This is a genomic window from Rhizobium sp. 18055 (assembly GCF_902706285.1).
GTDB lineage: Bacteria > Pseudomonadota > Alphaproteobacteria > Rhizobiales > Rhizobiaceae > Rhizobium.
This window is the reverse complement of the sequence record NZ_CACSKD010000003.1, coordinates 1-446,252: the sequence shown is the minus strand read 5'-3', so window position 1 is coordinate 446,252 and position 446,252 is coordinate 1. Positions and strand designations below refer to the sequence as shown.

Sequence of the window (446,252 nt, the reverse complement as noted above, 5' to 3'; positions counted from 1 at the left end):
TCTACTGCTCGACCAAATTTGCGGTCGAGGGCCTGACGGAAGCGCTTGCCGCCGAAGTGGCGCCTCTCGGCATCAAGGCAACGGTTGTCGAGCCGGGCTTCTTCCGCACCGACTTCCTGGACGAGAGTTCGCTTTCGGTCAGCCCGAGCTCGATTGCCGACTACAATGAAACACCTGCCGGGGAGATGCGGGAACTGGCAGCGGGATTCAACCACCAGCAGCCCGGCGACCCTGCCCGTTTCGCCAAGGCGATGATCACGCTTGTCCATTCGGACAATCCGCCGCTGCGCATGCCGTTCGGCACGGACACCGTCGCGGCGATCGAGAAGAAGAATGCAAGTGTTGCCGCGGAACTGGCAGCGTGGCGCGAACTGGCCGTCTCGACGGACTTTCCCAAAGACACCAACGCCGCCTGATCCTGTCGAACGCGCAACAAAAAAAGCCGGGCGCTGAGGCCCGGCTTTTCTCATTTCATGATCGGCTGGATCAGAACTTCATGCCGATACCGACCTTGACGCTGTGTTCGTCATAGCCGCGGGAGATGTTCGCGCCACCGACATTGAAGTCGTTCTTCTGATAGTCGGTGTAACGGTATTCGATGCGAGCGGTGATGTTGTTCGTGACCATCGCTTCTGCACCAGCACCGACCGTGTAGCCAAGCGCACTGTCGCTGTCAGAGCCGGCAGCGTTGCTGAACTTGTTCTTGGTTGCAGCCAGACCGGCCGTACCATAGAGCAGGAAGGGGTTCAGGTCGTAACCGATACGGCCACGCAGCGAGCCGTTGACCTGGTTCTTGGCAGTGCCGCCATCGACAGCGCCGTCAGCGCCGGAATAACCGATGTCGCCTTCGACGCCGTATACGATCTGGCCCATCTGCCAGTTGTAACCGCTGTAGAGCTGGCCGCCGAATGCACGTGCATTGTACGTGTCGGCGAAGCCGCCCATGTTGTATGTGCCAGCGCCGCCGAGGTAGAAGCCCTGCCAGTTGCCCGTTGGTGCCGGGTCGTTCTGGGCGATCGGTGCTTCCGGCACCTGATCGACGGCGTCGGCCGCGTAAGCAGCGGAGAAGCCACCGAGGGCAACGGTCGAAATCAACAGGCTAGCAATAAACGTACGCATACTCGTCTCCTTATCAATCCCGCGCCCTTCGTCGACTGTTTTACAGCGAAGCATTCGCGAGCAATTACTCATGTCCCTTGCGGATCGAGGGTGAAATTGATGTGCAAATGCGGATTTGGAAGAGCCAAAATGTGATTTGATTGTGGCGCCCGGGTGGCTGAAATTCGATGTTGCTTTGGCGCAACAGGATATTTGTTAACCATAACGAATGGTTAATCCATGAATACTTATTTTATCTAATTATTCTCTTCAATAATACATACGCAATCCAAGTAGCGTTCGCAATCACGACGCCTATTTATAAGATCACAACACACGCCTATATAAGCAGCGCATAGATTTGCGCGACAAAGAGGCATGATTTTGAGCGATACAAGACTTCGGACGGCGTTGGTCACGGGTGCAGCGAAACGAATAGGCAGGGCAATAGTCGAAGATCTTGCCGCAAGCGGCTTTGCCGTCGCCGTCCATGCCAACCGCTCGATCGGCGAGGCCGAGGATTTCGTGGCGGAATTGCGGCAAAGGGGGGTTCGGGCCGTTTGCCTGCAAGCCGATTTAAAACAATCACAAGCCGCTAACGATCTCGTGAACAGGGCCTGCGAGGCCCTCGGACCCCTCGATCTGCTCGTCAACAACGCGTCGGCCTTCCATAATGATTCGGCGCATCAGTTCGATGCCGCCGCCTGGGACGAGCATTTCGCGCTGCATCTGCGGGCGCCAACGATTCTCTCGGCTGCTTTTTCCGCGCAGCTCCCCGATGATCAGGCCGGGCTGATCGTCAACGTCATCGACCAGCGGGTCTGGGCCCTCAATCCCGGCTTTTATTCCTATACGCTCTCCAAGGCAGCGCTCTGGACCGCAACGCAGACGATGGCGCAGAGCTTTGCGCCGCGCATCCGCGTCAACGCTCTTGGCCCCGGCCCGACGGTTCGCAGCGCACGACAGAGCGAAGAGGACTTCCAGGCGCAGGTCGACGGCCTTATCATGAAGGCGGGGCCGGGATTCGGCGAGTTCGGACAGACGATCCGCTTCCTCTATGATACGCCCTCGATCACCGGCCAAATGATTGCCCTCGACGGCGGCCAGCATCTTGCCTGGCAGACGCCCGATGTGGCGGAGATTACAGAATGAATTCAAGGAAGCTGCCGGATGGCGGCGTTCTTTACGACGAAACCGACGAGACCGAAGACGATATCGAAGTGGAGAGCGACCTCTCCGCCGCGCCCATTTCGGCTGCGATCGACTGGAACGAGGGCGGGATCAACAAGACGGGTCTCGTTGGCGCCGACCTGATCGCCGAATTCGTCAAGCAGCTGCCCAACAGCCCCGGCGTCTACCGCATGTTCAACGAGGCCGGCGATGTGCTTTACGTCGGCAAGGCGCGCAGCCTGAAGAAGCGCGTCAGCAATTATGCGGTGGGCCGCGTCCACTCCAATCGTATTGCGCAGATGGTTCGCCAGACCGCGCATATGGAGTTCGTGACCACACGCACCGAGATCGAAGCGCTGCTGCTGGAAGCGAATCTGATCAAGCGGTTGCGGCCGCGCTTTAACGTGCTTTTGCGCGACGACAAGTCGTTTCCCTACATCCTGATCGGCGGCGACCACCGGGCGCCTGCCATTCTGAAGCATCGCGGCGCGCGGGCCCGCAAGGGCGATTATTTCGGACCCTTCGCGTCAGCCGGTGCCGTTGGCCGCACGATCAACTCGCTGCAGCGTGCGTTCCTGATTCGGACCTGCGCGGACAGCGTGTTCGAGACGCGCACCCGCCCCTGTCTGCTCTACCAGATCAAGCGCTGTTCGGCGCCCTGCACGCATGAAATCAGCGATGCGGGCTACGGCGAACTGGTGCAGGAGGCCAAGGACTTCCTTTCCGGCAAGAGCCAGAAGGTGAAGGCGCATATGGCCGAGGCGATGAACCAGGCGGCCGAGGATCTGGATTTCGAGCAGGCCGCCGTCTATCGCGACCGCCTCGCCTCGCTGTCGCATGTTTCCAGCCACCAGGGCATCAATCCTGCAGGCGTCGATGAAGCCGACGTGTTTGCGATCTATCACGAGGGCGGCATATCCTGCATCCAGGTGTTCTTCTTCCGCACCGGGCAGAACTGGGGCAACCGCGCCTATTTCCCCAAAGCCGACCCGCAACTGACCGGCGCCGAAGTGCTGAGCGCCTTCCTGGCACAGTTCTACGACGACAAGCCCGTGCCGAAGCAGATCCTGCTGTCGGAAACCGTCGATGAGATGGAGTTGCTGGCAGCAGCACTTGCCGAAAAGGCCGGGCACAAGATATCGGTCGTGGTGCCGCAGCGCGGCGAGAAGCGCGATCTGGTGGAACACGTGATCGGGAACGCCCGCGAGGCGCATGGGCGCAAGCTTGCGGAGACGGCTTCGCAGTCGCGGCTGCTCGAAGGTTTCAAGGATACGTTCAAGCTCTCCTACGTGCCGCAGCGCGTCGAGATCTACGACAACTCGCATATCATGGGCACCAATGCCGTCGGCGGCATGGTGGTGGCGGGGCCGGAAGGTTTCGTGAAGAGCCAGTATCGCAAGTTCAACATCAAATCGACCGACATCACCCCCGGCGACGACTTCGGGATGATGCGCGAAGTAATGACGCGGCGGTTCTCACGGCTGATCAAGGAAGAAGGCATCCCGGATAGAAGCCAGCCGGCCGCGCCGGCGGATGCGGCCGACATGCCCTTCCCTGCCTGGCCCGACGTGATCCTGATCGACGGCGGTCAGGGACAGATGACGGCGGTGCGCGGGATTCTCGAAGAACTCGGCATCACCGACAGTGTCATCGCCATCGGCGTTGCCAAGGGTGTCGACCGCGACGCCGGCCGTGAGCGGTTCTTTTTGCCGAAGGGCGAGAGCTTCACGCTGCCGCCGCGCGATCCGGTGCTTTATTTCACCCAGCGCATGCGCGACGAGGCACACCGCTTCGCCATCGGCTCGCACCGGGCACGGCGCAAGAAGGAGATGGTGAAAAACCCCCTCGACGAGATCGGCGGCATCGGCCCTTCACGCAAACGTGCGTTGCTGCAGCACTTCGGCACGGCCAAGGCGGTGTCGCGGGCGGCGTTTTCCGATCTGATGGCTGTCGAGGGCATTTCGGAAACGGTTGCCAAGCAGGTTTACAATCATTTTCACGACGACGCCGCGAAATAGGCGGCGTCGGTCGCAAATTCCACGCAAAGGCAGCGAAAAAACAGAAAGAATGTTGACGGTTTGCAGTCAAAGCCGTCATCTACCGACGCACCAATTTAGAGAAGCAATTCATGGCATCGCGCGCATACAACATCCCCAATCTGCTGACCTACGGCCGTATCCTGGCCGTGCCGCTGATCGTTTTGTGCTTCTTCCTCGAGGGGAAGCTGGCAATCAGCAACACCGCCCGCTGGGTGGCATTGTGGATCTTCGTCATCGCGTCGCTCACCGATTTTCTCGACGGCTATCTCGCTCGCATCTGGAATCAGACGTCCAATATCGGCCGGATGCTCGACCCGATCGCCGACAAGCTGCTGGTCGCCTCGATTCTGCTGCTCGTTGCTGCGGATCAGACGATTGCCGGCTGGTCGATCTGGGCGGCAATCACCATTCTTTGCCGCGAGATCCTGGTGTCGGGCCTGCGCGAATATCTGGCGGCGCTGAAGGTCAGCGTGCCGGTGACGCGGATCGCCAAGTGGAAGACCACGGTTCAGTTGGTCGCCATCGCGTTCCTGCTGGCCGGACCTGCCGGCGACGAGGTATTTCCCTACACGACGATGACCGGCATCGGTCTGCTCTGGATCGCCGCGATCCTGACAATCTACACCGGCTACGACTATTTCCGCGCCGGCATCAAGCACATCGTGGAAAACGACGAATGACCAAACTCATCTATTTCGCCTGGGTACGTGAGCGGATCGGCAAGGGTGAGGAGGATATCACCCTGCCCTCATCCGTGGTCACCGTTTCCGATCTTCTGAGTCATTTGAAGACGTTGGGCGAAGAGTATGAGACGGCGCTTCAGTTTCCGGACGTGATCCGCGTGGCGCTCGATCAGGAGCATGTCGAGCATGACGAGCCGATCGGAGACGCCCGCGAGATCGGCATTTTTCCGCCGATGACGGGGGGATGACCGTCCCGGTCCCCACCATCCGTGTGCAGAGCGAGGATTTCGACCTGCAGCGCGAAATCGATCTGCTGAGAGGCGGAAAGCCCGGCATCGGCGCGATCGTTACCTTTTCCGGCCTCTGCCGTGACGAAGGCGGGACGCTCGATGCGCTGGAGCTCGAGCATTATCCGGGCATGGCCGAGACGGAGATGAAACGGATCGCTGACCTTGCGATCGAACGGTTCAAGCTTGCCGGCCTGACGGCCATTCATCGCTATGGCAGGATCGCTGCGGGGGAGAACATCGTGCTGGTCATTGCCGCAGCCCCGCATCGGCAAGCCGCATTCGACGGCGCCAATTTCGTCATGGATTTCCTCAAGACATCGGCGCCGTTCTGGAAAAAGGAACATGGCAAGGATGGTTCGGCCCGGCAATGGGTCGCGGCCAAGGATGCCGATAACACCGCGCGGGACAAATGGAAATGATCAGGGTATCGCCCGCTCCCGCCGGCTGAGCACCAAGAGCAGGATCAGCAGCGAGAAGACTACGAGATCGCGCCAGAGGAACGGTCCATAGGCCGTCCATAGGGTTTCTCCCACGCCGAGACCGGCAGCACCGCCGGCCGATTTCAGCGGATCCGAATAGCCGCCGACGGCTGCCACCTTCAGCCCGAACAGCATGCCGGCGCCGAAATCCATCGTGCCGTAATAGGCGGTGGAAAGAATGCCGCACAGCGTCGCCATCAGTACGGCGGCGGCATAGGCCATCAGAAACACACGGTCGGCGCTGGTGCCACAGAGTTCGGCTGCCAGCGGATCGTCGGTGACGGCGCGCCAGATGCGGCCCCAGGATGTTTGCTTCAGCACGAAAGCGCCGGCAGCGATGAAAGCGCACATCAATCCCGTGTTGATCAACTGGATCGCCGTCAGCACCACCTCGAAATCGCCGCTCCGCCAGAAGACGACGCGGCCGTTGAGGAATGGCGGCAGCCAGAGACTGCGGGTGCTGGATGCCAGCCGGGCCGTCTCCATCAGCACGATGGTGATGCCGAGGGCGGCAACGATGACGGTGTTCGATGATTGGCGCACCAGCGGCAGCATGATCGACCGGCCGATCCATATCCCTGCCCCCATCGAATAGAGCACGGAGACCGTAGCGCCGAGGGCGAGTGCTGCCGGGAAAATCAGCCAGAGCCTGTTGTATCCGAAATCCGTGAACAGCAGCAGCATCTGGCCGGCGAAGGCGAAGATGGCGCCATAGGTGATATCGGCCCGCTTGGTGACGCCGAAGGCAAGGGCATAGCCGAAGGCGAGCGCGGCGTAGAGTGCTGCCAGCGGGACCGCATTTGCCAGTTGCTGCAGCAGATAGGCCATCGGGAGCTCCTCGCTGTCAATTAATAACTGGCAAAATGCATTTTACCAGTTATATTTTCACCATGAGCTTTTTATGGACCGCACATCGCTTCTCCGGTGGCGCACTTGCGCTCGACGTCGCCAACAGCGTCGTGCTCAGGCATGATGAGGCACGCCGGGTCGATCGCTTCGACATCGATGCGCAGTTGCAGGCGTTTCCGCAGGCGGCGGCAGAATTCTGTGCCGAGCGGGCGATCTTCGGCGAAGTCGTGCCGGTGATTGCTGTGAGCAAGGGCGCCTTCCTTGCCTTGCGCGAGGCGACGGATCGGTATTTTCGCAGCCGGGTTCTGTCAGGCAGCGATGACGCTCTGCTTGCCGCCTTGCTGGAGGCGGTCGCGCTTGTTTTGCGCGGAGCGTCGGAGCCTGCGGGCGTCGATCGTGCGACGGCGCATTCGGCGCTGGCGCTGATCGCCATGCCCGAGCCGGAGCGGATGAAGATCTGCGGCAATTGCGGCTGGCTGTTTCTCGACCGCAGCAAGAACAGGAGCCGGGCATGGTGCGACATGGCGGTCTGCGGCAACCGCGCCAAGGCGAACCGGCACTACCGACGCCGGAAACAGGAGGACCCGGCATGAGGGTGCTTGGGATCGCTGTCCTTGCGGCAGCGACGCTGCTGGCGGGATGCCAGCGGGAGAGCGATACGCTGGTCGAAGTCAGCGGCCATATCTTCGTTTTCAACTACCGCGTCGCGGTGGCCACCTATCTGGTGACGCTGAACAAGAAGGGGCCGATGCCGGATGGAGCGGTGGCGATTGCCGAGTTCGAGAACCCGGCTGGCGGTGATCCACTGGTGGTCAACGAGACGATCTTACCTGCCTGGGACAAGATCACGCTGCAGAGCCTGCCGGTGCATTGCGTCAGGGAGAACCGGCCCTACGCCGTCACCATCCGGCTGATCGACGCCTCGGGAAAAGTGCTGCAGAGCCTGACGACGACGGTGACGTCAGACACGGACCAGTCGCTGATGCCAGCCAAGCCGCTGGTGGTCGGGCCGCTCTACACGAAAAACCCCGAGGTGTTCAAAGCCGATGGAACAGTGGACTACGGTTCCGACCCCACCTGCCCCGCGACATGAAAAAAGCCGGAGCAATGCCCCGGCTTTTCTAGAGTCCATTCAATGCGTTCAGCGGATTGGCTGAACTCTTGAATCAGCCAACGATTTCGGTGGCCGAGAACCAGTAGGCGATTTCTTCGGCAGCGGTCTCAGGAGCGTCCGAACCGTGAACCGAGTTCTCGCCGATCGACAGAGCGTGAACCTTGCGGATCGTGCCTTCGTCAGCGTTTGCAGGGTTGGTTGCGCCCATGATTTCGCGGTTCTTCAGGATGGCGCCTTCGCCTTCCAGAACCTGAACGATGGTCGGGCCCGAGGTCATGCCTTCAACCAGTTCGCCGAAGAAAGGGCGTTCCTTGTGAACGGCGTAGAAGCCTTCAGCTTCGCGTGTGCTCATCCAGACGCGCTTGGAAGCGACGACGCGGAGGCCGGCATCTTCGAGCATCTTGGTGATGGCGCCCGTCAGGTTGCGCTTCGTTGCATCCGGCTTGATCATCGAGAAGGTGCGTTCAATCGCCATTGTAATAATCCTCAGTTATCGGGGAAAAGTGGGCGGTGTTTACCCGTCCGATAGCCTGAAAACAAGGGGGCACCGGTAATTTCACGCTGCCGTCATAGAGTGGGTCACCCGCAGCGGCCCATCGCGAATTTTCATGGCAACATCATCCCTATTGCGGTCGAAGCGGGATAGGGTGGCGGCAAATCAGGAGCATGGGGACAGAAATGCTGAAGCAGTACCGGATGTTTGCGGACTATAACCGATGGGCCAATGCGCTGGTCTATGCCGCTGCCGCAGATCTGACCGACACGGAATACCGGGAAAACCGCGGGGCGTTCTTCGGCTCGATGCATGCGACGCTCAACCATATCCTGTCGGCCGATCGTATCTGGATGAAGCGTTTTACCGGTGAGGGCAGCGCGCCGACGACGCTCGACAGCATTCTCTACGACGACCTTGCAGAGCTTCGCGCAGCCCGCGATCTCGAGGACCGGAGGATCATCGACTGGGTCGATACACTCGACGACGGCGCGCTGGCCCGGACCTTCACCTATACGCCGGTCTCCCGGCCGGGTGCCGTCACCCAACCGCTGTGGCCGGCGCTGTCGCATCTTTTCAACCACCAGACGCATCATCGCGGCCAATGTCACATGACATTGACCTCGCTTGGGAAAACCAGCCTCGGCATGGATATCAGCTACTTCCTGCACAGCGACGGCAGCAGATGGCTCGCCCAGTAACGGCAAGATCGCATTAACCGCATTGCTCAAATTCTGAAGTCTAGTTTACCCGGAAAAGCTGCAAATTCAGATCATCTTAAATAGTAGAGCGCATAGCGAATGGAGAACAAGGCCGGACAGGGCCGACGAGCGAGGGATTGATCATGGCGAATGCAGCATCGAGTCCACAGGCGCAGCGCGAAACGCAGCGTCCAGCCGCCGTTACTGACATCCAGCGGATCAGCCAGCATATGTCGAGGCTCAATGTTGCCGGCCTGCCCCGTAACTACGAGCTGTTCCATGAGGCGATCATCGGCCAGAACGCCGCTCTTGCACAGGATATCGCAGCGCTTGGGGCTGCGCCGAGACAACCTTCACTCGACGAGATCGGCCTGAAATACCGCCTTGTCAGCCATTGCGGGCTGGTCGGCGAGACCTCGCAGGCCGAGATGAGCAAGATGCTGCGCGATGCGGTCGAGCGCCTGGCGGAAAGCCTGCGGCAGAAACAGAGTTTCATGCGCGCGGCCGAGACCGCACTCAAATCCATTTCCGGCAATCCCGAGCAGAGCCTCTCCTCGTTCATGAGCGAGATGGAGTATCTTTCCACTTCGCTGGACAGCCTGCTTGCCGGCGAGACCGACCTTGAACAGAAGCTGCGCCATGACGTCGAGCGGATGGAAGCGCTGGAGCGTGGCGTGGCCGCCGCGCAGTCCGCCTCTTCGACGGACCGGCTGACCGGCCTTCCCAACCGGATGGCGCTCAACAAGACTATCCTGGACCTCTACGAACGGGAGGAAGGGTCTGCCGGCAGTGCGCTGATCATGGTCGATATCGACGATTTCAAGGCACTGAACAGCCGCTACGGCACGCAGACCGGCAGCCGTCTTCTCAAGAAGCTTGCCGACCTGTTCCGCAAGTCGATCAAGAAGCACGACTTCGTGGCCCGCACCGATGGCGACGAGTTCACCTTCCTGTTTGCCAATGTCGGCATGCAGGAGGCGATGGCGATCGCCGAGCGCCTGCGCAATTCCGTCGAGGAGAGCGTGGTGTTCGCGACGTCGGACAACGCGCCCAATGCCAAGCTGACCGTCTCGCTCGGTGTGGCGCTGAGTGCAGATGCGGTAACAGCGTCGCAGCTTCAGGCCAATGCCCGAATTGCGCTGCATGCCGCCCAATCGAACCGCCGTCTGCCGGTACAAGCCTTCGGACGCTGACAGACAGGCACTTGCGCTGATCGCGGGTTTCGGCCAAAACGCCGGGCATGATCACGATTAGCGATATTTCCGCCCGTATTGCAGGCCGCCTGCTTCTGGACCACGCCAGCGTTTCGCTGCCTTCGGGCACGAAGGCTGGCCTTGTCGGCCGTAACGGCGCCGGCAAGTCCACCCTGTTCCGCATCATCACCGGCGATCTCGGAGCCGAGACCGGCTCGATCTCGCTGCCGAAGAATGCGCGCATGGGCCAGGTTGCCCAGGAGGCGCCGGGCACCGAGGATTCGCTGATCGAGATTGTTCTCGCAGCCGACAAGGAGCGCGCGGCACTGATGGCGGAAGCCGATACCGCCACCGATGCGCACCGCATTGCCGAAATCCAGATGCGCCTTGTCGATATCGACGCACACTCTGCAGAATCGCGCGCGGCCAGCATTCTGTCCGGCCTCGGCTTCAACCAGGAAGCCCAGGCGCGGCCGGCCTCGTCGTTCTCCGGTGGCTGGCGGATGCGCGTGGCGCTGGCCTCGGTGCTGTTCACCGAGCCGGATCTGCTGCTGCTCGACGAGCCGACCAACTATCTCGATCTCGAAGGCACGCTGTGGCTCGAGGACTACATCAGGCGCTACCCGCACACCGTCCTGATCATCAGCCATGACCGCGACCTGCTCAACAATGCCGTCAACTCGATCGTCCATCTCGACCAGAAGAAGCTGACCTTCTATCGCGGTGGTTACGACCAGTTCGAGCGGCAGAAGGCGGAAGCCGACGAGTTGCAGACCAAGGCGAAGGCCAAGAACGATGCGGCCCGCAAGCATCTGCAGGGCTTCATCGACCGCTTCAAGGCCAAGGCTTCCAAGGCCCGCCAGGCGCAGAGCCGCGTCAAGGCGCTGGAGCGCATGGGTACGGTGGCATCGGTCATCGAGGATCACGTGCAGCCGATCACCTTCCCAGAGCCCGACAAGCAGCCCGCCTCCCCGATCGTTGCGATCAATAGCGGTGCCGTCGGCTATGAACCCGGCAATCCGATCTTGAAGGGTCTCAACCTTCGCATCGACAATGACGACCGCATCGCGCTGCTCGGCTCGAACGGCAACGGCAAATCGACCTTCGCGAAATTCATCTCCGGTCGCCTCGCGGCCGACAGCGGCGAAGTGAAGCTGGCGCCGAGCCTGAAGATCGGTTTCTTCGCCCAGCATCAGCTCGACGACCTGATCCCAGATCAGTCGCCGGTGGAGCATGTGCGCCGGCTGATGCCGGATGCGCCGGAAGCCAAGGTTCGCTCGCGCGTGGCGCAGATGGGCCTCGCAACCGAGAAGATGGCAACCGCTGCCAAGGATCTGTCGGGCGGCGAGAAGGCTCGCCTGCTGATGGGGCTTGCCGCCTTCCACGCACCGAACCTGCTCATTCTCGACGAGCCGACCAACCACCTCGACATCGACAGCCGTCGCGCGCTCATCGAGGCGCTGAACGACTACGAAGGCGCCGTCATCCTGATCTCGCATGACCGCTATCTGATCGAGGCGACGGTCGACCGGCTGTGGCTGGTCAACAATGGCACGGTGTCGGCCTTCGAGGGCGATATGGATGAATACCGGGATCTGATTGTCTCTTCCGGTAAAAAAAAAGAAGAAAAACCGCAGCTAGCTGACGATGCCGCCACCAAGGCGGACCAGCGCAAGCTCAATGCCGAACGGCGCGCCTCGCTGGCGCCGCTGAAGAAAAAGATCAACGAAATCGAATCGTTGACGGGCAAGCTGGAGAAACTGATTCAGGGTCTTGATGCAGAGCTTGCGGACCCGGTGCTCTACGAGAAGGCGCCGGCCAAGGCCAAGGAGAAGGCAAGGCAGCGTGGCGAGGCTGCGGCCAAGCTAACTGCCGCCGAAGAACAGTGGCTTGAGCTATCCTCCGAGTACGAAGAGGCTATGGCAGGATAGCCACAGGCTTTATTCAAGCGCACTCAAACTAGCATTTGTTAGTGCGCTCACGGCCAAAAGAAACCGATCGTTAACCATAATCCTAAAGGTTGTCGCAACATTCATTACTGATTTGTTGAGACACTCTTCATGCATCGTTTCGCTTTCTATTCCGGCCTTATTCTCTGCGCCGCGCTCGCCGGCTGCCAAACAACCAAGCAACCTGCGCCGGACAAGACGATCAAAACGTCGTCGATCGTCGGGCCTGAGGGCAAGCAGGATGTTACCGGCAGCGACACCGCTGACCAGACAATCACCCTTCACGGCAGCAAGCACCATCTGGCGGGGCGTACGCTGACGGTTTCTTCCGTCCACGACATCCGACTGCAGGACAAGGAAGTCATCCTCAGCTTCGACGACGGCCCGATCCCCGGCCGCACCGACCGCGTGCTGGCGACGCTCGACGAGTTCGGCGTCAAGGGCGCCTTCATGATGGTCGGCGAGATGGCTGCACTCCACCCGGAACTGGCCAAGAAGGTCGCGATGGATGGCAATGCCATCGGCAGCCACACCTACAAGCATGACAATCTCGCAGCCCTGACCTTCGATATGGCGATGGCGGAGGTGATGCGCGGCGAAGCGGCCGTCACCAAGGCGACCGGCGTCGATGTCAACTTCTTCCGCTTCCCCTATCTTGCCGATAGCCACAAGCTGCGCGCAGCCGTTGCCATGCGTGAGATGGTGGTGATGGACGTCGATGTCGACAGCAAGGACTATTTCAACACGACGCCCGCATCCGTCACCAAGCGGACGCTCGATCTTCTGCACAAGCGCGGACACGGCATCATCCTGATGCACGACATCCACAATCGGACAGTCACCATGCTGCCAACCCTTCTCACCAAGCTGGAGGCCGAGGGCTACAAGGTGGTGACGCTGAAGTTCAAGAAGCCTACTGCTGCGCCTGCCGTCATGGCGTCGCTGTAGTCCGGGTTCGCAATCGGTGTGCCGGTGCTTGCCCACCGGCATCTTTCTGGTAAAACAGACGCAAAATAAATCATACTATTGAGCGAAACACCGAACGCGAGCCAGCAGCATGTCACCCATCAACCTCGCCATCGTTGGCGTCGGCAAGATCGTCCGCGACCAGCACCTCCCTTCCATCGCCAAGAACCCGGATTTCAACCTGATCGCCACTGCGAGCCGTAACGGCACCGTCGATGGCGTCCAGAGTTTTACCGCCATCGAGGAGATGCTCGACGCCGTGCCAGAGATCGACGCCGTGTCGCTCTGCATGCCGCCGCAGTACCGCTATGATGCCGCTCACAAGGCGCTGTCCGCGGGCAAGCACGTGTTCCTGGAAAAGCCGCCGGGCGCGACGCTCAGCGAAGTCGCCGATCTCGAGAAGCTTGCCGCCTCCAAAGGCTTGTCACTGTTTGCCAGCTGGCATTCGCGCTATGCAGCGGCCGTCGAGGCTGCGAAAACCTTCCTCGCATCCACGACCATCGAGAGCGTCCACGTCGTCTGGAAGGAAGACGTGCGCCAATGGCATCCGAATCAGGACTGGATCTGGCAGGCCGGCGGCCTCGGCGTGTTCGATCCCGGCATCAATGCCCTGTCGATCGTCACGCATATCCTGCCGAAGGCGATCTTCCTGACCAGCGCGACGCTGGAGTTTCCTGAAAACCGCGATGCGCCGATTGCCGCCGACCTCCATTTCAAGAATGCCGACAACGTGCCGGCACGCGCCGAGTTCGACTGGCGCCAGACCGGCAAGCAGAGCTGGGATATCTTTGCGGAAACCGCTGCCGGGCAGATGGTTCTCGCAGAGGGCGGCTCGAAGCTGTCGGTCAACGGCGAGTTGACCTTCTCGGCACCGGAGGAGGAATATCCTTCGCTCTACCGGCGCTTCGCCGAGATCGTCAAAGCGGGCCAGTCGGATGTCGATCTGGCACCGCTGCGCCACGTCGCCGATGCGTTCATGCTCGGCAAGCGCAAATTCGTCGAGGCGTTTCACGATTGATTCGAAATTGCCGAACCCCGTGATACTGTGACCTATTCACTTGGTATCGCGGAGGTTCGGCATGCGAGATGATGAGTCGTTCGGCCTGGGATTGAAGAACCTGACGGTTGCGCTCGCCGTCCCAAATGCGTTGTGGCATGACGCCTACGAAGTGGAGGCGGAGGCCATCCGCGAGGCGCTTGGCGACATGGCGATCGACATCCAGCATGTCGGCAGCACGGCGATCCCAAACATCAAGGCAAAGCCGATCATCGACATCATGGTCGGCATCAAATATTTCGCCGATGGCCTGTCTTGCGTCGGCGCAATGGAGAGCATCGGCTACGATTATGCCGGCACTGACATCGTACCCGACGACCATATCTTCGGGCGCGGTATCGAAGGCGATACCCGCACCCACCTCGTGCATGTGGTCGAATATCGTAGCAGCAACTGGAACCGTATGCTGGCGTTTCGCGACGCGCTGCGCGCCAATCCAGAGTTGGCCCGCGCCTATGAGGAGCTGAAGGTCGGGCTGGCCGACGCCCATGCCGGCAGCCGTGCCGAATACACCAAGTCAAAACACGATTTCATCGACAGGGTCGTTCTGGATGCGGGCCTCAGCTGATCCGCTCAGGCCTTCTTTTCCCAACGTCCCTCTGACGTCTGCTGCCAGTAGGTGAGGCTGTGCCCCTCGCCTTTGAGCTTCTTCCACTGGGCGCGCGCGCCTTCCAGCTGTTCCTGGTCGTAACCATCGAACATGAAGACCACACGCTCGTAGGGATCGAGCGGCGGAGGCTCGGCGCCACCGACGATGAAGCGGACGGTTGCGCCGTTTGCATTGTCCTCAGTGACGGTCAGGAGAACCGGCTGGTTGCCGGCCAATTCCCCCTCATCCGTTCCGTGCGGCAGGAAGCTGTCCTCGCGGAAGGTCCAGAGATGCGTGTCGAGCGCATCCCTGTGTGCCGTTTCCTTCATCTGAACCGCGACGCGCCAGCCGCGCTCGACGCTTTTGTCGAGCAACGGCGGAAGCGCGTCTTCAAGCTTCGATTCGGTCAGATGATAGAACAGGACTTCGGTCATGATTCGTAGTTGGCGCGAACCAGCTCGTCGAGCAGACGCACGCCGTAACCCGATCCCCACGACTGATTGATCTCATCCAGCGGCGAGCCCATGGCGGTGCCGGCGATATCGAGATGCGCCCAGGGCGTGTCACCGACAAACCGCTTCATGAAATGCGCAGCCGTGATCGAACCGGCATGCCGACCGCCGGTGTTCTTCATATCAGCGAACTTGCTGTCGATCATCTTGTCGTATTCCTTGCCCATCGGCATGCGCCAAAGGCGTTCGTGGGTCTCCAGGCCTGCTGCCGTCAGCTGCTCGGAAAGCTGGTCGTCGTTGGAAAACAGGCCGGCCTGGATATTGCCGAGCGCGACCAGGATGGCACCTGTCAGCGTGGCAAGATCGATCATGAACTTCGGCTTGAAGCGATCGTTGCAATACCAGAGGGCATCACAGAGAACGAGACGACCTTCGGCATCGGTGTTGATGACTTCGATGGTCTGGCCGGACATCGAGGTGACGATATCGCCGGGGCGCTGCGCATTGCCGTCAGGCATGTTCTCGACGAGGCCGATGATGCCGACGACGTTGGCCTTGGCCTTGCGGGCTGCCAGCACATGCATCAGGCCGGTCACGGCCGCAGCACCGCCCATGTCGCCCTTCATGTCCTCCATGCCACCGGCCGGCTTGATCGAGATGCCGCCGGTATCGAAGACGACGCCCTTGCCGACAAAGGCAATCGGGGTTTCGCCACTCTTGCCGCCCTTCCACTGCATGATGGCCAGACGTGGCGGACGTACGGAGCCCTGCGCCACGCCGAGTATCGCGCCCATGCCGAGCGTCTGCATCTCTTTTTCGGTCAGGATCTCGACATCGACGCCGAGCTTCTCGAGTTCCTTGGCCTTGGCCGCAAACTCCACCGGACCCAACACATTCGCCGGCTCGTTGACGAGATCACGGGCGAGATTGACGCCATCGGCCACAGCCTGCGAGACCTTGAAGGCCTTCGCAGCCTCGGCAGCACTTGCCGTGACGATGCGCACCTTGACGGTGCTGCCATCCTTGCCGTTGCTGTCATCGTCGGATTTCTTTGTCTTATAGGTGTCGAAACCATAGGCGCGCAGCAGCATCCCGAGCGCGAAGTCGGCTGCCTGAGTTGCCGTGACATCGGCGCCGGGCGCGTCCAGGAATATCGTCACATCTGTGGTGTTCTTGATTTTCGATGCAGCAGCACCGCCAACCTTCAGCCAATCAAACGAAACGAGATCTTCGGCCTTGCCGAGACCGATCACGAAGATACGCTCCGCTTTGGAGCCTTCAGGCGCGACCAGGTCCAGGGCGCCTGCGAGCTTTGCGCTGAAACCGGCGATCTTCGAGGCCTTTGCAACCACGCCCGAGGGATCGGCGGCGCTGGCGCCTGCCGCGAGATCCGCACCCTTGGTCTGCAGCAAAATGGCGTAGCCGCCGGCAATTTCGGCAGATTTTTCAAACGATATATCGAACTTGGCTGACATGTCTTCTCCAATGGATTGTTGTAAATCCTCTCGTCCGATCATTCAGGTTTTCACCACCGAAGACAAGTCTTTGTGCCCGGTCTTTGTACCCGGCAGGCATCCGGAACCGCAGAAGTTGCGTCAATAAAGCGTCATCGGCCGCGGCTATTGGTTGGTGGAACCGAGGTGATGAGGATCGAGCGTTGAGCGCCATACTGAAGGCTTTTGGACCGGCCCCATGGCAAAGCCGGCGGTATCGCGCCGCAGATGCCTTCAAGATCCTTCTGGTGCTGTGGGTGGCACTCCTTGCGCTTTTCAATCTGCTTCCAGAGATCGACCAATCCATCTCCGGCCATTTTTTCGTTCGCGAAACCTGCGGCGACGCTGGTCTTCGGAATATTTGCGGGCACTTTCCCTATCGCCAGGAGTTCAATCTGCAACTGCTTCGGACGCTGTCCCTGCGTCTTCCCTATCTGGTCGCGCTATTCCTACTGTGGGAACTGGCGGATTGCTACAGCCACTATGGAGCCACGTTCAACGCAATGCGCGCGAGGGCGTTGAAAGTCGCGCTCGGCTCACTCATCGCTGGCCCTATCGTGCTGGTGAACTTCATTCTCAAAAGCCACTGGGGTCGGCCACGGCCATCAACGACAATCGATTTCGGCGGGACGCTCGACTTTGTGCAAGCAGGGTCCATGGCCGGCAAGTGCCTGTCGAACTGTTCGTTCGTCTCGGGAGAAGCCGCAGGCGCCGGCTGGCTCCTATGCCTTCTGTTTCTGGTGCCGCGCCCGTTGCGCGTGCCGCTTTTCGCGCCGCTTGCCACCATTTCATTGCTCGCCCCGGCGCTGCGGCTTGCCTTCGGAGCGCACTACCTGTCCGACGTCATCCTCGGCTGGCTATCGTCTTTCGTTGTTTTTGCAGGCGTGCTGGCGCTGACCGATTCGCCACAGCCGGAAAAAAAACTGAAAATTGAATGAATTTTCGACGGCAGCTTGTCGCAAAAGCAAACCAAAAAGCGTAGATGGTTTGCGCTGCGTGGCGGCAAGAATTCGCGAAGAGCGTTCAAGGGCGTGCATGAAACTGCTTGAAACATATATATTGCGGCGCGTGGGCCAGATGTTTCTCGTCGCCCTGTTACCCGTGCTTGCGATCATCTGGACGACTCAGGTGCTGCAGCGCATCAATCTGGTGACCGATAGCGGCCAGTCGGTCGGCTCGTTTGCCAAGCTCGCGACCCTTATCCTGCCGTCGATCATTCCCGTCGTGCTTCCATTCGCGCTGGTGATCGGCGTGACACAGACGCTGACGACGATGAACAATGATTCGGAGCTTGCCGTTATCGATGCAGCCGGCGCACGGCGCAGCATCATCTGGCGCCCGATCCTCATTCTTGCCGCCGTTATCAGCGTGTTCTCCTTCTTCGTCGACAACGTCGTCGAACCGAAGGCCAAGACCGGCGCAAGACAAATGATTGCCGCGGCTTACGCCGATCTGCTCTCGACCGTCATTGAAGAGAAGAACTTCCGCAAGATCGACGACGGCCTCTACGTTCAGATCTCGGAGCGGCTTGCGGGCCGCGTCCTGAAGGGTCTTTTCGTTGTCGATGAACGCGATCCGGCCTTCGAGCTGATCTATTATGCGCGTGAAGGCGCCGTTGACGAGAAGGGCACGTCGCTGATCATGCATGATGGCGAAGTGCATCGCAAAACACCGACCGGCGACGTCTCGGTGATCCGATTCGATTCCTATTCCTTCGATCTGTCGGACCTGACCCAGAACCGCGGCCAGTCTACATTGCGTGCGTCAGACCGCGAACTGCCGTTCCTGCTCAATCCCGATACGACCGACAAGGACTACGTCTCAAGGCCGGGAAGCTATCGCGCAGAGTTGCACCGACGGCTGACCGATTGGCTGCTGCCGATGGTCTACGCGCTGATTTCACTGGCGATCGCCGGCGACGCCCGTTCGCATCGCGAAGCGCGGCTGCACCCGATGGTCTCGGCACTGGTCATCGCCTTTACCGTCCGCTGGGCAACCTTCTACGCGGCCAACCAGATCGAAGCCAAACCGATATTCATCGGGGTTCTATACGCGATCCCGATTGTCATCAGCATCACGTCGATCATATCGCTCGTGCTGCACAAACGCGTGTCTCTGTTCGGCTTTCTGGTTGATCGAATCGCGGCCGTCGTGCGCAGCGTCCGGCAGGGATCGCGTCCAGCCGGGCCTTCGGCCGGAGGAAACGCATGATCTTCGGAACACTGGGCCGCTATTTTTTCCGCCGCTACCTGATCACGACGATCTGGTTTTTCCTCGGCGTCACCGGCATCGTCTATCTGGTCGATTTCAGCGAAACCGCCAGCCGCATGTCGGGCCTCCCCGGCTATACCGTTGCCGGCGGACTGCTGATGACGGCCGTGCGCCTGCCGCTCATTCTCCAGCAGACGGTGCCTTTCATTGCCCTTTTCGTCGGCATGACAGTGCTGATCGGGCTGAACCGCAAATACGAACTCGTGGTAACGCGCGCAGCCGGGATTTCGGTGTGGCAGTTCATGTCACCGTTCATCGCCGGCTCGTTCATGCTCGGCATCGGCGTCATGGCCGTGCTCAATCCGCTGGCGGCCTGGGGACAGCGACAGGCCGCGTCCGTGGAAAGCAACTGGCGTGGCGACAATGGCTCGACCAACGGCGCGCCGGAGGTTCCGTGGATCCGCCAGATCAGCGGCCAGGACGACGTCATCATCGGTGCGCATAACGTTCTCGAGGGCGGAACGCTGCTCGTCGATGCTGTGCTGGTGCACTTCGATTCGACCAACCACATCATCCTCAGACAGGATGCGGCGTCGGCAAAATTGGAAGATGGTTACTGGCTTCTTAAGAACGTTATGGAGCGACGCCCCGGCGAGATTGCCCAGCGTAAGGATGAGGTACAAGTCCGTACCAATTTGAAACGAGACTTCGTTGAACAGAGGCTTACAGCCCCTGAAACCATTGCATTTTTCGACCTTTCGAGCCGAATCGAAGCAGCCAAGTCATTTGGAATTCCGACCAAGGCTCTAGAGACTCAATTCCACTCATTGTTGTCCCAACCACTGCTCCTCGTGGCGATGACTCTCATTGCTGCAACAGTGTCCCTAAAATTTAGCCGGTTCAACCAATCACGGTCCGTGATTCTGGGTGGAATCCTATCGGGCTTCGTGCTTTATGTGATCACCGTGCTTGTGAAAGCATTCGGAAGCAGTGGGGTTGTCCCGCCTTTCGTGGCGACGTGGATCCCGGTCACCGTCGCCTTGGCTTTGGGTGCAACAATTCTGCTTCATCAGGAGGATGGCTAGTGGCGGCAGGCAACCGCAAAAGTGTTCGTAAGCAGTTGGTTGCCCTGTTCGTAGGCGTAGCCCTGTGCAGCTATACCGGCAGTATTCCTGTCGCCATCGCGCAAGACGCTTTGCAAAACATGAAGCCCAATGTCTCGAAGGAAGCCAAGATGCTTCTTTCGGCAAATGAGCTTATTTATAACAAGGACGCAGAGATCGTTTCTGCTGTTGGCGGCGTACAGATAAATTACGCCGGCTACAAAATGGTCTCGCAGCGGGTCGAGTACAATCAGAAGACCGGCCGGATGATGGCGCTCGGCAATGTCGAGCTCGTCAGCCCGGACGGCAACAGAATGTATGCCGACAAGCTGGATATCACCGACGACTTCGCGGACGGTTTCGTCAATTCGCTGCGCGTCGAAACTGCGGACAACACGCGCATCGTCGCCGAAACCGGCGAACGTGTCGGCGGAACGCAGATGATTTTCAACAAGGGCGTCTATACCGCCTGTCTGCCCTGCGCCGAGAACCCGAAGAAGCCTCCGTTCTGGCAGGTGAAAGCCGAGCGCGTCGTGCAGAACGGCGAGAAGCACACGATTCGCCTCGAGCACGCCCGCATGGAACTGCTAGGTCATCCGATCGCCTACGTGCCTTGGCTTGAGGTTCCCGACAACACGGTAAAGCGGAAGTCCGGCTTCCTGTTCCCGAGCTTTGTTACGGCCGAAAATCTCGGCTTTGGCGTTTCGGTCCCGTACTACTACGTGATCTCGCCCAGTATGGACGCGACGGTTACAGGGACCGGCTATACGACCCAGGGTTTCCTGGCTGAGGCCGAATTCCGCCAGCGCTTCGAGAACGGCACTCATACGCTACGCATCGCCGGCATCAATCAGATGAACTCAAGCCAGTTCTCTGCCGGAACCAGCGACGCCGAAAGCGATACACGTGGGATGATCGCGTCGAAGGGCGCGTTCCAGATCAACCCGCGCTGGGCGTTCGGATGGGACGTCATGGTGCAGAGCGACAACAATTTCGCGCGCACCTACAGCCTCAAGGACCTCAAGGATTCGACGCGTACCAATCAGGTCTACCTGACCGGCCTTGGCAAGCGTAACTACTTCGACCTGCGCTCCTTCTATTTCGATGTTCAGGACGCGGATCCGAACAACACCGCCGAAAAGAAGCAGGCGATCGTCTATCCTGTGATGGACTATCACTATGTGGCGCCTCAGCCGCTTGCCGGCGGCGAAGTGTCGGCTGACGTGAACTTCACCAACATCTCGCGTGGCCATGAAGACTTTTACAACGTGGCAGGCTTCGATCGTTATCGTGGCCTCGAAGGCCAGACATCCCGCCTGACGGGTGAACTGACTTGGAAGCGGACCTTCGTTACGCCCGCCGGCGTGCTGATCACGCCATTGCTCGCCGCTCGCGGTGACGCATTCGCGCTCAACATGGACGATCCGACGGGTTACACCGGCGGCTACGACACCAGCGATGCGGCGACGCGCGGAATGGTGACCGCCGGACTGGAGATGCGCTATCCGATCCTCGGCACGACGGCGAACAGCACCCATGTGTTCGAGCCGATCATGCAGATCTATGCCAGACCAAACGAATCGCTGGCCGGAGCGCTTCCCAACGAAGACGCGCAGAGCTTCGTGTTCGACGCGACCAACCTGTTCGAGCGCGACAAGTTCTCAGGCTACGATCGGGTAGAGGGCGGCACACGCGCCAATGTCGGGTTCCAGTACACCGGGACATTCGACAACGGCTACAAGCTGCATGGTATCTTCGGCCAATCCTACCAGCTCGCCGGTCAGAACTCCTTCGACACCGACGACCTGGTCAATGTCGGCGCTGATTCCGGACTGGAAAGCAGCCGTTCGGACTATGTTGGCCTCGGCGGCATCGAAACGCCGCAGGGCTTTGCCTTCGCAGCGTCCTATCGTCTTGACGAGAAGACCTTCGAGCTTCGCCGTGGCGATCTGACGGCAGGTTTCCAGACAGACACCTTCCAGAGCCAGTTGCTCTATACGCACGTGTCTGCGCAGCCTGAATACGGCTACGATACCGACAACGACGAAGTCCAGACGAAGGCGATGGTCAAGTTCAAGGATTACTGGTCGGTCTTTGGCGGTATCGCCTACGATCTGAACAACAATACCTTCACGCGCCAGACGATCGGCCTGACCTACGAAGACGAGTGCACGATCTTCACGATCGCCTACTCCGACAAGCGGGACACCAGCGACCAGTCGGCAAGCGACTGGACGATCGGTGCGCGCCTGACGTTCCGTACGCTTGGCGACATCAACGTCGGTGACGCCAGCCAGCTGGGTTACGGTAACATCTACAGCAACTGACCGAATTTGTGATGCGGCGAAAGAAGGGAGCCTTTCTTTCGCCGTAACGCTGTGCAGGACATTGTCGCCGATGGATATCTCCGGCATATGCTGCGCTTTATCGAAGACAGCTATGCCGATGTTATCTCGGTAAGACAGGCGCGTCGCGACGTGAAAGCGCGGCGTCAATGGGAAGGGTCGATAGATGACTGGCGCAAAGAGAACCGTAAAAACGATGATCGCAGGCTTGGCCTTGGCCATGCTAGCAGGGTTGGCTATGCCGCAGGCCGGAACTGCCTTCGCAGCGAGTGAAGTCCGAGTGGTCGTCAATGGCAAGGCCATCACCAGCGGTGATGTCGCCAAGCGTCAGGCCTTCCTGCGCCTCCAGCATCAGAAGGCTGATGCCAAGACCGCCGAAGACCAGTTGGTCGAGCAGACGCTGAAGGAACAGGAAATTTCTCGTGTCCGCATGTCGGTGTCCAAGGATGACGTCGATGCGTCGTTCGGACGGTTTGCCAGCGGCAACAAGCTTTCCACCGCACAGATGACGCAGATCCTCAGCCAGGCCGGTGTTGGCGTCGATCACTTCAAGGCGTTCATCGCCGTGCAGATGAGCTGGCCGCGGCTTGTGAATGCCCGCTATGGTTCCAGCAACAAGATGTCGAACTCCGACCTCGTTGCCCGGATGATGCAGAACAACAAGCAGAAGCCGGAGACCACCGAATACATTCTGCAGCAGATGATCTTTGTCGTGCCTGCCAGCAAGAAGGGCATCGTCGGCAAGCGCAAGAGCGAGGCCGAAGCATCGCGTTCGAAGTATCCTGGGTGCGAGCAGGCCAAGGTATTTGCCGCTACGATGCGTGACGTATCGGTTCGCGATCTCGGTCGCATGCTTGCCCCTGAGTTGCCGCCGGAATGGAAGCCTCTCGTCGAGCAGGCCAAGGGCAACACCACGGCTACACGCGTCACTGACAGGGGTGTTGAATATCTCGGCATCTGCAGCCAGCGCCAGGTCTCCGATGACCAGGCCGCTGAGATGGTCTTCCGCGAAGAAGACCTGAATAGCGCCAAGAGCGGCAAGGGCGCCCCTCCAGAGAACGCAAATGCCACGAAATACATCGAAGAGCTGCGCAAAAAAGCGCAGATCATGCGGCCGTAAGACCCTATGACATTATCGTTTTCGCGCCCGCTCGCTCTCAGCCAAGGTGATCCCGCAGGGATCGGCCCTGACGTAACGTTGATGGCATGGCTGCGCCGCCGCGAGCTCGGCCTGCCGCCCTTTATCTTCATCGGCGATCCTGATGTGCTTGCAACGCGCGCACGGATGCTGGATTTGACGGTGGCGATCCGCGAAGCCGACTGCGCCAGCGCCATGAGCACATTTGCTGATGCCCTCCCCGTCCTGCCGATACCAGCGGGCATCGAGGTGACTGCCGGTGAAGCCCATGTTGCAACGGCCAGGGGTACGATCGCGTCCATCGAACAGGCCGTATCGCTGACCATATCGGGCGAAGCCCTCGGCGTCGTGACCAACCCGATCGCAAAATCCGTCCTTTACGAGAGCGGTTTCCGTTTCCCTGGGCATACGGAGTTTCTGGCGGAACTTGCAACGCGCTCGACCGGCAAGCCGGTCATGCCCGTGATGATGCTGGCCGGGCCGAAGCTCCGGGCCATTCCGGTGACGATCCATATTCCGATCAAGGATGTGCCGCAGGCACTGACGCCTGAACTGATCATCGAGACCTGCCGGATCGCGCATGCCGATCTCGTGCAACGGTTTGGCATTGCCAATCCGCGCCTTGCCGTTGCCGGCCTCAATCCGCATGCCGGCGAAGACGGTGCGATCGGCAAGGAAGATGCGGGCATCATCCATCCGGCGGTCCAGTTCCTGCGCGCCGAGGGTATCGACGCGATCGGTCCTCTGCCTGCCGACACGATGTTCCACGATGAAGCGCGCTCGCGCTACGATGTGGCGGTCTGCATGTACCACGATCAGGCGCTGATCCCGGCCAAGGCGCTCGGCTTCGACGATGCCGTCAACGTGACGCTCGGCCTGCCCTTCATCCGCACCTCGCCCGATCACGGCACCGCTTTCGGCATTGCCGGCAAGGGGCTGGCGCGCGAAAGCAGCCTCGTTGCAGCGCTGAAGCTCGCAGCACAGCTCAGCCGTGTTGCGAAGAGCAACAACTGATGGCCGCACTCGACGGGCTGCCGCCGCTCAGCGACGTGATCAAGCGTCATGGCCTCGATGCCCGCAAGGCGCTCGGCCAGAATTTCATACTGGACCTGAACCTGACACAGAAGGTTGCCCGGACTGCCGGCTCTCTGGAAGGCGTAACTGTTTTCGAGGTTGGCCCCGGTCCCGGCGGCCTGACAAGGGCCATTCTGGCGCTTGGCGCGAAGAAGGTCATTGCGATAGAGCGCGACCCGCGTTGCCTGCCGGCGCTGGCCGAAGTTTCTGCTCATTATCCCGGCAGGCTAGAGGTGATCGAAGGCGACGCGCTGGCGACGGATTTCGAGGCACTGGCGCCTGAAGGGCCGGTGAAGATCATTGCCAACCTTCCCTACAATGTGGGCACGCAGTTGCTGGTCAACTGGCTGTTGCCGAAGCAATGGCCGCCGTTCTGGCAATCGCTGACGCTGATGTTCCAGAAGGAAGTCGGCCAGCGCATCGTCGCAGACCAGGACGATGACCACTACGGACGGCTGGGCGTGCTCTGTGGCTGGCGTACGGACGCGCACATGGCCTTCGACATCCCCCCGCAGGCATTCACGCCGCCGCCGAAGGTAACGTCTACCGTGGTACATCTGACGCCAAATGCAAACCCCATCCCCTGCTCCTTCTCCAATCTCGAAAAGGTGACGCAGGCAGCCTTCGGCCAGCGCCGCAAGATGCTGCGCCAAAGCCTGAAGCCGGTTGGCGGCGAGACGTTGCTGGCGAAGGCAGGCATCGACCCGCAGAGACGGGCCGAGACACTTTCGGTCGAAGAGTTCTGCCTGCTGGCAAACAGCCTGTAGCGCCCTCTGCAGGGCCAGGCGGCCCTGCAATCAAAAATGCATCCAGCTTCACAGATAGAGATCAATGCAGCCGGCAGCCCTCAGGCGCCGGCGTTGCATCGATCGAAATGTCGGCCAGTCAGAGAACCGGCGTTTCTTCGATCAATCTGGTGACAAAGTCGAACATGCCGTAGCGGCGGTCGCGGCGCAGGCGCTCTGCCCGGACGATCGACTGGACAGCCTCAAAGGCAGTGTTCAGGTCGTCATTGACGATGACATAGTCATATTCGCGCCAGTGGCCGATTTCCGAGCGAGAATTCGCCAGACGCGTCGCAATGACCTCTTCCGAATCCTCGGCGCGGCGGTGCAGACGTGACTGCAACTCGGTCATCGTTGGCGGCAGCACGAAGATCGAGACGATATCGGCCTTCATCTTCTCCTGCAGCTGCAGGGCGCCCTGCCAGTCGATGTCGAACAGCATGTCGCGACCGTCTGCCATGGCAGCCTCTACCGGCTCGCGCGGCGTGCCGTAGAAATTGCCATGCACTTCCGCCCATTCGAGCAGCTCACCGCTGTCGCGCATGCGCTCGAACTGCGGGATGGTGATGAAATGGTAGTGGGTGCCGGCGATTTCGCTCGGACGGCGCTGACGGGTCGTCACGCTCACCGAGATTTCGAGGCTGCGGTCGCGCTCAAGAAGGTTGCGCGCGATGGTCGACTTGCCGGCGCCTGATGGCGATGACAGCACAAGCATCAGCCCGCGCCGGGCGATCTTGGTCGGTGTGCTCGACGTTTGGGGGCTCGACGGGGCCGGGCTCATGTGTCTACTCCAAATTCTGAACTTGCTCGCGGAACTGATCGATGACCACTTTCAGCTCAATGCCGGCGGCTGTCACGGCCGCCGCATTGGACTTCGAGCAGATGGTATTCGATTCCCGGTTAAATTCCTGTGCAAGGAAATCGAGCTTTCGCCCGATGGGACCGCCTTTTGCGAGCAATTCGCGCGTCGCCACCACATGCGCCTTGAGGCGGTCGATTTCCTCACGCAAATCGGCCTTTGTGGCCAGCAGCGCTGCTTCGGCGTGGAGCCTGTCCTGGTCGAACTTTCCGGATCCGTCCATCAGCATCGCCACCTGGGCGGCAAGCCGCGCGGCTATCTCGCGCGGCGAGCGCGACGGATCGTTTTCGACGACGAGCGCCATGCGTTCAACAATCGCCACCTGATCCAGCAGGACGCGGGTGAGTGCAGCACCCTCATGCTCGCGCATCTGCCGCAGGTCGGAAAGGGCAAGTGACAGCCCATCCATTATTTCCGCGTCGCGTGCAGCAATCGCCTCGGGGCTGTCTTCGGTCTCGCGAAAATCAATGATGCCCCGGATAGCGAGCAGCGTATCGAGCTTGAGCGGCTCGGGATCGATGATCCCGGCCAGTTGATCGCGCAGTGCAAGGACGGTCGCCAACGCTTCCTGATTGAGAACGCTCTCAAAGCGGTTCTCGCCTGAGGAGACGGAAAGCGACACCTGCATATTGCCGCGGCTGAACTGTTCACCCGCAAGCCGCTTCACGTCGTTCTCCAGCCGCTCGAGGCCGGGCGGCAGGCGCAGGCGCACGTCGAGGCCCTTGCCGTTGACCGAGCGCAGTTCCCATGCCCAGCGCCAGCGGTCGGTGGTGCCTTCGCGCCGCGCAAAACCAGTCATGGACTGCAAAGCCATGGAAGCCTCCGGTATCGGTTAGTTTTTCTTTTTCTTCTGCGTGGGTGCAGCCGGCGCCTCGACGGGATTTGCGCCGTCCGGCTGCCCATCGACGGCGATGTTCGGATCAGCGCCCTTGTCTGCTTCCAGCTTGCGCCAGCGCTTGACGTTGGCATTGTGATCTTCGAGCGTTGCCGCAAACACATGGCCACCACTGCCATCGGCGACGAAATACAGATCCTGCGTCTTCCACGGATTGGCAACGGCCTCGAGAGCATCACGACCGGGATTGGCGATCGGCGTCGGCGGAAGCCCCTTGATCACGTAGGTGTTGAAGGGCGTTTCCTTCTTCAGGTCGGACTGGTAGATCGGCCGATCGGCTGGCTTGCCGTCGCCGCCGAACAATCCGTAGATGATCGTCGGGTCGGACTGCAGCCGCATACCCTTATTGATCCGGTTCAGGAACACCGACGCGACATGGGCACGCTCATCAGGAACACCGGTTTCCTTCTCGACGATGGATGCGAGAACGACCAGCTCTTCCTTCGACTTGAAGGGCAGCGACGGATCGCGCTTCTCCCAGACCTGATCGACGAGCTTCTGCTGAGCTGCCGCCATCTGCTCGATGATCTCGGCGCGCTTGGTACCGCGCGAGAACTTGTAGGTATCGGGGCGCAGGCTGCCTTCAGCCGGGAGAACGGCAGGCAGGTCGCCTTCCAGCACCTGATCCTCGTTCATGCGATTGAACATCTGGCGGACGCTGAGGCCCTCGGGGAAGGATACCGAATAGAGGATCGACTTGCCGGATTTCAGCAGTTCCATGATTTCACTCATGGAAGCATGCGCCTTGATCTCGTATTCGCCGGCCTTGAGGCTTTCGCCTTCGTTCAAGTGCGTTGCCGTCAGATAACGGAAGACGCGGCCGTCGGAGATGATGTTGTTGCGCTCGAGATTGAAGGCGATCTCGGTGATGCCGGCGCCATTGCGCACGATGAAGTTCGTGTTGGCTTCCAGCGGACCCGGGCTCTGATAGGTCGAGATCGCATAGTAGAACACCACGACAGCAACAGCACAGCCAAGCACGACCAGCGTCATCAGGAAGTTCAGGAAGATGACGACCTGGCTTCTGGCCTTCCTGGAGCGCTTCGGCGGCTCGGGCACGCGCTCCGGGCGCAGCGCCTCGGCAGGCGACTTCGGAATGATCGGCCCGTTCTGCGGCTGCTGGTTCTGCTGGCCAGTTGTGTCGTTGCTCTGGTTCGTATCGCTCACCGGCAATCCTCTAAATTTGGCCCCAAAAGCTGCTTCTTGCGAAGCAATGCGGCGAAATGCAGGTGGGCAGCCATCAGATCGAGCTGCCCGGCCCGTTGCGAACGTCGTGAATCAGTCTCAGGCGACGTAGCGGCGCAACACCAGCGATGCGTTTGTACCGCCGAATCCGAAGGAATTCGACAGAGCCACGTTCACTTCTCTCTGACGTGCCTTGTGCGGGACGAGATCGATCTTGGTCTCGCGCTCGGGATTGTCGAGATTGAGCGTCGGCGGCACGACGTTGTCGCGGATGGCGAGCGTTGCGAAAATCGCCTCGATCGCGCCGGCGGCACCGAGAAGGTGGCCGGTTGCGGACTTCGTCGAGGACATCGAGATCTTCGAAGCGCTGTCGCCGACCAGACGCTCGACGGCACCGAGTTCGATCGTATCAGCCATCGTGGAGGTGCCATGAGCGTTGATGTAATCGAGGTCATCAGGCGTCAGGCCAGCGCGCTTCAGCGCAGCCGCCATGCAGCGGCCGGCACCCTCGCCATCTTCCGACGGTGCGGTGATGTGATAGGCGTCGCCCGACAGACCGTAGCCGACGACTTCGGCGTAGATCCGGGCGCCACGTGCGAGAGCGTGTTCGAGTTCCTCGAGAACGACGATACCGGCGCCCTCGCCCATGACGAAACCATCGCGGTCCTTGTCATAGGGGCGCGAGGCCTTGGTCGGGTCGTCGTTGTGCTGAGTGGACAGCGCCTTGCAGGCGGCGAAGCCTGCGAGCGAGATGCGGCTGACGGGAGATTCGGTGCCGCCGGCAACCATGACGTCGGCATCGCCGAATGCGATCAGACGGGCAGCATCGCCGATGGCATGCGCGCCGGTCGAGCAGGCGGTGACGACGGAGTGGTTCGGGCCGCGCAGCTTGTGACGGATCGAGACCTGGCCGGAGACCAGGTTGATCAGACGGCCGGGAATGAAGAATGGGGAGATGCGGCGTGGACCCTTGTCGCGCAGCGTGTAGCCGGCCTCGACAATGCCCTCGATGCCGCCGATGCCGGAGCCGATCAAGACACCGGTGGAGATCTGGTCTTCGTCCGTTACGGGATGCCAGTTGGCATCGTTCAGCGCCATTGTCGCGGCGGCCATGCCGTAGATGATGAAAGGATCGACCTTGCGCTGCTCCTTGGGCTCCATCCAGCTGTCTGCATGGAAGGTGCCGCCGGTGCCATCGCCGACAGGAATGCGGCAGGCGATCTTGGCAGGCAGGTCGTCAACTTCGAATTCGGTTACGAGGCGTGCGCCGTTTTCACCTGCAAGCAGGCGGGCCCACGTCACTTCCGTTCCGCATCCCAAGGGTGACACCATGCCGGTGCCGGTAATTACGACCCGTCTCATCGACTGCATTACCCCGCCTTTTTTGTTCTATGGAGACCATGCCAGAAAATAAAAAGGGCGGACTCTGGGTCCGCCCTTTCAGAAATGCTCAGGATTAAGCCTGTGCCTTTTCGATGAACTTTACAGCGTCGCCGACCGTGAGGATCGAGTCTGCAGCGTCATCAGGAATTTCAACGCCGAATTCTTCTTCGAAGGCCATGACCAGTTCGACGGTGTCGAGCGAGTCGGCGCCCAGATCGTCGATGAAGCTTGCGCCTTCGACAACCTTGTCGGCATCGACGCCAAGATGATCAATAACAATTTTCTTTACGCGTTCTGCGATATCGCTCATGTCGGTTTCCTCGACCTTATATCCTGATCAGAATGCCTTTATGGCACCCTACCCTGTTCAGCCTGCAGCGCCCTTGGGCCACCTTCGGCAATCTCGTTGTACCCGGCTACCAGAGATGTCCCAGGCTTGCACAAAAGCCCGCCGGTCCGTCTTCTTTCTCGGGAGACTGTTGACAGTCATGGCCCGATTAACACGGTTTATGTCTGCCGCAAAGCCAGAAAATCAACCCCATAGGGTTGGTCAACACGCTATTGCGGGGAAAAACGGCCCGAAGGCCAGTTTTCCGTTTCAGATCATGGCCATGCCACCATTTACATGCAGAGTCTGGCCCGTCATGTAGGCCGCTTCCGACGAAGCCAGATAAGCAACGGCGGAGGCGACTTCGACGCCCGTGCCCATGCGCTTCATCGGGATAGCGCCCATGATCGCATCCTTCTGCTTGTCGTTCAGCTTGCCGGTCATGGCGCTCTCGATGAAACCGGGCGCGACGCAGTTGACCGTCACATTGCGGGTTGCGATCTCCTGCGCCAGCGACTTGGTGAAGCCGATCATGCCGGCCTTGGAGGCGCAGTAGTTGGCCTGGCCGGGGTTGCCGGTGACGCCGACGATGGAGGTGATGTTGATGATGCGGCCATAGCGGCGGCGCATCATCGGATGTGTCAGCTCGCGGGTCAGGCGGAACATCGAGGTCAGGTTGACTTCGATGACGTTGTCCCAGTCCTCGTCGCTCATGCGCACGAACAGGCCGTCCTTGGTGATGCCGGCATTGTTGACGAGAATATCGACGCCTTCGAGATCGGCTTCGGCCTTGACGCCGAGCGCCTTGACTTCGTCGCGATCAGCCAGGTTCGCCGGGAAGATCTTGACGCGATCGCCAAGCTCGTTGGCCAGCGCCTCGAGCTTCTCGACGCGGGTACCGTGCAAGCCGACGATGGCGCCCTGCTTGTGCAGGATGCGGGCGATTTCTTCGCCGATGCCGCCAGAGGCACCGGTAACCAGAGCCTTGCGGCCGGATAGATCGAGCATGGAAGGATTCCTTGTAATCGTTAAATCAATCAGGCCAGAAGCGCGGCAACGGCCGCATCGATATCGGCCGGCGTATTGACCGAGATGCCGTTGACGGTCTTGTCGATGCGGCGCGCAAGGCCGGTCAGAACCTTGCCGGAGCCGAGTTCGTAAAGCGTCGTCACGCCATTGGCGGCAAACCATTCGACCGTCTCGCGCCAGCGGACTTGGCCGGTGACCTGCTCGACCAGCAATCCGGCGATCTCTTCGGCATCCGTCACCGGTGCTGCGCGCACATTGGCGATCAGCGGCACGATCGGGTTCGACTTGGCAACGCCGGCAAGCGCTTGCCGCATCGCATCGGCGGCAGGCGCCATCAGCCTGGAATGGAAGGGTGCGGAGACCGGCAGCAGGATGGCGCGCTTGGCGCCCTTTTCGGTGGCGATGGCTGCTGCCTTTTCGACGGCCGCCTTCTCGCCGGAGATCACGAGCTGTCCGCCGCCATTGTCGTTGGCGATCTGGCAGGAGCCGAGCGCGGATGCTTCTTCGCACACGGCGATGACGTCGGCATGCTCAAGGCCGATGATGGCCGCCATGGCACCGACGCCAACCTGCACGGCGGCCTGCATTGCATTGCCGCGGATGCGCAGCAGACGTGCGGTATCGGCGAGCGAGAAGGTGCCGGCGGCACAGAGGGCCGAGTATTCGCCGAGCGAATGGCCGGCGACGTAGGAAACCTTGGCCTTGAGATCCACGCCCTTTGCTTCGAGCACGCGGACCACGGCCATCGACACGGCCATCAGCGCCGGCTGGGCGTTGGCGGTCAAAGTCAGCGTTTCCTCAGGGCCATTGAACATGGTCTCGGACAGCTTCTCGCCGAGAGCGTCGTCAACTTCCTGGAAAACGGCACGGGCCTCGGCGAAATTTTCGGCAAGTTCCTTGCCCATGCCGACGGCCTGGCTGCCCTGGCCCGGGAATGTGAAAGCGATGGTCATCCTATGTCCTTTTTATATGGACTTCTGGTTATTTGGCCTCCAATTGACGTTCTTTCCCCGAGAGTCAAGTGGCGGACGCCTGCGTTCCAAGGCTTTCGCCTCTGCGACAAAGCCGCACTTTTGCACTTGCGCTTGCACAATTCCGGCCTAAATTCCGGCCCTCTTGCCACGACCTCTTTCTCCGAAAATTAGCCCTAAGGTTACAAATGAAATACAAGAAACTTGGTCGCACCGATATCTCGGTGTCCGAAATCTGCCTTGGCACCATGACCTGGGGCACGCAGAACACTGAGGCCGAAGCGCACCAGCAGATGGACTATTCCGTCGAGCATGGCGTCAACTTCTTCGATACGGCCGAGCTTTATCCAACGACACCGGTTTCCCCGGAGACGCAGGGCCTGACCGAAGACTACATCGGCACCTGGCTGGCGAAGACCGGCAAGCGCAAGGATATCGTTCTCGCCACCAAGGTTGCCGGCCCCGGCCGCTCCTATATCCGTGGCGGCGAAGGTGCCGACGCCAAGAACATCCGGCTTGCGATCGACGTCAGCCTGAAGCGGCTGAAGACCGACTATATCGATCTCTACCAGATCCACTGGCCGACCCGCGGCCACTTCCACTTCCGCCAGAACTGGCATTACGATCCTTACAAGCAGGACCGTGCCAAGGCGCTCGCCAACATCACCGACATCCTGGAAACGATGGGCGCGCTGGTGAAGGAGGGCAAGGTTCGCACGCTCGGCCTTTCCAACGAGACCACCTGGGGCACGCAGAAGTACCTGGCGCTGGCCGAACAGCTCGGCCTGCCGCGCGTCGTCAGCATTCAGAACGAGTACAATCTGCTTTACCGGCACTACGACCTCGACATGGCCGAGATGTCGCACCACGAGGATGTCGGTCTGCTGGCCTACTCGCCGCTTGCCGGCGGCATTTTGAGCGGCAAGTATGTCGGCGGCGCCACGCCGGACGGATCGCGCGGCTCGATCAACGGCGATATCGGCGGACGCCTGCAACCGCTGCAGGAAGCACCGACCAAGGCCTATATCGAGATTGCCAGGCGCCATGGGCTCGACCCGTCGGCAATGGCCATCGCCTTCTGCCTGACCCGCCGCTTCATGACCTCCGCCATTATCGGCGCAACGACAATGGCGCAGTTGAAGACGGATATCGATGCCGCTGATCTGAAGCTTTCGCACGAGGTTCTGGCGGAGATCGAGAAGGTGCATCGCGAATATCCGATGCCGATCTGATCTTGGGGTTTCCGGGCACCCGCAAAACAGGTGCCCGAAAATTCTATTGCAATGCCGCAACAGCGATTGGGCGCTGGCCTTTCTGTAGAAAGCTAATCGACGGTGCGAAGAAATATGCACCACCCATCAGTTTGACGGCTGCTTTAAAATCGAACATTGCACTACTAGCCGTTATTGCATCCGTCCACGCGATATCTGCCGGGCCATTCGGCTGCTGCCCAATCACTGGGTCAACGCCTGTGTTCTGAATCTTGAAGTTCGTGTTGTTGGCCCAGGCACTCTGAGTGAATTCGAACTGCTCCGCAATATCCGACATATAGGCCATGAAGAGTAGCCCTACCTTGCCTGTCGGCTGATCATGGTCGGAGAAATCCTCATCAACGCTCTCACGGTTGCGCTTGCCATAGGTGATACCGCGACGGGCCATAATGTGCGCACGCTCATTATCATCACCAGCCGTCCGCGGATTCGTCTTGCGGATATGCGCTTTGAACGGACAGGTTGCGGTCAGTGGATCACTTTGATTGTCGCCAGCGTAATTGAAATCATTCGTCGGCACGCCCGCCTGCCCCTCAGGATGCAAGGCGACAGGTGTTCCGTCCTCGAACCGGCCAACAACAAGCGCACCGGCTCTTTCTTCGTCATTTCCGGTCAGTTTTAAGGCTGCTGCCAGCTCTTCTTCCTGCTTCTTGAACAATTGGACGTTCTGTTCCAGCTTGCGGTAGACGAAATAGCTTCCGCAGGAGAAAGGGGTGCATTTCGCCGGATCAGGCACGATGAACTGAGATGGCACGAATGCTTCCGACCACGCCGGGTTCGCTCTGAAATCTTCCACTAGGAAGAGTGGCTGACTGACGCCATCGACATATCCGAAATGCTCTAAGCCCTCCCCCTTGGGACTGCCGTTCAACTGCCGGCGCCGTTGGGCCTCTCCCCGGTCGACGCCGAGCACCGTAACGCCTGCATCCATGAACGCATCCTTCAGAGAATTGACGCCCGCGGAAACGAGGCCGGCATCATCGTCGGCGATCAGGACCATCGCATCAGGGTTTCCTTTGCCAGGATCCCATGGGCCTCCTCTCTCCCAGCCAGACCGTGCCGGGTCATTGATTCCCGGGAAATCCACCGGAATGTTCTTGAACCTGAGGCTGGGAAGAGCACCCCGTGCCTGCATCCCGGCCCGGAAGGCAAGATCTGCCGGCATGTCGCTCTGCGCGACGCCGAGCCGCTGATATCCGTTGGCCGTGAGGAAAACGCAAAGCACACGCCCACCACTGACTTTTGTCGCACTGTATGCTGCTGCCGCCCGCAACTGGTCGAGCGCGGATGTTGTGAGATACGATAGCGTTTGCAGTAGCGCCGAAATCTTCTCCTGGGGCATGCCTTCAAAGCTCAGGAAAATATTCGCTGTGTAGTCCCGACCGTGCCCTTTCAGAATGTTGGATTGCAAATCCGTCAAGAATGCGAGCATCCCCGCATCCGATGTCCATGTCTTCCACTCTATTGCGTCATCAAGGATAGCTTGAACCGTTGACATGACTTCCTCCCTCTAGTCGCTACAGTTGCATTTGGTTGTATCTTGTATTTTATGCATCCTATACGCTATACACCCATTGCGAGAGACCGCAATCGATGCACACTTCGATCATCCACAACCAGACCCTTGCGTTTCGTTCAGAAATCCGTATAAGCCGCCTTGTTCGCAAACCCGGTCTTCTGGCTGGTGGCTGAACGGAGGGCCGGCTTTCGTGAGAGAGCCGTCGGAACCGAAGGGTTCCAGCCTCCCGTGTCTCCGCTCTCGACCGTCTCGGAAACGCTTTTCTTGCCTGGGTTCGCCCATCAGGAGCAGTCGTTGAGGCTTAGCCGCCGAATATCGGGTTGAACCAACGCAAGAAAGGCAAAGCTGTCATGGCTCTTTATGAACATGTATTCCTTGCCCGGCAGGATATTTCCGCTCAGCAGGTTGATGCCCTCGTAGAACAGTACAAGGGTGTTATCGAAGCTAACGGCGGTAAGGTCGGGCGCATTGAAAACTGGGGCCTCAAGTCCCTGACGTATCGCGTCAAGAAGAACCGCAAGGCTCACTACGCCTTGATGGACATCGACGCACCAGCAGCTGCGGTCCACGAAATGGAACGTCAGATGCGCATCAGCGAAGACGTCCTGCGTTACATGACGATCGCTGTTGAAGCACACGAAGAAGGCCCGTCTGCCATGATGCAGAAGCGCGACCGCGACGACCGCGGCCCGCGTGATGGCGCCCGTGGCCCGCGTGAAGGCGGCTTCGGCGATCGCGATCGTGGTCCTCGTCCTCCGCGTGAAGGTGGCTTCGGCGACCGTGAAGACCGTCCGCGCCGTCCGCGCGAAGACCGTGTATAAGGAGAACTGAGAATGTCTGAATCTTCTTCCGCACCGGTCCGTCGCCCGTTCCACCGTCGTCGCAAGACTTGCCCGTTCTCCGGTGCAAACGCTCCGCGCATCGACTACAAGGACGTTCGTCTCCTGCAGCGCTACATTTCCGAGCGTGGCAAGATTGTTCCTTCGCGTATCACGGCCGTTTCCCAGAAGAAGCAGCGCGAACTCGCCCAGGCGATCAAGCGCGCTCGTTTCCTCGGCCTGCTGCCTTACGTCGTCGCTTAATCAGCTGACGCCATCAAATCGAGGGAAGGCAGTGATGCCTTCCCTTCTCCCTTTCGCGATGGGCGCGGATCGGAACTCTTAAAACCCATGTTGAGGCCTTTCTGAAACTGATTCAGAAGAGTCCCTCTAACTGCTTGATTAAGCAGGACAGCGACCGTGAAACCATTGAATACGAAAATGCTTGGCCTCGGCGCGCTCGCCGGATTGACCGCCGCACTTCTGGTGCTGGGCGCAAGCCTTCAGCCGTCCTTCAGTGCCGTTCTCTATGCCGCCTCGGCCCTCCCCATTCTTCTCGTCGGCCTCGGCTGGGGCAACATGGCGGCGATCTCAGCCGTGCTCACTGCCGCCGTTGTTGGCGCGATCGCCATCTCGCCGTCCTTCGCGCTGATGATGACGCTGGTCACGCTGCTGCCAGCCGGGTGGATCAGCCACCTCGCAAACCTTGCCCGTCCCGCTTCCGAAATCGGTGGTCCTGACCATCTGATGGCCTGGTATCCGCTGTCCGACATCCTGCTGCATCTCTGCGGCCTGGTGACGCTCGCCGTCATCGTTGTCGGCGTGATGATCGGATACGGTCCCGAACTGATCGACCGGCTGGTCGATGCGCTGTTCACGTCGGTGGTGCAGCAGCAGGCGGACTTCGCGCCAGACGCCGCAACGATCTCGCAGACCAAGGCTCTGGTTCTCCTTCTGCTTCCGGCCATTCAGGGCGGCATGTGGGTGATCATGCTGTTTGCCGCCTATTACGTTGCCACCCGCATCGTCACCGCATCCGGCGGCGGCCTGCGTCCGCGCGAGGACATCCCCTCCTCGCTGCGCATGAACCGCAACACGATCTTCATCTTTCTCGTCGGTCTTGCTGCCACCTTCCTTGGCGGCATTCCGGCGATGGTCGGAGCAACGCTTGTCGGCACGTTCGGTGCCGGTTTCCTGCTCTCCGGTTTTGCCGCGCTGCATTTCCGCACGCGTGGCAAGGAATGGCGCCTGCCGGCGCTGATCCTCTGCTACCTGGCATCGCTCATGCTGATGGTGCCAGCCTTTTTCATCCTCGTTCTGGGGCTTAGCGATACCCGCAAGGCGATTGCCCTTACCCCGCACAAGGATGCTGATGCCCCCAAACCGACAGACACACAAATCTAAGAACACGAAAGGAACACTCACATGGACGTTATTCTTCTCGAACGTATCTCCAAGCTCGGCCAGATGGGCGAAACCGTAAAGGTTCGCGACGGCTTCGCTCGCAACTACCTCCTGCCACTCGGCAAGGCGCTGCGCTCCAACGAAGCCAACAAGAAGCGCTTCGAATCCGAGCGCGCGACGCTTGAAGCCCGTAACCTCGAGCGCAAGTCCGAAGCACAGACCGTTGCCGACGCTCTCGAAGGCAAGTCCTTCATCGTCGTCCGTTCGGCTGGCGAAACCGGCCAGATGTACGGCTCGGTCGCTGCTCGCGACGTCGTCGATATCCTGGCTGCCGAAGGCTTCAACATCGGCCGCAATCAGGTTCACCTGAACACGCCGATCAAGGCCATCGGCCTGCACGAAGTCGAACTTCAGCTTCACGCCGAAGTCGAAATCAAGATCGAACTCAACGTTGCTCGTTCGGCTGAAGAAGCTGAGCGTCAGAAGAAGGGCGAAACCCTGACGTCCGTAGACGCCATCTACGGCGTTGACGAAGACGCCCTGCGTCCTGAAGACTTCTTCGATCCGGAAGCCGACGGCAACGCCGAAGACGACGAATAAGATTTTCGAGAGCAATCTCGGACATGCGAAAGCCCGGTCTCGTACCGGGCTTTTTGCTGTCCGGTGACAGTGTGTCAGTTGGCCGCTGTCTTCGGCTTGGGCTCGGCGCTCTTGTCGATGTGAACGACCACCGAAAGCCCCGGCGCCAGGTTCCTGGCGGCCGGCTGGTCCGGATCGATGCTGATACGGACGCCGACGCGCTGGGCGATCTTGACGAAATTTCCGGTGGCGTTATCGGCCTTGATGACGGCGAACTCTGAGCCTGCAGCAGGCGAAAAGCGTTCGACGCGACCCGTCAGGCGCTGCCGGCCGAGTGCATCGACGATGATCGAGACGGGCTGACCGACCTGCATTCCTTCAAGCTGCGTTTCCTTGAAATTGGCAACCACCCAGACATCGTCAGGCACCACGGCCATCAGTTGCGTGCCGGCCGTCACATATTGCCCCAGGCGAGCGCCCACCTCTCCGAGATGGCCGTCGCGCGGCGCGACGATCGAGGTGTTCTGGAGATCGATCTCCGCCAGGTGGACGGTGGCTTCGGCGCTTGCCACATTGGCTTCCAGAAGCGAGCGGTTGACGATGATCGTTGCAAGGCTCTGCCTGGAAACCTCCAGTGCGGATTGCGCCTGGTTCAGCGCGGCCTTGGCCTCCTCGAGCGTCGCTTGCGCCTGTTCGGATTCGCTTGCCGATGCGATGCCGCGGTCATTGAGATTGCTGATGCGATCCCAGGCGAGCTGGGCGCGCTTCAACGAAGCATTGGCGCTATCGATCTGTGCCTGGCTGGATGCGATCGTTGCCTTGGCCGAGAGTTCCGATTGGCGCGAATTTTCCAGAGATGCCTTCTGTCCATCCAGCGCTGCACGGGCCTGAGCGAGCTTCTGGGCGTAGATCCGGTCGTCGATCTTCGCCAACACCTCGCCCTGCCTCACCATCTCGTAGTCCTTGACAGGGACATCGACGACATAACCGCTCACCTGCGGGCTCAAGATCGTGACATAGCCTTTGATGTTGGCGTTGTCTGTGGTCTCGACCGAGGTTTTGAACGGCGGCAGGCGCCAGGCGTAAAGAACCAGCAGCACGCCAGCGATGCCGGCAAGAAGGGCGATGATGCTGGTCGGGGACCGGAAGATTTTCGACATGCTGGGAACTCGCGATCAGGATTGAACTGCAGCTGTGTTAGGAAGGTCCGCTGCATCGTGTTGGGATAAGCGCCGCCATGCCTGATGAAGCAGCATGACAACAAGCCCCAGCAATGAGCAAATGCAGATGACCAGGAAAGTATCGTTATAGGCGAGGATATAGGCTTCGCGCGTCACCTGTTGGGACAACAGCGCAAGCCCCTCTGCGTTCAGCAGTGTCTTGTCGCCAATGACCTTGCCATAGGACGCCGAGAGTTGCGATACGCGCTGCGCCACCTGTGGGTCCTGCAACAGGATGTGCTCGACCAGAACGTTCGAATGAAACTTCTCACGGATCGTGACGAAGGTGCCGAGCATGGCAGAAGCAAACAGCGAACCGATACTCTGGGTAAACAGGAAGATCGCCAGGAAATTGACGATAAATGGCGTTCCACGGGCCATTGCGGCCTTGAAGCCGCTCGACATGACCGGCGGCAGAAACATTGCGGCGCCTGCCGCAACCAGCGCCTGGCTGAAATACATCTGCTCCGGCCGTGTCAGGCTGGTCGATTGGCTGTCGAGATAGGCGCCCGCGGCAATCAGGACCAACGAAATAAGATGTGCGGTGTTGACGTAGCGCGTCGTCATCAGCAGTGCGCAGAACAAGCCGCCGATCACCGAGGCAAGCAGAATGATCGCGTAAAGTGTGATCGTCTGGTCGTTGAGCAGGCCCAGCTGCTGGTAGAAATTGGCCGCCGTCGAGGATTGTTCCGACGAGATGAAGCGGAACAGCAGGAGCACACCTGCCATCCGCAGATTGGGACCCGACAGCACCCAGCGAAAATCGAGCATCGGGTTGGCGCGCGGCAGTTCGATGGCGAGGACAAGCGCGAGGCAACCGACAGCCACGGCAAGGAGGACGCCGATCCAGGGCGCCTCGAACCACCAGTAAAGGCGTCCGAGCGTGAGCACGACGGCGAGACAACCGAAGCCGACTGCCAACAGCAGATAGCTCAGGATGTCCAACCGCTGGATGACGATGGCGCGCGGCGGCGGCGTCAACGGCATGGTGTAGATGATCGCGAACACGATCAGCGCCAGGCCCATCTCGAGCGTATAGAGCGCGTGATAGCCGCCGAACTCCAGCAGGGACGGCGAGATGATCCGCGCGACGGGTGCGGCAAACAGCGTGCACATCAGCGCCAGACTGATGCCGGTCGACAGTTTTCGTTCCGGCGGAAAGGCTTCCAGCATATAGAGGAAGCCGAGTGTGGAGATCGGGGCCGCCGCTATGCCGCTGATCGCCCTGACGACAATCGCCGAATGCAGATCGGTGACGAGAAGGTTCAGCAATGCGGCGATGACGAAACAGACGATGCTGAGTTGGGCGAACGGTCTCAGGCCAAACTGCGTGCGGATCTTGAACAGCGCGATCGAGAGGCTGGCATAAGGCGCCATGTAGGCGGCAGAGAGCCACGAGACCTCTGCCGTGGTTGCCGAGAACGAGCCCTGGAGCTGGTAGATGTTCGCCGTCAGCAGGTTCATGCCGAGGCCCTGCGTCAGGAACAGCAGGAGCGACGCAGCCAGGTAGAAGGGCACTTTCCAGCCCGGCATGGCCGCTGGCACCGGTGGCGGCTGAATTTCGCGCCCGGCCGCGTCATCAGCGGCTTTCAGCGCATCACGATCGCTTTCGGCATCGACGAGGCTCATCTACGTAACCTCATTCTCCGCGAATACCCTGCAAGTTTGCCTGCATGGCTCGTATGGTGTTCAAGGTCGTCTTCAAATCCACTTCGGGAATACCGGCGATTACCTGTGCACGGACGCTGACGGCAATATCATCGATCTGGCTGGCAACCACCTTGCCCGTCTCGGTGATGTAGATTTCCTTGGCACGGCGGTCAGAGCCAGCCACGCGGCGCTCGACAAACCCCTGCCCTTCCATTGCGTCCAGGATGCGGACCAATGTCGGCGTTTCCAGTTCCAGCCGATCGGCCAGCTCTCGCTGGTTGATGCCGTCCTTCTTGTTGAGCGTGAAGAAGACGCGCGCCCGTGGCAGTGTCATATTGCGCTCCCGAACAATCTTGTCGAAGACGGCCCTCAGCTTTCGGTTGAAAGCAGCCAAATCCTCAATCAGCTCACGTCCAAGGGGCGTATTTGTCATATGATTCAGCTCATTTCATTAGTATGCTTATTATATATGTTCTATCTACATTCATTTTCTGTGCTTTTCAAGCTTCAAGCGCGAGAGTCTCAATGCATGCTTTCTGTTCGAGGCCTAAAATACCACGAACACAGTGATTCGCGTGAGTCGGTTTGCGCCGTGTCCTGACGGCTACACTCACGGTATTTTCGTCTGGTGGCGCGCCGCGCTGTGGAGAAGTCGAAGAACGGGCAAAGCCTGATTGTTTTGACCGCATGCCATGCTCAGCACTTGATTTTCCTGTTGGTGAATTGCAAACCCGACGCTGGATAAGACAGAACGGATCAAGATGAACGACGTCGCTCGAAAGATTGCCGCTGTTGCTCAGCCGGAGCAGCATTACCGCGAAGCACCCAACAACATCGAAGCCGAGCAGGCGCTTCTCGGTGCGATCCTGATGAACAACGACGCCTATTACCGGGTGTCGGACTTCCTCAAGCCGCCGCATCTCTATGAGCCACTGCACCGCAAGATCTACGAGGTTGCCGGCGACATCATCCGTATGGGCAAAATCGCCAATCCGGTGACGATCAAGACGTTCCTCAAGGCCGACGAAAAGGTCGGCGACATGACGGTGTCAGAATATCTTGCCCGCCTCGCCCGCGAAGCCGTGACCATCATCAACGCCGAGGACTATGGCCGCGCGATCTACGATCTGGCGCTGCGCCGGGCGCTGATCACCATCGGCGAGGACGTCGTCAACATCGCCTATGACGCACCGCTCGACATGCCGCCGCAGACGCAGATCGAAGACACCGAACGCCGGCTGTTCGAACTGGCCGAAAACGGCCGCTACGACGGCGGCTTTCAGGCGTTCAACGATGCGATTGCGCTGGCGATCGACATGGCAGCCGTTGCCAAGGAGCGCGATGGCGGCCTCTCGGGTATCTCGACAGGCATTCATTCGCTCGATTCGAAAATGGGTGGCCTGCAGCGGTCGGACTTGATCGTGCTCGCCGGACGTCCCGGCATGGGCAAGACCTCGCTTGCCACCAACATCGCCTACAACATCGCGGCAGCATTTGAAGGCGAAGTGCAGCCCGACGGCAGCACCAAGGCGAAGAACGGCGGCGTCGTCGGCTTCTACTCGCTCGAAATGTCGTCCGAACAGCTGGCAACGCGTATCATCTCCGAGCAGACGGAAGTCTCCTCCTCGAAGATTCGCCGCGGCGACATCAACGACGCCGATTTTGAAAAGCTGGTTGCCTGCTCGATGATGATGCAGAAAGTGCCGCTGTTCATCGACCAGACCGGTGGCATCTCGATCGCCCAGTTGTCTGCCCGTGCACGTCGCCTGAAGCGCCAGCGCGGCCTCGATTGCCTTGTCGTCGACTATATCCAGCTGATGACCGGCTCCGGCAAGTCGGGTGAAAACCGCGTGCAGGAAATCACCCAGATCACCACCGGGCTGAAGGCGCTCGGCAAGGAGCTGAACGTTCCGATCATCGCGCTTTCGCAGCTGTCGCGTCAGGTCGAAAGCCGCGACGACAAGCGCCCGCAGCTCTCCGACCTTCGTGAATCAGGCTCGATCGAGCAGGACGCCGACGTGGTGCTGTTCGTGTTCCGCGAGGAATATTACGTCAAGAACTCGGAGCCCCGCGATCTCTCCGATCCGAAGTACCCGGAATGGGAAGCTCTGTTCGACAAGGTCAAGGGAACAGCCGACGTGATAATCGCCAAGCAGCGTCACGGACCGACCGGCACGGTAAAGCTGGCGTTTCAGGCGGAATTCACGCGCTTTGCGGACCTCGCCGAGCCATCGTTTACGCATTACGAGGAACACTGAGGTGCCGGCTGCAGCGCGGCCCGGCCCTTCCGTTCATCACAGTTGACCTCTAGAATGGCCGGAGACTTGTCTCTGGCCTTATTTCTGATGTGAGTTATGACCGACATTCCCGACGACTACGAAGACGACCGTTTTGCCTCCGCCGGTTTGCGCCTTACGGTGGACCTCACCGCGATGGCGGAGAACTGGAAGGACATGTGCCGCCGCTCCGGCAAGGCGCGGGCGGGCGCCGTCGTCAAGGCCGATGCCTATGGAACAGGGATCGAAGACGCCGGCGAAGCGCTTTATCTGGCCGGTGCGCGCGACTTCTTCGTGGCCACCGTCGATGAGGGTGTGACGCTCAGGCTTTACGCGCCGGAGGCCCGCATCTTCGTTCTCGCCGGCATCTGGCCGGGCACCGAGCGGCGCTTCTTCGAGAACGATCTCGTGCCGGTGATCTCGTCGGAGGAACAACTGGCCTTCTGGATGGCGGTGCTGGCCGATTACGGCGACTACCCCTGCGCCCTGCATGTCGATACCGGCTTCAACCGCCTGGGCATCGAGATGAACGAGGCAATCGCAATGGCCGACGACGTCTCGCGACCGGCCAGCTTTTCGCCGGTGCTGGTGATGAGCCACCTGGTTTGCGGCGACGACCACAGTTCACCAACGAACAGGCAACAGCTCGAATCATTCCGCAGGGTTAGCGCCGCCTATGAAGGTATCGATTCAAGCCTTTCGGCATCGGCTGGCGTCTTCCTCGGTAGCGACTATCACTTCGACCTTACGCGCCCCGGTATTTCGCTCTATGGCGGCGAGGCTGTAAGCGGCATGGCAAACCCGATGCGCCCGGTGTTGACGGCAGAAGCGCGGGTCATCCAGGTGCGCACGGTCAATGCGGGCGAATTCGTCAGCTATGGCAGGGCATTGCAGCTGACCCGGAACAGCCGTCTGGCGATCGTCTCGGCCGGCTATGCCGACGGCTATATGCGTAGCCAGTCGAGCAGAGGTGTTCCGTTGCGCCAGTCGGTGCCGCAGGGCGGCCAGGGCTTCATTGCCGGCCGCAAGGTGCCGGTTGCCGGGCGGATCACCATGGATCTGACGATCTTCGACATCACCGACCTGCCCGAGAACGCCGTCCATGGCGGTGACTACGTCGAACTGTTCGGAAGCAATATGGCCGTCGATGACGTTGCACGCGCTGCCGGAACGATCGGCTACGAAATTCTCACGAGCATGGGATTGCGCCATGAGCGGCGCTACATCACCGAGGATGATGCCTAGCACTTGGAAAACGATATTCGCCTGTGTTATACGAGAACAAAAGGAGATCGAAATGACCGAGATCCATCTCGATAAAAAGCAGCGCGAGTTCATTGATGAGCAGGTGAAAGCCGGGATCTACAAGGATGCCGACGCGGTCGTTGCTGCGGGGCTACGGCTGCTGGGCAGCAAGGAAGGCGGAGATGCCGAGTTGAGGCGGCTAGTTCGGCTGGGAACTGACGACATCGAGAGCGGCCGCATCCACGAATATGGTTCTGCGGAGGAAATGCTTGATGATATCAAGCAGATGCCAGCAGACGACGTGAAGAAGACGGGGACCGGCCATTAGGCGGCGACGGGCCATCTGGTCCAGCTCTGCCCGCTCGGATCTTCAACAAATCCACAATCATATTTCTCTGGATAATCCACAAGCCGCTGATGACTTCATCCTCGATGTCTACCGCAAGGTCCGTTCGCTTGCCGATCTCGGCATTGGTGGAACGAACCACGAGGAGTTCGGGATCGGCATTCGCAGCTTGGCCTATCGCCAGCGGATAATCTTTTTCACCATGGATGACGATTGCTTATTCGTGGTGCGCATCCTCCACGGTCGCCGCGATATCTCGCCCGACGATTTTAGCGAAAGCAACGACTGACTTCATGGCAAAGGCTAGAACACAATTCATCTGCCAGGGCTGCGGCACCATCCATAACCGCTGGGCGGGCAAGTGCGAGGGCTGCGGCGAGTGGAACACCATCGTCGAGGAAGACCCGATGGGGGGGATCGGCGGCGGGCCGACCAAAACCCCGAAGAAGGGCCGCCCTGTGGCGCTGACAGCACTTTCGGGCGAGATCGAGGAAGCTCCGCGCATCCACACCGGCATTTCGGAACTCGACCGGGCGCTCGGGGGCGGCTTCGTGCGCGGGTCGGCGGTGCTGATCGGCGGCGATCCGGGCATCGGCAAGTCGACGCTGCTGATGCAGGGCGCGGCAGCGCTGTCGCGGCGCGGGCATCGGATCATCTATGTCTCGGGTGAAGAAGCCGTCGCGCAGGTGCGGTTGCGGGCGCAGCGCCTGCAGGCGGCCGATACCGATGTGCTTTTGGCGGCAGAAACCAATGTCGAGGATATCCTGGCGACGCTGGCGGAGGGCAAGCGGCCGGATCTTGTCATCATCGATTCGATCCAGACACTGTGGAGCGATCTGGCCGATTCCGCGCCCGGCACGGTGACGCAGGTGCGCACCGGCGTGCAGGCGATGATCCGTTTCGCCAAGCAGACGGGTGCGGCCATGGTGCTGGTCGGCCATGTCACCAAGGACGGGCAGATCGCCGGGCCGCGGGTGGTCGAGCATATGGTCGATGCCGTGCTCTATTTCGAAGGCGACCGTGGCCACCACTACCGCATCCTACGCACGGTGAAAAACCGCTTCGGGCCGACGGACGAGATCGGCGTGTTCGAGATGTCGGACAAGGGGCTGCGAGAAGTCGCCAATCCGTCCGAACTGTTTCTCGGCGAGCGCAACGAGAAATCACCGGGTGCCGCCGTGTTTGCCGGCATGGAGGGAACCAGGCCGATCCTGGTCGAAGTGCAGGCGCTGGTGGCGCCGACGTCGCTCGGCACACCACGACGGGCGATCGTCGGCTGGGATTCTGCGCGCCTGTCGATGATCCTTGCGGTGCTCGAGGCGCATTGCGGCGTCAAGCTCGGGCAGCACGACGTCTACCTCAACATTGCCGGCGGATACCGGATTTCCGAGCCTGCAGCCGATCTGGCCGTCGCTTCTGCGCTGGTTTCGTCGCTGGCCGGTATTGCCCTTCCGGCCGATTGTGTCTATTTCGGCGAAGTCAGCCTGTCGGGCGCCGTCCGGCCGGTTGCGCACACGAACCAGCGCCTCAAAGAAGCCGAGAAGCTCGGATTTTCTGCAGCGCTGCTTCCATCAGGGTCCGCCGAGCTGCCGAAGGGCACGGGTGGTCGCTGGAGCGAGATCGAAAGCCTGCCGGATCTGGTCGCCCGGATCGCTGGTTCGAAAGGCGCTTTGAGACGTGTGGAAGATGAGGTTTGATCCTTTCGTCGCCGCCATCGGTGATGCTATAGGATGCACGCAATGAGGCGCGACTGAGCCGCGGATAAGCGGACGTCCTGGAGTTGAATATATATGCCCATTACGATTTTCGACGGTATTGTCATCGGCGTCGTGCTTTTTTCCGCCGTACTTGCAATGGTGCGCGGCTTCTCCCGCGAAGTTCTCTCGATCGCCAGCTGGGGCGGCTCTGCCGCTGCGGCCTACTATTTCTACCCTTATCTTGTTCCCTACGCCAAGAAATACACCGATGACGACCGCATCGCGCTCGTCGGCTCGGCTGCCGTCGTGTTCCTGATCGCGCTGATCGTGATTTCGTTCATCACCATGAAGATCGCCGATTTCATCATCGACAGCCGCATCGGTGCGCTCGACCGCACTTTGGGCTTTCTGTTCGGTGCCGCGCGAGGCATACTGCTGCTCGTCGTTGCCACCGCATTCTGGAACTGGCTTGTCGATGTGGATCACCGCCCGAACTGGGTGAACAACGCCAAGTCCAAGCCGTTCCTGGATTCGATGGTGGTAAAGTTGCAGGCGGTGCTGCCGGCAGAGTTTGCCCAGGTGGTCCGTGCCAGCGTGATGGATAAACTTCAGCCGCAGGGTAGCGGTGCGGAGACCGGCAATGCGCCGGCTTCGGATCAGGCGCCGGCCGAGGATGCCGCGCCCGCCGCCCCTGCCAATGGTGCACAGCAGCCGTCTAATTGACGCAGTGTTCAACAGCTTGACCCAGCCTATGGCAATTGCCATTTGAGGGGGACGCGAATAACGGTCCGGCCGGGCACACGCTCTGCCGGGCCTACGTCGTTTCCGGAAGTAGAATTCCATTCTTGTGAGAGCAAAGGCCCGCATCAATGAACCAGTCCCATTCCTCCACGCTCAACGACGAACTCGATGGCGATACGCTGCACGAGGAATGCGGTGTGTTCGGCGTCCTCGGCCATCCCGATGGCGCGACACTGACGGCGCTCGGGCTGCATGCCTTGCAGCACCGCGGCCAGGAAGCTGCCGGTATCGTCACCTTTGACGGCAAGCAGTTCCATACCGAAAAGCGCATGGGCCTGGTTGGCGACCACTATACCGATCCCGTCACGCTGGCGAAGCTTCCGGGCTTCATCTCGATCGGCCACACCCGCTATTCGACGACAGGCGAAGTGGCGCTGCGCAACGTGCAGCCGCTGTTTGCCGAACTTGAAGTCGGCGGCATTGCCGTTGCCCATAACGGCAACTTCACCAACGGCCTGACGATGCGCCGGATGCTGATCGCCGATGGCGCGATCTTCCAGGCGACGTCCGATACCGAAGTGGTGCTGCACCTGATCGCCCGCTCCAAGCAGGCCTCCTCTTCCGACCGCTTCATCGACGCCATCCGCCAGATGGAAGGCGGCTATTCGATGCTGGCGATGACCCGCACCAAGCTGATCGCCGCCCGCGATCCGATCGGCATTCGTCCGCTGGTCATGGGTGAACTGGATGGCAAGCCGATCTTCTGTTCGGAGACCTGTGCGCTCGACATCATCGGCGCCAAGTACATTCGCGACGTCGAGAATGGCGAAGTGGTGATCTGCGAGATCCAGCCTGACGGCTCGATCACCATCGATTCCCGCAAGGCCGACCAGCCGAAGCCGGAGCGTCTCTGCCTGTTCGAATATGTCTATTTCGCCCGTCCTGATTCCGTCGTCGGCGGCCGCAGCGTCTATACCGCCCGCAAGAACATGGGCTTCAACCTTGCCAAGGAAGCACCTGTCGAGGCTGACGTTGTCGTGCCCGTTCCCGATGGCGGCACGCCGGCAGCGCTCGGTTTTGCGCAGGCAAGCGGCATTCCGTTCGAATACGGCATCATCCGCAACCACTATGTCGGCCGCACCTTCATCGAGCCGACGCAGCAGATTCGCGCCTTCGGCGTCAAGCTGAAGCACTCGGCCAACAAGGCGATGATCGAAGGCAAGCGCGTGGTGCTGGTCGATGATTCGATCGTGCGCGGCACGACGTCGCTGAAGATCGTGCAGATGATCCGCGATGCCGGCGCCAAGGAAGTGCATATCCGCGTTGCCAGCCCGATGATCTACTTCCCCGATTTCTACGGCATCGACACGCCAGACGCCGACAAGCTGCTGGCCAACCAGTATTCCAGCCTGAAGGCGATGTGCGAATATATCGGCGCTGACTCGCTCGAGTTCCTGTCGATCGACGGGCTCTATCGTGCGGTGGGCGGCGAAAATCGCGATGCGGCCAATCCGAAGTTCACCGACCATTACTTCACCGGTGACTACCCGACACGCCTGCTTGATAACGACAGCACCAGCAATGTGCGCAAGCTTGCTGTGATGGCCAGCAACGGCTGATCCCAGGCCGCTTCACCTCGATCGAGGGGCCAGTCGTGCCCCTCCCTCCCCGCGAATACGGAATGGGTTTCAATGAGCACCAATCTCACCGGCAAGGTCGCACTCGTCACCGGCGCATCGCGCGGTATCGGCTATTTCACCGCGCTCGAACTGGCCAAGGCCGGGGCGCATGTGGTGGCCTGCGCCCGAACCGTCGGTGGCCTTGAGGACCTCGACGATGCCATCAAGGCGCTCGGCGGCTCGGCGACACTGGTTCCCTTCGACCTTGCCGACATGAACGCCATCGATGCGCTGGGGGCCTCGATCTTCGAACGCTGGGGCAAGCTCGACATCCTCGTTGCCAATGCGGGCGTGCTCGGGGTGATCTCGCCGATCGGCCATATCGAGGCGAAGACCTTCGAGAAGGTGATGACCATCAACGTCACCGCGACGTGGCGGCTGATCCGTTCCGTCGATCCGCTGCTGGCCCGCTCGGACGCAGGCCGCGCCGTGATCCTGTCGTCGGCTGCCGCGCACAAGTGTCGCCCGTTCTGGGGCCCCTACTCCGCCTCCAAGGCTGCCGTCGAGGCGCTGGCACGCACCTGGGCCGGAGAGAGCCAGAGCACGCCACTGCGCGTCACCAGCGTCGATCCGGGCGCCACCCGCACGGCGATGCGCGCGCAGGCGGTTCCCGGCGAAGATCCGGAGACGCTGCCGCATCCTTCCGACGTGGCCAAGGCGATCCTGCCGCTCCTCGGCCCTGATTTCACCGAGACCGGAAAACTGTTCGTCGTCCGCGAGAACAAGCTCGTCGATTACCGGCTGCCGGAATAGTCAGTTCCGCTTATTTCGATGCCGCTGTCTGGAACAGGCGGAAGAGGCCTGTCTCGGCTGGGCATAGGGCGTCGAGATCGACGGGGCCGGCGATACCATCCAGCGTGCCATTGTCGGCGAATTGCCAGATGCTGCAATCTGCGACACTTGGCTCCGCCGCAATGCTTCTCAGCCACAGATAGTGCTCGGGAAAACTCGCCTCGTTTCCCCTGAAATATTGATCATGGAACGGCTGATCGAAGTAGACGATCGGCTTGGCCCCGTAGGCGCCGTTCAGTTCGGTGAAGAAGGCGTTGATCTCGGCGCTCAGTTCCTCGCGCGTCGGGATTTTTCCGCAATTGCCGGTGAATTCCAGATCGATGGTGATCGGCAGCGTGCCTGGCTCAACCGGGACCGTCGCCAGCACATTCTGCGCCTGCTCGCGGCCGGGGCGGCAGAAGGTGAAGAAGTGATAGGCGCCCCTGACGATGCCGGCTTCTTTTGCGGCCTGCCAGTTCTCGGCAAAGCGGGCGTCGCGGTGGTCGCCACCCTCGGTGGCCTTCATGAAGGCAAAGCGGACATTGGGCTGGGCGGCCAGCATCTTCCAGTCGATGGCACCCTGATGGTGGCTGATATCGATGCCCTGGATGGGGTAGTCTGCAAGCGAGGGAGGAGAAAAAGGCGCCATGGCGCGATCGTACGCCAGATAGGCTGCGGATGCGACAGCCAGAATGATCGCAACGGCTACGGCTTGGTATCTTCGCTTCAACGCGGGTTCCCTTCAATCTTTTCGATCCGTGGCTGGTAGAGATCTGTTGTCGTCGAGAGATGTGACAACCGCCCGGCCCTGCGCTTGAGCTTCGGCCTTTCGATGCTACAACCGATCAGCCGGATCGATTGCCTGGCTGCGCCCGACCGCTTCTCACCCCCTTGACCAAACCCCAAACCCGCGCCATAAAACCCGCCATGAAAACGGTTACCTGCATCATCTGCCGGAAGATTATTCGCTAGCGCGCTCGCTGGCCTGGCCGTTTTCGTCTCCCAAATACCCAAGATGAGAAACGCCCCGGCCCGCCGGCGGTAGAGTGCTTTTTCGGATCGTAGCATTTTGGGAGAATAGACATGGACGGCCAGTCGGGATCGAAGACGCCGGAACTCAAGCTGTACAACACGCTGACGCGCGAACGGACGGTGTTTGCACCGATCGATCCGAAAAACGTCCGCATGTATGTCTGCGGCCCGACCGTCTACGACTTCGCGCATATCGGCAATGCCCGCCCGGTCATCGTCTTCGACGTGCTGTTCCGGCTGCTTGCCCACGTCTACGGCGCCGATCACGTCACCTATGCGCGCAACATCACCGACGTCGATGACAAGATCAACGCCCGGGCGCTCAGAGATCATCCGAGCCTGTCGTTGAACGATGCGATCCATGCAGTGACCGAAAAGACCGCCAAGCAGTTCCACGACGACGTGGCGGCTCTCGGCTGCCTCGCGCCGACGGTCGAGCCGCGGGCGACCGACAATATTGCGCAGATGATCGAGATCATCGAGCGGCTGCTTTCCCGCGGCCATGCCTACGAGGCTTCAGGCGAAGTGCTGTTCGATACCAAGTCGATGGCCGATTACGGGCAATTGTCGAAGCGTCCGCTCGACGAGCAGCAGGCCGGTGCCCGCGTGGCCGTTGATGCGCACAAGAAGAACCCCGGCGATTTCGTGCTCTGGAAGGCCTCCAGCGACAACGAGCCCGGCTGGGACAGCCCCTGGGGTCGCGGTCGTCCGGGCTGGCATATCGAGTGCTCGGCGATGAGCCAGCGCTATCTCGGCGAGGTGTTCGATATTCATGGCGGCGGGCTCGATCTGATCTTCCCGCACCATGAGAACGAGATCGCCCAGTCGCGTTGCGCCCATGGCACAGACGTGATGGCGAATGTCTGGATGCACAACGGCTTCGTGCAGGTCGAAGGCCGCAAGATGTCGAAGTCTGAAGGCAACTTCATCACCATCAACGAGTTGCTGGCGACGGAGAAATTCGGCGGCCGTCAATGGCCGGGCGATGTTCTGCGGCTGGCGATGCTGATGACGCATTACCGCGAGCCGATCGATTTCTCGATCAAGCGGCTGGAAGAGGCTGAACGGCTGCTGGCGAAATGGCCGGCTGCCGAGCTTGGCGATGCGGCACCGGCGGCAAGCGTGATGGATGCGCTTGGCGACGACCTCAACACGGTTGCGGCCGTGCAGGCGCTGCATGCGCTGGCGCAGGAGGCCAATGCCGACAAGACGTTGCTGCCGGTGTTTGCGGCGAGTGCTGCTTTGCTCGGGCTGTTGCCTGCGATGGCGGAGATCGACGAGGCGGTGGCGATCGAGATCGACCGGCGGGTGAAGGCGCGGCTGGAGTTGCTCAACGCCAAGAACTTCGCCGAGGCCGACAAGATCCGCGACACGCTGCTGGCCGAGGGCATCCAGTTGAAGGATGGCAAGGATGCAGCGACGGGTGCGCGGGTGACGACGTGGGAGGTGAAGCGGTGACGCTGGCGGTTTTCGAAAAGACCCCTCCCCAACCCCTCCCCACAAGGGGGCGGGGCTTCCTTGCCGCCGCCTCTCGACACAACCTCGACGTCGCGGTCGAATCTCGCTTCAGTTGGGCAGGACCATCACCACGGCTTAGCCTTCTCCCTTGTGGGGAGGGGTCCTTACTTCCATCTGCAACGGTATGGAGAGCTCACCCATGACTGCGACCTACACCGGCGGCTGCCAGTGCGGCGCGATCCGTTTCCGGGTGCGGGGCATGCTCACGGATTCGTCGATCTGTCATTGCCGCATGTGCCAGAAGGCGTTCGGTGCCTATTATGCGCCACTGGTGTCCGTGCGCGGCGCGGAGATCGAGTGGACGCGTGGCGAGCGGAAGAAATTTCGGTCCTCCAACGTGGTGGAGCGCGGATTCTGCGCCGATTGCGGCACACCGTTGACCTATGAGGCACCCGACGGCATGGCGATTGCGGCAGGCGCGTTCGACGATCCCTCGGCGCTACCACCGGTCATCCAGTATGGCACCGAGCGGAAGATCGACTTCGTCGATCATCTGCACGAATTGCCTGCCCGCGAGACGGAAGAGGACGCGGAGGCAGCGCCCTTCGTGCTCGATCTGGTTTCCTACCAGCATCCCGACCACGACACGGCCAGTTGGCCCAAAGAGGAGAGCCCGTGACCGCGGCTGCACCGATGAGCGGAGGCTGCCAGTGCGGCGCGGTTCGTTATCGCGCCACGGGTGAACTCGGCTACCCGCATCTTTGCCATTGCCGCATGTGCCAGAAAGCGGCCGGCAGTTACTTTATGCCTATGGCAGCCATAGCGCGGTCCGATTTCGCCCTCACTCGCAGTGATCCGACGTGGTTTCACTCGTCCGATCTGGTCCGGCGAGGCTTCTGCGGAATTTGCGGAACACCGCTGTTCTACGAGATGCCTGGCGCCGACTTCATCAACATCACGCTCGGCTCGCTGGATGATCCGCAAGCCGTGAGGCCCGTGGCACAGTCGAATACCGGGCGCAAGGTGCCCTGGTTTCACGAACTCGACGGCCTGCCCATTGAAGCCGCCGACGGCATGCCGGATCGCGAGAATGCGATTGCGGCGAGCAATCATCAACATCCCGACCATGACACGGCCAGTTGGCCATCCGGAGCATCATCATGAGCGAACCCATTCGAACAGGCGGCTGCCAATGTGGCGCCGTGCGTTTCCGCATCAGCGGCAAGCTCGGGCGACCGTCGATCTGCCATTGCCGGATGTGCCAGAAGCAGTTCGGCGGGTTCTTCTCGGCGCTGGTAACGACGCCTGACGAGGGCATGGAGTGGACGCGCGGCGAACCGAGCTACTTCCAGTCCTCCATCAACATCGAGCGCGGCTTCTGCAGGGATTGCGGCACGCCGATGATCTACCGGCATCCGGGCGGACTGGAGCTGGCGATCGGCACCTTTGACGACCGCAGCGATCTGGCGCCGCAGGTTCAGGTGAACTACGGCGCACGCATCCCATGGGTCGAGACGATTTTCGACCAGCCAGTCCATACCGATCCGGATTTCTATGCGCGGCAGGAAGCGATCATCTCCTTCCAGCATCCCGATCACGACACCAATATCTGGCCAGCCCGAGGCGTGAAAATATGACTGACGTTCTGCGCACACTCTATCCCGAGATCGAACCCTATGCGTCGGGCCATCTCGATGTCTGCGATGGCCATGTGATCTATTGGGAACGCTCAGGCACGCCGGGCGCCAAGCCTGCGGTGTTCCTGCACGGCGGCCCTGGCGGCGGCATCGCCCCGAGCCATCGGCGGCTGTTTGACCCGGCGCTCTATGACGTGACGTTGTTCGACCAGCGCGGCTGCGGCCGCTCGACGCCGCATGCGGATCTCAACGCCAACACCACCTGGCATCTGGTGGCCGATATCGAGCGGCTGCGCGAGATGGCCGGTGCCGAGAAGTGGCAGGTGTTCGGCGGTTCCTGGGGCTCGACGCTGGCGCTCGCCTATGCGGAAAAGTATCCGGAGCATGTGTCGGAGCTGATCGTGCGCGGCATCTATACGCTGACCAAGGGTGAACTCGACTGGTACTATCAGTTCGGCGTCTCCGAGATGTTTCCCGACAAGTGGGAGCGCTTCATTGCGCCGATCCCGCCGGAAGAGCGCCACGAGATGATGTTCGCCTATCATCGGCGGCTGACGCATGAGGACAAGGCCGTGCGGCTCGAGGCTGCCAAGGCCTGGAGCATATGGGAAGGCGAGACGATCACGCTTCTGCCGGAGGCTTCGACCAGCGGCAAGTTCGAGGAGGCCGAGTTCGCCTATGCGTTTGCGCGCATCGAGAACCATTTCTTCGTCAATGCCGGCTGGATGGAGGAAGGCCAGCTTCTGCGTGACGCGCACAAGCTCAAGGATATTCCGGGGCTGATCGTGCACGGGCGTTACGACATGCCCTGCCCGGCACGATACGCCTGGGCGCTGCACAAGGCCTGGCCGAGAGCGGATTTCCATCTGATCGAGGGTGCCGGGCATGCCTATTCTGAGCCGGGGATTCTTGACCGGTTGATTCGGGCTACGGATATGTTTGCGGGGAAATAGGCTGGCATCTGCGGATGTCAGCCCCCCAAGCATAAAACACAAAAGCAGTTATCGCCCGGGAGGCATCGCAATGGCCAGAGACAGAATCTACCTCTTCGACACGACGCTCAGGGACGGTCAGCAGACGCCCGGGATCGACTTTTCCGTCGAGGACAAGATTTCGATCGCCACCATGCTCGACGAGTTCGGCCTCGACTACATCGAGGGCGGCTATCCCGGTGCCAACCCGACCGATACCGCCTTCTTCAGCGAGAAGCGCACCAGGCGTGCTTCTTTCGTCGCATTCGGCATGACCAAGCGCGCCGGCGTTTCCACCTCCAACGATCCGGGGCTGGCGACGCTGCTGCAGGCAAAGAGCGATGCGATCTGTTTCGTCGCCAAGAGCTGGGATTACCATGTGAAGGTAGCGCTCGGCTGTTCGAACGAGGAGAACCTCGAAAGCATCTCGGAAAGCGTCAAGGCGGCGGTCGCTGCAGGCAAGGAGGCGATGGTCGATTGCGAGCATTTCTTCGACGGCTACAAGGCCAATCCTGAGTATGCGCTGGCCTGCGCCAGGACAGCCTACGATGCCGGCGCACGCTGGATCGTGCTTTGCGACACCAATGGCGGCACGCAGCCCCCCGAGGTCCGTGCGATTGTCGAGGCAACCATCGCGGCGGGCGTTCCGGGACACTGTCTTGGCATGCATGCTCACAATGATACCGGCCAGGCGGTGGCCAATTCGCTGGCCGCGGTCGAAGCCGGCGTTCGGCAACTCCAGGGTACGCTCAACGGCATCGGTGAGCGCTGCGGCAACGCCAATCTTATAACGCTGATCCCGACGCTGGCGCTGAAGGAGACCTATTCGTCACGCTTCGAAACCGCCATCGATGCAGAGCGGCTGTTGAACCTGACGCGGCTGTCGCATGCCTTCGATGAGTTGCTGAACCGCTCGCCCGATCACCAGATGCCCTATGTCGGCGCCTCCGCATTTGCCACCAAGGCCGGCATCCATGCCTCGGCGCTGCTGAAGGATCCGCGCACCTATGAGCATGTGACGCCCGAAAGCGTCGGTAATTTCCGCAAGGTGATGGTGTCCGATCAGGGCGGCAAGGCGAATTTCATCAACGCGCTGAAGCGCCGCGGCATCGAGGTCGGCAAGGACGATCCGAAGCTCGACCAGTTGATCTCGCTGGTGAAGGACCGCGAAGCGTCGGGCTACGCCTATGAAGGGGCCGATGCCAGCTTCGAACTGCTGGCCCGCAGGACGCTGGGAACCATCCCGGAGTTCTTCTCGGTCGAAGGTTTTCGGGTGATGGTCGAGCGGCGGTTCGATTCGCACGGACAGGTGAAGATCGTCTCGGAAGCGGTGGTCAAGCTCGGCATCGACGGCCAGACGGTGATGTCGGTGGCCGAAGGCGATGGCCCTGTCAACGCGCTCGACCTGGCATTGCGCAAGGATTTCGGCAAGTACCAGCACGAGATCGACGACCTCGTTCTGGCCGATTTCAAGGTGCGTATCCTCAATGGCGGCACCGAGGCGATCACCCGCGTCCTGATCGAATCGACCGATAGTGACGGCGTGCGCTGGTGGACGGTCGGGGTGTCGGAGAACATCATCGACGCTTCTTTCCAGGCCCTGATGGATTCGGTGATTTATAAACTGATGAAGAACCGGCAGCTGGCAGGCAAGATTGCGGCAGAATAGGCTGCGATCAAACGCGCTGCATATTCGTTCAATGAAATGAATTGGCCTATTCACGGCCGTTACGCTAACCGGGTCCTCAATCAGTACAATAATGGAAGCACCCGATGTCTGCCGATGCAAGCGCGCCGTTGATCAAGAACGAGGACAGCCCGCGCGGTTTTGCCTTCGCACTCACGGCCTATCTGCTGTGGGGCTTTCTGCCGATCTACATGAAGGCGGTCGCCCATATCTCGCCTGCCGAGGTCATCGCGCACCGCATTCTGTGGTCGCTGCCGTTGGCGGGCATCGTCCTCGTCGTCCTCGGCCGCACGGACGATGTCCGTATGGCGCTGCGCTCGCCGCGTCTGCTGGCGATGGCGGCACTGACGGCCGCGCTGATTACCGTGAACTGGGGCACCTATGTGTGGGCGATCGGCGCCGGTCATTCGATCGATGCGGCGCTCGGCTATTTCATCAATCCGCTGTTCAGTATTCTTCTCGGCGCCGTCGTGCTCAAGGAACAGCTGCGTCCGGTCCAGATTGCAGCGATCGTGCTGGCGGGCCTTGCGGTCGTCATCCTCGCGGTCGATAGCGGCCATGTGCCGTGGATTTCGCTGACGCTGACGATCTCCTGGGGGCTCTATGCGCTGCTTCGCAAGACGTTGCCGCTCGGTCCCAACCAGGGCTTTTTTCTCGAGGTGCTGATCCTCAGCGTCCCTGCTTTCTTCTACATCCTCTATCTCGAATTCGGCAGCGGCGAAGGCCATTTCTACCGCACAGGATGGGCCGATACGGGGCTGCTGCTCGGCTGCGGGCTGGTGACGGCGGTGCCGCTGATGATCTATGCCAACGGCGCCAAGCTGCTGAAGCTGTCGACCATCGGGATCATGCAGTATATCGCGCCGACGATGATCTTCCTGATCGCCGTCTTCGTCTTCAAGGAGCCGCTCGGTACCGCGCAGATGATCGCCTTCCCGCTGATCTGGGCAGGGCTGTTTCTCTATAGCTGGTCGATGATCAGAAATAGCCGGGGGCGTTAGCGCCCCGACTTTCACATCTTCGAGATCACGGCTTCCTCGCCGTCCCGGTCGGATGCAAGTTCTGCCGCCTGCGCCATGATCGTCGGGATGATTTCCGAGATGTTGTCGATGACCAAGGGCTGGACGCGATGGGCGGTGTGGATGAAGCCCTCGTCTGTCATGTGACGCAGCAGCTCCATCATCGGATCCCAGAAACCGTTGATGTTGGCAAAGATCATCGGCTTTTCATGACGGCCGAGCTGTGCCCAGGTCATGATCTCGATGATTTCCTCGAGCGTGCCGATGCCGCCGGGCAATGCCACGAAGGCATCCGAGCGCTCGAACATCGTGTGTTTGCGCGCATGCATGTCCGGGGTTACAATCAGCTCGTTAAGCTGGCCGAGCGAGTGGCGTGTCGCCTCCATGTCGATCAGGAACTCGGGAATGATGCCGGTCACCTGACCGCCGTTCGAGAGCGTGCCGCTCGCCACCGCTCCCATGATGCCCTTGGTGCCGCCGCCGTAGATCAGGCGCAGGCCGTAATCGGCGATTTCCTTGCCCAATGCACGGCCGGCGGCCATGTGGCTGGGATCGCTACCGGGGCGCGAACCACAGTAGACACAGATGGAGCGAATGGAATGAGATTGATCTGTCATAGGGGCAAACAACTATTCTCTCTGTGTTCAGTCAAGAAAAATGACAGAAAACATGCATCTTACATTTGTCCGGCTACTTTGACTGCTTGTGCAAAGCAACGGGAATCGCTAGCAATTTCAGGAAGTCTGGCATGTTTGCCGCCTGGGGAGCCTTAATGATGAAAAACCGAGCCGGCTTGCTGGCCCTTGCAGTACTCGCAATCGCAATTCTGTTGATGGTCTTTGTCGTCATGCCCCGCATCAACGGCGACGGCACAAAGGTTGGCGACGCAATCAATCAGGCAGGCTCCGAGGTCAAGAATACCGTTGCCGAATCCGCCAAGACAGCACGAACCACCGCACCAGACGATGCGGCGACGGCGCAGAAGCTCGGCGGCCTGACGACGGCAGCCGGACAAGCGATTACAGAACTTAAGGCGCTGTTTGCCGATGGCAAGGGGCCGACCGACGACGTGTTCGCCGCTGCCAAGACCAAGACGACAACGGCGCTCCAGTCCCTGGCCGATTTTGCCGCTCCCGAGGGCACCAACCCGATCACCGCGGCAGCTGTTCAGAAAGCCAAGGAGGGCGCTGCCAAGGCGCTCGCCATCATTCAGGCGCTGCCGGAGACGATTGCCGATGCTGCTGCCGCCATTGCCCGCGCAGAAGCTGCGCTGACGGGGGCGCCGGAACCGGCCGCACCTGCAGCCGACCAGACGCCCGACAATGCCGCAGCACCTGTTGCCGAAGGTCCGAAACTGCCGACGTTCGACGTTCTGCGTGTCGAGCCGGATGGTTCCACCGTCATCGCCGGCACCGCCGAGCCGAACAGCAAGCTTGAAATCATCGACGGCGACAAGGTGCTGATGGGCACGGATGTCGGCGCCAGCGGCGACTTCGCGGCTGTTCTGGACACCCCGCTGGCTGGTGGTGATCACCAGTTGCAACTGCGCGCGACCGGCAAGGACGGCAAGGTGACAACCTCCGAAGAGGTCGCGACGATTTCCATCCCGAAGGACGGCAATGCATCGCAACTGCTGGCGATGGTCTCGAAGCCGGGCACAGCCAGCCGGATCATCACCGCGCCGGGCGTGACGCCGCCTGCCGCGGCAAACAACAGCACTGTGACGGACCAGGCAGCGGCAACCCCGCAGCAGGCTCCGGCGCCGACACCTGCGGACGCCACAACCGCGCCGGCTGCCGCTACCGCAGCGGCTGACGTGATGGTCAACGCCGTCGAGATCGAAGGCGACAAGATCTTCGTGGCCGGCACCGCAAAGCCCTCGGCAAATGTGTTCGGCTATGCCGACGACAGACTGGTCGGCAAGGCGAAGGCCGGTCCCGATGGCCATTTCGTCATTGACGGCGTGATGCCGCTTGCCGTCGGCGATCACAAGATCCGCGTCGATGTGGTCGATGCTGCCGGCAAGGTTCTGGTTCGCGCCTCGGTCAACTTCAACCGGCCGGAAGGCAACCAAGTCACGGTCGCAGCACAGACCGGCGCACCTGCCGGCGCCCCGACGCCTCCGATGCTCTCGCTTGACGAGGGCGCGCTTGGCAAGCTCAAGAACGACGCATCCAAGGCATTCGCGCTGTTGAGCGGCCTGTTCAGCGATGGCAAGATCCCCGGCAACGAACAGCTTGCGGCAGCCCGCTCGGCCAACGAGTTCGCGCTGAAGTCGATCGTGGATTTCCGCGCGGCGGCCGATGCGACCGCCGACTTCAAGGACCGCGTGACCTCTGCCTCGATGAAGGCCAATGATGCGCTGAAGATGCTGCAGGCCCTGCCCCGGGATGCAAACTCCATCGGTGCGGCACTTGCCAAGCTCGGCGCGATGATCGCCGACCTGACCGCGCCGCCGGCAGCACCGGCAGCACCGGCCGCTCCGGGAGCCAACGAAGTCGCCAGTGGCGACGGCGGGCCGGCGACGATCGAGCAGGCACCGCTACAGGAGAGCAAGGAAACCGTGATCATCCGCCGTGGCGACACGCTGTGGCAGATCTCGCGCCGCATCTATGGCCTCGGCGTTCGCTACACGACGATCTATGTCGCCAACGAGGACAAGATCATCAACCCCGACCGTATTCTGCCGGGCCAGGTCTTCGGTCTGCCGAAGGACGCGCTGCCGAATGCCGAAGAGATGCACCGCAAGCGGCTCTCGGGCGAACACCTCTAGAACGAGACAGACAAAGCGGCCGGCATCGACATGAATGCCGGCCGTTTCTTTGCGGTGATATCCATCTGTTGCATTGCGCCTGTCGACGCCCTATCTGCCGGTCACGGCGATCACATCCGGCGGCGCCTCAATCGCTGCGCCACCCCTTCCCCTTTGCCGGCAACACGATACGGCCAGAGCCCTTTGCGGGCCGGAGACATGCATGGCAAACGGCAAGACAGTTTCAGACTCCAATCTGATGCAGACGCTCGTGAACCTTTGGCCCTACATGTGGCCGACAGGGCGCCCGGACCTGAAGATGCGCGTCGTCTGGGCGGCGATCTATCTGCTGGTCTCCAAGTTCGTACTGCTGCTGGTTCCCTACTTCTTCAAGTGGTCGACTGATGCGCTGAACGGCAAGATGGATCTGGCCGGAAAGGTGCCTGATCTGTTCATCGGCGCAACGGCGCTCGTCATTGCCTATAACCTCACCCGCCTCATCCAGTTGGCGCTGAACCAGCTGCGCGACGCGCTGTTTGCCAGCGTTGGCCAGCATGCGGTGCGGCAACTGGCGTTCAAGACCTTCGTGCATATGCATGAGCTGTCGCTGCGCTTTCACCTGGAGCGCAAGACCGGCGGCCTGTCGCGCATCATCGAGCGCGGGACGAAGGGCATCGAGACGATCGTTCGCTTCACCATCCTCAATTCCATTCCGACGCTGATCGAATTCCTGCTGACGGCGGTGATCTTCTGGTGGGGCTACGGCTTCTCCTATCTTGCCGTCACCGCCTTTACCGTCTGGGCCTATATCTGGTTCACCATCCGGGCCAGTGACTGGCGCATCTCGATCCGCAAGACGATGAACGACAGCGATACCGACGCCAACACCAAGGCGATCGATTCGCTGCTCAACTTCGAGACGGTCAAATATTTCGGCAACGAGGATATGGAAGCCAAGCGCTTCGATGCCTCGATGGCGCGCTACGAGAAGGCGGCGACCAGCGTCTGGACGTCGCTGGGCTGGCTGAACTTCGGCCAGGGCGTGATCTTCGGCCTCGGGACCACTGTCATGCTGATTCTCTCGGCGCTGGCCGTGCAGCGCGGCGAGCAGACCATCGGCGATTTCGTATTCGTCAACGCCATGCTGATGCAGCTCTCGGTGCCATTGAATTTCATCGGCTTCGTCTACCGCGAAATCCGCCAGGGCCTCACCGATATCGAGCAGATGTTCGATCTGCTCGAGGTACAGGCCGAGGTGAAGGATGCGCCTGATGCCAAGGCATTGGACATCCGCCAGGGTGCCATTTCGTTCAAGGACGTACACTTCGCCTATGATGCGGCACGGCCTATCCTAAAGGGTATCTCCTTCGATGTGCCTGCTGGCAAGACAGTGGCGATCGTCGGGCCATCGGGCGCCGGCAAATCGACGATGTCGCGGCTGCTCTATCGGTTCTACGATATCCAGAGCGGCTCGATCACCGTCGATGGCCAGGACGTTCGCGAGGTCACGCAGAAGAGCCTGCGCACGGCGATCGGCATGGTTCCGCAGGATACCGTGCTGTTCAACGATACCGTCGCCTATAACATCCGCTACGGCCGACCATCCGCCAGCGAGGCAGAGGTGAAGACGGCGGCCGAGATCGCGCAGATCGCCCACTTCATCGACCTGCTGCCCGAGGGTTTCGACACGATGGTTGGCGAGCGCGGGCTGAAGCTTTCCGGTGGCGAGAAGCAGCGCGTGGCGATTGCCCGCACGATCCTCAAGGCACCGCCGATCCTCATTCTCGACGAGGCGACATCGGCGCTCGATACCACCACGGAACGCGAAATCCAGGCGGCGCTCGACATTGTCTCGAAGAACCGGACGACGCTGGTGATTGCGCACCGGCTATCGACGGTGATCGGCGCAGACGAAATCATCGTGCTGAAGAGCGGCGAGATCGCCGAGCGCGGTACGCATGCCGAACTTCTGCTGAAGAACGGTCTCTACGCCTCGATGTGGAGCCGCCAGCGCGAAGCGACGCAGGCCGAGGAGCATCTGAAGCAGGTGCGCGAGAGCGACGACCTCGGCGTAGTCAACCGGCTGGCACCGGCCACCTGAGGGTCCGGAAGGCAATTCCGGGGCTTTTACCGCCCGGATTCTGCCATAGATGTGCATGAGGGGGCATCAGCATTGCCCCGAGGAATGTTTCCCTGTAACCAGCGGAGACGAAAACGCTAGGAGAGCGGCATACATGAGCTTGTTCAATACGGTGCGCAACACGATCGTTCCGGTGCACAAGGAAGGTTATCCCTTCATCGCAGCCTTCTTCGTGGCTTCCCTCGTTCTGGGCTGGATCTTCAAGCCGCTGTTCTGGGTCGGCCTGATCCTGACACTGTGGTGCGCCTATTTCTTCCGTGATCCGGAACGCCTGACGCCGCAGGACGATGACCTGGTCATCTCGCCTGCCGATGGCAAGGTGTCTTCCGTGCAGATGGTGGTACCACCGGCCGAACTCAACCTCGGCTCGTTGCCGATGCTGCGGATCTCGGTGTTCATGAATGTCTTCAACTGCCATGTGAACCGTGCGCCGATGCGCGGCCGCATCGTCAGCGTCAACTATCGCTCCGGCAGCTTCGTCAATGCCGAGCTCGACAAGGCCAGCGAAGACAACGAACGCAACGGCCTCGTCATCGAGACCGCGCATGGCCAGATCGGCGTCATCCAGATCGCCGGCCTCGTGGCACGCCGGATCCTTTGCTGGGCCAATGCCAACGAGCCTCTGGATGCCGGCGAGCGCTTCGGCCTCATCCGCTTCGGCTCGCGCCTCGACGTGTTCCTGCCTGCCGGTGCCGAGCCGCGCGTGACGCTCGGCCAGACGGCCATCGCCGGCGAAACGGTGCTGGCCGAATTCGGCTCCGCCAAGGGCCCCGTCGTCAGCCGTCGCGCCTAACACAGAGATTGGAGCGCGACCATGGAAACGCCCTTCCCGCCTTTTGAGCCCAATGGCCCGCCCGATGATTCGGGCCGTGGTCCACGGCTTCGCGAGATTCCGCTGCGGCTGGTCGTTCCCAACCTGATCACCATCCTGGCGATCTGCGCCGGCCTGACCGGCATTCGCCTGGCTTTCGAAAATCGCTACGAGCTTGCCGTCGGCATGGTGCTTGTCGCCGCCTTCCTGGATGGTATCGATGGCCGCGTCGCACGGCTGATGAAGGCAACGTCGAAGTTCGGTGCGCAGATGGATTCGCTCGCCGACATCGTCAATTTCGGCGTTGCACCGGCGCTGGTCGTCTATGTCTTCGCTCTCGATCAGGCCCGTTCGCTCGGCTGGATCGCAGCGCTGATCTACGCAATTGCTGCCGGCCTTCGGCTGGCGCGCTTCAACGTGATGTCGGAGCGCGAGAACAAGGCGAGCTGGCAATCGGAATATTTCGTTGGCGTGCCGGCCCCTGCCGGTGCCATGCTGGTGCTGCTGCCCGTCTATCTCGGCTTCCTCGGGCTGACAACCGACAAGACATTCGGCTATATCTCGGCGGCCTATACCGTGCTGATCGCCTTCCTGCTGATCAGCCGCCTGCCGGTCTGGTCCGGCAAGTCGGAAGGCACCAAGCTGCGTCGCGATCTGGTGCTGCCGATGATGCTCGGCGTGGTCATCTATGTCGCCATGCTCTCAAGCTTCACCTGGGAAGTCATGTCGGTGACAGCCGTGATCTATCTGCTCACCCTTCCCTTCGGCGCCCGCAAGTGGAAGCGCAAATACGGGACGCTGACGATCGAGGAGCCGGGCATCGGCGAAGACGATATCGGCCGTCACATCTGACAACTCCTGATTCCATCCTGAACTCACATGTTTGGCTCAAGGCTCGCGAATTATGGTTTATCGACATAAATCATGATGAGCCTTGCCTATATTTTGTCGCTATTACAGGCAAAAGAACAATCATTATAAGAGTCTAGGGACAGCAGTTAAGGAGAGTAACGTGACCCCGAAGAAGACAAGCGTGGAACAGCCTGCAAAGACAGACCTCAGCGCACACTACCGCCCGCTCGGCCTCAAGGCCGTTCTTGCCGCAGCTTTGATGCTGAAAAGCAAGCCGGCACTGGCGAAGAAGATCGCCTGATCAGGCCGTCACGAAACGGGCGCCAAGGCTGATCGCCAGAAGCGCCATGACGATGCCGATGATGCCATCGAGAACCCGCCATGCGGCGGGTTTGGCGAAGACCGGTTGCAGCAAGCGCGCACCGTAGCCCAATCCAAAGAACCAGACGAACGACGCGATTGCCGCCCCTGCCCCGTAGGCAAGTCGGTCCGCCCCTTGGTACGCCGATGACAGGCTGCCGAGCAGAACAACCGTGTCGAGATAGACATGCGGGTTGAGGAAGGTGAAGGCGAGGCACGTCGCCACTGCTGCCTTGAGGCCGAGCGGCTCCGGGTTTCCCGCCTGCATGGCGCCGGGACGGAGCGCCCGACGGGAAGCCATGAACGCATAGGTGCCGAGGAACAGCATGCCGCCGAGGCTTACGGCTGCAATCAGCGTTGGCGACTGCGAAACCAGCGTGCCGAGGCCGGCGACGCCAGCAGTGATCAGCACAGCATCTGACAATGCGCAGATCAGGCACAGGATGAAGACATGCGAGCGCAGCAACCCCTGGCGGAGGATGAAGGCGTTCTGGGCGCCGATGGCGATGATCAGGGAAGCACCGAGGAGGAAGCCGGAGAGAGCGGCCGATATGGAGAACATGCGATTTTCCGGATGTGAATGCGGTGGGATATCGGATCAGAAGAAGCTGAGCTGGCCGTCATCCGGCTTTTTCTTGTCTACGGGAGGCAGCGGGTTTTCGGGCACAACCGGCGTCTGCAGATCGGCGCCCATGTTGGCGACCTTGTTGACCTTGTCGGAGATCGGGATCGCCTCGAAGAAATCCTCGTCGATCGGCTTCATCAGATCGGCGACCTCGCGTGGTTCCTGCGTCTTGCAATCCAGCCAGCGGGAGAAGTCCTCAGGCTTGATGACCACGGGCATGCGATCGTGGATCGGGGCGATGGCTGCATTGGCCCGTGTTGTCAGGATGGCACCGGTATCGACCTCGGAGCCATCGGCTGACGACCATGTCTCCATCAGGCCGGCAAAGGCGACAACGCCGCCGTGGCGCGGCTTGATCCAGTAGGCCTGCGATTTCTCGCCGCTCTCCTTCGGCGGGCGGTGCCATTCGTAGAAACCGGAGGCCGGAACCAGCACGCGGCGATGGCGCATGGCGGCGCGGAACGAGGCCTTGCTGATCGCCGTCTCCGAGCGGGCGTTGAGCAGCAGCGGAAATTCCTTGGGGTCCTTCACCCATCCTGGCGTGAAACCCCAGCGGACAAGAAGGGCGCGGCGATCCGGCAGGTTGCTGCCCTTCTCCTGCGCGTCGCCGGAAACAACCACCAGAATCGGCTGGGTCGGGGCGATGTTGAAGCGCGCCGGAAAATCCTCGAGGTCCAAGACACCGAGAATTTCCTTCAACTCCTCAGGGGATACGGTCAGGGCATAGCGTCCACACATAGAGATGTATTTGCACCCCGCCCCCGCGTGGTCAAGATGCGGCCAAGAGTGGCTCAGCCGCGCGGGGCAAACAGGATGATCGCGGTGCCGCAGAGGCAGACGAGCGCGCCCGAGATATCCCACCGATCCGGAACGCGGTTTTCGACGAGCCACAGCCAGATCAGCGAGGCGACGATATAGATGCCGCCATAGGCCGCGAAGGTGCGGCCTGCCGCTTCGCTTGGCACCAGCGTCAACAGCCAGGCAAACAGCGCCAGCGACACCATGCCCGGCGCCAACCACCAGACCGGCTTTCCCATCCGCAGCCACGCCCAGAAAGCGAAGCAGCCGGCAATCTCGAAGAGGGCAGCGGCGGCGTAGATGATATAGGTCACTGAGACTGCCTTCGAATCGCTGGGTTCGCTATGCTTTCGAGCGAGCAGATAGCCACGCGGCCGCAGTCACCTGCAAGCAACAAAGCGGTCCATTTCATGACTTCTCAGCCGACGGCAGCATCATCAGGCATCCTCGAACGCAACGGGCGGTTTCTGCTGGTGCTTCGGCGCAATCCGCCATCGGCCGACATGTACGCCTTTCCCGGCGGCCGGGCGGAGCCTGATGAAACGCCAGCGCAGACCGCCTTGCGCGAGTTCGAGGAAGAGACAGGCATTGTGGCCCGCAATCCGCAGTTGTTTGCGACCTATGACCTGCAGCAGCACGACACTGACGGCCGGCTGAGCAGCCATTTCTTTCTCTCTGTGTTTCAGGTCGAAGCGGACGCCGACGCGGTCGCCGTTGCTGCCGACGACGCAGCGGCGCTCGGCTGGTTCACAGTGGAGGAGATTCGCAGGTTGCCGACACCGCAAAGCGTGCTCGAATGCGCCGAGCGGCTGGCGCTGCGCGCGGAATAAGCAAGGGGAAACGCCCCGCTACACCTTGTCCCCGTCATCATCAGGGTATCCAATGGTGCCATGATTCCCGTTCGACGCGTCCTGTTGCTTGTTGTTCTCGGCGCCTTCACGGCGTTGCCGACTTTTGCATCGGCACAAGGGCCGACAACGGTTGCGCCTGATGAGACGGTTGCGCCAAAGGCCGTGGCCGTGCCCTACGATGACAAGTTGACACGTCTGTCCGAGGTCCTGGGATCGGTGCATTATCTGCGCACTCTATGCAAGGCGGAGAGCGGCGAGGAATGGCGGGTCCGGATGCAGCAACTGCTTGATTCTGAAGCAAAAGACGAGCCGGCTCGGAAAGAGAAGCTGACGGCGGCGTTCAATCGCGGGTATCGGGCTTTTGCGTCCGTTTATACGGATTGCACACCGGCGGCGATCATGGCAGAAGAGCGCTACCGTAACGAAGGTGCAACACTGGCTACCGAAATTACGTCTCGCTTTGGAAATTAACGATAAATTAACCTCTTTTCACCTGCGCACGTGTCGTTTTGGGAAAAGGCTGATAGAGTTGTTAACCAGGCAGTAAGGCATGCAGTTCGAGGAAAAGACAATGGAACCGAGCCTCAACGACATCGACGACATGATCGTCCACGAAAAGATGCAGGCGGCGCTGGAGTACCATAACGAAGCCTGGGCCGATGGCATGGCAGACGGCATCGAGCCTGAGATCATCGCCGATACGGCGATCATTCATGCTCTTCGTGAAACCATCCGCCTTCATGGCGAAAACAGTGCAGAAGCCTTGCTGGAATCGTTGCGAGAACGCATGCTGGCCGGTGAGTTTTCTCCGACTCGCACCCTGCAATAACAGCACAGAGAGTTTTATGCGCACCGATATGAACAATGCTTCGCGGCCCGCGATGGCGCCGCTTTTGCTTGCAATCAGCCTCGGTGCCAGCAGCCTGATGAGCGCGCCCTCAGCGTTTGCGCTTTCCGAGCTGCAGAAGACGCCGGGCCTTTCCGACAGCACATCGAGCGATAAACCAGCGGCCCCGAGCGTGCCGACTGGCGTTCCCGCGCCCGGCCCGGTGATCAGCAAGCCTGATGGCCAGAGCCCCGACACGACACCGGGTGCGCAGGACAGTTCCAAGCCCGTCGATGTGCTCTACGATATCAGTAAAGTACCGGAACCGGTGCGGCGCATGCGCGAACAGATCGTCGAGGCTGCCGCCTCGGGCGATCTGGAGCGGCTGCGACCACTGTTCGGCACGGGTGCGACACAGACACAGGTGAGTGTCGGCGAGGCAACGGATGACCCGATCGGCGCGCTGAAGGATCTCTCCGGCGATCCGGACGGCGATGAAATCCTGGCGATCATCCTCGACATCATCTCGACCGGCTTTGTTCATGTCGGCCAGGGTACGGCCGATGACATGTATGTCTGGCCCTACTTCGCGGAGAAGGACCTGAAGAAGCTGACGCCGCCGGAGCGCGTCGAGCTGCTGCGGATCGTGACCGCCGGCGATCTCTCCGACATGCAGGAATTCGGCGGATACAATTTCTATCGCCTCGGCATCACCGCTGACGGCAAGTGGAAGTTTTTCACTGCCGGCGACTGACGCTTGCGATCCCTGCCCTGAAGACATACTTCTGAGCGATAACAACGCCACAGGTGCGCCTATGCCAGCCGTATTTCTGAAAGACCGCGCGCTCATCCGGGTAAGCGGTATCGAAGCGCAGCCCTTTCTGCAGAACCTGATCACCACCGATATCGTCTCGCTCGGCGCCGATGAAACGCGGCCCGGCGCATTGCTGACGCCGCAGGGCAAGATCCTGTTCGACTTCATGATCTGGCGCGACGGCGACGACTTCGTGATCGAGACGGATGAGTTGCAACGGGAAGCGCTGACGAAGCGGCTGACGATGTACAAGCTTCGCGCTGCCGTGGCGCTTGCGGCCGATGGCGAAGGCGTCACCGTTTCATGGGGAGACAATGTGGCGACCGGCTTCCGTGACAGCCGGTTTGCCAAGGCAGGGATCGACGTATCCCGGACACCCGGCCAGCATGGCGACGATGATGTGGCGGCCTACGACGCGCTGCGCGCCGCCCATGGCGTGGCGGCCTCCGGCTTCGACTACGCGCTGCAGGACGCTTTTCCGCATGATGTGCTGTTGGATCTCAATGGCGGCCTTTCCTTCAAGAAGGGGTGCTATGTCGGCCAGGAGGTGGTTTCGCGCATGCAGCACCGCGGCACGGCACGCCGCCGCGTGGTGACTGTCAGCAGCGTCGAGGCCCTTCCCGCTTCCGGTACCGAGATTACCGCATCCGGCAAGCCGGTCGGCACGCTCGGCTCGGTTTCCGGACGTAGCGGTCTTGCGATCATCCGCATCGACCGCGCCGGTGAAGCGATGTCATCGGGCACGCCGCTGCTTGCCGGCGACGTCGAAGTTACCGTGGCGCTGCCTGCCTGGTCCGGACTTGTGTTTCCTTCTGCCTCCGACGAGGCCAGCGCTTGACGGCTAAGGCTCCCCGCGCATGGCAGCGGATGCTGTCCGGCCGCCGACTGGATCTGCTCGACCCCTCGCCTCTTGATGTCGAGGTCAGCGACATCGCCCATGGCCTGGCGCGCGTCGCCCGCTGGAACGGGCAGACATCCGGCGATCATGCGTTCTCTGTTGCCCAGCATAGCCTTGTGGTCGAGGACATCTTTCGGCGCATGAACGAGACCACGCCGGATCAATGCCTGCTGGCACTGTTGCACGATGCGCCCGAATATGTGATCGGCGACATGATCTCACCGTTCAAATCGGTGGTCGGTGGTGGCTACAAGATGGTCGAGAAGCGGTTGGAGGCGGCGATCCACCTGCGGTTCGGCCTGCCACCGCATGCCGGGCGCGAACTCAAGGACAAGATCAAGAAGGCCGACACGATTGCCGCCTATTTCGAGGCATCGCAGCTGGCGGGCTTCAGCACGGCTGAGGCGCAGAAACTGTTCGGCCAGCCCCGCGGCATCACCAGGGACATGCTGATGCTGACACCCCTGCCCGCGACCGAGGCGCAGCGGCTGTTTTCCGAGCGCTTCGAGGCGATCGACGGCAGCAGGGGCAGGCCATGACATCGATCGTGGTTGCACCGCTTGCCCGTATTGCCGAAATGGCGGTCCGGCATCGCGCCCGTGAGATGATCAGCCTGATGGCGAAGGAGCAGACGTTCCATCGCCCGGCGGTGATCCACGCCCATCGGCACCTGCTGCTCAACATGAACGACATCACCTTCAAGGGCACCGGCAACCTCGTCGCGCCGGATGCAACGCATGTTCGCGAAATCATCGACTTCGCAGGCCAGTGGGACCAGACGGCACCGCTCTTGGTGCACTGCTGGATGGGTGTGTCGCGCTCGCCGGCGGCAGCGCTGATCGCGGCGCTGTCACTGGTGCCAGATCAGGACGAGATCGCGCTGGCGCAGCGTTTGCGCATGGCCTCGCCATATGCGACGCCGAACATGCGGATCATCGAGATCGGCGATGAACTGCTTGGCCGCAATGGGCGGCTGGTTACCGCGATCAAGGGCATCGGGCGTGGCGCCGATGCGGATGGAAACGCACCGTTCGTGCTTGCGCTGCGCGAGCCGCAAACGGTTTAAGTGGTTGACGCGCCTGTCGGCTGTCCCATCTACGCAGGTCGACACACAATCATTTCAGGCATTTGGCGAGATCATGGAACAACAGGCTACCGACGCTATCGTGGCAACCCGCACGGCTTTGAACCAGGCCAGCGCGCTTGCGGTTCAATATTCGTTCTCCATTCTCGGCGCCCTCATTCTGCTGATATTGGGCTGGGTGCTGGCGAGTTTCGTCAGCCGCTGGGCTTTCGAAGGTATCTCCCGGGTTCGCGGCATCGACGAGACGCTGGCACGTTTCTTCACCAACGTGCTGCACTATGCGCTGCTGATCCTCGTCTTCGTCACCGTGCTTGGCCAGTTCGGTGTGCAGACGGCGTCGATCATTGCGGCACTCGGCGCTGCCGGCCTGGCGATCGGCCTGGCGCTGCAGGGGACACTGCAGAATATTGCGGCGGGCATCATGCTGCTGATCCTTCGGCCGTTCAGGGTTGGCGAGTACATTTCCACGGGGAGCGTTGCCGGGACAGTGCGGGAGATCGGGCTATTTGCGACGGAGTTCCGCACCGCCGACGGGCTCTACCTGCTGGCGCCGAATTCCACACTCTGGAATACGCCGATCACCAACTATAGCCGCGAGAAGACGCGCAAGAACGACCTGACCATCAATATTCGTTCAAGCGACGATATAGACCTGGCCGTCGCGACCTTGACGGATATTGCCAAGGCCGATTCGCGGGTCGAAAGCACACCCCAACCGAAAGCGTTCATCGAGACCGTGACCTCGGACAAGATCACGCTGACGCTTCGCTACTGGGCAAAAACGGCGAACTGGGATGATACGCGCCGGGATATTCTCGGCCGGGTGAAGGCCGGCTTCGATGAGAAGGGCTTGCCGATCCTGTAAAGGCGGCCGCCTTGTCGGGCGACCGCCTTTGGATGCAATTGGGTGCATCAAGCGCTATTTGATGACGGCACAGGCAAGGCGGGCGCCGGCATCGCCTGATGGCTGGCTGCGGTAGTCGTCGGAGTTGGCGTGGACCATCAGGGCCCGGCCGCGAATGCCGTTCTCCTTGCCATCGAGCGTCACCATGCTGTCGAAGACCTGTGCCCTCAGCACGCCATCCTGCCCGACATGCTGGTTCGGCATGTCGCCGGCATGCGGCCCGTTGGCGGCGAGCAGGCCGTGTTCTGCATTGGTCGGATTGAAGTGCTTGCCTGCAGATTCGTGATGGCCGGCGGCATCGCATTTGCCGGTCTCGTGGACATGGAATGCGACCCATTTGTTGGCCGGAAGACCGGATACCTCGAGTTCGATCAGCACACCACCCGCGGCGGCAGTCGTCAAAGATGCCCGCCCGTTTTCCTTGCCATCGGCGCCGACAAAGTTTGCCGTGGCTGTCTGCTTGTCCTGGGCCGATGCTGCCGTTGTCAGGGCCGCAACAGTTACGAACGCAAGTGACAGAAGATGTTTCATAGGCCTTCCCTCCTTTTTGGCTCTCATCCACAACGCATGCGAGGTGTCGGTGTTCCAGCAAAAGCAGGCAAAGAAAAAGCCGACCAACGGCCGGCTTCTTCATCAATCAATCTATCCAGCCATCGATCAGGAAGCGATATCCATATCGTACTGGCCATAGGTGTTTCGGTACAGAACGTCGGAAACGCTACCCTGGCTTTGATAGCCGGAGTTCGAGTTGCCGACCTGTCGCGTTGCCATCATGAACGCAAGCACGCCGTTGGAAAGCTTTGGGGCGAGTTCTTGGGTGTCGTCGCCTTGGCTTGTCTCAACCAAAATACCCGGCTTCTCATCAGCCGCACGCTCGCCACGGCTCAACACGCCGTCACCATTGGAGTCTAGTCTCGATAGTGTCGCAAGATACGCATACGACGTATCCAGTACAGATGAAACACGGCTCATACAAACCTCCATTCACCGCATTACCGATGATGTTTGTACGCAATACGAACAGGGAAAATCAGAACTAATAGGAGGTCGATAACCTGATTTGCGGGATGCGTCAATAAGCTGTTAATGCTGTATTAACCATAGTTGACAAAGTGTGACCTTTTATCCGCGGCAGTTCTGGAAATTGGCTTTTATCAAGTTTCTGCGGGTGTTGCCCACTGGATAAATATAGCGCGATGCATATATCTTTTTGCACTGCAACCGAATATTAATGCGACCAGGGGATTATACCTGGCAGATTTGTCGACTAAAACCTACTTTAAATTGTATATTCACTTGCTTCTGACACTTCGGGAATGTCCTCGCATGTCGCGCGCGCCGCACCGCAATCCAGCACTGGGAAAGTTGAACCGACGTTCCAGCGCCCTCCTCCATGCAACCATACAGGGGATGGGCAGCCATGGAAGCTGAAGCGCTGTTCAGGCGCCAATGCGCGGAAGCACTCAACGAAGACGGAACTGCCGACGCGCAACGTTTGATCGCGCTGGTTCTCGATACCTACCGCAACAGGGCGGACAGCATCAGCCACCTTGAGCAACATGCCAATCTCACTACAATGGAGAACGACGCGCTCCACACTGCCCTGTCTGCAGCCAACAGCTTTCTTGCGGAGCAGCGCCGCCTCTTCGAGGTCGTTCTCAATCACCTGCCGCTGGGCCTCAGTCTTTTCGATACAAACCAGCGGTTGATCGTCTCCAACATCCGTTTCCAGCAATTGTTCGGTTTTGCCGAGCAGGACACGACACCCGGCACGTCCATCGGCAGCCTGATCGCGAAGATTGCGGGCGCCGAGAAATCGGAGGTGCTGACCGCCTCGCGCGATGCCGGGCGGGGAAACGGACGCATTCGCCGGCGCGAGTGGGTGATGAATGACGGCCGGATTATTCAAAGCGTCGTGACGGTGCTTGCCGATGGAAGCAATATCTCGATCCATGCCGACATTACCGAGGATCGCAAGGCTGCCGAGCGCATTGCCTTTCTGGCGCATCACGACCCCCTCACCGGCCTGCCGAACCGCATCAGCTTTCGTGACCGGCTCGATGCGGCGCTCGCCGCCCGCAAGCCCGACGAGCAGATCGCACTCATTCATCTCAACCTCGACCGGTTCAAATCGGTCAACAATACGCTCGGCGTGTCGGCCGGCGACAAGATCCTGCGGCAGGTGGCCGATCGGCTGCGCGCCTCCGCCGGGCCGGGCAATACGCTTGCGCGCCTCGGGTCCGACGAGTTTGCCATTCTGCAATGCGGGCGCCAGCAACCATTGAACGTGACGGCGCTTGCCGATCAGATCCGGCGGGAACTTTCAGAGCCTTTCTGCCGCGGCGACAAGGCAGTCGAACTCAGCGTGTCCATGGGTATCGCCTTCAGCCCGAAAGACGGCATGGATACCGATGTGCTCCTGAAGCACGCAGGCGTCGCGCTCTCACATGCCAAGAGCGGCGGCAGGCGGGGGGAACGCTTCTTTACTTCGGAGATGGAAGCGCAGCTCGAGGCCCGCCATGCGCTGGAGGCCGACCTTCGCAGGGCGGTCGCCAACCAGGAGTTCGAACTGCACTATCAACCGCTCTACGACATGGCAGAACAGCGGATCTCCGGCTTCGAAGCGCTGATCCGCTGGAACCATGCGACCCGCGGCCGGATTGCACCGCTGGAGTTCATTCCGCTGGCAGAGGAAGTCGGCCTTATCGTCGATATCGGCCGCTGGGTGCTGAAGCGCGCCTGCATGGATGCGGCGACCTGGCCGGAAGGCATCAAGGTTGCCGTCAACGTGTCGGCCATCCAGTTTACCCTTGGCGATCTGGAGGATGATGTCTCGGCAGCGTTGTCGGCTTCCCAGCTGTCCCCAAGCCGCCTGGAGATCGAGATTACCGAGAGCGTGTTGATGGAGAACCGCGAAGAAGCATTGCCGATCCTTCACGCCCTGAGGCAGCGCGGCATTCGCATCGCCATGGATGATTTCGGCACCGGCTATTCATCGCTCAGCTATCTGAGCAGCTTCCCGTTCGACAAGATCAAGATCGACAAGACGTTCGTCAACGATATCGAGGACAACAAGGAAGCCTTTGCGATCATGCGCGCCATCATTCTGCTTGGCGATGCACTTGGCATGCGGGTGACCGTTGAGGGCGTCGAGACGGCCCCGCAACTGGAGCTGCTGGCACAGGAAGCATGCGACGAGATCCAGGGTTATTACATCAGCCCACCGCGTCCGGCTGCCGATGTGCCGCAGTTGCTTTCACGGCCACGGCCAACGGGGAATGCCCTGGCGGTTTGACGCTGCAACGTTGCGACTCGAAGCCGGTGGCTCTAAGAGAGGCTATCTCTCTCAGAGCCTCGGTGTTACCATGAATGAGGCTCAGGCCTTCCATCCTTTCGAAACGCTTGCGACAGCGCTAATTCCACATTCGCACGAAGGCGATGACGGTTCGCATGATCTCGCGCATATTCTGCGCGTCTTCAAGAACGCGATGCGCATCCAGGCACACGAAGGCGGTGATGCCCGCGTTCTTGCTGCGGCCGTTTTGCTACATGACTGTGTGGCGGTCGAGAAGAACTCGCCGCTGCGCGCGCAGGCTTCGGCCCTTGCCGCGGAGAAGGCATCAGGAGTGCTTGGCGCTCTCGGCTGGCCTCAGGCGGATATCGCTGCCGTTGCCCATGCCGTTCTCACGCACAGCTTCTCGGCCAATATCGACCCTCAGACGCTTGAGGCAAAGATCCTGCAGGATGCCGACCGGCTGGATGCAATCGGCATGGTCGGTGCCGGACGGTGTTTCTATATTGGGGGGCGCATGGCATCCTCGCTCTACGATCCCCTCGACCCGGCTGCAGGCAACCGCCCTCTTGACGACAAACGCTACGTCATCGACCATTTCCAGACCAAGCTGTTCAAGCTGGCCGATGGCTTCAAGACTGCAGCCGGTCGTGCACTGGCGGCCGAACGCGACAAGCGGCTGCGGGACTTTCTCGACGCCTTCATGGACGAAATCTAGGAGTACCCAGCATGCGCGTCAGCGATCTCTTCATTTATCCGCTCAAGAGCGGCCGCGGCATCGCACTTGATACGACGGCGATCGATGCGTTCGGGTTGCCCGGCGACCGGCGCGCGATGCTTGCCAATCCTGATGGGAGTTTCATCACACAGCGCGAACTGCCGGATCTCGCGCGGATCGACGTTCGGCATGAAGCGTCCGGTTTCCGGCTCGGCATGGCCGGCGAGGAGATCGTGGTGCCCCTGCCCGATGGCAGCCAGCGCATCGATGTCAGCATCTGGAAATCGATCGTCAACGCCGCCGTTGCCGACGACCACTCAAATCACGTGCTATCCCGCTGGCTTGGCCGCGCGGTCAAGCTGGTGTTCTTCGACGACAATGCCGATCGGACGGCGAACGCCGAATGGGCGGGCGACGGCACGCCGGTCACTTTTGCCGATGGCTACCAGATCCTGGTGACCACCACCGGATCGCTGAAGGCGCTGAATACCGATCTCGATGCGCATGGCGAAGGCAGTGTCGGCATGGAGCGGTTCCGGCCGAACATCGTCATCGATACCGACGAGGCGTGGCCTGAGGACCGTTGGGCGGCGATCGAGATCGGCGGCATCCGCTTCGATCTCGTAAAACCCTGCGCCCGCTGCATCATGACCACGCAGGACCAGCAGACCGGCTCGCGCGAGGTTGCCAATCCGATGCCCGCCATGGGCCGCATCCGTATGTCTGCCGATCGGCGCGTTCCCGGCCCGTTGTTCGGCTGGAATGTGACACCGCGCGCCAATGGCACGGTTTCGGTTGGCGATACGGTGACGGTGCTCGAAGAACGGGCAGAGGGCTGGGCATTCAAGGCGCGCAAGCGCGCCTGATGCAGCTTAGGCCGGCAGTTCGTCCAGTTTGCTGGCAGCAGGCTTCAGCGCCTTGAGCGCTGCCTGTACGAAGCCTTCCCGAGCGGTCGAAGCCTCCATGCCGCGTGGTTCATAGACGTGGCGGTGCAGGAAGAAACCGGTCAGCCGGAAGGCTTCGGCCAGACTGTCGAAATCGGCGGCCTGGCGTCTCTCCATGGACAGAAACGACGGCAGGGCGAACATCTTGTCGGCCCAGGGCGCGCCCGCGCCGCGGCTGACGGCACGACCGGATTTCGGTGAGACATAGGCAAGATCGGCGCGTGAGCCGGTTGCCGCGCATTCGCTGAGATCGAGGCCGAAGCCGAGATCATTGAGGACGGCCAGTTCAAAACGGATGAAGAGTTCACCGGCGTCGGCGGGATTGTGCAGGTTGTCGAGGATGACTTCCAGCGCCTCGAAAAGATGCGGGTGCGGATCGCGCTCCGGCAGGAGCCTCAGCAGAGCGCCCATCGCCTGCACGCCATAGACGGCGGTGGCCGTTTCCATCAGCCGGGCGGCGCGCAGGGTCAGCGGCTCGACGCGGAACTCGCCCATATGCTCGTCCAGGCGGGCACGCCAGGTGACTTCTACCTCATTGCCCGGCTGGAGAACGGGCTGCATGGTTCGCGAACGGCCGGAGCGCACCATTCCGAGATGGCGGCCACGCTCAGGCGTCATCACCTCGGCGATGACACTCGTCTCGCCGTGGCGCCTCACGCCCAGAATGATTGCCCGTCCCTGCCATTGCATTGCAAATCAACCTCACGCCAGCTGCGCTATGCTATGCTAGCGCATGGCGGCAGCTGTGTCATGGAACGGTATCAGGCTTCGGAGGGGAAAAGCCGGCGCAGGAAGTCGCGCATTGCGTCCTCGTCGAACGGCTTGACCAGAAGCGGCCTGTTCCGCAGATCTTCGGGGAAATCGAGCGTATCGGAATAGCCGCTGACAAAGCCGAAGGGGATATCGGCAGCGACGAGCTGGCGGGCGAAATCGAAACTCATGACTTCGCCGAGATTGACATCCAGCAACGCAAAATCATAGCTCTCAGCGACAACGGCTTCCTTGGCCTGCTCGACGCTGTTGCAAATCGTAATCGTATCAACGCCGACGGCGCGCAGGATATCCTCCGCCTCCATCGCAATGATCAAGCTATCCTCGAGGACCAGAACACGTCTCGCGACCATGATCAGAAAGCCCTCTTCCGGTCGCCACTGTTGACGCATCCCGTATCCCAAACCCGCATTTCCACCCCTGACAAACCACGGTCCCAGACCGAAGAGTTCATGCTATCCCTGCTTGCATAGCCGTTTTTTTCACTCCGGTCGATATTAGCGAATCTCGACACTAGAATGATATCGCGCCAACTTTAGGGTCCGAGCCGAGGATTTGCATTTAAAAAAGACATAGACGCCGCAGTTCAAAGGAACGGGCGCACTTTATTATCCAGCCCTTCCCAACCGGCGACTTTCGTCAGGGCATCGCCGTCAAGCACCTCGCAGGCCCGCTCCTGCCAACGGATGAGGTTGCGGGCTGCGAGCTTTTTCAAGGTCTTGTTGGTGTGGACGATCGACAGGCCAAGCGTGTCGGCGATGTGCTGCTGGGTAATCGGGATCGCACTGTGGCCGTTGAACAGCTTCAGTTGCTTGCCGCGCTGGTAGAGGAAGGCAATCAGGTAGGCGGCTCGTTCCAAAGCCGTGCGACGGCCAATGCTGAGAAGGTGCTCGTCCAGCATCCGCTCCTCCTGCGCTGCAATCCAGGTGATGTCGAAGGCGAGCGATGCATGCTTGTTGTAGAGCGTCATCAGCTTGTCACGCTCGAAGACGCAGAGCGACACCGGCGAGAGCGCTTCGACCGAGTGCTGCATCTCGCCCATGATCGTTCCCTGCAGGCCGATCAGATCACCGGGCATGACGTAATTGAGGATCTGCCGGCGACCGTCCTCCAGGGTCTTGTAGCGAAACCCCCAGCCGGAAAGGACCGTGAACAGGTGCGCGCTGTGGGCGCCTTCGACAAGAATCGTGGCGCCTGAATCGGCGGCCAGCTCGCCCTTCTTGAATTTGGAAATGAAACCCAGCTCGTCGCCGGTGAATTCGCGGAAGTTCGGCAGCGGCCGTAACGGACACTGCTCACATGCTGTCTTGAACGAATGCGTCGGCCGTGATGTTGCCATGCGTGCCCCATGATGCCAAAAAGCGGCGCCCCGAAATCGGGACGCCGCTTTCCAATAACTCTCCACGCTGCATTTCGTTCCAGCGTATTCAACTTTTTTCTATAAAAACGAGGGACTTGCGCAGGCAAACCCAAGTCACCCGCATTATCCGCGCGGGAACTCCAGACCCATCTCGCGGAAGCGTTCAGGGTCGTCGCCCCAGTTCTCACGCACCTTCACGAAGAGGAAAAGGTGGACGGTCTGCTCGAGGATCTGGGACAGTTCCTTGCGGGACGCAGTCGAAATCGCCTTGATCGTCTCGCCGTTCTTGCCAAGCGTGATTTTCTTCTGGCTATCGCGCTCGACGTAAATCACCTGTTCGATGCGAACAGATCCGTCCTTGCGCTCCTCCCAGTTTTCGGTCTCGACATGCGAGGCATAGGGAAGTTCCTGATGCAGGCGAAGGAACAGCTTTTCACGGGTGATTTCGGCTGCAAGCTGGCGCATCGGCAAATCGGAGATCTGATCTTCCGGGTAGTACCACGGCCCTTCAGGAAGCGTCGTCGCCAGGTGGTCCATCACGTCATCACAGCCAGAGCCGTTTTCGGCCGAGACCATAAAAGTCTGGTCGAATGCAACCTTCTCATTGGCGGCAGCAGCCAGCGCCAGGAGATCCTCGCGCTTGACGCGGTCGATCTTGTTGAGGGCCAGGATCTTGCGCTGGGGCACATCCTTGAGACCTTCGAGAATCGCATCGGCATCGCCGCGCAGGCCGCGCTCGCTGTCGATCAGGAGCATGATCACGTCGGCGTCCTTTGCCCCGCCCCAGGCCGATGTCACCATGGCGCGGTCCAGCCGACGGCGCGGCTTGAAGATGCCTGGCGTGTCCATGAAGACGATCTGGGCGTTGCGGTGGGTAGCAATGCCACGGATCACAGCACGGGTGGTCTGCACCTTGTGGCTGACGATCGACACCTTGGCGCCGACGAGGCGGTTCAGCAGCGTCGACTTGCCGGCATTGGTCGGCCCGATGAGGGCGACGAAGCCGGAATGCGTCGGGCCGGCAGGTTCTGCGGCGCTATCCGCGATGTCGTTTTCTTCGGTCATTGTTCCTGTCAATTTCCGGCAGACGATTTCTGCCAAATGCCTTCGCGTTCGAGCATTTTCGTCGCGGCCACCTGTTCGGCAGCCCGCTTCGAGCGCTCAACGCCTGTTTCCGGCTTCACACCGGCGACTTCCACCGTCACCGTGAAGCGCGGATCATGATCCGGTCCGGATCGTTCTTCAACCCGGTAGTTTGGTGTCACGCCGAATTTGGCATGCGACCATTCCTGCAGTTCGGTCTTGGCGTCGCGTCTGGCGCCATCGGCGCGCACTGCCCGCTTCTCCCAATACTTCAGAATGAAGCGGCGCGCGGTCTCAAGACCGGCATCGAGATAGATCGCAGCAATCAGGCTTTCGACGACGTCGGCGCGGACATTCATCATGCGCTTGCCGGTGAGCTTCTTCACATCCGCACCGGTGCGGATGAACAGATGCAGACCGAGCTCGTCGGCGACTTCGGCGCAGGTATCGGCGCTGACCAACTGGTTCAGGCGCACGGACAGCTCGCCTTCCGCTGCCGCGCCGAAGGTCCTGAAAAGCATCTCGGCGACACACAGGCCAAGCACCCGGTCGCCAAGAAATTCAAGCCGTTCGTAGTTCCCGCCGCCCTTCTGGATGCGGGCGCTGGCGTGGGTCAGAGCGCGATCCAGCCGATCCTTATCGGCAAAGACGTGGCCGATCAGAGTCTCGAGCTTTGTTCGGTCGGTCGCCGAAAGCGTCGGCGACTTGCTCATTCAACGCCCTTGAACAGGCGATCCCAACGCATGTTGGCGGGCCACTTCCAGATTTCGCGGAAGGAGGTGTCGTTGCCGAGCGAGAAGAAGATGACGCTGGCTCGGCCAACAAGGTTCTCGGCCGGCACGAAGCCGACATCGAAGCGGCTGTCCAGCGAGTTGTCGCGGTTGTCGCCCATCATGAAGTAGTGACCTTCAGGGACGATGAACTCGCGGGTGTTGTCGCCACGCGAGACCGGGGACTGGTCGAGCGTGTCGTAGGTCACGCCGTTGTCCATGGTTTCACGGAACACCGGAACGTCCTGGCCCGGGTCCTGGGCATAATCGGAATTGAACGTGCCGTCCGGCACCTTCGGCACAGCGGTGCCGTTCACGTACAGCACGCCGTCGGTCACCTGGATATGATCGCCGGGAAGGCCGACCAGACGCTTGATGTAGTCGATGTCAGGATTCGGCGGGAAGCGGAAGACGACGACGTCGCCGCGCTTCGGCTCGCTTGCGAAAATCCGGCCTTCGAACAGGTTCGGGGAGAACGGCAGCGAATACTTCGAGTAACCGTAAGCGAACTTGTTGACGAAGATATAGTCTCCGACCAACAGCGTCGGCATCATCGAACCGGATGGAATGGTGAAGGGCTGAAACAGGACCGTGCGGATGACCATCGCCAGGATCAGTGCCTGGACGATAACCTTGATGTTTTCCCAGAGGGCGTTCGGCTTGGCTTCAACTTTTTCGGACACGCAGTTCTATTCCTTCAGAGCGCTATTGCAGGCGCAAGTCTTGTTGGGTTCTCTGTAGCGGCTTCGGCCGATTGCGGCAATGCCGTGAGCATTAAAAGCGAGACAGGGTGACGATCAGCCGCTCGGGGGCAATGCCTCGATGATCACGAAAGCCTGCGCCAAGGGATAATCATCGGTAATTGTCAAATGAATGGCGGCGTGATGGCCTGCCGGCAACATCGATTGCAAAATTTCGGCGGCGCCACCGGTCAGCTTCATCGTCGGCTTGCCGCTGGGCAGGTTGACCACGCCCATGTCCTTCCAGAAGACGCCCTGGGCAATCCCGGTTCCCAGAGCCTTCGAGCAGGCCTCCTTGGCAGCGAACCGCTTGGCGTAGGATGCGGCACGGTTGGCGCGGCGGTCGGATTTCTGCTGCTCGACCTCGGTAAAACAACGCTTGGTAAAGCGCTCGCCAAAACGCTCGAGCGATTTCTCGACTCGCCGGATATCGATCAGATCACTGCCAATACCGATGATCATACCGTCTCCTCGAGCGGAACGGGATCGACGACACGCAGGCCAGCGCGCTCGATCAGACGGGCACGGCGACGGCCCTGGAAGCCTTTGACGGTGTAGAAGGTTGCGAAATAGAGCGCCACGGAGGTGACGATCGCAGGCGGCACCGATCCAATCAGCATCGGCTCAAGCACCGGGCGCCAAAGCTCGCTCAGGCGCAACTCTTGAAAGAGAGCAGGAAGATCGACGGCATTGCCCTGCATCGTGTCCTTGCGGCTCAGCAGCAGGTGCCCGATTTCCCAGGTTGTTCCCCATATGAAGGGATAGGTCAGCGGGTTGCCGAAGGCTGCACATCCAAGCGCCGCAGCCACCATATTGCCTGAGAACAGGTAGGTCAGCACGAAGGCCATGATGAAGTGGACGCCGATGAAGGGTGTCCAGGATACGAATATCCCGGCGGCCACGCCGATGGCCACAGCGTGTGGCGAAGCTCGCAGGCGCAAGACGCGCATCACGAGATAGCGTGGCGGACGCATGAATCCCTTACGGGGCCAAAGCAGCTCGCGCAGCTTTTCACGAAATCCAGCAGGTTTCCGACGTCGAAATAACATGGCGCGTATGTAGTGCAAGCCGCACGGGCCTGACAAGAGCGTCAAACCACCTCAGTCACTATTTGATGAGCGCCGACTGAGCATTCACCAGGGGCGCGTCAATCAACCGCCCCTTTCATTCTTGCAGTCCAGTACCGACTTAACGGGTACGGAACAGACCACGGTCAACCTGACGCTGACGATATTCCAGATCGATACGGTCGAACGAACCGTTCAGGTATGCCAATTCGCGTTCTTCAGCACTCGGAGCGCGCAGGGCACGAGCGAACTTCTTGATAGGTGTAAACATTTGATTGCCTCGTCTTCAGTTCATTTGTTGATGACCAGAAGATAGGCGGTATCGATCGCCTTTACCAACGCTCGAATACCCAGGCAGCCATGCACCCAACGCATATCACGCCGCTGATATACGACAATTTGACCATAAAACGGTCAGAAAATGTGCAGATCAGGTGCAGATGCCCGCCGTCTACTCGTAAAGACGGCGCACAGTCGCAACGCAATCGAGATCAGCCAGCTGCGCAAGCAATTGATTCAACTGGCGAAGATCCCAGACTTCGACATCCAGCGCCATCTCGGTAAAGTCGGTCGCGACCCGAACGGTGTTGAGCACACGAATATTGACATCGACATCGGCGACCGTGCGGGCAAGCTTTGCGAGGGTGCCGGGCTCGTTCAGCGCATTGATCATGACACGCGCCATGAACCGTGACTTGTTGGCCTCATCGAGATCCCATCGCACATCGATCCATCGATCCGGTTGCTCGTCGAACCGCTGCAGGACTGGCGACTGGATCGGGTAGATGGTGATGCCCTTGGCATTCTCGGTCGTGTTGGTGATGCCGACGATGCGGTCTCCGGGAACAGCACCGCTCGGTGCGAACTGGACGTCGATGTTGCTCGATATGCCGCGGATCGGAACGACCTCGGCATCCGCCAGGGCTTCGAGACCGTTTGGAGCGTTTTCGCCCGCCTTGCCTTTGTCAGGGATCTTGAAGATCATGCCGGACGCACTGCGGACGTTGAACCATCCATCATCGCCCGATGGCTTCGAGGTGATACGCTCTTCCTGATGATCGGGATAGACTGCACGCAGCACGTCCAGCGACGACATCTCGCCGCGGCCGACGGATGCGATTGCATCCTCGACATCCTTCTGCCCCAGACGATGAAGCGCCGGCTTCATCGCCTCGCGGGAGAAGATCTTGCCTGCGCGATCGAAAGTGCGCTCCAGAATGCGATGGCCAAGACCGGCATATTGCTTGCGGATCGCCATGCGCGTCGCGCGGCGGATTGCAGCGCGCGCCTTGCCGGTAACGACGATCTCTTCCCATGCCGCCGGCGGCACCTGCACGCCGGAGCGGATGATCTCGACCTCGTCGCCGTTTGCAAGGCGGGTGACCAGCGGCATGATGCGGCCGTTGATCTTGGCGCCGACGGTGGTGTCGCCGATATTGGTGTGGACGGCATAGGCAAAGTCGATCGGGGTCGCGCCGCGCGGCAGGGCGATCAGTTTTCCCTTGGGGGTGAAGCAGAACACCTGGTCCTGGAACAGTTCGAGCTTGGTGTGCTCCAGAAACTCTTCCGGGCTATCGCCTTCGGCAAGTGCCTCGATGGTGTGGCGCAGCCAGGAATAGGCGTTGGATTCGCGCGAGAGGATGTCGCCGTCGATGTGAGACGCGCCATCCTTGTAGAGCGTGTGGGCGGCGATACCGAACTCGGCGATCTCGTGCATCCGCTTGGTGCGGATCTGCAGCTCGATGCGCTGGCTGGACGGCCCGACGATTGTGGTGTGCAGCGAACGGTAATCGTTCTGCTTCGGCGTGGAGATATAGTCCTTGAAGCGGCCCGGCACGACACGCCAGCGAGTGTGGACGATGCCCAGCCCACGATAACAGGCCGGGATGTCATCAACGATGATACGGAAACCGTAGACGTCGGACAGTTGCTCGAAGGAGAGCGACTTCGACTGCATCTTGCGGAACACCGAATAGGGCTTCTTCTGGCGGCCCTTCACGTAGACATTGACGAGGCCGTTGGCGACCAACAGATCGCGCAGTTCGGTCTCGATCTTCTTGACCAGCCCTTCATTGCGGCTCGACAGCTCTTCGAGCCGCTTGGTGACGGTGTCATAGGCTTCGGGGTTGATGTGGCGGAAGGAGAGGTCTTCCAGTTCCTCGCGCATGTCCTGCATACCCATGCGGCCGGCAAGCGGCGCATAGATATCCATCGTCTCTTCGGAAATGCGGGCACGCTTTTCCGGCGACATATGGTCGAGCGTGCGCATGTTGTGCAGGCGGTCGGCCAGCTTGACCAGCAGCACGCGGACGTCGTCGGAAATCGCCAGCAGCAACTTGCGGAGGTTTTCGGCCTGCTTGGCCTTCTTGGTGACGAGATCGAGCTTCTTGATCTTCGTCAGACCCTCGACGAGCCGGCCTATGTCTTCGCCAAACAGCTCATCGATCTCGGCCCGGGTGGCGGTGGTGTCTTCGATGGTGTCATGGAGCAGTGCGACGGCAATGGTCGATTCGTCGAGATGCATATCCGTGAGGATCGCCGCGACTTCCAGCGGATGGGAGATGTAGGGGTCGCCGCTGGCCCTTTTCTGCTGCCCGTGCTTCTGCATGGCATAGACATAGGCTTTGTTCAGCAGGGCTTCGTTGGCGTCGGGCTTGTATTTCTGAACCCGCTCCACGAGCTCGTACTGCCGCATCATCCCGAAACCACTCCATTACAAAAGAAAAGCGCGCCAATCACTGATTGGCGCACGTGATAATCAATCATATGCCGAAGCAATAATGGCGCAAGATTGACGATTAGTAATCGTCGCTCTTTTCAGGCGGCACAAGCCCTTCGATACCGGCCAGAAGCTCTTCTTCCGACATCTGGTCGAACGTGACCGTCTCAGGCGCGTCGTCCTGCTCTTCGCCATCGGCAGTCGTGCCGGTTGCGATGAGGCTTGCAGGATCGGGCTCGGGCTCGTCAATTTCGACATGCTTCTGCAGCGAATGGATGAGGTCTTCCTTCAGATCGTCGGGAGACAGCATCTCGTCGGCAATCTCGCGAAGAGCCACGACCGGGTTCTTGTCGTTGTCGCGATCGATGGTGATCGCAGCGCCCTGGGAAATCAGCCGCGCGCGGTGGCTGGCAAGCAGAACCAGCTCGAAGCGGTTCTCAACTTTGTCAATGCAATCTTCTACTGTGACACGGGCCATTGCCTGTCCTTTACGACGTGATCTCGGGATTAGCACCGCGATACAATTAAAAGCAGGCAAATTCAAGTTTTTAGTGAAGCCCCTGTGCCGGGCCTGTGGGAAGTCCCTAATTTTAGAGGTTTCCACTAAAAGTTGCTTGGAATATCCCGAATCCTGCCCTAAATCTGACTTATATGAATAGTTCATAAAGTAAGAATTGTTCTGCATTTATCCGATAAGCCATTGTTTTTATGGATTATCGGGCGACATCATTTTAGTTTACTCAAAGTGGATTGGTCCGCGATGTTCGACCCGCGAGAAAAAATTGCTCTTTTCATTGACGGCGCCAATCTCTATGCGGCGTCCAAGAGTCTCGGCTTTGACATTGATTACCGCAAGCTTTTGAAAGCCTTTCAAAAGCGCGGCTACCTCCTGCGCGCCTATTATTATACGGCTTTGATCGAAGATCAGGAATATTCGTCGATCCGCCCGCTGATCGATTGGCTCGATTACAACGGCTACAAGGTGGTGACCAAGCCCGCCAAGGAGTTCACCGACTCCATGGGCCGCCGCAAGATCAAGGGCAACATGGATATCGAACTTGCGATCGATGCCATGGAGCAATCGGAAACCGTCGATCATCTGGTGATCTTCTCCGGCGATGGCGATTTCACGACGCTGGTCGAGGCGCTGCAGCGCAGAGGCCGGAAGGTTTCGGTGATTTCGACGATGGCAACACAACCACCGATGATCGCCGACGACCTGCGTCGCCAGGCAGACCACTTCATCGATCTTCTGTCGTTGAAAAGCGAAATCGGCAGAGACCCGTCGGAGCGCCCTGCCCGCCCGGCCGAGACGCCTGCTGCGACCGAGTTTGAATCCTGAGCTGGGAAACCAGCGGATGACGGGTTATTCGCCAGACCGCAGCTTTTGCAGCGGTCTGGTATTCACTCAGCCCTGAACGCTGAACTCAGCCATTGTCCTTGAGCAGTCTGCTCTTCTGCCGGTTCCAATCGCGTTCTTTTTCCGACTGGCGTTTGTCATGGAGCTTTTTGCCCTTGGCGAGCGCAAGTTCCATCTTTGCGCGGCCGCGATCGTTGAAATAGATCTTGAGCGGAATGAGCGTCATGCCTTCGCGGTTGATCCCGACGCGAAGCCGGTTGATCTCGCGGCTGGACAGCAGCAGTTTGCGGCGGCGGCGCGGTTCGTGGTTGAAGCGGTTCGCCTGCAAATATTCCGGCAGATAGGAATTGATCAGCCAGATCTCACCGTTCTCATCGGACGCGTAGGATTCGGCAATGTTGGCCTTCCCCTCGCGCAACGACTTGACCTCGGTGCCCATCAGCATGATGCCGGCCTCGTAGGTATCGATGATCTCGTAGTTGTAGCGCGCCTTGCGGTTTTCCGCGACGATCTTCTTGACGACGCGATCGCTGCCTTTGGGGGCCATGACAAATTCCAATTTCTCGGGGGCGCGATATCCGCGCCCGCACTTCCTGCGCTTTATGTAGGGGCACGGCCACTCGTTGTGAAGGCCGTGCCCGTTGGATCAGTTCAGCAGGCCAGCGTGGCGTAGGGCTGCATCGAGTGCTGCTTCGGTGCCCGGCTCCAATGTGGAGACCAATGGCGAGCGAACCGTGCGGTTCATGCCACGGATCTTAGACAGGCCATACTTGGCGCCGCAGAGACCCGGCTCCAGGAAGATCGCCTTGTGCAGCGGCATCAGGCGATCCTGATATTCCAGTGCCTTGGCATAGTCGCCGGCCAGCGTCGCCGCCTGGAATTCGGCACAGAGACGCGGCGCGACATTGGCGGTGACCGAAATGCAGCCGACGCCGCCATGCGCGTTGAAGCCGAGCGCCGTTGCATCTTCGCCCGACAACTGGCGGAAATCCTTGCCGCAGGTGATGCGCTGCTCGGACACGCGCTCGATCTTGCCGGTGGCATCCTTGACGCCGACGATGTTCGAATAGGTCTTGGCGAGCGCACCCATCGTCTCGGGCGTCATGTCGATGACCGAACGGCCCGGAATGTTGTAGATATAGATCGGCAGCTTGATCGCTTCGGCAACAGCGGCGAAATGGGCGAAAAGGCCCTTCTGCGTCGGCTTGTTGTAATAGGGCGTGACGACCAGAACCGCATCGGCCCCAGCTTTTTCGGCATGCTGGGCAAGCTCGACTGCTTCGCGGGTATTGTTGGAGCCGGCGCCCGCCATGACGGGAACGCGCTTGGCTGCTGCCTCGATACAGAGCTCCACGACACGCTTGTGTTCGGCATGCGACAGCGTTGGCGATTCGCCTGTCGTCCCGACGGGAACGAGGCCGCTGCTGCCTTCCTTGATCTGCCAATCGACATGCGCGACGAAAGCCGCTTCATCAACGAGGCCGGCATCCGTGAAGGGGGTGACGAGTGCGGGAATGGATCCCTGGAACATGCAGAACTCCTTACGACCGCAATCCATGCTTCGGCCGCATTCCTTGAATATGAGGAGCGCACCATAGTGCGGCGAAAACGCTCCGACAAGCGTACAGAGCTCCGTTGCAACAAATTCCGATAGCAAATGTGAATGAAATTGAAGGGCTTCGGTAAGGTTTCGTTAATATGCGTCCCAGCAAATGGACAGACGTGTTTCCATTGCGAGTACCCCTGATGAAGAGAGCCGTCCTGATCCTGTCTGCCCTCGGCTTGACGGTCGCCGCATGGAGCAGCGTGGCCGCGCCGCTTCCGGGCGAGGACGTTCCCGTTCCTGATGCAAAGCCGATCGGTTTTTTGCCGCAAACATCCATGCCGGAATCCATGATCACCGGCGCCATTCCTCGAAGCCAGACGGTTGCGCCTGTCAACAGCGACCTCAAGGCCGGCCTCGACGCGCTATCCGCCAAGGAGCCGATGCAGGCTGTATCGATTCGCGACGGCATGAGCCGGGGAACCCTCGACCGGCATATCCTCACATGGGCGATTGCGGTTTCGGGCCAGAAGGGTGTGCCCTCGGTTGAAATTGCCGCCGCCGCTCAGGAGCTGAAAGGCTGGCCGGGGCTGGCCAAGCTGCGCATCTATTCGGAGCGCGCGCTATATGATGAAAACCCCTCGCCGGCCGCCGTTCTTGCGGCATTTGGCGAGACGGCTCCAGAGACGACATCGGGCGCCATGATCCTGTCACGCGCACTGGTCGCCACCGGCAAGCAGGCGCAGGCAGCCAAGTATATCCGCAAGGCCTGGCGCGGCGAGACGCTGGACAAGGCGACGGAAGACAAGATCCTCGCCGAATTCGCCGACTTGCTGACCGTTGCCGATCACAAGGCACGGATGGAATATCTGATGTACCGCAACCGATCGGCGCAGGCCAAGCGGTTCGGCGACCTGGGCCAGGCGCAATCGCTCTATAAAGCCTGGGAAGCGGTTGCCAGCAAGGCATCGAATGCCGGCGCGCTTCTTGCCGGCGTCGATGGCAAATGGATCGGGGACCCCGGCTATCTCTTTGCGCGCATCGAATATCTGCGCAAGCAGGAGAAATATGCTGAGGCAGCAAAGCTGTTGCAGCAGATGCCGCGCGACCGAGATGAACTGGTCAATGCCGGCGAGTGGTGGAACGAGCAGCGGATCGTCAGCCGCGGACTGGTCGATGACGGCCAGTTCAAGACGGCTTATGGCATCGTCTCGAAATATGCTGCGACAACGCCGACCGATATCGTCGAGGCCGAGTTCCATGCCGGCTGGTACGCGCTGCGCGGGCTGCAGGACGCAACGACGGCGCAGAACCATTTCCGCAAGATCCTCGATTTCTCCAATGGTCCGATCTCGGTATCGCGCGCCTGGTACTGGATGGGCCGTTCGGCCGAGGCCGGTGGCGCCGGCAAGGCCGCGGAATACTATGCCAAGGCCGCAGCGTACCCGACCACGTTCTACGGCCAGCTTGCCGGCGAAAAGCTCGGCCGCAAGGCGATCAACGTCAGTTATCCCCAGCCAAGCCAAGCCGATCGCCAGCGCTACCAGACCCGTGAGGCGGTGCAAGCCATCGCCCGTCTTGAGGCTGCCGGTCACGGCTGGCGCGCCAACGCACTCTACCTCGCACTCGGCGATCAGATGCAGAGCCCCGGCGAACTCGCGATCTTGAGCGCCCAGGCCGAGCGCTCCGGCAATCATCATCTGTCGCTGCAGATTGGCAAGAGCGCCTATGCCCGCGGCGTGGATGTTGCAGCCCTTGCCTTTCCAATCGGGGTTATCCCCGGCAATGCCAATATTGCAGGCTCGGGCAAGGCGCTTGCCTATGCGATCGCGCGCCAGGAGAGCGCCTTCAATCCGACCGCCGTCTCGGTTGCCGACGCCCGCGGTTTGCTGCAGATCCTGCCCGGAACGGCCAAGGCCGTCGCCAAGCGGCACAACATCACCTATTCCAAAGACAGGCTGACGGCCGACGCCGGTTACAATGCGACGCTCGGCGCGCATTATCTCGGCGAACAGATCGACGCCTTCGGCGGTTCCTACATCATGACCTTCATCGCCTATAATGCCGGCCCCAAACGCGTGCCGGAATGGATCGACCGCTACGGCGATCCGCGCGGCAAATCGATCGACGCCGTCGTCGACTGGATCGAACGCATTCCCTTCCCGGAAACACGCAACTACGTGCAGCGGGTGATGGAAAATTACGAGGTCTACAAGGCGCGCCTCGGCCAGCCCGCAGACATCGAGCGGGACCTGATCGGCGGACGTTCGTCCTCTTGAGCTGCGTTGCCCGACGGCCTGATGGCCGCTACTCTCCCGTAAACGCGTCGAGGAGAGAGCATGGGCGACGATACGGGCAAGCAAGCATTTCTCGACAGGACCTACAGTTCCGATGACGGTCTGACGCTTCACCTTCGCGATTACGATCCGGGGCGATCTGCGACTGCAGCGCGGTTGCCGGTCATCTGCCTGCCGGGGCTGACCCGAAATGCGCGTGACTTTCATCGGCTGGCCCTGATTCTGTCTCAGGAAGCGCTCAAGCCAAGGCGCGTTATTGCGCTCGACTATCGCGGACGTGGTCTCTCCGACTGGGATGGGAACAAGGCGAACTACAATCTCGTGGTCGAAGCGGGGGATGTCATGCGCGCCTGCGCCTATCTTGGCATCGACAGGGCCGTTTTCATCGGAACCTCGCGAGGGGGTCTCATTCTTCATTTTCTTGCAGTGATGAAGCCGGAACTGCTGGCGGCGGCAGTCCTGAACGATGTGGGCCCGGTCATCGAAGCCTATGGATTGATGCAGATCCGCGATGACCTTAACGCGGCAACGGCACCGCTAAGCTGGGACCAAGCTGCCGAAACGCTGAAGATGCGCCACGGCGTCCACTTCCCTGCCCTGACTGACGACGACTGGGCCGAGATGGCGACGGCAATCTATCGCGAGACGAACGGGCGCATCGCGTCCGACGTCGATCCTGCGATTGCCGCTCAACTGAAGACGATCGATTTCGGCAAGCCATTGCCGGATCTCTGGACCCAGTATCAGGGCTTTGACGGTTTGCCGCTGATGGTGGTCAGGGGCGAGAATTCGGCGCTGCTTTCCGAAGCGACACTACTGGAAATGGCGGCGAGCCATGCTGATCTTTCGGTGGCCAGGGCGCCCGGTCAGGGCCATCCGCCACTGCTCCACTCGGAGCCGCTGATCCGGCAAATCAAAGCCTTCCTGGAGACGATCTGAAATCTGAACAACGCGCAGCCGTGGCGGCAGCCAATTGCAGTTACGGGAGATCGCAGCAAGATCAGGCATCACTGGTGCCAAGGCAATGAATTGGCCTTTCCAACGCAAAAAGCCCGGCTCTAGAGCCGGGCTTTCCTGATTGACCGAGGTCAGATCAGATTAGAATGCGCGCTGCAGGCGGAAGTAGCCCGAGAACGAGTCGTCGTCGTTGTTGTAGGTCTTGTCCTGCCAGTTCAGCGAAGCCTTGGCATAGAAGTTTTCTACGATCTGGTAGTCGAGCGTTACGCCAACCTTCCAAACATCAACGTCGCTGAAGTCCGTGACGGTCGAAGTGCCATCAACCTGGCTACCGTTCTTCACGTTGTCGAAGTACTGTACAGCAGGCGTGATCTTGAACTTGTCAGTTGCCTGGATTGCGTATTCAGCAGCAACAGTCCATTCAGACTCTTCGAAGTAAGCGTTCGGGCCAGATGCCCAAGCAGCTGCGAGGCCGAGGGTGCCAGGACCGATTGCAACGGTGCCCATACCGCGGACAGCGCCTTCAGACGTGTCTGTGTCGTAGCCACCGATCAGCTGGTAGCTGAATGCGCCGGCCTTGCCGCCGATGCCGGCAGCGATACCAACGTCATTCGACGATTCGCCGAGGCCGGTGTGGATTGCATCTTCCAGTTCGTCAACAGACAGACCAGCGTAGAAGTCGCCGCTTTCGTACTGGTAACGCAGCGAGTTGTGCAGCGTGGAGTTCGAAGCGAGCGAGTCGGTTTCGCCAGAAAGGCCATCGTCCCACCAGCTGTAGAACAGACCAGCACGAATGCCGGCGATGTCGATGTAGGCGGAGTCGAGGTACGAAGACTGGCTCGAAGCGTTATCAGCGTCCGTCTGCAGAACGATTACGCCTGTGAGCGGGCCGTATTCGGTGTCGCTCTTGGACGTGAACTGTACGTTACCACGTGTGAAGGAGTCCCAATCAGACGTACCAGCCTGATCCTTGCCACCGTTAACCTGGAAGCGGATGTAACCTTCGATCTTCAGGCAAGTTTCCGTGCCTGGGATGTAGAAGTAGCCAGTGCCGTAAGCGTCGCAAACGCGAACGTATTCTACTGCTTCTGGTTCAGCTGCAACAATCGCGTCAGCAGCCTGTGCGCCAGATACAACTGCCAGGGCAGCTGCGGAGCCGAGAAGTAGGCTCTTGATGTTCATATTGACCTCCAATTCAAAGTTTCGATCGGGTTTGGGTTTTTCGCCGTTAAGGCAGCGTTCCCTGCCCCATCCCCGTGTTTCAAGAAGTGGACGATCAATCGCCCTCGCTTCCGAAATTGAAAATACAAGACCGGGCCTGTCACGCAATCACCAACTTGCCGGTTTGGGGTATTTGCAACAGCCTTCCCCATGCGCTGTTGCTGAAAGGTCACAAATACGACATGCGGCCATTCCGTTTATTTATACTTCGTTAAGAAAACGCTGGTTTTGCGGGAGGTTAGTGGTGCCGACAGCGTTTGTGACACCTGCCTATGTGCCACATTGGAACCGCTTTCCCGCCGGATTCGGGAGGATACGGGGCCATTGTAGAGGATCCTCAGATACTGCGTATGACAGTGACAGAGAGATGACATGAGGGAATCACCGCCCGTCACCTGAGATGATTCTCAATTCGATTCTGGTTTGGTGAGATCGAAGGCAGCGCGCGATGGCACAAAAAGCCAACGCGGTCATCGGGGCGATGATGCAATTGCCTGCCAACAGGACTGTGAAGAAAATTTTATGAAAAGGGAAAATGGCGGAGAAGATGGGATTCGAACCCACGATACCCTTCCGGGTATACTCCCTTAGCAGGGGAGCGCCTTCGACCACTCGGCCACCTCTCCGGTCGAGAGCCTGATAGAGTCATTCGCTGGGGGACGCAAGCGGTTTTCCGCTTTCTCCCGCAAGAAAAGCCGGCTTGGTTCTAAGCCAGCAATTGCTTCAAATCGGCAGATGGGTCGGCGAGGATCGCCTTGTCGGGGTTTATGCCCGATTCGAGCATCTTCTTGCCGGTGACATAGGCTTTGGCATCATTGATGGCATCGACCGCGATGAACTGCCCGTTCTTGAAATACCAGACCGAGTGCGCGCCTTCGCGGGCGCCGGGGCGCAGCAGCGTTTCATCGTAGCCGAGGTTGAAACCGGCGATCTGCAGCTTGACGTCATATTGATCCGACCAGAACCATGGCTTCGGCTGATAAGGTGTGTTGCCACCAGCGATGACAGCCGCTGCGGCGTCGGCCTGATCGACGGCGTTCTGCACCGATTCGAGACGGATGCGGCCGCCCTGCCATGGCTGGACGGCGCAATCGCCGGCCGCGAAGATCGACGGGTCGGAGGTTCTGGCGAATTCGTCGACGACGATGCCGTTTGCCACGTCGAGACCTGATTCCTTGGCCAACTGGTCGTTCGGGGTGACGCCGATGCCAACAATGGCGAAATCGATATCGATGGTGGAGCCATCGGAGAGTTCAGCGCCGACGAGTTTGCCGTCACGACCGATCAAGTGCTTCAGGCCGGTCTTTTCGCGAATCTTCACATCGTGGCTCTCGTGAATCACCCGCATGATGTCGGCCGTTTCCTTGGCGGCGACGCGCTGCAGGATGCGATCGGCCATTTCGATGACGGTGACTTCGAGGCCGAGATGGCGGGCAACGGCTGCCGCTTCCAGGCCGATATAACCGCCCCCTATAATAAGGACGCGACGGCCGGGGCGCATTTCTTCGGCAAGCAGGTCGGCATCGCGCTTGTCGCGGGCGACATAAACGCCCTGGAGATCGCCACCGATGGCCGCAGGCAGACCGCGCGGCGTCGAGCCGGTGGTCAGCGCCAGCGTGCCATAATCGATGGTGGAGCCATCCTGCAGGATGACCTGTTTGCTGTCGCGCTTGATCTGCTCGACCCAGGTGGACAGGCGGATCTCGACATCATTGTCAGAGAACCAGTGTTCCGGGCGAAACAGCAGGCGGTCGAAGCTCATATCGCCGAGCAGGTATTTCTTGGTGAGTGGCGGGCGCTGATAGGGCAGCACATCCTCTGCGCCCAGTATCGTGATGGGCCTCAAATCCTTGAGAGCTCGCAGTTTGGCCGCCATTGCAAAGCCTGCCTGGCCCGCGCCGATAATCACCAGTCTGTCCGTCACGATCTCACTCCCGCATTCACTGTCGTGTCGGGCAAAGGCCTATCCCCTGCCCCCTGCGCCGTCAACCGGAGCGGATCGCCCTCAGGCGATCTCGATCCAGCGGCGCTGGTGGTAGGACTGTGCCATGGCGTGAACAGACTTTTCTATCCTAAGACCGTCTTCGAATGTGACGATGGACGACGGCTCACCGGAAATCGCGCGAATGAGTTCGCGGCATTCGATGATCTTCAGGTCGTTGAAGCCGAGGCCGTGGCCCGGTGCCGGAATGAAACGATCATAAGGCCGATGGGCAGGTGCCGCCAGGATCTTGCGGAAGCCCTGCTCGGTGGTGCGACGATCGGCCTGGTAGAGTTCGAATTCGTTCATACGCTCCTGATCGAAAGTGATCGATCCGCTTGAGCCATAGAGCTGTAGCGCAATCCGGCCCTTGCGACCCCAGGCGGCGCGATTGGCCATCAGCACGGCGGAGATACCACCGCCGAGGCGCATCAGGACATTGGCCGCATCGTGATTCTCGACAGGGCGGCGACCGCCCTCTTTCAGCGGTCGATCAGCATAGGGCTTTGCCATGTCGGCAATGACGGCTTCGGCGTGGCCGAAGAGATACCAGAGCAGCGACAGCGGGTGGACGGCGAAGTCATCGAGTGCGCCGTAGCCTGCCGACAACTCGCTCTTCCAATAGAAGAATGTATCGGGGTCGGCCATGAAGTCCTCGTCCATCTCGACGCGGATGTGATTGACCACGCCGATGGCGCCTTCCGATATCAGCGTCTTGATGTGCCGGATGATCGGGTTCTGAATATAATTGTAACCGAGGATGGCGACCTTATTGGCGGCTTTTGCAGCCTTCAGCATGCGCTCGGCATCGGCATAAGCGGGCGCCATCGGCTTTTCGCACCAGACGTGCTTGCCGGCTTCAAGCGCCGCAATCGCCATTTCGGCGTGGAACTGGTTGGGCGTGGTAACGGAGACGACATCCACCTCGGGATCGGCAACCAGCGCGCGCCAGTCCGCCGTCGCCTTCTCGAAACCGAACTCCACGGCGCGGGCGTGTGCCAGATCGTCATTCGCTTCGGCCAGATGCACCAACCGCGGACGCTCGACGTCGCCGAACACTGTCTTGACCGCATTCCAGGCGAGCGCATGACACTTGCCCATATAACCCGTGCCGATCAGGCCGATACCGAGGGGCGCCATTTCGATCTCCTCCATCTCCAGAAAGGATTTTGGAATGGTTGGATCATTTTGACAAGACCGCCTGAGCGCTCGGCACGACGTGAGATCGCTACAAACCCCTATAATGGCTTCACTTTCCAACGCTAAAAAACCAATAGGACGGACCATCTAAATCATTTATGGTCTGAAATCTGGAATATACGTTTCATTTTGCGGATAGATATATGGGCAACGACACCAAGGCACCGGCGCGCGTACCGCGCGATTTCGAAAGCCTGCGCAGCACGATCATCGAGCGCAAGGCCAGCATGCCGAAGCGGCTGGCGCAGGTTGCCGCCTTTGCGCTGGCCAATCCCGACGAGGTCGCCTTCGGCACCACGGCGAGCATTGCCACCGCCTCGGATGTGCAGCCATCGACGCTGGTGCGGCTGGCGCATCACCTGGGATATGAGGGCTTCTCGGACCTGCAGAGCATTTTTCGCGAGCGCCTGCGCGACCGGACGCTGACCTATGAGGAGCGGCTGGTCACGCTGGAGCAATCGAGCGGCGACGACGAGGATGCCAATCTGCTGTCGGGGTTCATATCCGCGGCCGGCCAGTCGATCAACCGGCTGGCGGCAACGGTGCAGTCCGAAACCTTCAGCAAGGCGGTCGATATCCTGGCTGCGGCGGATACCATCTATCTGATCGCCAAACGGCGCTCCTATCCGCTGACGGCGCATATGAGCTATGCCTTCTCCAAGCTCAACATCCGCCACCAGATCGTTGCCTCGCCGAACGGCGTCGATGTCGAGACCGTACAGTTCGCGACGCCGAAGGATGCGGCGATTGCGGCCAGTTTCTCGCCCTATGCAGCCGAGAGCCTCGGCCAGGCGGAGATGCTGGCGGAGCGCGGCGTGCCTGTGGTGGTGATTACCGACTCGGCCTTTTCGCCGCTGGCGGCCAGCGCCACCTGCTGGTTCGAGGTGGCGGAAGCGGATTTTGCCGGGTTCCGCTCGCTGTCTGCCTCGATGGCTTTGACCATGGCGCTGCCGGTGGCGATCGCCGAGCGGCGGCGCAAGCTGGCACAGGTAAAACCTAAAAAAGCAAAAATGGAATAAACATTCTGAATTGACATTTAAACGGAACCGATGTTTCATTGATTGATATCACCGGCACGCTATGCCGGGCTGAAGATGATCGGGAGGACATCATGGTAGAATCGAATCCGGGCCAGTCGCCGGAGTTGTCGCTTGATGTGATCACCATCGGCCGTTCGTCGGTCGATCTCTATGGCCAACAGATCGGCTCGAAGCTCGAGGATATCGCCTCGTTTGCCAAGTCGGTCGGCGGTTGCCCTGCCAATATCGCCATCGGCACCGCCCGCCTCGGGCTCAAGTCCGGCCTGATCACCCGCGTCGGCAACGAGCAGATGGGCCGTTTCATCCGCGAGCAATCGGCGCGCGAGGGCGTGGCGACGGATGGCATCATTACCGACAAGGAACGACTGACGGCGCTGGTATTGCTTGCGGTCGAAGCCGAAGGCGTTTCGCCGATGATCTTCTATCGCTCCGATTGCGCCGACATGGCGCTCGAGGAAGGCGATATCGACGAGGCCTATATCAAGTCCTCGCGCGCGGTGCTGGTGTCGGGAACGCATTTTTCGCGGCCGAACACGGAAGCAGCCCAGCGCAAGGCGATCCGTATTGCCAAGGCCAATGGCCGCAAGGTGATCTTCGACATCGACTATCGCCCCAACCTCTGGGGCCTTGCCGGCCATGCGGAGGGTTTCGAGCGCTATGTGAAGTCGGACCGCGTTTCCTCGAAGATGCAGGAGACGTTGCCGGACTGCGACCTGATCATCGGTACCGAGGAAGAAATCCTGATCGCATCCGGCGCCGACGACGTGCTTGGCGCGCTGAAGGAGATTCGCCGGCTATCGGCAGCGACGATCGTGCTGAAGCGCGGCGCCATGGGCTGCATCGTCTATGACGGGCCGATTTCCGACGATCTCGAAGCCGGCATCATCGGCGAGGGCTTTCCGATAGAGGTGTTCAACGTGCTTGGTGCCGGCGATGCCTTCATGTCCGGCTTCCTGCGCGGCTGGCTGAAGGACGAGCCGCTGAAGACCTGCGCGACCTGGGCGAATGCCTGCGGCGCCTTTGCGGTCTCCCGCCTGCTCTGCTCGCCAGAATATCCGACCTGGGCCGAGCTCGATTTCTTCCTCAAGAACGGCAGCCAGCATCGGGCGCTGCGCAAGGACGAGGCGATCAACCACATTCACTGGGCCTCGACCCGCAAGGGCGATATTCCATTGCTGATGGCGCTCGCCATCGACCATCGCTCGCAACTGACCAGCGTCTGCGACGAACTCGGCGTCGACTACGCCAAGATCGTCGCCTTCAAGCGACTGGCAGTCGAGGCGGCGGCGCGGGTTGCCGATGGTCGCAGCGGCTACGGCATGTTGATCGACGAGCGGTTCGGCCGCGATGCCTTCTTCGATGCGGCGACCAAGAATTTCGCGTGGATCGGCCGGCCGGTGGAACTGCCGGGCTCGAAGCCGCTGCGGTTCGAATTCAGCCAGGACATCGGCTCGCAGCTGGTGGAATGGCCGCTCGATCATTGCATCAAGTGCCTGTGCTTCTATCACCCCGACGATCCCGCTGACCTGAAGACGGAACAGCAGGAGAAGCTGCGGACGCTGTTTGAAGCGGCGCGCAAGGTTGGGCGAGAGCTGCTGGTCGAGATCATCGCCAGCAAGAACGGGCCGCTCACCGACGATACGATCTCGACGGCAATGGAAGAGCTCTATGCGCTCGGCATCAAGCCGGACTGGTGGAAACTGGAGCCGCAGGCATCCAGCGCCGCGTGGAAGAAGATCGACGCGGTGATTGCCAGGAACGATCCGTGGTGCCGTGGTATCGTGCTGCTCGGGCTGGAGGCGCCCGCGGACGAACTGCTGAAAGGCTTCGAGGCGACGCTTGCCGCGCCTTCGGTCAAGGGCTTTGCGGTCGGGCGGACGATCTTTGCCGATGCGGCGCGGGCCTGGCTTTCGGGCAAGATCGATGACGAGGCAGCGATCTCAGACATGGCCGGGCGCTTTCGGGAGTTGACCGAGGCGTGGCTGAAGACGCGCGGGCTTGGTTGAGAGATTGAGGAAAAGACCCCTCCCCAACCGCTCCCCACAAAGGGAGCGGGACTTTGCTGGAGGCGCTGCCTTTATAAAGTAGCAATCGTGCAGAGGATGCGAGGCTGCGACAATGGTGACGGCGCCAAAGGTTAGTCCCTCCCCTTTGTGGGAAGAGGTTGGGGCAGGGAAACAAACTACGAGAATTGCGGGAGGAGCCCCATGGGCAAGACAGTACGTTTGACGATGGCACAGGCCGTCACCCACTTTCTGAAGAAGCAGATGACCGTGGTCGATGGCAAGAAGGTGCCGATCTTCGGTGGCGTCTGGGCGATCTTCGGCCATGGCAACGTCGCCGGCATAGGCGAGGCACTCTACCAGGTGCGCGGCGAACTGCCGACCTATCGCGCCCATAATGAACAGGGCATGGCGCATGCCGCCATCGCCTATGCCAAGGCAAGCTTCCGCAAGCGGTTTATGGCCTGCACGAGTTCGATCGGCCCCGGCGCACTCAATATGGTGACCGCTGCCGGTGTCGCGCATGTCAACCGCATTCCGGTTCTGTTCCTGCCCGGCGACATCTTCGCCAACCGCGCGCCGGACCCGGTGCTGCAGCAGATCGAGGATTTCGGCGACGGCACCGTCTCGGCCAACGACGTCTTCCGCCCTGTCTCGCGCTATTTCGACCGCATCACCCGGCCCGAACAGATCATCTCGGCCTTGAAGCGCGCCATGCAGGTGCTGACCGATCCGCTCGATTGCGGCCCGGTGACGCTGTCGCTGTGCCAGGACGTGCAGGCAGAAGCGTTCGATTATCCGGAAAGCTTCTTCGAGGAACGCGTCTGGACGACGCGGCGCCCTCGCCCGGATGCCGATGAGCTGGCGAACGCCATCGCGCTGATCAAGAAGTCGGAAAAGCCGGTGATCATCGCCGGCGGCGGTGTGCTGTATTCGCAGGCGACCAGGGAGTTGACGGATTTCGCCGACGCGCACGGCATTCCCGTCGTCGTTACCCAGGCCGGCAAGTCGGCGATCGACGAGCGGCATCCGCTGGCGCTCGGCTCGGTCGGCGTCACCGGCACCTCGGCGGCCAATGCGATTGCCGAGGATACGGACCTGTTGATTGCCGTCGGCACGCGTTGCCAGGATTTTACCACCGGTTCGTGGGCGCTGTTCAAGAACGAGAAGCTCGCCATTCTCGGCATCAACATTGCCGCCTATGATGCCGTCAAGCATGACGGGCATCCGCTGGTGGCTGACGCCCGCGAAGGGTTGAAGGCGATTTCGAGCGGGCTTGCGGGCTGGAAGGCTCCGCCGGCGCTGGCTGCAAGGGCAGAGACGGAGAAGAAGAACTGGGTGGAGGCCGCCGCCAAGGTGATGGCGTCAACCAATGCAGCACTCCCTTCGGATGCGCAGGTGATCGGCGCTGTGGTGCGTTCGATCGGCGGCGAAAATACCGTGGCGCTTTGCGCTGCGGGTGGTTTGCCGGGCGAGTTGCACAAGCTGTGGCCGGCCACGGTGCCGGGCAGCTATCACATGGAATACGGCTTCTCGTGCATGGGTTATGAGATTGCCGGTGGCCTCGGCACCAAGATGGCGCATCCTGAGAAGGATGTCGTCGTCATGGTCGGCGATGGCTCGTACATGATGATGAACTCGGAGCTGGCGACATCGGTGATGCTTGGGCTGAAGCTCAACATCGTGCTGCTCGACAATCGCGGCTATGGCTGCATCAACCGGCTGCAGATGGGCACCGGCGGTGCCAACTTCAACAATCTGCTGAAGGACTCCTATCACGAGGTGATGCCGGAGATCGATTTCCGGGCGCATGCCGAAAGCATGGGAGCCATCGCCGTCAAGGTTGCCTCGATCGCCGAACTCGAAACGGCGATTGCCAACTCACGCGGCAACGATCGCACCACGGTGTTCGTCATCGATACCGATCCGCTTGTTGTCACCGAGGCCGGCGGCCACTGGTGGGATGTCGCGGTGCCCGAGGTCAGCCCGCGCGAGCAGGTCAACAAGGCGCGCAAGGCCTATGTCGAGAAGCGCGCTGCCCAGCGCATCCTCTGAAAACCGATGAGACACTAGAGCAAGGAGCCCCCTCATCCGCCGTCTCGCTCCCCCCTTCTCCGCTCGGGGAGAAGGTGCCGGCAGGCGGATGAGGGGGTCTCGGCCACCAATTTACGAGGAGAAACAAAAATGAAAGCCAAACTCGGCATGTCGCCCATCGCCTGGTGGAACGACGATCTTCCGGAGCTGAGCGATGATGTGTCGCTGGAGGAATGCCTGCGGCAGTCACGCAGTGCCGGCTTTACCGGCATGGAAAGAGGCCGCCGCTTCCCCGACGATCCCGCAGTGATGCTGCCGATCCTGCGCGCTGCCGACGTGACGTTGTGCGGCGGCTGGTTCTCCGGCACGCTCGTCGACGAAGAGCTTGCGGCCAACAAGGACCGCATTGCGCCGATTATCGAGCTGTTCAAGGCGGTCGCTGCGCCGTGCATAGTCTATGGCGAGGTCGGCCGCTCGATCCAGGGCGACCGCTCCAAGCCACTGGCGACCAAGCCGCGCCTATCCGATGACGAGATGAAGGCCTATGGCCGCCGCCTCACCCAGTTCGGGGAATGGTGTGCCGAACAGGGCATGCCGCTGTCCTATCACCACCACATGGCCGCCGTGGTCGAAACCGAGCCGGAACTCGACGCTTTCATGCGCAACTCCGGCGAAGGTATTCCGCTGCTGCTCGATGCCGGGCACCTGGCCTTTGCCGGCGGCGACGTGCTGCGCGCCATTGGCAATCACCATGCGCGCATCAATCATGTCCACGTCAAGGATATCCGCCAGGCGGTGGTCGACGGGCTCGATCGCAGCCGGCAGTCGTTCCTTGATGCGGTGGCACTCGGCGCCTTCACCGTGCCGGGCGATGGGTCGCTGGATTTCGGCGCGATCGTTCAGCGGTTGGCCGATCATGGCTATGAGGGCTGGTTCGTTGTCGAGGCCGAGCAGGATCCGCGCAAGGCGCCGCCGCAGAAGATGGCAGAGATTGGCCATGCGGAACTGATGCGGGTGATGACGGCTGCAGGATATACGGTGGAGACGCAAGGGTTTCCGGCGAAGTAGCCTCTTATCGGACTGCTGGAGCAAGCAGCCCCCTCATCCGCCCTTCGGGCACCTTCTCCCCGTTGGGTAGAAGGGGAACCGAGAGATTGCGGCATATCCCTTCTCCCCTCGGGGAGAAGGTGGCGGCAGCCGGATGAGGGGGCAGCACCAAAAAACCTACAAAGGAGCGACACACCCATGCCAAACCTCAAGGTCAAACCATCCGGCAAGAGCGGCCGCGTTACCCATGTCACGCCTGAAAACGCCGGCTGGACCTATGTCGGCTTCGACATGCACAGGCTGAAGGCGGGCGAGACGGTGTCGGATGAAACCGGTGAGCGCGAAGTCTGCCTCGTCTGGGTCAGCGGCAAGGGCAAGGCCAGCGCCGGCACCAAAGACTTCGGCACGCTCGGCGAGCGGATGAGCCCGTTCGATGGGCCGCCGCATGCACTCTACATTCCGATGGAATCTGCCTGGTCGGTAACCGCCGAGACGGATCTGGAGCTTGCGGTCTGCTCGGCACCGGGCGGTGGCGCCTATGAGGCGAAGGCCATTCCGCCGGGCACACATCCGGCCCTGACCCGCGGCAAGGGCACGAATGTCCGCCACGTCAACAACATCATGCCCGAGGACGATGCCTCGGCCTACTCGCTGCTGGTGGTCGAGGTGATCACGCCGGGCGGGCACACATCCTCGTATCCGCCGCACAAGCATGATCAGGACAACCTGCCGAACGAAAGTTTCCTCGAGGAGACCTATTACCACCGCCTCAACCCGCCGCAGGGTTTTGGGTTCCAGCGGGTCTATACCGACGACCGCTCGCTTGACGAGGTGATGGTGCTTGAAGATGGCGACGTGACGCTGGTGCCGAAGGGGTATCACCCCTGCGCGGCCTGCCACGGCTACGACCTCTATTATCTCAACGTCATGGCCGGGCCGCAGCGGGTCTGGAAATTCTATAATGCGCCGGAGCACGAATGGCTGCTGAAGGCCTAAGCACAGACAGAAGCCGCGCCTGGACAGCGCGGCTTTTTTGCTTCAGGTCGTCTGAATATCTCAGATATCGAGGACCAGTTGCGGCAGACCATTGGAGGTTTTGCGTGGCGACACACCGTTCTCGTCGATCTGGGCGTTGACGCGCTGGCGAAAGGCCGAGAAGCTTTCGAAGGTGACCACATCGACAGGCTCGTCGAAATGGATGGTCAGCTTGTGCAGGCCGCCCGAGAGTTCGCCCAGCGCCAGCACCTTGCCGGTGAAGGGCTGATCGAGATAACGGCCGCTGATGCGCGCGCCGACGGAGAGCAGGGCAACCGGCGCTGCGTTGGGTCTGGATGCAAGCGCCGACAGCGTGTTCCAGTCGCGGACGCCGTGCTGCCTGGCGATGAGTTCGAGCGCGGCGCTGTGGGAAACCTGCGTGCCGCTCGCTTCCATGGCGCTGCGCAATCGCTTCGCCTGGGCCTTCAGATCATCGACCGAAGGATAGAACATTGGTTCAGCCTTTCAAAAGGCATGCCGTATCGACCGTCGTTGGGAGCTCGCATTGCCATCAGTCAGCATGCACAAAGGGCTGTGACCGTTCATTTCGGGAGAACTTCACCGTGGATTTTTGATCCGCGAGCGGCTGGCGTCTCAAGCCTCACTTGATATGAGGCAAGAGCGGTGAGGCTGTCAAGCTGAGTAATTTCTCGTCAAAATTGACGATTGCTGCCTAAAAATGAGACTTTTCGCCCTTAAGTCACGCATAAGCTTATAGTTTTAAAGATCTTTTTCAGAACTATTCAGCAGACTTGCCCTAGATTGAAACCAGACAACAAGCGGAGGCGAACATGGCCTTTCAGATGCACCTCGATACTGCACATCCCGAGCCGGAACAGGCTTACCGGGAATTCGCACTTGACCGTCCCGGCAAGGTCATTTTCGTCGGCCATCACCTCAGCACCGCCACGCAGCTCCGCTGCCTGATCCGCAGCATCACGCTTGCCGGCGCGACTCTCGAGGTGAATGCGGGCATAGAAATGCCGAACAATTTCTTCCTGGAAATTCTTGGAATTCACGACGAGATCGGCGCGACACTGGTGAAGCGTGAGGGCGACCTTGCAACGATCAGCTTCAACATGCTGATCAATCCGGAATTCCTTCATCACGTCCTGCGGCTGAGCTTCGAAAGCTGAAATAGCCCAGGGACGGAGTGGGCATCAATCCCCGCTCCCTCCCTGGGCGTGCTCAGGCCACCAAGTGCCGTTCGATCTGGTCGATGGGGAGATTGGTATAATCCTTGGCGATTTCCGCCGAGATGACGGCTTGCGCCTCGATGCTGAGGTTCGCCCGCAAAGTGCCGAGCGCCCGAGGCGGCGCAACAAGAACAATGTTGCTGGCATCATTGTTCCTGATCAGATGATCCAGCTTGTATGCGATCTGCTTCAGAAAATCGGCTTCTGCCTGTTCATGCCAATCGGTTTCCTGAACCGCGCTGCCGCCCGTACCGTTGGAAGCGTGCGCTTTTCCCGGCTTTCCGGTTCCGAGTTCACGATCGGGTTCGTTTGGTTGAGCCAGCGTTTCCCGGACCTTCAAATCAACGCCCATGACGTCTCCGTCATTCTGCATAATCAGAGCCTTGCCTCCGTCGCATACAACAACCCAGGAATTTCGTGGCACTCTGATGTCAGCCATATCAGTCTCCTCAATGTTATCTCCTGAATGCAGGTTTGCACTCGTTCAACAAAAGGGCAAACGTGCGTGGTCGCAAAGAGTTCAGAGATTTCGGAGAATTCAGATGGCGAGCAATCCAATCCGCGCCGACGGCGTAAAAAGTCGGAAACGCGGGGAAATTCGTATGAAAACAGCTCTTGTTGCCTATGCCGGTTCGCTAACCACCTTGCTCGTTTTCGATGCCGTCTGGCTTGGTCTCGTCGCTCGGACGTTCTATCGCGAGCAACTCGGCGAAATGATGCTACCCTCTCCGAACCTTGGCGTCGCGGCTGTTTTCTACCTGTTCTTCGCCGTTGCCGTGGTCGTGCTTGCCGTGTTTCCAGCGATTGCGTCAGGCTCTGTGTGGACGGCCGTCATCTATGGTTTGATCCTCGGGCTCGCTGCCTACGGAACCTACGACATTACCAACCTTGCGACGCTTAAGAACTGGCCGCTTGTCATGAGCATGGTGGACCTGGCCTGGGGTGGCTTCGTCACCGCGATGACCGCTGCGGGCGGGTTTATTGCCGTTCGGGCAATGAGTTAAATGCTTATTCACTAAAGTTGTAATGACTTCGTTGATGATTGCGCAAAGCATTCATGTGACGCTTCATCCGTAAGACTAGGATCTGCCTGGTTTCAGGAGCGCACCTGCAATGTCGATGCTTACCTCCACACATCTCGCAACCGTCAAATCCGAAATCTACGAGACACGGTGGGAACAGTTCAACGTGAAGCGCCCCGCGCGCCTGGTTGCGGTGCGGCCCTGCCTGACCGGCGTCTCCATGCGCAGTGCCGAGATCATCGATATTTCACGCGGCGGCGCAACGCTTCTGGTTGCTTCTGCGACCGGTCTTCCCAAGCACTACTACCTCAACATTCTTGGCCTCGCCTACCGCATCGGCTGCGCCGAAGTCTCCCGCCGCAACGAGCGCCTGCATGTCCGCTTCATCAATGCGTTGGAGCCCGAGGTCCTGCGCCGCGTGGTCCGCGCCGACTTCATGATCGGCAACACGGAAGCGATCGATGCGCGCCGCACGATCAGCATGTAAATAAGCTTTTCCGGGGAATAATCTTCCTTGCCTTGGCTCTATCCGCGCCTATTGTTGGCGCGATTTTCATAGCCTCGGGACATGCCTTAGAATGACTGCCTTCTCGCGCTTCACACCGCTTGTCAGCGCCCTGCCCTCCACCGTTCCCTTTGTCGGCCCAGAAGCGATCGAGCGCCAGCGCGGCCTCGTTGTCAAAGCGCGCATCGGCGCCAACGAAAACGGCTTCGGCCCTGCGCCATCGGTGCTCGCCGCGATGCGTGAACAGGGTGGCGAAATCTGGAAGTATGCCGATCCGGAAAACTACGATCTGAAGGCCGCCCTTGCCGCACATCTCGGCACGGGTGCTGCCAATATTGCCATCGGCGGCGGCGTCGACGAGTTGCTCGGCCAGATCGTGCGGATGGTGATCGAGCCGGGTGCTCCTGTGGTCACCTCGCTCGGCGGTTATCCGACGTTCAATTTCCATGTTGCGGGCTTCGGCGGTCGCCTCGTCACGGTCCCCTATGCGCAGGACCGCGAGGATCTGAACGGTCTGCTTGACGCGGTGAAGCGCGAAAACGCGCCGCTGGTCTACTTCGCCAACCCCGACAATCCAATGGGCAGCTGGTGGGACGCCGAAAGCGTCATCGCCTTTGCGCGCGCCCTGCCGGAGACGACGCTGCTGGTTCTCGACGAGGCCTATTGCGAGACCGCTCCGGCCGATTCGCTGCCATCGATCGCATCGCTGATCGACCTGCCGAACGTAATCAGGACACGCACGTTTTCGAAAGCCTACGGTCTGGCTGGCGCGCGGGTGGGATATGCGATCTCGACACCGGGTACAGCAATCGCCTTCGACAAGATCCGCAACCATTTCGGCATGAACCGGCTGGCCGTGGCAGCAGCCTTAGCGGCGCTGAAGGATCAGGCCTATCTGGCCGAGGTGGTCGGCAATATCCATGCAGCACGCGAGCGGATTTCTGCGATCGCCAGGTCGAACGGCCTGCAGGCGCTGCCGTCGGCCACCAATTTCGTAGCGATCGATGCCGGCCGTGACGGTGTTTACGCGCGCGCGATCGTTGATGGGCTGATGCAGCACGGCGTCTTCATCCGCATGCCGGGCGTGGCGCCGCTCAATCGCTGCATCCGTGTGAGTGTCGGGCAAGCCGCAGATATGGATCTGTTCGAAGCGGCACTGCCGCAGGTTCTGAAGAGCATCGGCTGACACAAACGACAGGAACCGCGCCGGCCTTGTTCCTGCCGGTCGCGGTTCGTTATATCTGGCACAGGCCCCGTCCAAAGCGCCCCGCCATCCCCCTCTACGAGGTTATTGTTCTTGTTGATGTCGTGGTATAGCGATCCTTAGTGGACCGTCATCCATTCGCGAGCCGCACGCAGCGCCTCGACAATCTGCATCTTGTCCATGCTCGCGGCCAGATCGGCGCGCAGTTCTGCGGCGCGATCGTTGCCCTTGATTGCGGCGATGTTCAGCCACTTGTGGGCCGCGACCAGATCGACGGAGCATCCGCGACCGGTTGCATACATCAGACCCATTTCGCAGAAGACGTCGGCGTTGTTCTCGCCACCCATGGTGGCCATTTCAGCATTGTGCATTTCAAAGCGTGCCATCGGTTTTATCCCTGTTTAGCCTGTTGTCGACTTACCCTGTTTTACCTCCGAGCCTTGCCGTCTAACGCGGCTTCTGGTCTCTTCGGCTCGGCGGGTTTGCCCCGCTCGTTTGATGGGTTCACTATGCAGCACGGGCTTCAAAAAACGCCTAAAATGCATGATTAATTTGAGACAAACAAAGTGCAAACGCTTGGTAAATTTGGCTTTTTGTTAAACATCGGATTGCCTGCGCATTAAGGATTCCGGCGTTTGATTAAGAGAAAATTCAGATTTCAAAATCAACCCTTTGTTCACCACGAAATCAGCTGCGGCATGAAGATACAGGCAACTCCGCAGTTTTTGATCCCGGATTTCCCGGCATTTCCGAAGCGGAATATTTACCTTTACGTTCGCGTCAGTTAATTTCCGCAGCCTCAGGGCATCAGGGAGGTAAAAGATGGTCCGCAGTCTCATTCTGGCGAGCGCATTGGCGCTTTCAGCAACACTTGCTCATGCCGAGGAGCCGATCGTCGGCAACTGGAAAACGATGGCGGGCGATACCGCCGTGATCGCCTCGTGCGGCGGCAGCTACTGCATCACGCTGAAAACCGGCAAATATGCCGGTCGCAAGATCGGCACGCTCGCCGGCACCGGCGGCACCTATAGCGGCGAGATAACCGACCCCGCCAATGACAAGACCTATAGCGGCTCGGGCACGATTGCCGGCAACATTCTGAAGATGAAAGGATGCGTTCTTTCCGTGCTCTGCAAGTCGCAGACCTGGACCCGCCTCTAGCAGCAACAGCAATGCGCCGGCTTTTCGCAGGGCGCATTCTCTCAATTTCTCCCCGCGTTGCGCAGCGTGCCTGCGCAAGCCCGCTTGATGAACGGCGGATGAACCTCCATCTCAGCATCGGTTCAGCCTGACCATGGCAAAACGGTGTCATTCTAAAGTACGGGCCTGGAAACAGGCACGCTTCTGCAGACTGAACCTGTCGCATGGGCAAGGATTATGGACGTGCTTACTATGGCAAGACGCTTCACCATCATCACGCTGTTCGCAGCGATCTTCGCCTTCTCGTTCTCGGCGGCGGTCAATCGCAATGCCGGCGGCGGCGCGCAGTCGCATTTCGGCGCAAACTATACCTGCGCCGATCGCTACAGCGCGGTTTGTACGGCTGTGAACTGATAGAGCAGTGGCCGGCAGCACATAGATCTGGCTGCCGGTTTATGAACGCGTCGTTTGCTTGTCAAAAACAACGCTCTATAATGTCTTATGAGCAAACGAATCTCTCCTTCTGCCCCCCTCGACATCTTGTCGCCGACTCCGTTCGTCCCGAAGAGCTTCGACGACCCCGTCAAGGCCGTGGACGTACTGACGGAGCTTTATGAGCGCAATACGGCATTTCTGATCGAGAACTTCGCCGAGCTGGCGAAGGGTGCGCCGATCACCTCGCGCTACCGCGCCTTCTATCCGCAGGTGAGCATCGAGACGACCAGCTTCGGGCATATCGATACGCGGCTGTCCTACGGCCACGTGACGGCACCGGGCATCTACACGACGACGATCACCCGTCCCTCGCTGTTCCGGCACTACCTGAAGGAACAGCTCGGGCACCTGATGCGAAATCACAACGTGCCTGTGATCGTCTCCGAATCCACCACGCCGATCCCGCTGCATTTCGCCTTTGGCGAAGGTGCGCATGTCGAAGCGTCGGCGTCTGCCTTCGTGGACGTGCCGATGCGCGATCTGTTCGACACGCCAGACCTGAATACGACGGACGACGAGATCGCCAACGGCGAATATATTCCGCCACCGGGCGAACCCTCGCCGCTGGCACCGTTCACGGCGCAGCGCATCGACTACTCGCTGGCGCGCCTGTCGCACTATACGGCGACCAGCGCACAGCATTTCCAGAATTTCGTGCTGTTCACCAACTACCAGTTCTACATTGATGAGTTCTGCGCCTGGGCGCGCAAGCTGATGGCCGATGGTGGCGATGGCTACACCTGCTTCGTCGAGCCCGGCAACATCATTACCCATGCCGGCTCCAGTACGCCGGAAACCGACGTGACACTGGCACGCCTGCCACAGATGCCGGCCTACCACCTGAAGAAGAAGGGCCATGCCGGGATCACCATGATCAATATCGGCGTTGGTCCGTCCAACGCCAAGACGATCACCGACCACGTGGCGGTGCTGCGCCCGCACGCCTGGCTGATGCTCGGCCATTGCGCCGGTCTGCGCAACAGCCAGCGTCTCGGCGACTATGTCCTTGCCCACGCCTATATGCGCGAGGACCACGTTCTCGACGACGACCTGCCTGTCTGGGTGCCGATCCCGGCGCTGGCTGAGGTGCAGGTCGCGCTTGAGGCGGCCGTCGCGGAAATCACCGGTTACGAAGGGTTCGAGCTGAAGCGGATCATGCGCACCGGCACCGTTGGTACAATCGACAATCGCAACTGGGAACTGCGCGACCAGCGCGGGCCGGTGAAGCGGCTGTCGCAGGCCCGCGCCATCGCGCTCGACATGGAATCGGCAACGATTGCGGCCAACGGTTTCCGGTTCAGAGTGCCTTACGGAACGCTGCTCTGCGTGTCGGACAAGCCGCTGCATGGCGAATTGAAGCTGCCCGGCATGGCGACGGCGTTCTATCGGACGCAGGTCAACCAGCATCTGCAGATCGGCATCCGCGCAGTACAGAAACTTGCCGCCATGCCGCCGGAAACGCTGCATTCGCGCAAGCTCAGAAGCTTCTTCGAGACGGCCTTCCAATAGGCCGTTTCGCTGCTGCTGCATGCAGTTCGGCCGAGCGGCTCTCAGACCTTGCGGCGACGGCCGAACGGCAATGAAATTGCCGTGCCTGTCAGCGCCGAGACGACAATCAGCAAATGGGCGTTGATGCTTGCCTGCGCGAGTGCGGCAATTGCGGTCGCTTCGCCCGACGAACCGAATGCGACGGCGCCCGCGGTTATGCCAGCTGGATACGTGCCGACGCCGCCCGGTGCGTGTACCGGCAGGACAGACGACAGCTCGCCGCCGAGCGCGCCGCCGAAGCTTGCCGCCATCGGCAGCACGCCCATCAGCCGCAGCGCCCAGGCGAGCACCAGAACCTTCACCAGCCAGTTGATCACGGTCATCGCCCAAGCCCGTGCGAAGGCTGGGGCGTTTGCAGGCAGACCGTTCTCGATCTCTGCGACAAACTGCTGCAGTTTCGACGGCAACAGTCTGGCAGCCAGCCGCACCAGCGATTTACGGGCAGCGAAGGCGCCAACCGGTAGCAGCAGGAACGCGATCCACAGCAGCCACACGATCAGCTTGTGTGTCGAGGCGATGGCGAAACCAATGCCGGCGGCGGCCAGCAATGCGTGAAGATCAAGAAGCCGCATGACCAGAAGGGCCGATGTGCCGCGTGTCAGCGGAATGCCGAATTCCGTGCGCATCAGCAGCGGAAAGCTGGTCTCTCCGGCGCGAAACGGCAACATGATGTTGAGCAGGTTGTGCACCTGCGTCACCCGAAACAGCGCTTGAAAACGGCCAGCCGTTTCCTGCGGGAAATAATCGTAGATGCGCCAGGTGCGCAGAAAATAGGTGCCGGTCAGGAGAATGAGCGCGGTCATGATCGGCAGTGCACCGACCGCGGCCCACTGCGCCAAGATCGAGGACCAGCCCCAGAACCATTCGATGAAGGCGGCATAGGCGCCGACGATGGCCACGGTCAGCAATGCCATGCGATTGCGTGCAAACCAGGATTGTCGGCTGGCAACCACCGGAGACTTCATGTACTAGCTTCCTGCCTTCGGCCGACAGAAGAGCGGCACCACTGGGCGGCGTTTTAGGAGAAATACGTGTTGCAGACAACGGCAGAGTCACTTTCCGGCGTGATAGACGCCACCGCTCCGCTCGAATTATCGCTGGTCGTTCCGATCTTCAACGAAGAAGAGAGCGTCGGCCCGCTCGTCGAGCGCATCTGCGCCGCGATGACGCGCTATCCCGAGCGCTGGGAGCTCATCCTGGTCGACGACGGCAGTACCGACGCGACGCTGGTCAATGCGCGCACCTATGTCGGCCGCAAAGGCCTGTCGCTGAAGATCGTCGCGCTGCAGCGCAATTTTGGCCAGACAGCCGCTATGCAGGCAGGCATCGACACGGCCACTGGCCGGTTGATCGCCACGATGGACGGCGACCTGCAGAACGATCCAAACGATATTCCCGGCATGGTCGCCGAACTGGAGCGTCGCGAGCTCGACCTTCTGGTCGGCTGGCGCAAGAACCGTCAGGACGGCCTGCTGCTGCGGAAAGTCCCCTCCTGGTGTGCCAACTATCTGATCGGCCGCATCACCGGCGTCAAGCTGCACGACTACGGCTGCAGTCTGAAGATCTACCGCGCGTCGATCATCAAGCAGGTCAAGCTGATGGGCGAGATGCACCGTTTCATCCCGGCATGGGTCGCCGGCGTGGTTCCGAGCTCCCGGATCGGCGAGATGGTCGTCACCCACCATGCGCGCCAGCACGGCCAATCGAAATACGGTATCTCACGGACCTTCCGCGTCATCCTCGACCTGCTCTCCGTCATGTTCTTCATGCGCTACAAGGCACGGCCGGGGCACTTCTTCGGCTCGCTCGGCCTCGGCCTCGGTGGCCTGTCGGCGCTCATCCTGATCTACCTGTTCTTCGACAAGTTCATCATGGGCAACGACATCGGCACCCGCCCGATGTTGATGGTCGGTGTCGTGCTGCTGCTTTCTTCGGTGCAGCTGATCACCACCGGCATCTTGGCCGAGATGATCGCGCGAACCTATTACCGCGACGATGATTCACCGAATTACATTGTCCAGAAAATCTTCGATGGCAGTGAGAATGCGTAATCTGCTGGTGCGCAAGCCGGATGCCGTCATCTGGCTTCTGGCCGGATATTTCTGCATCCAGTTCATCGTTCGCCTGCTGCAGCCGCATGGGCTGCGCTTCGACGAATCGCAGCAGGCGTTTTTCTCGCAGTGGCTGACGCTGGGTTACGACTCGCAACCGCCGCTCTACAACTGGTTCCAGTCGATCGTGGTCTGGGTGTTCGGACTGTCGCTGGCGACAGTATCCGCTGCCAAGAACCTGGTGCTGTTCCTGGTGTATCTCAGCTATTACAAGCTCGCCCGCGAAGTTCTGGAGGACAAGCTGTTCGCGGCGATCGCGACGCTTTCGCTGCTGACCATTCCGCAGCTTTTCTGGGAAGCACAACGCGACCTCACCCATACCGTCGTGCAACTGCTGACGATCAACCTGTTTCTGTGCAGCGTGATCAGGACACTGAAGACGCCGTCTGTCGCATCCTATGCCTTTGTCGGCCTGGCGCTCGGCCTCGGGATGCTGTCGAAGTACAACTTCACTCTGGTTGCGGTCGCAGCGATTGCTGCCGTATGGCTGCATCCGAATGGGCGAGCGCGGATCATCGATCGCCGCTTCCTGCTGTCGATCGGGCTTGCGCTGCTGATCTTCCTGCCGCACGGGCTTTGGCTGCTGCACAATCTCGGCATTGCATCGGGCCGCACGCTCGGCATCATGGAACAGGATGCGCCGCAGACGATGCTGGCGAAACTGGTGCAGGGGCCCTTCAAGTTCCTGCGCCTGATCGTGGTTATCATGGCGCCCACGGTCATTATCTATTCCATCGTCTTCGGCCGACCTTTCTGGCGCAGCCTGCGCTCCGGCACTGTGTGGACGCGCTTCTTCGAAGCGCTGTTCGTGGCGATTGCGATCCTCGTTCTGGTGCTGATCGTTGCGATCGGCATGACATCCCTGCGCGACCGCTGGCTGCTGCCCTTCCTGTTCCTGATGCCGATCTATTTCTGCCTGAAGATGCAGGCGGTCGGCCATCGGCCGGAGGATTTCGCCCGTCGCTTCTTCGTCGTGCCTTTGGTCATGATCGTGCTGATCCCGGCAGCACTTCTCGTTCGGCCGAATTTGCCGACCTTGTTTGGCCGATACGAAGCCTACAATTTTCCTTATGGAGGGTTTGTCGAGCAGGTCGTTGCCGAGGAGCAGAAGACGCCTGGGCTCGTCATGACGGACGGTTGGCTTCAGGCCGGAAACCTGCACCTGCAATTGCCCGACGTGCCGCTGATGTCGCTATTCTTCGACAATATGAAGATCGGCTATGAATGGACGAGCGACAGGCCCATTCTGATGGCTTGGCTGGTGACCGACAGCAGTGCCGCCCTGCCGCCGCAGTTGCGGGAGTGGATCGTCCAGAACCTCGGCGAGCAATACACGGATATCAACGTCAAGAGCACCGCCGTTCCGTACCTCCGCGGAAAGCCTGACGACAAGGTCGCGTTCGGCTACGCCTGGATCTATCCGAAGTAGGCCCGGCTCATGCCTTCATCTCCTTCCAGGCCGCATCCAGGGCGAGCTTGGTGATCCGCCCCATCTCATCGACCTCCGCATGGCTAATGACCAGCGGCGGCGAAGCGAGCATCCGGTCGCCAGTCGCCCGCAGGACCAGACCATTGGCGAGCGCGTGATTGCGGACCAGCGCGCCGACGGCGTCGGGCTTTTCGAAGCGGGTTCGGCTTGCCTTATCAGATGTGAGTTGCAACGCGCCCATCAGGCCGATGCTGACGCCTTCTCCGACCAGATCATGCTCGCCGAGTGCACCCCACACCTCGGCGAAATAGGGGCCGATATCGTCACGAACGCGCTCAACCAGCTTCTCGTCCTCGATGATCCTCAGGTTTTCCAGCGCCGCGGCAGCACAGACCGGGTGACCGGAATAGGTGAAGCCGTGGTTGAAATCGCCGACCTCGTTGATCATCACTTCGGCGACACGATCGCTGACCAGCACGCCGCCGATCGGCAGGTAGCCTGACGACAGGCCCTTGGCGATCGGGGCCATATCCGGCTCGACGCCGAAATACTGGTGGCCGAACCATTCGCCAAGGCGACCGAAGCCGCAGATCACCTCGTCGGTGACCAGCAGGATATTGCGGGCCTTGCAGATGCGTGCGATCTCGGGCCAGTAGGTCTCGGGCGGGATGATGACGCCGGCTGCACCCTGCACCGGTTCGGCAACGAAGGCTGCGACGTTGTCTTCGCCGAGTTCATCGATCTTGTCTTTCAGTTCGCGCGCCACCTTGAGGCCGAATTCGGCCGGCGACAGATCACCACCCTCGCCGTACCAGTAGGGCTGGCCGATGTGGACGATGCCCGGAATGGGAAGGTCGCCCTGCTCGTGCATGTATTTCATGCCGCCGAGGCTGGCGCCTGCGACCGTCGAGCCGTGATAGCCATTCTTGCGGGATATGACGATCTTCTTCGACGGCTTTCCGATGGCACTCCAGTAGACGCGCGCCATGCGGAACCAGGTGTCGTTGGCCTCCGAGCCGGAGCCGGTGAAGAAGACGTGGTTGAAGCGCGGGCCGGCGTGGGACGTGACCTTTTCCGCGAGCAGCGTTGCCGGGGTCGTCGTGGTGCCGAAGAAGGTGTTGTAGTAGGGCAGTTCGTTCATCTGCCGGGCAACAGCATCGGTGATCTCCTTGCGGCCGTAACCGACGTTGACGCACCAGAGGCCGGCGAAGCCATCCAGATATTTGCGGCCGTGATTGTCCCAGATATGCACTCCTTCACCGCGCTGGATGATGCGGGTGCCGTCGGCATTCAGCTTCTTCATATCCGAGAATGGATGCAGGTGATGAGCGGCATCGATAGCGGCGAGATTGGAGCGCGCGTAAGTATCGGACATGATTTGCTAAACACCCTCGGATATTGAAAGCCTCTTCCCAATGGGCTAGGACCTTGGCCTTGTCCGAGGGGATTTTCAAGATCATGACGACCGACAAAATGCACGGCAAAGCTGCGGGTGGCGATCCGCGCATCGAAATCCTGCTGGTCGGTATGAATGGTGACCTGCGCGGCAAGCAGATTCCCCTCGAAGCGCAGAAGAAGGTATGGGCCGGCGAAGTCCGACTGCCCTCCTCCACGCAGTCGCTCGACATCTGGGGCGACGACAATGACGACATCACCGGCCTGTCGATTTCCGTCGGCGATCCGGATGGACATTGCATCCCCGACAAGCGCAGCCTGACACCCATACCCTGGGCGCCTGAGGGTTCGGTACAGGTTCTGGCCACGATGCACGAGTTCGACGGTACGCCGAGCTTCATGGACCCGCGCGCCATTCTCGCATCGGTGCTGAAGCGCTACGAGGAACGCGGATTGACGCCGGTGGTTGCGACCGAACTGGAGTTCTACGTGGTGGCGCCCGACTGGCGTGACACCGGCCGGCCGACGCCGCCTGAATGCCTGACCTATCAGGGCGAGCCGAACGGCTTTCAGCTCTACGACATGGGTGCTGTCGATGCGCTCGACGATTACCTGCAGACGGTGCGCGCCTACGCCAAGGCCCAGGGACTGCCCGCAGATGCGACGACTGCGGAGTTCGGTCCCGGCCAGTTCGAGATCAACCTGCTGCACCGGCCGGATGCGCTGGCTGCGGCCGACGACTGCATCTACCTGAAGCGGATCGTCGAACAGGCTGCGCGGAAGCATGGGTTGAAGTCTACATGCATGGCCAAGCCCTATTCGGATCATGCCGGTTCCGGGCTGCACGTGCATGCCAGCGTTCTCGATCGTCAGGGCCGCAATATTCTTGATGCCAACGGCGGAGAGGCAACGAAGCTGAAATCGGTCTGCGCCGGGATGCTGCAAAGCATGCGCGACGCGCAGCTGGTGTTCGCCCCGTTTGCCAATTCCTATCGGCGCTTCCAGCCCGGCTCGTTTGCGCCGGTCGATCTGACCTGGGGCTATGGCCACCGCGGCACGGCGATCCGCATTCCCGACAAGAACGGCCCGGCCGCGCGCGTCGAGCATCGTGTGGCCGGTGCCGATGCCAATCCCTATCTGCTGCTGGCAGCCATCCTCGGCGGCATGCTGCTCGGGCTCGACAAGAATCTCGATCCGGGCGAGGAGACGACGCCGTCGCATATGCCCGAAAATACCACCAAACTGACGCACGACTTCCTGACGGCGGTCGAGACATTTCGCGCCTCGCCATTCATCGCCGATATTTTCGGTGCGTCGTACCAGAAGCTTTACGGCGACACGAAGCGCAAGGAAGCCATCACCTTTCTCCGGACCGTTTCCGACTTCGACTATCGCACCTATCTGCCGCGTCTCTGAGCGATACAATCAGGCGGATGGTTCGCGGCGCTCGGTTTCATCGACCTGCGCTGCCAATCCCTGCTTGACGAGCACTTTCAACTCGCCGGGGTGCAGCTTCAGCGACACGTCGCGGGCGAGCGGCAGCAACTCGCCGTCCATCACGCAATTGGCTTTCGAACTCAGCTTCGGGAAATGCAGATGCACCTCGGCCGGGTGCATGATCATCACGTCGGCATTCTCGCGGACCTTGCCGCGCAGGAGATCGACCGCAAGACGGGCGACGCCCCATGGCTTCAACGGCTTTGCCGTGTAAAAGCCCAACTCGCCTGATGTCAGCGTGTCGGCGTAAAGGAGCGCATTTTCACCAAACGGATTGTTGGATACGGAGACCGCCGAGACCTTGCGGCGTTCGCGGACGCCAAGCGCTTCAAACTCGACCTCGAACTCGGGCGGATTCAGCACGACGCCGAAAGCAGCGCGGGTGCTGGCCCGCATTTTCCCCAGCCTCGAGCGATAGGTGTAGGAATTGCGGTAACGCACCATGCGGGCATGCAAGCCGGCCGAGAACTGGTGGATGAAGGGACGGTCATTGGCGCTGGCGATATCGACGTGATCGACTTCGCCGGTCGCCAGCACATCGAGCGCCTGCCAGATATCGAGTGGGATGCGCAGCGAGCGGGCAAAAAGGTTCATCGTTCCGGCGGGAATGACGCCGAGCGCCACCCCGTTCTTCCAGGCGATCGAGGATGCCGCCGATATCGTGCCGTCGCCGCCGCCGGCGACAATGCCGTCGATATCATCGCGACGCGCGGCGCGTTCCATCGCCGGGACGATCTCGTTGCCAGAAAAAACCACTGCTTCGAAATCATGCCCTGCATCCCGGAAGACTGTTTCGGCATGCTTTTCATACGCAGCCATGTCGGTCGTGCGGAACGTGCCGCCGTCGCGATTAAAAAAACCTATAAGCTTCATGCGGTTCCCGTTATTCGTCAGCTGAAGCGCTGGCACCCACCGCGCTCGTTAGAGATGGTTCCTGTGCGTGTGATTTCAAGCAGATGGCCTGCCGAATGACTTCCGTAGCCGAAAACTCCGGCAATCAGTCGCGACATATGCAGCCAGCGGGACGCTGCACTGCGCAAAACGCACGCGACGCTTTGCACCAAATCGTAAATTAATGCGTCGTTGGAGCACACGCGCCATCCCCCACATTTTCCGCTTGTTCGGCCAAGGCAACGACATGCCCTCGCCCGCCGCCACAAGCCTTTGCATGCCGAAGGAGCTCACTCTTGAGCCAGGTCGCCGTAAACGATTCCATTGCTGACATCCCGGTCTCCGAGGCGCCTTCGCCGATGGCCGTAGCACTTGTTCAGCTGGCGCTGGCCTGCGGCGGTTTCGGTATCGGCACCGGCGAATTCGCCATCATGGGCCTTCTGCCGAATGTGGCGGGCACCTTCTCGGTAACAACGCCGCAGGCAGGTTATGTGATCAGCGCCTATGCGCTTGGCGTTGTGATCGGTGCCCCTGTCATCGCGGTGCTGGCTGCCAAGATGGCACGGCGCTCGCTTCTTCTGCTGCTGATGGGGATTTTCGCCGTCGGCAATATTCTCAGTGCCATGGCACCATCATTCGAGAGCTTTGCCATTCTGCGCTTCCTCACCGGCCTGCCGCATGGTGCCTATTTCGGCGTCGCGGCTATCGTTGCAGCCTCGATGGTGCCCGTGCACAAGCGGGCGCGCGCTGTCGGCCGGGTGATGCTCGGGCTGACGATCGCCACGCTGCTCGGCACACCGCTCGCCACCTTCTTCGGTCAATCACTCGACTGGCGCGTCGCGTTCACCTCCGTTGGCATTATCGGCCTCGTGACCATGGCGCTGATCTGGTATTACGTGCCGCGCGACGAGGTTTCCGAAGGCGCAAGCTTCATGCGCGAACTCGGCGCCTTCAAGCGCCCGCAGGTGCTTCTGACGCTCGCCATCGCGGCGGTGGGTTACGGCGGCATGTTTGCGATGTTCAGCTATATCGCCGATACGACGATGAATGTCGCCATGCTGCAGCCAGGCATGGTTGCGGTGATGATGGTGCTGTTCGGCGTCGGCATGAATGTCGGCAACGTCGTCGGCTCCTGGCTTGCTGACAAGTCGGTCATGGGCACGATCGGTGGGTCGCTGATCTTCAACATCATGGTGCTGACAATGTTTTCGCTGACGGCTGCCAGCCCGTTCATGCTGGGTCTTTGCGTCTTCCTGATCGGCTGCGGCTTTGCGGCCGGTCCGGCGCTGCAGACGCGGCTGATGGATGTGGCCGCCGACGCGCAGACGCTGGCCGCAGCATCCAACCACTCGGCCTTCAACATTGCCAACGCGCTCGGCGCCTGGCTCGGCGGCCTTGTCATTGCCTGGGGCTACGGTTCGGCTGCCACCGGTTATGTCGGCGCCATCCTGTCAGCCTTCGGAATCCTGGTGTTTGCGGCGTCGCTACGCCTGGATCGTCGCAGCCGCGCCTGAGGCCTCCATAGCCGTCACGTCACGCAGATGACGGCCATCCGGGCGGCAGAAGACATTCTCTTCGCCCCATGCGGCAAGCGCAGATATGACGGGCTTCAACGTCTGCCCAAGCGGCGTCAGCGCATACTCGACACGTGGCGGCACCACCGGAAATACCGTACGCGAGACCAGGCCCGACTCTTCGAGTTCGCGCAGCTGCTTGGTCAGCATGCGCTGGGTCACCGCCGGCAACTTGCGGCGCAACTCGTTGAAGCGCAGCGTGCCTGAGACGAGATGGAAGAGGATGACGCCCTTCCATTTTCCATCCAGAAAACTCAGCGTCGCCTCCACCGGGCAGCCGGGGAAGTTTTGCGTCAGCTTGTCCCGGGGCAGCGACATTTAACAGTATCCTTTTTGGTACTACGTACAGAATTTGTGCATTCTTGCGTTTATCGAAGATACGACGCATTTAGCAACTGTGCAACACAGACAGGAGTTTCCCATGCGTGCCGTCGCCTACAAGCTTCCACAGCCCATTTCCGCCGAGACTTCGCTTATCGATGTCGATCTGCCGATGCCGGAAGCCAAAGGTCGCGACCTGCTGGTCGAGATCAAAGCGGTGTCCGTCAATCCGGTCGACACCAAGGTGCGCTCCGGCGTCGCGCCTGGCGCCGATGAGATGAAGGTTCTCGGCTGGGACGCGTCAGGCATCGTCAAGGCCGTCGGTCCCGAGGTGACGCTTTTCAAGGCTGGCGATGAAGTCTTCTATGCCGGCGTGATCAACCGCCCCGGCTCGAATGCAGAGTTTCAGCTGGTCGATGAACGCATTGTCGGACGCAAGCCAGGCAGCCTCGACTTTGCCGCAGCTGCGGCGCTGCCGCTAACCTCCATCACCGCCTACGAAGCCCTGTTCGATCGACTGAAGGTCCAGGACGCCGTGCCGGGTGCCGCCAAGGCCATCCTGATCATCGGCGGCGCGGGCGGTGTCGGATCGATCGCGATCCAGATCGCCCGTGCCTTGACCGATCTCACCATCATCGCCACCGCCTCGCGCGCCGAGACGCAGGCTTGGGTGAAAGAGCTTGGCGCCCACCACGTCATCGACCATTCGAAGCCGATCGCCCCGCAGGTGGCAGCACTTGGCATCGGTGCACCGGGCTTCATCTTTTCGACGACCAACACGGCTGACCATATTGACGGCATCGCCGAAGCGATCGCGCCGCAGGGACGCTTTGCATTGATCGACGACCCGAAGACACTCGATATCGTGCCGTTCAAGCGCAAGGCGGTTTCCACGCATTGGGAGTTCATGTTCACCCGCCCGCTATTCGACACACCTGACATGATCGAGCAGCACAGGCTGCTGAACAAGATTTCCGAACTGGTCGATGCAGGAACGATCCGGACGACCCTCAACGAGACAGTCGGCACGATCAATGCCACCAATCTCAAGAAGGCTCATGCGATGATCGAGAGCGGCAAGACCAAGGGCAAGCTGGTGCTTTCCGGCTTCTGAGAGTCAGCCACTCCTACGAACGGATGAATCCCGCCGCGTAGAGAAACCGATCGTCAATCATACACAGAAACAATGCCGCACCGCATGTGCGGCATTCTCGCCGCAACCGCCTACGGTGCTTGACTTTTTCAGCGTTTGGGACCACCTACTGCTGGACGCGAGAGACGACCGTTTTTCGCGGATATCAACGGAGCCATCATCACGATGCCAAGCGACAGTAGCAGTCGATTGACTTTGCCGTACGCGGCCTCCGTGCGCTGACCGATCTCCGTCGGGCTCGCCCGTTGGACGCTACGGCGGATCGACGGAAAGGCGAGCTATATGAACATCAATCGCTTCCCTCTGCGGGCCGGCCATGCCGCCCGTTTCTTCACCAGCGACAGCCTCGGTGCCATCACCACAGCTGAACGCGTCGAGCGCCTGAACGGGCTCGAAATCAAAGAAGCAGCGGCTATTCTCGCCACGCTGCCACAGCAGAAGGCCGTCCGCATATTGGGACGTCCCGAGCTGCACCATGCCGCCGCCATACTGACCGAGATGCCGGTCGAGCAGGCAGCGCGGCTTTTGAACGCAACCGCCAACGACCGTGTCGCCGATCTTTTCCAGGAGATGGACGAGGATGGACGGGCCCACCTGTTTTCCAAGCTGGACCGGGCGACCTCGCTGGCCGTCCAGCACCTGATGGGCTATCCGCCGCGCACGGCCGGCAGCATCATGACGACGGAATTCGTCAGCGTGCCAGCCACCTGGACGGTGGAGCAGACGCTGGAGCATGTCCGCAAGGTCGAACGGTCGCGCGAGACGGTCTATGCGATCTATGTGCTCGATCCCGAAACTCAGGCGCTGACCAGCGTCGTGACGCTGCGTCGTCTGATCACCGGCCAAGCCCATGCACCGGTGCTGAGCGTCGCTCAGCAGGGCGGCATCGTCAGAGCCGATCCGCTGATGCCGCAGGAGGATGTGGCGCGACTGATCCGCAAGCACAATCTGCTGGCGCTGCCGGTGATCGGCGAGAACGGGCACATTCTGGGCATCGTCACCGTCGATGACGTGATCGACACGATGATTGCCGACCAGACGGAGGATGCGCAGAAGTTCGGCGGCATGGAAGCGCTTGGCAAGCCCTACATGACGATCAGCTTTGCCGGCATGCTGCGCAAGCGCGCCGGCTGGCTCTGCGCCCTGTTCCTGGGTGAAATGCTGACGGCAAGCGCCATGCAGCATTTCGAGGGCGAGTTGGAGAAGGCGATCGTCTTGACCCTGTTCGTACCGCTGATCATGAGTTCAGGCGGCAATTCCGGCTCGCAGGCAACGTCGCTGATCATCCGGGCGCTGGCGCTCGGCGAGTTGAAGCTGACTGACTGGTGGCGGGTGCTGGTGCGCGAACTGCCGACCGGCATCGTGCTCGGCGCCATCCTCGGCACCGTCGGCTTTGCCCGGATTGTCCTATGGCAAAGCATCGGTCTCTATGACTATGGCGAGCACTGGATTCTGGTGGGCTGGACGATCTTTGCGGCGCTGATCGGCATCGTCACTTTCGGCTCGATCGCCGGCTCAATGCTGCCGTTCCTGCTGCAGAGACTGCGGCTCGATCCGGCCAGCGCTTCGGCACCGTTCGTGGCGACACTTGTCGATGTGACCGGGCTGGTGATCTACTTCTCGGTGGCGCTGATGATCCTCAGCGGCACGCTGCTTTGAGACACACGACGGGGGCGAAAGCCCCCGTTGTCATTCTTGCTCGGGTTTGAACCATAGCGCCATGGCGACACGTCGTTCCGAAGGGTGATGTTTCCTGCCGCAGCCTCGCTCATGCCCGTTCCCTACATATTCGGATAAACAGGTCCCTCGCCGCCCTGCGGCGGCACCCAGTTGATGTTCTGGTTCGGGTCCTTGATGTCGCAGGTCTTGCAGTGGACGCAATTCTGGGCGTTGATGACATAGGTCTCCTCGCCGTCCTTCTCCACCCACTCGTAAACGCCAGCCGGACAGTAGCGGGTCGATGGGCCGGCATAGATGTCGTGTTCCGACGACTTCTGCAGCGCCATATCCTTCACCTTCAGGTGCACGGGTTCGTTTTCCTCGTGATTGGTGTTCGACAGGAACACCGAGGAGAGACGGTCGAAGGTGAGCACGCCATCGGGCTTCGGATAATCGATTTTCTTGTGCTTGGCAGCCGGCTCAAGCGAGGCCGCATCGGTCTTGCCGTGACCGAGCGTGCCGAAGAAGGAAAAACCGAATAACTGGTTGGTCCACATGTCGAGGCCGCCGAGGCCGACGCCGATCGCCGTGCCGAACTTCGACCAGAGCGGCTTGACGTTGCGAACCCGCTTCAGGTCCTTGCCGATCGCGCTTCCGCGCCACTCGTTTTCGATCTCGATGATCTCGTCGTTGGCGCGACCATCGGCAATCGCCGCTGCGATGCGGTCGGCCGCCATCATGCCCGACAGCACCGCATTGTGGCTGCCCTTGATCCGCGGCACATTGACGAAGCCGGCCGAGCAGCCGATCAGCGCTCCGCCCGGGAAGGTCAGCTTCGGCACCGACTGGTAGCCGCCCTCGGTGATCGCACGCGCACCATAGGAGAGCCGCTTGCCACCCTCGAAGGTGTCGCGGATCGCCGGATGGGTCTTGAAGCGCTGGAACTCCTCGAAGGGATAGAGATAGGGGTTCTTGTAATTCAGATGGACGACGAAGCCGACGGCAACGAGGTTGTCCTCGAGATGATAGAGGAACGAGCCGCCACCGGTCTTCATGCCGAGCGGCCAGCCGAAGGAGTGCTGGACGAGGCCCTGTTTGTGATGCTCCGGCTTGACCTGCCAGAGTTCCTTGATGCCGATGCCGAATTTCTGCGGCTCGCGGCCCTTGGAAAGATCAAACTTGGCGATCAACTGCTTGGCGAGCGAGCCGCGCACGCCCTCGCCGATCAGCACATACTTGCCTGTCAGTTCCATGCCGCGGGTAAAATTGGGGCCGGGTTCGCCGTTCTTCTCGACGCCCATATCACCGGTGGCAACGCCGATGACCGCGCCCTCGTCGTTGTAGAGCACTTCGGTGGCGGCAAAGCCCGGATAGATCTCGACACCCAATGCCTCGGCATGAGTGGCGAGCCATCGACAGACATTGCCGAGCGATACGATATAGTTGCCATGATTGTTCATCAGCGGCGGCATCAGGATGTTGGGCAGGCGGATCGAGCCGGCAGGGCCGAGCAGCATGAAATGGTCGGCCTTGACCTCGGTCTTGAACGGATGGTCGGTCTCGTCACGCCAATCCGGCAGCAGCCGATCGATGCCGATGGGATCGACGACAGCGCCCGAGAGGATATGCGCTCCAACCTCGGCCCCCTTCTCGAGAACGACGACGGAGAGATCCGGATTGACCTGCTTCAGCCTGATTGCGGCCGAAAGACCGGCAGGGCCGCCGCCGACAATCACGACGTCGAATTCCATGCTCTCGCGTTCGGGCAGTTCAGTCGTCTCGGTCATGCATCATTCTCCGCTCGGCCGGCGTTGCGGCCACATTTCCCCGCAGTAGGGTATCTCTTGTCAAAACGTGGCAGAATTGTCGAGCCGGGAAACGACAGGCGATACCCCATTTCGCGCAATGATATTTCTGCACGCTAAAGAACTATATTACGCTTACGTTCACGTCAATAAATTGACGGAGCTCGACCACTCCTGCTCTTCCCTTTTGATCTTTGCGCGCCTTATAGATTGGCCATTGCAACAGGAGACTTCAAAATGGATCTCGGGATCAAGGGCAAGCGGGCGCTCGTGCTTGCATCGTCACGCGGACTTGGCCACGGCATCGCGGTCGCGCTGGCGCGCGAAGGCGCAAATGTCCTCTTGTGCGGACGCAGCGGCGAAACGCTGGAGGCAAACTGCAAGGCGATCAACGCCGAAGGCAAAGGCAAGGCCGACTGGATCTGGGCCGACCTTTCCGAGGATAATTTCGTCGAGAACGTCATCACAGCGGTCAATAGCAAGCTTGGCGGCGTCGATATCCTGATCAACAACACCGGTGGCCCGACGCCCGGCACGACGGAAGACATGACGGCCGAGCGGCTCGAGACCTATTTCTTTTCCATGGTGCTGCGGGTCATCACGCTGACCAATGCACTGCTGCCGGGCATGAAGACACAAGGCTGGGGACGCATCCTGACGGTCGCCTCTTCGGGTGTGATCGAGCCGATCGGCAACCTTGCGCTCTCCAACACGCTGCGCCCTGCTCTTGCAGGCTGGAGCAAGACGCTGGCGACGGAAGTCGGCCGTTTCGGGATTACCACGAACCTCTTGCTTCCGGGCAGCATTCTGACCGGCCGGCTGGATGATCTCGATGGTGCGGCCGCAAAACGAACTGGCAAGAGCATGGAAGATATCCGCGTCGCAAAGGAAGCGGCGATTCCGATCGGTCGCTATGGGAAGGTCGAAGAGTTTGCCGCCACGGCAGCGTTCCTGTGCAGCCAACAGGCAAGCTACATTACCGGCAGCCTCGTTCGCTGCGATGGCGGCGCTGCGCGATCTCTCTGATCGGAAACGACAATCGGGCGTCAGGCGCTGACGCCCGCCCCCTATTCTCCATATATTAGACATCAGGAACATTACAGAAATTTAAGCTATTCTAACCACTTAGTGATGCCCATTCGAGAATTATGTCTTTTTCGCGCCGCAATAAACGTGGTTCAATAGAGCATGCGCAACTCGTCCCTGACCGGTATCACCCATGAAGAAATTTTCGATCATCATTTGTCTTATTGCCGCTGCCGGGATCGGCGCCTGGCAGTATAAGGATCGCATTCCATACCTCTCGCAACTCGGAGCAAAACCGACGCAGCAGGCAGATGCTGCCGCTGGCAAGCAGGCAGAAAGCGAGGGCGGCGAGCAAAAGGGCAAGGGACGCAAAGCCGGCGGACCAACTCTGGTGAAGACCGTGGCTGCGGTAAAGACCGTGCTGCCGCGCGACGTCACAGCATCCGGCTGGGCCGATGCCGACGACAACACCACCATTGCTGCGCAGGAACAGGGCTTGGTGACGGATATCATCGCCACGGATGGTTCGACGGTCAAACAGGGCGAGCTGATCGTCAAGCTGGACAACCGGACGGCACAGGCGACTGTTGACAAGGACAATGCGATGATCGTCCGGGATGCGGCAACGCTGTCGGGAGCGGAGGCCGCTCTCACGCGTGCCTCAGACTTGCTGACGTCGCAGGCCGGTACGCAGCAGACCTACGACCAGGCAAAGGCAACGCGCGACAACGCCGCGGCCACCGTTCAGGCAGACAGGGCAACACTCGCTTCGGACCAGGTGCTTCTCGAGCATACGGAGATACGGGCGCCGTTCGATGGCCGTCTTGGTGATGTATCAGTCAGCCCGGGGGCTTTCGTGACCGCCGGCGCGGCGATCGTGACGATTGCGAAGTACGACCCGATCTATGTGAAATTCCATCTGCAGGAACGCGATCTGCGGCAGTTGAAGCAATCGCTCGCCGCCGGCTCCGTCGATGTCAGCACGGTGCCGCAGTCCGACAAGGGCAAGGCCCGGACGGGGCATATCAGCTTCTACGACAACACCGTCGATACCGCATCGGGGACCATCCTCGCCAAGGCGAAGTTCGAGAATGCTTCGGGCGCGCTGTGGCCCGGCCAGTCGGTCAACATCGTCGTGCATTTCAACAACAACGAACAACAGGTCGTCGTGCCGACCGTGGCGGTCAGCCCCGGTGCGGACGGGTTTTACTCCTTCGTGGTGAATGACGGAAAGGTGCGGCTGGCACCTGTTACCGTTGTCCGTGCGAATGCAGGCTACACCGCCATATCGGCCGGCCTGTCGGAAGGTGATCACGTGGTCATCGAGGGCCAGGCACAGCTTGTCGACAAGCAGGCGGTGAAGGAAGAGTTCGATGCCAAGGCGATCGACGTTGCCTCAGCGGATCAACCCAAGAAGACAGAAACCATCGTGGCGGGCACGGAAGAATGATCCCCAATTTCTGTATCCAACGTCCCGTCGCCACCACCCTGCTTGCCATTGGCGTCGTGCTTGCCGGTATCGCCGGCTATCAGCTGGTCCCCGTGGCAGCCCTGCCGCAGGTGGATTTCCCAACCATCAACGTGTCTGCCGCGCTGACCGGCGCCTCGCCGAAGACGATGGCGACGTCCGTTTCCACACCGCTGATCAAGCAGTTCGAGACGATCCCCGGCATCAGCGAAATCAGCGCTACCAACTCGCTCGGCAATACCAGCATCGTGCTGCAGTTCGACCTGAACCGCAGCATCGACGCGGCGGCCGCCGACGTTCAGGCGGCGATCTCGCATGCGACGCGCCAGCTGCCCGACAACATGACGACGCCGCCAAGCTACCGCAAGACCAACCCGGCCGATGCGCCTGTCATGCTGCTCGCGGTGCAGAGCGACACGATGCCGCGCAGCAAGCTCGACGAGATCGCCGAGAACATCATATCTCCATCGCTATCGACCCTGCCCGGCGTTGCCGAAGTGTCGGTATTCGGTGCGCAGACCTATGCGGTGCGGGTCGAGGTCGATCCGAACAAACTGCTCAATCGCGGCCTCGGCATCGACACCGTCAACAAGGCGATCGAGGCTGCAAACAGTCAGGTGCCTGTCGGCACGCTGCAGAACAGCAGCCAGAGCATGACGATCAACGCCGATACGCAGCGCACCAATGCTGCGGAATTCCGCACGCTAGTCATCGCCAATCCCGGCGGCGCGCCTATACACCTCGGCGACGTGGCCAATGTTCAGGACAGCGTCGAAAACCAGAACACCGGCAGCTGGTATGACGGCAAGCAAAGCATCATCCTGTCTATCCAGCGCCAGCCGGATGCGAACACCGTCGAGGTCGTCGATGCGATCAATGCGAAGCTACCCGGCCTGCACGCCGAAATCCCCGGCTCCGTGACGACGCAGGTGATGAACGATTCAGCCAAGCCGATCCGTGACGCTATCTCGGATGTGAAGTTCACGCTGTTCCTGACGATCGGTCTCGTCGTCCTCGTCATCTACCTGTTCACCGGCCACCTGACGGCGACGCTCATTCCCGGCCTTGCCGTTCCGCTTTCGCTGATCTCGACCTTCGGCATGATGTATGTGCTGGGTTACAGCGTCGATAACATATCGCTTTTGGGCCTGACACTCGCGGTGGGTCTTGTGGTCGATGATGCGATCGTCATGCTGGAGAATATCCTACGGCATGTCGAGGAAGGCATGCCGGTGCTTCAGGCCGCGATCAAGGGCTCGGGCGAAGTCAGTTATACCATCATCTCCATGTCGGTCTCGCTGATCGCCGTCTTTATTCCGATCCTGCTCATGGGCGGTGTCGTTGGCCGTATCTTCAACGAGTTCGGCATGGTGGTGGCAATCGCCATCGTCGCGTCGGCGATCGTATCGCTGACGGTGACGCCGATGCTGGCCTCGCGCCTGGGCAGCGGCCACAGCCAGCCGCCGTTTTTCATTCGCTGGTTCGATGCAGGCTTCGAGCGAACGCTCAGGGGCTACGACCGGGGCGTCGCATGGTGTCTTTCGCACCGACCGGCCATCATCGGTCTGTTTTTCGCGTCCATCGCCTTGACCGTCTATCTGTTCATGACGCTGCCGACGAGCTTCTTCCCAACGGAAGATATCGGCCGCCTCAACATCTCGACCCGTGCGCGCCAGGATATTTCCTACCCGGCGATGAAGGACCTGCAGAACCAGGCGGCTGAACTGGTGAAACAGAACCCGGCCGTAAACCACGTGATGTCGATCGTGGGCGGCAATGCCCGCAGCCCGCTCAACAACGGTACGATGTTCGTCGAGTTGAAGGACAAGAAGGACCGGCCACCGCTGGACCAGACGCTGCGCGAACTGCGCGCCAGCATCAGCAAGATCCCCGGCATGCAGGCGTTCATCACGCCACAGCAGAGCCTGCGCTTCGGCGGACGGCAGACGGCCAGCCAGTACCAGTTGGTGGTTCAGGCGCTGAGTGCCGACCAGACCAATCTCTGGGCCAACAAGATCCAGCAGGCGATGCATGGCGATCCGCGCTTTACCGACGTCACATCGGATGCGCAGAACAACGCCCTGCAGGCTGATATTACCGTCGATACCGAAAAGGCCGCTGCCTACGGCATCAGCGACGATCAACTGCGCACGACGCTGCAGGAGTCGTTCGGCGGATATGCAGCCGCGCAGATCCAATCGACCGGCGACAGCTATGACGTGATCGTCGAGTACGATACCGGAAAGCCCTGGGACGACCAGAAGCTGCAGGAAATCCGCGTCGCTTCGACAAGCGGCGCGCTGGTGCCGCTGTCAAACTTCGCGACCGTGCAGCGCACCACAGGTCCCGTGACAATCAACCAGACGGGGCAGTTGGTCTCGACCACCGTGTCATTCAACCTACCGGCTGGAGAAGCGCTCGGCGACGCCACAGCGGCGATCGACCAGATCAAGAAAGACATCGACATGCCGGCGGACATCTTCACGTCCTATGGCGGTACGGCGCAGATCTTCCAACAGTCGCAAGGCAACACGCCGCTGCTGATCCTGGCAGCCGTGCTGACGATCTATGTGGTTCTCGGCGTTCTCTACGAGAGCTTCATCCATCCGTTGACCATCCTCTCCGGTCTGCCGTCAGCGGCGCTTGGTGCGCTTCTGGCCCTTCGGGTGATGGGCTTCGATCTGTCGATCATCGCCCTGATCGGCCTGTTGATGCTGATTGGCATCGTCAAGAAGAACGCGATCATGATGATCGATGTGGCGCTGGAGAACCTGCGATCCGACACTGGAATGACTGCGTCCGAAGCGATCCACGAGGCCTGCGTCCGGCGTTTCCGGCCGATCATGATGACGACCTTCTGCGCGCTGCTCGGGGCGCTCCCGATCGCGCTCGGGTCGGGCGCCAGTTCCGAGCTGCGCCAGCCGCTCGGCATCGCCGTCGTCGGCGGCCTGATTGTGTCGCAGGCGCTGACGTTGTTCATCACGCCTGTCATCTTCGTCGAAATGGGCCGGTTCAACGACTGGCTGCTGAGCTTCGGGCGAAAGAAAAAGGCCGATGCCCACGAGGATGTTCCTCAGGCAATCGCTGCCGAATGACCAGACGGGCGCCACTCGCGCCCGTCTCATTTTTCCGTCCGCGTCTTGAATAAGGCGGACCTCTGTGGCATCACGCGCCCTCTTGAATTCGGGCGCCCGCGCGCCACGGCGGAGCAAGTGCTTCAGTCTCAGACAACAATCAGAATTGAGAGGTGCGAGCATGGCTCAGGCGCTAGGTTTGGACTTTGGCACGACAAACACTGTTCTTGCCACGGCAGACGGCAAGACCACCCATTCCATGGGCTTCACCAGTGCCGCAGGCAGCAGCGACAGCATGCGCACCGCCCTGTCCTTCATGAAGGACGGAAAGCTCGGTGCCTCGGCGCTGAAGGTCGAAGCCGGCCATGCCGCGATCCAGCAGTTCATCGACAATCCCGGCGACTGTCGTTTCCTGCAGTCGATCAAGACTTTTGCGGCCAGCGCCCTGTTCCAGGGCACGCTGATCTATGCCAAGCGTCACAAGTTCGAAGATCTGATGGAAGTGTTCATCCGCCGGCTGAGCAACTACGCCGGCGACAACTGGCCGTCCGACGTGACCCGCATCGTCACTGGCCGCCCGGTGCATTTTGCCGGCGCCAGCCCGGACCCTGTGCTGGCAACAGAACGCTACAACGAGGCGCTGTCGCGCTTCGGTTTCCCCGAAGTCCATTACGTCTACGAGCCGGTTGCTGCCGCCTTCTACTTCGCGCAGAACCTCAAGGTGGATGCGACGGTGCTGGTCGCCGACTTTGGCGGCGGCACCACCGACTATTCGCTGATCCGCTTCGAAACAGTCGCCGGCAAGCTGAAGGCGACGCCGATCGGCCATTCCGGTGTGGGGATCGCCGGCGACCACTTCGACGCGCGGATGATCGACAATGTCGTTGCGCCGGAGATCGGCAAGGGCAGCCATTTCAAGAGTTTCGACAAGATACTCGAGGTGCCGACCAACTACTATTCGAGCTTCAGCCGCTGGAACCAGCTGTCGATCTTCAAGACCTCGCGCGAATACGAGGATCTGAAGAAGCTGGTGAGAACAGCGCTGGAACCGGAAAAGCTGGAGATGTTCATCGACCTCGTCGATCACGACGAAGGCTACCCGCTCTACCAGGCGGTGTCGGCGACCAAGATGGCACTCTCGGCATCCGATGAAGCGGCCTTCGATTTCAAGCCGCTCGGCCGCGCCGGCCAGCGCACCGTTCGCCGCGCCGACTTCGAAAGCTGGATCTCAGACGATCTCGCCCGTATCGAAGGCGCCCTCGACGATGTGCTGGAGAAGACCAACACCGCGGCGACATCGATCGACAAGGTGTTCCTCACCGGCGGCACTTCCTTCGTGCCGGCCGTGCGCCGCATCTTCACCGAGCGCTTCGATGCGGACAAGATCGAGACCGGCGGCGAGCTGCTGTCGATCGCCCACGGTCTGGCGCTGATCGGCGAACGTGACGATATCGCACAATGGACGGTGCAATAGGTCTGTAGACGCGCGTTGCACTCTTTCATTGAGGCTACGGCTTCGATAATGTGGCGCGCATGATCTCCGTCAACGACCTCTCTCCGGGCGAACTCGCCGCGCTTCTGCATTTCCATGCAGACGCCGGCGTCGAGTGGTTGCTGGAGGAAGAGGCCGTTGACCGCTTCGCCGAGTTCGAGGCGATGAAGGCGGCGCGGCGCAGCGCAGCACCGGCTCCACAAACGGCTGAGAGCCGCGAGGCCCCTGCCCGGCAAACGGCTTCTTCCGCCCAGAGAGGCGCGCCGCAGCCGGACCGTTCGGCGCAGCGTCCACAACCCGCCATTCCGGATGGCGAGGCCGTTCAGCAGGCGCGTTTTGCAGCCGAGAGTGCCAGATCGCTGGCCGAACTGAAAACCGCCCTTGAGGCGTTCAACGGCTGCAATCTTAAACATAGTGCACGCTCGACGATCTTTGCCAGCGGTGACGCCGAGAGCCGCATCATGCTGATCGGCTCGGCCCCCGGCGCGGAAGACGACCGCGAGGGCCAGCCCTTTGCCGGGCGGCCGGGCCAATTGCTCGACAAGATGCTTGCAGCCATCGGGCTTGACCGCAGCAGCATCCTGCTCACCCAGGTCATCCCCTGGCGACCACCCGGCAACCGCGTCGCCTCGCCGGCCGAGATGGATATCTGCCGTCCGTTCATCGAGCGGCAGATCGCGCTTGCCGAGCCGAAAGTGATTCTCTTGCTCGGAAACTTTGCAGCGCGGGTGTTTTTCGGTGAGGGTGACACGATCCATGGCCTGCGCGGCCAATGGCGCGAAATTGCCATAGGCGGCAAACTGATTTCGGCGATTGCCACGCTGCACCCGCAGGACCTCTTGACCGCCCCGGTCAATAAGCGATTGGCCTGGAACGATTTATTGTCTTTTCAGGCAAAATTGACAGACAGCAATTCTGCCTCTTAAATAATCAACCTTGACGGTTTTGCGACGGCACCCATGCGCAATACGCATATCTGTTGCGTATTCTTATCTGTTGCAGAATCTATTGTGCGCTGCAATATTAGCAACATGTCTTGGGAGGAATCACGAAGGATCCAAGGCAATGAGCACAACTCGTCGTCCTGTTCACTGCAGATTTGAAACTCTGCGACTCGCGAACAACAATGGTCGCACCACGCAAAGCTACAGCCGTACCGGCTTCGCCACCAATGAGCAGATGATCGCTCGTGGTACCGGCGCAAGCGGACGCATCGCGCGTCCGGCTGCCATGTTTGCGGATTTCCAACAGTATTGATCGCAGTGGCCGGCGTCGCGCCCACCCTGCCTTGTATCGGTTCATGTCATGACGACACACATCATTTCACTGCTTTGCAAGATCAGCGCGATCGAGCATATCCGCGCGGCCGTGTGCGCTGCTGAAGCGTACGATCGCGAATCGTAGGTCTGCGCCCGGCCATATCGACCGTCATGAATCTGCCATTTCGGCTGGTCGCTCTGCCTCCAGTTCGCAATGGAGATCCCTGGCCCGCTGAAATGCCTTATCCACGTAGGCCAATTTGACGGCCTGCCACTGGCAGTACTCTTCGACAAATGCTCGCGAGATCCATAGTGAGGGCTTCTTGGGTTGAGCCTCCCAGCCAGCACAGCCGTATGTCGCCGCCTTGGCGAAGAGCCGCTGCATGTGGGTGCGGGACATCATGAAATCGGCAGCAAGGCCACGACTGTCCACGGGGCCGATGATGAAGCGATCCGGGTCCCGCTCTTGCAGATCCAGTCTGGACATCAGGTGATCGACGATCAATCCGCCAGCGTCAGTCCACAGGAAGATACCCACTTGCTCCGGCGGTTCGCGCCATTTCGCATCGCGGAGACAATTTCTGGCGATCTCTGGCTGCATCTGCCGAATCCAGCCTGGGTTTTCCTGAAATTGCGCAGCGCGATTGGCACCGTCAACAATATCGAGTGCACACAGATTTGACCAAAGCCAACCGTGCATCGCCTGATGACTGATCTGCGCAGCCTCGTAATGACGGGGTCGCTTGCGCTCCGCCCCTGGTTCGCAGGCTATGAAGCGATAGGTCGAGAGTTCATCGACGAAGCTTCGGATGGTATTGCGGCTCGCTACCCTGAAGGCGGTAATTTCGGTGGTGAGCCTTGTCGCCGTCAGGCCGGAAGACGGATCTTGCGGGTCACGCTCCATGCACAGCGCAAAAGCCATTTGCGTCAGCAACCAGCGCTGATGGGAGGCGAGCAGTCGCGCCAGCCTGGGGCCTGCATCAAACATGTTGCGCATGCGGCCGGCGTGAAATCGAATGCCCAGCATGAAATTGGGATCGGCGATCAGTTCTTGAGCAGTGAGAGGCATTTTACTCCCGGACGGCTCACACGGCATGCATCTTTTTGGACGCCAATGACGGAAAGCCGCCACCTATTTTCAACATAAGGATGTAAAAATAAATGAAACTTGTTCACATTTGACAAATCATAGGTCGCGGCAAGATGCCACCCTCAATTTCTGTAGGGTGATATCTGGAGACGATCACAACGGTCGAATTTGCGACAGGTCGGGCGGCTAAAAGGAATCTGCATTGCGAGACGCCTGCCGCTGCAGCTCCAAGCGATGTTCGCGATAGATGATGAACACGCCCGCAGCGACAATGATGGCCGTGCCGATCAACATACTCATCGTCGGTATGTCGCCAAACACGAAATACGCGAGAACGCCACCGAGCACGATCGACGTGTATTCGAAAGGTGCAATGGTGGAGACGTCCGCATGACGATAGCTTTCCGTCAATAATATCTGTGCCACGCCGCCGCAGAAACCGGCGGCGATCAGAAACAGTTGCGGCGACAGATCCAGAAGATCCCAGCCGAACGGCAGCGTCAAAAGCGAAAAAAGTGAGGCCGTTACCGAGAAATACAACACGATCGTCGAGGTCTTCTCCTCTTCGACAAGCCGGCGCACCTGGATCATCGCCATGCCGGCAAGAACAGATGACAGCAGCACAGTGACTGCGCCGATTGCCTGCTCGTTCTCGACGCCACCCTCGCGAAAAAGCGTAAGCTTCGGCCACGACACGATGGCGACGCCGATGATGCCGACCAGCACCGCGCTCCACCGATAGATCCGCACGGTCTCACCTAGAAAGACGGCAGCGAAGATGACGGCAACGAGCGGTGTCGCATAGCCGAGTGCAATGGCCTCTGGAAGCGGCAGGTGCAGCAGGCCGTAGAAACCGAGGCCCATGGAGATGATGCCGAGCGTCCCGCGTTTCAGATGCCCGACCGGATTGGCAGTATAAAAGGATTCACGCAACTGCCCCCGGTAGGCAAGGAAGGCCATGATCGGGAAAAGCGCGAAGAACGATCTGTAGAACGTCACCTGGCCTGGCTGGATACCGGAACCCGCCAACTTGATACAGGTTTGCATCGCAAGGAAAACGACGACAGACGAGACCTTAAGCGCAATGCCTTTCATCGGATTGTCGAAGACCGACCGCATGTCAGCAACTCGCCTATTGGTCATTTCTAATCGGAAAACTGCATCGGATTCGATGCCTGGGCATTCTGCCAGCCGTTCTCTGCAAAGAACAAGGCGAAAATGTCATGGAATCAAACCGTCATAGACTCAACAGCCCGAACGGGCCGAACAAGCGCATTAAATTGCGCCAATTTGAAAAACCGCCCCTGAAATAGTCAGTCGGCAGTGCTGCTGTTAATATTTTGCAAACCATATGGCCGCATTGATTCAAGGATTACAAAAGCAATTTTCATAATTTCACAACTTAGAACTGTTTTCAGGAGGCATACGCATGATGCCGTCTACGACACCCGAAGACCATCTGCCTGCAGCAACCCCGCGCTCGATGCGCGTCGTGACCGATGAAATCGGTTCCGACCTCGAACATTTCAGCGCAGCCAATACTCATGTCGTGAAACAGATCAGGCTGTTGGCAATCAATGCCCTGATCGAAGCGGCGCGCGCCGGCGAAGCCGGGAAAGGCTTTGCAGTCGTTGCCAACGAAGTGCAGCGCCTGGCGCAGGTGGCAGGAGAGATCGCCGATGCATTCGAAAGCAATGTCCTCAGGCGTATAGGGCTTTCCCGTAAAATGGCCGATTCACTGGTCAACGAACTGGAAGGCGTCCGCTTGTCCGACCTTGCCCAGACGCTTGTACAGCTGATCGTGCGAAATCTTTTCGAACGGACGGCGGATGTGCGCTGGTGGGCAACCGACGCCGCCCTGTGGCAGACGTTAGAGGCGCCGACGAAGGAAAATGCGCGATTTGCGGCCGAGCGCCTCGGCGTCATCAACCGCTTCTACACAGTCTATCTCGACCTCGTGCTCACAGACATGACCGGGCGGGTCATTGCCTCTGCAAACCCTGATTTCCAGCGCAAGATGCTGAATGCCACGCTTGCCGACGCGGCATGGCATCGGGCTGCGGCCAGTTGCAAATTAGGCGACGATTATGTCGTGGACGAGGTGCGAAATAGCGAGTTGCATGGCGGCCGCACGGCACTCGTCTATGCGACGGGTGTTCGCGAGGGCGGAAAGCTGGACGGGCGGCTCGTTGGAACGCTCGGGGTCTATTTCGACTGGCAAAACCAGGGCCAGGCGATTGTGGAGAAGGAAGCCAACCTGCCATCGCAGGTCGCGAACCGAACCACCGTCATGCTTCTCGACGGCGCCAATCGGATTATTGCCTGCAGCAATACCGCGCTGATGTTCAGCCACTTCGCCCTGCAGAAGCAGGCAGGGCAATCACGCGGCAGCTACTACGACAACAACGGGTCCATTGTCGCCTATGCCAAGACCCTGGGCTACGAGGACTATGACGGCCTCGGCTGGCACGGTGTGGTCGTTCAGAAGACCGAAGACGAAACGGCAATCAGATCAAATCTCAATCTGCGATAGCGGAAAATGCCTAAGTATCTCTTGCTCCAACGGGGCTAAAACCTGCATCCCTAAGGTTTTCGCTTTAGCTTTAGTTCAGACTTTAGTGTAATTATACCAATCAAATTTTACGGCAGAGTGCCCACTCTGTAAGCGAAGCATTGTCTTAAGGTCTCAGGGAATATCATGCGCACAGATACCGGCCAGATCATCCATCTGGCAGATTACCGTCCCACCGATTTCGTACTCGAGCGCGTGGACCTGACATTCGAACTGGACCCGACCGCAACCAAGGTAGATGCGCGCTTGATCTTCCACCGCCGCAAAGGCGCGGATGCCAAGGCGCCGCTGGTGCTGGATGGCGACGAACTGGCACTGGCCGGTTTGCTTTTCGACCAGAAGGAAATGAAGGCAAGCCAGTATACGGCAACGCCGGAGAGCCTGACCGTTCGTAACCTGCCGAAATCGAAGCCCTTCGAACTGACGATCACAACGATCATCAATCCGGAAGCCAACACCAAGCTGATGGGCCTCTATCGCATCAACGGCGTCTATTGCACCCAGTGCGAAGCCGAGGGCTTCCGCCGCATCACCTATTTCCCCGACCGCCCGGACGTTCTGGCGCCCTACACGATCACCATCATCGGCGACAAGGCCGCCAATCCGGTCATGCTGTCGAACGGCAACTTCCTCGGCGGTGCCGGTTATGACGAGGGGCGTGCCTTTGCCGCCTGGTTCGATCCGCACCCCAAGCCCAGCTATCTCTTCGCACTCGTCGCCGGCGATCTGGGTGTCGTCGAGGACACGTTCGAAACCATGTCCGGGAACGAAGTCGCGCTGAAGATCTATGTCGAGCACGGCAAGGAAGGCCGCGCCGCCTATGCCATGGATGCGCTGAAGCGGTCGATGAAGTGGGACGAGGAACGGTTCGGCCGCGAATACGACCTGAACATCTTCCAGATCGTTGCCGTCTCCGACTTCAACATGGGCGCCATGGAAAACAAGGGGCTCAACGTCTTTAACGACAAATATGTGCTGGCTGATCCGGAGACGGCGACCGACCAGGACTATGCGAATATCGAGGCGATCATCGCCCACGAATATTTCCACAACTGGACCGGAAACCGCATCACCTGCCGCGACTGGTTCCAGCTTTGCCTCAAGGAAGGCCTGACCGTCTATCGCGATCATGAGTTTTCTGCAGACATGCGCTCGCGCCCGGTCAAGCGGATCGCCGAAGTCCGCCACCTGAAATCCGAACAGTTCCCGGAAGATGGCGGCCCGCTGGCGCATCCGGTGCGGCCGACGACATACCGCGAAATCAACAACTTCTACACGACGACGGTCTACGAGAAGGGCAGCGAAGTCACGCGGATGATCGCGACGCTGCTCGGCAGAGACAAGTTCAAGAGCGGCATGGATCTGTATTTCGATCGCCATGACGGCCAGGCCGTCACGATCGAGGATTTCGTCACATGTTTCGAAGAGGTCAGCGGACGCGATCTGACGCAGTTTTCGCTGTGGTATCACCAGGCCGGCACACCGCTCGTCACCGCCTCTGGCACCTACGACGCTGCCGCCGGGAGCTTCAGCCTGTCGCTTGAGCAGATGATCCCTGCGACGCCCGGCCAGACCGACAAGAAGCCGATGCATATCCCGCTCAGCATCGCTCTGTTTGCGGAAGACGGCACCCCATTCGAGCCCTCCTCCGTCGAGGGTGCCGAATATGGCGACAACGTCCTGCACCTGACCGAGCGCGCCCAGACGGCCGTATTCAAGGGCATCGGCTCGCGGCCGATCATCTCGATCAACCGCAGCTTTTCGGCGCCGATCAACCTGCATTTCGACCAGTCCCCGGGCGACCTCGTTCTGCTTGCGCGCTTTGAGACCGATCACTTTGCACGCTGGCAGGCGCTCACCGATCTGGCACTTCCGACGTTGCTTGCCGCCGCTCGCCATACGCGCGAAGGAAAGCCCGTCGTTGCCTCGAAGGACTTCATCGACGCATTGCTTGCCGCTGCCGCCGACGAGGGCCTGGAACCCGCCTTCCGCGCCCAGGCGCTGGCGCTCCCAAGCGAATCCGATATCGCGCGCGAACTTGGCGGGAACACCGATCCCGACGCCGTTCATGCCGGCCGCTCCGCGGTCATGCAGCAGGTCGCCGAAGCCGGCAAGGCCGTGTTCGCAGCACTCTACGACAGCATGACCACGCCCGGCGCGTTCAGCCCGGACGCGAAGAGCGCAGGACGCCGCGCCTTGCGCAACAGTGCGCTCAGCTATCTTTCCTATGCCGAGAACACGCCGTCACGGGCAAAGGCTGCCTTCGACGCTGCCAATAACATGACCGATCTGATGCATGCGCTGACGATCCTCGCGCATCGCTTTCCCGACAGCGACGATGCGGCCAAGGCCCTGGCGACGTTCCACGATCGCTTTGCCGAAAATGCGCTTGTCGTCGATAAGTGGTTCTCCGTGCAGGCGACCATCCCGGGTGCAAAGACCCTCGATCGCGTGGTCAAGCTGATGGACAATCCGTTGTTCAAGCGGACCAACCCCAATCGTGTTCGTTCGCTGGTCGGTACGTTCGCCTTCGGCAACCCAACCGGCTTCGGGCGGGCAGATGGCGCAGGCTACCGGTTCCTGGCGCGCGAAATCCTCGACATCGACGGTCGCAACCCGCAACTGGCTGCCCGTATCCTCACCTCGATGCGTTCCTGGCGCTCGCTGGAGCCGGTGCGCGCCGAGCATGCGGGCAAGGCTCTGGCCGAGATCGCCGGGGCGACGAGCCTGTCGACTGACGTCCGCGACATCGTGGAGCGCACCCTCAAGGGATGATTTGCAGCCGGAGGCGGCCGAACCGAGCAAAGCCGCCTCTCCGACGCCCGGGAAAAATCAGCACTTAGAATCGGTTAACAGATTTTTACCTTTTCCTCTGGACAAGGCGAATCACCAATGATTCATTGGGTCAGGTTCGGGCGAGCGGCGCAGCGAATCACGAGGGATCAAGGCTCAAAACAATGATGAACGTGCGGCGGGCAACCGTGGCCGAGGGACGGCTGCGTGTCGATTTCGAGAGCTTCCGCGCCTGGCGCGCGACCTTCGCCGACAAGGCTTCTGCGACGCAGCGACCAACTTCTCGCAATTTCACCCATGCCGAGGCCGTTTTGAAGCGCGCCATCCCGATCCTCATCGTCGCCTTTCTCGCCGTTGTCGCGGTCTCGCATTTCTTCGGCATGCTCTCCGAGCACGACCGCATGCAGGCCGCCGCCCGCCACACCACGGCGCTGGCTGCCGCAACCGCGGCTGCCGCATTTGCCGATTCCGCCGCGATCTTCGACAACGGCAATGCTGCGGAAGGTCAGGCCCGCCTGACCCGCTTCCTGCCGCAAGACCGGCTGGATGACGACGCTTTCGTTCTGCTGGTGCAGTCAAGCGGCAAGGTGTTCGCGGCCTCGACAGCGGGTGCCACCTATGTCGGCGCCAGCATCGGCGATTTCTTCTCCGAGGTTTCCGCAGTCCGCCGCTTTGGCGACCGCGCCGGCGTCATCGAGACGACGATTGACGGTCGTCCGTACTATGCCCAGATCACGCTGATCGGCGACAGCGGCGGCTATGTCGTTGCGGCAACGTCGCTCGGTCGGATCAGCCAGCTCTGGCGCGAGGAACTGACGCTCAACGTCACGCTGTTTGCCGGCATCTCCTCGATCCTGCTGGTCATCCTCTACGCCTATTACATGCAGGTGCGACGCGCCCGCGATGCCGATGAGATCTTCGTCGAGTCCAACCTGCGGGTCGAGACGGCTCTGTCGCGCGGCCGCTGCGGCCTTTGGGATTTTGATTTCGATCGTCGCGAGTTCTTCTGGTCGCGGTCGATGTACCAGATGCTCGGGTTGCCGGCCGCTGACGGCAACATGTGCTTCGGCGACGCGGCTCGCCTGATGCATCCGGACGACGGCGGCATTTACGAGATTGCCCGTTCCGTCGCCCGTGGCGATTCCGATCAGATCGACCAGATTTTCCGCATGCGTCATGCCGCCGGCCACTATGTCTGGATGCGTGCGCGTGCCCAGGTCATCCGCACCAATGCCGGCCGGGTTCACATGATCGGCATTGCGATGGACGTGACCGAACAGCACCGCCTTGCGCAACGCTACGCAGAGGCCGACCAGCGGCTGGCTGATGCGATCGAGTGCACCTCCGAAGCCTTCGTGCTGTGGGACAAGAACGATCGGCTGGTGATGTGCAATGCGCACTTCCAGCAGGCTTACGGCCTCCCCGACAAGGTGCTCGTGCCTGGCACCGAGCGTGCCGCCGTCAACGCAGCCGCGGCCCGCCCGGTGATCGAGCGCCGGATCGCCGACGCCCACGGCAACGGCTATTCGCGCACCAGCGAAGTGCAGCTTGCCGACGAGCGCTGGCTGCAGATCAACGAACGCCGCACACGCGACGGCGGCATGGTTTCCGTTGGCACCGACATTACCCTGCTCAAGCGCAACCAGGAGCGCCTGCGTGATTCAGAGCGGCGGTTGATGGCAACGATCGGCGACCTCTCGTCGTCCCGGCAGACGCTGGAAAGCCAGAAATCCGCGCTTTCGCTGGCAAACTCGAACTATCAGGCGGAGAAGGAACGGGCCGAGGCTGCCAACAAGGCGAAGTCCGAATTCCTCGCCAACATGTCTCACGAACTCCGCACGCCGCTCAACGCCATCCTCGGCTTCTCCGAAATCCTGCAGGATGAGATGTTCGGACCGCTGGGCTCGGCCAAATACGACGAATACGCCCGCGACATCCACCACAGCGGCCGGCATCTGCTCAACGTCATCAACGACATTCTCGACATGTCGAAGATCGAAGCCGGTCACATGAAGCTGCAATGCGAGACGATCGACCTTGCCCCGCTGATCGAAGAGAGCCTGCGTTTCACCGCGATCCCCGCCAGCGAGAAGCGGATCGTGATCCAGCAGCGCATCTGCGATGGCATGACCCTGACGGCGGATCGCCGGGCGATGAAACAGATCCTGCTCAACCTGCTCTCCAACGCTGTGAAATTCACCAACGAAGGCGGCCGCATTGCGGTGCGCACCCGGCGCACATCCGGCGGCGTGATGTTGACCATTGCCGACACCGGCATTGGCATTCCGTCCGCGGCGCTCAGCAAGATCGGCCAGCCCTTCGAGCAGGTCCAGAGCCAATATGCCAAGAGCAAGGGTGGCTCGGGGCTCGGGCTGGCGATCTCGCGGTCGCTGACCACGTTGCATGGCGGGCGGATGAAAATCCGCTCCCGCGAGGCGACCGGCACCGTGATTTCGCTGCTGATCCCGGACGGTGCCAACTAAATTACGTTTTCACGGTCGCCAGGAAGACCTTTCGGACCGCCTTTGCGAGTTGCTTGATTTCTCCCTCAAGCGTTCGGAGGTCCGGGCAATCGCCGGCACGGCAGACCAGATCGACGAGGCCCGAGGGCGCATCCTTCGGATCGAACGGCCCGTCGATGCACAACCGGATCAACTGCGACAGCTCGGTGTAGAGCGAAAACGCCCGCATGCAGGTATCGAGATCGGCTGCCGCCATCAGCGGGCCACCGAGTTGCTTCAACGCCTCGCCGGTGTTGACGCCGTTGACCCTGATGTCAACATCCTTCGCCGGCGCGATCAGCGCCAGATACTGGGCAATGAACTCGATATCGACGACGCCGCCCGGGATGAGCTTGAGGTCCCACACATTGGCCGGTGGCTTTTCCTGCTCGATCAACGTCCGCATCTCTGCAACATCGTGCGCCACCTTCGGCAGGTCTCGTCGTGTTGACAGCACCTCCTCGATGACGCGCTCGACATCTGCGATCAGGCTAACGTCCCCTGAGATCAATCGGGCGCGACTGAGCGCCATATGCTCCCAGGTCCAGGCTTCCTCGCGCTGATATTTTGCGAACGAGCTGATGCGGGTGGCGACCGGCCCCTTGTTGCCGGACGGGCGTAGTCGCATATCGACCTCGTAGAGCACGCCCTCGGCCGTCGGTGCAGAAAGGGCTGCGATCAGGCGCTGCGTCACGCGGGTGAAATAGCGAACGGCGTCGAGCGGCTTGTCCCCGTCGGATTGTTCTGCGGTATCGTCATAGTCGTAGAGCAGGATCAGATCGATATCGGAGCCGGCGGTGAGCTCGAAACTGCCGAGCTTCCCCATGCCCGCGACGGCGACGCGGCCACCGGGAAACCTGCCGTGTGCCGTTTCGATTTCAGCCAGGACTGCGTTCAGCGCCGCCTCGACAATCAGATCCGCCAGATGCGTAAAGGCGCGGCCGGCCATCTGGCCGTTGATCGTGCCGGTCAGCAGGCGAATGCCGATCAGGAAGCGCTGCTCGGCCGCAAAGATGCGAAGCCGGTCCAGGATCTCCTCGTAGTAGCGCGCCTGCTGCAGCGACCCCTTCAGACGTCCGGCCAGATAATCGCGGGTCGGCAGTTCGGCCATCAGGCCCGGATCGAGCATGCCGTCGAACACATGCGGCTTGGCGGCGATCACCTCGGCAAGCTTGGGCGCCGCCGACATGATGTAGACGATGAGCGAGAGAAGCGCCGGATTGCTGCCGAGCAGCGAAAACAGCTGGATGCCGGCGGGGAGACCGGAGATGAAGCTGTCGAACCTCAGGATCGCCTCGTCGGCGCGCTTGCTTTCACCAAAGACCCGCAGCAGCTCTGGTGTCAGTTCCGTCAGCCGTTCGCGCGCCTCGACCGATTGCGTCGCCCTGTATCGGCCATAGTGCCAGGTGCGGATCACCCGTGATATGTCCGAGGGACGCTCGAAACCGAGCTTCTTCAGCGTGACCAGTGTATCGGGGTCGTCGTTCTGGCCAGTGAAAACGAGGTTGCCGGTTTCCGTCGATAGCCTGGTTTCCTGTTCGAACAGACGCGCGTAGCGGCGCTCCACCGTTCGGAAGACATCAACCAGCCGCTCGGAGAAGCTTGGGGTATCGGTGAAGCCCATCATGAAGGCGATCCGCTTCAGATCTGCTTCGGTCTCCGGCAGCAGATGCGTCTGCTCATCGCGGACCATCTGTATCCGGTGCTCGACATCGCGCAGGAACCAGTAGGCCTCGGTCAGTTCGTCGCGGGTTTCCTCGTCGATCCACTTGGCCTTGGTGAGTTCGGACAGCGTTTCCTCGGTCGCGCGCGAGCGGAGCGCCGGCATACGACCGCCGGCTATTAGTTGCTGCGTCTGCGCGAAAAACTCGATCTCGCGGATACCGCCACGCCCGAGCTTGACGTTGTGGCCCTTGACCGCGATCGCACCGTGACCCTTGTGCGCATGGATCTGGCGCTTGATCGAGTGGATGTCGGCGATCGCCGCATAGTCGAGATACTTGCGGAAAACGAAGGGGGTGAGATCGCGCAGGAACTGCTCGCCGGCCGCGATATCGCCGGCAACCGCACGCGCCTTGATGAAGGCCGCACGCTCCCAGTTCTGCCCCCTGCCCTCGTAGTAGACCATGGCGGCGTCAACGGAGATGGCAAGCGGCGTCGCGCCCGGATCCGGCCGCAGGCGCAGATCGGTCCTGAACACATAGCCGTCGCCGGTGCGCTCCTGCATGATCCGGACGAGACGCCGCATCAGCCGGGGGAAAATATCGATCGCATCATCGGGATCAGAGAGAATGCCTGCTTGTTCGTCGAAGAACACCACGACATCGATGTCAGAGGAATAGTTCAGCTCCGAGGCCCCAAGCTTGCCCATGCCGAGCACCACCAGCCCCGAACCTTCGCTCGGCCTTGCGACATTCTTCAGCTGCAGCTTGCGGCTTTCATGCGACGACAGCAGCAGGTGATCGATTGCCGCCGAGACGGAGGCTTCGGCAAGCCTGCTCAGCCAGGCGGTCGTGGCGCGGGCATCGAAGATCCGGGCAAGGTCGGCCAGCGCCACCAGGAACGCGACCTTGCGCTTGATGACGCGCAGGCGGCTCATGACCTGCGTCTCGCTCGGTGAGACGCCGTCGCGTGGTATCCAGGCGTCGCGTGCCTCGGCAATCAGCGCTTCGATCTGTGGCTCCAGCGGCTCGGTGATCGCAACGGCGAGAATAGCGGGATCGACATTGGCGATATCGCGCAGATAGGGCGATAGCGTCAAAGCCGCGGTGACGAAGTCGCGAAGCGCGCCTTCCATCTTCAGCATCTCCGTAACCGCCTGCTCCCCGTCGCCGGCCTTCTGGAGATCGCCAAGCACAAGCTTCAACTCGGCCTTGCTCAGCGGCTTCAGCAGGCCGTCAGCCACCTCTTTGAGACTGTGTGTCGATTTCGTCAGCATGCGCCCTCCCTGGCCATCAGCAGCGAAAGCCGGAGCGGAATCAAATCCTCTCCCGCCATCACACGCTAAGTTAGGGTCTGTGGCCGCAATGGCCAACAGGCAATTGACGCAGGTCGGTTCGGGCGTTCACTTCACGGGGAAGATCAGGGTAACCGCCAGACCGCGATTGGTCGCGGCAGCTGGGTCCGTGTCTGACAGTTCCAGCTTGCCGCTATGCAGTTCCATGACGGCCTCGACCAGCGACAGGCCGAGACCCGTTCCCGGCTTCGAACGGCTTTCATCCAGACGCACGAAGCGCTTGAGGACGTCCTCGCGTTTTTCAGCCGGAATGCCGGGGCCGCGATCGGCGACCTGCAGGCATATGGCGTCGGCTCGGCGTGTCAATCGCAACGACACTTCGCCTGTAGCCTGCGCGTTGGCGGAATACTTGATTGCATTGTCAATGAGATTGAAGATCGCCTGGCCGATCAGCTCACGGTTTCCCTGCACCTCGATGCCCGGTTCGATCGACAATGTCATCGCCAGACCTGCCTCTTCGGCAACCGGCTCATATAGCTCGGCGCTGTCGGCGACGATCGCCGAGAGATCGATGGTGGACATTTCGGCCGCCACCGATCCGGCCTCGACACGCGAGATCATCAGCAAGGCGTTAAAGGTGCGGATCAGTTGATCCGATTCGGAGATGATGCCCTCAAGGGCGGTGCGGCGCGTATCGGCATCCGGCGTATCGATCGCATCGGCGGCCTTGTTGCGCAGCCGCGTCAGCGGCGTCTTCAGGTCATGGGCAATATTGTCGGAGACCTGCCGCAGACCTTCGTTCAGCTTCTCGATGCGACCGAGCATGGCGTTCAGCGACACTGACAGACGATCGAATTCGTCACCGGAGCCACCGACCGGCAAGCGCTGCGAGAGATCGCCGGCCATGATCTTCTTGCTGGCGGCAGACATGCGATCGATGCGCTTCAGGGCGTTGCGACCGATACCGAACCAGATGATGACCGCACCCAGGCCCATGATCGCCAGCGCGATCATCAGCGCCTGCCTGACGAGCACACGGAAGGCTTCAGGCTCGCCGAGATCACGGCCAATCAGGATGCGCAGGCCGTTGTCGAGGATGTTGATGTTGGCGACCGCCATATGCGGCTTGCCCTGGCTACCTTCCGCATAGCGCTGATAGCGAAACGGCAGCGACGTCCATCCCTGCTCGTCGAGAACGCCGGGCTGGACCGAGGCAACGTTGCCGGCGAGAATATCGCCCGACGGCCCGGCTATGATGTAGAGATTGGCGCCCGGCTGGCGCGCGCGCCGCTCCATGGTGCGCAACAGCAGGTTCATGCCGCCATTGTCATAGGAGCGTTGCACCTGATCGACTTCCTGCTGCACCGCCTCGCGGATCTGGCTGGTCAGCAACCGTTCGGACATCGCCGTGACGTAGAAGACCAGCGTTGCGGCGCAGATGGCAAAGAGCAGGATATAGAGGGCCGAAAGGCGGACTGCCGTGGACTTGTAGAGAACCCAGAAGCGGTTCATCCGTCATCCTTGATCATATACCCCGCACCGCGAATGGTCTTCAGCAGCGGCAGGCTGAAATCCTTCTCGATCTTCGAGCGCAGTCGCGAGACATGCACGTCGATGACGTTGGTCTGCGGATCGAAGTGATAGTCCCAGACGTTTTCGAGCAGCATGGTGCGGGTCACCACCTGGCCGGCATTCTTCATCAGATATTCAAGCAGGCGAAACTCGCGCGGCTGCAGCGGGATTTCCTTGCCGCCACGGCGCACCTCATGAGCGAGACGATCGAGTTCCAGATCGCCGACCCGATAGACGACGTCCTGATCGGGGGTGCCCTTGCGGCGGCCGAGCACTTCGACGCGGGCGAGCAACTCGCTGAAGGCATAGGGCTTCGGCAGGTAATCGTCGCCGCCGGCACGCAAACCGGTCACACGGTCATCGACCTGGCCGAGCGCCGAGAGAATGAGAACGGGGGTGTGGATGCCCTTGCGGCGCAGCTCGCTGATGACCGAGAGGCCATCACGGCGCGGCAGCATGCGATCGATCACAATCACATCATAGGTGTTTTCGGTCCCCATGAAGAGGCCGCTTTCGCCATCGCTGGCATGGTCGCCGATGATACCGGCCTCGCGAAACGCTTTCGTGAGGTAGGCAGCCGCTTCCAGATCGTCTTCGATAATGAGAATCTTCATGCGGCCGACATTACCCACCGGCTGTGTTTCGGCAAGGCTCAAAGCTGGATCGTTTTGCGGGAAGGTCATTGTCGTCACCTGTGGTGCGTGGACAAAAGGAGCCGCGCCAGGGCGCGGCTCCTTGATTTACTCTGGCTGGATCAGCCCTGGTTTTCGACCGGAAGGGCGACGAAGCGGCTGCCTTCCTTCGACTGGATCTGGAACAGCGCACGGGTGCGGCCATCCTTCTTCGCCTGGTTCAGGACCTTGACGACATCATCGGCGGAGGTGACTTCCTGGTTGTTGACCGAGGTGATCTTCTCGCCTTCCTTGATGCCCTTGTCGGCAGCGTCGGAGTTAGGATCGATGCCGGTGATCTGCAGGCCCTTGCCGTCGTCAGCCGGACCAACCGTCAGGCCGAGATCGGCGAGCGCCTTCTCGGACGCCGGGGTCTGTGCTTCCGGCGCCTGATCGCCATCGTCAGCCGAAGCCTGCTGCTGTTCAGCCGGCAGGGTGCCGAGTTCGACGGTCACAGGCTGAGCCTTGCCCGAACGCCAGACGGACAGCTCGACCTTCTTGCCCGGCGTCATCGCGCCAATGCGGCGGCTGAGGTCACGAGCGTCCTTGATGGTCTCGCCATTGACGGCGGTGACGACGTCACCCGCCTTCAGGCCAGCCTTTTCGCCCGGTGTGCCTGCCTGTGCGGAGACAACCAGTGCTCCGCTTGCTTCGGAAAGGCCGAGAGAATCGGCGATGTCCTTGTTGACCGGCTGGATCTGCACGCCGAGATAGCCGCGCGATACCTGGCCATCCTTCATCAGGTCGGCGACGACATCCTTGGCGGTCGAGGCGGGAATGGCGAAGGCGATGCCAACGCTGCCGCCCGACGGCGAGAAGATGGCGGTGTTGATGCCGACGACTTCGCCGCTGAGGTTGAAGGTCGGGCCACCGGAGTTGCCGCGGTTCACCGCAGCATCGACCTGCAGGTAGTCGTCGTAAGGGCCAGAGCCGATGTCACGGCCACGGGCCGAAACGATACCTGCCGTCACCGTGCCGCCGAGGCCGAACGGATTGCCGACGGCAACCACCCAGTCACCGACGCGGACGTTGTTGTCATCAGCCCAGTTGACGTAGGTGAATTTCTTGCCCTTGCCATCGACCTTCAGCACGGCCAGATCGGTGCGTGGATCCTTGCCGATGAGCTTGGCGTCCAGTTCGGTGCCGTCCTTCATGACAACAACGAAAGCCGCGCCATCGGAAACGACGTGATTGTTGGTGACGATGTAGCCATCATCGGAAATGAAGAAGCCTGAGCCCTGGGCAACCGGGCGAAGACGGCCCTTGCCATCCTGCGGGCCGCCTGGATGGGCACCGGGAGGGCCACGGCGACCCTGCTGTTCGCCGAACTGCTTGAAGAACGGCTTCAGCGCATCCGGGAGATCATCAAGGCCACGGCCGTTGAAGTCGAAGGAGAAGCCGTTGCCTTCTTCATCCGACACAGGCTTGACCCGGCTTTCAACCCGAACCGAGACGACGGCTGGGGAAACGGCATCAACGACATTGGCGAAGCTCGGCACGGACGGTGCTTCGACCTTGACTGCTTCGGCATAGGAACGCGTGATTTCGAGGGGAATGCCGGTGGCGAGGACCGCTGCGGCAAGACCGGCAACGGTCGAGGCCTTGAGCACGGTTGACAGTGACGGAGCTTTGATAGTCTTCAGCATGAGACGCACCTTCTTTATTTTCAAATCCACGGGATCGGTCCTTAGCGGATCGGTCGATGAATGAAGATATAGGACGGCACACCTTACTACGAACTGTCCGCGGCATGAAAAATTCGTAATGTCCGAATTTGTTTTCCCGAACGGCCGGAAATTGCGCGGCTTTACTTCTTGAGCAATTCGCTCAAACGCGCCTGTTCATCGGCCGTCAGCGCCGAACCTGTCGGCTGTCCGGCGTAGCGCCGGGCAAAGACGACAAGCGACAGACCACCCAGCAGGATCAGCAAAATCGGCGCACCCCAAAGCAGAACAGTCTTTGCCTCGAACCGCGGCTTCAGAAGCACGAACTCCCCGTAGCGCGAAACAATGTAGCTCATCACCTGCTGATCGCTGTCGCCATCGGTAATCCGCTTGCGGACCAGCAGGCGCAGATCCTTGGCCAATTCGGCATTGGAATCGTCGATCGACTGGTTCTGGCAGACCATGCAGCGCAGTTCGGCAGAAATCGCCCGCGCCCGGCTCTCCAGGGCCGGGTCGGCAAGCATCTCGTCCGGATTGACGGCAAATGCCGGCGCCGCCGAGACGAACAGGGCAAGAACCAGAAGGAGGCGGCGGATCATTCGGCTGGCTCCAACACAGGCTGAACCGGCTTGGCCTTACGACGCGGAGCGCCGACGCGCAGGCGCCGATCGCTGAGCGACACAAAGCCCCCGAACGCCATCAACACGGCGCCACCCCAGATGCAGAGGATGAATGGCTTCCACCAGATGCGAACGACAATGCCGCCGTCATCCGTTGGATCGCCGAGCGAGACATAGAGCTGGCTGGCACCAAAGGTCAGGATACCGGCTTCCGTGGTCGGCATCTGGCCTGCGGTGTAGAGACGCTTGGCGGACCAGACGTCGGCCACTTCGACGCCACCCTTGCCGACACTGAAATGGCCGCGCTCTTCGGTATAGTTCGGGCCCGTGGCCTTCTGCATGCCGTCGAAGCGCAGCGTGTAGCCGCCGGCGTCGGTCACTTCGCCCTGCTTCATCTGCAGGACGTGCTCGGTCTGGAAGGTGGTGGTGGCGACGATGCCCAGCACCGAAATGCCGAGACCGGCATGGGCAAACGCCGTTCCGAACGCCGAACGCGGCAAGCCTTTCAGACGACGCCAGGCAATACCCGGCGCCAGCTTGCCGATGCCGGCGCGGTACCAGAGATCGGCGATGGCGCCGAAGACCAGGAACAGCGCGGCGGCCAGTCCGAGAACCGACAACACAGGACCGCCGTGCTGGAAATAGAAGAACACGAGCGCTGCGACGAAGGCCAGCGCCGCGACCGTATAGAGCCGCTGCAGGGCGCCGAGCAGATCGCCACGCTTCCAGGCGAGCAGCGGCCCGAAGGGAACGATGACCAGGAGCGGCGCCATCAGCAGGCCGAAGGTCAGGTTGAAGAACGGAGGCCCGACCGAAATCTTGTCGTCGGTCAGCGTTTCCAGCACCAGCGGATAGAGGGTGCCGGTGAGCACCGTGCCGCAGGCGACCGTCAGGATCAAGTTGTTGACCACCAGAGCGCCCTCGCGGGAGATCGGCGCGAACAGGCCACCGGCAGTCAGCCGCGGTGCCCTGAAGGCAAACAGCGACAGCGCACCGCCGATGAACAGCAGCAGAATACAGAGAATGAACACGCCGCGCGAGGGGTCGCTGGCAAAGGCATGCACGGATGTCAGAACGCCGGAGCGGACGAGGAAGGTGCCCATCAGCGACAGCGAGAAGGTGAGGATCGCCAAGAGCACGGTCCAGATCTTCAGCGCCTCGCGCTTTTCCATCACCAGCGCCGAATGCAGCAGCGCGGTGCCTGCCAGCCACGGCATGAAGGAGGCGTTTTCGACCGGATCCCAGAACCACCAGCCGCCCCAGCCGAGTTCGTAATAGGCCCAGTAGGAGCCCATGGCGATGCCGAGCGTCAGGAAGGTCCATGCCGCCAGCGTCCATGGCCGGACCCAGCGGGCCCAGGCGGCATCGATGCGTCCCTCGATCAGGGCAGCGACCGCAAAGGAGAAACAGACGGAAAAGCCGACATAGCCGAGATAGAGCAGCGGCGGATGAATGGCGAGGCCGATATCCTGCAGGATCGGGTTCAGATCCTTGCCTTCCGCCGGCGCCGGATCGAGACGCGCAAAGGGATTGGAGGTCAACAGGATGAAGAGGATGAAGGCGACCGAGATCCAGGCCTGCACCGAGAGAACATTGGCCTTCAGCGTGTCCGGCAGATTGCGGCCGAAGACGGCGACCAATGCGCTGAACAGCGCCAGGATCAGCAGCCAGAGCATCATCGATCCCTCGTGATTGCCCCAGACGCCGGAGTATTTGTAGATCAGCGGCATCAGCGAATGCGAGTTTTCCCAGACGTTCTTGACCGAGAAATCCGACACCACGTGGGCGTAGGTGAGAACGCCGAAGGAGAAAGCGACCAGTGCGAACAGGACGACAGAGCCGGTCGGCCCGACATCCATCATCGCCTGGTCCATGCGCTTGGCGCCGATCAGAGGCACCAGCGAGACGATGATTGCGGTGGCGAGTGCCAGAATGAGGGCGTAGTGCCCGATCTCGATGATCATTTCGCGGCCTCGTCCTGTTTCCACAGCCCCTGCTTCTTCAAGCGATCGGCAACGTCCTTCGGCATGTATTTCTCGTCATGCTTGGCAAGCACCGTATCGGCGGTGAAGAGATCGCTGCCGGTTTCGAAGGTGCCTTCGGTGACCACGCCCTGCCCCTCGCGGAAGAGATCGGGCAGGATGCCGGTGAAGCGGACATGGACCAGATCGCCCGACGCATCGGTCACCGCAAAACGCACGGTCGAGCCGGCGCCTCTGATGACGCTGCCCTCGCCGACCAGACCGCCGAGACGAATGCGGGTTCCCGGCGGCACCGGATTGCTGGCCAGATCGGCGGGCATATAGAAATAGGCGACCGAGTTGCTGAAGGCGAACATCACGAGCAGAACGGCAGCCAGGATGAAGCTCATCCCGCCGCCAATCACCGCAAGGCGTTTCTGCTTGCGCGTCATTGCGTCATTCCTTCTGTCGCTTTTCCGTCTGTCGCCGTCGCACCTGCCGAAAGACCGAGCTCGCGGGCAAGCGCCAGCAGCTGCTTTCCCTTCTCGCCGTCGGCGGGGAATGCGGCCAGTCCACGCTTCAGCGCTGCCATGGCGTGGTCCTTGTCGTTCAGGACCATATAGGAGCGGACCAGCCGCAGCCATCCGTCGAGATTGTCGGGGTTCTCGGCAAGCTTGGCATCGAGGCTGTCGACCATGCCCCTGATCATCTGTTGTCGATCGCCGCTGTTCATCTGCTCGGCCGCAGCGACGTCAGATTGCGTCGGACCGCCAAGCGGCGCAGCGCCCGTCGTCGTGGCACCGTTAGCCGGAGCACTGGGCGTGCCGCCATTCTTGGCAATATGCTCGTTGACGAGCGGCATCCAGGGCGCACCGGCGGGCGACTGCCCGGCGATCTCCTCGAAACCGGCACGGGCCTCATCAGCCTTGCCAGCCTGTTCAAGGCCGAGCGCGAGGTAAAAGCGGGCGCGGGGATTTTCCGGCTCCAGCTTCAGCGATTGCGTCAGCAGTTGGCGCGCGTCGTCGGTGACGATGCCGCTCGATGCCGCCATCAGCGTTTCGGCCAAGCCGTCGAGCCGGGCTGGGGTTTCGCCCAAGAGGCGAATGGCGTTGCGATAGGCCATCTCGGCATCGCCTATGCGCATCGTGCTGAAATAGATCGGCGCGAGGACATCCCAGCCCTTGCCGTCATCCGGGCTCTGCGCAAGGTGACGTTCCGCCTTGGCGACCAGGATCGCCATATCGTTGCCCGGATTCTCCAGGCGCGCCTCGAGAGGCTGCGAGGGCAGGTCGGGCCTGCCCATCATGACGTAAAGACAGAGCCCGGTGACAGGCAGCAGCAGCAGGACGAAGATCTCGGCGGCACGGCGGTAGCCGGGTCTCTGGCGACGCTCGGCGGGTGCTGCGCCCCCCGACACGGCGATCAATCGGCGGCCGATTTCGGCGCGTGCATATTCGGCTTCCTCGGGCGATATCAGCCCGCCGGCGCGATCGCGGTCGAGTTCGGCCAGCTGGTCGCGGTAAACGGCAGCCTCGCCTTCGCGGCTATCGGACGCCGCGTTTGCCCCACGCAGAAGCGGGTACAGAAGAAGGGCGGCAACGGCCGCCGTCATAACGGCCAAGAGAATCCAGAAAATCATAGTGGCCAAATACTAGAAGTGCCGATCCATTCCAACATGCAAAGCCGTGATGACGATTATTTGAGGCGATTGGCCGCAATTCCCTTGCAAATCACCGGGCTGCGATCGGTTCTAACCGAGTGGCGACCAGCTGCCATCGTCGTTGCGGCAAGCCGAACCGCGGGCAAGCGTGTCCTTGCCATCGACGGTCAGCGTATGGGTATACTGCCGACAATTCTGCGAGCCGACCTGATATGGCGCTGCCGCCACGACCTTGCCGCTGACATTGCGACCGCTCCACACCACCGGCTGGCCGACGGCGGCGCCTTCCAGAGCACGATATTCGGCTTCCAGCGCGCGCTGGCGATCACTGTCGCTGAGCGTCACGCCGGTGCGTCCGACGATACCGCCCTGCAGAGCTTCGATGAAGGATGCAGATGCCGATGGCTTGCCAGCGCCGAACAGACCGCCCGAGGCGCCGCTCTTCGTCGTCTGGCAACCGGACAAGGCCACGCAAGCCAGAAGAGACAGACCAATTATGCCTTTTGAGCGAAGTATCATTCAGCCGAACCCGAACCAGGTGTCAAACGCGCCACAGGTGCAAGCCGCACCAAACCCACAGCAAGGTAAAGCATGCTATGCAAATGTCTTTCTGTCATCAAGCCGTCCCTCACGCAACATCCTTTGTGACGCCGGGGAGAATAAGGCGGGCCTTCAGCCCACCCCACTCGCCGCGCGAGAGTTCCAGCCGGCCCTGATATTCGTTGGCGATCTCGGTGACGATCGACAGACCGAGACCGGTTCCGGGCTTGCTCTCGTCGAGACGGCGACCGCGCTTGAGCGCCTCACGGATCTGATCAGGCTCCAGGCCCGGGCCGTCATCCTCGACGACCACATCGACCCAGTGGCGGCGGCCGCTGGCCTCGGTGCCCTTGACATCATCGGCGGCTTCGGAGACCGACAGGCGAACCTTTTTGACCGCAAAGCGCGAGGCATTTTCCAGCAGGTTGCCGACGACTTCCTCGAGATCCTGCTGCTCCAGCGCCACGGCCAGATGCGGCGGCGTCACAATGAGCTCGAATTCCATATCGACATTGAGACGGCGCATGACGCGGACCAGCCGCTCCAGCGCCGGCTCGGCATCGGTGCGGGCAAGAACGGATTCGCGCTGGGCGGCGATGCGGGCGCGGTTGAGATAGGACTGCACCTGCCCCTGCATGGCTTCCGCCTGGCTCTTCACCAGTTCGCCATGCGAGCGCTCCAGCACCCTCGCCTCGTTGAGCAGCACGGCGATCGGCGTCTTCAGCGAGTGGGCGAGGTTGCCGACCTGCATGCGGGCACGCTCGACGATGCGGCGGTTGCTGTCGATCAGCGCATTGACCTCGTTGGCCAGCGGCAGGATCTCGCGCGGGAAATCGCCCTTCAGCTGCTCGCTCTCGCCGGCGCGGATGCGCTCCAATGCGGCGCGCGCCTTGTCGAGCGGTTTCAGGCCGAAGAGAATGGCGAGCGCGTTGACGATCAGGCTGCCGACACCGAAACCGGCCAGCGCCAGATAGAGGCTGTGGGAGAAATTGCGGACATCGTCCTCGACCACATCGACATTGCCGGTAACGCGAAAGCGCGCGGCGCGGCCGTCGGTGTCGAGCACCACCTCGGTCTCGGCCACCTGGATGCGGTTCCCCGAGGTGTCGGTGACCTGGTAGTAGCGCTCGTAGTTCTTGTCGAACGGCGCTTCGAGAACTGAGGGGACGGGAATGGTCGTCGAGCCCAGCGACGGCGAGATCAGCGGTGGCGCGGTATAGGTGCCGAGCGGCTCGACCATCCAGTACCAGCCGGTCTTCGGCTGGGCGAAGCGCAGGTCGCCGAGCTGCGGGCTGCCGCTGAGGGAGCCCTGATCGCCGATCGCCACCGAGTTGATGACGTTGTAGAGCTGCGCCCGCAGCAGGTCCTGAAAGCCGCGCTCGCCGCTTTTGCGATATAGGGTCGAGATCAACAGGCCGATCACCACCAGCGCCACGGTCGACCAGATCGTGGTCAGCAGCAGGACGCGAGCGGTAAGAGACTTAATTCGCATTGGTCGGCGCTTGGATGCGGTAACCGAGCCCGCGCACCGTTTCGATCAGATCCACGCCCATCTTCTTGCGCAGGCGGCCGACGAAGACCTCGATCGTGTTGGAATCGCGATCGAAATCCTGATCGTACATATGCTCGACCAGCTCGGTGCGCGATACCACCTCGCCCATGTGATGCATCAGATAGGCCAGCAGGCGATATTCATGTGAGGTCAATTTCAGCGTCACGCCATTGACCACAGCCTTCGAGGTCTTGGTGTCGAGGCGAACAGGGCCGCAGATGATCTCGGACGACGAATGGCCGGCAGCGCGGCGGATCAGGGCGCGGATGCGGGCCAGAACCTCTTCGACATGGAACGGCTTTGTGACGTAATCGTCGGCGCCGGCATCGATGCCGGCGACCTTGTCGCTCCAGCGATCGCGGGCAGTCAGGATCAGTACCGGCATGCCGCGACCGGCCCCGCGCCACTTCTCCAGAACGCTGACGCCATCCAGTTCCGGAAGGCCGATGTCGAGGATGATGGCGTCGTAGGGCTCGGTATCGCCGAGGAAGTGGCCCTCCTCGCCATCGAACGCCTGATCGACGACATAGCCGGCCTCTTTCAAGGTTTCGCTCAACTGACGGTTCAGATTGACGTCGTCTTCGACTACCAGGATGCGCATCGGTCCGCTTTACTCCGCTTGATCTCTTCGATGTCTAATAGGCCGATTCTGCCTACATCGGAACCTTGACGGTTACCTTGCGGGGACGCTGGCCGTTGCCTTGCACCAGAACAGTGATGATGCAGCTGTCGCCGGAGGGCTGAACGGAGAGCAGTTGCCCCCCGGTCTTTTGCACGACCTGCTGGGCGGCTTCACTGCAATCGCCTGCAATACGCACCAAAAGGTTGTGCGAATTATCCGGTGAGGGCGACGGTACCGTCAGCCAGACGGCCAACGCTGCGACGCTCATAGGAGAGGCCATGTGCTATGCTTTCAATGGATACCAACTTGGCCCGACTATGTACTCACGTGACCTGAATGGCAAATGAATGCACTGTAATGCGGGATGTCCGGGCATCTGCGGCGGCATGCCGGTTGCCGCCGCTGTGGCCGCAAAAGCACGATCGAGAATAGCATTTTGTCGATCGCGCGGCCGCTGCTTTCAGGACGACGGCTTGATTGCCGATTTCGCCGTCACCCGTCCGTAGACCGCCAGCAACCCGCCCAGCGCGCCCGCGATATTGACGATTGCATCGACAATCTGGCTGCGGTCGGCAGCCACGATATCCACACCCGTAAAGTGCATCGCCGAGGCGATGATTGCCACCAATGCACCCCATATCGTCTTCGAGCTATACCAGTTCTTCAAATCAACCATCGTTCTTCTCCTTGTGTTGAAACATCACAGCTGAAATGTCGCTGCCGCCGGGAGCCCCAGCGGCACGCGCTCGCCGATCTGGCGGATCCTCACCGTCAGACTGCTTTGTTGCCCGCCGAAATCCTGCGCTTGGTCTGCCGAGGCATAGGTCCATTCCGGTCGATCGACCTCGGCGGTCCTGACCACGCTGTCGCCGTCGAGGACATCGACGCGGTAGCGCTCAAAGGGTTCGTCGAGCGGAATATCGGCACCGATCCAGCTGTCTGCATTGTCGCGCCCGCGCCGGGTCCAGGTGATGACGGCATCGCCGCTTGGTGCCCTCGCGCAACGCAGGTGAACCGGCGACAGTGGCGTCTCGGCCCGCATCCCACCCTCGAAGACGAAAGGCCCTGCCATCTCCAGCGAGCCCGATGCCTCGGCGATCCAGTTGAGCGCCAGCCCCATCTCATCGCTTCCAAGACCAAGCGGCTTGACGGCTTCGTCGAGCAGCACGGCGGCAGCGCCCGACACGGCGCCCGACGCCATCGCGTCCTCGGTGCCGGCGAGCGCACGCAGCAAGCCGCCCAAGCGCCAGCGTCCGCTTTCGATTTCGTCCGCCTGCAGGAAGGACAGCACTTCCCAGACGCCGTTCGTCGCGCGAACAGCGATCCGGTTTGCACCGTTGAGCACCGAGATTTCAGCCGCGGACGACAACTCGCCATAGGCAAGATTGACGACCAGAGGCTGAGACCAGTCGAAGCGGCCGGTGACACCCGATCCAAGTGCCGCCGCCAGCGTGCCGATCGTGGCCGGACGGTCGAGCAGCACCCTGCCCCGATAGCCTTCCGTGGTTGCCGACGAGGACAGGCCGACAGTGCGCCAGGGCTTGGCGAAGACCGCGGCGCGGGCGAAGCTGGCAGCCTCACTGCCATCGAAACGCGGCAGGTCCAGCAGATGCACCACGGGGGCAAACAGGTTCGATGCCGTACCACCACCATCGCGCCCGTCGGTTGCCGCCCGCAGGCTGCCGCCTGCAGACGGTGCAAATTCGCGAGCCTCGATGCGGCGCGCGTCGCCATCCTCGATGCGGGAGATCAGGAAACGGCCGGCAGGTCCCTCCGCGATCGACACGACATCGCCGGGCTGGACGGCCAGTTCGCCTGGCGGCAACGAGAAGCGGATGGAGCGGCGGGCGATCCGGTTGTCGCGCAGCAGCGCTTCGGCCGCGGCCAGCGCCGCCTCCTCGGCGACGACGGCGGCCAGATCCTGCCTGATCACCCGGCTGGTGGTCTGCGCAACGCGGTGCGAGCGGACGCTCGCCTGCTCATAGTCGAGAGCGGGATTGTAGAAGGTCAGCACCGCCTCGGCAGCAAAATCGCTGTCATGGCCGCGGGTTTCCTGCCAGAGCGGCTCGTCCTCGCGATCGACGAGGATGTCGACCTCGAGCGCCGGCAGGCTGGCGCGCGCTCGCGAGCGAAAGCGCAGCAGGCCGGCATCCTCGAGGGCATCGATCTGGAAGGCCTGCAGCAGCGGCTCGATCAGGCTGCGTGCCGAGTTGAGATCGCCCTGCACATAGCCGGTCAGATCGCCGCTGACTTCTTCGACGTCGAAATCCGCAAAGCCGTGGTCGCGCAGGATGGCAGCAATGACATCGGCCAGCGTGCCGCCACCGAGCCTGCCGTTCAGCCAGTGACCGGTGCGCCAGTTGTTCCCGTCGGACCAGAGATCGGTCGCCAGCGGGAAGGCCGGATAGGGCCGCGCGTCCCAGGACCAGACGAACAGATGGGTGGGATCGACCATGCCGGCGGGCGCTGCACCGCCTGCCCACCAGTGATGATGGGCTTCGAGGAAGCGGCGCTGCATGCTGTCGGAGCGCATGCTGTTGGAGAAATACGGCGCGCCGCTTTCGACCGATTTCGGATCGGCGAAGACGTTCGGCTGGTTGGCGCCCTTGTCGACGGCGCCGCAGCCGAGCTCGGTGAACCAGACCGGCTTGCCCGATGGCACCCAGGCCGTCGGCACCGTGCGCTCGGCGCCATCCACCCGCTCAAAATGTGGATTGGCCCACCACGAGCCGATGTCCTTGTACCTGTAGACCCAGGGCTTGCCGGCAAGGCCATCGGTGATCGGGCTGCGCTGGCGGGCGCGACGGGCGGCAGCATCGGCATAATACCAGTCGAACCCCTCGCCTGCATTGATCGCGGCGATCATCGCATCGCGGTCATCGGCCAACCGAAACCCGTCGGGACCGGCGCTGGCAAGATCCTGATCGCGCCAATCGGCGAGCGGCATATAGTTGTCGATGCCGACCGCGGCGATGTCAGGCGAGGCCCAGAGCGGATCGAGATGGTAGTAGACGTCGCCGCTGCCGTCCGTCGGGTGGTAGCCGAAATACTCGCTCCAATCGGCGCCATAGGTGATCTTTGCCTGTGGCAGCAGCGCCCTGACGTCGGCGGCAAGCGCGATCAGCATCTCGACGAAGGGAAAGGCGTCGCTGCCGTCGCGCAGCTGCGTCAATCCACGCAGCTCGGAACCGATGAGGAAGCCATCGACCCCGCCTGCGGCTCTGGCCAGTTGGGCATAGTGCAGGATGAAACGGCGGTAGCTCCGCTCGCTGCCGAGATAGGCGACGCGATCAGCGGTGACGGAGAAATGGCTGGGTTGCGCATTGCCGGCAAAGGCCAGCAGCTGGCTGCGGGCCGTTGCGGTGCGATCGGCGGTGCCGGGCTGGCCGGTTGCCGGGTGGCCAGTAATCCGGCCGCGCCAGGGATAGGCCGGCTGTTGCCCGCCGCCATAGGGATCGGGCAGCGCATTGTTCGCGGGGATGTCCATCATCAGGAACGGATAGAGATAGACCTGCAGGCCGCGCGCCTTCAGATCGGCAATGGCCGACAGCACGCTGGCATCGTCGGGCGTGCCGCCATAGGCCGGGCCGCCATTGGTGCGGCTGACGAGGTGGGCTGCCCCGCGCTCGACACCCGAAACCGACCAAGGCCGGCTCTCGTCGCTGCGGCTTGTCACTTCCACCCCCGGCACCACGCGGCACTCACCGGCGCGCAGATCGGTGCCGAACCATGAGACGACGAGCGCGACGCGCTCCAGGTTGGGGCAGAGCGCCGTCAGCTCGTCGAGCGAGATGTCCCAGTCGCTGGCGCCCTGCAGGCTGTTGCGGTTGAGAATGCGGGCGCTGCCGGCGCCGGTGCTTTCAGACACCTGCGCCAGCTGATAGCCGTGCTCGGTGGCGCCCGGAATGATGCAGACCGCCCTGATCTGGCTTTCCAGCCCGCCGACCGATCTGACGACCTCGAACTGCAGCAACGGGATACGGTTTCCGTAGGCATCGAGCGGCAGGCGCTCGAAGACGACATAGGCAAGGCCGCGATAGGCGGGAGCGTTGCCGGCCCCCTGCTTGGCCTCGATCAGCGGATCGGGCAGCTGTGCGGCATCGCCACGGTAGACGCGCATCTCGATTTTGGTGAGGTCGAGTTCCTTGCCATCGGCCCAGACGCGCCTGACATGGCCGATCGGGCCCTCCGAGAGGCCGACCGCCAGATTGGCGAAATAGCGAAAGGTCTCGACCCTGGTGCCGCCCGAGGCCTTGCCGCCGGTTCGCTCGGTGGTCACCTCCTCCTCGAAGCGGGTTGCCCAGATCAGCGTGCCGCCGATGCGCACGGCGCCATAGACGCGGTTGATCGCGGTGCCCTCGTCGGCGCCGGGAATACGGGCGGTCGAAAGGTGGGCGCCGCGCACCGTGGAGCTGCCGTTGATCAGCGCATGATCGACGACACTGCCGGCAAGCGCGCCCGCCGCACGACCGATGATGGCGCCGACGGGACCGAAGACGCTGCCGAGCGCGGCACCGGCCGCCTGGAAGAGAAGCGTTGCCATCTATTTCTCCGGAAAGCGAAAGACAGCCGCGATGCGCCGGCGCCAACTCGGCACCAGCGGCGATGCGATCACCGCGGCCTGCTCGTAAGCGTGAATGAACTGCCGCTCGGCCGACAGGATACCGGCATGCTTGGCGGCCAGCTGCGGCCGCCAGCGAAACAGCAGCAGGTCGCCGGGCAGCGCTTCTGCAGGCGACAGCGGCGACCCGAAGTGCCTCAGCGCCGCATCCATCAGCCGGTCTTCGCCGCTGCGCTCGGCCCAATCGGGCGCATAGGGTGGCGGCCGTTCCGGCTCGTATCCGTAGAGTTCCCGCCAGATGCCCCTGACGAGGCCGAGGCAATCGCAGCCGACGCCCTTCAACGATGCCTGATGGCGATAGGGCGTGCCGATCCAGCTCTCGGCGATCAGCAGCACATGCTCTGCGATTTCGGTCATTTGAACAGCGGGCTCCCGTCATGAACGGTCTCGCCATCCGCATAGGTGTAGGCGAAGTCGGCGCCCGGCATGTGGGGAAAGCCGCGGAAATTCAGGTGGTTGGCGAATTTGGCTCGGCAGGTGGAAAAAGCCTTGTCGCAGCCGGCCGTGAGCGCCACGCGGCCGCCCGGCTGCGGTGCTCGATCAAGCGGCAGCCAGAGGGTGACTTCCGTCGCACCATCGACAACCGCATGCGCCTCGATATCGGCGCGCTGCCCCTCCATGTCGCCGTCGAGAAAGGTCAGCACGCCGAAGCGGAAGAAACCGTCGGCAACGGACCGGACGCCCGATAGCAATACTCTGCTCATATCCGGCATCGAGACCACCACGCCCTCGGCGCGCATCGACGGCTGTGCGAGGTCGATGCCGCATCTGATGTCGCCGAGCGTGGCATCGCAGCGCCGGCCGTAGACACGGCCCTGCGGCTCGTTCAGCCGGCTGGCGAAGCTGCGAAGCTCGGCCTGGAAGCGGCCGGCATCGCGGGTCACCTCGCCGATCTCCTGCACCTTCAGCAGCATGTACTGGCCGGGATCGGCCCAGTTGACGACGAAGACCTCGACGCGGGCGCCGTCATAGCGACCCCGCTGCAGATCCTCCTCGGTGATGGCAGCGCTGGAAAAGCCGCCGGTGACCTCGCTTGTTGCAGCCGGCAATCCGGCCTCCTCTTCGGCGGCACTGGCGGAAAAGCCGCTTGCCGCGAAAAACGTGGTGCCGGCGAAGGCGAGGTCGTGATCGTGTTCGGTAAAACCCAGCACGATGCCATCGCTGCGGGTCACCCGCCAGGCGTGGCAGATCGTGGTCGCGTCGTCTGCCAGATGCGCCTTGAGCGCTTCGGGGACAGCTCTCATGGGATGATCTCCGTCAACGGAATGGTGGGAATGCGGCCAGCGTTGAAAGCCGACAGGTTGACGTCGATGCGGCCGGTGGCGAAGCGCACGGGAACGTCGAATTCGAAGCCGGCGGTGACGCCGGCGCCGGATGGCGGGATGTGGCCTGCGGCGAAGGTGACGATGCCGGTGGCGGCATCGCAGTAAAAAGCCGATGGCGGCTGCGCGATGCCATCGACCGCAACCACCACCGATCCTGCGACCGGCTTGGTGATATCACGGATGCTGCTCGCCGCCGGATCGCCGTAGGTCTTGGCGAGCGGGAAGCTGGCGTTGAGACCGTCGCCGGACCCGAGCGGCTGGTCACCCGCTGTGACCGCTGCGCCCGGCCGGCCGGAGGTCCAGTCGATCGGATCGCGGAAACGAAAGCCGTAGAGTTCGCCGCTGCGGGCCTCGAAGAACTCCAGCACCTCGTAGAGATCGGCAACCGAGCGCAGGCCGGAGCCGGCGTCGTAGCTGCGGCGTGCGTCGCGCCAGCGGCTGTTGCGGCTCTCGCGACCATTGGAGAGATTGACGATATCGGTGCGCCTGACCGGTCCGCCGCTGGTCGATAGCGACAGGCGCAAGGGAAAGCGGACCTCGTGAAAGCCGTTGCTCATCGCGGCCTCACAGGTTGCGCTGGCCGCGCATTGCGGTGCGCGCCAGCATGGAGGAAATCTGCGCCTCGCTTTTCTGAAAGCTCTGGGCATCGGTGGCGGTGACGTTGAAGACGATCTGCGATGCCCCGCCGCCACCCGCCGCCGAGACGCCGAGCGCACCGTCGGCACCGCGCTTCAGCGGCAGGATCGCCTCGCTTCCCGCCTCGCCCATCAGCCCCGTGTTGCCACCCATCGGGAAATAGGTGGGCTGCGAGACGACGCCGCCATCGGCAAACGGCAGCAGCTTGCCGAGACCACCGAACAGACTGGAGGCCGCACCGGAGATCATCGTTTCCAGCGGTTTCAGCCCGGCCGAGAGCGCGATATCGGCCAGCCGGTTTCCGAGGCCGCGCAGCACGTCGTCCAGCCCCTTGCCGCCATCGGTAGCGCTAAGCAGCGCGCCCGAAAGTGCTGCGCCGAAGGAGCGCGAGCGGGTTTCGAGCGCATCCAGCGCCCGCTGCAGCGTCTCGGCCTGGCCGGTTGCCGCAACGAGGTCGGTTTCGTCGTTATCCATGATCTATCCTCTCGTCAGGGGGCGTCAGGCACATCGGGAAAGCGGGCCATCAGCCCGTCCAGATCGGCGCGGGAAACCGCGACGTTGCGCGGCGCCAGGCCACCGGCTGCGGCGTGGAATTCAATGGGCGTCATCGCCCAGAACTGCTGCGGAGAAAGCCGCAGCAGGCAGAGGCCGACATGCAGGACGCGCGCCCAGGGGAACGGCGCTGGCCTGCTTTCGGTCTCGATGCCCGCTGCGGCTAAAGGGGGCGGGCGGAGGCGTCCGCACCGTCCCCAATGCTTCCACCGGGATTGGCCCCGACAAAGGTCGCGGTCAGGAGATCGCCGACGATTTCGGCATAGCCGCCAAGTCCACCTTCGACATCGGCACCGGCGACCTCATCGTCGGAATAGAGATTGCCGCCGCCGCGAAGGCCGGCGCCGATGATGCGGATCATGTCGGCCGCCTTCAGCCGACCGCCGGCAAAGCGCTCGGCCAGCCCGTTCAGGCTGTCGACCGAAAAGGCCGTCTCGAGTTCGGCCAGTGCGCCGAGCGTCAGGCACAGCACCCGCCGCTCGCCATCGATCACCGCCTCGATCTCGCCGCGCCTGCGGTTCGCCCTTGCGCCCGCCGCCCGCATCAGAGCGCCTCGAAGCTGATGGCGCCGGCCGATTCCAGCGCCAGCTCGAACATCACCTCGCCATTGTGCTGGCCGGAATATTCGAGCGCGCTGGCCTGGAACGGTCCCGTCACGCTGCCGAAACCGGGAATGACGATCTGCCAGCCGAGGATCGCCGCATTGAAGAAGGCGTTGCGCACCAGCTGGTCGGACGCCGCATCCTTGAAGATGCCGGCACCGGAGACCGACGCCCGCTGGACGCCCGCACCTCCCAGCAACTCGCGCCAGCGCCCGACGCTTTCCGCATCGGTCACATCAACCGTCTCTGCATTGAAGGCGAGCCGCTTCGAGCGCAGCCCCGCCACCGTTTCGAAAGTCGTGCCGTTGAAGACCTTCAACAGCAGATCCTTGCCCTTCTGCGCCACCATGAGCCTGTTCCTTCCACGAAAAAAGGCGCCCGGAGGACGCCCGCAACTGTCATCGACTTGTCACTTTCAACCAACGGGCGAAGCTGTTACCACCGGCAAAAGCCATTGTTTCCAATCCGCGATTGCCAAGGCATCTGCTGCCGATGTCACGATCATTTCCGCTGCGCTCGGCGCAGACCATCGCCGTTCTCGCCATCACGCAGGTAATCGGCTGGGGCACCAGTTTCGACATGCTCGGCGTCATGGGCCGCGTCATTGCGCCGGACCTCGGGCTCGCCAATGAAATCATCTTCGGCGGCCTGACCGTCATGATGATCATCAGCGCCCTGCTCGGCCCGAGGACGGGACGCTGGCTGGCGCGCTACGGCGCCGCGCGGGTGCTCGCTGCAGGCTCGCTGATGCTGACGATCGGCCTGCTGCTGCTTGCTTCCGCAAACGGCATTGTTCTCTACATCCTTGCCTGGATCGTTATCGGCATCGGCGGCGCGCTCGCCCTGACGGCACCCAGCTATACCGCCGTCGTCGAACGCGAGGGTCCGAACAGCAAACGCGTCATCGCCATACTGATGCTGTTCAGCGGCCTTTCGGGCACCATTTTCTGGCCGGTTCTCAGCCTGCTCGACGCGCATTTCGGCTGGCAGACGACGTTCGTCATCTGCGCGGCGCTGCAGTTCTGCATCTGCCTGCCGCTGCATCTGCTCGCCTTGCCAAAGCCTGTCGCCGGCCACACGACTGGCGAGAGCGCCGGCACCCCGCCGCTGGCACTGTCGCCGCCAATGCAGCGCAAGGCGTTTCTGCTGATTGCCGCAGCAACGACGATCTCGACCTTCGTCACCTTTGGCCTGGCGCCGTCGCTGCTGGAGATCTTCCGCCAGTCCGGCGCTTCGCCAACGCTCGCCCTGCAGCTCGGCTCGGCACGCGGCGTCATCGGTATTTCGGCCCGCTTCATGGACATGCTGCTCGGCAAGCGCGGCAACCCTGTCCTCAGCGCCCTGATGGGCACCGGCCTCATGGTACTGAGCTTCGTGTTGCTGCTCGCCCTGCCGAGTTCGACACCTGTGCTGGTCAGCTTCATCCTCTTTTACAGCTTCGGCGCCGGGGTCATGGCCGTCGCCCGGGCGCTGCTGCCGCTGGCGCTGTTTTCACGCCGCGACTACGGCCTGCATTCCGCCCGCCTGTCGCTGCCGCAAAACCTCGCCAACGCCATCGCCCCCGTCGTCTTCACCGCCATCCTCGACCGCTCCGGCGCCGACGCGGCAATCGCCACCTGCGCGGTGCTGGCAGTGATTGCGCTCGGCTTCGTGGTGATGCTGATGGCGCTGGTGCGGGAGGTACGGTCAAGCGTTCAGGTGGCCTGAGCCAGAGACGCAACGATATCCTTGATCGGCAGAAGCAAGGTGCGCTCAAGCCCCTTGGCATAGCGGAAGCCGAACTTGACGTAGAACGCCTCGGCGTCGTCATCGAGCGCATGCACCATCACGGCACGAAAAGCGACCAGCTGTGACGAGGAAACGACGGACAGAAGCGCGTTTCTGAGCAGTGCTTTCCCGAGGCCTGCTCCCTGATGACAACGGTCCACGGCCAAGCGGGCCAGCAACGCCACGGGAATTTCGCCGGGCGCGTTGTGTCCCTTCACCTGCCGCGGAGCATTTTCGCGGCTGATCATGCCTGCGCACAGCGAGTGATAGCCCGCCAACTGGTAATCGTCGGTGGCGATCACGAAGGTGCGGGTATAGCCCTGCAGCTGATTGTGAAGAGCCATGTCTTTCAGGAACGCATTCAGAGCCGGCTTGCCGCTATCGAAATCACCAACGATGTGATCGTCCGCCAAGGGCGCCGGCCGTCTGAACATCCGTTCAATCAATCCATTCGGCATTGGTCTTGAAAAGCTCGACGAGCTTGGCATTGGCCTTGGCCGGTTCCGCCAGCAGGCTTTCGACACTGTCGAAAACGGATGCATCAACGCCGACGAAACGCTGATCCAGCAGTTCCATCTGAGCCGAGTGCAATGCCGCTTCGGTCAGGAATGCCGTCAGTGACTTGCCGCGGACATCGGCGGCACGGGAAATGATATCCCGGGTCCTGGCATCCATACGCAAACTGATGGTTTCAGCTTTCTTTGCCGCTGGCATGTTTGGCCTCCTATCGAAGTGCGATATCGCGAAGGGATCTGGCGATCACACGACCACAATCCAGCCTCTGTATATACGATGTATGTACGTTTTGCACGGAATTTTGCCGATCGTGCCAAGCCTTAGGCCTGTTGATTCAAACCTCACTCCGTCACTGCCCTGAACCGCATTTCGGCCACATGCAGCCTGGTCTTCGGCTCGCGCCGGGTCTGCGTCAGCAGGTAGAGCAGGCTGACGAGATGATGGCCTTCGAGATCGAGTGCCCTGTCGTGCAGCAGCGCGTGCAGGCGGGCGGCGATGATCTCTGTCTGTCGTCGCCCTGCAGCATCCGTCCAGATCTCCAGCGTCAGGCGATGTTCGTCGCTCTGTTCGGTTGCGGTCGAGTAATCGCTGACGGTCCAATCGCCGATGACGATGGAGGGCAGCTTGCGGCCCGATACCAGCCGGTCGCGAATGCCATCGGCACCGATCAGGGCGGTGAGTTCGGCGTCGGCCGCGAGACGCGCGCAGATTGCCGTCAGCAACTCGTTGGCAGCGCTCATCGGCGTTCCTCCTCGCAGAGGCAGATCAGGTAGTTGCCGCGCTCGTCCGGATCGTGCCAGGCGCCAATGCTGAACACCCTTTCGCCCTTGCGCAGCCGCATGCCGGATTGGATGTCGCTGCGGAACCGGAGCCAGATGCGGTGGGTGAGCATGAAGATATCGGCGCCGGCCTGTTCCTCCCTGACATCGCTGACCGGCTCGATCCGGGCCCAGAGCGAAGCGACGGATGCGAAGGCGACGGTCGCGCCGCCCTGCCCGTCCGCGATTTCTTCGGGTGATTCCAGTTCCAGTCGGGCGGTCATATGGCCGGGATCGACGAACACCGCGCGCATCAGAGCCTCCTCATGATGAAAGGGGTGATCAGGCGGTCGTAGCCCTGGGGAATGTCGGCCGGCTGGTCTTCTGCGGCGACTGCGCCGCGGAAGGCGAACATCTGGGCGATGTGCATCAGCATGGCCCGCTTCAGTGTGTCCGGCACATCGGTTCCCGTGTCGCCGAAGCCGGCGGTGAAGTCGATCTCGATGCCGTTGATGGCGCGTGACGTGCTGACGCTGCGGTTGAGGATCAGGCGGGCGGGACGGGCGTTGCCGTCGAGGACATGGCCTGTCAGCGGCAGCGTGACCTCCTCGCCGGACGCATCGTAAAGCCGCAGGCTTTCAATGGCTTGCACCGGGCCTCTGGCAATCTGAATCACGCCGCCTTCAGGTGATGAATCAAGATAGAGCCGCCATGTCTGGGTGATCAGGCAGAGGCCGGCGATGCGTTCGAGATGGTCGCGAGCGGTGCGGATCAGCGAGGTCAGTAGCGGGTCTTCGTTGCCGTCGTCGAGGCGCAGATGGGCCTTGGCGTCTGCGAGTGACAGTGCCTCGGCGGCGGGTGGCGTGATCAGGGCATAGGTCATTTCGGGTTCCTGGGGTTTGGTGGCGAGGGTGTGCCGGGTGGCCCCCTCATCCCCGATGCAACTTGTTGCACCTGAAACCTGCGGGCCCTCTTCTGCCCGCCGGGGATAAGGGAAGGTCGTGCATGCGGCCTCCGCCACAGGTCCCTTCTCCCCTCGGGGAGAAGATGCCGGCAGGCAGATGAGGGGGCCACACGGCACACCCCCACCCGCCCGCCAGTCACTCAGCTCACCGCAAAGCGGATCAGCTTGATCGCCTCGAAATCCTGCACCCCGCCGCCGACACGCTTCGTTGTGTAGAACAGCACATACGGCTTGGCCGAATAGGGATCGCGCAGCACCCGCACGCCGGTGCGATCCACCACCAGATAGCCGGCGCGGAAATCACCGAAGGCGATCGACAGCGCGTTGGCGGCGATGTCAGGCATGTCCTCGGCCTCGACCACGGGGAAGCCGACCAGCGAGGCGGCTTCCCCGGCGGTTGCCGGCGGCTGCCAGAGGTAGCGGCCGTCGCCATCCTTCAGCTTGCGGACTTCGGCCTGGGTCTTGCGGTTCATGACGAAGTTGGCGTTCCGCCGGTGGCCCGATTTCAGCGAATAGATCGTGTCGATCAGCGTGTCGGAGGCACCCGATGCCTTGAAGCCGCCGGCCGCACCGGTGGCGATATAGCCGAGATTGCCCCAGCTCCAGGCGCTGTCGGCAACCGCCGTATAGGCGAGGAAACCCTTGGGCTTGTTGATGCCGTCGCCGGAGACGAAGGCGGTGCCCTCCTGCTCGGCAAAGACGGTATCGACCTCGCCGGAGATCCAGGCCTCGATATCGACGGCCGCGTCGTCGAGCAGCGCCTGCGTGGCGGCCGGCATGGCGTAGAGTTCCATGGTCGGGAAGGTGAGTTCGGCAAGCTGGGCGCCTGATGTCTGCGGCCTTGCGGCAGTTTCGGCGACCCAACCGGCGGCCATGCCCGAGATCGAGAACGGCTTCTTCAGCACGGCGCCGGAGACCTGGCGGACGGTGGCGATCGAGCGGACCGGCGAGACGACCGAGAGGCGGCGGCCGATCTCGGTGTCGGTCTCGTCGGGCACGAGATAGCCGCCATCGGCGCCCGATCCCGATGACATCGCCTTGGCCTCGATCTCGCGCAGGCCGGCCTCGTCGCCGCGGCGGATATACTGCTCGAAGGCGGCCTTGTGTTCGGTGGTCTCCGCACCGGATGCAGCGCTGCGGCCGAGCGGCGGGCGGGCCTTCTTCAGCACCAGCTGGTCGAGCAGCTTCTTCTGATCGTCCATGGCGCGGTTGATGCGGTCCATCTTGTCGCGGGTGACGACATCGGAGGTCAGCTTCTGCTCGATCTCGCCGAGCCTGGTGTCGTTGGTTTCCTTGAAGGCTTCGAAGGCCTCCATGAAATCGTCGAAGGCGGCGGTGATTTCCGGGGCGGCCTTGATTTCGGGGGCGGTTTGCGGGGTCGTCATGTCGGTCATGAGATCTTCCTATTTGAAGGTTTCGGTCTGCATCATCCGGGCGGCCCGGCGCATGGCGCGGACAAGCTCGGTCTCCTTGTCGCGGAACCACCGCGCATTCTTGATGTTCTGCACGCGGGCCGACGGCAGCATCGGGAAGGTCACCACCGAGATCTCCCAGAGGTCGGCCTCGAGGATGCGGCGGATGCCCGATTTGGCGTCGGTCTTGGCGCGGACGGTGCGAAAGCCGATCGACAGGCCATCGAGCGCGCCGTTCTTCAGCAGCTGGTGCACCTCGCGGGCGCGGCTGACGCCATCGGCCAGCACGCCCTCGACAAAGAGCCCGCGGCTATCCTCGCGGATGGTCTTCCAGGCGCCGATCGGCTCGGCCGGGTCGTGCTGGAACAGCATCCGCACCCCGCCTGCCCCGCGCTCGCCGAGCGACTTGCGGAAGGCGCCGCGCTCGATCGCATCCTTGCCGAGATCGACCTCGCCGAAGACGCTGGCATAGCCGGAAAACGTGCCGTCACGACTGAGGCCACGCAGCTCCAGATTGGCGAACTTGCGCGTGTCCGCGCCCATGGGGGATCGCGCCAGCGCGCGGCTTGCGGTCATCGTCATGCTCCTCGTGTTATGGATCGATTGTTGCCCTAGCGGTTGCGGGCGCCGTAGCGGCCGGCGATGCGCTGCAGGATGCCGAGGCCCCACCAGGCGCAGAGGCTGGATGCGGCCGAGCCCGACAGCATCACCTCCGACACCGAGAGCCGGTCGACCAGATCCAGCCGCTCGGCGATCCAGATGCCGGAGGGGCCGCCGAAGATGGTGCCGCAGGCAAGACCGGTAAAGAAGCGGCTCGCGGCCTCGCGCCTGTTCTTCGGCAGCAGATAGACGAGCGACACGGCAGCGCCCGCCGACGCGCCCAGCGCCCTGGTCGCCCAGAGCCCTGCTTCGTTGGAGAAGTCAGCCATTGGTTTGGTTCCCGGTGTTGGGAGTTTCTGGAGGAATGGCGGCATGCATGCCGTAGGGCGTGCGAAGGTTCCGGGTTGTCGGAACGGGATTTCACGGAGCCTTTTGAATCGCTTGGCGGCAGCGGCTCGGAGTTTGAGTCCGGCGGTTCACATGTTGGATCAGCCGGCCGGCTCGCCTTGGGCGGTGCGGGTGTCAGGCCTGCGCGAGATTATTGTTTCCAGGTCGTCGGAGGCTATTCGCCATCGCCCTCTTCCGCGCCGTCGTCCCGGTCGAGATCAATCGACTGGCGGCCATGTCGTATGGATGACACCATCACCGCATCGCGTTCGACGCGGTAGGTAATGACATAGGCACCAACCACAAACTGACGACGGCCGGGCAAGGTCGGCGCCGGGCCGCCGATTTGCGGATGGATGCCGAGCCTGCGAATTGCCGCGCGGATTTGCGCCATGGCAGCATTGGCCGCGGGCGGATTGAACTGGTTGAGGTAGTCATGCTCGTACCTGAGATAGTCTGCTGCTTCCCGGGAGAGAATGACCTTGGTCATGCGGCGTCATCTTGGTGTGACTGCATCAGTTCATCGAAAAACGCCTCGGCATCGACGGCCTCGCCGTTGCGGATCTGCTCTTCGCCCTTGAGCGTCTGCAACACATCATTCCCCTCTTCCATCAAATAATACTTCAGCGCACGGACGATAACCCAGCTGCGGCTGCGGTCGCTGGCCTTGGCAATGGTCTCGATATCCTTCAGCATGTCTTCGGGAATACGCAGGGCGATCGGGTCGGAGAGAACGGGCTTGGTCATGGGACTGTTCCTTCATTTGTAATACGCTGTATAACAAATTTCCGGCGCGACCTCAATCTGTCTCAATAGCCCACCGCCTGACGTTTCTCCTCGTCGCTCAGGAACGCCGCACCGCCGACCCGCGTCCACAGCTGGTCGCGTTCGGAAGCCAGTCCCGCCACCTTGTCGAGGTCGGGTTCCAGCCGCAGCCCGTCGCCATAGCTGCCGGCCGCCCAGGCGGAAAAGGAGGCGGCGGTGCGGGTCAGCATCGGCAGCACGGTGAGGCGATAGAAGGCGCGGTTGGCTTCCTGGTAGTTGGCGTAGGTGTTGTCGCCGGGGATGCCGAGCAGCATCGGCGGTACGCCGAAGGCAAGCGCAATATCGCGGGCGGCGCCATTGCGGGCCTCGACGAAATCCATGTCCTTGGGCGACAGGCCCATCGATTTCCAGTCGAGCCCGCCTTCGAGCAGCAGCGGCCGGCCGGCGCGTATCGGGCCGGAATAGCCCTCGTCGAGCTCCAGCTTCAGCCGCTCATATTGATCGGGCGAGAGATTGCCGCCCTCCTTCGGCTGGTAGACCAGGGCGCCAGAGGGACGGGCGGAATTGTCGAGCAGCGCCTTGTTCCAGGTGGCGGCGGCATTGGAGAGATCGAGCGCCACCTGGGCTGCTGCCAGCGGCGGAAAGCCGAGGTGATCGTCGAGCGGGTGGAAGAGTTTCAGGTGCAGCAGGCCGGGGCCATCGGTCTCGACAGCGAAGCGGCGGACCGCACCGCCGGCGCGGTAATCATAGGCCTCCGGCCAGCCGTCGCGGCCCTCGACGATGCTGATCCGATCCGGCCGCAGCAGATGCAGCTCGCGCAGCTGGCCGCCGACTGCCAGCGGCTCGACATAGCCATTGCCCGAGAGCAGCAGGTGGCCATAGAGCGTCTCGAAGAAATCCGGGCCGCCCATCCGCCCGTTCGGCTGCCGGAGCAGCGCCAGCAGCGGATGATCCGGCCGCTCGCGATCCCCCTCGTAAAGCAGCATCGGCACCGAGGCCGTGGCTTCCGCCACCAGCCTGACGCAGCGATGGGCCACCGGATTGCGCATGAACCCCTCGCGTGACAGCGCAGCATAGGAGCGGCCGGTCCAGCTGGCCCTGCCCTCGGCCGTTAGCGACATGAAGCCGGATGTCGCCTTCTTCTCGGGCACGGGACTGCGGCCCGCCGTGGAGCCCCACGGCAGCAGTGATCGGAGTTTCATCGGTGGTTTCCTCGTGTTTGCGCCAGGCGCCTGGCTGCAAGAGCATCGCATCGCATTCGAAGCGAGGGGGTAGTGAAATCCAGGCGCGTGTCAGCTCGACCGCCCCTGGGTGGAAAGGAACGCCGCGGAATGATGCGGGTCAGCGATAGGGTGCGGGGATGGCAAGCAGCGCCTCGGCGCGCAGACCGGCTGCAATATTCCTGGAGATTGCGCGGCCAGAAACCTGCGTCTCTTCCGGCTACCACCAATTTGCTAGGCGCTTAACACCTTTTGATTAAGATCTACCTAAAATACCCTTGAATACTCATGGAAGAATGGTACTCTTGACCCTTCGCCCCGCCGGGGCGTTCCCCAATTGACCTTCCAGACCCCGCCACCGCGGGGTCTCTTTTTATGTCGGATCGATTGCGCTGGGTTCGCAGCGTCGCGCCTGAAAGCCTCTCGTCCCGGCGGCAAAGCTACACCTGCAGCATCGTGCGACCAAGTTCAATTTTAGAACTCTGTGAACAACGAACAGAAAAATAGAGGCGGCAACGTCACCGGTCACCGGTCACCGTCCGAAGCCACCAGTCAGCCTACCGGCTGCTTCACTGCCTTGCCGCTATCGTAGTCCGCCGCCATCCGCATCTCGCGGATCGGGCGCACCAGGTCGATCGAGCGCTGGTAGTCCGGATGCGCCTTGTAGGCGGCCAGCGCCGCCTCGTCGTCGAATTCGCCATAGACAACAAGATCGACATCGGTGCCGAGCTGGTCGGTCTTCACATTGGTGCCGATCTCCAGCATGCGGGCGTGCGGAATGGCGGTCAGGATCGACAGGCCGGCGCGCACCTGGTCGAGATTTTCGGCCGGCGCCGTGAAGAAGACGATGTGGCGGATCACGCGGGACTCCTATGCAATTTCCTGGCCTGAGATGGCGGCCTGACATCGCGGCTTGCGATCGTCAGGATCTTCAGCCGAACAACTGGGCGATACCACGGGCAAGCCATGCCTTCAACCGCGCGAACCAGCCCTTCGGTGCCTCATCGCGAATGGCGGAAAGGAAGGTCTTGCCGTAGCCGGCCAGTTTTTCGGCGCGGTCGGTGCCATTGACGATGCGGCGGGCATTGACCCAGTCGTCGCTCGTCTCGTTCAGGTGGTCGGCGAGCTTGTGCCTCGAAAAGCTGCCCTCGACCATGCCCTCGATCAGGATCGAGACGGCCGCGTCCATCTCCATCGCCCGGTCGGGCTCGGCGACGAGGTCGATGCCGGTCAGGACGCTCATCGCCTCGTAGTTTCGCTTGTGGGTGAGTTGCACCAGGCCGCGGCCGAGCCAGCTCTTGCCGTCCTCGTCGCGCCGCCAGTAAGGTGTCTTCACCCAGGAGAGCTTGCCATTGGCGAAGGCGTTTTCGAGGATTTCGATGGCGCGGGCGTCCGTCGTCGCCAGCGTCTCGCGGACCGGCTGCATCGTATAGGCCGTCTCGTGGAAGGCGGTCGCCAGGATGTAGGCGAGCCAGCGCGGATCGGCCTGCGGCATCCGCGCTTCCCAGAAATTGAGAATCGCCGTCATGCCGTCGACCTGCGGCGCGTTGAGGACGCCCTTGAACAGTGCCGTGCGCACCGTATCGAAGAAAAAAGGTCTGTCGATGTGGATAACCATAGCGTGTACCCCAAAAAGCTGAGAGGGAACGTCCCGTCTTAATCGATTAAATTAAATTCAATCGTTTAAAGTGTTTAAGACCCTGATTTACAGTTCATTTACCGCGTGCCACTGATGACCCATCATCAAATCTATCTTCGGAGGGACGCATGCCGCAGCCTGCCAACAGCAACCAGCCGACCATTCCCCAGCACGTTACGGACCAACTCGAGAGCGAGTGGCGCCAGGTTCGCCCCGAGTCTCAGGCCCCGCGCCCGACGACCCAACAGCAGCAGCGTTAAGCAAAAGCGTGGCGGGGTGTCAAACACCCCGCACCCGCGGCTCCGAACTTGCCTCCAGCATCAGCGCCGTCAGCGCCCAGACCAGCGCATCCAGCCGGTCCGGCGAACGACCTGATGACAGCCCATCCGGGCCGAAATCACACATCTGATCTTCCAGCGCCACGAAACGTCCGGCATGGGCCACGCGCCCCTGCTCGTAGAGGGCTGCCACCGGCTCGGCGCGCAGGAATTTTCCGCGCGTCGCCCGCACCGTCGTCACCGGCAGGCTTTCGTCGATGCTTCTCAGCATCGCCGTCACCATATCGCCACCCTGATTGATCTCGGCCACCACGCGGTCGGCCGAGAAACGGCGGTAGGCCTTGGCGACCGCGTTGGCCCAACCGGCCGGGCTTGCGCCCTCGATCGAACAATCGGCCAGCACCACGGCCCTGCCCGAGGCCTCGAGCCCAGCGACGACAATGCCGCAGCAGGAATGAATGCCGGCGGCGGCCGGAGGATCGACGGCGACGACGATGCGCCGGAGATCGCCGGTAAAGCGGATCGTGGCGGCATCGAGCATCTCGCGCCGCCAAAGCGCATCCTCGCGATCCTCGATCAGTTCGCCATCCAGCTCCTGCCGCCCCAGCCGCGTGCCGCCGTAGCGACCGGCCAGTGCGTCGATAAAGCCGGGGGCGAGATTGCCCGCATTGTCGCGGGTGCTGATCCGCGTCAGCCTCGTGCCGGGATCGGCGATCAGCGTCTTCAGCAGCGGCACCGGGCGCGGCGTCGTCGTCACCAGCTGTCGTGGTGCGGTGCCGAGCCTGAGGCCGAATTGCAGCATATCCCAGGTCTCCTGACCATGCTTCCATTTGGCAAGCTCGTCGCACCAGGCAAAGTGAAACTGCGGGCCGCGCAGGCTTTCCGGATCTTCAGACGAGAAGATCTGCGCCACGGCACCATTCGGCCAGACCAGCCGACGCCGCGAAACTTCGAATTCCGGGCGGCAGCGGCGGGCGATGCGGCAGATCCCCGAGATACCGTCGATCATCACCTCGCGGGCATCGCCGAGCGTTTCGGCAATCAGCGCGATGCGAAGGTCCGAGGTCTTTCCGGCGCTGGCAATCGCATGCACCCATTCGGCCCCTGCCCTTGTCTTGCCGGAACCGCGGCCGCCGAGGATCAGCCATGTGCGCCAGTCGCCCGGCGGCGGCTGCTGCTCATCGCGGCCGGTGAAGGCCCAGAGATCACGGAGCGGGCGCCAGAGTTTGCGCTGTTCGGCGAATTCCTCGGGCGTCAGCGTCTCGGCCATTCGGTCGGCCGGCATCGGCGGAGTGGATTCGCGAACGCCGGCGAGCACGTTGCCATCGGCTGCGCCCGATTGCCGGGTGCCTGTCTCGATCGCGTCGGGCTGCGTCAAGGTGGCGAGCAGATTCCCGGCGGCCAAACTTGCGGCTTTGATCACAGCCCCGGCGTCATGACGCTGCGCCAATGTCTGCTCCATCGCCTTGTGATAGCCAGTGATCGTCTTGCCGGCGCGGCGCGCGTCCGAATCTCCCGCCAGTCGTTCAGCCCGGTTCGGCTTCCTCTGTGGCTCTGATGGCAGCGTCGTGGCCGGCGGCGGGAGCGCCGTCGCGTTGCCAGTCGGCCAGTAGCTGTCTTGCGCGCTCCTGCGCACGCTGTTCGATGAGATCGAGGAATATCGCCTTGGCATCGCCGAGCCCCATCGCTGCCTCATTGTCTTCGGCGGCCTGCTCGCGGTCGCGAGCAAACTGCCGTTGCAGCTGGTCGATCTTTTCCAGCGTGCGGACGATCAGCGACATGGCATCGGTCGCCGCCTTCAGATCGGCACGCGCCAGCTTGGCGGCGGCATCGTCGCCATTGCCCGATGCGGCGATCTCGGCGGCCTTGCGCAGGGTGCGGAAAGCTCCGAACTGATCGCGCATCTCGGCCGTCATCTCGTTCAGCAGCACCCTGAGCTCTTCGGCCGGCGCCGGGGTGCCTGACTTGGTTTCGAGAAAATATTCCTCGACCATGGCCCGCGCCTCGGCGGCGTCAAGTCCCTTGGCGGGATGGCCGTCATAGACGCGCTTCTGCGGCCAGAAGCCATAAAGCTCCGGCGCAAAACTCTCGATATCGATCATGGGACATCTCTTGTACAACATGAAGTTGCTTGCATTTTCGCAGAAAACAGCACCTGGCCGTGTATCCCGCGACAGCTGCGGAAACCCGTGCCCTGCAGCACGCTGCAGCCGCAACTCTCCGACTATGCCATAAACCTAGCAAACCACCGTAACGCCGTCAAGGATTATTTTCCTATCTTTGGATATTTTCAGCCGGCGATTGTATCTATTGTTTTTTACCTATGCCTAATATATTGATTCTTAAGCGATTTCCGTCGCTGACCCCTAAATTTTCAGGGAATCTTCAAGGTTTGGCCGGGTAATGCCTATCGCAGCACGGGGCGATCGACATGCGGACCATCCAGATACGACTAGCCGAGATCATCGAGGCGCTGAGCAAGGCACTCGATCTCACCGAGGGACAACCGCCCGGCCACTGCATCCGCGCCTGCTATATCGGCACCCATATCGGCCGCGAGATCGGCATGGCCGACAGCGAGCTGCAGGAGCTGTACTACACGCTGCTGCTCAAGGATCTCGGCTGCAGCAGCAATGCGGCGCGCATCTGCGAGCTCTACATGGCCGATGATCTGTCCTTCAAGCGCGACTTCAAGCTCGTCGATGGCAGCCTCAGCCAGGTGCTGCGCTTCGTGCTTGGCCATACCGGGATGCAGGCGGGTCTCGCCGAGCGTTTCCGCGGTATCCTCAACATCATGCAGAACGGCGGCAAGATCGCCACCGACCTGATCCAGACACGCTGCCAGCGCGGTGCCGAAATCGCAAGGCAGATGCGCTTCACCGAAGGCGTTGCCGGCGGCGTTCTCAGCCTCGACGAACACTGGAACGGCGGCGGCAAGCCGATCGGCATTGCAGGCGAAGAAATCCCGCTTTATTCGCGCATCGCGCTTCTGGCGCAGGTCGCCGATATCTTCCAGATGAGTGCCGGGCGGGAAGCCGCGATTGCCGAAATCGCCAAGCGTGCCGATGGCTGGTTCGATCCGGCGCTGTGCGCAGCCTTTGGCCGCGTGGCCGCCCGCGACGACTTCTGGACGACGCTGCGCTCCGACGAACTGGAAACCATCGTGCTGGAGAGCGAGCCGGGCCAGCAGGCGATCATGGCCGATGACGATTATCTCGACGATATCGCCGCAGCCTTTGCCCGCGTCATCGACGCCAAGAGCCCCTACACATCAGGCCATAGCGACCGCGTGGCGCTGTTTACCGACCTGATCGCCGAGGAGATGGGGATCGACGAGGACGGTCGCCGGTTCCTGCGCCGCGCCGCCTTGCTGCACGATATCGGCAAGCTCGGCGTCAGCAACAGCGTGCTCGACAAGCCCGGCAAGCTCGACGACGAAGAATGGGGGGCGATGAAGCGCCATGCCGAATTCTCCGAGATGATCCTGTCGCATATCGGCGCCTTTGCCGATCTGGCGAAGATCGGCGGCGCCCACCACGAGCGGCTCGACGGCAAGGGTTATCCGCGCGGGCTGACGGCGGACGAAATCGCGATGGAAGTCCGGATCGTCTCCACCGCCGACGTGTTCGATGCGCTGACCGCCGACCGCCCCTACCGCGCCGCGATGCCGATTTCCAAGGCGTTTTCGATCCTCTGGGAAGGCGCTGGCCAGAGCCACGACCCGATCTGCATCGAGGCGCTGGAACGGGCGCTGCGCAAGACACCGCTGCAGCAGCCTGGTGACGCAGCCGAAACCGCTCTTGGCGAAAGACAGGCGGCTGCTTGAGTTTTTCTGATTGGTCGGTGACCATCAGACTGTGCTAAAATTCGGATCATGACCCGCGAAGAGCTCGTATCGTTTGCGCTCAGCCTGCCCGAGGCCGTCGAAAGCGCGCATCACGGCACACGCGATTTCCGCGTGCGTGCCAGGATTTTCCTGACCATGCCGGAGCAGGATTTCTGCGTCGTGCGGCTGACGCCGGAGCAGCAGCATATGGTGCTGGCGGTGTCGCCCCAGGAGACCACGGCGGTGCCGGGCGGCTGGGGACTGCGGGGATCGACGCGGCTGTTCTACCAGCTCGCCACCGATGCGCTGGTGCAGGATCTGGTGCGCCGCTCGTGGCAGAACGCCGCGCCGAAAACCCTGCAAAGACAGTTCGTTGTCATCCCCTCCCCATAAACTGATTCAACGCTGCCGAAGGGATTTCCGCAGCCGGCGTTTGGCAGCCTCCGGTGTCTTCGGCGCCTTGTCGCCAACCGTCAGCGGCCACTCGACGAGATAGTTCTCGTAATCCTCGACATCGACGCCGGTCTCGTCGACGGTGCGGCCGCGCGCCGAAATGCCGGCGGTGTGGACAGTCTCCGGATCGCCCGACACCAGCGGGTGCCACCAGTAGAGATCGCGCCCCTCGTTGATCAGCCGGTAGCCGCAGGTCGGCGGCAGCCAGGGGATTTCGTCGACATTCTCCTTGGTGAGCTGGACGCAGTCGGGCACGAAATCCCAGCGGGTCTCGTAGCTCGAACAGCGACAGCTTTCGCTGTCGAGCAGCTTGCAGCGGATCGAGGTGAAGTAGATATCGCCGCTATCCCACTCCTCGATCTTGTTGAGACAGCAGAGGCCGCAGCCGTCGCAGATGCTCTCCCATTCCGGGCCGGTCATCTCGTTGAGCGTCTTTTGCTTCCAGAAGGGTAGGTCTTCCATCATTCCGTTCTTGCAACAGCCCCCGCAAAATCGCGTGAGAGCTTTCCATTTCTCTTGTTCTTGTCAGGCAAATCAACCAATGATTCACGATGCTCCGGTTACTCCGGTTGCCAGCGGCAGATTTGCCATAGTTCGACGTCAGGCCTGTCCGATGTCGAAGTGACCGATCGGGCGGGAATATAAGACGTGACGGATCCGGACAATCCAGAAAAGCAACCGCGCAAGAAACGGCACTTGCTGCTGAAGGTCGATTCGTGGATCGACTCGACCATCTGGAACGCCGGTTTCCGCTCGGCCGAGATCTGGGAAGACATCACCATCTTCTTCCGCCGCTTCCGGGTTCGCGGCTGGAAACGCATCGTGGTCGAACTGGCCGGCGAAGGCCTGACATGGGGTGCCGTCGGCGCCGTGCTGATGCTTGCCCTTGCGCAGCCCGCTTTCGAGGCTACCAAGGAAGATTGGCGCAATCGCGGCGACTACGCCGTCACCTTCCTCGATCGCTACGGCAATGTCATCGGCCATCGCGGCGTCATCCACCAGAACTCGGTGCCGATCGACGAACTGCCCGACGCGCTGATCAAATCGGTATTGGCCACCGAAGACCGGCGCTTCTTCTCGCATTTCGGCATCGATGTCATCGGCCTGTTTCGCGCCGTGGTGACCAATGCCCAGGCCGGCGGCGTCGTCCAGGGCGGCTCGACGCTGACGCAGCAGCTCGCCAAGAACCTGTTCCTGTCGAACGAGCGCTCGATCGACCGCAAGATCACCGAAGCCTTCCTGGCGCTGTGGCTGGAAGCCAACCTGTCGAAGAAGGAGATCCTCTCCACCTATCTCGACCGCGCCTATATGGGCGGCGGCACCTTCGGGGCGGCAGCGGCGGCGCAGTTCTATTTCGGCAAGAATATCACCGATGTGAACCTTGCCGAGTCCGCGATGCTGGCCGGCCTGTTCAAGGCGCCGGCGAAATATGCGCCGCACGTCAACCTGCCGGCAGCCCGCGGGCGCGCCAACGAGGTGCTGACCAATCTGGTGCAGAGCGGGCTGATGACCGAGGGCCAGGTGATCGCCGCGCGGCGCAGCCCGGCCACCGTGGTGGATCGCAACCAGCTGGAATCGCCGGACTTTTTCCTCGACTGGGCATTCGACGAGGTGATGCGTCTGTCGCCGCGCTTCCACCAGCATTCGCTGGTGGTGCGCACCACGATCGACATGAGCCTGCAGCATGCGGCCGACGATTCGATGCAGACGTCGCTGCGCGAATATGGCGAGAGCTATCACGCCAAGCAGGGCGCGATGGTGATGATCGAGAACGGCGGTGCGGTGCGCGCCATGGTCGGCGGCCGCGATTACGGCGAGAGCCAGTTCAACCGCGCCACCAGGGCGCTGCGCCAGCCGGGTTCGTCGTTCAAGGTCTACACCTATTCGGTGGCGATGGAGAACGGCATGACGCCTGACAGCATCGTCGTCGATGCGCCGATCTCCTGGGGCAACTGGAGCCCGCACAATTACGAAAACCGCTATGCCGGCCGCATCACCATCGCGACCGCCGTTGCCCAGTCGATCAACACCATTCCGGTGCGTCTCGCCAAGGAGAAATTCGGCATCGCGCCGATCCGGGCGATGGCCACCAATCTCGGTGTCGAATCGCCGGTTCGCAACGACGTGACCATCCCGATCGGCACCTCGGAAGTCACTGTCATGGACCAGGCAACCGCCTATGCGGTGTTTCCGGCCGGCGGCTACCAGTCGCGCCGCCACGGCATCAGCCAGATCCTCGATTACGGCGGCGACGTGCTCTACGACTTCGACAAGGACGAACCGCCGGCCAAGCGGGTGCTGTCGGAACAGGCCGACGCCTACATGAACCAAATGCTGTCGCGCGTGCCCTATGTCGGTACGGCGCGGCGCGCGGCACTCGACAACGGCATCCTGACGGCCGGCAAGACAGGCACGACGCAGGCCTATCGCGACGCCTGGTTCATCGGCTTCACCGGCAATTTCACCACCGCCGTCTGGTTCGGCAATGACGACTACACCTCGACCAACAAGATGACCGGCGGCACCCTGCCCGCCATGACCTTCAAGCGGCTGATGGACTACGCCCACCAGGGCATCACGCTGCGCGCCATCCCCGGCGTCACGGCCCCACCGCCGCCGAAGACCGTCGCCGCCAAACCCGCCGCCGGCAGCCCGCCACCGCTGGTGCGTCCGCGGATGCTGTCGGTGGAATCGACCAAGCTGCTGAAGGATATCGGCGAGCAGCTGAAGCTTGCCCCGCCGCTGGCGCCGCAGAAGGTTGCCAGCGCGGATTGAGGTGACGTTTAGGCTCGGCGTCGGTGGATGAAGGGTCATTCGCCGCGCAGACGCGCGTCGGCTGGATTCCCGCCACAAGGGCGAGAATGAGGGAGGTTAGGGGGCGGCTTGCGTTAAGCAATTCGCCTTCGCGATAATGCCTCCTGCTCCATTGCCGCGCTGGTTCTTGTTGCGGCGCTCGTTCTTGTTGCGGTCGGCTTTCTCTCGGCATTTCCGTGGATTGGCGGATCAACCTCCCCCTCCTCCCTCATTCTCGCCCTTGTGGCGGGAATCCAGCCGCCGTGTGTCCACACGGCGAAAAGCCCCCCTGATCCGCGAACATCCACGCCCTTGCGCACAACCAAACCATCAGCCAGATTTCAACCATGAAGGGTTACGTCTACATCCTCGCGTCGCGACGAAACGGCACGCTCTACACCGGCGTCACCCGCGACCTCGCCGCGCGCCTCTTCGACCACCAGAACGAGCTCACCCCAGGCTTCACCTCGAGATATGGCGTCAAAACCCTTGTCTGGTTCGAGGAACACGACCTCCTCGTCCAGGCGATTGCCCGCGAAAAGTCCATCAAGAAATGGCCACGGCAGTGGAAGCTCAATCCGATCGAGTCAATGAACCCCGCGTGGGATGATATCGCGCGCTATCTGCACGGGCTGTGAGCCACGTTCAAATAGCTACGCCGCCCTCGGCGTGATGCGCGACAGGTCGGCGTGGATCTGGCGGCGGCGTTGCATCAGGTCGTGGTCGGCCTGCAGTCCGAGGAAGAAGCCTTCCGACAGGCCGAAATAGCGCGCCAGACGCAGGTCGGTGTCGGCGGTGACGCCCCGCTTGCCGAGCACGATCTCGTTGATCCGGCGCGGCGGCACCTGCAGCGCACGCGCCAGACCGTTCTGGCTGAGTTCCAATGGCTTCAGGAATTCCTCCAGCAGAATTTCACCGGGATGCGGGTTGGGGAGAAACTCGGTGTCAGTCGTGATAGTCGATGATTTCGACATCGCTTGCCCTGCCTTCCTGCCAGATGAAACATACTCGCCACTGATCGTTGATGCGGATCGAATGCTGGCCGCGGCGATTGCCTTTGAGCGCCTCCAGCCGGTTTCCCGGCGGAATGCGCAGATCGTCCACGGGCCGTGCCTGATTGAGCAAGCGCAGCTTTCTCAGCGCAATCGCCTGAATATCCGACGGCAGCTTGCGGCTATGGACACCGTTCCAGATTTTCTCGGTCTCGGCGTTCGCGAAGCTCGTGATCATCAGCCATCCACCATGACGTCACCCGTTATATAACGCGATGCGTTATGCTGTCAAACCACGGCCTTTTCCCCAGCCGCCATTCCGCCGAGCCAGAATCAGTGGTAACCCTTTCAACTGATTTGGCTATCAAGGGCGACCGGTGTTTCGATTTCCTCTCTTCATCGCGATGACGCTGATTATCGCCTTTGGCGGCGGGATCCTCGTTTCGCTTTATGCGCTGAACGCGACCGCAGGCTTCGGCGCCATCAAGCTTGGTGCCTGGGAGGCGTTTCCGGAGTTGCAGACCGAGAATGCCGACCCTTACGCGAAGTCGCACCGGGCGCGCGCCGGGCGGCTGCTTTATGGCAGCGCCGAGGGGCTGATGTTTACCGCCAAGGTGGATGACGCCGGCAACCGGCTGGATGCCGGATGCAGCTACCGGCTGGTGGGCCAGACGCCGCCGGCCAGGATCTGGACGCTGTTTACCGCCGACAATTCGGGTAACCCCGCCTCGCTGCAGACCGGTCTTCCGGGCGCGCTCAACTCGTGGACGGTGCTGCGCCAGCCGGACAGCTCGTTTTCGATCGACATTTCCGCCCGCGCCAGGCCGGGCAACTGGCTGGCGCTGCCGGCGGCCGGCACCTTCCAGCTGGTGCTGACGCTGTTCGATACGCCGACGGCGGGCAGCTCCGGGGTCATCGACCTTGCCATGCCGAAGCTTGAGAAGACGGGGTGCGGCAATGCTTAGAGCCTTGTTTGCCCTGCTCGCCGGGCTGTTCGGCGCGGCGCTGCTGCATCTGGTGATCATCCTGTCGCTGCCGCACTTCACCGGCAAGGACGCCGCAACGCGGGTGGCCTCCGAAGGCGATCTCGACACGTTCTACCTGCTTGGCGCCACCAACGACACGGCGGGGCTTTCCAACGACGATCCCTTCGTGCGGACGGCCGTGTGTTCCTTCGATATCGAGGAGAACCCTGTGCGGTTCACGGCCAAGGGCAATGTGCCCTTCTGGTCGATCGCGCTCTACGACGAAGCCTCGAACGAGGTCTTCAGCATGAATGACCGCACCTCGGTTGGCGGTGCCGTGGATATCCTGATCGGCAGCCCGATCCAGCTGACCGAGCTGCGCAAGGCGCTGCCGGGCGAATTGCAGAAGACGATCCTGGTGGAGACGACGCGATCGGAAGGCTATGCGATCCTGAGGACGCTGGCGCCGCAGGCAAGTTTCGACGCCTCTGCGAAGAGCTTCCTGTCGGAAGCCGGTTGCGAGGAATTCTCCGCGTCGAACTGAGCTCGACTATTTGCTCTTGGTGCGCGTGGCACGGCGCGTCACGACCGGCTTGACGGGTTCGCCGAGACGTTCGTAGCGCACGCCCGTGAAGAGCAGGATCTGCGCTTCGACAGGTGATCTTTCCTTGCGGCTTGGCGTCTGAGATAGACGATCTGCCAATGCGATGACTATTGCCATTGTCGTCTCCCTGCACTGCCCGAGACGGATGAAGGTCCAAGATCTCACCCTGCCCGCCTGCGCGGACCGGCGCATCCCTCATGCCAAACAGATGGCCATCGGGTCATTCGCGCCTTTCTCACGGCATATTGTGAACAATACCGTGATGCGGATAACTGGCGACCGAGTGCCGGGCGCGTGTTCCTTCCCGAATTGAGACAGATGACAGTTAACAGAATGCTAATTTTCGAGACATGATTTGCCGCTGTAGCGACCTCTTATAAACGCTGGGTTCGGTGGTTTGGTTTCAGGCGGCGCGAGAAAGTTTTTTCGCCGATCGTCCGTTTAAATTTTAGCATTAAATCATATGGTTACCGGATGGCCCGCATTTCGGGCCGGCTGCTATGCATTTGTGGCATTTTTGCATCACAAAAATATTAATTGCAGTTCGCCGTGATCGCGCTAAGGTCGCGTCATCGGCTGCAGGGCAAACGCGGCCGACCGCATGTTGGGTCTGATGGTTAGCCAGGGTGGGCAGACACATGTCTCTGATGATTGGTTCGACATTTTCTCCTGAGGATCTCGATATCCTGCGCAACGCGCTCGACGCCTGGTGCGCCGAGACACGCGTCGATATCAAGAGTTCGAAAGCGCAGGTTGCGGCGTCCACGGCGCTGGATCTCTATCAGTGCGGGCACGACGATGCTGAAAAGCTGCTGTCGGCGCTGCGCGGGCACCGGGCGCTATAGTCCTTCACACATCACGTCATAGCTCCGGCCGGGGGCACTGCCGGGCGGAGCTGCGCAGCGCCATTTCGGGACAGTTTGTCTCAAATCTTCAGCAACGGTTAACCGTGTCGCTGTAGGATTTGTTCATATCCCGTATGTGGTAAAGGCGTCTTTCTCCCAAGCGCGTCCAGGCCAGCGGCATCCCTCTAGCTTTTCAGGGTGTGTTTTTGTGCGTGACCGGTTTCGAGACCTAGAGGCCCCATCCGCGAGCCGGAAGAAGGACGTGGTTCTCATGGCGACAGTGAGCAGCTTCGAGGGATTGCAGCCTCCGACCCGATCGGAGCTTCGCCAGTTCGCCGAATTGTTCACACCGCTGTTCGTCGCCTCCTCCGATGAAGCCAAGCGCCAGGCCGTGGCGGCGCTGTCTCAATGCGGCCAGATTCCCCAGGCCGTGGCGCTGTTCATCGGCTGCCAGCCGATCGCCATTGCCGCGCCGTTTCTCACCTCCTCCCCCGCGATCGACGACGACACGCTGATTGCGGTTGCCCGGATGCAGGGCATCGACCATATGCGCGCCATCGTCAGCCGCGATACGTTGTCGCCGCGCGTCATCGACGTGCTGGTCGGCCTGCGTCACGCCGCGCCGAAGTGGCAGACAGAGGTGGCCGAGCCCGTATCGGTGCCCGCGCAAGCCGAGCCAGAGACCGCTGTTGCCGAGGTGATTGTCGCCGCTGATATGCCAGAGGTGCCTGCTGCAATCGCCGAGGTCGCGATGGCAGTCCCCGAGCCTATTCCTGTGGTGGCCGAACCGGTCACGGTGGCTCCTGCATCCGCATTCGTAGAGACGATTGCTGTCTTACCGGCAGAGCCCGCCACCACTGCCGAGACGCCAGCCACCGCTGCCGAACAACCGGCGATCCTTCCGACGCATCCGCTAGGCCCGGCAGAGCCCGCCGAGACTCCCGTGACAGGCGGCGGCCGCGAGGAAGAGGTGCGCGACACCATCAAGGGGCTGGCGCGCCATCTCGGCCGCGACGAGACCGACCGCCTCGGCCTCAGGACGCTATCGACGCTGCAATCGGCATTGCTGGTGCGCTTTGCCCGCAGCCGCGAGGCACAGGCATTTTCGACCACGCTTGCCGATACGCTGTCGGCAAGCCGCTGGCTGTCCGAACGGATCATGCTCGACATGTCCGGCCAGCAGATGGCGACAACGCTGACCAGCATCGGCATGGATTTTTCCGACGCGGTGTTCGTCCTGGAAAAGCTCTATCCGCATCTCGGCGAAGCCCAGCACAGCGTCACCCGCGCCTGGATGGTGCTCGATGCGCTGGACGCGGAAGAGTGCCAGGCGCGCGTCGAATCCTGGCGCCGCGCCGACAGCTACACCTATCTGCCGGAGCAGGCACCGGCAGCGCCGGCCCAGACGTCACATGCCCGCGCCGTGCACCAGCCACCGGCCCGCGCCATGCGGCTGGTCGGCCGCTCCAGGTAAGGTTCAGAGCGGGTTTTTCCGCTCGACGGTGACGGGAACGATATCGCCGACATCATCGGCTTCCAGTTCGACGATCCACAGATCGGGATCGAATTTTCGCTCGCGATCGAGCATCTGCCTGATCGCGTCGGCATCCTGGCGCTGCAGCCGGACCTCGAACAGCCGTTCGCCGGTCTGTTCCTCGTCGAAAAAACTCTGCGGCGCCGGGCCATAGAGCGTCTCCAGGCCGTCGCGAAAATGCTGGCGGATGAAGATCGCCCCGGCCTGCTCGGCCCCCTTCTTCTCGACAGCGGCAAAATCGCCCTTGGCGAAGACGCGGCGCAGCAGGGCTGAAACGAAGATGTCGGTGCGTAATCTCATGCTCGCGGTATAGACCGGTAAACTGGCTCCCGCAACGCGGCGGCTGGGCTTCAATAGGCGATAAAGATGTCGCCTATCCTGCGTCTGCTAAGGGCGACGGCATTCTGGCTCGGGCTTTCGCCTTCAGACAACTGGATTGTGTTGAGCTGCGGTTCCTGCCGTGGAGAGATCACCGGTCGCTCCGGCCAGAGTACACAGTTTCGGGGCTGGCAATCGACATATAACGCCCGATAGGAACCCACGCTATCCGTGCGGGGAAGCTTCAGCCTGATGTCGGGTTGCTTGTGATCGACGATGACGCACTCCTGATTGGTCCAGCAGGTCACCTCACCCTTGAACGGCTCGGCGCCATCCAACACCACGGCATAGCGAAGCTTGAACCCGAAAGGCTTTGTCTCTTCGGCAGCGCAGGCGGATGCCTGGAGGTGAAATGCGGCGATGATGGCGGCAGTCGGCATGGTCAAGCGCGGCATGTTTACCCCCTGTGAGCAGGTGATTTTGTCGCGGTGATTCACGTCATAATTGTGTCTGAGCGTCGGGCGCTCAGAGCGCGCCGATGTCCTTGAGCTTCTTCAGCACGGCTTCGCTCGGCTCGCCATTCTCCGGAAGATTGTAATGCTTCTGGAAGTGGCGGATGGCGACGCGGGTCTGTTCGCCGACGACGCCATCGATGCCGACATTGGTATAGGCCATGTTGACCAGACCCTGCTGGATCTTCAACACCAGATCGACGCTGCTGAGCGTTGTCGATGGCGCAGGCTTGCCAGAGGCCTGGGTGGCTGGCGTCTGCTTCAGCGAAATCGGTGTCGGTGCCGTCTTGACGGTCCTTTCGGCGCTGCGGATGGCAGCGGCCACAGGGTCTTCGGCAGACGCCTTGGAGGACACGTCCTCGCGCGGGCGTTCCGACGGAATGGTCGAGGGGCCGACGGAATCGGTCTTCAGCGCGGCCAGCACTTCGGGCGTGGCATCGCCACTCTGCGGCATGCCGACGGTCTCTTCGAAAAACAGGATCGCCGCACTGGTGCGCGGGCCGATCACGCCATCCGGGGCGCCGTTATAGAGGCCGCGGCGGACGAGTTCGGTCTGGATATCCATGACCAGCTGGTTGGCCGGCTGGCCGGGGGCTGCAGCCGGTGGGACGGCATTGGTGGTTTCAGCGCCACCGGCATCGTCCTGACGCTCGATCTTGAAGGTGGTGACCTCGCCGGTGTGTTCTTCCGCCGGCGGGCGACCGATCAGGGCGCTCGGAAACAGCGCATCACGGGTGCGCAGGAAGGGATGCGGATGGACGCCCGGCTGATACCAGAGCGCATTGGCGGCGACGAAGGAGAAGATGACGAGAAAGGCGACGCTGCCGCCTGTGATCGACGGATTGCGCGCGAGCACGCCGCCGAGCATGGTTGCGCCCTGCAGACCCAGACCGCCGACGACGGTAGCCCCTGTGAGAACGAGGCCCGGCTTCTGCCGGCCCTTTCTTCCCTTAGGCGATTTTCGCTTGCTCGCGGCCATCGAAAAGCCCCTCTTCCAAGTTGCCTGCTTCCAGTGTCCCGGCCGTGGCCGGCGACGTCCTCAGTCGCGGCGGAAATTCGACCGGATTGTTGTTTTCAACGCCGACCTCAGGAACACCGGAGCCATCGGCTGCAATCGAAATGGTGATGATCGTGCCGGCGCCGGGCGTGCTGGCGATGGCGAAGTCGCCGCCATGCAGGGCGACAAGGCCCTTGACCAGCGACAGGCCGAGGCCGGTGCCTTCAAAGCGGCGGGTGTAGTCATTCTGGATCTGAAGGAAAGGCTGGCCGAGCAGCTGCAGCTTGTCGGCCGGAATGCCGATGCCGGTATCGCTGACGCAGAGCTTGAGGATGCCGTCACGCACCGATGCGTCGAGCGAGATGGCGCCGCCGGCATCGGTGAACTTGACGGCGTTGCCGACCAGATTGATGAGGATCTGCTGGATGGCACGCTGATCGGCGACGACCTCGTCAAGGCCGCGCTGGATGCGGCTGGTCAGCGACACGCCCTTGGTCTTGGCCTGCAGCCCGAGCATCGCCTCGCAGGAGCGGACGACGGTTGATATGTCGAAGGGCTCGAGCATCAGCTCGTAGCGGCCGGCCTCGATCTTGCTCATGTCGAGCATGGTGTTGACCACAGACAGCAGATGACCGCCGGAATCGCGCACCAGGCTGACATATTCGCGTTGGCGCTCATTGGCGAGCTTGCCGAAATACTCGCCGAGCAGGATATCGGAGAAGCCGAGAATGGCGTTCAGCGGCGTGCGCAACTCGTGGCTGACGGCGGCGAGGAAGCGCGACTTGGCATCGTTTGCCGACTGTGCCTCGACCGCATGGTTCTGCGCTTCGACGCGCAGCTGGTGTTCGACCGAGACATCGCGGAGCTGGGCGACGACGCTGAGCAGCGCGCCATCGCTGTCGCGGCGGGCGGTGAGATCGGTTCTGAGATGCGCGAACTGGCGATTTTCAGGTGAGACAGCCGGACGCTCGAGCCGGAGATCGACCGTTGCCTGATCGTCGCCCTGGCGTAGCTGATCCAGCGCCTGCAGGAAGAGGATACGGTCGGAAATATGGATCTGGTCGATCAGGCCCTTGCCATCAGGGGTGCGCATCCAGACGAGATAGTCGCGCTTGTCGCGGCCGCCGACATTGGTGACGAGGCCCTGCGGGTCGAGAAACAGGATAAGGCCGGCCGAGGCTTCCATGAAGAATTCTTCGGCGGACTGGGTGGCGACGCCCGAGGTGGTGATGCTCTGGCGCGACAAGGCGATGCTGCCGACGGCCGAAAACAGGAAGCCGGCGAAGACGGCGGCGACACCGGCGGGCAAAGCCACGGCCGGGCTGGTAACGAAGGAGAGAGCAACGGGGGCAGCCACCAGGGCTGCCGACGACAGCAGCGCAAGCCGGCGCAGGATCATCAGCTCGCGCTGACGCACCGAAGCACTTCCCCCCGTCCGGGAGAGCCAGCGATCCGCTGCCCGGTCTACGAGGGCTGTCGCCCGATCCACAATTTTACTCAATACCAGCACGCAATACCTGCCCCAAGAAGGCTCTCTAAGTGCCCTAACAATAGGCCCCGGGCGCTTAAAGAAAGAATAAGGGAAACCGCCGGTGCACAGCCGGAAAGCGCGAAAAGTCCCGTTTTGGGGCATCGGAAAGCGCCTTTGTTTTTTACGGTTAACAGCGAGTAAGCGACGGATTTCGCTCATATTTCGCCATAGTGTTAACGGTTGTGGCAAGTGCATCAGACGGAAACCCTGCAATTACAGGAGGCAGACCATGGCATGCTTAACGCCAATGGCTACAATTCGACTGAAATGCGTCCGATCCGCCTTCGATTAAAATTTGAACTAAATTTGCCGCAAATGCCGACGAGTTTCGAAAACCGGCATTTGCATGTTCCGTCTAGGGTGAAGTCACACCGGAAAACGGGCCTGATTCGGCAACAAGACCGAGCGGGAAAACAGGATGGGCAACGACTATGTGGTTTCTAATCAAAGGATCAATCTGGTGCGGGCTGGTACTCGTCGCCTTGTCGTTCTTCAGCGGCGAGCGCCCGACGGACACGGCCACCGGATCGACATTGCAGATTTCCGACGCCTTCGTCGCCGTCACCGGCGCCTATGACTATGTGAGCGGGCTGTGCGGCGAGAAGCCTGAGGTCTGCGCCAAGGGCGCCGATACGATGGCGGTGCTCGGCCAGCGGGCCCGCAGCGGCGCGCTGGTTGCCTTCGAACTGCTCGACAGCAAGTTCGGCAGTGGCAAGAGCGCCAACGTCGCCTCCACAGCAACAGCCAAGCCCACTGTCGGCCTGGCGCCGGCCGAGACGGCTGTTGCAGCCACCCAAGAGGCGCATGAAGAGCGCAGCGTGGCGCTGAACCAGCCGATGCCTTACCGCCCGCCTGTCGATGACGGCAGCGATATGTCGGCCGACCACGTCACGACCGGCACCATCCCTCTGCCGACCCCACGGCCGGCCACCTAACTCTGTTCTTTCACGCAGTCCCGGACGGCAAACCGCTTCACACTTTTTCCGGAACTGCTCCAGCGAATTCGCGGGGACACCCCCGCCCCAAGCTTGCACCGGCTGACGGCCTCCTGGCTGCGCCCTGTGCCTGACGTGCCTGCCCTGTTTATTCTTCAGCATTTGCTGCGCCGCGAGGATGCCCATCCTTCGCGGCGTTTCTTTTTTAACGGTTCAAATCTTCGGGCAGTTCACCTATATGATCGGATGACAACGAAAGGCCATTTCCATGACGTCCCTCGATCAGATCATCGACGATTTCACCTTCCTCGACGATTGGGAAGATCGCTATCGCTATGTGATCGAGCTTGGAAAGGCGCTGCCTGATCTGGCCGAGGAAAAGAAGACCGCGGCCAACAAGGTGATGGGCTGCGCCAGCCAGGTGTGGCTGGTGACGCATACCGATGGCAATGCCGACAATCCTGTCATGACCTTCGAAGGCGATTCCGACGCGCATATCGTGCGCGGGCTGGTGGCCATCGTGCTTGCCGCCTATTCCGGCAAGACCGCCGCCGCGATCACCGCGCTCGACGCGCTGGAGGTGTTCGGCAAGATCGGCCTGGTGGAAAACCTTTCGGCACAACGCTCCAACGGCCTGCGCTCGATGGTCAACCGCATCCGCGAGGAAGCGCGCGTGCGGGTCGCGGCGTAACATCGCTATCAGCCGCGAGTTTGCGTGCAACGCATTCGCAACGGCAACGCAGATAGACGGAATCGGGAACTTCTCCCCATTGCCTCCATGCGTCGATTGCGGTTTCGACCTCTGCTGCCTCCGCAAGTGCCTTGGCCACGAGACCGCTGCTCAATCCCCGCAAACTTGCAATTGCATCGCGCGTGGTGTCACGGCGCGCTGCTGCATCGGCGCTATGGTTGACGTAGCTCGCACCGCTCCAGATAGGATCGAAGCCATTGGCCCGCAGGACGACGCCTTGACGGCGGCCAAACTGCAGCGCTTCGGCATTTGAATGTTCGTACCATCTCTGCCAGAGGTCGAGCGCCAGATGTAGTCCAGCGGTATCCGGGTACAGGATGTTGCCCCCAACATCGGCATCGCGCGTGGCAATCAAACCATCCGGCTTCAGCACACGCCGCGCCTCGGCGAGCGCACGTTCTATCGCCTCAGGCGGTTGATGGTAGAGAACCGCATGAAAGAACACAGCGTCGAACTCCTGCGGTCCGAACGGCAGAGACATCATGTCGGCTACTTCAAACCTTAAATTTGCAGATGCGCCGTCGCCCGTCAGTTGCCGCGCCGCCGTGATCGCCTTCGGCTCGATGTCAATGCCGACCACCTGACCCACGGCGCCGCAAAAAGCAGCGGTGATCGTTCCGGGACCACACCCAGCATCGAGCAACCGCATGCCGGGAGACAAGAATGGCAGAAAGAACGCCGCGGAGCTCTCTCCGCGTTTGCTTTGAAAGTCTACGATCACATCATTATGCCGGCTCGTGGAGGTGGTCATGGTCCTCGCTCCCATCTGTTTGCCTCGAGGGTCGATTCGTCGTGAGCAGCATATCCACGGCGCGTGACAACCAGCCTGCCGGTCCGGGCGCTGACTATTTCAGGAATAGAGCTCCGGCCGGTAATCCTGGGTGCCCCAGTGCTCGATGCGCGGGCGGCGGGATGGGGTCTGTGGATGGTAATGGCGCGACAGCGCCAGAAGTGCTGTGCGCAGCATCAGCTTTGCCGAGCGTACCGGCCACTGGCGTTCGCGCTCGACCACTTCCAGACCCTTCATGAAACAGCAGACATCGAGCGCGACGCCGGAGAGTTCGGGCCCGAGCGCCTCCAGGGCGCGGTTGACGGCGAGGCGCGCCGCCATGGCGCTGTCGGCGAGATCCGCCATGCCGCCGCGCGACCCGTTGGCGCGGCTTGCCAGCCGCGGCTCCCATGAGGCGGTGACGCGTGGCTGCAACTGGCCGCGGGTGAAATCCGCATGCAGTCTCTCGCCCGAGATGATGGCCGCCTCCGGCATGAAGGGATGACCGTCCCTGTCCTTCAGGCGTGCCAGGCTTGCCAGCGGCGATTCGTCCCTGTTGACCCGCAGACGCTGCGGCGTGCCCTCTATATCCCTGACAGCCTGTTCGATCGTGGCATGCTGCTCGAGGAATTCCTCGTCCTTCTCGGCTGCGGCGCGGCGCAGATAGGACCGCGCCTCGGGGCAAAGACGGAGCAGGCCGGCGTCGCCATCGATCAGTCCGGTTGCCAGAGCCTCGGTGATCAAGGCTGCAGGAAGATTGCAGGTTGCGCCGTCTGCAAGATGCAGGCAGACAATGCCGTCCGCGCCTGCTGCCTGCCTGCCATCGCCGCGCATCAAGAACGTCAGCAGCCGGACCATCGGCTTCGATCGGGATGCCTTACTCATGGCCAGCGCCTCCATTGGAGCGGAAGATGGAGTTGACGGTGCGCTCGACGGCGGCGACGAACTCGTCGTAGGCAGGGTCATCACGGCGGTCCTCGACCACATGGCAGGCATGGCTGACCGTGGTGCGGTCGCGGCCGAAGGCGACGCCGATCTCCAGGATCGGAATCTGCAGCGCGACGTGGCAGACATACATGGCGATCTGGCGAACATGGCAAAGGGTTCGCCTGCGGTCGCGGCGCATCTGGACGCGATGGCCGGCGATCATCACCATCTCCGTCGTCACCTCGGTGCAGATCCGGCAGACGGAGCGGACGGCCGGAATTGCCGATGGCGGGCGATCGGCGTCGGAGACCGGCGCTTGCTCCTGATGGAGCGAAGGCAGGGGCGGATTTGCAGCGCTGGGCGGGTAAAAATGTCCGATCGGCATATGAATACTCCTATGAATAGGAATTAATTCATAAACGCTACACAGGAACGGGGATAAGTGAAAGCGCCCCAGATCGAATTTCGGCTGATTTCACTCACGAATTTTAACCGGCGGTGAAAATAATTGGGATTATTTTCCTCCTTCGATCACCATCAGGCATCAAAAAAGCCGGGCTTTCGCCCGGCTGATCGTGATCGTGAAATCCAAAAAACTATCAGGCACGACTGCGCTTGCGGCGCTGACCGAGGCCCATTTCCTTGGCAAGGCGCGAACGCGCCTCGGCATAGGCAGGGGCGACCATCGGGTAGTCAACCGGCAGATCCCATTTTTCGCGGTATTCTTCCGGCGAAAGGCTGTGGTGCGTCATCAGGTGGCGCTTGAGTGATTTGAAATTGCCACCACATTCAAGGCAAGTGATCTGCTCGTCCTGGACGGACTTGCGCACAGACACAGCTGGCTTCTGCTTTTCAACGACAGCCATTGCTGGCTGCGGCGTGGACGTGTTGCTAAGGGCGGAGTGCACGTCTGAAATCAAATTGGCGAGATCGCCAACCGGAACGACATGGTTGCTGACATAGGCTGCGACAATATCTGCGGTAAGCTCCACCAGCAATTCCGGACCGCTACCGGCTGCAGTATCCGTCATATTTCGTTTCTCCTGTTTGCATGCTCAAAAGGTCTCGGACCCCTTGGTCCGCGACCGCTATCGTAGAGCGAACAGCAAAAAACTCAGTCTGCGGCTACATGTCTCGAAAAACTGAAATCCACCCCTAGATTCCTGAGGCCGAAACCCGTTCTTATACTGCCTGATCTCAAATTAGTACGTCCACATGCACGTTTTGTCCTCAATTAAACAATGAAAGTCAAAGCGACCGAGGAATTAAGCAATGTGATTCTAACTCAATATCAGAACTCTACTTGACCATCAATTATCACCGTTTTGCGAAAACGCCAATTAATATTTCATATATATCCGGCAAAAACCGCGCATATCCAAAGAATTAGTAGGGCCGGAGGGAAACATTAATCATCAGCGAAGCTGCTTAAAACTGCAAAAAACTGCTTAAAATACTGAAATGGAAGCACTCTTACCTTTCAAGAAGATCGTCGCGCGTCGATGCCGGCCCGAGGCGATAACCTGTGGAGTGTGCCGCTCTGGCAAGCAAGTGGGCGGCGACAGGTGCCGTCAGTATAAAAAAAACAAAACCGGCAAGCGCTCGCGCAAACACAGCAACCTCGCCTGATTCGATTCCCGCCGCAAACAAAAGCAAACCGGAGCCGACCGTTCCGGCCTTGGACGCGGCATGCATGCGCGTATAGAGATCCGGCAACCTGAGGATGCCGAGCGCTGCCACAAAGGCAAACAGCGAGCCCAGCAGCAAGAGAGCCGCAACGATGATGGCGACGATATAGTCTATCATTTCTTGCCCTTCCTCGCTTTGCGTCCAGTATTGGCCTCCGCGCTCCCCTTGGCTGCAGCATCGGGCTTTTTCGTGGCGGATAGGTTTCTTTTCCCTGCCTGCGGCAACGTGGCTCCGGCGGGCCGCGGCGCGATACCGCGCGACATGACGAAGCGGGCGAAGGCGACGGTGGCGAGGAACCCGACCAGACCGAGCGAGATGGCGATATCGATATAGAGCGCAAAGCCTGTTTTGACCGCGATGACGGCGATGAAGCCGATGGCGGTACCCGACAGCGTGTCGAGCGCCAGGATGCGATCGGGCAGCGTCGGGCCTGCGATCACCCGCCAACCGGCCAGCAGGAATGTTACGGCGAGAATGACCAGCGCGGCGGAGGCGGCGGTGGAGACGATGGCGTCCGGCGAGATCATCGGAAGGCCTCCAGGATCTTGCGTTCGAAGCCATTGGCGATGTCGCGCCGTGCCGCATCCGGATCGCCGCAATCGAGCGCGTGGACGTAGAGCGTCCTGCGGTCGTCGGAGACGTCGACCGACAGGGTTCCCGGCGTCAGGGTGATCAGGTTGGCGAGCAGGGTGATCTCGAAATCGCGATCGACGGTCAGCGGAAAGGCGAAGATGCCGGGCTTCAGCTTCATGTCGGGGCTGAGAACGGTGATCGCCACCTTGGCCGCCGACATGGCGAGTTCCTTCAGGAACAGCAGCGCCAGCGACAGGATGGCGAACAACCGGCCGAGATAGACCCTGCTGCCATAGGGCTCGCGGACGACGAACAGGGCCAGCGCCCCGAGTGCGAAGCCGAGCACGAGATTGTGGGCCGAGACGCTGCCGCTGACGGCGGCCCAGGCGATGGCGAGCAGCAGATTGAGAAGCAGGCCCTTCATGGTGCGACGCCTCCCGGGAAGACCGACAGGATATAGGGATTGGGGTCCGTCAGCTGGACGGCGACGGCCTGTGTCAGGGCCAGCAGCCGCTCCGGCAGGATACCGAAGCCGAGCACCAGGGCTGACAGGATCGACAGCGGCAGCATCGCCCGCCAGCTGGTGGCAACAAAGGTCTCGGCGCTTTCGGTGGCCGGGCGCCAGTAGGCGAGCAAAAAGACGCGGCCGAAGCAGATGGTGGTGATGAAGCCGCCGATGAGAACAGCCGCTGCCAGCCACCAGGCGCCGACATCGAGCGATGCCTTGACCAGAATGAGCTTCGGCCAGAAGCCGGAGAACGGCGGCAGGCCGCAGGCGGCGAAGAACAGCATGAGCGAGATCGCCGCAAACAGGCCGTTGCGACGGTAGAGGCCGCCAAGCCGGGTCAGCGAGAAGCTGCCGCCGAGGAAGGCCACCTGCCCCGCCGTCAGATAGAGCGCGGTCATCAGCAGCATCGAATGGATGGCGTAGAACACCGTGCCCGACAGCGCCCCCGTGGTGCCGAGCGCCACGCCGATCAGCATGTTGCCGATCCCTGAGATGACGGTGTAGCCGAGCAGCTTGCGGATATCATCCTGCGCCAGCGCGCCCAACGCGCCAAGCACGACGGTGAGCGCGCCGGCGGTTGCGATCAGCAGGCTGAGCGCTTCGCGCTCCAGCGGCAGCAGCATGACGAGGACGCGGATCAGCGCGTAGACGCCGACCTTGGTGAGCAGGCCGGCAAACAGCGCCGAGACGACGATGCGCGGCGTGTGATAACTGGCCGGCAGCCAGAAATTGACCGGGAATGCTGCAGCCTTCATCGCAAAGGCCAGCAGGAACAGCGCTGCCAGCGTCATCAGCGGCGCGCTGTCGCCGAGCGCGCCGGCCTTGGTTGCGATATCGGCCATGTTGAGCGTGCCGAAGATGGCATAGAGCAGGCCGACGGCGATCAGGAACAGGGTGGTGCCGATCAGGTTCAGCACGGCGTATTTCATCGCGCCGTCGATCTGCTCTCGCTCGGAGCCGAGGATCAGCAGGCCGAAGGAGGAGATCAGCAGCACTTCGAACCAGACATAGAGGTTGAAGACATCGCCGGTCAGGAAGGCGCCGGTGACGCCGGCCATCAGCATCAGCAAAAACGGGAAGAAGCCGTAGCGGCGACCGCCATCGCCGATATCGGCAAGGGCATAGATGCCGCCGGCAAGGGCGACGACCGCGGCGGTCAACGCCATGGCGGCGCTGAGGATATCGACGGTAAAGGCAATGCCGAACGGCGGCAGCCAGCGGCCCATGACCATGGTGAGCGGCCCCTCGGCCATGACCTTCAGCAGCAGCGCGGCATCGATGAGCACCAGCAAAGCCAGACCCGGAATGGCGATCCAGGCCTGCAGCCGCACGGAACTGCGGGCCATCAGCAGAACGGCGCCAAGGGTGATGCAGAGCACCACCGGGGCGATGACCAGCCAGTGGGCGATCGGCACCGGCGCGGTGACGAGGGCCGCGGACAGGTCGGCGATTTTTTCGGTCGGAGCGGCCATGTCTAATATCCCAACGGCGGCGACGGCGGTTCGTCGGGTTCGGCGACGCGCATCTCGTCGGTGTTGTCGGTGCCGATGTCCTGATAGGCGCGATAGGTCAACACCAGCAGGAAGGCGAGGAAGGAGAAGGAGATGACGATCGCCGTCAGGATCAGCGCCTGCGGCAGCGGATTGGCGGTGCCTGCGGGCAGCGTGTCGAGATTGGCCGGGATGATCGGCGGCACCTCGCGGGTCAGGCGGCCGGCGGTGAACAGCAACAGGTTGACGGCATTGCCGAGGATGGCGACGCCGAGCATGATGCGGATCGAGAATTTCGACAGCATCAGGTAGATGGCCGTGGTGAAGAACAGGCCGACCAGAATGGCGAACAACGGCTCCATTATTCGACCTCCCTTTCCTCGAGCGCCAGCGCGATCGAGGTGATGGCGCCGACGACGACGAGATAGACGCCGATATCGAACAGCATGACGCTGGAGAGCGGCACTTCGACACCGGCGATCTCGGGGTAGATCCAGAGGCCGGTCATGAACGGCACGGCAAACAGGATCGAGATCAGGCCGGCGATGCAGGACATCAGCAGCCCGGCGCCGGCGATCGACAGCGGATGAAAGACGATGGCGTGGCGCACGGCAGCGGTGCCGCGGGCGATGCCGAAGATCGCCAAGGCGGACGCCGCGATCAGCCCGCCGATGAAACCGCCGCCCGGCTCGTTGTGGCCGCGCAGCAGCACGAACACCGAAAACAGCAGCATCAGCGCGGTGATGACAGGGGAAATGGTGCGGAAGATCAGCGTGTTCATGGGCGTTCCACCCCGAGATCGTCCGGCGCATTCGGATCATTGTCGGCCAGCTTGCGCTCTGTGCGCGCCCGGACCCTGATCAGCGCCAGAATGGCAAGGCCGGTCATGGCGACGACAGCGATCTCGCCGAGGGTGTCGGTGCCGCGGAAATCGACGATGATGACGTTCACGACATTGGCGCCATGGGCGATGGTCTTCGAATAGGTGTTGAAGAAATCCGTCAACGTGGTGTTGAACGGCACCTGCGTCGCCTTCATCAGCAACAGCGCGAAGCCGGTGCCGCAGGCGAGCGCGATGGTGCCGTCGAGCAGCATCTGGCTGAGCGGGCGCGGATCGGTGGGCGACAGCTTGAGGCGGGTCATCACCAGCGCCAGGATGACGACCGAGAGCGTTTCCACCATGAACTGGGTGAAGGAGAGATCCGGCGCGCCGAACAGCAGGAAGATCAGCGCGACCGCAAAGCCCTGGATGCCGAGCGAGACGATCGCCGTCAGCCGGTCGCGGGCGATGACCACGGCGACGAGGCCAACGACGGCCAGCAGGAACACCGCCCATTCGTGGATCTGCACGCCGTCAGGCCAGGCCGGCAGCGATGGCCATTCGCCGAACAGCCAGAGCGGCACAAGCAGCATGGCGGCGACGCAGAGGAAGGTGCAGGTGATGTAGATCTCCAGCCGGCCGGGCTGCAGCACGCGGGTGATGCGGACCGAGAGACGGACGAGGCCGGAGATGGCGTGGTCGAAGCCGTGGTCGGGCCCGGGGCCGAGCCTGCGCAGGACAGCCGACATCAGCGTGCGTGCCCGGTCGAGCTGCCAATAGACTGCGATGCCGAGCGCCGCGGTGATCAGCGACAGCAGCAGCGGCACGCCGACATGCGGGGCCAGCGTGATCTCGATCTCGGTTGCCGATCCGCGCACGGCCGACGCCATCGCCGAGGAGATATAGTGATGCGCCGTCAATGAAAACAGCGCGCCGACAAGGCCGAGCAGCGCCAGCACGACCGGGCCGATCCAGAGCAGCGGCGGCGCCTCGTGCGGATGCTTCGGGGTTTCGACCGGAGCGCCGAGGAAGGGTTTCAGCGCCACGGCAAAGCCGATTGCAAACATAAGCGCGTTGCCGAGGATGGCGACGGCGGTGAAGATGATCGAGCGCAGGTCGCCATGGGCGAGTGCGGCGTAGATCTCCTCCTTGGCGAGGAAGCCGAAGAACGGCGGCAGGCCGCCCATCGAGATGGCGGCGGCAAGGGCTGCGGCAAAGGTCAGCGGCATGGCTGTGCGCAGGCCACGCAGGCGGGTGATGTCGCGGGTGCCGGTCTCGTGATCGATGATGCCGGCGACCATGAACAGCGCGCCCTTGAACAGCGAATGGGCCACCAGATAAAGCACCGCCGCCTCGATGGCATAGGGCGAGCCGAAACCTGTCAGCAGCACCAGGAGGCCGAGCGAGGAGACGGTGGTGTAGGCGAGCTTCAGCTTCAGGTCGGTCTGGCGCACCGCCAGCAGCGTGCCGACGATCAGCGTGACCCCGCCGAACAGCGGCAGGATGGTTTCCCAGGCGGCCGTGCCGCCCATCGCCGGGTTGAGGCGCATCAGGAGGTAGACACCTGCCTTCACCATGGTGGCGGAGTGCAGGTAGGCGGAAACCGGCGTCGGCGCTTCCATGGCGTTGGGAAGCCAGAAATGGAACGGATACTGCGCCGACTTGGTGAAGGCGCCGCCGAGCACCAGGACCAGGATCGGCAGGTAATAGGGATTGGCGCGCAGCAGGTCGCCGGATTGCAGCAACACCGAAAGCTGGGTGGCGCCTGTCGTGCTCCAGATCAACAGCAGGCCGGCCAGCAACAGCAGACCGCCGCCGCCGGTGACGACAAGCGCCTGCAGGGCAGCGCGCCGCGAGGCCTCGCGGCGGTGATCGAAGCCGATCAGCAGGAAGGAGGTGATCGAGGTCAGCTCCCAGAAGACGAACAGCATCAGGAAATTGTCGGAGACGACAAGACCGAGCATCGACCCCATGAACAGGAAGATGAAGGAGAAGAAGCGGCCGAGATCGGGATGGCCCTTGAGATAGCCGCCGGCATAAAGCACGACCAGCGCACCGATGCCGGTGATCAACAATGCGAAGGTGACGGAAAGGCCGTCGAGCAGCCAGGCAAAGTCGAGATTGAGGCTCGGCACCCAGGCATAGCCGCCACGGATGACCTGACCATCGGCGACCATCGGCAACAGGCTGGCGAAGTGGGCAAAGGCCAGAAGCGGCGCCAGCGCCAGAAGCCAGGCGGCATGGGCCCCGAAGGCGCGGACAAGAAACGGCGCAAGAACAGCCCCGAGAAACGGCATGCACAGGGCCGCAAACGTCAATGCCGTGCCATCGGCCATACACTCTCCCCACCACCAAGACGTTGCAAATCCGAAGCAAATCAGATGCGCTCATAGGGTTTAGGAGAAGACGGCCGGCACCTCAAGCGTTGATCGGCCGAAGCCGGTGTTTCTTAGCGGGAACGGGCCAGAAGCGGCTTGCGCCGCGGGGCGAGCAGGCCGTGCAACAGAAAAACGCAGAGCAACAACGGCCAGACCGGGCCGGCGGCAAGACCGGCGACGCGAAGCAGCGTCCAGCCACCACGCGCGGCCCAACCCTCCAGCAGCGTGACCAGTATGAATGCACTTGAAATCGCGCAATATGCGCTGACGGCGGCGGATTCCATCATTATCGCACCCCCCGATGCTTGAATTTCATCGATCATAGGCGATACGTGGGGCGACGTGGAGACATCCATTGTGCGTAGGGCCGTATCGATCCGACCGGCTGACGGCGGCGCGGTGGGTTGATCGGTTTTTCGACGCCGGCGCCAATACGAGTGATCTCGGCTGAGAGACAGCGATGGCCGGCTTGCGCCGGAAGCGGATGTCGATCAGATAACCACCCATTGTGGAATGAGCTATTGGGCAGGAGAGATTTTGAAATCAATCAGCCACTTGAGCTTCGTACTCTAAGGGGCGTTGCCCCTCGCGCGGGCAAGGGGGCGGTCTCCCGAGGCGCTGCGCTTGTGCGCCCGCCGCCTGATACCTTTGCCCTTGCTACCCCCGACCTCGCCGGTCAGGCAGGGTTGCATGACTGCAACCTGCATTCAAAGAGGACTGTCAGCAAAAATATTGTAAAAGTATTGGCTTTATGCATAAGATGGGACAAAGGAGCTAAACATATGGCGCGAGCAAAGACGTTTTCATTGGGCGACAACTACGACGGGATTCTCTCCGACCTCGTCAAGAACGGCCGTTTTGGTACGGAAACCGAGGCAGTGCGCGCCGGAATCCGAATGCTCGCCGACTATGAAATCAAGATGCAGGCCTTGCGCCATGACATCATGGCAGCCGATGCTGAGATTGAGGCAGGCCATGGTGAGGAGTACGCCAACGGCGCGGATCTCCTGCAAGACGTCATGAAGGAAGGCTAAGACCATCAACCCGAAACGCTTAATCATCGCGCCCCTCGCTGTCCAAGATCTGCGGGGGATTCGGCGCTATATCGCTGAGAGCAGCCCCCATTACGCGCAGGAGTTCCTGGCCGACCTCACCGCCAAGATTGCCTGGATTGCGGAAACCGATTTCACCGGTTCTCCGCGTGACCACATCCTGGAGGGTTTGCGCGGCTTCCCGTATCGCCAGCGCTGCATCTATTACCGCTCATATCATGACCGTGTGGTCATTCTCCGCGTCATGCATGGCGCCCAGGACATCAAACCGCAGGACTTTGGGTGATGAGTAAGCCGTAGAGGCGGTTGCTAACTCAAAAATTTTCATTTTCAAAAGCCTGATAAACATCCATGGTTGTGTTTCTGAGCGCAACATCGGGAGTAAGATGAGGCTCGCACTAGCAATCTTGACACTTCTTTCCGGGGTTGGGTCTGTAAGCGCCGAAGTGCTATCGGCCCGGAAAGTCCCAAATGACCCGAATATGAATTTTTGGGAGCTGCAAATCACCGCGAAAACGGACTCGGTCCGAGTCCTAAGCGTCGATGTCAACCGAGGATGCAAACGTGGTGGCGGCGTGCCTTTGCCCGTGACCTTAAGTTTGGGCAAGAGGTGTCGCTAGGAACGGTGTCGTGTGAGCCGACCGAGGTCAAGGTCTATACACCTGACGGTCCCGAAACCCTGTCCTGGGACCTCAATGTCAACGGGCAGTTGGCCGTGCAGAAATATCGCGTTCCTTCCGTTTCTGGCGGAAACAACGTGGTACCAAGCGTGAATGCTGGTAAATCCCTTCACACGCAACAAAATCGCTTTTATTGAATTTGCAGCAAAAAAATATTGCCCATATTATGCGGGAGTGTGCGACCTCAACTTCACTCTGGCTGGGAATCCAAAGAATCCATCCATGGTTTATCAAAAAGATATATCCGCTCAAATTTCCTATGAGGAGATCAGAGCGCTAGCTGAAGAGGCCGCTCGCAAGGAGTGGCAGCAATTTCTTGGAATGGGACAAGCGGCCCTACTCGATCAATGTCTCAACGTTCAACGAGCTTGGATGTTTTTCAGAAATCCTGCAATTTTGATACCGACAGAAGCTAGTATGAAAAAATGTGCAATCGTGATTAGCGATCGCGGTGAGGTAAGAACTACCGCGGATTTTTACCCAGACCTCAACAAGTGTCATGAGTACCTACAAATCATGTCAAATCACTTCGAGGAGCGGGGACTCTGAAACTACGGCGTCAAGGCCTTCTCAGAAACGAGTTTTCCCTTTGGGTGGGGGTGGTGGCTGCTCTGCGCCACAAGCCCTCAATTTAGATAATAAAGTAGTCGCCAGTTGAGGATGTTCAAAATCGATCCAGCCAGAGCGCCAAGCGGTGTGAATACCAACACTCCAATAGGGCCTACGAGTTCATACCTAAGCCAGCCACCGACGATCAGCCCGAATGTGCCCAGAAAGATCGTAATTGCTTGTGCAGTTTTCCCATGGCTCAAATCTAACCGTCGCAGATCATGTTCAATGACCGCTTCGGGCCGAAAGCAGTCGAGCCGCCTCGCCCGCTTCACGCCAACACCGGACCTTGCCGGAATCGCAAAATTCGGGAAAACAACCGTCACGCCAATCGGGACTTCCGCGACATCAGCGATTTCAGGCTGTCCTGAGCGATCCGTGTCCCGTGCGGAACGCCTGCATTTCGGCATCGCGCCATCGCTGCCGCTGCTGTCAACGGGGCATCCCCCAGCACGGCACGGCATCGGATTTTCGGCGCTTGGCGCGTGCTGTGCGGCCTGATCTTTACCCGCCTCTCCCTTGATCGATCCACCGATCCGCACCACATTGTCGAGGAAAATCAAAAACACGCACTCCAAGGCGCGAAAGGAGCATATCCATGGCCGACACGACGATCGCCAAGGTTCAGAAGACCGATGCCGAGTGGAAGGAACAGCTGACGCCTGAGCAGTATCGCATCACGCGCCAGCATGGCACCGAGCGAGCCTTCACCGGCCCTTACTGGGATTCATCCGAGGTCGGGCTTTATAGCTGCGTCTGCTGCGATGCGCCGCTGTTTCGCTCCGACACCAAGTTCGATGCCGGTTGCGGCTGGCCTAGCTATTTCAAGGCGGTCTCTCCCGATGCGGTGACCGAGTATCGCGATGCCACCCACGGCATGGTGCGTACCGAAATCCGCTGTGGCACCTGTGACGCCCATCTTGGCCACGTCTTCCCCGACGGCCCGCCGCCGACCGGCCTGCGCTACTGCATCAACGGCCACTCGATGGTGTTCGAGGCCGGCAAGTAATGACCCGCCAGACGAGACGCCCGCCCGGGAAACCGTGGCGGGCGTTTTGTGTTCAGGACAATCCGGGCTGATCAGCTGGGGACCCTGAGTTCCATGAAGGTCAGGTCCAGCCAGCGGCCGAACTTGGTGCCGACCTCGTTGAAGGTGCCGCCATTGCGGAAGCCGAGCTTTTCGTGCAGCGCGATCGAGGCGGCGTTGCCCGCCTCGATGCCGGCGATCATCACGTGGATGCCGTTTTGTCCGGCACGGGCGATCAGCTCTGTCATCAGCAGCCTGCCGATGCCCGCACCCTGGTGATCCTTCTCGACATAGACGGAATGCTCGACGGTGTGCCGAAATCCCTCGAAGGCGCGCCAGTCGCCATAGGAAGCGTAGCCGGATATCTTGCCGTCCGTTTCGGCGACCAGCACCGGAAAGCCCCTCGCCTGGCGCATCCGGAACCATTCGAGGCGGTTGTCGAGATCGACCACGGTCTCGTTCCAGATCGCCGTCGTGTGTTCCACCGCGTGGTTGTAGATGGCGCGAATCTCAGGCAGATCGGCTTCGGTGGCGTCGCGTAACAGGGTGGGTTGCGTCATCGGTGTCCGTCCACTATTATTTCATTATGTCCACTATATCAAACAACTTCGATCAATCAACCGACTTCGACCGATCTCTTGGGGAACGCGTGCGGACCGAGCGGGACTTGCGCGGCTGGTCGCTCAGCGATCTCGCCAGCCAGTCCGGCGTGTCGCGGGCGATGATCCACAAGATCGAGCGCGGCGAAAGCAGCCCGACGGCGTCGCTGCTCGGAAAGCTCTGCGGCGCCTTCAGTCTCACCGTCTCGGCGCTGATCGCGCGGGCCGAGGCCGGCAGCCAGAGGCTGAGCCGCCGCGCCGACCAACCTGTGTGGACCGACCCGGAGACCGGATATGTCAGGCGGCATGTGTCTCCCGTCAGCGGCAGTCCGTTCGATATCGTCGCGGTCGATCTGCCGGCCGGCGCCAGCGTTGCCTACCCGGCCTCGTCCTTCGTGTTCCTGCGCCAGTGCATCTGGGTGACCGAGGGTGCGTTGAGCTTTGCCGAGGGCGATATCGTGCACAGTCTGAACGCCGGCGATTGCCTGCTGCTCGGGCCAGCGGCGGATTGCGAATTTCGCAACGAGAGTGCGGCCACCTGCCGCTACGTGGTGACACTGACCAAGGCCGGATGAAGCCGACGATCAGAGCCCGGACGCGCTCATGCTGAAGCAGGTGAGGACGGCGGTATAGTGGACGGCAGCGGCCGCGACCACGAAGCCGTGCCAGATGGCGTTCTGGAACCGCAGCTTTTCCCAGACGTGGAAGATCACCCCCAGCGAATAGATGATGCCGCCGATGACGATCAGTAGCATCGAGGCATAGGGGATGCGCTCGGCCACCGGGCCTGCGACCATGACGCCGCTCCAGCCCATGGCGAGATAGAGCAGGATTGTCAGCCGGTCGTAGCGGCCGGGAAAGAAGCATTTTAGAAAAACGCCCATCGCAGCCACAACCCACATGCCGATCAGCATCCCGAAGAGAAGAGGATTGTCGGCACCGCGCTCGAGAAACGGCGTGTAGGTGGCGGCAATCAGGATGAAGATCGAGGAATGATCGAGCCGGCGCAGGAACCATTTGGTGCGCGACACCGGCCAGGCGTTGTAGGAAAACGAGATGCCGAGCGCCAGCACCAGGCCGACGCTGTAGATCCACGCCGCCGCCAGTTCGCCATGCGACGACCAGAGCGTGGCGTAGAAGATCAGCACGGTGGTTCCGACAAGCGCGAGCGCCAGCCCGATGCCGTGGACGATGCCATCGGCAATCAGTTCGTATTTGTCATAAGCCCAGCGAATGCCGTTGAACTCGCTCATGCACGAACGCCCCGTTTGCTTCGTGGCGATGGTGGCATCGAAACGCCTTGCGCGCAACACAACTGCTGTTTGGCCTGGATAAATCTTCGTGAGCATTCAAGCAGGCAGGCAGGCAGGCATTGAGGCAGGCATGGCGGCTCGTGGGGCAAGCCGCCATGCCTGCCCTTCCCCGACATTCTACCCCTGCTTCCTGCGGTCGACCAGCACCGAGCACTTCGCGTGGCGCACGACGCGGTCGGCGGTGGCACCGATGAAGTAGTTGCTGAAGTCGGGAATATGCGAGGCGAGGATGATCAGATCGGCAGTGTGGGCCTCGGCCGAGGCAAGGATGCCGGTGGCCGGGCGGCCGTGGCTGATCTCGATCCGGGCGGGAATGCCCACGGCGACGACCAGCGCTTCGAGCTTTTCGCGGGCATCCTTGGCGGCGCGCTCGACGAGTTCGACCGGCAGGTCCATGGCGACATAGGTCGGGATATCCTCGACGACGTTCAAAAGGATGATCTCGCCGCCGCCGTCGAGCAGCGTGGACGCCTTGCGGAAGCTCATTTCGCCGTCTGCAAGCGCGCCGATCTCAATGGCAACGATGATCTTCCTGTACATGAGCCGTTCCTTTTCACGTCTTGATATGAACGCAATATCGCTTTGAAATAGATATGGCGCTTTGATCAGGATCAAGTCCGGCACGCGATACCGTCAACGGATATCGAACGCTTCATCGTCAAAAACTGGCCTTCTGTGAACAATGGAAATGCGCCATATAGGGTTCAAGTACAGCGGCCAAAGGACACTTCAGAGGCTATGGACCGGCGAGCATTCCTTGGCATCGCTACAGGCAGCGCGCTCGCTGCCGGCGCCGGCACGCCTTCTTCTTCACGGGCAGGAGACACCCAGATGACCACCACCGAGACGTCCTACGCGCTGACGCGCCCTGCCTATGTCGATCACTCCCATCTGGTCGTCACCGACCTTGCGCTGGTGTCGGGTTTCTACCAGACCATGCTCGGCCTGACGGTGATCGAAAAGACCGCCAGCGGCGAAGTGCTGGGCGTCAACGGCACGCCGCTTCTGACGCTGACGACGGGCAAGGATGTGCGCACTGCGCCGCGCAACGCCGCCGGCCTGTTCCACACCGCTTTCCTGATGCCCGACCGCACCGAATTGGCACGCTGGCTGCGCCATGCCGCCCACAACAATGTGGCGCTCGAAGGGGCTTCCGACCACCTCGTCAGCGAGGCGATCTATCTCTCCGACCCCGAGGGCAACGGCATCGAGATCTATGCCGACCGGCCGCACGACGTCTGGAAATTCCACCAGGACGGCCAGGTGGAGATGGCAACGCTGCGGCTCGACCTGCAGGCGCTCTACGAAAGCGCACCGCAGGATGCGTGGACCGGCATGGCCGATGGCACGGCGATCGGCCATATCCATCTGCAGGTCGGCAATATTCCGGAGGCAGACGCCTTTTACCGCGACGTGCTCGGGCTGAAGATCATGGCGCGCTATCCCGGCGCCAGCTTCTTTGCGACAGGCGACTATCACCACCATGTCGCCGCCAATATCTGGAACAGCCGCGGCGCCGGTGCACGCACCGAGGCGATGACCGGCCTGTCCGACTACGCATTGCGCTTCAACGACACGGCAGCGCTCGACAAGGCAGTCGCCAAGCTCGACGAGCTCGAGATCAAGAGCGAGAAGCGCAACGGCGGCGTGTTCCTGCGCGATCCCTGGGGCATCGGCCTGACGCTGTCGGCCTGATCTGCCGCATCATCGTCATGGACCATCCAAACGCCCGCCTTCCGGTGGGCGTTTTCGCGTTCAGGCCTGCTCGAGCGCTGCCACCGGGCTGTCGCAACGATCGGCGAACAATGTCTCGGTGAGGTAATCGACCAGCACGCGGACCTTTGGCGACAGATGGCGGTTGGAGGGCCAGAGCATGTGGAACTGGCCGGGGCCGTCGATGTGGTCGTCGAGGATGGTGCGCAGCGTTCCATCGGCAAGACGGCGCCGCACCAGGAAATCCGGCATGCAGCCGATGCCGAGGCTGGCCGAGACGGCGCCGCCGAGCGCTTCCATGTTGTTGCAGGTGAGCAGGCTGCGCATTGCCAGATCGGGCGCCCCCGACGGTATGCCCAGCGGCCAGTCCTGCACCTTGCCGCTGTTGGGAAAGCGGAAATGGATGGCGGTGTGGCCGGCGAGGTCGTGCGGGGTTTGCGGCGTGCCGTGGGCTTCGAGATAGCCGGGTGCGGCGCAGAGCAGCATTCGGAACGGGCGCAGCGCCCGCGACATCAGCCGCGAGTCCTGCAGGTCGCCGCTGCGGATCGCCACATCGACGCCCTCGTCGATCAGGTCGACGATGCGATCGTTGAAATCGAGATCGAGCTCGACGTCGGGATAGAGGCGGACGAACTCCGGGATGACAGGCAGCAGAAGATGGTAGCTGACCAGCGGCAGGCTGACCCGCAGGCGGCCGCGGGGTGCGGCGACGGCTGCAGCCAGCGAGGCCTGCGCGTCTTCGAGATCGTCGAGCACGCGGCGGCAGCGCTCGTGAAACAGCCGCCCCTCCTCGGTCAACCGGATGCTGCGGGTCGAGCGCTGGAACAGCCGCACGCCGACCTGGCGCTCCAGCGTCGTCACCGCCTTGCCGACAGCGGACGCCGACAGGCCGAGCACCCGGCCGGCGGCGACGAAGCTGCCGAGATCGGCGGTTTTGACGAAGGCGGACAGGCCGCTCAGTTGATCCATGTCGGTGTTCCGGTGTGGTCGCTCGGAGCATTCGAGCGAATTTTTCCATGATAAGCGGAACTGAGGCCGGCTTATCCAATCATTCCGGCAAATCTATCCTGTTTGCGTTGCGGGCGATAGCGCCTCCCACCTGTCGATCCGCGCACCTCACCCTTTCAAACAGGCGAAAACCTCATGACACGACCTGATACGACACGGCGCACGGGCGCCGATAAAGGCAGTGCTACGGCCACGAAGATGCTGGCGCTGATCGGCGTCTGCTGCGCCGCTGCCGCCATGCCGCTGACCTTCACCGGGCCGGCGGTGGCGCTTCCCGCCATCAGCCACGATCTCGGCGGCAGCCCGATCGCGCTCAACTGGGTGACCAACGCCTTCATGCTGACCTTCGGCAGCAGCCTGATGGCAGCAGGCGCGCTGGCCGACACCTATGGCCGCAAGCGGATCTTCCTCACCGGTCTTGCCGCCTTCCTCATATTTTCGGCAAGCCTTGCCTTTGCGCCGGATATCGTCTGGTTCGACATCCTGAGGGCGCTTCAGGGGATCGGTGCCGCGGCCGCCTTTTCCGGTGGCATGGCCTCGTTGGCGCAGGAATTCGAAGGTGACGCCAGAATGCGCGCCTTCAGCATCGTCGGCTCCAGCTTCGGTGTCGGCCTTGCCTTCGGACCGATCACATCGGGCCTGATGGTCGACAGTTTCGGCTGGCCGGCGATGTTTGCGCTGGTCGTGGTGCTTGGTGCCGTCGGCTTCGTACTGGGCGCCGCCTTCCTGCATGAAACGCGCGATCCCGAGGCCACCGGGCTCGACTGGCCGGGGGCTGCAAGTTCACGCTGGCGCTGGCACTGTTTACCTACGGCGTGCTGCTTGCGCCCGAGAATGGCTGGACCAGCCCGTCCGTCATGGCGCTGCTGTTTGCCTCGGCCGCCCTTCTGGTCGCCTTCTGGCTGATCGAGCGCTCGGTCGCCCGGCCGATGCTCGACCTGACGCTGTTTCGCTATCCGCGCTTCGTCGGCGTGCAGTTGCTGGCGGCAGCGCCCGCCTATGCCTTCGTGGTGCTGCTGATCCTGCTGCCGGTCCGCTTCGTCGGCATCGACGGGATGAGCGAGGTGGCGGCCGGCAAGATGATGATCGCGCTCTCGGGACCGTTGCTGGCGCTGCCTGTCGTTGCCGGGATGCTGACGCGATGGTTTTCGGCGGCGGTGATCTGCGGCGTCGGGCTGCTGATTTCGGCTGGCGGGCTGTTCTGGCTCTCGACCATGCCGGCGTCGCAACCACTTTTTCTGATCGCACCGCTGTTGACGATCGGCATCGGCATCAGCCTTCCATGGGGCCTGATGGACGGGCTGGCCGTCAGCGTCGTGCCGAAGGAGCGTGCCGGCATGGCGACGGGGATCTTCAGCACCACGCGCGTTGCCGGCGAAGGCGTGGCGCTTGCCATCGTCAGCGCGGTGCTCTCGGCGTTGATCGGATCGCGGCTCGGCAGCGGGACGGATGGCGCGGCGAGCGCGGCGCAGCGTCTGGTGACCGGCGACCTGACGGCTGCGGCCTCGCTGATGCCGGCGATCGGCCGAGACAGGCTGGCGCTCGGCTATACCCAGGCATTCAGTTCACTGCTGGTGCTGTTGGCAAGCATCACCATCTTTACCGCGGTGGTGGTCGTGGCATTTCTCGGGCGCAAGGAGCCTGCGATCGAGGCCGAAGCGTCTGCCTGCGAAAGCCCGGCAGCCTGATGAAGGGATCAGGCAGGGCCGCGACTGCGCGCACATCCAGACGCGCAAGGTAGCGGCCCTGCCTCGCCTTCGCAGCATGTCGAAAGCTGCGATGCGGATGCGGTGTGGAACCGGCAGAGTTGCTACAGGCCCAACGGCAATCCGCCCAGAAACAGGCCAAGGGAACTGAAATCACCCTTGGCGCGTTCTACGTGCGAAGCATAGGGGCTTCCGGGGAACCACCATTCATGGGCATTGCCAACGGCATTCGCAAACACGCGAGCAAGATCGCCCTCGGAGAGCGTCGCGTCAGCTCCTGGGCGCAGAACATGGCCGACGCCGAAGAGGTGGCGGCGCAGGCGCCGATTCGCCGGGTGGAGAAGGATGGCCTCGACATATTGATGGCCTGGGCGATCATCGGCATCTTCATCATCCTCGGAATGTCGGCCGTCTACATGATGTCGCTGATCCTCATTCCACTGACGCTGGCGATCGTCGTCGGCATGATCCTCGGGATGCTGGCGGAGAAGCTGACCAAGCTCGGCGTGCCCCGGATCACCAATGCGGTGATTCTGTCCTCCAGCGTGGCGCTGGTGATCTTCCTGGTCGCCAATTCGCTGGCCGGGCCGCTGACGACGCTTGCCAATGAAGGGCCGGCCTTTGCCGAAAAGACGGCGATGCGGCTGATGCCCTATCTCGAGCGGATCAAGTGGCTGCACATCACGCCGGAGACGTTCCAGAGCGGCCCGATGTCGGCCGAAAAACTGCTGGAGAATACCGGCAACATCCTGCATGTCGTCTCCGCCAACCTTACGCCGGCGCTGGTGCAGGCGCTGATCTTCTTTGCGGCATTGCTGCTGTTCCTGATCGGCCGAGTCAGCCTGCGCAAATCGATCATCATGGTGTTTCGCGAGCGCGCCCAGCGGCTGGCCGCGATCCGGGTGATCAGCAGCGTCGAGCAGGTGCTCGGCTTCTATTTCGCGACAGCCTCGGTGATCTATGCCTGCCTCGGCGTGGTGATGACGGTGATTGCCTATGCCGGCGGCCTGTCGGCGCCGGTGCTGTGGGGCTTCTTCGCCTTTCTGTCGAGCTTCGTTCCTTATCTCGGCATCACCATGATGACGTTTTCGATCGCCATCGCCGGCATCATCACCCATGACGGATTGCTGGCAGGGATCATCCCGGCAGCGACCTTCTTCACCGTCCACCTGCTGATGGAAAACCTGATTTTCCCGGCTGTGATGGGACGGCGGCTGGAGATCAATGCCTTCGTGGTGTTCCTCGCCATCCTGTTCTGGACATGGATGTGGGGTGCGGTCGGCGCGATGCTGGCGCTGCCGCTGTCGCTGATCGTGATGACCATCATCGACGAGTTGTTCATCGAAGAAAAACTGCAGCCGCAGCTGCCGAAATGAGTGCGTGAATGGCCGAGATCGACCTGAAATCCTCCAGCCAGGACCGCCTGATGAGCGGCTGCTCGCTGTGGGGAAAGGCCGGAACGCGACCGGTGTTTCGGCCGCTGGACGATCATCTCAAGGTCGATGCACTTGTCATCGGCGGCGGCGTGACCGGTGCGTTGATGGGCCAGCATCTGTGCGAGCGCGGCATGTCGGTGGCGATCGTCGATCGCGAGCAGCCGGGGCTCGGCAGCACGGCGGCGAGCACCGCGATGCTGCAATGGGAGATCGACAAGACGCTGACAGAACTCGAGCAATTCTATGGGTTCGAGAGGGCCGTCGGCATCTATCGGCGCAGTGCAGCGGCCGTCTCAGGCCTTGCCAAGCTGATCACCGGTCACCGCATCGACTGTGCCTTCCGGCCGCGGCAATCGCTGTTTCTGACCAGCAACCATGAAGGCGCGCGCGACCTGGCTGTCGAGACCGACCTGCGGCAGCGTGCCGGGCTGCCGAGCCGCTATCTCGAACATTGCGACCTGTTCACCGAATTCGAGCTGGATCGCGATGCCGGCATCCTGTCGCGCGGCTCTGCGGAAGCCGACCCGCTGCTGCTGACCTGGGCGCTGCTTGGAATGGCCGGCGAGGCAGGCGCCCGGCTGGTCGATGCCTCGGTCAACACGCTGCACAGCGAGGGCAATCGCGTGACGGCGGAGACCGACGGGCGTTTCGTGATCGAAGCGAAGGCGGCCGTGCTGGCGACCGGCTACACCATGCCGGGGATCGACATGCCGAAGCTGCACCGCGCCACCTCGAGCTGGGCGATGGCAACCGTTCCCCAGGCTCCCGGAACGCTGTGGCGCGACGAGGCGCTGATCTGGGAGGACAGCCACCCCTATCTCTACATGCGCACCACCACCGATGGCCGCATCGTTGTCGGCGGCGAGGACGACGACACCGTCGATCCGGCGGCGCGCGACGCGAAGATGCCGGACAAGATCCTGGCGATCCGCGAGAAGATGAAGCTGATCTGGCCGCAGGCCGATACATCTGTCGCCACCTCATGGTGCGGCACCTTCGGCGAGACGGTGGACGGCCTGCCTTTGATCGGGCCGGTGCCATCGCTGCCGCACGTCTATGGCGCCTATGGCTATGGCGGCAACGGCATCACCTTCTCATACTTGGCGACGCAGATGATCGGCGCCATGATGTCAGGGGTTTACCGCGACTGGTTCGATGATTTTGCGATGGATCGGGATGGGCCGGGCGGGCAGAGCCCGAAGTCCGGGACGCGCGATGTGGAGATGGTGGCGGGGTAGCGATTGGGCGTGGCGTGCGTGGTCACCCCCTCTGTCCTACCGGACACCAATTTCACCGCCTAATCCGTCGGTTGCCTATTCCGTCGTCTGATCATCGCCGGTGTCCTCGACATGCTGCAGACGCACGAACTGGGTGCCCTTGGATTTCAGGTCGAGGATGGCCTTGGCGACGCCTTCGCCGGCGGCGTGGGTCGGCTGGTTGATGTGGGAGATCACCACATCGCCATCCCTGGCGCCGGATATTCGCTTTTCGGTGACAGCCGCCCCCAGCAGCGAACCACCATCGCCATTCAGCGAGTAGCCGGCGATGCGATAGCCCATGGCGCGAATCTGGGCGATGGCAGAGAGATCGTATTTGGCGGTCGAGCCGCGGAACCAGTGGGGCGCGGTGATGCCCGCAGCCAGCATCGCGTCGGCACCGCCCTGCACTTCCTGGTGCACGGCTTCCGGCGAACCGGCCGCAGCGATGCCGTAGATCAGCGCCGGCTTGTCGACGGCCGGAATATGGTTCTTGCCGTGGTTTTCGAGTTCGAACAAATCGGGGTTTGCCAGGAACACCTGCAGCGCCTGCGGATTGTACTTCAGCCAGCGGGCGGTGACGAAGATGGTTGCCGGGATGCGTTCGCTGACCAGCACCGACAGGATGCGCTCATCGGCCTTGCCCATGCAGGCATCGAAGGTGAGCGCGACGCGGGCCTGGCCCTTGATGCCGGAGCGCAGGATATGCAGATGCGGCTCGACCAGCTTCGGGGAGACCGCAGTTTTTGGCGACAGGGCCGGCTTCGGAGCAAGCGCAGGCGTGTTCGGCGTGCCGATGGCGGCTGGCGCCGGTGCTGCCGGCGCCTCGGGTGCCGGCGGAAACACATCGGTCGCGACGGGTTTGACCGCCGCCGCGGAGGCGAGCGAAATGGAGGCGCCGAAAAGCGCTGCTGCGAGAGAAAGACGATTCATTACAGACAGAAGCCGTTGCTTGTTCGAGCGCTGGATAACGCAAAAGCCGGCGCCGGACCATGTGGCCCGATGACGCTGCGCCTTGCTCAGTCGTAGAGGTAATACTTGGTCCACTTGTCGCGCGGGACCTTCTCGCCGATCTTGTATTCCAGATCGCGGACATTGATGTGCTGCGGGCCGGTGATGCAGCTGTAGGACAGGTGGTACCAGTCGCCCTTGCTGCGGAACACGGCGCCAGGCGCTTCGAGCCGGTCGTCGCTGGGGACCGGGTCCTTGAAGGTGTAGGCGATCACTTTATCCGGCTTGAAGCCGGTGGCATCCTTGTTGATGCGGCTCATCGCTTCGGTATCGCAGCTCTGTTCGAGCCGTGTCGCCGGGTCGAGCTTTTCGAGCTGCTTCTTGATGGCGGGGTCAACGGCGAAGGCGCTTGGGGCGAAGGCAGGGGCAAAGGCGGGGGCGGCAAGGCCGAGAACGGACAGAAGCAGGACGATACGTTTTGGCATTACTGGGGGCATCCTTTGCAAGCTCATTTCGGAACCCTGCACGGCCAGACTTCGGAAAGTCCCGCCTGACAATGGCAGAATTCTGCACGATGAGTGCGGACTTTGTCACATAATGTGGTGACTTCAAGGCAAGGTGAGGATTCCACGGTTTTTGCACAGCCATGCCGCAGCCCGGTCGGGGCGATTCTTGGCGCTTGATCCCTCGCGCTTGCGTCTCTATCTCTTCACAACCTGTAATTCCGACCCCGGAGCCCTGCTTGTCCGTCTTCAAAAATCTGCCGAACCCGCCCGTCGCACCGAAGAAGCCGCATTCCGACACGCGACACGGCATCACCCGCACGGATGACTACGCCTGGCTGCGCGCCGACAACTGGCAGGCAATGTTCAAGGATCCATCGATTCTCGACCCGGAGATCCGCACGCATCTGGAGGCCGAAAACGCCTATATGAACGCGGCGATGGAAGACACCAAGCCGTTGCAGAAGGTGCTGTTTGCCGAGATGCGCGGCCGCATCAAGGAAGACGACAGCTCGATCCCGATGAAGGACGGCGCCTTTGCCTACGGCACCTTCTTCGTCACCGGCGGCGAGCAGCCGCGCTACTTCCGCATCCCGCGCGATGCCGACATCACCGACGAGAGCCTGCGCACCGTGCTGCTCGACGGCGACAAGGAGGCGGCGGGCAAATCCTACTTCCGCCTCGCCGGCATCGACCATTCGACCGATCACAATCGCGGCATCTGGGGCTATGACGACAAGGGCTCGGAATTCTACACGCTGAAGGTTCGCGATCTCGTGACCGGCGAAGACATGGCCGACGTGATCGAGAACACCGGCGGCGGCGGCGCCTGGGCGCCCGATGGCAAGAGCTTCTTCTATTCGGCGCTCGACGAGAACCATCGTCCCTCCAAGGTGTTCCACCACATCATCGGCACGCCACAGGCCGACGACCGGCTGGTCTACGAGGAAGAGGATGCGGGCTTCTTCATGGGCGTCGGCGGCTCGCTGCTCGACGACTTCATCTACATCGACATTCACGACCACGAGACATCCGAATACCTGCTGATCCCGACCAGCGACCTGATGGCAACGCCGAAGATGGTGGTGCCGCGCGAAGAGGGCATGGAGTACACGCTGACCGAGGCCGGCGAGGTGTTCTACATCCTCACCAATGACGGCGACGCCAAGGATTTCAAGATCGTCGAGGCACCGGTTGCCAATCCGGGCAAGGAGAACTGGCGCGAGGTCGTGCCGCACAAGCCGGGCACGCTCATCATCAGCCACATGGCCTATCAGCGCCATCTGCTCTGGCTCGAGCGCAAGGACGGCCTGCCGCAGATCATGATCCGCGACCGGGCGACCGGCGAAGAACACGCGATCGGCTTTGCCGAGGAAGCCTATTCGCTCGGCCTGCAGGGTGCTGCCGAATATGACAGCGACATCATCCGCTTCTCCTACTCGTCGATGACCACGCCATCGCAGCTCTACGACTACAACATGGTGACGCGCGAGCGGACGCTGTTGAAGACGCAGGAAGTGCCGTCGGGCCACAATCCCGACGACTACATCACCCGCCGGGTGTTTGCGCCGGGCTGGGACGGCGTCGAGGTGCCGGTCACGCTGCTCTATCGCAAGGATACGCCGCTCGACGGTTCCGCGCCGTGCCTGCTCTACGGCTACGGCGCCTATGGCGTCACCATTCCGGCCGGGTTCAACACCAATTGCCTGTCGCTTGCCGATCGCGGCTTCGTCTATGCCATCGCCCATATCCGCGGCGGCAAGGACAAGGGCTTTGCCTGGTACGAAGACGGCAAGATGGAGAAGAAGACCAACACCTTCAAGGACTTCATTGCGGCGGCGGACTATCTGAATCAGGAGAAGTTCACCTCCTACGCGAACATCATCGCCGAGGGCGGCTCGGCCGGCGGCATGCTGATGGGGGCGATCTCGAACATGGCCCCGGAGAAATTCGCCGGCGTCATCGCTGCCGTTCCGTTCGTCGATGTGCTCAACACCATGCTCGACGACACCCTGCCGCTGACACCGCCGGAATGGCCGGAATGGGGCAACCCGATCGACAGCCGGGAAGAATACGAGCAGATCGCCGCCTATTCGCCCTACGACAATGTCGAAGCCAAGGCATATCCGCCGATCCTGGCGCTGAGCGGCCTGACCGACCCACGGGTGACCTACTGGGAGCCAACCAAGTGGGTGGCCAAGCTGCGCGACAACTCCACCAGTGCGGCACCGGTGCTGCTGAAGACCAACATGGATGCTGGCCACGGCGGCGCTTCCGGGCGGTTCCAGCGGCTGGAGGAGATTGCGTTCGAATATGCGTTTGCGCTGAAGGTTGCGGGGAAGATGTGAGGGCTTCGGCCTTCGTCTCTTTTGACTTGAGGTGAGGCATCAGACGTCGTCTGTCGCTTCGCTCCGCCCCCTCATCCGGCTACCGCCACCTTCTCCCCGTTGGGGAGAAGAGACCCAGCGGTTGCACCTTGCCGCGGCTCCCCTTCTCCCCAACGGGGAGAAGGGGCCCGAAGGTTTCAGGTGCAACACGTTGCACCGGGGATGAGGGGGCGGCGCGCGCAGCGCTTACGCAGAACAAGAGCACTGTTGGACGCCGCGCAACCTCAACAGGGTGCGCAAGCTGGCTGCGCTGGCGGCATCGATGGGCGGTCGCTGAGATTCCGCTTTACCGCCGCAGCACCTTTCCATTAGATTTACCTAATTCTTCAAGATCACATCGCATTCGATTTCATCCTCGACAGGAGATTCCGACATGGCGACCTACAGACATGCCCTGCCGCAGCTCGACGGTGGGCTCTTCGTGAGCGATGGCGGCATGGAGACCACCTTCATCTTTCACGACGGGCTGCAGCTGCCGCATTTCGCCTCGTTCGTGATGCTGGCGTCCGAGGAAGGCCGCGATCGGCTGAACGCCTATTACCGGCGCTATCTCGAGATCGCGCGAAAGCATCGCGCCGGCTTTATCCTGGATACCCCGACATGGCGGGCCAATCCCGATTGGGGCGACAAGCTCGGCTATACCAGCGAGGCGCTGCATGCGGCCAATGTCGCCGGTGTCGCCCTGCTGACCGGCCTGCGCCAGCGCTACGATCAACCCGGCCAGCCGATCGTCATCAGCGGCGCCATCGGGCCACGCGGCGACGGTTACAAAGCGGGCAACATGACGGCTGACGAGGCCGAGGCCTATCACGGCACGCAGATCGGCAGTTTTGCCGAGAGCGACGCGGACATGGTGGCGGCATTTACGCTGACCAATATCGACGAGGCGATCGGCATTGCCCGGGCGGCGGCGGCAAGGGGCATGCCCTGCGCCCTTTCGTTTACCGTCGAAACCGACGGAAGGCTGGTGACCGGGCGCAGCCTGCAGGAGGCGATCGAGACCACGGATGCGGCAACGAACGGCGCGCCGGCCTATTACATGATCAATTGCGCGCACCCGACGCATTTTGCCTCGGTGCTCGATCACGGCAGCGGCTGGGCCAAGCGGATCGGCGGGCTGAGGGCGAACGCCTCGCGGATGAGCCATGCCGAACTCGACGACAGCGAAACGCTGGATGCCGGCGACCCTGATGATCTCGGGCAGCGCTATCGCGCATTGCTGCAGGACATGCCCCAGATCAGGATCGTCGGCGGCTGCTGCGGCACCGATCACCGGCATGTGGCAGCGATCTGCGAGGCATGCATGCCGGCACTTGCAAGTGCTTGATTGCCAAGCGCATAATTGGCAAGTGGCTGATTGACAAGCGTGTGATTGAGGGGCGTGCGATTGGGGGTGCCCGGATCAGCTCCGATCCCCGGATCAGTGTTCGGCGTGGGCCGGCTTGTCGCCGCCATGGCCGCTGATGTCGGCGCCGGCAGCGCTTGCGAAGCGCAGGTTCCAGAAGGTTGCCGTCAGCGAGATCGCGGTGACAAAGAGAAAGGCGAACGAGAAGTCGCGCAGCTGCGGCGTATCGCCGGTGCCGGTGATCGTCATCGAGACGTGCAGCGCCAGAGCGCCGACGCAGATGCCGAGTGACAGCATCAGCTGCTGGAATGTCGTATAGAAGCTGGTTGCAGCGCTCATCCGGTCGCGGTCGATCTCGTCATAGGCGACGGTGTTGTAGGCGGTGAACTGGAACGACATGAAGAAGCCGCACATGAGAAGCACCGCGAAGATCAGGCCTAGCGGCCAGTCGGGCCGGAAGAAGGCGCAGAGCGCATAGCCGAAGGTGGCGGTGAAGCCGTTGAAGATCAGGGCGTTGCGGAAGCCGAAGCGGCGCAGGATCTTCGGTGCGAAGGCCTTCATCGCCATCGAGCCGATGGCGGCGGCAGTGACCAGCTGGCCAGCCTTGGCGGCCGAAAACCCGAAGCCGAGCTGGAAATAGAGCGGCAGCAGGAAGGGTTGCGCGCCTTGTGTGATGCGGGTCAGCGAGCCGGCGATGACCGACGTGCCAAAGCTCGGGATCTTCATCAGCGAGAAATCCATGATCGGCGACGGGTGGCGGCGGGCGTGGCGGAGATAGGCCATGCCGAACAGCAGGCCGATGGAAATCAGGAACAGCGCGAGCGACCCCTCGCCCGGGCGGCTGGAGGATTCGAAGCCGAACAGCAGCGAGCCGAGCGCGATGCCCGAGAGGATGAAGCCGACGGTATCGAAGCGCCGCTTCGTCTCGCCCTTGAAATCCTGGATGAAGATCGACACCAGAATGAAGCCGATGATGCCGACGGGGACATTGATGTAGAAGATCCAGCGCCAGTCGAGATAGGTGACGATCAGGCCACCGACGGGAGGCCCAAGGATCGGGCCGATCAGCGCCGGCACCAGGAGCCAGGACATGGCGCTGACCATATCCTTGCGGGCGACGCTGCGCAGCAGCACGAGACGGCCGACCGGCATCATCATGGCGCCGCCGAGGCCCTGCAGCAGGCGCGCCAGAACCAGACACAGCAGGTTCGGCGACAGCGCGCAGAAGATCGATCCGGCGATGAAGACGGCGATGGCCGAGCGGAAGACGGTGCGTGAGCCGAAGCGATCGGCCATCAGGCCGCTGGCCGGAATGAAGATGGCGAGGCTCAGCAGGTAGGAGGTCAGCGCGATGCTCATCGACGGGGCGCTGACGCCGAAATCGCGCGCCATAGTCGGCAGCGCGGTCGCCAGAACGGTGGCGTCGAGCTGTTCCATGAACATGGCGCTGGCAACGATCATCGCGATGACGCGGAAATTAGGCTGGGGCCGCCTGACGGCCGCCACCTGGTAGATCTGATCCGACATCGTCAGGGATCGCTCGCAAAGACAGCGGCTTACGCGCAGGCGCGGCGCCGCAGTATGATATGGCATGCCGCCAAGGGTGAATGGAGTTTTTATATACGCCTGCAAATGTGGCGGCGTTATGCTTTTATGGCAGGGCTGCCGTGAGCACAGCGTATGGATGCATTAGCGATCGCTGCGCAGCAGCGCCTCGTAGTCCTGGCCGCCGGAGAAGATGTTGGTGATGCCGATCAGATGATCCTCGACCACATAGAGTATGACGGCGCTTCTCTCGAACACAGCCATGCGCAGATTTGCTCCGAGTTCCGGTCGGGCGACGCCGCCCAACGGCGCATCGGCAATGCGTTCGCAGCGTTGATAGAGACGATCGATATATCGCTCCGCCGTTGTCCGGTTCTGGCTGCTTTCGAGAATATAGTTGAAAATCGACGTCAAGTCGTCGAGCGCTGCTGGCAGATATTCTACCGTATAGCGATCCATTGCTTATCGGTTCTTCGCAAAAAGAGTGTCGAGCGCCGTTCGCATCTCCTGGCTGCTCAACCGTGGGCTGGGATCATCGAGCGACGCCTGCACGCGGGCGCGGATCGAGGCGATGCGCTCCTTGTGCTCTTCCTCACCGCGCATCCAGACGCGCATCGCGGCGCGCAGCACTTCGCTGGTCGAGGCAAACGCGCCGGCCTCAATCTCGGCCTTGATCACATCGACCATTTCGGTCGGCAGGGTGATGCTCAGCTTTTCCATCGCCATTCTCGCTCCTGAAGCCTGAGAGTAGGATAAAATCCTACCACGACGCGCCGCTTGCAGCAATCAGCCCATAGCCCTACCTATGTGTGATGACCCAAGCCCTTCAGGATACCGGCGCACGCGCGCCTTTGACCTTCGACAACAGCTATGCGCGGCTGCCCGCGACTTTCTTTGCGCGACAGACGCCCTCGCCCGCCGCGGAGCCTTGGCTGATCAAGCTGAACGAGCCGCTGGCCGCAGAGCTCGGGCTTGACGTCGAGGCGCTGAAGCGGGATGGGGCGGCGATCTTCTCCGGCAATCTGGTGCCAGACGGCGCCGATCCGCTGGCGATGGCCTATGCCGGACACCAGTTCGGCAACTTCGTGCCGCAGCTCGGCGACGGGCGGGCGATCCTGCTTGGCGAGGTGATCGACACCCGTGGCAACCGCCGCGACATCCAGCTGAAGGGTGCAGGCGCCACGCCCTATTCGCGGCGCGGCGACGGGCGGGCGGCGCTTGGGCCGGTGCTGCGGGAATATATCGTCAGCGAAGCCATGCATGCGCTCGGCGTTCCGGCGACGCGGGCGCTGGCGGCGGTATCGACAGGCCAGCCGGTCTATCGCGAGCAGCCCTTACCGGGCGCGGTGTTTACCCGCGTGGCGGCGAGCCATATCCGGGTCGGCACGTTCCAGTTCTTTGCGGCGCGCGGCGATACCGATGGTATCAGGGCGCTGGCCGACTATGTGATCGAGCGGCACTATCCCGAAGCCCGGCACGCTGCAAATCCCTATCTGGCGCTGTTCGAAGCCGTCTGCGAGCGGCAGGCGGCGCTGATCGCCAGGTGGCTGCATGTCGGCTTCATTCATGGGGTGATGAATACCGACAACATGACGGTATCCGGCGAGACGATCGATTTCGGTCCCTGCGCCTTCATGGATGACTATGATCCGGCAATGGTGTTTTCCTCGATCGACCAGAATGGCCGCTATGCCTATGCCAGCCAGCCCGGCATCGGGCAGTGGAACCTCGCCCGGCTTGGCGAGACGCTGCTGCCGTTGATCGACGAGGACCAGGAAAAGGCGGTGGAGGCGGCCAATGTGGTGATCAAGGATTTTGGAGAGCGCTTCCAGATCCACTGGCTGAGGGGGATGCGCGAGAAGATCGGGCTGACCTCGGTCGAGGACGGCGATCTCGATCTGATCCAGTCGCTGCTCTCCACCATGCAGGCCGGCAAGGCGGATTTTACGCTGACCTTCCGCCGGCTCTCGCATCTGGCCGGCGACGGCAGCACCGAGGCGGCATTCCTGGAGACCTTCGCGGAGCCGGCAGCGGCGAAGGAATGGCTGTCGCGCTGGCGCCAGCGGCTATGGCGCGAGATGACAACCGATACCGAGCGCAGTGCCGCGATGCTCGGCGTCAATCCGGCATTCATTGCGCGCAATCACCGCATCGAGCAGGCGATCGTGGCAGCCGTCGAGGAGGCGGATTTCTCCTTGTTCGAGGCGCTGCTTGCGGTGCTTGCGAGGCCCTACGAGGATCACGCAGAGTTTACTGCATACATGCAGCCGCCAAAACCGTACGAACGGGTTCTGCAAACATTCTGCGGGACCTGAACGGGCAAATTTATCTACCATGACGCTAGCCGACGCGGTTGAATTTCTGCGAGCGGCAGCGCCTGCGATATATGGCTTTTCTACGACAAAATGTTCCCGACGCCCGTGCTTTCGGCGCGACAGACGTTACGGAAACATGCTATTTTAGCATTGTTATGGACCCCCCATATTGTGGCGGTTGAAAGGCAGATAGGGCCGCTCTATTTCCGCTGAGACGCCTGCGGCCATATGCCCCCTTCGCCGCTTGCGTGCATTCCTTGATCGCTCCCGAGGACTCGGGAGCCTTATGCATTTCAGTTGGAGACCGGCCCTTATGGCGATCGTCTTAACGTCCATTCTTTTTGCCCTCATCGGATTGGCACTTGGCGGAGGCGGGCTATGGCTTGTCATCCTCGGTGGTAATTTCTTCTATCTTTTCGCCGGCATCATGTTCCTGCTGACGGCGTTCCTGCTCCTGAAGCGCAAGGCGTCGGCCCTTTGGGTCTATGCGGCGCTGATCGTCGTTTCGCTCATCTGGGCGATCAACGAAGTCGGCTTCGACTGGTGGCAGCTCGGACCGCGCGGCGGCCTGATCATCCTGCTCGGCCTCTGGTTGCTGACGCCGTGGATCCGCCGCCCGCTGGGCTTCTCCGGCACCACCGGCACGGCCTATGCCGCCAGTCCGTGGCCGCTGGCCGTCCCGGTTCTCGCGGCAATCGTGATCGCCGGCTACTCGATGACCACGAGCCCGCATGACCAGAACGGCAGCCTGCCGACGGCCATCACCGGCACCACCACATTCGGCGGCACCGTCACCGACGGCGAGTGGCACCAGTATGGCCGCACACCGTTCGGCCAGCGTTATTCGCCGCTCGAGCAGATCAATGTCAGCAACGCCAAAGACCTGAAAGAGGCCTGGCGCTACCAGACAGGCGACGTGAAGCGCCCTGACGACGTCGGCGAGACGACCTATCAGGTCACCCCGCTGAAGGTCGGCGATACGCTCTATGTTTGCACGCCGCACAACCTGGCCATCGCGCTCGACGCGAAGACCGGCAAGGAAAAGTGGAAGTTCGACGCCAACTCCGGCATGAACCCTGATCGCCAGCACCAGACGTGCCGCGGCGTCACCTACTTCCACGACACGGCAGCCGCTGCCGGCGCACCTTGCGTCGATCGCGTCTACCTGCCGACCGCAGACGCCCGCCTGATCGCGCTCGACGCGGCAGACGGCAAGGTTTGCACGAGCTTTGCCGACCAGGGCACGCTTCACCTCGAAAAGGGCATGAAGTACAATCCGGCCGGCTACTACTATTCGACCTCGCCACCGGTGGCGATCGACGGCAAGCTGATCATCGGCGGCGCCGTCAACGACAACTACTCGACCCAGGAACCGTCGGGCGTCATCCGCGCTTTCGACATCCACACCGGCGCGCTGGTCTGGAACTGGGATTCGGGCAACCCCGACGTTACGACGCCGCTGCCTGAAGGCCAGACCTACACGACGAACTCGCCGAACAGCTGGTCGGTTCTCAGCGCCGACGAAGGTCTCGGCCTGATCTACGTGCCGCTCGGCAACATGGTTCCCGACCAGCTCGGCATGGGCCGCAGCGCCAACGTCGAGAAGTTCTCGTCGTCGATCGTTGCGCTCGACATGAAGACCGGACAGATGAAGTGGGTCCAGCAGACCGTGCACCACGATCTCTGGGACATGGACGTACCGGCCCAGCCCGTTCTCTTCGACATGAAGAAGGCTGACGGCACGGTTGTTCCGGCTCTGGTCGGGCCGACCAAGCAGGGCGACATCTACGTGCTCGACCGCCGCACCGGCGAGGCGATCATCCCGTTCAAGGAAATCCCTGCTCCCGGTGGCACGATCCCTGAAGATCATGCCTCGCCGACGCAGCCGATCTCCGACCTGACCTTCTCGCCGCCGCCGCTGCAGGAGAAGGACATGTGGGGCGTATCGCTGTTCGACCAGCTGGCATGCCGCATCGAGTTCCACCAGTACAAGTACGAAGGCCGCTACACGCCTCCGTCGCTGCAGGGCTCGATCATCTATCCTGGCAACTTCGGCACGTTCAACTGGGGCAGCGTCGCGGTTGATCCGGAACGCCAGATCATGTTCGGCATGCCGACCTACCTCGCCTTCACCTCGCGCCTCGTTCCTGCTGCCGACATTCCGGCCAAGGGCCAGGGCGAAAAGGGCAGCGAGCAGGGCCTGAACCGCAATGACGGCGCGCCTTACGGCGTGGTGATGGGACCATTCCTCGGCCCGCTCGGCATTCCTTGCCAGGCTCCGCCATGGGGTTATGTTTCCGGCGTAGACCTGACGACCGGCAAGATCGCCTACAAGCTGAAGAACGGCACTGTCGAGGACATGAGCCCTGTGCCACTGCCCTTCAAGCTCGGCGTTCCCGGCATCGGTGGCCCGATGCTGACCAAGGGCGGCGTTGCCTTCCTCGGTGCTGCCGTCGACAACTACGTGCGTGCCTATGACGTGACCGACGGCAAGCAGCTGTGGCAGGCCCGCCTGCCGGCTGGTGGCCAGTCGACGCCGATGACCTACACGACATCAGATGACAAGCAGTATGTCGTCATCGTTGCCGGTGGCCACGGTTCTGTCGGCACCAAGCCAGGCGACTACGTGATCGCCTACACGCTGCCTTGACCGGCTAGACACCGACACTCGAGATGGCCGCCTCCGGGCGGCCATTTTCGTTTTCGGGGGGATGAGGTGGCCAGGCTATGCTGCCCTCTCCGCCCATGTATGCGCATCATTCACCGTGCCGATGCGCGTTGCTGGTTTGCCGCCACAAAAGCGCGAATGAAGGGTAGTCGGCGGCTATCGCCACAGTCCGAAAACGCTCAGAGATTGATTCAACGAGATGCGAAGGAGATTCATGTTTTCTCCTTATCCGCTTGATATTTATATCAGTATTTATCGGCCAACGCACCAGAACGGTCCATCATGCGGATTTGATATCCGTCTGTGGAAAATCGTTACCTTATACAGAAGGGGCATGCCGGCATGCTTGGCGCAGGCATAGGCGAAACAATCACCGAAATTCAATGCCGCGGGGTGACGCGACTTGCCGTAACGATCATAGGCATCGATTGCCAGACCGCGCGTTTCTACCGGGACGGCAATGACCCTGATACCCATTTCAATGAGAAATTGCTCGACCGCCTCATCGGCTACCCCGATCGGCAACCCGAGCTCGCGTGAAACGGCCACGACCGTTTCCCACACGGCCATGGGCGATGTGACCCTCTGCTGGTACTGTTGCATCCGCGCAAGCAACTCGTGTGCATCGCGTTCATCAATCAGCATCGAGGTCAAAGCAGATGCATCGGCAAACATCGCTCAGTCCCCGTAGAGACTATCGATGAAAGCTTTGTCTGCGACCGCAGCTCGGCTCTTGTCGGCGCGGGCCCGCAGCGCGCGACCGAAGGCAAGTCCACGCTCGACCAGCGATTCTGGACCCTGCTCCCGTTCAAGTTCGTTGAGCAGAGCTTGCCTGACCACTTCCGTCTTGGTCTGATTTCGCAACGTGGCGAGCTTTTCTGCAAGTTTGTCAACGTCATCGTTCTTGACATAGAGCGGCATACAAGATCCCTCCGTTATATCCCAATATAGTCGAGGGATATCCCGCGAGCAATGCCGCCTTCAGCAGCCTTTGCTCACACCATCTCGGCAACGATCCGCCCGACTTCCCCGAAGACCGGGTTGATCTCAGCGGTCGGCACCGTGGCGTCGGCGACATAGACGGCGATCAGGATCGGGCCGTGGCCGGGAGGCCAGGCGATGGCGATGTCGGCGGCGGCGCCGCTCTTGCCGGTGCCGGTCTTGTCGCCGATCTTCCAGCTGTCAGGCAGACCGGTGCGCAGGCGCTCGTTGCCGGTGGTGTTGGCGACCATCCATTCGACCAGCCTGTTCTGCGAGGGTTCCGACAGCACCGATCCGAGCGTCAGGTTGCCGAGCGTGTCGAGCATGGCATCGGGCGTGGTGGTGTCGCGCGGATCATCCTTCCTGGCTTCGTTGACGTCGGGCTCGATGCGGTCGAGACGGGTGGAGCCGTCGCCCAGCGTGCGCAGCCAGTTGGTCAGTTCCTTGGGACCGCCGAGGCTTTCGAGCAGCAGATTGGCGGCGGTGTTGTCGCTCTGGGTGATCGCCGCCTTGCAGAGCTCGCCGACGCTCATTCCCTCGCCGGCGACATGCTTTTCGGTCTCCGGCGAATAACCGACGATCTGGCTCCTGTCGTAGACGATACGGCGCTCAAGGTTCTCCTCGCCCTTGTCGACCCGCACCAGCACCATGGCGGCGGCCAGCACCTTGAAGGTGCTGAACATCGGAAAGCTCTCGGTCTCGCGATAGCCGAAGGAGATGTTGGTCTGGGTATCGATCACCGAAACGCCGATGCGGCCGCCGATCTGCTTTTCCAATGCGCCGATCCGCCGGTCGATCTCGTCGTCGCTATCGGCAGCGCGGGTGATGCCCGGCAGCAACAGCGCCGGGGCCAGCAGTGCGGAGCCGAGAAGCGTACGGCGGCGGATTGAAAAGCGTTGCATGGAAACCTCTGTCTGAATCAGTCGCCTACACAGCTAGAGCGAGATTGTGGCTCGCTTGCGTCGCCTGTGCGCTTGTCAGGCAGGGCGCTTGACAAGCGGTGCATTTGGGACGATGTATCTCGCCATGATCAAGAACGCGCGCATCACCAGCTCGTATTTTTGGCTGTACCTGTAAAGGGCGGCTGGACAGATCTTATTGTCAACAAGCCGCCGTCAGGCGGCTTTGTTGTTTTCAAGCGTCCTGACGGCAGAACACCAAACAAGCCTCGCAAGGACGTGACAGATATGACCGACATAGACGACAGTGAAATCTCGTTGATCCGCCCGCCGGTGATCAACATCCGCGCCGCCAAGCCGCGCGACCTGCCCGAACTCAACGAGATGATCGCGCTGCTCGCCAGGCATCACGGCGATGCATCCGGCTCGACGCCCGAACAGCTGGAGCGCGACCTGTTCGGCCCCCTTCCCTGGATTTCGGCGCTGGTTGCCGAGACGGAAACCGGCCTGATCGGCTACGCCATCCTGGTGCCGCTCTACCGCGCCCAGAAAGGCGCACGCGGCATGGACCTGCATCATCTCTTCGTGCGTGACGGTCATCGCGGCCACGGCGTCGGCCAGCATCTCGTCAACCGCGCGCGCGATACTGCCCGCAGCGCCGGGTGCGGCTACCTCTCGGTGAGTGCCGCGACCGGCAATGTGCAGGCGCATCGTTTCTATGAAAACATGGATTTTACCGCCCGCCCGGTCACCGGCATGCGCTATATGCAGGCGCTGGCATAGGCGGCATCCGCCGCCTCGCCTCACGCACGGGAGACAGTCTCCCGCTTGCTGCCCATCAGACCGCTACGCGGCTCAGCGCAGCACCGGCTCGCCGTGGAAGCGGCGACGCGAGGGTTTTGAAACGCCGAAGCCGACCTCCATCATCAGCCGGGGCTTTTCGGTGGCGACGGTGCCCATGTGGAAGCCGAAGGGGTCCTCGACAAAGCCGGACCCAGCCTTGCCGGTCAGGGTGATCGGGCTGTCCTTGCCGTAGTAATCGACGATCTCGTCGGCCGGGTGGCCGACCAGCAGCGTCAGCTGGTGCTTCATGCGGCGCTTGTTGTGGCTGCCGCGGACATAGACATGCGGGCCGGTGCCGGCATCGACATCCACCAGATAGAAGAAGAACTTGATCATCCGCCAGTCGTCGAGATCGAAGTGGTACTTGTCGAGCGAGGCAAGGCTGCGGTCGGCTTCGCTGGCCCTGGTCGGGAAGCTCCACCATGTCCGGGTGGTGATCAGCTGCGCCTGGGCGCCGAGGTAGCGCCTGGCGATCTCCGAGAGCAGCGGATCGCGCTGGACGGCGAGCACGGCCGGGCAATCGAGTGCCCGTTCGAAGTGGTGGCCGCTCAAAATCGGCCGGCCGAGCCAATCCTCGGTGGCCCGGTGATCGGACGCCATGAACTCGACCTTGCGGTCGAAATTGCCGAAGCACGGGGTTTCGTGGGCGAAGGCCGATATTTCCTCGGTGACGGCATCAGGCAGCTGAAGATCGGCAAAAATGCCGTCGCGCTTCAACGCAACGACCGCGGCGTCCGCATCCACACCGTCGAACATCGACGGCAGGCCTGCGATCGACCCGTTGCTGGCCTTTGCCGTCAGCCAGTGGGCCCGGCGGCCGGGAATGGTGCGGGCGAGCAGGAACATCGGCAGCCAGGCGGGATTCTCGCGGATGTCGGCCATATAGGTTGGGATACGCACCGCCATGCGCCTGAGCTTGCCACCCTTTCGGGCGATCGCTTCAAGATCATTGGCTGGGGTGACTGATGAGCTGTGCATGCAGCGGCCTTTCGGAAGACGTTGGTTGATCGTCGTTCGGCAACGGCAAAGCCACTGCGGGGCATTCAGTTCGTCAGCGCCAATTGGAATGCTGCAATGCGGCGGTTTTGAGGTTCGCCCGGAATCAATGGGCCGGAACTGCCTTCAGATAGGCGGCAATTGCCTCCAGATCAGCCTTTGGCAGGTGTGCGATGTTCCGCTGCACCTCGGTCATAGAACCGCCGGCAGAATCGAAATCCGGGGTGAAGCCGGTTTCGAGGTAGTTGGCGATATCGGCCTCGCTCCATCCACCGATGGCCTTGGAGCCCGGCGTAATGTTGGGAATGGTGCCCTCGCCTTCCGGGTTCGGCGCGCCTGCGAGCCACAGGCCCGGCTTGAAGCCGCCGAGCGCATCGCGCGGGGTGTGGCACTCGCCGCAGTGGCCGGGGCCTTCGACCAGATACTGGCCGCGGGTGAGCTTGTCGTCGGCATTGGCAAGGACGACGCGGGGGCTATCGTTGAAATAGAGGAACTTCCAGCCGCCGAGTGCCAACCGGATATTGAACGGGAACGGCAGTTCGTGCGGCGGGGCGACATTCGTGCTCTTCGGCAGCGTTTTCATAAAGGCGAAGAGATCGTTGACGTCCTTGTCGCTCATGCGCGCGTAGGAACCATAGGGAAACGACGGGTAGAGGTGGGCACCGTTGGGAGCAACACCGCGCTTCATGGCGTTGCCGAACTGAGCCAGCGTCCAGCCGCCGATACCGGCGGTGCCGTCCGGCGAGATGTTGGGGACGTGGAAGGTGCCGAACGGGCTTTTCAGCGCCAGCCCGCCCGATAGCGTCAGCCTGGCATCGCCTTCAGACCCGGGAGCCGCATGACAGCTGACGCAGCCACCGGCCCAGAACACCATCTCGCCATTCTTGACGTCCGGCACACCGAGGTCCGCCCAGTGGCTTTCCGGCAGCGGATTGGGGGCTGTTATCAGGTAGAACGCGCCACCGCCGATGACGATGACGCCGACAAGACAGAGAATGAACCTGATAAACCGCCGAACCATGCACCGCTCTCCCCTTGCCGCTGATGCATAAAGACATCAGGCAATTAGACATAAAGCGATCCGCCGCGCCGGCAAGGCTGCAGCGGATCGCGATTGAGAACATGGAGAGCGGCTATTCCTTCTTGACCCGGTATATCTGATGACAGCCGCCGCAATTGGCGCCCAATACCTTCAGGCCGGCGCCAACGCCTGCCGCATCGGCCGGAAGCTGGGCCAGCAGCGTGTCGGCATCGGTGCCGAGCTTGGCGGAGCGCGCCTTGAAGTCATCCATGTTTTCCCAGATCTTCGGGCTGGCCTCGGAATCGGCCGAGGCATTTTCCGTGCCCGGCTTGAACTGGTCAGGGAAGGCCTTGGCGGTCTCGGAAATGGTCATCAACGCCGCCTTGATGGCTTCGGCGTCGTAGGGTTTTTCACCCTTGGCGATGCCGGCCAAGGCACCGGTGGCGCCGCCGATCTTCTTCATCATGGCAACGCGACCATCATGCGTTCCCTCACCGGCCGCATAGACGGACGTGACCCCCATGCCGACAACCAGAACGACTGCGGCGATTGCTTTCAGTCTCATATCCTCACTCCTCTTCGATACCGAGATCTTCGAAGCCCGGCGCTTCGTTCTTACCCTAGCATGATGGCAAATTAATCTCGGGCAAGAAGTAACAAGTCGGTGAGAGCGTAATCATTTCAGGAATCTACGCAAATTGACGATTGCCGCATCCGGCCGGCGCATGCCAGCCGCGCCATGCGGTCGGGAGCGATGATCTGTTACTCACAGACCAACGACATCGTCGCCTTGTGCGATTTGCGGCAGGCAAACCGCAATTCTCACCGCGACAGGGTCGAAGGCTGCGAGATGGATGGGGCAGTTTCAGGGGTGAAGGCGACGGGCTGAGAGATCTGTGGACGGCGGGCTGCGTCGAGAATGGCCCAACTGGTGGCTCGATAAACAGCCGACGGGTGTTATGACGCCCTACTTAAACCAGACGCCCACCACACCTATCCAACACGCATTGCTTCTGGCAGAATAAGATCATATTCCTAGTATGGTGGACAGACGACATGCGCGTCAGGCATCTTATTTTGCGCCGGAAGACAATTACTCTCGATACTGATTGGCGAGAGGATCCATTGCCTCCAAGATTTTCGGGCGTCTATCCGAAGACCAGACCGGCAAAGCCAGACTGGAAATGGAGAAGCGCGCAGGCGCATTGCGCGGATCATGAGTATATTCTCCTATGTGAAGTGAACGAAATGAAGGATAACTGGCGCGCTTGGCTCGTAAAAAAGTCACTGGAAGCGGGATCGATCGTCAGCCGCTACGAGTTTCATGGAAGCCACCCCGGCATTCATGTCCATGCAGACTGTGGTCGTGGCGGCGTTGAGTTCGGCCCAACCAGTATTAAGGTTCCATTGCGCATTCCGGCTTTAGGCTCAGAGCGGGCACGTCCCTTGCCGACCCGCCCGGATCTGTTTTGGGACACAGCACGTCGACACTTCAGAATGGATTACACTAAGGGGAGTTTGCTGTGAGCGACATTGCAACCGTCAAGGACTCGCTACATCGCTCTTTCAGCGAGGCAATAACTGTGCGCCCAGTGGCCGCGGGTTTAGCAATTCGCTCCCCGTTTTTCGACGGCAGCGGAGACCATATCGCTTTTTATGCACGAGACACCGATAGTGGTGTTGTTCTGGAAGACGATGGCGATTATCTGCCGCACCTCATTGCCTCGGGGATTGATATTGAGACCGGGCAACGCAGGCAGCTTCTGGATAGCCTGCTTGCCGACTCCGGTGCGTACTGGGACACTGAGACATTTGAAATCCGCTCGCAAGCGGTGCCAGTCGATCGCATCGGCGTTGCCAGTGTTCGGTTCCTTTCTGCACTGCTCAGAATTCGGATTTTGGAATCGCTGACCAAGGAGACCATACGTTCGTCGTTCAAGGAGGACGCCACCTCCGCGATTGAAAAATCACTGGCCGACATGTTCGAAATTTCCGAACACAAAGCCTTGACGAATGAGCTTTCAGAGTTTCCTGCCGACATCGTACTCAAGCCGCGTCACGCGGGAATGCATACGATCGGGCTCTTTCTGGTCAACAGTTCCACGCAGTTTCTGGAGGCGGAACTCCTGCACACTGAGATCGACCGTCGTCAGCAAGAGCATTTTTTCAAGACGGTGGCGCTCATCGAGGACACCAAAAAGCTAACGGTGATCGGCGAACGCCGCTACCAGCGTGCGGTCAACCGAGGTCTGAATACGCGTTTCTTTCGAGAGGATGAAATTCAAGCGATAGCTGGCCTTCGCAAGGTTGCGGCCTAAATCGCCAGCACCCTGTCCTCCTCGCGCCCGAAGCCGCGGATTTCGATGCGGTCGTTGTAGACATCGGCGATGGCGAAGGCGTTTTCGCTTTGCGTATCGACCATGCCCTTGAAGTTGACGAAGTGGCAGGTGCCGACCATGCCGTAGTTGCCGACGTGGTTGTGGCCGTTGAAATAGGCGGCGACGTGGGGCGCGTTGGAGAGCAGGTGGATGATCTTTTCGCGATCCCAGCAATCGTGCTGGTTGGGCGGAAAGACCGGGTAGTGGTTCATGACGATGACGCGCTCGCCTTCGCTGGCGGCGGCCTCGATCTGCTTTTCCAGCCAGGCGAACTGCTCGTCGCTCATCATCGCGTTCCAGGCATTGGCGTTGACGGCGCCGGCGGCCTGCAGTTCGGCAAGCCTGGCTGCGGCAAGATCGCGATGCGGATGGCCGACAGGCGGGGCGAAGGTGCTGACCTCGTTGCCATCGAGCACGATCAGGCGCCAGCCGTGCTTGGCGAGGCTGAAATAGGGTGCCGGCATGCCGAGGCGGGCGGAGACGTCGGCCAGGTGCTCGGGCGCGACGGCAAAATCGTGATTGCCGAGCAGGAGGAAATTCGCGTGCTTCAAGGCGTCATACACCGGCAGGATATCGTCGAAGCTTTTGAAATCGCGGTCGATGATGTCGCCGAGCGTCATGACGAAGCTCAGATCTTCGGCATTGAACACCTCGATCGCCTCGGCCAGCTTGGCGCGGCTGTTGGCGTAGTAGCGGTCCATATCGGTGCGCGGCGCGATCGCGGCATATTGCGGGTCTGCGACGATGCCGAAGCGGAACAGCGGGCGGTCGGAAATTTGCGTCTCGGAAATTTGCGTCATGGCGCTGCCTTAGGAGCGGTCGGTGACAAGGGTGTGACAACAGGATGAGGGTTGGAGAGGCATGGTGCAAGTGCCCCCATCATCCGGCCTCCGCTGCGCTCGGCCACCCTCTCCCCTGGGGGAGAGGAGATCTCCCCAGGGGGAGAGGAGAATCACAGGCACCGCAAACGAAAACACCCGGCGCATCGCTGCGCCGGGTGTTCAAAATCAGTGTCGCTGACACTGCTTACTTGGCAGCGGCTTCGTAGCGCTCCAGGACGTAATCCCAGTTGATCAGGCTGTCGACGAAGGCTTCGAGGTACTTCGGACGGGCGTTACGGTAGTCGATGTAATAGGAGTGTTCCCAGACATCGACGCCGAGGATCGGGGTGGCGCCGTGAACCAGCGGGTTTTCGCCGTTCGGGGTCTTGGAGATCTCGAGCTTGCCGTTCTTGACGGACACCCAGGCCCAGCCGGAGCCGAACTGGGTGGTGCCGGCAGCGACGAAATCGGCCTTGAACTTGTCATAGCCGCCGAGATCGGAATTGAAGGCTGTTTCGAGCTTGGAAGGCAGCTTGTTGCCGCCGCCGCCCTTTTTCATCCACTTCCAGAAATGGACGTGGTTGTAATGCTGGGCAGCATTGTTGAAGAGGCCGGCATTGGTGCCGAACGACTTCTTGACGACCTCTTCGAGCGAAAGATCAGCAAGACCGGCTTCCGCCGCGAGCTTGTTGCCGTTGTCGACATAAGCCTTGTGGTGCTTGTCGTGGTGGAACTCCAGGGTTTCCTTCGACATGAAAGGCGTCAGCGCTTCGTAGTCGTAGGGAAGTTCAGGCAATTCAAAAGCCATTGTAGTCTCCTCTTGGCAATAGTTTGCGTAATCGGCAGGTGAGGCGGAACATAGGAGCGCAAGTGGGGAGTGGCAACCTGCGAAATGTCAAAAAAGACCGGTGCAGAGGAAAATTTGACCGCGCTAAGGGATTGGCAGGCAAGGCGCAAATCACCGATGATGGTTGCACATTCCAGCTCGGGAATGTGGAGGCGCGCATGCAAAGGCATTCCATCCGCCATATCCTCGTCGTCACGGCATTCTGCATGGCGTCGGCTGCGCAGGCATCGTCCGGCGATGCCTGGAAGGACTTCGCCAACGAGGTGCAGGGAAAGTGCGAAATTGCAGCGCGTGACCAGATCGAATTCCCGCATGCGGTGGTCGATCCGTTCGGCAGCGAGCATTTCGGCATGGCGCTGGTGACCGGCAAGCCGAAGGGCGCCAACGGCTTCGTCAGCTATTTCTGCGTCTACGACAAGACCACCAATCGCGTGGAACTGGGCACGGAACTGGAAACCGAGCGGATGGGCATCCTGCCGGACGAGTGAAACTCGGCCACATCCCTTTGCCCCACCGGACAAAGACTGCGTGACAGCGCCGGGCAGCATCGCCCAAGGCCTTGCTTTTGCCGGTATTTTAATGGTTTCTTAAGGCGTATCGGGCCGGAGGAACATTATGGCGCTTGGCGCAACGCACCGCTTGCAGGACGGCATCGATGCCGTCGAGACCATGACGCGCTTTGCGCTCGCCGTGCTGGCGCTGGCATCCGGCGTCTACACCTATCTCGGGGTGCGCAGCATTCTCGACGGCTCGGCGACTGCCGTGTTTTTCGCGGCGCTGATCTATGCCAGTGCCGTTTCGGTGGCGATCTATGCGTTCTGGACCTACATGGCGCGGTTTTATCCGCATGTGACCAGCGTTGGCGGGCGGGCGGCGATGCTTGGCGTCATGGCGCTCGGCTGCGCGATGATCATCGCCATGTCGAGCTGGCTGAATGCGGCGGCCCTTGCCGGATCGGCGGCACTGGAGCAGCACCTGGCCGAAACGCTGGAGGGCTATACCGGTGATCTCGACCAGGCGCACCAGAATGCGCTGGCCGCCCAGAGCCTGCTTCCGGATATCCAGCGCACCCAGGAGCGCTTCCAGCGCCTCGCCGACCAGGAGCGCGAGACCGGCGCGCTGACGGGCACGACAGGCGCCGGCAGCGTCGTGCAGCTGCTGTCGCAGATGGCCTCGCAGCTGACGGAGCTCGAAAACGGCATCAATGCCTCGCGCGAGCGGGTGACCACATTGTTCGACGAGGGGCGCAAGCATCTGGAGACGATGCGGACGCTGGTCTCCGCCCCCGGCGCCATCGCGCCGCGCGCCGACCAGTTTTCGGCCGAGGTGGTCGGTCTCTCGGGCGTCATCACCTCGCTGGAACAGACCTCGATCGCGCCTTCGGTGAAGCGCGCCGCCGAGGACCTGTCGCTCGGCTTCATCGCCCCCGTCGCCGATGGCCGCGAGGCAGCGCTTGCCAACCGGCAGGACCAGGTGATGGAGACGATCCGCTCCTCGGTTGCGGCGCAATCGAAGGTGCTGTCGCAGGCGGCCGACGAGATTCTCTCCCGCCAGCCGGTGGCCGAGCGGCGGTTCGTGCCGCTGTCATCGGCCGAGGCGGTGCTGCGCTATGCCTCCGATTTCATTCCGAGCTGGGCCGGCGCGATCTCGATCGACCTGTTGCCCGCCGTGCTGATCTTCATGCTGTCGATCGTGCATTCGTCGCTCAGGAAACAGGAAGAGCGGCTGCCGTTTGCCGAGCGGATCACCGCTGCCGAACTGCTGCAGGCGCTGGAGGTGCAGCGGGCAATCCAGCGGCATGGCGTCGATCTGGAAACGGCGGTCGCAGTTGCGGCAGCCGAAGACGTCACGCCGGCCGATCAGTCCAACGTCGCCAGCTTCGATCTCTCGGGCAAGGGTCCGCGCAAGGGGCCGCCGGCATGAGAGTAGAAACGGCCGGGCGGCGGATCAGGGACTATGTGGTGTCGGCCGACGACGGCACGCTGATGCGCCACGCCTTCCATATCCTGCTCGCTGCTGCCGTGGTGTTCGTCATTATCGACTGGCGCGAGACCAGCAATGCCAGTGCCGATCTGCCTGTTTACGATCCGATGGCGCCGGATGCAGCCCCGGTATTGCCGCCTGCTCTGACCGAAGGCACGCCGCAGAACGCGCCGGCCGAGATCAGCACCGATCCCGACGAGCTGAAGAAGCCGATCCGCTTCGAACTGCAACAGGGCGGCGTGCTTCTGGCGCGCGGCACGATCGAGCCGGGTGCGGCAGCACGGTTTCAGAGCGAGATCGACCAGCGCGGCGAATATGTGAAGGTCGTTTCGCTCGATTCGCCCGGCGGTTCGGTCGGCGATGCGCTTGCGATGTCGAAGCTGATCCGCGAGCGCAAGCTCGGCACCGAGGTTGCGACCGGCGCGCTCTGCGCCTCCTCCTGCCCGATCGCCATGGCCGGCGGTGTCACCCGCTTGGCCGGCAAGGACGCGGTGATCGGCGTGCATCAGGTTTTCAACGGCAGCAAGGAAAAGATGACCGCCGAGCGCGCGATGTCGGAGGCGCAGCGCACCACCGCCGACGTGACCCGCCAGCTCGACAGCCTCGGCATCAAGCCGGGTCTCTGGCAACACGCGATGGAGACGGCGCCGGACCGGCTGTATTATCTGAGCGCCGACGAGATGAAGGAATTTGCGCTGACGACGCCGGTGGCCGTGGTTCCGGTGGCGGTGAAGAAGGGGAAGTAGGATAGGCGGCGTAGGGCGCTGCTATTTCTCGCCCAGAATTTCCAGCGCGGCATCGAAGATCGCCTGATCGACATGCCCTGCCCCGGGCGCGATTTTCAGATCGGTGTCGGCACCTATGCCGGGGGCAGCCTCCTAAATGCGCCTGGATAATCCAACACCATGCCGACGTCATCGACTTCGAGCTCCGCAGAAAATGAGGTCGATATACCTTCATAGAGAAATCGGGTTTCGGCCAATCTGGTGTATCTCTGCTTGACAGGTTCGACGCTCAATTCCGGCACGGACACATAGGCAACCTTGATTGTTTCGGTCTGCCCGGTTTTCAGCTTCAGCCGCCGAATTGGCAGAGTGTTGGTAAATGGCGTTGCGGCAATGTCCACATCGACGCAACCAGCCAAATTGCCGATCTCCGTGCCATCTCCGCGTACCCAACGACCTCGACCATCCGACCAGATATGCAGTGTTGCGCTATTGGCAATCTGAATACGGACTTCACGGACACGCCAATCCAAGTCCAAGTGCAGCTGATAACTCAAACCAAATTCATTCTCGTTCAGCTGTCCGATCACAACACCTTCGGCATGTATCCAGCTGGCATTCTCGAGAACCGAAAGATGCTCGATCCCAGCGCCGTTCCAATCGGTCCATCGCGCCACCCGCTTCAACGCCGTCATATGCACCACCCATTTCCCTTGGTCGTCAATACAGTCCTATCGCGGTCACCGGCTCTGGACGCCGCACATTGCTGATCAAGCAGCGTCTCAGAATTCCACAAGTTTGGACCTTGTGGTAGCCGCTTTCAAAGGTACGTTCGTCGGCAGCAGGCCCTCTTAGCCACAGTTTCCGCCCGAAACGGTTGATGCCTATGTCGGCTCGGACGGGCGCCACGTCACGGCCATGCAAAAAATCCGCGCTTGACTCCCGACCAACTAGTCGGTAGACAGCCTCCATGGCAACCGACACCTACACACGCATCCTCGACAGCGCCCAGGCGCTGATCGTCACCCGCGGCTACAACGCCTTCAGCTATGCCGACATCGCAGCCGAGGTCGGGGTCGGCAAGGCGACGATCCATCATCATTTTCCGGGCAAGGCCGATCTGGTGGTGGCCGTGCTCGGCCGCTATCGGCAACAGCTGGCGGATGGTCTGGCGGCGATGTCGGCGCATGAGCCGCGGGCCGACAAGCGGTTGCACGGCTATGTCGGATACTGGGAGCAGTGCATCCGCAGCAACGACGCGCCGTTCTGCATCGCCGCGCTACTGGCCGCCGAGCTCCCGAGCCTGCCGCCTGAGGTGGCGAGCGCCGTGAAGGCACATTTCGACGAGCTGAACGGCTGGATTGCCCGCTTTATCGAGGACGGCGTTCGCGCCGGCGAGCTGCAGAGCAGCGAAAACCCGGAGAAGAGCGCGCAGATGCTGATCGCCAGCGTGCATGGCGCAATGCTGGCGGCGCGCGTGGCCGGTGGCGACGTCGCGCTGTTTTCCAGCATTACCGCGCCGGCGATTCAACGGCTGACAGGCTAGATGCAATCGCCGAAATGACATTTTATCGCTCAACAAACCGACCAACTAGTCGGTCCATACAGGAGACATGACATGGCCAACCCGCTTTCGTTTCTCGGTGAGATCCACACCGCCGTCAGCCTCATCCCCGTCGTTGCAGGGCTCTACAGCTTCGTCAGATACCGGGCCATTCTCCCGGAAACCGGTGCCGGCAAGGCCTATCTCGGGTCGTTGGCGCTTTCCGTCGTCACGTCGTTCGGGCTGTCGTCCACCGGCGGCTTCAACCCCGGCCATGCGCTCGGCCTCATGACCCTGTTTGTCGCTGGCGTCTGTCTCGTCTTGCCAAAACTGCGTTTTCTCGGCCGGCTGATCCCCTATGTCAGGAATTTCGGCCTGTCGTTTACCTATTTCCTGCTCTGGGTGCCCGGCATCAACGAGACGCTGTCGCGACTGCCGCCATCGCACCCGATCGGCAATGGCCCGGATTCACCGCCGGTGCAGACGGCGCTGCTCGCCTGGGTCGTGCTGTTTGCAATCGGCAGCCTTTATCAGGGCTTCATGGTTTATCGCAGCCGGGCAGCCCGCGCCGCGCTGTGACGCGTCATTCGCTGCGGCCGAAATAGACCTCGACGGAAGCCAGCTTGTCGCCCTCGAAGCGGAGCGTTTCGATGTTGCGGAACGCGCCGCCATCGCGTTTCACCGCGCGGTAGCGCACCACCGCCTCGTCGCCCGACAGGCCGAGATACTCGATCTCCATCGCCGTGAACGGCGGCGGCTCCGGCCAGCAGCGCTGAAAATAGGTGTCCCGATCAATGCGGTCGTCCTGCGGGCTGGAGAAGGTGAAATCCGCCGTCAGCATGGCACCGACGATATCCCTGCGACCGTCGATATAGGCGGCGTAAAGCGCGCGGACGGTTTTGGCGCGGCGAGCGTTGGTGTCTTCGGTCATCGTTGCTCTCCTTAACAGCCGCGAGTGTCGCAAAGCAGATGGCGATTGCGGCGGCGCCTCGGCATTGGATCTGTGCAAAACTCCATGAAAATCAAGCTGATCTGCGCCGGAACACGACGTTCGGCACAATCCATGATTGCGGTCGATTTGTGTACGTGCCGCCAGGCATCCGATAGCCTTCCAGCGCCGGCTGATCAGCGGGCCGGCATGGAGGATGTCATGTTTCATTTCAGCACTTCATCGCTTGCCGCTCTCTCGAAATGTCATCCGCATCTGCAGGCAATCGCGCAGGCAGCGATCCGGAAGGTCGATTTCAAGGTGCTCGATTCGACACGTGGGCGCGATGCGCAGGAGCGCGCGTTCAATGGCGGTTTCGCCAAGGTTCATTTCGGCAATTCCGCTCATAACTATGTGCCGGCGATTGCTTTCGATCTGTTTCCGGCGCCCTACGACTGGAAGAACGAGCAGTCCTTTATCGATCTCTCGAAGGTCATCCTGCCTTTGCCTGAACAATTGGGTCTACAGGGAGTGGACGGACAGCCGCTCATACTGCGCTGGGGCGGCGACTGGGACATGAACGGCGACATCAGGGACGGATGGGACATGCCCCATTTCGAACTGCACCCATGGCGGAAATGGTCGAAGAAGTCGAAACTTTTCGAAGACTGAGCCGCGTGCGGCGGCGCACCGGGAAAAACCGACGTCGAGAGAACCGAATGGCCCTGCAGCCGGCCTTGATGGCGTGATCGTCGCGGGTCTATACCAGCGCGTGCCCGACCGGGAGCCACACGCGCCTTCGCCTCACCTTGCCATTGCCAGACAGGTTTGCGATCGGCCGACCCCGGTCCCGATGTCCTCGCCCATGCCGCTCCGGCAAGGCAGTACAGACCGACGTGAAAGCCTCGAAATGACCGATACGAAATGGAATGCCGCCGCTGACGCTGCCGAACCCGGCTCGATCCACTGGAAGCGCAATCTTGCCGTATCGCTCGTCGGCTCGTTCACGACCATTGTCGCCATGACGCTGCTGCTTCCGTTCCTGCCGCTCTATGTCGAGGAACTCGGGGTCAGCGACCATGCGGCGATCGTGCAATGGTCGGGGATCGCCTATGGCGCCACCTTCTTTGCTGCCGCCTTCGTGGCACCGTTGTGGGGCCGGCTTGGCGATATCTACGGGCGCAAGCTGATGCTGGTGCGCGCCAGCCTGGGCATGACGGTGGCGATCTCGCTGATGGGGATGGCCGGCAATGTCTGGCAGCTGGTGGCGCTGCGTCTGTTCGTCGGGCTGGCGGGCGGCTATTCCTCGGGCTCGATGGTGCTGGTGGCGACACAGACGCCGAAAGACCGTTCGGCCTGGGCTTTGGGAACGCTAGCCTCCGGCATCATGGCCGGCAATCTGGTCGGGCCGTTGATCGGCGGGGTGCTGCCGCCGCTGATCGGCATTCGCGGCACGTTCCTGGCGGCAGGCGCGATGATATTTCTGGCGTTTCTGGCCACCGCCTTCCTGATCAAGGAAGAGAAGTCGCCGGCCCGCAAACAGGCGGCAAAGGCGAGCGGCGGCTGGGCCTCCATTCCCGACAAACGTCCCGTGATCGCGATGCTGGCCACCGGCATGCTGTTGATGTTCGCCAACATGTCGATCGAGCCCATTATCACCGTCTATGTGGCGCAGCTGGTCGGGGACACGGCACGGGTGACGATGACCGCGGGCGTGGTGATGTCGGCGGCAGCGCTCGGCAGCATCCTCTCGGCCTCGCGGCTGGGAAAACTGGCCGACCGGATCGGCCACTGGCCTGTCATCGCCGGCGCGCTCGGCGTGGCGGGCGTGCTTTTGATCCCGCAGGCCTTCGTCACCAGTTCGTGGCAGCTGATCATATTGCGGTTTCTAATGGGCGTGGCGCTCGGCGGGCTGCTGCCCTGCATCTCGTCTGTCATTCGCCACAACGTGCCCGACAGTGCGGCGGGCAGCATTCTCGGGCTGTCGGTGTCGTCGCAATATGTCGGCCAGGTCGCAGGGCCGCTGCTCGGCGGCTTCGTCGGCGGGCATATCGGCATGCGGGCGGTGTTTCTCGGCACCTGCGTGCTGCTGATCGCCGGTGCCGCCTATTCGTGGATGGTGCGGCCGAGGGAAGTATCTCCGGCGTAGGTTGCAGCTTGGGCGACGCGATCAGGCCCTCGGCACAAGGCCGAGGGCGACGTCGAGCACAGGAAAGCGGTGTCGTCCCGCCCCTCTACATCAGCAAATAATCGACCGCCACCGGCAGCGGCGGCAGGTCTTTTTCGCCCATGGCTTCGCGCAGGTTGATCTCGACCGTATCGGCGATCGCCTCGATCGGCAGCGCGTTGGGCTGTTTGCCGAAGGGCTCCTCCAGTTCGTCGCCGAGCGCATCCAGGCCGAAGAAGGTGTAGGCGACGAGTGCAGTGGCAAACGGCATGAACCAGCCGAGCACGTCGTCGAAGCCGAACGGCAGGAGCAGACAGAAGAGATGCGCCGTGCGGTGCAGAAGCAGCGTGTAGCCGAAGGGCACAGGTGTCCAGCGGATGCGCTCGCAGGAGGCCTGCGCCAGCGTCAGGTCGGCCAGCGTGCGGTCGAGCATCTGGTAGTGGATGTCTGTCAGCATGTTTCTGGCACGCAGATCGGCCAGCTCGCGGGCGATTTCGAGCGACAGCGCTTCGGGCGGGTTGCGGCTGGCGTCGTAGTGTTCCCTCACATGCTGCGGCAGTAACCGCTCGACCTTGTCGCGGCTGATGCCAGCGCGCAGATGCGGGACAAGTGACTGGACGAAGGCGATGACCAGCACCAGCAGGCGCCTGCGGGCTTCGATGCCCGCCTGGCCTTCCGTCGCCTCGAGGATCAGCGTCTGGCGGGCAAGATGGCGGGCGGAGAAGACGATTGTGCCCCATTGCCGGCGGGCTTCCCACCAGCGGTCGTAGCAGGCGTTGTTGCGGAAACCGAGGAAGATCGAAAGCGCGATGCCGAGCAGTGCGAAGGGTGCGCCGCTGAAGACGGGAAGGACGCCGGGCCAGAGGCTATGCCAGAGAACGACGACAGACGAGAGCAGGCTGGTGAGCAAGATCTGCGGCAGGACCCGCTTGATGATCGAGCCACGGAGGATGAAGAAGAGGCGAAACAGGGTGGGACGGGGGCGCACGATCATGACGCGGGCATTTCACTTGTCTGGAGGTTACGCAATGGGTGGGTTCTCCTCCCCCAGCCGTGCAAATGGCCGCGACGGGCGCGGCCATTGTTCTTGCCTGATGTCAATTTCTATAGCAGGTCAGCTGTCGGTTTCGCTGCGACCAAATGCCCAGTCCATGTAAATTTCCAGCGCCTTGCGGGTGACCGGGCCTTCCTGGAAATCGCGGCCATCGAGGCGGTTGACGCCGACGACCTTGGAGTAGTTGCCCGAGGTGAAAATCTCGTCGGCAGTCATGAAGTCTTCGACGGAAAGTGTGGCTTCGCGCACGTCGAAGCCGGCCTTGCGCATCAGGCCGATGACGCGGGCGCGGGTGATGCCGGCGAGGAATGTGCGGTTCGGCACCGGCGTCTTGATGATGCCGTCCTTGACGAGGAAGACGTTGGAGGATGCAGTTTCGGCGATGTTGCCGTTCATGTCGCGCATCAGGGCATTGTCGAAGCCGCGGGCGCGGGCGTCGGCGATGGCACGGCCGCTGTTGGGATAGAGCGAGCCGGCCTTGGCATCGGTCATCGCGGTTTCCGGCGACGGGCGGCGGAAGGGCGAGAGCGTCAGCGAGTTCGGGGCGGCGTTGCCGAGCGGGGCTTCGAACAGGCAGAGCGCAAAACGGGTGGAATCGCCATCGACGGTGACGACGCTGCCCGGCGCACCATGCTCGCCCCAGTACATCGGCTTGATGTAGAGCGGCGTCTTGCCATCGAACTTCCGGATGCCCTCCCAGGCGAGCGCTTCGATCTCTTCCGGCGTCTTTGTCGGCTTCAGGCCCATGTTGACGGCCGAGCGGTTGATGCGCTGGCAATGCTGGTCGAGATCCGGCGCGATGCCATCGAACCAGCGGGCGCCGTCGAATACGGTGGAGGCGAGCCACATGGCATGCGAGGTCGGCCCGATCAGCGGCGGATTGCCGGTCAGCCACTCTCCCTCGACATAGGTCCAGGTGTTGGAACGGGGCGATGTATCGACGGCCATGAGACTCTCCTTCAGAATTGCGGAGAGACAAATCCCCGACCACAGACCGGGTCAAGCAGAAATGTGGCGCTGAAAACGCTAAGCAAGAAAAGTGATCGGCATTCGCCGATCTCGGCAATAATCATGCGCGGATGCTGAAGCGGCAGCGATGGGACATATCAGCAAAAATAATGGGTGGTGCGCTTGGAACAGGCAGCACCCGCGTGTCATCATCGACGCTTAGTCGATGCCCGGACAGTCACGCACGGGATGCAGGAGTACAGACCGATGAAAGCCATGTTCTACGACGCCTTCGAAAAGGCCCCCGAGATCGCCACCCTGGCGGATCCGACTCCCGGCGAGGACGGCGTGGTGATTTCGGTCGGTGCCACCGGGCTTTGCCGCAGCGACTGGCATGGCTGGATGGGGCATGATCCCGATATCAAGCTGCCGCATGTGCCGGGCCACGAACTGGCCGGCAAGGTGGTGGCGACGGGCAAGGGCGTGATGCGCTTCAAGATCGGCGACCGGGTGACCGTGCCGTTCGTGTCCGGCTGCGGCCATTGCGGCGAGTGCCACTCCGGCAACCAGCAGGTCTGCCCGAACCAGTTCCAGCCGGGCTTCACCCATTGGGGCTCGTTCGCCGAATATGTGGCGATCGATTACGCCGATACCAATCTTGTGCACCTGCCCGACAGCATCGACGATGCGACGGCGGCGAGCCTCGGCTGCCGGTTTGCCACCTCGTTCCGCGCCGTTGCCGACCAGGCGCGCACCGGGCCCGGCGAATGGATTGCCGTGCATGGCTGCGGCGGCGTTGGCCTGTCGGCGATCATGATCGCGACGGCGCTCGGCGCCAATGCGATCGCCATCGACGTGTCCGAGGAGAAGCTGGCCTTTGCGCGCGAGTGCGGCGCGGTGGCGGCGATCAATGCGAACGTGGTTGCCGACGTGGCGGAAGCCGTGCGCGAGATCACCAAGGGCGGCGCGCATGTGTCGATCGATGCGCTCGGCCATCCCGTCACCTGCTTCAACTCGATCAAGAATCTCCGCCGCCGCGGCCGGCATGTGCAGGTCGGGCTGATGCTCGGCGAACACTCGACGCCGCAGATCCCGATGGCGCAGGTGATCGGCCACGAGCTGGAGATCTATGGCAGCCACGGCATGCAGGCCTGGCGCTACGATGCGATGATGGCGATGCTGGCTTCAGGCAAGATCGCGCCGCAGAAGCTGATCTCGCGGCGGATCAGCCTGGCCGAAGCCGTGCCGGCGCTGATGACGCTCGACAAGGCGGAGACGACGGGGATCAGTGTCATCACCTCGTTTTGAGGTGATCGGGACAATCTACTGCAATTAAAACGTGCCTTTCAGTTTGTTGCAATCATCGCGTCAATATCGCTACTCCTTATTGCCGGATCAACCGGCATGGAGGAGAGCATGGCAAAGCGTTTCATTCTGTCGATCGACGGCGGTGGCATCCGCGGCATAATCCCGGCAACGATTCTGGTCGATCTCGCCAAGCGGCTGGACGGACTACCGCTGCACAAGGCATTCGACATGATCGCCGGGACCTCGACGGGCGGCATCATCGCAGCCGGATTGACATGCCCGCACCCTGACGATCCGAGCCATGCGGCCTGCACGCCGGAGAATCTTGTCAGCCTTTACGCGGATGAGGGTGGCGACATCTTTCGCAAGCCGCAAATTCCAAATCCGTTCAACCTGTTTGCGCTCAATGATCCGCGCTACCAGCCGGATGCGCTGGAGGAGAAACTGCGCGAGCGCCTCGGCACCGCGACATTGGACAAAGGGTTGTCGAAGGTTGTCATCACCGCCTACAACATCGCCCACCGCGCAGCGCTGTTCATGTCGAACACCGACAAGGAGAACAGCAACTTCCGCTTCTGGGAGGCAGCCCGCGCCACATCTGCGGCACCCACCTATTTCCCGCCGGCGCTGATCGAGCGCGTCGGCGAGAAGAAGCCCGAGGAGCGTTTCGTGCCGCTGATCGACGGTGGGGTGTTTGCCAACGATCCCACTCTCGCCGCCTATGTCGAGGCACGCAAGCAAGCGGCATGGAAGGATGACAGTCTGGTGTTCCTGTCGCTCGGCACCGGCCAGCAAAACCGGCCTATCGCCTATCAGGAGGCCAAGGGCTGGGGCATCCTCGGCTGGATGCAGCCGTCGCATGATACACCGCTGATCTCTATCCTGATGCAGGGACAATCGAGCACCGCCTCCTATCAGGCCAATGCACTGCTCAATCCTGTCGGCACCAAGATCAACTACGCGACAGTCGTTACCGACGCAAACGCCGCTTCGCTCAACTATTTCCGCCTCGACCGGCAATTGACGGTGAACGAAAACGACGCGCTGGATGACGCCTCGCCGGGTAATATTGCCGCACTCAAAGCGATTGCCGCCCTGATCGTCAAGGACAACGCCAAAGCGCTGGACGAAGTGGCCAAGCGCATTCTGGCAAGCAGATAATCCAAACACAATGCAGTGATCGCCGGGTGGCAAAAGCCCCAGAACCCATATCGCGCCGGGACCGTCGAGGTCATCGGCGCCTGTTCTGGCGGGTTGCAATGTGCTTTCGAAAGGTTTAACGGCGCTCCCTCTAATAAAAAGAAAAGCGAGACATCGTGTCCAACTCATTTGTCACTACGCATGCCCAGTCAGGCGCAAAGCCCATCTTTGCGATGGACGACCAGTTCGAGCACCGCGCTCGGCTGGAAGGAACCTGGCTCAACATCTTCGACGTCACGGTGCCCTCGGGCGGCCGGACGCCGCTTCACCGCCACGCCAGCCCCGAAATCTTCCGCATCATCGAAGGACGGCTGAAAATCCGCCGGATGACGGATCAGGGACTGGAAGAATTCGAAGCGACTGCAGGCGACATCGTCAGAATCGATGCCGACCAGGCGCATGGCTATTCCAATCCAGGGCCGGAAACAGCCCTGTTCTCGGCTGTCATCGACAGCGAGATGGCGGAATTCTTCGAAGCCGCGGCTTCGCGACAGACGACAGACCGCGTGACGGTCGTTGCCAACAGCGACGGCGCCACCACTCTGGCAGCTTAAGCCGCCGATCAGCCGCCCGGGCCTCCTGGGCGGCTTCCTCATCCCAGCATCACGCCCTGTGGATCATGGCGGCGCGGACTGTCGTTGGCACATTGGTGCCGGCTCCAGCTTTGGCATAGCTGCACCTGAGGCAGCCTCTTCATTCCACATTGCGGAACGTCAACATCGGTCGCCTGCGCCCGGTGTCATCTGCGTTTCATGTTGTGATCCCACAAGAAGCGGTCTCTTCATCGTGGCCGCGTTAAATCATTGTTCGAAGCGGTGGCGGTCAATGGCCGCAACATCGACAAGATCAGGATCAAACGTATCGAAGACGCAGATTCGACAGGAGAAATGCCATGGCATGGTCTGCCAGCCAGTATGTGAAATTCGAGGATGAACGGACGCGCCCGGCGCGCGACCTGCTGGCGCAGGTGCCGCTGGAGCGGATCGAGCGCGCCGTCGATCTCGGCTGCGGCCCCGGCAATTCGACCGAACTGATCATCGACCGCTACGGCGCATCGGGCGTGACCGGTCTCGACAGCGATCTCGACATGCTGGATGCAGCGCGCGAGCGCCTGCCCGGCACCCGCTTCGTCGAGGCGAACCTTGCCACATGGCAGCCGGAGGAGCCGGTCGATCTGCTGTTTGCCAATGCGGTGTTCCAGTGGCTGCCCGAACATCTCGACATCTTCGACCGGTTGATGGACGGGCTTTCGCCGGGCGGGGTGCTGGCCGTGCAGATGCCCGATAATCTCACCGAACCGACGCATCTGCTGATGGAAGAGACCGGCCATGCCGGACCGTGGAAAACCGCGTTCGAGCAAAAGAGCGTGCGCCGCAAGCCGCTGCCGCCACCATCGACTTATTACTCGAGGCTGATCGCCAAGGCGGCGCGGGTCGATATCTGGCACACGGCCTACAATCACCCGATGGCGGATGCGGCGGCGATCGTCGAATGGGTCAAGGGCACCGGCCTTCGCCCCTATCTCGACCATGCCGGCGAGGCGCATCGCGAGGCGTTCCTGGCGGATTATCTGGAACGGGTGGAAAAGGCCTATCCTGAGATGTCCGACGGACGGGTGCTGCTGCGCTTCCCGCGGATCTTCATGGTGGCGGTGAAGGGGTAGCAGCCCGGCTTGCGAGGCGGCCGCAGCGGTGGATTCTGGCGCTCATTCATACCACACGACGATGGCCGCCGCCCGTTCCCTCCCCCTGACGCTGGGTGCAGGCCCGCTTGTGGCCCCCGCGCCACGCGCTATAGTCCCCCTTCCATATCGAGGAGATCATCATGGTAGCAGTTCCTAGCCCACCGGTTACGCTTGTCATCTTCGGCGCCACCGGCGACCTGACGCGTCGGCTGCTGGTTCCGGCGATCATCAACCTCAGGCAGAGCGGGCTTGCCGGCGACGATCTCAACATTCTCGGCGTCGGCATCGAGCCCGGCGACGATGCGATGCTGGTCGGGCGGCTGGACAGCTTTCTGGCGACGCTCGACGACGAGGGCGAGCATGCCAAGAGCGACGGCTGGAAACGGCTGCGCGAGCGGATTTCCTATACGTCAGGCGACTTTACCAAGGACGAGATCTTTCTCGATATCAAGGCGCGGCTGGCGAAGGCGCCGAGCGGCAATGCGGCCTTCTATCTGGCGGTGCCGCCGCAGTTCTTCGGCACGATCGTCGAGAAGCTGGCCGAGCATGGGCTGACCACCGAGACCGACAGCGCCTTCCGGCGGATCGCCATCGAGAAGCCGTTCGGCACCGACCTTGCCTCGGCCAAGGCGCTGAATGCGCGGATCCTTGCCAAGGTCTCGGAAAACCAGGTTTACCGGCTCGATCACTTCCTCGGCAAGGAAACGGTGCAGAACATCCTGACGACGCGCTTTGCCAACATGATGATCGAGGCGCTGTGGAACAACAACTACATCGACCATGTGCAGATCACCGCTGCCGAAACGGTCGATGTCGGCAGCCGCGGCAAGTTCTACGATGCCACCGGCGCGCTGCGCGACATGGTGCCGAACCATCTTTTCCAGCTGCTGGCAATGATCGCCATGGAAGCGCCGAACGGTTTTGGCGCCGAGGCGATCCGCAGCGAGAAGAGCAAGGCGCTGAGTGCGCTTCGGATCTACACGGCCGACGAAGCAGCCGAGCATGGGGTGCGCGGCGCCTATACCGGCGGCCCGCTCAACGGCAGCGACGTCACGGCCTTCCGCGAGACCAAGGACGTGTCGCCCGACAGCCATACGGAGACCTTCGTGGCGGTCAAACTCTATGTCGATACCTGGCGCTGGGCCGGCGTGCCGTTCTATCTCAGGACCGGCAAGGCAATGAAGGCGCGCGATACCGAGATCGTCGTCACCTTCCGTCAGGTGCCGTTCGCACAGTTTCGCGAAACCGACATCAAGCGCAGCCTGCCGCCGAACCGGCTGGTGATCCAGGTACAGCCGGATGAGGGGCTCAGCATCGAGCTGTCGATCAAGTCTCCGGGGCTGACGGTCGATACCGTGCCTGTGTCGCTCGACTTCCGCTATGCCGACAAATTCGACATCGGCAAGATGACCGGCTATGAATCCCTGCTCTACGACCTGTTCATCGGCGACCAGACGCTGTTTCAGCGCGCCGACGGCATCGAGGCCGGATGGGCGGCAGTGCAGCCGTTCCTCGACATGTGGGCGAAAAGCGGCGACCAGCCGGAGCCCTACATGCCCGGCAGCATGGGACCGACCTGCGCGGACGACCTAATCCGCAAGGACGGGCGACAGTGGCACGAACTGGGTGTCGTGCTGCACAACCAATCGAAACACCGGTAAATAAATGCACTTTAAAATTAGTATACTTCAGGGCCGATTGTTATCCACAGGGATTCCCTGCAGCAAAAACCCATAGTATTTACGGGACTATTGGGTACTTCGGTGTAAAAAGAAGGTGACATCTACAAAATAAGTAGCAGTTGACTGCTTGTTTACCGGGCCTCAAGCTTTTCTTGCTGACCGAGTTGCTTTTCCAGTGCGACAGAGAAGGCGGGGCTCGTCAAACCCCGGCGGGCCCTTCTTGGATTTCTAGTTGCTTTTTTGCTTGCGTTGGCAAAAAGAATCGAATTGTTAATGTCCGATTAACATATTTACTTGCGCTCTTCACCGGCCTTGTTAAATCTACCCTCTAATCTGGGGTATTGAGAATGACAGATATTCAATCTTCCAAGAATGGATCAAATTCCGACAAACGAATGGAGACCTGCCGGTCCGAATTCGAACCCATGCTCTTCGAACTCATCCGCGATGGCGAGAAGAGAGGCTGGAAAGCAGCCGAGATCGCCATGGCACTGGCGGATGCGGCTGATGACGTCATCCTGAAGCTGGCGCGGGAAACAAAAAGCAAGCACTAAGCCCGCCGGTGCATCTTACCCTGCATTGATATTCCTGACCGAAACGACTTTCGGCAAGCATCGACACACCATACACTGATGCCTGATTTGGTCTGCATTGATTCCCGCAGGCTGTGGTGTTGCGCGATTGGCAGGAGGCGATATTGCAGTGGATCACGGCCGCTCTTCTGGCTTGCGGATGTGTCAATCTGGCCCAATTCGCCGACTTCCCACCAGCGAAGGACTATATTGCCACGACCGCCTGCAGCCAGAGCGGCGATCAGGATCGATGCGCAAAGACACGCGCGACATGGGTCGCGACCTATGCGCGTGCCGTCGGCGGCGCTTATGACAGCCAGCAGACGGTTTCGCTCTGCTTCAGCACAGGGTGCGATACCGCCATCGTCGAGGACCGGGTTCTCGGCTGCGCCTGGCGGCAGGTGATCAGCGGCTCCAACCATAGGCAGTCTGCCGATGCCGACAAGGCGTCGGTGGAGACATATTGCGGCGCCGGGATGCTCGACAATGCCGACCGGCAGACGGCGCGCGATCAGGCAGGTGTCTGGCTGCAGTTGCTTGGGGTGACGCAATAGGTTCCTTGGTGGGGCATGACGAATGCCCTTCGCTTGCCGCTCAGGGTGCTCCTTGCTTTTGCGTCTCGCCGCCACCTTTGACGCCGAGGGCAGTATTCCGGACGCGGGCTCGCCACATATCTCGTCTCCCATCGGGGAGAAGGTGGCGGCAGCCGGATGAGGGGGCCACTGGCGCAGCGCCCGAAGCCCCTCCCCGTAACGCAAAACGGGCGGAAAACCCGCCCGTTCGCACAATCAAATCACCATCGGGCCAAATCACCATCGGGTCAAATCACCATCCGGCCAAATCACCATCCGTCGCAGAAGAACCGGCTCAGACGAACTGGCTGAGCCCGGGCACCGAGGCCACGACTTCATCGACGACGTCCTTGCCGGCGTGCTGTTCGGCAACGGCGAAGGTTTCCTTGGCGAGCGCGGTGATCTCGCCCATGCCGAGGCCTTCGGCCATCAGCTGCTGGCCGAGCGCCATGACGCCGCCGCCGCCGAGCGCACCCATGATGCTGCCGAGAATGCCGCCACCGCCGGTTTCGCCGGCGCCGTTATACTGGGCGACCAGATCGGAGGCGCCGGGAATGGCGGCGATCATCTTGGCGACCGGGCCGTCGGCCGCTTCGCGCTGGAGAAAGCCGAGCATCATGCCAACGGCCTTTTCGGCAACTTCCGGCGGAATGCCGACCCGTGCGGCAACCTGATCTACGATTTCGTTCATCGTCATCCTCCTGTTTTATTGACGTTAACGTCAACGTTAATCGACTTCATGCAGCAACTCAAGCCGCCCGGGACGAGACTGCGCGCTATCCCGGTTTTCCTTTGAATGCAGACAGTTGTCCGTAATGAAGTCCCTGCTTATAACAAGCAAATCATATTAGTATGAACATGCGGATTCTGCTCTCCGCATTTTGACGCAATCGGCGTCCGTCGCCGGCAGGGAGACTTTGCATGCTCGAAGATGGCAAGATCTACATCGGCACCAGCCGCAACCCGGATGACAGCATCAACACACCCGAATATCTCGACCTGAAATACGGCAACCGCCACGGGCTGGTGACAGGGGCAACCGGCACCGGCAAGACGGTGACGCTGCAGGTGCTGGCCGAAGGGTTTTCCAAGGCCGGCGTTCCGGTGTTCTGCGCCGACATCAAGGGCGACCTGTCGGGCATTGCCGCCAAGGGCGAGGCGAAGGACTTTCTCGCCAAGCGGGCCGAGCAGATCGGCTTCGACGATTACGAGTTCGACCAGTTCCCCGTGATCTTCTGGGACCTGTTCGGCGAGCGCGGCCACCGGGTGCGCACCACCATTGCCGAGATGGGGCCGCTGCTGCTGGCGCGGCTGATGGATGCTTCCGAGCCGCAGGAAGGCGTGCTCAACATCGCCTTCAAGATCGCCGACAAGGGCGGCCTGCCGCTGCTCGACCTGAAGGACCTGACCTCGCTGCTGAACTACATGGGCGAGAATGCCACCGAGCTGTCCAGCCAGTACGGGCTGATCTCCAAGGCCTCGGTCGGCTCGATCCAGCGAGCGCTGCTGGTGCTGGAACAGCAGGGCGCCGAGCACTTCTTCGGCGAGCCGGCGCTGAAGATCACCGACATCATGCGCACCGACAATCGCGGCTACGGCCACATCTCGGTGCTGGCCGCCGACAAGCTGATGATGAACCCGCGGCTTTACGCCACCTTCCTGCTGTGGCTGCTGTCCGAGCTGTTCGAGGAACTGCCGGAAGTCGGCGATCCCGAGAAGCCGAACCTCGTCTTCTTCTTCGACGAGGCGCATCTGTTGTTCAACGACGCACCGAAGGTGCTGACCGAGCGCGTCGAGCAGGTGGTGCGGCTGATCCGTTCCAAGGGCGTCGGCGTCTATTTCGTGACGCAGAACCCGCTCGATGTGCCGGAAACGGTGCTGGCGCAGCTCGGCAACCGCGTGCAGCATGCGCTGCGTGCCTATTCGCCGCGCGAACAGAAGGCGGTGAAGACCGCAGCTGACACCTTCCGCCCCAACCCGGCATTCGATTGCGCCACGGTGATCACCACGCTCGGCACCGGCGAGGCGCTGGTCTCGACGCTGGAGGCCAAGGGCGCGCCGTCGATCGTCGAGCGCACGCTGATCCGCCCGCCATCCGGCCGGGTCGGGCCGCTGACCGATGCGGAGCGCCAGCAGGTGATGGACAGGAGCCCGGTTCTCGGCGTCTATGACGAGGATCTCGACCGCGAATCCGCCTTCGAGATTCTTGCCGTCCGGGCAAAGAAGGCATCCGATTCCGACGCCGCCAAGCAGGCGCAGCCGACAGAGCCGACCGAAGGCAGCGCCTCGGGCCGCTGGACGCTGCCGGGCTTCGGTGACGACGACAAGGATGAGAAGCCTGCACAGGGCCGCACGAAATCTGCCGGTTACCAGCGCGAGACGGTGATCGAGGCAGCGATGAAGAGCGTGGCGCGCACGGTGGCGACGCAGGTCGGCCGGGCGCTGGTGCGCGGCATTCTCGGCAGCTTGAAACGGTAGTCTCCCTCCTCTCTTTTCGGAAGCAACATCGTGACGTTGATTTGGAGAGAGCTGACCGCAGCTGAAAAGCGGATCATCGAACGGCTGGCACGGCACGCTGCGCGTGGCGGCACCCCACCCTGGGACAGCGAACACTATCGAGCGGCCGAAATCGATGAGTTCGGCTCGCTCAGGCTGCGGCCGCGCGACATGACCGATCTTGCTGCCGACCTGCCAAAGCGGCCGGTGGCGTCGGGCTATTTCGACGACAAGGAGACGCCCGATCAATACGGGCCGCTCGTCGATATCATCCTGTTCGAGGCATCGGGCCTGCTCTGCGAGCTGCAGATCTGTCGCAGCGACGGCGGCGCGATCCTCAGGGAGATCGAGCCCGATGCGATCTTCCTGATCACCTCGTTCGAACGGCACGGTTGAGTTTCTGCCTGACCGGTGCTACCAATGATGCATTGAGAAAGGAGGGTTGCGCGTGATGAGATATTTCAGATTTAATCGCCAGCGTGGCCCGATCAACGCCCTGCAGATGCGTTTGCAGGGCTGACCAGAGACCGTTTCTCGACAATCTCTTCCTGGTCTGCCCCTCGTGGCAATGCAGATGTGAGCCTTGGCTCGCCTGCATGGTTTTCAATCCACCGAGCACATGCAACCGCGCGCGATGATGGCTGAAGCCCTCGCTGCCCGTGTGCGTGCTCGTTCGACCAGAGCAAGATCATGACATCAATCAATATCCGCAATCTCGGCATCACCCTCGGCAGCCCGCTGTTTGCAAAGCTCAACCTCACCGTCGGCGCCGGCGACCGCATCGGCCTCGTGGCCGCCAACGGGCGTGGCAAGTCCACGCTGCTGCGCTGCCTTGCCGGCACGCTCGAGGCAAGTGAAGGCGATGTGACGCGCTCGCGCGGGCTGACCATCGGCCATGTCGAGCAGGACGTGCCGCCTGCCCTGCTGCCGCTACCCTTCCATGACGCGGTGCTGCAGGCGCTGCCGGAGGATCAGCAGCTCAACGAAAGCTGGCGGGTCGATATGGTGCTGGAGGCGCTCGACGTGCCCGACGCGATGCGCGAGCGCCCGGTCGGGCAGCTCAGCGGCGGCTGGCAGCGGCTGGCGATGCTGGCACGGGTGTCGGTGACGGAGCCCGACGTGCTGATGCTCGACGAGCCGACCAACCATCTCGATCTCGGCAAGATCGCCCGGCTGGAGGACTGGTTGACGACCCTGCCCCGCGACATGCCTGTGATCATCTCCAGCCATGACCGGGCCTTTCTGGATGCGACGACCAACCGGACACTGTTCCTGCGGCCGGAGCAATCGGCGATCTTTGCGCTCCCCTACAGTGCTGCCCGTGCGGCCCTCGACGAAGCGGATGCATCCGACGAGCGGCGTTACCAGCGCGACCTGAAGACGGCACAGCAGCTGCGCCAGCAGGCCGCCAAGCTCAACAATATCGGCATCAACTCCGGCAGCGACCTGCTCGTCGTCAAGACCAAGCAGCTGAAGCAGCGGGCCGACAAGCTTGAGGACGCGGCCAAGCCGGCGCATCTGGAGCGCTCGTCGGGCGCCATCCGGCTGGCCAATCGCGGCACCCATGCCAAGGTGCTGCTGACGCTCGACGATGCCGCCGTGACGACGCCCGACGGGACGCTGCTCGTCAGGACGGCCAAGCAGTTCATCTGCCAGGGCGACCGGATCGTGCTGCTCGGCGCCAACGGGGTGGGCAAGAGCCGGCTGGTGGGAATGCTGCGGCGGGCGGTGCTGGAGGCGGATGGCGCTGTCGAGGGCATCAAGGCGACGCCATCGCTGGTGCTCGGCTATGGCGACCAGGCGCTGGGCGAACTCGACGACCAGGAGACGCCGATGCGGATGATCATCCGCCGCTTCGATGTCGGCGATGCCAGGGCGCGGTCGCTGCTCGCCGGCGCCGGCATGACCATCGAGATGCAGGGCAAGCCGATCGGGCGGCTGTCGGGCGGACAGAAGGCGCGGCTGGGGATGCTGGCGCTGCGGCTGACCAACCCGAACTTCTACCTGCTCGACGAGCCGACCAACCATCTCGATATCGAGGGCCAGGAGGCGCTGGAGAGCGAGCTGATGGCGCAGCAGGCAAGCTGCCTGCTGGTCTCGCACGACCGCCGCTTCATCCGCAATGTCGGCAACCGCTTCTGGCTGATCGAGAAGCGCAAGCTGGTGGAGGTGGAGAGCCCGGAGGCGTTCTTTGCAGCAGTGGCATTGGTGCCGTGAGGCGGGATGATGCGGGAGGAGAGACGGGCGGCGGTCTCGTGCCGTGGGTTTGGCTGATAACCGAGCCGTCAATGATGCTGTCGTTGTGCTTGGGCCTGTCGCGACATCCATCAACCGATTGGTTTTGGGGACGTCAGCAGATCCTCGGGACAAGCCCGAGGATGACGGTCGTGAATGTCGACTCCTCCTCTAAGCAACTGAAATTACTGAGCATTCCAGCTCTCGGCGTCATCCTCGGCCTTGTGCCGAGGATCTAAGCACGTCGCCGGAAATGCAGCGTTGCGAGGATCGCCCGGGCCAAATGCATTGATGCCGCCAAAAAACGTTGACGCGTCCACCCCGCGGACGACCGGTCAGAACGAGGCGGGCGCCGCGGCCAGTACGTTCAGCTTGCCGCCGCTGATGGCGTAGAGGCTGAGGCGGCGGTCGGCCTGGCCGGAGGGCGTCAGGCGGAACAGGCCGGTGACGCCGCGGAAGCCGAGCTTGCTGGTCAGCGTCTCGGCGTTGAGCCCGGCGGCGCCCTTGGTGCGGATGATGCCGGAGGCGATGGCGATGGCGTCGTAGCCATAGGCGGCGTCGGTGGAGAGCGGGCGCTTGTAGTGGCGCTGGTAGCGCTCCGATATCAGCGACGCGCCTTCCGGCTCGACCATGGCGATCAGCGTGCCGTTGGCCGTCGGCTCCCTGTAGGTCTGCGGTGGCCAGGCGCTGGTGCCGATGAAGTTGAGATTGCTCTGGCCGCCGGCCTTGATGGCGCCCTCGATGGTGGTGGTGATCGCGGTGCGGCCGAGGATCAGCACGGTATCGGCTGTCTGCAGCTGCGGCTTGCTGGCCTGCACGGCAGCGGCCGCTGCGGCATCGGTGAGGTCGTAGCGGGCAATGCCGATAAAGGTGCCGCCGGATGCGCGAATGGCGTCGGCAAGCTTCTGATCGGCTGCCTGCGGCAGGTCGCGCTGGGCAAAGACGAGAACCTTCTTGTGGCCGCTGGCAAAGGCGGCCCGCACGCCTTCCAGTGCGCTGTCGATTTCATCGGAGACGAGGTTATAGACATTGCCCGTCGTGGCCGGCACCGAAGCGCCGAGATTGAGCAGCGCCGGGCGCTGATCCGACGGCATGGCGGCGATGGCCGCTGTCGTGGCCGGCGGCAGGTAGCTGACCAGAAGTGCGGAGTTTCTGCCCCTGGCAGCGGCGATGGCGGCGGGCACGGCGGCGGCGCTCGATATATCGACCACCTTGACGAAGGCCTGGTTAGCGCCGAGTTCGCCGATGCCGAGTGCGGCACCATCCCTGACATCGCGCGACGGACCTTCGTAGAGACCGGTCGATCCCTTCTGCATCAACACCGTGATTTCAACGCCATTCTCGCCGAAGCTTTCTTCGACATCACTGGAGGGCGGCTTGATGTCATTGGTCTTGACGTTCTTGGCGATGCCATCGACATCGGACTGACAGGCTGTCAGCGCGCCGCAGGAAAGGATGACCGAGAGAAGCAGCAGCGTTCTGATGGCCCGCGCGCCGGTGCTGGCGCCGGGAACGAGGCGACGTAAACCATGCGGGCTTTGCGCCTGCGCTTTCCATTGAACTGTCACGGGCTTCCCCCACACGAATTGTCGCCGTTCTGCGCGGCCATTTGTCGATTTCATATCTGCATAGGCACTCTGCGAAAGCAAACCCTTCCCCCAAACTTGGTTGACGGAAAAGCTAAAATTTTCTGCTTTTTTGAGTGGATAACTTTGTTCCGAGTTATCTATGCTTCCAAACCCGATGTTTATCGCTGTCCGGTAGATTTCTCCCAACAAGTGGAGACATTAAATCCCGTGACCGCAACAATAAAAACAAAAAAAATTGCTTTCATCGCGCTGATATCAGCAATCTCTTCTTTTTCATGCGACCGCGCATCGGCATCTGTACTCTATAATACAGAACTTTCTATCGCCTCTTACTCCACCTATATTCCAGACAGTGCCGCACGCCAGATGACGCGCAGCGTGACCGTTGGCGGCATTGCCGACATGTTTGGGCTTGCAGGGCGCGGCATCATCCGTGCGCTCGGCTCGATCAATGTTGCTGCACTGAAGCAGTCGATGCAGCCGGCAACGGCCGCCTGGAGCCCCGAGACCACCGCATCCGTTAAGCCTGCGACCCGCCCGTCGATCGCGGCGGCTGCGAGCGACGGCGCCGTGTTCGGCTCTGTCGCCATCCCGTTCAAGCGTCTTGCAGCGCTGAAGCGACTGGCGCCTTCGCTCGAGGAGATGACCGATGGAACGGCGATTTCCTGCGGCGCCGGCAAATGCACCGATGCCGTGGTCGCCATCAAGGCCGCCTTCACAAAGACGTCGCAGGCTTCGCTGCGCGACAAGATGAATTCGGTCAACAGCACCATCAACCACACGATCCGCTACGCCCGCGACATCGACACCTACAAGGTGGCCGATTACTGGGCGAGCCCATCCGAAACGCTAAAGCGCCAGCAGGGCGATTGCGAGGATTTCGCGATCCTGAAGATGGCGGCGCTGCATGCCGAGGGCGTCGATCTGAAGGACATGGCGGTGGTCGTGCTGTTCGACCAGAAGCGCCACTTCTATCACGCCATCCTGTCGGTCTCGGCCGGTGGCAACCACTTCATTCTCGACAACATGCGCGACGACGTTCTCGTCGACAGCAGATTGCCTGACTACATGCCGCTTTACTCGATCGCCGGTGGCAAGGGCTACCTGCACGGCTCCCGCGTCGGCGGCAGCCAGATGGCCTCCGCCATGCCGATCGAAAAGGTAGCGCCAGGCGAAGGCGTTGCCTTCTGAGAAGAAGAGCAATGGCGAGAGACGGGATTTATCCTCCTCCCGCAACCCGCTTCGATACCGAAGCCGAAGCCGCCGGCGCTGCATCGCTGGCGGCTTCATTGTTTGCGGATGGGGCCTGGTGGTTCCTGCCCTGACGACATTGGCTTTCGAACGTTGCGCATTTGGCAAAACCGGACGATATTGAGAGGCCGATATACGGACCGCAGCGTCCGCCAGCCTTGAAATGCCAAACAGCAATCCATTGCCGCATCCACCGCCACCGCGCGCGGTCAGGTGATCGGCATGTCGGGAGGTGTCATGCGCATATGGCCAAGTCTTGCCGCCGCCGCGGCGTTATTCCTTGCCTCCGGCGCGGTTGCCCAATCGCTCAAACCCGATGAAATCTTCAGCTCCATTGCGGTCCGCCCGATCAGCGCGCCCCATCCTGTGCTGGGCGCCGATGGCCGGGTGCATCTCGCCTATGAGTTGCTGGTGGTCAATCCGAGCGATCTGTTTGTGACGCTCGACAAGGTGCAGGCGGTCGACAGCCACGGACGAAGCCTGTGGGCCATCGAGGGCGACCAGCTCACAGCGATGACGAAGGCCTTCAGCACCGCCGGACGGATGCTTTCGCCCGGCGGATCGGCGGTGGTGCTGATGGACGTGAGCTTCGCCAAAGAGGCGGCGTTGCCGAAGCAGGTGCTGGCCGAGGTGACGGCGACGCGGCAGAGCGCGGGAACCGACGGCAAGCCCATGGCGATGCCGAAGGATGCGCCGTTGCCCGCAACCTTCACCTTTACGGGCGCCGGCACCACGATCGCAAAACCAGCCGTCTCCGTTGCGCCGCCGTTGCGCGGCAAAGGGTGGGTCGCCGTCAATGGCTGCTGCGACAGCATCACCTCGCACCGCGGCGCCATCATGTCGATCGACGGCCAGCTTCGGGTGCCGGAGCGCTTCGCGATCGACTGGCTGCAGCTCGACGACGAGAAGCGGGTCTATACCGGCGATGCCTCCAAGCTTTCGAGCTATGCCTATTACGGCGCGCCGATCCATGCCGCAGCGGCCGGTACCGTGGTCAACCTCTACGACGCGACCGACGAGCAGGTGCCGGGCGAGGATGCCAAGGGGATCACCACCGAGAGTATCGGCGGCAACATGCTGGTGATCGATATCGGCGGCGGCAATTTCGCCTTTTACGCCCATTTGCAGCGTGGCAGCCTGAAGGTGAAGCTCGGCGATCGGGTCAAGACGGGCGACGTGATCGGACTGCTCGGCAACACCGGCAATTCGACGGCGCCGCATCTGCATTTCCACATCATGGACGGCCCCTCGCCGCTGAACGCCAACGGGCTGCCTTTCGTGTTCACCCGGTTTTCCAGCGAGGGCGTGCTTGCAGAAGGCGGCGACGATGCGATCGAGGACGGGAAGCCGGCGGTGATCGACAACAGGCTGAGCGGCAAGCGCAAGGCGGCGCTGCCTTTGAACAACGAGGTGGTTGATTTCGACTGAGCGCGGCGGTGCGGCGCGCTGTCATTACAATGCCAGGCGAGACGTGTCCCGCCCGGCATTGTGGCCGTTCAGCCTATCAGCTTGTCGAGTTCGCCGAGGATCGAGGTCCAGCCCTGGATATGGCCGTCGCGGGCACCCTCGCTGCGGAATTTCACCTGGTGCAGCGTCAGTTCGGTGGTGTCGGCGTCGATCTCCCTGAGGTCGATGGTGACCACGCTGTCATCGAGCGAGTGCGGCGATTCCCAGGTGAAGGAGAGGCGCGCATAGGGGTCGATTTCCAGGTAGGTGCCGGCATGCGGGATCTCGCGTTCGGCGGTCACCATCATGATCTGGAAGCGGCCACCCTTGACCGGATCGGTGCTGACGTTCTTCGCGTCGAAATCGCCGTTCGGCGTCTTCATGAATTTCGCCAAGGTGGCGGGCGAAAGCCAGGCGTTGAATATCTTCTCGCGCGAGGCTGCGATCTTGCGGCTTACGGTCAGTTCAAGCTCGGACATGACTTCACTCCTTTGAAACGAGTAGTTCCTCCAACGCCGCGAGGCGCAGCTCCCATATCGACTTCAGTTGCGCGAACCAGTGTTCAGTCAGTTTCAACGGCTCAAGCTCCGCGGCAATGAAATGCTCGCGGCCCAAAGTACGCCGGGTGACCAGCCCTGCCTCCTCCAGCACCTTGATATGCTTGGAGACGGAGTTCAGGGACATGTCGAAATGAGCTGCCAATGCCGTCACCCGCAACGCCCCCTCCTGTACGAGGAGCGTCAGAATCTGCCGCCGCGTGGTATCCCCCGCGGCCTTCAGGATCAGTGACAGTGCATCTTCATCCATTTCATTCACCCATGCGGTTGAATATACGTATTCCCGATTATTAGTCAACCATATGGGTGAATATATTTATAGGGACAATATCCGCCCTCCCCTGGAAAGTTTCTGCGAGTGGTGTGCTCCCCTCATTCCGCAGCAGGAAATTGTCGCGAGGCTGCTGAGCACTATCTATCGCGATCATCTGTCTAGGGAGGAGACGCGGCATGGACCAGTTCACCGGCGGTTGCCTGTGCGGCAATGTCAGGATCGTGGCGACGGGGCAGCCCTACCGGGTCGGCATCTGTCATTGCCTGGATTGCCGCAAGCATCATGGGGCGCTGTTCCACGCCTCGGCGATCTTCCCTGCCGACGCGGTGACCGTGGATGGCGAGACAGGGGACTATCGCGGGCGGCATTTCTGCCAGCGCTGCGGCTCTTCGGTGTTCGGGCGCAGCGGCGATGAAGTCGAGGTCAACCTCGGGTCACTGGATGCGCCGGACCAGCTGCAGCCGAGCTACGAGCTCTGGACCATCCGTCGCGAAGCGTGGTTGCCGCCGTTTCCGCTGCGGCGGCGATACGAGCGCGATCGTGAAAACCTGGGTCGAACCGAGGATTAGCGACCGGTTCCGGCCACCCCGCCTAATAGCGGGAGATGTAGCCGATCAGCATCGATTTTTCATGCGTCGGGGCCAGCGCCAGGTTGATCTGGCCCTTCATGGTCTGTGTGCCGACGGTAATGCTGAAGCCGGTGTTCAGCGTCTTGCCCTTGTTGCGGGTCAAGGTGGCGATGGCTTCCTCGATCTGGGTGTCGATCGAAAAGCGCAGGCTCTTGGTCAGTTGCGCGAGATCGCCGAGCGGCAGGCGCTGGCGCAGCATCGACAGGAAGGCATCGTTGAACAGCTGCACCTTCTTCTCATGCGTCAGGAGAATGGTCGGCGATGGCGAGGCCTGGATGATGGCGTTGACATTGGCGAGCGAGGAGATGTCCTCGACCGTATCCAGCCGGCGCAGCGCCCACTTCAAGCTGAGCACCCGCAGCAGCGAGGCGAGATTGCCGGATTCGGGCATCTGCGCGGCGGTGTAGTGCACCAGATCGGCGGTCGACATCTTGCCCGCGGTCGACATGCGGCCGAGGCCGTCCCAGTAGATCCGCTCGAGGCGAATGCCGCGGCGCTCGCCACCACGACCGAGCACGGCACGGAAACGCGGCTCGATCTCTTCGGCATCGATGGCAGGCAGCTGCTCGTCGGTCGGATCGAGGTCGCTCGCGTCGGTGGCGCCGGGCTTGACGATCAGCATGGTCAGCGCTCCGTCAGCGCTTCGGTGCGCGCCTTGTTGATCGGCTTCATCAGGTAGCTGAGGACGGTCTTGCTGCCGGTCATGATCTCGACCGAGGCGACCATGCCGGGGATGATCGGATAGCTCTTGCCGTCACGCTCGAGCTCGGACTTGTCGGTCTTCACCTGGACGAGATAGTAGGTCTCGCCCTTTTCCTTCTCGACCAGACTATCTGCCGAGATGTTTTCGACGATGCCTTCGAGGCCGCCGAAGATCGAGAAGTCGTAAGCCGTGACCTTGACGATCGCCGGCTGGCCGCGGCGGATGAAGGCGACGTCGCGCGGCGAGATCTTGGCTTCGACCAAGAGCACGTCGGCGGTCGGGACGATGCCGGCAATGACGCGGCCGGGATCGACATAGGCGCCGATGGTGTTGACCTCGAGCGTGTTGACGATGCCGTCGACAGGCGAGCGGATGTCGGTGCGCTTGACGCGGTCGGAGGCACCTCGAACGGTTTCGCCGACGACGGACAATTCAGCCAGCGCCTGCGCCTTGTCGGTCAGCGCCTGCTGGCGCAGTTCGAGCGCCAGATCGCCGAGCTGCAGCGTGGCTTCCTGCACGGCGGCCTGCAGGCGGTCGATGCTTTCCTGGTAGACCTTGAGCTGGCCCTGCTGATCGGTGAGATCACGCTCGACCTTCAGCACTTCGGTCTGGGCGACCAGCTTCTTCTGGGCCAGCGGATGGATCAGGTCGTACTGGCGCTGGGCGCCGTCGATGTTCTGCACCAGCCGGTCGATATTGGCATGGGCTTCGCTGAGTTCGTTTTCGCGCTGGCGGACACGCTCCTGCAGCACGCCGAGCTTGTTGTTATAGCTGGCGCGGTCGGCGGCAAACAGCTGGGCTTCGTTGGCGCAGACGTCCTTGGCGACGGCCAGGACATCGTCCGGGCAGATATACGGCACGTCGTATTTGCCGTCTTCCTCGAGCTTCAGGCGGGCAACCTTGGCGCCGAGCGCGCGGGCCTTGGCAACGGACTCGCCGAGCGTCGAGGTGGTGGTGGTGTTGTCGAGCTGGACCAGCAGCTGGCCCTTGCGCACGACCTGGCCGAGGACGACGGCGATCTGCTGGACGACGCCCGGTTCCGACGACTGGATGATCTGGGTCTTGGAGACCGGTATGACCTTGCCTTCGCCGCGGGCGATCTCGTTGATCTTGGCAATCGCCGCCCAGGCGACGAAGCTGGCAATAACCAGCGCCACGAGGCCGAGAATGCCGCGTGCGAGGAAGGGAGGGTTGTCGTGGTGGTTGCTCATGACACCTTCACTGCGGGGTTCAAAGGCATCACGTTGGCGGCTGGCGCCGATGGGGCGACGGGCGCGCCTGTCAGCACCGAGGCGATCGGCATTGGCTGCATGGACGGCCGCTGCACCGGAGCAACGGGGGCTACCGACGTTAGGGGCGCAACCGAGGTCACTGGCGCAACCGAGGTCACTGGCGCAACCGAGGTCACTGGCGCAACCGACATGGCCACAGGAGTGACGGGAGCCTGCCGTGCAGCCATTGCAGGCGCTGGGGCCTGTGCTTGAGCAGGTGCAGGTGCCTGTGTTGCTACCGGTGCCTGCGGCTTGCGCTGCATGGCCTCGATGACGGCCTGCTTCGGGCCATCGGCGATGATGCGGCCCTTGTCGATGACGATCAGGCGATCGACCAGATCCAGCATGCTGTAGCGGTGCGTGGCGATCAACAGCGTGGTGTTGCGATCGAAGGCCTTCGACAGGCGCGAAATCAGGTGGCGTTCGGTGGCGAGGTCCATGGCGCCCGACGGCTCGTCGAGGAAGACGATCTTCGGGCGGGTGAGCAGCAGGCGGGCAATGGTCAGTGCCTGCTTCTGGCCGCTCGACAGATTGGTGCCGCGCTCGCCGACCGGCATGTCGAAGCCGCGCGGATGATTGCCGACGAATTCGTCGACGCCGGTCATGCGGGCCACTTCCAGCAGTTCCTCGTCGGTGGCGTCAGCGCGGCCGATCAGCAGGTTTTCCTTGACGGTTCCGGAGAACAGGTCGGACGACTGGCCGGCGACGGCCACGGCCGAGCGGACCTCTGCCATGTGATACTGGCGGATATCGACGCCATCGATCATCACGCGGCCGCCTGAAGGGGCAAACAGGCCATCGAGCAGGCGTCCGAGCGTGGTCTTGCCGGAGCCGATGCGGCCGATGATGCCGATGCGCTCGCCGGGCTTGACGGTGAAGGACAGCTTGTTGATGACGGGGTAATCGGAGCCCGGATAGTTGAACGACACATCCTGGAAGCTGAAGGCGCCGCGGGCGATCTCGCGATTGACGAAGCCGACGGTCGAGGGTCGGTCGTCCGGCTGTTCCATGATCTTGTCGAGGATGCGCAGCGACATGGTGGCCTGGCGGAAGCGCGCCAGCGTCATGGCGATCTGGCCGAGCGGTGCACCGGCGCGGCTGGCGAGCATCACGGTGGCAACGATCGCGCCCATGGCGATGCGGCCCCCGGAGAATTCGTAGGTGCCGGCGATGACGATCAGCACGCTGACCATCTGCTGCACGAACATCGTCATGTTGATGGCGTTGGTCGAGACGTGCTTGATCTCTTCGCTGGTGCGGCTGGAATATTTGGTCAGTTCCTGCCAGCGACGCAGCATGGTGGCTTCGGCGCGCAGGCTCTTCAGCGTCTCGATGGTCGAGATGGTTTCGACCAGCAGCGACTGGCGACGCGAGGCCTCGTTGGCGGCAGTCGCCATGCGCTTGCCGATCGCCGCCTGGGCGTAGAGGCCGATGACGACGGATAGCACGAAAGCGACGGCGGGGATGACCACCAGCCAGCCGGAAATCAGGTAGATGACGGCGAGGAAGATGAAGACGAACAGGCTGTCGATCAGCACGCCGATGGTATTCGAGGTGAAGAATTCGCGGACGAACTCATACTGGGTGACACGGTTGGCGTATTCGCCCGTCGACATCGGCCGCGAGGCCAGCGTCGAGTTCAGCACCTTGTCGAACAGCATCTGCGACAGCCGCAGGTCGGCCTTGCGGCCGGCATAGTCGATCAGCGACGAGCGCGCGGTCTTCAGCAGGAAATCGAAGAGGTAGGCGAGCGTGATGCCGGCAGCCAGCACCCAGAGCGTCGGGATCGCCTTGTTCGGCAGCACCCGGTCATAGACGTTCATGGTGAAGAGCGGCGAGCCGAGCGCGATCAGGTTGATGAACAGGGCGGCGACCATGACGCGGACATAGGTGCGCCAGTAAGGTGCCAGCGTCGTTGCCAGCCAGTGGCGCTTCTCGATCTCCACGGCATTGCCGACCAGCGCCTCTTCCGAGGCATTCTGATAATAGAGCGTGAAGGCGAAAGCCGTCTGCGGCTTCAGCGCGACGAAATCGTCCCGCGTAAGACGCATCGAACTGCCGGCGATCGGCATGATGTCGGTGATGTAGGAGCCGTCTTCGGCGACTTCGAGCAGCGGAAGCACGCCGCCATCGGCGAAGGCGACGATCGCCGGGCAATCGAAATTGCCCAGGCGACAGTCGCGTTCGGAATGCTTGATGACCTGCAGGCCGATACGCTCGGCCATCTGCTCGACATCGTCGGCCTCCAGCGATTCGGTCACTTCATCCGGAAGCCCGGAGAAGAGAACCGTATCGGAGCTTGGTCGACCATAGAACGCCGCCACGGATTTGAACGCGGCTTTGAAGGTCTGCAACGGCGTACCGCTGTTCGTCTCAGGTGCTACGTTCAGCATGGTTCTATGGCCACCCGACTATTGCTGACGGATCGGCGCCAGGAGATCCATAGGCATGCCAGCCTTCTGATGCGAGTCGACTTCGGCATATCCGGGGTTCTGGGCGGTCGCAGGAACAGCGAACTCCTGGCGAGCGTAAGCACTGGTATCGTCGAGCGGCTTCAGCTTCATGGTCTGAAGCAGATTGCCGGATGCGGCGAGGATCTTGTACTCGGCAAACAGCGAGGCAACGCGCGCCGTGTCTGCGAGAACCTTGGTGTTGAAGCGGGTGTTCTGCGCGTCGAGCACGTCGAGCAGCGAACGCTGGCCGACCTTGAACTGCTCGCGGTAGGACCCGACCAGCTGGTTGTTGATCGACGACTGCTTGCCGAGGATGCCCGACAGCTCGCCGCGGCTGGCGCGTTCGTTCCAGGCGGAACTGACCGATTCCTTGACTTCGCGCTGTACCTGGGCCAGCGCATAGCGCTGCTCGCCGGAGCGACGGATCTGCTCCTGCTCGCGGGCAACATCGATGCCGCCGCGATAGAGGTTCCAGCGGGCGACGACGCGCACCTGGTAGTCATTGGTATTGCCGACATCGCCGTCGATATCGTCGCCGACGCGGGCCGTGCCTTCAAGATTGACCTTCGGCAGATAGTTGGCTCGCGCGCCACGAACGCCGGCATCGGCCGCATCGATATCCGCATTGGCGGAATAGATACGCGGGCTGTTCTTGTTGGCGACGAACAGTGCATCGTCGAGTGTCTTCGGGATATACTTGGCAACCGATGGTGGCACCACCGGATTGACGATCGGCTCGCCGACGGCCTTCATGAAGCGGATCTTGGTGGCTTCCAGCTCTTCCAGCGCTTCGCGCAGGCGAGCCCTGGCGGCCTGCAGGCGTTCGCTGCCCTGGAGACGGTCGGCGTCAGTCAGCGCGCCGCCCTTGATGCTTTCGTTGATGTCGCCGACCATCGTCGAGTGGAAGGAGACATTCTCCTTCGCAGCCGCAACAATCTGATTCTGAAGCATATATTCCAGGTAATCCTGGGTCACTTCGAGCGCCAGCGCTTCGGAGCGCTCCAGAACGCGGAAGGAGGCGCCATCGACGCGGGATGCCTGCTGATCGACCTGCGACTTGCGGGCGCCACCATCAAACAGCGTCTGGGTGACCGTGACACCGACATCGCCGGGCGACAGGTAATCGTGATCCGAGCTCAGCGTGCCCGTGGTCGAATTCGACAGCCTGCGGCGGCCGATACCGGCTTCCAGATCGACAGACGGCAAGTACAAACCGCGCGCCTGGCGAAGTTCAAACTCGATTGCTTCTCTATCTTTTGCAGCCTGAAGTATCTGCGGATTTGTCTTCATCGTTTTTTCGATGGCCTGCTGCAAGGACATCGCATTTGCATCGACGAAAAACGAGAAATTCAGAGCAACAGTGGCAGACAAGACTGCAATTATGCTTTTGCTTTTAAACAAGATGGATGCCCCTCAACATCTAAATTCACCGGGCGAACCCGTATACCGAAAGCTTTCATTCGGCAGACAAGTAACACCAATTTTTTCACATTCCTATTGCAGCAACCGGCTTTCCTGCGGAGACAGTTAATTCGCCTGTATAACGAGCTAAAGCTAGAATTTTACAGGGTTTTTTAACGTCAACTTTTTCCGCGTATGTTTCTCTGGCGTTACTTCCACAAGGACGTGCCCGCTATGAAATTCCGCCAGAGTTACCGTTCCGCAACAGACCTTTCGGCTCTTCGCATTGCAGCAATCGCTTCGATTTGCTTTGCTGCATGTTCAGTCGGGTTTTTACTTATATTAAACCTTCTGATGCCGGATCGACCATTTTTGGTAGGGTTCACCGGAGCCACTGCAATTTCGGTTTTTGTTGCATTTCCGCTGCTGATGATGCTTCAAGTGAAGAATAATGAACTGCGGAAACTACAAGAAGCGGTCAATTATGCTCAAAGGCACGACAGCGTTACCAAGACTTTGAACGGCGCTGCCTTCGCAGCCGCGGTAGAACACTACATAGACAGGCGAAAACGAATCGCTACGGACGCCGGCGGCGTGATGATCGCCATCGTCATCGACACGCTCGATGCCATCAGCCGGCGCTACGGACCGCAATGGGCAGACACCGTCATGCAGTCGCTCGCCACCATCACCCAGTCGTCGGTGCGCTCCGGCGATCTCGTCGCGCGGCTGGCGACCAACGAACTCGGCGTGTTCCTGCCGGGCGCCACCATCGAGAATGCCCAGGATGTCGGCATGCGCATCCGCCGCCGCTGCGAGCAGGCCGCATTCACCGCCGGCGACGCACCGCTGTCGCTCAACATCCGCCTCGGCGGCGCCGTGTTCGACGGTCCGACGGACTTCAACCACATCCGCCAACTGGCCGACGAAATGGCCATGGACCGCGGCGGCATCGACGCGGACGAGGCCGTGCCGATCTCGAGACTGCCGGCTGCCTGAGGCGCGGCGGGGCGGCGGTTCGATTGTTCCCATGGGATATCCAATGAGGCGCGCAGGGCGCCTCTTTTCGTGCGCGGCGCCGGCTTTTCACCCTTCGGCAAAGACAATTTTCCGCATAGCCGGCGTTTATGCCGCCTCGTTTTCTCCCCACAACGCGAAAAAGGCGCTCGCGCGCCTTTTCCAATCTCGATGGCAGAGTGGTTCTGCCGGCCTGTTATCCGTCAGCCGTTAGCCGTTAGCCGACATGCGGCGCGGTGACGGCGTCGTGCTTGTCGTCGAACAGGATCTTGACCGCTTCCGTGGTGTTCTGGAGAACCGCCACGTCGTGCCAGCCGCCATTGGCGTTGACGCTGACCGTCGTGTCGGCGCCGGTGACCGTCGTCTTGACGCTTGAGAGCGCCTCGGCTTCGGTTGCCTCGTGGCCGAGCAGGCTGTCGAGAAGCTTCGACACATCGAGCGTGTCGCCTTCGCCGGCCTTGTAATCTGTGATCACGTCGGCAAGCTTGACGTCGGCCAGCGCGTTGGTGTCGAGCACGAAGGTGTCGGCCCCTACCCCGCCCGTCAGCGTGTACATGCCGCCGGCGCCGGAGAGGATGTCGTCACCATCGCTGCCGATCAGCGCGTAGGCGTGGTCGTCGCTGCCACCGAGCGCGGTGTCGAAGGCGACTTCGACGAAGTGGCCGGCCGAGCCGTCCGTCAGCGTGTAGCTGCCGTCCGCGAGCACCGACTGACCGTTGATGTCAGTGTTCGAGGCACTGGCATCGAGCGAGAGGCTGGCGATCTGGTGATCGGCCAGGCTCGACAGCTCGCCGGCATCGCTGATGCCGTTGTGATTGAGGTCCTGCCAGATGGTAAGCTTCGAAAACGCCTCGTCGGTGGCATCGATCTTGCCGTCATGGTTGCTGTCGAGCGTCGCCAGCGCCGCCAGGCCATCGACATAGCTGCCGCCGGCAAAGTGCGGCGAGAAGATCTCGCTGCCATTGTCGATCTTGCCATTGCCATCGACATCATAGGCCAGAATGCCGTCCGTACCAGCCGTCCAGGCAATCTTGTCCTGGTGACCATCGGCATTGATGTCGAAGGAGACACCGTTGTCGAGGGTGGTGAGCGCAATGCCGTTGTGGTCGAGGTCGAGGATGATGGGGTCGATGGCGGAGGTTGCGCCGACGATGGACGACAGGCCGCCAGCCGGAAGGGTGTAGCCCTTCAGGTCAACCAACGTGTAGTCCAGACCGGTCTGATGCTCGAACAGAAAGGTGTGGACACCATCCGCGAGAGCAGCGGTGAAAGCCACCACGGTATTGTTGGCCAGTCCACCGCCCTGCAGGTACTTGACGGCGGTGGCGAGATCCAAGCTCGAGTCGATCGCCGTCCGTGTCTGACCATTGTAGAAGGACACGATGCCATTGCTAATCGTGTGAGCGGTAATGGTCGAGCTTACGCTGCTCTGCGAAAGCGTGACGTTGGCAAAATTACCGTTCGACGTGTTCGACAAAACCACAAGAGCCGCACTGTTTGGCAGTTCGATCTTGTCATCCTTGGCATTGAAATCGGTGATCTGGTCATAACCGGAGACCGAATAGCTCGTCCGGCCAATGAAGTCATTCGACAAGGTAACGACCGGAGCGGAATCGCCGGTAGCAATCATGAACGTATTATTGCCCGTGCCGCCGGTCAGCGTATCGCCACCGCCGCCGCCAACGAGAATATCGTCGCCGTCGCCGCCATTCAGCGTTTCATCGCCGTTGCCGCCGATCAGGATGTCGTTGCCGCCCCTGCCATTGAGGCTGTCGCCATCACTGCCGCGGCCGATAAGGATGTCGTTGCCGGCGCCACCAGTTACTGAGCTGGATCCGGTGTAATCAACATCGACGTGACCGCTGGTTGCTGCCTTGCCATCCGAGGCCGTGTAATCGAACGAGCCGCCTCGAAAGGTGAAGAAACCATCGTTGAACGTAACGGTCTGACTGCCGGAGGAATGGCTGACGCTATCAAAACCGGCATTCTTGACGCCGGTAATGCTCAGCGTGTCGCCATCAAGATCGCTGTCGTTCTGAAGCAGCACCCAATCCGGGATCGTGATCGAAGACGCGTTGGTCACAATTGTATCGGCAACGACGATTGGCGCACTGTTGGGCTTGGTGTCATCGGCACCGTTGATGGTCACCGTCACGACCTGCGGCGTACCGTCGATCGTGGTCACGGTGAACGTGTCGGTCAACTTGTCGCCAGTGTTGAGCGCGTTCACCTTGGCGTTGGTGTTGTCGAGGACATAGCTCCACTTGCCTGCCGCATCGATCGTGTAGGTGCCGTAGCCGAGGGCGCTTGCGGCGGCCTTGCTGACGACGGTCCATGTGTCCGCCGCGTTATCGACATCGGTCGAATTCAGGTCGCCGGTGACCGTTGCGGTGCCGGCATTTGCATAACCAGCCTCGATTGTGGTTCCGCTGCTCGTCCCGGTGATGACCGCTGCATCGTTGGTGCCGGTGATGTTGACCGTCACAGAAGTCTTGGTGCCGTCTGCCGAGCTGACACTGAACGTTTCGGTGTAAAGCTTGCCCGCTTCAAATTCGTTGTGGGCCGAGCTTGCGGTGTAAGTCCACGAGCCGTTTGTAGCAATCGAGAACTTGCCGTAGGTGCCAGCACTATTGGTCTGCGCGACGAAGGCCTCAGCGCTGTCGACGTCAGTGATCGTCAGGGCGCCGGAGGCGCTGATCGCCCCTGCCTTATTGCCCTCGCTCAGAGCGGCAACGGCGCTGGAGAGAACCGCAGCATCGTTGGTACCGGTGATATCCACCTTCACCGTCGTGATGGTACCGTCAACTGCGCTGACCGTGAAGGTTTCATGATAGACCTCGCCGGCCTTGAACTCATCATGCGCCGAGCTTGCGGTGTAGGTCCACGCACCATTGGCAGCAATCGAGAACTTGCCGTAGTTGCCGACAGTATTCGTCTGCGCGAGGAAGGCTGAGGGGTTGTCGATGTCGCTGATCGTCAGGGCACCGGAGGTGCTGATGGCCTCTGCGGAGTTGCCTTCCTTCAGTGCGGCAACGGCGCTGGAAAGGACTGCAGCATCGTTGGTCCCATTGATTGTCACAGCGACGATCTGCGGGGTGCCGTCGATCGACCGGACGGTGAGCGTATCGGTGACGCTGACGCCGGCTCCGAGTGCCTGGATGCGCGGGTCGGCGTTGCTGGCGGTGTAGGTCCAGTGACCGGCTTCCGTCAGCGTGAAGACGCCGTAGCCGTTCGAACCGGCGACACCGGACTGGGCGACGAAGCTTGCCTGGTCGTGGTCGGCATCGGTCACCGTCAGATCGCCCTGGGCAATCAGCTTGCCGACATTGGCGTCGCGGATCACGATGTTGTCGATGCCGAAGTCTTCGTCGGTGTAGCCCTGATCCAGATTGTTTCCGAAACCGAGCGTGACCTTGCTGCCGAGACCCTCGGCCACGAGGCTGACATGGTAGATCCGGTCGTTGGCAGTCATGCCACCGTTCAGCGCCGTGTCCACACCGCTGGAGGTGATGACGTAGGTGCCGCTGATGCCGTTGACCGAGAAGGTGCCGGTCGCTCCGTCCTTGCCGTCGTTGCCGGTATTTTCCGGCGTGAAGACGATGACTTCCTTGCCGTTCAGATAGACCTGCAGATGCTCGCCCCCATCCCAGCTGTCGATCTTCAGGAAATCAAACGCGATATTGGCGGCAGCGACGCCGGCCGGGATATCGATGGTGTGGGCAACCGACTGGCGACCGTCATACAGCGCGATGTTGTTTTCCGACAGGTGCTGCGTCAGGCTTCCGCTTTTCTGGATCAAGGCGTTGCTGCCCCATTCCGGAGCGTCGCCCTGCGGGCGTCCTTCAAAGTTTTCGCTATAGTACGGGGCGGTGCTGACAACCGAGACATCTTCCGTGATGGTCCCCGTCGCCGTGCCGCCGATCACCGCGGTGTCGTTGGTGCCGTTCACGGTGATAGACAGCGATGCCGTGGCGGTTTCGCCGTGGGCATCCGCCATGGTGTAGTTGAAGACCTCGGACTTCTGCTCGCCTGCGGCAAGCGACTGCGTGACGGTCCGCGTATCGTCGAGCGTGTAGGTGTAGCTGCCGTCGGCGTGGATAGTCAGCGCGCCGTAGGTTCCGTTGACGACGGTTTCGCCCGTGGATGCTACTGTCGTGGAGCCGACCTGGGTGACAACCTTGGTATCGTAGGCATCGACGTCGGTGTCGTTGGCCAGCACATTGCCCTGTGCTTGGGCGACGCCGTCCGTGCCGTTGTTCACGCCGCCGGCTTCGGTAACCGAAGCAGTGTCGGCGACTGCCTTCGGTGCATCGTTCAGCAGGTCTGCTGCGGATACGATGCCGTCATGGGCCTGCGAGACGTCCGCTGCGAACTGGAACTGCTCGATATTCTTCGCCGTTGCGATGACGGTGTCGCCGCGCGCGATCGCGAAGGTCCCGTCGGAGGCCTGTGTGACCGTGTAGTCGGTCCAGTGACCGGCGAGCTTGACGGTGTCGATGTCGCCGCTGCCGGAAGGGTCCGCGTCGTTGATTTCGACCTTGGTGCCGGCCAGTGCCGTCAGGTCGATGGTGTCGCTGCCGGAACCGCTGTTGATGACGATCGTTGCCGGCGCGATTGCCGTTCCTGTCAGATCGCCGACGGTGACCGTATCACCGGCAGAGCCTGTGTTGATGACGATGCGTTCGATTTCATCGGCGCGGATCGTTGCCGTATCGGTGCCGGTATAGCTGACGGTGACGTCGTTGAGATCGGTCTCGGCCGGGTATGGCGCGATGTTGCCGGCGCTGGCCTGCGCAAGCTGGCCGATGGTGAACGAACGCTGCTCTGCGTCGCCGGTGATCTCGAGGATATCGTAATTGGGAGCTTCGGTGCCTGTTTCGCTGCCGCCGTTGATGCGGTCGTTGCCGTCGCCGACACTGTACTTGAACAGATCGTTTCCGGCGCCGCCGATCAACGCGTCGTCACCCTTGCCGCCGATGAGGATGTCGTTGCCGGCACCGCCATCGAGGCGGTCCACGCCGTCGCCGCCATACATCACGTCATTGTCGGCACCGCCGCGCAGAATATCATTGCCCGTCCCGCCGTAAAGCGTGTCGTTGCCGGCGCCGCCTTCCAGCGTGTCATCGCCGGACAAGCCGGAGATCAGGTCGTCACCGTCGCCGCCGAGCAGCGTGTCATTGCCTGCGCCGCCGCCGATGGCGTCGTTGCCGGCGCCGCCGTCGATGGTGATGCCGCCGCCTGCCGCATCGCTATGGTAGCTGGACGCCACCATGATGACGTCGTTGCCTGATGTGCCGGTGATTTCTTCGACGCCGGAGATGTAGCCGGTGGCGCTGTAGGTGTCGTGGACATAGCCGCTGGCGGACCCTGCATCGAGCACGATCTTGTCGTAGCCCGTGCCACCGCTGACCACGTCGGCGGTGCCGGCCAAGCCGTCGATGCTGACGGTCTGCAAGGTGCCGTTGCCGAGGTCGAGAACGCGGGTTCCCGAACCGATCACATCGGTGCCGAGGATGAAGGTGTCGTTGCCGGCACCGCCGAAGAGCGTGTCGCTGCCGGTTCCGCCGACAATCGTATCGTTGCCGTCTTCACCGTAGAGCTTGTCGTTGCCGCCATCGCCTTCGATGTAGTCATTGCCGGCGCCGGCGAAGATGGTGTCGTTGCCGGCCTGGTTCGGGTACTGGGGGCCGTCGCTTTCACCGTAGAGGTAATCGTTGCCGGTGCCGCCATAGATGAGGTCGTTGCCGCCCTCGCCCTTGGCCGTGCCGCCGCCATTGCCGAGGATGAGCACGTCATCGCCGGCGCCTGCAAACAGGCCGTCGCCGACGGTGTCGTCGCCGCCATAGAGGAGGTCGTCGCCGGCGCCGCCGAAGATGTTGTCGGAGCCTGCGCCGCCGACCAGGATATTGGCACTGCCATCGCCGAAGATGACATCGTCGCCGGAACCGCCGGCGACACTTTCGATGCCATTCAGGGTGTCGCTGCCTTCACCGGTCGCCTGATGCGCGCCGATCGTTACCGGCCAGTTGGCCGCGTCGCCGAGGTTGGCGATGATGTTGGCGCTGGAGCCGGAATAGTCGGCTGTGTCACCGCCATGCACGGAGGCCAGAATTGCTGCTGCGCCATCCGATGTCGGGCTGCCGGGAACCGTGAAGCCGACTGTCGTGTTGGTGCCACCGTCGAGGACGTCATTGCCGCCACCGCCGATGAGGCGGTCATCGCCGGCACCGCCCTTCAGGACGTTGTCTTCCGAGCCGCCGACGATGGCGTCGTTGCCCGTGCTGCCGGTGACGTTGACGATACCGCTGACATTGTCGATGCCGACGACCTTGTCGGTCACGGCACTGGTGTCGGTCGCCTTGTCGGCACCGACCGTCTGGCCGGCATAGGTTGCCGCCGCATTGTCGAGATTGACGAAGACGCCCGAGGTCAGGTCTGCGTAGCTGATGTCATGGTTCTGGTTGCTGATCTCGCCTGCCGCATCGACGCGGACGGTGAAGGACGCCGTGTCGGCGTCGCCATCACTATCGATTGCAGAATAGCGGAAGGTGATGTCGGTGAAGTGATCATTGCCGCGGATCGAAGAGGTCTGGTCGAGCGGCTGGTTCAGCGTGAAGCTGTAGGCGCCGCTGCCGTCCTTCGACAGGGCGACCGAGAAGACGACATTGTCGGCATGCGCATCTGCCGGGATCTGGCTGCCGATGTAGGCGACCAGAATGGCGTTGATCAGCACGTAGGACAGCGGCTGACCGCTCGAGGTCAGCGACGAGGCGCTGATCACATTGGCTGCGGCACTGTTGCTGGTGAAGACAACGTTGCGCGCCGCGCCGTCATCGCTCTTCCAGTCGATGTTGAGGGAGACATTGCTGATTGCCGGGCTGCCGGAGGCTTCTTCGACAGTCTGGATCGATGGCGTGTGTGCCTCAGGGGTATCATCGATGATCGAGACACTGAAACTCGACTTTGCGGTGTCGCCATCGCTGTCGGTCGCCGTAAAGCCGAAGTCTAGCGTTGCGCTTGTGCCGTTTCCGCTGGTGTGGTCGATGCTGTCCTTGAGCACGAAGGTGTAGGAACCGGTGCCGTCATCAGACAGCGACACGGTGAAGATTTCCGTGCCGCCAGCCTTGGCTGTCAGGACGGTGTTGTTCTGCGAGAGCGTGTAGACGATCGCGACGCCGTCATGGGTCAGACCCGAAGGCGCACCGTTGACGATCCCCGAAAAGGCCAGGCTGCGGTTGTTGCTGACGCCGGAATTGTTGTTGTCAGCACCCCAGTCTACGGCGAGATTTCCAACCTGAACGGTCGAATAAGGCGTGTCCGCCAGGATGACGTCGATGAGATCCGTCGGCAGCGCGCTTTCGTTGACCGTTTCATTCTCGACATTGCCGATCTGCGGGCCGCCGTCGAGAATATCGACGGAGATGGTGCCGGTGACAGCATCGCCATCGGCATCCCTGGCGACGAAGCCGAAGTCGAGCGTCTTGCTGTCTGTCGCGTGGTCAATGTTGCCATAGAGGCGGAAGGTATATTCGCCGCTGCCGCTATCGCTGAGGCTGACGGTGAAGATGACCGTGTGGCCCGGGCCGGCAGATGCCGTCAGAACCGTCTTGTCGCTGTTGAAGCTGTAGGTGATCGTCTGACCGTCGGAGGTCAGGTTGGCGGGCGCGGCAAACGAGCCGAAGGAGACGGAACGATCGATGTTGCCGGAGCCGTTGCGGTCATCCGCACCCCAGGAGATCGCCAGATCGCCCTTCTGCACGGCCGAGTTTGCCGTGTCTGCCAAAATCTCGTCGCCGAACGTCAAAGGCAGGGCAGTTTCGGAGACCGATTCATGCTCGACGGTGCCGATGATGGGCTTGTCATCGAGGATCGCAACGTTGACGTTGATATCGATGTGATCGCCATCGCCATCGGTCGCGACAACGGTGAATTTCAGCGTCGTGGTGTCGCTGTTTGCGGCATGGTCGATGTTCTGGAACAGCGTGATGCCGTAGGACGGGTTGGTCGGCGACGTCAGCGCAACGATGAAAACAGGATTATTGATCGTCTCGGTCGATTTGAAGGCGACGAGCTGGTTTTCGCCCGATTGCGTGGTGCGCAGGGCGTAGCTCAGCGACACACCGTCCGAGGTCAGACCATCCGGGTGAAGCGGCTGGCCCTGCGAATCGGTTGCGAAGTCGACATGTGCACCGGCCTTGTCCGCGCCCCAGTTGACGTTCAGCGACCTGAAATCAGTCTGAACCATACCCGTCGGATTGTGGTCGGTACGCAGTTCAGCTTCGCTGACGGTTGCGGTTTCCGGCTGCGCGGTCAAGGTCGGAGCGTCGTCACGGAACTGGATCTGGCTGCCGATGTCGATCGACTTTGTCGTCGTGTCGCCATCGAAATCCGTGGCGCTGATAACCGCGGAGATCTTCCCGGTCAGGTCGACCAATTCGTTGGCATCGGTGCCGATCGGGTGCTGGATTGCCTGATACTGCGCAATGCTGACGTGGCCAGAGCTGTCCAGGCTGATTGCAAAGACTGCGTTGCCATCTGAATCGCGACCGACAACGAGACCGTTCTCTTCGTGCAGCGTGATTTTTTCGCCGGCTGTCGTGCTTAGACCGGATACTTCAGTGGTGACGTGAAGCGTCAGCGAAACCTTGCTTGGCTCGTCGGCACCGACGCTCGATCCATAGGTGACGATGGCGTTGCCATTGCGCGCATAGCCCAGCGCATGCAATCCTTCAGTGCTTTCAATGCCTGCGAATGGTGACTTGGCGGCAGATGATGTGCTGTCGTTGGTTCCTTTGTCGTTGCCAGTGGTTTCGTCATGGATGACGGTGCGCCCTGTCAGCGAAATCGAAACCGTCGGCACATCGTCCGCAACCGTCACCGTAAGCTTGCCGTCCAGAACGACGCTGTCGCCATCGCCGTCGGTTGCCTTGATGATCGAGCCGAAATCGATGCCTGAGACGGTTTCAGAGCCGGACTTCAGATCATTGCCTGTGCCTGCGGCATGATCGAGTTGGTCGTACTGCTGGTACTTGAAACTGCCGTCGCTGTTCAGCGTCAGCGACAGGACCGGGCGATCCACGAGCGGGTTGTAGACATGGTTGCCATTATCGACATAGCCGATGATGGTATTGCCAACCACAGCGTAGGAAAGCTCGCCGCCCTTGGAAGAGAGGTGCAAGGCCGAAAGCGTTGCGACCGCATTGCTTGTGAAGGTGAAGGCTCCGGCAGCGGCCGAACCGTCGGCGCCGAATGCGACTGTCGATGCAACAGAGCCTGAGACCGTTGCAGCATAACCAAGGCCAATGGCCGAAAGGTCTGACGAAGAGCCGTCCGCCGTTCCATCACGGGGGCTATTGCCCTGCGATAGAAAGTTCAGGATATCACCTTCGTCCGCACTGACAGCAACGATCGTCCCGGTGGTCACTGGAACGTCATCTTTGACGTTGATCGTCAGCGAGCCCGTTGCCGTATCACCGTCACCGTCCGTTGTCTGGAAGCCGATTGTGACCGGCAGGTTGTCATCGGTTTCGCCAGCCTTGCCATGGACAAGAGGTGCGGACAGGTCGAAGCTGTAACTTCCGTCGGCATTGACCGTCAGAATGAACACAACCGCATGACTATCGACGCCGGTTGCCGTCAGGATGGTGGCGCCGTCCTTGCCCGTCGTCGTGGCATATTCAACGCTCTCGGGAACGCCGTGGCCGTTCACGTCGTAAATGGCCTGGAGACCCTTTGGTTCCGTGAATGAGACAGACTGGACACCATCGGCACCTGCCGTGAACAACGAGCCTGCAGACCCCGTCACCGACTTGGCATCGGCGACATCGCCGTCACCATCAGCGTTACCGCTGAAAAGCAGCTGCGCATCGTCATCCAGCTTGGTTTCGGCGCTGACGACGCTGGCCATCGGCGCGTCGTCGTTGACGATCACAGTCAGTGTGCCAGAGGATGTGTCGTTATCTCCGTCCGTGACGATAAAATTCACCGTGAGGGAAAGATCGTCCTCACCGCTGCCGGTGTGGACCAGTGGCGCGCTGACGGTGAACTCGTAAGAACCGTCGGCATGAACGACCAGCGTTGCAACCGTCTGGCCGCTTTGCGCACCGATCGCCGTGAATGTTGTGTCGCCGCCCTTGACGGAGGCGTCACCCCAGCTGGCATTCTCCTGAAGCGCGAAGCCATTTTCGCCCTTGTAGATGGCCGTGAGCGTCATCTGCTCGCCACCGAGCTCGATGCTCCTGAAGCCGTCAGCGCCGGTCGTAAACAGCGCGCCGGCGTCGCCGCTAACGGTCTTTACACCGGTCTCACCGTCGATATTGCCGGGGAAAACCGACTGTATGTCGTCTTCCATGCCTGTCTTGTTGTCAGCATCATTGGCGACGGGGACGTCGTCGTTGATGGTGACAGTGAACGCTGCCGGCACGGTATCGCCGTCGGCATCCTTGGCCGTAATGGCGAAGGACAGATCGATCTGTGTGTCTTGGGCGTTATCGACGGCCAGCAGGACAATGCCGCCCTCGTCGCCTACTGAAGGCTGAGCTTGTGGATGATCAATGCTGGTCAGCAGCTGGAAGGTGTAGCTTCCGTGTGCGGAGGCTGGATCGAGCGTAACGATGAAAACATCGACGTGGCCTTCGCCATTGGCCGGACCGGTGTAGCCGGTCAGCGTGTGTCCGTCTGCTGAAATCTGGTATTGGATGATCTCGCCATGCGACGTCAGGCCTTCTGGCGCGCTCTGCTGGCTGAATGTCAGATCACGCTGACTGCCGCTATCGGCACCCCACTGGACGCCCAGCGAAATGCTGCCGCTGACTGCAGGGCTCTCGCCGCCCTGAAGACCAGCCTCGTTTACGCTGCTGTTGTCATTGGCACCAGCAAGATCGATCGTCGGCGCGCTGTCGCCGATGTCGATCGAAGCGAAGCCGGTGGTGCTGTCGAGGTCGTTGTCGGTCACGGTGTAGCTGAACTGCAGGCGCAGAATGTCTGCAGCACCCGCCTGGCCGCCGTCGGGATGATCGAGCGGGCCCGACTGGGTGAAGGTGAACTCGCCGGTGTTGACGTTGGTGACGGTCAGCGTGAAGACCACCTGGCCGTTGGCCGTGCCCGTGAGTGTCAGGCCGTTTGCGGTGACGACGACAGGTACGCCGCCCGATGTCAGGTCGATCGGAGCGCCGGGAAGGCCACCTTCTTCATCCTGGTTGAGAGAACCGGTGTAACCAATGCTGGTGATGACGCCGTTATCCGCGCCGCCGATGAAACCGAACTGGCCGTTGACGGTCTGCGACTGGAAGCCGCCTTCGACGAGGCCCGTTTCGGTCAGGCTCAGAACGGTGGTCGGGGTGATGATCGGGACGTCGTCGATGTTCTCGCGGTTGCCGCCCGGTGCCGCGTCGGCCTGCTGCGTATCGGCGAGCAGCGAAGCCAGTTGTGTCGGGTCGTTGGCATCTGGCTGGAGGCCGTCCTGGAAGTCTGCGCCGGAGCTCGAAGGCGAGGAGCTGGCGGAATAGGAGCCGTCGGGGCCGGCGGCCACGTTGATGTTGCTCTGCTCAAGCGCCGCGATCACCGCCTGCTGCGGCAGCTCGACTTCGCCGAGCAGGAAGGTCGGAACGTGCAGCGCGCCGTTGACGATGACGATCTCGGTGCCATCGGCCTGGACGAGGACCAGATTGTTGCCTTCGACGTGAATGTCGTCGATCGAGGTGCCGGCCGGCAGGTGGGCGATATTGTTCTGATCCGGGACAACCTCGCCCGCGGGCGCGGCGGACGCGACCTCGGGGGCTGCCGGAAGGCGGCCAGTTGTTTCAGCCGGCTGATCTGTCTGTTGCTGCGTTTGCTGGCCGGAAACGGCCTGCGCGACCTCGACGCCCTTTGCGGCGGAAGTCTGCATCATTGCGTCTTCATGAATATCCGAAATGAAGTCATGCGTTACATGTTCAGCATCGCCTGCAGAAATGCGCGGATCTTCGATAGACATACAAAATACCCCAATGAGAAACTGGGGCCAAATAATTCTGCCGGAGATACAAAAGCAATACTGCGGTATGGGCACCGATATAGCCGGTTATGCATCCACCCAGAAATGTTTATGAACGGTTAACCGCAAAGGCCTTCGGTCGATAAAATTCTAATAAAAATAGAACGATAGAGGCTATTGCGCGACATCGAAAAGCAGCTTGCGCGCTGGGCGATTCGAACCTTCAAACGCAATGGGAAACGCTTGATACAGCACGGCCGCGAGGCTCTTTCGAGCACCCCGCGGCCGTGGCGCAAAAGGCTTGGGAACAGGCTATCTGACGGGCGCCGCAAGGCAGAAGAAGGCGCCCTGCGGATCGAGCGCCTGGACGACCCAGGTGCCGCCTGGAACCTCCATCGGACCGTTGACGACCTGGCCGCCGCCTGCAGTTATCCGCTCGATGGCGGAATCGATGCCGGGGACGTTGAAATAGTAGACCCAGGCCGGCATCGGCACGCTCGCAGGCTTGGTCATGATGCCGCCAACCGGCGTGCCGTGTTCGGCGAAGATGCGGTAGGGTCCCATCTCTCCCATCTCGAAATCGTGATCCTTGGTCCAGCCGAAGACCGTCGCATAGAACGCGAAGGCTTCCCCGCCGTCCCCGGCATAGAGTTCGCTCCAGCCGAGCGTGCCGGGTGCGCCCATCGGGGCCTGTGGCGGCGGGTTGTCCATCGGCGCCGGGGTCATGATGCAGATGATCGCACCGTGCGGATCGGCGACCACGGCAAAGCGGCCGACACCGGGGATGTCTTCCGCCGGGCGGCGGATGGAACCGCCATTGGCCGCAAAGTCTTTTGCGGATTGATCGACGTCGTCTACGGCGACATAACCGGTCCAGTTCGGCGGGATGCCGGTGCCTTCCAGCTCAGCCGGAAATGGCATCATGCCGGCCCTGCCGACGCCGCTTGCCTCGAAGAGGGTATAGGGCGGCTGGCCCGGCACGGTCATTTCGCTCGTCGTCCAGCCGACGACCTTGGTGTAGAAGTCTATGGCGCCCTTGGTATCGGGTGTCATCAACTCGCACCAGATGAACTTGCCATGCGTATCGGACATCGTAATTCCTTTCACGTTCGGCATTTTCGAAGGATCGGTATCGGATGATCTCAGGCGTCAATGGCAGCAGGATGACGCCTTCGGCGACTGCTCGTATTCGTCATGACGCTTCAGGAAGCTCATCGTCGAGTCCTCATTGCGGCCCTTGGGTGCGCGGTCGAGGATCATCAGGGTGCCGATCAACTCTTCCGGTCCGCGGGCGTAGCTCGAGTATGTGTGGAAGATCTCGCCCTTGTCGTTCTTGTAGAAGGCGCTAAGGCCCGGCAGTTCGTCGTTGGCGTTTTCGGGCGGGATCGAGGTGAAGTTGTACTCGACCTTGTCCCTGGCGAGATCCTCGGGCGTGAAGGAGACGTGATAGTCGAAGTTGAAATCGCTGGTCGATGACGACACCCAGGGGAATTTCCAGCCCATTCGGGTCCTGTAGGCCTCGATCTTGCTGACGGGGGCGCGCGAGACCGCGACCCAGGTGACGTCGTGATTGTTCAGATGCGGCAGCGCGCCATCGACATGGTCACAGAGGAACGAGCAACCGGGGCAGCCGGCCTCCCAGTCGGGGCCGAGCATGAAATGGTAGACGATCAGTTGGCTGCGGCCGTCGAACAGCTCAGACAGGCTTCTCTTGCCCCCCGGCGTGTCGAAGGCATAGTCCTTCTCGACCTTCACCCAGGGCAGCGCCATGCGCTCGGCATTGACCTTGTCCCTGAGATGGGTTGCTTCCTTCTCCTTCAGAAGCAGAGCGCGGCGCGCTTCGAGCCAATCCTCGCGGGAAACGATTTGGTTCTGCATCGTCTGCGCCCTCCTCCGGCGCGACCGAGACGGTCCATTTTCCTTTTCCTTGACTATATACATTGATATCAATAGAAATTGCGCATGTCAAACGCGATAGAGATTCCCTATGGGACGACGCTGCTGGTGCGCGACACCTGCCTTTGCCTGCATGCGCAGCGGGCGGCGCGGGCGCTGGCGCGGTTGTTCGACGATGCGCTGAGGCCGGCCGGACTGACCAACGGGCAATTCTCGCTGATGATGTCGCTCAACCGCCCTGAACCGCCGCCGATGGGACCGGTTGCCAAGCTGCTGGCGATGGACCAGACGACGCTGACGGCGGCGCTGAAGCCGCTGCAGCGGCGCGGCTGGGTCGACGTGATCGCCAACCCGAAGGACAGACGCGGACGGCTTCTGCGGCTGACGCCCGAGGGCAGAACCGTGCTTTCGGCGGCGCTGCCGATCTGGGAAAGCACCCATGCGGCGCTGGAAAAATCCCTGCCGGAGGGCAATGCCGAGCGGCTGCGGCAGGATCTGCAGGCGTTGGCCTAGCGTCCTGCAATCCGGGGATCGCCGGCGAAATCGGCGCGCGCAAAGCCGATCCTGATTTTCGGGAATTCACACAATGCCTGCACGCCGGATGCCGACAGGCGGATGCGCCATGTCTGTCGCTCCAGCGGTTCGCGGGCTGCAAACGCCGATGCGGTGAGCAGCGCGACGTTGCGGCCGTGGCCTGGATCGCGGACCGAGGCGTAGAGGATGGCCTGGCATTTGGCCTCGCGCGCGGCATCGGCGAGCGACTGGCAGGGCTCGTAGCGGATGGGATCGCTCCAGACGGCGTGGTCGCGGTCGAGCGGGGATGCGGTGAGATCGATTGCTCTCGCCGTTTCGATCGCAGCCGAAAAGGCGGTGTATTCGGCAGCGTTCGACGGCAGCGGCGTGTCGGGCGAATCGGCGAAGAACAGCAGCCGGTAGAAGGCCATTTCGGCGAGCGCCGTCTCGACCTTTTCAGAGGCGTAATAGACGCCAAGCGTTCGCCCTGCCCGGCGGAAGCGCGAACCGTGCGGATAGATGGCGCCGTAGCGGAAGGGCGTGGCCAGCAGGTAGTCGAGGCCTTGGCATTCCGGCGGCAGCGCCGGCTTGCTTTCCTCCAGCAGACTTTCGAGCAATGCCTGTTCCTCCAGCGTATCGACGATCTTCAGCGTCGAAATCTGGTGTTGCGCCTCGACCAACCGCCAGAAGCGGCCAGCAACCGGGTGTGCCTCAGACGAGAGCGCGGCGGGCGTCCAGGTAGGCAAGGACATCGGTCAATCCTGATATGCTGACGATCTTTTCGAGCGGCGTTGCGCCGAGTGCGGTGTTGGCATTGCGCAGCCATGTCCGCGCCACCGCTTCGTCACCACCGACGATGGCATCGAGCGAGCGGAACAGGCGCACCAGCAGGATGGCGAGCTCGAAGGATTTGGAACCGCGATCGAGCAGATAATCCTGCCGCTTCATGCGCGAGACGGTGGCTTCCGACAGGCCGAGAACGGACGACAGCGTGCGGGCGCTGATGCCGAGCCGATCGGCAGCGTTGACGGCGGCCTTGGTGATGACGGCTGATTCTGCGGGGCGCGGATCCGATAAGAGAGTTGCGAGAGCCATGGCTGCGTCCTTTCCTTGGAAATAATATATTGATTTTATTTCCGATGGAAAGAGCTAATGGTCATGATCGGCGAATTCGGAGCCCCCTCATCCGCCTGCCGGCACCTTCTCCCCGTTGGGGAGAAGACAATCGTGGTGAGCGTCAGCGAGGCGATGAGGGGTGAGCGACGCCGGAGCGAGCGGACGGAGCGCCACGCGACGGACGAGACGCCCTGCCCCCAAAAACGCAAAAAACCCGGCCTGCAGCGCAGACCGGGTTCTCGTTCGTCACAAAGGCCGGGAACTTACTTCGCGTCCGGGTCCTTGATGACCTTGCCGATCGAGAAGGCGAGGATGGCCGAGAGCAGCATGAAGGCGCCGACGATGAACATCGGCATTTCGTAGAGGCCTGTGGCATCCTTGACCGCACCGGTGATGTAAGGGGCGGCGAAGCCGGCGAGGTTGCCCACCGTGTTGATCAGGGCGATGCCGGCGGCAGCCGCCGCACCCGTCAGGAAGCGCGAGGGGAACGACCAGAAATTCGGTAGCGCCGAGAAGATCGCGCAGGCCGTGAGCGTGATGGCGAGCACGGTGGCTTCAGGCGAGGACATCAGCAGGGCAAGCGGAATGCTGATGGCGCCGACCAGCGCCGGGATGCCGACATGCCAGGCACGGACGCCGCGCTTGGAGGCATCGCGGCTCCAGAAGAACAGCGCGAAGGCGGCCGGCAGGTACGGGATGGCGGTGATCAGGCCCTTTTCGAAGACGCCGAACTTGGTGCCGAACTTGGTTTCGAAACCGCCGATGATGGTCGGCAGGAAGAAGGCCAGCGCGTAGAGACCGTAGATCAGGCCGAAGTAGATGCAGGACAGCAGCCAGACGCGCTTGTCCTTCAGTGCCTGCAGGGTCATGCCGCCATGGCCCGATAGCTTGCCGACTTCTTCCTTGGCGAGTTCGCGGTTGAGCCAGGTGCGCTCGTCCTCGTTCAGCCACTTGGCAGCGGTTGGGGTATCGGGCAGGTAGAACCAGGTGACAATGCCGACGATGATGGCCGGTACGGAGACGCCGAAGAACATCACCCGCCAGCCTTCGAGACCAAACAGGCCATGCGCCTGGATCAGCAGCGAGGCGATCGGCGCACCGATGACCGTGGTCAGCGGCTGGGCGAGATAGAAGAGCGCCAGGATCTTGGCGCGATGGCGGCCGGGGACCCAGGTGCTCAGATAGAGAATCGCACCGGGGAAAAAGCCGGCTTCGGCAACGCCGAGCAGGAAGCGCAGCGTATACAGGCCGGTGATGCTGCTGACCCAGGTGAAGAGCAGGGCGACAATGCCCCAGGTCACCATGATGCGGGCCAGCCAGCGACGGGCGCCGTATTTGTGGAGCGCCAGGTTGCTCGGGATTTCAAGAACGATGTAGCCGAAGAAGAAGATGCCCGCGGCAAAGCCGAACTGGGCCGCGGTCATGCCGAGATCCTGGGTCATGCCATTCGGACCGGCGAAGGAAATGGCCGTGCGGTCGAGGAAATTGATGAAGAACATCAATGCAATGAAGGGAACAATGCGGATCGAGATCTTCCTGATCGCCGATTTTTCGACCTGCTCGTCCTGTTCCGATAGTTTAAACGTCGCGTTCACATAGTCCTCCCGACAAGAGCGCATTCCGACCGATCCCGGCCCCCGATGCGCCCTGCGCTATGCAACCCCGCCCTGCGGGAATGCTTGATGTTGATCTCTGGCCCTACTCCGAAAGGTAGCCTTTGATGTCCGACGTCTCAGCAGCGGTGGCGCTCGAAAACCGGATGCGCCTGATGCTTGAGCTGCAGCGGACATACCTCCTCCCCCAGCGAGCCCCGCAACTCTTTCAAAATGCGCAGGGCACGTCAACTGGTATGATGACATGGTCAGCATTCTTTATAGATGCCTAAATCTGCCTACACCGCAGAACGCAAAAGCGCCGCACTCCTGGGAGCACGGCGCTTTTGCGGATCAATCGGGCTGATGCGTATCAGGCGACGGTGACAGGCACTTCAGTCGAGGTGCGCAGGGCGTGGCTGTATGGGCAAACGATGTGGGCTGCGGCGGCAAGCTTTTCAGCTTCGGCCTTGTCCATGCCCGGGATGTTGACGGACAGCGCCACCTCGATGCCGAAGCCGCCGCCATCTTCGCGCGGGCCGATACCGACGGTCGCCGACACGGTCGTGTCTTCGGGAATCTTGACCTTCTGCTGGCCTGCAACAAATTTCAGGGCACCGAGGAAGCAGGCCGAATAGCCGGCAGCAAAGAGCTGTTCAGGGTTGGTGCCGGTAGCGCCGTCGCCGCCGAGTTCCTTCGGAACGGTCAGGGTGACGTCGAGAGCGCCATTTTCGGTAACGGCGCGGCCTGCGCGGCCACCGGTGGCAGAAGCTTTGGTTGTGTACAGGATAGGCATGTCAGTCTCCTTGGCTTTGGGTTGGTGCGTTGGTGTTGCATTTTCTATATTGCACAATTAAATTGTACGCAAGTGAATTTTGCAAATTGCATTCGGAATCCGAAAAGAGGAGAATGCGGGCATAAGGAATGAGGCGATGACAGCGCAGACGACAAAGACGATGGACATTCCCGAAGAGGAAAAACGGCTCGAGCGGCAGCTGTGCTTTGCTGTCTACTCGACGGCACACGCCTTCACGCGCGCCTACAAGCCGATCCTCGACAAGGTCGGCCTGACCTATCCGCAATATCTGGTCATGCTGGTGCTGTGGGAAAAGGCGGCGTTGCCGGTGAAAAGCATCGGCGAGCAGCTCGACCTCGATTCCGGCACGCTGTCGCCATTGCTGAAACGGCTGGAGCAGAACGGGTTGATCACCCGCACCCGCGATCCGAACGACGAGCGGCAGGTGATCGTATCGCTGACCGCGAACGGCGAAGCGATGCGCGGCGAGGTCGATACGATCATGGCGGCGATCGGCCAGTCGGCAGGCTGCACGCTGGAAGAGATGGCGACCATCCGCGAGATGCTGCAGGGCTTGCGGGCCAACCTGACGGCCGCGGTATGAACCGGCGCTTCTCCTGCCGCTGACCAAGTGAAATAGCGGCGAAGCGGCCGATCGGCAGTTGACTCCTGCGGCCAGTTTGCGAAATTTGCAGATGCGACGTTTGTTCGCGCAATCCAGTCGGGGGGCCAGTCGGGAGGAATTGCGAGATGTCATGTCCAAAACACGCACCATGTGCCTTACCCCCGATCTCGTGCAGCTCTGCTACCGCGAAGAGACCGACCCCGGCCCGGACCCGCGCCGCACGACGCTGACCGACGACGACTTTACCGCCTTCACCGCCCGGCTGACTGAGGAAAGCGGCAGCGAACCGCTCTGGGTGTTTGCCTATGGATCGCTGATCTGGAAGCCGGAATTCGAGTTCGTGGAAAAGCAGCGGGCGACGGCGATGGGCTGGCATCGCTCCTTCTGTCTGGAGATCAAGAGCTGGCGCGGCTCGCCCGACCAGGCGGGGCTGATGATGGCGCTGGAGCGCGGCGGCCAATGTGACGGCGTCATCTACCGGCTGCCAGAGGGCGACCGGACGGCGCAGATCGCACGGCTTCTGCGGCGCGAAATCAGCGACCGGGATCACATCAGGACGGTCCGCTGGCTGCCGGTGAAGACGCAAGCGGGACGAACGCGGACGCTCGGCTTCTGGGTCGGGCCGACAGGCGACAGGATATGTTCGAAGGCGCCCCTGCCCTCGGTGGCAGCCACTCTGGCGCGGGCCTGCGGCTATGTCGGCTCCTGCGCCGAATACCTCTACAACACCGTGACCCATCTGGAGCATTTCGGCATCCACGACCGCAACCTCTGGCGCCTGCAGCAGCTGGTCGCAGCCGAGATCCGTGATATCCACGGGATCGGGGAGACGTCACCACCGTCAGCCGCCGAATAACCTCGGCGAAGCCACCGTCACGAGCCGACCGCGCGCAGCGAATTCATCATTTCCCGCAGGCCGAGGTTCAGGTGCTTGTCGCGGCGCAGGACCATGCCGAGCTTGCGCACCAATGACGGGTTGACGTGTCGAAGATCATCGACGGGGTCACTGCCCACTATCTGGCATTTGAGGACGAGAGAATGTCGGCATTCTGGGGATGAGGCCGGCCTCTGGCGGCGGCGGGCAAGGAGCCGGCCGCGAGCTGTCTCTCCCCTGATCGGGGAGAGACGAAGATGATGGCTTACTGCTTGACCACGATCGGTGCCTTGTACGGCACCCGGTCGTAGAGGTCGATGATGTCCTGGTTGAGCAGGCGGACGCAGCCCGAAGACACGGCCTTGCCGATCGAGCGCCAGTCCGGATTGCCGTGCAGGCGGTAGAGCGTGTCCTGGCCGCCGGAGAAGATGTAGAGCGCGCGGGCGCCGAGCGGGTTCTTCAGGCCCGGTTCCATGCCGCCGTTCTCGATCGAGTATTTGACGAGTTCCGGCTGACGCGCGACCATCTCGTTCGGTGGCTTCCAGCGCGGCCATTTCTGGCGCCACTGGATGACGCCGTCGCCCTGCCAGGCAAAGCCCTCGCGGCCGATACCGACGCCGTAGCGCATCGCGGTGCCGCCCGGCTGGACCAGATAGAGGAAGCGCGACGGGGTATCGACGACGATCGTGCCCGGCTGTTCGCCGGTCGGATCGATGACCTGCTGGCGATAAAAGCGCGGGTCGATCTGCTGGTAGGGAACCGGCGGGATCAGGAAGCCGCCGTCCTCGATCGGGCCGTACATGACGGCAAGTTCAGCGTCCGTCGGTGCCGGTGTCGTCTGGAAGGCGCGGATCGGATTGGGGAAGGACATCGGCTGCCCGCCCATCTGGCCGGTGCCCGAGGTGGACGCACAGCCTGCCAGCGCTGAAGCCGCAGTCATCGCCGAAAGCGATAGAAAGCTGCGGCGGGATATGGTGTTTTCAAAGCTCATAACGCGGGTCTGATTTCCTTTGGCGCGGACACGGCGAACGCCATCTCCTGGAGGTTATTCAACGCTTGTCACAGTTCAAGGAAACTACCCCGTTATCCCAAATAAGCCAGAACCTCACGAAGACGTGTCCCTGCTTCGGCGAACGTTCTCACGCCCCCTGTTGCCAAGCTACATCACCACGATCTCCGACTTGGCGGAAACACGATCGTAAAGGTCGATGACGTCCTGGTTCATCATCCGCACGCAACCCGACGAGGTCGATTTGCCGATCGACTGCCAGTCCGGCGTTCCGTGGATGCGGTAGAGCGTATCCTCGCCATTCTTGAAGATGTACATGGCGCGCGCGCCGAGCGGATTGCCGAGGCCCGGGTTCATGCCGCCATTGGCAGCCGAGAAGGAGCGGACGTCGGGCTGGCGCTGCACCATTTCGTCGGGCGGCGTCCAGCGCGGCCATTTCTGCTTCCACTGGATGACGCCGCGGCCGGACCATGCATAACCCTCGCGGCCGAGGCCGACACCATAGCGCATCGCCTTGCCGCCCGGCTCGATGAAATAGAGGTGCTTGCTCTTGGTATCGACGACGATGGTGCCGGGCTTCTCGGTCGAGGGATAGGACACTTCCTGGCGCATGTAGTCAGGATCGACACGGCTGACCGGGATGGCCGGCAGGGTGAAATCATTGTCCCTGACCTCACCATAGAGCGCCGCCTGCACCGGATTGATCAGCGGCATGCCGTAGGTCCGGGTCTGGGTCGCTCCGGGGATGCCGTAGCTCTGATTGTAGAGCGTCGCCGGGACACCGGGGCGCTGCGGCACCGGCGCATTGATCGCCCTGACGCGATCGGGATCGACGCCCGGCGGCTTGTAGAACACCGGATAGGTTTCCTGAACGAAGCGGGCGGGATCGGTGGCACCGGTATCGGGAATGAGGATGTTGCAGGCGCTCAGCGACAGGGTCGCGATCACAAGCCCTGAGATGGCCGACAACCGGCTTAGACCATTCATAAAACCACCCTCATCGATAACAGCGACATCTATAGCTGCCGTCAGGATGGCACGCGCGGCTGGCGCGAAGCTGGCGGCGGCTCCTGTTTCAGGCGCCGCCACTCTGTTTCCGGAGGGCTGATTACGCGGCGACGCCGTGGAAGAAGCGGATGCTCTGCTCGATCTCGGTCGGCAGGGCCGAGGTGTGATTGCCCTTGGCCGTGTCGGTCTCGATGCGGACGCCACCGGCACGCGCGCGGCTGGCGAGCAGGCCGGCGCGGTCGTTGAAGTGGGATTCGTCGGTGCCGTGGACGACGCGAACCGGGCACTTGAAGCTCTGCGCGTAGCAGAGAGCCGTGCGCACCTCGAACTCGTGCTTATTGTCGTCGTCGAAGCGGATATCCTGCGGATAGCGGTTGAAGAAGCGGAAGGCATCGGGATTGCCCGAGATCGGCGCTGCGGCACGGAACTTGTGGGTGCTCATCGCCGTCAGCATGGCAAGCGTGCCACCGATGCTGTGGCCGGCGATGAACAACCGGTTCGGATCGACACCCGGCAGATGCGCCAGACGATCTGAGGCCGCCAATACGTCGTCCACCTCGTCGTAGAAGCCGGAGAAATTGCCGAGCTGGCCGTTTTCGCCACGCACCGATGGCATCAGCACGACGAAGCCGGCATCGACATAGGGACCCATCAGGTTCCAGTGTCCGACACCCATGGCATTGCCGCCGTGCAGGAACAGAACGCCGGGCTTTGCCTTGTGCTCACGCTTGTATTTCGACACCCAGGCGACCAGTTCCAGTTCGCCACCATAGCCGGAGCGATAGAAGATCTTCTCGGCATTGGCCGGCGCCTCGAGCGGCTCGTACTTGTCCGGCGCCGGGCCCTTTTCCAACAGCTTGGTGCGGAAGCGGTTGCGCACCTTGGCGTAGTCCCGGGTAATCAGGCGCGGCTCGGGGGGAACGTCGAAGGCGTTTGCGATCCGGGGAAGAACGAGGGCTCCAGCCATACCGGCGAGAAGCAGGCGGCGCTGGCGCGAAAAGGATTGGTCTTTGTCTTTTATCATGTCACTCTTCCGTCTTTCCCGGCAGCTCCAATGGTTGCATCTGAGACAGGCCGACGCCAACACACATTGTGTTGAGCATCCACACTCTGCGGCATTTTGCATCACTAAAATGTATTATTCGGCTTTGGCATCGATCATCGCGACCAGTGTCTGCAGCCGATCGGCCTCGTAGGGTGGTTTATCCTGTCGCAAACGGGAGATCCGGGGGAAGCGCATGGCGACGCCCGACTTGTGGCGATTCGAACGATTGATGCCCTCGAACGCCACTTCGACCACGAAGCCGAACTCCTTGTCGGCCCTGACGGCGCGCACCGGGCCGAAGCGGTCGGTGGTGTTGTTGCGCACGAACTTGTCGAGGATTTCCAGCTCCGCATCGGTGAAGCCGAAATAGGCCTTGCCGACGGGTACCAGCTGCTCGCCCTCCGGCGTTTCCGCCCATACACCGAAGGTGAAATCGGAATAGTAGCTCGAGCGCTTGCCGTGGCCGCGCTGCGCATACATCAGCACGGCATCGACATTGTAGGGATTGCGCTTCCACTTGAACCACGGGCCTTTCAGGCGGCCCGCCTGGTAGACGCTGTCGCGGCGCTTGATCATCACCCCTTCGATGACGGGATCGGGCGGTGCCGAGCGCAAGCGGTCCAGCTCGTCCCATGAGGTGAAGGGCACCAGTGCCGAGAGATCGAAGCGCTCGTGCGGCGCCTGTTCGATGATTTCGCTGAGACGCTCGCGGCGTTCGAGATAGGTGCGGGCGCGGACGTCCTCCTCGCCGTCGAACAACAGGTCGTAGGCGCGGATGAAGGCCGGATATTCCTCCTGCATCTTCGCCGTCACGGTCTTGCGGTTGAGGCGCTGCTGCAGATCGGAGAAGGTGCGGGTCGGGCTGTTGGAGCGGGCGGTGCCGCCGACCAGCAGCTCGCCGTCAACGACGCCGTCGAAGCTGATGGCATCGAGGATATCGGGAAAGGCCGCCGAAATGTCGTCGCCGGAGCGGGAATAGATCCTGCTGGTATCGCCGGCGCGCGACAGCTGCACGCGAATGCCGTCCCATTTCCATTCCGCGGCGTAGTCGGCCGGATCGAGCTGATCGAGATCACCACCCTCGACCGGATTGGCGAGCATGACGGAATGGAAGATGGCCGGCGTCGCCAGCACCGGCTTGCCGCCCCTGCCCTCCAGCCAGGCAAACAGGCTCTCGTAAGGCGGCTGCAGGCCGTGCCAGAGTGTTTCGATCTCGGTGACATCGGGACCGCCGAGCTCGGCCAGCGCCTGCTTGGCGAGACGGGCCGAGACGCCGATGCGCAGCGCGCCGGTGGCGAGCTTGATGAAGGCGAAGCGGCCGGAGGCGTCGAGGCGGTCGAGCAGGTCGCGGACGTAGCTGCGGATTTCGGTGCGGCCGAGCGCGTTCATCTCGGCGATCACCTCGCCGAGACGCGGCTGGGCGAGGCTTGAGCGTTCGATGTCCCAGACCAGCGAGATGGTTTCGGCCAGATCGCCGACATAGTCGTAGGAATAGCGAAACAGCACCGCGTCGATGCGCTCCAGCACCAGCTCGCGCAGCATGGCGGGCTTGACGTTGCGGACGTCGAGCGTGCCGGCGATGGCCGCCAGGCCGTAGCCGCGGTCGGGATCGGGGGTGTCGCGGAAATAATCGGCGAGGAGCTTGAGCTTGCCGTTGCGGCTGGGGGTGAGAACCAGGCGGTCGAGAAGGTCGGCGAAGGCTTTCATCGGCGGCTACCTTCCCTTCTCCCCAGCGGGGAGAAGGTGGCCCAGAGGGTCGGCTGAGGGGGCTGCACCGCGGGACGCCAGCGTGCTGGATGTGGCTGCTGCTCGACGCTTGCGCGTCTCATCCCCCTCATCTGCCCTGCCGGGCATCTTCTCCCCGCTGGGGAGAAGGGGGAGCAAGAAGCATAGCGGTCACAAAGGCTCCCCATCACTCCGCCTCATCCTCATACCCAACCAGATGCAACGGCCGGGCCTTGATGCCCTGCAGCTCGCACCAGCGCACCAGCGCCTCCTCGCGGCCATGCGTCACCCAGACTTCAGCGGGGTGCAGCTCGGTGATGGTTTCGGTCAGTTCCGGCCAGTCGCAATGGTCGGAGATAACAAGCGGCAGCTCGACGCCCTGCTGTCTGGCGCGCTGGCGGACCATCATCCAGCCGGAGGCGAAGGCCGGCAGCGGGTCGTTGAAGCGGCGGGCCCAGCGATCGGCAAAGGCCGAGGACGGGCCGACGACGATGGCGCCCTTGAACGCGGACTTGTCGCGGCCTTCGACCGTTGCCGGACGCAGTTCGCCGAGCGCGATCCCCTGGCTCTCATAATATGCGCAGAGGCGCTCCATGGCGCCGTGGATATAGATCGGCTGGTCGTAGCCGGTGTCGCGCAGCAGCCGGATGACGCGCTGTGCCTTGCCGAGCGCATAGGCGCCGATCATGTGGGTGCGCTCGGGAAACTGCCGCATCGAGCCGTAGAGCTTGGCCATTTCGCCGGCGGGATCGGGATGGTGGAACACCGGCAGCCCGAATGTTGCCTCGGTGATGAAGACGTCACAGGGGACCGGCTCATAGGGCGCGCAGGTCGGGTCCGGGCGGCGCTTGTAGTCGCCGGAGACGACGATGCGGGTGGCATCCTTCTCGATGGCGATCTGGGCCGAGCCGAGCACATGGCCGGCCGGGTGGAAGCTGACCTTGACGCCGTTGACGACAAGTTCCTCGCCGAAGGCTGCCGCCTGCTCCGAGCCGCAGAAATCGTCGCCGTAGCGGATGCGCATGATATCGAGCGTCTGGCGGGTGGCGAGCACATGGCCGTGGCCGGAGCGGGCGTGGTCGGAATGGCCGTGGGTGACCAGCGCGCGTTCCACCGGCCGCACCGGATCGACATAAAATTGGCCGGCAGGGCAAAACAGCCCCTCGGGTGCGGGATAGAGCAGCGCATCAGGTCTCATGGATCAGGAAGATAGCGGCAAATGGCGGGAGGACCAGAGGGGATCGACGAGGCCAGTTCGCAGGGCCACCCTGCCCCGGCCCCCGCCCCCCGGCCGACAGGCTGGCTCACAGCCGACACTAGCGCCGCAGGAACGCCGGGATCTGGTCGGCGGGCAGCGGCCTGGAGAACAGATAGCCCTGCGCCTCCTCGCATTTGGCGAAGCGCAGGAATTCGCGCTGCGCTTCCGTCTCGATGCCTTCGGCAACGACGGTCAGTTTAAGCGTCTGCGCCAGCGAGATGACGGCAAGGCCGATGGCGACGGCGGTCTTGTCCGATGGCAGCGCCTCGATCAGGGAACGATCCATCTTCAGCCGGTCGAAGGGGAAGGTTTTCAGCGAGGCAAGGCTGGAATAACCGGCGCCGAAATCGTCGATCGAGAAGCGGATGCCGAGCGGACGCAGCGCGTTCATCGTCGCAAGCGCCCTGTCGGCATGCTCCATCAGCACGCTCTCGGTCAGCTCGAGTTCCAGCCATCTCGGGGCAAGGGCAAAACGCTCGATGGCTTCCCTGACATGGCGGCCGAAATCACGGTCGGTAAATTGTCTGGCCGAGACATTCACCGCAACGCAAATCGGCGGCAAGCCCATGTCCTGCCACTGACGCGCCTGGCGGCATGCCTCGTTCAGCACCCACAAGCCGAGCGGGATGACCAGCCCGCTCTCCTCGGCCATGGGAATGAATTCACCGGGCGGCACCATGCCGCGGGTCGGATGGTTCCAGCGGACCAATGCCTCGACGCCGGTAACCTCGAGCGTCGTCACATCGACCTGAGGCTGGTAGTGCAACACCAGCTGCTCCGAGGCAATGGCATGGCGCAGTTCTTCCTGTTCGCTGAGTGGCATGCCCACACCGGCCGCACGGTCGCTGCTGTGGTAGCGGATCGCGTTGCGGCCAAGCTGCTTGGCCTGGTACATGGTGGCGTCGGCATTGGCCAGCAGTTCCTCGGAGGTGGCGCCGTCGCTCGGGAACGATGCAACGCCGATGCTGCAGGTCACCTCGATCTGCTGGTCCCTGTAGTGGATCGGCTTCAGAACCGCCTTCTGCAATTCGCGCAACCTGCGCACCATGCCGTTGTCATGGCTCGACTGGTGCACCAGCACGACCAGAAACTCGTCTCCCCCCAGGCGGACGACCATATCCGAGGCGCGCACGCTGTTTGCCATGCGGGCAGCAATCTCCTTGAGAACCTCGTCACCGCCACCATGGCCGTGGCGGTCGTTGATATCCTTGAAGTTGTCGACATCGAGATAGGCGACCGTGACCTTGCGGCCGTTGCGGCGGGCATGATGCAGGGTCTTGGCCATGCGCTCCTTGAAGAAGGCGCGGTTGGGCAGGCCGGTCAGATCATCGTGATGGGCCATGAACTGGATGCGCTCATCGCCACGCTTGCGCTCGATGGCGATGCCGGCGATATGCGTCGCCATGGCGACCATCTCGGTCTCGCGCGGCGTCGGCCGGCGGACCTCTTTCGAGTAGAGCGCAAAGGTGCCGAGCACGTTGTTCTGGGCCGTGAGGATCGGCGTCGACCAGCAGGAGCGGAAACCGAACTGCTGCACCAGCGGCCGGAAATCCGCCCATAGCGGATCGATCAGCATGTCTTCGACGATCACGGGCGTGCCATGCCAGGCGGCCGTACCGCACGAGCCGACGTTCGGACCGATCACCACGCCATCGATAATGCGGCTGTAGGCGCCGGGCAGATTGGGTGCGGCACCATGATGCAGCCGCCTGCCATCGCTGTCGAGCAGCAGGATGGAGCCATAGATGCCGTCGATCTCCGCCTCGAACATCAGCACAAGCGCTTCGAGGATCATTTCCAACGGTTCGTTGCGGGCGATCATCTCGGTCAGCTGGGCCTGGCTACGGCGCAGGTCCTCGAGCGCCTTGCGCTCGGTGATGTCGTGCGACACACCGATGATGCCGACAACTTCGCCCCGATTGTTGCGCAGCGGTATTTTCGACGTCAGAAAGCACTTGGTGTTGCCGCCCATCGTCGCCGGAACTGCTTCCTCGAAGTCCAGGCGCGCTTCCCCTGATTCCATGATATGCTGTTCGATCGCAAAATGATGGCGCGCTGTCTCGATATCGAACAGGTCGAAGTCGCACCTGCCAACGAACCAATCGAGATCATCGATGCCGAAATGACGGCCGACAACCGCGTTGACGAAGACGAACCGGCTGTCGCGATCCTTGACGAAGAAGAAGCCCGGAAGCGCGTGGATGATTGCCTTGAGCCTGATGTCTTCGATCCCGGAAGCGGGGCGGCCGGCTTTCGAGGCGAAGAGTGCTTCCGTTGCAGACACGATCCGCTTCGTGTCGAGATCCGTCGCTATAGCCTGCGGGCGGGCGGCACTTACGTCATTCATGTTCACGCTCCAAAGCGGTCCAACACAGCAACCCCATCAATACGACGCAATGGCAAAGATAAGCTAAATATTGGCACCAGTTTCAGCCGGCACCTTTGAATGTAAAGGTGAAGGACACGACAACACTACTGATTAAATCCCATGGTTAAGAACTCGTCCTGCATAGCGGTCGAAGGTGTATCAGAACGATATGATCGTGACGGCACGTTTCCTGCATGGCATCGATCATGAAAAGATCGCCGCTGATATCGTCCCGTCGTGACTTACTTGGCCTTGCCGCCGCGTCTGCTGCCGTGATGCTGGCGCCGCGGGCCTTTGCGACGAGCCGGCAACCCGACCTGCGCGGATCGATCGACGCCGTGACATACAAGGCCGCCCCCGATGCGGGCGACCGCAAGAGCCGCAGCCTTCAGAAGATGATCGATGACGCGTCGGCCGAAAATGTGCCGGTGTTCCTGCCGCCGGGTGTCTACAGGGTCTCCAACCTGACGCTGCCGGAGAATACCCGCATCACCGGCGTGCCGGGTGCATCGCGGATCGTCTATACCGGCGACGGGCATCTGTTTTCGGCGCGGGATGTCAAGCGCATCGAACTATCGAACATCGTCATCGACGGGCAGAACCGCTGGCTTGGCGACGATGCCGGCGCATTGGTGCAGTTCACAGGCGTCGACGAGGTGCTGATCGACAATTGCGAGATATCCGGCAGCCGCAAGCATGGGCTGCAGCTGGAGCGCTGCGGCGGGCGGATCGAGCGCAGCCGGATCTCGGGGGCCGGCCAATCCGGGATCTATGCCGTGGAATCATCCGGGCTGTCGGTCACCGGCAACGAGGTGTTCGATTGCGGCAATGGCGGCATCCTGATCCACCGCTGGAAGAAGGCGGCCGATGACAGCATCGTCAGCGGCAACCGGATCTACCGGATCAAGGCCAATGATGGCGGCACCGGGCAGAACGGCAATGGCATCAACCTGTTTCGCGCCGACAATGTGATGGTCAGCAACAACCACATTTCCGACTGCGCCTTCACCGCGATCCGCGCCAATTCGGCCTCCGACGTGCAGATCAACGGCAACCAGTGCCGGCGTTCCGGCGAGACGGCGATCTACGTCGAGTTCGAATTCGAGGGCGCGGTGGTCTCCGGCAACATGATCGACGGTGCGGCCAACGGCATCTCGATCGCCAATTTCGACAAGGGCGGCAGGCTTGCCAGCGTCACCGGCAATGTGGTGCGCAACCTGACGCTGACCGGTCCATACGCGCATGAACTGGGTTTCGGCATCGGCATTGCGGCGGAGGCCGATACGCTGGTTTCGGGCAATATCATCGAGGGCGCGCCGCGCTGGGGCATGCAGCTCGGCTGGGGGCCGTATCTGCGCAATCTCGTCGTCACCGGCAACGTGATCCGCAAGGCGCCGATCGGCTGCGCGGTCTCTGTCGTCGATGGCGCCGGAACCGCCGTGATCACCGACAATGTGTTTCAGGAGACCGCAGGGGGCGCCGTTCTCGGCTTTGCCTGGGACAAGAAGATGACAGGCGAATTGGCTGCCGGTGCATCCGGCTATCCGCAGCTGACGGTCGAGCGCAACCGGATCTCGTGAGGATCGGACGCCTCTTCGCTTCTCCATTATGATATCAAAAGCTTTGATTGACCCATAAGCTCAGGGTGCTTCCGCTGCGGTTGGCTTGGCCTTAGGTTCTGCGCATATTCACGCAGGGGCAAATCACATGCTGACAATCTATGGCGTCTATCGTTCGCGCGCATCACGCGTCTACTGGATGGCGGAGGAGTTGGGGCTGGAGTTCGCCTCGGTGCCGGTGCTGCAGGCGCGCCGGGTGGACAATCCGCTGGCGGCGGATGCGCCGATCAACACGCTGTCGCCTGATTTCGTCGCCCTCAATCCGATGGCACTGATCCCGGCCATCCAGGATGGCGATCTCGTCATGCACGAATCTCTGGCAATCACGCTCTATCTCGCCCGCAAGCATGGCGGCACGCTCGCCGGTCAAAGCGTCGAGGAAGACGGTTTGCTGACGATGTGGACCGTCTGGGCGGCGACCGAGGTCGAGATCCACACGATCAAGCTGGTGATGACCTACGACAACGGGCGGGAAGGCACCGAGGAGGGCAAGGCGACGATCGCCGTGGCCAATCGCTCGCTGAAACGCCCGCTGGCAGTGCTGGAAAAGCATCTCGCAGACCATGACTATCTGGTCGGCGACCGCTTTACCGCAGCCGATCTCAACCTTGCCGAGGTGCTGCGCTACGCCCAGTCGGAACAGGCGCTGTTCGACGCGCATCCGGCTATCGACGCCTGGATCAAGCGCTGCCAGTCGCGCCCGGCCTATCTCGCCATGCAGGCGACGCGGGCGAAGGAACCGACCTGATCAGCGCGGAGGTCTACCGACACAGCAGCGGCGAGACCTGTCCTCGTCGATAACAAGGCGCGTTGCGCGGCAATTCTCCGCGCGACGCCACGATTGAAGCAGCAACGCCGCTCAGCAATATTGCTGCTCTTCTTAACGATGCCGCGGCCGATGCTGCCGGGAAGCATGCGAGAGAACAAAGCTGTGCTTTTCCCACCCATGCGGAACAGCAACGTTGCGATTAATATTTGCATCCATTGAAATAATAGTATTGCAAATTTCTCCACACTGTAGTCTTTATCATGCACCTACAGTATCTCGTGGCGTTTTCTGTTTTTCAGTGAGTACAGCATTTATGAACGAGCGCGTTATTGTCGAATATATTTCAGTTGATAAATATATAAATGAACAAAATCCCCGTATTTCACGGAAAAGCGTCGTTACCTTCGACATTCTCCGGCTGATAGCAGCGATATTGGTGGTATTTCATCACTACCTATACTCCGGCATTGTCGATCATTACAAAGGCGGCATCGGAGAAATATTTGCGGGGAACTTTATGTTCCCGGATCTGATCCCATACAGTTGGTGGGGATGGATTGGCGTCTACATTTTCTTCGTTATCTCGGGCTTTGTCATAGCGATGTCGGCACAGGGAAAATCGGCAACGGACTTTGCGATCGGGCGGTTCGTGCGGATCTATCCGGCGCTGTTTGTCTTCGCCACGTTGGCATTTGTCGTCCTGGCCGCCGTCTCCAGCGTGTCAGGCGCGGACTTGCTTTGGGCCTGGCTGCGTGCACTGACCCTTGTTCCACGCGGCCCATGGATCGACGGCGCCATCTGGACGCTGACGATCGAGGTCCTGTTCTACGCCCTGATCTTCATGCTCATCGTGGCCAACAAGCAGAAGCTGATCACCACCTGCACAAACGCCTATCTGATGCTTGCCGCGGTTTTCTGGCTCGCGGTCTTCGCCGAGAGATATGCGGGCTACCACATCGTTGGCCTCTCGTTCTCCCAGATCGCCTCATCATATCCGGCAAAATTTTTCCTGCTGACGACAGGGTCCTTCTTCGCACTGGGGATACATCTCTATGAGGCGTACCTCAAAGGTTACAACGTCAGACGCCTGTTCTCGATCGGCGCATCAATCGCGATCTCGGTCGCAGCGTTGCACGCATTTGCGATCTCGAGCCCCGCTGTCACGCAATTCGGGCAAAGCCCCTTCGTGCCGGTGATCGCCTGGCTGGTCGCCGTCGCAGCCTGCCTTGTGGCCATCCCGATCGAGAGACGCCACACACCGGCCAAGGTCTATCGGCAGTTTGGGCGACGGCTGGGATTGATCACCTATCCACTCTATCTCATCAACCAGATCACCGGCGCCTTTCTCGCCTACACCCTTTTCAAGATCGGCTTGCCTCCCTTCGCGGCGGTGATTGGCGGCGTTGGCCTCATCCTCGTCATCAGCTGGCTGTTTGCAGAATTCGTCGAGCCCGTGCTTCGCCTCAATCTGGAGAAAGCGTGCCGACTGGCCGTTTCGCCGTTGACCGCAGAGATCGCGGCCAGAGGGGAAACGTGACGTGATCCGGAAAAAGATAACCTGCACGGTCGGTCTCTGTCTGGCGGTATTTCTGGCCATTCTGGTGCCGGCATCATCCGATCCGACGGCCTGCCGGCAGATCGATCTTTCCTATGGCCCGCATCCGGCACAGATCCTCGACCTCTACACGCCCTGCCACGAAGGCACCTTCCCAGCCGTCATCTACATTCACGGCGGAGGCTGGTGGTCGGGCGACAAGGCCTACTTTTCCCAGGCGGATATCGATTTCTTCCTGTCGAGAAACATCGCCCTCGCCTCCATCAATTACCGAAACCTCGACCAGGCGCGGACAGACGGTCTGTTTCCCCCGGTCTATGGGCCGCTGGTCGATGCGCGCGGCGCTGTGGCATTTCTGCAGGCGCACGCCCGCGAACTGCACCTCGACCCCAGGCGCATGGCCACCTATGGCGGCTCGGCCGGTGGCTTCAGCGCACTCTGGGTGGGCCTCAGTGCGGGGATGACGGACCTGCCCGATTTCAAGGGCAGCCTGCCAAAGATCGAGCCGATGAAGGCGATCGGCGGGGTGGATGCGCAGACGACGATCGATCCGATCGAGATGCGCGACTGGGTCAGCGCCGACATCGCCTATGGCGGGCACGCATTCGGGCTGGCGGAAAACGAGTTCGATCGCTTCCTGCGCAATCGCGACCAATATCAGACCTATATTCCGAAGATCTCGCCTTCCGATCTCGTCGGCGCCGGCGCTCCACCCCTCTATCTGATCTATTCAGCCGCGCTCGACAGCAGGGAGAAGGACCATAACAGCCTGGTCCACGATCCGAGATTCGGCATCGAGTTCGGCAAGCTCGCCGAGAAAGCCGGCGTCAGCACGGTCGTCGTCGGCAACGCCAGAAATGATGCAACGGCGATGCAGGGGCTGATGCATTTTCTCGCCCGCTCGCTCGGCGAGGACCGCTAGGACGCTTAGGTTTCCGGTTCGTATTTTTCCTCGATTGCCAAGGAAAGAGCTCCAAGGTCTCGGCCATTTCTGCGCGAAGAGCCCGCGCTGGCGCCATGCGCATAGACGGCGAAGTCTGCTAATATTCTGCAGACGGCACGATCGGATCGGCGGGAGCATGGCAGAAGACCTCGAGATGATTTTCGCGCGGCTGCTGCGGCTGGCTGGCGAGGCCGGGCTGCCCGGCGTCGAGGAGAGCACGTCCTATGGCAACAAGGCGCTGAAGGTCGGCGGCAAGTCGTTCGTGGCGGTCAAGGACCGCGAGACGATCGTGATTTCGATCGCGCTCGACGCGAAGGAGGCGTTGCTTGAAATGGCGCCGGCGATCTACTTCCAGACGCCGCATTATGTTGGGTGGCAGTATTTGCCTGTTCGGATCGATGCGATCGGCGATGCGGAACTGACGGACAGGCTGATCGGCGCGTGGCTGTTGCGCGCGCCGAAGAAACTTGCAGCGACCTTTCGGCGCTAGATCGGCTCAGGCCTTTTCGCGGGCCAGAGCGCGCTGCACGGCCGGGCGTTCCAGCATGCGGGCGTGGTGGGCGGCGGCCTTCGGGAATTTCGCCGGATCGACGCCATCACTCGGCAGCCAGCTGGTCATCACGAAGAGATAGGGATCGGCGACCGAATAGGTTTCGCCCATCACCCAGGGGCCGGCGAACATCCTGTCTTCGATCAGCGCGAAGCTTTCGCTCATGGTCTGCGGTACCTTGGCCTTCATCGCCTCCAAGGCGGCGGCATCATCGGCCCAGCGGCTGCCGCGCGGGCGATGGGCATGGTTCACATGCACGGTCGAGCAGATGTAGTTGTTGAACGACTGCAGGCGGGCGAATTCGAAGGGATTGTCGAGCGGGGCAAGCCTGGCTGCCGGCGCGATCGCGGCGATATAGGCGAGGATAGCAGGCGTTTCGGTGATCACCCCCTGCTCGGTCAGCAGCGCGGGGACACGGCCCTTGGGATTGTGCTTGAGAAAAGCTTCGGAGCGCTGCTCGCCGTCCGCAAAATTGACCTTCTTTGCCTCGAAGGCCAAGCCCGATTCCTCGAGTGCAATGAGGCTTGCCTGAGAACAGCTGCCCGGCGAGAAATACAATGTCAGCATAATCGACTCCCTTTTTCCGCGAGCATATAGGGCGGCGGCCGGATTGCGAGAGGGAAAGCGAGGCCGGGCGACCGGCCTCCCCCACGATCACGCAGACTTTACGCCCGATCTATGCCGCATTCGCGCATCCCGGCACGTCCTCCAGCCGGTACCAGACGGGAATGCCGCGCTCATTGGCGATGCGGACATCGTTGTCGGCACCCTTCGATGCCCCTTCGAGCCGCAACACCCCTTCGCAGAGTTTCAGCAGGCGGCCCGCCACCGGATGGAAGATCTGCTCGTAAAGATCGTCGCCCACCACCTTGCCGCCGGCGGTATGCCAGATCGGCAGGGCCACCCACTCGCCGATCATCGGCACGTGGCCGGCCAGAAACAGCGCGTGCGACGGCTGCTCCAGCCGCTGCAGATTGGCGGCCATCTTCGCTGGATCATCACCGGTGCCCGAGCGGTATGGGCCTGCAATCAGGATCAACATGTCTATCTCCTCTATTCCCGGCGTCATGCACAGGATTGCGTGAAAATGCATGATAATTCTTGATTGTCGAATCATTTCGTGCAAATTCGTGACACTTCATTCAATCTCGTGAGCCTCATGCTGACCTCCCAACGCAAATCACTGATCCTCGACACGCTGCGCCGCGACGGCCAGGTGATTGCCAAGCAGGTGGCGGAGAGCCTGTCGCTATCGGAAGACACCATCCGGCGCGACCTTCGCGAGATGGCGGCGGAAGGGTTGCTGAAGCGAGTGCATGGCGGGGCGATGCCGCTTTCACCGGAGCTGCCAGACTTCTCGACGCGCAAGGATGTGTCGCTTGCGGCCAAGCGGAGGCTGGGGGCCAAGGCCGCAGGCCTGATCAGGCCCGGCCAGATGATCTTTCTCGACGGCGGCACGACGACGGCGGAGGTGACCCGGCAGCTGCCGCGCAATTTCGGCTTCACTGTCGTCACCCATAGCCCGACGATCGCTGCAGACCTGGAGCATCACCCGACAGCCGAGGTGATCGTGATCGGCGGCAGGCTCTACAAGCATTCGATGGTGGCGACGGGTGCTGCGGCGATGGCGGCGATTTCGCAGCTGCGGCCGGACCTGTTCTTTCTCGGGGTGACAGCGGCGCATCCGGTGCACGGGCTTTCGACCGGGGATTTCGAGGAGGCGGCGATCAAGCGGCATATCGCCCATTCGTCGGCCGAGACCTATGTGCTTTTGACCGGGGAGAAGCTCGACCGCGTCTCGGCCTGCCAGGTGCTGCCGGTCGCTGACGTTTCCGGGCTGATCGTCCCGGAAGAGGTGACGCAGGCGCAGCTGGCGCCCTATCGCAGCCTCAACGCCGCGATCCTCGCAGCATGATCGGGGCCAGGAACCGCGCATGCAGGTTCTCGATGCTGCCCGGCAGCAGGCTGGCGACGAGACCGAGGGCAAAGATCGCAAGGGCGAGGTAAGCGAGCTTATCGCCTTGCGCCCCAAGGGCGAGGGCATCGTGAAGCCGTGACTGCCCTGCGGCCAACGAGGCCGACAGCCAAGGCAATCCAAGCAGCCGGCCCGGCATCCAGGCGAAAGCCGGCGTCACTGCAACCGCGATCAGTGCGCCATAGGCGCCTGACAGGCGGATGAGCACCCGAAGCCGGCGCCAGGGGCCGAGCGGCGTGCCACCGCCATCCTCGAAGGACCAGCCGATATAGGTGCAGAACACCACCAGAAACGGAAAGGCGACGGGCAGGTTTTCCAGCACTTTTTCCGCATTGAGCTGGCCGGTCCAGGCATTGGCAAGCAGCAGCGGAAACGACGCCGACGCCATGAACAGCGCGAAGGCGAACAGGCACCACAGCCAGCCGAGGCCGATATAGTGGATGCGGGCAAAGGTGATGATCAGGATGATGCCGCCGGCCAGGTAGTAGCCGGCCGGCTTGAACGTGCCGGTCATCGTCAGGATCAGTGGACCGCAGGAGCCGGCGACCCGCGCGCAGCCGGAGGTCGCGACCGTTGCCCAGGTGACGTAGTCAAAGCTCATGGAAAAGAAGAGGAAGACCGCCAAGGCGATCAGCATCCACCAGAGATAGCGGCCTGCAAACATATCCTGCCCTCATGGCGTTGTATGTACTTGGCCAGAGTAGCTCAAACAGGCAAGTGCGCACGCGCTCTCGCCTGACTTAGTTTCACATATATTAGAATTGACTATCTTTGATAGTCTGCATGCACCGTTTCGATACGTGTTAGTTACCAAACACTGCCGTCGCGCGAACATCGCCGACATGGATGCCATTCCAGTTGTGCATCCGGACAGTCGCCATGCCTTCCAATGCGGCTTGAATGGCACTGTCCTTTTCGAAGAACCGGCCAAGGGCGGCGGCCACCATGATCTCTGCGGCGCGGGCGTGACCATCGTCGCACTTGACGGCGATCGAGACGCCCTGCTCGGGAATGGCGGCGCAGAACACGCCTTCGGCGCCTGTCTTGGCAAAAATCTGGCCTGGGGCAACCTGCATCAGCGCCGTGCAGAACCGACCGGTGCCGGCGACATAGAAGGGCTCCGCCATGCAGGCATCGAACAGCCGGCGCGAGGCTTTGGCGCGCAACGGCTCCAGGCCGTTGCCGGTCGCCATTTTGGCGAAGCCGTGGGCAAGGCCCTTCAGCGGCACGGCATAGGTCGGGATCGAGCAGCCATCGGTGCCGCAATTGTCCTCGCCGAGCACGGCGCCGGTGAGGCTTTCCATGGTGGCGCGGATTTCGCGCTGCAGCGGATGGTCGTAGCCGACATAGCCTTTCGGATCGATGCCCTGGTGGACGCAGGTGCAGACGAAGCCGGAATGCTTGCCGGAGCAGTTGTTGTGCAGCGCCGTCGGCTTGTCCATGGTGCGGGCCTGATGGATCAGCACCTTCTGGCTCGACGACCAGTGACCGCCGCATTCGAGCGTCTCCACATCGCGCCCTGCCCTGGACAACATCGAGGCGGCGAGCGCCACGTGCTCGTCCTCGCCATTGTGCGACGAGCAGGAGAGCGCCAGTTCCTTGTTGCCGAAGCCATAGGCATCCGCCGCACCGCTTTCGACCAGCGGCAGCGCCTGCATCGCCTTGCAGGCCGAGCGCGGGAAGGTTGCGGCCTCGACATCGCCCTGCGAAAAGATGATCTTGCCATCGCCATCGACCGCAATGACGGCGCCGCGATGCCAGCTTTCGACGCGCGAGCCGCGGGTAACTTCAACGGTGACGGGATTGGTCATGATGGGGTCCTGATGTTCTGAAGAGGCTGTCACGCATAAATGATGGGCGCGATAAAGCAATCGGCTATTCCAGCAAAAAAGCGGCCCAATTGCGCCATCTTGTTCGGGGATTCCTTGGGCGCAACTGAACGTCTGCAAAACGTCGCCGGGGTTTCATGCGGCATCTCAAACGGCTCCTGCTTCTGATCCTCGTCGTCTACCTGCTGCCGGCGCTGGCCTCTGCCGGCTGGTGGTCGCTGCAGAACCATCCGGCATCGTGGCGGGAGGCCAACTGGGGCACATCGGGCGTGCTGCCGAAGGCGGATGCGGACGCTGACGCCGGGATATACATCATGTCGGCCAGCACCGGCGGGTTGAAAGGGGCGGTCGCCAGCCACTCGTGGATCGTGACCAAGGCATCAGGCGACACCAGCTATAACCGCTACGACAAGGTCGGCTGGGGCTCGCCGATCCGCCGCAACAACTATGTGGCCGACGCCTACTGGTATTCGAACACGCCGCATATCGTGCGCGAGATCAGCGGCGCTGAGGCCGAGCGGCTGATCCCTGTGGTCGAGGCCGCCATTCAATCCTATCCCTATGCGGGCGTCGGCGACTACCGGATCTATCCCGGCCCGAACTCCAACAGCTTTGTCGCCCATGTGCTGCGCACGGTGCCGGATCTCGGCGCCGTGCTGCCGCCCGATGCGGTGGGGCGCGATTTCCTGACCGACGGGCGGATGTTCGAAATAGACGCCGACGGGCGCGACTTGCATGCAACGCTCTATGGTCTGGTCGGCATTGCCGCCGGCCAGCGCAGCGGCTTCGAGGTGCATTTCATGGGGCTGGTGGCCGGTATCGACATCGCCAATCCCGGCCTGAAGATCCCGGCTTTCGGGCGGATCGGGCTCTAGCCGGACAGGCAGATACCCGCAACGCCCACCCATTACATCCGCAGCATGATCTTGCCGATGTGGCTGCTGGTTTCCATCAGCCGGTGCGCCTCGGTGACATCCTCGAAGGCGAAGGTCTTGTGGATGATGGGAGCGAGCTTGCCCTCGTCGAGCAGCGGCCAGACCTGCGACAGCAGATCGTCGCGGATGGCGCGCTTTTCCTCCGGCGTGCGGGGGCGCAGCGTCGAGCCGGTGACGGTCAGGCGTTTGACCATGATCGGGGCAAGGTTGACCTTTTCGGCAACGGCGCCGCCGAGGAAGGCGATGATCGACAGGCAGCCGTCCTTGGCGAGCGAGGCGAGGTTCTTCTCGAAATAGGATGCGCCGATCATGTCGAGGATCATATCGACCCCATGCTCGGTCTCGGCCTTGATGACCTCGGCGAAATCCTCGGTCTTGTAGTTGATCGCGCGCTTGGCTCCGAGCCTGACGCAGGCATCGCATTTTTCGGCTGATCCGGCCGTGGCGTAGACCTCTGCGCCGAAGGCACGGGCGAGCTGGATCGCCGTGGTGCCGATGCCGCTGGAGCCGCCGTGGACGAGGACTTTTTCACCCTCGGTGAGGCCTGCCATCTGAAACATATTGGCCCAGACGGTGAAGTAGTTTTCCGGAAGTGCTGCCGCCTTGACGGCATCGTAGCCCTTGGGGAAAGGCAGCGCCTGACCGACAGGGATCAGGCAATATTCGGCATAGGCGCCGCCATTGGTCAGGCCGCAGACCTTGTCGCCGATGGCATAGCCGCTGACGCCGGGGCCGAGCGCCGCGACTTCGCCTGAAATCTCGAGGCCGAGGATCGGGCTTGCGTCCTGGGGTGGCGGATAGGTGCCCTGGCGCTGTGCGACATCGGGGCGGTTGACGCCGATTGCCTGGGTGCGAACCAGGATCTGGCCTTCGCCGGCCACGGGCAAGGGCCCGGTGGCGATGGTCATCACGTCAGGGGCGCCGAAGCGCGGCAGATCGACAAAACGCATATGCGCAGGCAAGGACATCACCGGTCTCCTCATTCGGATAGCAGTGAGATAGTTCAGCCATCCCTGATTGAGAAGAGCGGAAACGCCAGAGCGTCAATTCGCCTCGCCCAGCTGGTGGAAGACGAGCCCCTCCTCGCTCTCCTTGGCCAGCGTCTTGATGTGGGCAATGGCCGCCGATACCCGGCTGATGTCGTCGATGACGAGACCTTCGGGCAGCTCCAGAACGCCGATCGAGCAGCGCATCAGCGGGAAGAAGGCTTCGACGCCGGCGCGGTTATGGCCACGGATGCGGCCGGCGGCGCGGTCGATCTCGGAATAGAGATCCTGCGCGTCGTCGTGGAAATCGCTGATCAGCCGGTTGAGGATCTCGGTGAGCTCCTCCTTGGTCCAGCCGCAGACGCCGATGAAGAAATCGTCGCCGCCGACATGGCCGAGGAAATGGCGCTCGGCGAAGAAATAGCGGCGCATCAGGGCGGCGAACAGCGAGATGGCGTGGTCGCCGAGATGGAAGCCGTAGGCATCGTTGAACGGCTTGAAATTGTCGAAATCGCAGTAGCAGAAGTGGCGTATCTCGTCGCTGTCGCGGCTGGCCTCGCGCATGAAGTCGCGGATCGCATGGTTGCCGGGAATGCCGGTCAGCGGGTTCTGGTCCTCCGCCGTCTTCAGCTTCTTCTCGTTCATCACCTTGATCAGCGAGGCGGCGGAGACGACACCGGCATAGCGCATGTTTTCGGTGAGCAGCAGGCAGTTGGCGCCTTCCATGTTGGCGAAGATGGTCATCAGCTGCTCGGCATCGGAATCCAGCCCGACGATCGGCGCCATTTCGACGAAGTGGGAGATGGTGCGCTCGTAGACCTTGTTCTTCAAAAGGTCGCGGCCGAAGGGCTGGTAGATATATTCTTTCAGATGGCGCTCGTGCAGGATGCCGCGCGGCTCGCCATTGGCGTTCAGCACCGGGAAATAGGCCTGCTGCGGATTGCGGCGGAAGAGTTCGAAGACGCTGTCGATGGTGTCGTTTTCGAACACGGTCGGCAGCACCTCGATCTGCTTGCGGATGAGGATCTCGTCGAGCGACTGGGTGGTGCGCTTGCTCTTGCCGAGATCCACCAGATGCGGAAAGGACGGCTGCAGCTCGGTCAGATGGGTGGTCGGGCGGGCGATGAACCAGCCCTGGACGAGATCAACGCCATATTCGCGGCAAGTGACGAACTCGGCCTCGGTCTCGATGCCCTCGGCAATGACCCGGGTGCCGAGCACATGGGCGATGTGGACGATGTTCTTCATCAGATGGCGCTTGCGCGGATTGCTGTCGATATCGGCAACGAAGTAGCGATCGATCTTCAGGTAATCCACCGGATGATCGCAGAGCAGCTTCATCTCGCCGTGGCCGACGCCGAAATCGTCGATCGCCAGCTTGAAGCCACGCTTGCGCAGCAGCGAGACCAGCGAGGCGAATTCGGGCACGCTGGTGTTGTCGAAGCGCTCGGAGAATTCGAAGCAGATCGAGGATGGCGGGATGTTGGCGAGCTTCAGGTGCTGCAAGAGGTTTTCCACCAGCCGCTCGCCGTGCGCAATGAGGCGGACGTCGAGGTTGAGAAACAGGGTTGCAGTGGCGAAGTTCGGCAGCGTCGCAAACTTCGCGAGTGCGCGGCTTGCCACCATCTGCTCGAGTTGCAGCAGCTGATCGCCGCGATGGGCCTCATCCAGAATTTCCAGCGGCGAGTTGAAGCCGAGCCGCTCCTGACCCCGCATCAGCGATTCATAGCCGAAGGCTACACCGGTGCTGGCCTCGACGATCGGCTGGAAGGCGTTTTCGATGACGAGCTTGGCGAGGGCAATGATCTGATCGCTTGCATAGCGACGAATAAGGGCGGGTTCGACGGTGGCAGCCAAAGACATGCCATTCTCCACTGTGATAAATTGCTTTTTGTTTTTCGCAGGGAGGCTATTGCGGAAGCGTCAACGAAGGCTTTCCGCAGTGTGAAGGTTTTGTGAAATGTGAGCGGCCCGAATGGGCCACGGCGGCCTATGTGCCGCTGCCTGAAACCGGGTCCGGATCAGGCGGAACGCCGGTGTTCGGCTTCATGATCGGCAAACATGTCGGCCACGCATTTGCTGTCGCCGGCAGCAGGATGACGGTTGCGAAGCGATGCGTCCATCTTTCTCGCGGCATCCCAGAGCCGCAGCGCCTCGCGCACCACTTCGCTGCTGGAGACATAGCTGCCATCGTCAATCGCTGCACGGATATCGGCTGCCTGCAGCGGGGAGATGGAAACGGTTACCATCGGCATGACATTCCTCCCATTGCCTCGTCGGACAGACACCTGCCCGGACGGGGGACGGATACGCATTCTCTCAGATCGCATGCTGATCGATCATCTGTCGGCCGATTGCATGCTGGCAGAGCGCCGGACACCGCCGTTTCCGCGTCTGCCTTAACCTCCCAATTTTAGTCCCTGCTCACATGCTTGTCAAAAAAGAAACAGTCCGTGATGAACAGCCTGTGAATAGCGGGCACAACGCGAGCCGTTCATTGGCGGCGGATGGCAAAGGCGAAGGCCAGCATCGACCAGCCCTGGATGAACAGATCGCAGGCGAGGAACAGCCCGAGGATCCAGAGGCTGTTGACCGGCCAGCCAAGGACGATGACGAAGCCTGCAAGCGCCGTGATGACGCCGCTTGCGAGAACCCAGCCCCATCCCTTCGCCGACCGCATGCGCAGGCCGACCCAGACGCGGAAGACGCCGGCGATCAACAGCGCCAGCGCCAGGAACAGCGTCAGTGCAGCCGATGCCAGAATGGGATTGATGAAGGCGAAGATGCCAGCCAGCACATAGAGGACGCCGCTCAAGGCCCAGAAGACAAGCTGGTCCCAGTCGCGCACCTGGAACGCATGGATCAGATAGACGACACCGCCGATCAGCATGAACAGGCCGACGTAATAGACGGAGACGACGGTCGCCAGAAATATGTTGGCAGCAGCGATGGCGCCGCAGGCGATCAGCAGCGCGCCGAGTATCGCAAACCACAGCCATTTCGACTGGAGCGACGAGAAAGGCATTCCATTGGACATGTCGGTCATCTTGCACCTCCCGGTTGATCCCCGAGTATGACGCAGGAACGCAAGATGGAAAGAGATATCAACCGGAAACTGCGAACAGATTTTTATTGATTGATCAGTCAATCAAAATTATGCTGCCTTGATTGCCGGAGAAACGTCGTGCCGAAAGTCGGAATGGAACCTGTGCGTCGCAAGGCGCTCGTTGACGCAGCGCTGCGGGTGATCGGGGATCACGGCTCGCTCAGCGTCACCATGTCCGAAATCGCCAAGCAGGCCGGCGTTTCGCCAGCGCTTGCCCACCATTATTTCGGCAGCAAGGAGCAGCTGCTGATCGAGACGATCCGTTCGCTTCTAAAACAGCTGCGCGACGACACGGTGACGGCGCTGAAAGCCGCCTCGACACCGCGCGACAAGGTTTCGGCGGTGATCCGCGTCAGCTTCCAGGCCGACCAGTTTGCGCCGCAGACGATTGCCGCCTGGCTTGCCTTCTACGCCGAAGCGCAGCGCTCCGAGGAGACCCGGCGTTTTCTCGTCATCTATGCCCGGCGTCTCCGATCGAACCTGCTCGCCAATCTCCGCCCGCTTTGCACCGATGATGCCGCAGAGCACATCGCCGAGGGCGCGGCTGCGATGATCGACGGGCTCTATATCCGGCAAAGTCTGCGCTCGGCGCCTGTCAGCATCGAGGCTTCGATTGCGCTGACGGAAGACTATGTGACTGCGCTGCTTACTCGCTCTGGCGAGACCGCGGCCCCCTCATCCCCGGTGCACTTGTTGCACCTGAACCCTATGGGCCACCTTCTCCCCGAGGGGAGAAGGGACGACCACCTCGAGCCATTCAAGGACATGTGACATGAAAGCCCAGCCGAAAGCATCGCACTTCATCGACGGCGAGTATGTGGAAGACGACGCCGGCAGCGTCATCGAGAGCCTCTACCCGGCGACCGGCGAAGTGATCGCCCGGTTGCATGCCGCGACGCCTGCGATCATCGAGCGGGCGATTGCCTCAGCCAAGCGGGCGCAGCCTGAATGGGCGGCGATGAGCCCGACGGCGCGCGGCCGCATCCTGAAGCGGGCCGCCGACATCATGCGCGAGCGCAACCGCGAGCTCTCCGAACTCGAAACGCTCGACACCGGCAAGCCGATCCAGGAAACCATCGTTGCCGACCCGACCTCGGGTGCCGACAGCTTCGAGTTCTTCGGCGGCGTGATCGCGGCCGGGCTGAACGGCTCCTACATCCCGCTCGGCGGTGATTTCGCCTATACCAAGCGGGTGGCGCTCGGCGTCTGCGTCGGCATCGGCGCCTGGAACTATCCGCAGCAGATCGCCTGCTGGAAGGGCGCACCGGCGCTTGCCGCCGGCAATGCCATGGTGTTCAAGCCTTCGGAAAACACCCCGTTGGGCGCGCTGAAGATCGCCGAGATTTTGATCGAGGCCGGTTTGCCGAAGGGGCTCTACAACGTCATCCAGGGCGACCGCGATACCGGGCCGCTGCTGGTCAACCATCCTGATGTCGCCAAGATCTCGCTGACCGGCTCGGTGCCGACAGGCCGCAAGGTGGCGGCGGCGGCGGCCGGCAATCTCAAGCATGTGACGATGGAACTCGGCGGCAAGTCGCCGCTGATCGTGTTCGACGACGCCGACATCGACAGCGCCATCGGCGGCGCCATGCTCGGCAATTTCTATTCGACCGGCCAGGTCTGCTCGAACGGCACCCGCGTCTTCGTGCAGAAGGCGATCAAGGGCGAATTCCTGAAGCGGCTGAAGGCGCGCACCGAGGCCATGGTGATCGGCGATCCGATGGACGAGGCGACGCAGGTCGGCCCGATGGTCTCCTGGGCGCAGCGCGACAAGGTTCTCTCCTACATCGCCAAGGGCAAGGATGAGGGCGCAACGCTGATTGCCGGCGGCGGCATTCCGAACAACGTCTCCGGTGAAGGCTATTACGTGCAGCCGACGGTGTTTGCCGATGTTACCGACGAGATGACGATCGCCCGCGAGGAGATCTTCGGACCTGTGATGTGCGTGCTCGATTTCGACGATGAGGCCGAGGTGATTGCCCGTGCCAACGGCACCGAATTCGGGCTCGCCGGCGGTGTGTTCACATCGGACATGACGCGGGCGCACCGGGTGGTCGACCTGCTCGAGGCGGGCACGCTTTGGATCAACACCTACAATCTCTGCCCGGTGGAGATCCCGTTCGGCGGTTCGAAGCAATCAGGCTTCGGGCGCGAGAATTCGCTGGCGGCGCTGGAGCATTATTCGGAACTGAAGACGGTGTATGTCGGCATGGGCAAGGTCGAGGCACCTTATTGATGGATCCGTCAGTCCACCACCAGATCATCGAGATCGACATTCAAGGCCGTCGCAATGCGCTTCAGCACATCGACGGAGCCGGTCTTCTTGCCGGTCTCGATCTCGGACAGGTAGGGCTGCGAAATACCCGCAGCCCCGGCAAGTTCCGAAACGGTCATCTTACGGTAGGTGCGAAACGTGCGGATGCGGCTCTCGGTGTCGAACAGTTCGTAAACGAGTTCGGCAGGCCAGGTTTCTTCACCAGCATCGACACGCGCCATGATCGCTTTGGCCGTTATGATGTCCATCATGTCCTCGAACTCTTCTTCCGGTACGAGGACAAAGGGCTTGCCGTCGATGACGGTTCTGTTGAAAACACCCATCACTCACTCCTTGTAGATGCCGCCTCTGGGGCCGAGATCGATCACCACGACCAGATTGGTCTGCTCGTCGATGATGACCCGGTCATTTCCGACGCGTATGCGAACGAGAGCTGTGCCGGCCAGTCGTTTGAGGTCAACACTTTCGCCACGCGCAAAGGCGCTGACCTTCGCCTTGATGGCGAACTGGCGTTTCGGCTGCATCCGGCTCAAGCTTTTTTGCGCGGATTTAGAATAGATCACCGGCTTCATCATAGCAATATAGCCTAAAGCTATACGAAAGCAATTGAGGGTTGTAAATGCCACAGACAGATTTCGTCATCATCGGCTCCGGCTCCGCCGGCTCGGCGCTTGCCTACCGGCTGTCCGAGGACGGCAAGAACAGCGTCATCGTCATCGAGGCCGGCGGGTCGGATTTCGGGCCGTTCATCCAGATGCCGGCAGCGCTTGCCTGGCCGATGAGCATGAAGCGCTACAACTGGGGCTATCTCTCGGAGCCCGAGCCGAACCTCAACAACCGGCGCATCACAGCACCGCGCGGCAAGGTGATCGGCGGATCGTCGTCGATCAACGGCATGGTCTATGTGCGCGGCCATGCGGAGGATTACAACCGCTGGGAAGAGCTCGGCGCCAATGGCTGGGCCTATGCCGACGTGCTGCCCTATTTCAAGCGGATGGAACACAGCCATGGCGGCGAAGCCGGATGGCGCGGCACCGACGGGCCGCTGCATGTGCAGCGCGGCGGCATGTCCAATCCGCTGTTCCACGCCTTCATCGAGGCTGGAAAGCAGGCCGGCTTCGAGGCGACCGAGGATTACAACGGCTCGAAGCAGGAAGGCTTCGGGCTGATGGAACAGACGATCTTTGAGGGCCGGCGCTGGTCTGCGGCGAGCGCCTATCTGAAGCCGGCGCTGAAGCGGCCGAATGTGGATCTGGTCCATGGTCTCGCCCGCAAGGTGGTGATCGAGAACGGCCGGGCCATCGGTGTCGAGATCGAGCGTGGCGGCAAGGTCGAGGTGATCAAGGCGAACCGCGAAGTGATCGTGTCCGCCTCCTCGTTCAACTCGCCGAAACTCTTGATGCTGTCGGGCATCGGCCCGGCGGCGCATCTGAAGGAGATGGGTATCGAGGTGAAGGCGGATCGGCCGGGCGTCGGCGCCAATCTGCACGATCACCTGGAGTTCTATTTCCAGCAGGTCTCGACCAAGCCGGTATCGCTCTATTCCTGGCTGCCGTGGTTCTGGCAGGGGGTCGCCGGCGCGCAGTGGCTGTTCACCAAATCGGGGCTCGGCACCTCCAACCAGTTCGAGGCCTGCGCCTTCCTGCGCTCGGCACCCGGCGTCAAGCAGCCCGATATCCAGTATCATTTCCTGCCAGTCGCCATCAGCTATGACGGCAAGGCGGCGGCCAAGAGCCATGGATTTCAGGTGCATGTCGGCTTCAACCTGACGAAATCGCGCGGCAACGTGACGCTGCAATCGGCCGACCCGAAGGACGATCCGCTGATCCAGTTCAACTATATGAGCCATCCGGAGGACTGGGAAAAGTTTCGGCATTGCGTGCGGCTTACCCGCGAGATCTTCGGCCAGCAGGCGTTCGACCAGTATCGCGGCTCAGAGATCCAGCCGGGCGAAGGCGTTGAGACCGACGAGCAGATCGACGCCTTCCTGCGCGAGCACCTGGAAAGCGCCTACCACCCCTGCGGCACCTGCCGGATGGGCGACAGGAACGATCCGATGGCGGTGGTCGATCCGGAAACCCGGGTGATCGGCGTCGATGGCCTGCGTGTCGCCGACAGCTCGATCTTCCCGCACGTGACCTACGGCAACCTCAATGGCCCGTCGATCATGACCGGCGAAAAGGCCGCCGACCACATCCTCGGCAAGCAGCCGCTGCCGCGCTCCAACCAGGAGCCGTGGATCAATCCGCGCTGGGAAACGAGCGATCGGTAAAAAGAGCAAACCGCGGCCGATCGTGACGCGTGCGGCGGTATTCGATCTGGGGCCTTGAAGCGCTCCTGATGAAGGCGGACAGCGTTTCACCTTCGTCAAGCACACTTTCGACGGCAACGAAGTTCGGGATCGACGTACCACGAAGGAAGCGTTGCGGGATTCATGAGCGCAAATCAAGCATTGCAATTGCGATGCAAAAACCTGGAGATAGAAGAAGGCGACAATAGCAGCTCAAGGAGCCGCTATCGCTCCATTTAAATGATATAAGGCATCCTCACGCCGGGTGCATCTGCCGGAAAGTCTTTCGTATTGCGTGTCACGAGTAGCAGCGAGTGGGCCTCAGCAGTCGCCCATATGATAGCATCGGGCAACTTGATGCGATGTTCTTTCCTTATCTGGACCGCCCTTTCGGCGACGGCTGCTTCCAGGGCGATGACTTGGAATCCTCTTAGAAAGCGGCGTGTTGCGTCCGTATCGGCAGGCCTGGCCCCAGCCAAAACCTCCATCCAACTGATGATGCTGATTGTCGCGGTGTCATAGCGATCCAGCTCTTCTGCGGCTTGTGGAACGGCATTGAGATAATCGATGAGAATGTTGGTGTCGAATAGCGGCTTCACCATTCGCCCCTCATCTCCTCCTGATATGCCAGACCGTCTACCTTCCTGTCTCCCCAAAGGCCGAAGGCCTGTCTTCGCTCGCTAAGCGAATTCTGATCGAGGAAAACGCTTACAGCCTTGCGGATGAGCGACGCACGCGAGACGTTTTCTGTCGCAGCAATCGTATCCAGCGCCTTCAGGTCGTCTTCGCCAATATCAACCAGCGTTCTCATTGATCGCCTCCTGATGGGTGATTACTGATATCAGATATATATATCACATATGGTGGAAACACAAACTGAAGTGCCATATGTGCAAAAGCTTGCAAACCCAGCCCGCGGGGCACATAAGAACCCTCATCACCCGCCCCCGCCCATCATCGCCTCATCGTGTGACATGCCCCCATCCTATCGCAAATCCAAGCTGCTCCGTCGTTCACGCGTGTTCTGGGGCTCGTTTTCGCTTTGGCGACCGCGGCTGGTGTTCTGGTGCGGGGCGGTGGCGATCGGGTTGATCAGCGTCGGGTTTGCCGAGCTTGCCGATCTGGCGCAGAAGGCGTTCACGACGGTGACGACGTCGGGCAGATGGTCGTTCCTGCTGCCGCTCGTCATCACGCCTGTAGGTTTCATGTTGTCGGCCTATCTGGCCATAACGCTGTTTCCGAATTCTCAAGGGAGCGGCATTCCGCAGGCGATTGCGGCGCGGCATCTGCATGAGGAGGAGGACCGGTCGCGGCTGCTCTCGCTCAGGATCGCCTTCGGCAAGATCCTGCTCACCGTGCTCGGGCTGTTTTCCGGCGCCTCGATCGGCCGCGAGGGACCGACGGTTCAGGTCGGCGCGTCGATCATGCTGGCGGTGGCCCGCTTCGGTGGCATGGCGCAGGCGCGCGGGCTGATCCTCGCCGGTTCTGCGGCAGGGATCGCGGCTGCCTTCAACACGCCGCTCGCCGGGATCGTGTTCGCCATCGAGGAGATGAGCCGAACCTATGAATCGCGTTCGAACGGGCTGGTGCTGACGGCCGTCATTCTCTCCGGTCTCGCAGCGCTCGGCCTTTCCGGCAGCTACAACTATTTCGGCTCGACTTCGGTTGCGCCGATGCATCTGGCCGATTGGAGCCTGGTGCTGATCTGCGGCATTGGAGGCGGCGCGCTGGGTGCAGGCTTCAGCGGGTTTGCGCTGCATGTCGGCCAGCGGGTGCGGCGCTGGGCACAGCCGCAGCCGTTGAAGCGGATGCTATGGCTCGCCGGTGGCTGCGGTTTGGCCATCGCAGTGATCGGCGTTGCCTCTGGCGGCAACACGTTCGGCACCGGCTACGAGCAGGCGCGCAGTGCCGTCGAGGGACAGGCGCTGCCGCTGTTGTTCTTCGTGGAAAAGCTGCTCGCCAGCTTCCTGTCGATGATCTCGGGCATTCCGGGCGGGATTTTCGCCCCGTCGCTGGCGGTCGGTGCGGGCTTCGGCAGCACCGTCGGCACGCTGATCGGTAGCAGTATCGCGCTGGCGGCTATCCTCGGCATGGCCGGTTATTTCGCCGGCGTGGTGCAGGCGCCGATGACGGCCTTCGTGATCATTCTTGAGATGACCGGCGACCATGAGGCGGTCATCCCGATCATGGCGGTATCGATGATCGGCTATGTCACCTCGCGCATCCTGTCGCGCGAGCCGCTCTATCACGGGCTGTCGCGCGTGTTCATCGCTGCGGCGATCCGCGCCAGGCGTGCAGCCGAGAAGACATCGCATCAGGAAGAAGCGGCGCACTGAAGCGCCCGTAGCCCAAAGCGCAGAGCAACTGGCTCAGGCCAGCATGCGGGTGACCTGGGTGCCTCTCGCAGGGGCGATGGCATCGGCGATGGTGGTCGAGAACAGCACCTTGCGGGTAGCATCGGCGACTTTGGCGAAGACGTGTCGGATCTGGCAGGTCTGCTCGCCATCGCAATCGTCGCACTTGCGGTAAGCGGTGATCGACAGGCAGGGGAGCGGCGCGATCGGGCCGTCGATGATGCGCAGCACCTCGCCGAAGGTGATCATGTCGGCCGGCTTCAGCAAGAGATAACCGCCCTGCTTGCCGCGGCGGCTGACGACGATGCCCTGATGCTTGAGGTCGAGAAGGATCTGCTCGAGGAACTTCTTCGGGATCTTCTGCTGCGCTGCAATGTCTGAAATCATCACAGGTTCGCCGTCATCAGCCTCGGCCAGTGCGGTGAGCGCCCGGAGCGCATATTTCGCCTTCTGCGTAATCATTTTAGACCATCGACACACACGCGGCGGGCAAAACGCGAGCCCGACGAAAATCCTCTTCCTGCCTCTATGCCACACGCCGGATGAATGGAGTTTGAACAAACGCGCAAAAACCCTTGAGATGCAGGGTCTTCGACCTTGTTTTCCATCTCAATTCAGCATTGTTGAATTTACGTCAGAAATCCGCCCTGCGGGCATCAAATCAGATTTCCGATTGACAGCCTGCGTGTAACTCTACTAAATTGATAGGGATTAAGGTTCACGGGCGGTTTTCGAACTCTGCGCGGTGGCTTTTCTGCATTGCAGCGGCCGGGGAGAGATATTTGCTCCTATCCGGCCCGCTTTCGAAATGCATGTTTCTGTCAGATATGCGCCCAAGCTGCGATACTCCTGTCACTATCTAGGACAGGACCCCCATGACTGTTGCCCATACAATCGAAGAAGCGGAAACGCTGAACGCGAAACTTGCCAGCCTGAATCTCGCCGAACGCCTGTCGTTCGTCGCCGGCCTTGGCGGTCGCGTCGTCTTCACGACATCTCTCGGCATCGAGGACCAGGTGATCACCGCCGAAATCGGAAATCATCGCCTGCCGATCGACGTGGTGACGCTGCAGACCGGCCGACTGTTTCCCGAGACGCTGACGCTGCTCGACGAGACCGAGAAGCAGTACGACATCCATATCCAGCGCTACGCGCCGGAACAGGCCGATATCGACGCCTATGCGGCGCAGTACGGCCTCAACGGCTTCTATGAGAGCGTCGAAGCCAGGCATGCCTGTTGTGGCGTGCGCAAGCTGAAGCCGCTTGCGCGCGCGCTCGATGGGGCCACCATCTGGATCACCGGCCTGCGCCGCGGCCAGTCGGCCAATCGCGCCGAAACGCCGTTTGCTGAATATGATGCCGAGCGCCACCTGCTGAAGATCAATCCTCTGGCGGACTGGGATCTCGACGTCATCAAGGCCTATGTCGGCGACAACAGCGTTCCCATCAATCCGCTGCATGCCCGCGGCTATCCGTCGATCGGCTGCGAGCCCTGTACCCGCGCCATCAAGCCCGGCGAGCCCGAGCGCGCCGGCCGCTGGTGGTGGGAACAGGACGAGACGCGCGAATGCGGTCTGCATGTTGCCGAAGAGGCATCGGCCATTTCCATTCAACAGTAACCCATCGGCATCGGGATCCGAGCGCGGCCACCGCCGGCGCTCCCCGATGGCACACACAGATTGCATTCCAGCGTCAGACGCTGCGAATGATCTAAGTTGGAGTAAGACATGCAAGACAGCCGTCCGGATACGGAGCTCAGCAACCCGCAGAGCGTCAAACCGCCGCTCGACCCTCATCTGAAGGCGCTCGAGAACGAATCCATCCATATTTTCCGCGAAGTCGCTGCCGAGTTCGAGCGCCCTGTCATGCTGTACTCGATCGGCAAGGATAGCTCGGTGCTGCTGCATCTGGCACGCAAGGCCTTCTATCCCGGCCGTGTCCCCTTCCCGCTGCTGCATGTCAACACCGGCTGGAAGTTCCGCGAGATGATCGCCTTTCGCGATGCGACCGCGAAGAAATACGATCTCGACCTGATCGAGCACATCAATCCGCGCGGTGCTGCCGAAAACATCACCCCGTTCACCCATGGCTCGGCCACCTTCACCGACATCATGAAGACCGAGGGCCTGCGCCAGGCGCTCGACGCCGGCCAGTTCGATGCCGCCTTCGGCGGTGCGCGCCGCGACGAGGAAGCCAGCCGGGCCAAGGAGCGGATCTACTCGTTCCGCACGCCCGACCATCGCTGGGACCCGCGCAACCAGCGCCCGGAACTGTGGAACGTCTATAACGGCCAGATCCGCAAGGGCGAAAGCGTGCGTGCATTCCCGCTGTCGAACTGGACGGAGGTCGATATCTGGCGCTACATCCAGGCCGAAGACATTCCGCTGGTGCCGCTCTACTACGCCAAGAAGCGACCCTTCGTGGAGCGCGACGGGATGATGATCCTTGCCGAAGACCCACGGCTGGAACTGCTGCCCGGCGAAGTCCGCCAGGAAGGCATGATCCGCTTCCGCACGCTCGGCGACTTCCCGCTGACGGGTGCCATCCCATCGCAGGCGACCACGCTCGAAGAGGTGATCGCCGAACTCGAAATTGCCACTGTCTCCGAACGCCAGGGCCGCGCCATCGATCGCGACCAGTCGGGCTCCATGGAGAAAAAGAAGCGTGAAGGATATTTCTGAGATGACTGCAGCAGCTACAGCAAGCGCCATCGCCGTTCCCGCCGCCGAGCCAGCCAAGGCCGTGCGCGATACGCGACCGTTGCGCCTCATCACCTGCGGCAGCGTCGACGACGGCAAGTCCACGCTGATCGGCCGCCTGCTCTGGGACACCAAGGCCGTCAAGGAAGACCAGGCCGCGACGCTGCGCCGGGATTCCACCGGCAAGCAGAACGATCTCGGCCTGCCCGACTTCGCATTGCTGCTCGATGGCCTGCAGGCGGAGCGCGAACAGGGCATCACCATCGATGTCGCCTATCGCTATTTCGCCACCGACAGGCGCTCGTTCATCGTTGCCGATACCCCCGGCCACGAGCAGTACACCCGCAACATGGCGACCGGCGCTTCCACCGCCGATCTGGCGATTCTCCTGATCGATGCCCGCGCCGGCATTCTCGAGCAGACGCGCCGCCACGCGACGATCGCCTCGCTGCTCGGCATCAAGCAGTTCGTGCTGGCCATCAACAAGATCGACCTGACCAACTACGACCGCGCCGGTTTCGAAAAGATCACCCACGAGTTCCGCGAATTTGCCCTCTCGCTCGGCGTCAAGCAGATCACCGCGATCCCGATGTCGGCGCTGAAGGGCGAGAACGTCGTCTATTCCGGCGAAGCCTCGATGCCGTGGTACTCCGGCCCGACGCTGATCGAAACGCTGGAGCTTGCCACCGTGCGCTCGTCGCAGACGGTCGGCTTCCGGCTCTCCGTGCAGCGCGTGTCGCGCCCGGGCGAAAGTTTCCGCGGTTATCAGGGCACGGTTGCCGGCGGCTCGGTGAAGCCGGGTGACAGCGTGATGATCCTGCCGTCGGGCATGGTCGCCAACGTCTCGAAGATCGTCACCTTCGACCTGGTGCGCAACGCGGCGGTCGCCGGCGATGCGATCACGCTGGTGCTCGACCGGCAGGTGGACGTGGCACGCGGCGACATGATCGTCTCGATCGACAGCCAACCGCAGGTCGGCCTTGGTTTTGACGCGCAGATCGTGGCGCTGCAGCCTGAAGGCATCGAGGCCGGCAAGCGCTACTGGCTGAAGAGCGGCAGCCGCCGCCAGCGCGTGCAGGTGCAGCCTGTGGCGCAGCTGCAGCTGAAGACCGGCACCTGGAGTGCTGCCGAAACGCTCTACATGAACGCCATCGGCAAGGTGCATCTCGCCTTCGACGAGGCGGCGATCTTCGATCCCTACGAGCAGAACCGCTCGACCGGCGCCTTCATCCTGATCGATCCCGACACCAACAACACGGTGGCGGGCGGGATGATCACGGGCAAGCGCTCCCAGCTCGGCGGCCTCCACAGCGGCGACGCCCGGGTGATCCTGTCGCTACCGGCCGACCTTGCCGACCAGATCATGGCGAGCGAGCTGTTTGCCGGGCGCCGTGACGAGGCCGAGGTGCGGCGGATGACGGCGGCGCAGGCCGCCGATCTCTGGTCGAATGCGGCGAGCGATATCTGAGGTTTGAGAATGGAAACGGGGCTCAAGTGGCCCCGTTTTTTTGACAGCGACATCGCTGGAATTGGCGGCCTCGGGGCCTCGATGTCGCAGGCTCTGGCTGCGACACATCTCTCGCCCCTGTGCTCAAGTCTCTGAATAAAAAGACTATTCCACGGCGCAGACGCGCCGTGGCTGGATTCCCGCCACAAGGGCGAGAATGAGGGTGGAGGAGAGTTTCGGTCGATTGCCATCACGTATGGCCGTTGAAGTGGTGGCCGATCACTGGGCGGCCACGGCTATCAGACGGCCACCAGCCAGCCAAGGCTTATCGATCGGACCGCGCGGTCACATCCAATGTCATCACCAGATCCCTCTGCACGTCGTCACCAACGGTGAAAGTCGTGCTGCCCGTGACCACAAAACCGACCTTGCCGTAGAAGGCGATGGCGCGGGCGTTGTTCTCGAACACGGTGAGCTCAAGGCGGGCGACGCGGCGCTTGCCGCACTCATCGATGATTGTTTCGAGCAGATCTCTTGCCAATCCTTTGCCCCGCCAATCGGCATCGATGTAGATCCGACTGAGCAGTGCATTGTGTTGATCGGCCCGATCTACATCGAGATGCGCATAGCCGATCATCACCCCAGCAGCCTTCACCACGAAAACGGCGGCCGAGGGATCGGTTATCTCGGCTGCCTGACGCTCCATGCTGAACGCGTTGTCAATGTAGGCATCGAGATCGGCTGCGGCCGTGTCGGCGCTGTAGGTTGAGCGGAACAGCCGCGCCGCGAAATCGGCAAGCGCTGCGGCGTCCGCCTCGGTGGCCCGGCTGATCTCGAAAGACGCTGTCAGCGGATGCCTCCCGAAGCATGCGTTGCTGTCGTGCTTGCCAATACCGCCTACCAGAGCGGCATATGGCGGTTGACGTCCTTGTAGAGCAGGTAGCGGAAACGGCCGGGGCCGCCGGCGTAGCAGGCCTGCGGGCAGAAGGCGCGCAGCCACATGAAATCGCCGGCCTCGACCTCGACCCAATCCTGGTTGAGGCGATAGACCGCCTTGCCCTCCAGCACATAGAGACCGTGCTCCATCACATGGGTTTCCATGAAGGGAATGACGGCGCCGGGTTCCAGCGTGACGATGTTGACATGCATGTCGTAGCGCACGTCGCTGGCATCGATGAAGCGGGTGGTGCCCCAGCGGCCCTCGGTATCGGGCATCGGCGAGATCGGGTGGTTGTCTTCATGGGTGAAGAGCGCGGGCGGCGGCTCAAGCCCCTCGACCTCCTGGAAACGCTTGCGGACCCAGTGGAATTTCGCAGCGACCGTGCCCTTGTTCCACAGCGTCCATCTGGCGCCGGCCGGCAGGAAGGCGAAGGAGCCAGAGCGCATCGCATGCGCCGCGCCGTCGAGATCGACGGTCATTTCCCCATCCACGACGAAGAGCACGCCCTCGGCGCGCTGCTCCGGCTCCGGCCGGTCGCTGCCGCCGCCGGGCTGCACTTCCATGATGTATTGCGAGAAGGTCTCGGAAAAGCCGGTCATCGGCCGCGACAGCACCCAGGCGCGGGTGCCCACCCAATGCGGCAGCACGCTGGTGACGATGTCGGTCATGACGGTGCGGGGGATGACGGCATAGGCCGTGGTGAAGACGGCCTTGCTGGACAAAAGCTCGGTCTGCGGCGGCAGGCCGCCCATGCTGGAATAGAAATTGCTGCTCATCGATCCACTTTTCATGACGCGCTATTGGCAGCAAGCTTTAAGCGCCTGCCATGCGCGAGGCAATATCCAGATTGGGCGGAAGTGCCTGTTGCGGAAGGGCGGGTGCCACGCTGGAGGTGACCGCGCAGCTTTTGCGATCGGCTTTGCTGTCGTTCTGCACGGAGAACAGGTTGTGACGGCACTTTGTCAGCTGGTCGGAGTGAGAGGATTCGAACCTCCGACCCCGTCGTCCCGAACGACGTGCGCTACCAGACTGCGCTACACTCCGTGACCAGCGGCGCCTCTATAGACCCGCCCCTATCGTTGCGCAAGCATCAAAATCCAAAAACGGTTGCATTTTTATGACCCCGACAAGGCCTGTGCCAAAGCGCTTTGCGGTGGAGCAAAAGCCACACCTCCAGCAAATTTTGCAATTGCGAAGGCGAGCCGATTTTCTTTTGCCGGGTTCCGCGCTACAGCGCTGAACAGGACTGGCTGAAACGCTGCAGGGGCAGTGATTCCCGCCGCCGAATGCGCGACAAATTCAGGGACGACACGATGAAACTCCGCACTTTCGCAGCCGCCGGGCTGGCAATCATGCTGGCCGGCTGCACGACCATTCCAATGGCAGCCGATCCGATCTCCAGCTACTGGGTCGGCAAGTCGGCCGGCAAGTTCTTCGCCGCCTTCGGCCCACCGCTGACCGATGCCGATACCGGCAATGGCAACATCTACACCTGGAAGGGCGGATACAAGACCGTGACCATCCCGGCAAAGTATGCTGACGGCGCCGATGGCAAGCGCGGCAAGCAGATCTCGCCCGCCCGCAAGCAGTATCTGCGCTGCTCGGCCGAGATCACCACCAATTCCGATTATTCGATCCGCACCATCCGCGTTTCCGGCGACGTGCCGGGCACCAATGGTCCGTCGTATTGCGCCGAAGTGCTGATCCCGGCCCAGCCGGCGGCGCAGTAAGCGCGATTTCAGGATTTGCGATGAGGAAGGCGGGACGAAGGTTCCGCCTTTTTTCGTTTTTGGGTCAAGACCTTGTCTCAGGCAACGGACAACACAGCTATCTGCCTCAGCCAGTTCGACTGTCAGGAAAATCTTCCAAGCAATTGCTCTATTGAAAACTCTTGTGGCTGGGGCGCCAGGATTCGAACCTGGGATGCCGGTACCAAAAACCGGAGCCTTACCGCTTGGCGACGCCCCACCAGAGCTTGGAAGCGGAGACCGCTTGCCAATTCGTCGCCTGATTAGCAAAGGTCTGATGACGTCACAATCATTAAGTTTCGGGGCAAGCATATTTCTGTGCGCAGTTGCCTGTGCGTGGTGGTCGAGGGCGTGCTAGGTCTTTGAGGAAACAAGCCAACCTGACGGATTGAAGATGAGCCAGTATCATGCCCGCCCGCCTGCCCTTGCCACCCTCCTGCTCGACGACGCGGTGGTGCGGATCACCCGCTGGGATTTCGAGCCGGGTGCCGATACCGGGGTGCATACGCATGGGATGGGCTATGTCGTGGTGCCGATGACCGATTGCCAGTTCCTGCTCGAGGAGAAGGATAGCAGCCGGCGGGTGGATATCGCCAAGGGTGACGCCTACCGGCGCGATGCCGGCACCGAGCACAATGTCGTCAATGCCGGCGATCAGCCGATGTCGTTCATCGAGATCGAGTATAAGTAGGGTCGAGAACGGCATGGATCGGCTGCAAACCCTGCAGCCGATGGCGGCGATAGCAGCGTGGTAACAGGCTGCCGGATTGAGGGTAGCGGGCCGGACGACAGGCCAGGCGCCCGGCAAACCGGCGGGCCAAACGACGAACAAGCCGGCGGGCCAGGCGACGAACAAGCAGGCGGGCAAGCCAGCGGGCAAGACAATGGGCAAGCCGTTGGGCAAGATTGCGGGCAAGGCGGCAGAGGCGACAGCACGAACGACATGGCGAACCCGGATTTCAATCTTGCCTTCGAGCCCTCCTATGGCCAGCCGGTCGCCGTCGCGCCGGGTGTGCAGCGGCTGACGGTCAACAATCCGAGCCCCTTCACCTTCCACGGCACCAACAGCTATATCGTCGGCGACCGCTCGGTGGCGGTGATCGATCCGGGGCCGGAGGACGAGGCGCATCTTGCGGCGCTGATGGCAGCGCTGGATGGACGCGCGGTGACGCATATCCTGATCAGCCATACGCATCGCGACCACTCGCCGCTGGCAAGACGGCTGCAGGACATAACCGGTGCGCCGACGGTGGCCGAGGGGCCGCATCGGGCGGCGCGGCCGCTGCATGAGGGCGAGATCAACCCGTTTGCCGAGAGTGCCGACATGGCGTTCCGGCCGGATATCGCGCTTGTTGACGGTGAGACGATCGAGGGTGACGGCTGGCGGCTGACCGGCGTGCACACGCCGGGCCATGCGGCCAACCATATGGCCTTTGCGCTGGAGGGAACGGGCATCCTGTTTTCGGCCGATCACGTGATGGCCTGGGCGACATCGATCGTGGCGCCGCCGGATGGATCGATGACCGATTACATGGGCTCGCTCGACAAGCTCATCGCGCGGCGCGACCGGCTGCTGTTTCCGGGCCATGGCGGCCCGGTGCGCAAGCCACTCTCGTTCATGCGGGCGTTGAAGACGCATCGGCGGATGCGCGAGCGCGCGGTGCTCGGGCGGATCAAGGCCGGCGACCGATCGATCCCCGAGATGGTGAAGGTGATCTACCGCGAGACCGATCCGCGGCTGCATGGTGCGGCCGCCCTTTCGGTGTTCGCCCATATCGAGGATCTGATCGAGCGCGGCGAGATCGAGACCGATGGGCCGCCGGCGCTGCTGGGCTCCTACCGGCCGGCCAGAGAGAGGTGACGGAATGCAGGCGGATTACAGCTATCGCCAGGATACGACGGTTCCTGATTTTGCCGACGACAGACCGCTGATCGTCTTCGACGGCGAATGCGTGTTCTGCTCGGCCTGGGTGCAGTTCGCGCTGAAGCACGACAAGCAGGAGCGTTATCGCTTCCTTGCGGCGCAGACGCCGCTCGGCGAGGCGCTCTACCGCCACTACGGGCTCGATGAGCGCGATTACGAGACCAACATACTGGTCGAGAACGGCCGCGCCTTCTTCAAATCGGACGGGTCGATCCGCATGGTGGCGGGGCTGGGCGCGCCGTGGTCGGCAGTCAAGGTGTTCCGGCTGCTGCCGCGCAGGTGGGCCGACGCGCTTTATGAATTCGTGGCGCGCAACCGGCTGCGGATCGCCGGCCGGCGGGCGGCATGCTACGTGCCGACGCCTGAGCAGCGCGGTCGCTTTCTCGGATGAGCGGCGGGCAGACCGGTGCTGCAACCCTGCCGCTTTATCGCCGGCTGCTGGGGCCTGAATGGGATGGGCTGCCGCCTGCGGTGGCTGCCATGCATGATGTCACCGGCACTTTCACTGCCTCCGGGCAGGCCGAGATCCAGCGTGGCGCCGGCTTGCTGGCGTGGATGGCGGCGGCGCTTTCCGGGTTTCCCGAGACGGCAGCGCAGACAGATATCACGGTGCATTTTTCCAGCCTGAACGGCGTCGAGACGTGGACGCGGCGGTTCGGCGGCAAGGTGTTCCGCAGTCGCCAATGCGCAGGTAGCGGCAAGCACGGGCATCTTCTGGCCGAGGATCTCGGGCCGTTCCGGATCCTGACGAAACTGGTGGTCCGGGATGGCAGGCTGGTGCTCGATGTGCGTGGATGGCGGCTGCTCGGGCTTCCCCTGCCGCTGATGCTTGCACCGGGCGGCCTGATCTTCGAGGAAGAGCGCGGCGGGCGCTTTCATTTCCATGTCGAGGTCCGGGCGCCGCTGATCGGCCTGATCGTGCGCTATACCGGATGGCTGGTGCCGGACACGATGCCGGGTGCCGGCTAGCTGCCGGCGATGCCCAGCAGTTCGGAATCGAGCGCCTTCAGGTATTCCTCGGCGATATCGGCGCTGAAGCCGAGGTCGGAGGGGCCGTAGCGCGAGGCGACACGGACATCGACGAAGGTGGTTTCGGCCTCTTCGCGCAGGCGGATCATCACATCGAAGCGCAGGCCGAGAACCAGCGTGCGCGTCTCTCCCTGCAGCGTCACGCCATTGGCGCGGCGGATCAACTGGGCGACGTCATCATCAAAGGGGCGCGGGGTCGGCACCGGCACGACATCGGGTGCGGCATCGGCCGTGTCCGGCACGGGAGCATTGTCTGCCGGCTGCTTGCCCGACGGCCTTTCCTCAGGGTCGCGGGTCGGCACGGTGTCGCCTTCGGCGCGGGTGATGCGGATGCCGTTCAACTTGGCCACCTTCTTCACCGCCTCAAGAACGCGATCGATGGCGCCGTCATAGCGGCGGCCGGTGAGCTCGGGATAGGCTTCCAGCTGCTTTTCGCGGTCCTGCGGCGTCACGGCGGCGCGCTTCAGCCAGATCTGGTCGGCACTCGGCGGCTTCAGCCATTCCGGCACAGAGACCGGATCGGTGGAGACGTCGTAGATCTCGGGCATGCTGAGATAGCGCTCGACTGCCAGGCCGCCGATCACCAGCGGCAGTGCTGCGAAGATCAGCGCCTTCAGGGCATCATGGCCACCCTCGGCGCCGGTCAGCCACAGACTGCGCAGGCCCGCGGCAGCAAGGGCTGTGGCCAGCAGCGCAAAGCCCATCGCAACGATCAGGATCAGCACGAGATAGGGCGTGGCAAGGCCGCCGAAGCGATGGCCGACCAGCGCTGCCAGGCTGAGAACCAGCGCGAACGCCGCGAACCGCCTGGAAAAGCGGGCGGCACTGGAAACAGGGCGGTCGAAACGGATTGCCATCAAACTTACCGGTTACTCGCAAGCGGCGCGTCCCGCATGAACGCGCAAATCGCCCTAGCTCCTGTTTAGTGCAAGATTCGCCTAAATTGAAACTGTTGTGTCACTGCGGAGCGCGCAATCCACGATGAAGACGGATTTGACCACCGCCAGGAGCCGTCTGGAGCGGAAAATCGGGGCATAGCCTACTTGAGCATTTTCTGATATTGGGTGCTTTCAGCAATTGCAGCATGTTCATCGCGCACAGACGAACGGGAGAAGAGCAATGATTGCATCCGAGCTTGCAGTGGATAGCCCCTTGCCGACGCTGGGCGGCACCGACGTTGGCGACGCGTTTTTGCCGATGGATCTTCTGGAACTCGAGCTTTCGCTGGAAAGCTATGACGGCGATGCCAATTTCTGCGACGCGGTTCGCATGGCGGCCCGGCGCAGCGGCGGCGAGTTCCTGTTCGATCTGCCGGCTGAAGGGCTGCTGGACGACTGCAAGCGGATCGCCGTGCTGCGCATTCCGTCGGCTTCCTCCGACATGCGGATCGTTCTGGCGGTGCTGGATCACAATGGCACCGATATCCGGATGGAGAGCCCGGCGCCGGAGACCGCCCATATCGTGCAGTTTGCCGATGCCTTCATCGAAGTGCTCGAGCGATTCTGAGCTCAATCCCTGCCGGATGCCGCTTCTGCCACCGTGCGGAACGGAAACTTGCGGCCGCATTCGCACTTGATGACGCTGGTTTCCTGGAAATTGGTTTGCCGCTGGATGAACAGACCGCGCGGCAGGTGATCGACATTGAAGCCCGGATGCTTGCGCTTGGGATCATCAGCCTCGGAGGCTTCGGCAAAACCGCTATTGCCGCATTGTGGGCAGGTCAGCTTTTTCGAGAATCGGTCACGCAGCGCCATCAGTCTCTTCCATTTATCGCAGGCGCCTTCTTATAGAGGTTCTTGGCCATGCGAAAGCTGGAACCAAAGCGCCAAGGCATCGTTTCCTATGCAAAGGAGACAATCATGCCCAACAGAGAACCGATCCCCGTGCCCAATCCCGATACGCCACGCGGCCCGACGCCGACACCCGGTATTCCCGACCGGGTGCAGGAGAAGCCGCCACTGACACCGGCGCAAGATCCCGGCGACACCAAGAACCCGCAGGATCCGACGCTCGATCCGGCATTGCTGCCGATCGGCGATCCGGCCGGAGCGGCATGACGCAAGCGTCAGCCCGGGCATGGCGCAGGCCTCAGGTGGGCATGGCGCAATGTCGCGCTCAACCTGTGCGTTTCCGGTTGACGGAAGCGCACGTTTGGCGTCTTGTGGATCAACAAGATCAATCCGTTGAAGATATGTCGATGCGTATTCTGCCCCTCGCCTTCACACTTGCCGCGCTGGCGATCGGCCTGTCCGCTTGCCAGAGCATGACGCCGGAAGAGCGGCGGGCGGCGGATGACCGGCAATGCCTGGGATACGGCTTCAAGCGCGGCACCGAAGGGTTTGCGACCTGCCTGCAGCGGATCGACCTCAATCGCGACGCACAGCTTCGCGCCAACAGCGATTACGTGATGTCCGATCTCGCCTGGCGCACCAGCGGGCCATACTACGGCCGCTCCTACTATTATCGCCACCGCTGATTTCTACCGCGCTGGTTTCTACTGCATCGAGCGCTGCTTGATCGCCGCCTGCGCTGCTGCGAGCCGTGCGATCGGCACGCGGAACGGCGAGCAGGAAACGTAGTCGAGGCCGATTTCCTCGCAGAAATGGATCGAGGCCGGATCGCCGCCATGTTCACCGCAAATCCCGAGCTTCATGTCCTGGCGGGTTCGCCGGCCGCGCTCGGTGGCAATGCGGATCAATTCACCGACGCCATCGAAATCCAGCGAGATGAACGGGTCATGCTCGATGATGCCCTTGCGCTGGTAGGTCGGGATGAAGGCCGAGGCGTCGTCGCGCGAGATGCCGAAGGTCGTCTGCGTCAAATCGTTGGTGCCGAAGGAGAAGAATTCGGCGGCTTCGGCAATGATGTGAGCGCGGAGAGCTGCGCGCGGCAGTTCGATCATCGTGCCGACAAGATAGTCGATCTTCATCGCGGCTTCCGCCATCACGTCGCGGGCGACGGCATCGATCCGCTCCTTGACGTAATCGAGTTCGGAGCGAAGGCCGACCAGCGGCACCATGATTTCAGGCACGACGGCCGCACCCGTTTCGTGGGCTGCCTCGACGGCTGCCTCGAAGATGGCGCGGGCCTGCATCTCGACGATCTCGGGATAGGAGATGGCAAGGCGGCAGCCGCGATGGCCGAGCATCGGATTGAACTCATGCAGGGCATCGACGCGCTGGCGCAGCGCCGTCGGGTCCATGCCCATGGCAGCCGCGACATCGGCGATTTCCTCGTCGGTCTTCGGCAGGAATTCGTGCAGCGGCGGGTCGAGCAGGCGGATCGTTACCGGCAGGCCATGCATGACGTGAAACAGACTGGCGAAGTCCATCCGCTGGATTGGCAGCAGCTTGTCGAGAGCAACCCGCCTGCCCTTCTCGTCTTCGGCGAGGATCATTTCGCGCATCACATGGATGCGCTCGCCCTCGAAGAACATGTGCTCGGTGCGGCAGAGGCCGATGCCTTCGGCGCCGAAGGAGCGGGCGGCGCGGGCGTCGGCCGGCGTATCGGCATTGGTGCGCACCGTCATGCGGCGGACTCGATCGGCCCACTCCATGATGCGGCCGAAATCGCCAGAGAGCGCCGGCTGCACCATCTGCACTTCGCCCTTCAACACCTGGCCGGCAGAGCCGTCGATGGTGATGACATCGCCCTTCTTCAGCGTCACGCCCATGCCAATCAGCCGCTCGTTGCGCAGGTCGATGCGCATGGTGCCGGCGCCGACGACGCAGGGAATGCCCATGCCGCGGGCAACGACGGCGGCGTGGCTGGTCATGCCGCCACGGGTGGTGAGAATGCCTTCAGCAGCATGCATGCCGTGAATGTCTTCGGGGCTGGTCTCGACGCGCAGCAGGATGACCTTGCGACCCTCCTCCTCGGCCATCACCGCCTCTTCGGCGGTGAAGACGATCTCGCCGGTGGCCGCGCCCGGTGACGCCGGCAGGCCGGTGCCGATCACCTCGCGCGGAACCCTGGGATCGATGGTCGGGTGCAGCAGCTGGTCGAGCGAGGACGGCTCGATGCGCAGCACCGCCTGTTCCTCGGTGATCACCTTCTCGTCGACCATATCGACGGCGATCTTCATCGCCGCGCGGGTCGAGCGCTTGCCGGAGCGGGTCTGCAGCATCCACAGCGTGCCGCGCTCGATGGTGAACTCGATGTCCTGCATGTCGAGATAGTGGGCTTCGAGTTGGCTGCAGATGCCGGAGAATTCCTTGAAGGCTTCCGGCATCAGCTTTTCCATCGATGGCCGGTCGGAGCCGGAGCTGATGCGGGCCTCTTCGGTGATACTTTGCGGGGTGCGGATGCCGGCCACGACATCCTCCCCCTGGGCATTGACCAGGAACTCGCCATATAGCGACTTTTCGCCGGTGGACGGATTGCGGGTGAAGGCAACGCCGGTTGCCGACGAATTGCCGAGATTGCCGAACACCATGGCCTGGATATTGATCGCCGTGCCCCAGGCTTCCGGGATATTGTGGAGATGGCGATAAGTGACGGCGCGCGCGCTCATCCAGCTGGAGAAGACGGCACCGACCGCGCCCCAGAGCTGCACCTGCGGATCCTGGGGAAACTCTTCGCCCAGTTCCTCTTCCAGCACGGTCTTGTAGAGCTGGACGACATGCTGCCATTCGCTGGCGGTCATCTCGGTATCGTATTCGTAGCCGTGACGCGCCTTCTCATCCTCGAGGATTTCCTCGAAGACCTCGTTGTCGAGGCCCATCACGACATCGGCATACATCTGGATGAAGCGGCGGTAGCTGTCCCAGGCAAAACGGGCGTCGCCGGCATCGTGGCCGAGCGCCTGCACGGTTTCATCATTGAGGCCGAGATTGAGCACCGTGTCCATCATGCCGGGCATGGAAACGCGGGCACCGGAACGCACCGACAGCAGCAAAGGCCGCTCGCCATCGCCGAAGCGGCGGCCGGTGATGGCCTCGATGCCCTTGATGCCGGCAAGCGCCTGTGTCTTCAACTCATCGGTCAGAACGCGGCCATTCTTGTAATAGGCAGCGCAGGCATCGGCGATGACAGTCAATCCGGGGGGAACAGGCAGGCCGAGGCTGCACATTTCCGCGAGGTTTGCGCCCTTCCCGCCCAGGATCTCGCGGTCAACCGCACGACCCTCCGCCGCGCCATTGCCGAATGTATAGACCCACTTGGTCATTATGTCCCCAACACCCAAATCAGGATCAGCTTAATCCCTTGGTGTCAAAATGAAAATCGGACAAATGCGGCCAAAATGTTGCAGTGCACAATATCACCGCCGCCTGAACCGTTTTAATCGTCGGGAAGAGTAATAAAGCTTTGCGGGACCGCAACAAAGTCCCGCAAAGCCTTATTTCCGTCCAGCCAGGAAACCGGACGGGGGGTTCAGGATGCCGGCACGATGGGGAGGAGGTCGGCCTCAACGCGTGCGCACGGCAATCTGTACGCAAAACAGCTGGCGCGGCCCATGCGGGCTGCACATACAGTTTCTTCTAATGCAAGATGGGTAAGAACACATCACCTTATTGGGTGAGAAGACCATTTTTGGCCGACTTTTTTTGGGTCTTTTTCCCTTGACCTCAGGCGATCTCGCGCAATTGCTCGGCCGTCTGGAGATCGACAGAGACCAGCTGCGAGACACCCTGTTCCGCCATCGTCACGCCGAACAGGCGGTTCATGCGGGCCATGGTAATGGGATTGTGGGTGATGATGACGAAACGCGTTTCGGTGGACGCGGCCATTTCGTCCATCAGGTTGCAGTAGCGCTCGACGTTGTGATCGTCGAGCGGGGCGTCCACTTCGTCGAGCACGCAGATCGGCGCCGGGTTGGTGAGGAACACCGCAAAGATCAGCGCCATCGCCGTCAGCGCCTGCTCGCCGCCCGATAGCAGCGTCATGGTCTGCGGCTTCTTGCCGGGTGGTCTTGCCAGGATTTCGAGGCCGGCTTCCAGCGGATCGTCGGATTCGATCAGCTGCAGCTCGGCCGTGCCGCCACCGAACAGGTGGGTGAAGAGGCGCTGGAACTGGGTGTTGACGACATCGAAGGCGGCAATCAGGCGCTCACGGCCTTCGCGGTTGAGGCTCTGGATGGCGCCGCGCAGCTTGCGGATGGCGTCGATGACGTCGTCGCGTTCCTTGATCAGCGCAGCAAGCCGGTCGCTCAGTTCCTTCTGCTCTTCCTCGGCGCGCAGATTGACGGCGCCAAGCCGCTCGCGCTCCATCTTCAGGCGTTCAAGCTCGCGCTCGACCTCGCGCAGATCGGGCATCGACTGCATGACCTCAACGCCCGTCAGACGCAGGGCTTCGTGCGGGGCGACGTTCAGCGCCTCGCGGATGCGGGCTTCGCTTTCCAGCCGTTTTTCGCGGGCAGAAACGAGCCGCTCTTCGGCGCGGCCGCGACGTTCGCGGCTTTCGGCCAGTTCCGACAGCGACACCGTCGCCTTGTGATCGACCTCGCGCTGGACCAGCTCGGCCTGTGCCAGCAGATCGGCGGCAGCGCGGCGGGCGTCGTCGGCCTTCTGCAATTCGTTCAGCAGGCCGCGGCGCTTGTCGTCGAATTCATCGGGCGCCATTTCGAGATCGGCAGCCTCTTCACGGGCTTCTTCCTCGCGGTCGCGCAGCGTGGCGATATGATCCTCGGCGCTCGATGCGCGCTGGCGCCAGGTGCCGCGCTCCTGGCCAATGGCGATGATGCGGCGCTGGCGGGCGTCGTTTTCGCGGTTCAGGCTTTCGTGACGGGCGCGGGCTTCGGCAAGCGTGCCGCGATCTGTGGCGACATCGGCCTGCTGCAGCCGCAGCTTTTCGTCGATTGACGTGAGATCCGGCGCATCCTCGAGCTCGATGCGGGCGTTCTCTTCCTGGATGGCGATGTCTTCGAGCTGGCTCTGCAGCAGGCTGACCGCTTCGGCAATGACATCGCGGCGGCGGATCAGGTCGCCAGAGGCACGCTCGGCGGCAGCGAGAGCCTCGCGCGCTTCGGCCAGCAGGCGTGACGACATGCGGCTGACGTCGCGGGCTGCGGCAAGGCGTTGCTCTTCGCCGGAGATGGCTTCGGCGGCAATCGCCAGACGTTCCTCGGCTTCGGCGAGCACGTCGCGGGCAATCGCGGCTTCACTTTCGAGCTCGGACAGGCGGTTTCGCTGGGCGAGCCGCAGGGCTGCGGCACTCGGCGCATCGGCACCGGTGACATGGCCGTCCCAGCGGTAGACGGCGCCATCTTTGGTGACCAGACGCTGGCCGGGCTGCAAGGCCAGCATCAGGCGCGGTGCGTCGGCTTCCGACACAAGGCCGATCTGCTGCAGGCGGCGCGTCAGGGCTGAGGGGGCACGCACATGATCGAGCAGCGGCTTGACGCCATCGGGCAATTTCGGATCGGCGGCGCCATCGCCGTTTTCCGACCAGTGCGCCGGCGCCTTCGGATCGAGCGGCGATTCCAGATCGTCGCCAAGGGCGGCACCCAGCGCCGTCTCGAAGCCGCGATCGACGCGGAGATCGTCGGCAACGGGGGAAAACTCGCCGGCAGTGGCACCGGCGGCGAGCATCCGCGAAATGGTGCGGGATTCAGTCTCGATGGCGTTCAGCTGCGAGCGTGCCTGATCGACCGGCGCGCGCGACATGGCTTCGGCCTGGCGGGCGGCGGCGAGCGCCTGCTCGATCGCCTGGATGGTGGCTTCGGCCTCGGCGACAGCGCTCTCGCCGGCCTCGACGACCTCGCGCTTCTCGTCCGGATCCGGCAGCGTGGCGATGCGTTCGCCGATGGCAGACAGCTCGCGGTTGGCCTCGTCCATCTGGCGCTCCAGGCGCATCTTGCGATCGGAAAGATCGCGGATGGCGCGTTCCAGCTGGTTGCGGCCGGCAGCGGCTTCGGCGCGCTCGGCGGTCAGGCCCGTGAATATCCGCTCGCTATCGGCAAGCTTTGCGGCAGCCTCCTCAAAGGCCTCGCGGGTTTCTTCGGCATAGCGGCCGGAATCGGCAAGAATCTCGTTGATCTCGGCCTCTTCGGCATCGAGCCGCGCGAGGATTTCGGCATTGTCGGCGACGAGGCGTTCTTCGCGGGTGATGTCTTCGGCCAATTGCGCGAGCCGGCGGGTGAGCTCGTCGCGGCGGCGAAGGATGCGGTTGGCGTCTTCTTCGAGCTGCGTCTTGGCGATCTGCAGGCGCTGCAGCGCGGCAGCGGCGCGCGCCTCGCCCTCACGCAGTTCCGGAAGCTTCAGGCTGGCGATCGCCTGCGCCTTGGCGGCTTCCATCTGCATCTGCGCCTTTTCGGCGACGATCGAGGTGGCCTGGTTCAGCGCGCTGTCAGCCTCGGCTTCGGCCTCTTTCGCCTGCACCCAGCGGATATGCAGCAGCATCGCCTCGCGGGCGCGGATATCGGCCGACAGCGACTTGAAGCGGTTGGCCTGGCGGGCCTGGCGCTTCAGGCTCTCGATCTGGCTTTCGAGCTGCGAGGTGACGTCATCGAGACGCTCAAGGTTGCTTTCGGCGGCGCGCAGGCGAAGCTCTGCCTCGTGGCGGCGCGAATGCAGGCCGGAGATGCCGGCGGCCTCTTCCAGCAATTGGCGGCGGGCCTGCGGCTTGGCGGAGATCAGCTCGCCGATGCGCCCCTGCCCGACCATCGATGGCGAGCGGGCGCCGGTCGAAGCGTCGGCGAAGAGAAGCTGCACGTCCTTGGCGCGGCTTTCCTTGCCGTTGATGCGGTAGACCGATCCCTGCTCGCGCTCGATGCGGCGGGTCACCTGGATCTCGTCGCTATCGTTGAAGGCGGCGGGTGCGGTGCGGTCGGAATTGTCGAGATAGAGGGCGACTTCGGCGGTGTTGCGGGCCGGGCGATTGCCGGAGCCGGAAAAGATCACGTCGTCCATGCCCGACGCGCGCATGTTCTTGTAGGAGTTTTCGCCCATCACCCAGCGGAGCGCTTCGACCAGGTTCGACTTGCCGCAGCCGTTCGGCCCGACGACGCCGGTGAGGCCGCGCTCGATGATGAATTCGGATGGTTCGACAAAGGACTTGAAGCCGACGACGCGAAGCTTGTTGAACTTCATGCAGACGCCTCATGCCGCTGAAACGAAAAAGCGGGCGCACGGCTTCCGCCGTCGCCCGCTTGTTGAAAACGGCTCGGCTTAGAGAAGGCTGTCGATAAGGGCCGACAGGATGTCAACCGACATGTCTCCAGAGTAGCGCTTCCCGTTGATCAGGAAAGTCGGCGTGGCGTTGACGCCGAACTCCTTGGAGCCCCGTTCCCGCGTCGCGTTCACTTCATCCAGCAGCTTCTGGTTCGTCAAGCACTTCGTGAAGCTATCCTCACTAAATCCAGCGAGTTTCGACATCTGGAGCAGTGCGGTGCGGCCATCATCGGCGGCGGCCCAGGTCTGCTGCTGCTTGAAGAGCATCGCAACCATCGGGAAATACTGGTCAGGCGTGCTCAGTTCGTCAGGCTTGGCGGGGTTGCAGCGGGCCAGCATGAAGGCAGCGGCAGCGCGCGGGTCGAACGGGAATTCGCGGATGACGAAGCGAACCTTGCCGGTATCGACGTACTTCTTCTTGACCTCGTCGAAGGTGTTGGTGTGGAAATGAGCGCAGTGCGGGCAGGTCATCGACATATATTCGACGATCTGAACCTTGGCGTCTTCCTTGCCGAGCGACATCTCAGGCAGGGCGCCCGGCTTCAGCACGGCGGCCATATCGACGTCGCCGTCGGACTTCGGAATTTCAGCAGCCGCATTGGCGCTGCTGAAAACGGCCAAACTTGCCGTCGCAGCAGCAACGCCGCCCATGAGCTGGCGTTTGGTCAGTTGCATTTCGGACATCTGCATAGGTTCCCCATAAATGAGATTAGCGGCTGTGAGTGCGATATAACGGCGCGAGGCCGCGAACAAGGCACGCTTGACCGACTTTCTTCAAACAATTGTGACCTTGGTGGGACGAAGCTCAAGTTATTAGCAGTTGCAACGGCGGCGTCACCTATAGATGTCGCGGCGATTGCCAACACGCACAACCAGAATTCGAAGGACGTCGTCTTCTATGCTGGCGATAATCCGGTAGTCCCCCACCCGGTATTTCCAGAATGCACCCAACTCGGGGCCTTTGAGAGCTTCACCGATCGAGCGCGGATCGTCCAGCCGTGCGACGCGCTCATGGAGGAAACGTAAAATTCGGTGGGCAGCGACATGACCGAGTCTGTCGAGTTCACGCGCGACGTGCTCGTCGAAATCAATCTTCCACGCCATACCGCGCCATCAACTCGGCCAATGACACGACACTACTGTTCCCCTTCCGGAGATCCTCAAGACGTTTCTCGGCCAGATAGACATCCTCCAGATCATCCAGATACTCGAGAATGGCTTCGCGCGCATAGAAGCTCTTGCTGCGCCCGGTACGCTTTGCAAGCTCATCAAGCCGTTCTTCAATTTCGGCAGGCAATCGTATAGCCAGCATTGTCGTTCTCCTTGCTATACATGTATAGCATAGATCGGAGGCTACGCCAACGGCCGGGGCTAACGCCCCTTCTTCCCCAGCACCGCCGTGCCGAGCCGCTTCACCGCCTCGCGCAGCTTCTCGTTGTCGATCCCCTCCATCATCTCCTCCAGCCTCTGCGCCGCAGCACCTTTCAGCGGGGTCGGTGTGCGGGAGCGCTTGTGGGCCTGGGAGACCGGTTTCTGGACGATGCGGATCTGATGGACGGCGGAGAAGCCGAAGAAGCTGTTGATGCGCTGGATCAGTTCGCCCTGCGCATGGGTGAGAAAAAGAGCGCGCGCACCTTCGCAGGCTATCGTCAGCACGCCGGGGCGGAAGCTGCCGTCGTCACCGCCGCCTCTTGCCCAGGCGATCTTTTCAGGCCTCGTGCAATCGGCAAAATCCTCGCCGGCGATCTCGTCCCACGAGCCGAGCAGCGCGGTGTTGATGCCGGCGCGCTTGGCGAGCACCGGATCGATCAGGCCATTGGCCAGTTCGGATATCTGCTTTGCACCTTTGCGTGGATAACTCATCGAAACCTTTGGATGCCGCCGCCATTCGGGCCGACTGCCTTGATCGGGCGCCATTGCTTCGCCAAGTATAGGGCACTTCCCCTGCGCACGGCAAATGATGACCTCAGCACCCCTCACCGCCCCCACCGCAAAGCCGCTGCTAGACTGGTACGATCGCCATCACCGCGATCTGCCGTGGCGCGTCTCGCCGCCGATGACGGCGCGCGGGATCAAGGCGGAGCCCTATCATGTGTGGCTGTCGGAGGTGCTGCTGCAGCAAACCACCGTGCCGGCGGTCAAACCCTATTTCATCAACTTCCTGACGCGCTGGCCGACGGTGCGCGATCTGGCCGATGCGCCGAGCGAGGATGTGATGGCGGCCTGGGCCGGGCTTGGCTACTACGCCCGGGCCCGCAACCTGAAGAAATGCGCGGAGGCCGTGGCGCGCGAGCATGGCGGCGTGTTTCCAGATACCGAGGAAGGGCTGAAGGCGCTGCCGGGGATCGGCGACTATACGGCGGCGGCAGTTGCGGCGATCGCCTTCAGCCGGCAGGCGTCCGTGATGGACGGCAATATCGAGCGGGTGATCTCCAGGCTCTATGCGATCTCGACGCCGCTGCCATCAGCAAAGCCATTGATGAAGCAGAAGGTGGGTGTGCTGACGCCGGCGGACCGGCCCGGCGATTTCGCGCAGGCGATGATGGATCTGGGCGCCACGATCTGCACGCCGAAACGGCCGGCCTGCGCGCTCTGTCCGTTCAACGGATCATGCGAGGCGCTCAGCCAGCATGATCCCGAGCATTTTCCGGTGAAGGCCGCGAAGAAGACCAAGCCGGTTCGCTATGGCGCCGCCTTCGTGGCGGTGACCGCCGATGGCGAGGTGTTGTTGCGGCGGCGGATCGAGACGGGGCTGCTCGGCGGAATGACCGAGGTGCCAACGACAGGCTGGACAGCGCGGGTCGATGGCGAGACCTCGGCGGATGCCGCGCCGTTTTCCGCAGGCTGGGAGGCTTGCGGAACGGTGGTGCATGTGTTTACCCATTTCGAGCTTCGGCTCTCGATCTACCGCGTGGCGATCGCCTCGCAAATTCAAACGGATAACGCTTGGTGGGAGCCGGTTACAAATCTTGTTTCGCAGGCTCTTCCGACCGTCATGAAAAAAGCGATCACTGCCGCTATTCCACTTGCGTTCAACCATTCCCCACTTGCGTTCTCACATTCCAAGGACTGATAGATGCCTATTGATCATATCGTTTTCGATATCGGAAAAGTGCTTATCCATTACGATCCGAACCTGCCCTACAGCCGCCTCATCCCCGATGAGACCGAGCGCAAGTGGTTCTTCGACAATGTCTGCACCCACGACTGGAATATCGAGCAGGACCGCGGCCGCACATGGGCCGAGGCCGAGGCGCTGCTGATCGAGGCACATCCGGCCCGAGAGGAACAGATCCGCGCCTTCCGCAAGCACTGGCACGAGATGGTGTCGCATGCCTATGGCGACAGCGTGGCGATCATGGAAGGGCTGATTGCCGACGGCAAGGACGTGACGATGCTGACCAACTTCGCCTCCGATACGTTCCGCGAGGCGCAGGTGCGGTTTCCGTTCCTGACCAAGCCGCGCGGCGTCACTGTCTCCGGCGATATCGGCCTGATCAAGCCCGATATCGCGATCTATGAGACGCATGCGAAGAGCTTCGGGCTCAACCCTGCTGCGACGATCTTCATCGACGATTCCGCCCCCAACGTCGAAGGCGCAAAGGCGGCCGGCTGGGATGCGGTTCTGTTTACCGGCGCCGACAAGCTGCGCGCCGATCTTGCCGCCCGCGGCGTGAGGGTCTGACCATGGCATTCGATCCGGTTCAGGAAATCACCCTGTTTCACGATGCGATCAACAGGCTCGACTTCGAGATGATCGAGAACTACTTCGCCGAGGATGCGACCTATGTGTCGAACGGCGTCGGCAGCCTGGCGGGGCGCGACGAGATCATGGTCGCATTCCGCAAGTATTTCGACGACTATCCCGATCAGACGGCGTTCAACACGCTGGTCGAAAAGGTCAGCCCGAATGCCGGCCGCGCCGTTTGGTCGGTGCGCGCCACCCACAGCAAGACAGGCAAGCCGCTGGTGCGCGAAGGCGAGGAAACCATCACCTTCAACGAGGACGGGCGCGTGACGCGGGTCGATGTGAAGGACTATCAGGCGTTCTAGTCACACGCTCTCCTGCCCCTTATTCCGGCGATGGAAAACCGCAAATTTCTCATCGCATTAGGAACAATCAGTGGCTTCGACAGTTTTGAGATAACCCGCGCATGACGCGGCTTATAGCAAAACGATAAGTCAGCCATGCTGACGGGAGGTTACGATGGGTAGAGGTATCTTGCTTTGGTTTCTCGGTATTCCAATTCCGCTGATCCTGATCATCCTGCTGTTCTGGCACTAGGGGGTGGCGATGTCGTTTACTTCCTCTGCCGTGGTGACTGATGCGCCACTGGAATCCTCGGCCTCGGCTGTCAGCTGGGGACCGATCATCGCCGGCACACTGGCGGCCACCGCTATTTCGCTGGTGTTTCTGCTGATCGGCTCGGGCTTCGGCCTGACGATGGTGTCGCCGTGGTCGCATGACAGCGCCTCGCTGACCACTGTCGGCGCGACCGCTGCGATCTGGCTGATCGTCGTGCAATGGGTGTCGGCTGGCCTCGGCGGCTATCTGACCGGCCGGTTGCGGACCAAATGGACCGGCGTTCACACCTACGAGGTGTTCTTCCGCGATACCGCCCATGGCTTTCTCGCCTGGGCACTCGCAACCGTCATCGTTGCCGGTGTTCTGGGCTCGGCCCTGTCATCGATCGTCAGCACCGGCACGCAGGCAACGGCGACAGCCGTGGGTGCAGTCGGCGCTGCAGGTGCGGCAACAGCGGCAGGTGCCGGCGGTGGCAACAGCGGCTTCTCGCCTGCCTATTTCACCGATGCGCTGCTGCGCCCTGCCAACACCACACCGGCAGCCGGCAACCAGGGCGATGAAGCGGTGAGTGCGCAGGTAACGCGCGTGCTGGTCAATGGCGTGGTCGACGGCAAGCTTTCTGCCGATGACCAGGCCTATATCGAGCAGGTCGTGGCTTCGCGCACCGGCCTCTCGGCCACCGATGCCAAGGCCCGTGTGGATGCCGTGATGAAGCGGATCGACGATGCCAAGCTTGCGGCCACGCAGGCTGCGGATACCGCCCGCAAGACGGCCTCGGTCGTGGCGCTGTTCGGTGCGCTCTCGCTGTTGGTCGGTGCCTTCATCTCCAGCGTTGCCGCCGCGATCGGCGGTCGCCAGCGCGACGAGGACGAAGAGCGGATGGCGCTGCTGCAGCGCTAGAAACGACAGACCTCGGCGAAGAAAAAGCGAGACGCTCGGAGAAACCCGGGCGTCTTTTTTGGTCGCCCTCTATGCGGCAGCGAGAGCACTGTAGGCGGTGGCAGCAAGGTAGCCGGCCAGGACAAGCGCGATCCAGAAATCGGAGACCATGGCGATAGTCTTCAGTCGGTTCCGGGACTGCTGGTGGAAATGCCCGTAGCTGGCGAGACCGAAAAAGATGCAGCCGGCCAGGGCCGCGGGGGTGATCCAGGCTGGCTGGAGCAGGCTGGCGGTGGCCAGCAGGCTGATCGCAAGATTGCCGAAGCCGAGTTCCTCCACCAGATGAAAGGCTTTCGGGTCGGTGATGCCGAATATGGTCTCGGCCGTGAAAGCCGGTCTGGCGACCTGTCTTATGCCGGCAATCAGCACACGAAGACCGACACCCCAGAAGACGAACCACTTGCCGATGAGGAAGACGAGACTGCTGTCCGCCGTCAACATCGCCTCTGCGGCGATGGAGACCACGGGCAGGATGAGCATCAGCAGCAGAACGATCGCGAGATACATGACGGCCCCTTCCCCAGGTGAAACCAGCGGTTGCCATTCCACCATGGGGACTGCCCTGTTCGCAAGAGCAGAAGGCCGCCACGCCTGATAAAACCTGCGCTTGGAATGAAGACGCCCGAGAGATGATCCCGGGCGCCTTTTGCCGTCTTCCGCAACTGGAGGTACAAAAACCGGAAGCCGGCAGTCTCGATCGGGCTCGAACGCGGATTAACCCGCGTTGGCCAGATCACTACGGATTACGGACCGCAATTCGTCGATCGGGCGCAGGGATTGCCCGTCGTCGAAGTGCCAGAATGTCCATCCGTTGCATGCGTCGAAACCCTGAACCTTGGCGCCAAGGCGATGGATTGAGCCGGCGTCGCCGCCGGATGCGATGGTGCCGTCGGCGCGAACAATGGCGCTGTAGCGGCGTTTCGCATCGGTCAGCACCTGGCCGGGCTTGATCAGGCCGCTTTCGACCAGAACGTTGAAGGCGACGCGGACTTCCTGCTTCTTGCCGGTCATCACGGTCAATTCGGCCTTGCCGAGCGGCTGCACGGCTTCGATGCGGGCGGACGCCGCGTCGATGTAATCCTGTTCGCGCTCGATGCCGACGAAGTGACGACCCAGGCGCTTGGCGACAGCGCCCGTGGTGCCGGAACCGAAGAACGGGTCGAGAATGATGTCGCCGGGCTTCGACGAGGCCATGATGACGCGGGCGAGCAACGCTTCCGGCTTCTGGGTCGGATGCACCTTCTTGCCGTCTTCACCCTTCAGGCGCTCGCCGCCATTGCAGATCGGGAACAGCCAGTCGGAGCGCATCTGCACGTCGTCGTTGGACGCCTTCAGCGCATCGTAGTTGAAGGTGTAGCCCTTGGCCTTGGCGCTCGGGCTTGCCCAGATCATCGTCTCATGGGCGTTCTGGAAACGGCGCCCCTTGAAATTCGGCATCGGGTTTGTCTTGCGCCAGACGATGTCGTTGAGGATCCAGAAGTTGAGATCCTGCATGGTGGCGCCGACGCGGAAAATGTTGTGGTAGGAGCCGATGACCCAGAGCGTGCCGGTTGGCTTCAGCACGCGGCGGCAGGCCAGCAGCCAGGCGCGGGTAAAGGCATCATAGGCTTCGAAGGAGGCGAACTGGTCCCACTCGTCATCGACGGCATCGACCAGCGACTGATCCGGACGATGCAGGTTGCCGCCGAGCTGCAGGTTATAGGGCGGATCGGCGAAAATGACGTCTACGGAGTGGGTCGGCAAGGCTTCAAGAGCCGATACGCAATCGCCCTTGATGATCGAGTCGATCCAGGCACCCGGCGCTGCGGAGGCCTTGAGATCGGCAAGCGGAAATACTGACGCCATCTTTAAACTCGCTCATACACGTTACGCTCTTTACTGTCTGTTATGGTTACTCATCTTGGTTACCAAAGACTGAACCGGTGGGCGATTTCGGGAAAAATAATTCGTCAGTCCCGCCGATTCCAGCTGCACTTGTTGGTTTTCCGGGCATCGGTTATGATTGAAATGTCAGGAGTGGACAGGCCATGCGATCGATCAAGCCAGCCGATTTTCCAGGGAAATTGCCACGCGCGAAAAACATTCTCGCGCGCGAGCTGACCGACGTGGAAATGCAGCGGATTGGCCGTGAGCAGGTTGAGACTGACGCCCCCTACGAACTTGATGATCTGGACGAGGATGGAAAGCTCAGCCCTTCGAAACGGAAGAGCTAAACCTTGAAGATACCACCTCGCCCGCCGGTTGGGAGTCTGGTGGCCTACGAGTTCCTATGGCGTTCACAAAGCCAATATCGGGAAGACGGTTTCAAGGTTTATCCGACGGCAATCGTCTCAGCACGCGATCTGGATGGCGGCGCCATCCTGACCTACGCGTTGGGTATCTCCCATAGCTTCCCCTTGTCAGGGCAACGGGCCGTGGAGGTGCCTGTCAAGCTCAAGAGACACCTCGGGCTTGATGACAGAGCTTCATGGATCTACACCGACCAACTCAACGTCTTCGTCTGGGCGGGCGCCGATTTGCGCCCTGCCTCATGGCTTTCTGACACGCCAAATCTCGACAGCTGCGTGATCGGCGCGCTGCCGTCGGGGTGGTTCCAGAGCCTGCTCGGACATCTCGAAGAGAGCCGGAAGCTTCAGCGGTTGGCGGCGATCAAGCGAACGTAGCATTAAGCCGCCGCATCATGCACCGCACGGCTGTCATCAGGCACCTCCCTCCTCTCGTTCATCCCGTAATCTCGGACGATGTCACCGATGCGCAGTCGGTAATCCGCGAAGATGCCGTTGCGGCCGGCCTGCTGGGCGGCGCGGTGGGGTTCGAGGTTGCGCCATTGCTTTACCGCCGCCTCGTCGCGCCAGAAGGACAGCGACAGCAGCTTGCCGCGGGTGGTCAGGCTCTCGAAGCGTTCGATCGAGATGAAACCGTCGATCTTGTCCAACTCGGCGCGCAGTTCGCCGGCCAGATCGAGGTAGGTGTGGCGCTCCCCGAGATAGGGCAGGACTTCGAAGATGACGGCAATCATGGCTGCACCTGTTTTGCGTGAGGAAGCGAGACGTTGGTCAGGAAGATGCGGTCCTCCTTGAGGATGAAGCGTTCGCGCCTGGCAAATTCGTAGTTCTCGCGGCCGAGTGGATCGGCGGCGAGACGGGCGCGGTAGGCTTCGTAGGCGGCGAGGTTTTCGATGCTGTAGACGCCGTAGGCGGTGGTGGCCGAGCCCTCGTGCGGGGCGAAATAGCCGATCAGGTCGGCGCCGTTGCGCGGAATGGCCTGGCCCCAGTTGCGGGCGTATTCGGTGAATTCCTCCCGTTTGAACGGGTCGATCTCGTAGCGGATGAAGCAGGTAATCATCGTCGTCTCCTTTTGCTGCGAGACGGTTTTGACATGTTGCGGGACCGGCATGCTTCGGTTACGGTCGAAGTATCGTGGCAACACATGACGGAGGACGCGGCATGAAGGAAGGTCCGGACATTGCCCAGATCGGCGCCCTGATCGGCGATCCTGCGCGCGCCAACATGCTGACCGCGCTGATGGGCGGCAAGGCGCTGACGGCCACCGAGCTTGCGGCTGCGGGCGGCATCACCGTGCAGACGGCGAGCACGCATCTGGCCAGGCTCGAGGCCGGGCAGTTGCTGTCGCAGCGCAAGCAGGGGCGGCACCGCTATTTCACGCTGGCTGACGACGCTGTCGGCAAGCTGCTCGAAAACATCATGGGGTTTGCGGCCGGGCGCGGGCATCTCCGGCATCAGCCGGGGCCGAAGGAGCCGGCGCTTCGTAAAGCGCGGATCTGCTACGACCATCTGGCCGGCGATTTTGGCGTACGGATGCTGGATAGCCTTGTCGCCAAGGGGGCGATCGACGCTGTTGGCGAGGGACTGGCGCTGACCGGCAAGGGCGAGAGCGCGTTGCAATGCATCGGCATCGATGTCGGCGATCTCAAATCGTCGCGGCGGCCGCTCTGCCGCTCCTGCCTCGACTGGAGCGAGCGGCGGGCGCATCTGGCCGGCAGCCTCGGCAAGGCGCTGCTGTCGAATTTCTTCGACAAGGGCTGGGCGCGGCGGACGGCAGGTAGTCGCTCGGTGATCTTTTCGCCGGAAGGTGAGCGGCAGTTTCTGGCGCTGTTTCCGGTCGATGCAAATTGACACGTTTATGCCAACCGGTCTGGCCATGGGTTCCGAGCCGCCTGGCTTGTCACTGGCCGCCTAACGGGCGGCGACCAGCACGTCCTTGAAGCCACGCTCGGCGACATGGCCACAAAGTTCGCTCCATTCGCACGCGCCGCAGGCCTTGCGGATGGTGCCGAGAGCGAAGTTGCGACGCAACCTTTTCAGTAGCGTCTTGTCGGGGATGATGCGTGTGCCATCGCTGATCTTCATTTTCAGCAGACGACCGATGGCTTCGGCGGCGGCCTCGTCGCGCGCGATGACGCTGGCATTGTGGCAATGCGCCGTCGTGCCTGCGAGCAGCGGGGCGCAGATGTCGTCGGGGCCGGAGACCATTTCGATCTCCTCCCCCGATGATAGCCGCCTGGCGATGCTGACGTAGTTGGCGGTGAAGGCCGGCGTATAGCCTTCACCGACGAAGGTCAGCATGCAGAGCAGATGATGGGCGCGCAGGCGAACCGTCACATCAGCGTCCGGTATAGATCCTGACGCCCTTCAGCACGGCGGCGGCGAGCGCCGATTTCAGCACGGCGCCGAGGATGAAGGGCGCAACGCCGAGCAGCCAGGCCTTTTCCGTGCCGAGCAGGTTGGCCAGCCACAGGCCACCGATCGCCAGGCAGAGCATATTGGCAGCGAGGTGCGCACCAAAACTGCGGATCACCTTGTCGCCGGTCCAGCCGCGTTCGGCGAGCCAGCCGGTCAGCGCGGCGATAACGGGGAAGGAAACGAGGTAGCCGGCGGTTGCACCCGCAAACGGGGCAAGGCCACCGGCGCCGTTTGCCAGCACCGGGAAACCGACGGCAGCCTCTGCCAGCCAGGTGAGCACCGTGACGGCGCCGAGACGCCAGCCGTAGAGCGCGCCGATCATGGTGACGGCGAAGGTCTGCATGGTGATCGGCACAGGCACCATCGGCACCGCGATCTGCGAGGCGAGCGCCAGAACCAGCGTGCCTGCCAGCACGAAGACGGCCTTGATTGCCGCAGGGCGGGCGGACAGGCGCAGCGGGTCGAAAACCAGCTTGGTGGAGTGGTCGAACAGGGACATGCACTTCTCCTCGATCAAATTATAGATAATTTTTGATTCCATCTATTTTATGAAAGAGATTTTTGGATAGCGCAAGCGGTTGCCTTCTTCCAGCAAGCTGACGCAGGAACGGAAAAGAAGAGATTCACGCACAATCGTGCAGACTATCGGCGTTTTCGCGCAATAATCGCACAATAAAAATTATCTATAATTTTCTTGAGATCAGCCGACGATGGCGAAGGCTTCGGCGCCGGCAGCGCCCTTTTGCGTGGATTTGGGCGCGCGCCCGATCCACTGGACATGGCGTTCGAGGATCGAGGCGGCCTCGTCGGCTCTTCCCTGGCGCAGCGCCAGCAGGATGGCGCGGTGGTCGTGATCGGTGCGTTTTTCCCAGCCGGAACGCCAGGCGGAAAACAGGAAGCGGGCGCTGGCGGCATGCAGGTCGTCGATCGAGGCGAGCAGCCTGTTCATGTTGCAGGGCGCGAGGATCAGCGTGTGGAAGCGGCGGTTGGCGTCTTCCCAGGCGTGGACGTCGGCTGCGGCATCGCCCTCGCGGGTCGCCTCTTCGGCGGCATCGAGAATGGCCGGCGTCAAATGTTTTGCGGCGTGGCGCAGTGCCAGCACTTCGAGGGCGGCGCGCATTTCGGCAACCTCGCGCACCTCCTTGAGGTCGAAGGATGCGACGCGGACGCCGCGACGGGGCTCGCTGATGGCCAGTCCCTGCGCTTCCAGGCGCCGAAACGCCTCGCGCACCGGCACGTGGCTGGCGCCGAATTCTTCGGCGATATGGTCCTGACGCAGGCGCAGGCCGGCCGACAGCTCGCCGCGAACGATGCGGTCGGCGAGCACGCGGCTGATGCGGCTTGCGATTGTGTCTTCCGGTTCCTTGGCCATACCAATCCCTTAGAGAGCGGGTACCGCGTTGTCGAGGCCAGAACGGCTGCGCAGCCGGCAATTCCGGCGAGATCCCCAAAGCGTCCCATGCCCCGCAGGCCAGCCATGCCGCGCTGCCGGTTGAGGTTCTGCGAGCCATCGTGTAAAGCCGCCTCACCCCCAAACAAGGCTTGATAGACATGAACGGCTTCGACCTCATCATTTTCGACTGCGACGGCGTTCTGGTCGATTCCGAAATCATCGCGGCGGAAGTCGAGTCCCGACTTCTGACGGAAGCCGGTTATCCGATCGGCATCGAGGAAATGGGCGAGCGCTTCGCCGGCATGACCTGGCAGAACATCCTGCTGCAGGTCGAGCGCGAGGCCAGCATCCCGATCTCCGCCTCGCTGATCGACAAGTCCGAGGCGCTCCTCGACCTGCGGCTGAAACAGGACGTCCAGGCGATTGCCGGCGTTGAAGCCGCCGTAACCAGGATCGCACTGAAGCGCTGCATCTGCTCGAATTCGAGCAGCGCACGCCTCGAGATGATGCTCGGCAAGGTCGGGCTGAAGCCGCTGTTTGCGCCGGGCATTTACTCGGCCAAGGATCTCGGTGCAGATCGCGTCAAGCCGAAGCCTGACATCTTCCTGCATGGCGCCAAGCAGATGGGCGTTTCGCCTTCGCGCGCCGTCGTGGTCGAGGATTCTGTGCATGGCGTAAAGGCAGCGCGCGCCGCCGGCATGCGGGTCATCGGCTTCACCGGCGCCTCGCACACCTACCCCTCGCATGCCGACAAGCTGACGGATGCCGGTGCCGAGACGGTGATCTCGCGGATGATCGACCTGCCGGGCGTGGTGGCCGCCCTGGCGGAATGGGATGGCGTGCTTTGATTAAGGGGTGAGAGGGGAGCTGCTTTCGCCGGCGTTGCGCCGGGTAGCCCCCCTCATCGCCTCGCTGGCGCTCCGGCACTTCTCCCCGTTGGGGAGAAGGGAGATGTGGCACGACCTCTGCAGAACATTAACCAGCAGCATTCGAGGTGGTGCGGAAAGCCAGCCACGAGCGTCTTCTCCCCTCGGGGAGAAGGTGGCGGCAGCCGGATGAGGGGGCCGCACGCACCGTGCCGAAAGCCATCAAAGCAGCCGGGAGCGAGCCAAACCAGCCCCAACCTTACTTCTTCTTGCCTTTGCCCTTGGCCGGCGCGCCCTGGTCGAAGCCGATGTTGACGCGGACCAGTGCGCCTGAGCCGACCGGCAGCTTGATGCCGTCCTTGCGGAACAGCACCTGGGTGGCGCCGTTCGGGTCGATCTGGGCGGGGAAATTGGTGACTTCGGAATAGAGCGTATCTTCGCCATCGAGCACGGTGACGCGAATCGGCAGTGTGGCGTTGGCCGGGCCGCCGGCAGGGCCGGCGACGACGCGCAGCTGCGCCACGACGGTCATCGTCAGGTTCTGCTCATTGAGCGTGCACTGGCGGGTGTAGTTGCCGATCGTGGCCTGGAAGGCGAGTTTTTCCGGCGCGCCGGTTTTGGCGCCACCGGCATAGCTGTGATAAACCGCCTCGGCATCCTTCATGTAGATCGTCGGGCAAGCGCCCTGCACGACCCGCGCCGTTGCGCCGGAGGCCGTGGTCGCGGTGCCGATAGCGGCATCGTTCGAAGACGGATTGGCGGGCGCCAGCGGCATGATTTGCGCATTGCCATCCGGCTGCGTCGGAGCAGCTGACTTGCTCTCCCCACCGCCCATTCCAAGCGAATTGCAGCCGACCAGAACAGCCGCGACGGATGCGGAAGCGATAAGACGAGAGACCTTGCCGAGCACGATTATTCTACCCTTTTCACAAAGTTTTCTGTCAGGCCCAATGACTGAAAACAGGGCCTTTCGTGACAGTTTGCGATGGTCTATATCAGCGGCGCAAACAAAAATCGATTGGGTAAGCACTGTTTTGATGCACATTTCGGGATTGCTGCCGGCCATGGCCGAAACGGCAGGCCCGATGCCGCGCGACACAGGTTTTCTCTCCAACCCGGATTTCCTCCGGCCGGCACATCAAGGATGACGACAGTGGATTATATCTCGACCCGCGGCGAAGCCCCTGCCCTCGGTTTCTGCGATGCATTGCTGGCGGGTCTGGCACGCGATGGCGGGCTTTACGTGCCGCGCCAATGGCCGCAGTTCTCCAAGAAGGAGATCCGGGCGCTGCGCGGCAAGAGCTATCAGGACATTGCCTTCACCATCCTGTCGCCGTTCACCAATGGCGAAATTCCTGCCGATACCTTCCGGGCGATGATCGACGAGGCCTATGGCACCTTCCGTCATCCTGCCATCGCGCCGCTGGTGCAGACCGGACATAACAGCTTCGTGATGGAGCTGTTCCACGGCACGACGCTGGCGTTCAAGGACGTCGCCATGCAGCTGCTGGCCCGGATGATGGACTATGCGCTGGAAAAGCGCGGCGAGCGCGCCACCATCGTCGGCGCCACCTCGGGCGATACCGGCGGTGCTGCCATCGACGCCTTTGCGGGCCGCGAGCGCACCGATATCTTCATCCTCTTCCCGCATGGCAAGGTTTCGCCGGTGCAGCAGCGGCAGATGACCACCTCGACCTCGCCAAACGTTCATGCGCTCGCCGTCGAAGGGAATTTCGACGATTGCCAGAACCTGGTGAAGGCGATGTTCAATGACGGTGCCTTCCGCGACAAGGTAAAGCTCTCGGGCGTCAACTCGATCAACTGGGCGCGGATCATGGCCCAGATCGTCTATTATTTCACGACGGCCGTGGCGCTCGGCGGACCGGACCGGAAGATCTCGTTCACGGTGCCGACGGGGAATTTCGGCGATATCTTCGCCGGATACTGCGCCAAGCGCATGGGCCTGCCGATCGGCAAGCTCGTGGTTGCCACCAACGAGAACGACATCATTGCCCGGACCCTGAAGACCGGCCGCTACGAGATGAAGGAGGTCAAGGCGACCACCTCGCCCTCGATGGATATCCAGATTTCGTCCAACTTCGAACGGCTGCTGTTCGAGGCCTATGACCGCGACGCCTCCAAGGTGCGCGCTGCGATGGACAGCCTGAAGCAGTCGAACGGCTTCGAGATCTCGTCCAAGGCGCTTGCCTTCATCCGAAAAGACTTCCGCGCCGGACGCGCCAGCGAGAAGCAGGTGGCCGAGACGATCAAGACCACGCTTGCCACGACCGGCTACCTTCTCGACCCGCATTCGGCGATCGGCGTGTTCGTTGCCGAGAAGCATGAAAAGCCGAATTCACCGATGGTGGCACTGGCCACCGCGCATCCGGCCAAGTTCCCGGCAGCCGTAAAATCGGCATCCGGTATTGACCCCGCGCTCCCGACGTGGCTTGCTAATTTGATGGACAAGGAGGAGCGCTTTCAGATCGTTAAGCCCGAACTCAAGGCCGTCGAAACGTTTATCGGCGAGCATTCCCGGGCCTGAAAATCGGAAGGCGCAGAAAGATAGCCAATGACAGTTGAGTGCACCCGGCTTAAGTCCGGGCTGACAGTAGTGACACAGACCATGCCGCATCTCGAGAGTGCTGCACTCGGGGTCTGGATCAAATCAGGTTCGCGCAATGAGACGACTGACGAGCATGGTATTGCCCACCTGCTCGAACACATGGCCTTCAAGGGAACAGGGCGCCGCACGGCCCGGGAGATCGCGGAGCAGATCGAAGATGTCGGTGGCGAGGTAAACGCTGCGACGTCCACCGAGACCACCTCCTATTACGCCCGCGTTCTCAAGGACCACGTGCCGCTGGCCGTCGATATTCTGGCCGACATCCTGACCGAATCAGCCTTCGACGAGGAAGAGCTGGAACGCGAAAAGCAGGTCATCCTGCAGGAAATCAACGCCGCCAACGATACGCCCGATGACGTGGTGTTCGATCGCTTCTCGGAAGTCGCCTATCGCGACCAGACGCTCGGCCGCGCCATTCTCGGCACGCCACAGACGGTCGTTTCGTTCACGCCACAGCAAATTCGCGGCTATCTCGGCCGCAACTACACCACCGACCGGATGTTCGTGGTCGCCGCCGGTGCCGTTCAGCATGACGAGTTCGTGCGCATGGTCGAGGACCGGTTCTCGTCGCTGCCGACCGCGCCCAGCGCACCGCCGGTGATGGACCCGGCCCACTATATCGGCGGCAATGTCCGCGAGACCCGCGACCTGATGGATGCGCAGATCCTGCTCGGCTTCGAGGGCAAGGCGTATCACGCGCGCGACTTCTACTGTTCGCAGATCCTTGCCAATATTCTCGGCGGCGGCATGTCATCGCGGCTGTTTCAGGAAGTGCGCGAAATCCGCGGCCTCTGCTATTCGATCTATGCCTTCCACTGGGGCTTCTCCGACACCGGCATTTTCGGCATCCATGCCGCGACCGGCGGCGAGAACCTGCCGGAGCTGGTGCCCGTCATCATCGACGAGTTGCACAAGTCGGCAGCCAGCATCGACCAGAAGGAAATCGAACGCGCCCGCGCCCAGATCCGCGCGCAGCTCTTGATGGGCCAGGAAAGCCCGGCGGCCCGTGCCGGACAGGTGGCGCGGCAGATGATGCTCTACGGCCGGCCGATCTCCAATCCGGAGATGATGGAACGGCTCGAAGGCATCACCGTCGAGCGGCTGACCGACCTTGCCGGCCGGCTGTTCTTCGACACCGTGCCGACGCTGTCGGCGATCGGCCCGCTCGAACATCTTGCTCCGATGGAGGACATCGCCGCTTCCCTGTCTTCGCCTGCCCCACAGGGCAAGCAAGCCAGTCTTTGAACCTGCCTTCGCGCTGCCGGGAGTGATCGATGCCAAAATCGGTGTTTCGGTTCCTGTCTCGGCAGCCTGAAGCGGTTGAGATTGAAGACGGCAACTATGTGCTGCGGCTTCCCCGCTACCAGGACTTCAACCAATGGCACAAGCTCCGATCCGCAAGCCGCGGCTTCCTTGAGCGGTGGGAGCCGACCTGGCGGCGCGACGAGCTAACCGAGGGCTCGTATCGGGCCCGGGTCATTCGCGGCAAGCAGGAATATGCCTCCGGCCAGGCGGTTCCGCTTCTCCTGTTTCACCGGCAGAACATGACGCTGCTCGGCGGCATCACCATCGGCTATATCAGGCGCGGGGCGGCGCAAAGCTGCATGATCGGCTACTGGATGGGCGAGCCGCATGCCGGCCAAGGCCATATGTTCGCCGCACTTCAATTGGTTATACCCTACATCTTCGCAGGGCTTGAGTTGCACCGTATCGAAGCAGCCTGTATTCCAGACAATGCTCGGAGCATCCGCCTGCTTGAAAAAGCCGGGTTTCAGCGGGAAGGCTATCTGCGCGGATACTTGAAAATCAACGGTCAGTGGCATGATCACGTGATGTTTTCACTGCTCGCCACCGACGCGGATAAAGCCAGGATAACCGACAGCCGATGACTGATAACCGCATGCTGCACGCATCACCGACCGGACGCATGATCGCGGTGATCGCAGCTCTTTTCCTGTCGGCGCTGATGCTTGCATCGGGTGCTGCGCAGGCAGCCGAGCCGGTGAAGATTTCGCGCGACGATACCGCGCTCGACCTGACCAAGACCACCGAGATCTATGCCAACCAGGGCGAGGCCTTCCAGGTCTCAACGGCAGCGGGTGCCGACGGCATTCGCCGCCGCATCGAGGTGCGCTCTAGCTCCGGCAACCACCAGGGCGACTGGGCGGTGTTCGCGCTTGCCAATGTGTCCGACGAACAGCTGGAGCGCGTCATCGTCGCACCGCATTTCCGTCTGGTGAATTCGAAGCTGTTCTGGCCGGACCTCGGCTCGCAGCGCATCATCGCCATCACCCCGAGCGAAGGCTTCGCGCTCGACCGGCAGCCGAGCGACGAGGCCGACGTGTTCCGCATCACGCTCAATCCGGGCGCCGTCATTACCTTCGTTGCCGAGCTCGCGACGCCCGAGCTGCCGCAGATCTATCTGTGGGAACCTGACGCCTACAAGGACACGATCAACGCGTTCACGCTTTACCGCGGCATCGTGCTCGGCATTGCCGGCCTGCTGGCGGTGTTCCTGACCATCCTGTTCGTCGTCAAGGGCACCTCGATGCTGCCGGCGACGGCAGCGCTTGCCTGGGCGGTGCTCGGCTATATCTGCGTCGACTTCGGCTTCCTCGGCAAGCTCGTGAGCATCGCCTCTGCGGACCAGCGAATATGGCGCGCCTGCGCGGAAGTGGCGCTGGCATCGAGTTTCGTCATCTTCCTGTTCACCTATCTCAACCTCAACCGATGGCACACGCATCTGGGCTACCTGACGTTTGCCTGGGTGCTGGGGCTGGCGCTGCTGTTCGGCGTCGCAATCTACGATCCGTCGATCGCGGCCGGCGTTGCGCGCCTGTCGTTTGCGCTGACGGCGACGATGGGGCTGCTGCTGATCGTCTATCTCGGCTTCAACCGCTATGACCGCGCCATCCTTCTGGTGCCCGCCTGGGCGCTGATCCTGGTGTGGATCTTCGGCGGCTGGCTGACGATCACCGGCAAGCTCGACAACGACATCATCCAGCCGGCGCTGGGCGGCGGTCTGGTTCTGATCGTGCTTCTGATCGGCTTTACGGTGATGCAGCACGCCTTTGCCGGCGGCGCGTTCCAGCAGGGACTGTTTTCGGATCTGGAACGGCAATCGCTGGCACTGACCGGCTCCGGCGACATGGTGTGGGACTGGGACGTGGCGCGCGACCGCGTCGTCACCATCCCCGATGTGTCCGTCAAGCTCGGGCTCTCTCCCGGCACCATGCATGGTGCTGCCCGCAACTGGTTGCCGCGCCTGCACCCCGATGACCGCGACCGGTTCCGCGCCACGCTCGACGTGCTGCTCGAGCACCGCCGCGGCCGGCTGAACCACGAATTCCGCATCCGCGCCGAAGACGGGCATTTCCATTGGCTGCTGATCCGCGCCCGGCCGGTGCTCGGCTCGAACGGCGAAGTGATCCGCTGCGTCGGCACGATCATCGACGTCACCGAACAGAAGAACTCGATCGACCGGCTGCTGCAGGACGCGCTGCACGACAACCTGACCGGGCTGCCGAACCGCCAGCTGTTTCTCGACCGGCTGCAGGGCGTTCTGGCGCTGGCGCCGGGCGGCGATCTGCTGCGCCCGACGGTGATGGTGATCGACATCGACCGCTACAAGCTGGTCAACGATGCGCTCGGCGTTGCGGCCGGCGACAACATCCTGATTGCCCTCACCCGCCGCCTGCGCCGCCTGCTGAAGCCGCAGGATACGCTGGCGCGGCTCTCCGGCGACCAGTTCGGGCTGATCCTGGTGTCCGAGCGCGATCCGGCGAAGATCGCCGATTTTGCCGATGCGATCTCGAAGGCGATCATGGTACCGATCAACTTCGCCAACCGCGAAATCATCCTGACAGCATCGATCGGCCTCGCCTCCTTCGTCGACCAGCAGGAAAACGCAACGGGCATGCTCAGCGATTCGGAGCTTGCCATGTACCGGGCAAAACGCGCCGGCGGCAATCGTGTCGAGCCGTTCCAGCCAGCCTTCCGCGATTTCGGCGCCGACCGGCTGCAGCTCGAATCCGATCTGCGCCGCGCACTGGAGCGCAAGGAACTGTCGATGGTCTATCAGCCGATCGCAGGTCTCGAAGACGTGGAGATCGCCGGTTTCGAGGCGCTGATGCGCTGGGAGCACCCGAAGCGCGGGACCATTCCGCCATCGGAATTCATCCCGATTGCAGAAGCCTCCGACATCATCAACATGCTCGGCATCTTTGCGCTGGAACAGGCGACCAACGACCTGATGGCCTGGGAAAACCAGACCGGCGAGCTGCCGATCTTCGTGTCGATCAACCTCTCCAGCGCGCAGTTGCTGAACAACGATCTCTATGACGACGTGCGCTCGGTGCTGGCCAAGACCCATTGCGATCCGGCCCGGCTGAAGCTTGAGCTGACCGAGACGATGGTGATGGAGAACCCGGAACAGGCGCGGCTGGTGCTGGAAAAGCTGCGGGATATCGGGCTTGGCCTGGCGCTCGACGATTTCGGCACCGGCTACTCGTCGCTGTCCTACCTCACCCGTTTCCCGTTCGACACGATCAAGCTCGACAAGTCGCTGGTCTGCGATACCAGCGACCGGAAAGCGACAGTGCTGCGTTCGGTGATCTCGCTGGCGCGCGAACTCGACATGAAGATCGTCGCCGAGGGGATCGAGTCCAACGACGACGCCATCGAGTTGGCGAAGATGGGCTGCACCTACGGCCAGAGCTATCTGTTCGGACCGCCAATGGCCGCTGAATCGGTGCTGCGATTGTTGAAGGAACGGTTTCCGCTGACCAAGCGCGCGTAAAGGCTGGCAGGTTGCGGCTCAGGCCGCTGCCTGCTGCGGATTCGCCACCCGGTCCTGGATCAACCGGTGCAGATATTCGAGCTTGGTGACGACCGCGTTCGACAGCACGAAGGGATAGGAGTCCGGCTGGCCCATGCTGCGCTGGATGGCATTGATCGCCACCGAAAGCGGCACCCAGGCGCTGACCAGCTGTTCGGCATCGGCGGCCCTGTAGGGATCGAAATCCACTTCCGACGCCATCTCCCCATGACCACGCGGATCGATGGCGATGCCGAAGCCGCGGGCGGTTTCCAGCGTATCGACGATGTGGAGATAGTGCGCGAAGCACTCGGCGAAATCTTCCCACGGGTGGGCGGTGGCATAGGCGCTGATGAAATTCTGCTGCCAGCCAAGCGGCGCGCCGTTCTGGTAATGGTTCTGCAGGGCGATGCCGTAGTCCTGGCGTTCATCGCCGAACACGGCCCTGAAGCCTTCGAATTCGTTGCGGTCGCGGACCGCCTTGTTCCAGACGAAATGGCCGACCTCGTGGCGGAAATGGCCGAGAAGCGTGCGGTAGGGCTCGTTCATCGAGGCGCGGGCAAGTTCGCGCGTCAGGTCGTCGGCTTCAGCGGCGCGGATGGCGATGACGCCTTCGTCGTGACCCGTTATGGCCGGAATGACATGGCCGTCGAACTGCACTTCGTCTTCGAGAAAATCGAAGACGAGACCGCCCTGCGGGTCCTGAAAGCGATCGGGCGGCGGCAGGTGCCAGCGCAGCAGCGAATAAAACAGATGGCGTTGCGCCTGGCTGATGCGGCGCCAGCGATCGATGCCTTCCTGGGTATCGATATTCGGCACCAGCCGGTTATGACGGCAGGCAATGCAGAATTCGTGGTCGTCGTCCGGCCCGACCAGCCAGTTGCAGATATCGAGGCCGGCATTGCCGCAGAAGCGCAGCGCGCGTTGCGGGTTTGCGGTCAGCTGCCAGAAATCGCCATCGCGCGGCTCCAGCGAGCGCATCAACAGGTCGTCCGGCAGGAAGCCGAGGCGATGATTGCACCGGACACATTGCCTGTTATCGAAATGGACGACCTGATCGCAATTATCGCAGGCAAAAAGCCGCATCTCATGGCCCCGTAGGCTGGTGTTGATATAAAAACGACCCGTGGCGCGGGAGCGCAACGGGCCATTGTGAGACTTGGTCAATCACATGCGATCGACGACGCCCTTGATCTTTTCCTTGGCGGTGCCTTCGGCAACCTGGGCCTTGCCCTTGGCTTCCTGCACGGTGCCCTTGGCGCGCATCTCGTTGTCGCCTGTGGCCTTGCCAACGGCCTGCTTGGCCTTACCTGCGAGCTCGTTGGTCTTGCCAGAAATCTTGTCGGTGGTGCTACCCATCAGAATGTCTCCTTTAAGAACGAGCCTGTTGCCCGTTGCGAAAAGAAAACGTCGCTCTTCGCTATTCGTTCCGAGAATTCTGGGCCCTTTGTTTCGAGAATTCCGGCCTGCTTTACGCGTGCCCTGCCTCGGCGGACAGCATGGCCGGGTTGACGCCCATGCCGGCGAGCGCCCGCTCATACTTGTCGTCGAGATTGGGATCGAAGATCAGCGCATCGTTGGCCGGGCAGTTCAGCCAGCCATTGTTGCCGATCTCGGCTTCCAGTTGGCCGGCACCCCAACCGGCGTAGCCGAGCAGCATGGTGGCGCGCTTCGGCCCCTTGCCCTTGGAGATCGCCCGGATGATATCGAGCGTCGCGGTCATGCAGATGTCGTCGCTGACCGGAATGCTGGAATCGCAGAGATAATCGTCGGAATGAAGCACGAAACCGCGGCCGCTTTCGACCGGGCCACCGGTCTGGATCGGCAGGTCGCGCGACGGAGGCGGCATCATGATCGCCTCGTCATCCTTGATCATGTCGAGATGCAGCAGCACATCGGTAAAGGTCAGATCCTGCGAGCGGTTGATGATGAAACCCATGGCGCCGGCATCGGAATGGGCACAAATGAAGATCACCGTTCGGGCAAAGTTGCTATCGTCAACCCCCGGCATGGCGATGAGAAACTGGCCATCGCAAAAGCCGCGCTCGCGTCTGTTTTTCAGGGTCGACAGGGACATGATACCTCCTGATGCCAGACCGCCATAGGCCCCGCCACAAGAAACATGGGCCAATGTCCGGGATCAATCAACTGAAAATGAGAATTTAATCGAGCAACGCTTCTGGCGCAGCGTGGTGGATTTGAATAACGATTGTCGCATGACCTTTGCATCGCGCATCCAACGTCCCCTCCTGGTCGCTATCACAGCCATTGGCCTGTCGCTGCCGGCTGTCTGTTCGGCACGCGCAGAAACCAGCGCCTGGGTCGACAATGTCGGCGGGCGGATGCGGCTGGTGGCGCTTGCGCCCGACAAGCAGGGCAAGATCCGCGCAGGACTGCAGATCGAGCCGAAGGCCGGGTGGATCACCTATTGGCGCGAACCCGGCAATAGCGGCATCCCGCCGCAGATCACCATTGCGCCGGAAACCGGCGTGACGCTCGACGGGATCGGCTATCCCATCCCCAAGCACATTGCCGACGGCAAGGTCGATGACATCGGCTATGACGCGCCCGTTACCCTGCCGTTGACGCTTTCGGCAAAACCCGGAACGCAGGAGATCAAGGCGCAGGCGTTCATCGGCATCTGCAAGGATATTTGCGTGCCGTTCCAGGCCGACTTCTCCGTCAGCCTTCCGGCCGCCGCGCAGTCCCAGCCCGAGGACAAAGCCATTCTTGACGCGGCGGATGCGCGCCTGCCCGAGGCGCCCTCGTCGAAGTTCAAGGTCAACAAGCACGCGCTGTCCGAGGACATGAAGGAACTGACGCTGCGGATCACCCTGCCCGAGATCGGCGACACGACGCCCGAAGTGATCGTTGCCGGGCCGAGCGGCTACGTGTTTGCGAAGCGGCTGATGAGCAAGCGCGACGGCACGACGCTGACAACGACGATCGCCATCGGCAAGCTGCCGAAAAACTACGATATCCACGGCAAGAGCTGGAGCGCCCTGATCATCGACGGATCGCGCGCCATCGAAGCGCCGCTTGTCTTTGAATAACGCCATATCTTATCCCCGGCCCCACGGCCCTGTGCCGGCTTTCAACGAGAATGAGGAGACTTCCATGACCATCGCAATCGGCGACACGCTTCCTTCGGCGACCTTCAAGGAAAAGACCACCGACGGCCCTGTCGAAACGACGACGGACGCCTTGTTCAAGGGCAAGCGCGTGGTGCTGTTTGCGGTGCCCGGCGCCTTCACGCCGACCTGCTCGCTGAACCACCTGCCGGGCTACCTCGAAAACCGCGACACCATTCTCGGCAAGGGCGTCGATGACATCGCCGTCGTTGCCGTCAACGACTGGCACGTGATGGGCGCCTGGGCGCAATCGTCGGGCGGCATGGGCAAGATCCACTTCCTCGCCGACTGGGATGCCGGTTTCACCAAGGCGCTCGGCCTCGACGCCGACCTCTCCGGCGGCGGCCTCGGCGTCCGCTCGAAGCGCTACTCGATGCTGGTCGAGGACGGCGTCGTCAAGTCGCTGAACGTCGAGGGGAACCCCGGCGAGGCGACGGTCTCCAGCGCTGCGACCATGATCGAGCAGCTGTAGGTTTTCCAACAACAGGCATCGGGCTGGCTGGCGGAGGCTGGGCAGTCCGATCACGCATTCTATCTCATCCAGCCAAATTGCCTTCCCTCCTGATCAGGGCGACGACGAAATCGATGACGGCGCGTACCGCCGGTGTCTTGCGCAGATCCCGGTGAACCAGAATCCAGATCTCGCGGGAAAACGGCAGGCCGGCGTCATCGACCCTAACGAGATCCGGATCGGCATCGGCGAGGAAGCACGGTAGGCCGGCGATGCCAGCGCCCGCTTGCGCCGCGATCAGATGCCCGCTGATATCGCTCAGTTCGCAGGCGATCGGTCGCCCGTTGGCAATCTCCAGGAGCCATTTCTGCTGAGGCATGTCGCCGAGGCTCTGGTCATAGGCGATGAACTGCCAGAGATCGGGCGTACCGAGATGGGCGTAGTCGCGGCGGGCGTAGAGACCAAATGCCATCGTCCCCACCTTGCGTACGACACTGTCCGTCTCCTGCGGCTGAACCAGTCGAAGCGCCACATCGGCTTCCCTTCGGCTCAATGACACCTGCTGGGCCTGCGCCACCAACGAGATGCGGATATCGGGAAAATCGTCGCGAAACCGCGCAAGGTGCCGCGCCAAGAGGTGAGCGACCAGCACCGGTGGCGCGCTGAGCACGACCTTACCGACGAGCGGCGTGTGGGCCGCCTGTGCGCGCCGCGCGATGGCGAGCGCACCCGCCTCCATCTGCACCGCCTGCTCGAATATCTCACTGCCGATTGCCGTCAACCGGCAGGACCGCGGCAGGCGATCGACGAGTCGCACCTGCAACGCCGCTTCAAGGGCAGCAAGACGACGGCTGACCGTGGCATGATCCACCTTCAGCGCACGGGCGGCGCCCGACAAGGTACCGATCCGGCCTACGGCCAGAAAATACCGGATGTTTTCCCAATCGGTCATCTGTGCGATTTCTCCACGCATACCCGCACATATACAGAATTTTCGCACCGATAACATGCGCGCAATATGAAGCATCGTCCCTCACTGGATTGCTTCAATGTCTCCTAACCACAGGTCTCGCCCTCGCCTGACGCTTGCCGCCGCCGCCCTTGGCTTTGTCGTTGTGCTGCTGGATGTCAGCGTCGTCAACGTCGCCCTCGATGCCCTGCGCACCGGCTTTGCAACCGACATCTCCGGCCTGCAATGGGTGGTCAACGCCTATACGCTGATGTTCGCCGCCCTGCTGCTGATGGGTGGGACGCTCGGTGACAGACTGGGCGCTCGCGCGGTCTTCGTCAGCGGCTTTGCCATCTTCACGCTCGCCTCGGTCGCCTGCGGGCTCGCGCCGTCGTTGGCAACACTGGTCGCGGCACGCGCAGCGCAGGGCACCGGGGCAGCGCTGCTGGTGCCGAATTCGCTTTCGCTGCTACAACAGGCCTTCCCCGACCGGGAACAGCGCAGTCGCGCAGTCGGCTGGTGGGGAGCAGCCGGTGGCATCGCGCTTGCGGCCGGGCCCGTCGCCGGTGGATTTCTGGTGACGCATCTTGGCTGGCGCAGCATCTTCCTGATCAACCTGCCGATCGGAATGATCGGGATGGCACTGGCCTTGCGCTACACGATCCCGAGCCGGACCAACGGGAGCCGGTCTCTCGATCTGCCGGGGCAGGCAACAGCAATCCTTTCGCTCGGAGCGCTGGCACTGGCGCTGACCAATGCTGCGCGGCTCGGCTGGACGCATCCACAGGTGCTGGCCGGGATCGCGGTGGCTCTGCTGTCAGGCGCCGCCTTTGTTGCCAACGCAGCGCGCAGCAAGGCACCGATGCTGCCCCTGTCGCTGTTTGCCATACCGGCATTCTCGATCGCCTCGGCTATCGGCATCATCGTCAACTTCGCCTATTACGGGCTGATCTTCGTGTTCAGCCTGTTCTTCCAGCTACAGGAACAGCTTTCGCCACAACAAACCGGCATTGCCTTCCTGCCGATGACTGTAGTGCTGATGATCATGAACATCATCGCCGGTCGCCTGATCACGCGGCTGGGTGCGCGTCGGATCATGGTGTTCGGGCTGCTGCTCGCCGCTGCGGGATATGGCCTGCTCTTGCAGATCCATGTCGCCGGGTCGTACTGGCTGCTGGTCGTGCCGATGCTGATGGCGGCCAGCGGTATCGCCCTGTTGATACCGACGATGACCAACATCACGCTTTCCGCGGTCGATCCGTCCCGTGTCGGCATTGCATCAGGCGTTCTCAACACAGCACGCCAGGTCGGCGGCATGGTCGGTGTTGCCACATGCGGCTATCTGGTGCGCGATACGGCGGCGACAGCGTTCATGGCCGGCATGCACCTGTCGATCGCGCTCGCGGTGGTGCTGCTGGTCGCCGGCGCGGCTCTTGCCTTTTTCGGCCTGCACGAACGACCGGCAGACGTGGCCCCGCAGACATGAAGGTCGATTTGCGGCTGGTTCGTCATTCAGACCAGCCGCGATCCGCTCCACAGATACGGTCGATGCCCGCCACAATCTCGCCTTATTTGTTATAACATAACGGTAATGTTATTACATATGAGGTCAACCATGAAGCGACGCGGACGGCATGTTGGCGTGATCGGCTATTCCGCCGCCAACCGGGTGCTCGGCGCCATCGTGCTCAGTGCGCTGCTGTGGGCGGCGATCGCGTGGGCGGTCATGCTGCCATGAGCGCGCCTCTGATCCGGCTTTCCAAGCTGACGGTCGCCTATGACAGGCATCCGGCTGTCCACCATGTCTCGGGCACCATCGCGGCCGGCAGCCTGACGGCGATTGCCGGGCCGAACGGGGCCGGGAAATCGACGCTGCTGAAGGCGATCATGGGCGAGCTGCGGCCCGCCGAAGGGCGGGTCGAGCATCGATTGCTGCGCACCGATTTCGGCTACCTGCCGCAGGCCGCCGATATCAACAGGCGCTTTCCGATCTCTGTCCTCGACACGGTGATGATGGGTGCCTGGCGGCAGATGGGGGCGTTCGGGCGGGTGTCGCGCGAGGAGATGGACAAGGCGCGCGCGGCGGTCTCGGCCGTCGGGCTCGACGGCTTCGAGGCGCGGCAGATCGGCTCGCTGTCGGCGGGCCAGCTGCAGCGGGTGCTGTTTGCCCGGCTGCTGCTGCAGGACGCCCAGGTGATCCTGCTCGACGAGCCGTTCACGGCGATCGATGCGCGGACGACGCGCGATCTGATCGACATCATCACCCGCTGGCATGGCGACGGGCGGACGATCATTGCCGTGCTGCACGACTTCGACCAGATCCGTGCGCACTTTCCGCAAACGCTGCTGATCGCCCGCGAGATGATCGAATGGGGGCCGACGGCAGAGGCGATGTCTTCCGCCAACCTCATGAAGGCGCGGGCGATGGCCGAGCGCTGGGACGAGGACGCAGCTCTCTGCGCGCCAGCCGCATGACCCTCTACGACCTGTTGTTTGCCCCCTTCATCGATTACGGCTTCATGCGCCGCGCGCTGATCGCCTGCCTCTGCCTCGGGCTCGGCTCCGGGCCGATCGGGGTGTTCCTGATGCTCAGGCGGATGAGCCTGATGGGCGATGCGATGAGCCATGCGATCCTGCCGGGAGCGGCGATCGGCTATCTGGTGGCCGGGTCGCTGTCGCTGACGGCGATGGGGATCGGCGGGCTGGTGGCGGGGCTGGCGGTGGCGCTGCTGTCGGGCGCGGTCAGCCGGGTGACGGTGCTGCAGGAGGATGCGAGCTTTGCCAGCTTCTACCTTGCATCGCTGGCGCTGGGCGTGCTGATCGTGTCGCTGCGCGGCTCCAATATCGACCTGCTGCATGTGCTGTTCGGCACCATCCTCGCCATAGACGCCCCTGCCCTCTACCAGATCGGCGCGATCACCACACTGACGCTTGTCGTGCTGGCAGTGATCTACCGGCCGCTGATCGTCGAGTGCTTCGATCCGAGTTTCCTCAGGGCAATCGGCGGACGTGGCCCGGTCTATCACTTCCTGTTCCTGCTGCTGGTCGTGCTCAATCTGGTCGCCAGCTTCCAGGCGCTCGGTACGCTGATGGCCGTCGGGTTGATGATGCTGCCGGCAGCGATTGCGCAGCTCTGGGCGCGCAGCCTGCCGTCGATGATGCTGGTTGCGGCCGGCAGCGCTGCGGCTTCCGGCTATTTCGGACTGATCGCCTCCTATCATCTGGAACTCGCCTCCGGGCCGACGATCATCATGACGGCGGCGCTGATCTACGGCTTTTCGATCTTCTTCGCACCGTCGGGCCTCGTCCGACGCTTCTTCCCGCGCCCGCATCTCAAGGGCTGAACCAAAGGATACTTCGATGATATCGCGCAGACTGCTTCTCTCCGCAGCGCTTCCGACGCTGATGATCTTTTCCGCCCTGCCGGCGTCCGCCGAAACGCTGAAGGTCGTGGCCTCCTTCACCGTGCTCGCCGATGTGGTCAAGCAGGTCGGCGGCGACCATGTGAAGGTGGTCAGCCTCGTCGGGCCGAACGGCGACCCCCATGAATTCGAGCCATCACCAGCCGACGCCCGGAACCTCAATGCGGCGAAGGTGACCTTCGTCAGCGGCGAAGGCCTGGAGGGCTGGATGGACCGGCTGATCAGCGCCTCGGGCTACAAGGGAACGCCTGTTGTCGTCTCGGACGGCGTCAACACCCGCACGATGGAAGAGGATGGCAAGACGGTTACCGATCCGCATGTGTGGAACAGTCCCGTGAATGTGAAGGTCTGGGTCGGCAATATCGAAAAGGCGCTGGTCGCTGCCGATCCTGCCGATGCGGCCGCCTTCAAGGCCAATGCCGCGGCCTATAGCAAGAAGCTCGACGCGATGGATGCCTATGCCAAGGCGAAGTTCGAGACGATCCCCGAAGATCATCGCAAGGTGCTGACCAGCCATGATGCCTTCGGCTATTTCGGCCGCGAGTATCATGTCGGCTTCCTGTCGCCGCTCGGCGTATCGACCGAGAGCGAGGCGTCGGCGGCCGATGTCGCCAAGCTGATCGAGCAGATCAAGGCCGAGCATGTGAAGACCTACTTCTTCGAGAACTCCAACGATCCGCGCCTCGTCAAGCAGATCGCCACGGCAACCGGTGCCGAGCCCGGCGGCGAGCTCTATGTCGAGTCGCTCTCCGACGCCAAGGGACCGGCTTCGACCTACGAGAAGATGTTCCGCTACAACGTCAACCAGATCTCCGCCGCGATGGCGAAGAGCAGCTGATAGGGACGTTTATGAGCGCTCGGCCTGCGGGTTATACCTGCAGGTCGAAGACGATCAGGCCGCCGAGACCGCCATCCAGCGACGAGACGATGCGCTCGCCGACGGCGACGTGATCGGGATGGACGAGGTAGGCATCGCGGGCCTCGGGGCTCTCGAAGGTGACGGCAAAGCCGTCGACGTAGCCGGCGTGCAGGCCTTCCGGCGAGACGTTCGGGCCGTATTTGATATCGAGAATTCCCGGGATCACCTGCTTCAGCGCGACGATCGATTCGAACAGGGATTGCTTTTCTTCGCCCGTTACAGCGGCTTTCAACCGCATCAGCACCGAGTGCAGGATCATATGGTAGCCTCCCTGATGATATTGTCGGCACAATAGCGGGAAAGCAGCGGCGGGCAAGATGCAAAGATCCGGCTGTCATCCGTCAAGCCGGGTTGATGTCGCGCCGCGGCCTCGCGCAGCACTTCGGGCGTCTCGGCGCCGTCGCCTATCCACCATCATGACAGACAAAAAAAGGCGCAGCCGAAGCATATGTCCGGCTGCGCCTTGTCAACAGTCTCGTCGCGGGAAGCCTGATCAGGCGGCGGAGCGACCGCCAAAGGACGAGGCGACCCTTTGCCCCAGCGCGCGCGCCGGCGAGCGAACCGGGCGGGCTGCGGAGGTTGCCGTTGCGACCGCAGCGGCGCGATGATCAAGCTTGAACTGGGCAAGCAGATCGATCAGCGTTGCCGCCTGCGTGGCAAGAGCGTAGCTGGCAGCCGTGGTCTGCTCGACCATCGCCGCGTTCTGCTGGGTGCCCTGGTCCATCGTGTTGACGGCCGTGTTGATCTCCGAAAGGCCGGTGGATTGCTCCCTGGAGGAGAGAACGATCGATTCGACGTTGCGGTTGATCTCCTGGACCTCGGCGACGATATCCTCGAGCGCCTTGCCGGTGCGACCGACGAGATCGACGCCGCCGCGCACCTGGTCGCCCGATTTGGTGATCAGCTGCTTGATTTCCTTGGCCGCGTTTGCCGAGCGCTGCGCCAGTTCACGCACCTCCTGGGCAACGACGGCAAAACCCTTGCCCGCTTCGCCCGCACGGGCTGCCTCGACGCCGGCATTCAGCGCCAGGAGATTGGTCTGGAAGGCGATGTCGTCGATCACACCGATGATGTTCGAGATCTGGCTCGACGACTGCTCGATCTCCTGCATTGCGGCCACCGCGTCGCGAACGATCTCGCCGGACCGCTCGGCGCCGGCTTGCGTGCGCTTCACCAGATTTCCGGCTTCACCGGCGCGTGTCGCCGAATCCTTGACTGCCGTGGTGACCTGCTCCAATGCCGCGGCCGTCTCTTCCACCGAGGCTGCCTGTTGTTCGGTGCGCTTGGAAAGATCGTCAGCCGAGGATTTGATCTCGCTGGCGCCGGCATCGATCATCCTGGCATTCTCGCCGACCGAGCGCAGCGTGTCCTGCAAGCGATCGATCGATTCGTTGTAGCTCAGGCGCAGCCCGTCGAGCTGGCCGGCAAAGGCGGTTTCGAGACGATAGGTCATGTCGCCATCGGACAGACGCTGCAAGCCGAGGCCGAGGCCATCGACAGCGAAGCGGACGTCTTCCGCTTCGCGGGCCTTCTGCTCTTCATGGGCGATGCGTTCGCTCTCGCTCAGGCTGCGATTGGCTTCGGTCTCACGCTCCAGCCGTTCGCGCTCCAAGGCGTTGCTGCGGAAGATCGCGACCGCCGCGGCCATCTCGCCGATCTCGTCGCGGCGTGCGCCGTGGGGAATTTCATGGGTGTTGTCGCCTGCGGCGAGCTTGTTCATCGATGTGGTGATGTCGCTGATCGGGCGGGCAACACGGACGAAGGAGATGAAAGCAGCGATGATGGCAAGGACGGCAGCAATGGCAACGGCGATGATCGTTGACGCTCTCGCAAAGCTGATGACATCCGCCGAAATCGCGATCGACCTGGTCGCCAGATCGTTGTTGTTGTTGACCATACCAACGATGATGCTGCTGGCCTCGGCGCTGATCGGGTCCATGTTGGCAACCATGAAGGGCTTCAGGCTGGCCTGATCGCCGGCGAGCGCCATCTTTGCGATGGTAGCGCCGAAATCGTCATAGGCCCTGAAGCCCCGCTTCAACTTATCGACCTTGGCACCGGTGGCCGGGAGCGTGACGCGAGTTTCGAAGGAGGTCAGCGCTTCGTCGCGAACAGCGCGTATGTTTTCCAGCGATGTCTGCAACTTTGCGATTTCCTGCGGACCGGCGGCGGAAAGCATGGCGGTGATATCGCGGCGCTGGTCGCCGAAGCTGTTATCAAGCGCGGCCAGGAAGCCGTTGCCGGTCATCTTCCGGGCCATGGCCTGCGACTCGACGTCGAGATTGGAAATCGAGTTGAGGGCCAACGCACCCTGGATAACGCCCAGAACGACGACGCATCCAAATAGCGCCGGTATCATTGTCCTGATCTTCAAATTCATTGTCTTAAACCCTGCTCATTGTTCAATATCTGCTTCTTCGGTCCTCCCCATCCGATGGGCCCTTTTGACGAAAGCCCATTTACGAAACCTTTATCGGGTGCTCGTTGCGGCGAAATGTAGCATCAGATGGCACATCGAAGACGCCGTGGGGCGGGGACCCTGGAGGAGAAAAAGCGGGCAGGCCGCGGCCATTTCGGATGATGAAACCGTCGCAAACGGAACGACAGTGGCGGCTTTCTGGTCTAAGCTTGCATCAACGACTGCGTGCGGAGAGGAGCCCGCGCAGCCGGCAGCATTTTCAACGGAGGAGATGAAAATGAGCAAGAACCGTGGCGTCGTCTATATGCGACCCGGCAAGGTTGAAATCCATGACATCGATGATCCGAAGCTCGAGGCCCCGGACGGGCGCCGGATCGAGCATGGGGTGATCCTGAAGGTGATCTCGACCAATATCTGCGGATCGGACCAGCATATGGTGCGCGGCCGCACCTCGGCGATGCCGGGTCTTGTTCTCGGCCACGAAATCACCGGCCAGATCATCGAGAAGGGCATCGATGTCGAGATGCTCGAGGTCGGCGATATCGTCTCGGTGCCGTTCAACGTTGCCTGCGGGCGCTGCCGCTGCTGCAAGGCGCAGGACACCGGTGTGTGCCTCACCGTCAACCCGTCGCGCGCCGGCGGCGCCTACGGCTATGTCGACATGGGCGGCTGGATCGGCGGGCAGGCCCGCTACGTCACCATTCCCTATGCCGACTTCAATCTTCTGAAATTCCCGGACCGTGACCGGGCGATGGAAAAGATCCGCGACCTCACCATGCTCTCCGACATCCTGCCGACCGGCTTCCATGGCGCCGTGCGCGCCGGCGTCGGGGTCGGCTCGACCGTCTATGTCGCCGGTGCCGGTCCGGTCGGACTTGCAGCGGCTGCCTCCGCCCGCATCCTCGGTGCCGCGGTGGTGATGATCGGCGACTTCAACAAGGATCGTCTGGCGCATGCGGCCCGCGTCGGCTTCGAGCCGATCGATCTGTCGCAAAGCGACCGGTTGGGCGACATGATCGCCCAGGTGACCGGCAGCAACGAGGTGGACAGCGCCATCGACGCCGTTGGCTTCGAGGCACGCGGGCATGGCGGCGGCGAACAGCCGGCGATCGTGCTGAACCAGATGATGGACATCACCCGCGCCGCCGGCTCGATCGGCATCCCCGGCCTCTACGTCACCGAAGATCCGGGCGCCGTCGACAATGCCGCCAAGAGCGGCAACCTGTCGCTGCGCTTCGGGCTCGGCTGGGCCAAGGCGCAGTCGTTCCACACCGGCCAGACGCCGGTGCTGAAGTATAACAGGCAGCTGATGCAGGCGATCCTGCACGACCGGCTGCCGATCGCCGATATCGTCAACGCCAAGGTGATCCCGCTCGAAGAGGCCGTGCAGGGCTATGAGAGCTTCGATCATGGCGCGGCGACCAAGTTCGTGCTCGACCCGCATGGGGATGTGGCGAAGGCTGCCTGAGTTCGAGTGATCCCAAGCGAAGCGCGGCGGGTGCACGTGGCATCCGTCGCGTTTTTGTTTGGGTGACATTGGATTGACAGCAGGGTTCGAGATTGATTCAGAGGCCGGCGCCATCTGTTTGCTTCTACGCGATATTGCAGCGCGTGAGCCGGCACGGCCTACAGGCTGAAACCGTATGCCGCGCGGGCTTCCAGGCAGGCGCCGTCGCCGGGCATGCAGGCGCGACAGATATCCGGCCTGATATCGTAGACCGTGCACGCGGTGCTGACGCCGACGCTGCCCGACAGCGCGGCGCAGCGATCGCCGTAGCAGCGCATGCCCTGCTCGTCTTCGGCCACCAGATGCCGGGGCAGTTCGTCCAGCTCCTCGTCGGTCTCGGTCGAGAACCGCGGCCAGCTGGCGTTATAGGCGCAGCAGGCGCCGCAACTCTGACAATCGAAATCAACGGAGATCATGAGGCGTTCTCTGGTTTCCAAGGGTCGTGCGGCACACCGTGCTCCACGACTATGTCCGATTTACCACCGGCTACCGCTTCTTGAACGGCTCCATGCCCTTGCGGGCGAGTTCGTCGGCGCGTTCGTTTTCCGGGTGGCCGGCGTGGCCCTTGACCCAGTGCCAGGTGACCTTGTGGCGCTGGTTGGCGACGTCGAGCGCCTGCCACAGTTCGCCGTTCTTCACCGGCTTCTTGTCGGCGGTCTTCCAGCCGTTCTTCTTCCAGCCGAAGATCCACTTGGAGATGCCGTCCATGACGTATTTGCTGTCGGTGTGGAGATCGACTTCGCAGGGGCTGGTGAGCGCCGTCAGGGCGGAGATCGCCGCCAGCAGTTCCATGCGGTTGTTCGTGGTGTCGGCCTCGCCGCCGCAGAGGTCCTTCTCGGTGTCGCCATAGCGTAGCACAGCGCCCCAGCCGCCGGGGCCGGGATTTCCGGAGCAGGCGCCATCGGTGTAGATATCGACGTGTTTCATAGGGTCAGTCCGTATTCGGCGGCAGAGTTGATCTGGCGGTGGAAGCGCAGCTTGCGCAGATATTCGAGCGGATCCTTCTTGGTGACCATGGCGCCTTCCGGCGTGGTCAGCCAGTCGTAGAGCCGGGTCAGGAAGAAGCGCAGCGCCGAGCCGCGGGCGAGGATCGGGAGTGCTGAGAGTTCCGCATCGCTGAGCGGGCGGACGCTGCGGTAGCCTTCGAGCATCGCCATGCCCTTGGTGATGTTGTAGGCGCCATCCTTCTCGAAGCACCAGGCATTGAGGATGATCGAGACGTCATAGGCGAGCAGGTCGTTGCAGGCGAAGTAGAAGTCGATCAGGCCGGAGAGATCGTCGCCGAGGAAGAAGACGTTGTCGGGGAAGAGGTCGGCGTGGATGACGCCGGATGGCAGGTCCTTCGGCCAGTGGGCGGCGAGGAAAGCGAGTTCGGTGCGGACTTCGCTCTGCAGGCCGGTCTCGACCTCGTCGGCGCGGGCTTCGGACTTGTCCCAGAGCTCCTGCCAGCCGTCGATCGACAGCGCATTCGGGCGGGTGAGTGCAAAGCCTTCGCCGGCGACGTGCATCTGCGCCAGCGCCTTGCCGACTTCGCGGCAATGCCTGGCTTCCGGCTTGCGCAGCCACATGCCTTCGAGGAAGGAGATCAGTGCTGCCGGCCGATCCGAGAGCGTGCCGAGCAGCGCGCCATCGTTGCGCGGCAGCGGCAGCGGGCAGGACAGGCCGCGGGCGGAGAGATGCTGCATCAGGCCGAGGAAGAACGGCAGATCGTTCTTCTCGACGCGCTTCTCGTAGAGCGTCAGGATCAGCGGCTCTCTTGAGGTGTGCAGCAGGAAGTTGGTGTTTTCGACGCCTTCGGCGATGCCCTTGTAGGAAGTCAGCGTGCCGGCATCATATTCCGTCAGGAACCACTTCAAATCGTCTTCGGAGATATCGGTGTAGACTGCCAAGGCGGGTTCTCACTGTGGGTTCGATGGACGGAAAGCGTCGGTCGTGTTTGGGGTATCCCCCTCTGCCTTGCCAGGCATCTCCCCCACAAGGGGGGAGATCGATCCGCGGTGAGGGTTTCCCCAAACAATTGATGTGACAGCGAGCGGTTGCCCCAGCCGATCTGGCAGGACAGAGGGGGATAGACCCACCCTCACCCGCTCACTACCCGTTCACGAACGCCATGTCGGCGGCGGTCAGCTCGATGCTGCGCAGTTCGCGGTTGACGAGGAAATGCTCGTTTTCCTGAACCGTCTCGGCCAGCTCGACACTCGCCTCGAAACGGGTGCGGAAGGCTTCGATGATCTCGTTGACGATGACTTCGGGGGCCGAGGCGCCGGCGGACAGGCCGAGCGTTCCGATCACGCCGATATCGTCCCAATCGAGCTCGGAGGCGCGCTGCACTAGGATCGACTTCTTCGCCCCTGCCCTGAGCGCCACTTCGACGAGGCGCTTGGAGTTGGATGAATTGGGGGCGCCGACGATGATGAACAGATCGCAGCCGGGCGCCGCCTGCTTGACGACTTCCTGGCGGTTGGTGGTGGCGTAGCAGATCGAATCGGCGGCCGGTGCCGTCAGGTTGGGGAAGCGCTCGTGCAGGCGGGCGATGACGCCGGCGGTGTCGTCGACCGACAGTGTCGTCTGCGTGACGTAGCCGAGATTGTCGGGATCTTCAGGCTGGTAGACATCGACGTCGGCGATGGTCTCGACCAGCGAGACGGTGCCCTCGGGCAGCTGGCCCATGGTGCCGATCACCTCGGGATGGCCGGCATGGCCGATCAGCACGACATGGCGGCCGAGCTTGTTGTGGCGCATCGCCTGCTTGTGGACCTTGGAGACCAGCGGACATGTGGCGTCGAGATAGAACAGGTTGCGGTTGGTCGCATCCTCGGGAACCGATTTCGGCACGCCGTGGGCGGAAAACACCACCGGCTGGGCGCGGTGCTCTTCCGGGATCTCGTTCAACTCCTCGACGAAGACGGCGCCCTTGGCTTCCAGACCTTCGACGACATAGCGGTTATGGACGATTTCGTGCCTGACATAGACGGGCGCGCCATAGGATTTCAGCGCCAGGACGACGATCTGGATGGCGCGGTCAACGCCGGCGCAAAAGCCGCGCGGCCCGCAGAGGCGGATCGTCAGTGGTGGTTTTGAAACGGCAATATTCATGTCTGTTCCGGTTTGTGCAGATAGGCGTCTCTAGCCCAATATGGGCAAGAATTGAAGCGATACTATTGCGCAGGTGGGTTGCCGCGCTTGCGCAGCGCCGCGACCAGCACGATCACGACAAGCGTGGCGGCCAATCCGTACCAGGTGAAGGCATATTGCAGGTGGTTGTTCGGCAGGTCGATTTCGGTGACGCCGCCGATCGGCATGCCCTTGGGATTGGGCGTGTCGTCGGCATCGACGAAGAAGGGCACGACGGAGGCCTTTTCCAGACCGGTGCTCGACGCCATGACGTCGAGATCCTTCCAGTAGAAGATGTTCTTGGCGATGTCGTTGTCGGGCACCACCCAGGACGGCTTGCCGGGAAGTTTGGCGCGGGCAAGGCCGGTGACGGTCTGCTGATCGGTCAGCTGTCCCTGCATGCGCATTTCCGGTTCCTTGTTGTCGAAAGGAACAAAGCCGCGGTTGACGAACAGGTCGCGGCCGTCTGCCAGCTGCAGCGGGGTGTAGATGTAATAGCCGGTCCGGCCACGCCAGGTGGCGAAGAAGTGGCGCTCGCGGCTGTTGTCGTAGACGCCTGACGCCGTCACCCGCCGGTATTCGATATCGGTGCCGCTGGCGGCCATCGCCTCGATATCGGCGAGCGGCACCGGGGGCTTGGCCAGGCGCTCGGCGATGTCGGCGAGCAGCCCTTCCTTCCAGTGCAGCCGCTCGACCTGCCAGGTGCCGAGCGTGATCAGAATGGCGAGCGCGATCAGCACGGCGATGGCGGTCAGGATCGGCAGCTTGCGGCGGGGCGTTTGAGGTTGGGCGTGACCTTGGGCTTGGGCGTGGGTTTCGGCATCAATCACGGGACAGGCGTCCTTCGCTGGCATTGTGGCGATACTGCATGGCGATGAGGATGCCCTTGCACCAGCGCAGCGCCACGAGCGAAAGAATGATCGTCAGCGGCGCGAACAGCAGGATGTGCAGCCAGATCGGCGGTGCATAATTCACCTCAAGCCACAGCACCGAGCCGATGACGATAAAGCCGACGATGAGGATGACGAAGACAGCGGGACCGTCGCCTGCATCGGCAAAGGCGTAATCCAGGCCGCAGGCGGCGCAGTGCGGCTTCAGCCCCAGCAAGCCATTGAAAAGCTTGCCCTGGCCGCAGCGCGGGCAACAGCCTCGAATGCCTGTCCTGACGGGATCGACAGGTGGGAAATGCGCGCTGTCCTCGTTCATGCTATCCTCCTCCACAGGCTGTGGCTTACGGGAAGCCTGCCTTAAGTCACCCATAATCTATCCGCAGTACGAAAGGAAACACCTGCGCGATATCGCCTCACCGATTCGCGCCAAAACAAAAAGAAGACATGAAATGACCGAGGAAACCCTGGCCGCGCAGATCGTCATTCTGAACGGCGCACCGCGAAGCGGGAAATCATCGATCGCAAAGGCTATTCAGGACCAGTTCGACGGTCCGTGGATGAACCTCGGCGTCGATGCCTATAATGCCATGACACCGGAGCGCTATCTGCCGGGCATCGGGCTTCGGCCGGGCGGAGAACGCCCCGATCTCGAAAACATCGTGCCGTTTCTCTATGCGGCACTCTACGAGTCGATCGCCGTCCATGTCGGGCTCGGGCTCAATGTCGTCGCCGATTTCGGCCATCACGATTTCTACTCGCAGCCGCTGGGCATCCTCGCCGACTGCGCGCGACGGCTCGAGGGCTTTCCGGTGCTGTTCGTCGGCGTGCACTGCCCGCTTGATCTCGTGATGCAGCGCCGGGAGATCCGCATGCCGGGCCGCGAGGGACTTTACGAGCGCGGCAGCGCCGAAGACCCGATCCCTGATGCCGTGCAGCGCTGGCAGGAGCATGTGCACCAGCCGGGAATCTACGATCTGCAGCTCGACACCTCGCTGCTGACCCCGCTGGAATGCGCAGAAGCGATCCGCCAGCGGCTCGATCTCGGTATTCCCCAGCCGTCCGCCTTCGAGCGCATCGCCGAGGCGCGCTGAGGCCGCGTGCCGGTGTCTCGTAAAGGCCTGGAAATACAGTCCTGGCAGGCATGTGGATTTATCGGTTGCTCGCCCTACTTGGTAGGAATGTTCGCAGGGAAATGCGAACATTCGCCGCATCTACGATTTGACGAGCAAAGAGCGTTACGTGCAGCCTCCGGATCTTGCGTTCAGCCAACAGCGACTTTCAGCCCTCGACCTCTACAACATCCTCGACACGCCAGCGGAGCCTGGCTTCGATGACGTCGTGTTGCTGGCAACGCAGATCTGCGCGACGCCGGTGGCGCTGGTCAGCCTGGTGGCGAACGGCAGGCAGTGGTTCAAGGCAAGGATCGGCTTCGAGCCCTGCGAAACGGATCTCGACCGGTCCGTCTGCGCCCATGCGCTGGTCGAGCCGGATCTGCTGGTCATTACCGATCTGACGAAGGACGACAGGACAAGGGAAAACCCGCTGGTGACAGGCGAACCGCATATCCGCTTCTATGCCGGAGCGCCGCTGCGCACTCCTGATGGCGCGGTGATCGGCAGCCTCTGCGTGATCGATAGTGTTCCGCGCCCGGAAGGGTTGACGGAGGTGCAGGCAAGCGGTCTCAGGAACCTGTCCCGGCAGGTGATGAGCCAGCTCGAGTTGCGACGCGCGCTGGCCGACCGGGACGCGGCGCTTGCCTCTCAGCGCGCCTATCAGTTGCGCAGGGACCAGAGCGAGCAGCAGTATCGGGTCCTGTTCGAGGCGATCGAGGACGGGTTCTGCATCGTCGAGATGAAATTCGAGGGCGACCGGGCCGTCGATTACCGCTTTGCCGAAATCAATCCGGCCTTCGCCAGCCAGACCGGGCTTGTCGATGCGCATGGAAAATGGATGCGCGAGCTGGCGCCCGATCACGAAGATCACTGGTTTTCCATCTACGGCAATGTGGCGCGCACAGGAGAGCCGATCCGCTTCGAGCACTATGCCAACGAGCTCGGCGAGCGCTGGTTCGACGTCCACGCCTTCCGGGTCGGTGATCCGCTGGCGAACCGGGTGGCAATCCTCTTCAACGACAAGACGGATCGCAAGGCAACGGAGGCGATGCAGAAGCGCGCCGAAGATGCCCAGGAGGTGCTCAATCAGGAGCTCAGCCACCGGATGAAGAACACCTTCGCCATGGTGCAGGCGATCGCCACGCAGACGCTTCGTTCCGTGGAGGATCGCGGGCCGGTCGATGCGTTCACCCAGCGCCTGCATGCGCTATCGGCAGCCCATGACGTCCTGCTCAGGGGCAGCTGGACAGCAGCCGATTTCGACGATGTCGTCGAAACCGTGTTGTCGGCCTTGTCCGACCCTGAACGGTTCGAGGTGTCGGGTCCGGCAATCCAGCTCGGAGCGCGGGCAGCGCTTTCCGTGTCGCTGCTGCTGCATGAACTGGCGACCAATGCGCTGAAATACGGCGCGCTTTCCGTCGAGACCGGCCGCATCACTGTCACCTGGGACATCGCCGGTCATGGCGAGGACGCCGAACTGATCATGTATTGGCACGAGCGCGGCGGACCACCGGCGCGCGAGCCCGAAAGCAAGGGCTTCGGCTCGAAGTTGATTAACATGGGCCTGGTTGGAACGGGTGGCGTTGCGCTTCGTTACCTTCCATCAGGCTTCGAAGGCCAGTTCAACGCACCGCTCGCCCAGGTGCAGCATTCCTAGGGCGACGGGGAGTACGAGATGAAATCCGCAAAACAGGTCGTCCTTGTCGTCGAGGATGAACCGCTCCTCAGAATGGCAGCGGTCGATATGATCGAGACCGCTGGTTTCACCGTGGTCGAGGCTGCGGATGCCACACAGGCGGTGGAGATACTCGAAAGCCGACCGGACATCCGCATCGTCTTCACCGATATCGACATGCCCAGGGGCATGGACGGTATGACGCTGGCGGCACTGATCCGTGACCGCTGGCCGCCGATCCAGATCATCATCACCTCCGGCCACCTCAACCCACCCGCCAGCCACCTCCCCGCCGACAGCGTGTTCTTCTCGAAGCCCTACCGGGAGATGGAAGTGCTGGCGACGATCCGGCGGATGGCGGTGTAACGGGGGGTGGTTTGGAGCAAAGCTCGCGGTCCTTTCCACAAACAATCAGGGGCGCCGAAGCGCCCCTTTTCTCATTCGTAGACCCCGATCACCCCGCCGCGAGCGGTGCGCCCCAGCCGCCCCAGACGTAGATGCTGAAGAACAGGAAGAGCCAGACGACGTCGACGAAGTGCCAGTACCAGGCGGCGGCTTCGAAGCCGAAGTGCTGCTTGGGGGTGAAGTCGCCGCGCATCGCACGGATCAGGCAGACCAGCAGGAAAATGGTGCCGATCAACACGTGGAAGCCGTGGAAGCCGGTGGCCATGAAGAAGGTGGCACCGTAGATCGAGTTCTTGAAGGCGAACGGCGCGTGGGCGTATTCGTAGGCCTGGACGCTGGAGAACAGCACGCCGAGGATAACCGTCAGCGTCAGACCCTGGATCAGGCCCTTGCGGTCGTTGTGCAGCAGCGCGTGGTGGGCCCAGGTGACCGTGGTGCCTGACAGAAGCAGGATGACGGTGTTGTAGATCGGCAGGTGCCAGGGATCGAGCACCTCGATGCCCTTCGGCGGCCACTGGCCACCGGTGAAGGCGACGCGCGAGGCCTGGATAGCTTCGTGCGGATAGAGGCTGGCGTCGAAATAGGCCCAGAACCAGGCGACGAAGAACATCACTTCGGAAGCGATGAACATGATCATGCCGTAGCGCAGGTGCAGCGACACGACGCGTGTGTGGGCGCCCTCATTGGCTTCCTTGACGGTATCGGCCCACCAGCCGAACATCACATAGAGAACGACCGCAAGACCGATGAAAAACAGCCAGGGATGAGCCCATTCGATGCCGAAGATGTGCAGCGAGCCGCCATTGATATAGCGCATGAAGCCGACGCCGCCGAAGGCCATGAGGAAGGCGCCGATCGAGGCCAGCAGCGGCCACGGGCTCGGGTCGATGATGTGATAATCGTGATGTTTCTGATGCGCATCGGCCATGTAGACGTCCCCCAGATCTCTTCCTCTTCGTTCCGGCTTAGCCGCAAACGAACCCAGTATCAAAGTTTCTTTTCAAGCTTTCCCGTTCCATCCTCGCGCGACGCCACCGGCTTCGGCCCCTCCTTGGGATAGAAGGTGTAGGACAATGTGACCGTGTGGATATCCTTGGATTCCACGGCCTTGACGATATCCGCGTCGATATAGAAGACGACAGGCATTTCCAGCTTCTGACCCGGCTGCAGCACGGTTTCGTTGAAGCAGAAGCACTGGACCTTGTTGAAATAGACGCCGGCCTCTCCCGGTGTCACGTTGAACACGGCCTGGCCGCGCTGCGGCTGGTCGGACTTGTTGACCGCGGTGAAATTCACCTGGATCGTCTCGCCGATGCGCGGATTGACCTCGCGCTCGACCGGCTTGAACTCCCAGTCCAGTCCGGGCGCGACGTTGGCATCGAAGGTGACGCGCATCTTGCGGTCGAGGATGACCGTGGACGCCTGCTCGACGCGCTGCGTCGTGCCGTTGTAGCCGGTGACCTGACAGAAGATGCGGTAGAGCGGCACGGCAGCATAGCTTGCCGCCCCCATGCCGAAGACGAAGGCAAGGCACATGAAGACGACGGCGCCATTGTTGCGCGGCTTTCTCCGTGTGTCCCTGATATCGCTCATATCACGCGTGTCCCGAGGTGAACTTGACGATGGTGATGGCGTAGAAGATCACCACCAGGCCAGCCAGAACCAGCCCGAGCGCAACGTTGCGGTTGCGGCGGGACTTGCGCTGGGCGTCGGTGAGCTTGACGGTATCGATCAAAACCAGGCTCCCCAGTGGGCAACCATGAAGGCGGCCAGGCGGTCGAACATCAGCGCCGAGAAGATGGCGAAGAGATAGAAGATCGAATAGGCGAACAGCTTCTTGGCCGGAACCATCTTTTCGTCGCCATCCGGCATGCGCCAGCAAATGACCGACCAATAGACGAAGATGGCGCTGAGCAGGGCGGCGACGATGCCGTATCCGGTGCTGGCAAAGCCGAGATAGGTCGGGGCAACGGCGCTGAAAGCCGTCAGCACGGCATAGACGACGATCTGGTTCTTGGTGGTGCGCTCGCCGGAGACATTCGGCAGCATCGGCACGCCGACCGACTGGTAATCGCGCATCTTGAACAGTGCCAGCGCCCAGAAATGAGCTGGCGTCCAGAGGAAGATGATCAGGAACAGGACGGTGCTCTCGATGGTGATGCTGTCGGTGACGCAGGCCCAGCCGATCATCGGCGGGAAGGCACCGGCAGCGCCGCCGATGACGATGTTCTGCGGCGTCGAGCGCTTCAGCCACATGGTATAGACGACGGCGTAGAAGAAGATGGTGAAGGCGAGGATCGAGGCTGCGAGCCAGTTGACGGCGAGCCCGAGGATCGACACGGAAAAGCAGGATAGCACCAGACCGAAGGCCAGCGCTTCATTGGGGGCGATGCGGCCGTCGGGGATCGGGCGCTTGGCGGTGCGGGTCATGATCGCGTCGATATCGGCGTCATACCACATGTTGAGCGCACCCGAGGCGCCGGCGCCGACAGCGATGCAGAGGATGGCGATGATGCCGATGACCGGGTTGATATGGCCGGGGGCCACCACCAGGCCGGCAAATGCGGTGAACACCACCAGCGACATGACGCGCGGCTTCAGAAGCTCGAAATAATCGCGGGCGCTGGCTTCCGACAGGCGAAACTCGCCGTCGGTGGTGAGAGCTTTGTGATTGCTCATTGCTGTCATTATTCTGTCCTGCAAACTGGAAAGCGACCGCCACGCTCATTCGGCGGCGGTCGCGATATCTCGCATCCTTACTTGATGCGCGGGAGCTGTTCCCATTGGTGATAGGGCGGAGGCGACGAGAGCTGCCATTCGAGGGTCGTAGCACCCTCACCCCATGGATTGTCTCCGGCGACGCGCTTCTTGGCGAAGGCTTCGAAGACGCCGAAGAGGAAGATCAGAACACCGACCGCCGAGATGTAGGAGCCGATCGAGGACACGTAGTTCCAGCCGGCGAAAGCATCGGGGTAGTCGATATAGCGGCGCGGCATACCGGCGAGGCCGAGGAAGTGCTGCGGGAAGAACACCAGGTTGACACCGATGAACATGACCCAGAAGTGCAGCTTGCCGACGAACTCGTTGTACATGTAGCCGGTCATCTTCGGGAACCAGTAGTACCAGCCGGCGAAGATGGCGAAGACGGCGCCGAGCGACAGAACGTAGTGGAAGTGGGCCACGACGTAATAGGTGTCATGCAGTGAGCGGTCGAGGCCGGCATTGGCCAGCTGGACACCGGTGACGCCGCCAACGGTGAACAGGAAGATGAAGCCGATCGCCCAGACCATCGGCGTCGCGAAGGTGATCGAGCCACCCCACATCGTCGCGATCCAGGAGAAGATCTTCACGCCCGTCGGAACGGCGATGACCATGGTGGCGAACACGAAGTAGCGCTGCGCATCCAGCGAAAGGCCGACCGTGTACATGTGGTGAGCCCAGACGACGAAGCCGACGGCGCCGATCGCGACCATGGCGTAGGCCATGCCGAGATAGCCGAAGATCGGCTTCCTGGAGAAGGTCGAGATGATGTGGCTGACGATGCCGAAGCCGGGCAGGATCAGGATGTAGACTTCAGGGTGACCGAAGAACCAGAACAGGTGCTGGTAGAGGATCGGATCACCGCCACCTTCCGGCGAGAAGAACGACGTGCCGAAGTTGCGGTCGGTCAGAAGCATGGTGATGGCGCCCGCCAGAACCGGCAGCGACAAGAGCAGCAGGAAGGCGGTGATCAGCACCGACCAGGCAAACAGCGGCATCTTGTGCAGCGTCATGCCGGGTGCGCGCATGTTGAGGATGGTGGTGATGAAGTTGATCGCACCCAATATCGACGATGCACCGGCAATGTGGAGCGCGAAGATCGCCAGATCGACGGCCGGTCCGGGCGTGCCGACGGTCGACAGCGGCGGATACATGGTCCAGCCGCCACCGGCGCCGTAGGAGCCTGCAGGGCCTTCGACGAACATCGACATGATCAACAGCAGGAAGGCCGGAACGATCAGCCAGAACGAGATGTTGTTGAGGCGCGGGAATGCCATGTCAGGCGCGCCGATCATGATCGGCACCATCCAGTTGGCGAAGCCACCGATCATCGCCGGCATGACCATGAAGAAGATCATGATCAGCGCGTGGGCGGTGGTGAACATGTTGAACATCTGCTTGGCGCCATCGATGGCGGCGTCACCCTCGTAGCCATAGACCATGGTGGCCAGACCGTGGAAGATCTGGATGCCGGGCTCCTGCAGCTCCATGCGCATGGCAACCGACAGCGCGCCGCCGATGATGCCGGCGATGATCGCGAAGATCAAATAGAGCGTGCCGATGTCCTTGTGATTGGTCGAGAACAGCCAGCGATTGACGAAGCTCGGCTTGTGCGAGTGATCGTGGTGGTCGTCATTATCGTGGGCATGTGCGCCATGATCGTGATCATGCGAATGATCGTGTGCGGAAGGTCCAGCCATGTGTTCCTCTCCCCTTAGTTAGCGACGTTATCGGCGACATCGACGGTCTTTGCGGGACCATCGGTTTCAGCCATGAGGTTCTTGTAAGCACCAGGCAGGTCGGAGGCGGCAGAGGCCATCCACTGCTTGTACTTGTCCTCGGAAACGACGCGAATGGCGATCGGCATGAACGCATGGTCCTTGCCGCAGAGCTCGGAACACTGACCGTAGAACAGGCCTTCGCGCTCGGCGCGGAACCACGTTTCGTTCAGGCGGCCGGGAACGGCATCGATCTTGACGCCGAAGGACGGCATCGCGAAAGCGTGAATGACATCGGTCGGCGCCGAGGTGACGAGAACGCGCACCGTCTTGTTGACGGGCAGCACCAGTTCGTTGTCGACGGCGAGAAGACGCGGATAACGGGCCTTGTCTTCCTTGCCGGCGGCAGCGCGGTCCTGATCCTTCAGGAGATAGCTGTCGAAGGCCAGCGGATTTTCGCCGGAGCCTTCATATTCATAGTTCCACTGCCACTGCGTCGCGGTTGCCTTGATGGTGACATCAGGGTTTTCGGGCAGCGTCAGCTGCGCGGTCAGCAGGTTGAACGAGGGAACAGCGAGAAACAGCAGAACCAGAACCGGCCCGACCGTCCATGCGATTTCGATCAGCGTGTTGTGGCTGGTCTTGGAGGGAACCGGGTTCGCACTGGCCCGGAACTTAAGACAGACGATGATGATAAGAGCCAGGACAAACAGCGTCACGGGAACAATAAACCAGAGGGTATACTGCTCGAACCAGTGAATATCGCGCATGATTGGAGTCGCAGCGGGCTGTAGGGTCGCCTGCCACGGCATCGGTTGGTCGGCATAACTGCCGGAAGCAAAAAGCAGACAGACCATCGCGGCCAGACCTGCACAGGCCTTCTTAATCACGTTTTCATCTCCCTCGAGCGCTGACCTGCATAAAATACCACGCAGAATCCTTGCCATCCTCATGCGCTTCAAACCACAGTTTAAGACTTGCCGCAACAACGCAAAGCGTTTGGCTGTGCGGCATTTTCGCCTCGCTGCACTGTCCTCCAAGCGCACCGAAACCTACCATGTTTTCTGCCATGATACGGAAAATGTCGACGTGGGCCAGCCATGCGTTCCAAGAATAATCAAGAAACGTCCCATTTCCGCCGTAGTCCCCGGCTTTTCAGCGGGTGGGGCTTTTCATTTTGGATGCCCCGCCCCAACTTAGCGGCACTGATTCGAACTGCAGAGGTTTTCATGGGTTTCCGTTCCCTAGCGCGGCCATTTGTGCTGTCAGCATGCGTTGCGGCCGCAGCGATCGCTCCGGCTTTCGCGCAGCAGCCAGCTCCGGCTCCCGCCGCGCCAGCACAACCAGCCCCCGGCGCCCCTGCGGCGCAGGCAATCCCCGGCCAGACACAGCCGCAGGCACCCGGCACCGTCCGCTCCAATCATGGCGCCTGGTCGGTCGTCTGCGACAAGCCGGCCGGCGCTGCCGCCGAGCAGTGCGCGCTGATGCAGAACGTGATTGCCGAAGACCGGCCGGAAGTCGGCCTCTCGGTCGTCGTTCTGAAGACGGCTGACCGGAAGTCGAAGATTTTGCGCGTGCTTGCTCCTCTCGGCGTGCTTTTGCCGAACGGTCTCGGCCTCAATGTCGATGGCAAGGATATCGGTCGCGCCTATTTCGTCCGCTGCTTCGCCGATGGCTGCTATGCCGAAGTCGTGCTCGAGGACGAGCTGCTGAAGACGTTCCGCAGCGGCGCCAGCGCCACGTTCATCGTCTTCCAGACGCCGGAAGAAGGCATCGGCATCCCGGTCGATCTCAAGGGTTTTGCCGAAGGCTACGACGCCCTTCCCTGAGCCTTGGGCCTCACCTTGGCCCGATCCCTGACCTGACCCGATCGCATTCGGCCCTTGCTCGAACCGTCCACCGGACCTACATCGGCTGAAAGCATTTCCTGCTGCAGCGGAGCATAAAGACATGAACACCGATCTCCTCACGCTTTTCGACGCCGACGAAGCGAAGATGCGTTCGCTGGTGGCCGAAGCGCTGTCCGGCGCCGATGATGGCGAGCTCTACATCGAGCACGCCCAGGCGGAATCGCTGATGTTCGACAACGGCCGCCTGAAGGGTGGCAGCTTCAACACAGAGCAGGGTTTTGGCCTGCGCGCCGTGGCCGGCGAAGCGGTCGGCTATGCCCATGCCGGCGACCTGTCGGTTTCGGCGCTGAAGCGGGCGGCCGATGCGGTGGGTGCAGTCACCCGCGGCTATTCCGGCAGCTATGCGGCAGCCCCGCAGGGCACCAACAAGCGACTTTACAGCGACGAGAACCCGATCGGCTCGCCGAGCTTCGAAGAGAAGGTCAAGGTGCTGCAGGACATCGACGCCTATCTGCGCGGCAAGGACGACAAGGTGCGGCAGGTGACGGCGTCGGTCGCTGCCAGCTGGCAGGTTGTCGATATTCTGCGCGCCGATGGCCACCGGGTCCGCGATATCCGGCCGATGACGCGCATCAACATCTCGGTCATGGTTGGCGAAGGCGATCGGCAGGAAAGCGGCTCCTTCGGCAGCGGCGGCCGCGTCGGCTTCGGCGATTTCATTGCCGAGGGCAGCTGGCAGTATGGTGCCGACGAGGCGTTGCGCCAGGCGCTGGTCAATCTCGAGGCGATCGAGGCACCGGCCGGCACGATGGACGTGGTGCTCTCCTCCGGCTGGCCGGGCGTGATGCTGCACGAGGCCGTCGGCCACGGGCTGGAAGGCGATTTCAATCGCAAGAAGACCTCGGCATTCGCCGGTCTGCTCGGCCAGATGGTCGCCGCCCCCGGCGTCACCGTCGTTGACGACGGCACCATCGACAACCGTCGCGGCTCGATCACCATCGACGACGAAGGCACGCCTTCGGCCTATAATGTGCTGATCGAGGACGGCAAGCTGGTCGGCTACATGCAGGACCGCCAGAACGCCCGGCTGATGGGCATGAAAGCGACCGGCAACGGCCGCCGTCAGGGCTATGCCCACGTGCCGATGCCGCGGATGACCAACACCTACATGCTCGGCGGCGACAAGACGCCGGAGGAGATCATCGCTTCCGTGAAGAAGGGCATCTATGCCGTCTCCTTCGGCGGCGGCCAGGTGGACATCACCTCCGGCAAGTTCGTGTTCGGCTGCACCGAGGCCTACCTGATCGAAAACGGCAAGATCGGCCCCGCCGTCAAGGGCGCCATGCTGATCGGCAACGGCCCGGATGCTATGAAGCGCATCTCGATGGTCGGCAACGACATGAAGCTCGATACCGGCATCGGTAATTGCGGCAAGGCCGGCCAGTGGGTGCCGGTCGGCGTCGGCCAGCCACATCTGAGGATGGATCAGGTGACGGTCGGCGGGACGCAGACCTGATTTGATTTGATTTGAAGGAGGTTGCCCGGCCAAACGGCCGGGTGATCCTGTTGGGCTTATGCGGATACATCATCCGGTGAAAACAACCATTTCCGCTCGATCGCCGCCGCCAGATCCAGCTGATTGCGATGCGCGAAAAGCAGGATGTGGCCGAGGACGTCGGCGGTTTCGTCGGCGAGGTCGCGGGCCATCTCCTGGTCGGAGCGGCCCTTGCGGCGTCCCCTGCCGCTGATGCGGTTCCAGGCCTGGGTGAGTTCGCCCATTTCTTCCTGCAATTTCAGCAAAAACCAGTCGGCATCCCGCTCGATGCCGTGTTCGTCGGCATAGCGCGTCGAGGCCTGCTCGAATCTTCGGGCGAGTTCGTCCAGCATCACGTTCTCCTTTTGTTTACAAAGAAGAAGCCTGATTCACCTGTTATGTCCAGATCGCTTGTGATCGGGTGGATCAGCCCTGGTCGGGGAGCAGCATGCAGTCGTAGGAGCGCTTCTTCAGGGCGTCGCAGGCCGATGTTGCGGCATCGCGGCTCTGGAAGCCGACGAAACGGGCGCGGAACACCTGGTTGGCGCCCTTGCCGACCGCTTCCGTGTATGGGGTCGCAGACTTCAGCGCAGCGCCACCTTCGGACTTGGCCAGGGCGAGCAGTGCGCGGGCAGCATCGGCGCTTGGAGCCGCCGAAATCTGGATCTGCCAGTCGCCGGTCGAGGCGACAGCGCCGAGCTGCCGTGTCGATGGCGCCATCTTGGCGACCGGATTGATTTCATCCATGGCAGAGGGACGCTCCATCGGCACGGTATCGCTGAGATAGCCGAGTGCCTTCGGTGCGAGATCGTTGCTGCGTGTTGGTGTTACGGGGGCAATAGCGATTTCGGCACGTGGTGCGGTGACCGGCATCGGCAGGTCGCTGGCGTCGGCGGCAGAGGCCACTTCGACAGGCTCGCGGGAATTGACGCTGGCGACCAGTCTTGCTCCGCCCGAGGACGACGCACGGCCCATGGCCTTGTCGAGCAGGCCTGCCATCTTGTCGTCACGGCTGCGGGCGGTGCGGCCGCCGAGCACGACGCCGACGACGCGGCGATTGCCGTCCTTGACGGCGCTGACAAGGTTGAAGCCCGACGCATTGGTATAGCCGGTCTTGATGCCGTCCATGCCCTGGTAGCGGTACATCAGATTGTTGTGGCCACGGATGTTGCGGCCGCGGAAATTGAAGCTCGCCGTCGAGAACAGGCGATATTCGCGCGGATAGTTCTTCATCAGCGCAATGGCGAGCGTCGACATGTCGCGCGCGGTGGTGACCTGGCGGTTGTCGGGCAGGCCGGAGGCATTGACGAAGACGGTGCGGCTCATGCCGAGCTGGCGGGCCTTCTGCGTCATCATGCTGGCGAAATTGCCCTCCGAACCACCGAGCTTCTCGCCCATGGCGGCGGCAGCGTCGTTGGCGGATTTGGTGATCATGCCGAGGATCGCTTCGCGCACGGTGATCGACGTGCCGGCGCGTGCGCCAAGCTTGGTCGGCGGCCGCGCGGCTGCGTATCTCGACATGACGATCGGGGTGTCCCAGGTGATCTTGCCGCGGTTCAGCGCTTCGAACGCCATGTAGATCGTCATCATCTTGGTCAGCGATGCTGGATGATTGAGGACATCGGCATTTTCGGACGAGAGAACCTTGCCGGTTCTGGCATCGAGGATGAGAGAGGCACTGCCAGCCATAGCCGACAACGGCGCCGCAACGACCAAAGTCGCGGTGATTATCGCGGCCAACAGCTTTCTCATGCACTTCCCCTCAGATGAACGGCCGACCCTCGTCGCCCGGAATTTGTCCCGTTCCGCTACAGAAGGACACAATGTGGCGCGACTTTGCGGCAACGCATACGATTTTTGTCTAATTTTATCTTTTATGGTGAAAAAACCGTAAAGCGCCAATGGAATATTTCGGCGTTCAACAAGACTTAACCCCGAACTTGCTAGTTTCTGGCCTCCAGAAAACCAGCAGACGGAGCGGAGATGACGAGCGCCAAAATGCTGGCAAAGCAAATCGCCATTACCGGCGGGTTGGAAGTTGCCAACCTGTTGCGGGCGACCGGCCTGATGCGCAGCGCCCGCGGACGCGGCGCGATCTTCACGCTGCATCACGTTCGCCCTGCGGAGGCCCCGGCGTTTTCGCCCAATGCGCATCTGGAGATCACGCCGGGATTTCTCGACGCTGTGCTGACGCGGTTGACGAGCGACGGCTACCAGTTCGTCGCGCTGGCCGATGTTCCGGCGCTGATATCGGGACCGGCGCAAAAGCAGCCGTTTGCAGCGTTCACGCTCGATGACGGCTATCGCAACAATCTGGCCTATGCCACGCCTGTGTTCGAGCGGCACGAGGCGCCCTTCACCATCTTCGTCGCCAAGGGCCTGGTCGAGCGGACGCACACGATCTGGTGGGAGACGCTGACGGCGCTGTTGCGCAAGGAAAAGAAGCTGCGCTTCGATTTCGGCGATGGCATGGAGGCCATCGATGTTACAGCGCCTGCAGAAAAGCACTGGGCGTTTGCGCGTTTTGCCCGATACATACACGCCCATGACGAGACGACGGCGGTGCTGGCGGTGGACGCAACGGCGCGGGCACACGGGATCGATCCTGTCGAGATCGTCGATGACCTGGTGATGGGTGCGGCCGAGCTCAACCTGCTCGATGCCAGTCCGCTGGCATCGCTCGGCGCCCATACGGTCAGCCACCGCGCCGTCGCCAGACTTCCGGATGCCGAGGTTCGCGAGGAGATGCTGCGCTCCTCGGATTACGTGGAAGCGATCAGCGGCCAGCGCCCCCGGACATTTGCCTATCCCTATGGAACGCGCGAGGCGGTGACGCAGCAGCAGGCGGCGATTGCCCGCGATCTCGGCTTTGCCCTTGCGGTGACGACGCAGCCCGGTGTCGTCGGCGAGCGGTCACGGGAGAGCATCACCTACCTGCCCCGGCTGTCGATCAACGGGCTCTATCAGAAGACGCGGTATGTCTCGGGCCTTGCATCAGGAATCCCGCTGAAGCTGATGGGCAACCGGGAATGAAGCAACGGCGCGGCCGTCTCTCGATTAGTATCACATCACTTTCTTTTGAACGCCGCGCGAAGCCGGCAAACGCCAAGACTTCGGAAGGGCGACGCAATCGGCCGATTTTCAACCTTACGGGGTCGACGGCAAAGGGCGTCAACATTGGGCCTGCTGCTGCGCTGCGACAAGATGGACGACGCGGATAGACGCCGTCCAACAGTCTGCAGCCTGCTACTCGATCATCGGTGCGACCGCGACCTCAGGGATACATCCGCACCTTGTCCCAGCCGCCTTGCGGCTCACTGCGGCGGAACTCGATGCGGTCGTGCAGCCGGAATTTCTGGTCTTTCCAGAACTCGATCGAGAGAGGCCGGATGCGGAAACCGGACCAATGCGCCGGGCGCGGGATCTCGCCGATCGCATAGCGGGCGGTGTATTCGGCGACGGCCTTCTCCAGCGCGAAGCGGCTTTCGAGCGGTCGCGACTGCTTGGATGCCCAGGCACCGATGCGGCTGCCGCGGGCGCGCGTCTGGAAGTAGGCATCGGCTTCCTCGTCGCTCACCACTTCAACCGGACCGCGCAATCTGACCTGCCGGCGCAGCGTTTTCCAGTGAAAGCACATGGCCGCTTTTTTCTGTCCGAGGACTTCGCGGCCTTTCTGGCTCTCGAAATTCGTGTAGAACACAAATCCGTCCTGATCGAACCCTTTAAGGAGAACCATGCGGACATTGGGAAGGCCGTCTTCATCGACCGTCGCAAGCGCTACCGCATTCGGGTCATTGATCTCGGAGGCCTCGGCTTCCTTCAACCAATCCGCAAAAAGTTGGAACGGCTCGTTTTGCTCGGTGAAGTCACTGGTTGTTAACTCATTTTCCGACATATTAGCTCAAATTCCCCGGGTTTATTCGATAATTGCCCAGCTTCGAACTACTGGACAGGACGCAGGGTGGAAGTCATAGCAAAGTCAGATCGTCATACAAAGGGCCTCAAGCGCCAATGCGCGGCCTTCTGCGTTGTCGGCTTGGCAGTGCTTACCCTCTCCGGCTGCGTTGCCGGCGGCCTCGATATGTTCAGCAGCGCCAAAGTCGATCGCTCGGTTGCCACCGGCACCGTGCCGCAACCGGCACCGACCAGCGATTCGATCTCCGACGAGATGACGGTCGGCAATGCGGTGACGTCGGCAGACATTCACGGGCTTGAAGGCAGGCCGCTTCCCTGGGCGAACGCCTCCACCGGCAGCGCCGGGGTGATCGATACCATCGTCGAGAACAATGAGACCGGCCAGGTTTGCCGCCAGTTCAAGACCACGCGCCACTCCTATGTCGGCATCGCGAAATTCTACGGCAAGACCTGCCTTGTCGGCGGCGGCAACTGGCAGCTGTTGAGTTTCCAGCCGGAAGGCTGACGCCCCTGCCCGGTCGGGACCTGACCGGCATTCCCGCATTTCCTCAATTTTTAGCAAAACAATAACCATTCCGCGTGAAACCGTGGCGTGTTCCCCTGCAGACTAAGGACTGATTAGCAACTTTGCCGGAATGTGGCTCTCATATGTGCGCTGATTTTTCTTCCTGGGGAGCGAACTTCAGCGCAGCAAATGAGTTGTATGGGGGCGTCGGAGTGCTGGACAGACACAAGCACTCCGCATTTGACACCGGCGGTTTGGAACATGCGCGATCCGTATAAGATCTTAGGCGTCAGGCGCGACGCGGGGCAGGACGAAATCAAGGCGGCTTGGCGCAACATGGCCAAGGTGGTCCATCCTGACCATAATCAGGGTGACCCGATGGCAGGCGCGCGCTTTGCCGAGATCGGCCGGGCCTATGACACGCTCAAGGATCCCAAGAAGCGCAGCCTTTTCGACAATGCTGCCCGCATGGCGGAAGCCAAGCAGAACGAAAACACCATCATGCAGCAGCGTCATGCCGCACGCGAAGCCGCGATCCGCGCCAAGCAGGCGCAGGAAAACGCCGAACGCGTGATGGAAGAGCTGGCCCGTGCCGCAGCCCAGAAGGCGGCAGCAGAGGCGACCAAACAACCACAGCAACAACAGCAGGCCGGCGCTGCCGAGCCCGCCGAAGAGATGATCGACCGGATTTTCGGCGCTCAGGCCCGCACCGCCAGCGGTGGCGGCGGTCGTTCGCAGGGCTATTCTGCCGGTGCTGCAAAGCGGCCAGAGCAGGCCAGCGCCGAGAAAAACAGCGATGGCGCCAAGACCGGCGACGCCGCAACTGCGGACACCGAGCAGACGGCCGAAGAGGCGGCTGCGGCGGCCACGAGCGCCGTTCTTCAGCCACTCAGCCTTTTGACATCCCTTGTGCGCCGTTTCACCGGCACCGCGCCCGTGCCCGAGAAGGCACCGGACCAACTCGCCATCGCGACTGTGACCATCGATGATATTCTGAAGGGCAACCGGGTGAACGTCGATCTCGGCGATGGCCGCGACGCCGTCTTTGCGCTGACGCCCGGCACCACCGAAGGTCACACGGTGCGTCTCAAGGGACAGGGACACAAGCTCGTCGGCATGCAGCGCGGCGATGCGGTGATCAGCATCCATATCGCAGCCCACGACGACTTTACCGTCGATGGCTTCGATCTCCACACCGTCCTTCCGGTCACGATCGAAAACGCCGTGCTCGGCACCGATGCCCGCATCGATGGACCGAACGGCCCGCTGACCGTCACCATTCCGGCATGGTCCGGCTCCGACAAAACCATCCGGTTTGCGGGTCAGGGACTGGCCAATGGCGAGGGTGGCAAGGGTGATCTGGTGGTCGAGTTGCGCATTATCCTGTGGGAAAAGCCCGATGACAAGGTCACGGATTTGATGCGGATCATGAAGAACGGGCTGTTTTTGTGAAATTTTGGTGACAAGAGCACCCTTTGTTACGATACCTAACAGTTGATGATTGCTGCCAATCTTGAACCAACTGGCAGCCTATGCCATAGGCAGGACCGATCAACTTCCTTAGGGGGCGAAATATGGCTCAGGCATCAGGCCTCATGTCAGGCAAGCGCGGCGTCGTTATGGGCGTTGCCAACAATCGTTCGATTGCGTGGGGCATTGCCAAAGCTATTCATGCACAGGGCGGCGAGATTGCCTTTACCTATCAGGGCGATGCGCTGAAGAAGCGGGTAGAGCCGCTGGCAGCAGAACTCGGCGGCATTCTTGCCGGACACTGTGATGTCAGCGATGAAGCATCTATCGACGCGGTTTTCGACAATATCGAGAAGACCTGGGGCAAGATCGACTTCATCGTGCATGCGATTGGTTTTTCCGACAAAGACGAACTCACCGGCCGCTACGTCGATACTTCGGCGGATAACTTCGCCAAGACGATGCAGATCTCGGTTTATTCCTTCACCTCGATCGCCCGTCGCGCCGAAAAGCTGATGACGGATGGCGGCTCTATGCTGACGCTGACCTATTACGGCGCCGAAAAGGTCATGCCGAACTACAACGTCATGGGCGTTGCCAAGGCAGCACTCGAAGCCAGCGTGAAGTATCTGGCCGTGGATCTCGGACCGAAGAACATTCGCGTCAACGCCATTTCGGCCGGCCCGATCAAGACGCTGGCAGCGTCCGGTATCGGCGACTTCCGCTATATCCTCAAGTGGAACGAGTATAACGCACCGCTGCGTCGCACCGTGACCATCGAAGAAGTGGGCGATGTCGGCCTCTACATGCTGTCCGACCTGTCGCGCTCGGTCACCGGCGAGGTGCATCACGCCGACAGCGGTTATCATGTTATCGGCATGAAGGCGGTGGACGCGCCTGACATTTCCGTCATAAAAGACTGATCGCACTCTTTTAATGCGTCGTGCTCGCGGCCCCTCCTCGCGCAAGCGATTCAGGGGCCGTGCGCAATACGGAGCCGATCATTGCTTATCTACGTCATTCGACACGGCCAGACAGACTGGAACGCGGAACGTCGCCTGCAAGGGCAAAAGGATATTCCGCTCAATGCCATAGGCCGCGAACAAGCGCGACAGAACGGCATCAATCTCGCTGAAATCCTCAAGGTCGAGGGCATCGCCTTCGATTTCATGGCCAGCCCGCTGGGGCGTACACGCGAGACGATGGAAATCGCCCGCGAGGCGATGAACCTGCCGCCCAAGGACTACCGGACCGACGAACGTCTCGTCGAGGTATCGTTCGGTGACTGGGAAGGCCATACCATCAAGGAACTGAAGGCGACCTCCAAGGATCGCATCGTCGAGCGCAATCTCAACAAGTGGGATTTCATACCGCCGGGTGCCGATGCCGAGAGCTACGAAATCATGTCGTGGCGGGTGGCATCCTGGCTCAACGAGGTTGATCGTCCGACTGTATGCGTCACCCATGGCGGCGTGATCCGCAGCCTGTTCCGGACGATTGCCGATGTGCCGAAGGACGAAGCGGCCGAAGGCGAAATTCCGCAGGATCGTGTTCTGAAGATCGAAACGACAAGCAAGCAAATCGCCTGGATCTGATTGCGCTTATCGGGCGATACCGGATTACTGAACGATGTCGAGATCGTTGATGACGCGCTTGCCATCCACTTCGGTGTAGAAGACGACGACCTTGACGCCGGCCTTCAGGCCTTCGAAGTTGAACTCCTCGGACGCCTGATAGGTTTTTCCGTCGTCGAGCGTCAGGCTCATACTGCTCATATCGACAGTCTTGATCGTCGCCTCGACGTCGGCGCTTTCAGCAAAGCCGCTGATCGGCGACAGAAAGCTTGCTGTGGCCAAAAGTGTAGCAACTACGAAGCGCATGACGGCATTCCTTCGAAAACTCGACTCAAATATCCCATTGCGCATAGATAGCCTCCCGAATATGGCGAAAGTTGCCCTGAACCGTGACCTTCCGCGCCCAATTGATGAAGGGCATTTTAACAACAATCAATAGGGTCCATTCAGCCACGTCACACTTAAGACGCACCTAAAGTACCGCCTGTAGGAAATCGTAAATTAACGCCTTCTGACTACAGTGACCGGGAAAACGGGGAGACTGGGTCTTGCAATTCCGCCTGAAAGATAAGTTCACATCGCGGAAGGCCTTGAGGCATACCCATATCTCGTTTCTGGTTTCCTGCCTCGTTGCCGTCGTGGTGGTCATTGTCGGCTTCACCCTGGACCGCACCAATACCCTTGCCCATCTTCGTGAACTGCAGATCCGCACCGAAAACGAGACCAGCCTGATCCGCGCCCGCGTCACCGCGCAGATCAACATGGACATCACCATCGTGCGTGATCTTTCCAACATGGTGGCGATCAGTTCCAAGGTGAATGCCGAGGAGATGGAGCGCCAGATCACCTGGCTGCTGATCCAGAACCCGCATTTCGTGCACATCGCCGTCGCCCCCGATTTCGTCGTCCGTTCGGTGTTTCCGGCAACCGAGGCAAAACAGCGCCTCGGCCACGACGTCCGCGAGTTCATGATCGAACGGCAATCCGTTGCCCGCACCACCGGCAGCCAGCAGGCACGCTTCTATGGGCCGATCCATGGATCGGACAACAAGGACACGTTCGGGATCTTCTTTCCCGTCTTCGTGAAGGAAGATGGACAGCGCCGCATCTGGGGGGCGGTCGAGGCGGTCATCGATGCCGACATGTTCTACGAGAGCACCGGCCTGAAGCCGGCCCGCGACAGCGAGAACCAGGAGAAATATCCGCATCTCGACCATCTCTCGATCACGCTTCGGGATCTGGGCACGAGCGGTGCTGCGGCGTCTCCGTTTTTCGGCTCACCCGATGTGCTGACGCAGAACCCTCTGACCCGCAACATCACGTTTGCCGGCGGGCGGTGGGAGATCGCTGCGGCACCAAAGGCCAGCTGGAACGCGGCGCCTGAAAACCAGCAGACGCTGCGGCTGATCATTCTGGCCGCGGCCTGCCTGACGATCGTTCCGGTATTTTTCGCCACATTGCTGCTCGGCGAGCGCAACAAGAATATCGGACAGTTGGTGAAGCGCGAGGAAACCCTGCTGGAATTGTCGCAGCGGCTCAATCTGGCACTGGAATCATCCAACATCGGCATCTGGGAACTCAGGGACGCCGGCCAAAGCCTGCTCTGGGACGAGCGCGCCGCCGCACTCCACGGCAAGCAACCGCGCGAAGGCAGCTATTCGATCGACGACTGGCTGGGAACCATCGTTTCCGACGACCGACGCGTCGCCAAGATCCATCTGTTGACCGAGGGCCGGTCCGGTTCGGCCTATACGACGCAGTACCGCGTCGAGCTTGCGGACGGCAGCACCCGCCACCTCAGATCGGTTGGATCGGTCTACAGCGATGCCGCCGGCACCAGCAAGACGATCGGGATCGTCTGGGACGTGACGGCCGACGCCGTGGCGGCGGAGACCCTGCGCCACGCCAAGGATATGAGCGACATCAAGAATGCGGAGTTGGAACTTGCCCTCGACGAGCTTTCACACCGCGAGGCAGAACTCGCCGAATTGTCCGGCAAGCTCGATCTGGCGCTTGATTCCTACCAGTGCGGCATCTGGGAAGCCGCGCTTGGCGAAGAAGGCGGCTCCTACTGGGATGACCGCATGCACGAACTCTACGGCCTTTCACCCGTTGCCGGTTTCATGGACGAAGCGACGTGGCTGTCATGCATCATCGAGGAAGATCGTCCGCTGGCGATCGAAAGCGCGCGCTATTTCAAGGCTATCGGCGACACCCATACACTCGTCTGTCGCGTTCCCACGGAAGACGGCAAGATGCGCTACGTGCGCTCGACCGGCAAGGTCCATGCGACATCGAGCGGCCAGCTGAAGATCATCGGCGTTGCCTTCGACATCACCGAAGACGCGTTGATGACGGCGCAGCTGAAAGCCGCCAAGGACGAGGCGATCGGCAAGAACATCGAGCTCGAGCTCGCCAAAAACCGTATCGAGCACAATTCGCTGCACGACCCGCTGACCGGGCTTGCCAACCGCCGCAAGCTTGACTTTGCACTGGAGCGGCTGACGCAGGACGGCCGCGATATCAGGCAGAAGTTCGCCATCCTCCATATCGACCTCGACCGCTTCAAGGAAATCAACGACACGCTCGGCCATGCCGCCGGCGACGCGATGCTGGTGCATGCCTCGCAGGTCCTGTCGCGCAGCATCCGGCCGAGCGATATCGTGGCGCGCATCGGCGGCGACGAGTTCGTGATCCTGGCGCTGAATGCCAGCGATGCCGAGATGTCGGCGCTGGCCGGCCGGATCGTCGAGGAGATGCGCCAGCCGATCGATTTCCAGGGCTTTGCCTGCCGCTGCGGCGTGTCGATCGGCATTGCGCTGGCGAGCGGCCTCAGGGTCGATGCCCGCAAGGTGCTGATCAATGCCGATATCGCGCTCTACCGCGCCAAGAGCCAGGGGCGCAACCGCTACCAGTTCTTCAATCACAACCTGCAGGCCGACATCATCAACAACAAGCGGCTGGCCGACGAGATCCTGACCGGCATCGAGAACGGCGAGTTCACCGCCTGGTACCAGCCGCAATTCAGCGCCCGCACCATGCAGCTGACCGGCGTCGAGGCGCTGGTGCGCTGGCAGCATCCGTCCAGAGGATTGCTGACTCCGGACAAGTTCCTGAAGATCGCCGAAGAGATCAACGTCGTGCAGACGCTCGACCGCATCGTCCTCGAAACCGCCCTGAAGGACAAGATGCGCTGGACGGCACTGGGGCTCTACGTGCCCAAGGTCTCCGTCAACGTCTCGGCGCGTCGCCTGCATGACGAGACGCTGGCCGATTCGCTGAGCACACTGCAGATCCGGCCGGGCGAGATCTCCTTCGAGCTGGTCGAATCGATCTTCCTCGACGAGAGCGAGGATGTGGCGACCGACAATCTCGAGCGGATCAAGGCGCTCGGCATCGATATCGAGATCGACGATTTCGGCACCGGCCACACCTCGATCGTCAGCTTGCTCAAGTTGAAGCCCAAGCGGCTGAAGATCGACCGGCAGCTGGTGCAGCCGATCATCACCTCGCCACAGGAACGCGCGCTGGTGAGCTCGATCATCGACATTGCCCGCTCGCTCGGCGTCGAGACCGTGGCAGAGGGCGTCGAGACGCTGGCGCATGCCAGCCTGCTGCTCGAACTCGGCTGCGACCTGTTGCAGGGCTACGCATTCTCGCGTCCCCTCTCCTTCGACGACTTCACCGAAGCGGCCACCGGTACGGCCTGGCGGATCGCCTCCTAAGCCACTGTTCTCAATTTGAAGAAACAGCATTTCCCCCACATGACGCTTTGGCGCAAAGAAAGCCTTTTGCCCTCACGGCTTTTGGCCTATGAGTGTCGCGCCTTTTAGAAGAATGGCGCGGCCGGTGACGCCCGGCGGGCGCGATCCGGTCGGAACATATGTCGCACAATACATTCGGTCACCTTTTCCGCGTAACCACCTGGGGCGAAAGCCACGGCCCGGCCCTTGGCTGTATCGTCGATGGCTGCCCTCCCGGCCTGCGCTTCAAGCTCGAAGACCTGCAGGTCTGGCTCGACAAGCGCAAGCCCGGCCAGTCCCGCTTCGTGACGCAGCGCCGCGAGGACGATCTCGTCAAGGTGCTGTCGGGGGTGATGCTCGACGCCGATGGCGAGACGATGATCTCGACCGGCACGCCGATCTCGATGATGATCGAGAACACCGACCAGCGCTCGAAGGATTACGGCGAGATCGCCCGGCAGTATCGTCCTGGCCATGCCGACTACACCTATGACGTCAAATACGGCATTCGCGACTATCGCGGCGGCGGTCGCTCGTCAGCGCGCGAAACCGCGGCACGTGTGGCAGCCGGCGGCATTGCCCGCCTCGTGGTGCCCGGCGTCACCGTGCGCGCAGCGCTGGTGCAGATCGGCAAGCACAAGATCAACCGGCAGAACTGGGACTGGGCTCAGGTCGACAAGAACCCGTTCTTTGCACCGGACCCGGAGATCGTGCCTGTCTGGGAAGAGTATCTCGACGGCATCCGCAAGGCGGGCTCGTCGATCGGCGCTGTCGTCGAAGTCATCGCAGAGGGCGTTCCTGCCGGTTTGGGCGCTCCTATCTACGCAAAACTCGACCAGGACATCGCCTCGCTGCTGATGTCGATCAATGCCGTCAAGGGCGTGGAGATCGGCAACGGTTTCGACGCTGCGGAAATTACCGGCGAAGAGAATGCCGACGAGATGCGGATGGGCAATGACGGCCAGCCGATCTTCCTGTCGAACCATGCCGGCGGCATTCTCGGCGGCATCTCGACCGGGCAGCCCGTGATCGCCCGCTTTGCCATCAAGCCGACCTCGTCGATCCTGACCGAGCGCCAGTCGATCGATGCCGACGGCAAGAATGTCGATATCCGCACCAAGGGTCGCCACGACCCCTGCGTCGGCATCCGTGCCGTGCCGATCGGCGAGGCGATGGTCGCCTGCGCCATCGCCGACCATTATCTTCGTGACCGCGGCCAGACCGGCCGGCTGAAATAGGAATAGTCCCATGGCTTATGATCAGAAGCGCGTCGTAGACGCTATCCGGGCCTTCGAGGCCGGCGAAATCGTCGTCGTCATGGACGATGACGGTCGCGAGAACGAAGGCGACCTGATCGTTGCCGCCGTTCACTGCACGCCGGAAAAGATGGCCTTCATCGTGCGCCACACCTCGGGCATCGTCTGCACGCCGATGCCGAAGGAAGAGGCCAAGCGCCTCGGCCTCAACGCCATGGTCGCCGAAAACGATTCAGCGCATACGACGGCCTTTACCGTCACCGTCGATTTCAAGCACGGGACGACGACGGGCATCTCCGCCGATGACCGGACGCTGACGGTGCGCAACCTTGCCAACCCGAATGTCGGCGCGTCCGACTTCGTGCGTCCCGGCCACATCTTCCCGCTGGTTGCCCGCGAAGGTGGCGTGCTGATGCGGTCCGGCCATACCGAAGCTGCCGTCGATCTCTGCCGCCTGGCCGGCCTGCCGCCGATCGGGGTGATCTGCGAACTGGTCAACGACAATGGCAGCGTGACGCGCGGCCCGCAGGTGGTGGATTTTGCCGCCGAGCACGGGCTGAAGCTGGTGTCTGTCGCCGATCTGATCGCCTACCGGCAGCGCAAGGAAACGCTGATCCAGCTGCATGCCAGCTTCGACATCGAGACGCCGTTCGGCAAGGCCAAGGCACACAGCTACTCGCTGCCATGGGACCCGATGCAGCATCTGGCCATCGTCTTCGGCGACATTCGCGACGGCATCGACATTCCGGTGCGTCTGCATACCGAAAATGTGGCCGAGGACCTGTTCGGCAAGCGCCGTCCCGTCGATCACTACATGAAGAAGATTGCCGAAGATGGCCGTGGCGTCATCGTCTATCTGCGCGAAGGCTCTGTCGGCGTCGGCCACCAGGACAATGGCCGCAAGGCGCTGAGCCAGGGGCGCGAGGCGCATGCCGAAGCGCAGAGCCGCGAAAGCGAATGGCTGGAAATCGGTCTCGGTGCGCAGATCCTGAAGGATCTCGGCGTTACCTCGATCAAGCTTCTGACCCGCAGCGAGCGCCACTATGTCGGCCTCGAGGGCTTCGGCATCAAGATTGCCCAGACCGAGATCTGCTGACACGTCTGATACCGGAGATCGGCGGATGCTGAACGCTCCGCCGGTCGTCGCCTGCGTCAGGCGGCGATGCGCTTGAAGCGGGTTCTGACGTTTTCGATGTAATATTGGCCGGGCGATTCAGCGGTGACCATGGCGATCACCTGGGCTTCGGCAACGCCTTCGAACATGCGCTCCTCGCCGTTGGCGAGACAGACGCGAAGCCGCCCGTCCTGCTGGCTGAAATAGACCGCGTCGATCATCTTGGAGTTGACCGGCAACGGCGTCATCTGCGACTTCTGCTCGCTACGCGAGACGATCGCGGAGGTGGCTGCGGCTCGCGCATCGCGGCGATCGCGTATCAACGCTCTCAATGTGCGGCGCAGCTTGTGGAATATCGATATCTTTTTCATGCCGCCATCGTAGGCGAACGGACGTTAAAAAGTTCGGGACGAGCATAGTAAACCGGCGTCAACATTAATGCTTCGTAATCGCCGCGAAATCTCTTAAAATCCCGACTATCCCTGCAGCGCCAAGCCGTTAGCCCTGCCAGCCATCGAGCAGAACGACCTTCTCGACGCCCGAAAACCGGGCGATGCGATCGAGCTCGGCAGCGAGCCTTTCCATGCGACCTGCCGAGGGCTTGACGCCTGGTTCCAGCCACAGGCGCTTGACGTCGAGCGATCCGGCCTTGCGGTCGGTTTTCATGTCGATGCGGCCGATCAACCGGTCGCCCTCCAGCAGCGGGAAGACGTAATAGCCGTATTCCCGCTTCGGCTCGGGCACGAAGATCTCGATGCGGTAGAAGAAGCCGAACAGGCGTTCGGTGCGGTTGCGATCGCGGATCATCGGATCGAAGGGGCTGAGCACACGGATGCGCGGCGGGGCGGCCGGGTGATCATCCGTTGTCGCCATGAAATCGGCAAAGGCCCAGGAGGGGCGCGGCTTGCCGCCCAGCGCCGGCTCGATCAGGATTTCCGTCAGCTCGTCGCGATGACCGGTGACCCAGGCCTTGGCTTCCTCGGGCGACAGCAGCGCCCAGAAGGCCGCGATCTCGCCATGGGTGGCGAAGCCCAGCCGGGCGAGCGCGCTGCGGCAGGCCCAATCGACGAATTCCTCGCGGCTGACCTCCGGCTCATGAAACTCGGCCGGAATGACGCGTTCGACCAGATCGTAGACCTTCTGGAAATTGGCGCGGCCAGCGATGGCGAACTTGCCGGTCCGCCAGAAATATTCGAGCGCCGTCTTGTTCGGATGCCAGTTCCACCAGCCGCCGGAGACGTGGCCATCGGCCTTGATCTCGCGCGCCATGATGGCGCCGTCGCGCTGGACACGCTCGTAAGTCTCGTCGAAGGCATCCTCGAAGCCCTCGCCGCGCCACTTGCGCCAGCGATCGACCAGCACCTCCTCCTCGTGGCGGAACTTGTGCTTCCAGTAGCGGAAGAAGCTGCTCGGCAGGATCGAGGCATCATGCGTCCAGTGCTCGAACAGCGCGCCGTCCTTTTCCAGCAGCGTGGTGAGATGCTCGCGCTTGTAGGTCTGGTTGCGGGCAAAGAGGATCTGGTGATGGGCGCGTTCGACGGTCTGGATGCTATCGACCTGGACGAAGCCGATCTCGTGGATCAGCTGCAGCAGGCCATCCTTGGTCAACGCCCTGTTGGGCGGTGCGCTGAGCCCCTGCTTGGCGAGAAAGATGCGGCGGGCATCGGCGTTGGACATCAGCTTGGTCATGGCGGCGATCATAATCCGGAAAATGGCCCTGGCCACCCGAATATGTCAGCGGTTTGCCTGATGACGCAATGCCTCGCCTGCCTCGACCGGATTTGATCTTCCCCTGCATCGGATTCATTTATAGAACGGCGCTTCACGTAAGGGGGATCGATTGAACATTCGCTTCGAAAGCGCCGGTGTCAGCTATGGGGCGCGGACTGTGCTGCAGCCGCTGACGCTGGATCTCACCGAGAACCGCATCGGCATCATCGGGCTGAACGGCTCGGGCAAGACGACGTTTGCCCGGTTGATCAACGGGCTGACCAAGCCGACGACCGGCCGCGTCGTCGTCAACGGGCGCGATACGTCCGACGATAAGGCGGCCTCGAGCGATGTCGGCTTCATCTTCCAGTCGCCGCAGAACCAGATCATCCTGCCCGTCGTGCGCGACGATATCGCCTTCGGGCTGAAGAGCCGCGGTTTCTCGAAAGCCGAGATCGATGCGAAAGTGGCCGAGGTGCTGGCACGGTTCAACGCCGGACACCTGGCCGACCGGCGGGCGCACGAGCTTTCCGGTGGCGAGTTGCAGCTGGCGGCACTCTGCTCGGTGCTGGCGACGGGCCCCGGCATTCTCATTCTCGACGAGCCGACCAACCAGCTGGACCTGCGCAACCGCGGACTGGTGCAGAGGCTGATCGAGAGCCTGCACGAAACCACAATCATCATCACCCACGATCTCGAACTGATCGCCGGTTACGAGCGGGTGCTGGTGTTTCATGCCGGGCAACTGGTAGCCGATGCGCCGGCCGCGGATGCCATCCGCCGCTACAAGGAGATCGCCGCCTGATGCAGTCGCTGTTCGTCGATGGAAACAGCAGGATGCACCGGATATCGGCGCGGACGAAGCTCATCGTCCTTGCGGTGCTCGGCGTCATCCTGTTCACCACAAGCAATATCGTGCTGCTGGCCATTGCGGTGGCGGCAACCGGGGCGCTCTATCTCGGCATCGGCATGCCGCTTCGCGCTGCAATCGCACGGCTGAAGCCGATCCTGCTGACCATCCTGATCGTTGCGGTCTTCAGCCTTGCCTTCAATCCGTGGCATGGCGCGGTCGTCTCGCTCCTGCGGCTGACGGCGCTGATGCTGTTTGCTGCCAGCGTCACAGCAACCACGACCATCACCCAGTTCATGGACGAGATCACGTTTCTGGCGCGTCCCTTCGAGCGCATGGGGCTGGTGCGGGCCGATGATGTCGGGCTTGCGGTCGGGCTTGTGGTGCGCTTCGTGCCGGAAATCCTCGGCCGCTACCAGGCCATTCGCGAGGCGCATGAGGCCCGCGGGCTGAAGGTGCGGCCAGCGACGGTGCTGGTGCCGCTGATCATTCTGACGCTCAAGGATGCGGATAATATCGCGGCGGCGATTGACGCACGCGGCGTTCGGCGGCATGTGAATTAGAACCTGTTAACCCACGGAGCCGTCATGAGCACCCGAGACCTCGTTCTCTCCGCCCTGTTTGCCGCTATCATCGTTGCGCTGGGCATTCTGCCGCCAATCACGCTCGGCTTCATTCCGGTGCCGATCACCGCGCAGTCGCTTGGCGTGATGATGGCCGGCGTTGTGCTTGGCGCGCGGCGCGGCACGATTGCGGTGCTGATCGTGCTGGTGCTTGTCGCCATCGGCCTGCCGGTTCTGTCGGGCGGACGCGGCGGACTGGCGGCCTTTGCAGCGCCCACCACCGGCTTCCTGATCGGCTGGGTGTTTGCGGCGTTCACCACAGGCTATATCAGCGAACGGCTGGTGACGTTCGAGCAGGCGGCCGGCATGCAGCTCACCGGCTTCTTCTTCGCGGCAATGATGGGCGGCGTCGTCGTGCTGTATGCCTTCGGCATCCTCTATCTGGCTGTTGTGGCGCAGATCGGCCTGAAGGCTGCTTTCCTCGGCTCGATGGCCTTCATTCCCGGCGATGTGATCAAGGCGTTCGTCGCGGCGCTGGTCGGGCGCGCAGTGATGGCGGGCTATCCGCTGCTGCCGGTTCGGAGCCGGTAGGAGCAGGGGCTAATTCACAAAGCCATAGAGCCAGTCGCGGGTGATTTCAGGCAGCGGAACCGGCATCTTGTCCTCGCGGGTCTGCGCCTGCCAGACGATCTCGACCTCGGCGGCGCGCTCGTCGCCGGCATCGATGGCAATCAGGAAGCCCACGGAGCGGACGCCGATCTTGTCGACCGCCGCTGTAAACAGCACGAGTTCGTCATAATGCAGCGGACGATGCAGAATGCAGGTCACCTTGCTGGCGACATAACGCGGTTCGTCTCCAAGCTCCGGGCGCTGCGCCCAGAAGTTCGCCAGCGCCGATTCGGCGTAGGAGATATAGGAGCCGAGAAACATCTGGCCGTTCATATCCACATCGCGGAACGGCACATGTGTCTGGACAATACTCGATCGCATCGTTGCGTTCATTGAACTATTCCACCCGAAATCCTCAGCTCCAAGTATAACGCCCTGACATTGCGAAGTAAACGCGCGCTAAAGGCGTAGGATAGAGGGTGGTTGTTGAAATCAGCGCGCCCTACCCCATCTGCTGTGGATCATCCCGAGGCAGGCAGATAGAGTGATTGCATGAGCACCCGCCTTTACGAACATCCGATCTTCCTGGAACACATCACGCCCGAGGGCCACCCCGAGCGCTCCGACCGCCTGCGAGCGCTGAACGTGGCGCTCGAGCATCCGCATTTCCAGCCGCTCGACCGCCGCGAGGCACCGCAGGCCTCCGAGGACGCCGTGCTGCTGGCCCATCCGGAAGAGCACCTCTTCGCCGTGATGCGGCAGGTGCCGGAGGAAGAAGGCGAGATCAACAAGCTGGAAGCCGACACCTATGCCAGCCAGAAGAGTTTTCAGGCAGCGCTGACCGGGATCGGCGGGGCGATGGCGGCGGTCGACGACGTGTTCACCGGCAAGGCCGACAATGTGTTCGTCGCCTCGCGGCCGCCCGGCCACCATGCCGAAAAATCGAAGGCAATGGGCTTCTGCTTCTTCAACAATGCAGCAATCGCCGCCCGCCACGCCCAGCGCCGGCATGGCGCCGAGCGCGTGGCGATCGTCGATTGGGACGTGCATCACGGCAACGGCACGCAGGACATCTTCTGGGACGATCCGTCGGTGCTGTTCTGCTCGACGCACCAGATGCCGCTCTACCCCGGCAGCGGCGCCAAGACCGAGACCGGTCCGCACGGCACCATCGTCAATGCGCCGCTGTCGCCCAATGTCGGCAGCGACCATTTTCGCGAGGCGTTCAAATCCCGCGTGCTGCCGGCGCTCAACGACTTCCGGCCGGACCTGATCATCATCTCCGCCGGCTTCGACGCGCATCACCGCGATCCGCTGGCGCAGATCAATCTGGTCGGCGAGGATTTCGACTGGGCGACCGGGCGGCTGCTCGAAGTGGCCGACAAAAGTGCCTCCAACCGGGTCGTCAGCCTTCTGGAAGGCGGCTATGATCTCGAAGGGCTCGCCGAATCGGCCGGCCTGCACATTCTGCGGATGATGAAGGGTTGAGTATGACTGACAGCGCCAAGCCAGACGCATCGGGGCCAGAGGTAGCGAGCCTCTCCTTCGAAAAGGCGGTTGCAGAACTCGAAAGCATCGTTGCGCGGCTGGAACGCGGCGACGTGGCGCTGGACCAATCGATCGAGATCTACGAGCGCGGCGAAGCGCTGAAGAAGCATTGCGAGACGCTGCTGTCGGCAGCGGAGAACCGGATCGAGAAGATCCGGCTCGATCGCGCGGGCAAGCCGCAGGGCGTGGAGCCGCTGGACGGGGCGTAACGCCTGTTTTCGCTACCAGACACACATAACGCCCTTGGCGCCCGCATCTTTCGCAGCCTATCATCCCCTGAAACGATCACGGGGAAGCTGTTACATGGCTGATAGACTGAAGGGCAAGATCGCGATCATCTCGGGCGGGGCGACCGGCATGGGCGGGGCGGCGTCGAAGCTGTTTGCAGCCGAGGGTGCCAAGGTGGCGATCATCGACCGCAATGGCGAGGCGGCCGCGCAGACGGTCAGCGAAATCCGTGCTGCCGGCGGCGAGGCCGACTGCTGGACGGCGGATGTGTCGGACGAGGCTGCGGTGAACGCGGCCGTCTCAGGTGTCGAGACGCGCTATGGCGCCGTCACCGTGCTGTTCAATCATGCCGGCACCATCGTCATCAAGCCTTTCCTCGAAACCACGCTCGAGGAATGGGACTGGCTGCACGCCGTCAACGTCCGCTCGATGTTCCTGATGACCAAGGCGGTGCTGCCGAAGATGATTGCGGCGGGCGGCGGATCGATCGTCTGCACCTCGTCGATCTCGGCTGTCGCCGCAACGCCGATGGAGGTGCTTTACGACACCACCAAGGGCGCCGTGCACATGTTTGCGCGCGCCATCGGCGTCGAGTTCAGAGACCGCAACGTCCGTTGCAACGCCGTCTGCCCCGGCTTCATCCGCACGCCGCACGGCTTGCGCGAGGTTGCCGACCTGCAGGCGCTCGGTGTCGATGTCTCCGACGCCGCCATCGCCGCCCAGCAGGGACGGATCGGCGAGCCGGAGGATGTGGCACGCGCCGCACTTTACCTCGCCAGCAATGAATCAAGCTTCGTCAACGGGGCGCATCTGTTCGTCGATAACGGGTTTACGGCGATGTGATTTGGTGGGTGGACGGTGACCAGACACGCCGTCTCGACCGTGACGCCGATGTCGCCTATATTGGAGGCATGACCAGAGAAGATGTCATCGCGATAATCCGAAAGCATGAGGATGAACTGCGGGCAGCAGGTGTCCTCAAGCTTTCGCTTTTTGGCTCGGTCGCTCGCGGCGAGGAGACGGCAGAGTCCGACATAGATATTGTCGTCCAACTCGAAGACGAGATTTTGCACTCCGGCTTTGGATACTTCGGAGCGCTGGCTCGCTTGCGAGAAAGACTTGAAGGCATGACCGGTCGACCGGTCGATGTGATATCTGAGCCGATAGAAAAGCCGCGCTTGGCGCGAGAGATCGACCGGGACCGCCAAATTGCCTTCTGAAAAGCCTTGGCACCGTCTGGCCGACATCGCTGAGAACGCTCGCAAGATATTGGCGTACACAGACGGCATGACTTATGCCGAATTCTCCTCAAACGACATGGCTGCAGATGCGACCGAGCGCTGCATGTCATGAATTTCCGAGGCTGCGGTCAAGCTTGGCACGATCGCTGAAGAGTTGCTGCCCAGCCATGATTGGCAGGCCATACGAGGTGTCGGCAATGTGCTCCGCCACGACTACGACAGCATCATTCTACATCGCACGTGGGAAACGGTCGAAAAGAACATCCGGCCACTTCTGCTAGATGTCGAGGCTGCGATCACGGCCCATGAAGCCGCAGAGAAATAGGCCGCCAGAGGCAAAGCCTCAGAGCGCGATGACCGTCCTGATTTCCGCGTAACCGGCGCGCAAGCCTTGGGCGTCGCGCTCGATTAGCCCCGCCCTCGAGAGGATATCGACATCCTCGTGGACACGGCGATAGTCGCGCTTCAAGCTTTTCGCCAGCGCGGCAATGCTCGTCTGCGGATGACTGCGAAGATGTCGGAGCAGTTCAAGCCGTTTGGCGGTCATCGTATGGGCGAAGACCGCCCAATCCACGAAGGTCAGGTGATCCTCGGCGACGGGCTGGCCTGCTTCAGCACGATGCCAGGCGTCGATGAAGCGGCCGGCAGCGGCATCGAAAGAACCGCCGACGTGCAGTTCGATGTCCTTGCTCATATCGGCTCCCCTCTCACCTTCTCAACGTCGCTTTTGAAATCGGACATAAGACGTTCCACCGAGACAAAATGGTATTTTTCCTCGCGCAATCCATAGTGTCGATGGTCGCCTTTGCCGCGCTCGTTGTCATAGAGAACGAGGCGCTCGCCCGGCAGACCGTAGAAGAGCGAGTATTTCAGGAAATGCTGCGATGGCGGCACCTGGGCCGGGAGCCGCCAGATGGTCATCTCCAGAATAGCTCCATCGCCATAGACGATACGTTCGCGGAACAGCAGTCAGCGTGCATACAGCACAACATGACGTCAGCCGCCATACACCGTCAATTGCAAGGGATCGCGTGTCTGGCTATTGGCTGATATAGCCGATAAGTTCATGTCTTTCGCGAATGGAGACGACCGATGTCCTTCTTTCCCGGCACAGACCCTGCCCCCGGCGATGCCTTCGCCTGCGATGCGATCGAGAACCTGATCATTCCGCGCACCAGCGATATCGGCGGGTTTCAGGTGCGGCGGGCGCTGCCGACGCGGCAGAGGCGGCTTGTCGGGCCGTTCATCTTCTTCGACCGCATGGGGCCGGCGATCCTGAAGCCGGATGAGGCGCTCGACGTCAAGCCGCATCCGCATATCGGGCTATCGACCGTTACCTATCTGTTCGACGGCGAGATCCGCCATCTCGACAGCCTCGGCACCGAAAAGGTCATTCGCCCCGGCGATATCAACCTGATGACAGCAGGGCGCGGCATCGTGCACTCGGAGCGCACGCCGGACAATCTGCGCGGTCACCCGCTGCTGATGTCCGGGCTGCAGACATGGCTGGCGCTGCCTGATGACAAGGAGGAGATCGATCCTTCCTTTGCGCACACGGAAAAGGCCGATATGCCCTTGATCGACGAACGCGGCGTGCGCGGGCGCGTGGTCATCGGCGATTTCGAGGGAATGCGCTCGCCGGTCAAGGTGTTCTCCGACACGCTCTATGCCGATATCAATCTCGATGCCGGCGTGACGTTTCCGTTTGCCGCGGCACATGAAGAACGCGCGGTCTACATTCTCTCTGGCGAAGTGGTGATCTCGGGCGACCGGTTTGCGGCCGATCAGTTGCTGGTGTTTCGCCCGGGCGATGCGATCACGCTCCAAGGGGGCAGCCAGGGCTGTCATCTGATGCTGTTCGGCGGTGCGGCGCTGAATTCCAAGCGCTACATCTGGTGGAACTTCGTTTCATCGTCAAAGGAGCGGATCGAAATGGCCAAGGAGGAGTGGCGCACCGGCCGTTTCGACATCGTTCCGGGGGATGAAGAGGAATTCGTCCCTTTGCCGGAGCGCTGATCTCCTCTAGAAAGCATAGGTGCGGTGCTTGAAATCGACTTCTTTCGCCGCAACTTATAGCCTAAAGGCTACGTGCCCAAGAACGACAAGAAAGAGTGCCTCCCGTGACACAACTGCCGAAGACGCCGCTGCTGGATAAGGTTACCTATCCGGCCGACCTCCGAAAGCTGGAAGATCGCGATCTGCCGCAGCTGGCGCGCGAGGTTCGCGACGAGATGATCGATGCGGTGTCGCGCACTGGTGGGCATCTGGGCGCGGGGCTCGGTGTCGTCGAGCTGACGATTGCCATCCACAATGTCTTCAACACGCCTGACGACAAGCTGATCTTCGATGTCGGGCACCAGTGTTATCCGCACAAGATCCTGACCGGCCGACGCGACCGCATCCGCACGCTGCGCCAGGAAGGCGGCCTTTCCGGCTTCACCCGTCGGGCTGAAAGCGAATATGATCCGTTCGGCGCCGCCCATTCCTCGACGTCGATTTCGGCAGGCCTCGGCATGGCCGTTGCCGCCGAGCTTTCCGGCTCGAAGCGCAACGTCATCTCGGTGATCGGCGATGGCGCGATGTCGGCCGGCATGGCCTATGAGGCGCTCAACAATGCCGGCGCGCTCGATGCCCGGCTGATCGTCATTCTCAACGACAACGACATGTCGATTGCCCCGCCGACCGGCGCGATGAGCGCCTATCTGGCACGCCTTGCCTCCGGCCGCACCTACATGGGGATGCGCGAAGTCGGCAAGAAGCTGACCGGCTATCTCGGCAAGACCATCGACCGCGCCATCACCCGCGCCGTCGAACATGCCCGCGGTTACGTAACCGGCGGCACGATGTTCGAGGAGATGGGCTTTTATCATATCGGCCCGATCGACGGCCATTCGTTCGAGCACCTGCTGCCGGTGCTGCGCAATGTGCGCGACAATGCGCATGGTCCGGTGCTGATCCATGTCGTCACCCAGAAGGGCAAGGGCTACGCTCCGGCGGAAGCTGCCGCCGACAAGTATCACGGCGTCAACAAGTTCGACGTGATCACCGGCGCGCAGGCGAAGGTGAAGCCGAATGCGCCGAGCTATACCAATGTGTTTGCCGAAGCGCTGGTGCAGGAAGCCGAGCTTGACGACAAGATTGTCGGCATTACCGCCGCGATGCCGAGCGGCACCGGGCTCGACAAGCTGGCCGATCTTTATCCGTCGCGCTGTTTCGATGTCGGCATTGCCGAGCAGCATGCGGTGACATTTGCCGCCGGCCTTGCCGCCGAAGGCTACAAGCCGTTCATCGCGCTTTATTCGACCTTCCTGCAACGCGCCTTCGACCAGGTGGTGCACGATGTTGCGATCCAGGGCCTGCCTGTGCGTTTCCCGATCGACCGCGCCGGTTTCGTCGGTGCCGACGGGCCGACGCATGCGGGCTCGTTCGACACCACCTTCCTCGCCACCCTGCCCGGCTTCGTGGTGATGGCGGCCGCCGACGAGGCGGAACTCAAGCATATGGTGCGGACGGCCGCTGCCTATGACGCCGGCCCGATCTCGTTCCGCTATCCGCGCGGCGAAGGTGTCGGCGTCGAGATGCCTGTTCGCGGCGAAATCCTGCAGATCGGCAAGGGCCGGGTCGTCAAGGAAGGCGCCAAGGTGGCGCTGCTCTCCTTCGGCACGCGTCTGGCCGATTGCCTGCTGGCAGCGGAAGATCTCGATGCATCGGGCCTTTCGACCACGGTTGCCGATGCGCGCTTTGCCAAGCCGCTCGATCACGACCTGATCCGCCAGCTGGCCCGCCACCACGAGATACTGATCACCGTGGAGGAAGGCGCTGTCGGCGGCTTCGGCAGCCATGTGCTGCAGTTCCTCGCCGCCGAAGGCCTGCTCGACAGCGGGCTGAAGGTGCGGTCGCTTTGCATGCCGGATGTCTGGGTGGAACAGGCCAAGCCCGAGGTGATGAATGCGCAGGCCGGGCTCGACCGGGCCGGGATCGTCGCGACCGTGTTCAAAGCGCTGGGACGGCCGGCTGTGGTTGGTGTGGCCGGGTAAGGTTGTTGTCTGAGGGTGTGCCGTGTGGGCCCCTCGTCTTGATGCATCTTTCTCGCATCGCGCCAGAATTCCCCCCTCTGTCCTGGCGCGACCGATGAGGCCGCATTCTCCACAACCCGCGACAAGGCAGAATTGCCGCCTGTACCCGACATAGCCCGCCGATAGAAAAGCCGCCGGAGTTGCCCCCGGCGGCCTGATCGTTTCACGGCTGTTCGTGCGTTCCTTAGAACTCCGACCACTCTTCCTTGACCGCAGCAGCGCTCGAACCGCCACCGAACGCCTTGGCCACGGTGCGCTTCAGGGCGTTGGCAGGCGAGGCGACCGGGCGCGAGGCGGCGTGGGCGGCGGTGGCGCGTGGGGCTTCGTGGCGGTTGTTGCCGAGGTTGAACTGGCGCAGCAGTTCGTCGAGGGCGCCGGCTTCCTGGGCGAGCGAATGGCTGGCGGCCGTCTGTTCCTCGACCATGGCGGCGTTCTGCTGGGTGCCCTGGTCCATGTTGTTGACGGCAGTGTTGATCTCCTGCAGGCCGATCGACTGTTCGCGCGTGGCGGTGACAATGGCGCCGACGTGCTTGTTGATCTCCTGCACGGCGCCGACGATTTCTTCCAGAGCCTTGCCGGTTTCGCCGACCAGCGAGACACCGGAATTAACCTGCGTGCCCGAGGTGTTGATCAGCGCCTTGATTTCCTTGGCGGCGTTGGCAGAACGCTGGGCCAGTTCGCGGACTTCCTGGGCGACGACCGCAAAGCCCTTGCCTGCTTCACCGGCACGGGCTGCTTCGACGCCGGCGTTCAGAGCGAGCAGGTTGGTCTGGAAGGCGATGTCGTCGATGACGCCAATGATGTTGGAGATCTCGCCCGAGGACTTTTCGATCTCCTGCATGGCGGTGACGGCCTTGCGGACGACCTCGCCGGAGCGTTCGGCACCGAGACGGGTGCGCTCGACCAGCTGGCCGACATCTTCGGCGCGCTTGGCACTGTCGCGAACGGTGGTGGTGACCTCTTCCAGCGCTGCTGCGGTTTCTTCGACGGCAGCGGCCTGCTGCTCGGTGCGGCGGGCAAGATCATCGGCCGCGGTGCGGATTTCGCCGGCACCGGCATTGATCGCCGAAGCATTGTGACCGACCGACTGCAGGGCTGCCTGCAGCTTCTCGACGGCGTTGTTGAAGTCGTTGCGCAGGCGGTCGAACTGGGCCGCGAACGGCGTGGTGATGCGGATGGCGACATTGCCATTGGCGAGATCCGAGAGACCGTCGGCGAGGTTGTCGATGGCAAAGCGCAGATCGCTTTCCTCGCGGGCCTTCTGCTCGTCGCCGGCCTGGCGCTGGCGCTCGGCATCGCCACGCATGCGATCGGTTTCGCCGGAGAGACGCAGCTTTTCAATGGCGGCGTTCTTGAACACCAGAACCGACTGCGCCATGCGGCCGACTTCGTCCTGGCGATCGAGCGCCGGAACATCGATGTCGTTCTGGCCACCGGCAAGGCGACCCATGGCAGAGGTCATGCCGACGATCGGGCTGACGATGCTGCGCGACAGCATCCAGGCGAGCACGACGGCTGCGAAGGCCGCGAAGATGCCGCCGAGAAGCAGTGTCATGTTGAGCGCGGCACTGGCATCGGCCTTGATGGCGGATAGCGCTGCGGATTCGTCACGCGCGGCAGCCTTGATCTTGGCAGAGGCCTGGCGGAAGCCGTCGAGCTGGCCCTTGGTCTCGTTGACGCCGATCTTGACGATCTGGTCGATCGGCATGTCGGTTTCCTTGCGCGCCTTGGTCTGCGGCACGGCAAGCTGGTTGAAATAGAGGTCGGCGGCCTTCTGCATGCCGTCGATCTGGGTCAGGAAATCGCTGTTGCCGGCGGCCGTCTGCTTGGCAGAGGCAATCGCGTTCAGCATGCGGTCACGATTGTTGAAGAGATCGGCATAGGTGCTGTCGCTGCGGAACAGCAGGAAGCCGCGCAGGTTCACGGCCTGCTCGAGCATCGCCTGAAGGGCGTCGTCGATCTGGTTGACCAGGCGCTCGGACTGCTTCTCTTCGGCGGAAGCGGCTGCCACGGCACCGGCCTTCGAATAGACGAAGGCGGAGACGGATAAAAAGATAAGGATCAATGCTGCGAACGTCGCAGCAAGCTTACCGTTCAGGGACATGTTTCTAGCAAACATCAGTCGGTCTTTCCTGGGCGGCCTGGAGCCATGGCAAATCGGGCACGCGAGCGCATGCGGGAAAATCTATCGGGAAGAGGAACATGATCAGCAGTGAGACTTCGAGCCATCATGGCGGACGCGGTTTTATGACCGCTGCAATCTTCCCGACCGTAGCCGGGGAAAATTTAAAATTGTTTAAGTGTGCACTGCAACAGCGTCTGTTTGGAGACCGAAAACCGCTGTATCTGCGGGGATTCAACCTATCTGAGGCATCGACCGCATCGACGTTACGCGCAGAAGGTGTATGTTTAATTTCACTCAGATAGGAGTCCTTCACATGCGAAACATCTTAAGTGTCGCTGTTGCAGCGCTGCTGATGTCAGGTGCCGCCGATGCGGCCGAGACGATGACCGGCAAGGAACTGACCACCCTTCTCGGCCACGGCAAGAATCTCATCCTCGGAGGCCCGGGAAAGGGATATGCCGGCAGCCTTTCGCTGTCGGCCGATGGCAAGGGTAAGGGCCAGATCAAGCTCGACAGTGGCGACGTGATCCCGATCGAAGGGGTCTGGGCGATCAAGAAAGACAGGTTCTGCCGCACCTGGAAAGGTGGCCGCGATGCCGGCAAGCAGATCTGCGAAAGCTGGGTCAAAACAGGGCCTAAATCGGTGGAAGCGATGGTCGGCAAGAAGGATCTCGGCACCAACTCGTGGAACTAGCCCCCTTGCAGCATAAGCAGCCGTGAACAAAAGGCTTGCAAGTGGCGGCTTTGCCCGGCATGGACAGGCATGTCCGAACAAAACACACAACGTATCGACCAGCTGCTCGTCAGCCTGGGTCTTTTTGCCAGTCGCTCGCGCGCCCGCGATGCCGTGCAGCGCGGCACCGTCAAGGTTGACGGCAAGCTCGTCACCAAGGCCGGCGCCGTTTTCGGCGAGGATGTCGTCATCGAAATCGACGACCCCGCTCAGGATTACGTTTCGCGCGCGGCGCTGAAGCTTGCCGCGGCACTCGATCATTTCAAGCTCGATCCGACGGGACACCTGTGTCTCGATGTCGGCGCCTCGACAGGCGGCTTCACCGAAGTGCTGCTGGAGCGCGGTGCTGTTCATGTCACCGCCGTCGATGTTGGCCATGGGCAGATGCATCCGCGGCTGGCGGAGAGCGAGGCCGTCACCAACCTCGAGGGCCTGAACGCCCGCAATCTGGTGGCTGAAGATATCGGCCATCCCCTCACCTTCATCGTTTCCGACGTCTCCTTCATCACGCTGAAGCTGGCGCTGGCGCCGGCGCTCGATCTCGCCGAACCCGGTGCGACCGCCGTGCTGCTGGTCAAGCCGCAGTTCGAGGCCGGGCGCGATGCGATCGCCAAGAACGGCATGCTGAAGGATCCGTCCACCGCGCCTGCCGTTGCCGCAGAACTCGAGCGCTGGTTCGTCGAGGACATGGGCTGGACCAGCCTCGGTCTGATCCCCGCGCCGATCGCCGGCGGCGACGGAAACCAGGAATATCTTCTCGCAGGAACCAAGCCGTGAGCGCCGAAACAGTCACTATCCAAAGGCTCGGCGCCCAGGGCGACGGCATCGTCAATGGCACCGATGGTCCGGTGTTCGTGCCGTTCACGCTGCCCGGCGAAACCGTCGCCATTGCGCGGATCAAGAACCAGGGGACGGTGATGTCGATCACCACGCCATCGCCGGATCGCCAGGAGCCGCAATGTCGGCACTTTGGCCCGGATGGCGTCAACGGGACCTGCGGCGGCTGCACGCTGCAGCATGCGGATGAGGCGACCTACCGCGCCTTCAAGCGGCAGCTGGTGGTCGATGCGCTGAAATCCAAGGGGCTGACACCGGAGGTCGGCGAACTCGTTGCCGCCCAGCCCGGCGAGCGCCGGCGGGTCACCTTTGCCGCCAGGAAGACCGAGAAGGACATGCTGGTCGGCTTCAACCAGGCCGAAAGCCACCACCTCGTCAATATCGAGGAATGTCCCATCTCGTCGGCAGCCATTATCGCCCGGCTGCCGGCAATCAAGGCGATCGGTGCGGCACTGGCCAACAGTGCCGAAGCCTTCCGCATCACCGTGCTGCAGACGCTGTCGGGCATCGACATCGCCGTCGATGGCATCAAGAAGCTGTCCGACCAGCAGCGCCGCAAGGCGATCGAGACCGTGCTCGGCCTGCGCGGCATCGACCGCGTGTCGCTGAACGGCGAGATCCTCGTCGAGCCGGTGAAGCCGATGCTCGATTTCGGCGGCGTCAAGGTGACGCCACCGCCGGGCAGTTTCACGCAGGCGACGAAGTCTGCCGAGGACGCAATGGCGGAGCTGGTGGTTGCCCATGTCGGCAAATCCAAGCGTATCGCCGATCTGTTCGCCGGCACCGGCACCTTCTCGCTGCGGCTTGCCCGCGTCGGCCGGGTGCATGCGGTGGAAAGCGAAGCCAAGCCGCTCGCCGCCCTCGACCACGCCGCCCGCAACACGCAGGGGCTGAAGCCCGTCACCATCGAGCGCCGCGACCTGTTCCGCCGGCCGCTGATGACCGCCGAGCTCAAGGTCTACGACGCCGTCGTCTTCGACCCGCCGCGCGCCGGCGCCGAATTCCAGTGCCAGGAGCTGGCCCGCTCGACCGTCAAGAAGATCGTCGCCGTCAGCTGCAATCCGCTGACGCTGGCCCGCGACCTCGCATTGCTGGTCGAGGCCGGTTACCGGATCACATCCGTGACGCCCATCGACCAGTTTCTCTGGACCTCGCATGTCGAGGTGGTGGCGACGCTGGAGAAGTAATCGCACGGATGGGGGCCAGCCTCAGCAGGCGGCCGCCCTTACCGCTCCATTACCCGACAATCCTGTTGTCGCCGATATCGCCGCATTTAAGGTTGACTAGGAAACCTAATGCATATAGTTTCCTAGTCAACTTAAGGGATGACGATGGCTGGTGACGGTTCTGTTTCTGACATCGAGGCGCATCTTGGTTATTGGCTGCGAACCGTCTCCAACGCGGTATCACAGGGCTTTGCCCGCAGTGTCGAAGCCGAAGGCGTCACGGTTGCCGAATGGGTATTCCTGCGGATGCTTTATGATGTCGAGAGCATTGCCCCCTCGCAGCTGGCCGAGCGCATGGGCATGACGAAGGGCGCGATCTCCAAGCTCGCCGACCGGCTGGTCGAGAAGGACCTTGTGGTGCGGGAGGCCAATGCGGATGGCAGACGGGGACAAACGCTGATGCTGAAGCCAGCCGCTCGCCAGCTTGTTCCCCGGCTGGCGGCATTGGCTGACCGAAACGATGCGACGTTCTTCGGTGCGCTTGCACCGGAGGAACGGATCCAGCTTGAGCGGATGCTGCGCCGGATCGCACGCGAGCGCGAACTGAGCGACATTCCGACCGCCTGACATCCGGGCGCGACACGAATTTCAGCGATGACAAGGGAGAGCGCCATGGATGCGCAACGGACGACCATTGCCCGCGACTGCCTCAATGCCGCCTACGACAGGACTATGAGCTTTCCCGATATTGTCGGGACACTCATCGCGTCGGGGTTCGAAGGCTATGTCGTCGATTATCGACGCAACACGACGACTTACTTCCTGCCGGACGACGACAGCATCGTGCTCGACAACCGGCCTTCGGACAGCACCGTCGCCGCCGCGTTCGATCAGGCCGGCATCGCCGGACAGGTTCGATGGGCGCAGGCAAACCCGCCCGACTACAGCTATGCGGCATTCTGCAGAAACGTGAAGGCGATGGGCTGTGCCGGCTATATGGTGTCCTTTTCCGGTCGCCGGGTGCTCTATGTCGGGCGCACGGCCGAGACCCATATCGAGCATTTCCCCGGATAGTCCGGGTGCAGATGAACTCGGCCATTGACAGAAGAGGACGCAACCACCACCGCTGTGGCGCTTGCGTCCAGCCCAGCCCAGAAGCAACACTCAGCAACTTCAGGCCAAAAACATTTACAATCAGACTATAAGCAATGCATAAATTCACCTATGATAAATAATCTTCCCGTATCAATGGATAATACACGGAGGATAATATGTTTGTTATTTCCATAGATGACCATGGTGACGAGAGAAATTTCCTCGCCACATCCTTCAATATTGATCGCGGCATCGTCGTTGCGACGATATGCGGTCAGGCGCGCAAATTCAACGCCGCCGATGTCATCGATATTCTACCGGTAAAACCACTCTCGCCGCGCAATGACCAGTTCATAGCCTCGCACCGCGAGCCGTACCGAATGCACGGCTGACGCCGTCTCGCAGGCTTGCACCGATACTCCGATCAAAAACGCCCGCGACCGCGGGCGTTTTGACGTTGCGAACCCTGGACGGGATCAGGCGGCGCGATAGCTGGACGTGGCGCCGTAGCCGCGAGCCTGCAGGTTGAACTGGCTGAGCAGTTGCATCAGCTTTGCCGCTTCCTGGGCAAGACCGTGGCTGGCGGCCGTCTGTTCCTCGACCATGGCGGCGTTCTGCTGGGTGCCCTGGTCCATGGTGTTGACCGCGGTGTTGATCTCGGCAAGGCCGGTCGATTGTTCGCGGGTGGCGGTGACGATGGCATCGACGTGGCGGCTGATTTCCTGCACCTGGCCGACGATGGCTTCCAGCGACTTGCCGGTCTCGCCGACCAGCGTGACGCCGGAGCGAACCTGGGTGTTCGAGGCCGAGATCAGGGTTTCGATCTCCTTTGCGGCATGGGCCGAGCGCTGCGCAAGTTCGCGGACTTCCTGGGCGACGACGGCAAAGCCCTTGCCGGCTTCGCCCGCACGGGCTGCCTCGACACCGGCATTCAGTGCCAGAAGGTTGGTCTGGAAAGCGATGTCGTCGATGACGCTGATGATGTTGGCAATCTTCTGCGAGGACTGCTCGATCTCGGTCATCGCCGACACGGCCTTGCGGACGATATTGCCGGACTCCTCGGCGCCACCGCGGGTACGCGACACCAGGCTGCCGGCTTCCTCGGCGCGGCGGGCGGTATCCTTGACGGTCGTGGTGATTTCTTCCAAGGCAGCGGCGGTCTGTTCGATCGAGGCGGCCTGCTGCTCGGTGCGGCGGGCAAGGCCATCGGCGGCATTGCGGATCTCGTCGGCGCCAGCGTCGATGGCGTGAGCGTTGTGCCCGACATCCTCCAGCGCTTCGCGCAGCTTGGCGACCGAGGTGTTGAAGTCGCTGCGCAGGCGGTCGAGATGATCGGCAAAGGGCTGCTCGATGCGGTGGGCGAGATTGCCTTCCGACAGGGCACCGAGCGCGCCGGCCAGTGCATCGACGGCCTGCTGGATTTCCGCAGTCTCGCGAACCCTGGTGGCTTCGTTGCGGGCGCGCTCTTCGCGGGCCTGCGAACGGTTGTCCTCGGCGCTGCGTTCGAGATCGAGGCGCGCGAAGGAGTTGTCGCGGAAAACCGAGACGGCGGCTGCCATGTCGCCGATCTCGTCGTGGCGGCCGGCATAGGGCACCGGGGCTTCGAGATCGCCTTGGGCGAGCTTGCCCATGCGCGCTGCGATGGTCGAAATCGGCCGCGAGATGCGCTTCCATGCGAGATAGGCGGCGGCGATCGCGGCGATCAGCGCGACGGCAAGGCCGGCAACGATCGACAGCGTGCCGGCGTAGTAGTTTCCGGCGGCAGAGACGAGGCCGGCATCGGTGGACTGGCGATCCCTGGCGATCATCCCGTCGATCAGCGTCTGGATATTGTTGGCGGACATCGACAGCTCGCCGCGATAGAGCGAGTTCGCCTGGCTACGCTTGTTGTCGAGCGCGAAGGCGATGATCTTGTCGGCAAATGCGGTGTCGTCTGCGAGCGCCTTCTTCAACCGGGTGAAGTTCTGGCTCATGTAGTCGCTTTTCGGCTGCTTTTCGAAGGCATCGATCGCGGTTGCGAGGCGCTGCCTGCGGGTCTTCAGCGTCATCTCGGCATTGCGGAAATCGGTCTTGCCTGTGGCGAGCAGATAATCGGCATAGCTGCGGCGGACGTCGTTCAGCGTCGTGACGATCGCGTGCAGCCGCTCGGTGTTCGGGATATTCTGGCCGCCGATCTGGCGGGTATTGGCCTCAAGGCTGGTCAGCGCCACGGCGGCAATGGCGCCCTGCACCAGGGAGATGGCCACCAGCGACAGAAACAGCAGCGGAAGCAGCGTCTTTATCTTCATTTTGAACATTGCATTGTCTCGAATGCGGCCGACCGACGTGCCTCAGCCGATCGCGTATCGATCCGCTGGCGTCCGTGCCTTGATTGTGCCGAAGAAAGGGGCCGGGCTCATGCCCGTGCTGCGTCATGCATTGCACATCACTAAACAAGACAATCGGTAAAATTTGATTAAAAGTATTACTTTTGGTTTTCGCCGGCCACCAGACACGCCAACGCAGCAAGCCTCCGAACCGCTGGCGGTTCGGAGGCTGACCATTTCGAGATATTTCGAGGTTTCCACCGCACTGACAAAACGAGGCGGCGGCTCTGCCGGTGATCAGGCGGCGCGGCGCATCCGGCCCGGCGCATCCTGCCGCTGGCGGAATGTCGATGCGAGGCCGCTCAGAACATCGGCCTGCTCGGCCAGACCATGCACGGCAGCGGCCGTCTCTTCGACGATGGCCGCGTTCTGCTGGGTGGCGCCATCCATCTGGTTGATGGCGGAATTGATCTCCGCCAGCCCTGACGACTGCTCCCTTGCCGAATCCGCAATGGTGGTGGCCAGCGTGGAGATATGCGAGAGGTGGCCGATGATATCGGTCAGCGCCTTGCCGCTGTCGCTGACCAGCGAAACGCCGCGTTCGACCTGCGTTCCCGAGTTGACGATCAGCGTCTTGATTTCCTTTGCCGCCTTGGCCGAGCGCTGCGCCAGTTCACGCACTTCCTGGGCGACAACGGCAAAGCCGCGACCCGCCTCGCCGGCACGGGCGGCCTCGACACCGGCGTTCAGCGCCAGGAGGTTGGTCTGGAAGGCAATCTCGTCAATGACGCCGATGATCTGGTTGATCGCCTTGGAGGACTGGGCGATCTCGTCGATTGCCGCAACCGTCATGTTGGAGATCTTTTCGGATTCCTCGGCATCCTGCTTGGCCTTGGCCGAGAAATTGGCTGCGGTGGCGGCACTTTCCGCCGTGCTTGAGACGGCTTCCGTCATCTGGTTGAGGGCGGCTGCCGTCTCTTCGACGCTGGCTGCCTGCTGTTCGGTGCGGCGGGCGGTATCGTCGGTGGCGCGGCTGAGTTCGGCGACGGTGGCGCGGATCGACTCGGCGTTTTCGGCCAGCTTGCCGATGACGCCGGCGAGCTGATCGACGGTGCCGTTGAAGTCCTGCCGCAGCGTTTCATAGTCCTGCGGGAAGCGCGTGTTCAAGAGACAGTTCAAGTCGCCGGCCGCCAGCTTTCTGAGCGCTGCCGCCAGCGTCTGCACGACATCGGCCTGTTCGGCTGCCTTGGCATCGTCGCGCTTGCGTGCTTCGGCCTCGAGCTTGCGCATCTTCACGACGTCGCGGATGTCCTGCCAGAAGACCACCTGTGCGTCGCGACCGGCGACCCTGGCCTGGATGATGGTGGCCAGAACCGGAAGCGGCGTGCCGTCGAGACGCTGATGATCCCATTCAAAACGCGCCATGCCGCTCTTCTTGATTTCCGCGAAGATCGCAACGGCCGCCTCGCCGGTCGGGCGACCATCGGACTGCACGGCCGGAGAGAGCTTTGCCGGGTGGATGCCGATGATCTTTTCGCGCGGCAAGTCGAGCATGCGCTCCATCGCCTGATTGCAATCGACGATGTGCTCGTCTTCCAGTACGTAATAGGCATCCGGTGATTGCATGAAAATGAAATCAGAGATTTCCTGACGGAACGACAATGCACTTTTAAATAGTTTCACGGCTTAATCCTCTGGTTTTCCTGAGAATTCCCGTACGCGGTTAAATTATTGTAAATTCCTACTTTATGAATTTCATCTATGACAAATACACTTTGCCGAAAGCCACCGCCATGTGGCGTAGACATCAGCGCCGCATGAAGGCTTCGAACGCGGCGCGGGCTTCCGCACTCTGGAGACGCGCTGCGAAATGGCGGGCCTCCTCGTCGATCCTCGCGATGATGTCCTCGCGGTCACCGCGGATCAGATCGCGGGAGATGCGCAGTGCTTCGGGTGGCTTGAGGGCGAGTTTTGTGGCGATGGCGAGCGTTGCGGCTTCCACGTCCTGCGGTTCGCAGACTTTCCAGACCAGACCGGCTTCGCGCGCCTCCTCGCCCGAAAATGCCTCGCCGGCGGCGAGCATCGCGAAGGCGCGCTGCTGGCCCATGATGCGCGGGGCGATCAGGCTGGAGGCTGCTTCCGGCACCAGCGCCAGATCGACGAAGGGGGTGCGGAACTGGCTGCGGGCGGAGGCAACCGTCATGTCGCAATGGAGATGCATGGTGGTGCCGATGCCGATCGCCAGGCCATCGACGCCTGACACAATTGGTTTCGTCGAGCGCACCAGCGCATGGAGGAAGCCGATCACCTCGCGCGGCATGCCGCCACCCATCGCCGCGGCAAGGAAGTCGCCGAGATCGTTGCCTGCAGAAAAGCAGCCTTCGGTGCCGAGGAAGGCGGTGGCGCGGATGGCAGGGTCGCTATCGGCAGCGGTGAGCGCCTCGGTCATCGTCACGTACATGGCGCGGGTGATGGCGTTCTTCTTGTCGGGACGGTTGAAGCGGATGATCCGGACGCCGGGATGAGTGGCTGGCTGTTCGACGATGATATGCTCGGTCATGGCGACTTCCTCAGGCGAGAACGGATCTGGCAGCGGCAAGGCTCGCGGCACCTGAGATGACGGTGTCCCTGAGTGCTGATGTTTCGGCGAGCAGGTTTTCGGCGGCAAATCGGCACAGCGCGATGCGGGTATCCGTTTTGCCATCGGTGACTTCGGCAAGGCCGCCCTTGGCGAGATAGCAGCCGGTCAGCGTCAGCCCGAACAGGCGCTGGTAGGGCGTGGCGCCAGACAGGGCTTCGGCCGTCCTGCCGTCGGCCAGTTGCGCCAGCAGCCAGTCGGTGGCTTCGGTAAGGTCGGATATCGACCTGTCCAACCGGTCGGCCGTGGTGCCGAAGCCGTCGCGGCTGGAGCGTCTGGTGTCGTCGGCGATTGCTTGTAATTCGGCGATCAGGCTGCGGATTTCGGCGCCGCCGGAGAGCGGCAGCTTGCGGGTGACGAGGTCGATCGCCTGGATGCCGTTTGTGCCCTCGTAGATCGGGGCGATGCTGATGTCGCGGAGGTAGCGGGCGGCACCTGTTTCCTCGATGAAGCCCATGCCGCCATGCACCTGGATGCCGAGCGAGGCGACATCGACGCCGATATCGGTGGCGAAGGATTTGGCAACGGGGGTCAGCAGCGCGGCGCGCTCCTGCCAGTGCCTGTTATCGCGGCTTGCGCGGTGTGCCATGTCGGTGGCATGGGCGCAGCTGTAGGCGATGGCGCGGGCACCCTGGGTCAACGCCTTCATCGTCAACAGCATGCGGGCGACATCGGGGTGGTCGATGATCGGGCTCATGCCTGATCCGCTGATGCCCGAGCCGCTCCAGCCGGGCGCCTTGCCCTGGGTGCGGTCCCGGGCATACGCGATGGCTTTCTGGGTGGCGGCTTCGGCGATGGCGACGCCCTGCATGCCGACGGCAAGGCGGGCGTTGTTCATCATCGTGAACATGCAGGCCAGCCCCTTGTTCTCTTCGCCGACCAGCCAACCGATGGCACCCTTCTCGTCTCCGAACCGGCCGTCGCCATAGATCATCGTGCAGGTGGGCGAGCCGTGGATGCCGAGCTTGTGTTCCAGCGAGTGGGCGAAGAGATCGTTGCGGGCCCCGAGCGAACCGTCGTCGTTGACGAGGAATTTCGGCACCAGGAACAGCGAGATGCCGCGGGTTCCCGCAGGCGCATCCGGCAGGCGGGCGAGCACCAGATGGATGATGTTGTCGGCGGCGTCGTGTTCGCCCCAGGTGATGAAGATCTTCTGGCCGAAGATGCGGTAGGTGCCGTCGTCGCGGCGTTCGGCGCGGGTCTTCAGCACGCCGAGATCGGAGCCGGCATGCGGCTCGGTCAGGTTCATCGTGCCTGTCCATTCGCCGGAGACCATTTTGGCCAAATAGGTCTGCTTCAGCGCGTCGCTGCCGTGGGTATGGACCGCTTCGGTGGCACCCATGGTCAGCGTCGGGCAGAGCGCAAACGCCATCGAGCCGGAGTTCCACATTTCAAGCGCTGCAACGTTGAGCATATGCGGCAGCGCCTGGCCGCCGAATTCTTCTGATGCGGTCAGACCGTTCCAGCCGCCTGCAATCCAATGCTGGTAGAGATCGCGCCAGCCATCCGGCGTCGTCACCTCGCCATCCGAGATGCGGGCGCCCTGGCGGTCACCGGTCTCGCCGAGCGGGACGATTTCGTCGCTGGCAAAGCGGCCGGCTTCAGACAGGATGGCATCGACCAGATCGTCGCCGAGATCGCCGAGCAGGCCGTCATCGAGCGCTTGCCCAAGACCGGCCACGTGCTTCAGGGTGAATGCGATCTCCTCGACGGGTGCCTTGTACATGTTGGTCTCCTCGTATTTCCGGCGGTTTGGGGCATCCTCTCCCCTTTCCGCTCCTCCGTCGGCAGAGCTAATTGATTTTTACGTAAACGTCAATTTTAAACTGATGCGGGAGATCGCAAACGCGGCGTGGGTGCGCGTCCTGAAACTGTCATGAAACTGCAAGATAAGTGTCATAGAGAAGCTCTAAGGCATGGTCCAAAAGGGTCCCGCCAACAGGCGCGACACCCTGCCCCATTTCCCCGGGGCACGGCAGATGGAGCGCTGTGGTCGACACTACACGCAGTCGCAAAAGGACCCGCAAACCATGGATACACTGCCTGTCAGCATGCCGGGTTTTGTCTGGGGCTACCGCTTTCCTGTGGATGGCAGCAAACCGACGCGCCTGACCAACAGCGCGGTGGCTGCCGATCTGACCATCGACGACGGCTTCTACTGGCTGCATCTCAACCTCGCCGATGCGCGCGTCCCGGCCCTTCTGGACACACTCTCCGGCCTGAATGACGACGCCAAATCGGCATTGACCACCCATGACACGCATGCGGCCATCACCGTGGACGAACAGCTGCTCTACGGCACGCTGGTCGATTGCCAGCGCGAATTCGACCACGAGACCGCCGATCTCGGCTGGCTGCATTTCGCCATCTCAGACCGGTTCATCATCACCACGCGGCTGCAGCCGCTGCGCAGCGTCGAGCGGGCGCGGTTGCTGATCGAGAAGAACCCGGCGAAGTTCACCCGCCCCGTCGATCTGTTCGAACTGCTGGTGACCGAGTTCCAGCGCACGCTGATCTCGATCGTCATGGACCTTACCGAAGAGCTGAACGTGATCGAGGACTTCGTCTACGACACGGCACCGCGCGACGAGCGGCGGCGCCTGGCGCCGGTGCGGCGGACGGTGGTGCGCATCCACCGGCATCTCAGGACCATGCTGGCCCTGATGCGCCGGGCGGCGGCATCCGATGACGACGAGATGCCGTTCGGCTTCGAGGATATTGCCGGCCGATTGACGGCGCGGCTGGAGACCGTCGATCACGACATCTACGCGCTGCAGGACCGGGCGCGGCTGCTGCACGAGGAAATCGATTCGAAGCTGTCTTCGGAGACCAACCGGCATCTGTATATTCTATCGATCATGACGGCGTTCCTGCTGCCGCCGACTTTGGTGACCGGGTTCTTCGGGATGAACACGGCGGACCTGCCGTTTACGCAAGGCGCAACAGGGACCGAATACGCGATCGTGCTGATCATCGCCTCGATCGCGCTGGCGTGGTGGTTGCTGAAGCGGGTGGATATTTTGTGAGGTGCGGGTGTCTCGCTTGAGGCTACGCGGGCAGCCCCAGCCGCTTCGCCCCAACGGGGAGAAGCGGCGGAGCGCCAAGCGAGGCGATCAATGGCGCCCCAAGCGGCAGGCGAAGGGCACCAATCAACACCGCTACATCACCGCATCAATACGGCGACACGCACTGCCGGCGCGGGCCGTTGTTGGGCTGGTAGGTGTTGTCGTAGGCACGATAGGAGCGATAGCGCTGCTCGCACCAGGCAATATGGCCGTTGCCGACGGGTTCGGCATATCGTGGCTGGCTGGCGATGGCGCCGCCGATCACCGCGCCGGCACCGAAGGCTGCCAGCGGATACCAGTAGCCATTGTAGTGGCGGTAGCCGGGGCGGGCATAGTTATAGCCGCGGTAGCCACCATACCAGCCGGCACGATAGGCGGGCCTATAGGCCGGGCGGTATGCGGGAGCGTAGCCAGGCCGGCCGTAATAGCCACCAGGGCGACCGTAATAACCGCCGGGGCGGCCGCCGCAGCGTCCGTAACGGCAATACTGGACATTCAGCGCGTCGGCTGATTTTTCCACCTGCGGGGCGGCAGGCATCTGCACCGCCTGCGATGGCGCAAAGCTTGTCAGAAGCATCAGCGACGATATGGCGGCGACGGCTGCCTGCTTCCACGAGCGAGACAATGACCTGGGCATGGAGGACTCCAATCTCAATGTAAATGGACCCGAGACGTAACGTATAGATGGGGAGGATGTTCCATCGGCGATGTTTTTTCGCGACTGTTGCCGATTTTTTGTTTATGCGTAAGAGCTGATTAACCTTCTATTAACCAGTTTTCACCACTCTCGTTACATGAAGCAACACCAGGGAAGAGCCATTCTTCGTTTTCTGCTTCTGGCGATCATAGCCGGAACGTCTGGTTACGCCACAGCCAACGATACCCTCCCCTGGAAAAAGGCCGACAATGCGCTGGTCGTCGATGGCTACGAGCTGAACACCATCGACTGGGAATCGCTTTTGACCGACAAGCGGATCGCCGGCTTCATTTCCAAGGCATCGGACGGCCTGCCGGAGAGCTTTTCGTGCACCGGCGACCATGCCGGCGACACGATGGCGCACTGCAAGACGATGTGGCGCAAATATGCGGTGAGCCGCGAGTTGTTCCAGACGCGGCGACTGGTGGCGCGCGGTGCCGGGCTGCTCTGGGGCTCGTACCATCTGGCGCGTCCCGGCAATCCGATCGATCAGGCCAATCACTTCCTCGATTACGCGACGCCGAAACCCGACGAGATGATGATCCTCGATCTGGAAGGGATCGATTCGAAGAAATTCATGTCGCTGGAGGATGCGCAGATCTTCGTCGGCCACATCAAGGCGCGGACCGGCCGCTATCCGGTGCTCTACACCAACCACGACACGGCGCGATACATCGCCGCCTACCGCAACGACTATCCGGTGCTGGCCCGCCTGCCGATCTGGTATGCGCGCTACAAGCCGGACGTCAAAGGCGTGTTCCCGATGGGCAACTGGGACAACTACCTGCTCTGGCAATTCTCCGCCGGACCCAATTGCAGCAAACGGCGCTGCCCCTATCGCGTCCCCGGCACGCTCACCGATATCGACGTCAATGTCGCCGCCATGAACAAGGCGGATCTGTCAAAGATCTGGGCGCAGGGCAACCTGCTGCCGGCGCGCGAGCCCGATCCGCCACTGATGCTCGCCAAGCGCGAGATGGAGCCGTTGCGCGCGCCGCAGCCGTCGAGCCTGATCGCAGCATCGACGCCGGGGCTGCCGCCGATCGCGCAATTGCCGCTGGTGATGCCGCAGGTGGCCGTTACCGTGGCCTCGCAGGATGCGATCGTCACCTCTTCGGTGCCATCACGCGAAATCAATGCGCTGAACTACCAGGACTTCTGATCACCTCCCAAAACGAGAACGGCCCCGGCTTCACTGAAGCACGGGGCCGTTTCCAATTGTGTGCGTCGATCTCAGGCGACGACGGAAAGCTTGGCCTGATCGCCCTGCAGGCGGTTGACCATGAACATCGAGTACCATTCGAGGAACTGCATGACGCCGCCTTCGTGCAGCATCGAATAGGGACCGGGCTCATAGGCCGGCGAATGGATGCCGAAGGCGTTTTCCTCGACGATCCGGCGGTCCTGATCGTTGGTCTCGGTCCAGACGTGGGTCAATTCATCGAGATTGTAATCGACGCCCTCGACGGCATCCTTGTGGACCAGCCACTTGGTGGTCACCTGGGTCTCGTTGGCGCTGAGCGGCAGGACGCGGAAAGAGATCGCGTGGTCGCCGAGAATGTGGTTCCAGGTGGTGGGATAGTGGAACAGCAGCATGGTGCCGATCCGGTCGATCGTCACGTCGTCCGACAGCGGACGGGCGACGGCGCGGCGGCCGGACATGGTGTAGCTCTCGGCATCCTCGATCAGCGGCATGCGGGCGGCGCGGAACTGGCCATCCGGCGAGATCTGGAACTTGCTCGGCAGGCCGGCATCTTCGCAGCGCGCCCAGTGGCCTGCGATCTCTGGATCGTCGGCACCGCCATCGGTGCCGGTGACGCTCGGCGCCTCCGGGTAGGTGCGGCAGAGTTCCGGGTGGTTGGCGGCGCAGTGGTAGCACTCGCGGTTGTTTTCCCAGACGAGCTTCCAGTTGCCCTTCTCCACGATGGTGCTCTCGAAGGCGATCTTGGCGTCCTTCAGGTGATGCGGCATCATGTAGGGCGCGACCATGTCGCGAACCGGCTGGAAATCCGGCGCCTTGTCGGCAAGACAGATGAAGATATAGCCCGCGAAGCTTTCGCAGTGGACAGGCTTCAGGCCGAAATCGGTCTTGTCGAAATCATCGCCCATGTGGCGGGCGAAGGCGAGCTTGCCGTCGAGATCGTAGGCCCACTGGTGATAGGGGCAGACGAGACGGACGGAAGAGCCGTGATCCTTGGTGCAGACGCGCGAGCCGCGATGGCGACAGCTGTTGTGGAAGGCGCGGATGACATTGTCGCGGCCGCGGACGATGACGACGGGATACTGGCCGATCTGGACGGTGAAATAGGCACCGGCCTTCGGCAGTTCGCAATCATGGCCCATGAACAGCCAGTCGCGATAATAGATCGTTTCCATATCGAGCTTGAAGTAGTCCTCGTCGATATAGAAGGGCTGCTCGAGGCTGAAGCCCTCGCGGCGGTTCTTGAGCTGGCGTAAAACGTTGCTGCGAATATCCATCTGCATATCCTCGTCTAGTCGGGCCGCCGCTTGCTGCAAGGCGAAGACCGCGGGGAGCCTCTGCTCCCTCTCCGTCAGGAGATGTTCCTCATAAACTCCATTTAATCACCGCCCACGCTGGCCGCGTGGTTGCAAAGCGACATCGGCTTCGAAAATGGCGACAGCCGGGCACACACTGCATGATAGAACCGCCAACCGCATATTCTGACGCTGCTTCAAATGTATATGGACATCTGCGGCAGGTCGGAAACCTCGGCACCGCGAGGGCCAGGTCACCGATCGCGATCAGGATATCCTGTTTACGACAATTTGCACCACAGGTTTTCGCCCGCTGCGCCGCACCCCGCTGGTTAACATGACGTTAAGCATGTTTGCCTATCCTTTCGCGAACAGACAAGCATGCGGAACAGGGACCATGGCGAAACTTCGTTACTTCGACGCCAAAGCGAACATGGACCAGCCGGCAGCGCAACCTGTCGCCCGGCATTCGGAATTCCTGCGCACCGGCAAGATCACCCGCCACCAGTCGCACTGGCTGGCGGCCGAGCGTCGCTATCTGACCCATGACGAAGTGGCCGAGAAGACCGGCCGCAAGCTGCAGACAGCCGGCGAGAAGACGCATCAGCATATCAACGGCTTTCACCGCACCATCCAGTTTCCGAAAATGGTGTTTCATCGCACGCTGCCGGACAGCCCGCATCTCGGCTATTGCCACGTCACGGCGGCGCGGACCAAGTTCGCCGAGTATCAGGCCGTCAGCTGGGCCTTCTACATCGCCAATTTCTATGCCGACATCAGCGACAACGACAATTTCTTCGAGAAGATCGATGTCCGCTATTCCAGGATGTACTTCGCGGTGGCGATCCGGCCCGGCGAGCATACGGCCGAGAAGATGACGATCGATCGCAATATCCGTGGCAACGGCCTGCTGTTTCGCACCGACGATCCGCAGGTGGCGATCCGCAACGTGCTGTTGCTCGGGGCCCGCAACGAGCAGCTGCGCGAAATCATTCGCCAGCTCTGATGGGATCAAAGACAAGCTTCGATCGGGATCAAAGACGAGCTTCGATCGGGCAATCCGAAAGCTCCGATGTTGATCGAGGCGCCGGGAAGGCATAAGGACTGCCGGACAGGATATCCGGGCAGACCATGGCAGAGATCATCGACATCAGAACCAACAAGCAGCAGGCAATCGAGGCTGCCAGTAAGGTGCTGGGCGACGGTCTGCCGATCGCCATCCCGACCGAGACCGTCTACGGCCTTGCCGCCGATGCCACCAATCCGGCGGCGATCGCACGGATCTACGAGACCAAGGGCCGGCCGCAATTCAATCCGCTGATCTGCCACATGGCGGACCTTGCGATGGCCGAGGACTATGCCGATTTCGATCCGATATCGCGGGCGCTGGCGGAAGCCTTCTGGCCGGGTCCGCTGACGATCGTGGTGCCGCTGAAGACCGAAAGCGGCATTCATGCGCTGGCAACGGCCGGTCTCGACACCGTCGGCATTCGCGTGCCGAAGGGATTTGCCGGCGAACTGATCCGTGCGTTCGGTCACCCGCTGGCAGCGCCCAGCGCCAATACATCGGGCAAGATCAGCGCCACCAGCGCTGCCCATGTCGAGGCCGATCTCGGCGGCAAGATCAAACTTATCCTCGATGCCGGTGCCAGCGATGTCGGCGTCGAGTCCACCATCGTCAAGGTCGAGAACGGCAAGATCAGGCTGCTGCGCCCGGGCGGGCTGCCCGCCTCTGAGATCGAACGCGTCAGCGGCCAGAGACTGATGCGCTCGAAGACGGCATCGGCTGCCATCGAGGCGCCGGGCATGCTGGCCTCGCATTATGCGCCCGGTGCAGCCGTTCGGCTGGACGCCGTTGACGTCGGGGACCGGGAGGCGTTGATCGCCTTCGGCGCCTCGCCTGTCGTCGGTTCGGAGACGGCACGGATCGTGCTCAATCTCAGCCCGAACGGCGATCTTGCCGAAGCGGCAACCAATCTGTTCGATTACATGAAGCGGGCCGATGCCAGCGGTGCTGCGACCATCGCCTTTACCGCCATTCCCGACGAGGGTCTCGGCGAAGCCATCAACGACCGGCTGCGGCGCGCCGCAGCGCCGCGGGAATGACAGAGGACAAAAGCCCGATGAGCAGCGTTTCACCTGACCTACTCGACCGTTTTGCAGCCATCGTCGGCGACAAATATGCCTTGCGCGGAGAAGCCGATCTGGCGCCGCACCTGATCGAGAACCGTGGCCTCTATCGTGGCGCCTCGCCGATGCTGCTGAAGCCTGCCAATGTGCAGGAAGTGTCCGCGATCATGAAGCTTGCCAGCGAGACCGGCACTGCCGTCGTGCCGCAGACCGGCAATACCGGGTTGGTCGGCGGCCAGACACCGCGCGAGGGGAAATCCGACATCATCCTGTCGCTAGAGCGGATGAACAAGGTCCGCGACGTCGATCCCGTTGCCAACGTGCTGGTGGCCGATGGCGGGGCGATCCTGGCCGAGGTGCAGAAGGCGGCCGAAGCGCATGGCCGGCTGTTTCCGCTGTCGCTCGGCTCGGAAGGGTCGTGCCGGATCGGCGGCAACCTGTCGACCAATGCCGGTGGCACTGCGGTTCTCGCCTACGGCAACATGCGCCAGCTCTGCCTCGGGCTCGAGGTGGTGCTGCCGACCGGCGAGATCTGGGACGGTCTGCGCCGGCTGAAGAAGGACAATACCGGCTACGATCTGCGCGACCTGTTCATCGGCGCCGAAGGCACGCTCGGGATCATCACCGGCGCGGTGCTCAAGCTGTTTCCGCAGCCGCTCGGCAAGCAGGTGGCGTTTGCCGGGCTCAACTCGGTCGAGGATGCGCTGTCGCTGTTCAATCTTGCCTCCAGCCTGTGCGGCACATCGCTGACCGGCTTCGAGCTGATGCCGCGCTTCGGCGTCGAGATCACCGCCCGCAATATCGACGGGGTGCGCGATCCGCTGGAGACGGCGCATGCCTGGTACGTGCTGATCGACATCTCCACTTCGGACTCGGCCGAAACCGCGGAGCGGATGATGACGGCGGTGCTGGAACAGGGGTTCGAGCAGGGCTTGGTGCAGGATGCGGTGATCGCCTCGTCGGTGGCGCAGCAGACGGCGCTCTGGCACATGCGCGAGAGCATGTCGGAAGCGCAGAAGCCGGAAGGCGGGTCAATCAAGCATGACGTCTCGGTGCCTGTCTCGACGGTGCCGCAGTTCATGCACGAGGCCGAGCGGGCGGTCATGGCGGCGATGCCGGGTGCGCGCATCTGCGCCTTCGGCCATATGGGCGACGGCAATATCCACTACAACATCTCCCAGCCCATCGGTGCCGACAAGCAGGCGTTCGTGGCCCGCTGGCACGAGATGAACGTCATCGTTCACGGGCTGGTTCTGGCGCATGGCGGCTCGATCTCGGCAGAACACGGCATCGGCCAGTTGAAGCGCGACGAACTGGCGGCGATCCGCCCGGCAATCGAGATCGACCTGATGCGGCGCATAAAGCATGCCTTCGATCCGGCCGGGATCATGAACCCCGGCAAGGTCGTCAGCGTCGATTGATCGATCGGCGTCGGGTATTGCCGGTCGTACCTGCCGAGCGCCCAAGCGGCGTGCTTTGGTTGCACGCCGGAGCGTTTCGACTTCAGGCGCCCATTATCTGTTGCTGTTGCTGTTGGCACGCGCGGTGTTGGACGCCTGGATGATACTGAGCGCCGGCGATGTGGTTGTGTTGTTCGCCAGGTCGTACATCGCCGTGAAGCGCGTCATCAGCTTGTCGATCTTCTTCGGATCCTGGAAATCGGTCACGTCGATGAACTTCTTCAACAGGTCGGCCTGCTTGTCGACGTCCATGTTCGACATGCTGGTCGGCAGGCTGTAGGTCGTCGTGATCACCTGGAACAGCGCCTGATCGCCGATCAGCGTGTAGATCGAGGTGACGCTTGGCGCCTTGCGGGCAAAGTAGAGCGCCAAACGGACGCCGTCATTGGTCTCGCCCTGCTGGGTTTCCAGCGTCATCTGCAGGTAGCTCTGCTGCGTCCGGTCTTGGGCGCCGACGTTCTGGATGGCACCGATCTTCGATCGTGTGAGATCGCCTGCCATATCGAAGTTGAAGTCGGCAACGATGTTCTTGAACACCGTTGGAGCCGTCGCGTTCAGATAGCTGCGGGTATCCGTCGGATCGGAGGTGAATATCTTGCGCAATGTCGCTTCGTCGTAGTCCTTCGGATCGAGGCTATTGGCCTTCAGGACGAAACTGGTCAGCTTGTCGTTCGACAGGAAATCATCGAGAGACTTGACGTCGGCCATGGCCGTTGCAAAGTCATCGACATCAGTCTTGGCATCCTTGGATGCCTTGTCTCTGACGGCACCGGCGGCCATTCCCAGGGTGGCGAGGGAACTGTAGGTCGTTGCATATTTGGCGATGACCGCCGTCGGCAGCGCCTGTATCTCGGAGGTCGCCTCGCCGTCGGAATCGAAGTTGAAGGAACGCGCCAGGTTGGTGATGCGCTCATCCTTGAACGAGGCGACATAACCCTCTGGATCGTAGGGATCGCTCGCCAGCAGCTTGCGCATTGTCGAGCGCGGCATATCCTGCTCCGTCAGGCCATAGGCGCGGAGCGCGACCTGGTATGGGTCCGGCAGGCTGTCATTGGACCTGTCGGTATCGGCTGTCGCGTTGGAGCGCAGGAGATCGGTGATGTTGTCGACGTTTCCGTCGGTCAGGCGCGTCTTGTAGTTGGCCACGGCCTCATCGATCGCGGTCTGCTGGTCATCGGCGTAATGTGCGGTGTAGAGCGTGCTGACATTGTTCGTCTGCAGTGTGCTTTGCGGGCCTGAGGCAGCAGAGGCTGATCCATCGGCGGCAAAGCTGAAGGCGGCATTGGCATTGCTGAAGCCGGCGGAGGCTGCAAAAGCTGGATCGGTCAGGATGCTTTTCAGATCTGCATCGCTCGTATTGCCTGGTATGGCATAGGTTGCCTTCAGGAAATCCGTCATCTTCGGATCGGCGATCAGAGCATCGACACTGGAGAGCGTGCCGATCTTGTTCTGGAAATAGGTGAGATTGTCGGCGGCGTTGTCGCCGATCTGACGGATCTGGGTGCTGGTCTGCGCGCTGGCACCCGAGGAGACGGTGCCGTCTGCCTGGAAGTTGAAGGACGCGTTGACCGTCTCGTAGCCGAGCATGGTGGCGTAGGTGGGATCTGTCAGGACACTTTTGAGGTCGGCGTCGCTCAACGTCGACGACATGCCGTAGGCGTTCTTGATGAAGGCCGTCATCTTCGGATCTGCAATCAGGTCGTCAACGGTCTGGATGCCGGTGATCTTTGCGTTATAGGCGCTTGCCAGGCCATCGGCCGTCGATGCCATCGAACCCATCTGGGTGGACGTCTGGGCGACATAGGATGCCTTGGAGGTATCGATCGTGCCATCGGCGTTGAAATTGAACGCGGCCTTCACGGACCCGTAGTCGAGCGATGTCGCATAGCTGGAATCGGTCAGCACTTTCTTCAGGGCGGCGTCGCTGAAATCAGCACCCATGCTGAATGCGGACTTGATATAGGAGGTCAGCCGCTTGTCGGCGATCAGGCCATCGACATCGGTGACATTGCCGATGTTCGCCTGGAAATAGGCCTTGTTGTATTCGGCGGCCTTCGGAGTGACGATCGAGGGAACAGTCAGGTTGTACTGTTCCATCACGGCATTCTTCTGTGTCGCGGTCTGCGCGGCGCCATTGACCGTGCCATCGGCATTGAAACTGAACTGGGCGGCGAGCGCCTTGTATTTGGCGTTGCCGTTGACATTGACGAAACTGGTCGGATCGTTGATGTCGCTGGTCAGAACCTGGCTGAGGAAACTGGACGAGACATAGGTCGGATCGATGTCAAAAGCGCCCAGCACATATGTCCGCAAGCGAGTATTTCCGGTGATACCGCTGACGGTCTGCACCTTGTCGATCGCTGTGCTGTAATAGTTCGTTTCGGTCGTCGCTTTCGTGCCTTCGTCGGCATAGGACTGCGTGTAGAGACCGAGAAGATCGTCTTCCTGCGTGTCACTTTGCGCGTCCGTCGCCGTCGTTCCGAAGTTGAAGGCCGATGCGAAATCCTTGTAGCGCGTGTCCGACAGCTTGTTTGCAAAGCTTTCCGGATCGGTCAAGTCGCTCTCGAGGACCTTCTTCATGAACGCCTTGGCGTAGGTCATGTCCTCAAGACCATAGGACTTCATCGCATAGCTGTAGAGTTTATAGTTGCCGAGAAAGTCGTCTATGTCTTTGACTTTATTGATATTATCTTCGTAATACTGAGCTTCGCGCTTCACCGTCGACTGCGATGCGACGCGGTCGAGGCTCTTCTGCATATCGTTCGTCAATATATTGTAGGCCAACGAAGCGGAGATCATGAGCGTTCTTTTCCGGCAAAGTCTTAGAATAAGGACAGACTGGTTCTGGCCCATTTTGCTATGAAAAGCTTACCCGAGACTTACCCGCCCGCTGTTACGGGTTGGCACACCTCCTCGTTCACTCCTCGGAAACCTTGCCACGATCGGTTTTGATAACCATCAGCGGAGGCAAAGTTTTCTTAACCGCGATTTTTAAGCTGTCCGGAACAGCCGCCGCCTATTGTCAGCCACAGAGGACGAGAAGTCCCGAGGAGAAGACCGGAAACCGGCTCTCAGGTAAGACAAGGGTAGAAATGAACATGACCAACACCGTTATGAAGCCCGCATGGGCTGGAGCGACACTGCGTCTCGATCCGTCACGCTTTCCGCAGCAGGTCAGCTACGCCATCCACGACTCCACAAGTGACGTCAGCATAACGATCGACGAACGCGGCGCCATTCTCCGCAAGATCCTGCCTTCGAGCGGCCTGCCACTCTCCATCGCCCTGCCGAAGCGCGCATTCAAGGGCGTCGCCGCCCGCGCCATCGACCATGGCAATGGCGAAGTGACCGTAACGCTCGAGCTGCACCACGAAGATCCCGATCTCTGTGTGCCGCTGCTGGTGGCGCATGATCTTTCCGACATCGCCGCCGATTGGCGCGGCTGGTCGGAAGCCTTCCGCATTCCGATGCTGATGGTCGAGGCCGATGGCGTTGCCCGCCCGCTGGAAGAACATCTCGGCGAGCTGCGCACCAGCCACCTGAAGCCCCGCCGCCGCCACTCCTACTTCGCCAACCGCCGTCCGCGCTTCCTGGTGCGCCGCTCGACCGGCTCGCTCGGCGTGGCGATGAAGATCGAAGGCAAGGAAATCATCGCCCGCAACTGAGACGCGCGCGACCTGTCACGAACGGAAAGACCCGGCCAGTGTGCCGGGTCTTTCGTTTATCGTCGCGGCGAGCGGGATCTTGGAGTGCCGGATCGCGGCAACCGATTGCGCCATCAGCTGCGCTTCACTCAAGCCGGAGCGCGTGTTTTCCGCTTGCTAGTCACCACGCCACGGACCTGGGTATCGCTCCAGGCGAGAGCGCGGCCATCCACGGACCGGACTTCGAGCCGCGCGATAGAAACGCCTCTCTCCTTGTCGACCAGCGACGATCGATGTTCGTCCGGTGCAAACAGGCAGTCCTCTGCCCACTGGCGAAGCGCCACGATGACCGGAAAGAGGCCGCGTCCTGTCGCTGTCAGCACGTATTCACGATAGGCGGTTCCATCCGAGGCGGGGCAGGTTTCGAAAATTCCTCGCTCCACGAGGTCGCGCAACCGGCTGGCCAGCACGCCCTTGCCGATCCCCAACCCCTGCTGGAACTCGCTGAAGCGCCGGGCACCATCGAACGCATCGCGAATGATCAGCAGCGACCACCAATCCCCGATCACATCCAGAGACCGCGCGACCGGGCAACCCTCATTCCACAGGCTGACACGCTTGACCATGATCCTCGTCCTCCATTCGTCGATACTGGTTCCAACTTAGAACTAGAAATGCGGCATTCAAAGTGGTTTCAAGATGAAACCAGAGTGGATTTCATGCAGAGGACCGCACGATGGACAACGGAACACGCCATGTGGCATCCGGACGGCAGATAGACGGCCTGTCGAGAATACAGACATTGATCATCGCCGCCGCTGCCGGTGTCAGCGTGGCGAATGTCTACTATGCCCAACCCCTGCTCGATGTCATGGGGGGCGATTTCGGGATCTCGTCCTCCGCCATCGGCCTGATCGTGACGCTGACGCAGGTCGGTTACGGGTTGGGGCTGATCTTCATCGTGCCGATCGGCGACCTTGTCGACCGTAGTCGGCTGATCGTCGGCCAAGGTATTCTATCGGTAATCGCGCTCGTTGCCGTGGCAACATCGGGTACGGAAACAATGCTGTTTGCAGGCATGGCGGTGATGGGGCTGCTGGCCGTTGTCGTTCAGGTGCTCGTTGCCCATGCCGCAGCGCTGGCAACGGCTGCGCAACGCGGCAGGGTCGTCGGCATGGTCACCAGCGGCATCGTGACCGGCATCCTCGCTGCGCGGTCAATCGCCGGTGTCGTTGCCGATCTTGGCGGATGGAGAGCGGTCTACATGGTGTCTGCCGTGCTGACATTGCTGATGGTCGGCCTCGTCGCATGGGTGCTGCCTCGGGAACCGGGGAAGAGGAGCCTGGACACCTATGCCGGGGCGCTGCTGTCCATACCACTCATGCTTCTGCGCGAACCGGTCCTGCGCGTTCGAGCCGCCTTGGCAGCTCTCATCTTCGCGGCGTTCAGCACGTTCTGGACCGCGCTGGTGCTTCCACTTAGCGCACCGCCACTGTCCTATTCGCATACAGAGATCGGGCTGTTCGGCCTGGTCGGGCTGGCTGGAGCGATTGCGGCAACATATGCAGGCAAGATTGCGGATCGCGGCCATGGTCAATGGACAACGGGCGTTTCTCTGGCGATCCTGATGGCATCATGGGGACTGATCGCCTTTCTCCCGTTTTCCATTCCGCTGCTAGTGGTCGGCGTGCTCCTGCTCGATCTCGCGGTTCAGGCCGTGCACGTCACCAATCTGAGCACCGTCGTGGCTTTGCAGCCGCAAAACAGCGGCCGCATGATCGGAGGCTATATGGTGTTCTATTCGATCGGCAGTGCTATCGGAGCGACCGGCACGACAACGGCCTATGCCCATTTCGGCTGGCCAGGCGTCTGCGCCTTGGGAGCGTCCTTCAGTGCGGCTGCGCTTTCGTTATGGGTTGCAACGCTGCCTTCGGTGAATACGGACCTCAGGTCGCTCCTCGATCGTTGGAAGCGGCGATGATCGGATGTGACAGCCATGGCCCAAGATGGCAGAAGCACCAAGGTGCCCTCGGTTGACAAATGGCGGGCGCCCCATAAGCTGCGTGCAAAGCTTTGAGATCGCAACCGTGGTTCGGAGATGGGCATCATGCGGATGGCAAAGTGCATGAGACGACTTCCGCTGGCGATCGTCGCCCTCTGCCTTTCGGCATTGGCCGCAGGCGCTGCTACTCTCGACACCATCACCCAGCGCGGAAGCGTGCGTATCGGCTACATCGATGATGAAGCCCCCTTCTCTTCCATTGTAACCGGCAGCAAGGCGGGCGCCAGTCCGACGGGATATGCCATCGACCTGTGCAACAGGATTGCCGACGACATAGAGCACCACGTTCCGGACCTGAAGCGTGACTATATCGAGATGACACTCGCCAACGGCTTCGATGCCGTGAAGACCGAACAGGTCGATCTGCTTTGCGGCGCCGTTACCGTCAATCTGCAGCGGCGGGAAATCGTCGATTTCTCACAGCCGATCTTCCTGACCGGGGCGAGCGCGCTGCTGCGCAAGGATTCGCCCAGCTACCTGCAGACATTCTTTTTCGACAAGCCCGCTGTTCGCGCCGTCAGCGACCGCGTCGTCTCCAGCAGCGTCATCGGCGCGCGGGCAAACAGCACGACGGGTGCGGCACTGCACGAAGCGTTGCAAAGCCAGGTGTCGACGAAGACAACGATTGCCGACTTCGAGACGCACGAAGAGGGTCTGAAGGCGCTGGAGGACCACAGGATCGATGCCTATATCGCCGATCAGGTGCTGCTCACCAGCCTGGCCACCCGGGCGCGCGATCCGTCCCTGCTCGAGGTCGGGGATCGCCTGTTCACGCACGAACCCTATGCGATCGCCTTGCGCCGGAATGACGCCGATTTTCGGCTGCTGGCGGATCGGGCGTTGACGGATTTCTATCTGTCAGACGATTTCCTGCCGCTGCTCGAAACCTATTTCGGCGCCGATGCGCCAATGCTGCACACACAGATCATCATGCAGCATGTGCCTTAAAACCTACGGCAGAACGAACAGCAGCGACAGAAACAGTCCGACAAAGATGATGGCGCCGACGCGGTTGTTCGACTTGAACAGCGCCAGGCACTGATCACCGTCGTTGATATCGAGCGTGACGATCTGCCAGGCAAACATGCCAGCAGCAATCAGCAGGCCGAGATAGGCGAAGAAGCCGACGCCGGCCAACAGGAAGGCGGCGAAGGTCAGCACCAGCATCAGGCCGTAAAGACCGACCAGCCACGGCTTGGTCCGGTCGCCGAACAGGCGGGCGGTGGAGCGGACGCCGATCAACTCGTCGTCCTCCTTGTCCTGATGGGCGTAGATGGTGTCGTAGCCGATCGTCCAGACGACGGCGGCGATGTAGAGCAGCACCGGCGCCAGCGACAGGCTGCCGAAGATCGCCGCCCAGCCCATCAGCGCGCCCCATGAAAACGCCAGGCCGAGGAAGAATTGCGGCCAGTCGGTAAACCGCTTGGCGAAGGGATAGAGCGCGACGATGGCCAGCGATGTAATGCCAAGGATGACCGAGAACCAGTTGAGCTGGAGGACGACCAGGAGCCCGACCAGCGCTTGCAGGACGATGAAGATCTTCGCCTGGCTGCGGGTGACGCGGCCGGATGGCAGCGGCCGCGAGCGGGTGCGGGCGACTTCCATGTCGATCTTGTGATCGACCAGATCATTATAGGTGCAGCCGGCGCCGCGCATGGCGACGGAGCCGATGAAATAAAGCACCAGATGGTAGATCAGCTGACCGCCGGAAAACAGGCCGAGATGGGCAGCCGCATTGGCCGCCATCGCCGCCGACCAGAAGCACGGCCACAGCAGCAATTGCCAGCCGATCGGCCGGTCCCAGCGCGCCAGCTGCGCATAGGGCCAGAGCCACGGGGGCAGGACCCGATAGACCCAGTTGTTGGAAGGCGCATCGGCGACACGCCCGGTGATTCCGTCGATCTGTTGCATGGGGCCATCTAGCGACGGGTTGTGGTGGCGGTCAAGCGGGGTTGGAGGGCGGAGCCCCCTCATCCCCGGTGCAACAAGTTGCACCGGGGATGAGGGGGCGCCACACGCAACGCGACCTATTGCCCGTTCCAGCGCCGGATCACCGGCTCGGTCAAATCGTGCTCGTAGCCGAGAACGCTGATGCTCGTCGTGTCCAGGATGAACCGCGCGCCGTCCTCCGGCGGCAGGCCGAGCCAGCGGGCGCCGAGCACGCGCAGGAAATGCGAGCTGGAGAAGATCAGGATCGCGGTGTTGGCGGCGCGGATTTCGGCGATGATATGGTCGGCTCTGGCGCCGATATCGGCTGTCATCTCTCCATCCGGGCAGCCGTCGCGAAACAGCTGCCAGCCGGGGCGTCCCTCCAGGATCTCCTTGGTCCTGATGCCTTCGTAGGCACCGTAATCCCATTCGGCGAGATCCGGCTTGACGATGGCGCCGGCCTCGAAACCGGCAAGGCTGCAGGTGTTGCGGGCGCGCTGCGATGGACTGGTCCAGACTTCGGCGAAGACATGGCCGGCCAGTCTTGGGCCGACCTTTTCGGCAGCGGCCTTACCGTTTTCTGTGAGCGGAATGTCGCTGCGGCCGGTATGGCGGCCCGACAGGCTCCATTCGGTTTCGCCGTGGCGGACGAGCGTGATCTCGGGGAATGCACTGCTCATCTCGGGGTCCTTTCAGATTAAACCGGCAGACATGAAAAAGGCGCGGGTTTCGCCGCGCCTTTTCGATTGGTCAGATAATGACCTTTTCGAGCGGCGGACGCGTTGCCTCGAATTCCTTCAGCTTCGCCTCGTTGGCCGCGATATAATCACGGCTGTCGGGGGTGGAATACTGATTTTTGGAAATCTGGATCTGCATGATGAACAGCTCGTCCCAGCGGAAGCCGATTTCGGAGCCGGCCAGGTAGAACTCCCACATGCGGAAGAAGCGTTCGTCATAGAGCGCCACGGCTTCCGCCCGGCGCGCCACGAAACGCTCCCGCCAGTCGCGCAGCGTGTAGGCGTAGTGCAGCGGCAGGACCTCGACGTCGCGGACCAGGAGGTTCGCCTTTTCGATGGCCGGCAGCGTCTCGCCGATCGAGGGAATATAGCCTTGCGGGAAGATGTACTTCTCGATGAAGGCATTGGTCCCGAAGCTTGGCTTCGGACGGGCGATCGAGTGCAGCACCATGACGCCGTCATCGGCCAGCAATTCGTGCACCTTGCGGAAGAAGCCGGGGAAATTGCCGATGCCGACATGCTCGAACATGCCGACGGAGACGATGCGGTCGAATTTCTGACCCTTCATCGTCTTGTAGTCCTGCAGTTCGAAGCGGACGCGATCGGCAAGGCCGCGTTTCTGCGACCTTTCGCGGGAGATCTTCAGCTGCTCTTCGCTCAGCGTGATGCCGGTGAGATCGACGCCCGGCGTCGATTCCGCGACATACATGCCCATCCCGCCCCAGCCGGAGCCGATTTCCAGCACCCGCTGGTTCGGCTCAAGCAGCAGCTTGGCGGCGATATGGCGCTTCTTGGCAACCTGCGCCTCCTCCAGGCTGATGCCGGGCGGGTTGTAGTAGGCACAGGAATATTGCCAGTCCTCGTCCAGGAACAGCTCGAACAGCTTTTCCGAGAGATCGTAGTGATGGGCGACGTTGCGTTTGTTGTGGTTGACGGGAAGGCGGCTCTTGAGCTGCTGCAGGGCAATGCGGCCGATCAGAAGGGCTGCCATCGGGATGTCGAAGATCTCGTTGGTGGTGTTCTGTTTCACCATCGCCAGGAAATCGTAGATGTTGCCGTGTTCGACGATGAACCGGCCGTCCATGTACATTTCTGCAAGCTTGAGGGTCGGGTCGCGGCGGATGAATTTCTCCGCTTCCTCGTCGGCGATGCGGACGGCAACAGGATCTCCGGTGCCGTCCCCGATTATGTGTGTCTCGCCGTTGGCGAGCGTGAGCGTGAGATTACCCTTGCGGATAATTTTCTGGACAATCGATAAGAAAGCCGACGCCATGAATGAGGCCTCGCAATGTGACAGGATAATCCGATAAACTTAGACCCTCCAACCCGTCATACAAGCGCCGTATTTGGCCCTTCGGCGACAAGGTCGCCAAAGTGTGACATTTCTGCCATGCCTATGCGCAAGTCCTTATTTTCGCTTCATGGCCTCCGCCAGAGCCGCGCCGAATGCCCCCTGTGACTCCTGCTTGGGCGCCGATGTGCGCCGCTCGTTGCCAGCCTTAGGCGCTGGATTTGCGCGGTTTTCGCCACGCGGCGCCGGCGCCGCCGCGCCATCATCCTTGCGCATCGACAGCGCGATGCGCTTGCGCTTGGCATCGACCTCGACGACCCGAACCTTGACGACATCGCCGGCTTTCACAACTTCGTGAGGGTCTTTGACAAAGCGGTCCGCGAGCTGCGAGACATGCACCAGACCGTCCTGGTGGACGCCGATATCGACGAAGGCACCAAAGGCGGCGACGTTGGTGACCGTGCCCTCCAGCGTCATGCCGGGTTGCAGATCGGAGATTTCGTTGATCCCCTCGGCAAAGGTGGCGGTCTTGAAGCTCGGGCGCGGGTCGCGGCCGGGTTTTTCCAGCTCGGCGAAGATGTCCTTGACGGTCGGCAGGCCGAACTTGTCGTCGATGAACTGGCGTGGATCGACCGACTTCAGCACCGAACTATCGCCCATCAGCGCCCTGAGATCACGGCCGCAGGCGGCGACGATCTTCTTGGCGACGCCATAGGCTTCCGGGTGCACCGACGAGGCATCGAGCGGCTCCTTGCCGTCGCGGATGCGCAGGAAGCCGGCACACTGCTCGAAGGTGCGCTGGCCGAGACGGGCGACCTTCAGGAGATCGCGGCGGGTCTCGAAACGGCCGGTCTCGTCGCGATGCTTGACGATGGCTTCGGCAATCGAGGTGCCGAGGCCGGAGACGCGGGCAAGCAGCGGCACCGAGGCCATGTTGAGATCGACGCCAACGGCATTCACCGCGTCTTCGACCACGGCATCGAGCGAGCGCGACAGCTTGGTCTGGTCGACATCATGCTGATACTGGCCGACGCCGATCGACTTCGGCTCGATCTTGACGAGTTCTGCAAGCGGATCCTGCAGACGGCGGGCGATGGAGACGGCGCCGCGCAGCGACACGTCGAGATTGGGGAATTCGGCAGCCGCAGCCGCAGAGGCCGAATAGACCGAGGCGCCGGCTTCCGACACGATCACCTTGGTCGGCTTGGTGCCGGGCAGCTCGGCCAGCATGTCGGCCACCAGCTTTTCGGTCTCGCGGCTGCCGGTGCCGTTGCCGATCGAGATCAGCTCGACATTGTGCTTGCGGATCAGAGAAGCAAGCTCGACCTGGGCGCCGCGCACGTCGTTTCTCGGCTGGAACGGATAGACGGTGGAGGTGGCGATGACCTTGCCGGTCGCATCCGTGACCGCGACCTTGACGCCGGTGCGGATACCCGGATCAAGCCCCATGGTCGGGCGCGAACCGGCGGGGGCTGCGAGCAGCAGGTCCTTGAGATTGCGGGCGAAAACGTGGATCGCCTCTTCCTCGGCGCGCTCGCGCATCTCGCGCATCAGGTCGAGCGACAGCGACATGGAGAGCTTGACGCGCCAGGTCCAGCTGGCAACTTCCATCAGCCAGCGATCGGCGGGGCGGCTGTTGCCGATCTCGTAGGCATTGGCGATCATCCGCTCGACGGGCTTGCCCGGCGATGCGGTCTCGGCATCGGCCTCGATGGTGAGCGTCAGCACTTCCTCGTTCCAGCCGCGCAGCATGGCGAGCGCGCGGTGGCCGGGGGCTGTGGCCCAGCGTTCGGTATGGTCGAAATAATCGGAGAATTTCTCGCCTGACCCCTGCTTGCCATCGACCACCCTCGCCTTCAGCAAAGCGGCGCTGCGCATATGGGCGCGGAGCCTGCCGAGCAGCGTGGCGTTTTCGGCAATGCCTTCGGCAACGATATCGCGGGCGCCTTCGAGCGCCGTCTTGATGTCGGGCACCTCGGCTGAGATGTAGGCTTCGGCCAGTGTCGCCGGCTCCCTGGCGCGATCGGACAGGATCGCCTCGGCCAGCGGGCCGAGGCCCCGTTCGCGAGCGATTTCGGCGCGGGTGCGGCGCTTCGGCTTGTAGGGGAGGTAGAGATCCTCGAGCTCGGCCTTGGTGGCGGCGCCCTTGAGCTTGGCCAGCAGCTCGTCGCTCATCTTGCCCTGGCCGTTGATGGAATCGACGATGGTGTCGCGGCGCGATTCCAGTTCGCGGAGATAGACGAGGCGTTCGGCCAGATCGCGCAGCTGCGTATCGTCGAGCCCGCCGGTCACTTCCTTGCGGTAGCGCGCGATGAACGGCACGGTCGCGCCCTCATCCAGCAGCTCGATCGCCGCCTTGGCCTGATCGGGCCGGGCCTTGATCTCGGAGGCGATGACTGCGGAGAGCATGCGGATATCAGCGGCCATGATGGTTCCTGCGTTTCATCGAAAGTTGGCGGACCATAGCGGCGAAAAGCGGCAAGGCAATGCCCGAGACGGGTCTGGGCTGTGGAAGGTGGGGATTTTGGTGGGGGCGGTCTTTTACCGGATGGCCCCCCTCATCCGGCTGCCGCCACCTTCTCCCCTGGGGGAGAAGAGGATAGCCGCACCCGCTCGCCTCTCTCAACCCCGAGGCTAGCCCGAGGCTAGAAAGAAGCAAAACTGTGCCGCGAGCCTCTTCTCCCCCACGGGGAGAAGGTGCCGGCAGGCGGATGAGGGGGCGCCACGCAGCACAGCGCCAGCGACGTAGTGCTACTTCGTCCCCCTTCCCCGCTTTTGCTGCTTGTACACCTGCGCCATTCTTTGCTAGCAGAGGCGACCGTTTTCAGACCCGCCAGGTAGCGCCTTCCCCGGGAAGGCAAGGAAAGTGACATGCCCGATCTGCTCCTAGAACTCCGCTCCGAAGAGATCCCGGCCCGCCTGCAGCGCAAGGCTGCCGGCGACCTGAAGAAGCTCGTCACCGACGCGCTGGTCGAAGCCGGTCTTTCCTACGAGGGTGCGCGCGAATACTGGACGCCGCGCCGGCTGACGCTCGACATTCGCGGCCTCACCGCGCGGTCCGCAGACGTGCGCGAAGAGCGCAAGGGTCCGCGCACCGATGCCAACGAGAAGGCGATCGAGGGCTTTTTGCGCGGTGCCGGGCTTTCGTCGATTGCCGAAGCGCAGGTTCAGAGCGATCCGAAGAAGGGCGATTTCTATGTCGCGATCATCTCCAAGGCCGGCCGCGCCGCCGAGGAGATCATCGCCGAGGTGATGCCATCGATCATCCGCGATTTCCCGTGGCCGAAGCCGATGCGCTGGGGCAAGGCCTCGGCGCAGCCGGGCTCGCTGCGCTGGGTGCGGCCACTGCAGTCGATCGTCTGCGTGTTCGGCACCGAGCATGAAGAGACCTCGGTCATTCCGTTCGAGATCGCCGGCATCGTCGCCTCGAACATCACCTATGGCCACCGCTTCCATGCGCCTGCGGCGATCACCGTCAAGCGTTTCGACGATTATGTCGCCAGCCTCGAAAAGGCCAAGGTGATCCTCGATGCCGAGCGCCGCAAGGACATCATCCTGCATGATGCCCGCGACGTCGCCTTCGCCAATGGGTTGGAGCTGGTCGAGGACGAAGGCCTGCTGGAAGAGGTGTCCGGGCTGGTCGAATGGCCGCAGGTGCTGATGGGCAGCTTCGAGGCGGATTACCTGGCGATCCCGTCTGAGATCATCCGCCTGACGATCAAGACCAACCAGAAGTGTTTCGTCACCCGCAAACCGGGCGAAGAGACGCTTTCGAACAATTTCATCCTGATTTCCAACATCGAGGCCAGCGATGGCGGCAAGGAAATCATTCACGGCAACGGCAAGGTGGTGCGTGCACGGCTCTCCGACGCGCTGCATTTCTGGAAGCGCGACCAGGGCAACCTGCCGGATCTTGAAACGCTGGAGACGTCCGCCAAAAAGTTCAGCCTCGACCTCAAGAAGCCGCTCGACCAGCGGATGGCGAAGCTCGATGCGCTGAACGTCACCTTCCATGCCAAGCTCGGCACCCAGGGCGAGCGGGTCGAGCGCATCCGCGCCATGGCCGCCAAGGTGGCCTTCCCGGCCGGCGCCGACTACAAGCTGGTCGATCGCGCCGTGGTGCTGGCCAAGGCCGACCTTCGCACCGAAGCGGTCGGCGAATTCCCGGAGCTGCAGGGCGTGATGGGCCGCAAATATGCGGCGCTGCAGGGCGAGGACGCCGTCGTCTCCACCGCCATCGAAGAGCATTACAAGCCGCAGGGCCCGTCCGACAAGCTGCCGCAGGACAAGGTGGCGATCACGGTAGCGCTCGCCGACAAGCTGGATACGCTGATCGGCTTCTGGGCGGTCGACGAAAAGCCGACCGGCTCGAAGGACCCGTTTGCGCTGCGCCGTGCAGCGCTCGGCGTCATCCGCATCATTCTCGAGCGCGGCGTGCACCTGACGCTGCTGCCGCGGATCGTCAGCCACATGGCCCGCATCGACATGGATACCTCAAGCAAGGTTGCAGCCGACGACATGTCGCGCCAGCTCGACCTGCTGTCGTTCTTCCATGACCGCCTGAAGGTCTACCTGCGCGACCAGGGCGCCCGCCACGACCTGATCGACGCGGTGCTGACGCCGGAGACCGACGACCTGCGCATGGTCGCCCGCCGGGTCGAGGCGCTGACGGCCTTCGTCAGCTCCGAGGACGGCAAGAACCTGCTCGCCGGCACCAAGCGCGCCGTGCAGCTGCTGGCTGCCGAGGAGAAGAAGGGCACCGTCGTTGCCGATGGCGTGTCGGAGCCGCTGTTGAAGCTCGATGCCGAGAAGGAACTGTTTGCGGCGATCACCAAGGCGTCTGCCGAGGCGTCGGCAGCGATCGAGAAGGAAGATTTCCGCTCGGCGATGGCAGCGCTTTCGACGCTGCGCGCGCCTGTCGACCGGTTCTTCACCGATGTTCTGGTCAACGACGAGGATGCCGCCATCCGCGCCAATCGTCTCGCGCTGCTGCGCCTGATCCGCGAAGCTACTGGCACCGTTGCCGACTTCTCGAAGATCGCAGGCTAAGAAAAAGAGCGGGCGTCAGCCGATGACGCCTGCCGTGACGACAGCCAGAACCGCGTAACGCGCGGTTTTGGCGATGGTGACCAGGACGATGAAGGTCACGAACGGCTCCTTCATGACGCCAGCGATCACGGTGATCGGATCACCGACGATGGGCAGCCAGCTCGCCAGCAGCGACCACTTGCCATAGCGCTGATACCAGCGCTGCGCGCGGTCGAACGCCACACCCCCGACCGGAAACCACGGGCGATCGCGAAAGCGCTCGATGCCCATGCCGAGCAGCCAGTTGACCACCGAGCCCAAGACATTGCCGGCGCTGGCGAAGGCGACCAGCAACAGCGTCGCGTATTTGCCCGAGACGATCAGCGCAACAAGGCCCGCTTCCGACTGCATCGGGAAGATGGTCGCGGCGATGAAGGAGATGGCGAAGAGGCCGGCGTAGGCTGCGAGGGTCGTCATGCTATGCTTTGCTCTCGATGATCGGCTGGCCGGAACCCTCGCTCGACGACGGCGCTGCAGGGCCAATGCTTCAGCTTTCCCATGACCACGTTCATGCTCGCCATGCAAGGGTTGCTGATTGATATTGGTAACGCATGTGATACCATTTTGGCATGAAGATCCTCGAATATCTGGATCAGGACGGTTCAAGCCCTTTCGCGCTGTGGTTTGCCGGCATTGAGGCGCGCGCTGCGTCGAAGGTCGCCATCGCGCTGACACGCATCGAGGCCGGCAACCTCTCCAATGTAAAGGGCGTCGGTTCCGGCCTGCTCGAATAACGGATCGACTACGGGCCGGGATATCGGATCTATTTCGGGCGCGACGGCGAGCAGCTGGTCATCCTGCTGGCCGGCGGAACAAAGAAACGGCAGCGGGCCGATATCGCCACGGCGCTGATGCGCTGGGTCGATTACAAGCAGAGAAAGGGCCGATGAGATGGCACTGACACGCGATTTCAGGGACACGATCAAGGCGCGCGCGGCCAGCGATGCCGCTTTTCGCGCGGCACTGCTTTCGGATGCCGTGGAACTGCTGCTGTCCGGCGACGTCGAGACCGGCAAGGCGGTCCTGCGCGATTTCATCAATGCGACGGTTGGCTTCGAGCGACTTGCCGAGCTGGTCGGAACGCCGCCGAAGAGCCTGATGCGAATGTTTAGCGCCAAGGGCAATCCACGGGCCGACAATCTGTTCGGCATCATAAGCCGGTTGCAGCAAGAGACCGGCGTCCATCTCGCCGTTGCTGCCGCTTGAGGCTGGAACTGCGGGCTCCTCCGCGATATGCCCAATCCATGCAGAAGATTCTCGTCAGTGCCTGTCTCATGGGCCATGCCGTTCGCTATGACGGCCAGGCGAAGCCACTCGTCCATCCGGCGATCGAGCGTTGGCGGGCGGAAGGCCGGCTGGTGACGATCTGTCCCGAGATGTCGGCCGGCATGCCGGTGCCACGGCCGCCGGCGGAGATCGAAGGCGGGGCTGCGGGTGCGGATGTGCTGGCAGGCCGGGCGCGCGTCGTCGAGATATCAGGTGGCGATGTGACCGACGGGTTCCGGCAGGCTGCGGAGAATGCGCTCAGTCTCGCCACCGAAACCGGCTGCCGCTACGCGCTATTGATCGACGGCAGCCCGTCCTGCGGCTCCGGCTTCATCTATGACGGCTCGTTCTCAGGCGCCAGACACAGCGGGAGCGGCGTGACGGCGGCGTTGTTGACGCAGGCGGGGATTGCGGTTTTCTCCGACAGGGAGATCGATCGGCTGGCCGAGCTGGTTGATGATCAAGACTGAGGCTGCCAGGCATTCGGGGCTTGATCGTGGCCTGTACCACGCGCCTGGCGTCATCTTCCGGATTGTCCGCAAGGTCCATTCACGTTGCGCCAATCGGACGGTTGCAGATGCTCGGGACAAGCCCGAGCATGACGATGGAGAGGGCGCGCACAAACTACAACCTATTGAAATACAGACGTTTACACGTAACTTGCGTCATCCTCGGCCTTGTGCCGAGGATCTGACCACGCCGCCAAAAAATGGAACGTCGCAAACGATCTGAAACGGGCGGCTTGTGCGTGCAGCAAAGCAAAACGGCCGCCGGAGTGCTCCAGCGGCCGTGATCGGCATCCTCGCGCCAGGCCTTATGCGGCGCGGCGGGTCTGGTTGGCGTTATGGTCGCTGCCATTGCCGACGCGGAAGCTGCTGATCAGGTGCAGCAGTTCGTCGGTATCACTGGCCAGCGATTCGGCCGAGGCGGTCGTCTCTTCGGCCATGGCGGCGTTCTGCTGGGTGGCGGCGTCGAGCTGGTTGATCGACGAGGTGATGGCACGCAGCGTGGTGTCCTGCTCGGAGGCGCTGTGGGCGATCTTCGAGACGATGTCGTTGGCGGCCTTGATCTGATCTGAAATCCGCTTCAGCGCTTCGCCGGCCTCGCCGACAAGACGGACCCCCTGATCGACCTGACCGGAGGAGCGGGCGATCTGGTCCTTGATCTCCTTGGCGGCAGCGGCGGAGCGCTGAGCCAGTTCGCGGACTTCCTGGGCGACGACGGCAAAGCCCTTGCCTGATTCACCGGCGCGTGCGGCCTCAACACCGGCATTCAGCGCCAGAAGGTTGGTCTGGAAGGCGATGTCGTCGATGACGCCGATGATCTTGCCGATCTCGTCGGACGACTTTTCGATGCCGCCCATGGCTTCGATCGCCTGGGTGACCACAGCATCGCTGCGGCTGGCTTCGGAGCTGACCGAGTGGACGCGCTGGCTGGCTTCCTTGGCGCCTTCGGCGGTGTGGCGGACGGCGACGCTGAGCTGGTCGAGCGCTGCCGAGGTTTCCTCCAGCGCTGCTGCCTGGCGCTCGGTGCGCTGCGACAGCTCGTTGGAGGCGCGGCGGATCTCTTCCTTGCTGACGGCGATGTCGCCGCCCTTGACGCTGACCTTGGACATGGCAGCCTCGAGATGCGTCAGGGCATCGTTGAAGTTGTCACGCAGGGCTGCGTATTTCTGGCCGAGATCGGCGCAGCGTATCGTCAGGTCGCCACGGGCGATCTGTTCGAGGGCCTTGCCGATGGTCGAGACGACATGGGCCTGAACCGATGTTTCGTCGCGCTGCTGGCGCTGGTTGTTTTCGCGTTCGTCGTCGAGCGCCATTTGCTGGGCTGCCTCGCGCTCGGACATGGCGTGGCGCTCACGGACCTTTTCCTGCAGCGACTTGGTGGCCTTCGCCATCATGCCGACTTCGTTGTTCATGTCGGTGTGGGGAATGACCATGGTGACGTTCTCGTCGGCAACGGCCTGCAGAGCATGATGGATGCGCGTCAGTGGAGCCGAAATGCTGCGAACGACATAAAAGGCAGCCGCACCACCGAGAAGCAGCACGACAAGACCGCCGGAGAGCGCCCTCAGGACATCGGCACGAACCTGCGCGTCGAGATCATCGAGATAGACGCCGGTTGCCAAGACCACCTGCCAGGGCTCGAATGCCTTGGTGTAGACGCTCTTGCGGACCAGCACATCGGCCGGCTGGCCAGGCTTCGGACCGTAGAAATCGACGATGCCGCCGCCTGCCCTGCCGGTCTTGACGATTTCGTCGCGATAAGGCTTGCCCTTCGAGTCCGGCACGCCCTTGCTGCTTTTGCCAATCTTGGCCGTGTCGTAGATGATGCGCAGAACAACGTCGTAGTCGTAACCGATGAAATAGCCGTTGGGCTCGAAGCGGATGCCGCTGAGCTGCTTGTATGCCTGTGCGACGGCCTGATCGTGCGTGAGTTCGCCGGCTTTTTCGCGATCGTAATATTGCTGCATGATCGAGATGCCCGACTCCACCTGGGTCCGGAGCATTTCGTTGCGCTCGTGATAGATGGCGTCGGCCGATGACCGGATCTGTAGATAGGAGGCGACGCAGAACGCCACCATCAGACCGGCGACAAGCAAAAACAGCTGCCTGGAAATTTTAAGATTCTTCATGATGCCTCGCAACATAGCTCGGTTAAATAATCCGGCGCGGTTTCCTACCGCGTATGCAAGGGCGGGTTGCGCCACTTGCTGCTACTGCTGCTCAATTGACATGCTGCTACCGGTCGTAGCTAAAAATGGCCGCTTTAATCTAAGAAATACTTAACCAATGCGTAGATGATTGCATAATTACAAAATCAGATAATTGAGTAGAAATATAAAATAGAAAATGCGCCCCCGCTTCTCTTCAGGGACGCATTTTATCCACCTTTACGATGGAACCCCGATCGACCGAAACTTTGGACGGGAGGGGCAGGGAACTTTGAACTCAAGGCCTGAGCTTGAAAGAAGAAACGTCGAGAGGCGGGTTTTGTTCCAGCGCCTGGCCGGCAACACCTGCCGCTACAGGCCTGGCATCGCCGCCGATGACGGCTGATGTCGTCGCCGTATCGACGCCGTCAACGGTCGGCGCGGTAGCGACCATCGATACAGCCGGTGCCTTGGTGACGAACACGACAGGCGAACCACCCATCCAGCCCTCGGTACGGTACAGCTTCTTTTCGCCGTTCACATCACGGATCTGCGACTGCTGGAGAGCGCCGTCTGCAAGCGTCGGAACGGTGTAGTCGCGCTTTGCCTGCAACACCTGGAGCGGCGGGCAGGTCGTGCAGACCTTGTTGATGATGCTGCTATTGGCGGAAAATGCATCGGAGCCGATCACATCGATCGACGATGCCATGGCGGAGCCCGCCATCAACACACCGATAACACCCACAAAAACCTGACGCATGGAACCACTCCGTCTTACCCTGGGCACAGGTTTAGCGCAGCTTTGTTTCCATCCCGTCAGGGGAAAGGGTAAAAATTTAGAGAACTGACCCGATTTCGCAGTCGGATCAGGCTTTTTCGCGGTTGATCGCCTGCCAGCCGATGTCGCGGCGGCAGAAGCCGTTGTCCCACTCCACCTTGTCGAGCAGGGCGTAGGCGTGGCTCTGCGCCTCGCCGACGGTCTTGCCTGTCGCCGTGACGTTCAGCACGCGGCCGCCGGTGGCAACCAGTGCGCCATCCTTCAAAGCTGTGCCGGCATGAAACACCTTGGCGCCTTCGCCAGCGTCGGGAATGGACTTGATCGGCGTGTTCTTGTCGTAGGACGCAGGATACCCCTTCGAGGCCATGACCACGGTCAGCGCGGGATCGTCGCTCCACTCGGCCGTCACCTTGTCCAGCGTGCCGGTTGCCGTGGCATAGAGGATCGGCAGAAGATCGCTCTTCAGGCGCATCATCAGCACCTGGCATTCGGGATCGCCGAAGCGGACGTTGTATTCGATCAGCTCCGGGCCCTTGGCGGTGATCATCAGGCCGGCGAAGAAGACGCCGGAGAAGGGATGGCCGCTTTCGGCCATACCGCGCATGGTCGGCTCGATGATTTCCTTCATGGTGCGCTCGACCATTTCAGGCGTCATGACAGGCGCCGGCGAATAGGCGCCCATGCCGCCGGTGTTGGGGCCGGTATCGCCCTCGCCCACCCGCTTGTGATCCTGCGCTGTTGCCAGCGCCAGCGCATGTGTGCCGTCGCTGAGGCAGAAGAAGCTGGCTTCCTCGCCATCGAGATAGGCTTCGACCACGACTTCGGCACCGGCAGCGCCGAATGCGCCTTCGAAGCAATCATCGACGGCGGCCAGCGCTTCATCGACGGTCATCGCCACGGTGACGCCCTTGCCAGCCGCCAGACCATCGGCCTTGACGACGATCGGGGCGCCCTGCTCGCGGATATAGGCTTTCGCCTTGGGGCCATTGTTGAAACGCTGGTAGGCTCCGGTCGGAATATCGTAGCGGGCGCAGATATCCTTGGTGAAGCCCTTGGAGCCCTCGAGCTGGGCGGCAGCGGCAGACGGGCCGAAGACGGCAAAGCCGGCGGCACGCAGGGCATCGCTAAGGCCGGCGACCAGCGGCGCTTCCGGGCCGACGACGATGAAGTCGATGGTATTGTCCTTGCAGAAGGCGACGACGGCAGCGTTGTCCTCGACATTGACCGCAACCAGCGTTGCGTGGTCGGCAATGCCGGGATTGCCGGGGGCCGCATAGAGTTCGGTCAGCTGAGGTGATTGCGCCAGCTTCCAGGCCAGTGCGTGCTCGCGTCCGCCCGATCCGATCAACAGAACCTTCATGCCCGTCCCTTTCGCGTTTCCGTCTGGCGGTTAAGGGCAGAGGAGGAAAAGGTCAAGCCAAAACGCTCGCCCGGGGTCAAGCCAAAACGCTCGCCCGGGGTCAAGCCAAAACGCTCGCCCGGGGTCAAGCCAAAACGCTCACCAGCCGCCGCCACCGCCGCCGCCGCCGCCTCCCCCGGACGAGCCGCCACC

The 446,252-nt window shown here is 61.8% G+C and carries 448 protein-coding genes, 3 tRNA genes and 1 pseudogene (1 of these 452 running past the window's edge); 223 read left to right on the top strand and 229 right to left on the bottom strand.

All coding sequences use genetic code 11. From position 1 onward, the window contains the following. Positions 1 to 416 carry the 3' end of an oxidoreductase gene (locus GVL52_RS08430; RefSeq protein WP_160005744.1) on the top strand. Its footprint begins 433 nt before the window's first position, so the window shows 416 of its 849 coding nt (coding positions 434-849); the start codon falls outside the window, past its left edge; the stop codon is at positions 414 to 416. Between the two features lie 70 nt (positions 417 to 486). Here GVL52_RS08430 and GVL52_RS08425 read toward each other — a convergent pair whose 3' ends face one another. Beyond that, entirely contained in the window at positions 487 to 1,119 is a 633-nt protein-coding gene (locus GVL52_RS08425) for an outer membrane protein (RefSeq protein WP_160005742.1), read from the bottom strand. Between the two features lie 363 nt (positions 1,120 to 1,482). Here GVL52_RS08425 and GVL52_RS08420 point away from each other — a divergent pair, with 363 nt between their 5' ends. From GVL52_RS08420 to GVL52_RS08400, 5 genes are all read left to right on the top strand, one after another. Then, a complete protein-coding gene (locus tag GVL52_RS08420; RefSeq protein ID WP_160005740.1) occupies positions 1,483 to 2,250 on the top strand; it encodes an SDR family oxidoreductase in 768 nt (255 codons plus the stop codon). Continuing rightward, positions 2,247 to 4,286 carry an excinuclease ABC subunit UvrC gene (uvrC, locus tag GVL52_RS08415; RefSeq protein ID WP_160005738.1) on the top strand — a complete coding sequence of 680 codons (2,040 nt, stop codon included), beginning with the start codon at positions 2,247 to 2,249 and terminating at the stop codon, positions 4,284 to 4,286. Before GVL52_RS08420 ends, uvrC begins: the two co-directional genes overlap by 4 nt. A 110-nt stretch (positions 4,287 to 4,396) precedes the next feature. Next, the gene (gene pgsA / locus GVL52_RS08410) at positions 4,397 to 4,987 is read left to right on the top strand and encodes a CDP-diacylglycerol--glycerol-3-phosphate 3-phosphatidyltransferase (protein WP_160005736.1); all 591 of its coding nucleotides are present in this window, start codon (positions 4,397 to 4,399) and stop codon (positions 4,985 to 4,987) included. Further along, positions 4,984 to 5,238, top strand: coding sequence for a molybdopterin converting factor subunit 1 (moaD, locus tag GVL52_RS08405; protein WP_160005734.1), 255 nt, complete (start codon positions 4,984 to 4,986; stop codon positions 5,236 to 5,238). The genes pgsA and moaD overlap by 4 nt, the downstream gene beginning before the upstream one ends. Further along, complete coding sequence (locus GVL52_RS08400) at positions 5,235 to 5,699, top strand: molybdenum cofactor biosynthesis protein MoaE (protein ID WP_160005732.1); 465 nt, start codon at positions 5,235 to 5,237, stop codon at positions 5,697 to 5,699. The genes moaD and GVL52_RS08400 overlap by 4 nt, the downstream gene beginning before the upstream one ends. Here GVL52_RS08400 and GVL52_RS08395 read toward each other — a convergent pair whose 3' ends face one another. Continuing rightward, entirely contained in the window at positions 5,700 to 6,587 is an 888-nt protein-coding gene (locus GVL52_RS08395) for a branched-chain amino acid ABC transporter permease (protein ID WP_160005730.1), read from the bottom strand. A gap of 62 nt (positions 6,588 to 6,649) precedes the next feature. On the opposite strand from GVL52_RS08395, the gene GVL52_RS08390 reads away from it, so the two are divergent. After that, the gene (locus tag GVL52_RS08390) at positions 6,650 to 7,201 is read left to right on the top strand and encodes a CGNR zinc finger domain-containing protein (RefSeq protein WP_160005728.1); all 552 of its coding nucleotides are present in this window, start codon (positions 6,650 to 6,652) and stop codon (positions 7,199 to 7,201) included. After that, positions 7,198 to 7,701: a hypothetical protein gene (locus GVL52_RS08385; protein WP_160005726.1), complete on the top strand. Its 504-nt coding sequence runs from the start codon at positions 7,198 to 7,200 to the stop codon at positions 7,699 to 7,701. Before GVL52_RS08390 ends, GVL52_RS08385 begins: the two co-directional genes overlap by 4 nt. Before the next feature lie 73 nt (positions 7,702 to 7,774). Here the strand turns inward: GVL52_RS08385 and ndk are convergent, their stop codons facing one another. Continuing rightward, positions 7,775 to 8,197: a nucleoside-diphosphate kinase gene (gene ndk / locus GVL52_RS08380; RefSeq protein ID WP_160005724.1), complete on the bottom strand. Its 423-nt coding sequence runs from the start codon at positions 8,195 to 8,197 to the stop codon at positions 7,775 to 7,777. A gap of 203 nt (positions 8,198 to 8,400) precedes the next feature. On the opposite strand from ndk, the gene GVL52_RS08375 reads away from it, so the two are divergent. From GVL52_RS08375 to GVL52_RS08350, 6 genes are all read left to right on the top strand, one after another. Then, positions 8,401 to 8,916 (top strand): DinB family protein, encoded by a 516-nt coding sequence (locus GVL52_RS08375; protein ID WP_160005722.1) that lies wholly within the window; start codon positions 8,401 to 8,403, stop codon positions 8,914 to 8,916. A 143-nt stretch (positions 8,917 to 9,059) separates the two neighbouring features. After that, complete coding sequence (locus GVL52_RS08370) at positions 9,060 to 10,109, top strand: diguanylate cyclase (protein WP_200847784.1); 1,050 nt, start codon at positions 9,060 to 9,062, stop codon at positions 10,107 to 10,109. 47 nt (positions 10,110 to 10,156) lie between these two features. Then, positions 10,157 to 12,040: an ABC-F family ATP-binding cassette domain-containing protein gene (locus GVL52_RS08365; protein WP_160005720.1), complete on the top strand. Its 1,884-nt coding sequence runs from the start codon at positions 10,157 to 10,159 to the stop codon at positions 12,038 to 12,040. Between the two features lie 129 nt (positions 12,041 to 12,169). After that, the gene (locus tag GVL52_RS08360) at positions 12,170 to 13,006 is read left to right on the top strand and encodes a polysaccharide deacetylase family protein (protein ID WP_160005719.1); all 837 of its coding nucleotides are present in this window, start codon (positions 12,170 to 12,172) and stop codon (positions 13,004 to 13,006) included. A gap of 109 nt (positions 13,007 to 13,115) precedes the next feature. After that, complete coding sequence (locus tag GVL52_RS08355; RefSeq protein WP_160005718.1) at positions 13,116 to 14,042, top strand: Gfo/Idh/MocA family protein; 927 nt, start codon at positions 13,116 to 13,118, stop codon at positions 14,040 to 14,042. A 61-nt stretch (positions 14,043 to 14,103) separates the two neighbouring features. Continuing rightward, the gene (locus tag GVL52_RS08350; protein ID WP_160005717.1) at positions 14,104 to 14,649 is read left to right on the top strand and encodes a GrpB family protein; all 546 of its coding nucleotides are present in this window, start codon (positions 14,104 to 14,106) and stop codon (positions 14,647 to 14,649) included. A 5-nt stretch (positions 14,650 to 14,654) separates the two neighbouring features. Here the strand turns inward: GVL52_RS08350 and GVL52_RS08345 are convergent, their stop codons facing one another. Together GVL52_RS08345 and GVL52_RS08340 are read right to left on the bottom strand one after the other, a co-directional pair. Beyond that, entirely contained in the window at positions 14,655 to 15,104 is a 450-nt protein-coding gene (locus GVL52_RS08345) for a DNA polymerase III subunit chi (protein WP_160005716.1), read from the bottom strand. Further along, complete coding sequence (locus GVL52_RS08340) at positions 15,101 to 16,597, bottom strand: leucyl aminopeptidase (RefSeq protein ID WP_160005715.1); 1,497 nt, start codon at positions 16,595 to 16,597, stop codon at positions 15,101 to 15,103. Before GVL52_RS08340 ends, GVL52_RS08345 begins: the two co-directional genes overlap by 4 nt. 311 nt (positions 16,598 to 16,908) lie before the next feature. Between GVL52_RS08340 and GVL52_RS08335 the strand changes: the two genes are divergently transcribed. The 8 genes from GVL52_RS08335 to rsmA all read left to right on the top strand — a co-directional run bounded on the left by GVL52_RS08335 (position 16,909) and on the right by rsmA (position 25,253). Beyond that, positions 16,909 to 17,553, top strand: coding sequence for a phosphatase PAP2 family protein (locus tag GVL52_RS08335; RefSeq protein ID WP_306440354.1), 645 nt, complete (start codon positions 16,909 to 16,911; stop codon positions 17,551 to 17,553). A 97-nt stretch (positions 17,554 to 17,650) separates the two neighbouring features. Next, positions 17,651 to 18,826 (top strand): LptF/LptG family permease, encoded by a 1,176-nt coding sequence (locus tag GVL52_RS08330; protein ID WP_160005714.1) that lies wholly within the window; start codon positions 17,651 to 17,653, stop codon positions 18,824 to 18,826. Next, complete coding sequence (gene lptG / locus GVL52_RS08325) at positions 18,823 to 19,911, top strand: LPS export ABC transporter permease LptG (RefSeq protein WP_160005713.1); 1,089 nt, start codon at positions 18,823 to 18,825, stop codon at positions 19,909 to 19,911. The genes GVL52_RS08330 and lptG overlap by 4 nt, the downstream gene beginning before the upstream one ends. Beyond that, positions 19,911 to 22,256: an LPS-assembly protein LptD gene (locus tag GVL52_RS08320; protein ID WP_160005711.1), complete on the top strand. Its 2,346-nt coding sequence runs from the start codon at positions 19,911 to 19,913 to the stop codon at positions 22,254 to 22,256. The genes lptG and GVL52_RS08320 overlap by 1 nt, the downstream gene beginning before the upstream one ends. A gap of 87 nt (positions 22,257 to 22,343) precedes the next feature. Beyond that, entirely contained in the window at positions 22,344 to 22,547 is a 204-nt protein-coding gene (locus tag GVL52_RS30810; protein ID WP_244619120.1) for a hypothetical protein, read from the top strand. Beyond that, complete coding sequence (locus tag GVL52_RS08315; protein ID WP_244619118.1) at positions 22,471 to 23,394, top strand: peptidylprolyl isomerase; 924 nt, start codon at positions 22,471 to 22,473, stop codon at positions 23,392 to 23,394. The genes GVL52_RS30810 and GVL52_RS08315 overlap by 77 nt, the downstream gene beginning before the upstream one ends. Before the next feature lie 6 nt (positions 23,395 to 23,400). Further along, complete coding sequence (pdxA, locus tag GVL52_RS08310) at positions 23,401 to 24,426, top strand: 4-hydroxythreonine-4-phosphate dehydrogenase PdxA (protein ID WP_160005709.1); 1,026 nt, start codon at positions 23,401 to 23,403, stop codon at positions 24,424 to 24,426. Continuing rightward, positions 24,426 to 25,253, top strand: a complete 828-nt coding sequence (rsmA, locus tag GVL52_RS08305; RefSeq protein WP_160005707.1) for a 16S rRNA (adenine(1518)-N(6)/adenine(1519)-N(6))-dimethyltransferase RsmA — start codon at positions 24,426 to 24,428, stop codon at positions 25,251 to 25,253. Before pdxA ends, rsmA begins: the two co-directional genes overlap by 1 nt. Before the next feature lie 118 nt (positions 25,254 to 25,371). Here rsmA and gmk read toward each other — a convergent pair whose 3' ends face one another. The 7 genes from gmk to fabD form a co-directional block, all read right to left on the bottom strand. Beyond that, positions 25,372 to 26,052: a guanylate kinase gene (gmk, locus tag GVL52_RS08300; protein ID WP_160005705.1), complete on the bottom strand. Its 681-nt coding sequence runs from the start codon at positions 26,050 to 26,052 to the stop codon at positions 25,372 to 25,374. Between the two features lie 4 nt (positions 26,053 to 26,056). After that, positions 26,057 to 26,944 carry a YicC/YloC family endoribonuclease gene (locus GVL52_RS08295; protein ID WP_160005703.1) on the bottom strand — a complete coding sequence of 296 codons (888 nt, stop codon included), beginning with the start codon at positions 26,942 to 26,944 and terminating at the stop codon, positions 26,057 to 26,059. A gap of 18 nt (positions 26,945 to 26,962) precedes the next feature. Next, the gene (gene mltG, locus GVL52_RS08290) at positions 26,963 to 28,192 is read right to left on the bottom strand and encodes an endolytic transglycosylase MltG (RefSeq protein ID WP_160005701.1); all 1,230 of its coding nucleotides are present in this window, start codon (positions 28,190 to 28,192) and stop codon (positions 26,963 to 26,965) included. A 117-nt stretch (positions 28,193 to 28,309) separates the two neighbouring features. Further along, positions 28,310 to 29,572, bottom strand: a complete 1,263-nt coding sequence (fabF, locus tag GVL52_RS08285) for a beta-ketoacyl-ACP synthase II (protein WP_160005699.1) — start codon at positions 29,570 to 29,572, stop codon at positions 28,310 to 28,312. 94 nt (positions 29,573 to 29,666) lie between these two features. Continuing rightward, on the bottom strand, positions 29,667 to 29,903 hold the full coding sequence (locus tag GVL52_RS08280; RefSeq protein WP_003502080.1) for an acyl carrier protein: 237 nt from the start codon (positions 29,901 to 29,903) through the stop codon (positions 29,667 to 29,669). Positions 29,904 to 30,191: 288 nt separating this feature from the next. Further along, positions 30,192 to 30,929: a 3-oxoacyl-[acyl-carrier-protein] reductase gene (gene fabG, locus GVL52_RS08275; protein ID WP_160005697.1), complete on the bottom strand. Its 738-nt coding sequence runs from the start codon at positions 30,927 to 30,929 to the stop codon at positions 30,192 to 30,194. 29 nt (positions 30,930 to 30,958) lie between these two features. Continuing rightward, complete coding sequence (fabD, locus tag GVL52_RS08270) at positions 30,959 to 31,903, bottom strand: ACP S-malonyltransferase (protein WP_160005695.1); 945 nt, start codon at positions 31,901 to 31,903, stop codon at positions 30,959 to 30,961. A gap of 206 nt (positions 31,904 to 32,109) precedes the next feature. On the opposite strand from fabD, the gene GVL52_RS08265 reads away from it, so the two are divergent. Continuing rightward, complete coding sequence (locus GVL52_RS08265) at positions 32,110 to 33,153, top strand: aldo/keto reductase (RefSeq protein ID WP_160005693.1); 1,044 nt, start codon at positions 32,110 to 32,112, stop codon at positions 33,151 to 33,153. A 43-nt stretch (positions 33,154 to 33,196) separates the two neighbouring features. Here GVL52_RS08265 and GVL52_RS08260 read toward each other — a convergent pair whose 3' ends face one another. After that, complete coding sequence (locus GVL52_RS08260) at positions 33,197 to 34,690, bottom strand: Dyp-type peroxidase (RefSeq protein ID WP_160005691.1); 1,494 nt, start codon at positions 34,688 to 34,690, stop codon at positions 33,197 to 33,199. 371 nt (positions 34,691 to 35,061) lie between these two features. Here GVL52_RS08260 and rpsF point away from each other — a divergent pair, with 371 nt between their 5' ends. The 4 genes from rpsF to rplI all read left to right on the top strand — a co-directional run bounded on the left by rpsF (position 35,062) and on the right by rplI (position 37,533). Then, the gene (gene rpsF / locus GVL52_RS08255; protein WP_160005689.1) at positions 35,062 to 35,532 is read left to right on the top strand and encodes a 30S ribosomal protein S6; all 471 of its coding nucleotides are present in this window, start codon (positions 35,062 to 35,064) and stop codon (positions 35,530 to 35,532) included. A 12-nt stretch (positions 35,533 to 35,544) separates the two neighbouring features. Beyond that, positions 35,545 to 35,793: a 30S ribosomal protein S18 gene (gene rpsR / locus GVL52_RS08250; RefSeq protein WP_007531286.1), complete on the top strand. Its 249-nt coding sequence runs from the start codon at positions 35,545 to 35,547 to the stop codon at positions 35,791 to 35,793. A gap of 156 nt (positions 35,794 to 35,949) precedes the next feature. Further along, positions 35,950 to 36,933 (top strand): DUF2232 domain-containing protein, encoded by a 984-nt coding sequence (locus GVL52_RS08245; RefSeq protein ID WP_160005687.1) that lies wholly within the window; start codon positions 35,950 to 35,952, stop codon positions 36,931 to 36,933. 21 nt (positions 36,934 to 36,954) lie between these two features. Next, complete coding sequence (gene rplI, locus GVL52_RS08240) at positions 36,955 to 37,533, top strand: 50S ribosomal protein L9 (protein ID WP_160005685.1); 579 nt, start codon at positions 36,955 to 36,957, stop codon at positions 37,531 to 37,533. Positions 37,534 to 37,607: 74 nt separating this feature from the next. On the opposite strand, the gene GVL52_RS08235 is transcribed toward rplI, so the two are convergent. Genes GVL52_RS08235 through GVL52_RS08225 form a run of 3 tightly spaced genes read right to left on the bottom strand, consistent with a single transcriptional unit; the run spans position 37,608 to position 40,815 of the window. Continuing rightward, positions 37,608 to 38,672, bottom strand: coding sequence for an HlyD family secretion protein (locus tag GVL52_RS08235; protein ID WP_160005683.1), 1,065 nt, complete (start codon positions 38,670 to 38,672; stop codon positions 37,608 to 37,610). 15 nt (positions 38,673 to 38,687) lie between these two features. Continuing rightward, positions 38,688 to 40,361 carry an MFS transporter gene (locus GVL52_RS08230; RefSeq protein WP_160005681.1) on the bottom strand — a complete coding sequence of 558 codons (1,674 nt, stop codon included), beginning with the start codon at positions 40,359 to 40,361 and terminating at the stop codon, positions 38,688 to 38,690. Between the two features lie 10 nt (positions 40,362 to 40,371). Then, positions 40,372 to 40,815: a MarR family winged helix-turn-helix transcriptional regulator gene (locus tag GVL52_RS08225; protein ID WP_160005679.1), complete on the bottom strand. Its 444-nt coding sequence runs from the start codon at positions 40,813 to 40,815 to the stop codon at positions 40,372 to 40,374. 328 nt (positions 40,816 to 41,143) lie between these two features. Here GVL52_RS08225 and GVL52_RS08220 point away from each other — a divergent pair, with 328 nt between their 5' ends. The 8 genes from GVL52_RS08220 to GVL52_RS08185 all read left to right on the top strand — a co-directional run bounded on the left by GVL52_RS08220 (position 41,144) and on the right by GVL52_RS08185 (position 49,119). Then, the gene (locus tag GVL52_RS08220) at positions 41,144 to 42,640 is read left to right on the top strand and encodes a replicative DNA helicase (RefSeq protein ID WP_160005677.1); all 1,497 of its coding nucleotides are present in this window, start codon (positions 41,144 to 41,146) and stop codon (positions 42,638 to 42,640) included. Between the two features lie 96 nt (positions 42,641 to 42,736). Then, positions 42,737 to 43,903, top strand: a complete 1,167-nt coding sequence (gene alr, locus GVL52_RS08215; protein WP_160005675.1) for an alanine racemase — start codon at positions 42,737 to 42,739, stop codon at positions 43,901 to 43,903. Positions 43,904 to 43,955: 52 nt separating this feature from the next. Next, a complete protein-coding gene (locus GVL52_RS08210; protein ID WP_160005673.1) occupies positions 43,956 to 44,231 on the top strand; it encodes a type II toxin-antitoxin system ParD family antitoxin in 276 nt (91 codons plus the stop codon). After that, the gene (locus GVL52_RS31330; protein ID WP_160005912.1) at positions 44,227 to 44,538 is read left to right on the top strand and encodes a type II toxin-antitoxin system RelE/ParE family toxin; all 312 of its coding nucleotides are present in this window, start codon (positions 44,227 to 44,229) and stop codon (positions 44,536 to 44,538) included. Before GVL52_RS08210 ends, GVL52_RS31330 begins: the two co-directional genes overlap by 5 nt. Before the next feature lie 4 nt (positions 44,539 to 44,542). Continuing rightward, entirely contained in the window at positions 44,543 to 45,946 is a 1,404-nt protein-coding gene (radA, locus tag GVL52_RS08200; RefSeq protein ID WP_160005671.1) for a DNA repair protein RadA, read from the top strand. Positions 45,947 to 46,039: 93 nt separating this feature from the next. Further along, positions 46,040 to 46,669, top strand: a complete 630-nt coding sequence (locus GVL52_RS08195) for a CvpA family protein (RefSeq protein ID WP_160005669.1) — start codon at positions 46,040 to 46,042, stop codon at positions 46,667 to 46,669. 146 nt (positions 46,670 to 46,815) lie between these two features. Further along, a complete protein-coding gene (gene purF, locus GVL52_RS08190; protein WP_160005667.1) occupies positions 46,816 to 48,306 on the top strand; it encodes an amidophosphoribosyltransferase in 1,491 nt (496 codons plus the stop codon). A 72-nt stretch (positions 48,307 to 48,378) separates the two neighbouring features. After that, positions 48,379 to 49,119: an SDR family NAD(P)-dependent oxidoreductase gene (locus tag GVL52_RS08185; protein WP_160005665.1), complete on the top strand. Its 741-nt coding sequence runs from the start codon at positions 48,379 to 48,381 to the stop codon at positions 49,117 to 49,119. Positions 49,120 to 49,129: 10 nt separating this feature from the next. Here GVL52_RS08185 and GVL52_RS08180 read toward each other — a convergent pair whose 3' ends face one another. Continuing rightward, positions 49,130 to 49,786, bottom strand: coding sequence for a GH25 family lysozyme (locus tag GVL52_RS08180; protein ID WP_160005910.1), 657 nt, complete (start codon positions 49,784 to 49,786; stop codon positions 49,130 to 49,132). A 434-nt stretch (positions 49,787 to 50,220) separates the two neighbouring features. Between GVL52_RS08180 and cysS the strand changes: the two genes are divergently transcribed. The 7 genes from cysS (at position 50,221) to rarD (ending at position 56,923) form a co-directional block, all read left to right on the top strand. Beyond that, complete coding sequence (gene cysS, locus GVL52_RS08175) at positions 50,221 to 51,627, top strand: cysteine--tRNA ligase (RefSeq protein ID WP_160005663.1); 1,407 nt, start codon at positions 50,221 to 50,223, stop codon at positions 51,625 to 51,627. A 199-nt stretch (positions 51,628 to 51,826) separates the two neighbouring features. Continuing rightward, positions 51,827 to 52,306 carry a GFA family protein gene (locus GVL52_RS08170; protein ID WP_160005661.1) on the top strand — a complete coding sequence of 160 codons (480 nt, stop codon included), beginning with the start codon at positions 51,827 to 51,829 and terminating at the stop codon, positions 52,304 to 52,306. Then, entirely contained in the window at positions 52,303 to 52,791 is a 489-nt protein-coding gene (locus GVL52_RS08165; RefSeq protein WP_160005659.1) for a GFA family protein, read from the top strand. Before GVL52_RS08170 ends, GVL52_RS08165 begins: the two co-directional genes overlap by 4 nt. Next, a complete protein-coding gene (locus GVL52_RS08160) occupies positions 52,788 to 53,264 on the top strand; it encodes a GFA family protein (RefSeq protein ID WP_160005658.1) in 477 nt (158 codons plus the stop codon). Before GVL52_RS08165 ends, GVL52_RS08160 begins: the two co-directional genes overlap by 4 nt. Next, positions 53,261 to 54,217 (top strand): prolyl aminopeptidase, encoded by a 957-nt coding sequence (gene pip, locus GVL52_RS08155; RefSeq protein ID WP_160005656.1) that lies wholly within the window; start codon positions 53,261 to 53,263, stop codon positions 54,215 to 54,217. The genes GVL52_RS08160 and pip overlap by 4 nt, the downstream gene beginning before the upstream one ends. A gap of 70 nt (positions 54,218 to 54,287) precedes the next feature. Further along, positions 54,288 to 55,904, top strand: a complete 1,617-nt coding sequence (cimA, locus tag GVL52_RS08150) for a citramalate synthase (RefSeq protein WP_160005654.1) — start codon at positions 54,288 to 54,290, stop codon at positions 55,902 to 55,904. A gap of 104 nt (positions 55,905 to 56,008) precedes the next feature. Further along, the gene (gene rarD / locus GVL52_RS08145; protein ID WP_160005652.1) at positions 56,009 to 56,923 is read left to right on the top strand and encodes an EamA family transporter RarD; all 915 of its coding nucleotides are present in this window, start codon (positions 56,009 to 56,011) and stop codon (positions 56,921 to 56,923) included. A gap of 11 nt (positions 56,924 to 56,934) precedes the next feature. Here the strand turns inward: rarD and GVL52_RS08140 are convergent, their stop codons facing one another. Continuing rightward, positions 56,935 to 57,558 carry a TIGR00730 family Rossman fold protein gene (locus tag GVL52_RS08140; RefSeq protein ID WP_160005650.1) on the bottom strand — a complete coding sequence of 208 codons (624 nt, stop codon included), beginning with the start codon at positions 57,556 to 57,558 and terminating at the stop codon, positions 56,935 to 56,937. Positions 57,559 to 57,713: 155 nt separating this feature from the next. Here GVL52_RS08140 and GVL52_RS08135 point away from each other — a divergent pair, with 155 nt between their 5' ends. The 5 genes from GVL52_RS08135 (at position 57,714) to GVL52_RS30350 (ending at position 63,797) form a co-directional block, all read left to right on the top strand. Next, a complete protein-coding gene (locus GVL52_RS08135) occupies positions 57,714 to 59,714 on the top strand; it encodes an Ig-like domain-containing protein (RefSeq protein WP_160005648.1) in 2,001 nt (666 codons plus the stop codon). 202 nt (positions 59,715 to 59,916) lie between these two features. Further along, positions 59,917 to 61,794, top strand: coding sequence for an ABC transporter ATP-binding protein/permease (locus GVL52_RS08130; RefSeq protein ID WP_160005646.1), 1,878 nt, complete (start codon positions 59,917 to 59,919; stop codon positions 61,792 to 61,794). Positions 61,795 to 61,843: 49 nt separating this feature from the next. Continuing rightward, positions 61,844 to 62,626, top strand: coding sequence for a phosphatidylserine decarboxylase (locus GVL52_RS08125; RefSeq protein ID WP_306440352.1), 783 nt, complete (start codon positions 61,844 to 61,846; stop codon positions 62,624 to 62,626). Positions 62,627 to 62,647: 21 nt separating this feature from the next. After that, entirely contained in the window at positions 62,648 to 63,496 is an 849-nt protein-coding gene (gene pssA, locus GVL52_RS08120) for a CDP-diacylglycerol--serine O-phosphatidyltransferase (RefSeq protein WP_160005642.1), read from the top strand. A 160-nt stretch (positions 63,497 to 63,656) separates the two neighbouring features. Further along, complete coding sequence (locus GVL52_RS30350) at positions 63,657 to 63,797, top strand: hypothetical protein (RefSeq protein WP_200847783.1); 141 nt, start codon at positions 63,657 to 63,659, stop codon at positions 63,795 to 63,797. On the opposite strand, the gene GVL52_RS08115 is transcribed toward GVL52_RS30350, so the two are convergent. From GVL52_RS08115 to GVL52_RS08105, 3 genes are read right to left on the bottom strand one after another with little or no spacing between them, the layout of a single operon-like run. Next, on the bottom strand, positions 63,798 to 64,418 hold the full coding sequence (locus GVL52_RS08115; RefSeq protein WP_160005640.1) for a LysE/ArgO family amino acid transporter: 621 nt from the start codon (positions 64,416 to 64,418) through the stop codon (positions 63,798 to 63,800). Between the two features lie 36 nt (positions 64,419 to 64,454). After that, positions 64,455 to 65,219, bottom strand: coding sequence for an SOS response-associated peptidase (locus GVL52_RS08110; RefSeq protein WP_160005638.1), 765 nt, complete (start codon positions 65,217 to 65,219; stop codon positions 64,455 to 64,457). Positions 65,220 to 65,272: 53 nt separating this feature from the next. Next, a complete protein-coding gene (locus GVL52_RS08105; protein ID WP_160005636.1) occupies positions 65,273 to 65,593 on the bottom strand; it encodes a YnfA family protein in 321 nt (106 codons plus the stop codon). A 96-nt stretch (positions 65,594 to 65,689) separates the two neighbouring features. Between GVL52_RS08105 and GVL52_RS08100 the strand changes: the two genes are divergently transcribed. From GVL52_RS08100 to GVL52_RS08065, 8 genes are all read left to right on the top strand, one after another. Continuing rightward, complete coding sequence (locus GVL52_RS08100; RefSeq protein ID WP_160005634.1) at positions 65,690 to 66,109, top strand: NUDIX hydrolase; 420 nt, start codon at positions 65,690 to 65,692, stop codon at positions 66,107 to 66,109. Between the two features lie 36 nt (positions 66,110 to 66,145). Next, entirely contained in the window at positions 66,146 to 66,601 is a 456-nt protein-coding gene (locus GVL52_RS08095) for a TIGR02301 family protein (protein ID WP_200847793.1), read from the top strand. A gap of 100 nt (positions 66,602 to 66,701) precedes the next feature. Continuing rightward, entirely contained in the window at positions 66,702 to 66,959 is a 258-nt protein-coding gene (locus GVL52_RS08090) for a hypothetical protein (protein WP_160005908.1), read from the top strand. 16 nt (positions 66,960 to 66,975) lie between these two features. After that, on the top strand, positions 66,976 to 67,710 hold the full coding sequence (locus GVL52_RS08085; RefSeq protein ID WP_160005630.1) for a hypothetical protein: 735 nt from the start codon (positions 66,976 to 66,978) through the stop codon (positions 67,708 to 67,710). Positions 67,711 to 67,771: 61 nt separating this feature from the next. Further along, positions 67,772 to 68,608, top strand: coding sequence for a folate-binding protein YgfZ (locus GVL52_RS08080; protein ID WP_160005628.1), 837 nt, complete (start codon positions 67,772 to 67,774; stop codon positions 68,606 to 68,608). Then, on the top strand, positions 68,605 to 69,207 hold the full coding sequence (locus tag GVL52_RS08075; RefSeq protein ID WP_160005626.1) for a YfbR-like 5'-deoxynucleotidase: 603 nt from the start codon (positions 68,605 to 68,607) through the stop codon (positions 69,205 to 69,207). Before GVL52_RS08080 ends, GVL52_RS08075 begins: the two co-directional genes overlap by 4 nt. Continuing rightward, positions 69,204 to 69,734 (top strand): tyrosine phosphatase family protein, encoded by a 531-nt coding sequence (locus tag GVL52_RS08070; RefSeq protein ID WP_160005624.1) that lies wholly within the window; start codon positions 69,204 to 69,206, stop codon positions 69,732 to 69,734. Before GVL52_RS08075 ends, GVL52_RS08070 begins: the two co-directional genes overlap by 4 nt. Positions 69,735 to 69,807: 73 nt before the next feature. Beyond that, entirely contained in the window at positions 69,808 to 70,617 is an 810-nt protein-coding gene (locus tag GVL52_RS08065) for a mechanosensitive ion channel family protein (protein ID WP_160005622.1), read from the top strand. Positions 70,618 to 70,671: 54 nt separating this feature from the next. On the opposite strand, the gene GVL52_RS08060 is transcribed toward GVL52_RS08065, so the two are convergent. Beyond that, complete coding sequence (locus GVL52_RS08060; protein WP_160005620.1) at positions 70,672 to 71,187, bottom strand: superoxide dismutase family protein; 516 nt, start codon at positions 71,185 to 71,187, stop codon at positions 70,672 to 70,674. A 126-nt stretch (positions 71,188 to 71,313) separates the two neighbouring features. Then, positions 71,314 to 71,628: a hypothetical protein gene (locus tag GVL52_RS08055; protein ID WP_244619113.1), complete on the bottom strand. Its 315-nt coding sequence runs from the start codon at positions 71,626 to 71,628 to the stop codon at positions 71,314 to 71,316. A 448-nt stretch (positions 71,629 to 72,076) separates the two neighbouring features. On the opposite strand from GVL52_RS08055, the gene GVL52_RS08050 reads away from it, so the two are divergent. The 3 genes from GVL52_RS08050 (at position 72,077) to GVL52_RS08040 (ending at position 75,532) form a co-directional block, all read left to right on the top strand. Beyond that, on the top strand, positions 72,077 to 73,951 hold the full coding sequence (locus GVL52_RS08050; RefSeq protein WP_160005616.1) for a bifunctional diguanylate cyclase/phosphodiesterase: 1,875 nt from the start codon (positions 72,077 to 72,079) through the stop codon (positions 73,949 to 73,951). Positions 73,952 to 74,021: 70 nt separating this feature from the next. Continuing rightward, positions 74,022 to 74,666: an HD domain-containing protein gene (locus GVL52_RS08045; RefSeq protein ID WP_160005614.1), complete on the top strand. Its 645-nt coding sequence runs from the start codon at positions 74,022 to 74,024 to the stop codon at positions 74,664 to 74,666. An 11-nt stretch (positions 74,667 to 74,677) separates the two neighbouring features. Next, complete coding sequence (locus GVL52_RS08040; protein ID WP_160005612.1) at positions 74,678 to 75,532, top strand: MOSC domain-containing protein; 855 nt, start codon at positions 74,678 to 74,680, stop codon at positions 75,530 to 75,532. A gap of 6 nt (positions 75,533 to 75,538) precedes the next feature. Here GVL52_RS08040 and recO read toward each other — a convergent pair whose 3' ends face one another. The 11 genes from recO to rpoZ all read right to left on the bottom strand — a co-directional run bounded on the left by recO (position 75,539) and on the right by rpoZ (position 84,598). Further along, a complete protein-coding gene (gene recO / locus GVL52_RS08035) occupies positions 75,539 to 76,300 on the bottom strand; it encodes a DNA repair protein RecO (RefSeq protein ID WP_160005610.1) in 762 nt (253 codons plus the stop codon). A 71-nt stretch (positions 76,301 to 76,371) separates the two neighbouring features. Further along, the gene (locus GVL52_RS08030; RefSeq protein WP_306440351.1) at positions 76,372 to 76,773 is read right to left on the bottom strand and encodes a response regulator; all 402 of its coding nucleotides are present in this window, start codon (positions 76,771 to 76,773) and stop codon (positions 76,372 to 76,374) included. A gap of 194 nt (positions 76,774 to 76,967) precedes the next feature. Then, entirely contained in the window at positions 76,968 to 77,720 is a 753-nt protein-coding gene (locus GVL52_RS08025; protein WP_160005608.1) for a Crp/Fnr family transcriptional regulator, read from the bottom strand. Between the two features lie 144 nt (positions 77,721 to 77,864). Beyond that, on the bottom strand, positions 77,865 to 78,806 hold the full coding sequence (gene era, locus GVL52_RS08020; protein ID WP_160005606.1) for a GTPase Era: 942 nt from the start codon (positions 78,804 to 78,806) through the stop codon (positions 77,865 to 77,867). An 8-nt stretch (positions 78,807 to 78,814) separates the two neighbouring features. Continuing rightward, entirely contained in the window at positions 78,815 to 79,537 is a 723-nt protein-coding gene (gene rnc, locus GVL52_RS08015) for a ribonuclease III (RefSeq protein ID WP_160005604.1), read from the bottom strand. After that, positions 79,534 to 80,277, bottom strand: a complete 744-nt coding sequence (gene lepB, locus GVL52_RS08010) for a signal peptidase I (RefSeq protein WP_160005602.1) — start codon at positions 80,275 to 80,277, stop codon at positions 79,534 to 79,536. Before lepB ends, rnc begins: the two co-directional genes overlap by 4 nt. A 114-nt stretch (positions 80,278 to 80,391) precedes the next feature. After that, the gene (gene acpS, locus GVL52_RS08005; protein ID WP_160005600.1) at positions 80,392 to 80,796 is read right to left on the bottom strand and encodes a holo-ACP synthase; all 405 of its coding nucleotides are present in this window, start codon (positions 80,794 to 80,796) and stop codon (positions 80,392 to 80,394) included. Next, positions 80,793 to 81,383 carry a DUF2062 domain-containing protein gene (locus tag GVL52_RS08000; RefSeq protein WP_160005598.1) on the bottom strand — a complete coding sequence of 197 codons (591 nt, stop codon included), beginning with the start codon at positions 81,381 to 81,383 and terminating at the stop codon, positions 80,793 to 80,795. The genes acpS and GVL52_RS08000 overlap by 4 nt, the downstream gene beginning before the upstream one ends. Before the next feature lie 139 nt (positions 81,384 to 81,522). After that, positions 81,523 to 81,672 carry a DUF3563 family protein gene (locus GVL52_RS07995; protein WP_160005596.1) on the bottom strand — a complete coding sequence of 50 codons (150 nt, stop codon included), beginning with the start codon at positions 81,670 to 81,672 and terminating at the stop codon, positions 81,523 to 81,525. A 180-nt stretch (positions 81,673 to 81,852) separates the two neighbouring features. After that, positions 81,853 to 84,099, bottom strand: a complete 2,247-nt coding sequence (locus tag GVL52_RS07990) for a bifunctional (p)ppGpp synthetase/guanosine-3',5'-bis(diphosphate) 3'-pyrophosphohydrolase (protein WP_160005594.1) — start codon at positions 84,097 to 84,099, stop codon at positions 81,853 to 81,855. 100 nt (positions 84,100 to 84,199) lie between these two features. Then, entirely contained in the window at positions 84,200 to 84,598 is a 399-nt protein-coding gene (rpoZ, locus tag GVL52_RS07985) for a DNA-directed RNA polymerase subunit omega (protein WP_160005592.1), read from the bottom strand. A gap of 282 nt (positions 84,599 to 84,880) precedes the next feature. Here rpoZ and GVL52_RS07980 point away from each other — a divergent pair, with 282 nt between their 5' ends. After that, a complete protein-coding gene (locus GVL52_RS07980; protein ID WP_160005590.1) occupies positions 84,881 to 85,462 on the top strand; it encodes an NYN domain-containing protein in 582 nt (193 codons plus the stop codon). An 85-nt stretch (positions 85,463 to 85,547) separates the two neighbouring features. Here GVL52_RS07980 and smpB read toward each other — a convergent pair whose 3' ends face one another. Continuing rightward, on the bottom strand, positions 85,548 to 86,027 hold the full coding sequence (gene smpB / locus GVL52_RS07975; protein ID WP_160005588.1) for an SsrA-binding protein SmpB: 480 nt from the start codon (positions 86,025 to 86,027) through the stop codon (positions 85,548 to 85,550). Positions 86,028 to 86,126: 99 nt separating this feature from the next. After that, a complete protein-coding gene (dapA, locus tag GVL52_RS07970; protein ID WP_160005586.1) occupies positions 86,127 to 87,011 on the bottom strand; it encodes a 4-hydroxy-tetrahydrodipicolinate synthase in 885 nt (294 codons plus the stop codon). A gap of 215 nt (positions 87,012 to 87,226) precedes the next feature. Here dapA and GVL52_RS07965 point away from each other — a divergent pair, with 215 nt between their 5' ends. After that, entirely contained in the window at positions 87,227 to 89,302 is a 2,076-nt protein-coding gene (locus GVL52_RS07965; RefSeq protein ID WP_160005584.1) for a lytic transglycosylase domain-containing protein, read from the top strand. Positions 89,303 to 89,362: 60 nt separating this feature from the next. Then, the gene (locus GVL52_RS07960) at positions 89,363 to 90,259 is read left to right on the top strand and encodes an alpha/beta fold hydrolase (RefSeq protein WP_160005582.1); all 897 of its coding nucleotides are present in this window, start codon (positions 89,363 to 89,365) and stop codon (positions 90,257 to 90,259) included. A 159-nt stretch (positions 90,260 to 90,418) separates the two neighbouring features. Here GVL52_RS07960 and GVL52_RS07955 read toward each other — a convergent pair whose 3' ends face one another. The 4 genes from GVL52_RS07955 to GVL52_RS07940 all read right to left on the bottom strand — a co-directional run bounded on the left by GVL52_RS07955 (position 90,419) and on the right by GVL52_RS07940 (position 94,619). Further along, positions 90,419 to 91,459: a porin gene (locus tag GVL52_RS07955; RefSeq protein ID WP_160005580.1), complete on the bottom strand. Its 1,041-nt coding sequence runs from the start codon at positions 91,457 to 91,459 to the stop codon at positions 90,419 to 90,421. Positions 91,460 to 92,034: 575 nt separating this feature from the next. After that, positions 92,035 to 92,124, bottom strand: a tRNA-Ser gene (locus tag GVL52_RS07950). Positions 92,125 to 92,204: 80 nt separating this feature from the next. Then, a complete protein-coding gene (locus GVL52_RS07945) occupies positions 92,205 to 93,422 on the bottom strand; it encodes an NAD(P)/FAD-dependent oxidoreductase (RefSeq protein ID WP_160005578.1) in 1,218 nt (405 codons plus the stop codon). An 81-nt stretch (positions 93,423 to 93,503) separates the two neighbouring features. Continuing rightward, positions 93,504 to 94,619: a Gfo/Idh/MocA family protein gene (locus GVL52_RS07940; RefSeq protein WP_160005576.1), complete on the bottom strand. Its 1,116-nt coding sequence runs from the start codon at positions 94,617 to 94,619 to the stop codon at positions 93,504 to 93,506. Positions 94,620 to 94,822: 203 nt separating this feature from the next. Between GVL52_RS07940 and GVL52_RS07935 the strand changes: the two genes are divergently transcribed. The 5 genes from GVL52_RS07935 to iolB all read left to right on the top strand — a co-directional run bounded on the left by GVL52_RS07935 (position 94,823) and on the right by iolB (position 101,799). Continuing rightward, positions 94,823 to 95,698, top strand: coding sequence for a MurR/RpiR family transcriptional regulator (locus tag GVL52_RS07935; RefSeq protein WP_160005574.1), 876 nt, complete (start codon positions 94,823 to 94,825; stop codon positions 95,696 to 95,698). Positions 95,699 to 95,790: 92 nt separating this feature from the next. Then, positions 95,791 to 97,725: a 5-dehydro-2-deoxygluconokinase gene (gene iolC, locus GVL52_RS07930; RefSeq protein ID WP_160005572.1), complete on the top strand. Its 1,935-nt coding sequence runs from the start codon at positions 95,791 to 95,793 to the stop codon at positions 97,723 to 97,725. Positions 97,726 to 97,926: 201 nt separating this feature from the next. Continuing rightward, positions 97,927 to 99,777 carry a 3D-(3,5/4)-trihydroxycyclohexane-1,2-dione acylhydrolase (decyclizing) gene (iolD, locus tag GVL52_RS07925; RefSeq protein ID WP_160005570.1) on the top strand — a complete coding sequence of 617 codons (1,851 nt, stop codon included), beginning with the start codon at positions 97,927 to 97,929 and terminating at the stop codon, positions 99,775 to 99,777. A 129-nt stretch (positions 99,778 to 99,906) separates the two neighbouring features. Beyond that, positions 99,907 to 100,824 (top strand): myo-inosose-2 dehydratase, encoded by a 918-nt coding sequence (gene iolE / locus GVL52_RS07920; protein WP_160005568.1) that lies wholly within the window; start codon positions 99,907 to 99,909, stop codon positions 100,822 to 100,824. Positions 100,825 to 101,001: 177 nt separating this feature from the next. Beyond that, positions 101,002 to 101,799: a 5-deoxy-glucuronate isomerase gene (gene iolB, locus GVL52_RS07915; protein ID WP_160005566.1), complete on the top strand. Its 798-nt coding sequence runs from the start codon at positions 101,002 to 101,004 to the stop codon at positions 101,797 to 101,799. Between the two features lie 60 nt (positions 101,800 to 101,859). Here the strand turns inward: iolB and GVL52_RS07910 are convergent, their stop codons facing one another. Next, on the bottom strand, positions 101,860 to 102,291 hold the full coding sequence (locus tag GVL52_RS07910; RefSeq protein WP_160005564.1) for a glyoxalase superfamily protein: 432 nt from the start codon (positions 102,289 to 102,291) through the stop codon (positions 101,860 to 101,862). Positions 102,292 to 102,641: 350 nt separating this feature from the next. On the opposite strand from GVL52_RS07910, the gene GVL52_RS07905 reads away from it, so the two are divergent. Next, positions 102,642 to 102,974 (top strand): hypothetical protein, encoded by a 333-nt coding sequence (locus GVL52_RS07905; RefSeq protein ID WP_160005904.1) that lies wholly within the window; start codon positions 102,642 to 102,644, stop codon positions 102,972 to 102,974. Positions 102,975 to 103,026: 52 nt separating this feature from the next. On the opposite strand, the gene GVL52_RS07900 is transcribed toward GVL52_RS07905, so the two are convergent. After that, positions 103,027 to 103,473, bottom strand: a complete 447-nt coding sequence (locus GVL52_RS07900) for a host attachment protein (protein ID WP_160005562.1) — start codon at positions 103,471 to 103,473, stop codon at positions 103,027 to 103,029. Positions 103,474 to 103,636: 163 nt separating this feature from the next. On the opposite strand from GVL52_RS07900, the gene GVL52_RS07895 reads away from it, so the two are divergent. From GVL52_RS07895 to GVL52_RS07885, 3 genes are all read left to right on the top strand, one after another. Then, entirely contained in the window at positions 103,637 to 104,038 is a 402-nt protein-coding gene (locus tag GVL52_RS07895) for a DUF2177 family protein (RefSeq protein WP_160005560.1), read from the top strand. A 109-nt stretch (positions 104,039 to 104,147) separates the two neighbouring features. Next, positions 104,148 to 104,543: a PilZ domain-containing protein gene (locus GVL52_RS07890; RefSeq protein WP_160005558.1), complete on the top strand. Its 396-nt coding sequence runs from the start codon at positions 104,148 to 104,150 to the stop codon at positions 104,541 to 104,543. Between the two features lie 91 nt (positions 104,544 to 104,634). Further along, positions 104,635 to 105,747, top strand: coding sequence for a pyridoxal phosphate-dependent aminotransferase (locus GVL52_RS07885; protein WP_160005556.1), 1,113 nt, complete (start codon positions 104,635 to 104,637; stop codon positions 105,745 to 105,747). A gap of 137 nt (positions 105,748 to 105,884) precedes the next feature. Here the strand turns inward: GVL52_RS07885 and GVL52_RS07880 are convergent, their stop codons facing one another. Next, complete coding sequence (locus tag GVL52_RS07880; RefSeq protein ID WP_160005554.1) at positions 105,885 to 106,151, bottom strand: sel1 repeat family protein; 267 nt, start codon at positions 106,149 to 106,151, stop codon at positions 105,885 to 105,887. Between the two features lie 436 nt (positions 106,152 to 106,587). Here GVL52_RS07880 and GVL52_RS07875 point away from each other — a divergent pair, with 436 nt between their 5' ends. The 3 genes from GVL52_RS07875 to amn all read left to right on the top strand — a co-directional run bounded on the left by GVL52_RS07875 (position 106,588) and on the right by amn (position 108,909). After that, positions 106,588 to 106,926 (top strand): DUF2147 domain-containing protein, encoded by a 339-nt coding sequence (locus GVL52_RS07875; protein ID WP_160005552.1) that lies wholly within the window; start codon positions 106,588 to 106,590, stop codon positions 106,924 to 106,926. Positions 106,927 to 107,142: 216 nt separating this feature from the next. Continuing rightward, positions 107,143 to 107,319 (top strand): hypothetical protein, encoded by a 177-nt coding sequence (locus tag GVL52_RS30345; RefSeq protein WP_200847782.1) that lies wholly within the window; start codon positions 107,143 to 107,145, stop codon positions 107,317 to 107,319. 87 nt (positions 107,320 to 107,406) lie between these two features. Next, positions 107,407 to 108,909 carry an AMP nucleosidase gene (amn, locus tag GVL52_RS07870; protein WP_160005550.1) on the top strand — a complete coding sequence of 501 codons (1,503 nt, stop codon included), beginning with the start codon at positions 107,407 to 107,409 and terminating at the stop codon, positions 108,907 to 108,909. Between the two features lie 41 nt (positions 108,910 to 108,950). On the opposite strand, the gene GVL52_RS07865 is transcribed toward amn, so the two are convergent. Further along, positions 108,951 to 109,913, bottom strand: coding sequence for a lysylphosphatidylglycerol synthase domain-containing protein (locus tag GVL52_RS07865; RefSeq protein WP_160005548.1), 963 nt, complete (start codon positions 109,911 to 109,913; stop codon positions 108,951 to 108,953). 69 nt (positions 109,914 to 109,982) lie between these two features. On the opposite strand from GVL52_RS07865, the gene GVL52_RS07860 reads away from it, so the two are divergent. Both GVL52_RS07860 and GVL52_RS07855 read left to right on the top strand, forming a co-directional pair. Then, positions 109,983 to 110,999 carry a glycosyltransferase family 2 protein gene (locus GVL52_RS07860; protein ID WP_160005900.1) on the top strand — a complete coding sequence of 339 codons (1,017 nt, stop codon included), beginning with the start codon at positions 109,983 to 109,985 and terminating at the stop codon, positions 110,997 to 110,999. Then, the gene (locus GVL52_RS07855) at positions 110,980 to 112,488 is read left to right on the top strand and encodes a glycosyltransferase family 39 protein (protein WP_306440350.1); all 1,509 of its coding nucleotides are present in this window, start codon (positions 110,980 to 110,982) and stop codon (positions 112,486 to 112,488) included. Before GVL52_RS07860 ends, GVL52_RS07855 begins: the two co-directional genes overlap by 20 nt. A gap of 7 nt (positions 112,489 to 112,495) precedes the next feature. Here the strand turns inward: GVL52_RS07855 and GVL52_RS07850 are convergent, their stop codons facing one another. Further along, a complete protein-coding gene (locus tag GVL52_RS07850) occupies positions 112,496 to 113,863 on the bottom strand; it encodes an aspartate aminotransferase family protein (protein WP_160005546.1) in 1,368 nt (455 codons plus the stop codon). A gap of 83 nt (positions 113,864 to 113,946) precedes the next feature. Here GVL52_RS07850 and GVL52_RS07845 point away from each other — a divergent pair, with 83 nt between their 5' ends. Next, complete coding sequence (locus GVL52_RS07845; protein WP_160005544.1) at positions 113,947 to 115,299, top strand: glutamine synthetase family protein; 1,353 nt, start codon at positions 113,947 to 113,949, stop codon at positions 115,297 to 115,299. A gap of 9 nt (positions 115,300 to 115,308) precedes the next feature. Here the strand turns inward: GVL52_RS07845 and GVL52_RS07840 are convergent, their stop codons facing one another. After that, entirely contained in the window at positions 115,309 to 116,253 is a 945-nt protein-coding gene (locus GVL52_RS07840; RefSeq protein ID WP_160005542.1) for a diacylglycerol kinase family protein, read from the bottom strand. A 314-nt stretch (positions 116,254 to 116,567) separates the two neighbouring features. On the opposite strand from GVL52_RS07840, the gene GVL52_RS07835 reads away from it, so the two are divergent. After that, a complete protein-coding gene (locus tag GVL52_RS07835) occupies positions 116,568 to 117,785 on the top strand; it encodes an MFS transporter (protein WP_160005540.1) in 1,218 nt (405 codons plus the stop codon). Here GVL52_RS07835 and GVL52_RS07830 read toward each other — a convergent pair. Continuing rightward, positions 117,756 to 118,163 (bottom strand): helix-turn-helix domain-containing protein, encoded by a 408-nt coding sequence (locus tag GVL52_RS07830; RefSeq protein WP_160005538.1) that lies wholly within the window; start codon positions 118,161 to 118,163, stop codon positions 117,756 to 117,758. The genes GVL52_RS07835 and GVL52_RS07830 overlap by 30 nt on opposite strands. 103 nt (positions 118,164 to 118,266) lie before the next feature. Between GVL52_RS07830 and GVL52_RS07825 the strand changes: the two genes are divergently transcribed. After that, positions 118,267 to 119,280 carry a zinc-binding alcohol dehydrogenase family protein gene (locus GVL52_RS07825; protein ID WP_160005536.1) on the top strand — a complete coding sequence of 338 codons (1,014 nt, stop codon included), beginning with the start codon at positions 118,267 to 118,269 and terminating at the stop codon, positions 119,278 to 119,280. A gap of 321 nt (positions 119,281 to 119,601) precedes the next feature. After that, the gene (mgtE, locus tag GVL52_RS07820; protein ID WP_160005534.1) at positions 119,602 to 120,978 is read left to right on the top strand and encodes a magnesium transporter; all 1,377 of its coding nucleotides are present in this window, start codon (positions 119,602 to 119,604) and stop codon (positions 120,976 to 120,978) included. Between the two features lie 122 nt (positions 120,979 to 121,100). On the opposite strand, the gene GVL52_RS07815 is transcribed toward mgtE, so the two are convergent. Further along, complete coding sequence (locus GVL52_RS07815; RefSeq protein ID WP_160005532.1) at positions 121,101 to 122,765, bottom strand: electron transfer flavoprotein-ubiquinone oxidoreductase; 1,665 nt, start codon at positions 122,763 to 122,765, stop codon at positions 121,101 to 121,103. A gap of 255 nt (positions 122,766 to 123,020) precedes the next feature. Here GVL52_RS07815 and GVL52_RS07810 point away from each other — a divergent pair, with 255 nt between their 5' ends. From GVL52_RS07810 to GVL52_RS07785, 6 genes are all read left to right on the top strand, one after another. Then, positions 123,021 to 123,809 (top strand): SDR family oxidoreductase, encoded by a 789-nt coding sequence (locus GVL52_RS07810; RefSeq protein WP_160005530.1) that lies wholly within the window; start codon positions 123,021 to 123,023, stop codon positions 123,807 to 123,809. Between the two features lie 193 nt (positions 123,810 to 124,002). After that, positions 124,003 to 125,259: an efflux RND transporter periplasmic adaptor subunit gene (locus GVL52_RS07805; protein ID WP_160005528.1), complete on the top strand. Its 1,257-nt coding sequence runs from the start codon at positions 124,003 to 124,005 to the stop codon at positions 125,257 to 125,259. Next, a complete protein-coding gene (locus GVL52_RS07800; RefSeq protein WP_160005526.1) occupies positions 125,256 to 128,372 on the top strand; it encodes an efflux RND transporter permease subunit in 3,117 nt (1,038 codons plus the stop codon). The genes GVL52_RS07805 and GVL52_RS07800 overlap by 4 nt, the downstream gene beginning before the upstream one ends. A 160-nt stretch (positions 128,373 to 128,532) precedes the next feature. Next, on the top strand, positions 128,533 to 129,825 hold the full coding sequence (locus GVL52_RS07795; protein ID WP_160005524.1) for an Hsp70 family protein: 1,293 nt from the start codon (positions 128,533 to 128,535) through the stop codon (positions 129,823 to 129,825). Positions 129,826 to 129,884: 59 nt separating this feature from the next. Next, positions 129,885 to 130,769: a uracil-DNA glycosylase family protein gene (locus GVL52_RS07790; RefSeq protein WP_160005522.1), complete on the top strand. Its 885-nt coding sequence runs from the start codon at positions 129,885 to 129,887 to the stop codon at positions 130,767 to 130,769. 139 nt (positions 130,770 to 130,908) lie between these two features. Then, positions 130,909 to 131,100, top strand: coding sequence for a hypothetical protein (locus GVL52_RS07785; protein ID WP_160005520.1), 192 nt, complete (start codon positions 130,909 to 130,911; stop codon positions 131,098 to 131,100). Between the two features lie 171 nt (positions 131,101 to 131,271). Here the strand turns inward: GVL52_RS07785 and GVL52_RS07780 are convergent, their stop codons facing one another. Continuing rightward, positions 131,272 to 132,171, bottom strand: a complete 900-nt coding sequence (locus GVL52_RS07780; RefSeq protein ID WP_160005518.1) for a hypothetical protein — start codon at positions 132,169 to 132,171, stop codon at positions 131,272 to 131,274. 207 nt (positions 132,172 to 132,378) lie between these two features. Beyond that, a complete protein-coding gene (locus GVL52_RS07775; RefSeq protein ID WP_160005516.1) occupies positions 132,379 to 133,311 on the bottom strand; it encodes a DMT family transporter in 933 nt (310 codons plus the stop codon). Between the two features lie 310 nt (positions 133,312 to 133,621). On the opposite strand from GVL52_RS07775, the gene GVL52_RS31170 reads away from it, so the two are divergent. From GVL52_RS31170 to GVL52_RS07760, 3 genes are all read left to right on the top strand, one after another. After that, positions 133,622 to 134,725, top strand: a complete 1,104-nt coding sequence (locus GVL52_RS31170; RefSeq protein ID WP_160005514.1) for a methyl-accepting chemotaxis protein — start codon at positions 133,622 to 133,624, stop codon at positions 134,723 to 134,725. A 165-nt stretch (positions 134,726 to 134,890) separates the two neighbouring features. After that, entirely contained in the window at positions 134,891 to 137,539 is a 2,649-nt protein-coding gene (gene pepN / locus GVL52_RS07765; RefSeq protein ID WP_160005512.1) for an aminopeptidase N, read from the top strand. Between the two features lie 182 nt (positions 137,540 to 137,721). After that, a complete protein-coding gene (locus tag GVL52_RS07760; RefSeq protein WP_160005510.1) occupies positions 137,722 to 140,040 on the top strand; it encodes a PAS domain-containing sensor histidine kinase in 2,319 nt (772 codons plus the stop codon). Between the two features lies 1 nt (position 140,041). Here the strand turns inward: GVL52_RS07760 and GVL52_RS07755 are convergent, their stop codons facing one another. From GVL52_RS07755 to GVL52_RS07655, 21 genes are all read right to left on the bottom strand, one after another. Beyond that, the gene (locus GVL52_RS07755) at positions 140,042 to 142,996 is read right to left on the bottom strand and encodes a bifunctional [glutamine synthetase] adenylyltransferase/[glutamine synthetase]-adenylyl-L-tyrosine phosphorylase (protein ID WP_160005508.1); all 2,955 of its coding nucleotides are present in this window, start codon (positions 142,994 to 142,996) and stop codon (positions 140,042 to 140,044) included. 126 nt (positions 142,997 to 143,122) lie between these two features. After that, positions 143,123 to 144,526, bottom strand: coding sequence for a HAMP domain-containing sensor histidine kinase (locus GVL52_RS07750; RefSeq protein WP_160005506.1), 1,404 nt, complete (start codon positions 144,524 to 144,526; stop codon positions 143,123 to 143,125). Further along, positions 144,523 to 145,200: a response regulator transcription factor gene (locus GVL52_RS07745; RefSeq protein ID WP_160005898.1), complete on the bottom strand. Its 678-nt coding sequence runs from the start codon at positions 145,198 to 145,200 to the stop codon at positions 144,523 to 144,525. Before GVL52_RS07745 ends, GVL52_RS07750 begins: the two co-directional genes overlap by 4 nt. A 140-nt stretch (positions 145,201 to 145,340) precedes the next feature. Beyond that, entirely contained in the window at positions 145,341 to 146,903 is a 1,563-nt protein-coding gene (locus GVL52_RS07740; RefSeq protein ID WP_160005504.1) for a Do family serine endopeptidase, read from the bottom strand. Positions 146,904 to 147,064: 161 nt separating this feature from the next. Continuing rightward, positions 147,065 to 147,520, bottom strand: a complete 456-nt coding sequence (locus GVL52_RS07735; RefSeq protein ID WP_160005502.1) for a cytochrome c-type biogenesis protein — start codon at positions 147,518 to 147,520, stop codon at positions 147,065 to 147,067. Then, entirely contained in the window at positions 147,517 to 149,505 is a 1,989-nt protein-coding gene (locus GVL52_RS07730) for a heme lyase CcmF/NrfE family subunit (RefSeq protein ID WP_160005500.1), read from the bottom strand. Before GVL52_RS07730 ends, GVL52_RS07735 begins: the two co-directional genes overlap by 4 nt. Then, positions 149,502 to 149,954, bottom strand: coding sequence for a cytochrome c maturation protein CcmE (gene ccmE, locus GVL52_RS07725; protein ID WP_160005498.1), 453 nt, complete (start codon positions 149,952 to 149,954; stop codon positions 149,502 to 149,504). Before ccmE ends, GVL52_RS07730 begins: the two co-directional genes overlap by 4 nt. Then, a complete protein-coding gene (gene ccmI / locus GVL52_RS07720; protein ID WP_160005496.1) occupies positions 149,951 to 151,141 on the bottom strand; it encodes a c-type cytochrome biogenesis protein CcmI in 1,191 nt (396 codons plus the stop codon). The genes ccmE and ccmI overlap by 4 nt, the downstream gene beginning before the upstream one ends. A gap of 111 nt (positions 151,142 to 151,252) precedes the next feature. Beyond that, complete coding sequence (locus GVL52_RS07715; protein WP_160005494.1) at positions 151,253 to 151,681, bottom strand: hypothetical protein; 429 nt, start codon at positions 151,679 to 151,681, stop codon at positions 151,253 to 151,255. A gap of 109 nt (positions 151,682 to 151,790) precedes the next feature. After that, the gene (locus GVL52_RS07710) at positions 151,791 to 153,194 is read right to left on the bottom strand and encodes a HAMP domain-containing sensor histidine kinase (RefSeq protein WP_160005492.1); all 1,404 of its coding nucleotides are present in this window, start codon (positions 153,192 to 153,194) and stop codon (positions 151,791 to 151,793) included. Beyond that, the gene (locus GVL52_RS07705) at positions 153,184 to 153,855 is read right to left on the bottom strand and encodes a response regulator transcription factor (protein WP_160005490.1); all 672 of its coding nucleotides are present in this window, start codon (positions 153,853 to 153,855) and stop codon (positions 153,184 to 153,186) included. Before GVL52_RS07705 ends, GVL52_RS07710 begins: the two co-directional genes overlap by 11 nt. A gap of 52 nt (positions 153,856 to 153,907) precedes the next feature. After that, entirely contained in the window at positions 153,908 to 154,156 is a 249-nt protein-coding gene (locus tag GVL52_RS07700; RefSeq protein ID WP_160005488.1) for a hypothetical protein, read from the bottom strand. Positions 154,157 to 154,336: 180 nt separating this feature from the next. After that, complete coding sequence (locus GVL52_RS07695; protein ID WP_160005486.1) at positions 154,337 to 154,552, bottom strand: hypothetical protein; 216 nt, start codon at positions 154,550 to 154,552, stop codon at positions 154,337 to 154,339. 24 nt (positions 154,553 to 154,576) lie between these two features. Next, positions 154,577 to 158,419 carry a glycoside hydrolase/phage tail family protein gene (locus GVL52_RS07690; protein WP_160005484.1) on the bottom strand — a complete coding sequence of 1,281 codons (3,843 nt, stop codon included), beginning with the start codon at positions 158,417 to 158,419 and terminating at the stop codon, positions 154,577 to 154,579. Continuing rightward, complete coding sequence (locus tag GVL52_RS07685) at positions 158,420 to 158,854, bottom strand: NlpC/P60 family protein (RefSeq protein WP_160005482.1); 435 nt, start codon at positions 158,852 to 158,854, stop codon at positions 158,420 to 158,422. Next, positions 158,851 to 159,741: a DUF2163 domain-containing protein gene (locus tag GVL52_RS07680; RefSeq protein ID WP_160005480.1), complete on the bottom strand. Its 891-nt coding sequence runs from the start codon at positions 159,739 to 159,741 to the stop codon at positions 158,851 to 158,853. Before GVL52_RS07680 ends, GVL52_RS07685 begins: the two co-directional genes overlap by 4 nt. Beyond that, positions 159,738 to 160,379, bottom strand: a complete 642-nt coding sequence (locus GVL52_RS07675; RefSeq protein WP_160005478.1) for a TIGR02217 family protein — start codon at positions 160,377 to 160,379, stop codon at positions 159,738 to 159,740. The genes GVL52_RS07680 and GVL52_RS07675 overlap by 4 nt, the downstream gene beginning before the upstream one ends. A 7-nt stretch (positions 160,380 to 160,386) precedes the next feature. After that, on the bottom strand, positions 160,387 to 160,932 hold the full coding sequence (locus GVL52_RS07670; protein WP_160005476.1) for a phage tail tape measure protein: 546 nt from the start codon (positions 160,930 to 160,932) through the stop codon (positions 160,387 to 160,389). 14 nt (positions 160,933 to 160,946) lie between these two features. After that, a complete protein-coding gene (locus GVL52_RS07665) occupies positions 160,947 to 161,162 on the bottom strand; it encodes a rcc01693 family protein (protein WP_160005896.1) in 216 nt (71 codons plus the stop codon). A gap of 11 nt (positions 161,163 to 161,173) precedes the next feature. After that, positions 161,174 to 161,554, bottom strand: coding sequence for a gene transfer agent family protein (locus GVL52_RS07660; protein ID WP_160005474.1), 381 nt, complete (start codon positions 161,552 to 161,554; stop codon positions 161,174 to 161,176). Continuing rightward, a complete protein-coding gene (locus tag GVL52_RS07655) occupies positions 161,554 to 161,961 on the bottom strand; it encodes a phage major tail protein, TP901-1 family (RefSeq protein ID WP_160005472.1) in 408 nt (135 codons plus the stop codon). Before GVL52_RS07655 ends, GVL52_RS07660 begins: the two co-directional genes overlap by 1 nt. Positions 161,962 to 162,104: 143 nt before the next feature. Between GVL52_RS07655 and GVL52_RS07650 the strand changes: the two genes are divergently transcribed. Then, positions 162,105 to 163,319, top strand: coding sequence for an MFS transporter (locus GVL52_RS07650; RefSeq protein ID WP_160005470.1), 1,215 nt, complete (start codon positions 162,105 to 162,107; stop codon positions 163,317 to 163,319). Here GVL52_RS07650 and GVL52_RS07645 read toward each other — a convergent pair. From GVL52_RS07645 to GVL52_RS07575, 15 genes are all read right to left on the bottom strand, one after another. Next, on the bottom strand, positions 163,307 to 163,813 hold the full coding sequence (locus GVL52_RS07645) for a GNAT family N-acetyltransferase (protein WP_160005468.1): 507 nt from the start codon (positions 163,811 to 163,813) through the stop codon (positions 163,307 to 163,309). The two genes, GVL52_RS07650 and GVL52_RS07645, sit on opposite strands and share 13 nt — an antisense overlap. 4 nt (positions 163,814 to 163,817) lie before the next feature. Continuing rightward, complete coding sequence (locus GVL52_RS07640) at positions 163,818 to 164,093, bottom strand: DUF1778 domain-containing protein (RefSeq protein WP_160005466.1); 276 nt, start codon at positions 164,091 to 164,093, stop codon at positions 163,818 to 163,820. A 143-nt stretch (positions 164,094 to 164,236) separates the two neighbouring features. After that, positions 164,237 to 164,635, bottom strand: coding sequence for a DUF3168 domain-containing protein (locus GVL52_RS07635; RefSeq protein ID WP_160005464.1), 399 nt, complete (start codon positions 164,633 to 164,635; stop codon positions 164,237 to 164,239). Continuing rightward, a complete protein-coding gene (locus GVL52_RS07630) occupies positions 164,632 to 164,967 on the bottom strand; it encodes a phage head closure protein (protein WP_160005462.1) in 336 nt (111 codons plus the stop codon). The genes GVL52_RS07635 and GVL52_RS07630 overlap by 4 nt, the downstream gene beginning before the upstream one ends. Next, positions 164,967 to 165,536 (bottom strand): phage head-tail connector protein, encoded by a 570-nt coding sequence (locus tag GVL52_RS07625; protein ID WP_160005460.1) that lies wholly within the window; start codon positions 165,534 to 165,536, stop codon positions 164,967 to 164,969. Before GVL52_RS07625 ends, GVL52_RS07630 begins: the two co-directional genes overlap by 1 nt. Before the next feature lie 221 nt (positions 165,537 to 165,757). Further along, positions 165,758 to 167,011, bottom strand: coding sequence for a phage major capsid protein (locus GVL52_RS07620; protein ID WP_160005458.1), 1,254 nt, complete (start codon positions 167,009 to 167,011; stop codon positions 165,758 to 165,760). A 9-nt stretch (positions 167,012 to 167,020) separates the two neighbouring features. Continuing rightward, the gene (locus GVL52_RS07615; RefSeq protein ID WP_200847781.1) at positions 167,021 to 167,605 is read right to left on the bottom strand and encodes an HK97 family phage prohead protease; all 585 of its coding nucleotides are present in this window, start codon (positions 167,603 to 167,605) and stop codon (positions 167,021 to 167,023) included. Positions 167,606 to 167,640: 35 nt separating this feature from the next. Continuing rightward, a complete protein-coding gene (locus GVL52_RS07610) occupies positions 167,641 to 167,958 on the bottom strand; it encodes a DUF6107 family protein (RefSeq protein WP_160005456.1) in 318 nt (105 codons plus the stop codon). Positions 167,959 to 168,191: 233 nt separating this feature from the next. Continuing rightward, complete coding sequence (locus tag GVL52_RS07605; protein WP_160005454.1) at positions 168,192 to 168,506, bottom strand: type II toxin-antitoxin system RelE/ParE family toxin; 315 nt, start codon at positions 168,504 to 168,506, stop codon at positions 168,192 to 168,194. Beyond that, positions 168,503 to 168,763, bottom strand: coding sequence for a CopG family ribbon-helix-helix protein (locus tag GVL52_RS07600; RefSeq protein WP_160005452.1), 261 nt, complete (start codon positions 168,761 to 168,763; stop codon positions 168,503 to 168,505). Before GVL52_RS07600 ends, GVL52_RS07605 begins: the two co-directional genes overlap by 4 nt. Positions 168,764 to 168,825: 62 nt before the next feature. Next, positions 168,826 to 169,983 carry a phage portal protein gene (locus tag GVL52_RS07595; protein WP_160005450.1) on the bottom strand — a complete coding sequence of 386 codons (1,158 nt, stop codon included), beginning with the start codon at positions 169,981 to 169,983 and terminating at the stop codon, positions 168,826 to 168,828. 570 nt (positions 169,984 to 170,553) lie between these two features. Next, on the bottom strand, positions 170,554 to 170,862 hold the full coding sequence (locus GVL52_RS07590) for a Dabb family protein (protein ID WP_160005448.1): 309 nt from the start codon (positions 170,860 to 170,862) through the stop codon (positions 170,554 to 170,556). Positions 170,863 to 170,932: 70 nt separating this feature from the next. After that, positions 170,933 to 171,619, bottom strand: coding sequence for a hypothetical protein (locus GVL52_RS07585; protein WP_160005446.1), 687 nt, complete (start codon positions 171,617 to 171,619; stop codon positions 170,933 to 170,935). A 300-nt stretch (positions 171,620 to 171,919) separates the two neighbouring features. Next, positions 171,920 to 173,188 carry a DNA-packaging protein gene (locus GVL52_RS07580; RefSeq protein WP_160005892.1) on the bottom strand — a complete coding sequence of 423 codons (1,269 nt, stop codon included), beginning with the start codon at positions 173,186 to 173,188 and terminating at the stop codon, positions 171,920 to 171,922. 256 nt (positions 173,189 to 173,444) lie between these two features. Next, a complete protein-coding gene (locus GVL52_RS07575; RefSeq protein ID WP_160005444.1) occupies positions 173,445 to 174,020 on the bottom strand; it encodes a hypothetical protein in 576 nt (191 codons plus the stop codon). A 329-nt stretch (positions 174,021 to 174,349) separates the two neighbouring features. Here GVL52_RS07575 and GVL52_RS07570 point away from each other — a divergent pair, with 329 nt between their 5' ends. Both GVL52_RS07570 and GVL52_RS07565 read left to right on the top strand, forming a co-directional pair. Further along, entirely contained in the window at positions 174,350 to 175,744 is a 1,395-nt protein-coding gene (locus GVL52_RS07570) for an HD-GYP domain-containing protein (protein ID WP_160005442.1), read from the top strand. Positions 175,745 to 175,792: 48 nt separating this feature from the next. Then, complete coding sequence (locus tag GVL52_RS07565; protein ID WP_160005440.1) at positions 175,793 to 176,137, top strand: MmcQ/YjbR family DNA-binding protein; 345 nt, start codon at positions 175,793 to 175,795, stop codon at positions 176,135 to 176,137. Between the two features lie 6 nt (positions 176,138 to 176,143). Here GVL52_RS07565 and GVL52_RS07560 read toward each other — a convergent pair whose 3' ends face one another. Next, positions 176,144 to 176,659, bottom strand: a complete 516-nt coding sequence (locus GVL52_RS07560) for a YcgN family cysteine cluster protein (RefSeq protein WP_160005438.1) — start codon at positions 176,657 to 176,659, stop codon at positions 176,144 to 176,146. 186 nt (positions 176,660 to 176,845) lie between these two features. Here GVL52_RS07560 and GVL52_RS07555 point away from each other — a divergent pair, with 186 nt between their 5' ends. Together GVL52_RS07555 and GVL52_RS07550 are read left to right on the top strand one after the other, a co-directional pair. Continuing rightward, entirely contained in the window at positions 176,846 to 178,972 is a 2,127-nt protein-coding gene (locus tag GVL52_RS07555) for a transglycosylase domain-containing protein (RefSeq protein ID WP_160005436.1), read from the top strand. Between the two features lie 365 nt (positions 178,973 to 179,337). Beyond that, positions 179,338 to 179,628, top strand: coding sequence for a GIY-YIG nuclease family protein (locus GVL52_RS07550; protein WP_160005434.1), 291 nt, complete (start codon positions 179,338 to 179,340; stop codon positions 179,626 to 179,628). Between the two features lie 15 nt (positions 179,629 to 179,643). Here GVL52_RS07550 and GVL52_RS07545 read toward each other — a convergent pair whose 3' ends face one another. Next, the gene (locus tag GVL52_RS07545) at positions 179,644 to 179,964 is read right to left on the bottom strand and encodes a HigA family addiction module antitoxin (RefSeq protein WP_160005432.1); all 321 of its coding nucleotides are present in this window, start codon (positions 179,962 to 179,964) and stop codon (positions 179,644 to 179,646) included. Then, a complete protein-coding gene (locus GVL52_RS07540) occupies positions 179,936 to 180,220 on the bottom strand; it encodes a type II toxin-antitoxin system RelE/ParE family toxin (RefSeq protein WP_160005430.1) in 285 nt (94 codons plus the stop codon). Before GVL52_RS07540 ends, GVL52_RS07545 begins: the two co-directional genes overlap by 29 nt. Positions 180,221 to 180,359: 139 nt before the next feature. Between GVL52_RS07540 and GVL52_RS07535 the strand changes: the two genes are divergently transcribed. Beyond that, positions 180,360 to 180,947, top strand: a complete 588-nt coding sequence (locus GVL52_RS07535) for a DUF1214 domain-containing protein (RefSeq protein WP_160005428.1) — start codon at positions 180,360 to 180,362, stop codon at positions 180,945 to 180,947. Next, positions 180,940 to 181,491 (top strand): DUF1254 domain-containing protein, encoded by a 552-nt coding sequence (locus tag GVL52_RS07530; protein ID WP_160005426.1) that lies wholly within the window; start codon positions 180,940 to 180,942, stop codon positions 181,489 to 181,491. Before GVL52_RS07535 ends, GVL52_RS07530 begins: the two co-directional genes overlap by 8 nt. 6 nt (positions 181,492 to 181,497) lie before the next feature. Here the strand turns inward: GVL52_RS07530 and GVL52_RS30340 are convergent, their stop codons facing one another. Beyond that, complete coding sequence (locus GVL52_RS30340; protein WP_200847780.1) at positions 181,498 to 181,668, bottom strand: hypothetical protein; 171 nt, start codon at positions 181,666 to 181,668, stop codon at positions 181,498 to 181,500. 521 nt (positions 181,669 to 182,189) lie between these two features. Between GVL52_RS30340 and GVL52_RS07525 the strand changes: the two genes are divergently transcribed. Both GVL52_RS07525 and GVL52_RS07520 read left to right on the top strand, forming a co-directional pair. After that, the gene (locus GVL52_RS07525; RefSeq protein WP_160005424.1) at positions 182,190 to 182,396 is read left to right on the top strand and encodes a hypothetical protein; all 207 of its coding nucleotides are present in this window, start codon (positions 182,190 to 182,192) and stop codon (positions 182,394 to 182,396) included. A gap of 271 nt (positions 182,397 to 182,667) precedes the next feature. Next, positions 182,668 to 183,870, top strand: coding sequence for a DUF2336 domain-containing protein (locus GVL52_RS07520; protein WP_200847779.1), 1,203 nt, complete (start codon positions 182,668 to 182,670; stop codon positions 183,868 to 183,870). 3 nt (positions 183,871 to 183,873) lie between these two features. On the opposite strand, the gene GVL52_RS07515 is transcribed toward GVL52_RS07520, so the two are convergent. The 4 genes from GVL52_RS07515 to GVL52_RS07500 all read right to left on the bottom strand — a co-directional run bounded on the left by GVL52_RS07515 (position 183,874) and on the right by GVL52_RS07500 (position 187,258). After that, complete coding sequence (locus GVL52_RS07515; protein WP_160005420.1) at positions 183,874 to 184,230, bottom strand: DUF1491 family protein; 357 nt, start codon at positions 184,228 to 184,230, stop codon at positions 183,874 to 183,876. A 50-nt stretch (positions 184,231 to 184,280) separates the two neighbouring features. Further along, positions 184,281 to 184,703 (bottom strand): hypothetical protein, encoded by a 423-nt coding sequence (locus GVL52_RS07510; protein ID WP_160005418.1) that lies wholly within the window; start codon positions 184,701 to 184,703, stop codon positions 184,281 to 184,283. A 70-nt stretch (positions 184,704 to 184,773) separates the two neighbouring features. Continuing rightward, positions 184,774 to 185,739: a peptidoglycan-binding domain-containing protein gene (locus tag GVL52_RS07505; protein WP_160005416.1), complete on the bottom strand. Its 966-nt coding sequence runs from the start codon at positions 185,737 to 185,739 to the stop codon at positions 184,774 to 184,776. Continuing rightward, the gene (locus GVL52_RS07500) at positions 185,711 to 187,258 is read right to left on the bottom strand and encodes a HAMP domain-containing sensor histidine kinase (protein WP_244619112.1); all 1,548 of its coding nucleotides are present in this window, start codon (positions 187,256 to 187,258) and stop codon (positions 185,711 to 185,713) included. The genes GVL52_RS07505 and GVL52_RS07500 overlap by 29 nt, the downstream gene beginning before the upstream one ends. A 461-nt stretch (positions 187,259 to 187,719) precedes the next feature. On the opposite strand from GVL52_RS07500, the gene GVL52_RS07495 reads away from it, so the two are divergent. Beyond that, positions 187,720 to 188,223 (top strand): DUF5330 domain-containing protein, encoded by a 504-nt coding sequence (locus GVL52_RS07495; RefSeq protein ID WP_160005412.1) that lies wholly within the window; start codon positions 187,720 to 187,722, stop codon positions 188,221 to 188,223. A gap of 268 nt (positions 188,224 to 188,491) precedes the next feature. Beyond that, a complete protein-coding gene (locus tag GVL52_RS07490) occupies positions 188,492 to 188,914 on the top strand; it encodes a SufE family protein (RefSeq protein WP_160005410.1) in 423 nt (140 codons plus the stop codon). Here GVL52_RS07490 and GVL52_RS07485 read toward each other — a convergent pair. The 12 genes from GVL52_RS07485 to GVL52_RS07430 form a co-directional block, all read right to left on the bottom strand. Further along, the gene (locus GVL52_RS07485; protein ID WP_160005408.1) at positions 188,871 to 189,725 is read right to left on the bottom strand and encodes a class I SAM-dependent methyltransferase; all 855 of its coding nucleotides are present in this window, start codon (positions 189,723 to 189,725) and stop codon (positions 188,871 to 188,873) included. The genes GVL52_RS07490 and GVL52_RS07485 overlap by 44 nt on opposite strands. A 99-nt stretch (positions 189,726 to 189,824) precedes the next feature. Beyond that, positions 189,825 to 190,628 carry a DUF6456 domain-containing protein gene (locus GVL52_RS07480; protein WP_160005406.1) on the bottom strand — a complete coding sequence of 268 codons (804 nt, stop codon included), beginning with the start codon at positions 190,626 to 190,628 and terminating at the stop codon, positions 189,825 to 189,827. Beyond that, a complete protein-coding gene (locus tag GVL52_RS07475; RefSeq protein WP_160005404.1) occupies positions 190,621 to 191,055 on the bottom strand; it encodes a helix-turn-helix domain-containing protein in 435 nt (144 codons plus the stop codon). Before GVL52_RS07475 ends, GVL52_RS07480 begins: the two co-directional genes overlap by 8 nt. A 214-nt stretch (positions 191,056 to 191,269) precedes the next feature. Beyond that, positions 191,270 to 191,701, bottom strand: coding sequence for a MucR family transcriptional regulator (locus tag GVL52_RS07470; protein WP_160005402.1), 432 nt, complete (start codon positions 191,699 to 191,701; stop codon positions 191,270 to 191,272). A 442-nt stretch (positions 191,702 to 192,143) separates the two neighbouring features. Beyond that, on the bottom strand, positions 192,144 to 192,476 hold the full coding sequence (mnhG, locus tag GVL52_RS07465; RefSeq protein ID WP_160005400.1) for a monovalent cation/H(+) antiporter subunit G: 333 nt from the start codon (positions 192,474 to 192,476) through the stop codon (positions 192,144 to 192,146). Continuing rightward, the gene (locus GVL52_RS07460; protein ID WP_160005398.1) at positions 192,473 to 192,886 is read right to left on the bottom strand and encodes a cation:proton antiporter; all 414 of its coding nucleotides are present in this window, start codon (positions 192,884 to 192,886) and stop codon (positions 192,473 to 192,475) included. The genes mnhG and GVL52_RS07460 overlap by 4 nt, the downstream gene beginning before the upstream one ends. After that, on the bottom strand, positions 192,883 to 193,356 hold the full coding sequence (locus GVL52_RS07455) for a Na+/H+ antiporter subunit E (RefSeq protein ID WP_160005396.1): 474 nt from the start codon (positions 193,354 to 193,356) through the stop codon (positions 192,883 to 192,885). Before GVL52_RS07455 ends, GVL52_RS07460 begins: the two co-directional genes overlap by 4 nt. Then, a complete protein-coding gene (locus GVL52_RS07450) occupies positions 193,353 to 194,912 on the bottom strand; it encodes a Na+/H+ antiporter subunit D (RefSeq protein WP_160005394.1) in 1,560 nt (519 codons plus the stop codon). Before GVL52_RS07450 ends, GVL52_RS07455 begins: the two co-directional genes overlap by 4 nt. A gap of 2 nt (positions 194,913 to 194,914) precedes the next feature. Then, entirely contained in the window at positions 194,915 to 195,292 is a 378-nt protein-coding gene (locus tag GVL52_RS07445) for a Na+/H+ antiporter subunit C (protein WP_160005392.1), read from the bottom strand. Next, positions 195,292 to 195,711 (bottom strand): Na(+)/H(+) antiporter subunit B, encoded by a 420-nt coding sequence (locus tag GVL52_RS07440; RefSeq protein ID WP_160005389.1) that lies wholly within the window; start codon positions 195,709 to 195,711, stop codon positions 195,292 to 195,294. Before GVL52_RS07440 ends, GVL52_RS07445 begins: the two co-directional genes overlap by 1 nt. Next, positions 195,708 to 198,086, bottom strand: coding sequence for a putative monovalent cation/H+ antiporter subunit A (locus GVL52_RS07435; RefSeq protein WP_160005387.1), 2,379 nt, complete (start codon positions 198,084 to 198,086; stop codon positions 195,708 to 195,710). The genes GVL52_RS07440 and GVL52_RS07435 overlap by 4 nt, the downstream gene beginning before the upstream one ends. A 113-nt stretch (positions 198,087 to 198,199) precedes the next feature. Next, positions 198,200 to 198,415, bottom strand: coding sequence for a hypothetical protein (locus GVL52_RS07430; protein WP_160005890.1), 216 nt, complete (start codon positions 198,413 to 198,415; stop codon positions 198,200 to 198,202). 495 nt (positions 198,416 to 198,910) lie between these two features. On the opposite strand from GVL52_RS07430, the gene GVL52_RS07425 reads away from it, so the two are divergent. From GVL52_RS07425 to GVL52_RS07415, 3 genes are all read left to right on the top strand, one after another. Then, positions 198,911 to 199,162 (top strand): type II toxin-antitoxin system ParD family antitoxin, encoded by a 252-nt coding sequence (locus tag GVL52_RS07425; protein ID WP_160005385.1) that lies wholly within the window; start codon positions 198,911 to 198,913, stop codon positions 199,160 to 199,162. 4 nt (positions 199,163 to 199,166) lie between these two features. Next, positions 199,167 to 199,466 carry a type II toxin-antitoxin system RelE/ParE family toxin gene (locus GVL52_RS07420; protein ID WP_160005888.1) on the top strand — a complete coding sequence of 100 codons (300 nt, stop codon included), beginning with the start codon at positions 199,167 to 199,169 and terminating at the stop codon, positions 199,464 to 199,466. Positions 199,467 to 199,953: 487 nt separating this feature from the next. Then, positions 199,954 to 200,409: a hypothetical protein gene (locus tag GVL52_RS07415; RefSeq protein WP_160005383.1), complete on the top strand. Its 456-nt coding sequence runs from the start codon at positions 199,954 to 199,956 to the stop codon at positions 200,407 to 200,409. Between the two features lie 77 nt (positions 200,410 to 200,486). Here the strand turns inward: GVL52_RS07415 and GVL52_RS07410 are convergent, their stop codons facing one another. After that, positions 200,487 to 201,032 carry a hypothetical protein gene (locus GVL52_RS07410; protein WP_160005381.1) on the bottom strand — a complete coding sequence of 182 codons (546 nt, stop codon included), beginning with the start codon at positions 201,030 to 201,032 and terminating at the stop codon, positions 200,487 to 200,489. Between the two features lie 35 nt (positions 201,033 to 201,067). Here GVL52_RS07410 and msrB point away from each other — a divergent pair, with 35 nt between their 5' ends. After that, complete coding sequence (msrB, locus tag GVL52_RS07405) at positions 201,068 to 201,478, top strand: peptide-methionine (R)-S-oxide reductase MsrB (protein WP_160005379.1); 411 nt, start codon at positions 201,068 to 201,070, stop codon at positions 201,476 to 201,478. A 71-nt stretch (positions 201,479 to 201,549) separates the two neighbouring features. On the opposite strand, the gene GVL52_RS07400 is transcribed toward msrB, so the two are convergent. Then, on the bottom strand, positions 201,550 to 202,056 hold the full coding sequence (locus GVL52_RS07400; RefSeq protein WP_160005377.1) for a GNAT family N-acetyltransferase: 507 nt from the start codon (positions 202,054 to 202,056) through the stop codon (positions 201,550 to 201,552). 89 nt (positions 202,057 to 202,145) lie between these two features. Here GVL52_RS07400 and GVL52_RS07395 point away from each other — a divergent pair, with 89 nt between their 5' ends. After that, a complete protein-coding gene (locus GVL52_RS07395) occupies positions 202,146 to 202,670 on the top strand; it encodes an XRE family transcriptional regulator (RefSeq protein WP_306440349.1) in 525 nt (174 codons plus the stop codon). Between the two features lie 9 nt (positions 202,671 to 202,679). On the opposite strand, the gene GVL52_RS07390 is transcribed toward GVL52_RS07395, so the two are convergent. Beyond that, positions 202,680 to 203,348 carry a hemolysin III family protein gene (locus tag GVL52_RS07390; protein ID WP_160005373.1) on the bottom strand — a complete coding sequence of 223 codons (669 nt, stop codon included), beginning with the start codon at positions 203,346 to 203,348 and terminating at the stop codon, positions 202,680 to 202,682. Between the two features lie 177 nt (positions 203,349 to 203,525). Further along, positions 203,526 to 203,948, bottom strand: a complete 423-nt coding sequence (locus tag GVL52_RS07385) for a universal stress protein (RefSeq protein WP_160005371.1) — start codon at positions 203,946 to 203,948, stop codon at positions 203,526 to 203,528. Positions 203,949 to 204,146: 198 nt separating this feature from the next. Here GVL52_RS07385 and GVL52_RS07380 point away from each other — a divergent pair, with 198 nt between their 5' ends. Continuing rightward, the gene (locus tag GVL52_RS07380; RefSeq protein WP_200847778.1) at positions 204,147 to 205,103 is read left to right on the top strand and encodes a VOC family protein; all 957 of its coding nucleotides are present in this window, start codon (positions 204,147 to 204,149) and stop codon (positions 205,101 to 205,103) included. A 60-nt stretch (positions 205,104 to 205,163) separates the two neighbouring features. Here GVL52_RS07380 and GVL52_RS07375 read toward each other — a convergent pair whose 3' ends face one another. Then, entirely contained in the window at positions 205,164 to 206,090 is a 927-nt protein-coding gene (locus tag GVL52_RS07375) for a LysR family transcriptional regulator (RefSeq protein ID WP_160005367.1), read from the bottom strand. 174 nt (positions 206,091 to 206,264) lie between these two features. Here GVL52_RS07375 and GVL52_RS31325 point away from each other — a divergent pair, with 174 nt between their 5' ends. The 4 genes from GVL52_RS31325 (at position 206,265) to GVL52_RS07360 (ending at position 210,509) form a co-directional block, all read left to right on the top strand. Further along, positions 206,265 to 207,035, top strand: coding sequence for an MFS transporter (locus tag GVL52_RS31325; protein ID WP_368735329.1), 771 nt, complete (start codon positions 206,265 to 206,267; stop codon positions 207,033 to 207,035). After that, positions 206,987 to 207,817 (top strand): hypothetical protein, encoded by an 831-nt coding sequence (locus GVL52_RS31320; protein ID WP_368735328.1) that lies wholly within the window; start codon positions 206,987 to 206,989, stop codon positions 207,815 to 207,817. Before GVL52_RS31325 ends, GVL52_RS31320 begins: the two co-directional genes overlap by 49 nt. A gap of 227 nt (positions 207,818 to 208,044) precedes the next feature. Continuing rightward, positions 208,045 to 209,211 (top strand): AI-2E family transporter, encoded by a 1,167-nt coding sequence (locus tag GVL52_RS07365; protein WP_160005364.1) that lies wholly within the window; start codon positions 208,045 to 208,047, stop codon positions 209,209 to 209,211. An 8-nt stretch (positions 209,212 to 209,219) separates the two neighbouring features. Then, positions 209,220 to 210,509: an FAD-binding oxidoreductase gene (locus GVL52_RS07360; protein WP_160005362.1), complete on the top strand. Its 1,290-nt coding sequence runs from the start codon at positions 209,220 to 209,222 to the stop codon at positions 210,507 to 210,509. Between the two features lie 75 nt (positions 210,510 to 210,584). On the opposite strand, the gene GVL52_RS07355 is transcribed toward GVL52_RS07360, so the two are convergent. Further along, positions 210,585 to 211,460, bottom strand: a complete 876-nt coding sequence (locus tag GVL52_RS07355; RefSeq protein ID WP_244619111.1) for a polysaccharide deacetylase family protein — start codon at positions 211,458 to 211,460, stop codon at positions 210,585 to 210,587. A gap of 86 nt (positions 211,461 to 211,546) precedes the next feature. Continuing rightward, on the bottom strand, positions 211,547 to 211,963 hold the full coding sequence (locus GVL52_RS07350; RefSeq protein WP_160005360.1) for a DUF930 domain-containing protein: 417 nt from the start codon (positions 211,961 to 211,963) through the stop codon (positions 211,547 to 211,549). Positions 211,964 to 212,220: 257 nt separating this feature from the next. On the opposite strand from GVL52_RS07350, the gene GVL52_RS07345 reads away from it, so the two are divergent. Further along, the gene (locus GVL52_RS07345; protein ID WP_160005359.1) at positions 212,221 to 214,329 is read left to right on the top strand and encodes a S9 family peptidase; all 2,109 of its coding nucleotides are present in this window, start codon (positions 212,221 to 212,223) and stop codon (positions 214,327 to 214,329) included. Between the two features lie 412 nt (positions 214,330 to 214,741). Continuing rightward, positions 214,742 to 215,695 carry a homocysteine S-methyltransferase family protein gene (locus GVL52_RS07340; protein ID WP_160005357.1) on the top strand — a complete coding sequence of 318 codons (954 nt, stop codon included), beginning with the start codon at positions 214,742 to 214,744 and terminating at the stop codon, positions 215,693 to 215,695. Positions 215,696 to 215,788: 93 nt separating this feature from the next. On the opposite strand, the gene GVL52_RS07335 is transcribed toward GVL52_RS07340, so the two are convergent. The 3 genes from GVL52_RS07335 to GVL52_RS07325 form a co-directional block, all read right to left on the bottom strand. Further along, positions 215,789 to 217,240 (bottom strand): DHA2 family efflux MFS transporter permease subunit, encoded by a 1,452-nt coding sequence (locus tag GVL52_RS07335; protein ID WP_160005355.1) that lies wholly within the window; start codon positions 217,238 to 217,240, stop codon positions 215,789 to 215,791. A 162-nt stretch (positions 217,241 to 217,402) separates the two neighbouring features. Continuing rightward, on the bottom strand, positions 217,403 to 217,717 hold the full coding sequence (locus GVL52_RS07330; protein ID WP_160005353.1) for a type II toxin-antitoxin system RelE/ParE family toxin: 315 nt from the start codon (positions 217,715 to 217,717) through the stop codon (positions 217,403 to 217,405). Positions 217,718 to 217,720: 3 nt separating this feature from the next. After that, positions 217,721 to 217,984, bottom strand: a complete 264-nt coding sequence (locus tag GVL52_RS07325; protein ID WP_244619110.1) for a type II toxin-antitoxin system ParD family antitoxin — start codon at positions 217,982 to 217,984, stop codon at positions 217,721 to 217,723. Positions 217,985 to 218,070: 86 nt separating this feature from the next. Between GVL52_RS07325 and GVL52_RS07320 the strand changes: the two genes are divergently transcribed. Both GVL52_RS07320 and GVL52_RS07315 read left to right on the top strand, forming a co-directional pair. Further along, entirely contained in the window at positions 218,071 to 219,573 is a 1,503-nt protein-coding gene (locus GVL52_RS07320; RefSeq protein WP_160005351.1) for a YdiU family protein, read from the top strand. Positions 219,574 to 219,886: 313 nt separating this feature from the next. Continuing rightward, complete coding sequence (locus GVL52_RS07315; RefSeq protein WP_160005349.1) at positions 219,887 to 222,223, top strand: glucose/quinate/shikimate family membrane-bound PQQ-dependent dehydrogenase; 2,337 nt, start codon at positions 219,887 to 219,889, stop codon at positions 222,221 to 222,223. Between the two features lie 270 nt (positions 222,224 to 222,493). On the opposite strand, the gene GVL52_RS07310 is transcribed toward GVL52_RS07315, so the two are convergent. The 3 genes from GVL52_RS07310 to bla all read right to left on the bottom strand — a co-directional run bounded on the left by GVL52_RS07310 (position 222,494) and on the right by bla (position 224,124). Continuing rightward, a complete protein-coding gene (locus GVL52_RS07310; RefSeq protein ID WP_160005347.1) occupies positions 222,494 to 222,916 on the bottom strand; it encodes a type II toxin-antitoxin system VapC family toxin in 423 nt (140 codons plus the stop codon). Between the two features lie 3 nt (positions 222,917 to 222,919). Beyond that, positions 222,920 to 223,162, bottom strand: coding sequence for a type II toxin-antitoxin system VapB family antitoxin (locus GVL52_RS07305; protein WP_160005345.1), 243 nt, complete (start codon positions 223,160 to 223,162; stop codon positions 222,920 to 222,922). A 74-nt stretch (positions 223,163 to 223,236) separates the two neighbouring features. Continuing rightward, positions 223,237 to 224,124, bottom strand: coding sequence for a class A beta-lactamase (bla, locus tag GVL52_RS07300; RefSeq protein ID WP_160005343.1), 888 nt, complete (start codon positions 224,122 to 224,124; stop codon positions 223,237 to 223,239). Positions 224,125 to 224,409: 285 nt separating this feature from the next. Here bla and GVL52_RS07295 point away from each other — a divergent pair, with 285 nt between their 5' ends. Beyond that, entirely contained in the window at positions 224,410 to 224,904 is a 495-nt protein-coding gene (locus GVL52_RS07295; RefSeq protein ID WP_160005341.1) for a GNAT family N-acetyltransferase, read from the top strand. 72 nt (positions 224,905 to 224,976) lie between these two features. Here GVL52_RS07295 and GVL52_RS07290 read toward each other — a convergent pair whose 3' ends face one another. From GVL52_RS07290 to GVL52_RS07280, 3 genes are all read right to left on the bottom strand, one after another. Next, positions 224,977 to 225,942 (bottom strand): phytanoyl-CoA dioxygenase family protein, encoded by a 966-nt coding sequence (locus GVL52_RS07290; RefSeq protein ID WP_160005339.1) that lies wholly within the window; start codon positions 225,940 to 225,942, stop codon positions 224,977 to 224,979. A gap of 124 nt (positions 225,943 to 226,066) precedes the next feature. After that, positions 226,067 to 226,981, bottom strand: a complete 915-nt coding sequence (locus GVL52_RS07285; protein WP_160005337.1) for a cytochrome c — start codon at positions 226,979 to 226,981, stop codon at positions 226,067 to 226,069. Between the two features lie 112 nt (positions 226,982 to 227,093). Beyond that, positions 227,094 to 227,546 carry a cytochrome c gene (locus tag GVL52_RS07280; RefSeq protein ID WP_160005335.1) on the bottom strand — a complete coding sequence of 151 codons (453 nt, stop codon included), beginning with the start codon at positions 227,544 to 227,546 and terminating at the stop codon, positions 227,094 to 227,096. Between the two features lie 491 nt (positions 227,547 to 228,037). On the opposite strand from GVL52_RS07280, the gene GVL52_RS07275 reads away from it, so the two are divergent. After that, positions 228,038 to 228,508, top strand: coding sequence for a hypothetical protein (locus GVL52_RS07275; RefSeq protein WP_160005333.1), 471 nt, complete (start codon positions 228,038 to 228,040; stop codon positions 228,506 to 228,508). Next, positions 228,505 to 229,299, top strand: coding sequence for a DUF1828 domain-containing protein (locus GVL52_RS07270; protein ID WP_160005331.1), 795 nt, complete (start codon positions 228,505 to 228,507; stop codon positions 229,297 to 229,299). The genes GVL52_RS07275 and GVL52_RS07270 overlap by 4 nt, the downstream gene beginning before the upstream one ends. Here the strand turns inward: GVL52_RS07270 and GVL52_RS07265 are convergent. Together GVL52_RS07265 and GVL52_RS07260 are read right to left on the bottom strand one after the other, a co-directional pair. Further along, positions 229,296 to 230,159, bottom strand: a complete 864-nt coding sequence (locus GVL52_RS07265) for a metallophosphoesterase (RefSeq protein WP_160005329.1) — start codon at positions 230,157 to 230,159, stop codon at positions 229,296 to 229,298. The two genes, GVL52_RS07270 and GVL52_RS07265, sit on opposite strands and share 4 nt — an antisense overlap. 226 nt (positions 230,160 to 230,385) lie before the next feature. Beyond that, positions 230,386 to 230,988, bottom strand: coding sequence for a superoxide dismutase (locus tag GVL52_RS07260; protein ID WP_160005327.1), 603 nt, complete (start codon positions 230,986 to 230,988; stop codon positions 230,386 to 230,388). Positions 230,989 to 231,185: 197 nt separating this feature from the next. Between GVL52_RS07260 and GVL52_RS07255 the strand changes: the two genes are divergently transcribed. From GVL52_RS07255 to GVL52_RS07245, 3 genes are all read left to right on the top strand, one after another. After that, positions 231,186 to 231,515 carry a hypothetical protein gene (locus GVL52_RS07255; RefSeq protein ID WP_244619109.1) on the top strand — a complete coding sequence of 110 codons (330 nt, stop codon included), beginning with the start codon at positions 231,186 to 231,188 and terminating at the stop codon, positions 231,513 to 231,515. A gap of 127 nt (positions 231,516 to 231,642) precedes the next feature. Further along, positions 231,643 to 232,950 (top strand): hypothetical protein, encoded by a 1,308-nt coding sequence (locus GVL52_RS07250; RefSeq protein ID WP_160005325.1) that lies wholly within the window; start codon positions 231,643 to 231,645, stop codon positions 232,948 to 232,950. Then, the gene (locus GVL52_RS07245) at positions 232,947 to 233,756 is read left to right on the top strand and encodes an ATP-dependent Clp protease proteolytic subunit (protein ID WP_160005323.1); all 810 of its coding nucleotides are present in this window, start codon (positions 232,947 to 232,949) and stop codon (positions 233,754 to 233,756) included. Before GVL52_RS07250 ends, GVL52_RS07245 begins: the two co-directional genes overlap by 4 nt. A gap of 113 nt (positions 233,757 to 233,869) precedes the next feature. Here GVL52_RS07245 and GVL52_RS07240 read toward each other — a convergent pair whose 3' ends face one another. After that, positions 233,870 to 234,430, bottom strand: coding sequence for a putative glycolipid-binding domain-containing protein (locus tag GVL52_RS07240; RefSeq protein WP_160005321.1), 561 nt, complete (start codon positions 234,428 to 234,430; stop codon positions 233,870 to 233,872). Positions 234,431 to 234,705: 275 nt separating this feature from the next. On the opposite strand from GVL52_RS07240, the gene GVL52_RS07235 reads away from it, so the two are divergent. Beyond that, a complete protein-coding gene (locus GVL52_RS07235; RefSeq protein ID WP_160005319.1) occupies positions 234,706 to 235,281 on the top strand; it encodes a TetR/AcrR family transcriptional regulator in 576 nt (191 codons plus the stop codon). Positions 235,282 to 235,353: 72 nt separating this feature from the next. Beyond that, positions 235,354 to 235,857, top strand: coding sequence for a hypothetical protein (locus tag GVL52_RS07230; RefSeq protein ID WP_160005317.1), 504 nt, complete (start codon positions 235,354 to 235,356; stop codon positions 235,855 to 235,857). Between the two features lie 4 nt (positions 235,858 to 235,861). Here the strand turns inward: GVL52_RS07230 and GVL52_RS07225 are convergent, their stop codons facing one another. Beyond that, entirely contained in the window at positions 235,862 to 236,209 is a 348-nt protein-coding gene (locus GVL52_RS07225) for a nuclear transport factor 2 family protein (RefSeq protein WP_160005315.1), read from the bottom strand. 219 nt (positions 236,210 to 236,428) lie between these two features. On the opposite strand from GVL52_RS07225, the gene GVL52_RS07220 reads away from it, so the two are divergent. Together GVL52_RS07220 and GVL52_RS07215 are read left to right on the top strand one after the other, a co-directional pair. Then, positions 236,429 to 236,878 carry a hypothetical protein gene (locus GVL52_RS07220; RefSeq protein WP_160005313.1) on the top strand — a complete coding sequence of 150 codons (450 nt, stop codon included), beginning with the start codon at positions 236,429 to 236,431 and terminating at the stop codon, positions 236,876 to 236,878. A 238-nt stretch (positions 236,879 to 237,116) separates the two neighbouring features. Then, positions 237,117 to 238,355: an MFS transporter gene (locus tag GVL52_RS07215; protein WP_160005311.1), complete on the top strand. Its 1,239-nt coding sequence runs from the start codon at positions 237,117 to 237,119 to the stop codon at positions 238,353 to 238,355. A gap of 85 nt (positions 238,356 to 238,440) precedes the next feature. On the opposite strand, the gene GVL52_RS07210 is transcribed toward GVL52_RS07215, so the two are convergent. Further along, positions 238,441 to 239,367 carry a bestrophin family protein gene (locus GVL52_RS07210; protein WP_160005309.1) on the bottom strand — a complete coding sequence of 309 codons (927 nt, stop codon included), beginning with the start codon at positions 239,365 to 239,367 and terminating at the stop codon, positions 238,441 to 238,443. 120 nt (positions 239,368 to 239,487) lie between these two features. Continuing rightward, positions 239,488 to 240,375, bottom strand: coding sequence for a branched-chain amino acid aminotransferase (locus GVL52_RS07205; RefSeq protein WP_160005307.1), 888 nt, complete (start codon positions 240,373 to 240,375; stop codon positions 239,488 to 239,490). Positions 240,376 to 240,642: 267 nt separating this feature from the next. Between GVL52_RS07205 and GVL52_RS07200 the strand changes: the two genes are divergently transcribed. From GVL52_RS07200 to GVL52_RS07170, 7 genes are all read left to right on the top strand, one after another. After that, entirely contained in the window at positions 240,643 to 241,683 is a 1,041-nt protein-coding gene (locus tag GVL52_RS07200) for a zinc-dependent alcohol dehydrogenase family protein (protein WP_160005305.1), read from the top strand. Between the two features lie 108 nt (positions 241,684 to 241,791). After that, complete coding sequence (locus GVL52_RS07195) at positions 241,792 to 242,844, top strand: patatin-like phospholipase family protein (RefSeq protein ID WP_160005303.1); 1,053 nt, start codon at positions 241,792 to 241,794, stop codon at positions 242,842 to 242,844. A 152-nt stretch (positions 242,845 to 242,996) separates the two neighbouring features. Continuing rightward, positions 242,997 to 243,437 (top strand): cupin domain-containing protein, encoded by a 441-nt coding sequence (locus GVL52_RS07190; protein WP_160005880.1) that lies wholly within the window; start codon positions 242,997 to 242,999, stop codon positions 243,435 to 243,437. A 338-nt stretch (positions 243,438 to 243,775) separates the two neighbouring features. Beyond that, on the top strand, positions 243,776 to 244,546 hold the full coding sequence (tam, locus tag GVL52_RS07185) for a trans-aconitate 2-methyltransferase (RefSeq protein ID WP_160005301.1): 771 nt from the start codon (positions 243,776 to 243,778) through the stop codon (positions 244,544 to 244,546). Positions 244,547 to 244,707: 161 nt separating this feature from the next. Continuing rightward, positions 244,708 to 246,228 carry a glucose-6-phosphate dehydrogenase gene (gene zwf, locus GVL52_RS07180; RefSeq protein WP_160005299.1) on the top strand — a complete coding sequence of 507 codons (1,521 nt, stop codon included), beginning with the start codon at positions 244,708 to 244,710 and terminating at the stop codon, positions 246,226 to 246,228. A gap of 446 nt (positions 246,229 to 246,674) precedes the next feature. Then, a complete protein-coding gene (locus tag GVL52_RS31165) occupies positions 246,675 to 246,803 on the top strand; it encodes a hypothetical protein (protein ID WP_018896989.1) in 129 nt (42 codons plus the stop codon). Between the two features lie 143 nt (positions 246,804 to 246,946). Continuing rightward, a complete protein-coding gene (locus GVL52_RS07170; RefSeq protein ID WP_244619108.1) occupies positions 246,947 to 247,375 on the top strand; it encodes a hypothetical protein in 429 nt (142 codons plus the stop codon). Positions 247,376 to 247,688: 313 nt separating this feature from the next. Here GVL52_RS07170 and GVL52_RS07165 read toward each other — a convergent pair whose 3' ends face one another. Next, entirely contained in the window at positions 247,689 to 248,084 is a 396-nt protein-coding gene (locus GVL52_RS07165) for a hypothetical protein (RefSeq protein WP_160005295.1), read from the bottom strand. 230 nt (positions 248,085 to 248,314) lie between these two features. Between GVL52_RS07165 and GVL52_RS07160 the strand changes: the two genes are divergently transcribed. The 3 genes from GVL52_RS07160 to GVL52_RS07150 all read left to right on the top strand — a co-directional run bounded on the left by GVL52_RS07160 (position 248,315) and on the right by GVL52_RS07150 (position 252,106). Beyond that, the gene (locus tag GVL52_RS07160) at positions 248,315 to 249,871 is read left to right on the top strand and encodes a helicase HerA-like C-terminal domain-containing protein (protein ID WP_160005293.1); all 1,557 of its coding nucleotides are present in this window, start codon (positions 248,315 to 248,317) and stop codon (positions 249,869 to 249,871) included. Between the two features lie 30 nt (positions 249,872 to 249,901). Then, complete coding sequence (locus GVL52_RS07155) at positions 249,902 to 250,285, top strand: hypothetical protein (RefSeq protein ID WP_160005291.1); 384 nt, start codon at positions 249,902 to 249,904, stop codon at positions 250,283 to 250,285. A gap of 294 nt (positions 250,286 to 250,579) precedes the next feature. Then, positions 250,580 to 252,106, top strand: coding sequence for an ABC-F family ATP-binding cassette domain-containing protein (locus tag GVL52_RS07150; RefSeq protein ID WP_160005289.1), 1,527 nt, complete (start codon positions 250,580 to 250,582; stop codon positions 252,104 to 252,106). Positions 252,107 to 252,459: 353 nt separating this feature from the next. Here GVL52_RS07150 and GVL52_RS07145 read toward each other — a convergent pair whose 3' ends face one another. Next, positions 252,460 to 253,692 (bottom strand): ABC transporter substrate-binding protein, encoded by a 1,233-nt coding sequence (locus GVL52_RS07145; protein WP_160005287.1) that lies wholly within the window; start codon positions 253,690 to 253,692, stop codon positions 252,460 to 252,462. Positions 253,693 to 254,079: 387 nt separating this feature from the next. Between GVL52_RS07145 and GVL52_RS07140 the strand changes: the two genes are divergently transcribed. Together GVL52_RS07140 and GVL52_RS31160 are read left to right on the top strand one after the other, a co-directional pair. Further along, positions 254,080 to 254,904: a transglutaminase-like cysteine peptidase gene (locus tag GVL52_RS07140; RefSeq protein ID WP_244619107.1), complete on the top strand. Its 825-nt coding sequence runs from the start codon at positions 254,080 to 254,082 to the stop codon at positions 254,902 to 254,904. Between the two features lie 282 nt (positions 254,905 to 255,186). Continuing rightward, positions 255,187 to 256,392: a M23 family metallopeptidase gene (locus GVL52_RS31160; RefSeq protein ID WP_160005283.1), complete on the top strand. Its 1,206-nt coding sequence runs from the start codon at positions 255,187 to 255,189 to the stop codon at positions 256,390 to 256,392. 68 nt (positions 256,393 to 256,460) lie between these two features. Here GVL52_RS31160 and GVL52_RS07130 read toward each other — a convergent pair whose 3' ends face one another. Together GVL52_RS07130 and GVL52_RS07125 are read right to left on the bottom strand one after the other, a co-directional pair. Then, on the bottom strand, positions 256,461 to 256,889 hold the full coding sequence (locus GVL52_RS07130) for an SRPBCC domain-containing protein (RefSeq protein ID WP_160005281.1): 429 nt from the start codon (positions 256,887 to 256,889) through the stop codon (positions 256,461 to 256,463). A 4-nt stretch (positions 256,890 to 256,893) separates the two neighbouring features. After that, positions 256,894 to 257,217 (bottom strand): helix-turn-helix transcriptional regulator, encoded by a 324-nt coding sequence (locus GVL52_RS07125; protein ID WP_160005279.1) that lies wholly within the window; start codon positions 257,215 to 257,217, stop codon positions 256,894 to 256,896. Between the two features lie 200 nt (positions 257,218 to 257,417). Here GVL52_RS07125 and GVL52_RS07120 point away from each other — a divergent pair, with 200 nt between their 5' ends. After that, positions 257,418 to 257,810: a GFA family protein gene (locus tag GVL52_RS07120; RefSeq protein ID WP_160005276.1), complete on the top strand. Its 393-nt coding sequence runs from the start codon at positions 257,418 to 257,420 to the stop codon at positions 257,808 to 257,810. A gap of 22 nt (positions 257,811 to 257,832) precedes the next feature. Here the strand turns inward: GVL52_RS07120 and GVL52_RS07115 are convergent, their stop codons facing one another. The 4 genes from GVL52_RS07115 to GVL52_RS07100 are packed head-to-tail and all read right to left on the bottom strand — an operon-like array spanning position 257,833 to position 263,617. Continuing rightward, a complete protein-coding gene (locus GVL52_RS07115; RefSeq protein ID WP_160005274.1) occupies positions 257,833 to 258,492 on the bottom strand; it encodes a ribbon-helix-helix domain-containing protein in 660 nt (219 codons plus the stop codon). Positions 258,493 to 258,494: 2 nt separating this feature from the next. Next, positions 258,495 to 259,784 carry an HlyD family type I secretion periplasmic adaptor subunit gene (locus GVL52_RS07110; protein ID WP_160005272.1) on the bottom strand — a complete coding sequence of 430 codons (1,290 nt, stop codon included), beginning with the start codon at positions 259,782 to 259,784 and terminating at the stop codon, positions 258,495 to 258,497. After that, positions 259,781 to 262,237 carry a type I secretion system permease/ATPase gene (locus tag GVL52_RS07105; RefSeq protein WP_160005270.1) on the bottom strand — a complete coding sequence of 819 codons (2,457 nt, stop codon included), beginning with the start codon at positions 262,235 to 262,237 and terminating at the stop codon, positions 259,781 to 259,783. The genes GVL52_RS07110 and GVL52_RS07105 overlap by 4 nt, the downstream gene beginning before the upstream one ends. A gap of 18 nt (positions 262,238 to 262,255) precedes the next feature. Beyond that, positions 262,256 to 263,617 carry a TolC family outer membrane protein gene (locus GVL52_RS07100; RefSeq protein ID WP_160005268.1) on the bottom strand — a complete coding sequence of 454 codons (1,362 nt, stop codon included), beginning with the start codon at positions 263,615 to 263,617 and terminating at the stop codon, positions 262,256 to 262,258. Positions 263,618 to 264,130: 513 nt separating this feature from the next. Here GVL52_RS07100 and GVL52_RS07095 point away from each other — a divergent pair. Further along, a complete protein-coding gene (locus GVL52_RS07095) occupies positions 264,131 to 264,697 on the top strand; it encodes a GGDEF domain-containing protein (RefSeq protein WP_244619115.1) in 567 nt (188 codons plus the stop codon). Between the two features lie 235 nt (positions 264,698 to 264,932). Here GVL52_RS07095 and GVL52_RS07090 read toward each other — a convergent pair whose 3' ends face one another. From GVL52_RS07090 to GVL52_RS07080, 3 genes are all read right to left on the bottom strand, one after another. Next, positions 264,933 to 276,605, bottom strand: coding sequence for a VCBS domain-containing protein (locus GVL52_RS07090; protein WP_160005264.1), 11,673 nt, complete (start codon positions 276,603 to 276,605; stop codon positions 264,933 to 264,935). 396 nt (positions 276,606 to 277,001) lie between these two features. Then, complete coding sequence (locus GVL52_RS07085) at positions 277,002 to 277,781, bottom strand: VOC family protein (protein WP_160005262.1); 780 nt, start codon at positions 277,779 to 277,781, stop codon at positions 277,002 to 277,004. 57 nt (positions 277,782 to 277,838) lie between these two features. Continuing rightward, on the bottom strand, positions 277,839 to 278,567 hold the full coding sequence (locus GVL52_RS07080) for a thioredoxin family protein (RefSeq protein WP_160005260.1): 729 nt from the start codon (positions 278,565 to 278,567) through the stop codon (positions 277,839 to 277,841). Between the two features lie 84 nt (positions 278,568 to 278,651). Between GVL52_RS07080 and GVL52_RS07075 the strand changes: the two genes are divergently transcribed. Beyond that, positions 278,652 to 279,098: a MarR family winged helix-turn-helix transcriptional regulator gene (locus GVL52_RS07075; RefSeq protein ID WP_160005258.1), complete on the top strand. Its 447-nt coding sequence runs from the start codon at positions 278,652 to 278,654 to the stop codon at positions 279,096 to 279,098. On the opposite strand, the gene GVL52_RS07070 is transcribed toward GVL52_RS07075, so the two are convergent. The 4 genes from GVL52_RS07070 to GVL52_RS07055 form a co-directional block, all read right to left on the bottom strand. After that, positions 279,095 to 279,850, bottom strand: a complete 756-nt coding sequence (locus GVL52_RS07070; protein WP_160005256.1) for an RES family NAD+ phosphorylase — start codon at positions 279,848 to 279,850, stop codon at positions 279,095 to 279,097. The two genes, GVL52_RS07075 and GVL52_RS07070, sit on opposite strands and share 4 nt — an antisense overlap. Further along, positions 279,810 to 280,193: an MbcA/ParS/Xre antitoxin family protein gene (locus GVL52_RS07065; RefSeq protein ID WP_160005254.1), complete on the bottom strand. Its 384-nt coding sequence runs from the start codon at positions 280,191 to 280,193 to the stop codon at positions 279,810 to 279,812. The genes GVL52_RS07070 and GVL52_RS07065 overlap by 41 nt, the downstream gene beginning before the upstream one ends. 284 nt (positions 280,194 to 280,477) lie before the next feature. Continuing rightward, positions 280,478 to 281,809 carry an MFS transporter gene (locus GVL52_RS07060; RefSeq protein ID WP_160005252.1) on the bottom strand — a complete coding sequence of 444 codons (1,332 nt, stop codon included), beginning with the start codon at positions 281,807 to 281,809 and terminating at the stop codon, positions 280,478 to 280,480. Positions 281,810 to 282,179: 370 nt separating this feature from the next. Next, the gene (locus GVL52_RS07055) at positions 282,180 to 282,602 is read right to left on the bottom strand and encodes an organic hydroperoxide resistance protein (protein ID WP_160005250.1); all 423 of its coding nucleotides are present in this window, start codon (positions 282,600 to 282,602) and stop codon (positions 282,180 to 282,182) included. Positions 282,603 to 282,738: 136 nt separating this feature from the next. Here GVL52_RS07055 and GVL52_RS07050 point away from each other — a divergent pair, with 136 nt between their 5' ends. After that, positions 282,739 to 283,206 carry a MarR family winged helix-turn-helix transcriptional regulator gene (locus tag GVL52_RS07050; RefSeq protein ID WP_160005248.1) on the top strand — a complete coding sequence of 156 codons (468 nt, stop codon included), beginning with the start codon at positions 282,739 to 282,741 and terminating at the stop codon, positions 283,204 to 283,206. Positions 283,207 to 283,357: 151 nt separating this feature from the next. Continuing rightward, positions 283,358 to 284,083, top strand: coding sequence for a gamma-glutamylcyclotransferase (locus GVL52_RS07045; RefSeq protein WP_244619106.1), 726 nt, complete (start codon positions 283,358 to 283,360; stop codon positions 284,081 to 284,083). 17 nt (positions 284,084 to 284,100) lie between these two features. Here GVL52_RS07045 and GVL52_RS07040 read toward each other — a convergent pair. The 7 genes and pseudogenes from GVL52_RS07040 to GVL52_RS07010 all read right to left on the bottom strand — a co-directional run. Further along, positions 284,101 to 284,205, bottom strand: a pseudogene (locus GVL52_RS07040) (LysR family transcriptional regulator); the annotation flags it as partial. A gap of 161 nt (positions 284,206 to 284,366) precedes the next feature. Next, positions 284,367 to 285,092, bottom strand: a complete 726-nt coding sequence (locus GVL52_RS07035; protein ID WP_160005246.1) for a L,D-transpeptidase — start codon at positions 285,090 to 285,092, stop codon at positions 284,367 to 284,369. Positions 285,093 to 285,260: 168 nt separating this feature from the next. Further along, positions 285,261 to 286,097 (bottom strand): L,D-transpeptidase, encoded by an 837-nt coding sequence (locus GVL52_RS07030; protein WP_160005874.1) that lies wholly within the window; start codon positions 286,095 to 286,097, stop codon positions 285,261 to 285,263. Positions 286,098 to 286,218: 121 nt separating this feature from the next. Beyond that, positions 286,219 to 287,142: a S9 family peptidase gene (locus GVL52_RS07025; protein ID WP_160005244.1), complete on the bottom strand. Its 924-nt coding sequence runs from the start codon at positions 287,140 to 287,142 to the stop codon at positions 286,219 to 286,221. 114 nt (positions 287,143 to 287,256) lie between these two features. Continuing rightward, positions 287,257 to 288,870, bottom strand: a complete 1,614-nt coding sequence (locus tag GVL52_RS07020) for a cisplatin damage response ATP-dependent DNA ligase (protein WP_160005242.1) — start codon at positions 288,868 to 288,870, stop codon at positions 287,257 to 287,259. Positions 288,871 to 289,075: 205 nt separating this feature from the next. Continuing rightward, entirely contained in the window at positions 289,076 to 290,086 is a 1,011-nt protein-coding gene (locus GVL52_RS07015; RefSeq protein ID WP_160005240.1) for a ligase-associated DNA damage response exonuclease, read from the bottom strand. A 118-nt stretch (positions 290,087 to 290,204) separates the two neighbouring features. Continuing rightward, positions 290,205 to 292,493: an EAL domain-containing protein gene (locus GVL52_RS07010; protein ID WP_160005238.1), complete on the bottom strand. Its 2,289-nt coding sequence runs from the start codon at positions 292,491 to 292,493 to the stop codon at positions 290,205 to 290,207. Positions 292,494 to 292,738: 245 nt separating this feature from the next. Between GVL52_RS07010 and GVL52_RS07005 the strand changes: the two genes are divergently transcribed. Both GVL52_RS07005 and GVL52_RS07000 read left to right on the top strand, forming a co-directional pair. Further along, positions 292,739 to 294,094, top strand: a complete 1,356-nt coding sequence (locus GVL52_RS07005) for a TIGR03808 family TAT-translocated repetitive protein (protein WP_160005872.1) — start codon at positions 292,739 to 292,741, stop codon at positions 294,092 to 294,094. A 127-nt stretch (positions 294,095 to 294,221) separates the two neighbouring features. Beyond that, complete coding sequence (locus GVL52_RS07000) at positions 294,222 to 294,881, top strand: glutathione S-transferase family protein (RefSeq protein ID WP_160005236.1); 660 nt, start codon at positions 294,222 to 294,224, stop codon at positions 294,879 to 294,881. Here the strand turns inward: GVL52_RS07000 and GVL52_RS06995 are convergent. Next, positions 294,839 to 295,168 carry a hypothetical protein gene (locus GVL52_RS06995; RefSeq protein ID WP_160005234.1) on the bottom strand — a complete coding sequence of 110 codons (330 nt, stop codon included), beginning with the start codon at positions 295,166 to 295,168 and terminating at the stop codon, positions 294,839 to 294,841. The genes GVL52_RS07000 and GVL52_RS06995 overlap by 43 nt on opposite strands. Before the next feature lie 47 nt (positions 295,169 to 295,215). Here GVL52_RS06995 and GVL52_RS06990 point away from each other — a divergent pair, with 47 nt between their 5' ends. The 3 genes from GVL52_RS06990 (at position 295,216) to GVL52_RS06980 (ending at position 297,890) form a co-directional block, all read left to right on the top strand. After that, positions 295,216 to 296,439, top strand: coding sequence for an acyltransferase (locus GVL52_RS06990; RefSeq protein WP_160005232.1), 1,224 nt, complete (start codon positions 295,216 to 295,218; stop codon positions 296,437 to 296,439). Between the two features lies 1 nt (position 296,440). Then, the gene (locus GVL52_RS06985; protein WP_160005230.1) at positions 296,441 to 297,379 is read left to right on the top strand and encodes an alpha/beta hydrolase; all 939 of its coding nucleotides are present in this window, start codon (positions 296,441 to 296,443) and stop codon (positions 297,377 to 297,379) included. Positions 297,380 to 297,536: 157 nt separating this feature from the next. Next, complete coding sequence (locus tag GVL52_RS06980; RefSeq protein WP_160005228.1) at positions 297,537 to 297,890, top strand: MmcQ/YjbR family DNA-binding protein; 354 nt, start codon at positions 297,537 to 297,539, stop codon at positions 297,888 to 297,890. A 6-nt stretch (positions 297,891 to 297,896) separates the two neighbouring features. Here the strand turns inward: GVL52_RS06980 and GVL52_RS06975 are convergent, their stop codons facing one another. Together GVL52_RS06975 and GVL52_RS06970 are read right to left on the bottom strand one after the other, a co-directional pair. Then, positions 297,897 to 298,517, bottom strand: a complete 621-nt coding sequence (locus GVL52_RS06975) for a glutathione S-transferase family protein (protein ID WP_160005226.1) — start codon at positions 298,515 to 298,517, stop codon at positions 297,897 to 297,899. A 109-nt stretch (positions 298,518 to 298,626) separates the two neighbouring features. Beyond that, complete coding sequence (locus GVL52_RS06970) at positions 298,627 to 298,992, bottom strand: DUF4406 domain-containing protein (protein WP_160005224.1); 366 nt, start codon at positions 298,990 to 298,992, stop codon at positions 298,627 to 298,629. 117 nt (positions 298,993 to 299,109) lie between these two features. Between GVL52_RS06970 and GVL52_RS06965 the strand changes: the two genes are divergently transcribed. Beyond that, positions 299,110 to 299,865, top strand: a complete 756-nt coding sequence (locus tag GVL52_RS06965; protein ID WP_160005222.1) for a DeoR/GlpR family DNA-binding transcription regulator — start codon at positions 299,110 to 299,112, stop codon at positions 299,863 to 299,865. On the opposite strand, the gene GVL52_RS06960 is transcribed toward GVL52_RS06965, so the two are convergent. Together GVL52_RS06960 and GVL52_RS06955 are read right to left on the bottom strand one after the other, a co-directional pair. Continuing rightward, positions 299,840 to 300,589, bottom strand: a complete 750-nt coding sequence (locus tag GVL52_RS06960) for a hypothetical protein (RefSeq protein ID WP_160005220.1) — start codon at positions 300,587 to 300,589, stop codon at positions 299,840 to 299,842. The genes GVL52_RS06965 and GVL52_RS06960 overlap by 26 nt on opposite strands. 139 nt (positions 300,590 to 300,728) lie before the next feature. Beyond that, positions 300,729 to 301,736, bottom strand: a complete 1,008-nt coding sequence (locus GVL52_RS06955; RefSeq protein WP_160005218.1) for an asparaginase — start codon at positions 301,734 to 301,736, stop codon at positions 300,729 to 300,731. Between the two features lie 155 nt (positions 301,737 to 301,891). On the opposite strand from GVL52_RS06955, the gene GVL52_RS06950 reads away from it, so the two are divergent. After that, positions 301,892 to 302,629, top strand: coding sequence for a DUF3750 domain-containing protein (locus GVL52_RS06950; RefSeq protein ID WP_160005216.1), 738 nt, complete (start codon positions 301,892 to 301,894; stop codon positions 302,627 to 302,629). Positions 302,630 to 302,661: 32 nt separating this feature from the next. On the opposite strand, the gene GVL52_RS06945 is transcribed toward GVL52_RS06950, so the two are convergent. The 4 genes from GVL52_RS06945 to GVL52_RS06930 form a co-directional block, all read right to left on the bottom strand. Then, positions 302,662 to 303,657, bottom strand: a complete 996-nt coding sequence (locus GVL52_RS06945; RefSeq protein ID WP_160005214.1) for an NAD(P)H-quinone oxidoreductase — start codon at positions 303,655 to 303,657, stop codon at positions 302,662 to 302,664. Positions 303,658 to 303,732: 75 nt separating this feature from the next. Continuing rightward, positions 303,733 to 305,538, bottom strand: a complete 1,806-nt coding sequence (locus GVL52_RS06940; RefSeq protein WP_160005212.1) for a GGDEF domain-containing protein — start codon at positions 305,536 to 305,538, stop codon at positions 303,733 to 303,735. 158 nt (positions 305,539 to 305,696) lie between these two features. Then, positions 305,697 to 305,930, bottom strand: a complete 234-nt coding sequence (locus tag GVL52_RS06935) for a type II toxin-antitoxin system ParD family antitoxin (RefSeq protein ID WP_160005210.1) — start codon at positions 305,928 to 305,930, stop codon at positions 305,697 to 305,699. 239 nt (positions 305,931 to 306,169) lie between these two features. Then, positions 306,170 to 306,721, bottom strand: a complete 552-nt coding sequence (locus GVL52_RS06930; protein WP_160005208.1) for an HdeD family acid-resistance protein — start codon at positions 306,719 to 306,721, stop codon at positions 306,170 to 306,172. A gap of 138 nt (positions 306,722 to 306,859) precedes the next feature. Here GVL52_RS06930 and betI point away from each other — a divergent pair, with 138 nt between their 5' ends. Together betI and betB are read left to right on the top strand one after the other, a co-directional pair. Beyond that, the gene (betI, locus tag GVL52_RS06925; RefSeq protein WP_160005206.1) at positions 306,860 to 307,552 is read left to right on the top strand and encodes a transcriptional regulator BetI; all 693 of its coding nucleotides are present in this window, start codon (positions 306,860 to 306,862) and stop codon (positions 307,550 to 307,552) included. Between the two features lies 1 nt (position 307,553). After that, positions 307,554 to 309,017, top strand: a complete 1,464-nt coding sequence (betB, locus tag GVL52_RS06920; protein ID WP_160005204.1) for a betaine-aldehyde dehydrogenase — start codon at positions 307,554 to 307,556, stop codon at positions 309,015 to 309,017. A gap of 8 nt (positions 309,018 to 309,025) precedes the next feature. Here the strand turns inward: betB and GVL52_RS06915 are convergent, their stop codons facing one another. Together GVL52_RS06915 and GVL52_RS06910 are read right to left on the bottom strand one after the other, a co-directional pair. Next, the gene (locus GVL52_RS06915) at positions 309,026 to 309,379 is read right to left on the bottom strand and encodes a helix-turn-helix domain-containing protein (protein ID WP_160005202.1); all 354 of its coding nucleotides are present in this window, start codon (positions 309,377 to 309,379) and stop codon (positions 309,026 to 309,028) included. Between the two features lie 3 nt (positions 309,380 to 309,382). Then, positions 309,383 to 309,682, bottom strand: a complete 300-nt coding sequence (locus tag GVL52_RS06910) for a type II toxin-antitoxin system RelE/ParE family toxin (protein ID WP_244619105.1) — start codon at positions 309,680 to 309,682, stop codon at positions 309,383 to 309,385. Between GVL52_RS06910 and betA the strand changes: the two genes are divergently transcribed. Further along, complete coding sequence (gene betA / locus GVL52_RS06905) at positions 309,676 to 311,328, top strand: choline dehydrogenase (protein WP_160005200.1); 1,653 nt, start codon at positions 309,676 to 309,678, stop codon at positions 311,326 to 311,328. The two genes, GVL52_RS06910 and betA, sit on opposite strands and share 7 nt — an antisense overlap. A gap of 254 nt (positions 311,329 to 311,582) precedes the next feature. Here betA and GVL52_RS06900 read toward each other — a convergent pair whose 3' ends face one another. Beyond that, on the bottom strand, positions 311,583 to 311,948 hold the full coding sequence (locus tag GVL52_RS06900) for a type II toxin-antitoxin system VapC family toxin (RefSeq protein WP_160005198.1): 366 nt from the start codon (positions 311,946 to 311,948) through the stop codon (positions 311,583 to 311,585). Next, positions 311,942 to 312,157, bottom strand: a complete 216-nt coding sequence (locus GVL52_RS06895) for a ribbon-helix-helix protein, CopG family (protein ID WP_160005196.1) — start codon at positions 312,155 to 312,157, stop codon at positions 311,942 to 311,944. The genes GVL52_RS06900 and GVL52_RS06895 overlap by 7 nt, the downstream gene beginning before the upstream one ends. A 163-nt stretch (positions 312,158 to 312,320) precedes the next feature. Between GVL52_RS06895 and GVL52_RS06890 the strand changes: the two genes are divergently transcribed. Beyond that, complete coding sequence (locus tag GVL52_RS06890; protein ID WP_160005194.1) at positions 312,321 to 313,682, top strand: chloride channel protein; 1,362 nt, start codon at positions 312,321 to 312,323, stop codon at positions 313,680 to 313,682. 33 nt (positions 313,683 to 313,715) lie between these two features. Here the strand turns inward: GVL52_RS06890 and GVL52_RS06885 are convergent, their stop codons facing one another. Next, positions 313,716 to 314,162 carry an Rrf2 family transcriptional regulator gene (locus tag GVL52_RS06885; RefSeq protein ID WP_160005192.1) on the bottom strand — a complete coding sequence of 149 codons (447 nt, stop codon included), beginning with the start codon at positions 314,160 to 314,162 and terminating at the stop codon, positions 313,716 to 313,718. 413 nt (positions 314,163 to 314,575) lie between these two features. Here GVL52_RS06885 and GVL52_RS06880 point away from each other — a divergent pair, with 413 nt between their 5' ends. The 3 genes from GVL52_RS06880 (at position 314,576) to cysN (ending at position 317,867) form a co-directional block, all read left to right on the top strand. Then, on the top strand, positions 314,576 to 315,319 hold the full coding sequence (locus tag GVL52_RS06880; RefSeq protein WP_160005190.1) for a phosphoadenylyl-sulfate reductase: 744 nt from the start codon (positions 314,576 to 314,578) through the stop codon (positions 315,317 to 315,319). A gap of 108 nt (positions 315,320 to 315,427) precedes the next feature. Beyond that, positions 315,428 to 316,381 (top strand): sulfate adenylyltransferase subunit CysD, encoded by a 954-nt coding sequence (gene cysD, locus GVL52_RS06875; protein ID WP_160005188.1) that lies wholly within the window; start codon positions 315,428 to 315,430, stop codon positions 316,379 to 316,381. 1 nt (position 316,382) lies between these two features. Then, positions 316,383 to 317,867, top strand: coding sequence for a sulfate adenylyltransferase subunit CysN (gene cysN / locus GVL52_RS06870; RefSeq protein ID WP_160005186.1), 1,485 nt, complete (start codon positions 316,383 to 316,385; stop codon positions 317,865 to 317,867). A 304-nt stretch (positions 317,868 to 318,171) separates the two neighbouring features. On the opposite strand, the gene GVL52_RS06865 is transcribed toward cysN, so the two are convergent. From GVL52_RS06865 to GVL52_RS06855, 3 genes are all read right to left on the bottom strand, one after another. Next, entirely contained in the window at positions 318,172 to 318,846 is a 675-nt protein-coding gene (locus tag GVL52_RS06865) for a GNAT family N-acetyltransferase (RefSeq protein WP_244619104.1), read from the bottom strand. Beyond that, entirely contained in the window at positions 318,744 to 319,562 is an 819-nt protein-coding gene (locus GVL52_RS06860) for a bifunctional allantoicase/(S)-ureidoglycine aminohydrolase (protein WP_160005184.1), read from the bottom strand. The genes GVL52_RS06865 and GVL52_RS06860 overlap by 103 nt, the downstream gene beginning before the upstream one ends. A gap of 191 nt (positions 319,563 to 319,753) precedes the next feature. Beyond that, a tRNA-Pro gene (locus tag GVL52_RS06855) sits at positions 319,754 to 319,830 on the bottom strand. A 269-nt stretch (positions 319,831 to 320,099) separates the two neighbouring features. Here GVL52_RS06855 and GVL52_RS06850 point away from each other — a divergent pair. Then, positions 320,100 to 320,516, top strand: a complete 417-nt coding sequence (locus tag GVL52_RS06850) for a hypothetical protein (RefSeq protein WP_160005182.1) — start codon at positions 320,100 to 320,102, stop codon at positions 320,514 to 320,516. Positions 320,517 to 320,680: 164 nt separating this feature from the next. Here GVL52_RS06850 and GVL52_RS06845 read toward each other — a convergent pair. Beyond that, a tRNA-Gln gene (locus GVL52_RS06845) sits at positions 320,681 to 320,754 on the bottom strand. A gap of 174 nt (positions 320,755 to 320,928) precedes the next feature. On the opposite strand from GVL52_RS06845, the gene GVL52_RS06840 reads away from it, so the two are divergent. The 4 genes from GVL52_RS06840 to GVL52_RS06825 all read left to right on the top strand — a co-directional run bounded on the left by GVL52_RS06840 (position 320,929) and on the right by GVL52_RS06825 (position 323,427). After that, positions 320,929 to 321,225, top strand: a complete 297-nt coding sequence (locus GVL52_RS06840) for a cupin domain-containing protein (RefSeq protein WP_160005180.1) — start codon at positions 320,929 to 320,931, stop codon at positions 321,223 to 321,225. Positions 321,226 to 321,477: 252 nt separating this feature from the next. Next, the gene (locus GVL52_RS06835; protein WP_160005178.1) at positions 321,478 to 322,395 is read left to right on the top strand and encodes an MBL fold metallo-hydrolase; all 918 of its coding nucleotides are present in this window, start codon (positions 321,478 to 321,480) and stop codon (positions 322,393 to 322,395) included. Positions 322,396 to 322,399: 4 nt separating this feature from the next. After that, positions 322,400 to 322,849, top strand: a complete 450-nt coding sequence (locus GVL52_RS06830; RefSeq protein WP_160005176.1) for a thiol-disulfide oxidoreductase DCC family protein — start codon at positions 322,400 to 322,402, stop codon at positions 322,847 to 322,849. Continuing rightward, a complete protein-coding gene (locus GVL52_RS06825) occupies positions 322,846 to 323,427 on the top strand; it encodes a DUF4166 domain-containing protein (protein ID WP_160005174.1) in 582 nt (193 codons plus the stop codon). The genes GVL52_RS06830 and GVL52_RS06825 overlap by 4 nt, the downstream gene beginning before the upstream one ends. On the opposite strand, the gene GVL52_RS06820 is transcribed toward GVL52_RS06825, so the two are convergent. Beyond that, the gene (locus GVL52_RS06820) at positions 323,424 to 324,344 is read right to left on the bottom strand and encodes a DUF1499 domain-containing protein (protein WP_160005172.1); all 921 of its coding nucleotides are present in this window, start codon (positions 324,342 to 324,344) and stop codon (positions 323,424 to 323,426) included. The genes GVL52_RS06825 and GVL52_RS06820 overlap by 4 nt on opposite strands. Before the next feature lie 262 nt (positions 324,345 to 324,606). On the opposite strand from GVL52_RS06820, the gene GVL52_RS06815 reads away from it, so the two are divergent. Next, positions 324,607 to 324,993, top strand: coding sequence for a hypothetical protein (locus GVL52_RS06815; RefSeq protein WP_160005170.1), 387 nt, complete (start codon positions 324,607 to 324,609; stop codon positions 324,991 to 324,993). Positions 324,994 to 324,995: 2 nt separating this feature from the next. Here the strand turns inward: GVL52_RS06815 and GVL52_RS06810 are convergent, their stop codons facing one another. After that, positions 324,996 to 325,241, bottom strand: coding sequence for a hypothetical protein (locus GVL52_RS06810; protein ID WP_160005167.1), 246 nt, complete (start codon positions 325,239 to 325,241; stop codon positions 324,996 to 324,998). 105 nt (positions 325,242 to 325,346) lie between these two features. Between GVL52_RS06810 and GVL52_RS06805 the strand changes: the two genes are divergently transcribed. Together GVL52_RS06805 and GVL52_RS06800 are read left to right on the top strand one after the other, a co-directional pair. Then, a complete protein-coding gene (locus GVL52_RS06805) occupies positions 325,347 to 325,544 on the top strand; it encodes a hypothetical protein (RefSeq protein WP_148187500.1) in 198 nt (65 codons plus the stop codon). A gap of 140 nt (positions 325,545 to 325,684) precedes the next feature. Next, complete coding sequence (locus GVL52_RS06800; RefSeq protein WP_160005165.1) at positions 325,685 to 325,963, top strand: hypothetical protein; 279 nt, start codon at positions 325,685 to 325,687, stop codon at positions 325,961 to 325,963. 18 nt (positions 325,964 to 325,981) lie between these two features. Here GVL52_RS06800 and ppdK read toward each other — a convergent pair whose 3' ends face one another. From ppdK to GVL52_RS06770, 6 genes are all read right to left on the bottom strand, one after another. Continuing rightward, entirely contained in the window at positions 325,982 to 328,654 is a 2,673-nt protein-coding gene (ppdK, locus tag GVL52_RS06795) for a pyruvate, phosphate dikinase (protein WP_160005163.1), read from the bottom strand. A gap of 400 nt (positions 328,655 to 329,054) precedes the next feature. Further along, entirely contained in the window at positions 329,055 to 332,516 is a 3,462-nt protein-coding gene (smc, locus tag GVL52_RS06790; protein ID WP_160005161.1) for a chromosome segregation protein SMC, read from the bottom strand. 78 nt (positions 332,517 to 332,594) lie between these two features. Beyond that, a complete protein-coding gene (locus GVL52_RS06785; protein WP_160005159.1) occupies positions 332,595 to 333,287 on the bottom strand; it encodes a DsbA family protein in 693 nt (230 codons plus the stop codon). 144 nt (positions 333,288 to 333,431) lie between these two features. Continuing rightward, the gene (locus GVL52_RS06780; RefSeq protein ID WP_160005157.1) at positions 333,432 to 333,701 is read right to left on the bottom strand and encodes a type II toxin-antitoxin system RelE/ParE family toxin; all 270 of its coding nucleotides are present in this window, start codon (positions 333,699 to 333,701) and stop codon (positions 333,432 to 333,434) included. Further along, positions 333,685 to 333,909: a DUF6290 family protein gene (locus tag GVL52_RS06775; protein ID WP_160005155.1), complete on the bottom strand. Its 225-nt coding sequence runs from the start codon at positions 333,907 to 333,909 to the stop codon at positions 333,685 to 333,687. Before GVL52_RS06775 ends, GVL52_RS06780 begins: the two co-directional genes overlap by 17 nt. Before the next feature lie 59 nt (positions 333,910 to 333,968). Further along, positions 333,969 to 334,460: a DUF721 domain-containing protein gene (locus GVL52_RS06770; RefSeq protein WP_160005153.1), complete on the bottom strand. Its 492-nt coding sequence runs from the start codon at positions 334,458 to 334,460 to the stop codon at positions 333,969 to 333,971. 94 nt (positions 334,461 to 334,554) lie between these two features. Between GVL52_RS06770 and mutY the strand changes: the two genes are divergently transcribed. From mutY to GVL52_RS06750, 4 genes are all read left to right on the top strand, one after another. Further along, positions 334,555 to 335,670 carry an A/G-specific adenine glycosylase gene (gene mutY / locus GVL52_RS06765; RefSeq protein ID WP_160005151.1) on the top strand — a complete coding sequence of 372 codons (1,116 nt, stop codon included), beginning with the start codon at positions 334,555 to 334,557 and terminating at the stop codon, positions 335,668 to 335,670. A 3-nt stretch (positions 335,671 to 335,673) separates the two neighbouring features. Beyond that, positions 335,674 to 336,282: an HAD family phosphatase gene (locus GVL52_RS06760; RefSeq protein WP_160005149.1), complete on the top strand. Its 609-nt coding sequence runs from the start codon at positions 335,674 to 335,676 to the stop codon at positions 336,280 to 336,282. Positions 336,283 to 336,284: 2 nt separating this feature from the next. Then, positions 336,285 to 336,650, top strand: coding sequence for a nuclear transport factor 2 family protein (locus tag GVL52_RS06755; protein WP_160005147.1), 366 nt, complete (start codon positions 336,285 to 336,287; stop codon positions 336,648 to 336,650). Positions 336,651 to 336,885: 235 nt separating this feature from the next. Beyond that, entirely contained in the window at positions 336,886 to 337,803 is a 918-nt protein-coding gene (locus GVL52_RS06750) for a hypothetical protein (protein ID WP_160005145.1), read from the top strand. Positions 337,804 to 337,872: 69 nt separating this feature from the next. Here GVL52_RS06750 and GVL52_RS06745 read toward each other — a convergent pair whose 3' ends face one another. After that, a complete protein-coding gene (locus tag GVL52_RS06745; protein WP_160005143.1) occupies positions 337,873 to 338,349 on the bottom strand; it encodes a DUF6790 family protein in 477 nt (158 codons plus the stop codon). A 207-nt stretch (positions 338,350 to 338,556) separates the two neighbouring features. Continuing rightward, positions 338,557 to 339,687, bottom strand: coding sequence for a site-specific DNA-methyltransferase (locus GVL52_RS06740; protein ID WP_160005141.1), 1,131 nt, complete (start codon positions 339,685 to 339,687; stop codon positions 338,557 to 338,559). 182 nt (positions 339,688 to 339,869) lie between these two features. Between GVL52_RS06740 and GVL52_RS06735 the strand changes: the two genes are divergently transcribed. Together GVL52_RS06735 and GVL52_RS06730 are read left to right on the top strand one after the other, a co-directional pair. After that, complete coding sequence (locus tag GVL52_RS06735; RefSeq protein ID WP_160005139.1) at positions 339,870 to 340,055, top strand: hypothetical protein; 186 nt, start codon at positions 339,870 to 339,872, stop codon at positions 340,053 to 340,055. Between the two features lie 39 nt (positions 340,056 to 340,094). Then, the gene (locus GVL52_RS06730) at positions 340,095 to 340,505 is read left to right on the top strand and encodes a hypothetical protein (RefSeq protein ID WP_160005137.1); all 411 of its coding nucleotides are present in this window, start codon (positions 340,095 to 340,097) and stop codon (positions 340,503 to 340,505) included. A gap of 2 nt (positions 340,506 to 340,507) precedes the next feature. On the opposite strand, the gene GVL52_RS06725 is transcribed toward GVL52_RS06730, so the two are convergent. Further along, complete coding sequence (locus tag GVL52_RS06725; RefSeq protein ID WP_160005135.1) at positions 340,508 to 340,861, bottom strand: antibiotic biosynthesis monooxygenase; 354 nt, start codon at positions 340,859 to 340,861, stop codon at positions 340,508 to 340,510. Next, a complete protein-coding gene (locus tag GVL52_RS06720) occupies positions 340,858 to 341,187 on the bottom strand; it encodes an NIPSNAP family protein (RefSeq protein ID WP_160005133.1) in 330 nt (109 codons plus the stop codon). The genes GVL52_RS06725 and GVL52_RS06720 overlap by 4 nt, the downstream gene beginning before the upstream one ends. Before the next feature lie 101 nt (positions 341,188 to 341,288). Between GVL52_RS06720 and GVL52_RS06715 the strand changes: the two genes are divergently transcribed. Next, positions 341,289 to 341,978: a helix-turn-helix transcriptional regulator gene (locus tag GVL52_RS06715; protein WP_160005131.1), complete on the top strand. Its 690-nt coding sequence runs from the start codon at positions 341,289 to 341,291 to the stop codon at positions 341,976 to 341,978. 60 nt (positions 341,979 to 342,038) lie between these two features. Here the strand turns inward: GVL52_RS06715 and GVL52_RS06710 are convergent, their stop codons facing one another. The 3 genes from GVL52_RS06710 to GVL52_RS06700 form a co-directional block, all read right to left on the bottom strand. After that, entirely contained in the window at positions 342,039 to 342,464 is a 426-nt protein-coding gene (locus GVL52_RS06710) for a DUF1284 domain-containing protein (protein WP_160005129.1), read from the bottom strand. 1 nt (position 342,465) lies between these two features. Next, the gene (locus GVL52_RS06705; protein ID WP_160005127.1) at positions 342,466 to 343,044 is read right to left on the bottom strand and encodes a biotin transporter BioY; all 579 of its coding nucleotides are present in this window, start codon (positions 343,042 to 343,044) and stop codon (positions 342,466 to 342,468) included. Positions 343,045 to 343,245: 201 nt separating this feature from the next. After that, complete coding sequence (locus GVL52_RS06700; RefSeq protein WP_160005125.1) at positions 343,246 to 343,917, bottom strand: GntR family transcriptional regulator; 672 nt, start codon at positions 343,915 to 343,917, stop codon at positions 343,246 to 343,248. Positions 343,918 to 344,096: 179 nt separating this feature from the next. Between GVL52_RS06700 and GVL52_RS06695 the strand changes: the two genes are divergently transcribed. Continuing rightward, positions 344,097 to 344,786 (top strand): HAD family hydrolase, encoded by a 690-nt coding sequence (locus tag GVL52_RS06695; RefSeq protein WP_160005123.1) that lies wholly within the window; start codon positions 344,097 to 344,099, stop codon positions 344,784 to 344,786. 277 nt (positions 344,787 to 345,063) lie between these two features. Here GVL52_RS06695 and GVL52_RS06690 read toward each other — a convergent pair whose 3' ends face one another. Then, positions 345,064 to 345,717 carry a hypothetical protein gene (locus tag GVL52_RS06690; RefSeq protein ID WP_200847791.1) on the bottom strand — a complete coding sequence of 218 codons (654 nt, stop codon included), beginning with the start codon at positions 345,715 to 345,717 and terminating at the stop codon, positions 345,064 to 345,066. Between the two features lie 231 nt (positions 345,718 to 345,948). Between GVL52_RS06690 and thrC the strand changes: the two genes are divergently transcribed. From thrC to GVL52_RS06670, 4 genes are read left to right on the top strand one after another with little or no spacing between them, the layout of a single operon-like run. Then, positions 345,949 to 347,349: a threonine synthase gene (gene thrC / locus GVL52_RS06685; protein ID WP_160005119.1), complete on the top strand. Its 1,401-nt coding sequence runs from the start codon at positions 345,949 to 345,951 to the stop codon at positions 347,347 to 347,349. 27 nt (positions 347,350 to 347,376) lie between these two features. Beyond that, positions 347,377 to 348,675 carry a pitrilysin family protein gene (locus GVL52_RS06680; RefSeq protein WP_160005117.1) on the top strand — a complete coding sequence of 433 codons (1,299 nt, stop codon included), beginning with the start codon at positions 347,377 to 347,379 and terminating at the stop codon, positions 348,673 to 348,675. Positions 348,676 to 348,704: 29 nt separating this feature from the next. Next, positions 348,705 to 349,319, top strand: coding sequence for a GNAT family N-acetyltransferase (locus tag GVL52_RS06675; protein WP_160005115.1), 615 nt, complete (start codon positions 348,705 to 348,707; stop codon positions 349,317 to 349,319). After that, positions 349,316 to 352,228, top strand: a complete 2,913-nt coding sequence (locus tag GVL52_RS06670; protein ID WP_160005113.1) for a sensor domain-containing phosphodiesterase — start codon at positions 349,316 to 349,318, stop codon at positions 352,226 to 352,228. Before GVL52_RS06675 ends, GVL52_RS06670 begins: the two co-directional genes overlap by 4 nt. 18 nt (positions 352,229 to 352,246) lie before the next feature. Here the strand turns inward: GVL52_RS06670 and GVL52_RS06665 are convergent, their stop codons facing one another. The 3 genes from GVL52_RS06665 to GVL52_RS06655 all read right to left on the bottom strand — a co-directional run bounded on the left by GVL52_RS06665 (position 352,247) and on the right by GVL52_RS06655 (position 354,323). Beyond that, entirely contained in the window at positions 352,247 to 353,332 is a 1,086-nt protein-coding gene (locus GVL52_RS06665; protein WP_160005111.1) for a putative zinc-binding metallopeptidase, read from the bottom strand. A gap of 81 nt (positions 353,333 to 353,413) precedes the next feature. Then, positions 353,414 to 353,605, bottom strand: a complete 192-nt coding sequence (locus GVL52_RS06660) for a CsbD family protein (RefSeq protein WP_160005109.1) — start codon at positions 353,603 to 353,605, stop codon at positions 353,414 to 353,416. Positions 353,606 to 353,717: 112 nt separating this feature from the next. Further along, positions 353,718 to 354,323 carry a YqgE/AlgH family protein gene (locus GVL52_RS06655; protein ID WP_160005107.1) on the bottom strand — a complete coding sequence of 202 codons (606 nt, stop codon included), beginning with the start codon at positions 354,321 to 354,323 and terminating at the stop codon, positions 353,718 to 353,720. Between the two features lie 139 nt (positions 354,324 to 354,462). Between GVL52_RS06655 and GVL52_RS06650 the strand changes: the two genes are divergently transcribed. Together GVL52_RS06650 and GVL52_RS06645 are read left to right on the top strand one after the other, a co-directional pair. Beyond that, positions 354,463 to 355,299 (top strand): protein-disulfide reductase DsbD domain-containing protein, encoded by an 837-nt coding sequence (locus GVL52_RS06650; protein ID WP_160005105.1) that lies wholly within the window; start codon positions 354,463 to 354,465, stop codon positions 355,297 to 355,299. 64 nt (positions 355,300 to 355,363) lie between these two features. Further along, the gene (locus tag GVL52_RS06645) at positions 355,364 to 355,849 is read left to right on the top strand and encodes a peroxiredoxin (protein WP_160005103.1); all 486 of its coding nucleotides are present in this window, start codon (positions 355,364 to 355,366) and stop codon (positions 355,847 to 355,849) included. 64 nt (positions 355,850 to 355,913) lie between these two features. Here GVL52_RS06645 and GVL52_RS06640 read toward each other — a convergent pair whose 3' ends face one another. Next, the gene (locus GVL52_RS06640; protein ID WP_160005101.1) at positions 355,914 to 356,780 is read right to left on the bottom strand and encodes a LysR family transcriptional regulator; all 867 of its coding nucleotides are present in this window, start codon (positions 356,778 to 356,780) and stop codon (positions 355,914 to 355,916) included. Between the two features lie 97 nt (positions 356,781 to 356,877). Between GVL52_RS06640 and GVL52_RS06635 the strand changes: the two genes are divergently transcribed. The 5 genes from GVL52_RS06635 (at position 356,878) to GVL52_RS06620 (ending at position 361,037) form a co-directional block, all read left to right on the top strand. Next, positions 356,878 to 358,263 (top strand): MFS transporter, encoded by a 1,386-nt coding sequence (locus GVL52_RS06635; RefSeq protein ID WP_160005099.1) that lies wholly within the window; start codon positions 356,878 to 356,880, stop codon positions 358,261 to 358,263. Between the two features lie 129 nt (positions 358,264 to 358,392). Then, positions 358,393 to 358,515, top strand: a complete 123-nt coding sequence (locus GVL52_RS31155) for a hypothetical protein (protein WP_280179093.1) — start codon at positions 358,393 to 358,395, stop codon at positions 358,513 to 358,515. After that, a complete protein-coding gene (locus tag GVL52_RS06630) occupies positions 358,512 to 359,252 on the top strand; it encodes a metal ABC transporter ATP-binding protein (RefSeq protein ID WP_160005097.1) in 741 nt (246 codons plus the stop codon). Before GVL52_RS31155 ends, GVL52_RS06630 begins: the two co-directional genes overlap by 4 nt. Beyond that, the gene (locus GVL52_RS06625) at positions 359,249 to 360,121 is read left to right on the top strand and encodes a metal ABC transporter permease (RefSeq protein WP_160005095.1); all 873 of its coding nucleotides are present in this window, start codon (positions 359,249 to 359,251) and stop codon (positions 360,119 to 360,121) included. Before GVL52_RS06630 ends, GVL52_RS06625 begins: the two co-directional genes overlap by 4 nt. Positions 360,122 to 360,137: 16 nt before the next feature. Continuing rightward, on the top strand, positions 360,138 to 361,037 hold the full coding sequence (locus GVL52_RS06620; protein WP_160005093.1) for a metal ABC transporter solute-binding protein, Zn/Mn family: 900 nt from the start codon (positions 360,138 to 360,140) through the stop codon (positions 361,035 to 361,037). A 31-nt stretch (positions 361,038 to 361,068) separates the two neighbouring features. On the opposite strand, the gene GVL52_RS06615 is transcribed toward GVL52_RS06620, so the two are convergent. Further along, positions 361,069 to 361,377, bottom strand: coding sequence for a Dabb family protein (locus tag GVL52_RS06615; protein ID WP_160005091.1), 309 nt, complete (start codon positions 361,375 to 361,377; stop codon positions 361,069 to 361,071). Positions 361,378 to 361,611: 234 nt separating this feature from the next. Then, positions 361,612 to 363,498: a methyl-accepting chemotaxis protein gene (locus tag GVL52_RS06610; RefSeq protein WP_160005089.1), complete on the bottom strand. Its 1,887-nt coding sequence runs from the start codon at positions 363,496 to 363,498 to the stop codon at positions 361,612 to 361,614. 316 nt (positions 363,499 to 363,814) lie between these two features. Here GVL52_RS06610 and fdhA point away from each other — a divergent pair, with 316 nt between their 5' ends. Then, on the top strand, positions 363,815 to 365,005 hold the full coding sequence (gene fdhA, locus GVL52_RS06605) for a formaldehyde dehydrogenase, glutathione-independent (protein WP_160005087.1): 1,191 nt from the start codon (positions 363,815 to 363,817) through the stop codon (positions 365,003 to 365,005). Positions 365,006 to 365,163: 158 nt separating this feature from the next. On the opposite strand, the gene GVL52_RS06600 is transcribed toward fdhA, so the two are convergent. From GVL52_RS06600 to GVL52_RS06575, 6 genes are all read right to left on the bottom strand, one after another. Then, the gene (locus GVL52_RS06600; protein WP_160005085.1) at positions 365,164 to 365,460 is read right to left on the bottom strand and encodes a YkgJ family cysteine cluster protein; all 297 of its coding nucleotides are present in this window, start codon (positions 365,458 to 365,460) and stop codon (positions 365,164 to 365,166) included. Between the two features lie 70 nt (positions 365,461 to 365,530). After that, a complete protein-coding gene (rnhA, locus tag GVL52_RS06595; protein WP_160005083.1) occupies positions 365,531 to 365,971 on the bottom strand; it encodes a ribonuclease HI in 441 nt (146 codons plus the stop codon). Then, positions 365,968 to 366,933 carry a homoserine kinase gene (locus GVL52_RS06590; RefSeq protein WP_160005081.1) on the bottom strand — a complete coding sequence of 322 codons (966 nt, stop codon included), beginning with the start codon at positions 366,931 to 366,933 and terminating at the stop codon, positions 365,968 to 365,970. Before GVL52_RS06590 ends, rnhA begins: the two co-directional genes overlap by 4 nt. A gap of 202 nt (positions 366,934 to 367,135) precedes the next feature. Beyond that, positions 367,136 to 368,140, bottom strand: coding sequence for a 4-hydroxy-3-methylbut-2-enyl diphosphate reductase (gene ispH / locus GVL52_RS06585; protein ID WP_160005079.1), 1,005 nt, complete (start codon positions 368,138 to 368,140; stop codon positions 367,136 to 367,138). A gap of 62 nt (positions 368,141 to 368,202) precedes the next feature. Beyond that, the gene (locus tag GVL52_RS06580; RefSeq protein ID WP_160005077.1) at positions 368,203 to 369,012 is read right to left on the bottom strand and encodes an SURF1 family protein; all 810 of its coding nucleotides are present in this window, start codon (positions 369,010 to 369,012) and stop codon (positions 368,203 to 368,205) included. Then, entirely contained in the window at positions 368,981 to 369,364 is a 384-nt protein-coding gene (locus GVL52_RS06575) for a DUF983 domain-containing protein (protein WP_160005075.1), read from the bottom strand. Before GVL52_RS06575 ends, GVL52_RS06580 begins: the two co-directional genes overlap by 32 nt. A gap of 133 nt (positions 369,365 to 369,497) precedes the next feature. Between GVL52_RS06575 and GVL52_RS06570 the strand changes: the two genes are divergently transcribed. The 3 genes from GVL52_RS06570 (at position 369,498) to GVL52_RS06560 (ending at position 372,201) form a co-directional block, all read left to right on the top strand. Then, positions 369,498 to 370,139, top strand: coding sequence for a chloramphenicol phosphotransferase CPT family protein (locus GVL52_RS06570; protein WP_160005073.1), 642 nt, complete (start codon positions 369,498 to 369,500; stop codon positions 370,137 to 370,139). 148 nt (positions 370,140 to 370,287) lie between these two features. Next, the gene (locus tag GVL52_RS06565) at positions 370,288 to 371,817 is read left to right on the top strand and encodes a sensor histidine kinase (RefSeq protein ID WP_160005071.1); all 1,530 of its coding nucleotides are present in this window, start codon (positions 370,288 to 370,290) and stop codon (positions 371,815 to 371,817) included. Between the two features lie 18 nt (positions 371,818 to 371,835). Beyond that, the gene (locus GVL52_RS06560; RefSeq protein ID WP_160005069.1) at positions 371,836 to 372,201 is read left to right on the top strand and encodes a response regulator; all 366 of its coding nucleotides are present in this window, start codon (positions 371,836 to 371,838) and stop codon (positions 372,199 to 372,201) included. 88 nt (positions 372,202 to 372,289) lie between these two features. Here GVL52_RS06560 and GVL52_RS06555 read toward each other — a convergent pair whose 3' ends face one another. From GVL52_RS06555 to coxB, 6 genes are all read right to left on the bottom strand, one after another. Continuing rightward, complete coding sequence (locus GVL52_RS06555) at positions 372,290 to 373,168, bottom strand: cytochrome c oxidase subunit 3 (RefSeq protein ID WP_160005067.1); 879 nt, start codon at positions 373,166 to 373,168, stop codon at positions 372,290 to 372,292. A gap of 59 nt (positions 373,169 to 373,227) precedes the next feature. Next, positions 373,228 to 373,833, bottom strand: a complete 606-nt coding sequence (locus GVL52_RS06550) for a cytochrome c oxidase assembly protein (RefSeq protein WP_160005065.1) — start codon at positions 373,831 to 373,833, stop codon at positions 373,228 to 373,230. Between the two features lies 1 nt (position 373,834). Beyond that, positions 373,835 to 373,975 carry a hypothetical protein gene (locus tag GVL52_RS06545; RefSeq protein WP_160005063.1) on the bottom strand — a complete coding sequence of 47 codons (141 nt, stop codon included), beginning with the start codon at positions 373,973 to 373,975 and terminating at the stop codon, positions 373,835 to 373,837. Then, complete coding sequence (gene cyoE, locus GVL52_RS06540) at positions 373,972 to 374,928, bottom strand: heme o synthase (RefSeq protein ID WP_160005061.1); 957 nt, start codon at positions 374,926 to 374,928, stop codon at positions 373,972 to 373,974. The genes GVL52_RS06545 and cyoE overlap by 4 nt, the downstream gene beginning before the upstream one ends. Positions 374,929 to 374,996: 68 nt before the next feature. Further along, positions 374,997 to 376,700 (bottom strand): cytochrome c oxidase subunit I, encoded by a 1,704-nt coding sequence (gene ctaD / locus GVL52_RS06535; RefSeq protein WP_160005059.1) that lies wholly within the window; start codon positions 376,698 to 376,700, stop codon positions 374,997 to 374,999. Between the two features lie 14 nt (positions 376,701 to 376,714). After that, positions 376,715 to 377,608 (bottom strand): cytochrome c oxidase subunit II, encoded by an 894-nt coding sequence (coxB, locus tag GVL52_RS06530; protein WP_160005057.1) that lies wholly within the window; start codon positions 377,606 to 377,608, stop codon positions 376,715 to 376,717. A gap of 339 nt (positions 377,609 to 377,947) precedes the next feature. On the opposite strand from coxB, the gene GVL52_RS06525 reads away from it, so the two are divergent. Then, positions 377,948 to 378,547 (top strand): invasion associated locus B family protein, encoded by a 600-nt coding sequence (locus GVL52_RS06525; protein WP_160005055.1) that lies wholly within the window; start codon positions 377,948 to 377,950, stop codon positions 378,545 to 378,547. Positions 378,548 to 378,668: 121 nt separating this feature from the next. Then, positions 378,669 to 380,084: a metalloprotease TldD gene (gene tldD, locus GVL52_RS06520; RefSeq protein ID WP_160005053.1), complete on the top strand. Its 1,416-nt coding sequence runs from the start codon at positions 378,669 to 378,671 to the stop codon at positions 380,082 to 380,084. Positions 380,085 to 380,140: 56 nt separating this feature from the next. On the opposite strand, the gene GVL52_RS06515 is transcribed toward tldD, so the two are convergent. Both GVL52_RS06515 and GVL52_RS06510 read right to left on the bottom strand, forming a co-directional pair. Next, the gene (locus GVL52_RS06515) at positions 380,141 to 380,455 is read right to left on the bottom strand and encodes a pyrophosphatase (protein WP_160005051.1); all 315 of its coding nucleotides are present in this window, start codon (positions 380,453 to 380,455) and stop codon (positions 380,141 to 380,143) included. A 73-nt stretch (positions 380,456 to 380,528) separates the two neighbouring features. Then, positions 380,529 to 381,854 carry a D-alanyl-D-alanine carboxypeptidase family protein gene (locus GVL52_RS06510; RefSeq protein WP_160005049.1) on the bottom strand — a complete coding sequence of 442 codons (1,326 nt, stop codon included), beginning with the start codon at positions 381,852 to 381,854 and terminating at the stop codon, positions 380,529 to 380,531. A gap of 231 nt (positions 381,855 to 382,085) precedes the next feature. Between GVL52_RS06510 and GVL52_RS06505 the strand changes: the two genes are divergently transcribed. Next, a complete protein-coding gene (locus tag GVL52_RS06505; protein ID WP_160005047.1) occupies positions 382,086 to 383,135 on the top strand; it encodes a polysaccharide deacetylase family protein in 1,050 nt (349 codons plus the stop codon). Positions 383,136 to 383,376: 241 nt separating this feature from the next. Here GVL52_RS06505 and pdxH read toward each other — a convergent pair whose 3' ends face one another. Further along, positions 383,377 to 383,997: a pyridoxamine 5'-phosphate oxidase gene (pdxH, locus tag GVL52_RS06500; RefSeq protein WP_160005045.1), complete on the bottom strand. Its 621-nt coding sequence runs from the start codon at positions 383,995 to 383,997 to the stop codon at positions 383,377 to 383,379. A gap of 66 nt (positions 383,998 to 384,063) precedes the next feature. On the opposite strand from pdxH, the gene GVL52_RS06495 reads away from it, so the two are divergent. The 4 genes from GVL52_RS06495 to GVL52_RS06480 all read left to right on the top strand — a co-directional run bounded on the left by GVL52_RS06495 (position 384,064) and on the right by GVL52_RS06480 (position 387,587). After that, positions 384,064 to 384,522, top strand: coding sequence for an RT0821/Lpp0805 family surface protein (locus GVL52_RS06495; protein WP_160005043.1), 459 nt, complete (start codon positions 384,064 to 384,066; stop codon positions 384,520 to 384,522). Between the two features lie 261 nt (positions 384,523 to 384,783). Next, positions 384,784 to 385,974 carry a DnaJ C-terminal domain-containing protein gene (locus GVL52_RS06490; protein ID WP_160005041.1) on the top strand — a complete coding sequence of 397 codons (1,191 nt, stop codon included), beginning with the start codon at positions 384,784 to 384,786 and terminating at the stop codon, positions 385,972 to 385,974. A 122-nt stretch (positions 385,975 to 386,096) separates the two neighbouring features. Then, entirely contained in the window at positions 386,097 to 386,915 is an 819-nt protein-coding gene (gene fabI / locus GVL52_RS06485) for an enoyl-ACP reductase FabI (protein ID WP_160005039.1), read from the top strand. Between the two features lie 81 nt (positions 386,916 to 386,996). Next, positions 386,997 to 387,587, top strand: coding sequence for a histidine phosphatase family protein (locus GVL52_RS06480; protein WP_160005037.1), 591 nt, complete (start codon positions 386,997 to 386,999; stop codon positions 387,585 to 387,587). 24 nt (positions 387,588 to 387,611) lie between these two features. Here GVL52_RS06480 and GVL52_RS06475 read toward each other — a convergent pair whose 3' ends face one another. Continuing rightward, on the bottom strand, positions 387,612 to 387,872 hold the full coding sequence (locus GVL52_RS06475) for a DUF1344 domain-containing protein (protein ID WP_160005035.1): 261 nt from the start codon (positions 387,870 to 387,872) through the stop codon (positions 387,612 to 387,614). Between the two features lie 242 nt (positions 387,873 to 388,114). Between GVL52_RS06475 and GVL52_RS06470 the strand changes: the two genes are divergently transcribed. The 3 genes from GVL52_RS06470 to ribB all read left to right on the top strand — a co-directional run bounded on the left by GVL52_RS06470 (position 388,115) and on the right by ribB (position 393,661). Next, complete coding sequence (locus GVL52_RS06470) at positions 388,115 to 391,291, top strand: EAL domain-containing protein (RefSeq protein ID WP_160005033.1); 3,177 nt, start codon at positions 388,115 to 388,117, stop codon at positions 391,289 to 391,291. A 158-nt stretch (positions 391,292 to 391,449) separates the two neighbouring features. After that, a complete protein-coding gene (aroC, locus tag GVL52_RS06465; protein WP_160005031.1) occupies positions 391,450 to 392,547 on the top strand; it encodes a chorismate synthase in 1,098 nt (365 codons plus the stop codon). A gap of 10 nt (positions 392,548 to 392,557) precedes the next feature. Next, the gene (ribB, locus tag GVL52_RS06460; RefSeq protein ID WP_160005029.1) at positions 392,558 to 393,661 is read left to right on the top strand and encodes a 3,4-dihydroxy-2-butanone-4-phosphate synthase; all 1,104 of its coding nucleotides are present in this window, start codon (positions 392,558 to 392,560) and stop codon (positions 393,659 to 393,661) included. A gap of 56 nt (positions 393,662 to 393,717) precedes the next feature. Here ribB and GVL52_RS31245 read toward each other — a convergent pair whose 3' ends face one another. Continuing rightward, a complete protein-coding gene (locus tag GVL52_RS31245) occupies positions 393,718 to 393,927 on the bottom strand; it encodes a KTSC domain-containing protein (RefSeq protein WP_200847790.1) in 210 nt (69 codons plus the stop codon). Between the two features lie 250 nt (positions 393,928 to 394,177). Beyond that, a complete protein-coding gene (locus tag GVL52_RS06450; protein WP_160005025.1) occupies positions 394,178 to 395,368 on the bottom strand; it encodes a winged helix-turn-helix domain-containing protein in 1,191 nt (396 codons plus the stop codon). Positions 395,369 to 395,519: 151 nt separating this feature from the next. Here GVL52_RS06450 and GVL52_RS06445 point away from each other — a divergent pair, with 151 nt between their 5' ends. The 3 genes from GVL52_RS06445 to GVL52_RS06435 are packed head-to-tail and all read left to right on the top strand — an operon-like array spanning position 395,520 to position 397,393. Then, positions 395,520 to 396,194 (top strand): energy-coupling factor ABC transporter ATP-binding protein, encoded by a 675-nt coding sequence (locus tag GVL52_RS06445; RefSeq protein WP_160005023.1) that lies wholly within the window; start codon positions 395,520 to 395,522, stop codon positions 396,192 to 396,194. Then, the gene (locus GVL52_RS06440) at positions 396,194 to 396,802 is read left to right on the top strand and encodes an energy-coupling factor transporter transmembrane protein EcfT (protein WP_160005021.1); all 609 of its coding nucleotides are present in this window, start codon (positions 396,194 to 396,196) and stop codon (positions 396,800 to 396,802) included. Before GVL52_RS06445 ends, GVL52_RS06440 begins: the two co-directional genes overlap by 1 nt. 24 nt (positions 396,803 to 396,826) lie before the next feature. After that, complete coding sequence (locus GVL52_RS06435; RefSeq protein ID WP_160005019.1) at positions 396,827 to 397,393, top strand: biotin transporter BioY; 567 nt, start codon at positions 396,827 to 396,829, stop codon at positions 397,391 to 397,393. Between the two features lie 9 nt (positions 397,394 to 397,402). Here GVL52_RS06435 and GVL52_RS06430 read toward each other — a convergent pair whose 3' ends face one another. Continuing rightward, on the bottom strand, positions 397,403 to 397,804 hold the full coding sequence (locus GVL52_RS06430; RefSeq protein WP_160005017.1) for a thioesterase family protein: 402 nt from the start codon (positions 397,802 to 397,804) through the stop codon (positions 397,403 to 397,405). Positions 397,805 to 397,963: 159 nt separating this feature from the next. Here GVL52_RS06430 and GVL52_RS06425 point away from each other — a divergent pair, with 159 nt between their 5' ends. From GVL52_RS06425 to GVL52_RS31315, 5 genes are all read left to right on the top strand, one after another. Beyond that, positions 397,964 to 398,899: a histone deacetylase family protein gene (locus GVL52_RS06425; RefSeq protein ID WP_160005015.1), complete on the top strand. Its 936-nt coding sequence runs from the start codon at positions 397,964 to 397,966 to the stop codon at positions 398,897 to 398,899. A gap of 2 nt (positions 398,900 to 398,901) precedes the next feature. Beyond that, on the top strand, positions 398,902 to 399,168 hold the full coding sequence (locus tag GVL52_RS06420; protein ID WP_160005013.1) for an exodeoxyribonuclease VII small subunit: 267 nt from the start codon (positions 398,902 to 398,904) through the stop codon (positions 399,166 to 399,168). A 94-nt stretch (positions 399,169 to 399,262) separates the two neighbouring features. Then, entirely contained in the window at positions 399,263 to 400,030 is a 768-nt protein-coding gene (locus GVL52_RS06415; protein ID WP_160005011.1) for an SDR family NAD(P)-dependent oxidoreductase, read from the top strand. A 68-nt stretch (positions 400,031 to 400,098) separates the two neighbouring features. Then, the gene (locus GVL52_RS06410; RefSeq protein ID WP_160005009.1) at positions 400,099 to 400,407 is read left to right on the top strand and encodes a nucleotidyltransferase family protein; all 309 of its coding nucleotides are present in this window, start codon (positions 400,099 to 400,101) and stop codon (positions 400,405 to 400,407) included. A 175-nt stretch (positions 400,408 to 400,582) separates the two neighbouring features. Beyond that, positions 400,583 to 400,753, top strand: coding sequence for a HepT-like ribonuclease domain-containing protein (locus GVL52_RS31315; RefSeq protein ID WP_160005007.1), 171 nt, complete (start codon positions 400,583 to 400,585; stop codon positions 400,751 to 400,753). An 18-nt stretch (positions 400,754 to 400,771) separates the two neighbouring features. Here the strand turns inward: GVL52_RS31315 and GVL52_RS06400 are convergent, their stop codons facing one another. After that, positions 400,772 to 401,122: a hypothetical protein gene (locus GVL52_RS06400; RefSeq protein WP_160005005.1), complete on the bottom strand. Its 351-nt coding sequence runs from the start codon at positions 401,120 to 401,122 to the stop codon at positions 400,772 to 400,774. Continuing rightward, the gene (locus GVL52_RS06395; protein ID WP_280179095.1) at positions 401,119 to 401,379 is read right to left on the bottom strand and encodes a DUF6516 family protein; all 261 of its coding nucleotides are present in this window, start codon (positions 401,377 to 401,379) and stop codon (positions 401,119 to 401,121) included. The genes GVL52_RS06400 and GVL52_RS06395 overlap by 4 nt, the downstream gene beginning before the upstream one ends. A gap of 141 nt (positions 401,380 to 401,520) precedes the next feature. Between GVL52_RS06395 and GVL52_RS06390 the strand changes: the two genes are divergently transcribed. Next, complete coding sequence (locus tag GVL52_RS06390) at positions 401,521 to 402,444, top strand: pirin family protein (protein ID WP_160005001.1); 924 nt, start codon at positions 401,521 to 401,523, stop codon at positions 402,442 to 402,444. Between the two features lie 104 nt (positions 402,445 to 402,548). Next, entirely contained in the window at positions 402,549 to 404,465 is a 1,917-nt protein-coding gene (gene dxs / locus GVL52_RS06385; RefSeq protein ID WP_160004999.1) for a 1-deoxy-D-xylulose-5-phosphate synthase, read from the top strand. 223 nt (positions 404,466 to 404,688) lie between these two features. On the opposite strand, the gene GVL52_RS06380 is transcribed toward dxs, so the two are convergent. Further along, positions 404,689 to 406,623, bottom strand: coding sequence for a methyl-accepting chemotaxis protein (locus GVL52_RS06380; protein ID WP_160004997.1), 1,935 nt, complete (start codon positions 406,621 to 406,623; stop codon positions 404,689 to 404,691). A gap of 319 nt (positions 406,624 to 406,942) precedes the next feature. Between GVL52_RS06380 and GVL52_RS06375 the strand changes: the two genes are divergently transcribed. The 6 genes from GVL52_RS06375 (at position 406,943) to GVL52_RS06350 (ending at position 410,852) form a co-directional block, all read left to right on the top strand. Then, positions 406,943 to 407,323, top strand: a complete 381-nt coding sequence (locus GVL52_RS06375; RefSeq protein ID WP_160004995.1) for a hypothetical protein — start codon at positions 406,943 to 406,945, stop codon at positions 407,321 to 407,323. A gap of 69 nt (positions 407,324 to 407,392) precedes the next feature. After that, positions 407,393 to 408,139: a TlyA family RNA methyltransferase gene (locus tag GVL52_RS06370; RefSeq protein WP_160004993.1), complete on the top strand. Its 747-nt coding sequence runs from the start codon at positions 407,393 to 407,395 to the stop codon at positions 408,137 to 408,139. Further along, a complete protein-coding gene (locus GVL52_RS06365) occupies positions 408,136 to 409,386 on the top strand; it encodes a class I SAM-dependent RNA methyltransferase (protein ID WP_160004991.1) in 1,251 nt (416 codons plus the stop codon). The genes GVL52_RS06370 and GVL52_RS06365 overlap by 4 nt, the downstream gene beginning before the upstream one ends. 144 nt (positions 409,387 to 409,530) lie before the next feature. Then, positions 409,531 to 409,992, top strand: a complete 462-nt coding sequence (locus GVL52_RS06360; protein WP_200847776.1) for a MarR family winged helix-turn-helix transcriptional regulator — start codon at positions 409,531 to 409,533, stop codon at positions 409,990 to 409,992. A 45-nt stretch (positions 409,993 to 410,037) separates the two neighbouring features. After that, positions 410,038 to 410,439 (top strand): DUF1398 domain-containing protein, encoded by a 402-nt coding sequence (locus GVL52_RS06355; protein ID WP_160004989.1) that lies wholly within the window; start codon positions 410,038 to 410,040, stop codon positions 410,437 to 410,439. Between the two features lie 197 nt (positions 410,440 to 410,636). After that, entirely contained in the window at positions 410,637 to 410,852 is a 216-nt protein-coding gene (locus GVL52_RS06350; protein WP_160004987.1) for a hypothetical protein, read from the top strand. A gap of 84 nt (positions 410,853 to 410,936) precedes the next feature. On the opposite strand, the gene GVL52_RS06345 is transcribed toward GVL52_RS06350, so the two are convergent. The 4 genes from GVL52_RS06345 to GVL52_RS06330 all read right to left on the bottom strand — a co-directional run bounded on the left by GVL52_RS06345 (position 410,937) and on the right by GVL52_RS06330 (position 417,130). Next, positions 410,937 to 412,757, bottom strand: a complete 1,821-nt coding sequence (locus GVL52_RS06345) for a methyl-accepting chemotaxis protein (protein WP_160004985.1) — start codon at positions 412,755 to 412,757, stop codon at positions 410,937 to 410,939. Positions 412,758 to 413,063: 306 nt separating this feature from the next. Beyond that, a complete protein-coding gene (locus GVL52_RS06340) occupies positions 413,064 to 414,449 on the bottom strand; it encodes a methyl-accepting chemotaxis protein (RefSeq protein ID WP_160004983.1) in 1,386 nt (461 codons plus the stop codon). 124 nt (positions 414,450 to 414,573) lie between these two features. Next, complete coding sequence (locus tag GVL52_RS06335) at positions 414,574 to 415,326, bottom strand: crotonase/enoyl-CoA hydratase family protein (RefSeq protein ID WP_160004981.1); 753 nt, start codon at positions 415,324 to 415,326, stop codon at positions 414,574 to 414,576. Between the two features lie 10 nt (positions 415,327 to 415,336). Beyond that, positions 415,337 to 417,130, bottom strand: a complete 1,794-nt coding sequence (locus GVL52_RS06330; RefSeq protein ID WP_160004979.1) for an acyl-CoA dehydrogenase — start codon at positions 417,128 to 417,130, stop codon at positions 415,337 to 415,339. A gap of 304 nt (positions 417,131 to 417,434) precedes the next feature. Between GVL52_RS06330 and GVL52_RS06325 the strand changes: the two genes are divergently transcribed. Beyond that, complete coding sequence (locus tag GVL52_RS06325) at positions 417,435 to 418,430, top strand: transporter (RefSeq protein ID WP_160004977.1); 996 nt, start codon at positions 417,435 to 417,437, stop codon at positions 418,428 to 418,430. A gap of 145 nt (positions 418,431 to 418,575) precedes the next feature. Here GVL52_RS06325 and GVL52_RS06320 read toward each other — a convergent pair whose 3' ends face one another. Next, a complete protein-coding gene (locus GVL52_RS06320) occupies positions 418,576 to 419,106 on the bottom strand; it encodes a BA14K family protein (protein ID WP_160004975.1) in 531 nt (176 codons plus the stop codon). 157 nt (positions 419,107 to 419,263) lie between these two features. On the opposite strand from GVL52_RS06320, the gene GVL52_RS06315 reads away from it, so the two are divergent. Continuing rightward, positions 419,264 to 420,328, top strand: coding sequence for a glycoside hydrolase family 25 protein (locus GVL52_RS06315; protein WP_160004973.1), 1,065 nt, complete (start codon positions 419,264 to 419,266; stop codon positions 420,326 to 420,328). 71 nt (positions 420,329 to 420,399) lie between these two features. Here the strand turns inward: GVL52_RS06315 and GVL52_RS06310 are convergent, their stop codons facing one another. Beyond that, positions 420,400 to 421,644 carry an SRPBCC family protein gene (locus GVL52_RS06310; protein ID WP_160004971.1) on the bottom strand — a complete coding sequence of 415 codons (1,245 nt, stop codon included), beginning with the start codon at positions 421,642 to 421,644 and terminating at the stop codon, positions 420,400 to 420,402. Positions 421,645 to 422,059: 415 nt separating this feature from the next. Here GVL52_RS06310 and GVL52_RS06305 point away from each other — a divergent pair, with 415 nt between their 5' ends. The 3 genes from GVL52_RS06305 to GVL52_RS06295 all read left to right on the top strand — a co-directional run bounded on the left by GVL52_RS06305 (position 422,060) and on the right by GVL52_RS06295 (position 425,213). Further along, positions 422,060 to 422,668: a DUF6656 family protein gene (locus GVL52_RS06305; RefSeq protein WP_160004969.1), complete on the top strand. Its 609-nt coding sequence runs from the start codon at positions 422,060 to 422,062 to the stop codon at positions 422,666 to 422,668. Between the two features lie 125 nt (positions 422,669 to 422,793). Then, positions 422,794 to 423,768, top strand: coding sequence for an L-threonylcarbamoyladenylate synthase (locus tag GVL52_RS06300; RefSeq protein ID WP_160004967.1), 975 nt, complete (start codon positions 422,794 to 422,796; stop codon positions 423,766 to 423,768). Positions 423,769 to 423,785: 17 nt separating this feature from the next. Then, positions 423,786 to 425,213 (top strand): FAD-binding oxidoreductase, encoded by a 1,428-nt coding sequence (locus GVL52_RS06295; protein WP_160004965.1) that lies wholly within the window; start codon positions 423,786 to 423,788, stop codon positions 425,211 to 425,213. 93 nt (positions 425,214 to 425,306) lie between these two features. Here GVL52_RS06295 and GVL52_RS06290 read toward each other — a convergent pair whose 3' ends face one another. After that, positions 425,307 to 428,051 (bottom strand): DUF1217 domain-containing protein, encoded by a 2,745-nt coding sequence (locus GVL52_RS06290; protein ID WP_160004963.1) that lies wholly within the window; start codon positions 428,049 to 428,051, stop codon positions 425,307 to 425,309. A gap of 299 nt (positions 428,052 to 428,350) precedes the next feature. Here GVL52_RS06290 and GVL52_RS06285 point away from each other — a divergent pair, with 299 nt between their 5' ends. Then, complete coding sequence (locus GVL52_RS06285; RefSeq protein ID WP_160004961.1) at positions 428,351 to 428,917, top strand: DUF6101 family protein; 567 nt, start codon at positions 428,351 to 428,353, stop codon at positions 428,915 to 428,917. 128 nt (positions 428,918 to 429,045) lie between these two features. Here GVL52_RS06285 and GVL52_RS06280 read toward each other — a convergent pair whose 3' ends face one another. After that, positions 429,046 to 429,522, bottom strand: a complete 477-nt coding sequence (locus GVL52_RS06280; RefSeq protein ID WP_160004959.1) for a helix-turn-helix domain-containing protein — start codon at positions 429,520 to 429,522, stop codon at positions 429,046 to 429,048. Positions 429,523 to 429,632: 110 nt separating this feature from the next. Here GVL52_RS06280 and GVL52_RS06275 point away from each other — a divergent pair, with 110 nt between their 5' ends. Both GVL52_RS06275 and GVL52_RS06270 read left to right on the top strand, forming a co-directional pair. Next, positions 429,633 to 430,877: an MFS transporter gene (locus tag GVL52_RS06275; RefSeq protein ID WP_160004957.1), complete on the top strand. Its 1,245-nt coding sequence runs from the start codon at positions 429,633 to 429,635 to the stop codon at positions 430,875 to 430,877. A 144-nt stretch (positions 430,878 to 431,021) separates the two neighbouring features. Next, positions 431,022 to 431,906 carry an amino acid ABC transporter substrate-binding protein gene (locus GVL52_RS06270; protein WP_244619103.1) on the top strand — a complete coding sequence of 295 codons (885 nt, stop codon included), beginning with the start codon at positions 431,022 to 431,024 and terminating at the stop codon, positions 431,904 to 431,906. Between the two features lie 3 nt (positions 431,907 to 431,909). Here the strand turns inward: GVL52_RS06270 and ubiA are convergent, their stop codons facing one another. The 4 genes from ubiA to GVL52_RS06250 form a co-directional block, all read right to left on the bottom strand. Then, entirely contained in the window at positions 431,910 to 432,869 is a 960-nt protein-coding gene (gene ubiA / locus GVL52_RS06265; protein ID WP_160004955.1) for a 4-hydroxybenzoate octaprenyltransferase, read from the bottom strand. Between the two features lie 116 nt (positions 432,870 to 432,985). Further along, a complete protein-coding gene (locus tag GVL52_RS06260) occupies positions 432,986 to 433,567 on the bottom strand; it encodes a histidine phosphatase family protein (protein ID WP_160004953.1) in 582 nt (193 codons plus the stop codon). 70 nt (positions 433,568 to 433,637) lie between these two features. After that, positions 433,638 to 434,897, bottom strand: coding sequence for a cyclopropane-fatty-acyl-phospholipid synthase family protein (locus GVL52_RS06255; RefSeq protein WP_160004951.1), 1,260 nt, complete (start codon positions 434,895 to 434,897; stop codon positions 433,638 to 433,640). Positions 434,898 to 435,032: 135 nt separating this feature from the next. Then, the gene (locus tag GVL52_RS06250; RefSeq protein ID WP_160004949.1) at positions 435,033 to 437,342 is read right to left on the bottom strand and encodes a Tex family protein; all 2,310 of its coding nucleotides are present in this window, start codon (positions 437,340 to 437,342) and stop codon (positions 435,033 to 435,035) included. Between the two features lie 444 nt (positions 437,343 to 437,786). On the opposite strand from GVL52_RS06250, the gene glyS reads away from it, so the two are divergent. Beyond that, entirely contained in the window at positions 437,787 to 439,964 is a 2,178-nt protein-coding gene (glyS, locus tag GVL52_RS06245) for a glycine--tRNA ligase subunit beta (RefSeq protein ID WP_160004947.1), read from the top strand. Between the two features lie 15 nt (positions 439,965 to 439,979). Here the strand turns inward: glyS and GVL52_RS06240 are convergent, their stop codons facing one another. Beyond that, entirely contained in the window at positions 439,980 to 440,420 is a 441-nt protein-coding gene (locus tag GVL52_RS06240; RefSeq protein ID WP_160004945.1) for a YqaA family protein, read from the bottom strand. Positions 440,421 to 440,572: 152 nt separating this feature from the next. Between GVL52_RS06240 and GVL52_RS30790 the strand changes: the two genes are divergently transcribed. From GVL52_RS30790 to GVL52_RS06225, 3 genes are all read left to right on the top strand, one after another. Continuing rightward, the gene (locus GVL52_RS30790; RefSeq protein WP_244619102.1) at positions 440,573 to 440,737 is read left to right on the top strand and encodes a hypothetical protein; all 165 of its coding nucleotides are present in this window, start codon (positions 440,573 to 440,575) and stop codon (positions 440,735 to 440,737) included. 157 nt (positions 440,738 to 440,894) lie between these two features. Then, positions 440,895 to 441,209, top strand: a complete 315-nt coding sequence (locus GVL52_RS06230) for a DNA-binding protein (protein WP_160004943.1) — start codon at positions 440,895 to 440,897, stop codon at positions 441,207 to 441,209. Between the two features lie 38 nt (positions 441,210 to 441,247). Beyond that, positions 441,248 to 441,739 (top strand): DUF523 domain-containing protein, encoded by a 492-nt coding sequence (locus GVL52_RS06225; protein ID WP_160004941.1) that lies wholly within the window; start codon positions 441,248 to 441,250, stop codon positions 441,737 to 441,739. A 344-nt stretch (positions 441,740 to 442,083) separates the two neighbouring features. Here GVL52_RS06225 and GVL52_RS06220 read toward each other — a convergent pair whose 3' ends face one another. From GVL52_RS06220 to GVL52_RS30630, 4 genes are all read right to left on the bottom strand, one after another. After that, the gene (locus tag GVL52_RS06220; RefSeq protein ID WP_160004939.1) at positions 442,084 to 443,904 is read right to left on the bottom strand and encodes a methyl-accepting chemotaxis protein; all 1,821 of its coding nucleotides are present in this window, start codon (positions 443,902 to 443,904) and stop codon (positions 442,084 to 442,086) included. A 316-nt stretch (positions 443,905 to 444,220) separates the two neighbouring features. Next, positions 444,221 to 444,682: a plant virulence effector HPE1-like domain-containing protein gene (locus tag GVL52_RS06215; protein ID WP_160004937.1), complete on the bottom strand. Its 462-nt coding sequence runs from the start codon at positions 444,680 to 444,682 to the stop codon at positions 444,221 to 444,223. Between the two features lie 106 nt (positions 444,683 to 444,788). Next, positions 444,789 to 446,060, bottom strand: coding sequence for a phosphoribosylamine--glycine ligase (gene purD / locus GVL52_RS06210; RefSeq protein ID WP_160004935.1), 1,272 nt, complete (start codon positions 446,058 to 446,060; stop codon positions 444,789 to 444,791). Then, positions 446,057 to 446,252: hypothetical protein (locus GVL52_RS30630; RefSeq protein ID WP_210254107.1), on the bottom strand; the 196-nt coding region annotated here is incomplete at its 5' end. The genes purD and GVL52_RS30630, both read right to left, overlap by 4 nt.

Excerpts from the sequence above, each read along its gene's own strand:
- moaD (WP_160005734.1), top strand. The coding sequence starts at position 4,984 with ATGACCAAACTCATCTATTTCGCCTGGGTACGTGAGCGGATCGGCAAG.
- GVL52_RS06640 (WP_160005101.1), bottom strand. The coding sequence starts at position 356,780 with ATGACCGATTGGGAAAACATCCGGTATTTTCTGGCCGTAGGCCGGATC.
- GVL52_RS07110 (WP_160005272.1), bottom strand. The coding sequence starts at position 259,784 with ATGAGCAACCACCACGACAACCCTCCCTTCCTCGCACGCGGCATTCTC.
- GVL52_RS08400 (WP_160005732.1), top strand. The coding sequence starts at position 5,235 with ATGACCGTCCCGGTCCCCACCATCCGTGTGCAGAGCGAGGATTTCGAC.
- GVL52_RS06270 (WP_244619103.1), top strand. The coding sequence starts at position 431,022 with ATGAGACGACTTCCGCTGGCGATCGTCGCCCTCTGCCTTTCGGCATTG.
- GVL52_RS08070 (WP_160005624.1), top strand. The coding sequence starts at position 69,204 with ATGACATCGATCGTGGTTGCACCGCTTGCCCGTATTGCCGAAATGGCG.
- GVL52_RS07730 (WP_160005500.1), bottom strand. The coding sequence starts at position 149,505 with ATGATCATCGAGATCGGGCACTACGCCCTCATTCTGGCACTCGCCACC.
- GVL52_RS07020 (WP_160005242.1), bottom strand. The coding sequence starts at position 288,870 with ATGAAAGCCTTCGCCGACCTTCTCGACCGCCTGGTTCTCACCCCCAGC.
- ispH (WP_160005079.1), bottom strand. The coding sequence starts at position 368,140 with ATGAATATTGCCGTTTCAAAACCACCACTGACGATCCGCCTCTGCGGG.
- GVL52_RS07865 (WP_160005548.1), bottom strand. The coding sequence starts at position 109,913 with ATGAAGTCTCCGGTGGTTGCCAGCCGACAATCCTGGTTTGCACGCAAT.
- GVL52_RS07740 (WP_160005504.1), bottom strand. The coding sequence starts at position 146,903 with ATGCTGAAGACTATCAAAGCTCCGTCACTGTCAACCGTGCTCAAGGCC.
- GVL52_RS06525 (WP_160005055.1), top strand. The coding sequence starts at position 377,948 with ATGGGTTTCCGTTCCCTAGCGCGGCCATTTGTGCTGTCAGCATGCGTT.
- GVL52_RS08170 (WP_160005661.1), top strand. The coding sequence starts at position 51,827 with ATGACTGCGACCTACACCGGCGGCTGCCAGTGCGGCGCGATCCGTTTC.
- GVL52_RS07575 (WP_160005444.1), bottom strand. The coding sequence starts at position 174,020 with ATGATCGATATCGAGAGTTTTGCGCCGGAGCTTTATGGCTTCTGGCCG.
- GVL52_RS07830 (WP_160005538.1), bottom strand. The coding sequence starts at position 118,163 with ATGTCGCTGCCCCGGGACAAGCTGACGCAAAACTTCCCCGGCTGCCCG.
- GVL52_RS07205 (WP_160005307.1), bottom strand. The coding sequence starts at position 240,375 with ATGGCCGTCGATACATCGCCCCGTTCCAACACCTGGACCTATGTCGAG.
- GVL52_RS08060 (WP_160005620.1), bottom strand. The coding sequence starts at position 71,187 with ATGAAACATCTTCTGTCACTTGCGTTCGTAACTGTTGCGGCCCTGACA.
- GVL52_RS06275 (WP_160004957.1), top strand. The coding sequence starts at position 429,633 with ATGGACAACGGAACACGCCATGTGGCATCCGGACGGCAGATAGACGGC.
- GVL52_RS08000 (WP_160005598.1), bottom strand. The coding sequence starts at position 81,383 with ATGTTATTTCGACGTCGGAAACCTGCTGGATTTCGTGAAAAGCTGCGC.
- GVL52_RS07800 (WP_160005526.1), top strand. The coding sequence starts at position 125,256 with ATGATCCCCAATTTCTGTATCCAACGTCCCGTCGCCACCACCCTGCTT.
- smpB (WP_160005588.1), bottom strand. The coding sequence starts at position 86,027 with ATGGCCCCCAAAGGCAGCGATCGCGTCGTCAAGAAGATCGTCGCGGAA.
- era (WP_160005606.1), bottom strand. The coding sequence starts at position 78,806 with ATGACCGAAGAAAACGACATCGCGGATAGCGCCGCAGAACCTGCCGGC.
- GVL52_RS06645 (WP_160005103.1), top strand. The coding sequence starts at position 355,364 with ATGACCATCGCAATCGGCGACACGCTTCCTTCGGCGACCTTCAAGGAA.
- GVL52_RS06930 (WP_160005208.1), bottom strand. The coding sequence starts at position 306,721 with ATGACCGACATGTCCAATGGAATGCCTTTCTCGTCGCTCCAGTCGAAA.
- GVL52_RS07160 (WP_160005293.1), top strand. The coding sequence starts at position 248,315 with ATGCTCGAAGATGGCAAGATCTACATCGGCACCAGCCGCAACCCGGAT.
- GVL52_RS07245 (WP_160005323.1), top strand. The coding sequence starts at position 232,947 with ATGAGAGTAGAAACGGCCGGGCGGCGGATCAGGGACTATGTGGTGTCG.
- GVL52_RS07215 (WP_160005311.1), top strand. The coding sequence starts at position 237,117 with ATGACCGATACGAAATGGAATGCCGCCGCTGACGCTGCCGAACCCGGC.
- GVL52_RS07120 (WP_160005276.1), top strand. The coding sequence starts at position 257,418 with ATGGACCAGTTCACCGGCGGTTGCCTGTGCGGCAATGTCAGGATCGTG.
- GVL52_RS07485 (WP_160005408.1), bottom strand. The coding sequence starts at position 189,725 with ATGACCACCTCCACGAGCCGGCATAATGATGTGATCGTAGACTTTCAA.
- GVL52_RS06635 (WP_160005099.1), top strand. The coding sequence starts at position 356,878 with ATGTCTCCTAACCACAGGTCTCGCCCTCGCCTGACGCTTGCCGCCGCC.
- GVL52_RS06705 (WP_160005127.1), bottom strand. The coding sequence starts at position 343,044 with ATGTCCCTGTTCGACCACTCCACCAAGCTGGTTTTCGACCCGCTGCGC.
- GVL52_RS06655 (WP_160005107.1), bottom strand. The coding sequence starts at position 354,323 with ATGTCCCTGTCGACCCTGAAAAACAGACGCGAGCGCGGCTTTTGCGAT.
- GVL52_RS07660 (WP_160005474.1), bottom strand. The coding sequence starts at position 161,554 with ATGCGGGCGGCGGGCGCAAGGGCGAACCGCAGGCGCGGCGAGATCGAG.
- GVL52_RS06625 (WP_160005095.1), top strand. The coding sequence starts at position 359,249 with ATGACCCTCTACGACCTGTTGTTTGCCCCCTTCATCGATTACGGCTTC.
- GVL52_RS07780 (WP_160005518.1), bottom strand. The coding sequence starts at position 132,171 with ATGCCTCTCACTGCTCAAGAACTGATCGCCGATCCCAATTTCATGCTG.
- ubiA (WP_160004955.1), bottom strand. The coding sequence starts at position 432,869 with ATGCAACAGATCGACGGAATCACCGGGCGTGTCGCCGATGCGCCTTCC.
- GVL52_RS08030 (WP_306440351.1), bottom strand. The coding sequence starts at position 76,773 with ATGCGTCAACAGTGGCGACCGGAAGAGGGCTTTCTGATCATGGTCGCG.
- zwf (WP_160005299.1), top strand. The coding sequence starts at position 244,708 with ATGGTAGCAGTTCCTAGCCCACCGGTTACGCTTGTCATCTTCGGCGCC.
- betA (WP_160005200.1), top strand. The coding sequence starts at position 309,676 with ATGCCACAGACAGATTTCGTCATCATCGGCTCCGGCTCCGCCGGCTCG.
- GVL52_RS07670 (WP_160005476.1), bottom strand. The coding sequence starts at position 160,932 with ATGGATAACGACGAAACCGACCTCGTTGCGGCAACCGGCCAGGCCGAG.
- rsmA (WP_160005707.1), top strand. The coding sequence starts at position 24,426 with ATGGCCGCACTCGACGGGCTGCCGCCGCTCAGCGACGTGATCAAGCGT.
- GVL52_RS06570 (WP_160005073.1), top strand. The coding sequence starts at position 369,498 with ATGACCGAGGAAACCCTGGCCGCGCAGATCGTCATTCTGAACGGCGCA.
- GVL52_RS07470 (WP_160005402.1), bottom strand. The coding sequence starts at position 191,701 with ATGACGGATACTGCAGCCGGTAGCGGTCCGGAATTGCTGGTGGAGCTT.
- GVL52_RS06620 (WP_160005093.1), top strand. The coding sequence starts at position 360,138 with ATGATATCGCGCAGACTGCTTCTCTCCGCAGCGCTTCCGACGCTGATG.
- GVL52_RS07815 (WP_160005532.1), bottom strand. The coding sequence starts at position 122,765 with ATGACCGAGACGACTGAACTGCCCGAACGCGAGAGCATGGAATTCGAC.
- GVL52_RS06665 (WP_160005111.1), bottom strand. The coding sequence starts at position 353,332 with ATGCGGCTTTTTGCCTGCGATAATTGCGATCAGGTCGTCCATTTCGAT.
- GVL52_RS08365 (WP_160005720.1), top strand. The coding sequence starts at position 10,157 with ATGATCACGATTAGCGATATTTCCGCCCGTATTGCAGGCCGCCTGCTT.
- tam (WP_160005301.1), top strand. The coding sequence starts at position 243,776 with ATGGCATGGTCTGCCAGCCAGTATGTGAAATTCGAGGATGAACGGACG.
- GVL52_RS07490 (WP_160005410.1), top strand. The coding sequence starts at position 188,492 with ATGACGTCCCTCGATCAGATCATCGACGATTTCACCTTCCTCGACGAT.
- ccmE (WP_160005498.1), bottom strand. The coding sequence starts at position 149,954 with ATGACGCGCAAGCAGAAACGCCTTGCGGTGATTGGCGGCGGGATGAGC.
- GVL52_RS06290 (WP_160004963.1), bottom strand. The coding sequence starts at position 428,051 with ATGATCTCCGCTTCGTTGGCCTACAATATATTGACGAACGATATGCAG.
- pip (WP_160005656.1), top strand. The coding sequence starts at position 53,261 with ATGACTGACGTTCTGCGCACACTCTATCCCGAGATCGAACCCTATGCG.
- GVL52_RS07845 (WP_160005544.1), top strand. The coding sequence starts at position 113,947 with ATGACGACCGACAAAATGCACGGCAAAGCTGCGGGTGGCGATCCGCGC.
- GVL52_RS07330 (WP_160005353.1), bottom strand. The coding sequence starts at position 217,717 with ATGGATCGCTATACGGTAGAATATCTGCCAGCAGCGCTCGACGACTTG.
- GVL52_RS07715 (WP_160005494.1), bottom strand. The coding sequence starts at position 151,681 with ATGATACTTCGCTCAAAAGGCATAATTGGTCTGTCTCTTCTGGCTTGC.
- GVL52_RS07130 (WP_160005281.1), bottom strand. The coding sequence starts at position 256,889 with ATGTCCGAGCTTGAACTGACCGTAAGCCGCAAGATCGCAGCCTCGCGC.
- GVL52_RS08235 (WP_160005683.1), bottom strand. The coding sequence starts at position 38,672 with ATGTCGAAAATCTTCCGGTCCCCGACCAGCATCATCGCCCTTCTTGCC.
- GVL52_RS07545 (WP_160005432.1), bottom strand. The coding sequence starts at position 179,964 with ATGTCGAAATCATCGACTATCACGACTGACACCGAGTTTCTCCCCAAC.
- GVL52_RS07885 (WP_160005556.1), top strand. The coding sequence starts at position 104,635 with ATGACTGCCTTCTCGCGCTTCACACCGCTTGTCAGCGCCCTGCCCTCC.
- GVL52_RS06510 (WP_160005049.1), bottom strand. The coding sequence starts at position 381,854 with ATGAGAAAGCTGTTGGCCGCGATAATCACCGCGACTTTGGTCGTTGCG.
- GVL52_RS07080 (WP_160005260.1), bottom strand. The coding sequence starts at position 278,567 with ATGCAGAACCAAATCGTTTCCCGCGAGGATTGGCTCGAAGCGCGCCGC.
- GVL52_RS07125 (WP_160005279.1), bottom strand. The coding sequence starts at position 257,217 with ATGGATGAAGATGCACTGTCACTGATCCTGAAGGCCGCGGGGGATACC.
- GVL52_RS06945 (WP_160005214.1), bottom strand. The coding sequence starts at position 303,657 with ATGTCCTTGCCTGCGCATATGCGTTTTGTCGATCTGCCGCGCTTCGGC.
- pdxA (WP_160005709.1), top strand. The coding sequence starts at position 23,401 with ATGACATTATCGTTTTCGCGCCCGCTCGCTCTCAGCCAAGGTGATCCC.
- GVL52_RS07825 (WP_160005536.1), top strand. The coding sequence starts at position 118,267 with ATGCGTGCCGTCGCCTACAAGCTTCCACAGCCCATTTCCGCCGAGACT.
- GVL52_RS07280 (WP_160005335.1), bottom strand. The coding sequence starts at position 227,546 with ATGAGACTGAAAGCAATCGCCGCAGTCGTTCTGGTTGTCGGCATGGGG.
- GVL52_RS07600 (WP_160005452.1), bottom strand. The coding sequence starts at position 168,763 with ATGACCAAGCCCGTTCTCTCCGACCCGATCGCCCTGCGTATTCCCGAA.
- purF (WP_160005667.1), top strand. The coding sequence starts at position 46,816 with ATGAACCAGTCCCATTCCTCCACGCTCAACGACGAACTCGATGGCGAT.
- GVL52_RS07035 (WP_160005246.1), bottom strand. The coding sequence starts at position 285,092 with ATGAGCTTTGAAAACACCATATCCCGCCGCAGCTTTCTATCGCTTTCG.
- lptG (WP_160005713.1), top strand. The coding sequence starts at position 18,823 with ATGATCTTCGGAACACTGGGCCGCTATTTTTTCCGCCGCTACCTGATC.
- GVL52_RS06225 (WP_160004941.1), top strand. The coding sequence starts at position 441,248 with ATGCAGAAGATTCTCGTCAGTGCCTGTCTCATGGGCCATGCCGTTCGC.
- GVL52_RS07100 (WP_160005268.1), bottom strand. The coding sequence starts at position 263,617 with ATGTCCTTGCAGCAGGCCATCGAAAAAACGATGAAGACAAATCCGCAG.
- GVL52_RS08055 (WP_244619113.1), bottom strand. The coding sequence starts at position 71,628 with ATGAGCCGTGTTTCATCTGTACTGGATACGTCGTATGCGTATCTTGCG.
- iolE (WP_160005568.1), top strand. The coding sequence starts at position 99,907 with ATGAAAGCCAAACTCGGCATGTCGCCCATCGCCTGGTGGAACGACGAT.
- GVL52_RS07810 (WP_160005530.1), top strand. The coding sequence starts at position 123,021 with ATGGATCTCGGGATCAAGGGCAAGCGGGCGCTCGTGCTTGCATCGTCA.
- GVL52_RS07025 (WP_160005244.1), bottom strand. The coding sequence starts at position 287,142 with ATGATAAAAGACAAAGACCAATCCTTTTCGCGCCAGCGCCGCCTGCTT.
- GVL52_RS06490 (WP_160005041.1), top strand. The coding sequence starts at position 384,784 with ATGCGCGATCCGTATAAGATCTTAGGCGTCAGGCGCGACGCGGGGCAG.
- GVL52_RS06220 (WP_160004939.1), bottom strand. The coding sequence starts at position 443,904 with ATGAAGAATCTTAAAATTTCCAGGCAGCTGTTTTTGCTTGTCGCCGGT.
- GVL52_RS08360 (WP_160005719.1), top strand. The coding sequence starts at position 12,170 with ATGCATCGTTTCGCTTTCTATTCCGGCCTTATTCTCTGCGCCGCGCTC.
- GVL52_RS07565 (WP_160005440.1), top strand. The coding sequence starts at position 175,793 with ATGACCCGCGAAGAGCTCGTATCGTTTGCGCTCAGCCTGCCCGAGGCC.
- GVL52_RS07460 (WP_160005398.1), bottom strand. The coding sequence starts at position 192,886 with ATGATCTCGCCGGACGCCATCGTCTCCACCGCCGCCTCCGCCGCGCTG.
- GVL52_RS07475 (WP_160005404.1), bottom strand. The coding sequence starts at position 191,055 with ATGCCGATCGGACATTTTTACCCGCCCAGCGCTGCAAATCCGCCCCTG.
- ndk (WP_160005724.1), bottom strand. The coding sequence starts at position 8,197 with ATGGCGATTGAACGCACCTTCTCGATGATCAAGCCGGATGCAACGAAG.
- GVL52_RS06825 (WP_160005174.1), top strand. The coding sequence starts at position 322,846 with ATGAGCGGCGGGCAGACCGGTGCTGCAACCCTGCCGCTTTATCGCCGG.
- GVL52_RS06720 (WP_160005133.1), bottom strand. The coding sequence starts at position 341,187 with ATGATTACCTGCTTCATCCGCTACGAGATCGACCCGTTCAAACGGGAG.
- GVL52_RS06675 (WP_160005115.1), top strand. The coding sequence starts at position 348,705 with ATGCCAAAATCGGTGTTTCGGTTCCTGTCTCGGCAGCCTGAAGCGGTT.
- GVL52_RS07690 (WP_160005484.1), bottom strand. The coding sequence starts at position 158,419 with ATGGCAACGCTTCTCTTCCAGGCGGCCGGTGCCGCGCTCGGCAGCGTC.
- aroC (WP_160005031.1), top strand. The coding sequence starts at position 391,450 with ATGTCGCACAATACATTCGGTCACCTTTTCCGCGTAACCACCTGGGGC.
- GVL52_RS07030 (WP_160005874.1), bottom strand. The coding sequence starts at position 286,097 with ATGAATGGTCTAAGCCGGTTGTCGGCCATCTCAGGGCTTGTGATCGCG.
- GVL52_RS07050 (WP_160005248.1), top strand. The coding sequence starts at position 282,739 with ATGACAGCGCAGACGACAAAGACGATGGACATTCCCGAAGAGGAAAAA.
- GVL52_RS06820 (WP_160005172.1), bottom strand. The coding sequence starts at position 324,344 with ATGGCAATCCGTTTCGACCGCCCTGTTTCCAGTGCCGCCCGCTTTTCC.
- GVL52_RS07385 (WP_160005371.1), bottom strand. The coding sequence starts at position 203,948 with ATGTACAGGAAGATCATCGTTGCCATTGAGATCGGCGCGCTTGCAGAC.
- GVL52_RS07520 (WP_200847779.1), top strand. The coding sequence starts at position 182,668 with ATGGCGACAGTGAGCAGCTTCGAGGGATTGCAGCCTCCGACCCGATCG.
- GVL52_RS07805 (WP_160005528.1), top strand. The coding sequence starts at position 124,003 with ATGAAGAAATTTTCGATCATCATTTGTCTTATTGCCGCTGCCGGGATC.
- GVL52_RS07200 (WP_160005305.1), top strand. The coding sequence starts at position 240,643 with ATGAAAGCCATGTTCTACGACGCCTTCGAAAAGGCCCCCGAGATCGCC.
- GVL52_RS07630 (WP_160005462.1), bottom strand. The coding sequence starts at position 164,967 with ATGCGCGCGGTGTTCGTCGATCCCGGCCATATGACCGCCCGACTGGAA.
- GVL52_RS06350 (WP_160004987.1), top strand. The coding sequence starts at position 410,637 with ATGTTTGTTATTTCCATAGATGACCATGGTGACGAGAGAAATTTCCTC.
- GVL52_RS07635 (WP_160005464.1), bottom strand. The coding sequence starts at position 164,635 with ATGAGCGCTGCCAACGAGTTGCTGACGGCAATCTGCGCGCGTCTCGCG.
- GVL52_RS06780 (WP_160005157.1), bottom strand. The coding sequence starts at position 333,701 with ATGGCGTGGAAGATTGATTTCGACGAGCACGTCGCGCGTGAACTCGAC.
- GVL52_RS06955 (WP_160005218.1), bottom strand. The coding sequence starts at position 301,736 with ATGACCAATCCCGTCACCGTTGAAGTTACCCGCGGCTCGCGCGTCGAA.
- GVL52_RS07220 (WP_160005313.1), top strand. The coding sequence starts at position 236,429 with ATGTTTCATTTCAGCACTTCATCGCTTGCCGCTCTCTCGAAATGTCAT.
- GVL52_RS07210 (WP_160005309.1), bottom strand. The coding sequence starts at position 239,367 with ATGATCGTGCGCCCCCGTCCCACCCTGTTTCGCCTCTTCTTCATCCTC.
- GVL52_RS08125 (WP_306440352.1), top strand. The coding sequence starts at position 61,844 with ATGTGCATGAGGGGGCATCAGCATTGCCCCGAGGAATGTTTCCCTGTA.
- GVL52_RS07760 (WP_160005510.1), top strand. The coding sequence starts at position 137,722 with ATGATGAACGTGCGGCGGGCAACCGTGGCCGAGGGACGGCTGCGTGTC.
- GVL52_RS07255 (WP_244619109.1), top strand. The coding sequence starts at position 231,186 with ATGCAAAGGCATTCCATCCGCCATATCCTCGTCGTCACGGCATTCTGC.
- GVL52_RS06980 (WP_160005228.1), top strand. The coding sequence starts at position 297,537 with ATGGCAGAAGACCTCGAGATGATTTTCGCGCGGCTGCTGCGGCTGGCT.
- GVL52_RS07230 (WP_160005317.1), top strand. The coding sequence starts at position 235,354 with ATGGCCAACCCGCTTTCGTTTCTCGGTGAGATCCACACCGCCGTCAGC.
- GVL52_RS08340 (WP_160005715.1), bottom strand. The coding sequence starts at position 16,597 with ATGTCAGCCAAGTTCGATATATCGTTTGAAAAATCTGCCGAAATTGCC.
- GVL52_RS07990 (WP_160005594.1), bottom strand. The coding sequence starts at position 84,099 with ATGATGCGGCAGTACGAGCTCGTGGAGCGGGTTCAGAAATACAAGCCC.
- GVL52_RS08065 (WP_160005622.1), top strand. The coding sequence starts at position 69,808 with ATGGAACAACAGGCTACCGACGCTATCGTGGCAACCCGCACGGCTTTG.
- GVL52_RS31155 (WP_280179093.1), top strand. The coding sequence starts at position 358,393 with ATGAAGCGACGCGGACGGCATGTTGGCGTGATCGGCTATTCCGCCGCC.
- GVL52_RS06935 (WP_160005210.1), bottom strand. The coding sequence starts at position 305,930 with ATGCCGATGGTAACCGTTTCCATCTCCCCGCTGCAGGCAGCCGATATC.
- uvrC (WP_160005738.1), top strand. The coding sequence starts at position 2,247 with ATGAATTCAAGGAAGCTGCCGGATGGCGGCGTTCTTTACGACGAAACC.
- rplI (WP_160005685.1), top strand. The coding sequence starts at position 36,955 with ATGGACGTTATTCTTCTCGAACGTATCTCCAAGCTCGGCCAGATGGGC.
- GVL52_RS08100 (WP_160005634.1), top strand. The coding sequence starts at position 65,690 with ATGACTTCTCAGCCGACGGCAGCATCATCAGGCATCCTCGAACGCAAC.
- GVL52_RS07935 (WP_160005574.1), top strand. The coding sequence starts at position 94,823 with ATGGGCAACGACACCAAGGCACCGGCGCGCGTACCGCGCGATTTCGAA.
- fabI (WP_160005039.1), top strand. The coding sequence starts at position 386,097 with ATGGCTCAGGCATCAGGCCTCATGTCAGGCAAGCGCGGCGTCGTTATG.
- GVL52_RS07675 (WP_160005478.1), bottom strand. The coding sequence starts at position 160,379 with ATGAGCAACGGCTTTCACGAGGTCCGCTTTCCCTTGCGCCTGTCGCTA.
- GVL52_RS07240 (WP_160005321.1), bottom strand. The coding sequence starts at position 234,430 with ATGACGGCGTTGAAGCGGGTGGCGCGATGGACCGATTGGAACGGCGCT.
- GVL52_RS08135 (WP_160005648.1), top strand. The coding sequence starts at position 57,714 with ATGATGAAAAACCGAGCCGGCTTGCTGGCCCTTGCAGTACTCGCAATC.
- GVL52_RS07000 (WP_160005236.1), top strand. The coding sequence starts at position 294,222 with ATGCTGACAATCTATGGCGTCTATCGTTCGCGCGCATCACGCGTCTAC.
- GVL52_RS06415 (WP_160005011.1), top strand. The coding sequence starts at position 399,263 with ATGGCTGATAGACTGAAGGGCAAGATCGCGATCATCTCGGGCGGGGCG.
- GVL52_RS08230 (WP_160005681.1), bottom strand. The coding sequence starts at position 40,361 with ATGAGCCTCGTCGATGCCGAAAGCGATCGTGATGCGCTGAAAGCCGCT.
- GVL52_RS07195 (WP_160005303.1), top strand. The coding sequence starts at position 241,792 with ATGGCAAAGCGTTTCATTCTGTCGATCGACGGCGGTGGCATCCGCGGC.
- GVL52_RS07625 (WP_160005460.1), bottom strand. The coding sequence starts at position 165,536 with ATGACCTATGCCCTGATCACGCCACCCGCCGCCGAGGCACTGTCACTC.
- GVL52_RS07260 (WP_160005327.1), bottom strand. The coding sequence starts at position 230,988 with ATGGCTTTTGAATTGCCTGAACTTCCCTACGACTACGAAGCGCTGACG.
- GVL52_RS07150 (WP_160005289.1), top strand. The coding sequence starts at position 250,580 with ATGACATCAATCAATATCCGCAATCTCGGCATCACCCTCGGCAGCCCG.
- glyS (WP_160004947.1), top strand. The coding sequence starts at position 437,787 with ATGCCCGATCTGCTCCTAGAACTCCGCTCCGAAGAGATCCCGGCCCGC.
- GVL52_RS07085 (WP_160005262.1), bottom strand. The coding sequence starts at position 277,781 with ATGTCCGATACGCATGGCAAGTTCATCTGGTGCGAGTTGATGACACCC.
- GVL52_RS07595 (WP_160005450.1), bottom strand. The coding sequence starts at position 169,983 with ATGAAACTCCGATCACTGCTGCCGTGGGGCTCCACGGCGGGCCGCAGT.
- GVL52_RS06575 (WP_160005075.1), bottom strand. The coding sequence starts at position 369,364 with ATGAACGAGGACAGCGCGCATTTCCCACCTGTCGATCCCGTCAGGACA.
- GVL52_RS06600 (WP_160005085.1), bottom strand. The coding sequence starts at position 365,460 with ATGATCTCCGTTGATTTCGATTGTCAGAGTTGCGGCGCCTGCTGCGCC.
- GVL52_RS06370 (WP_160004993.1), top strand. The coding sequence starts at position 407,393 with ATGTCCGAACAAAACACACAACGTATCGACCAGCTGCTCGTCAGCCTG.
- GVL52_RS08195 (WP_160005669.1), top strand. The coding sequence starts at position 46,040 with ATGCCCATTACGATTTTCGACGGTATTGTCATCGGCGTCGTGCTTTTT.
- GVL52_RS07015 (WP_160005240.1), bottom strand. The coding sequence starts at position 290,086 with ATGAGACCTGATGCGCTGCTCTATCCCGCACCCGAGGGGCTGTTTTGC.
- cysD (WP_160005188.1), top strand. The coding sequence starts at position 315,428 with ATGCAAGACAGCCGTCCGGATACGGAGCTCAGCAACCCGCAGAGCGTC.
- GVL52_RS06680 (WP_160005117.1), top strand. The coding sequence starts at position 347,377 with ATGACAGTTGAGTGCACCCGGCTTAAGTCCGGGCTGACAGTAGTGACA.
- GVL52_RS07895 (WP_160005560.1), top strand. The coding sequence starts at position 103,637 with ATGAAAACAGCTCTTGTTGCCTATGCCGGTTCGCTAACCACCTTGCTC.
- GVL52_RS06960 (WP_160005220.1), bottom strand. The coding sequence starts at position 300,589 with ATGTTTGCAGGCCGCTATCTCTGGTGGATGCTGATCGCCTTGGCGGTC.
- rpsF (WP_160005689.1), top strand. The coding sequence starts at position 35,062 with ATGGCTCTTTATGAACATGTATTCCTTGCCCGGCAGGATATTTCCGCT.
- GVL52_RS07010 (WP_160005238.1), bottom strand. The coding sequence starts at position 292,493 with ATGAATGACGTAAGTGCCGCCCGCCCGCAGGCTATAGCGACGGATCTC.
- GVL52_RS07075 (WP_160005258.1), top strand. The coding sequence starts at position 278,652 with ATGTCAAACGCGATAGAGATTCCCTATGGGACGACGCTGCTGGTGCGC.
- GVL52_RS08140 (WP_160005650.1), bottom strand. The coding sequence starts at position 57,558 with ATGACAGATCAATCTCATTCCATTCGCTCCATCTGTGTCTACTGTGGT.
- GVL52_RS07515 (WP_160005420.1), bottom strand. The coding sequence starts at position 184,230 with ATGAGATTACGCACCGACATCTTCGTTTCAGCCCTGCTGCGCCGCGTC.
- GVL52_RS06450 (WP_160005025.1), bottom strand. The coding sequence starts at position 395,368 with ATGACCAAGCTGATGTCCAACGCCGATGCCCGCCGCATCTTTCTCGCC.
- GVL52_RS07275 (WP_160005333.1), top strand. The coding sequence starts at position 228,038 with ATGCGCGTCAGGCATCTTATTTTGCGCCGGAAGACAATTACTCTCGAT.
- GVL52_RS07365 (WP_160005364.1), top strand. The coding sequence starts at position 208,045 with ATGGGCATTGCCAACGGCATTCGCAAACACGCGAGCAAGATCGCCCTC.
- GVL52_RS08185 (WP_160005665.1), top strand. The coding sequence starts at position 48,379 with ATGAGCACCAATCTCACCGGCAAGGTCGCACTCGTCACCGGCGCATCG.
- GVL52_RS07140 (WP_244619107.1), top strand. The coding sequence starts at position 254,080 with ATGACGCGCAGCGTGACCGTTGGCGGCATTGCCGACATGTTTGGGCTT.
- GVL52_RS06345 (WP_160004985.1), bottom strand. The coding sequence starts at position 412,757 with ATGTTCAAAATGAAGATAAAGACGCTGCTTCCGCTGCTGTTTCTGTCG.
- GVL52_RS07425 (WP_160005385.1), top strand. The coding sequence starts at position 198,911 with ATGGCGCGAGCAAAGACGTTTTCATTGGGCGACAACTACGACGGGATT.
- GVL52_RS07615 (WP_200847781.1), bottom strand. The coding sequence starts at position 167,605 with ATGACCGCAAGCCGCGCGCTGGCGCGATCCCCCATGGGCGCGGACACG.
- GVL52_RS07980 (WP_160005590.1), top strand. The coding sequence starts at position 84,881 with ATGTTCGACCCGCGAGAAAAAATTGCTCTTTTCATTGACGGCGCCAAT.
- GVL52_RS07685 (WP_160005482.1), bottom strand. The coding sequence starts at position 158,854 with ATGACCGAAATCGCAGAGCATGTGCTGCTGATCGCCGAGAGCTGGATC.
- alr (WP_160005675.1), top strand. The coding sequence starts at position 42,737 with ATGACCGACATTCCCGACGACTACGAAGACGACCGTTTTGCCTCCGCC.
- GVL52_RS06295 (WP_160004965.1), top strand. The coding sequence starts at position 423,786 with ATGAGCAGCGTTTCACCTGACCTACTCGACCGTTTTGCAGCCATCGTC.
- GVL52_RS30790 (WP_244619102.1), top strand. The coding sequence starts at position 440,573 with ATGAAGATCCTCGAATATCTGGATCAGGACGGTTCAAGCCCTTTCGCG.
- GVL52_RS07285 (WP_160005337.1), bottom strand. The coding sequence starts at position 226,981 with ATGGTTCGGCGGTTTATCAGGTTCATTCTCTGTCTTGTCGGCGTCATC.
- GVL52_RS08115 (WP_160005640.1), bottom strand. The coding sequence starts at position 64,418 with ATGTTCTCCATATCGGCCGCTCTCTCCGGCTTCCTCCTCGGTGCTTCC.
- GVL52_RS06650 (WP_160005105.1), top strand. The coding sequence starts at position 354,463 with ATGACCTTTGCATCGCGCATCCAACGTCCCCTCCTGGTCGCTATCACA.
- GVL52_RS08210 (WP_160005673.1), top strand. The coding sequence starts at position 43,956 with ATGACCGAGATCCATCTCGATAAAAAGCAGCGCGAGTTCATTGATGAG.
- GVL52_RS08050 (WP_160005616.1), top strand. The coding sequence starts at position 72,077 with ATGGAAGCTGAAGCGCTGTTCAGGCGCCAATGCGCGGAAGCACTCAAC.
- GVL52_RS07335 (WP_160005355.1), bottom strand. The coding sequence starts at position 217,240 with ATGTCGGATCAGATCTACCAGGTGGCGGCCGTCAGGCGGCCCCAGCCT.
- GVL52_RS06915 (WP_160005202.1), bottom strand. The coding sequence starts at position 309,379 with ATGGGTGTTTTCAACAGAACCGTCATCGACGGCAAGCCCTTTGTCCTC.
- radA (WP_160005671.1), top strand. The coding sequence starts at position 44,543 with ATGGCAAAGGCTAGAACACAATTCATCTGCCAGGGCTGCGGCACCATC.
- GVL52_RS06800 (WP_160005165.1), top strand. The coding sequence starts at position 325,685 with ATGCGTATTCTGCCCCTCGCCTTCACACTTGCCGCGCTGGCGATCGGC.
- GVL52_RS31160 (WP_160005283.1), top strand. The coding sequence starts at position 255,187 with ATGTCGGGAGGTGTCATGCGCATATGGCCAAGTCTTGCCGCCGCCGCG.
- GVL52_RS06610 (WP_160005089.1), bottom strand. The coding sequence starts at position 363,498 with ATGAATTTGAAGATCAGGACAATGATACCGGCGCTATTTGGATGCGTC.
- GVL52_RS31245 (WP_200847790.1), bottom strand. The coding sequence starts at position 393,927 with ATGACGCCGTTGCCGGTCAACTCCAAGATGATCGACGCGGTCTATTTC.
- acpS (WP_160005600.1), bottom strand. The coding sequence starts at position 80,796 with ATGATCATCGGTATTGGCAGTGATCTGATCGATATCCGGCGAGTCGAG.
- GVL52_RS07225 (WP_160005315.1), bottom strand. The coding sequence starts at position 236,209 with ATGACCGAAGACACCAACGCTCGCCGCGCCAAAACCGTCCGCGCGCTT.
- GVL52_RS30810 (WP_244619120.1), top strand. The coding sequence starts at position 22,344 with ATGCTGCGCTTTATCGAAGACAGCTATGCCGATGTTATCTCGGTAAGA.
- GVL52_RS07700 (WP_160005488.1), bottom strand. The coding sequence starts at position 154,156 with ATGGCCTCTCCTATGAGCGTCGCAGCGTTGGCCGTCTGGCTGACGGTA.
- GVL52_RS31325 (WP_368735329.1), top strand. The coding sequence starts at position 206,265 with ATGACACGACCTGATACGACACGGCGCACGGGCGCCGATAAAGGCAGT.
- GVL52_RS06805 (WP_148187500.1), top strand. The coding sequence starts at position 325,347 with ATGCCCAACAGAGAACCGATCCCCGTGCCCAATCCCGATACGCCACGC.
- smc (WP_160005161.1), bottom strand. The coding sequence starts at position 332,516 with ATGAAGTTCAACAAGCTTCGCGTCGTCGGCTTCAAGTCCTTTGTCGAA.
- GVL52_RS08390 (WP_160005728.1), top strand. The coding sequence starts at position 6,650 with ATGAGCTTTTTATGGACCGCACATCGCTTCTCCGGTGGCGCACTTGCG.
- GVL52_RS06715 (WP_160005131.1), top strand. The coding sequence starts at position 341,289 with ATGAAGGAAGGTCCGGACATTGCCCAGATCGGCGCCCTGATCGGCGAT.
- GVL52_RS07105 (WP_160005270.1), bottom strand. The coding sequence starts at position 262,237 with ATGCTGAACGTAGCACCTGAGACGAACAGCGGTACGCCGTTGCAGACC.
- GVL52_RS07525 (WP_160005424.1), top strand. The coding sequence starts at position 182,190 with ATGTCTCTGATGATTGGTTCGACATTTTCTCCTGAGGATCTCGATATC.
- ppdK (WP_160005163.1), bottom strand. The coding sequence starts at position 328,654 with ATGACCAAGTGGGTCTATACATTCGGCAATGGCGCGGCGGAGGGTCGT.
- iolB (WP_160005566.1), top strand. The coding sequence starts at position 101,002 with ATGCCAAACCTCAAGGTCAAACCATCCGGCAAGAGCGGCCGCGTTACC.
- GVL52_RS08220 (WP_160005677.1), top strand. The coding sequence starts at position 41,144 with ATGAACGACGTCGCTCGAAAGATTGCCGCTGTTGCTCAGCCGGAGCAG.
- ribB (WP_160005029.1), top strand. The coding sequence starts at position 392,558 with ATGGCTTATGATCAGAAGCGCGTCGTAGACGCTATCCGGGCCTTCGAG.
- GVL52_RS06305 (WP_160004969.1), top strand. The coding sequence starts at position 422,060 with ATGGCGAAACTTCGTTACTTCGACGCCAAAGCGAACATGGACCAGCCG.
- GVL52_RS06580 (WP_160005077.1), bottom strand. The coding sequence starts at position 369,012 with ATGCCAGCGAAGGACGCCTGTCCCGTGATTGATGCCGAAACCCACGCC.
- GVL52_RS07880 (WP_160005554.1), bottom strand. The coding sequence starts at position 106,151 with ATGGCACGCTTTGAAATGCACAATGCTGAAATGGCCACCATGGGTGGC.
- cysN (WP_160005186.1), top strand. The coding sequence starts at position 316,383 with ATGACTGCAGCAGCTACAGCAAGCGCCATCGCCGTTCCCGCCGCCGAG.
- GVL52_RS06695 (WP_160005123.1), top strand. The coding sequence starts at position 344,097 with ATGAACGGCTTCGACCTCATCATTTTCGACTGCGACGGCGTTCTGGTC.
- recO (WP_160005610.1), bottom strand. The coding sequence starts at position 76,300 with ATGCAATGGCAGGGACGGGCAATCATTCTGGGCGTGAGGCGCCACGGC.
- GVL52_RS30345 (WP_200847782.1), top strand. The coding sequence starts at position 107,143 with ATGGACGTGCTTACTATGGCAAGACGCTTCACCATCATCACGCTGTTC.
- ccmI (WP_160005496.1), bottom strand. The coding sequence starts at position 151,141 with ATGATTTTCTGGATTCTCTTGGCCGTTATGACGGCGGCCGTTGCCGCC.
- pgsA (WP_160005736.1), top strand. The coding sequence starts at position 4,397 with ATGGCATCGCGCGCATACAACATCCCCAATCTGCTGACCTACGGCCGT.
- GVL52_RS31320 (WP_368735328.1), top strand. The coding sequence starts at position 206,987 with ATGGCGCTGCTGTTTGCCTCGGCCGCCCTTCTGGTCGCCTTCTGGCTG.
- GVL52_RS07710 (WP_160005492.1), bottom strand. The coding sequence starts at position 153,194 with ATGCGAATTAAGTCTCTTACCGCTCGCGTCCTGCTGCTGACCACGATC.
- GVL52_RS07235 (WP_160005319.1), top strand. The coding sequence starts at position 234,706 with ATGGCAACCGACACCTACACACGCATCCTCGACAGCGCCCAGGCGCTG.
- GVL52_RS08345 (WP_160005716.1), bottom strand. The coding sequence starts at position 15,104 with ATGACCGAAGTCCTGTTCTATCATCTGACCGAATCGAAGCTTGAAGAC.
- pssA (WP_160005642.1), top strand. The coding sequence starts at position 62,648 with ATGGAAACGCCCTTCCCGCCTTTTGAGCCCAATGGCCCGCCCGATGAT.
- GVL52_RS07605 (WP_160005454.1), bottom strand. The coding sequence starts at position 168,506 with ATGACCAAGGTCATTCTCTCCCGGGAAGCAGCAGACTATCTCAGGTAC.
- GVL52_RS06810 (WP_160005167.1), bottom strand. The coding sequence starts at position 325,241 with ATGGCGCTGCGTGACCGATTCTCGAAAAAGCTGACCTGCCCACAATGC.
- dapA (WP_160005586.1), bottom strand. The coding sequence starts at position 87,011 with ATGTTCCAGGGATCCATTCCCGCACTCGTCACCCCCTTCACGGATGCC.
- GVL52_RS07695 (WP_160005486.1), bottom strand. The coding sequence starts at position 154,552 with ATGGTTGATTTGAAGAACTGGTATAGCTCGAAGACGATATGGGGTGCA.
- GVL52_RS07745 (WP_160005898.1), bottom strand. The coding sequence starts at position 145,200 with ATGAAGATTCTCATTATCGAAGACGATCTGGAAGCGGCTGCCTACCTC.
- GVL52_RS06250 (WP_160004949.1), bottom strand. The coding sequence starts at position 437,342 with ATGGCCGCTGATATCCGCATGCTCTCCGCAGTCATCGCCTCCGAGATC.
- GVL52_RS06430 (WP_160005017.1), bottom strand. The coding sequence starts at position 397,804 with ATGAACGCAACGATGCGATCGAGTATTGTCCAGACACATGTGCCGTTC.
- ctaD (WP_160005059.1), bottom strand. The coding sequence starts at position 376,700 with ATGGCTGGACCTTCCGCACACGATCATTCGCATGATCACGATCATGGC.
- GVL52_RS07430 (WP_160005890.1), bottom strand. The coding sequence starts at position 198,415 with ATGATGGAATCCGCCGCCGTCAGCGCATATTGCGCGATTTCAAGTGCA.
- GVL52_RS06660 (WP_160005109.1), bottom strand. The coding sequence starts at position 353,605 with ATGGGTAGCACCACCGACAAGATTTCTGGCAAGACCAACGAGCTCGCA.
- GVL52_RS06840 (WP_160005180.1), top strand. The coding sequence starts at position 320,929 with ATGAGCCAGTATCATGCCCGCCCGCCTGCCCTTGCCACCCTCCTGCTC.
- GVL52_RS07680 (WP_160005480.1), bottom strand. The coding sequence starts at position 159,741 with ATGAGAGCTGTCCCCGAAGCGCTCAAGGCGCATCTGGCAGACGACGCG.
- GVL52_RS06895 (WP_160005196.1), bottom strand. The coding sequence starts at position 312,157 with ATGAGAACGCTGGTTGATATTGGCGAAGACGACCTGAAGGCGCTGGAT.
- GVL52_RS07415 (WP_160005383.1), top strand. The coding sequence starts at position 199,954 with ATGCTGGTAAATCCCTTCACACGCAACAAAATCGCTTTTATTGAATTT.
- GVL52_RS06410 (WP_160005009.1), top strand. The coding sequence starts at position 400,099 with ATGACCAGAGAAGATGTCATCGCGATAATCCGAAAGCATGAGGATGAA.
- GVL52_RS07165 (WP_160005295.1), bottom strand. The coding sequence starts at position 248,084 with ATGAACGAAATCGTAGATCAGGTTGCCGCACGGGTCGGCATTCCGCCG.
- GVL52_RS06315 (WP_160004973.1), top strand. The coding sequence starts at position 419,264 with ATGAAGCAACACCAGGGAAGAGCCATTCTTCGTTTTCTGCTTCTGGCG.
- GVL52_RS07350 (WP_160005360.1), bottom strand. The coding sequence starts at position 211,963 with ATGCCAAAACGTATCGTCCTGCTTCTGTCCGTTCTCGGCCTTGCCGCC.
- GVL52_RS06815 (WP_160005170.1), top strand. The coding sequence starts at position 324,607 with ATGATTGCATCCGAGCTTGCAGTGGATAGCCCCTTGCCGACGCTGGGC.
- GVL52_RS07045 (WP_244619106.1), top strand. The coding sequence starts at position 283,358 with ATGTCCAAAACACGCACCATGTGCCTTACCCCCGATCTCGTGCAGCTC.
- GVL52_RS08260 (WP_160005691.1), bottom strand. The coding sequence starts at position 34,690 with ATGTCAACGGTTCAAGCTATCCTTGATGACGCAATAGAGTGGAAGACA.
- GVL52_RS07965 (WP_160005584.1), top strand. The coding sequence starts at position 87,227 with ATGAAGAGAGCCGTCCTGATCCTGTCTGCCCTCGGCTTGACGGTCGCC.
- GVL52_RS31165 (WP_018896989.1), top strand. The coding sequence starts at position 246,675 with ATGCTCTTCGAACTCATCCGCGATGGCGAGAAGAGAGGCTGGAAAGCA.
- GVL52_RS07090 (WP_160005264.1), bottom strand. The coding sequence starts at position 276,605 with ATGATGCAGACTTCCGCCGCAAAGGGCGTCGAGGTCGCGCAGGCCGTT.
- GVL52_RS07390 (WP_160005373.1), bottom strand. The coding sequence starts at position 203,348 with ATGAGCGAGTTCAACGGCATTCGCTGGGCTTATGACAAATACGAACTG.
- GVL52_RS06860 (WP_160005184.1), bottom strand. The coding sequence starts at position 319,562 with ATGAGCAGCAATTTCTATTCCAGCATGGGCGGCCTGCCGCCGCAGACC.
- rnhA (WP_160005083.1), bottom strand. The coding sequence starts at position 365,971 with ATGAAACACGTCGATATCTACACCGATGGCGCCTGCTCCGGAAATCCC.
- GVL52_RS06975 (WP_160005226.1), bottom strand. The coding sequence starts at position 298,517 with ATGCTGACATTGTATTTCTCGCCGGGCAGCTGTTCTCAGGCAAGCCTC.
- mgtE (WP_160005534.1), top strand. The coding sequence starts at position 119,602 with ATGAACATCAATCGCTTCCCTCTGCGGGCCGGCCATGCCGCCCGTTTC.
- GVL52_RS07840 (WP_160005542.1), bottom strand. The coding sequence starts at position 116,253 with ATGAAGCTTATAGGTTTTTTTAATCGCGACGGCGGCACGTTCCGCACG.
- GVL52_RS07705 (WP_160005490.1), bottom strand. The coding sequence starts at position 153,855 with ATGCGCATCCTGGTAGTCGAAGACGACGTCAATCTGAACCGTCAGTTG.
- GVL52_RS07960 (WP_160005582.1), top strand. The coding sequence starts at position 89,363 with ATGGGCGACGATACGGGCAAGCAAGCATTTCTCGACAGGACCTACAGT.
- GVL52_RS07070 (WP_160005256.1), bottom strand. The coding sequence starts at position 279,850 with ATGTCCTTGCCTACCTGGACGCCCGCCGCGCTCTCGTCTGAGGCACAC.
- GVL52_RS06615 (WP_160005091.1), bottom strand. The coding sequence starts at position 361,377 with ATGATCCTGCACTCGGTGCTGATGCGGTTGAAAGCCGCTGTAACGGGC.
- amn (WP_160005550.1), top strand. The coding sequence starts at position 107,407 with ATGAGCAAACGAATCTCTCCTTCTGCCCCCCTCGACATCTTGTCGCCG.
- GVL52_RS06735 (WP_160005139.1), top strand. The coding sequence starts at position 339,870 with ATGCGATCGATCAAGCCAGCCGATTTTCCAGGGAAATTGCCACGCGCG.
- betB (WP_160005204.1), top strand. The coding sequence starts at position 307,554 with ATGAAAGCCCAGCCGAAAGCATCGCACTTCATCGACGGCGAGTATGTG.
- GVL52_RS06950 (WP_160005216.1), top strand. The coding sequence starts at position 301,892 with ATGCGGCATCTCAAACGGCTCCTGCTTCTGATCCTCGTCGTCTACCTG.
- GVL52_RS07440 (WP_160005389.1), bottom strand. The coding sequence starts at position 195,711 with ATGAACACGCTGATCTTCCGCACCATTTCCCCTGTCATCACCGCGCTG.
- GVL52_RS06515 (WP_160005051.1), bottom strand. The coding sequence starts at position 380,455 with ATGCTGGACGAACTCGCCCGAAGATTCGAGCAGGCCTCGACGCGCTAT.
- GVL52_RS06425 (WP_160005015.1), top strand. The coding sequence starts at position 397,964 with ATGAGCACCCGCCTTTACGAACATCCGATCTTCCTGGAACACATCACG.
- GVL52_RS06240 (WP_160004945.1), bottom strand. The coding sequence starts at position 440,420 with ATGACGACCCTCGCAGCCTACGCCGGCCTCTTCGCCATCTCCTTCATC.
- GVL52_RS08090 (WP_160005908.1), top strand. The coding sequence starts at position 66,702 with ATGGAACCGAGCCTCAACGACATCGACGACATGATCGTCCACGAAAAG.
- GVL52_RS07655 (WP_160005472.1), bottom strand. The coding sequence starts at position 161,961 with ATGGTGGCGCAGAAGGGCAAGGATCTGCTGTTGAAGGTCTTCAACGGC.
- GVL52_RS07570 (WP_160005442.1), top strand. The coding sequence starts at position 174,350 with ATGCGGACCATCCAGATACGACTAGCCGAGATCATCGAGGCGCTGAGC.
- GVL52_RS06330 (WP_160004979.1), bottom strand. The coding sequence starts at position 417,130 with ATGTACAAGGCACCCGTCGAGGAGATCGCATTCACCCTGAAGCACGTG.
- fabF (WP_160005699.1), bottom strand. The coding sequence starts at position 29,572 with ATGAGACGGGTCGTAATTACCGGCACCGGCATGGTGTCACCCTTGGGA.
- purD (WP_160004935.1), bottom strand. The coding sequence starts at position 446,060 with ATGAAGGTTCTGTTGATCGGATCGGGCGGACGCGAGCACGCACTGGCC.
- rpsR (WP_007531286.1), top strand. The coding sequence starts at position 35,545 with ATGTCTGAATCTTCTTCCGCACCGGTCCGTCGCCCGTTCCACCGTCGT.
- GVL52_RS08330 (WP_160005714.1), top strand. The coding sequence starts at position 17,651 with ATGAAACTGCTTGAAACATATATATTGCGGCGCGTGGGCCAGATGTTT.
- GVL52_RS08315 (WP_244619118.1), top strand. The coding sequence starts at position 22,471 with ATGATCGCAGGCTTGGCCTTGGCCATGCTAGCAGGGTTGGCTATGCCG.
- rarD (WP_160005652.1), top strand. The coding sequence starts at position 56,009 with ATGTCTGCCGATGCAAGCGCGCCGTTGATCAAGAACGAGGACAGCCCG.
- GVL52_RS08280 (WP_003502080.1), bottom strand. The coding sequence starts at position 29,903 with ATGAGCGATATCGCAGAACGCGTAAAGAAAATTGTTATTGATCATCTT.
- GVL52_RS07480 (WP_160005406.1), bottom strand. The coding sequence starts at position 190,628 with ATGAGTAAGGCATCCCGATCGAAGCCGATGGTCCGGCTGCTGACGTTC.
- GVL52_RS06670 (WP_160005113.1), top strand. The coding sequence starts at position 349,316 with ATGACTGATAACCGCATGCTGCACGCATCACCGACCGGACGCATGATC.
- GVL52_RS07355 (WP_244619111.1), bottom strand. The coding sequence starts at position 211,460 with ATGAATCGTCTTTCTCTCGCAGCAGCGCTTTTCGGCGCCTCCATTTCG.
- GVL52_RS06230 (WP_160004943.1), top strand. The coding sequence starts at position 440,895 with ATGGCACTGACACGCGATTTCAGGGACACGATCAAGGCGCGCGCGGCC.
- GVL52_RS08375 (WP_160005722.1), top strand. The coding sequence starts at position 8,401 with ATGCTGAAGCAGTACCGGATGTTTGCGGACTATAACCGATGGGCCAAT.
- GVL52_RS06475 (WP_160005035.1), bottom strand. The coding sequence starts at position 387,872 with ATGCGCTTCGTAGTTGCTACACTTTTGGCCACAGCAAGCTTTCTGTCG.
- GVL52_RS08350 (WP_160005717.1), top strand. The coding sequence starts at position 14,104 with ATGCGAGATGATGAGTCGTTCGGCCTGGGATTGAAGAACCTGACGGTT.
- GVL52_RS07585 (WP_160005446.1), bottom strand. The coding sequence starts at position 171,619 with ATGGTTATCCACATCGACAGACCTTTTTTCTTCGATACGGTGCGCACG.
- GVL52_RS07995 (WP_160005596.1), bottom strand. The coding sequence starts at position 81,672 with ATGTTTACACCTATCAAGAAGTTCGCTCGTGCCCTGCGCGCTCCGAGT.
- GVL52_RS06830 (WP_160005176.1), top strand. The coding sequence starts at position 322,400 with ATGCAGGCGGATTACAGCTATCGCCAGGATACGACGGTTCCTGATTTT.
- GVL52_RS06965 (WP_160005222.1), top strand. The coding sequence starts at position 299,110 with ATGCTGACCTCCCAACGCAAATCACTGATCCTCGACACGCTGCGCCGC.
- fabD (WP_160005695.1), bottom strand. The coding sequence starts at position 31,903 with ATGACCATCGCTTTCACATTCCCGGGCCAGGGCAGCCAGGCCGTCGGC.
- iolD (WP_160005570.1), top strand. The coding sequence starts at position 97,927 with ATGGGCAAGACAGTACGTTTGACGATGGCACAGGCCGTCACCCACTTT.
- GVL52_RS08295 (WP_160005703.1), bottom strand. The coding sequence starts at position 26,944 with ATGGCTTTGCAGTCCATGACTGGTTTTGCGCGGCGCGAAGGCACCACC.
- GVL52_RS07850 (WP_160005546.1), bottom strand. The coding sequence starts at position 113,863 with ATGTCCGATACTTACGCGCGCTCCAATCTCGCCGCTATCGATGCCGCT.
- GVL52_RS07735 (WP_160005502.1), bottom strand. The coding sequence starts at position 147,520 with ATGATCCGCCGCCTCCTTCTGGTTCTTGCCCTGTTCGTCTCGGCGGCG.
- GVL52_RS06550 (WP_160005065.1), bottom strand. The coding sequence starts at position 373,833 with ATGAGCGATATCAGGGACACACGGAGAAAGCCGCGCAACAATGGCGCC.
- GVL52_RS07380 (WP_200847778.1), top strand. The coding sequence starts at position 204,147 with ATGGACCGGCGAGCATTCCTTGGCATCGCTACAGGCAGCGCGCTCGCT.
- GVL52_RS06725 (WP_160005135.1), bottom strand. The coding sequence starts at position 340,861 with ATGATTGCCGTCATCTTCGAAGTCCTGCCCTATCTCGGGGAGCGCCAC.
- GVL52_RS07510 (WP_160005418.1), bottom strand. The coding sequence starts at position 184,703 with ATGCCGCGCTTGACCATGCCGACTGCCGCCATCATCGCCGCATTTCAC.
- GVL52_RS07910 (WP_160005564.1), bottom strand. The coding sequence starts at position 102,291 with ATGTTCTATCCTTCGGTCGATGATCTGAAGGCCCAGGCGAAGCGATTG.
- GVL52_RS06360 (WP_200847776.1), top strand. The coding sequence starts at position 409,531 with ATGGCTGGTGACGGTTCTGTTTCTGACATCGAGGCGCATCTTGGTTAT.
- mnhG (WP_160005400.1), bottom strand. The coding sequence starts at position 192,476 with ATGATAGACTATATCGTCGCCATCATCGTTGCGGCTCTCTTGCTGCTG.
- GVL52_RS06740 (WP_160005141.1), bottom strand. The coding sequence starts at position 339,687 with ATGGCGTCAGTATTTCCGCTTGCCGATCTCAAGGCCTCCGCAGCGCCG.
- GVL52_RS06970 (WP_160005224.1), bottom strand. The coding sequence starts at position 298,992 with ATGTTGATCCTGATTGCAGGCCCATACCGCTCGGGCACCGGTGATGAT.
- GVL52_RS07455 (WP_160005396.1), bottom strand. The coding sequence starts at position 193,356 with ATGAAGGGCCTGCTTCTCAATCTGCTGCTCGCCATCGCCTGGGCCGCC.
- GVL52_RS06255 (WP_160004951.1), bottom strand. The coding sequence starts at position 434,897 with ATGGCGTCGGCTTTCTTATCGATTGTCCAGAAAATTATCCGCAAGGGT.
- GVL52_RS07645 (WP_160005468.1), bottom strand. The coding sequence starts at position 163,813 with ATGTTCAGACGGCCGGCGCCCTTGGCGGACGATCACATCGTTGGTGAT.
- thrC (WP_160005119.1), top strand. The coding sequence starts at position 345,949 with ATGACGACAGTGGATTATATCTCGACCCGCGGCGAAGCCCCTGCCCTC.
- GVL52_RS07750 (WP_160005506.1), bottom strand. The coding sequence starts at position 144,526 with ATGAACCGCTTCTGGGTTCTCTACAAGTCCACGGCAGTCCGCCTTTCG.
- bla (WP_160005343.1), bottom strand. The coding sequence starts at position 224,124 with ATGCAACGCTTTTCAATCCGCCGCCGTACGCTTCTCGGCTCCGCACTG.
- GVL52_RS06310 (WP_160004971.1), bottom strand. The coding sequence starts at position 421,644 with ATGGATATTCGCAGCAACGTTTTACGCCAGCTCAAGAACCGCCGCGAG.
- GVL52_RS06300 (WP_160004967.1), top strand. The coding sequence starts at position 422,794 with ATGGCAGAGATCATCGACATCAGAACCAACAAGCAGCAGGCAATCGAG.
- GVL52_RS06285 (WP_160004961.1), top strand. The coding sequence starts at position 428,351 with ATGACCAACACCGTTATGAAGCCCGCATGGGCTGGAGCGACACTGCGT.
- GVL52_RS06835 (WP_160005178.1), top strand. The coding sequence starts at position 321,478 with ATGGCGAACCCGGATTTCAATCTTGCCTTCGAGCCCTCCTATGGCCAG.
- cyoE (WP_160005061.1), bottom strand. The coding sequence starts at position 374,928 with ATGACAGCAATGAGCAATCACAAAGCTCTCACCACCGACGGCGAGTTT.
- GVL52_RS07435 (WP_160005387.1), bottom strand. The coding sequence starts at position 198,086 with ATGGCCGATGGCACGGCATTGACGTTTGCGGCCCTGTGCATGCCGTTT.
- GVL52_RS06215 (WP_160004937.1), bottom strand. The coding sequence starts at position 444,682 with ATGCGTCAGGTTTTTGTGGGTGTTATCGGTGTGTTGATGGCGGGCTCC.
- GVL52_RS07295 (WP_160005341.1), top strand. The coding sequence starts at position 224,410 with ATGACCGACATAGACGACAGTGAAATCTCGTTGATCCGCCCGCCGGTG.
- tldD (WP_160005053.1), top strand. The coding sequence starts at position 378,669 with ATGAACACCGATCTCCTCACGCTTTTCGACGCCGACGAAGCGAAGATG.
- GVL52_RS06505 (WP_160005047.1), top strand. The coding sequence starts at position 382,086 with ATGACGAGCGCCAAAATGCTGGCAAAGCAAATCGCCATTACCGGCGGG.
- GVL52_RS07290 (WP_160005339.1), bottom strand. The coding sequence starts at position 225,942 with ATGCACAGCTCATCAGTCACCCCAGCCAATGATCTTGAAGCGATCGCC.
- GVL52_RS06940 (WP_160005212.1), bottom strand. The coding sequence starts at position 305,538 with ATGTCTTTGGCTGCCACCGTCGAACCCGCCCTTATTCGTCGCTATGCA.
- GVL52_RS07115 (WP_160005274.1), bottom strand. The coding sequence starts at position 258,492 with ATGCTGATCGTCAAGCCCGGCGCCACCGACGCGAGCGACCTCGATCCG.
- GVL52_RS06555 (WP_160005067.1), bottom strand. The coding sequence starts at position 373,168 with ATGGCCGATGCGCATCAGAAACATCACGATTATCACATCATCGACCCG.
- GVL52_RS06700 (WP_160005125.1), bottom strand. The coding sequence starts at position 343,917 with ATGGCCAAGGAACCGGAAGACACAATCGCAAGCCGCATCAGCCGCGTG.
- GVL52_RS08370 (WP_200847784.1), top strand. The coding sequence starts at position 9,060 with ATGGCGAATGCAGCATCGAGTCCACAGGCGCAGCGCGAAACGCAGCGT.
- GVL52_RS08080 (WP_160005628.1), top strand. The coding sequence starts at position 67,772 with ATGCCAGCCGTATTTCTGAAAGACCGCGCGCTCATCCGGGTAAGCGGT.
- GVL52_RS06440 (WP_160005021.1), top strand. The coding sequence starts at position 396,194 with ATGCAGTCGCTGTTCGTCGATGGAAACAGCAGGATGCACCGGATATCG.
- GVL52_RS07610 (WP_160005456.1), bottom strand. The coding sequence starts at position 167,958 with ATGGCTGACTTCTCCAACGAAGCAGGGCTCTGGGCGACCAGGGCGCTG.
- GVL52_RS06375 (WP_160004995.1), top strand. The coding sequence starts at position 406,943 with ATGCGAAACATCTTAAGTGTCGCTGTTGCAGCGCTGCTGATGTCAGGT.
- GVL52_RS07505 (WP_160005416.1), bottom strand. The coding sequence starts at position 185,739 with ATGGCCGCGAGCAAGCGAAAATCGCCTAAGGGAAGAAAGGGCCGGCAG.
- GVL52_RS06770 (WP_160005153.1), bottom strand. The coding sequence starts at position 334,460 with ATGAGTTATCCACGCAAAGGTGCAAAGCAGATATCCGAACTGGCCAAT.
- GVL52_RS07855 (WP_306440350.1), top strand. The coding sequence starts at position 110,980 with ATGGCAGTGAGAATGCGTAATCTGCTGGTGCGCAAGCCGGATGCCGTC.
- msrB (WP_160005379.1), top strand. The coding sequence starts at position 201,068 with ATGGCCGACACGACGATCGCCAAGGTTCAGAAGACCGATGCCGAGTGG.
- GVL52_RS08045 (WP_160005614.1), top strand. The coding sequence starts at position 74,022 with ATGAATGAGGCTCAGGCCTTCCATCCTTTCGAAACGCTTGCGACAGCG.
- GVL52_RS07900 (WP_160005562.1), bottom strand. The coding sequence starts at position 103,473 with ATGGCTGACATCAGAGTGCCACGAAATTCCTGGGTTGTTGTATGCGAC.
- GVL52_RS06390 (WP_160005001.1), top strand. The coding sequence starts at position 401,521 with ATGTCCTTCTTTCCCGGCACAGACCCTGCCCCCGGCGATGCCTTCGCC.
- GVL52_RS06335 (WP_160004981.1), bottom strand. The coding sequence starts at position 415,326 with ATGACCGAGCATATCATCGTCGAACAGCCAGCCACTCATCCCGGCGTC.
- GVL52_RS07550 (WP_160005434.1), top strand. The coding sequence starts at position 179,338 with ATGAAGGGTTACGTCTACATCCTCGCGTCGCGACGAAACGGCACGCTC.
- GVL52_RS06755 (WP_160005147.1), top strand. The coding sequence starts at position 336,285 with ATGGCATTCGATCCGGTTCAGGAAATCACCCTGTTTCACGATGCGATC.
- GVL52_RS06435 (WP_160005019.1), top strand. The coding sequence starts at position 396,827 with ATGAGCACCCGAGACCTCGTTCTCTCCGCCCTGTTTGCCGCTATCATC.
- cysS (WP_160005663.1), top strand. The coding sequence starts at position 50,221 with ATGGACGGCCAGTCGGGATCGAAGACGCCGGAACTCAAGCTGTACAAC.
- GVL52_RS06420 (WP_160005013.1), top strand. The coding sequence starts at position 398,902 with ATGACTGACAGCGCCAAGCCAGACGCATCGGGGCCAGAGGTAGCGAGC.
- GVL52_RS07905 (WP_160005904.1), top strand. The coding sequence starts at position 102,642 with ATGCACCTCGATACTGCACATCCCGAGCCGGAACAGGCTTACCGGGAA.
- GVL52_RS07540 (WP_160005430.1), bottom strand. The coding sequence starts at position 180,220 with ATGATCACGAGCTTCGCGAACGCCGAGACCGAGAAAATCTGGAACGGT.
- GVL52_RS07320 (WP_160005351.1), top strand. The coding sequence starts at position 218,071 with ATGACCCAAGCCCTTCAGGATACCGGCGCACGCGCGCCTTTGACCTTC.
- GVL52_RS30340 (WP_200847780.1), bottom strand. The coding sequence starts at position 181,668 with ATGGCAATAGTCATCGCATTGGCAGATCGTCTATCTCAGACGCCAAGC.
- GVL52_RS31170 (WP_160005514.1), top strand. The coding sequence starts at position 133,622 with ATGATGCCGTCTACGACACCCGAAGACCATCTGCCTGCAGCAACCCCG.
- GVL52_RS07790 (WP_160005522.1), top strand. The coding sequence starts at position 129,885 with ATGATCTCCGTCAACGACCTCTCTCCGGGCGAACTCGCCGCGCTTCTG.
- pepN (WP_160005512.1), top strand. The coding sequence starts at position 134,891 with ATGCGCACAGATACCGGCCAGATCATCCATCTGGCAGATTACCGTCCC.
- GVL52_RS06745 (WP_160005143.1), bottom strand. The coding sequence starts at position 338,349 with ATGTATCTCGCGATCGTTCTGCTGCTGATGCTCATCCTGCCCGTGGTC.
- rnc (WP_160005604.1), bottom strand. The coding sequence starts at position 79,537 with ATGAGCAAGTCGCCGACGCTTTCGGCGACCGACCGAACAAAGCTCGAG.
- GVL52_RS06325 (WP_160004977.1), top strand. The coding sequence starts at position 417,435 with ATGGATACACTGCCTGTCAGCATGCCGGGTTTTGTCTGGGGCTACCGC.
- GVL52_RS06880 (WP_160005190.1), top strand. The coding sequence starts at position 314,576 with ATGACTGTTGCCCATACAATCGAAGAAGCGGAAACGCTGAACGCGAAA.
- GVL52_RS08265 (WP_160005693.1), top strand. The coding sequence starts at position 32,110 with ATGAAATACAAGAAACTTGGTCGCACCGATATCTCGGTGTCCGAAATC.
- GVL52_RS07755 (WP_160005508.1), bottom strand. The coding sequence starts at position 142,996 with ATGCTGACGAAATCGACACACAGTCTCAAAGAGGTGGCTGACGGCCTG.
- GVL52_RS08110 (WP_160005638.1), bottom strand. The coding sequence starts at position 65,219 with ATGTGTGGACGCTATGCCCTGACCGTATCCCCTGAGGAGTTGAAGGAA.
- GVL52_RS07065 (WP_160005254.1), bottom strand. The coding sequence starts at position 280,193 with ATGGCTCTCGCAACTCTCTTATCGGATCCGCGCCCCGCAGAATCAGCC.
- GVL52_RS07400 (WP_160005377.1), bottom strand. The coding sequence starts at position 202,056 with ATGACGCAACCCACCCTGTTACGCGACGCCACCGAAGCCGATCTGCCT.
- gmk (WP_160005705.1), bottom strand. The coding sequence starts at position 26,052 with ATGAGCCCGGCCCCGTCGAGCCCCCAAACGTCGAGCACACCGACCAAG.
- GVL52_RS07890 (WP_160005558.1), top strand. The coding sequence starts at position 104,148 with ATGTCGATGCTTACCTCCACACATCTCGCAACCGTCAAATCCGAAATC.
- cimA (WP_160005654.1), top strand. The coding sequence starts at position 54,288 with ATGGCCAGAGACAGAATCTACCTCTTCGACACGACGCTCAGGGACGGT.
- GVL52_RS08225 (WP_160005679.1), bottom strand. The coding sequence starts at position 40,815 with ATGACAAATACGCCCCTTGGACGTGAGCTGATTGAGGATTTGGCTGCT.
- GVL52_RS06885 (WP_160005192.1), bottom strand. The coding sequence starts at position 314,162 with ATGATTACGCAGAAGGCGAAATATGCGCTCCGGGCGCTCACCGCACTG.
- iolC (WP_160005572.1), top strand. The coding sequence starts at position 95,791 with ATGGTAGAATCGAATCCGGGCCAGTCGCCGGAGTTGTCGCTTGATGTG.
- fdhA (WP_160005087.1), top strand. The coding sequence starts at position 363,815 with ATGAGCAAGAACCGTGGCGTCGTCTATATGCGACCCGGCAAGGTTGAA.
- pdxH (WP_160005045.1), bottom strand. The coding sequence starts at position 383,997 with ATGTCGGAAAATGAGTTAACAACCAGTGACTTCACCGAGCAAAACGAG.
- GVL52_RS08180 (WP_160005910.1), bottom strand. The coding sequence starts at position 49,786 with ATGGCGCCTTTTTCTCCTCCCTCGCTTGCAGACTACCCCATCCAGGGC.
- GVL52_RS07940 (WP_160005576.1), bottom strand. The coding sequence starts at position 94,619 with ATGGCGCCCCTCGGTATCGGCCTGATCGGCACGGGTTATATGGGCAAG.
- GVL52_RS07265 (WP_160005329.1), bottom strand. The coding sequence starts at position 230,159 with ATGACGCAAATTTCCGAGACGCAAATTTCCGACCGCCCGCTGTTCCGC.
- GVL52_RS07955 (WP_160005580.1), bottom strand. The coding sequence starts at position 91,459 with ATGAACATCAAGAGCCTACTTCTCGGCTCCGCAGCTGCCCTGGCAGTT.
- fabG (WP_160005697.1), bottom strand. The coding sequence starts at position 30,929 with ATGCTCGATCTATCCGGCCGCAAGGCTCTGGTTACCGGTGCCTCTGGC.
- GVL52_RS07530 (WP_160005426.1), top strand. The coding sequence starts at position 180,940 with ATGCTTAGAGCCTTGTTTGCCCTGCTCGCCGGGCTGTTCGGCGCGGCG.
- GVL52_RS07775 (WP_160005516.1), bottom strand. The coding sequence starts at position 133,311 with ATGCGGTCGGTCTTCGACAATCCGATGAAAGGCATTGCGCTTAAGGTC.
- GVL52_RS06630 (WP_160005097.1), top strand. The coding sequence starts at position 358,512 with ATGAGCGCGCCTCTGATCCGGCTTTCCAAGCTGACGGTCGCCTATGAC.
- GVL52_RS07325 (WP_244619110.1), bottom strand. The coding sequence starts at position 217,984 with ATGGCGATGGAAAAGCTGAGCATCACCCTGCCGACCGAAATGGTCGAT.
- GVL52_RS06890 (WP_160005194.1), top strand. The coding sequence starts at position 312,321 with ATGCCCCCATCCTATCGCAAATCCAAGCTGCTCCGTCGTTCACGCGTG.
- GVL52_RS07620 (WP_160005458.1), bottom strand. The coding sequence starts at position 167,011 with ATGACCGACATGACGACCCCGCAAACCGCCCCCGAAATCAAGGCCGCC.
- GVL52_RS08085 (WP_160005630.1), top strand. The coding sequence starts at position 66,976 with ATGCGCACCGATATGAACAATGCTTCGCGGCCCGCGATGGCGCCGCTT.
- GVL52_RS07305 (WP_160005345.1), bottom strand. The coding sequence starts at position 223,162 with ATGCCGCTCTATGTCAAGAACGATGACGTTGACAAACTTGCAGAAAAG.
- GVL52_RS06900 (WP_160005198.1), bottom strand. The coding sequence starts at position 311,948 with ATGGTGAAGCCGCTATTCGACACCAACATTCTCATCGATTATCTCAAT.
- GVL52_RS07785 (WP_160005520.1), top strand. The coding sequence starts at position 130,909 with ATGAGCACAACTCGTCGTCCTGTTCACTGCAGATTTGAAACTCTGCGA.
- GVL52_RS07250 (WP_160005325.1), top strand. The coding sequence starts at position 231,643 with ATGGCGCTTGGCGCAACGCACCGCTTGCAGGACGGCATCGATGCCGTC.
- GVL52_RS06400 (WP_160005005.1), bottom strand. The coding sequence starts at position 401,122 with ATGAGCAAGGACATCGAACTGCACGTCGGCGGTTCTTTCGATGCCGCT.
- GVL52_RS06775 (WP_160005155.1), bottom strand. The coding sequence starts at position 333,909 with ATGCTGGCTATACGATTGCCTGCCGAAATTGAAGAACGGCTTGATGAG.
- GVL52_RS07310 (WP_160005347.1), bottom strand. The coding sequence starts at position 222,916 with ATGTTTGCCGATGCATCTGCTTTGACCTCGATGCTGATTGATGAACGC.
- GVL52_RS07650 (WP_160005470.1), top strand. The coding sequence starts at position 162,105 with ATGTCACGATCATTTCCGCTGCGCTCGGCGCAGACCATCGCCGTTCTC.
- GVL52_RS07315 (WP_160005349.1), top strand. The coding sequence starts at position 219,887 with ATGGCGATCGTCTTAACGTCCATTCTTTTTGCCCTCATCGGATTGGCA.
- GVL52_RS08025 (WP_160005608.1), bottom strand. The coding sequence starts at position 77,720 with ATGGCAACATCACGGCCGACGCATTCGTTCAAGACAGCATGTGAGCAG.
- rpoZ (WP_160005592.1), bottom strand. The coding sequence starts at position 84,598 with ATGGCCCGTGTCACAGTAGAAGATTGCATTGACAAAGTTGAGAACCGC.
- GVL52_RS06560 (WP_160005069.1), top strand. The coding sequence starts at position 371,836 with ATGAAATCCGCAAAACAGGTCGTCCTTGTCGTCGAGGATGAACCGCTC.
- mutY (WP_160005151.1), top strand. The coding sequence starts at position 334,555 with ATGATGACCTCAGCACCCCTCACCGCCCCCACCGCAAAGCCGCTGCTA.
- GVL52_RS06260 (WP_160004953.1), bottom strand. The coding sequence starts at position 433,567 with ATGAGCAGTGCATTCCCCGAGATCACGCTCGTCCGCCACGGCGAAACC.
- GVL52_RS06355 (WP_160004989.1), top strand. The coding sequence starts at position 410,038 with ATGGATGCGCAACGGACGACCATTGCCCGCGACTGCCTCAATGCCGCC.
- GVL52_RS06785 (WP_160005159.1), bottom strand. The coding sequence starts at position 333,287 with ATGCAGATGTCCGAAATGCAACTGACCAAACGCCAGCTCATGGGCGGC.
- GVL52_RS06380 (WP_160004997.1), bottom strand. The coding sequence starts at position 406,623 with ATGTTTGCTAGAAACATGTCCCTGAACGGTAAGCTTGCTGCGACGTTC.
- GVL52_RS07640 (WP_160005466.1), bottom strand. The coding sequence starts at position 164,093 with ATGCCAGCGGCAAAGAAAGCTGAAACCATCAGTTTGCGTATGGATGCC.
- GVL52_RS07055 (WP_160005250.1), bottom strand. The coding sequence starts at position 282,602 with ATGCCTATCCTGTACACAACCAAAGCTTCTGCCACCGGTGGCCGCGCA.
- GVL52_RS07360 (WP_160005362.1), top strand. The coding sequence starts at position 209,220 with ATGGCCGAGATCGACCTGAAATCCTCCAGCCAGGACCGCCTGATGAGC.
- GVL52_RS08395 (WP_160005730.1), bottom strand. The coding sequence starts at position 6,587 with ATGGCCTATCTGCTGCAGCAACTGGCAAATGCGGTCCCGCTGGCAGCA.
- GVL52_RS07340 (WP_160005357.1), top strand. The coding sequence starts at position 214,742 with ATGGCGACCTACAGACATGCCCTGCCGCAGCTCGACGGTGGGCTCTTC.
- GVL52_RS08160 (WP_160005658.1), top strand. The coding sequence starts at position 52,788 with ATGAGCGAACCCATTCGAACAGGCGGCTGCCAATGTGGCGCCGTGCGT.
- GVL52_RS08130 (WP_160005646.1), top strand. The coding sequence starts at position 59,917 with ATGGCAAACGGCAAGACAGTTTCAGACTCCAATCTGATGCAGACGCTC.
- GVL52_RS07445 (WP_160005392.1), bottom strand. The coding sequence starts at position 195,292 with ATGGAGCCGTTGTTCGCCATTCTGGTCGGCCTGTTCTTCACCACGGCC.
- GVL52_RS08355 (WP_160005718.1), top strand. The coding sequence starts at position 13,116 with ATGTCACCCATCAACCTCGCCATCGTTGGCGTCGGCAAGATCGTCCGC.
- GVL52_RS07795 (WP_160005524.1), top strand. The coding sequence starts at position 128,533 with ATGGCTCAGGCGCTAGGTTTGGACTTTGGCACGACAAACACTGTTCTT.
- GVL52_RS06850 (WP_160005182.1), top strand. The coding sequence starts at position 320,100 with ATGAAACTCCGCACTTTCGCAGCCGCCGGGCTGGCAATCATGCTGGCC.
- GVL52_RS06320 (WP_160004975.1), bottom strand. The coding sequence starts at position 419,106 with ATGCCCAGGTCATTGTCTCGCTCGTGGAAGCAGGCAGCCGTCGCCGCC.
- GVL52_RS08425 (WP_160005742.1), bottom strand. The coding sequence starts at position 1,119 with ATGCGTACGTTTATTGCTAGCCTGTTGATTTCGACCGTTGCCCTCGGT.
- GVL52_RS07495 (WP_160005412.1), top strand. The coding sequence starts at position 187,720 with ATGTGGTTTCTAATCAAAGGATCAATCTGGTGCGGGCTGGTACTCGTC.
- GVL52_RS07450 (WP_160005394.1), bottom strand. The coding sequence starts at position 194,912 with ATGGCCGCTCCGACCGAAAAAATCGCCGACCTGTCCGCGGCCCTCGTC.
- GVL52_RS07095 (WP_244619115.1), top strand. The coding sequence starts at position 264,131 with ATGCTTCAAGTGAAGAATAATGAACTGCGGAAACTACAAGAAGCGGTC.
- GVL52_RS07375 (WP_160005367.1), bottom strand. The coding sequence starts at position 206,090 with ATGGATCAACTGAGCGGCCTGTCCGCCTTCGTCAAAACCGCCGATCTC.
- GVL52_RS07875 (WP_160005552.1), top strand. The coding sequence starts at position 106,588 with ATGGTCCGCAGTCTCATTCTGGCGAGCGCATTGGCGCTTTCAGCAACA.
- GVL52_RS06990 (WP_160005232.1), top strand. The coding sequence starts at position 295,216 with ATGAACGAGCGCGTTATTGTCGAATATATTTCAGTTGATAAATATATA.
- GVL52_RS07560 (WP_160005438.1), bottom strand. The coding sequence starts at position 176,659 with ATGGAAGACCTACCCTTCTGGAAGCAAAAGACGCTCAACGAGATGACC.
- GVL52_RS06280 (WP_160004959.1), bottom strand. The coding sequence starts at position 429,522 with ATGGTCAAGCGTGTCAGCCTGTGGAATGAGGGTTGCCCGGTCGCGCGG.
- GVL52_RS08385 (WP_160005726.1), top strand. The coding sequence starts at position 7,198 with ATGAGGGTGCTTGGGATCGCTGTCCTTGCGGCAGCGACGCTGCTGGCG.
- GVL52_RS08040 (WP_160005612.1), top strand. The coding sequence starts at position 74,678 with ATGCGCGTCAGCGATCTCTTCATTTATCCGCTCAAGAGCGGCCGCGGC.
- GVL52_RS07580 (WP_160005892.1), bottom strand. The coding sequence starts at position 173,188 with ATGGCCGAGACGCTGACGCCCGAGGAATTCGCCGAACAGCGCAAACTC.
- GVL52_RS06760 (WP_160005149.1), top strand. The coding sequence starts at position 335,674 with ATGCCTATTGATCATATCGTTTTCGATATCGGAAAAGTGCTTATCCAT.